This is a genomic window from Neisseria animalis (assembly GCF_900636515.1).
In the GTDB taxonomy this organism is placed as follows: Bacteria; Pseudomonadota; Gammaproteobacteria; order Burkholderiales; family Neisseriaceae; genus Neisseria; species Neisseria animalis.
The window spans coordinates 460,381-921,753 of sequence record NZ_LR134287.1; the positions used below are offsets into that span (position 1 = coordinate 460,381).

Consider the following 461,373-nt stretch of genomic DNA (forward strand, 5'->3'; position numbering starts at 1 on the left):
GACATCGGCGGCGATTTTACGATGACGGACGGCGAGGGAAAACCGTTCAATCTCAGCGATTTGCAGGGTAAAGTGGTGGTATTGTCGTTCGGTTATACCAACTGCCCAGATGTTTGCCCGACAGAGTTGCTGACCCAAAGCGATATTTTGAAACAACTCGGCGATCAGGCAAAAGATGTTCAAGTGGTATTTGCCAGCGTCGATCCTGAGCGCGATACGCCCGAAGTGGTGGGCAAGTATGCCAAACAGTTCGACCCCAGCTTTATCGGCCTGACGGTAACGGGCGATCAGAGCCTGCCGGTAGTGAAGCAGCAATACCGCGTGGTGTCGGCTAAAGTTGTTCAGGGCGACAGCGACAATTATTTGGTTGACCACACTGCCGGCTCTTATTTAATCGACAAAAACGGCGAAGTGGCGTTTTTCGAACCTTACGGCACAGAGCCTGAGAGCGTGGCTGCCGACATCCGCAGTCTGCTGTAATTCCGTCAAGCCGTCTGAAAATGACTGTTGTTTTCAGACGGCCTTTATGTTGGCGCAAGAGCATGGCTGAACCGGTGCAGATACCGTATCAACAGAAATAGAGCAAACATGAGCAAGCAAACTTTAACCATTGCCCTTTCAAAAGGCCGTATTTTTGAAGAAACCCTGCCGTTATTGGCGGCTGCCGGCATTGTTCCCGCCGAAGATCCCGAAAAATCACGCAAGCTGATTATCCATACCAACCATGAAAATATCCGCTTGGTGATTGTCCGCGCAACAGATGTGCCGACTTATGTCCAATACGGGGCGGCCGATTTCGGCATTGCCGGCAAGGACGTTTTAATCGAACACGGCGGCGACGGCCTCTACCAACCCTTGGATTTGAAGATTGCCAAATGCCGCATGATGGTTGCCGTGCGTAAAGGGTTTGACTACGAATCCGTTTCACAACCGGGCAGCCGTCTGCGTATTGCGACCAAATATCCCAATATTGCCGCCGAACACTTTGCCGCCAAAGGTGTGCATGTCGACATCATCAAACTTTACGGCTCGATGGAGCTTGCCCCGCTGGTGGGTTTGAGCGATGCCATCGTCGATTTGGTTTCTACGGGCAATACCCTGAAAGCCAATCATCTGGAAGCGGTAGAACACATTGTCGATATTTCCAGCCGACTGGTGGTCAATAAAGCCGCGCTGAAAACCAAACATACGTTGATTGAGCCGATTATCCAAGCGTTTGCCGGCGTGGTAAATGGCGGACAGTAAGATTTGCAGACGGCCTTTTTCAATGCGGGAGTCGAATTTCCGGCATAGGAAGGCCGTTTGAAACATAAAACCGGCAGCTTGAGTGTAAAGTGTTGTCTATGCGTGGCAACGCCGTATGATGCTGTATCCGGCATGACGCACTTGAACAGATAGGGAGAATAATATGCGGAGCAAATGGCAGGGTATGCTGGCGGCAGGTGCAGTATTCGTTTTGGCTGCGTGTGCGGCGACGACGGAGCAGGAAGCGCAAAACCGGACTGCTGCGCTGCCGGTGGGCGAATGGCAGTGTGATATTCACGGCCTGCCCGACAGCGAGATGACGGCAGATGTGGTTTTGCACGCGGACGGTACGGGCGAAAGCGTTTCCCGACTGGCGATGCAGCTTGAGCCGGGTTTGGTGTGGCGTTTTGAAATACAAAGCAAAAGCAAATGGCGTATGGAAAACGGGTATTATTTCGAGCGGTATGCCGAAGCCCCGAAAGTGCGCGAGCTGCCCGCGCAAACACAGTCGGAACGCCTGATGCGGAAAGTGGCGGAAAAGAACGAGTCGCTGGAAACGCTGCGTGCGGAAACGATGGAGGCTTTGGCGGAGAATGACGGCGAAGAAATATCGGCTCAAATCATCCGTTTGGATAAAGAAGCGTTTGTCAGCAGCGTGGGCGATGTCCGCTTGGAATGCCGCCGCGCCTGATGATTTGAAACTTCCGCATATTTTTACAGACGGCCTGAATGCCTGCCAAACCGCGTTGATGCCGTCTGTAAACCGTATCGGCAATATCTTTGCAAAAAATACGGTATCGGCTGTTTGATTTTGAAAACAGGGTGCGGCCAAGCTGCCGAAACAGCCGCCTTGTTGCCCCGTATTGCCCGATGTTTGCTGCCTCATTGTTTCTGTGTGATTTGACCATCGTTTTTAAGGTATAGATGATTATGAAATTCCTCAACACCCAATCTCCCGACTTCCAAGCCGAGTTGAAGGCATTATTGGCTTTTGAAACCGCGCAAGACCCGAAAATCGACCAAATCGTTGCCGACATCTGCGCCGACGTACAAAAGCGCGGTGATGCGGCACTCATTGAATACACCAATAAATTCGACGGCACCTCTGCCCGCAGCATGGGCGATCTGACGCTGACTCAGACCGATTTGCAAGCCGCGTTCGAGCGTATCCCCGCCGATGTCCAAACGGCATTGAAAACCGCTGCCGAACGCGTGGAAAGCTACCACCAACGCCAAAAAATGGAATCTTGGAGCTATGAAGACGAAGACGGTACTTTGCTCGGCCAGCAGATTACCGCGCTCGACCGTGTAGGCATTTATGTACCCGGCGGCAAAGCGGCTTATCCGAGTTCGGTCATTATGAACGCCATGCCCGCGCACGTTGCCGGCGTGAAAGAAATCATCATGGTGGTGCCGACACCGAAAGGCGAGCGCAACGACATCGTATTAGCTGCGGCGTATGTGGCGGGCGTTACCAAAGTGTTCACCGTCGGCGGCGCGCAAGCCGTGGCGGCCTTGGCCTACGGTACGGAAACCGTGCCGCAAGTCGATAAAATCACCGGCCCGGGCAATGCTTTCGTTGCTGCCGCCAAACGCCGCGTGTTCGGCATAGTCGGCATCGACATGGTGGCAGGGCCGTCTGAAATTCTGGTGGTTGCAGACGGCACCACACCTGCGGAATGGGTGGCGATGGACTTGTTCAGCCAGGCCGAGCACGACGAAATCGCCCAAGCCATCTTAATCGGCACTTCTCAGGAATATCTGGATGCCGTCAAAGCCGCACAAGACAAACTCATTCAGGAAATGCCGCGCCGCGACATTATCGAAGCCAGCTTGGGCAACCGCGGCGCATTCATTCTGGCCAAAGATTTGGACGAAGCCTGCGAAATCGCCAACTACATCGCGCCGGAACACTTGGAGCTGTCGCTTGAAAATCCTCAAGAATGGGCGAAAAAAATCCGCCATGCCGGTGCGATTTTCATGGGCAAATACACCAGTGAAAGCCTCGGCGACTACTGCGCCGGCCCCAACCACGTTTTGCCGACCAGCCGCACCGCCCGATTCTCCTCGCCGCTGGGTACATACGATTTCCAAAAACGTTCCAGCCTGATTCAGGTTTCCGAAGCAGGGGCGCAAAAATTGGGCAAAATTGCCAGTACGCTGGCGCACGGCGAAATGCTGACCGCACACGCCCGCGCCGCGGAATTCCGCTTGAAGTAAGGCTTACGGGATAAAAAAGGCCGTCTGCAAAATGATGGTTTGTTTTGCAGACGGCCTTTTTATTCTGTATGAAAGAACAGTATCTATGGAATTTATAGTCGAATAAAATGAGAATGAGACAAGGCAGCGAAGCCGCAGACAGTACAGATAGTACGACAAGGCAAAGCAACGCAGTATCATTCTTATTTTAAAAGGCTATAAAATATTGTCATAAAATTTCTTGGGTGGTAGTAATGTTTTGCGAACATGCTTCAGGAATGGGCTTGGTCGATGATGTTGCGCTCAGGTTTTTGATGCCTGATAGTGCAATATAATCGCCGATCAGAATCTTTCTTTGGCTGTTTTTGTTCACTAAACCAATGAGTTGTCGATTATCATCAAATAATAAATCATTATGCTTCGGAATGGCTAATGTGCCAATGTTTTCCGGGTGGTGCGGATTGCCCTCGGACAAGCAGCCGTTATAAACAATTAATCTCGTACTAACCAAGGGTTCAATCATCAAGCCGTTATCCAGAATATCATCGCCGGTCAGATAAAATATTGCTTCGGCTTGCGCTTTTGCTGTTGGCGGGGTTTTATCTGATGTATCGGGTGTGCTGCCGGGATTGTTGTGATTGGGAAAGGTTGCTGCTGCGGGCGTATTGGTTAAACTTGTCGGATTGCAGGCGGTGAGGCATAAGGCTGATAACACTCCGATAATATCGTGTAATGTCATGTATTAAGCTCCAAACAGCGAAATAATTCAAATTATTCTGCTGTTTGTACCATTTATTGGGCTATTTGAGAATAGGCTTGGCAGATGGCGCGAGGCGGCGGACTGGCCGGCGCGGCTGAGGGCTGCTTGCTTTGCGGTGTATGCCGTCTGCGTTTTTCATGGTGTTGTGAGCGGTTTTGTCCGTGCGCGGCGGACGTTCGGCAATGCACGTTGAAACAGCCGTCGCGGTAATCATGCTGCCTTGGACGGCTGAATCCGGGTGCGGTGTGCCTTAATCTTTCTGCAAATGTGCCAGCGGCAGGGCGGTGGTGTTTTTGATTTCTTTCAACACAAAACTTGATTGCGCGTCTTGTACGCCGTGGTGGGATAAGAGCGTATCGAGTACGAAATGGGAAAAGGCGTTCATATCGGTAAAAAACGCGTGCAGCAGATAATCGGTTTCTCCGGTCAGGGCAAAGCAGCTCAATACTTCCGGCCAAGTCTGCACGGCGTTGGAGAAGTCTTCGCGCGCATCTTTGGCCTTGCTGATGGCAACGCGGATAAATGCCTGCAAGCCCAGCTCGACTTCTACGGGCGAAAGCAGTGCGGCATATTTGCGGATAATGCCCGCGTCTTCAAGCTGTTTCAGGCGGCGCAGGCAGGGCGAGGGGGAGAGTGCCACCCGTTCGGACAGCTCGACGTTGGTCAGACGGCCGTTTTCCTGTAAAACCTGCAAAATTTTCAAATCGGTTTTATCCAAAGTAATCTGTGGCATGCAATTCTCCTTTGTCGGTGCTTCAAGCCCGCGGTAGCATGGTTAATCAAATTTAACTTATTATAAGCCAGTAAAATTAAAAATTGTAGAATAATCTGTGTTAAATAAAAGTGTACGAAAAATAATCGTTTTGCAGACGGCATTTTTTCATATTGCGCGGAAAAGAGGGGCGGACAATGCCGTCTGCAAAAAAATTCTGCGGCGCAACGCTTGCCGAAAAGACAGTTTCAAGCCATAATCCGAAACATGTGCAGGAGAGTGTTACACCTTGCTACACGGTGTGGCCACCGAAGGCGCAGATGCCCTTAAATCGCTCAGGTAAAAGGACTGCACATTGAAAGAAAACATCTGGAGAGCGGCTTGTGCCACCATAAGCCCACCGAAGGGGAAAAGGCAGTTTGAACCACCATTCAAATACAGGCCGCGCCGCAATGAGCAGATTGCGGATAATGTGCGGTTTGCCGAAAATCTCAGGTTCAAGGACAGATAGGGTCGCCGCGCAGTCAAAGTGCGGAACGGCCTATAAATACCAAGTATCCGCCGCCATCGGATTTGCAGACGGCATTGCCTGCCCGACAGCGGATACCCCACCGGAGAACTTCCCATGTCTGCTCTGAAAACCACCCCGTTTCACCAAGCCCATCTCGATGCCGGCGGCAAGCTGGTCGATTTTGCCGGATGGGAATTGCCCGTCAACTACGGATCGCAAATTACCGAACACGAAGCCGTGCGTACCGATGCCGGCATGTTCGACGTTTCACACATGCTGGTTACCGATGTAACCGGCGATCAGGCAAAAGCCTTTTTCCGCAAACTCTTGGCCAATGATGTCAGCAAACTGCCGTTTGTCGGCAAGGCCCTGTATTCCGCCATGTTGAACGACAACGGCGGCGTCATCGACGACCTCATTGTCTACCGCACCAACGAAGCCGAAACCCAATACCGTATCGTATCCAACGGAGCCACCCGTGAAAAAGACTCCGCCCAGTTTGCCAAAGTCGGTGCAGACTTCGGCATTGCGCTGAACCCGCGCTATGATTTGGGCATGCTGGCCGTGCAAGGCCCGAAAGCGGTTGAAAAACTGCTGGCGGTCAAGCCTGAGTGGGCGGATACCGTGAATGCGCTGAAACCCTTCCAAGGCGCGGATTTGGGCGGCGATTGGTTTGTCGCCCGCACCGGCTACACAGGCGAAGACGGCGTGGAAGTGATTCTGCCGGCCGCCGAAGCCGAAGCCTTCTTCAAAGCCCTGCAAACAGCAGGCGTACAGCCTTGCGGCCTCGGCGCGCGCGATACCCTGCGTATGGAGGCGGGCATGAACCTCTACGGCAACGACATGGACGACGATACCAGCCCGCTCGAAGCCGGTATGGGCTGGACGGTCGATCTGAAAGACGAAACCCGCGATTTTGTCGGCAAAGCCGCATTATTGGCCTTGAAAGAAAAAGGCGTGGCCGTCAAGCAGGTCGGCCTCTTGCTCGACAAAGGCGGCATTCTGCGTTCGCATATGGAAGTGCTTACCGACAAAGGCCGGGGCATCACCACCAGTGGCGTGTTCTCGCCCAGCCTCAAACAATCCATCGCCATCGCCCGCGTGCCGAAAGATTTTGACGGCGATGTGGCCAAAGTATTGATTCGCGGCAAAGAAGTCGGCGTGCGCGTGTTGAAACTGCCGTTTGTGAGAAACGGGCAGAAACAGTTTGATTAAAATGTTTTTGCAGACGGCCTGATGCCGAAAGGCCGTCTGCAAAATAAAATTTGACCCGAGCTACGACAAGCTAAACCCCTATTTATCCGTTTAACAGGAGAACACTATGAGCAATATCCCAGCCGAACTGAAATACGTCGCCAGCCACGAATGGCTGCGCCCCGAAGCCGACGGCAGCGTTACCGTAGGCATCACCCACCACGCGCAGGAATTATTGGGCGACATCGTTTTTGTCGAGCTGCCCGAAGTCGGCGCGAATCTGGCTGCCGAAGAGCAGGCCGGCGTGGTGGAATCGGTGAAAGCCGCTTCCGATGTGTACGCACCGATTGCAGGCGAAGTGCTTGCCGTCAACGAAGAACTGCCGAGCGCACCGGAAACCGCCAACAGCGATCCTTACGGCGCAGGCTGGTTCTTCAAAATCAAACCGGCCAATCCGGCTGATTTGGACGGCTTGTTAACCGCCGAACAATACGCGGAAGAAGTGAAATAACATCAGTGCAGGCCGCCTGCTGTGTGGCGGCCTGTAACTGTTTTAAACAAACAATCCGGCGCAGTCTGAACGGTTTGCGTTGCTTCCGTGCTGTTTGGTACTCGGACGGGTAAGGCTGTTGCGGCAGGTGATGTGCCGTCTGAAAACGAACCGACCGTAAACCATGTTCGGCAAATCCGTTTCGGGCGGTTTTTTTGTTTGGAATACACAGAAACCTTTACCAAACCGCAAGCAGAGTGTGTTGAAGAAAAAAGAGGGCGGACGCTTGCATAACCGCTCCACTTGGAGATTGGAAAGAGGCGGAACAGCATGAAAACCATCGGCATCATCGGCGGCATGAGCCCCGAAAGCACCGTTTTGTATTATCAGACCATCAACCGTGAGGTCAATGCGCGTTTGGGCGGAAACCGCAGCGCGGACATCTTCATGCACAGCATTGACTTTGAAACGGTTGCGGCCATGCAGCGTGCGGGAGACTGGGCGGCGGCAGGGAGATTGTTGGCGGAGAGCGGGCGCAAGTTGGAAAAAATGGGCGCGCAGGCTTTGGTGCTGGCAACCAATACCATGCACAAAGTCGCTTCCGATATTGAATCGGCAGTCGGTATTCCGCTGATTCATGTGGTGGACAGCACCGCAGTTGCCGTTAAGCAGCAAGGTTTGGCAAAAGTCGGACTGCTGGGTACAAAATTTACCATGAGCGACGGCTTTTATAGCGAACGCATGGCTCAGGCAGGTATCGGCACTTTAATGCCGTCTGCAAAAGAGCAAAACGAAATCCACCGTATTATTTTTGAAGAACTCTGCCGCAACCGCATCGAACACGCCTCACGCGATTACTATTACCGCGCGATTGAAGCGTTAAAACAGGCGGGCGCGGAAGGTGTGGTTCTCGGCTGTACCGAAATCGGACTGCTTGTTAAGGCAGAGGAGTGTCCGCTGCCGGTGTTTGACAGTGCCGAAATTCATGCGATGGCAGCCGTTGAGTTTATTTTATCCTAAGCAAAAATGACCACTTACTGCCGATTTGCCGCCGCGCTGCCCGACGACACCGACAACCCCAACAAACATTACCACGATAATGTATACGGGTTCCCCGTGTACGACGACAACGAATTATTCGGGCGGCTGGTGTTGGAAATCAATCAGGCGGGTTTGAGTTGGACGATTATTTTAAAAAAGCAGACGGCCTTTCAGACGGCATACAAGGGTTTCGACATTGCCGCCGTTGCCGCTTTTGACGGTGAAGACCGTGCGCGTTTGCTGGCGGATGCCGGCATTGTACGGAACCGCTTGAAAATCAACGCCGCGATTCACAATGCACAGCAGATTTTAGCAATTCAAAAAGAATACGGTTCGTTTAAAAACTGGCTCGACAGCCACCACCCGCAAGACAAGGCCTCGTGGGTGAAGCTGTTTAAAAAGCGGTTTAAATTTGTCGGCGGCGAGATTGTCGGCGAATTTCTGATGAGTACCGGCTACCTGCCCGGTGCGCATGATGAAGATTGTCCGGTGCGGGCGCGGATTGCGGAGGCCGTCTGAAAACAAGGCAGATTGGGGTTGTTTTACTATTTGTGTTGTAGAAGGACAAATGCGCCGGGGTACGTCTTATGCGGGGTGTGTTGAATTTCATAAAATGGGGATTGTGCCATCATTCCGGCTTTGAATTGAAAAATATGCAGACGGCCTGAACCTGAAAAATCCTTCCAAAGGCCGTCTGCAAATTAAAAACAAAAACTGCAAAACGAGAAACCATGAAACCCAGCAGCCTTTTGAAAGCGGCGGTTTTTATCATCGGCATGTCCGCCTTTATCCAAGTGTATTCCGTGCAGGCGGTGCTGCCTGTGCTGATGGCTGACTTGCGGGCGACGGAAGTGCAGGCGGGATTGGCGGTCGGTGCCGCGGTATTGGGCGTGGCCTTGATGTCGCCGTTTATGGGTATGCTTTCGGACGCTTTCGGACGCAAAATCTTTATTACCGCTTCGCTGCTTTATCTGTCGCTGCCGACGGCGCTTCTGGCTTTTTCGGCCGACATCCACCAAATGATTGCGCTGCGTTTTCTGCAGGGATTGGCGGTGCCGGGCATTACCGTGGTGCTGATTGCCTATATCGGTGAGGAATTTGAAACCGGAGATGTGGCGCGGCTGATGGCGGTGTATGTTTCCGGTACGGTATTCGGCGGTTTTATGGGACGTTTCCTGCTCGGCTATTTGAGCGAGTGGGCGGGTTGGCGCGGCGCATTCGGTGTTATGGCGGCAGTCAGTCTGGCGTGCGCGCTGTTTGTCTGGCAGCAGTTGCCGAAATCGCAACACTTCACCGCCAAGCCCGATTTTCAGACGGCCTTTGCCACGCTGAAATCTCATGTACGCAACCGCTATGTCGTATCGGCATCGCTTTTGGGAATGTGCGTATTGTGTTCGCTGGTCGGCTGCTTTACCTACATCAACCTGCATTTGGCCGGGCCGCCTTATCGGTTGAACAGCAGCGAACTGGCCGATATTTTCACGGTGTACCTTATCGGTATGGTGATTACCCCTCTGTCGGCGCGGCTGATGGCGCGTTTCGGCAGCGTAAAAACCATTGTCTTGGCGGTGTGTCTGTCGATGGCGGGTGTGGCGATAACCTTGTCCGCACCGCTCGCAGCGGTTGTAGTAGGGCTGGTGTTGATGTCGTCGGGCGTGTTTGTGACTCAGGCGGCCACAATCAACTACATCGCCGCCCACGTCAAACAAGGCCGTTCGCTCGCTTCGGGTTTGTATTACATGGCCTATTACAGCGGCGGCACGATAGGCGCATTGTTGTGCGGGCTGGCTTATACAGGCGGACAATGGTCGGGCGTGGTTTATACGCTGCTGGCGGTTCAAGCGGCGGCATTGCTGGTTGCCGTCAAAGGCATGAAGGCCGTCTGAAAATGGCATAAGTATTGCTTGTCGGGTGAGATGACAATACAGATTTCAGGAACGGGTCGTATGTTTCAGACGGCCCGACTCTTCAAAAGGAAAGAAAATGAAACTACATGATTTGTTAGACTCCAACTCATTCGCGCCGCGCCATATTTCGTTTGGCGACGAAGCCGCACTGCTGAAGGCTTTGGGCGAAAAAAACATGGAGGAATTTATCAGTAATACCGTGCCGCAGAGCATCCGTATGCCGTCTGAACTCGACCTGCCTAAAGCATTGAGCGAAACGGAAGCGTTGGCAAAATTGAAAGAAACCGCCTCAAAAAACCTGATTGCCAAATCCTATATCGGCTTGGGTTACTATCCGACCCGTATGCCGAACGTGATTTTACGCAACGTACTGGAAAATCCGGGTTGGTACACCGCTTATACCCCGTATCAGGCGGAAATCGCGCAAGGCCGTTTGGAAGCGTTGTTGAATTTCCAACAAATGACCATCGACCTGACCGGACTGCCGGTAGCGGGCGCATCCCTGCTCGACGAAGCCACAGCCGCTGCCGAAGCGATGGCGATGGCCAAACGCGTCGGTAAAGTCAAATCCGATAAATTCTTCGTGGACGACCGCGTACTGCCGCAAACATTGGACGTGATGAAAACCCGCGCCAAATATTTCGGTTTCGAGCTGGTGGTCGGCGATGCGAAAAAAGCCGGTAACGGCAAAACCGAATACTTCGGCGCACTGCTGCAATATGTCGGCAAAGACGGCGATGTATTCGACCTGAAAACACGCATTGCCAAATTGAAAGACAAAGGTACGGTGGTAGCCGTAGCGGCCGACATCATGAGCTTGGTACTGCTGAAATCGCCGGGTGAAATCGGTGCGGACATCGCCTTGGGCAGCACCCAGCGTTTCGGTATTCCGATGGGCTTCGGCGGCCCGCACGCAGCGTATTTTGCGTTTAAAGACGAATACAAACGCTCCGCGCCCGGCCGCATTATCGGCGTGTCGAAAGACACTTCGGGCAAACCCGCGCTGCGTATGGCACTTTCCACCCGCGAGCAGCACATTCGCCGCGAAAAAGCCACTTCCAACATTTGTACCGCCCAAGCCTTGTTGGCGAATCTTGCCGGTATGTACGCCGTTTACCACGGACCACAAGGTCTGAAACGTATCGCCGAACGCATTCACGTTTTAGCGTCCGCATTCGGCAACCTGCTGGCAGACGCCGGTTTGGAGTTGGTATACGATACCTATTTTGATACCGTTGCCGTTGATTTGAAAGACAAAACGCGTGCCGACGAAGTGTTCTATACCGCACAAAAATGGGGCTACAACCTGCGCCGTGTCAGCGATACCGTCATCGCCGTTGCCTTCCACGAAGAGTCCGAGCGCGGCGAGTTGGCTGTTCTGTACGCGCTGTTTACCGGCAAAGAACAAGTATTGCTGGAAAACGACGTAACAGGCCGTCTGAAAAAATCCCTGTTGCGTAAAGACGATATCCTGACCCACGAAGTGTTCAACCGCTACCACACCGAACACGAAATGTTGCGTTATCTGAAAAAACTGGAAGACCGCGATTTGGCGATGAACCGCAGCATGATTTCGCTCGGCTCCTGCACCATGAAGCTGAACGCCACCAGCGAAATGCTGCCGGTTACCTGGCCCGAATTTGCCAATATCCACCCGTTTGCCCCTTTGAATCAGGTGCAGGGCTATATGGAAATGCTCGGCGGCCTCAAAGCCCAGCTCAAAGCCATCACCGGCTTTGACGAAATCTCCATCCAGCCCAACTCCGGCGCGCAAGGCGAATACACCGGCCTGCTCTCCATCCGCCGCTACCACGAAGCCGACGGCGCGGCAGGGCGCGACGTATGCCTGATTCCGCAGTCCGCCCACGGTACCAACCCCGCTACCGCCGCCATGCTCGGCATGAAAGTCGTCGTCGTCAAAACAGACGAACGCGGCAATGTCGATGTCGCAGACCTCAAAGCCAAAGCCGAACAATACCGGGACACGCTGGGCGCACTGATGATTACCTATCCGTCTACCCACGGCGTGTACGAAGAAGGCATCCGCGACATCTGCAAAATCATTCACGACAACGGCGGCCAAGTTTACATGGACGGTGCCAACATGAACGCCCAAGTCGGCATCATGCAGCCGGCCGAAGTCGGCGCAGACGTACTGCACATGAACCTGCACAAAACCTTCTGCATTCCGCACGGTGGCGGCGGTCCGGGCATGGGCTGTATCGGCCTCAAAGCACACCTTGCCCCGTTTGCCCCGAGCCACACCGTAACCCCCGTTGCCGGTGCTACCGAAGGCATGGGCGCAGTGGCCGCCGCACCTTACGGTTCCGCCTCCATTCTGCCGATTACTTGGATGTACATCACCATGATGGGCAAACAAGGCATGAAGCAGGCAACCGAATGGGCATTGCTCAACGCCAACTACGTGGCCAAGCAGCTCGGCGAAGACTACCCGATTCTCTACACCGGCAAAAACGGCCGCGTCGCCCACGAATGTATCGTGGATTTGCGCCCGCTCAAAGCCGAAAGCGGCATCACCGAAACCGACATCGCCAAACGCCTGATGGACTACGGTTTCCACGCGCCCACCGTCTCCTTCCCTGTGGCGGGCACACTGATGATCGAGCCGACCGAATCGGAAAGCAAAGCCGAACTCGACCGCTTCATCGCCGCGCTGAAATCCATCCGCCGCGAAGTGCAAAAAGTGCAGGACGGCGTATGGCCGAAAGACGACAACCCGCTGGTCAACGCGCCGCATACCGCCGCCGACCTCACCAAAGAATGGATGCACCCGTACAGCCGCGAAGAAGCAGTGTTCCCGCTGCCGTATGTACGCGAACACAAATTCTGGCCGAGCGTCAACCGCGTGGACGATGTGTATGGCGACCGCAACCTTATTTGTACCTGCCCTCCGGTAGAAGCATATGAGGATTGATTAAACAAATTCGGCAATAAATATAGTCGAATAAAATAAGAATGAGACAAGGCAGCGAAGCCGCAGACAGTACACATAGTACGGCAAGGCAAAGCAACGCTGTATCATTCTTATTTTAAATGACTATAATAAAAAGGCCGTCTGCAAATATGCAGACGGCCTTTTTTGTTTTTTCATGCAAAAATAAGACGATGCCCCTGTTTAAGAAACTCAAACAGGGGCTCATACATAAAGTATTTTACGTCGCGGCACGTCTTTGCAGACGGCCTTATTGTAGCAACGGCTCTCATCTCGTAGTGCAACAATATTTGCGTATTCTAATTTGTTTTTTATCGGCGTGCAAGATGATGGCCGCTGCGGTAAATATGCCGACCATTTTTTTCTTGTATCAAACATTTGTTCCGTTACGGCTCTGTTGACGTAAAAATGTGGTATAAGATGATATTTTTTCTGCATAAAACGGAGAAATCATGGGTGCGTATCCGCAGAAATACATATTGGGATTGGATTTGGGCATTGCTTCGGTGGGCTGGGCTTTGGTATCGGTTGATGAAAATGAAAATCCGAACGGCCTGCTTGATTGCGGCGTGCGCACGTTTGAACGGGCGGAAGTGCCGAAAACAGGGGATTCTTTAGCCAAAGCGCGGCGCGAGGCGCGTAGCGTGCGCCGCTTAATCCGCCGCAGGGCGCACCGTTTGCTGCGTTTGCGCCGCTTGTTGAAACGCGAGGGCGTGTTGGCCGCAGCGGATTTTGATTCAAACGGTTTGGTTCGGGATTTGCCCGTTGATGCATGGCCGCTGCGCGTGGCGGGTTTGGACAGAAAGCTGGAAGCCAAAGAATGGGCGGCGGTGTTGCTGCATTTGGTGAAACACCGCGGTTATCTGTCGCAGCGCAAAAGCGAAATGCAGACGGAAGATAAAGAGCTCGGCCGCCTGTTGGCCGGTGTGGCGGAAAACAGCAAATTATTGCAGCAAGATGCTTACCGCACGCCTGCGGAATTGGCGGTAAAGCATTTTGCTGTGCAAAACGGTCATATGCGCAACAAAGGCGGCGATTATTCGCATACGTTCAACCGCCAAGATCTGCAAAGAGAACTGCATCTTTTGTTTGAAAAACAGCGCGGTTTCGGCAATCCGTTTGCTGCGGCTGAGTTGGAAAACAGAGTAGATACGCTGCTGATGACCCAGCGCAGTGCTTTGCAGGGCGAGGCGGTGCTGAAAATGTTGGGCAAATGTACGTTTGAGCCTGCCGAATACAAAGCGGCGAAACACACCTATTCCGCAGAGCGGTTTGTGTGGCTGACCAAGCTGAACAATCTGCGGGTTTTGCACAACGGCGAAGAGCGGGCTTTAGAGGAAGCTGAGCGCAAAATGCTGTTGGACGAGCCGTATAAAAAAGCTAAATTCACTTACACGCAGGCGCGGAAATTATTGGATATGCCTGCCGATGCGGCATTCAAAGGCTTGCGTTACGGCAAGGATTCAGACGGCCTCAAGGCTGAAAACGGTACGCTGATGGAGATGAAGGCTTACCATAAAATCCGCCAAGTTTTGGAAAAGGCGGGCTTGAAAACCGAATGGCAGGGCTTGGCGTGCAAACCCGATTTGCTGGACGAAATCGGTACGGTCTTTTCGCTGTATAAAACCGATGAGGATATTTCGAGCTGCCTGAAAGACAAGCTGCCTGAAAACGTATTGCAAGCTTTGTTGGCAGGCTTGAATTTCGACAAATTCATTCAGCTTTCACTCAAAGCCTTGTCTCAAATTATGCCGCTGATGGAAAACGGTATGCGCTACGACAAGGCTTGCGAGGCGGTGTATGGCGACCATTACGGTTTGAAAAAGAAAGAAGAAAACCTGCTGCTGCCCCGGATTGCTGCCGATGATATCCGCAACCCTGTTGTATTCCGTACCTTAACCCAAACTCGGAAAGTGGTTAATGCCATTATCCGCCGCTACGGTTCGCCGCAGCGCGTGCACATCGAAACGGCGCGTGAGTTGGGCAAGTCTTATAAAGACCGCAAGGAAATCGAAAAACGGCAGGAAGAAAACCGTAAAGAACGTGAGCGGGCGGCAGCGGATTTTAAAGAATTGTTCCCGAATTTTGTCGGCGAACCCAAAGGGCAGGATATTTTGAAGTTGCGGCTTTACAAACAGCAGCAATGCAAATGCCTGTACTCGGGTGCGGAAATTGATTTGCGCCGCTTGAACGAAAAAGGTTATGTCGAAATCGACCACGCGTTGCCGTTTTCGCGCACTTGGGACGACAGTTTCAACAATAAAGTGCTGGTGCTGGGCAGCGAAAACCAGAAAAAGCGCAACCAAACGCCGTATGAGTATTTGGACGGTGCAAGCAACAGCCAGCGTTGGCGCGAATTTCAGGCGCGTGTGGCCGGCTGCGGTTTCCCGTATGCCAAGAAACAGCGGATTCAGACGGCCAAACTCGACAGCAAAGCCGAGCAGGGCTTTTTGGAGCGTAATCTGAACGATACGCGCTATATCGCCCGCTTTTTGTGCAACTTCATCGAAGAAAACCTGCATTTGGAAGGCAGCGGCAAACGGCGCGTGTTTGCTTCAAATGGCCAAATCACATCGCTCTTGCGCGGCTTATGGGGCTTGCGGAAAGTGCGGGAAGACAACGACCGCCACCATGCACTGGATGCTGTGGTGGTGGCGTGTTCCACCGTATCCATGCAGCAGAAAATCACCAAAGCTATGCAGCGGCGCGAAACATTGGAAACGGTGGACACCGAAACCGGCGAAGTGAAGCAGCGCATTCCGCAGCCGTGGGATTTTTTCCGGCAGGAAGTGATGATACGCGTGTTTAGCGATCAGCCGCACGAAGAGCTGGCCGAGAAACTCGATTCGCGCCCGCAGGCTCTGCATGAGCATGTTACGCCGCTGTTTGTTTCCCGCGCACCGAACCGCAAGATGACGGGGCAGGGGCATTTGGAAACCATTAAATCGGCGAAAAGGCTTTCTGAAAAAATCAGCGTGGTGAAAAAGCCGCTGACGCAGTTGAAAAGCAAAGATATTGAAAACATTGTCGGTTATCCCAATCGCGAACCTGCGCTTTATGCGGCTTTGCGGGAACGATTGGCCGCGCATAAAGACGACCCGGTTAAGGCATTCGCTGAGCCGTTTTACAAACCGGCGAAAGACGGAGGGAAAGGGGCTTTGGTCAAAGCCGTGCGGGTGGAAGACGTGCAGAAAACCGGTGTGATGGTGCGTAAAGACCGACAAGGAATTGCGCGCGGCATTGCCGATAATGCCACCATGATACGCGTGGATGTATTCGGAAAGAACGGCAAAAACTATCTGGTACCGATTTATGCGTGGCAGATTGCCAAAGGTATTTTGCCGAATAAGGCGGTGGTACAGGGTAAGGATGAGGCCGACTGGGATGTAATGGATGAAAGCTATGCGTTTAAATTCACGCTATATCCGAATGATTTGGTAGAAGTTATTAGTAAGAAAGGTAGGATTTTTGGCTATTTTGGCGGCTTGGATAGAGCCACCGGCAATATTAATGTTAAAGAACATGATATGGCAAAAAATAAAGGGAAAGAAGGAGTTCACCGTAGTTTAGGTGTAAAAACGGTTTTATCCTTCCAAAAATATCAAATCGACCCTTTGGGAAAAGAAATCCGCCTGTGCAAAGCGGAGAGGCGCCTTGAGTTGAAAAACAAAAAATAAACCCGTATGCCGTCTGAAATCTTTTTGCAGACGGCATATTACGTTACAACACACGGAGAAACCGATGACTTGGCGCAGCATACTGATCAGCAAACCCGCCCGTTTGTCGTTGCAGCAAAACCACCTGCTGATCCGGCAAGACGAAGCCATTCCCGTGCCGCTCGAAGACATTGCCGTGATTGTGGTTGAATCGCGCGAAGTGGTGCTGACCGCGCCGCTGTTGTCCGCGCTGGCGCAATACGGCGTTACCCTGCTGACCTGCGACGAGCAGTTTTTGCCCTGCGGCCAATGGCTGCCCTTTGCCCAATACCACCGCAGCCTGAAAATCCTCAAGCTGCAAATCCATATGACGCAGCCGCAGAAAAAGCAGCTTTGGCAGCGGATTGTGCAGCAAAAAATCCGCAATCAGGCATGGTTGCTGGATTACAGCGGCCACGACATCGGCGCAGGCCGTCTGAATGCTTTGGCGGATGAAGTAAAATCGGGCGACAAAGGTTATGCCGAAGGACAGGCCGCCGCGCTGTATTTTCCGCTGCTGTTTGGCGATGCGTTTACCCGCAGTCAGGAAAACGCCGTCAATGCCTGCTTGAATTACGGTTACAGCATCGTGCGCTCTGCCGTTGCCCGCGCGCTGGTGCAATATGGTTTTCTGCCCGCGCTGGGTTTGCAGCACAAGAGCGAGCTGAATGCATTTAATCTGGCCGATGATTTTATCGAGCCTTACCGGCAGATTGTAGATTTGCTGGTGTACGATGCCGTATGCGCGCAAAGCCTGCCTGAAACGCTTACGCCCGAAACCAAACTCAGGCTGGTAGGGCTGCTTTGCTGTCAGATTATGCTCGACAAACGCCGTTACAGCCTGCTGGCCGCGATCGACCGCACCATACAGTCTTTGCAGACGGCATTAACCGAAAACAATCCCAAACTGCTGAAGCTGCCGCAAATGCTGCCTCTGAAAGAGCATGATTATGAGTGAGGCCCAATTTATGCGCTTAATCGTCTTTTTCGACCTGCCCGTTACCACCGCTGCCAAGCGCAAGGCAGCCAACCGGTTCCGCAAATTTTTGCAGAAAGACGGCTACCAGATGCTGCAACTTTCGGTATATTCGCGCATCGTTCGCGGGCGCGATGCGTTGCAAAAACACCACAAAAGGCTGCTGCAACAACTGCCCGAAGAAGGGCAGGTGCGTTATTTGGAGGTAACGGAAAAGCAATATGCGGGTATGGTGATGCTGATTGGCGAGCCGAAAACGCGTGAAAAAAAGGTGAATGCCGACCAGCTTTTGCTGTTTTAAAACGGAATTTTAGGCAGAAATAAAGCGGAGAACCCTTGTTTTTCAAGGATTCCCCGCTTGGCTATTGTAACACTACGAGATGAGAGAGGGAGCTACAACATTACATCAGCCCGCGCCTTCGTTAACCATATTGTAACACTACGAGATGAGAGAGGGAGCTACAACTGTACATTTTCGCTCCTAAGCCGAGCGTTAATTGTAACACTACGAGATGAGAGAGGGAGCTACAACGCTAACCCTACTTCTTATATAAAGCTTATAATTGTAACACTACGAGATGAGAGAGGGAGCTACAACTGAGCTGCTGGATGCGCTGCGCCGTATGAAATTGTAACACTACGAGATGAGAGAGGGAGCTACAACTGGAGACCTCTCCTACAGCAACCAAAAAATATTGTAACACTACGAGATGAGAGAGGGAGCTACAACTCCTGCCGACTTCTCCTTGGGCATTACTGAATTGTAACACTACGAGATGAGAGAGGGAGCTACAACTAGATGTTTTGCCGGTGCCGGGTGTGCCGGATTGTAACACTACGAGATGAGAGAGGGAGCTACAACGAATTTTTGTTTGAGGCCGAACAAAGCAATATTGTAACACTACGAGATGAGAGAGGGAGCTACAACAAGTCATATATTGCTGAAAACTACTATGTAATTGTAACACTACGAGATGAGAGAGGGAGCTACAACGTACCCCAGCACGGCAGAGGAGGCGTTTCAATTGTAACACTACGAGATGAGAGAGGGAGCTACAACCAAGAAAACAACATACCGACAGGCATACTGATTGTAACACTACGAGATAAGAGCGTTGTAACGTAAATTGGCAAGGTTAAGTAACACCATATCATTATGATTTTAAAAATAATATATTGTTGAAAAAGCAGCAATGAAAAGGCCGTCTGCAAATATACAGACGGCCTTAGTTTTGATTAAATTTTATTCCCACTCAATCGTGGCGGGCGGTTTGCCGCTTACATCGTACACCACGCGGTTGATGCCTTTGACTTCGTTGATGATGCGGTTGGACACGCGGCCGAGCAGGGAATACGGCAGCTCCGCCCAGTGTGCGGTCATGAAGTCGCTGGTTACGACGGCGCGCAGTGCCACCACATAATCGTAGGTGCGGCCATCGCCCATCACGCCCACGGATTTCACCGGCAGGAATACGGCGAATGCTTGGCTGGTCAGGTCGTACCATGAAGTGCCGTTTTCATCGGTGGTGTTGCGCAATTCTTGGATAAAGATGTCGTCGGCTTGACGCAGCAGGTCGGCGTATTCTTTTTTCACTTCGCCCAAAATGCGTACGCCCAAGCCCGGGCCGGGGAAGGGGTGGCGGTACACCATTTCGCGCGGCAGGCCGAGGGCGACGCCGAGTTCGCGCACTTCGTCTTTAAACAGATCGCGCAGCGGTTCCAACAATTTCAGCTTCATGTTTTCAGGCAGGCCGCCGACGTTGTGGTGCGACTTGATGGCGTGGGCTTTTTTGGTTTTCGCGCCCGCACTTTCGATGACATCGGGGTAAATCGTGCCTTGGGCCAGCCATTTGGCGTTGGTGAGTTTTTTCTCTTCGGCATCAAATACTTCGATAAATTCCGCGCCGATGATTTTGCGCTTTTTCTCGGGGTCGGTAACGCCGGCGAGTTTGTTCATAAACTGCGCTTCGGCATCAACGTGAATCACGCGCACGCCCAAGTTGCGGGCAAACATGTCCATCACCATTTTGCCTTCGTTCAGGCGCAGCAGGCCGTGGTCGACGAATACGCAGGTGAGTTGGTCGCCGATGGCGCGGTGGATCAGCGCGGCGGCAACGGAGGAATCTACGCCGCCGGACAAGCCTAAAATCACTTCGTCGCTGCCGACTTGTTCGCGGATTTTGGCTACGGCTTCGTCAATGTAGTTGGGCATGGTCCAGCTCGGTTTCGCACCGGCGATGTCCAGCACGAAGCGGTTGATCAGGGCGCGGCCTTGTTTGGTGTGGGTAACTTCGGGGTGGAACTGGATGCCGTAGAATTGTTTTTCGGCGTGTTCCATCATGGCAATCGGGCAGGAGGGGGTGTCGCCGATGACGGCAAAGCCTTCGGGCAGCTTGGATACTTTGTCGCCGTGGCTCATCCATACGTCGAGCGTGTTGGGTTGGCCGTCTGCAAGGCCGCGCGTCAGTTCGCAATCGATGGTTTTCACTTGGGCATAGCCGAATTCGCGCTGGTTGCCCGGGGAGACTTCGCCGCCCAAATGGTGCGCCATAAACTGCATGCCGTAGCAGATGCCGAGTACGGGGATACCCAAGTCGAAAATGCCGGTGTCTGCCTGATAATCGGAGTCGTAAACGGAATTGGGGCCGCCGGAAAGAATAATAGCTTTGGGCTTGAAGGCTTTGATTTCAGCCAAAGGCATATCGAAAGAATGCAGTTCGCAGTAAACATGGGCTTCGCGCACGCGGCGGGCAATCAGTTGGGTCACTTGCGAGCCGAAGTCGAGAATCAGGATTTTGTCTTGGGTCATGATGTTTGCTTTAATAAAGAAACGGTTGGGGACACGGCAATGATGATTCATGCCGTCTGCAAATTTGGCGGATTATACCATTTTTCAGACGGCATTTGCATTATCAGAACGGTTGGAGAGCGAGCGTAGGGCGTTTGGCGTACATGGAAAAATACGCGCCGAATGCGGGAGAATTTGCAGACGGGCAAAAAGAAGCAACCCGCCGGATTGGGCGGGTTGTTTGAAAGGATAGGAGCGGTTTTGCGCGGCTTGTTCGGCTGCAACTTCTTCGGCAAAGGCGCGGACACCAACCGTCAGGCGCGGTTTCTTTTTTGAACCATGCTTTGTCAATCTATAGTCGAATAAAATAAGAATGAGACAAGGCAGCGAAGCCGCAGACAGTACACATAGTACGGCAAGGCAAAGCAACGCTGTATCATTCTTATTTTAAATGACTATATTTTGGTATGCCCCAAGCAAATCCAGAAACAACAGCCAAGCTGACGGCAATAACAATTCAAAACGAAATCATGGCGGCAACGGCAGACATCTTTTCCTTTTAATATTCATCAGCAGGATATGAATACAAGACTTCTGATTCAAAGGTATCGATGTCGATACGCTCTTATCGGCTGTGCGTTGTCAGGTTTGAGCGGTGTCGGCAAGGTCATGGCAACATTGAAATTGGCAGCCGATGCACTTCAGGCGCAACATTGTGAGCAAAGCCGTATTTTGCAGACGGCCTGATGCGGCAAGTTTAATCGTTGATTTTTCTGTATTGTTTGTGCGGCACGATACTGCTGCGCGAGAGCAGCAGCAAAATGCCCAGCACCATCATGCCCAACGCAATCAGCGGCGAATAGCCGAACCAGTATTCGGTACGCAGGTAGATGGCGGCACCGATATACACCAACATCGGGCCGGATACAATGGATTGTTTGTTGATGCCGTCCATCACCATCACTGCGATGCCGGCAATGGCAACGCCTGCGGCAACCAGTGTGGCGGTGGCCGGCAGTACGCCGGTGGTTTTGAGAAACCAGACTGCGCCGAATAAAATCAGAAATAGGGGAAGGGCAAGGGAGGCCTGCGGCATGGCGGTATTCCGTGTGGTGTTCAGACGGCTTGATTATAAAGGAAAAGCGTTGTGGAAATTGACGGTAAATGCAATCTTGCGTGTATTTGTGCAAAAAAGATGCGGCTTGTCTGTTTCGGCAAACGGGCTTATGCTTGCGGCTTGAACCGATTGCCGAACCCATCGCCGCTGTTATGAACATACCGCTTACCCGCCGCCGTTTTTTCGCCCTTGCTGCCGTAACCGCAAGTGCGGTGGCCGTGCCGTTATGGTTTTCCGGCCGCGAAAGGCCGTCTGCAAAACAGCAGGCAGACGGCGGGCAGGATTTTGTGGCTTGGCAGGGGATTGCCTTGGGTTCGGGGGCGCAGATAAGGTTGTACCACGAAGACCACGCCTTTGCCGAAGCTGTAATCCGCAAAGCATTGGCGGAAGTGGCGCGCTTGGAAAAGATTTTCAGCCTGTATCGGGAAGATAGCGAAATCAGCCGCTTGAACCGTGAAGGCCGTCTGCATTATCCGAGTACGGATATGCTGGCGGTTTTGAGTTTGGCAGGCAGACTGTACCGGCTGACGGACGGCGCGTTCGATCCGAGCATACAGCCGCTTTGGAATGCCTATGCGGATTTCTTCAGACGAAATCCTGACGCGGTAACGCCGCCGCCCGAAACGGAAGTTAATCGGGCATTGCGTTTGGTCGGTTTTGACAAAGTGGCGTTCGACAGTCAAGCCGTCACTTTTGCCGAACGCGGCATGGGTTTGTCGCTCAACGGTATCGCGCAGGGCTATATTACCGATAAAACTGTTGAATTGTTGCGGAAGAGCGGCATTCGGCAGGCATTGGTCGATATGGGCGAAATCCGCGGCTTGGATACGCTGGGGCAGCGCACTTGGCAGGTCGGTATCAAAAATCCTCAAGACGAAACCGATGTTCTGCTGACCGTGCCGCTGCAAAACGAAGGATTTGCCACATCGGGCGGTTACGGTACGGTATTTAATGCGGCGGAAACGTTTACTCATTTGTTTGACCCGCGTACAGGCGGCGCGCAACCGCGTTATCGGAGTATCAGCGTCATGGCGGAAAGTGCGGCGGTGGCCGATGCGTTGGCCACGGCGTTTGCGATTATGGACGAAACGGAAATCCGCCGTGCTGCCGAAGCCGAGCGGGCAAAAGTGTGGCTGGTGGATAAGACGGGGAAACTCATGCAGGTATAGGATTGTTTTGCCGCCGTTTTCCGGTTGGTGTATGGGAGCCGTCTGAATATGCAGACGGCTTTTGCCGTATAATGACGGCTTTTCTTTGATTTTTGCTGTTTGGATTTATGAACATTCCGTCCCGTTTTGCCGCATGGTTGCTGTGTGCCGTTTCTTTTTCCGCGACTGCTCTCGATTTGGGCAATATTCCTGCCGGAGAAATTTCCGTTTATGTGAAGGAACTCGACAGCGGCAAGATTGTCGAATCGCACCGTGCCGACGCGGCAGTTAATCCGGCCTCAGCGATGAAGCTGGTTACTGCCTATGCTGCTTTTCGTGCGCTGGGGCAGGATTACCGCTGGCATACCGATTGGTTGGGCGACGGTGAAATCAAAGACGGTACATTGTCGGGCAATCTGTATTGGGCGGGCAGCGGCAATCCGGTGTTGCAGCAGGAAGACCTTGCCGTGGTGCAGCAGCAGTTGCGTAATGCGGGTGTCCGTAATATTGAAGGCGGGCTGGTATTGGACCGCAGCTTGTGGGGGAGTGTGCCGAACAGCCCCGATTTTGCCGCAGACGAGGGCAAAAGCTATATGATACCGCCCGATCCGAATATGCTGGCGTATAAGGTAGTGTGGCTGATGCCCGAACGCGACAGCGAGGGCAGGGTAGTGGTGCGGACCAAGCCGCAACTGCCGGAAATTCCGTTGGACAACCGCATCAGTATTGTGCCGTATGCGGCTGCCGAGTGTTCGTCGTTGCGGCGTTATATGAAAGCGGAGTATGCGGTCGGAGTGTTGCGTGTCAGCGGCAGGCTGCCCGAAAGCTGTTTGGGGCAGGAAATGTTTGTCAATATGCTGGGGGCGGAAGAGTTTGCTTACCGCAGTTTTACCAACCTTTGGCGGTGGTCGGGCGGCCAAATTGCAGACGGCCTCCAAACCGGAGATACTCCGCCTGAAGCGCGTTTGCTGGTGCGCCACTTCTCGCCGCCGCTGAAAGATATGCTGACGGAAATGAACAAGCATTCCAGTAATCTGATTGCCCGTTCGGTGTATTTGAAATTGGGCGGAAGTGAAGATGTGCAGACGGCCTTGGCGCAGGCAGAGACAGTAGTGCGGCGGGAGTTGGCATTGTCGGGCGTGGACAGCAGCGAACTGGTTTTGGAAAACGGTTCGGGTTTGTCGCGTAAGGAGCGCGTTACCGCCGAGATGCTGGGTCAGATGCTGGAAAAGGCTTATTTCAGCCCATTTAAAGAAGCCTTTATCCGTACGCTGCCGATTGCCGGTGCGGACGGTACGCTGAAAGACCGCCTGAGTGCGGCAGGTCCGTCTTTGCGCTTAAAAACCGGTACGCTGAAAAACGTGCGCGCGCTGGCCGGTTACTGGCTGGGCGAAAAGCCAATGGCGGTTGTGGTCATCATCAACAGCCCGAACGCAGATTATTATTTGGAAAGTATGGATAAATTGATTGAGAGCCTTGTGCCGAAACAACCGAAGCCGTCTGCAAATCCGCCTGAACAGCCGGCATCCGCCGCCGTCCACAATAAGCCAGATATGCTATAATACACGATTAAATTTATAAATTTTCAGGAAAAAACATGAGCTTGAAATGCGGCATCGTCGGCCTGCCCAACGTCGGCAAATCCACCCTCTTCAACGCGCTGACCCAATCGGGCATCGAAGCGGCCAACTATCCGTTTTGCACCATCGAGCCGAACGTCGGCATCGTCGAAGTGCCCGACCCGCGCATGGCGGAATTGGCCAAAATCGTCAACCCGCAGAAAATGCAGCCCGCCATCGTTGAATTTGTCGACATCGCAGGCTTGGTGGCCGGTGCCAGCAAAGGCGAAGGCTTAGGCAACCAATTCTTGGCAAATATCCGCGAAACCGATGCGATTGTAAACGTAGTACGCTGTTTCGACGACGACAACATCGTCCACGTTGCCGGCAAAGTCGATCCGATTGCCGACATCGAAACCATCGGCACCGAACTCGCGCTGGCGGACTTGGCCTCGGTGGAAAAAGCCATCGTGCGCGAAGAAAAACGCGCCCGCTCCGGCGACAAAGACGCGCAGAAGCTCGTTGATTTGTGTAAAAAACTGCTGCCGCATCTGGACGAAGGCAAACCCGTGCGCTCGTTCGGCCTCGATGCCGAAGAGCTGGCCATGCTGCGCCCGCTGTTCCTGCTCACCGCCAAACCCGCCATGTATGTGGGCAACGTGGCGGAAGACGGCTTTGAAAACAACCCGCATCTCGACCGCCTGAAAGAACTTGCCGCCAAAGAAAACGCGCCCGTTGTCGCCGTATGCGCCGCCATGGAAAGCGAAATCGCCGAATTGGACGACGACGAAAAAGCCGAATTTCTTGCCGAAATGGGCTTGGAAGAGCCGGGCTTAAACCGCCTGATCCGCGCCGGTTACGACCTCCTCGGCCTGCAAACCTACTTCACCGCCGGTGTCAAAGAAGTCCGCGCTTGGACCATCCGCAAAGGCGACACCGCCCCGCAAGCCGCAGGCGTGATCCATACCGACTTCGAACGCGGCTTTATCCGCGCCCAAGTGATTGCCTATGAAGATTTTGTCTCACTCGGCGGCGAAGCCAAAGCCAAAGAAGCCGGCAAAATGCGCGTGGAAGGCAAGGAATATGTCGTGAAAGACGGCGATGTGATGCATTTCCTGTTTAATGTTTGATTAAAGTATAACTGTGTTTGTTTTCAGACGGCATGATGCCGTCTGAAAAGCCAAGGAATAGTGAAAAATAATGAGCGTAATCCAAGACCTCCAAGCGCGCGGCCTTATCGCGCAAACCACCGACATCGAAGCACTCGATGCTTTGCTCAACGGACAAAAAATCGCGCTTTACTGCGGTTTCGACCCCACCGCCGACAGCCTGCACATCGGCCATCTGCTGCCGGTTTTGGCTTTGCGCCGTTTCCAACAGGCCGGCCATACGCCCGTGGCTTTGGTGGGCGGGGCGACCGGTATGATCGGCGATCCGAGTTTCAAAGCGGTGGAACGCAGCTTGAATACGCCGGAAACCGTGCAATCGTGGGTGGCCAGCATCCGCGCGCAACTGGAGCCGTTTTTGAGCTTCGAGGGCGATAATGCGGCCGTTATGGCGAACAACTACGATTGGTTCGGCGGCATGAACTGCTTGGATTTCCTGCGCGACATCGGCAAACATTTCTCTGTAAACGCGATGTTGAACAAGGAATCGGTCAAGCAGCGTATCGACCGCGACGATGTGGGCATTTCGTTTACCGAGTTTGCCTATACCCTCTTGCAAAGCTATGATTTTGCCGAATTGAACAAACGCCACGGCGCGATGCTGCAAATCGGCGGCTCCGACCAATGGGGCAACATCACCAACGGCATCGACCTGACCCGCCGCCTGAACCAAAAACAGGTATTCGGCTTAACCCTGCCGCTGGTAACGAAATCCGACGGCACCAAGTTCGGCAAAACCGAAGGCGGCGCGGTGTGGCTCAATGCCAAGAAAACCTCGCCGTACCAGTTTTACCAATTCTGGCTGAAAGTGGCCGATGCCGACGTGTATAAATTCTTGAAATACTTCACTTTCCTGAGTGTAGAAGAAATTGACGCGATTGAAGCGAAAGACCAAGCCAGCGGCACCAAGCCCGAAGCGCAGCGCATTCTGGCCGAAGAAATGACCCGCCTGATTCACGGCGAAGCAGCTTTGGAAGCGGCGCAACGCATTTCCGCCAGCCTGTTTGCCGAAGACCAGAGCAATCTGACCGAAGCCGACTTCGAACAGCTCGCGCTGGACGGTTTGCCCGCATTTGAAGTGTCCGGCAGCGTAAATGTTGTGGAAGCCTTGGTATTGAGCGGCTTGGCCCAATCAAACAAAGAAGCGCGTGGTTTTGTCAACAGCAAAGCGGTGGTGTTGAACGGCAAAGCAGCCGAAGCGAACAATCCCGATCATGCGCCGGAAAAACCCGATGATGCGTATTTGCTGGCCGATGAACACAAACGCTTCGGCAAATACACCATCGTGCGCCGCGGCAAACGCAACCATGCCTTATTGGTTTGGAAATAATTCCAACGCCAAACATTGAAAAAGCCGTCTGCAAATATGCAGACGGCTTTTTTGTGCCGAAAATCCGTTACAATGCGTACTGAAACATTTGCCGTCAGTTTATCGTTGGATTACATAGAATGAGACAAGGCCGCAAAGTCGCAGACAATGCAGAGTACGGGTGGCGGATTTGCGGTGTCGGCAGCTTGGCCAAGTCTCCTATGGGCGGGTACAGCAATGCTGCATCGTCTTGTGTCGGATAACTGTTTTGCCGCATTGTTTCCCTTGCCTGCCGTGCCGCTGATATGATTCTCGGCTGATTTTATCCGCATACACTTTACAGGAGCCGTTATGTTGCGCCCCATCATACCGAAAATCTTTTTGTTCGTTCCAGCCAACCGTCCCGACCGTTTCGAGAAAGCATGGGCAAGCGGTGCCGATGAAGTGGTGTTGGATTGGGAAGATACAGTGGCTTCGGCCGATAAAGCGGCTGCACGGGCGCATACTGCGGCGTATGGCCGTCAGGAAGACAGCCGGCCGGTATGGGTACGGGTAAATGCTGCAAACAGTCCGCATCATGCTGAAGACATTGCGGCGGTGGCAGCGTTGCCGCAGATTAAAGGCGTGATTCTGGCTAAGGCCGAAAATGCAGACGGCATTACCACGCTGCATTGGCAAACGGGCAGGGCAGTGGTAGCGGGTATTGAAACCGCACAAGGTATGATGGCCATTCCAAGCATGGCGCAGGCAGAAGGATTGTTTGCCTTCACTTATGGTTGTTTGGACTTGGCAAACGATTTGGGCATACGCTTCGGCAGCACGTCCGCACAAGCAGTATTCGACCGTTTGCGGACGGATTTGCTGCTGTACAGCAGGGTTAATCGTCTGCATCCGCCGCTGGAAACAACCTTCCCCGAGTTTAACGACGAGGCAGCCATCGCCCGCAACACAGTATATTGGCGCGATTTCGGCTTTGGCGGCGTATTGTGTATCCACCCCAAACAGGTAGCGGCGGTACGGTCCGCATTGCGTCCCACGGCTGCTGAGCTGGTGTTTGCACGCAAAATATTGGAACGGGCGGATCTTGATGGCAAAGCAGTATTTCAGGTAGACGGGCAAATGGTGGATTTGCCGGTTATCGAATGGGCGCGGAGCATGGTCGGTAAGGCGGAACACGATTAATTTGTCTGTTTCGACAGAATGAAATAAGTATAGTCGAATAAAATGAGAATGAGACAAGGCAGCGAAGCCGCAGACAGTACAGATAGTACGACAAGGCAAAGCAACGCAGTATCATTCTTATTTTAAAAGACTATAAAAGGCCGTCTGCAAAACCAGCATTTTGCAGACGGCCTTTTAACGGCTAGCCGGAATAATGGAAACGCAGAGAAATCAACCAAATACCGCTGTCGTCGGCTCGGTAAACAATGCGGTGTTCCTGATTGATGCGGCGGCTGTAATAACCGCTCAAGCTGTGGCGCAGCGGTTCGGGTTTGCCAATGCCGTCAAACGGATTGCGCTGCATGTCTTGAATAATGGTATTGATACGTTTGAGAACAGCTTTATCTGTTTGCAGCCAGTATTGGTAATCCTCCCATGCGTCATCGGTAAAGTGCAACATCATTCAACCAATTCCCGAATACTGGTTTTGCCTGCCTCCACTTCGGCAATACCTTTTGCCAAACGTGCCGCCATTGCGGGATTGGAAAGCAGATAAGCCGTTTCGATCAGCGCGTTGTATTCGTTGATGTCGAGCAAAACAGCGGCAGATGCGCCGCTTCGGGTAATCAGTACTGGTTCGGCGTTGTCGGCAACGCGGTCAAGCGTGGCTGCCATGTTTTTGCGGAAATCGGAAGCGTGGACGGCATACATTTTTTTCTCCGTTTTTATCGTTAATTGTACATAATTTTGTACAAGTTTTTTTTGTTTGTCAATCAGAAAAGTTTAAGCTCGTTTAACCAACTGATTTTGGAGTTTCCAGAATGCGGATCGGGTGCGTATGTTGTTGCCATCTTCCGCGCCGGTCTCGGAATAGGCAGCCGCGATGCGGATAATTTGCTGCTGAATCAATAAAAACCCCGTACGAAAATTTGTACGGGGTTGGGTTCGGTTCGGTTAAGCGATGTTAACAGCAGCCGCCGCCGCGTTTGTTTTGGCAATAATCCAAAAACTGCACCTTCGTCATAACGGGCGTATCCGGATTGTGCTTGCGCTGTTGGGCGACATAGCGGTCGTAATCCGGAAATCCCGCCATATAATTAGCGGCAATTCGGGCGTTTTGAAGCCACTGTTTCAGACGGCCTGAATATTTATGCGGCAGTTTCATGATGGGCTACCTCGTCACGGTAAACGGCTGGAACTTCTTTGGCGGTTGCCCAGCCGATTTTGCGTGCTTTCAGTGCAACGGACAAACCGTACACGGCCACCAATACCACCACCAGCATAAATGACGCGCACAATGCCGAATTGACATAGTCATTGAGTACAATCTGCCCCATTTGCGCCAAATCTTTTGCCGGAGCAAGCACTTCGCCCCGTGCCGCCGCTTCGCGGTATTGCGCCGCGTGGGCAAGGAAACTGATATGCGGATCGGCATCAAACAGCTTCTGCATGGAGGCTACGGCGGTCACAATCAGCAAACCGACTGCCGGAATGACGGGTACCCACACATAACGCTCTTTTTTCATCTTCACCAGCACCACAGCCGCCATAATCAGCGCGATACCCGCCAACATTTGGTTGCCGATACCGAACAGCGGCCACAAGGAGTTGATGCCGCCCAGCGGGTCGGTTACGCCGGTGTAAAGGAAATAACCCCAAGAGCCGACCGCCAAGCAGGTTGCCACCACATTGGAGGCCATACCGCGCCCCGTACCCAAAGGTTTGACAAATGTGCCCAGCAAATCCTGAAACATAAAACGCGAAGTACGCGTACCGGCATCAACCGCCGTCAGGATAAACATGGCTTCAAACAACAGCGCGAAATGGTACCAAAACGCCATCATCGCCTCGCCGGGAATCAGACTGCTCATGATGTGCGCCATACCCACGGCCAAAGTCGGCGCACCGCCTGCGCGGGAGAGAATGGTTTGCTCGCCCACTTCTTTTGCCGTCTGCGCCAATACTGCGGCATCTGCCGGAATATTCAGCTGGGTAGTGATGACATGGGCGGCCGTATTGACATCCGTACCGATGAGTGCGGCAGGGCTGTTCATGGCGAAATATACGCCCGGATCGAGCGAACAAGCCGCCGCCAGAGCCATCATCGCCACAAAACTTTCCATCAGCATACCGCCGTAACCGATCGGGCGGACATGGGTTTCATTGGCAATCATTTTCGGCGTAGTACCGGAAGAAATCAACGCATGGAAACCGGATACCGCACCGCAGGCGATGGTAATAAACAGGAACGGGAACAATTTGCCGGAAAATACCGGACCGGTTCCGTCGATGAAATGCGTTACCGCCGGCATTTTCAATTCAGGGCCGACCACAATAATACCGATGGCGAGCGCGATAATCGTACCGATTTTCAGGAAAGTCGCCAGATAGTCGCGCGGCGTCATCAAAAACCATACCGGCAAGAGGGAAGACACCGCACCGTAGAGCATAATGAATACGGCCAGTTGCACACCGTTCAAGTCAAACCAGTGGCCGATAGGACTTTGCGCCACATGGTCGCCGAAAATCACCGCACTCATCATCGCAATAAAGCCGACGATTGCGATTTCGCCCAGCTTGCCCGGACGGATAAAGCGCGCATAAAAACCCATAATCAGCGCAATCGGTACGGTTGCCATAATGGTAAACGTCCCCCACGGGCTGTGGGTCAGTGCTTTCACCACAATCAGAGCCAAAACAGATGTGATGATGATCATAATCATCAGAATACCGATGGAGGCGATGATGCCGGCGGTCGCCCCCAACTCCTGCTTGATGATTTCGCCCAAAGACTTACCGTCACGGCGCATTGAAACAAACAGTACCATCATATCCTGCACCGCACCGGCCAAAACCACGCCGAAGATAATCCACAGCGTACCCGGCAGATAGCCCATTTGCGAAGCCAGCACAGGGCCGACCAGCGGACCCGCGCCCGCAATGGCGGCAAAATGGTGGCCGAACAAAACTTTTTTATCAGTCGGCACATAATCCACACCGTTATTGTGCCGCTCCGCCGGAGTTAATCTGCGTTCATTCAATTCCAAAATATTTTTACAGATATACAGACTGTAAAAACGATAGGCAATGCAGTAAACCGATATGGCGGCAACCACCAGCCAAACGGCGCTGATGGGTTCGCCGCGGCTGAATGCCAGCGTGGCAAAAGCCATCACCCCCGCGCAAACCACCAAGCCCCATATCAGAAACGATTTTAACGCTTTCATGACACGTCCTTTAAGGTTAATAAATTAATATAAATAAAAATCAAAAATAAAATTCGGATAATACAAATAAATAATTCATATTAAACAATTAGTTGATTGCAAAATATTTAAAGTTTAACCATATTAATATATTTATATGTAAAGGAACAAGTTTGATTGCCTTGTTCTTGCACTACATCAAGTTACATATTTGCCCGTGTATCACTTTTTTAGATGGTTTTTAAGGGGAAATGCTTGAAGTTTGGATATTTTGGCGGGAGTTTGGGCGGATAAAACTTCCTGTAAAATTGAGTTAAGTTGCCATAAGCAGGCTGTTTGGGCGGATTGGGAGAAAGGGCGGGGTATTTTGCAGCCAAGCGGACAGCTTAAGCTATGGCGGAAGATTGCTATAGTCATTTAAAATAAGAATGATACAGCGTTGCTTTGCCTTGCCGTACTATGTGTACTGTCTGCGGCTTCGCTGCCTTGTCTCATTCTTATTTTAAATGACTATATCCCTGTTCAATGGCGGTTGATGGGTCATGTCTGTCATGGCAGGCAGTAAAAAGCCGTCTGCAAAACAGGCATTTTGCAGACGGCCTTTGAATGGAGGATATTAGTATTATTCGCCGTGGCGGATATTTTCGCGCAGCGGGGCGGCGCAGGACAGTTTCATTTTTTGTCCGGCGGCGGATTTGACGGCGCGCGGCAAATTGTCTTGCAGGGAGCGGGCAAATGAGCCGGCATAGACTTTTGTGCCTTGGTGGGTCAGGTTGGATTGCACGTCTACATTGACCGTTCCGCCCAATGCGCGCCACAAGCGGCAGAAATAGTAATCTTCGGAGAGATAGCGTTTGCTGTCGGGGTCGACCATGCAGTCGAAAAAGCGGTAGCAGGTTTGGTTGGGTGCGGTGTAGTCGCTGTCCGAAATGTAGGCAAGATCGGGGTAGGCGGCGATCATTTTGTCAAATACGCCGCGTTTGATGGCCATAAAGCCGGTAGGGGCTTCATCTACCTGCATAAAGCCGTCTTCATCGACGTTCAATTCGACGATGCCTTCTTCGTTGGCGGTATGGGTATTGATGGTGTAATGGGTGTAGCGGGTATTGAACATTTCTTTGGTTGTGCCCTCCGCTACGCCTTCTTGCGGCCAGTCTTCTTTTTTGAGCGGGTAAATGCCGGCGGCAACGTCCCGGTCGGCGAGCAGAAGGCGGAAAAACGCTTCGGGGGAAAAGCCGATGTCGGAATCAATCCAAACAAGATGGGTGTATTCCGGGTGGCTTAAAAACTCGGCAACCGCGTTGTTGCGGGCGCGGGTAATCAGGCTTTCGCCGCGTTGCAGCAGAACTTGTATTTTTATATCGCTTGAGGCGGCTTTATAGATGAGGTTGAGCAGCGAAAGGGTGTAGTTGTGAAAGTATTTTCCGTCGTGGCTGGGGGTAACAATCAGCGGATAGAAATTTTTTAGTGCCGATTCGGGTAACATGTTTCTGCCTGTGTGTTTGGAAAAAAGATGGTGGAATTATAGCAAGTTTTGTGTTGATATGAATGATGATGTGCGGTTTTTTCCAAACGGTATTCGTTGAAGAAACAGGTAATTTTTTATACAATGATACGTTTTTCCGAATACGGATATGCCGTCTGTAAAGCGTATTTTGGCGTATTTGCAGACGGCATATCCTGAATTGTTTCCCGAATTTGCCAACCTGAAGCGAATACCATGTCCGAAATCTTAGACCAAGTGCGCCGCCGCCGCACGTTTGCCATCATTTCCCACCCCGACGCGGGTAAAACCACGCTTACCGAAAAGCTGCTGCTGTTTTCGGGTGCGATTCAGAGCGCGGGTACGGTGAAGGGCAAGAAAACCGGCAAGTTCGCCACTTCCGACTGGATGGAAATCGAGAAGCAACGCGGCATTTCCGTGGCTTCGTCGGTGATGCAGTTCGACTATAAAGACCATACCGTCAATCTTTTGGATACACCGGGCCACCAAGATTTCTCGGAAGACACCTATCGCGTTCTGACTGCGGTGGACAGTGCATTGATGGTTATCGATGCGGCCAAAGGCGTGGAGGCGCAAACCATCAAGCTCTTAAACGTCTGCCGCCTGCGCAATACGCCGATTGTCACCTTTATGAACAAATACGACCGCGAAGTGCGCGATTCGCTGGAATTGCTCGACGAAGTGGAAAATATTCTGAAAATCCGCTGCGCGCCGGTAACTTGGCCGATCGGCATGGGCAAAAACTTCAAGGGCGTGTATTCGATTCTGAACGACGAAGTGTATTTGTTTGAAGCGGGCGGCGAGAAACTGCCGCACGAGTTTGACGTAATCAAGGGCATAGACAATCCTGAGTTGGAAGCGCGTTTTCCGTTGGAAATCCAACAGTTGCGTGATGAAATCGAGTTGGTTCAGGCCGCGTCGAACGAGTTTGATTTGGACGAATTTCTGGCGGGCGAACTGACGCCCGTGTTCTTCGGTTCGGCAATTAACAATTTCGGCATTCAGGAAATTTTAAATTCGCTCATCGACTGGGCTCCCGCGCCGAAAGGACGCGATGCGACCGTGCGCATGGTAGAGCCGTCTGAAGAAAAATTCTCCGGATTTGTGTTTAAAATCCAAGCCAATATGGATCCGAAACACCGCGACCGCATCGCCTTTTTGCGCGTCTGCTCCGGCAAATTCGAGCGCGGCATGAAGATGAAGCATTTGCGTATCAACCGCGACATCGCCGCTTCCAGCGTGGTAACGTTTATGTCGCACGACCGCGAGCTGGTGGAAGAAGCCTTTGCGGGCGACATCATCGGTATTCCCAACCACGGCAACATCCAAATCGGCGACAGCTTTTCCGAAGGCGAGCAGCTGGCGTTTACCGGCATTCCGTTTTTCGCGCCGGAGCTGTTCCGCAGCGTGCGTATTAAAAACCCGCTGAAAATCAAGCAGCTGCAAAAAGGCTTGCAGCAGTTGGGCGAAGAAGGCGCAGTACAGGTATTCAAACCGCACAGCGGCGCGGATTTGATTTTGGGCGCGGTGGGCGTGTTGCAGTTTGAAGTGGTTACTTCGCGTTTGGCGGCGGAATACGGCGTGGAGGCCGTATTTGACAACGCTTCGATTTGGTCGGCGCGCTGGGTGTCGTGTGATGACAAGAAAAAACTGGCCGAATTTGAAAAAGCCAACGCGGGCAATCTTGCCATCGATGCCGGCGGCAACCTGACTTATCTTGCCCCCAACCGTGTAAATCTGGGGCTGACGCAGGAACGCTGGCCGGACATCGTATTCCACGAAACGCGCGAACACGCGGTGAATTTGAACGCGTAAGGCAAACAATAAATGGAAAAGGCCGTCTGCAAAACGAAGGTTTGTTTTGCAGACGGCCTTTCGGCATAAATTCGGTTACAATACGCCCGTCCGCTTCATTGCGAACGGGCGTTTTATTATTTTTTAAAGGAAATCTTTTATGATGAACCAAGTATCAGTCGTCAAGCATTGGGCTGACGCAAACCGAACCACTGCGTTTTGGTTGAAAACCGCTTTGGGCGCGAACCTGATTGCCGTGTTGGCACAATTCTCCATTCCGTTGCCGTTTGTTTCCATTACAGGGCAGTCGCTGGCCGTTACGCTGGTCGGCTTCGCACTCGGACGCAAAGCAGGCGTGGCGGCAGTATTGCTGTATTTGCTGGAAGGGGTGATGGGTATGCCCGTATTCGCCAACGGCAAAGCAGGTTTGGGTGTGTTGATGGGGCCTTCCGGCGGTTATCTCATCGGCTTTATCGCCATGGCGTATATTCTGGGCCGGGCGAGTGATAAAGGTGTGTTGAAATCGGCTTGGAAAAGCGTGGCGGCAGCATTGGTTGCCACGGCTGTCATGTTTGTATTCGGGCTGGTTCAGCTTTCGTTTTTCGTACCGGGCGGTCAGGTATTGGAATACGGTTTGTATCCCTTTATCGCGGGCGGTATCGTGAAGGCTGTTTTGGCGAGCGTGCTGGTGGTGCCGGCCTACCGCTTTTTCCGTAAGTTTTAAGCTGCCTGCTTGTTAGGCACTGAATCAGCACCAAAGGCCGTCTGCATATGATGAAAGTCTGTTCGGACGGCCTTGAGCATATCAAATGTATACTGTAAACGATGTTTTCCAACGCTTGCGCCGCGTGAGCAGGCTGTGTTTTGAATCGCGCAGTCTGGCCGGCTCGAAAATGGATTGGAACTGCTGCGGCAATGGGGAAACCCTGACCGGATTTGCAGACGGCGTGTTGACGTTTAGCGACCGTTTCCGCTTGGATAACGGGCGGATTTGCCGTGATGAGAAACAATGGCGGCAGGAAGAGGGCGGTTTGGCGTTTTACCATTACCGCGAGCAGAGGTTTCAACGGATTTTTCTGTTTCGCGAAACGGAAAACGGCCTGCTGGCCGAGCAGCCTTATGCCTGTATGCCTGATGATTATTTCGGCAGTTTGACGGTTTGCGGCGGGGCGGTGGTGCTGACCATCAGGATCGTCGGCAGCCGTAAAAACGAACTGATCCGTTACGAATACCGGTAAAGCCGGTTGTTTGGTTTTTGCAGACGGCCTCGGCGACATAAAGGCCGTCTGCATATCCAATTTTCATGATTTTTCATTCCAAATTCTGCACATTCGGCAGAAATCCGCTAAAATTTTGCTTTATTCCCGATTTTAAGAAAGTACATCATGAAGTTGAAAACAACGGCTGTTGCCGCGATGACCCTGCTGGCACTGGCGGCCTGCGGTCAAAAAGGCGAAACCAGCGTACCGGCCGGCGATATGCCGCAAAATACTTCTTCCGCACCGATTGCTGCCGCGCAAGCTCCGGCTGCGCCGCAAGGCTTGGTGGAAGGCCAAAACTATACCGTATTGGCCAACCCGATTCCGCAAAAACAGGCGGACAAAATCGAAGTATTGGAATTTTTCGGCTATTTCTGCCCGCATTGCGCCCATTTGGAGCCGGTAATCAGCGAGCATGTGAAAACTTTCCAAGATGATACTTACCTGCGTACCGAACACGTTGTGTGGCAGGAAGACATGATGCCGTTGGCACGCCTGACCGCCGCGCTGGACATCAGCGGTGAAAAAGCCAAGGCCAACAGCGCGGTTTTTGCGGCGATGATTGACGAAAAAATCAATCTGACCGATGAAAATACGCTGAAACAATGGCTGGAAGGCCAAACCGCATTTGACGGTAAAAAAGTATTGGCGGCATACGAATCTCCGGAAAGCGCGCAACTTGCCGATAAAATGGCGGAATTGACCAATGTGCACCAAATTGCCAGCACGCCTACCGTCATCGTCGGCGGCAAATATGTGGTGAAATTTGCCGATTGGCATTCCGGTATGCAAACCATCGATATGTTGGTGGACAAAGTACGCGAAGAGCAAAAGGCACAATAAGCCCGTATACGCAAAAAAGGCCGTCTGCACATACAGTTTGCAGACGGCCTTTTTTTGCGCCAAACATAATCGGACAATGCAAAGTATAGTCGAATAAAATAAGAATGAGACAAGGCAGCGAAGCCGCAGACAGTACACATAGTACGGCAAGGCAAAGCAACGCTGTATCATTCTTATTTTAAATGACTATAAGGCAAGACAGCAAAGCCGCAGGCAGTACCGCGCGGCGGACTGGCTGCCCGACGGCTTGGATACCCCACTTTTCGAGCAAGGTGCGCTACGCCGTATGATGGGTGTGAAACAACTTTCTTGCGGCAATACAGCTGGCGGGTGGTTTGCCGTTTGCCTGATTTTGATGTTTGCGCGGCAATAGAGCGTCAAAAAGGCCGAGACCTTTGCAACAAACACCAAAACCGGTTGCAGGGGGAGGGTTTTATCCTGCCTGAAAACTGAATACCTTGAAAAATTGACAATTTCAAAAGTCCGGGTAGGCAGGTGGGTGCAAACCCCGCTCCTACAAGCCATTGTCATGAATTTTGCCAAGGTCTCAGGCCGTCTGCACATGGCTGCAAACGCAAGCCGCCTTGCCGCTATCCGTTTGCAGACGGCCTGCCCGACCGCCGCGCAAACCTACTTCGGCGTATAACGCCCCGCCATGGCTTTATACACCATGTTTTCGTATTTCAAGGCTTCGTAACGTTGGTTCAGCACGTTTTGCGCGGAGGCGTATTCGGTGTTGAGTGCGTCCAGCCAGTCTTTCAGCTCGTTTTTACCGTATTGGTAGCGCACTTGGTAATAGCGGCTGTTTTTCCGGTCGAGTGTGTAACGCTGCTGCAGGTTGCGCAGGGAGGCTTGGGCGTTTTGGTAATTGAGGTAATGGGTGCTGACCTCGTTGAGCGCGGTGGTCAGCACTTGCTCGAACGTAAGTTTCGCGCTGTCGAAATCCGCTTCGGCGGCTTTGTCCTGCCATTTCAGTTTCGGCCAGTTGAGGAAAGGCAGGTTGATTTGCGCCGATCCGCCTAAAAACGGAATATTGAATGCGGTGGAGGCTTTATCGGATGCCGTGCTCAGCGATGCACCCAAGGTGATGCTCGGATACCAGCTGCGTTTTTGCGCGGCGAACGATTGCAGGGCCGACTGCACGCGGTATTCGGCGGCGCGCAGGTCGGGCCGGTTAGCCAGTACGGTTATCGGCACGTTCAAATCCACCCCTTTGACCGGCAGCAGACGGTATTGCGACGGCTCGGCGGCCATGGCTTCGCCGGGTTTCAGGTTCAGCAGGTTGCGCAGGGTTTGCTCCAGCGTATCGCGGCTGTTTTGCAGCGACAGCAGGTTGTTGCGCGCGCCCAACAGCGATTGGCCGGACTGTGTCGGCCCGCCGGAGTCGGATTTGCCGAGACGGTATTTGGCGGCTGAAATGCGGGCGGCTTCTTCGTAACGCTGCACGGATTTCTTTGTCAGTTCAATGGCTTCGTTGAGGTAGGCGATGTGGAAGTAGGCATCGGCGACGTTGTTTGCCAGCGTCAGGCGCGTGTTGGCCAAATCTTCCTGCGTGGCTTGGTAGTTCCATACCTGTGCATCGGCGGCGGCACTCAGGCGTTTCCACAAATCCAGTTCGTAGCTGAGTCCGAGCTGGCTGCTGAAACTATTATTGCCGCTGCCGGATTTCAGGTTTTTCGAATGGGAGGCACCGAGCGAGCCGCTGAACGACGGTACCAAATCCGCCCCCAGAATATTGGCCTGATACAAGGCTTTGTTCACGTTGACGGCGGCCTGTTTCAAATCGATGTTGTTGGCCAGAGCCTGCTCCACCAGCGCGTTGAGCTGCGGGCTTTGGTAGGTTTCCCACCAGTTGCCGTTGATGTCGTAACGTTCGGCGGCTTCGGCCGCGCTGATGACATGGCCGCTGCCGGCAAGCGTCGGTACTTGTCCGGCCTTGGGGTTGATGGTGCAGGCACTCAGTGCCAGTACGGCGGAGAGGCTCAAGGCCGTCTGAATCGGGGTTTTATATTTTTTCATGGGAAGTCCATTTTTTGTGTTTTTCAGACGGCCTTGGGATATTGGGCCGTCTGAAAAACAAACGGGTTTGTCGGTTTGCTGCGGCGTTTCGGCGTTAATCCTGCGCCAATGCGTCTATCGGGTTCAACTTTGACGCGCGGCGTGCGGGCATGAAGCCGAACATCACGCCGATAACGCTGGAACTCAATACTGCGGCGATGATGGAGAAGGTGGAAAACGCCATCGGAAAATCGGTGACAAAATGGTTGAATACCACGCCGATGGCCGCCGACAGCAATACGCCGGTCAGGCCGCCAATCAGGCAAATCATCACGGCTTCAATCAGAAACTGCTGCAAAAGATTGCCCTGCCGTGCGCCGATTGCCATGCGTATGCCGATTTCTTTGGTACGCTCGGTGACCGATACCAGCATGATGTTCATCACACCGATACCGCCGACCACCAGTGAAATCAGGGCGATAGAGGAAATCAGGAGCTTCATGGTACCGGTGGTGGATTCGATGGTCTTCTTGATGCTGTCGCTGTTTTGCGTGAAAAAGTCTTTTTTGCCGTGGCGTGCGGTCAGCAGCGCGGTCAAGCCGTTTTCGGCGGCGGCGGAGCTGACATCGTCTTTGACTTTGACGGTAATCGAACTAATAAAACGCTGGCCGCTGATTTTGTTGATGACGGTGGTGTAGGGCGACCACATTCCCAAGTTGTCTCCCCCGCCGAACGGGCTGTCGTCTTTCTTGGAGACACCGATGATTTGCAGCGGGCGTTTGTTGAACAATACGGTTTTGCCCAAAGGGTTGGTGCCGTCTGCAAACAGTTTGTTTTTGGTGTTGTCGTCAATTACCACTACGGAATTGCTGTTTTTGACATCGTTTTCATCAAAAAAACGCCCCTGCGCCAACTTGATGCCGCGCACGTCGAAATATTGCTCGCCCGCGCCGTAAAGCTGTGCGGAAGCATCGATGTTGCGGTAGGTCAGCGTGGCATTTTGCGAGGTCATCGGCGTGACACTGGCAACATAAGACTGTTTGGCAATCGCATCGGAATCGGCAACGGTAAGCGTGCGCACGCGGCCGCTGCGCCGGTCGCCGAAGCCGCTGCCCGGATAAATGCTGATGGTGTTGGTGCCGATTGAGCTGATGTCTTCCAGAATTTTTTTCTGCGAACCGTTGCCCAAAGCCACCACCGATACCACCGAGGTAATGCCGATGATGATGCCGAGCATGGTCAGCAGCGAGCGCATTTTGTGCGCCAAAATCGCCTGTACCGACATGCGGAACGATTCCATAAACTGGTCTTTGTAAAAAGTCCATGAGGTTTTTTCTTCCACGGCTTTCACACGGCTCGGCGGAATTTGGCTGTTTTTGCTGGTATCGGCGATGATTTCGCCGTCGCGGATTTCAATCACGCGGTTGGCGTTGGCTGCAATGCCCGGATCGTGCGTTACCATGATGATGGTGTGCCCTTGCGCGTGCAGATTGTGCAGAATCTCCATCACGTTCTGACCGCTGGCGGTGTCGAGTGCGCCGGTCGGTTCGTCGGCAAAAATGATTTCGCCGCCGTTCATCAGTGCGCGTGCGATCGACACGCGCTGCTGCTGGCCGCCTGAAAGCTCGCTCGGCTTATTGCCCTCTTTGCCTTCCAAACCTAAATCGCGCAGCAGTTTTTCCGCACGCTCGTTACGCTCTTTCTGATCCATGCCCATATACACGGCCGGCAGGGCGACGTTGTCGCGCGCACTCAACGAGCTTAACAGGTTGTAGCGTTGGAAAATAAAGCCGAAACGCTTGCGCCTCAAGGCGGCCAGCTCGTCCGCCTCCATCTTCGAGGTTTCGGTGCCGTCGATTTTGTAGGAGCCGTCGGTGGCGGTATCGAGACAGCCCAAGATATTCATCAGGGTTGATTTGCCCGAACCCGACTGGCCGATAATGGCGACAAAATCGCCTTTTTCTACCGACAGGCTCACGTCTTTTAAAACGTGGACGCGGTTTTCGCCGCTGCCGAAATAGCGGTTGATGTTTTTACATTCGATTAAGCTCATAACAGTGCCGGTGTCCATTCGGGTTGGCGGGGTATTGCTGCCGTCTGTTTGCAGACGGCCTTTTGTTGGGAAAATACGTTTTGCCGGGCGGGTTTCAGGCATAAGGCGGCAAACGGGGCATTTTTTGCACTTTTGCATAAACCGATACAGATAATGCCGTCTGCAAATCAGGGGGAGGTGTTTTGCAGACGGCATGGCTGCGGTTCGCCGCTTACATACGCGGTCTCGGCCCCCTCATGTTGGCCGGAGGTTGCGAAGGATCGGCTTCGGAAACGATGACGTGTTCGCCCTCGTTCAAACCGCCCGTTACTTCGGTATTCGTGCCGTCGCTCAAGCCGACGGTGATTTCTTTTTCAACCGGCTCGCGGTTTTCGTTTAACACACGCACGAAGCGTTTGCCGTTTTGTTGTTTGACGGCAAGAGTCGGCACGCTCAAGACGTTTTTCGATTCTTTGACGGTAATGGTGTTTTCTGTGGTCATGCCGATATGCAGAGAGCCGTCTGCATTCGGAACAGTGGAACGCGCGTAATAGTAAATCGCTGTGGAGGTGGTGTCGGTAGAAGCACTGTAACTGCCCTGCGACATGGTGGTTAGTCCCGGATCGACCGAATCCAGCTCATCGGTACGCACATTGTCCGGCTCGGACAATACGGTAAACGAAACCGGCATACCCGCCTTAACCTTGCTGATGTCGCCTTCGGCAATCTGCATCTTGTTCAGCATCACGCTCAAATCGGCAAGCTGGACAATGGTGGGCGTAGTTTGCGCGGCATTCACCGTCTGGCCTTCTTCAACCGGAATAGACACCACCGTACCGTCGGAAGGCGCGACAATTTTGGTGTCGCCCAATTCTTTTTCGGCAGTATTGATGGCAATTTGGGTTTGCCTGATGGAAGACCTGATTTCCTCCACCGCCGCCTTGGCAGAGGCCAGCGAGTTTTCGGCGTTTTCCAGACTTTCTTTGGAAGTGGCGTCTTCTTTCCACAACGCTTTTTCGCGCCTGTATTGCGTTTGCGCCGACTTAAGCGCGATTTGCGCGGAAACGAGTTTGGCTTGGTAAGTATCCAGCTCGGCGCGTTTGGTGTTCAGCGTATTGGTTTGGGTGCGCGAATCGATTTCAGCAATCATGTCGCCCGCCTGAACCTGCTGCCCGATTTTGACATACAGTTTCTTAATCTGACCGCTTGCTTCCGCACCGACATTAACCAGCTTGTCGGCGGAAATCTCGCCCGTTGCTGTTACCGTTTGGCGGATGTCCATGCGGCCGACCGGCTCGGTCAGATAGTTGATTTCTTCTTTGGGGTTGAAATACGACCAAGCTGCAAAGGCTATCGCGCCTGCTGCTGCCGCAGTAATCATCCATTTGGTGGCTTTGTGCATCGTTATTTCCATTTATATCGGCAAGTGTTTTGCCGACTGCTTCAAATAAAATCAAGAAATGATGCTGATTTTACTGTAACAGCCGCTTTGCTCCAAGCCGTATGCTCAGGTGATTTGCTTTTAATATATTGATTTTAAAAAATTTTAGTCTGATGTTTTTCCTGAATATTGCACTTTGCTTACATATTTTTCCTGCTTGCTGTAGCGAAGGACGGGCCGGCGTATCTGCTTGAGACAGAACAGGAGAAAAGGGACATTTGCAGACGGCATTGGGTCGAGCAGGGCAGGGGAGCTTGGAATATTGGTTGCGTGGCTTGCTTATGTAAATATTCTTATGCAAATACCTCTAATAAATTCACAATACTTTGCAGAAATTGGAAATTGCGGTATGCTGGTTCCGATACGCGGCGGCTGTTTGCGGCGGACTTTTCTATCTGATTGAAAATTAAAAGTTATCAGCTTGAAAGTCTGCTGCGCCGACAGATGCTTGCGTTGTTTCCTATCAGAAGAAGAAACGGAAACGGGCGGGGGTGTTGCTGCATTTTGCAGACGGCCTGCGTGTTTCGGTTCAGGTATTTTTAGTGAGGAGCCGTACATGAATCCCATGTATATCACGTTTGGCCTTTACCTGATTTCCGTATTGGTAATCGGTTTGGCCGCTTATTTTTCCACACGCAATTTCGACGACTATATTCTCGGCGGCCGCAGCTTGGGCCCGTTTGTTACCGCGATGTCGGCGGGTGCGTCGGATATGTCGGGCTGGCTGCTGATGGGTCTGCCCGGTGCGGTTTTCGCCGTCGGTTTGAGCGAATCTTGGATTGCCATCGGGTTGGTCATCGGTGCGTGGCTCAACTGGCTGATTGTGGCCGGACGTTTGCGCGTACACACCGAATACGCCAACAACGCCCTGACCCTGCCGGATTATTTCTACCACCGCTTCGGTGCCAAAGGGCAGGCAATGAAGGTGATTTCTGCCATCATCATTCTGTTTTTCTTCACGATTTACTGCGCTTCCGGCGTAGTGGCGGGGGCGCGTCTGTTCCAGAGCCTGTTTGAAGGCATGACTTACACCCAAGCCATGTGGCTGGGTGCGGGCGCAACCATTGCCTACACCTTTATCGGCGGTTTCTTGGCGGTAAGCTGGACGGATACCGTACAGGCGACGCTGATGATTTTCGCGCTGCTGCTGACTCCCGTATTCGTTTATCTGGCATTGGGCGGTGCGGACGAGATGAGCGCAGCCATTCAGGGTGTTGCCGTGACAACCGGCAAAGAGTACGGCAGTTTGTTTGCCGGTACGACCCTGTTGGGCATCATTTCCACTGCCGCATGGGGCTTGGGCTATTTCGGCCAGCCGCACATTCTGGCACGCTTTATGGCTGCCGAAAACGTACAGTCGCTGAAAAGCGCACGCCGTATCGGTATGTCTTGGATGATTTTGTGCTTGGGCGGCGCGGTTGCCGTCGGTTATTTCGGTATTGCCTATTTCGGCGCGCACCCCGAACAGGCAGCGGTTATGGAAGGCAACGGCGAACGCATCTTCATCGCCTTGGCAACCATTCTGTTTAACCCGTGGATTGCCGGCATTATCCTGAGTGCGATTCTGGCGGCGGTGATGTCCACCCTTTCGTGCCAGCTGCTCGTATGCTCCAGCGCGATTACCGAAGACTTCTACAAAGGCTTTCTGCGTCCGGATGCCGAGCAGAAAGAATTGGTATGGGTAGGCCGCATTATGGTGCTGGCTGTTGCCGTCATCGCCATTCTGATTGCCGCAAACCCCGACAGCAAAGTCTTGGGCCTGGTATCTTACGCTTGGGCAGGCTTTGGCGCGGCCTTCGGTCCGGTGGTGATTTTGTCGGTACTGTGGAAACGCATGACCGCCAACGGCGCACTGTGGGGCATGATTTCCGGCGCGGTTGTCTGCGTCGCTTGGGCGGAGTGGGCAAACCCTGCGCTCAAAGCGGCAGGCATGGCGACCATGTACGAAATCGTTCCCGGCTTCATCGCCTGTGCGCTGACCGTATGGCTGGTATCGCTGGCAGGCAAACCTGATGCGGCGGTCATCGAAAAATTCGAAAAGGCCGATGCGGATTATCAGGCGGCGAAGTAAAATCCGGAAACATACAGCATAGTCATTTAAGATAAGAATGACACGGCTTTGCTGCCTTATTTCATTCTGTGTTATTCGACTATAAAAAGGCCGTCTGCAAATCGGATAAGATATTTCTTGTCCGATTTTGCAGACGGCCTTTTTTGGTCTTATCGGATTGGGTGGATTGGTTATCTGAAATCCGCATGAGTAGTTGCGGATGCTGCTTTGATTGCGCGGACGGGAATAGTTATTCAATAACGGTTGATACGGCGTTTGTGATGCTTTGCTCAAAGGGATTTGGTTAAATAGCCGAAGCGGTGGTTAGGTTTTCTTTATATTTGGGCCGAATGAGCCTATCGGCAGGAAGCCTGAAAGCAGAAACTTTGTTTCCGCATATTGCTCTGTATATTTTATATTTTCATATAAAAATTTATCGTATAGAATAATTTTTACAATAAGCAGGTAAGGTTTTGATGACATCATCAAAGGAGAAAATGATGAAAGCAGATACAAAAATAACCGGCCGCGTGTTGTGGGCAAGTTTAATCGGAAGCTCGATAGAGTGGTTTGATTATTTCCTGTACGGCACGGTGGCGGCATTAGTGTTCAATCAGCTGTTTTTTCCGGCAGAAGATCCTGCGGTGGGAACGATGTTGGCATTTGCATCGTTTGCACTGTCGTTTTTCATACGCCCTTTCGGCGGTATTATTTTCAGTCATATCGGCGACAAAATCGGACGCAAGCAAACGCTGGTTTTAACATTATCGCTAATGGGCGGTGCAACGGTACTGATGGGACTGCTGCCTACCTATCAGGCAATCGGCGTGGCTGCTCCGATTTTGATGGTTACTTTGCGGCTGGTTCAGGGCTTGGGAATCGGCGGAGAATGGGGCGGAGCAATGTTGTTGGCGGTCGAATATGCCCCTCCCGAGCGGCGGGGATTTTTCGGCAGCGTCCCGCAGATGGGTGTAACCATCGGTATGTTGTTGGCAACATTGGCATTGACGGTAATGAGTTTGCTGCCTGACGAAGATTTCCTGTCTTGGGGCTGGCGCGTACCGTTTGTTTTAAGTGCGGTATTGGTGTTTTTGGGGCTGTGGATAAGGAAAGGAATTGATGAAACACCGTCTTTCAAGAAAAATCAGGCAGAAGGGAAAGTGGTTGCCGTTCCTTTGTTGGAAACTTTAAAAAACCATAAAAAAGAAGTGTTGGTTGCCGTCGGGGCAAAATTTGCGGAAACCGCACCGTTTTATATTATGTCCACATTTATCGTATTTTATGCGACCGGCAAACTGGCATTTGACCGTACAGAGGTATTGAACGCCGTAACGGTTGCGACAGTGGTAACAACTTTACTGATTCCCGTTATGGGCGCGTTGTCCGATAAAATCGGCCGCAAAACGGTGTATGTCGGCGGCACATTGCTGATGATTGCCTATGCATTCCCTTACTTTTGGTTGCTGGAAGCGCAAACCTTTCCGATGTTGATGCTGGCAACTGTTGTCGGTTTGGGCGTGATTTGGGCTCCGACTACGGCAGTATTGGGGACGATGTTTTCAGAAATTTTTAAGAGTAATGTGCGTTATACCGGTATTTCTCTGGGTTATCAGATTGGTGCGGCATTGGCGGGAGGTACTGCACCTTTGGTGGCGACTTTCCTGCTGCGGGAGTTTGATTCTTATGTACCGATTGCCGCCTATATCGTATTTACGGGTATCGTTTCACTGTCGGCGGTTTGGGCGGTGCGCGAATATTCGGGCAAAGGTTTGGATGACGAGTAATGCCTGCGGAGGGAAGTTGACACTCCGGAAACAAAACCGGCAACTATTTGACTTGCCTTTCACAGTCCGAACCATTAATTCATATACCGATAAGATTTATAAAAGAATAGCCTGCCATATTTTACGGACAAGTCGGGCTATCCTTATAAATATCCTGATGCCGTCTGAACAGCGATTTTGCAGACGGCATTTTCATGACCGCCGTCTGTAAATGACTGTATTTTTCATATTCTGATATGAATATATTTTTCCTTTACTAAAATATTTTTTCGTATAAAATAAAAAAATATTAAAAATATATCCGCACCGGCCAAAAGAGACTTTTCAGCCCGGGTAGCGGTTGTTTCGAGGAGAAAATATGGTTCGGCACACGTTTACTGCAAGGCAGTTTTTCACGCTTTCTTTTTTCTTGTTTGCAATGTTTCTCGGTGCAGGCAATATTATTTTTGCACCTGTGCTCGGACAGGCGGCAGGCAGTCATTTGTTTGAGGCGGTATCCGGTTTTTTGATTACCGGAGTCGGTCTGGTGCTGCTGGCCATCATTGCACTGGCGCGCAGCGGCGGTGCGGTGGAAAAGCTGGTGAACCGCGTGCATCCGACATTTGCGTTTTTTTATTGTGTCGCATTGTTTTTGGTACTCGGACCTGCTTATGTGATTCCGCGTACCGGTGCGGTGGTTTATGAAGTGGCGGTACTGCCGTTTGCCGGTGTGGTGCCGGAAGGAGTGTTCGATGGAACGCTGCTGGTGTTTTCTTTTGTATTCTTCGCGCTGACGGTATATCTGACTGCCGACATCGGGAAAATGGTGCGGCGTGTCGGAGAAATCATTACACCTTGCTTTATCGGACTGCTGTTGGTGATTTTGGCTGTGTCGCTGGTCAAGCCGCTCGGTGCGGTCGGCATGCCTTCCGGAGATTATGCCGCCAATGCGTTCGGCAAAGGGTTTACCCAAGGCTATTTTACGATGGATGTTTTGGCAGCATTTGTATTCGGCAAAATTTTTCTTGATGCTACCCGTCGAACAGGCATCGGCAGCAGCGAGCTGAACAATGTATTTATCCGTTGCGGCATATTCAGTATGCTTGCACTGGCGGCGGTTCAGGTTTCTTTGGCATGGATGGGGGCAACCAGCGTTTCGGTTTTGGGGCTGTCTGCCAACGGAGGGCAGGCTTTGACCGGTATCGTCGGGCTTCTGCTGGGACGTGCCGGCGTGTGGATTTTGGCGGTGGTGTTTTTTTTAACAGGCTTAACAACTGCCATCGGCTGTTTGAGTGCGGTGGCCGAGTATTTCAGCCGTAAGTTTACTGCTTTGTCCTATAAAGGTTGGGTGGCGGTATTCGGCATCATCAGCTTTTTCATCACCAATTTCGGCCTGACTTCGATTTTGAAGTTTTCCGCTCCCTTTTTATATTTCCTTTATCCGGTTTCGATTACGCTGATTGCGCTGGCTCTGCTGAACCGTTACATCGGCTATCGTTCGGTATATGTAGGAGCTGTGGGCGGAGCTGCTGTGATGGGATTTGCAGACGGCCTGAAAGAAGCGGGGCTGTTGCCGCAGGGTTTGGATACTGTAATGACTCAATTCCTGCCGTTTTACGGTAACGGTATGGGTTGGATAACGGTAGCTTTGCTTGGCGGCGTACTCGGATACGCAGCGGAAAAAATATTCCGTTTAAGCGGCAGAATATTTGAAAACGAACCTATTTCCTGACAGTAGGGTGTGGTCTTTTCAATTTGACCCGGTACAGTATTGCTGCACTTTGCCCGTACTCGGGCTGTTTGTGGTTTGCTGCTTCATCTCAAACTAAATTGATTTGACGGAAAACTATTATGCCGTCTGCAAAAAGCGGCGGAAAAAGCGGATTCTTTCATTCTTTTTAACCATAAGATGATGATTTATTTAGAAAATCACAAACAGTATGGCAGGAACGGAGACGGCTGATTCAACCGGATTTTTGAAGGCCGTGCAGAAGCATCAGCCGTCCTTATTGACGGTGGGGTGGGAGCAAATCCAAAGAATCAGCGCATCACTCCCTCCTGCAACGCAGGCATGCCCCATACCGCTGTCGAAGTAGCAGCAGTCGCCCGCATAAAGCGTAACAGGCTGGTAGAAATCGGTATGGATGGTGATTTCACCTTCTAAGACATAGACAAACTCCTCTCCCTCATGCTGGAGCTTGGCAGGAAATTCCTTGATACTGCGGGCTTTTACCGTTGTCAGCAGCGGGACAAACTGCTTGTTTGTCAGTTCGCCGCACAATGGGCGGTAATCATACTGGGCAGTACGGTGGAGCGGAGCTTCTCCGGCGCGGGTAACGGCAAGTCTGCCGTTGGGGGCAGAATGTTGCTCTTCGTAAAACAGCTCGGCAACATGAATATCCAAGCCGCGGGCAAGTGCGGCGATTTTCTCATAAGTAGGCGACAGTTGGCCTTTTTCGATTTTGGACAACGCAGAAACGGAAATACCGCTTTTTTCACTGAGCTGCTGCAAAGTCTGCCCGCTCTGTTTGCGCAGGCGGTGCAGTTTGAGGGATAAAAAACTGCCGCTGTCTGCCGGTAAAGTATGGGGTTGCGTAAACGGCATAGTCGCATTCCTGTTTCAAAAAACTATTCTGTCGAAATTTTAACATATCCGCCGTTATTTTTTCCGATAAGGGAAAGAGCGGGCGTAAGGAGGATTAATAATATGTCGGATACTCAATCCACAGTCATCGTTATCGGTGCAGGTATTGTCGGTATCAGCTGTGCGCTGCATTTGCAGAAACAAGGATACCGGGTAACGGTTATCGATCCTCGCGGAGTGGCGGGAGGTGCTTCGCACGGCAATGCGGGGCTGGTAGTTACCGGAGAGTGCGTGCCGCTGAGTACGCCCGAAATGGCAAAAGCTCTGCCCAAGTTGCTGCTGGATAGGAACAGCCCCTTGCAGATGGATTGGGCTTACGCGCCGAAAATGACAGGCTGGTTTTACCGTTTTTTGAGAGCGGGGACACCGCGCCAAGTGGAATATGCCGCCGCCAGCCTGAGCGCGCTGCTGGAAAAAGCCGCAGCAGCGCATTACGAATTGGCGGAACAGGCAGGGTGCTGCAACAGCATTACCCGCAGCGGCTGGCTGAAACTTTTTGAACGCGATGATACTTACCGCGCCGCCCGTGCCGACTTCGACCGTATGGAGCGTTTCGGTGTGCGCTGTGATTATATGGATGCAGCCGCCATTCAAGCCGCACAACCCAACCTTACCCCCGTATTCAAACATGCCGTCAACCATCCCGACACGCTGCAAATCGTCAACCCCGGCGGATATGTTAAAGCATTGGGCAGTTTGTTTTTACGACAGGGCGGGCAGTTTGTACAGGCGGAAATCGTCGGATTAACGTGTAAAGACCATCTGGTTACTGCCGCGCTCAGCCAAACAGAACGCTATGAGGCAGACGCTTTTGTTATCGCGGCAGGAGCATGGTCGAAAAAGCTGAGTGCCGATACCGGAACACCCGTACCTCTGGATACCGAACGCGGCTACCACATCGAAATCGACGTTGCGGCAGAACATACCGTCAGCAATCCTTTGTTTTGGGGCGAACATTCAGTGGTCATGTCGCCGGGCGGCGGCAGGCTGCGGATTACCAGCAGCGTGGAGTTTGCCGGCCTGCACAAAGCACCCGATTTCAGAAAGCTGGCGGCAAAGCGCAACGAGTTCCAACGTATCCACCGCCATCCTTTGGGAAAAATACGCGCCGAATGGCTGGGATTTCGGCCGTCTGTACCGGATTCCATTCCGGTTATCGGCCGTGCCAACCGTGCTGAAAATACTTTTTTGGCTTTCGGTCACGGTCATATCGGACTGACCTTGGGGCCTCTGACCGGCAAAATTATTGCAGATTTGGTGGCAGGCATCTGCCCGAAGTTGATGTTGCACCCTACGCTCCCTCCCGTTTTGCCAACAAATAAGGAAATAAAATGAAATTTTTCGATTACGAAACAACCGGCAGCCGTCTGCCTTATCCCGCACTGATTGAAGCGGTGTTTCACATATTCAACGAAGGCTGCGAAGTACCGCGCCGCCACATTCATGCGGTGGACAGCAGCGATGCGGCCTCTACGCTGCTGATTATGCCTGCTTGGCAGAAAGATAAGTTTTTGGGTATCAAACACGTCACCATTTATCCCGAAAACGGCAAAAAACACGGATTGTCGGGGCTGTTTTCTACTTATACGCTGTTTGATGCCGCCAACGGTATGCCGCTGGCAGTCATCGACGGCAACCAGATTACCTGCCGCCGTACAGCGGCCGCTTCCGCGCTGGCGGCGCGTTATCTGGCACGCAAGGATGCGGAAACGCTGCTGATTTGCGGGTCGGGTAATGTGGCGGCAGAACTTGCGGCGGCTTATGCGGCCGTACGGAACATCCGTCGGGTGTACATATGGAACATCAATGAAAACGGCGCACAAAAGTTGGCGGAGCAGCTGCGCGGACAAGGTTTTGCGGCGGAAGCGGTTACAGATTTGCCGCGTGCGGTGGGTGCAAGCGATATTGTGAGTTGCGCCACACTTTCCACCGTGCCGCTGGTTTTGCGCGAATGGGTCAAGCCGGGTACGCACATCGACTTAATCGGCAGTTTCAAGCCGGAGATGCGTGAGTCGGATGATGCACTGTTTGCAGATACTTCGGTATTCGTCGATACGGAAGAAGCATTGGACAAATCGGGCGATTTGCTGTCGCCGATGGCGGCGGGGGTCTTTACCCGAGAACAAGTCAGGGCGGATTTGGAAGACCTGTGTCGCGGCCGCCATGCCGGACGGATGTCCGACGAAGAAATCACGGTTTACAAGGCGGTCGGATCGGCCGCAGAGGATTTGGCGGCGGCGGTGCTGGTGTATCAGAACGGCAAGGACTAGGTTTTCCGACCGTATTTGGCCGAAATATGCCGTCTGTAAAATACGCTTTTTATAAGGTATTGGAAACAAGACATCGGACATTTTTGCAGACGGCATACTTCAGCAACAGACATAACTGTGAGTTGGGGTTATGCGGAAAATTATGCAGACAAAGCGGGTATGCTGTTTGTGTACTTTACTCTACTCCCTTATTCCCTGCTTTCTGCCTGTGCCGTACCGGCATATCCCAATCCTTTATCCGAAACGCTGAAAACACAATTTTTTGATATAAGCAGTTGTTCACTGCTGCTTAAACCGTCTAGAATTACGGTTGTAATTTACCGTAGCCGATAATTTGCTTACATTGTCTTAACCGTCACGAAAGGCACATCATGTTTGATTTCGCATTCCCTTCACAAACGCCGTTACGCCAAGCCGTTACCGATGCCTACCGCCGCGATGAAACCGAAGCGGTACAGGATATGCTGCAACAGGCGCAGATGAGTGAGGACGAACGGCTGAATGCCGATGTGCTGGCACGCCGTCTGGTGACGCAGGTACGTGCGAGCCGTTCCAAATCCAGCGGCGTAGATGCGCTGATGCACGAGTTTTCACTCTCCAGCGAAGAAGGTGTGGCGTTGATGTGTCTGGCAGAGGCATTGCTGCGTATTCCCGACAATGCCACACGCAACAAACTGATTGCCGACAAACTTTCAGACGGCAACTGGAAAAGCCATCTGAACAACAGCCCGAGCCTGTTTGTCAACGCCGCCGCATGGGGGCTGCTGATTACCGGCAAACTGACTACGCCCGCCAACGAGCAAAGCCTCGGTTCGGCACTGACCCGCCTGCTGGGCAGGGGCGGCGAACCTTTAATCCGTAAAGGCGTGGACTACGCCATGCGTATGCTGGGCAAGCAGTTCGTTACCGGACAAACCATAGAAGAAGCCCTGCAAAACGGCAAAGAGCGTGAAAAATCGGGCTACCGTTTTTCGTTTGACATGTTGGGCGAAGCGGCATTTACCCAAGCGGATGCCGACCGCTATTATCAGGATTATGTAACGGCCATCCACGCCATCGGCAAAGATGCGGCCGGGGCAGGCGTGTACGACGGCAACGGTATTTCGGTAAAACTCTCTGCCATCCATCCGCGTTATGCCCGCGCCCAACACGACCGCGTGATGGGCGAGCTGCTGCCGCGCCTGAAAGAGCTGTATCTTCTGGCCAAGCAATACAACATCGGCCTGAACATCGATGCCGAAGAGGCCAACCGTTTGGAACTCTCGCTGGATTTGATGGAAGCTCTGGTATCCGATCCCGATTTGGCAGGCTTCAACGGCATCGGTTTCGTGGTACAGGCATATCAGAAACGCTGCCCGTTTGTGATTGACTATCTGGTGGACTTGGCGCGCCGCAACAACCAAAAACTGATGATTCGTTTGGTAAAAGGCGCGTATTGGGACAGCGAAATCAAGTGGGCGCAGGTGGACGGTTTGAACGGCTATCCCGTCTATACCCGAAAAGTGCACACCGATATTTCCTACCTTGCCTGCGCGCGCAAACTTTTGGACGCGCAAGACGCGGTATTTCCGCAATTCGCCACCCACAATGCCTACACCCTCGCCGCCATTTACGAAATGGGCAAAGGCAAGGATTTCGAACACCAATGTCTGCACGGCATGGGCGAAACGCTGTATGACCAAGTGGTCGGCGAGCAAAACCTCGGCCGCCGCGTCCGCATTTACGCGCCGGTGGGCACGCACGAAACCCTGCTCGCCTATCTGGTGCGCCGCCTGCTGGAAAACGGCGCGAACTCCTCTTTCGTCAACCAGATTGTCGATGAAAAAATCAGCATCGACGAACTCATCCGCAGTCCTTTCGACACCATCGCCGAACAAGGCATCCACCTGCATGCCTCGCTGCCGCTGCCGCGCGAGTTATACGGCAAAGGCCGTCTGAATTCTCAGGGCGTTGATTTGAGCAATGAAAACGTATTGCAAAACCTGCAAGAACAGATGAACCGCGTGGCGGAACAAAGTTTTCAGACGGCCTCCATCATCAACGGACGGTTGCGCGAAGCGGGTGCGCCGCAAACAGTACATAATCCCGCCGACCACAACGATATTGTCGGCACGGTCAGCTTCGCCGATGCGGAGCTTGCCGCCGAAGCCGTAGCCGCCGCCGTAGCCGCGCAAACCGCATGGGCTGCCACGCCTGCCGCCGAACGCGCCGCCGCATTGCGCCGTTTCGCCGACTTATTGGAACAACACACGCCCGCGCTGATGATGCTGGCGGTACGCGAAGCAGGCAAAACGCTCAACAACGCCATTGCCGAAGTGCGTGAAGCCGTCGATTTCTGCCGTTACTACGCCGACGAAGCCGAACACACCCTGCCGGAAACCGCCCAAGGCATCGGCACCGTCGCCGCCATCAGCCCGTGGAACTTCCCGTTGGCGATTTTTACCGGCGAAGTAGTGGCGGCATTGGCGGCGGGCAACACCGTGGTCGCCAAACCCGCCGAACAAACCGGCCTGATTGCCGCTTATGCCGTATCGCTGATGCATCAGGCAGGCATTCCCGCCGACGCATTGCAACTCGTACTCGGTGCGGGCGATGTCGGTGCGGCGCTGACCGCCGATCCGCGCATCAACGGCGTGATTTTCACCGGTTCCACCGAAGTCGCGCGCCTGATTAACCAAACACTGGCCAAACGCGGAGACAATCCCGTACTCATCGCCGAAACCGGCGGCCAAAACGCCATGATTGTCGACTCCACCGCACTGGCCGAGCAGGTTTGCGCCGATGTGCTCAACTCCGCTTTCGACAGTGCCGGACAACGCTGCTCCGCCTTGCGGATTTTGTGCGTGCAGGAAGATGTAGCCGATCACATGATTGACATGATAAAAGGCGCGATGAACGAATTGACCGTAGGCAACCCGCGCCGTCTGAACACCGATGTCGGCCCCGTTATCGATACCGAAGCGCAGCAAAACCTGCTCGCCCACATCGAAAAAATGAAACGTGCCGCCAAGTCTTATCACGAAATCAAAATTGCAGACGGCATCGATACCTCCCGCAGCACTTTTGTCGCCCCCGTATTGTTTGAATTGAACAATCTCGACGAATTGCAGCGCGAAGTATTCGGCCCCGTGCTGCACATCGTCCGTTACCGCGCCGATGGACTCGACAGCCTCATCGGCCAAATCAACGCCAAAGGCTACGCCCTCACCCACGGCATCCACAGCCGCATCGGCAGCACGGTGGAGCACATCAAATCGCGCATCGAAGCGGGCAACGTCTATATCAACCGCAACATCGTCGGCGCAGTCGTCGGCGTGCAGCCTTTCGGCGGACACGGACTTTCAGGCATCGGCCCGAAAGCCGGCGGCCCGTTTTACCTGCAAAAACTCAGCAACCTGAAAGAATGGATTGCACCGACCGTCAGCACCATCGGCAAAGCAGACGAAGCTGCGCTCAAACGCCTCGAAACCCTGCTGCACACCCTGCCGCTGGAGCAGAATGAAAAAATGGCCGCCGCAGCCGCACTCGGACAAGCACGGCTGCGAACCCTGCGCGGCGCGGAAACCGTATTGTGCGGCCCGACCGGCGAGCGCAACACCTTGAGCTGGCATGCGCCGCAGCGCGTATGGCTTTACGGCGGCGACCTGCCCCGTGCCTTTGCCGCCCTTGCACCGCTGGCAGCAGCCGGCATTCAGGCCGTCATCGAACCGGATCATCCGTTGGCCGCCTACGCCAATGATTTATACGGCCTGCTGCAAGTCAATCCGCAGCCCGAAACCGCACACATCAGCCACGTCGCCGCCCTCGACCCGCTCGACCCCGAACGCAAACAGGCTCTGGCACATACGCCCGGTGCGCTGATTAAAATCCTGCCGTCTGAAAACGGCTTGGATATTTTGCAGGTGATGGAGGAAGTCTCGTGCAGCAACAACACTACCGCAGCCGGCGGCAATGCCAGCTTGATGGCGATGTCTGACTGAGCAGGCTGTATCCTTCGTTGATAGCCCGAACCGAATACGGCGGAGCAGTGCGGTTCGCCCATGCACCGCAAGCGGAAAGGAACGGTTGCGTTGGTAACGGCGTAATCGGACGTTCGTTCCGCACCGTATCCGCTGCTTCGCTTTGAAGCAGTTTCGGGCGTATGCGATAAGGTCGGATTGATGAAAAGGCCGTCTGCAAAATCCAATTTGCAGACGGCCTTTTATAGTCGAATAAAATAAGAATGAGACAAGGCAGCGAAGCCGCAGACAGTACACATAGTACGGCAAGGCAAAGCAACGCTGTATCATTCTTATTTTAAATGACTATAGTGATTTTCATATGGCAGTAACGCGAGCCTGATGGCGATAACAGATTAGAGAAGTAAGGGAGTAAAAAAGCCGTCTGAAATTTGATTTGCAGACGGCTTTTATTGATCGGTTTATGAATCCTGCTGCATCAGCCCCATAACTTTTTTGAGTGTTGCCAGTTCGCTTTCTAAGCGGCTGATGATTTCTTCTTTATGGGTAAGCGTTTGTTTCAGTTTGTCGATTTCGACAGCGAGTTCTTGTTGCCCTTGATAGAAAGTGTTGCCGTTTCCGCTGATGTTGCGGTCGCCTTTGATGATGAAATACATGGGATGGTTTTCCGATATGGGAATAAGCTCGTGTATATCGACTTCCAAAACTTCCGCAATCTGCTCCAAGCGAAACATATTCACACTGTTTTCGCCACGCTCGATTTTGGCATAGCCGTTTACCGACATATGCAGCTTTTCAGCCATGTCTTTTTGTGACCAGTTGCGATCTTCACGCAGTGCGCGGATGATTTCGTATGTTTCCATCATGACTACTTTTCAGGTAGGGGATTCCACTTTTTAGATGTTTTAGTAAAAAAATGGAATATATATAATGAGTTTGAATTAACCTGTTTTTACAGGTGTGTTTTGAATTTTAGCATTGATTGAAAATGATTGGGGGGTTTTATGAATAAGACAAGAAAATTTTTGGTTTTAGTTTTGATTACGGCACTTTTCCCCGTGACATCGATGGCAGCTTCAAAAACAGCAATGTGTAAAATCAGTTCTGATGGTGTGGTCGCATATAAAGGAAAGTGTCAGTTTCAATCTGAGCGCGGCGGTTCGTTTTCGGTTCGCTCCCTAAAGGAAGGCAAACCGTTATTTGGTGAAATCACTGATGTAAGTGTTTATATTGTAAAACCGGGTGTGGCAGAAGTGAGTGGTCTGACGACATTTGGTAATAACTCCCGCTGGGGAACGGCAGTCCGTTCTCAAAAGCAGCGTGCGTGCTGGAACGGATCGGACTTCCAAGTATGTGCATGGTAAATAAGATATTTAACTTGATTAAATAGGATTTAAACATGAAAAAATTGATTTTGTCTGTAATGCTCTCAGTGGCTTCATTATCTTACGCTGCACCTGCGAGTATGACTAAATACTATAACAATCCTAAATTAGCTCCTAAAATACAGCAGTGTAGAGGTGATATTTATTGTAATGCTTTTGCTGCCCTAGCAAAGCAATGGAAAAATATTCCTAATAATTATCGTTACCATGGTTTTAATATTAAAAAAGAGGCTGCGGAAGGTAATGGTTACGGTTTATGGAAAGGCGGATTTGTATCCGATACAGTCAAGGGCAGCAGATTAATCGATGCGGGAGAGCCTGTATTTTATGATGGTGGTAGTAAAAACAAAGCAAACGAAGCTATTTTTGCACGAGGTATAGCAGTAATTAATTATATTGAAAATTCCAAATAAGGGTTTGATTTGTCAATATATCTACTGAGTTTGATAAAGGAAAACAAAATGAAAAAATTTATTTTTACGCTCTGTATCGCAGGTATCGCCGGCAACGCTTTGGCAAATGAAGCCGCAGTCAACTTGGTTCAACGTATGTATGGAGAAGCGGCAAAAGGCAGAGCAGGTATCGAAGTTGTTGCCAAATATGCCGATTCCGGTTTGAAGCAGGCAATCCGCCGTGCCGATGCTTCGGATATGCTGTGTGTCGGCGAAGATCCGATGTGGGGCAATCAGGATCCGCAAACCCGTGCCAAGGTAACGGTAAAATCGGCGGGCGGCAATAAAGTCAGCGCGTCGTTCAAGCAATACGGTCAAAATGTGCGCCGAAGCTATACCGTGAACTGTAAGGGCGGAAGCTGCAAAGTATCCGATGTTTCGGGTTTGAAGCGCGAATTGGCGCAATGTTATTGATTTTAGGAAATAGGTCGATGATATGGCTTTTGAGGGTATTGTTACAAAAAGTTTCCTCTATATGCGTACAAGCAAAATGTAATCCCAATACGTCAGACTAAAGTCTTGCAAAAGGTTTTACATTCGATATTTGCTTAATAAACAAGCCTTCATGATTATGTGGAGTATTTTTATGAAAATAATCAAAATATTCTTGCTTTGTTTGTCTTTAACATTTTCAACATCTGCTTTCGCTGTTTGTTATGTATCAGATCCGACAGGTACTCCTTTGAATGTTAGGGCGAAACCGGCAGGAAAAGTTATTGCAAAATTAAAAAACGGCACGCCTGTGGTTCTTATTGATCACGTAGCTTATTATGACAGAAAAGGTAAAGCATGGATTCAGATAGCTACTCCTGATAACAAGAAAATAGGCTATGTTTTTGATGATTACATCGTTTGCAATTTTGATGATGTTTGGTAAAAGGATACATTAGTAAATCACCGGAGAGCCGTTATCCGGCGAACAAAAGGCCGTCTGCAAATTGGCATTTTGCAGACGGCCTTTTAGGGTTTGCCGACTTTACAAATTAGGATTGACGATAATTTTTACCGCTGATTCGTTGTTGTGAATCAAACGCTCGAAGCCTTCGGAAATCAGTTCGTCCAACTTGATGCGTTGGGTGATGAATGGTTCGAGGTTGATTTTGCCGGCTTCCACCAATTTGATGGTTTCGGCGTGGTCGTTGCAGTAGGCGATGGTGCCGCGCACGTCCAATTCTTTCATGACCACGCTGTGGACATTGATGGTTGCAGGTTTGCTCCAAATCGACACAATCACCACTTTGGCGGTCGGTTTGCAGGCTTCTACCAGCGTATCCAGCACTTTATTCACGCTGGTGCATTCGAATGCCACATCAACCCCTTCGCCGTTGGTCACTTTGCGTACTTCGGCGACTACATCGGTTTCGCTCGGGTCAAAAATATAATCGGCAACACCTGCTTCGCGGGCTTTGTCTTTGCGCGCTTTGCTCAATTCGGTAATGATGACTTTGATGCCTTTGGCTTTCAATACCGCAGCCAGCAGCAAACCAATCGGGCCTGCACCGCCGATTAAGGCAACATCGCCTTCTTTCGCGCCGCTGCGTACATAAGCGTGGTGGCCGACAGACAAAGGCTCAATCAATGCGGCTTGGTCAAGCGGGATTTTGTCGGAAATCGGGTGTACCCAGCGGCGTTTGACGGCGATTTTTTCTGCCAAACCGCCACCGCAGCCGCCCAAGCCGATGAAGTTCATGTCTTTGGAAAGATGGTAGTTGCTGCCTTCGCCCGTCGGTACGTCATCATGGATAATGTATGGCTCGACCACAACGTGCTGACCGACTTGAATATCGTCCACGCCTTCGCCGATGGCATACACGACACCGGAAAACTCATGACCCATGGTTACAGGAGCGGATTCGCCGGAAATCGGGTGGGGGTGGCCGCAAGGCGGAATGAAAATCGGGCCTTCCATAAATTCATGCAAGTCTGTGCCGCAGATACCGCACCAAGCGACATTGATGCCGACAGTACCGGGGGCTACGGTCGGTTCGGGAATGTCTTCAATACGGATGTCGCCTTTATCGTAAAAACGTGCTGCTTTCATGATGCTGCTCCTTGTTTACGGGTTGATAATTTGATAATAATAAATTGATATTTTCATGATATGCGTATATTTTTTATTGATTTTAAATAATTTACTGTTTTATTTTTTATATTAATATGTAATTAAAATTTCTTGGGCTTATTCTACTCTTGCTTTGTGACAGAAGAAAGGGTGTCAGGAAAATTATCGTTATTTAACACGGAATAATGCGACGTTGACGCATTTTGATCAAAGAATGGGCTTGAATGAGCTGCCGAAACAGTAAATCCGCTGATTGATACTGTCCGCACGGTTTGCGGCTTTGTTGCCTTGTTTCATGGATATTTGATGACGGCTTGGAAGTATTTGAACAGCATTAGATAATGAAAAAGGCCGTCTGCAAAATCCTATAGTCATTTAAAATAAAAATGATACAGCGTTGCTTCGCCTTGCCGTACTATTCGTACTGTCTGCGGCTTTGCTGCCTTGTATCATTTTTATTTTATTCGACTATAATTTGCAGACGGCCTTTGCCAATGAAAAACTTGGGTTGATTAGGTTTTTTTTCTGCCGTTCAGACGTTGGCGGTATGCCTGTACACTTTCTGCCTCGGGCAGTCCGGCCAGTACGCGGATATGGGCGGCTGCGGATTTGGCAAGCGATGTGAGGGTGTAGCCGCCTTCCAGTACGGAAACGATGCGCCCCGGGCAGGCGGTTGCGGTTTGAACGATTTTGTGGGTAAGCCATGCGTAATCGGCTTCGTGCAGATGCAGACGGCCGGTTTCGTCTTCACGATGTGCGTCAAACCCGGCGCAGAGTACGACCAATTCCGGTTGGAAAGCGGCCAGACGGGGCAGCCAGCGGTTGCGTATGGTGCGGCGGAAGGTTTGGCTGTCGGCAGCGGCTTGGAAGGGGGTGTGCAGCATATCGGGGTTGCGTGTTTTGCTGCTGAAATCGGGGAAGGGGAAAAGGTCGGTTTCATACATATCCAGCAACAGAACGCGGGGGTCGTTTTGAAAGATTTCGGTTGTGCCGTCCCCGTGATGGACGTCGAAGTCGATGACGGCAACGCGCTGCAAACGGTATTCGGCGATGGCGTGCATCACGCCGACGGCGGCATTGTTAATCAGGCAGAATCCGCCTGCTTTGCTGCTTTGGGCGTGATGACCCGGCGGGCGGACGGCGCAAAAAGCATGCCATGCTTTTTTCTTCATCACCATATCGACGGCTTGGACGACTGCACCGGCAGCGAAACGTGCGGCAGTCAGCGATTCGTGGTTCATCACGGTATCGTCGTCGAGACGGTAGATTTTGCCTTCCTGCGGACGGTTGGCTTCAAGATGGGCAAGATAGCGGCGCGGGTGTACCAAGGCGAGCTGTGCATCGCGGATTTCCTCGGCTTCGGCGGTTTGCAGGTGCTGCCAGATTCCTTCGGCTTTGAGGGCGCTTTCAATCGCAGCGATGCGCTCGGGGCGGTCGGGGTGGTTGCTGCCGGGGTTGTGCCGGTGGAAAAGGGGGTGGGAAATCCAGACGGTGCGGGCATTTTTACCGAACAGGCGGCGCAGGCGGGTACGCAGTCTTTGGAGGAGTTTTTTCATGGTTTGCGGCGGTTTGATGTGTGTAAGGCCGTCTGCAAAATGCGGTTTTACAACACGGAATCATGCGGAGAAACCGACAGGCGGCCTCTGCAATTTACTGCTAAATATGGTTAATAAATACGGAAATGCTTGGAAATTTTCCGGACGACCTTTAGAATAGCTTAATTTGGCTGTAAAACCAAACGGTTTCGGCTGCTGTTATAACCGATTTTTAGAGAGAATAACAAATGGATCAAAGCGTTATCGCACAATTTGCCCCCTTAGTCCTGATTATGGTGGTGTTCTATTTCCTGATTATGCGCCCGCAGCAAAAGAAATTCAAAGCGCACCAAGCCATGCTGAATGAATTGAAAGTCGGCGATAAAGTGGTTTTGGCAGCAGGTTTCAAAGGCCGTGTAACGAAAGTCGGCGAGCAGTTTTTCGGTGTGGAAATCGGCCGCGGCGTGGAAGTGGAAGTCGAACGCAATTCGATTGCCAGCAAAGTCGAATAATCTGATTGCTGTATTTGCAGACGGCATATTTTCCTTGTAAAACGCCGTCTGCAAATGCGGACTTTTGCAAAAGCCGGCACGGGCAGCCGTCTGTATTCCGTTGGGAATCGGCGGCGGTTGCGAGCGCGGCTGTTTGTGTTTTATTTTTATCGCGGAATCTGCCCGCTGCGGCGGATCCGGCAAAAGGTTTGCCATGAACCGTTACCCTTTATGGAAATACCTGCTGATTGCATTGACGATTGCGGTGTCGGTGGTTTATTCACTGCCCAATCTCTTTGGTGAAACACCGGCGGTGCAGGTATCGACCAACCGACAATCCATCATTATCAACGAGCAGACGCAAAATCGTGTGGCTGCCGCGCTTCAGGCGGAAAATATCCAAACGGACGGTATGTTTGTTGTGGACAATTCGCTCAAGGTACGCTTTAAAGACGCGGAAACCCAGCTCAAAGCACGCGACGTTATCGAAAATACCTTAGGCGAGGGCTATATTACCGCACTCAACCTGCTGGCAGACAGCCCCGAATGGATGGCGAAAATCAATGCCAATCCGATGTTCTTGGGTTTGGACTTGCGCGGCGGCGTGCATTTCACCATGCAGGTGGACATGAAAGCGGCGATGCAGAAGACGTTTGAACGCTATGCCGGCGACATTCGCCGCGAACTGCGCCGCCAAAAAATCCGTGTCGGCACTATCCGCCAAACCGAAAACAGCCTGAGCGTACCGTTCCAAGATGCGGCAGATGTGCAGAAAGCGTTGCCCGAATTGCGCCGTCTGCTGCCTGATGCCACGCTGAATGCCAGCGGCAATGATATTGTGCTGACTTTGTCGGACGAAGTGGTGAACAAAGTACGTTCGGACGCGGTGAAACAAAACATCACAACGCTGCACAACCGTGTCAACGAATTGGGTGTGGCCGAGCCGGTGATCCAGCAGTCGGGTGCGGACCGTATCGTGGTTCAGTTGCCGGGCGTACAGGATACGGCGAAAGCCAAGGACATTATCGGCCGTACGGCAACATTGGAAGTCCGCATGGTTGAAGACGATGCAGCTAAAGTGCAAGCGGCGTTGAGCGGCAATGTGCCGGCGGGTTTCGAGTTGCTGTATAGCGCGGGCGAACATCCTATGCCGACTTTGGTCAGCAAGCAGGTGGAATTGACCGGCGATAATATTAACGATGCACAACCGAGCTTCGATGAAATGGGCGCGCCTGCCGTCAGCATTAACTTGGACGGTACGGGCGGTACGATTTTCGGCGAATTGACGGCGGCCAATGTCGGCAAACGTATGGCGATGGTCTTGATTGATCAGGGTAAGTCCGAAGTGGTAACCGCTCCGGTGATTCGCCAGCCGATTACCGGCGGCCGCGTACAGATTTCCGGCAGCATGAGCAGTGCAGAAGCCAATGATACGTCGCTGCTGCTGCGTGCCGGTTCGCTGGCTGCGCCGATGGAGATTGTCGAAGAACGTACCATCGGCCCGTCTTTGGGTAAGGAAAACATTGAAAAAGGTTTCAACTCTACTTTGTGGGGTTTTGCTGCCGTGTCATTGTTTATGGTGGTGTATTACCGCCTGATGGGTTTGTTCTCGACCATCGCACTTTCGACCAATATTCTGTTCTTAGTGGCGATTTTGTCGGCATTGCAGGCAACCATGACGCTGCCGGGTATTGCTGCGCTGGCATTGACGCTGGGTATGGCGATTGACTCGAACGTATTGATTAACGAGCGTATCCGCGAGGAACTCCGCGCCGGCGCGCAGCCTCAGGCGGCTATTTATTCGGGCTTCCAACATGCTTGGGCAACGATTGTCGATTCCAACCTGACTTCTCTGATTGCCGGTATCGCTTTGTTGGTATTCGGTTCCGGGCCGGTGCGCGGTTTTGCCGTGGTGCACTGTATCGGCATTCTGACATCGATGTTTTCATCGGTTGTGGTGTTCCGCGCCATGGTTAATCTGTGGTACGGCGGACGCCGCAAGCTGCAAAGCATTTCTATCGGCTCGGTTTGGAAACAGCCGGCCGCCACCCCTGCGGCGGATAAGGAGTAAAGCATGGAATTATTCAGAATCAAGCGCGATATTCCGTTTATGCGCTATGGCAAGCTGACGACTTTTATTTCGTTGTTTACATTTATTGCCGCCGTATTCTTTCTGGTTACCAAAGGTCTGAACTTCTCGGTGGAGTTTACCGGCGGTACGGTGATGGAAGTGCAATACAGCCAAGGTGCGGATTTGAACAAAACCCGCGAGCGTTTAGATACGCTTCAGTTGGGCGATGTGCAGGTGCAGGCTTTGGGTACGAACCGGCATGTTATGATTCGTCTGCCGAATAAAGACGGTTTGCCTTCGGCACAGTTGTCCAATAATGTGATGGATTTGCTGAAACAGGATGCGCCCGATGTCACGCTGCGCCAAGTCGAATTTATCGGTCCGCAGGTCGGCGAAGAGTTGGTGACCAACGGCTTGCTGGCTTTGGGCATGGTAATTGTCGGCATTATCGTATATCTCTCCATGCGTTTTGAGTGGCGTTTTGCCGTGTCGGCGATTATTGCCAATATGCACGATATTGTGATTATTCTTGGCTGTTTTGCGTTCTTTCAATGGGAGTTTTCGCTGACCGTATTGGCAGGTATTTTGGCTGTACTGGGTTATTCGGTAAACGAATCGGTTGTGGTGTTCGACCGTATCCGCGAAAATTTCCGCAAGCCTGCCATGCGTAACCACAGTGTGCCGGAAGTGATTGACAACGCTATTACCGCGACCATGAGCCGTACCATCATTACCCACGGTTCGACTGAGGCAATGGTGGTGTCGATGCTGGTTTTCGGCGGTGCGGCGTTGCACGGTTTCTCAATGGCACTGACCATCGGTATCGTCTTCGGTATTTATTCTTCAGTCTTGGTGGCCAGCCCGCTGCTGCTGATGTTTGGCTTGAACCGCGATAATTTGGCGAAAGCGAATCAGAAAAAAGAAGAAGTCGTCGTTTAACGCTTCTGTTTTGCTTAAAAGCCGTCTGTAAAACGCAAATAGGCGTTTTACAGACGGCTTTTTTGGTTTTATCTGCCAAATTTTTGAAATATGAGCGCGAAAATAGTTTGAATAAATGTTTTTGCAATGGAAAATATCAGGCTTGAAGCAGGCTCTGCACCATTTTTGCTTAATTTCGGTTTTTGGCACATTGGGTCTGTATGAAACAGCCGCCTTTGTTACAATTTGCGTTTGTTTTCTGACAAAGAATATTGATTATGGCTACTCAAGCTTCATGGTCGTCCAAAATCGGCTTTATCCTTGCTGCGGCAGGTTCGGCAATCGGTTTGGGTGCGATTTGGAAATTTCCCTATACCGCAGGAACCAACGGCGGCGCGGTATTTTTCCTGATGTTTTTGGTGTTTACCGTGTTAGTGGCATTGCCGGTGCAGTTGGCGGAATTTTATATCGGCAGAACCAGCGGTAAAAATGCCGTTGATGCGTTTAAAACGCTTGCTCCGAATACTGCGTGGCCGTGGATCGGGCGGATGGGTGTGGCGGCGTGTTTCGTGCTGCTGTCGTTTTACAGCGTGGTCGGCGGCTGGGTGGTTAATTACGCGGTACACGCGCTGACGGGGGAAATCCGTGCCGGTGCGGATTTTGAGGCTTTGTTCGGTGCGACCATCGCGAATCCGTGGAGCGTGCTGCTGTATCAGGGTGTGTTTATGCTGCTGACGGTGTGGGTGGTGAAAGGCGGTATTTCAGACGGCATCGAGAAGGCAAACCGTTATATGATGCCGGCGTTGTTTGTGTTGTTTGTGGTGCTGGCCGTGCGTTCGCTGACGCTGCCGGGTGCGGCGCAGGGTGTAGAATTTTTGCTCAAACCGGACTGGTCGCATTTTACGCCGCATACTATGCTGACCGCGCTGGGACAGGCGTTTTTCGCGCTCAGTATCGGCGTTTCAACCATGATTACTTATGCTTCGTATCTGAGTAAGAAGGAAGATTTGTTCCGTTCGGGCAACAGTATTATGTGGATGAATCTGCTGGTGTCGCTGCTGGCGGGCTTGGTGATTTTTCCGGCCGTGTTTGCATTCGGTTTCGAGCCCAGTCAGGGGCCGGGTTTGATTTTCATCGTGCTGCCGGCGGTATTTATGAAAATTCCGTTCGGCGAAGTGTTGTTTGCGGTGTTTATGCTGCTGGTTGCTTTTGCGACGCTGACCTCGGCTTTCTCGATGTTGGAAACGGTCATTGCCGCCGCGATACGCCAAGACGAAAGTAAACGCCGCAACCGCACATGGCTGATCGGCAGTGCGATTTTCATTGTCGGGATACCGTCTGCGCTGTCGTTCGGCGTGTTGGGAGAGTGGAAGGTTTTCGGGAAAACGGTGTTTGATTTGTGGGACTATATTATTACCGCGCTGATTATGCCGATCAGTTCGTTTTTTGTGGCACTGTTTGTCGCATGGCTGCGCGACCGGCAGTCGGTGCTGGCGGATGCGGGAGAGGGCAGTACTGTTCCGAAGGCGGTTATCCGTTTGTGGCTGAATATGCTGCGTTATGTTGCGCCGGTGGCGATTCTGCTGGTGTTTGCCCATACGTTGGGTTGGATTTAACCGGCGCGGCTGTGATGGAAGCCGTCTGCAAACAGTTGTTTTGCAGACGGCTTTTGTTTGTACGTTCGGGTTGCCGAAATTGCTGTTTTAGCTTTGCAGAAACTCTGTTTTAGCTTCGCAGAAACTCTGTTTTAGCTTCGCAGAAACCTGAGACCTTTGAAAAAAAGACAGGAAACGAAGCAAAACTGATTGTAGGGGCAGCTTTTACACCTGCCCGAAAATTGAATACTTTGAAAGTTATAGTCATTTAAAATAAGAATGATACAGCGTTGCTTTGCCTTGCCGTACTATGTGTACTGTCTGCGGCTTCGCTGCCTTGTCTCATTCTTATTTTATTCGACTATACAACTTCCAAAAGCCCGAACAAGCGGGCGGGTGTAAAACCCGCCTACAAGCCATTGTCATGAATTTTGCAAAGGCCTCAACCTGTTTTTTTCCGTATGGAGGGTATGTTGTTGTCGGAGGGGATCGGTTTTTCAAGCTGTTTGAAAAATGGAAGCCGTCTGAAAAAGCGGCGGAGGTGTCCATGCTTTTTTCAGACGGCTTTATTTGAGAGAAAACGCAATAGCTGTTTATTCGGCGGCTGTTCCGCTTGTTTCGGCAGTTTCCGCCGGTGTCGCTTCGGCGGCGGAGGTTTGTCCGGCATCTTTGGCTGCCTGCCGTTCGGCTTGTGCGGCGAGCGCCTGCCGTACGGCCGGGTGCTGTTGGGCGATGGCTTGTTCTTCGGGGCTGACTTCGCCTTTGAAACGGTTGTTCAGATCGAAGCGTTTGCCGCCGCGTGCCAGTGCTTTCAGGTAGCGCGGACGGCGGCAGTGGTTGGCCAATACGCGGGCAATCAGGACGGGGTCGTATTGGGGCAGGGCGGCAATCAAATCTTGGTCTATGCCGACGGCCAGAGGTTTGAAGCGTTTGAATACGTCGTATTTGCCGTAGATGTGGTCGGCAATCATGTCAGTCTGCTTCTTTTTGCTCATGGTTTGGACGGCGGATTTCAGCGCGGCGCCCAAAGCGGTTTCTTGTGTCATGTCTGTTATATTCCTGTTAAAGGCTGCCGTGCGGTTTGGGTTTGGCGGCAGCGGGACGATTTCCGCCATTGTAGTATAAAGGGCGGATTTTGGCTAAGGATTTGTACAACGGTTTTGCAGACGGCCTCGGGGTCGGACGGGCCGTCTGCAAACGGGTTGGCGCATTTGGTGCGTCCGGCTGATGGGTCGGGGCGGCTTATGGTATTGCCGTAATCCTTTGCGCTACATGGAGGATGGGAAGGCCGCACTCCGGTTGCCTGTTTTTAACCCAAACGCGCGATGTCGGGCGTATTCACGCATACGCCGGTGTTTTGTGCGCGATGTCGCATGGCGTGATCCATCAGCACCAGCGCAAGCATGGCCTCGGCAATCGGCGCGGCGCGCAAGCCTACGCAGGGGTCGTGGCGGCCGTGTGTGGCGATTTCCACCGCGTTGCCGTCGGTATCGATGCTCCGGCGCGGCGTGGCGATGGAGCTGGTCGGTTTGATGGCGAAATTGGCGGTGATGGTTTGGCCGGTGGAAATGCCGCCGAGGATGCCGCCCGCATGGTTGGATTGGAAGCCTTGCGGGGCGAGCTCGTCGCCGTGCACGCTGCCGCGTTGCGCCACCACGTCGAAGCCGTCGCCGATTTCCACGCCTTTGACGGCATTGATGGACATCAGCGCATGGGCAATATCGGCATCAAGGCGGTCGAACACCGGCTCGCCCAAGCCGACGGGTACGCCGCGCGCTTCGATGTGCAGCTTCGCGCCCACGCTGTCGAGCGATTTGCGCACGCTGTCCATATAGGCTTCGAGTTCGGCAATTTGCGAACGGTTGGCGGCAAAAAACGGGTTTTCCGCAATAAAATCTTCGTTTTCAAAAGCAATTTCCTGCTCGCCCACTTGGGTAACCCAGCAGGCGATTTCGGTGCCGAATTGTGTTTTCAGCCATTTTTTGGCCACAGCACCGGCGGCCACGCGCGCGGCGGTTTCGCGGGCGGAACTCCTGCCGCCGCCGCGGTAGTCGCGGATACCGTATTTGTGCCAGTAGGTATAGTCGGCGTGGCCGGGGCGGAATTGGCGGGCGATGTTGCCGTAGTCTTTGCTGCGCTGGTCGGTGTTGCGGATGAGCAGCGCAATCGGCGTGCCGGTGGTTCGGCCTTCGAACACGCCGGATAGGATTTCCACTTCGTCGGCTTCGCGCCGTTGGGTCACATGGCGGTTGGTGCCGGGTTTGCGGCGGTCGAGGTCGGTTTGGATGTCTTGTTCGTTTAACGGCAGTCCCGGCGGGCAGCCGTCGATGATGCAGCCCAATGCCGGGCCGTGGCTTTCGCCGAAAGTAGTAACGGTGAAGAGTTGTCCGAAAGTGTTGCCTGCCATATTTCTGCTCTGTAAACGTTTGAGGGATAAGGTAGTGGATTTTAACATAAAAGGCCGTCTGTAAAATCGTGTTTTGCAGACGGCCTTTTATTTGTATCAAACCCTTATCAGCTCAGTTTGCCGTGGCACTGTTTGTATTTCAAACCGCTGCCGCACGGGCAGGGGTCGTTGCGGTGAACAACGTAACCTTGCAACGAGAGTGCTTCGGGGCTGAGATCCATGCTGTTGGGGTCGAATGCTTCGGTAGCCAAGTTGGTTTTGGATTCGCCGAGTAATTCTTCCATGTCCGGTGCGTCGGGTTGCGCGGCATGAATATTGTTAACGGTTTGCTCCGGCAGCTCTTGGGCGGTATGCTCGTTGCGTTCGATTTGAACGGAGGCCAACAGGGAGGCAATGTTGTGTTTGATACTGTGCCACAGGTTTTCAAACATGGTAAAGGCTTCGCGTTTGTATTCCTGTTTCGGATTTTTTTGGGCGTAGCTGCGTAAGTGGATACCTTGGCGCAGATGGTCCATGGCAGCCAAATGTTCGCGCCATTGGTTGTCGATGACTTGCAGCATGACGTTGCGCTCGAAGTTTGCCATAGGCTGTTGGCCGACCAATTCTACTTTTTCGGCGTATTCGGCTTCGATGCGCTGAATCAGGCGGTCTTTGATGTCTTGTCCGTCTAAGGTGTTGTCAGCTTCCAGCCACGCTTTGATGTCTGCCTGTACGCGGAACTCTCCGGCAAGCTGGGCTTCGAGTGCGGCAATATTCCATTGCTCTTCCATGCTTTCCGGAGGAATATGCAAATCGACCAAATCGCTGATGACTTCTTCACGAATGTCTTTGGCTAAGCCGCTGACTTCCTGATTGGTAAGGATTTCATTGCGCTGGTGGTAAATCACTTTGCGTTGGTCGTTGGCAACGTCGTCATATTCCAAGACTTGTTTGCGCATATCGAAGTTGCGGCCTTCGACTTTGCGTTGCGCGCCTTCGATTTGGCGGGTCAGCAAGCCGTGTTCGATGGCGACGCCGCGTTCGGGCGAGAGGCGGTTGAGGATGGCGGCGGCGCGGTCGAGGGCGAACAGGCGCAGCAGCGGGTCTTCAAAGGAGAGGTAGAAGCGGCTGGAGCCGGGGTCGCCTTGGCGGCCTGCACGGCCGCGCAGTTGGTTGTCGATGCGGCGGCTTTCGTGACGTTCGGTGCCGATGATGTGGAGACCGCCGGCTGCCAATACTTTTTCATGCTCTTGCTGCCAACCGCTTTCCAATGCGGCGATTTGTGCGGTTTTCTCGTCATCACTCAGGGTTTCATCGGCGCGGATGGCATCGGTTTGATGTTTGAGATTACCGCCCAGTACGATGTCGGTACCGCGGCCGGCCATGTTGGTGGCAACGGTAATCGCGCCGACTTTGCCTGCTTGGGCAACGATTAAGGCTTCGCGTTCGTGTTCTTTGGCATTTAAGACATTGTGCGGCAGGCCTGCTTTGTTGAGCAGGTTGGATACCAGTTCGGAGTTTTCGATGCTGGTGGTGCCGACCAGTACCGGCTGGCCGTTTTCGTGGCAGGCTTGGATGTCTTTGACGACTGCTTCGAATTTTTCTTCGGCACTTCGGAAGATTTGGTCGTTGAAGTCTTTGCGCTGGATAGGGCGGTTGGTCGGGATAATGACGGTTTCCAAGCCGTAAATGCTTTGGAATTCGAATGCTTCGGTATCGGCCGTGCCGGTCATGCCGGAGAGCTTGGTATAGAGCCGGAAGTAGTTTTGGAAGGTGATGGAGGCCAGCGTTTGGTTTTCACGCTTGATTTCCACGCCTTCTTTGGCTTCTACGGCTTGGTGCAGGCCTTCGGACCAGCGGCGTCCTGCCATCAGGCGGCCTGTAAATTCGTCTACAATGACGATTTCGCCGTCTTGGATGACATAGTGCTGATCCAAATGGAACAGACTGTGTGCGCGCAATGCCGCCATCAGGTGGTGCATCAGGGTGATGTTGGCGGCGGAGTAAAGGGAGTCGTTTTCTTGCAGCAGCCCCATTTGGGTCAGAATTTGCTCGGCGTGTTCGTGGCCGGATTCGCTCAAGATGACTTGATGGGCTTTTTCGTCCACCCAGTAATCGCCTTCGCCTTCTTCCGTTTCCTGGCGGACCAGTCGGGCGGGAACGGCATTCATGATTTGGTAGAGTTGGACGTTGTCGTCGGCCTGTCCGGAAATAATCAGGGGGGTACGGGCTTCATCGATTAAGATGGAGTCGACTTCATCGACAACGGCGAAGTTTAATTCGCGTTGTACTTTGTCGTATTGGTCGGTCACCATGTTGTCGCGCAGGTAATCGAAACCGAATTCGTTGTTGGTGCCGTAGGTGATGTCGGCACCGTATGCGCTTTGGCGGTAGAACGGCTCCATATTGGATACGATCACGCCGACAGTCAGGCCGAGGAAGTTATACAGCGGTTCCATGATGCCGGCATCGCGTGCGGCCAAGTAGTCGTTGACGGTGACAACGTGCACGCCTTTTCCGGAAAGGGCATTGAGGTAAACGGCAAGTGTGGCAACCAGTGTTTTGCCTTCGCCGGTACGCATTTCGGCGATTTTGCCGTTGTGCAGTACCATGCCGCCGATGAGTTGTACGTCGAAGTGGCGCATACCTAATACGCGGCGGCTGGCTTCGCGGCAGACGGCAAAGGCTTCTACCAAAATGCCGTCGAGCGTTTCGCCGTTGGCGAGGCGTTCTTTGAATTCTGCGGTTTTGGCTTGCAAAGCCTCGTCGCTTAGAGCCTGCATGTCGGCTTCGAGTGCGTTGATTTTCGCTACGGATTTTCGGTATTGTTTGAGCAGACGGTCGTTGCGGCTGCCGAAGATTTTTTTTGCAATGTTTGTCAGCATGAGGTCTTCCCTATGAATTAGGGTAAAATAGCGGAAAAGGAGATTTTAACACAATCTGCCGGTTAAAACGGGTAATCGCATTGCAAATGGCGGTATGCCTGACGGATTTCAAGTGATGGAGAATGATATGGATTTCAACCATCTGAAACGGGTGGGGCCGGGTGATGGTGCGGGTGTTCCGGCACATTTGCACAACTTGTTGCAGATTTCCCGCTATTGGCAGAAGCTGGATAAGGAAGTTGGGCGGATACTGCCTGCCAACCTGCGTCCTTATGTCCGAACCGCCTGTATCGAGGGTGATGTATTGGTTTTGTTGGCGGCCAACAGTATGGCGGCTTCGCGTTTGAAAATGCTGCTGCCTGCGCTGCAGCCGAGTTTGGTGGCTGTGCATGAAGGATTGAGCAGCGTGCGTGTCCGTCTGGTTCCGCAAACGCCTGAAGCGGAACGGGTAAACCGTTTGGAGTTGAGCGAAACGGCTGTGGCGAATTTCGAGCAAACGGCGGAATGTTTGGCAGAGCGCCACCCCAAGCTGGCTCAAGCCTTGGCAAGGCTGGCGCAAAAGCACCGTAAGCCGTAAACGGACAACTGAGCTTGTTTAGGTGTTAAAAAATGTCAAATTTGCAGACGGCCTGTGGCTTTGCGGAGCAGGAGCGGCGGCGGTTTTGTAAACAGGTGTAAATGCTTGCTTAAACTTTGATTCAAATCAAAGTTTGGGGCAGAATAAAGTCGCATACTTCCAAATTACCGAATATGGGTATGCCTTTATCTCTACCCTTCTGTTTTATCGATACACACTCTATTAGGAGATTTTCATGAAAGCTTATTTGGCTCTGATTTCTGCCGCCGTAATCGGTTTGGCAGCCTGCTCGCAAGAACCTGCACAACAACCGGCTGCCGAAGCCGCACCTGCCGCCGAAGCCTCTGCTGCGCCTGCGGAAGCCGCACCGGCTGAGGCCTCTGCTGAAGCTGCACCTGCCGAAGCTGCTGCAGGAAACTGCTCTGTAGTGGTTGAGTCAAACGACGCCATGCAGTTCGACACTAAAGATATCCAAGTGAGCAAAGCATGTAGCGAATTTACCATTACCCTGAAACACACCGGTACCCAACCTAAAGCCAGCATGGGTCACAACATTGTTATTGCTAAAGCCGAAGACATGGACGGCGTATTCAAAGACGGTTTGGCTGCAGGTCCTGATGCCGACTACGTTAAAGCCAACGACGAGCGCGTAATTGCCCACACCAAACTGATCGGTGGCGGTGAAGAGTCTTCTGTAACCTTCGATCCTGCCAAACTGGCTGACGGCAGCTACAAATTCGTATGTACTTTCCCGGGCCACGCTGCATTGATGAACGGTACATTGACCTTGGTTGACTAATCCGTCAAACAATACGGTAATCTTAACAAGATTTATCCGCCAGCAGCCTGCCCAGTGCAGGCTGTTTTGCTTTGTATTTGCAGACGGCATTTTCCCGATAAGGCCGTCTGCAAATCAAACGGAACATATTGATTGTTCACGCTTGTTATGCAGAAAGCGAAGCGGCCGATACATCAAACCTGAGAGGAATTGCCATGAACCCCTTTGAGACCCAAAGTGTTACCTTTGCCGAACCCATCGACATGCTCTACGCCTGCCACGGGAAAGTACGCCGTTTTTGCAGCCAAATCGATATGCTGCCCGGTTATATTGCCGAGCACGGCTGCAACGAGGCCGTATTGCAGGCGGTGAGGCAGATCAGCCAGTATTTCAATGTGGCTGCTCCACTGCATCACGAGGATGAAGAAGAAAACTTTTTCCCGCTGCTTTTGCAATACGCCCCGCAGGCGCAGGCGGGTGTGGACGAATTGCTGCATCAGCACGAAAGCCTGCACGCCAATTGGAGCGCACTTTATCAAGAGTTTCAAAATTTGGAAGCGGATCCGCAATATCCGCTGCAAGCCGAAGTTTTGAAACGCTTTACAGACGGCTATGCCGTGCATTTGGGTATTGAAGAGCCGCTGTTTGATATGGGTAAAGAATTTATTCCGCAGGAAAAATTAGCGGAAATCGGCAAGATTATGGCGGCAAGGCGGCAGAAGTAATCGGCAGCAGGGCGGTTTGGTCAGGTTTTATTTTTATCCCAAACATTCTGTTTTTGAAGTAAATGTTTTTTACAAACGGAAAACCACCGGATGTTTGCCATGCACCGCCTGAAAAAGTTTGGGATAACTATAAAATTCCGTATTTGCAGACGGCCTTAACGATAAAAAAGGATACTTCATGCTTACCCCAGCCAGCAGCGACCTTTTCAATATCCCTTTTTTCCAATTTTCCCAACTCAAAAAATACCAGCCCGAAGCCATTCCGAAAATCAAAGCCGATTATAAGGCGCATTGGCAGATTTGGCGGCAGCTTATTTTGCAGGTTGCGGAAGATTTGGGCGAACCTTTTGCGCCGCCGCATATCGAGCGGTGGTGCAACGGCTGGCAGGTGCGCGCCCATTTTTTCGCTTATTTCAAATACGCCCGATATAAAGATTCCGCCGCGATTTTATCCGTGCTGCTCAACCGCCGCCGCCTCACCGTCAGCCTCGATTGGCATTGTTACAAAGCAGGCGTGTCGCCGATAGCGTTGCCGGAATACAATCAATGGTTGGAAAATCTGGACAGAAAACACTATGCCGCTTTCGATGTGTGGCACGGTGCGGAAAGCGAATATGCCGATTATCAAACGCTGGCAGCGCAAGGCAATGCGGCATTGCGTTTGCAAGACCAAGACGATTTTTTCTGTATCGGTAGGCATATCGAACGCGACGATTTGGGCAGGCAAAACGAATCGGTATGGATAGCTGACACGATTCGCGAACTTTTACCCTTGTATGAAGCCTGTTTTCGCTGATATAGTTAAACATTGTTAACCAATCCGCAACAGGCCGTCTGAAAAATAAGCACAAATGGCAACCCAACCTACCGTTTTCCCAATATTTTTCAGACGGCCTGATTCTTAAAAACGAACATGACCGAAACCCAAACCCTAGATTTAGCCAAGCAACTGATTGCCCGTCCGTCCGTTACCCCCGATGATCAAAACTGCCAGCAGCTGCTTGCAGAACGCCTGAAAAAAATCGGATTTGCCATCGAAGAGATGAATTTCGGCGAGACCAAAAACATCTGGGCGCGGCGCGGCAAGAATGGTCCGGTGGTATGTTTTGCCGGCCACACCGATGTCGTGCCTGCAGGGCCGCTGGAAAAATGGGATACGCCGCCGTTTGAGCCGAGCGAGCGCGAAGGGCGTTTATACGGGCGCGGCGCGGCGGATATGAAAACCAGCATCGCCTGTTTCGTAACCGCCTGCGAGCGTTTTGTTGCCGCCAATCCCGACCATGCGGGCAGCATCGCGCTGCTGATTACCTCCGATGAAGAGGGCGATGCGCACGACGGTACCACCAAAGTGGTGGACGTACTGAAAGCGCGCGGCGAAACCATCGATTACTGCATTGTCGGCGAGCCGACCGCCGTTACCGACTTGGGCGATATGATTAAAAACGGCCGCCGCGGTTCGCTTTCCGGCAACCTGACGGTCAAAGGCAAGCAAGGCCACATCGCCTATCCGCATCTGGCGGTGAATCCCGTCCACACCTTCGCGCCTGCGCTGCTGGAGTTGGCCCAAGAAGTTTGGGATGAGGGCAACGAATATTTTCCGCCCACCAGCTTCCAAATTTCCAATATCGGCGGCGGTACCGGCGCGACCAACGTGATTCCGGGCGAGTTAAACGTCAAATTCAATTTCCGTTTTTCCACCGAATCCACCGAATCCGGCCTGAAAGAGCGCGTACACGCCATTTTGGACAAGCACGGCGTAGTATACGATTTGCAGTGGGCGTGCTCCGGCCAGCCGTTTCTCACCCAAGCCGGAAAGCTGACCGATGTCGCCCGAAACGCAATTCAAAAAGTATGCGGCATCGATACCGAGCTTTCCACTACAGGCGGTACTTCAGACGGCCGCTTCATCAAAGCCATCGCCGCCGAATTGATTGAATTGGGGCCGAGCAACGCCACGATTCACCAAATCAATGAAAACGTATTGCTGGAGGATATTCCGAAATTATCGGCGGTGTACGGGTCGATGTTGGAAGAATTGCTGGTTTGAAGCACATCATTTGCAGACGGCATATTGGATTCTTGTACCGATAATATTTTGATGATAAAGACGATGTTTGTTCTTCCTTCACTTGAAACACTTGCCGAACGCTGGCAGCCGTACCGCAATCTTTTGGAAAGCGGGGCGGACTTTCCTGCCCGGCAACACAAAATTCCCGCTCGGGATTATGCGGCGTTCGAGCAGGATTTTGCCGCTGCTGCCGGCTTGAAGTGGCCGCAATACCGCAATATCCGACGGGCATTGAATGTATTGGCGCAATCCAATCCGATAGCTGCCAACGAGTTGGCCGTGTCGCGTATTGATACGCCTTTGGGCGCGATGATTGCCGTGTTTGCCTATCAGGAATGCTTGAGCCTGCTTGAGTTTGTCGATCAGGACGGTGTCGCCCAAGAGCTTGAAGCGGTACGCAAAGCACTCAACGGCCGTTTTGTATGGCGAGAATATCCGGTCTCTGATTTGCTGAAGCAAGAGCTGGACGAATATTTCAAAGGCCGTCTGCAAAATTTCAGCGTGCCGCTGCATTTTATCGGTACGGCATTTCAAGAGCAGGCGTGGCAAGTCTTGCAAACCATACCTTACGGCGAAACCTGCACCTATAAGCAGCAGTCGGAGCAGCTGGGTAATGCCAAGGCTGTGCGTGCCGTTGCCGCCGCCAACGGGCAGAACAAAATTTCCATTGTCGTTCCGTGCCACCGCGTGATCGGCAGCGACGGCAGTCTGACCGGCTATGCAGGCGGGTTGTTCCGTAAAAAATACCTGTTGGCACTTGAAAAGAAAAATATGCAGACGGCATTGTTTGAAGCCGATTCGCAGGAAACATCTTAACCGCAGTCTTTATCCTTAACGGTGTTTTCGCAACACCTTGAAAAGAGAGCATTATGAACCTCAAAAACCGCCATTGCCTCAAACTCCTCGACTTTACCCAAGCCGAAATCCTGCATTACCTCGACTTGGCTGCCGAACTGAAAGCCGCCAAAAAAGCCGGACGCGAAGTGCGGAAAATGCGCGGCAAAAACATTGCCCTGATTTTTGAAAAAACCTCCACCCGCACCCGCTGCGCCTTTGAAGTTGCCGCACGCGACCAAGGAGCGGGCGTAACCTATCTGGAGCCGACCGGCAGCCAAATCGGCCACAAAGAAAGCATCAAAGACACCGCCCGCGTACTCGGCCGTATGTACGACGGCATCGAGTACCGCGGTTTCGGCCAAGAAATTGTCGAAGAGCTGGCGCAATACGCAGGCGTACCCGTATTCAACGGTTTGACCAATGAATTCCACCCCACCCAAATGCTGGCCGACGCGCTGACCATGCGCGAACACAGCAGCAAACCCTTGAACGAAATCGCGTTTGCCTATGTGGGCGATGCACGCTTCAATATGGGCAATTCGCTGTTGCTGCTCGGCGCAAAAATGGGTATGGACGTGCGTATCGGCGCGCCGAAAGCCTTATGGCCGTCTGAAAACATCATTGCCCAAGCCCGTGCGCTTGCCGAAGAAACCGGCGCGAAAGTGACCTTAACCGAAAATGCCGAAGAGGCCGTTCAAGGCGTGGACTTTATCCATACCGACGTTTGGGTGAGCATGGGTGAGCCGAAAGAAACATGGGAAGAGCGCATCGCCCTGCTGAAGTCTTTCCGCGTTACCCCCGAATTGATGGCGGCATCGGGCAATCCGAACGTGAAGTTCATGCACTGCCTGCCCGCTTTCCACAACCGCGAAACCAAAGTCGGAGAATGGATTTACGAAACCTTCGGTTTGAACGGCGTGGAAGTGACCGAAGAAGTGTTTGAAAGCCCGGCCAGCATCGTGTTCGACCAAGCTGAAAACCGTATGCACACCATCAAAGCAGTGATGGTGGCTTCGTTGGGCGAATAACCCGCTGCGGTTGGTACAAGGCCGTCTGCAAAATGCCGAAATCCCTATCAAAAGGATGTGCGGCATTTTGCAGACGGCTTTTGTGATGGGGCGTTTGGTTTGAAAACGTATGTTTGTCGGCAATCGGCATGAGGCTGTCGCGTGAGGCGCGCGTGAGGTGTTGTATGTGCGGCGCGGTTCGTGCCGTTCTGTTTGATGACCGTTTCAATTTTGAGGGCAGGGGAGCAGGTTGCGGACAATATGGGTTGGCAGATGTGTCGAGCAGCTTGGTTGGGCTTTTTTTGAGTGGGGAGGCAATGCCGTATGATTGGGCATGAAATGCCTGTGTTTGTCTTCGATACGGTGCGGGCGGTTCGGCGGGGCAGGCCGTCTGCAAATATAGTCGAATAAAATAAGAATGAGACAAGGCAGCGAAGCCGCAGACAGTACACATAGTACGGCAAGGCAAAGCAACGCTGTATCATTCTTATTTTAAATGACTATATCTTGAAAAGTTTTCATGATTCAAACTTGTCGGGCAGGAAACGCTTGCGGATTAGGTTTGAATAAATTATGATAATTGTTTTCGTTTATTTTCAAGATTTCGGACAAAAATCTCCGTAAAGATAATTTTGCAGACGGCTTTTTAATGGTATGCCGTCTGCAAATCGAGAAGTTCCGGTTGATTTTCATGAGTACCAAACCCCTTTCCTTCAACCTTTCCAACCTGTTTGCGCTGGCGGTGTTGTTTGTCGTCAGCCTGTCGGTCGGCGTGGCGGATTTCCAATGGCGGAATCTGTTTGAGCTCTCCGACGATATGCAGCTGTTGCTGGTCAGCCGCCTGCCACGCACGCTGGCGATTGTGCTGGCCGGTGCGTCGATGGCGGTGGCGGGAATGATTATGCAGATTCTGATGCGCAACCGCTTTGTCGAGCCTTCGATGGTGGGCGCGAGCCAGAGTGCGGCATTGGGGCTGCTGTTGATGGCTTTGTTCGCACCGTCTGCCGCGCTGCCGGCGAAAATGTCGGTCGGGGCGGCAGCCTCGATGGCGGGTATGCTGGTGTTTATGGCCTTAATCCGCCGTCTGCCGCCGACGGCGCAACTGATGGTGCCGCTGGTGGGCATTATTTTCGGCGGGGTCATCGAGGCGGTGGCGACGTTTATCGCTTATGAGACGGAAATGCTGCAAATGCTGGGCGTATGGCAGCAGGGGGATTTTTCCGGCGTGTTGATGGGGCGTTACGAACTGCTGTGGCTGACCGGCGTTTTGGCGGTGTGCGCTTATCTGATTGCCGACCGGCTGACGATTGTGGGGCTGGGCGAAACGGTGGCGGTAAACTTGGGTTTGAACCGCGATGTGATTTTATGGGCCGGCCTGATTATCGTGGCACTGATTACCTCGCTGGTGGTGGTGACCATCGGCAATATTCCGTTTGTCGGTTTGGTGGTGCCGAACATTATCAGCCGCATGATGGGCGACAAGCTGCGCCAGAGTCTGCCCGCCGTGGCTTTGCTCGGCGCGTCGATGGTGCTGCTGTGCGACATCATCGGGCGGCTGGTAGTGTTTCCGTTTGAAATTCCCGTGTCGGTGGTGTTCGGCGTGTTGGGTACGGTATTGTTTTTGTGGATGTTGTTGAGGAAGCCTGCCCATGCCGTCTGAAAAAAACATTGGCTTTTTACAGGGCGGAACGCGCCCGTTATGGCTGGCTTTCGCGCTGCTTTCGGCCTGCTGCGTCCTGTTTTTAACGCTCAATGCGGGCGGCAACTGGGATTTCGTACTGCCGCTGCGCCTGACCAAGCTCGCTGCTTTGCTGCTGGTGGCGTATGCGGTGGGCGTGTCGACTTTATTGTTTCAAACGCTGACCAACAATCCGATTCTGACCCCTTCGATTTTAGGCTTTGATTCGCTGTATATTTTCCTGCAAACGCTGCTGGTGTTCCTGCTCGGCGGCGTGGGCTATACCGCGCTGCCGCTCTTGGGCAAATTCGGTTTGGAGCTGGCGGCGATGATGGGCGGCTCGCTGCTTTTGTTTGCCATACTGATGAAACAGGGCGGGCGCGATTTGGCGCGGATGATTTTAATCGGCGTGATTTTCGGGATTTTGTTCCGCAGCCTCGCCTCGCTGCTCCAACGCATGATCGACCCCGAAGAATTTGCGGTGGCGCAGGCAAATACGTTCGCATCGTTCAATACCGTCAACCAAAACCTGCTCGGCATCGGCGCGGCAGTCTTGCTGGCGAGTACGGTGTTTGTCTGGCGCGAACGCCACCGCTTGGATGTGTATCTGCTCGGGCGCGACCAAGCCGTCAATCTGGGCATCAACTATCAGCGCAACACTTTATGGATTTTGCTGTGGATTGCCGCGCTGGTCGCCACTTCCACCGCCGTTGTCGGCCCGGTCAGCTTTTTCGGCCTTTTGGTGGCGGCACTGGCCAACCATTTTTCTCCTTCCGTGAAACACAGCATACGCCTGCCGATGGCTTTCTGCCTTGCCGGTATTTTACTGGTCGGCGGCCAGACCGTATTCGAACATTTGCTGGGCATGAAAGCCGTCTTGAGCGTGGTCGTCGAATTTGCCGGCGGGCTGGTGTTTTTATGGCTGGTATTGAAAAAGAAGCGTTAAGGCCGTCTGAAACCGCAGAAGCACCCGTCCCCGACAAAAACGGCAGATTAAACCCGCCCCATATGATTTCCAACCATGATTAAAATCTGTAACGTCAGCCACACAATCGGCAACCAACTTATCCTCAACGACATCAGCCTCGATATTCCGCAAGGCGGGATTACCGCACTTATCGGACCCAACGGCGCAGGCAAATCCACGCTGCTCTCGTTTATGGCGCGGTTGCAGCCGCTGGCGAAGGGCAGTATCCGTTACGGAGAGCAAGACCTTGCCTCCACCCCTTCTTCGGAGCTGGCCAAAACGCTGTCGATTCTGACTCAGGAACACGGCATCGTCAGCCGCATTACCGTGCGCGACCTGCTGATGTTCGGGCGTTATCCCTACCATCAGGGCAGGCCGTCTGCAAACGACCGCGCGGTTGTGGAAAACGCCTTGCAGGAATTTCATCTCGACTGTTTCGCCGACCGCTATCTGACCGAGCTTTCCGGCGGACAACGCCAGCGGGCGATGATTGCGATGGTATTCTGCCAGCAAACCGAATACGTCTTGCTCGACGAACCGCTGAACAATCTCGACATGTACCATTCCCGCGCCCTGATGCAGCTTCTGCGCCGTCTGACCGACGAACACAACCGCACCACGGTAGTGGTGTTGCACGACATCAACCAAGCCGCGGCCTATGCGGATTTCGTGGTGGCGATGAAAAACGGGAAAGTCGAGATGACGGGCAAGCCGGAAGAAGTGTTTACGGCGGCGAATATCAAAGATTTGTTCGGTATGGAAGCCGATGTATTGGATTATGGCGGCAAGAAGCTGATAGTGCATCATATTTGAAACGGGAATACGGCAAAAGGCCGTCTGCAAATGGGCAGCATCACGCGCTGCCCATTTGCAGACGGCCTTTTGTATGGGGCAATCAGCTCAGCCAGAAACGGAAGACCAAGAAAAACACCAAGGCCAAAACGCCGAACCATACCACCAGCATAAAGCCTGCTACGGCACGGCCGAAACGGAAGACCGGATTATTGCGTTCGTCCTCGAGCGGGGCAGGTTGTTGTTTGTCGGTCGGGTGGGTCATATCGGTACTCGCAGGAAGTATGGTTGTTTAACACAAGATAATGCGGCGTTGCCGTCTTGTCGCATTCTGTATTATTCGACTGTATCGGGTCGGACAACCAAAGATTTTCAGACGGCCATCAGGCGCAAAATGAAATAGAAACTCAAGGTCATCATGCCGTAAAACGCCAGCAGCATGAAATTGCGGATTATCCGCAGGGTAACGGATAATTTATTGCATTTGTCATATTTCGGGGGGGGGGGGTAGCTTGGCGGCGGACATGGCGTGATTCCGCGGATTGCAGGAAAGTTATTATATAACGGTTGGGCAGATTTGTTAAACCGCAGTTTGCAGACGGCATGAGCCGTATGTTTGATGGGAACACTTGGCTATAATGGCGGTTTTGCAGCGGAGAAGAGCAATGGGTTTGTGTGGCCGCATTATCCATATGCTGCTGTTTGAAATCGGTGCGGTGGCAATCGGTACGCTGGCGGTGCTGTGTGCAGGGCATCACGGTACGGATTCGGCGGTGGCGATGAACATCAGCATTTCATTGGTTGCCATGCTGTGGAATTTTGCATTCAACTGGGGATTCGACAAAATATTTACCGGCAGGCGCGAGGCACGCGGCTGGGGCGTGCGTTTCCTTCAAACTCTGGTATTTGAAGGCGGGCTGCTGCTTTTTACCGTACCGCTGGTGATGTATTTTTTACGCTTGGGCTGGTGGGCGGCTTTGTTGGCGGATATTGGGCTGTCGTTGCTGATTGTGGCGTATTCGCTGGTGTTCAACTGGATATTCGATCACGCGCGGGCGCGGTTGTTGGCAAAATACGGACGTTGAAAACAGTTGTCTGATACAACAGGATACTGCGTTGCCGTTTGGCGTGCGGCCTGCGGTTTGCCCGATTGTGGTTCGGACGGGAGATATAGTCGAATAAAATAAGAATGAGACAAGGCAGCGAAGCCGCAGACAGTACACATAGTACGGCAAGGCAAAGCAACGCTGTATCATTCTTATTTTAAATGACTATACAGCCGTTTATCGGGGTTTGGAGCAGGCTTTAAGTATAAAAAGGCCGTCTGTAAAATGCTTGCCGGAAATATCGAATTTCGTTGCAAGCATTTTACAGACGGCCTTTGGGCTCAGATAAGCGTCCGCTTATTGTTTGCTTTCTTCCGCAAAATATTTGGCGTGGATTTGGTCGTATTCGCCGCTTTCACGCACTTTTTTCAGCGCATCGTTCAGCATGGTAACAGAGGCTTCGTCGCCTTTGCGGACGGCGATACCGTAGTTTTCAATATCAAAATCAGGCAGGGTCAGGAAAGACAAGCCTTTGGTGGCGTTGTGTTTCACATAGTTGGCCACAACTGCGCTGTCCAGTACCACGGCATCCAGACCGCCGTTTTCCAATTCTTTGATAACCAGCGGATTGGTTTCAAAGCGCGCAATTTTCGGGCTGTCGTTGCCCAGCAGTTTGGATACCGAGAAATCGCCGGTGTAGCCGGTAACCACGCCGACTTTGTTCAGGTTTTTCAGCTCTTCGGAAGAAGAAACGCTTTTACCTTCGGGTACGAGCACGACTTGGGTGATTTCAAAGTAAGGGTCGGTAAAGTCCATAGACTGTTTGCGGTCGTCGGTAATCGTTACGCCCGACATGATGATGTCCACATCGCCGTTGTTCAAGGCAGGGAAGAGACTGTCCCACGGCTGGTGTTTGAATTCCACTTTGAAACCGCCGGCCTTGGCCATCGCGTTCATCAAATCGACATCGAAACCTTCGATGTTGCCCGAAGAATCTTGCGATTCAAAAGGCGCAAATTCCGCATTCATGGCCACGCGGTAAACTTTATCGGGATTGGCGGCAGGTGCGGCCGCGCTGTCTTTGCTTTGTCCGCCGCAAGCACCCAATACGAGGGCAGAGCAGGCTACGGCTGCGGCAATCCATTTTTTCATGTTCATCAACAACTCCTTTGAGACGGAATAAAGAATAAAAGATTAGTTTAGCATAAGTTTACACAATCAACGCTCTTTTTCGCGGAAAAAAGCATAGGTTACATCGTGGAACAAATCAACGTGCGGGCTGTCTTCATAGCTCAACTCCGCCAGCGCGTCTTCAAAAGCAAGCTGGATAGATTCGACGGCATCTTGGGCGGTGTCGGCAGGCAGGGCGCGAATCAGACCTTTGAGCGCGGTGGCCAATACATGATTCTGCATCCGCAAAACATCATTGGCTTCTTCCAAATAATCGAGGCGTTGCTCCATGCTGCTCATGATAGTTTCTTTAGAATCTGTTAGAATATTTCATTATATCAGAAGCCGCTTTGCTTCCGATTGCCAAACAGCCTCTAAACGATACGCCGCGAGACCGATATGAACCAAAATCCGCCGTCACACGAAGACGCCCCTTCTTGGGAAAGCCGTCTGGAAAAATTGCGCCAAACCCGCCAAATCAACGCGCCTTATACCCACGCGCCGCTGCTGCAACGCTCGCCGGAGGGCGGTGCTGCGGCCGGAGCATCAGCCGGGCAGACCAACGTGCGGCGGCTCGATGATAAAAGCCGGGACAAAATCTTACAAGAATATTTGAAAAAATGGCAGGAAGAGCACAATGTCGGTGTGGCCGAAAGCGGCGAAACGGTTGAAACCGACACCATGGTATTGCTGCAGGAAAACTGGCTGGCCGCACAAAATGCCCTGCAAACCGGCGTATCCGACAAACACATCGATTCCCGCCGCAGCGTATGGTTCAACCCCAAACGCCGCAGCGTGGAATTTCCCGAACCCGAGCAGGAAGAAAAGCCGTCTGCAAATCAGGAAGAAGGCGGTTTTGCAGACGGCATGGAAGCGGCGGATTTGGATGTGGTAGAAGAAAAAATCCCCGTTAACATCAATGTGTTGAACCCGCAAACCGTCGGCAGAAAAGAAGTATTCTGTCTTTCGGAACAAGAGCTGACTGAGCGGTTGGTCAAGCGGTTGCGCCCGCACCTGACCGATGCGGTCAACGGCATTATCCGCACCACCCTGCAAAAACAAGTGGCGTTGATGACGTATCAAATGCAGCAGACTTTAAGCGAGCAGGCGCCGGATTTGGTAGAAGAAGTGCTGACTCACAATCTCCAACGGGTGTTGAACGACCTTAAATACGAAATGAAATACAAGCGGTAAACAGGCAGGGCGGGATAAAACCCGCCTTCGCCATACCTGCCGCCGCTTTTATTGTGCAACGGCGGCAGATGAAAAGCGCACCGAAAATTTTGACAGACTTAACAGATACCTACCGACAAGACACCTATCATGAAAAAATGGTTTATCTTAATCGCGGCATTGGCTGCGCTTGCCTACCAGCAGTTTTTTCCTGCCGAACAGAACGGGCAGGTTACGCAACATTCAGCACAAAGCCAAACCCGACAGCCGCCGCAGGACTACGCCGACCAACGCAGTGCCGAGCGCATCTTGCAGCAAGCCTATGAGCAAAAACAGAGCGATGTGCAGGTTCAGGGCAGCGGCAAAGTCATCAAAACATTGCCCGATGACAATAAAGGCAGCCGCCATCAGCGGTTTATCCTCAAACTTTCCAGCGGGCAGACTTTGCTGGTTGCCCACAATATCGATCTTGCCGAAAAAATCAAAGGTCTTAAAAAAGGCGATACCGTAAGTTTTTACGGCGAATACGAATGGACGGAGCAGGGCGGCGTGATTCATTGGACGCACCACGACCCGCGCGGCAATCATGTCGACGGCTGGTTGGAACATAACGGCAAGCGGTATCAGTAAACCGTTTGAAACGGCAGCAGTATGGGAACGGCTGCCTGCAACCATCAACGGCAAACAGCATAAACGGCAAATGGCGGCATATTGTCTCCATATCAAATATGGTTGGATATGCAGCAGTAAATATCGGTCGAGACCTTGGCACAAAACAGGAAGCGAACCAAAACGGATGGTCGGGGCGGGTTTTACACCTGCCTGAAAATTGAATAAATACCTTGTAAAGTTACCGCTTTAAAAAACAAGCAAGCGGACGGGTGTATAGTCATTTAAAATAAGAATGATACAGCGTTGCTTTGCCTTGCCGTACTATGTGTACTGTCTGCGGCTTCGCTGCCTTGTCTCATTCTTATTTTATTCGACTATATGGGGCGGCGGGGCGTGAAATCCGACGGGCAAGTTGTCGGAAACAATCAGGGAATGTGTTGCCGTCTGATGTTTCTGAATGGTTTGCCGGATGCGGACGGGCATCAGCTGTTTGCCCGTTTGCGGTATCGCGGGACAAGCGGGTTGTGCCGCACGGTTTACAGGTAGGGTTGCAGGGTGCGGCGCAGGATTTCGGTGTCGGTGATTTCGGTAATGTTGGCTTTGCCCAAGCGGTCGAGACCGATGAAGCGCATGATGCCGCCTTCGACTTTTTTGTCGTGGCTCATGTGGGCAAGCCATTGTTTGAACGGAAAACGCGGCGGCTCGGTCGGCAGCTTGGCGGCCTGCATGAGTGCGGCGATGCGGGCAGTGTCGCCGGCGGTGGTTTTGCCGAGTTGTTCGGAGAGGCGGCCGGCCAGTACGCAACCTGCGGCAACGGCTTCTCCGTGCAGCCATACGCCGTAGCCCATTTCTGCTTCGATGGCGTGTCCGAAAGTATGCCCGAGGTTGAGCCATGCGCGGATACCTTGTTCGGTTTCGTCGGCGGCAACGATTTCTGCTTTCATTTTGCAGCAGTGATATACGGCTTGGGCGAGTTTTTCGGGGGCTTGTGCCATCAGGTCTGCCATGTTTTGTTCCAGCCATGCGAAAAAGCCGTCGTCGCCGAGAATGCCGTATTTGACGACTTCTGCCATGCCTGCCGAAAGTTCGCGGGGGGGAAGGGTGTGCAGGGTGGATAAATCGGCGAGTACGGCTTGCGGTTGGTAAAATGCGCCAATCATGTTTTTGCCGAGCGGATGGTTGATGGCGGTTTTGCCGCCGACTGATGAGTCTACTTGGCTTAACAGGGTGGTCGGAATTTGGATAAACGGTGCGCCGCGCTGGTAGGTGGCGGCGGCAAAACCTACCATGTCGCCGATAACGCCGCCGCCCAGTGCGATAAGGGTGGTTTTGCGTTCGGCACGGTTTGCCATCAGGCCGTCGAAAATCAGGTTGAGCGTCTGCCAGTTTTTATGTTCTTCGCCATCGGGCAGGATAATGCTGAAATGCGGTACGCCGGCGCGATCCAAGGCCGTCTGTACTTTTTGCAGGTAAAACGGGGCAACGGTTTCGTTGGTAATGATGGCGGCTTTTTTGCCCAAATGGGGTTTGAGCAGCTCGTGGGCGTTGTCCAGCAGGTCGCGCCCGATATAGATGGGATAGGCATGGGAAGGTGTTTGGACGGTTAGGGTGTGCATGGGAAAATCCTAGTATGATTGTCGGCTTGTCTTATGGTTGGGGCGGTATGGCGTGGGTTGTGTTTGCCTGCCGCTTGTGCGTTCTGTTGCCTGTTTTATGGTTGTGCGGAACGGTTTGGTAGGGTTGTGTTCTGCGGAATGATACCGCGTTACTGCGCTTTGTTCAAAGGGGAAACCAAGCTGCCGTAGCCCGTATTTTTGTATGGTTTGCGGCTGGGCGGTTGTGTTTCATTTTTTCATTTCTGTTATCCGACAGTAATGGGTACGAAGTCGGTGCAGCCTGTGCGTTAATGAAAGGCCGTCTGCAAAATGGGGATTTGCAGACGGCCTTGCGGTATTTTGCTGTGTTGCTCAGGCCGTTTGCCGTAAAGCATTCAGCAGGCGGTCAACGGTTTTCTGATAGTTTTCCGACTCGATGACGATGTGGGCGGTTTCGCGGTAAATCCGGTCGCGCATATTGTAGAGTTCCTTGAGTTTGGCCAAGGGGTCTTCGACTTGCAACAGCGGGCGGTTGGTGTCGTGGCGGGTTCGCTCCAGCAGGACTTCGGGTTGGGTATGCAGATAGACGACTGTGCCGTTTTCGCGCAGGCAGCGGCGGTTTTCTTCGCGCAAGACTGCTCCGCCGCCGGTAGAAAGGACGATGTTCCGCTCGGCGGCCAGTTTGTTCAACATGGCGCTTTCCCGATTGCGGAAACCTTGCTCGCCCTCCATGTCGAAGATGGTGGGAATCGATACGCCAGAGCTGCTGCAGATTTCGTGGTCGCTGTCGTAAAACCTGCGCCCGAGTATTTGGGCAACGTGCTTGCCTAAGGTGGTTTTGCCCGCGCCCATCAGTCCGATTAAGATTAAGTTGCCGTTGATGTGTTCCATAACGGCAATTCTATACGATATTGGCAGAAAAGTGTTTTATTTGGAAAATCGGCGGTAGTTTATGCAGGGAAATATTAAAACAGGCATACTTTTTGAAATAAGTATGCCTGTTTGCTGGGTTTAGTAGCGTAAGTTGTTGCCTTGTCCGTCCATAATCCTCGGGGTAATGAAAACCAGCAGCTCTTTGCGCTCTTCGGAACGGGCGCGTGATTTGAACAGGTTGCCGATAACGGGAATATCGCCCAAAAGCGGTACTTTGTTGATGCTGTTGCCGCTGCTTTCTTCGTAAATGCCGCCGATAATCAGGGTGCCGCCGTCTTCGACCATGGCTTGCGTGGTCAGGTTTTTGGTGCTGATACAGAGGGTTTGCACGCCGTCTGTTTGGCAGGCAACAGGGGTGTCGCGGTTGATTTTCACGTTCATGATAATCTGGCCGTCGGGCGTGATGTTCGGGGTAACGGTCAATCCGAGTACGGCTTTTTTAAAGGTAACGGAAGTCGCGCCGCTGGAGCTGGATTCTTGATAGGGGATTTCTTGGCCCGATTCGATAGAGGCTTCCTGACGGTCTTGGGTCAGCACGCGCGGATTGGAGATGGTTTTGGTTTTTTTCTGCGCTTCGGAAGCGGAAAGCTCCAATCCTAATGCGCCTGATGACAGCGAGCGCACCAGTGCTACGGAAGATGTAGCGGCGGCAACGGGCAGGTTGATGTTGGGGCTGCTGCCTAAAGCCGTGCCGCCGTTCCATGTGCTGCCCCAAGCGGTATTGCCGCCGGAGCGGTTGCCGGAGTAGCCGAATTTCAAGCCCAAATCGCGTGAAAAACCGTCTTCTGCTTCGACAATGCGTGCTTCGACCATGACTTGGCGGGCGGCTACGTCTAATTCGTCGATCAGTTTGCGGAATTTTTCGATAACGCTGCGTGTGTCGGTAACAATCAGGGTGTTGGTGCCTGAATCGATGAGTGCGCTGCCGCGCGGACTGAGCAGGGTGTTGCGGTTTCCGCCGCTGCTGCTATTACTGCTGCGTTCGTCCAAACGCAGGATTTTGCGGAACTCTTCGACGTTTTTATATTTCAGTTGGAAGGTTTGCGAATACAGCGGCCCCAATTCGGCAATTTCTTTTTCTGCCTGCAAAAAGGCTTTGTCTTTTGCCAGCAGTTCTTCACGCGGGGCGATGTTGATGATGTTGCCTTGGCGGCGCATATCGAGATTGCGCGCCTGCATCACCAAATCCAAGGCCTGATCCCAAGGTACGTCTTTGAGCGACAGGGTCATTTTGCCGCCTACGGAATCGCTGGCGATGATGTTCATGCCGGATTCTTTGGCGAGAATCTGCAAGATGGTGCGGACTTCGATGTTTTGGAAGTCCAGTGACAACTTGCGGCCTTTGAAGGATTTGGCGGTGAGGCTGTTTGTGCCGTCTGTAAATGCTTCGGCTGATTTCGGGCGGATTTCAAAGCTGTAACGGCCTGCTGCGGAACGGGTTTTCATTTCCCATAAGCCGTTGTTGAGAATGGTCAGCCGGGTGGCGTTGCCCATGCGCTTCAGGGTGATGTTGCGGACGGGGGTGTTGAAGTCGCCGACATCGAGACTGCGTTGGGCTTGTGTGGGCATGGCGTGGTTGTTCAAGGTAATGATGACGCGGTCGCGCTGTTCTTTGATGTCGGGCGTGCCGTCGAATCCCGAAATATCCAGTTCGACAATGCCGCTGCCGCCCGAACCTTTGCGGAAATCGATGTGTGCGGTTTCGGCAGGGCGGTAGGGGGTATTTTCGGGCGGAGAAACGGAGGCTGTGTTTTGGTCGGCGGTTTCGCTGATATATACCCACACTTCTTCGTCGCGGATTTCGGCAGTATATTGTGCGGTTTTATTCAAGCCCAGAACGATGCGCGCGCGGTTGCTGTTTTGCGCGGCGGTGATTTGGTTCAGCAGGGGATCGGCATATTCGAGTACGGATTGCGGCAGCAGAATGCGGGTATCGGCAAAGTCCAATGCAATACGGGTGGGTGTGCCGCTGATAAAGCCGCTGGGCAGGACGACATCGCGGTCAAAGCGGATTTTGATGATTTTCTGTTCGTCGGGCAGGGAAGATACGTTGATGTCGGTAATGTTTCCGGCATATGCCGTCTGCAAAACGGCAGTCATACCCAAACAGGCGAGCAGTGTGGTGATGTGTTTGCGTTTCATAAAGTAAAACCCATTTTGAATCTTGTTTGGTCTGTATGGCAAGCGACAGGCAGTGATTATTCGCCGGTCGGGCTGTTTTGCAGACGGGGTTGTTGTTGGTTTTGCTGCGGTTTTGCGTTGTGTTCGGAGGCTTCTGCCGCATCGGCGGTAAGTTCGGCGCTGCGGTATATCCAGTTGCCGTCGCTGCCTTCTACCAATTCGGTCAGCAGGATTTTTTCGGCGGTAATGCTGCGGATTCTGCCGTGGTCGCGTCCGATGTAATTGCCTGCGGTAACGGTATAGACATGGCCGTCTGCTTCGATATAGCCGGAAGTTTTACCGTTGCTTTCCAATATGCCGACATAGCGCAGTTTGTTGAGGTCGAATGCTTCCAGAGCTTCTTTGCGGCGGTTGGGGTTGGGAGCGTCCAAGCCTTGTGTGCGGTTTTGCAGACGGCGTGAATCGAAGGCGTTCGGGCCGGAATGAGGCGGTGCGGTATAGGTTGCGGCGGCAACGGTTGCGGCTGCTTCAAACGGCGGTGTATCGGCTTTTGCGGCGGCTCGGGTTTGTTCCGTCCATTGTTTTAAATCGTCGTTTGAATGCGAGCAGGCAGCCGTCAGTAGGCAGGAAAGTAAGAAAATTTTGTTCATATGGTTTTGCTACTGCGGTTTAGTCTGTGGCTTCGGTGTGTTTTTCGGAGTGTTCGATGTTTTCGGCGCTTGCTTCATCGGCGGTTTCTTTCCGGGCGCGGGCTTGGTAGGTGGTGGCGGTTGCACTGAGGGTCAGCATGCCGTCTGCAAAACCGGGGGTAGTCGGTCGGGCAATGTTCAGCGTGTCCAGAGTGATGATGCGGGAAAGGCTGCCGACATCACGGGTAAAGTGTTGTAACTGCGCGAATGTTCCGGTTAGGGAAATGGTATACGGCAGTTTTTGAACCGGGCCGTCTGCAACCGGCGCTAAGGGGGTAATGCTGTCCAAGCGCAATCCGTTTTTTGAGGCTGCCTGATGCAGCTCCTGAATCAGGTTGGGAATTTCGGCATCGGTCGGCAATTGGCGCAACAGTTCGCTGAATGCGGCGCGGGTGCTTTCCAATTCTGCCTGAAGGTTTTCCAAACCGGCCGCCTGAATGCTTTTTCGGGTATAGGTTTCGCGCAAACGGGTTTCACGGCTTTGTTGTGCCGCCAGCTCCTCCGATTGGGTGCGGAAAAATGCGGCGTAGCCGAACACTAATATGGCAGCCGCGAGCAGCACGGCTACCAGTAGGCGTGCGGGCAGGCTCAGGAGGTAAAGATCTTTGATGTCTGCGTCTTTGAGCTTTAGCGATGACATTACGGTTGTTGCTCCTGCGGTAGGGTTGTCCGGTTTTGCGGTGTGCCGGTCAGGCGTATTTTCAGGCTGAACTCTTGGTGACTGCCTGTTTTTTTGATGCCCAGCAGCTCGGGCTGCTCAAATGTTCCGCTTGCGGGCAGGGCGCGCATCAGTACGGCGACTTTGTTGTCGTTTGCTGCGCGTCCGCTCAATTTGTAGGTTGAGGAGTCTTCCGCTTCCAGTGAGGTCAGGTAGGTCTGTTCGGGCGTCAGCGTGTTGAGGGAGTCGATGATGCGGGCGGCTTGGTAGCGTTTTCTCTGTAATTCCTCTACCGTTTGCTTTTTGCTTAAAAAATCGGCTTTTTCTTGCTGAAGCTGTTGGATTTCTCCCAAGTTTTGGTCTAATTTGGCAATTTCGCTTTCCAAAAAGCGGTTGCGGTTTTCCTGATTGGCTATGGCGGTGTTGAGGGTGGCGTAAATTACGGCACTCAGGCACAAACCGGTCGCTGCCGCGACCAGCATGAGGATTTTAAACTGTTGCTTGCGCTTCTGCCTGTCGGTTTCGCGGTAGGGCAGCAGATTGATTTTAATCGGTTCTATCATTTACAACCCCCTGAGTGCTAAACCGAAAGCCAAGGTAAGGGACGGCGCGTCTGTTTGCAGTCTGGCCAAGTCGATACGTTCGTTTTTGTCGGCTTCCAATGCGGGGTAAACGCATTGGGCAGGTGTGTTGGTGTGGGCAAAAACAAGTTCCGCCAGTCCGTTTTGTTGTGAGGCGGGGCCGGTCAGTAGGATATGTTTGATGGCGGATTGGCTGTCGCTTGGTTGTGTGGTGTAGTAAAACTGCAAAACCCGCCGGATTTCCTGCGTAATTTGAAGATTGAAGCGGTCGGCTACCTGAATTTGGTAATCGTCGGGCTTGTCGGCGGCGTTTATCGTGTATCGTGCTTGCTCTTCACTGGTTTGGTAGTGGCTCTGGACGAGTTGGTTGAGCTGTTCGCTGCCGATGGCAGTTTCCTGACGGTATAAGATTTCTCCGCTTTGTAAAACCAAGGCATACATTTGGGTATCGTAAATGCCGAAAACGGCGGTTTTTTCGTGTGCCAAATCGGGGGCGTGGCGGTTGAGCCAGTGGGCAACGGCGTTGCGCTGGGCGATGAGGTCGATATCCAGCGCATGAAGCGGCAGCAGGGCGTGTTCAAACATTTCGGCACGCGGCTCGATGTCGTCTTTTTTGCCGGCGGCAATCAGAATTTTCTGCTCTTCGCTACGGCTGTTGGGACGGATTCGGCAGTAGTCGTAATTCATGTCTTCAAACGGCCCGATTTGTGTTGCCTGCATTTCGGCAAAGGTTTCCCAATCGTTTTGAGTGCCGGGGCCGTCTGTACGGTATACGGCGTGTTCCAATGTGGCCATGCTGTGCGGCAGGGCTGCGATAAAAATTTTACAATTGCTTTGTAATTGGGTATAAGTATGTTGCAAATAGGTAACAAGCAAATCGTAGTCTTGGATTTTGTTGCCTTTGATAATATCGGGCGGCAGTTGCGTGATGGCGTATTTTTCCAGTCGGATTTGGTTTAAACTACTGCCTGTAAGTTGAACCATCTTCACAGCATACTGGCTGATGTCGATACCGACGGCGGTACGCCACGGCGCGGAGTTGGTTTTTTTTCCCGCTGTCGGAGACGGTTTGAAATGATTTTTGAATAAGCGCATCGGGGATTTCCCTGTATCATTGTGTCTGAAGCGGTCTGTTTTCCGACCGGCCGTCTGCTAAAATACGGTTTCTGCAAATACAGCGGCAGCGGAGTTTTAATGGAAACTGCTGTCTATTTTACTTTATTTAATGCCGCTAATGGCAAATATTAATAAGTCATGATTAAGAAGATTATAACGACTCTGATCGGTTTGATATTGGGCTTGTCGCTGTTTGGCGCAGGTTTGGTGGCGATTGCGATTTTGGTTACCTATCCCAAACTGCCGTCTTTGGAAAGCGTCCAATATTACCAGCCGAAAATGCCGCTCACGGTTTATTCTTCAGACGGCAAAGTCATCGGTTTGTACGGCGAAGAACGCCGCGAATTTACAAAAATCGAGGATTTTCCCGATGTTTTGAAAAATGCCGTGATTGCTGCGGAAGACAAGCGTTTTTATGATCACTGGGGCGTGGATGTCGTCGGTGTGGCTCGTGCCGTTATCGGCAATGTGGTGGCCGGCGGCGTGCAGTCGGGTGCGAGTACGATTACCCAGCAGGTTGCCAAGAATTTCTTTTTGAGCAGCGAGCGCACGTTTACGCGCAAATTCAATGAGGCGTTGCTGGCATATAAAATCGAGCAGTCGCTGACGAAAGATCAGATTCTGGAGCTGTATTTCAACCAAATTTATTTGGGTCAGCGTGCGTACGGTTTTGCGGCGGCTTCACAGATTTATTTTAATAAAAATGTCAGAGAATTGTCCTTGGCGGAGGCTTCTATGCTGGCAGGTTTGCCCAAAGCGCCGTCTGCATATAATCCGATTGTCAACCCGGAGCGCGCCAAGCTGCGTCAGGCCTATATCCTGAACAATATGTTTGAGGAAGGCATGATTACCATGCAGCAACGCGACCAAGCGATGAAGGAAAAGCTGCATTACGAGCGGTTTGTGCAGAAAATCGACCAAAGCGCGTTGTATGTTGCGGAAATGGTACGCCAAGAGCTGTATGAAAAATACGGCGAAGACGCCTATACCCAAGGGTTTAAAGTTTATACCACCGTCAGCACGGAGCATCAGAAAGTGGCTACAGCCGCCCTGCGTAAGGCTTTGCGTAATTTCGATCGGGGCAGCAGCTATCGCGGTGCGGAAGACTTTATCGATTTGAGCCAGTCGGACAATATTGAAGAAACCGTCGGCAAGCACCTTTCTACGCTTTATACCGTGGACGGTATGATTCCTGCGGTGGTGGTGGATATTACGCGCAAAAACAATGTGGTTGTCCAACTGCCGAGCGGCCGCAGGGTCACTTTGGGCAGCGGTGCGCTGGGTTTTGCCGCCCGCGCCGTCAACAATAAAAAAATGGGCGATGACCGTATCCGCAAAGGTTCGGTTATCCGCGTGAAAGGCAGCGGCGACCAATGGCGCGTGGTGCAGGAACCTTTGCTTCAAGGTGCGCTGGTGTCTCTTGATGCGAAAACCGGTGCCGTCCGCGCTTTGGTGGGCGGTTATGATTACCACAGTAAAACATTCAACCGCGCAACGCAGGCCATGCGTCAGCCCGGCTCTACCTTCAAGCCTTTCGTGTATTCGGCTGCTTTGGCAAAAGGCATGACGGCCTCTACCCAAATCAACGACGCTCCGATTGTTTTGCCGGGCAAAGGTGCGGGCGGCAAGGCTTGGGCGCCGAAAAATGCAGACGGCCGTTATGCGGGTTACATCACGCTGCGCCAAGCCCTGACAGCCTCCAAAAACATGGTATCTATCCGTATTCTGATGTCTATCGGGGTAGGTTACGCGCAACAATATATCCAACGTTTCGGCTTCAAGCCGTCTGAAATTCCGGCTACGCTGTCTATGGCGCTGGGTACGGGTGAAACCACACCGCTGCGCGTTGCCGAAGGCTATACGGTATTTGCCAACGGCGGTTATAAAGTTTCCGCACACGTTATCGATAAAATTTACGACAGCCAAGGCCGTCTGCGCGCCCAGATGCAGCCGTTGGTAGCCGGAGAAAATGCGCCGCAGGCCATCGATCCGCGCAATGCCTACATCATGTATAAAATCATGCAGGACGTTGTCCGTTCCGGTACAGCGCGTGGTGCGGCGGCGGTGGGACGTTCGGACATTGCCGGTAAAACCGGTACGACAAACGACAACAAAGACGCATGGTTTGTCGGCTTCAACCCGAGTGTGGTGACCGCCGTGTATATCGGTTTCGACAAACCGAGAAGCATGGGACGCGCCGGTTACGGCGGTACGATTGCCGTGCCGGTTTGGGTGGATTACATGAAATTCGCCCTGAAAGGCACAAGCAACAAAGGCATGAAAGCACCCGAAGGTTTGGTCAGCATGGGCGGAGAGTATTATATGAAAGAACGCCAGACCACCAGCTCGGAGCTGACTTTGGACAACAGAGGCAGCGTGCCACGCCAGCAGGCCGCACCACGCCGCAGCCGTCCGGCAAATAATGCCAAACCGCAGGAGCAGTCCGGCGGCGGTACACCGGTTGCGCCTAAGCCGAAAGAAACGCCGGTCAATCCGACCAACAGCGGCGGCAGCAGGCAGCTTGATGCCCTGTTTTAACAACCGGCCCGTTTCGGTTTGAAAAAAAGGCCGTCTGCAAATCTGCGAAACCCAATCAAAGGTTTGAGCAGAATTTTGCAGACGGCCTTTTCTGTTTGTTCCTGCTTTATGCAAGCTGTACGGCAACTCACAAGCCGTGCGGATATGTTAGAATCGCCCCATCAAATGATTTTGGAAAACATCATGTCTGAATGGTCTTTGCCCGATTTTGAACAGAAAATCTGCCCGCCCGAAGCCTTGTCCGAGCGTTTGGCGGCCTTGCCACGCCCGTTGGTATTTACCAACGGTTGCTTCGATATTCTGCACCGCGGCCATGTTACCTATCTGGCGCAGGCAAAGTCAGCAGGTACGTCATTGGTGTTGGCTTTGAATACCGATGCTTCCGTGCGCCGTCAGGGAAAAGGCGAAGACCGGCCGATTAATCCGCTGGAAAACCGGGCAGCCGTTGCCGCAGCTTTGGAGAGCGTTGATTTGGTCACGTGGTTTGACGACGATACCCCGGCCGCCTTGATTGAAGCAGTCCAACCTGATGTATTGGTTAAGGGTGGAGACTGGCCGGTGGAGAAAATTGTCGGCGCGGCGGAAACGGTGGCGCGCGGCGGAAAAGTTTATTCGATTCCGTTTTTACATCAAACTTCTACCACTCAAACGCTGGCAAAAATCCGTGCCGCAGAAGCAGATGGGGAAACGGCGCAATGATGTCGCTCAAGCCGCCGCATTGGCAGGTATTGACCGCACTTGCAGACGGCCTGCCGCAGCACGTTTCCCGGCTTGCACGGCTCGCGGGTGTCAAACCGCAGCAGTTGAACGGCTTTTGGCAGCAAATGCCGCCGCACATCCGCGGCCTGTTGCGCCAGCAGGACGGGCAATGGCGGCTGGTGCGTCCGTTGGCACTGTTTGACCGTGAAGTGCTGGAAAAAAGCGCTAAGGCACACGGTTTTCAGACGGCCTTGCTGCACGAATGCGTATCCAGCAACGATGAAATTTTGTCTTTGGCGCGCGAATCGGTGCAAAAAGCGCACAAACACTTGTGTGTCCCCCATTTCCAAAGCAAAGGGCGCGGACGGCAGGGGCGGACTTGGCAGCACCGTTTGGGCGAATGCCTGATGTTCAGTTTCGGTTGGGCGTTCGACAAGCCGCAGCAGGAATTGGGCGCATTGTCTCTGGTTGCCGCATTGGCGTGTCACCGCGCATTGGCGGCATTGGGTTTGAACACGCAAATCAAATGGCCGAACGATTTGGTGGTGGGGCGCGACAAGCTCGGCGGTATTCTCATCGAAACCGTCCGAAACAGCGGCCAAACCGTTGCCGTGGTCGGTATTGGCATCAATTTTGTCTTGCCTAAAGAAGTTGAAAATGCCGCTTCGGTACAGGCACTTTTCCAGACGGCCTCACAGCGCGGCGCATCGGCAGATAAATTGCTGGCAACATTATTGGGCGAATTGGACAGCGCGTTCCGCCGCTTTGAAGAACAAGGTTTTACGCCCATGCTTGCCGATTATCAGGCAGCCAACCGCGATCACGGCAGAGCCGTCCGCCTGTTGGAAGACGGTAAAACCGCATACGAAGGCGAAGTGGCCGGAGTAAACGGGCAGGGCGCGTTGCTGTTGGATACGGCAGACGGCAGAAAAACCATCGTGTGCGGCGAAATCAGTCTGCGCCCGAACGATAACCCGTTGCCGGAAAAAATCGTCCGCAACTGCCGTTATCTGTTGCTGGACGGCGGCAACAGCCAGCTCAAATGGGCATGGGTGGAAAACGGCAGTTTCAGCGAAGTCGGCCGCGCTCCTTACCGCGACTTGGCCAGACTCGGCGAAGAGTGGGCGGAGCGTTCGGAAGGCTTGAAAAAAGTTGTCGGCTGCGCGGTCTGCGGCGATGCGAAAAAAGCCTTGGTGGAAGCACAAATCGGCTGTTCGGTCGAATGGCTGCCGTCGATGGGGCAGGCACTCGGTGTCCGCAATCATTACCGTAATCCTGCGGAACACGGGGCAGACCGTTGGTTTAATGCGCTGGGCAGCCGCCGTTTCAGCAGCAATGCCTGCGTGGTGGTCAGTTGCGGTACGGCAGTCACCACCGATGCGCTGACCGACGATAATCATTATCTGGGCGGAACGATTATGCCGGGATTTCATTTGATGAAAGAAGCAATGGCATTGAAAACCGCTAATCTGAACCGTCCTGTCGGCAAGGTTTATGCCTTCCCCACCACGACTTCCAATGCCTTGGCCAGCGGCATGATGGACGCGGTTTGCGGCTCGCTGATGATGATGCATGGCCGTCTGCAAAACAAAGTCGGCGAGGGCAAGCCGGTTGATGTGGTGATTACCGGCGGCGGCGCGGCCAAAGTCGTGCAGGCGCTGCCGGAAAAGTTTTTAGCAGAGAATAATGTAAAAATTGTTGATAATTTAGTGATTTATGGTTTGCTGAGCTGGATCGGGCAAGCATGAAAAACACATTGACCAGATTGGCTGCGGGGATAGCGGCGATATTGGGAGCGGTATCTTGCGCGCCGTTGGCACCACCTGCGGAACGTGCGCCGGAATGGGTTCACGGCTTGATGATGGAAGATGACGAACCGCAATGGGAACAGATTCTGCACACGGAAACTATTGCCGAGGCAGAATTACCCGTTGGGCAGGCGGCGGATACGGCAGCTGCTTCTTTAGAAGCAGAACCATCGGAAGAACTAAAACTGTCGGAAAAAGCAGAACCGTTGGAAAAATCAGAACCATCGGAGCAGGAGGTGTCGTTGCCTGAGCCGGAAGTGTCGCAATGCCGACCGGAAGTGTTTGCCGAATTTTCCGAGCATGACTACCGCCGTTTGGAAAAACAGCTTTCCCGCTGGCCGCACAATATTGAAAATACATTACCGGTGCCGCACAGCAATCATGCCGCCAAAACATTCCGTGTGTTGCTGCCGACAGAGGGCGATGTGTTGGCGAAATTGGACGATTTGAAACGGCAGGGCTTCAGCGGTACGTTGGTTGACGGCGAAATCAGCACAGGCGTGCACCCCGACCGCTCGTCCGCACAAGTTCAAATTGCCCGTTTGGGTTTGGCAGGGTTTGGCGGCAGCAGGGTTCAGGCGGAATTGGGCGGTATCAGAATCGAGCCGCCGCGCATCAAGATACTTTTCCTGCCGCAAACCGATCAGGATATTGAAGCCATCAGAAAAATATCGGGTGCGGCAGAAAATTGGTCGGTAAAACGCTGCGAATAAATATAGTCATTTAAAATAAGAATGATACAGCGTTGCTTTGCCTTGCCGTACTATGTGTACTGTCTGCGGCTTCGCTGCCTTGTCTCATTCTTATTTTATTCGACTATACAAAGGCCGTCTGCAAATAGGTTTCGGCAAGATGAAAATCTTGGAAAACCATTTTGCAGACGGCCTTTTCTTCATTCTTGCTGGGCATGATGATGTTTGATGTATCGGATAAGCAAGATGCAAGCCGGTATCGCTTTTATCGGCAGGGAACAATATCCTGCGCTGCAAGGGATAGGGTGGATTTATGGTCGCGGTATATTCAATACGGAAAACGTGTCTACATGGTTTCGGCAGATGCAGACGGCATGGCTTTGCGTTGGTAGCCCTTATCTTTCATGCAGGCATCAAATAAGGCGCGGTCGGTGGTGCCGCTGCTTTTGATACATTCGGCAATGGCCTCGGCAGTAGTCAGTTTGCGCGGTTTGGGCGCATGGTCGTTGGAGGCACAGGCACTCAACAGAGCGGCGAGGGCGAGAATCGGGAACAGGTTTTTCATGCTTTGTCCTTTTTCTTGGGGTGTATCGTTATGTAACACAGAATGATCAGGTGTTGCTCAAAGGGAGCGGAACTACTGAAACAACAAGCCTGCCGACCTGTATGGTCTGTACGGTCTGCGGCTTGGCTGCCTTGTCTCATTTTGTGCTTCCCGACACAGTTTACCAGTTTTTGACTTTATCCAAATCATTTTGTGCCAAATGACCTGCGTGTTCACAACGGCTTCGGTAGGTACGGCCTTCCCTGAGGCTGTCGGAAACAAAATCCAAGTGGTTTTGCGCGGTTTGTGCGGCGAGCGCGCTGTTCCCTTCTTTGATGGCTTCAAAGAGCGCGCGGTGTTGGCGGATAAGGGTAGGGCGCGGGTTTTCCGATTGGTTGTCGCGGATAATGGTGCTGCGCGTCTGCCGGTAGAGCATATGGAGCAGGCTGCCGGAAAGATGGCCGAACAGGATATTGTGGGTGGCATCGGCAATGGCTTGGTGGAAGCTGGAGTCGGCTTCTGCCTGATGTTCGAGATTGTTTTCGGCGCAGGCGGTTTCAAAGTTTTCCAGCCAAAAGGCAATGCGTTCGAGGTCCGTATCGGTGCGCCGTTCGGCCGCCAGCCCTGCCATCATGCCTTCCAAATGGCGGCTGAAATCGTACACATCGTGTTCCCAGTGGGAATGTTTGCCCAGCAGCTCCTGCCAGCTTTGCAGAAAGTCCTGACGAGTGCGGGTGGAAACGTAATAGCCGTCGCCATGTCGCGCTTCCATGATTTTTCGCGAGACCAATACGGCTAAGGCTGCACGGACAGACGGACGGGATACGCCAAATTCTTCCGCCAGTACACGTTCGGGCGGAATGCGGCTGCCCTCCGGGTATTCGCCGGAGGCGATGCGTTCTTCCAATACGGCTAAAATTTGGTCGCTGATTTTTTTGGGGCGGATAAATTTGCTCATCTGGTCTGGTCGGTACGGCTGCTTGGCGCGGCGGAGATGGGTGTTGTCGGTTGGTTGGGAAATTGGTCTAACCAATTAAAGCGTATTGTAACGAAGCGGCATTTTTACGGTCAACCGTCTTGGTACACCTGCGCTACGAATGGTTTTGCAGACGGCTGTGTTGATGGTTGATTTGTTTGATATTTCAAATGTTTGATGCCAAAGTATCAGTGTTGAAAGGGGGCGTTTGTGGATAGGCAAAGTTCGGAAAAAAGGCAGTATGATGTGATAGATTTAGCCGAAGTGATGATGTGGTGTGTCTTTGTCTTGCTGAACTTGGCAACAGCAGGCTGGATTTTCTATAATCTGTTTGACCCTTCCCTTCCTTTATTGTCGCTTGTGGTGAGTATGCCGATTGCGGCATTTGCGCTTGTATGTGTTTCGCCTTTGACTGCGGCTATTGCTTGTGTGGCAGGTTTCTTTATTGCAGGCATGCTCACGCTATTCCGACCCAAAACCTGATAATTCCCTGAAAATCCGCTTTATCAGGCCGCATGATAAGCGGAGAATCGGCAGGCATATTTTACAGACGGCATACGCGGTGATGCCGTCTGTAAAATATGCCGTCTGCAAAAAAAACAGCCCGAATGTGATTCGGGCTGTTTGGCTGTGTGGGCGGTAAGATGCGGTTTTGCAGACGGCATTATTGTTGTGTTGCCAGTGCTTTTTGCTGGTGTTGCACCAATTCGGCAATGCCTTTTTGTCCCAACGCAATCAGTTTGCCCAACTCGTCGAGGGAAAACGGTGCGCCTTCCGCCGTGCCTTGGATTTCGATGATTTTGCCGGATGCGGTCATGACGATGTTGACATCGCTGTCGCAGCCGGAATCTTCAGGATAATCCAAATCCAGCAGCGGTACGCCGCCGACTACGCCTACGGATACGGCGGCTACGGCTTCGGTAATCGGGTTTTCGCTGATCAGGCCGTCTGAAAGCAGTTTGTCAACCGCCATTTGCAGGGCGACGAATGCGCCGGTAATCGAGGCGGTGCGCGTGCCGCCGTCGGCTTGGATAACGTCGCAGTCGATTAGGATTTGGCGTTCGCCCAGTTTTTTCATGTCGACCACGGCGCGTAAGGAGCGGCCGATAAGCCGCTGGATTTCTTGAGTGCGGCCGGACTGTTTGCCGGCAGCGGCTTCGCGGCGCATGCGCGAGGCGGTGGAGGCAGGCAGCATGCCGTATTCGGCGGTGACCCAGCCTTGTTCTTTGCCGCGCAGAAAAGGCGGGACATTTTCATCGATGGAGGCGGTGCAGATGACTTTGGTGTTGCCGCATTCGATCAATACCGAACCGTCGGCGTGCGGCAGGAAGTCGGGAGTGATTTTGATGTCGCGCAGGCTGTCGGCGGCGCGGGTCGTGCGGATGCAGTTCATGGGGTTTTCCTTAAAATTTGGTGCGGCACAATTATACCATGCGGGGAATGTGCTATATTCTCAGGTACTTTCACTCGTTATTGATTTGGAAACGGAGTAAAACATGAATATCAAAAGTATGACCGGTTTTGCGAATGTGGCCGGCGAATGCGGCAGCAAACGCATTAATTTGGAAATCCGTGCAGTCAACCACCGTTATTTGGACGTGCAATTCCGTATGCCGGAGGATTTGCGCCATCTGGAAGGCGCGTTGCGCGAGCAGATTGCGGCGGCGGCAGTCCGCGGTAAATTGGAATGCCGCATACAGGTACAGGATATTGTACAGGGCGGGCAGGGTTTGGCGGTAAATCAGGAGTTGGTTGATCGGCTTGCCAAACTCAACAAGCAATGGCGCAAACAGCATGAAGGTTTGGGCAAACTGACGGTGGCGGATATTTTGAAATTCCCCGGGGTGCTGGCGAGCCAAAACGAGGATACGGAAGTGTTTGCCAAAACCGTGCAGGCTTTGTTGTCGCAAGCCTTGCAGGATTTCTCCTCCGCCCGCGCCCGCGAGGGTAAAAAGCTGGCGGAACATTTGTTGCAGCGTTTGGACGGTATGACTGAAATCGTCGATGAATTAAGTAAGAAGTTTCCGGATCTTTTGGAAGCGCATATGGAAAAAGTGCGTGCGCGCTTGGCCGAGGCGGTGGGCAATATCGATAACGACCGCCTGCAGCAGGAATTTGCACTGTTTATCCAGAAGTCGGATGTCGATGAGGAGTTCAGCCGTCTGCGTACCCATATCGGCGAAGTGCGCCGCATTGTTACCGAGGGCAAAGGCAGTGCGGGCAAACGCTTGGATTTTCTGATGCAGGAGCTTAACCGCGAGGCGAATACTTTGGGCAGCAAGGCGATTGCGGCGGAATGTACTCAGGCTTCGGTCGAATTGAAAGTGTTGATTGAGCAGATGCGCGAACAGGTGCAGAATATCGAGTAAGATGATGTCAAAGGCCGTCTGCAAAAACGTATCGGATATTGGGCAGACGCCGGCCGGTATGAAACAAATTCATCTTTAACCTCTGAATTTTTCAGACGGCATTTGCCCGCACAGCCGACTTTGCCGTGCGGGTTTCTGTTATACTGAAAGCCGATAACCGTTTAACAATAACCGTACCGGATATAAATATAAAAAGGATAGCGACATGAGCAAACTCTTTCCCCAAGCCACCCTGCGCGATCGCGCGCCTTACCGTTTCGATATTGTCGGCAGCTTCCTCCGCCCTGATGCCATCAAACAGGCGCGCCGCCAATGCGCGTGCGGCGATTGTTCGGTTGAAGAGCTGCACGCGGTAGAAGATACGGAAGTGGCGCAACTGGTTGCCAAGGAGAAAGCCGTCGGGCTGCCGAATGTAACCGATGGCGAGTTCCGCCGCACTTGGTGGCATTTGGATTTTCTGTTTGAGCTGCTGGGCGTGGAATTGGAAGATACCAAAGAATACAGCACTCAATTCAAAGCGCATATGCACCGCCCGGTAACCTTGAAAATTACCGATAAAATCGCTTTCCCTAAAGTACACCCGTTTATTGACCATTTCAAAGGTTTGCAGAAAGCGGCAGGCGATTATCCGGTGAAATTTACCATTCCTTCGCCGAGTATGTTGCACCTGATTACCTGCGTGCGAACCCCCAATCCCAAGTTGATTGAGCGTTATGCGGGCAATGAGGAGCAGTTGTTTGCCGATACGACTGCCGCCTATATTGATGCCGTCAACGCGCTGTATGCCGCCGGCTGCCGTATTTTGCAGTTGGACGATACCGCTTGGGGCGAGTTCTGCTCGGAAGAAAAACGCGCGCTGTATGCGTCGCAAGGCGTGAACGTGGACGCGGTTGCCAAGCGTTATGTGCAAATGATTAATGAAGTCCGAGCCGCCGCACCTGCCGATATGGTCATCACCATGCATATCTGCCGCGGCAATTTCCGTTCTACTTGGTTCTCCAGCGGCGGTTACGAGCCGGTTGCCGAGATTCTGTTTGGCGGCTGCCATGTTGACGGTTTCTTCTTGGAGTACGACAGCGACCGCGCCGGTGATTTCAAGCCTTTGCGTTTTATCAAAGACCAGCAGGTTGTTTTGGGTTTGGTCACCTCCAAAAACGGCGACTTGGAAGATAAAGCCGTCATCATCGAGCGTATTCAAGAAGCCGCGAAATATGTGGACATCAACCAGCTCTGCCTCAGCCCGCAATGTGGTTTCGCTTCAACGGAAGAGGGCAATGTGCTGACCGAAGAGGACCAATGGAAAAAATTGGAATTGATTCGAGAGATTGTTGATGAAGTGTGGGGCGACAAATAAGCCTGCTTAATCCATCATTCCGATAAAGGCCGTCTGCAAAATGCGGGGTAAGGTTTCAACCGTTTCCGAGATTTTGCAGACGGCCTTTGTTTGCCGGTAAGGTGTTGTGAGGGCTAAGCGGCGGACGGCTCAGCCGAAAAAGCCCATTTTTACCTGAATGAGTTTTTCCAATTCGCGCAGGACGCGGCGGCGGGCGACAAAGAAAATAACATGATCGCCTTCCTGTAAAACCGCTTCTTCATGGTGTCCCATAATCACTTCGTTATCGCGTACCAAAGCGGCAAAGTGGCAGCCGTGCGGCCATTCGACTTCACTGATGCGGCGGCCGACAATCGCAGAGGTATTTTTATCGCCGTGTACCACCACTTCAATCGCCTCCGCCGTACCGCGCCGCAAAGGGTGAACCGCTACGACATCGCCCCGACGGATGTGCGCGAGTATCGAGCCGATGGTAATCAGATGCGGCGAAACGGCAATATCGATTTTATTACCTTCCAGCAAATCTACATAGCTGGAACGGTTGACGATGGCAATCACGCGCTTGGCGCCGAGATTTTTCGCCAATAATGCGGACATGATGTTGTTTTCATCGTCGTTGGTCAGCGCGCAATAGACATCGATTTCATCAATATATTCTTCGGCAAGCAGGGATTCATCGGTTGCCGAGCCTTGCAAAACCAGCGTATTGTCAAGGTTTTCCGCCAACCACTCGGCTCTGCCGGCATTGCGTGAAATAATTTTGATGTCGTATTGGGATTCCAATTCTTTTGCCAAGCGATAGCCGATGTTGCCGCCGCCGGCAATCATGATGCGGCGGTTGCGTGCTTCTTTCGGCCGCAGTTCGCGCATGATGGCGTTGACATTGTCGCTGCTGGCTACAAAAAATACTTCATCGCCTTCGATAATAACGGTTTGCGGTGTGGGCACTATTAAGCGGTTGTTGCGGTAAATCGCACAGATTTGGCAGTCTACACCGTCCGGCAGGTGCGCGTTGATTTCGGCGATTTCTTTATTCACCAGCAAGCCGCCCAAACGTGCCTGCACCACCACCATACGCACGCGGTCGTCTGCAAAATTTAAAACCTGCAACGCGCTGGTGTAGCTCAGTAAGCCGACTAATTGTTCGGTGACCAACTGTTCGGGGCTGATGGTTTCGGTAATGTTGAATACCCCCAAACTGTTACCTTCGCCTTCTTCATCGGTGTCCACGCGGTATTCCAAATATTCGCGGGAACGGACGCGGGCAATGCGGCTCGGGATATTGAATAAGTCGGCAGCGATTTTGCAGGCAACAATATTGGTTTCGTCGCTGCGGGTTAGTGCCAGCAGCAAATCAGCGTCTGCCGCGCCCGCCCGCTCCAGTACAAATGGCGAAGCACCGTTGCCGGTAATGGTTTGTACATCGCAGCGGCTGCCGATGAGTTGCAAGGCTTTCTCATCGATGTCGATGATGGTAACGTCGTTGCTGGGCAGTTGGGCAAGGTTTTGCGCCACCGTAGAGCCGACTTGGCCGCTGCCGAGAATCAGGATTTTCACGATAATCTGTTTGTGAAGATAAGAATAGGGGAATTGTATAACAAAAGGCCGTCTGAAAGCAGCATTGCTGCATTTGCAGACGGCCTTTTCCGCGCATATCGCCCGTGCGGACGGGTTTTACCAGTAGCCCAATATGTTCCACCAAGCTAAGCCGACGGTGGCGAAAATCAGGAGTTCTAAAACGCTCATGATGAAACCGGCTTTCCACCATTCGGTCATGGTGGTGTAGTTTGATCCGTAGATAACGGGAGCAGAACCGGTGGCGTAGTGGGTCAGCGACATCATGATGCCGGTGGCGGCAGCCATCATCAGGGCAAACAGCATGGGCGGTGCGCCAAGTGCCAAGCCTGCGCCGTAGAATGCGCCGAACATGGCGGTAACGTGTGCCGTGCCGCTGGCGAAAACGTAGTGGGCGTAAAGATAGGCAAGCATCAGAAGGGCGCAACCTGCTTCCCAACCCAAACCCATGCCGGAAATACCGGCTTGCAGGGAATCAGATAACCAGCCGATTAAGCCGAGTTTGTTGAGGAAGTTGGCCATCATCACTAAGGCGGCAAACCATACGATGGTGTCCCACGCGCTTTTTTCTTTCAGAGCGTCTTCCCAAGTCAGAATGCCGGTCAGCAAACACAGCGACAGACCGAGAAAAGTGGTGGCGGTGGCGTCGACTTTGATGCCGAACAGCATTTCGGGTACGCCTGCCCACAACAGCAGCAAGATGATGAAAATGCCGAGCATGGTTTTTTCTTCGCGCTTCATCGGCCCCATTTGTGCAAGCTGCTCTTTGGCTAATGTGGTGGCGTTCGGAGTTTGTTTGATTTCGGGCGGGAAGATGAGGTACAGCACCAGCGGCATCAGCAACATGGCAACCAGACCGGGCAGGAGCATGGCCAGAAACCATGTGCCCCAAGAGAGATGAATATCGGAATGGGTGGCTTTGGCAACCAATTCGACCACCAGAGGATTGGGGGCGGTGGCGGTGATGAACATCAGGCAGGTAATGACGTTGGCGTGAAAGTTGACCAATGAGAGGTATTTGCCGATTTTGTTTTCCGTGCCTTTTTCGGGATCGGAGTCGAAACTTAAGGCAATGGATTTCATAATCGGGTGCACAATCGCGCCGCCGCGTGCGGTGTTGGAAGGTGTGACCGGCCCGATTACCAAGTCTGCCAGCGCAAGGCTGTAGCCCACGCCCAGTGTGCGTTTGCCAAACAGGGAAATCAACAGATAGCCGATGCGCATACCGAGGCCGGTTTTCAAGAGGCCGCGGGAAATGATGATGGCGATACCAATCATCCAAATCAGCGAGTTGTTGAGGCTGCTTAAGGCGTCTTTAATGGCTTGTCCGGCCGGATTTTTGACCGGCTCGCCGTCTGCCAGCTCGGGTACGGTCACGCCGGTCAGTGCAACCAGCGTGATGCCCAGAATCGCCATTGCGCCAATCGGCATGGCTTTGCCGATGATGCCGGCGATGATGCCGACAAACAAAGCCAGCAGATGCCAAGCCTGCGGTGATACGCCTTCCGGTATCGGAATGACGAACCAGATAAGCAGCGTCAGCACCAATGCGGCTGCTGCGGGAATCGGCTTAAAGCCCATGTTGAATCTCCTGAAGGATAAAAATATAGTCATTTAAAATAAGAATGATACAGCGTTGCTTTGCCTTGCCGTACTATGTGTACTGTCTGCGGCTTCGCTGCCTTGTCTCATTCTTATTTTATTCGACTATAAAAGTGAAATCGGTTTGCAGACGGCCTGAGATACTTGAGGCCGTCTGCAAAATAATCTTTCGTTGTTTGATGCAAATCCGGAGTGTGTATCGGAACGTTTTATTACCCGTGCGGCAGACGGGTTGCGGATATTCCGGCGGTTGCGGTATGCCTGTATTTCCAATCTGCCTTGATGCCGGGCGTTTTTTCAGACGGCCTCAAACGGATGGGGCCGTCTGCAAAATTACTGTTCCTGTCCGTCCGGCAAGCCGTACTCTTCGGGAAAGGTACGCAAAGAGCTCTGCAATACGGTTACCGCGCCGTCGATCAGGCCGCAGCGGCCGCTGTGCGGCAGCAGCTTGCACAGGCTTTGCAGAGCCTGAAGGTCGTCGGAAGTGCCGATGCCGGTATCAACGCGGTTGAGGAGGCGGGAAAGTTGGAATGTGCCGCCTTTGCAGGGCGGGCACTGGCCGCAGGAGTTGGCGGCGAAAAATTCCACATATTCCGATACTTTCCGCACGACGCTGGTGCCTTCCGAGATGACAATCATCGCGCCGGTGCCGAGGCTGGATTTGCGTTCGCGCACGGAAACGAAGTCCAGCGGTACATCCAAATCTTTGGCGGTCAGAAGCGTATTCGACGGGCCTCCGGTAAATACGGCTTTAAAGGTACGGCCTTCCAGCATGCCGCCGCCGTGGACGTAAATCAGCTCGTGCAGGGTAGTGCCCATCGGCAGCTCGTACAGCCCCGGATTCAGTACGTCTCCGGAGAGTGAGTACAGCTTGGTTCCTGCGGCATCGCCCAAGCCCAAATTCCGATACCATTCGGCACCGTTGGCGAGGATTTGCGGAATATTGGCGAAGGTTTCGGTGTTGTTGATCAGTGTCGGTGCGCCGAATACGCCGCTTTCTGCCGGAAACGGCGGTTTGCGGCGCGGAAACGGGAAATTGCCCTCCAGCCAGGAGATGACGGCGGTTTCTTCTCCGCCGATATAGCGTCCGGAGGTTTTTACCAACTGTAAATCCAACGGTTTGCCCAAATAGTTTTCAATGCGGATGAACAAATCGCTTTTTTTCCATTCTTCGATGGCGGGCGTGAGCGAGGCGATGGATTCGGTTTGGTGCGGGTTGACATACAAAACCGCTTTGTTGGCACGGCAGGCTACGGCGGCAACCAACACGCCTTCGATGACCTGGTGCGGCGTTTCCGCCAGCAGTACGCGGTCTTTGAAGGTGCCCGGTTCGTCTTCGTTGGCGTTGCAGACAACGTATTTGTCACCGTTTTTGCTTTTCGCCGCTACAGCGGCTTCCCACTTGCGCCAAGTCGGAAAACCTGCACCGCCCATGCCGCAAAGATTCGCTTCCTGCAATGTGGCGATGATGTTTTCAGGATCGGCCAAGGCAGCCAGCAGGCCTTTTCCGCCGCCGACTTTGCGCCATGCCGCCAAATCCGCACCGACGCGGCGTGACGGGTGCAGTAGGTTTTGATTTGCCTGATTCATGATTATTCTCCTTGCAAGCCTGCGTGTTCGCGCAAATCGAATTTGCCGTAGTCGGGATAGAGTACCGGTGCTTTGACATCGCTGTGCAGACCGGCACGGGTCATTTCGCGTTGCAGGTTGTGGACATGGTCCACGCCGCCGCGTACTTTTTTCAGCGGCAGGCCGGATGTGGCGGCGGCAATGCCGGCGCGGCGGCCGAAACTGATGATGTCTAAGAGTGCGTTGCCCATCAGGCGGTTGCGCCCGTGAATGCCGCCTGTGACTTCTCCCGCGCCGTACAGACCCGGAACAGAGGTCGAGCCGTCGCCGTTGATTTCCATACCGCCGTTTTGGTAGTGCAGGGTAGGGTGAATCATCATCGGTTCGGCTGCCGGATCAATGCCGCATTTGTGGGCAACGTGTCCCAGCGTAACCAAACGGTTCAATACGTCGGGATCGTTTGCAATCAGACGCGGCGTATCTAGGAAAACACCGGCCTGACCGTCGCGCTCCACGCCCCGGCCTTCGGCTACTTCGCGCAGAATGGCTGCGGCCACGACATCGCGCGGTTGCAGTTCGTCAACAAAACGCTCGCCCAAACCGTTAACCAATTTGGTGCCGGCAGAGCGCACGGCTTCGGAAATCAGCGCACCGGCCAAATGCGGCGGATGGGCGACTCCGGTCGGATGGTATTGGAAGGAGTCTACATCGCGCAGTTTGACACCGATACGGTATGCCATGACCAAGCCGTCTGCTGTCGCACCGTAATGGTTGGAAGTGGCAAATCCCTGCAGATGCAGACGGCCGCTGCCGCCGGTTGCCAATACTACGGATTTGGCATGCACCAAAACCAGTGTGCGTTTTTCCAGATCGTAGAGAATCGCGCCGACACAGCGGCCGTGTTCGTCCGACAGCAGTTCGATGGCGGGGTGGCGGTTGAGCTGGGTGATGTTTTCATCGAGTTCCACTGCTTCGCGCAGCACGCGCATCATTTCCAAGCCGGTAAAGTCGCGGTAGTGCAGGATGCGCGGTACGGTGGTGCCGCCTGCGCGTTTGCGGCTCAGATGGCCGTTGCTGCCTTCGCCTTTGGCCAGATCAAACGTCATGCCCAAGCCAATCAGCCAGCGCACGGCAGACGGTGCGTCGGTTACCATTTGCGCGACCAGCTCTTTTTTCGCAGCGTTATGGCCGCCTTTGATGGTGTCGTCGAAATGTTGCTGCAGGCTGTCGTCGGCACCGACTGCCGCCTGCATACCGCCTTCGGCCATCACAGTATTGCTGTCGCCGATACGCAGTTTGTTGGCCATAATCACACGCGCACCTGCTTCGGCAGCCGACAATGCCGCCGCCGCGCCCGCACCGCCGCCGCCGATTACCAAAACATCGGTATTCAAATGCACGGCACCGGATAAATCGTAGTCGTCAATCAAGGGTTGGCTGGTCAGCAGTTTGGCCAAGTCGGGGTGGCAGTAGTCGCCCGCATTCGGACCGATGGGCAGCTTCACGCGCGCACCGGCTTGGTAGTCGGGATGGTATTTGCTTAATAATTCTTCTTTGGCGGGCAGGTCGCCGCGCAGTTCCAATGAAGATTCGCGCAGGTTTTTCAGGGCGGTTTCGTAATCGATACCGGTCGGTTTCCGAGTCATTACACAGCCTCCTCTTCAAAGGTAACGGTCATTTTGCCGCTGTCGATTTCCTGAAGCCGGCGCATCAGGTCGACAGGGCGCAAAGTCCGCGCAGCCTGCATGCGGCGGGCGAACAAGCCCAAGTGGTTCGGACGGATGTGCTCCGGGCAGGACAAGGTGCAGAGGTTGCACATCACACATTGGTCGAAGGTATCGGAAGCGGCACCGAAATCACCGGATACCACTTGCGCCACTCCTGCCTCCACCTGCAAACCTTTCGGGCAGGCACGGTTGCAGCCGCCGCAATGGCGGCAGTGTTGCGCTTCTGGGAAGGCTTTGGCGGTATCGTCGAGCCAGTTCCAGCCGTCGCCGACTGCTTTGACATCGTAATACTGGATATGTTCCGGAATAAAGTAGTCGATGAAGCTGACCTGCATACCTGCTTCGACTTTGGTTTCGCAGGCGAGGGCAGTGGTCACTTCACGGTCGCCTTCCTTTCGGATCATGCATCGGCAGGAGCCGCATACGCCTTGTCCCATACAGCCGACATTGGCTGTCAGCGCACTGCCCGAGCGGGCATAGGCTTGGATAATGGACGAGTCGGGAGAGGCTTTGACTTCGTGGCCGTCAATGGTTAGGGTAATCAAATCACTCATGGTTGTGTCCTGTTTGGATAACCGCCGGATGTTGCCGCATTTCTCCATGCGGAAAGCGGAGCATGGCGGACATCAAGGCAAATATCCGTTTGCCCCGGTTTGAAAACGGCGGTGGTTAAGATTTGTATTTTTATTACATTTGATTTATTTGAAAATTCTGAAGTGTTGCTTGTAATTTTCCAAATAAATCAATGTTTGTTTTGCAAGGAAGAGTGTAGCAGAAATCAGGGGGATTTTTGAGAAGGAGTGTCGGGAGACGTTTTTACAGACGGCATGAAGGATTGTAAATAAAATAATTGCCCAAAAGGCCGTCTGTAAAATTTAATATTTTGTTTTTTATAGGAAATATGAGTAATTCTTTTGGGTATTTTATATCAGGAAAAATAACGGATACGATTGGATTTTATTATCAGGTTTTTGAGATTGTTTTTATTTGTTTGAAAAGTAAAGTAAAAATTAAAAAGTTGGGCTATCGGGGTGTTTGTTGTAAAGTTTCATAAAGTGACGGAGGTTTGATTTCAGTCAAATTTATTCCGGCAGGCAGGGCTTTTGTTTACACAATCATACCGCTGCCTGAAACAGTCGGTAAGGCCGTCTGTAAATAGACGGAGTTTGCCTTCCCTCCGTCTGTTTTCTCTTAAGCGGGGTTGCTGTGTAGTCGGACAGCACAAAATGGGGCAGGACAGCAAAGCCGCAGACGGTACGGACAGTACAGGACGGCGGACTTGCTGTTTCAGCAGTTTGGTAAAGCCCTCTTTTTGAGCAAGTATCATTTTGTGCCAAAGGACTATAAACTGCCGATTGCAGCTCTCAAACTCTGATAAAAATAATGGGTTATTAAATTCCATAAAAAACCGCAGAATTGATAAAATAGCCGCTTGCCGGAAACGGAATGCGCGTCGGCATCTTTACGGATAACCGAAACATGCCGTCTGCAAACAGAGTGTTTTCACAACCGGAGCGGTGTGGCAAATGAGTTTTGCCTTTCCATTACCCCGATACCAAAAGGAACAACCATGACCATGATCAAACAAGAGGATTTCATCCGCAGTATTTGCGATGCCTTCCAATTCATCAGCTATTATCATCCGAAAGACTATATCGACGCACTCTACGAGGCTTGGAAAAAAGAAGAAAATCCCGCCGCCAAAGATGCGATGACGCAGATTCTGGTCAACAGCCGCATGTGTGCCGAAGGCAAGCGTCCGATCTGCCAAGACACCGGTATCGCCACCGTATTCCTGAAAGTCGGCATGAACGTGCAATGGGATGCCGAAATGAGCGTGGAAGACATGGTAAACGAAGGTGTGCGCCGCGCCTACACTTGGGAAGGCAATACCCTGCGCGCTTCCGTTTTGGCCGATCCTGCCGGCAAACGCCAAAACACCAAAGACAACACCCCCGCCGTGATCCACATGAGCATCGTGCCGGGCGATAAAGTCGAAATCACCTGTGCGGCCAAAGGCGGCGGCTCTGAAAACAAATCCAAACTGGCCATGCTGAACCCGTCCGACAACATCGTCGACTGGGTCATCAAAACCATTCCGACCATGGGTGCGGGCTGGTGTCCGCCGGGTATTCTCGGCATCGGTATCGGCGGCACGCCCGAAAAAGCCATGCTGATGGCGAAAGAGTCGCTGATGAGCCATGTCGACATCCACGAATTGCAAGCCAAAGCCGCATCCGGCGCAGAATTGAGCACTACCGAAGCCCTGCGTTTGGAACTGTTTGAAAAAGTAAACGCACTCGGTATCGGCGCACAAGGCTTGGGCGGCCTGACCACCGTGTTGGACGTGAAAATCCTCGACTACCCGACCCACGCGGCATCCAAGCCGATTGCCATGATTCCGAACTGCGCGGCCACCCGCCACGTTGAATTCGAACTCGACGGCTCAGGCCCAGCGGTACTGACACCGCCCAGCTTGGAAGACTGGCCGGACATCACCTACAGCCCCGACAACGGCAAACGCGTCAATGTAGACGAATTGACCAAAGAAGAAGTGGCCACTTGGAAAACCGGCGATGTACTGCTGCTCAACGGCAAAATCCTGACCGGCCGCGATGCCGCCCACAAACGCTTGGTGGATATGCTCGACAAAGGCGAGCAACTGCCGGTTGACTTCACCAACCGCCTGATTTACTACGTCGGCCCGGTCGATCCTGTCGGCGACGAAGTAGTCGGCCCCGCAGGCCCGACCACCGCTACCCGCATGGACAAATTTACCCGTCAAATGCTGGAACAAACCGGCCTCTTGGGCATGATCGGCAAATCCGAACGCGGCGCGGCAACTTGCGAAGCCATCGCCGACAACAAAGCCACTTACCTGATGGCGGTAGGCGGCGCAGCTTATCTGGTGGCCAAAGCGATTAAATCGTCCAAAGTATTGGCGTTCCCGGAATTGGGCATGGAAGCGATTTACGAATTTGAAGTCAAAGACATGCCGGTAACGGTGGCTGTGGACAGCAACGGCCAGTCCATCCACGCCATTGCACCGCGCCAATGGCAGGCCAAAATCGGTATTATTCCGGTGCAAAGTTAAAAGTAATACAGTATTGCGCGGATTGCGGTAAACAATAACAATCCGCGCCTTAGCAAGCCGTCTGCAAAATGGCTCCTCAAACCTTCTGTTTGGAGGCAGTTTTGCAGACGGCTTTTATGATTGCCATACGGTAGGTTTTGCCAAATATAGTTATTGAATACAGCAGGATACGGCTTTTATAGCCATTTAAAATAAGAATGATACAGCGTTGCTTTGCCTTGCCGTACTATGTGTACTGTCTGCGGCTTCGCTGCCTTGTCTCATTCTTATTTTATTCGACTATACTGTGTTTCATTCTGTATCATGGGGTGATTAAGGCCGTAAAAAAGCCGTCTGCAAAGTAATATGCAGACGGCTTTGAATTTGGTGGGTCCGGTGGGTTTCGAACCCACGACCAAGGGATTATGAGTCCCCTGCTCTAACCCCTGAGCTACAGACCCGGTCAGAGTAGGGGCGTATTGTATCATAAATTACAGCTTGGGCAATGCTGTGTGGAGGAACGGTGTGTTTTATTTTTTATGGCGGGACTGGCGGATGTGTTGTTCGGTAATGGTACCGCCGCCGTTGTCGAAGGCATTCATGACGTAGGTCGCGATGGCGGCGGCATCGGCATCGTTGAGGGCGATGGCGGGCATAAAGCCGTTGTAGGATTTGCCGTTGACTTTAATCGGGCCGTTGATGCCTTTGGTAATGCTGGCGGCAAGTACTTGAGGTTTGTTCATGATGTAGTCGGAACGGTAGAGCGGAGGGAATGCTGTGCCGCGTCCTTCTCCTTGTTTGCCGTGGCAGGCGGCGCAGTTGCGTTCGTAGAGCTGCTTGCCTTTGTTGACGTGGGCGGTTGGGGCGGCTTGTGCTGCTTGCATGGCCGAACATAATAATAGGGTGGCGGCAAAGGTGAAAGTAAGATGCTTCATGGCATGTCCTTTGGCGAAGTAGGGGGCTTTCTTATGGGTTTTATCATAATAGACTAAATGCCGTCTGAAAAGGCTTTTTGCAGACGGCATTTTAATCGAAATCAAGTTGGTATGAGGTTTAGAATGCTTCCCCGACTTTGACGCCGCCTGCGGTGTCTTTCGGTGTGGCAAGTTGTGCGGTCAGGGCTTGGGCGGCTTTGAACTCGGCAGTTTCCATGATGGCTTGCGCTTGTTCGGCGGTCAGGGTGTTTGCCATGTATTGCCAGCGGTTGGCCAGTTCCGGGTTGGCAGGGGCTTGGAAGTTGTGACGCAGCTCGTCCACCAAGTCGGGGCGGTTGCACACGAGTACGATGTCGCAACCTGCTGCAAAAGAGATTTCCGCACGTTCTTTAATGCCGCCGACACCGCAAGCGCCTTCCATGGTCAGGTCGTCTGAAAAAATTACGCCTGTAAAGCCGATGTTGTCGCGTAAGATGGTTTTCAGCCATTTTTCGGAAAAACCGGCGGGGTTGGAATCGACTTGCGGATAAACGACGTGTGCGGGCATAACGGCTGCCATGCCTGCATCGCTGAGTTTGCTGAAAGGAATGATGTCGGCGGCTTCCAGCTCGGTTAAGCTGCGGTCGTCGCGGGGTAAGACGTGGTGGCTGTCGCCTTCTACAAATCCGTGGCCGGGGAAGTGTTTGCCGCATGATTTCATACCGCCTTGGTTCAGGCCTTTTTGTAGCGCCAGCGCCAGTTCGGTAACAATTTCTGCGTCTCGGTGAAAGCTGCGGTTGCCGATGACGGCGCATTGTCCCCAATTTAAATCCAGTACGGGGGTAAAGGATAAGTCGATGCCGCAGGCGGATAATTCGGTGGCCAGTACCCGGCCGATTTTTTCGGCGGTGGCTTTGGCGGTTTCAGGGCCTTCGTTGTCCCACATTTCTCCCAATACGTTCATGGCGGGCAGGCGGGTAAAGCCGTCGATAAAGCGTTGTACGCGGCCTCCTTCGTGGTCGACGGCGATAATCAGCTCGGGCGTGCGGAGGGATTTGATTTCGTTTACCAGCTTTTTGAGCTGCGCGACGTTTTCAAAGTTGCGGCGGAACAGAATCACGCCGCCGACAGCGGGATCGAGCAGGCGTTGTTTTTCTTCTTCTGTCAGACGAAAGGCGTGGACATCGGCCATTACCGGGCCGCGCGGAAGGTTGGGTGTGGTCATATCGGGTCATTCCGTTGTTTTGCAGACGGCATTGTGTAAGATATGCCGTCTGAAAATTCGGTAAAACGAATAAAAGGTTGTTTGAATCAGGCGGTTTGTTTGTTTCGCAACAGTAAAATCAGCACCGCCAAGGAAACACCGGTTACGGCAAAACCGAGCAGGGCGGATTGGGTAAAGCCCAGCGTCAGGAAGCCGACGGCGGAAGCGGCTGCGACGGTCAGCGCGTAAGGAAGCTGGGTGGTGACGTGATCGATGTGGTTACATTGTGCGCCGGTGGAGGAAAGAATGGTGGTATCGGAAATCGGTGAACAATGGTCGCCGCATACTGCACCGGCCATCACTGCCGACATACACGGAATAATCAGACTCGGGTCGATTTTTACCGCCATTGCTGCGGCAATCGGCAGCATGATGCCGAAAGTTCCCCAACTGGTGCCGGTGGCAAAGGCCATGACGCTGCCGAGCAAAAACAGGATAAGCGGCAAAAAGCCCGGATTGATGTTGCCGGCAACCAAGGTGGAGAGGTATTCGCCGGTTTTCATGTCGCTGACAACGCTGCTGATGAGCCAAGCCAAAATCAGAATGGTAATTGCGCCAAACATGGATTTCATGCCCACCCATACGGCACGCGGATAGTCGGCCGTATCAATTTTGCCGAATGTGCAGAGCAGGACGGCCAAAATGCCGCATACGCCGCCGAATACCAGTGAAGTATTGACATCGGTATTTTCAAATGCGCCCAAAATGCTGAACGTTTCCAAGGCTTGTGCGCCGGTGTACATCATGGAAGCAAGGGTTGAGGCAATCAGCACCGCAACCGGAATAATCAGCGCGTAAACACGGCCTGTTTTGCCGTCTGCATTTTCGTGGGCGACATGGTTTTCCTTGAGCGCCGCACGTTCAAGCCGCGCCATCGAACCGATGTCGAAAGAGAAGTATGCCACCACAAACACCATAATCAGCGCAAACAGGGCGTAGTAGTTCATCAGGCTCATGGAAACGAACGCGCCAATCGGCGTATAACCCGTGATGTTGTAGGTAACAAGCAGGCCGGCGATGGTGGCGATAATGGAGGCGCCCCAACTGGATACCGGCATCAAGACGCACATCGGCGCAGCGGTGGAGTCCAAAATATAGGCCAGTTTGGCACGGGAAACTTTGAATTTGTCGGTAACGGGGCGGGCAATCGCGCCCACGGCAAGACTATGGAAGTAGTCGTCGATAAAGGTAACGAATACCAGACAGGCGGTCAGCAGTTTTGCGCCTCTGCGGTTTTTGATGTGGCGTTTTGCCCAATCTGCAAAGGCTTGGTTGCTGCCGGAGAAAGTCAGCAGGGAAGTGAAAATGCCGAGCAGCAGCAAAAACAGCAGGATTTTCGGTTTGTCCAATGCCCAAGCGCCGTCTGCCCATGTAAGGGAGACTGCAAGATTTTTCAGATGGGTTAAGCCGTCCAGAGGGTTGCCGCCTGTGAGCAGCAATACGCCGACGATAACGCCGATGCCCAGCGACAGCAGAACGCGGCGGGTGATAACGGCCAGCGCCAACGCGAGAAATGCAGGGACGACAGAAAGAACCGAATGTGAGTAATCGACTAATTGCATAGTAATATCATAAGGTTGGGTGATATTTTGCAGACGGCGTGTCTGCTTGGAAAACACGCCGTCTGCAAAATATCACGTTGGTATGGTGGCAAACAGCCTTTTGCAGCCATTCTATGGGTAGGTTGCTGCCGGAAGCCTGCGCTGATTGGTTGACGGCAAAATACCCGCCATCTAGGATAAATAGCGGGTATTCTATCATCAAATGACTGAATTATTGCAAATTTAAGGCCAAAAACAGCGTATCGCCGCCGCGCTGTACCAATAAGGGCACATTTTTACCCGAGTTCGCTAACGCTTCGCGGAAAGCGGCTTCGCTGTCCACGGCGATTTGTCCGACAGCGATGATTTCGTCGCCGCGTTTCAAGCCTGCACGCTCGGCCGCACCGCTGACACGGTTGACAATCAAACGGGGTTTGTTGCCGCCGCTGACGATTTGTAGTACCAAACCGGCTTCTTCAACGGCAAAACCTTGTACTTCGGCCGGCTGGTTCGGATTGTCGGGCGTGGCGGCGCCGATTTGCGAGGCGGTATTGGTGCTACCGAGCGTAACTTTAACGGAGACTTTTTCGCCTTTGCGCCACAATTCCAGCGCGACTTCCGTGCCCGGAGGCATGGCGCCGACCATGACCGGCAGATCGCTGGAGGAGCGGACTTCTTCACCGTTGACGCTGCGGACGATGTCGCCGACCTGCAAGCCTGCTTGGGCGGCCGGGCTGTTGGGCATGACTTTGGCAATCAATGCGCCGCTGGCTTTTTCCAAGCCGAACGATTGTGCCAAATCGTAAGAGACTTCTTGGATAATGACACCGAGCTGGCCGCGTTGTACTTTGCCGGTGGTTTTAAGCTGCTCGGCAACATTCATGGCCACATCAATCGGAATGGCAAAGGAAATGCCCATGAAACCGCCGCTGCGGCTGTAAATCTGTGAGTTGATGCCGACAACCTGACCTTTCAGGTCAAACAGCGGGCCGCCGGAGTTGCCCGGGTTGATGGCAACGTCGGTTTGGATAAACGGCGTGTAGTTTTCGTTTGGCAGGCTGCGGCCTTTGGCGGATACGATGCCGGCGGTGACGCTGTTGTCAAAGCCGAAAGGCGCGCCGATGGCGGCTACCCAGTCGCCCGGGCGCAGGTTTTTGGGGTTGCCGATTTTGACGGTGGGTAGACCGGTTGCTTCGATTTTCAGCAGTGCAACGTCGGATTGTGCGTCCGAACCGATGAGCTTGGCGGGATATTCGCGCTTGTCGTTGAGGAGGACTTTGATGTTGCCTTTGCCGGAAACAACGTGTGCGTTGGTCAGGATATAACCGTCTTGGCTGATCACGAATCCGGAGCCGAAGTTGGCATCGGCTTCTTCGTCCTGCGGAATTTCAGGCACGTTGGGCACAAGGCGTTTGAAAAACTCGTAAAACGGATCGCTTTCGGGCACTTGGTTTAAGTCCATGCTGCTGTCGGCAGCATTGCGCGGGGCTTTGGCGGCTTGGATATTGACGACGGCAGGGCCTTCGTTTTGAACCAGTTGGGCGAAGTCGGGCAGCAGCATTTGGACGCTGCCGTCTTTTTCAGAAGGCTCGATACGTTGAACCAGTTCTTTTTCCTGCGGTTCTTCATCGCTGCCGAACCAGCCACAGCCGCTCAACGCGAGCGCGGAAGCGGTCATCAGGGCGATATAGGTGTGTTTGAAGGGAGATGGTGCGCTCACGGCGTGTCCTTTTCGGTATATTTTGCCGTCTGTATGTTGGAGTGGCGCGGCATACAGGCGGTTTGGGTTGGGTGTGTGTTTTGCAGACGGCCTTAATGTGGGAAACATGGTGTGTTTGGATATTATCAAACGCTGTTCCGCTTTTATTGTTGGAAGTGTCCGCCGATGGGAGAAAATAGAATTTTACATTGTGGCGGATTTTTTTCAAGTGTGCGATTTGGAATGGTAAAAGCCGTCTGAAAAATGCGCGGCGGCATATTTTCAGACGGCTTTCCGGCAAGGGTTTACCAATAGCCCAGTACTTTCCACCAAATACCGCCGACTACGGCGAAAATCAGCAGGTTGACCACGCTCATGACAAAACCGGCTTTCCACCATTCGGATAAGGTTGTGAAGCCCGAACCGAAAATAACGGGAGAAGTACCTGTGGCGTAGTGGGTGAGTGTCATCATGATGCTGGAAGCGGCGGCCATCAGCAGGGCAAACAACATCGGCGGCGCACCCAAAGCCACGCCGGTGGCGTAGAAAGCGGCAAACATCGCGGTAATGTGGGCGGTGGTGCTGGCAAACATATAATGCGCGTAGAGATAAGCAAGCAGCAGCAGTGCGGACGCGCCTGCCCAGCCTAAACCGAGTGCGCCGATACCGGTTTCCAACACGCCGGAGAACCAGCCGATCAAGCCCAGTTTGTTCAGGAAGGTGGCCATCATCACCAATGCGGCAAACCAAGTGATGGTATCCCACGCGCTTTTTTCTTTCAGGATGTCGTCCCAAGTCAGCACGCCGGAGAGCAGCAGCAGGGCGAGGCCGATAAAGGCGGTGGTGGTGGCATTGACGGCAAATTCTTCACCGAACAACATCGCCGGAATACCTGCCCACAGGGTGAGCAGCAGGGCGAAAATGCCGAGCATGATGATTTCGCCACGGCTCATCGGACCCATCTGCTTGAGGTTTTCTTTGGCAAATTGCGCCGCATTTGGGGTTTCTTTGATTTCGGGCGGATACATCAGATACAGTACCAGCGGCATAACGGCCATGGCCACCAGACCCGGCAGCAGCATGGCGACTGCCCAAGTGCCCCAGCTTAACGAAATATCGCTGTTGGTGGCTTTGGCGACAATATCGACCACCAGAGGGTTGGGGGCGGTGGCGGTAATGAACATGGCAGAGGAAATCGGATTGCCGTGGTAGTTGACCAACGCCAGATATTTACCCATGCGGTTTTGGGTGTTTTTTTCCGGATCGGAATCATAGCTGGCGGCAATCGCTTTCATCACAGGGTGGATAATGCCGCCGCCGCGTGCGGTATTGGACGGCGTTACCGGCGCGAGCATGAGTTCGGAAATGGCCAAGCTGTAACCGATACCCAGCGTTTTCTTGCCCCAAACGGCGATAAACAGATAGCCGAAGCGTGCGCCGAGGCCGGTTTTCAGAATGCCGCGCGAAATCATAATCGCCACACCAATCAGCCAAATCAGCGGGCTGGAAAAGCTGGAGAGCGCGTCTTTCATCGCATCAGACGATTTTTCGGTGGTTACGCCGGTCAGTGCGACCAGCATGATGGCGACAATCGACAATGCGCCAATCGGCATGGCTTTACCGATGATTGCGGCAATCATGCCGACAAACATTGCCAGCAAATGCCATGCTTGCGGGGAAACCCCTTCGGGGACGGGAATCACGAACCATATCAGCAGCGCCAAGCCTACCGCGATGGCGGAAGGAATGGGCTTGAAGCCTAACTTGTCCATATTTTACTTTCTGTTTTGAGGATAAAAGAACCATGCGCGTGCGAAATACGTTGCCGAAAGCCAAATATTCATATTTGATTGTTTTGCAGACGGCATCATCGCGCTACGCTTTGATGGTATAGATTGTAATCCATCTTGATATTGTAAAGTATGACTTACGGCAAAGTATTCAGGCTTGATAGAGGAAATATATCGGTTTTGGGAAATATTTTCCTGATAAATGATTCGGTGTATGCGTAATATTAATATTAAAATATTATTGTTTATGCCCGTGCGCGACAAAAGCCGTCTGCAAAATGCCCGGTGCGGATTTGCAGACGGCTTTTGTGCGGTTTTGCGGTATCGAGACGGTCAAATCCGGCGGAAAAACAGATTAGCGGTCGATAACGATGCCGCTGCTTTTGTTTTTTTTCTCTTCATCGAGTTTCTTTTGCAGCGTGTCGCAGGGAGTATCGCAATCACAGGCTTTTTCCAAACCCAGTGCGGAAATACCGCCGCAACTGCCTTTGATGGAGCGTTTGGAAAAAATATAACCCAGTGCCATGCCGAAGATGACCAGCAGGAAAAGACCGAACGTCAGGAAAATGGTTTTCATGGAGTATCCTATTGCAGTAATTTTTGGAAGGCGGGCGACATTTCGGTACGGTAGCCGCCGTTGTCCCGAATAATCATCAATACCGCCAAATCGAGCTTGCGGGCAAGATTGAGCGCGTCTTCTTCTCCCAATACGAATAAAGCGGTGGAAAGGCCGTCTGCAGTTGCAGCACTGTCGGCAACCACGCTGATGGAAGCAAGTTTGTGGGAGATGGGGCGGCGTGTGTGCGGATGGATAATGTGCGACAGGCGGCGCCCTTGTTGGTCAACATGGAAATTGCGGTAATCGCCCGAGGTTGCCAAAGAGCGGTTGTCGAGCGGTATGATGACTTGCGTTGCCGTGCCTTGGGTGATGGCAGGTTGCTCGATGCCGACGCGCCATGCTTCGCCCTGTGCATTTTTGCCTTTTCCGCGCAATTCGCCGCCAATTTCGACTAAATAGTTGCCGATGCCTGCCTGTTCGAGATGTTTGGCGAGTTTGTCCACGCCGAAGCCTTTGGCGATAGACGATAAATCCAAATAGACATCGGGGCGGGTTTTGCTCAAGGTATTGCCGCCGTCTTGTTTCAGGATAATTTTATCCGCGCCGGTTTGTGCTGCCGCCTGTTCGATTTCGGTGGCGGACGGTTCGCGCGTAATTTCTTTGTTCGGACCGAAGCCCCACAGGTTGACCAGCGGGCCGACGGTAATGTCCAATGCGCCGTTGGTTAGCGCGTTCAGGCGCAATGCCTCTGCGGTTACGGCGGCAAAATCGGCTGAAACGGGCATGGGTTTGCCGGTATCGTGCATTTGATTGAAGCGGCTGATTTCCGAATCGGCACGGTAAGTGGACATCTGGCGGTTCACTTCTTCCAAAAGCGCGTCAAGCTGCTGCTGTATTTCCTCGGGCGGGGTGCTGATGCCGTCTGCAAGATATTTGACGGTGTAGGTTGTCCCCATGGTTTCGCCTTGCAGGGTAACGGTGGCCGCTGTTTGTCGGGTGCAGGAAGCCAGCAGCACGCCGATGGCTGCAATCAGGAAGAAACGGAAAAAACGCGTAAAGGTCAAAGCCTTGGTTGAATATGCAGACGGCATTGTCGTGAAATCATCAGGCTTGTTCGGATAACACGGCTTCAATCAGCTCCATTGCGCCGTCGTCTGCCAGTTTTTTCGCAACGGCGCGGCCGAGTGTGTCGGCATATTCGGCAGGTGCTTGGGCTTCTGCCTGAAGCACGACTGAACCGTCGGGGTGTCCGACCAAGCCGCGCAGCGTCAGCAAGCCGTCTTGTTCGGTGCAATATGCCGCCAGCGGTACTTGGCAACTGCCGCCCAGCGCGCGGGCCAGTGCGCGTTCGGCGGTTACGCAGGAATGAGTAATGTCGTGGTTGAGCGGTGCCAATACGGGCAGCAAGTCGGTACGGTGTGCGGCGATTTCGATGCCGAGCGCGCCTTGTCCGGCAGCAGGCAGGCTGTCGGCTTCGGAGATAATCAGGCGGATTCGTTCGTCCAAGCCCAAGCGTTGCAGACCGGCGGCGGCGAGGATAATCGCGTCGTATTCGCCGTTGTCGAGTTTGCCCAAGCGGGTTTGCACGTTGCCGCGCAAGGGTTTGATGGTTAAGTGGGGATAACGGGCGCGCAGTTGGGCTTCGCGGCGCAGGCTGGAAGTGCCGACTACCGAGCCTTTGGGCAAATCTTCGAGACGCTCGTAGCGGTTGGATACGAATGCGTCAAACGGGTTGGCGCGCTCGCCGATGGCGGCCAGCGCGAAACCTTCGGGCAATTCCATGGGTACGTCTTTGATGGAGTGGACGGCCAAATCTGCACGTCCGTCCTGCAATGCTTGTTCCAATTCTTTGATAAACAAACCTTTTCCGCCGATTTTTGATAAGGTTTTGTCCAAAATCTGATCGCCGCGCGTAGTCATGCCGAGAATTTCGACTTCACATTCGGGATAGAGGTTTTTCAGGCGGCTACGGATATGTTCCGCCTGCCACATCGCAAGCAGGCTTTCGCGGCTGGCAATCACTAGTTTTTTCGGATTCATGGCGTTTGCACAGGGGTAAACAACAATGGGGTGAGTTTATCATATTTAACGCTTGACGGCTGGTTTTATGGTATATTCGCCTGACTAAAGATTGATTTTGACAACGAAACAAATTTATGAAACGTGCCAAGCGTTATCCGTTTTTGGCTTTGCAGCGCCGCCGCTTCAGCCTGAATTTTGAAAATGCTTCTTCTTTGGCGGATATGCCGTCTGAAAAAGACTTCTACCGCTGGATTTGGCTGGCGTTGAAAGACCGCTTCCGCCGTGCGGACATCAGTCTGATTTTGCTCGATGAAGAAGAGGCGCGCGCCTACAACCGTGATTACCGCGGCAAAGATTATGCCACCAACGTATTGAGTTTCGCGCTCAACGAGGGAGAAATGCTGCCCGGCGAATGTGCAGACGGCCTGTACGGCGACTTGATTATCTGCCCGCAAGTGGTGGTTAAAGAGGCTGCCGAGCAGGGTAAAACAGCCGAACAGCATTTTGCACACCTGACGGTTCACGGCACGCTGCATCTGATGGGCTACGACCATATCGAAGAAGCCGAGGCCGAAGAAATGGAAGCCTTGGAAATCCGCCTGCTTGCGGCAGCAGGATACCCCAACCCCTACCAAGAGGACGAACTGTAAAATGGACGACACGCAGTCGAAACCGAATTTTTTTGAACGCATGGTTTCCCGTTTGGCCGGAGAGCCTGATTCTGCCGAAGACGTGCTCAGCCTGTTGCGTCAGGCGCACGGGCAGGAAGTATTTGATGCCGAAACCTTGTCGCGTTTGGAAAAAGTATTGGATTTTGCCGATTTGGAAGTGCGTGATGCCATGGTAACGCGCAGCCAGATGAACGTCATCAAAGAACACGACAGCTTGGAACGCATCGTTGCCTATGCGGTGGAAACCTCGCATTCCCGCTTCCCCGTTATCGGCGAAGACAAAGACGAAGTATTGGGGATTCTGCACGCGAAAGACCTGCTCAAGCATATTCTTACGCCCGAACAATTCAATCTGCAGGCGGTATTGCGCCCGGCAGCGTTTGTTCCGGAAGGAAAATCGCTCAATACGCTGCTGAAAGAGTTTCGCGAACAGCGCGGGCATATGGCGATTGTGATCGATGAATACGGCGGCGTATCGGGGCTGATTACTTTTGAAGACGTGATTGAGCAGATTATCGGCGAAATCGACGATGAATTTGACGAAGATGAAAGCGAAGACAATATTTTCGCCGTTTCTTCAGAGCGTTGGCGCATTAACGCTGTTACCGAAATCGAAGACATCAACGCTTTTTTCGGTACGGATTACAGCAACGAAGAAGTCGATACCATCGGCGGTTTGGTGATTCAGGAGTTGGAACACCTGCCGGTGCGCGGCGAGAAAGTCGTTATCGGACCGCTGCAGTTTACTGTTGCCCGCGCCGACAACCGCCGTCTGCATACTTTAATGGCGGTTAAAGTGAAAGAATGATGCAGGAGTGATTGAACACGGAATGTTTGGTGTTGCTCAAAGAGGGATTTGACCAAGCAGCCGAAGAGGCAAGTCTTCCCCCGCGCTGTTTGCTGCCTTGTTTCATTCGGTGTTGTTTTGCTATGAAACAGAAAAACAGTTAAAGGCCGTCTGTAAAATGCACCGCTTGTGTGCGGTATTTTGCAGACGGCCTTTTTTATAGTCATTTAAAATAAGAATGATACAGCGTTGCTTTGCCTTGCCGTACTATGTGTACTGTCTGCGGCTTCGCTGCCTTGTCTCATTCTTATTTTATTCGACTATATTTGCAGACGACAACTGCCATGCCGTAAGGGTGATGTATGCCTGTTATCTTTTTTCCGTTACGGAGCGTTGTGCGGCAGAGGTGTATCACGCGCTTATCCGGTTGCCGGTTTTCTTGCAGGCACTTAGGCGCGTTTTGGGTCGTTGGGGCGTAATTGTGCGGCCAAGCGGTCGAGAATGCCGTTAACGAATTTGTGCCCGTCCGTGCCGCCGAAGGTTTTGGTGACTTCAATGGCTTCGTTGATGATAACGGGGTAAGGGGTTTCCGGCATGGCGCTCAATTCATGGCATGCCATCAGTAAAACGGCGCGTTCGATGGGGCTGAGTTCTTTTTCGTCACGGTCGAGCAAGGGGCGGATGTGCGCCATGTAGTCGGCGGTGTTGGCGGCGGCACCGAAAAACAGTTTGGTAAACAACTCTTCGTCTGCTTTGTCGAAATCGTGCAAATCACGGATGTTTTTAGCAACTTCGGGTGCGGCGGTATGGTTGATGTTGGATTGGTACAGGGCTTGTACGGCAAGTTCGCGGGCGCGGCGGCGTGGGGTTTTCATCGGGAAAATCCTTATGGTGTGAAACAGGTTCAGACGGCATAAATGCCGTCTGAAAACAGGGTAATGCAATGTCTGCCGATGTGCTGCTGCAATGTCCGTGTTCGGGTGGGAGCGGCTGGCGGCGGACTAAGCCGCTTGGCAATGCAGGGGCAAAGCCGTAAGGTATCGGCAGGTGTCAAGCAGTTTGCTTATTCGTCTTCGTCGTCGAACTGCTCTTCCAGCAGACGGTTGACCAAGTTGGCGCATTCTACAGCAACTTTGGCGGCATCGGCGGCTTTCTCTTCGATACGGGCAACGGCTTGCTCATCGTTTTCGGTGGTGAGAATGGCGTTGGCAATCGGGATGTTGTAATCCAAGCCGACACGGGTAACGCCGGCACCGGATTCGTTGGATACCAGCTCGAAATGGTAGGTTTCGCCGCGAATGACTACGCCGATGGCAATCAGCGCGTCGTATTGTTCGGAAGCGGCCATGTTTTGCAGCACCAGCGGCACTTCCAATGCGCCGGGTACGGTGGCGACGGTAATGTCTTCATCGGCTACGCCCAAATCCAGCAGGGTGCGGTGGCAGACTTTCAGCATTTCGCTGCCGATTTCGTTGGTAAAGCGGGCTTGGACGATGCCGATACGCAGTTGTTTGCCGTTCAAATCCGGTTCGATGATATTCATGGTCTAATCCTTATCGGGAGGTTTCGGACGGCAGGGCTGAGGCCGGTTTTACCGTTCGAAAAATAAAAGGGCGGAATTTGCAGACGGCCTTCAGGGGGATAATGCCATCTGCAAAAATCAATCTTGGGGCTGCCAGTCGGATACGGCTTGAAAACCGCCGTCTTCGTTTAATTCCCATGCGCTGCCGGCCGGTTGGGTCAGCAGGGCGGTAATGTCGGGGTTGCGTTTGGTAATTTCCGATACGCTCAATACGGTAAAATTGTCGGGATTGTCGGTATATTCGTCGGTTTCGTCACCGCTGAAGAAACGCCAGCCGCTGTCGTGCTCGAATACCGGCTCTTCGCGGTAGAGAAAACCGACAGGTTCGCCCTGCTCGCTGACGGTTTTGGTGGCGATACAGCGGTCGAGTGCGACGGAGAGGGCTTGTGCGAATAGGTTCATGATGTCTGCTCATCGGAAAATACAGGCGGATTTTACACGATTTGGCGGATTTCCGCATGGGAAATGCGTGTTTGGTGGTACAATGCCGTCTGGTAAAAGTGCCGTTTGCAGACGGCGTAATGTTGACGACAGCCTTAAAGTGTTTCGGCATTCCCCGAGTATCGAAACACATTCGGGCTGCTTTTTTTGAAAGTAAGCATGAAATCTGATTTAATCAAACAGCAGGCGCACAGCGTTATTCAGAAATATTTGGGTTATGAGTTCGGCAACATCGAGCTGCTGAAACAGGCGTTGACCCACCGCAGTTTCCACGCGAAAAACAACGAGCGTTTTGAATTTGTCGGCGATGCAATTTTGAACTATACCGTGGCAAAAATGTTGTTTGAAGCCTTTCCGAAATTGAGCGAGGGAGAACTTTCCCGACTGCGTGCCAATCTGGTAAATGAGGGCGTGTTGGCGGAAATCGCTTTGGAAATGAACGTGGGCAACGGCTTGTATCTGGGCGCGGGCGAGCTGAAGAGCGGCGGTTTCAGACGGCCTTCGATTTTGGCCGATGCCATGGAAGCGATGTTTGCCGCCGTCAGTTTCGATGCGGATTTCGGTTCGGCGGAAAAAGTCGTGCGCCGTTTGTTTGCCGAGCGGGTGAAACGTGTCGATCTGAAAAATCAGGGCAAAGACAGCAAAACGGCTTTGCAGGAAGCGTTGCAGGCGCGGCGTATGGCGTTGCCGAAATATCGGATTGAAGAACAAATCGGGCACGCCAACGACAGCCGTTTTGTGATTTCCTGCGATTTGGGGGAAACCGGATTTATTTGTCATGCCGAGGGTGTCAGCCGTAAGGCGGCGGAGCAGCAGGCGGCGAAAACCGCGCTGGAGTGGTTGGTGAAGCATTATCCGATGAAGCGTAAAAAATGAAGATATTGATAACCGCAGCAATATTACTGATGGTGGCGATGGCTGTTTATGCCGCGTATTTGTGGATAAAAGTGTATCGCCGGCAGCAGGGAATCAAACGGGCTTGGGAGGCGCGGCGGGCGAAAATCGCCGAAAGCGTGAACCTGATTGCCATGGCGATGGAGCAGGGGCAGTGCAACTTGTCTGAAGGTGTGTTGCGGCTGAAACCGTTGGCAGAAGTGTTGGCAATCGATTTTGCCGCCTATCCCGCGATGGGGGAGTTGTATGAAATGGTGGCGGAAATGCCGGTTTTGGACGCGCGCAAGCAGCTCAAGCGTAACGAGCGCATGAAGTTGGATTTAATCCGCGAGAGCGGGGAAGCGCGTTTGGAACAGCAGATTTTGGCGGAAGCGGGGCAGTTGCGCGCTGCGGTTGCCCGATGGCTGCCGGAAAGTTGAGTTTGAACGGCCTGCACGGATGCCGCCGTATTGAATCTGCATGATGATGCCGTCTGCAAACAGGTATTTTGCAGACGGCCATGAGCATAACAGAAGAAGACTGCATGGATATTGAAACTTTTTTGAATAATGAAGCGCAACGCAGCGCGGGCTACCGTTGCGGTTTTGTGGCGATTGTCGGTCGGCCGAATGTCGGCAAATCTACGCTGATGAACCATTTAATCGGTCAGAAAATCAGCATTACCAGTAAAAAAGCGCAAACCACGCGCAACCGTGTTACCGGTATTTATACCGATGATACGGCGCAGTTTGTTTTTGTGGACACGCCCGGTTTCCAAACCAACCACCGTAATGCGCTGAACGACCGTTTGAACCAGAATGTAACCGAAGCGTTGAGCGGCGTGGACGTGGTGGTGTTTGTGATTGAAGCCATGCGCTTTACCGATGCCGACCGTGTGGTCATCAAGCAGCTGCCCAAGCATACGCCCGTGTTGCTGGTGGTGAATAAAATCGACAAGGATAAGGCGAAAGACAAATATGCGTTGCAGGCTTTTGTCGATGAAGTATCGGAAGAGTTTGCGTTTGCCGGGCATGAAGTGGTCAGCGCGAAACACGGTTTGCGGATTGCCAATCTGCTGGAAGTGCTCAAGCCGTATCTGCCGGAAAGTGTGCCGATGTACCCCGAAGACATGGTAACGGATAAATCCAGCCGTTTTCTGGCAATGGAAATCGTGCGTGAAAAACTGTTCCGCTACTTGGGCGAAGAGCTGCCTTATGCGATGAATGTGGAAGTGGAGCAATTTGAAGAGGGGGAAGACATTCACCGCATCTACATCGCGGTATTGGTCGATAAAGAAAGCCAAAAGGCGATTCTTATCGGCAAAGGCGGCGAGCGTTTGAAGAAGATTTCTACCGAAGCACGTTTGGACATGGAAAAGCTGTTTGATCAGAAAGTGTTCTTAAAGGTGTGGGTAAAAGTGAAGTCCGGCTGGGCGGACGATATACGCTTCCTGCGCGAATTGGGCTTGTAAACGGCTGAAGCGGTAAAAAAGGCCGTCTGCAAAATGGATTTGCCGAAAAATGATTTCGTGCAAACCTGTTTTGCAGACGGCCTTTTTGCCCGTATGTTTAGCCGCGTACCGATTTCATCAGCCGTTGCTTTTCACGTTTCCAATCGGCTTCTTTCAGGCTTTGGCGTTTGTCGTGTTGTTTTTTACCTTTGGCCAAGCCGATGTCCATTTTAATCCGGCCTTTATGGTAGTGCATATTCAGCGGAACGATGGTGTAGCCGGCACGCTCGGTTTTGCCGATGAGTTTGTTGATTTCCGACTGGTTGAGCAGCAGTTTGCGCTGGCGGACGGGATCGGGTTTGACGTGGGTAGAGGCGGTCGGCAGGGCGGTAATGTGACAGCCTACCAGATAAAATGCGTCTTTTTTCCAGTGGATATAGCTCTCTTTAAGCTGTACGCGGCCGGCTCTGACGGCTTTGACTTCCCAACCTTCCAGTACCAAACCGGCTTGGATTTGATCTTCGATGAAAAAGTCGTGAAAGGCTTTTTTATTATTGGCGATACTCATGATGCTTGTGCTTTGATGATTTTGCAGACGGCTATTTTATCAGTCCGTTTGAAAAATTAAAATGTTTGGGAGGGCGTGGCGTGTTACGGCTGTTTGCTTTCCGGTTGGGAGTTTGGAAAGTATTGGCGGTACAGGCGGTTGATGTAGTCTATGGATTGCGTGTGGTGCGGTTGTAAGTCGGTTTTCAAATCCGACAGCCGCATTAAAATCAAATCTTCTGCTTCGGCAAGCGCGCAACTTGTATTTTGGTTGTGTCGAAGATGGCGGATAAGTATGTCGATGCGTTCGAGCGCGGTATGGTATGCGGTAGGGTTCATAACGGTGGTTGGCGGCCGGGCAATATAAGAATAAGTACGGTATGTATGGTTCTGATACAAATTAACGGCGGTAACGGCGGAACAATGGTGGTTTTGCAGACGGCCTTGGGGCGGACGGATATGAAAAATGGCGGGAATGCCCGCCATATGCTTACGGTTGAACCGTACGACTGATTAAGCAGCTTGGATATTTGCGGCTTGTTTGCCTTTAGGGCCGGTGGTTACGTCGAAAGAAACGCGTTGGCCTTCTTTCAGGGTTTTGAAACCTTCCATGTTGATGGCAGAGAAGTGTGCGAACAAATCTTCGCCGCCTTCATCGGGAGTGATGAAACCAAAACCTTTAGCGTCGTTGAACCATTTTACGATACCGGTTGCCATTAGAGAACTTCCTATACTTTAAAAATTAACAAAACAGCAAATTAGGGCAACGTAAAACCTAAAAGTTCCGAGTTTCTCCCAAAACACATATGCTTAATCGAGTGCCTACTCTGCCGACTGACTTTTTACATTTGTTAAAGATTTTAGTCAAGTATTGTTTGGGAGAAAGTGGAAAATTTATTAAAATAGGAAAAAATACAACAGAAATCCGCTTGAAATGCGGATAATCGGGCGGATATGCCGTCTGTATTTTATCGTGCCGCAGAGGTGCGGTGTGTAAATGTTACGAAAGCCGATAGAGATAATGAACAATCCGACTACCCGTCAAGATTCCGATACGCTGCTGCAACGGCAGGAAACGCCGCCGCTCAAACGCTACGGCGTGTTTCTGCTGAACGACGACTACACAACGATGGAATTTGTGGTCGAAGTATTGACCGAAATTTTTATGCTGGGCGAAGAGCAGGCGGTAGCGGTGATGCTGCTGGTGCACCATGAAGGCAAAGGTCTGTGCGGAACGTATACGCGCGATGTGGCTCAAACCAAACAGCAGCAGGTTATGCAGCGTGCCAAGGCGCAGGAATTTCCGCTGCAATGTATTGTAGAGGAGGTTTAATCCCATGATTTCAGCCGGATTGGAACGGATTTTGCAGTTGCTGTACAGCGAAGCGCGCAGCCGCAGTTATGAATTTATCGGCATCGAGCAGTTGCTGCAGACTTTGATTGAAGAAGACGAGGCTGTTGCCCGCGTGTTGCGCCAATGCGATGCCGATTTGGAAAAACTGTCTTCGCAACTGATTGAAAGTGTAGCGGAAAATACGCCGGTGATTCCCGAACATCTGCTTGATACGACTGAAACGCAGCCTACGCTCGGTTTCCAGCGTGTGATTCAGCGGGCGATGGTGCATACCCAGTCGGCAGGCAAGGCGGAAGTTGCTCCCTTGGACGTGTTGGTCGCCATCATGAGCGAGGCGGACAGCCATGCCGTGTATTTTCTGAAACAGCAGTCGGTTACACGTTTTGATATTTTGCGCTGCATTGCCCACGGAGGCGCGGAAGACGAATCTGCAGACGGCCTGAACGGTGAAGACGACGAAAAAAGCAGCAAGCAAAGCAATCCGTTGGCCGACTATACCCTGAATTTGAATGAAGAAGTCAAAGCAGGACGCATCGATCCGCTGATCGGACGCGGGCATGAAATGGAACGCCTTGTGCAAATCCTGTGTCGCCGCCGTAAAAACAATCCTTTGCTGGTCGGCGAAGCAGGAGTGGGCAAAACCGCGCTGGCCGAAGGCTTGGCTTATCAAATCGTTCACGGCAGCGTGCCGGAAGTTTTGCAGGACGCGGTGGTGTATGCGCTGGACATGGGGGCACTGTTGGCGGGAACAAAATACCGTGGTGATTTTGAAGCGAGGGTCAAGGCGGTCTTGAAACAGCTTGAAGGCGTACCGAATGCGGTATTGTTTATTGACGAAATCCACACCATTATCGGCGCAGGAAGCACCAGCGGCGGTACGATGGACGCTTCCAATCTGCTCAAGCCGGCTTTGGCGAAAGGGGCGTTGCGCTGTATCGGCGCGACAACTTACGATGAATACCGCACGATTTTCGATAAAGACCACGCCTTGAGCCGCCGCTTTCAAAAAATCGACATCGCCGAGCCGAGCGTGGCTGAAACCGTGCAGATTTTACGCGGTTTGAAGCCGATGTTTGAAACCTTCCACCAAGTGCGTTATACGCAGGCCGCGCTGGAAGCCGCCGCAGAATTGTCGGCACGCTATATCAATGAGCGGTTTCTGCCCGACAAGGCCATTGATATTGTCGATGAAGCGGGTGCGGCACAGCGGATTTTGCCGAAATCCAAGCAGAAAAAAGTCATCGGCAAGGCGCAAATCGAAAGTGTGATTGCCAAAGTGGCCAGAATCCCTGAGAAAACCGTATCGAATGACGACAAACAGGTTTTGCAGTTTCTTGCCCGTGATTTGAAAAACATGGTGTTTGGTCAGGACAATGCCGTTGATGCGCTGGTGTCTGCCGTAAAAATGTCGCGCTCCGGACTGGGGCTGCCCGACAAACCCATAGGCTGCTTTCTCTTTTCGGGGCCGACAGGTGTCGGCAAAACCGAAGTGGCCAAGCAACTGGCTTTTTCATTGGGTGTGCCGCTGCAACGCTTTGATATGTCGGAATATATGGAACGCCATGCCGTGTCGCGGCTGATTGGTGCGCCGCCCGGCTATGTCGGCTTCGAGCAGGGCGGGCTGCTTACCGAAGCAGTCGGCAAACAACCGCATTGCGTGTTGCTGCTGGACGAAATCGAAAAAGCCCACCCCGATATTTTTAATGTGCTGCTGCAAGTCATGGATGCGGGCAAGTTGACCGACAACAACGGTAAAAGTGCGGACTTCCGCAACGTGGTGTTGATTATGACCACCAACGCAGGTGCGGAAAGCCTCAGCCGTCCGACATTGGGTTTCACCGCCAAGCGGGAACGCGGCGATGAAATGCAGGCAATCAACAAACTTTTCACCCCTGAATTTCGCAACCGCTTGGACGCCATTATTCCGTTTGCGCCGCTAGATGAAAAGGTTATCGCCAAAGTGGTGGACAAATTCCTGTTGCAGTTGGAAAAACAGTTGCTCGACCGCAAGGTTGAGGCAGAGTTTACCCCTGCTTTGCGTGCTTATTTGGCGGAAACAGGTTTTGATCCGCAAATGGGTGCGCGTCCGATGAACCGCCTGATTCAGGAAAAAATCCGTAAAGTGCTGGCAGATGAGTTGCTGTTTGGCCGGTTGGCGGAAGGCGGTTTCGTGAAAATCGACTGGGACAGCCGCAAAGGAGAAACGGTGTTGAAGTTTCATCAAAACGCCAAAACGAAAGCAAAATAAACGGTTTGCGGATTATTACTGCTTTAAATTAAGGAAAGGCCGTCTGCAAAACAGCGATTTGCAGACGGCCTTTTGATTATCGAATAGCACAAATACCACAAAATATAGTCGAATAAAATGAGAATGAGACAAGGCAGGGAGCCACAGACAGTACAGATAGTACGGCAAGGCAAAGCAACGCAGTATCATTTTCTTTTTAAATGACTATAATGCGGCGTTTTACGAAAAAAGAATACTTGGTTGGGTTGTTGAAACGGTATATCTGCTGCCCCGTACAGTCTGCTGCCTTGCCCCGATTTGGTATGCTTCGGCGGTATATTGAGATAAGGAACTCAGGTGTTTGTCGGGCGGTGGGGCAATGTTTGATACCTGTTGCTGCAACAGCGTATGCAAATCCTGCCATGAGGTTTTGGGCAACAATCCGGCGGGTGGTGATTACGTTTGTTTTTAGTGGTAACGATGGGCGCGCACGCTGCATTGGTAAAGCATACAAAAAGCCGTCTGCAAAACAGGCATTTTGCAGACGGCCTTTTATTTCCGATTCAAAGCGGCGGATTAGTTGCTGCCGACTTTGATTTTTTGCCACAGGTTGACAGTCAGTTTTTTCGCGTCCGCGCCCATTTGCGGCATCACGAAACCGTCTTTCATGTCCTGCTCGTTCGGGAAGATGGAACGGGTGGCAACCAAGGCCGGATCCATTTTTTCGCGTGCAGGCAGGCTGGCCGGAGCGAAGGTTACGAAGTTACCGTTTTTGGCGGCAACATCGGCATCAAGTGTGTAGTTGATGTATTTGTGGGCGTTGGCGATGTTTTTCGCATCGGCGGGAATCAGCCAAGATTCAATCCAGAAGCCCATGCCTTTCGGGGTCAATACATCGATACCGACGTTGTTTTTCACTTCTTCCGAGCGGGCTTTGGCCATGTTCAGGTCGCCGCCGTTACCGGCTGCCAAGCATACGTCGCCGCGTGCCAGCTCGTCAATTACCGACGGGCTGAAGCGTTTTACGTCGGGACGGATTGCCTGCAGCACTTCGGCAGCGGCTTTGATGTCGTTGGCATTGGTGCCTTTCGGATCTTTGCCCAAGTAGTTCAGTACAATCGGGAACATTTCGCTGGGCGTATCCCACAGGGCGATGCCGCAAGATTTCAGCTTGTTGGTGTATTCGGGTTTGAAGAGCAAGTCCCAACCGTTTTCAGGCAGTTCGCCGCCGAGTGCTTCTTTACCTTTGGCGGTAATGGCAAGGGTGTTGACGCCGGAGAAGTAAGGTACGGCGTATTCGTTGCCCGGGTCGGCAGACTCCAGCATTTTCAACAGCTCGGGGTCGATGTTTTTATAGTTGGGAATCAGGTCTTTATTGACTTTTTGATAAGCGCCGGCTTCGATTTGGCGCGGCAGGAAAGCAATGCCGGGTACGACAAGGTCGTAGCCTGATTTGCCGGTCAGCATTTTGGCTTCCAGCGTTTCGTTGTTTTCATACAGGTCGTAGGTCAGCTTGAGGTTGTTGGCTTTTTTGAAGTCTTCAACAGTGGACTCATCGACGTAGTTCGACCAGTTGTAGATGTTCAGGGTGTCGGTAGCGGCGGCTTCGGCATTGGCAGCAGACGCGTTGTCGGCGGCGGCTTGAGGTTGCTCGGCTTTGTTGTCGCTACCGCCGCAGGCTGCAAGTGAAAGGGCGGCCAATACGGCTAATACGGATTTTTTCATACGGGTTGTTTTCCTGATGAAAGGGTTAGTGAAAAGATAACACACCTGCGCCCCAAAATACCCCGGCGCGGTGTGGGACTATTGTAAAGGCAAGCGTGATAAAAATCAAAGCAATATCGGCAATATGGGTGAAGGACGGTTTTGCAGACGGCCTTTGAAGGCGTCCGAATATGCGGGGGTGTGGTTTTTGGGAGAATGTCGGGCGCGTAAGGGGAGATTTCGGGAGAAAAGACTTGCATATAATGGTGTTTGTCTCTAAAATTGCGCGTTTACAGATATATTTTCTTCAGGAGTATTGAATATGGCAAACAGCGCACAAGCCCGCAAACGTGCCCGCCAATCGGTTAAACAACGTGCTCACAACGCCAGCTTGCGTACTGCTTTCCGCACTGCGGTTAAGAAAGTACTGAAAGCCGTTGAAGCAGGCGACAAGGCTGCTGCTCAAGCGGTTTACCAAGAGTCGGTTAAAGTCATCGACCGCATCGCCGACAAAGGCGTGTTCCACAAAAACAAAGCGGCGCGCCATAAGAGCCGTCTGTCTGCCAAAGTAAAAGCACTGGCTTAATCTTTCGCAGAAAACCCGTCGGTGCGCTCTGCACCTTCGTGATGCAAGTGCCCCTGACAAACGCTGTTTTGGTGTTCAGGGGCATTGCTGTATCTGTACGGCTTGTTTTGCAGACGGCTTTTTGAAGTTTTTCGGCAAAGGCCGTCTGCAAAATTCGATATACATTGAAAAATTTCTATGAAACCGACGTATTCTCTTGTATTGGGTGCAACTTTTGCGGCTGCTTTGCCGGCGGTTTGGGCAGAAGGTGCGGTGGCGCTGCATTGTACCGTCATCGACGACAATGCCTTGCGTTTGGCGTGTTATGACAAAATTTATGCGGCGCAACTGCCTCCCCGCCAAGTACCTGTTGCCGAAACGGCAGATGTGAAAGCACCGGTTGATTTAAAGGAAACGGTAAGCGCCAGCTTGGAAAACAAGGAAGCTACGATTGTATTCGACCGGAGCGCAGGGGTAACGGAGGAGGATTTGCAGACGGCAGCGGAGGCGTATACGCCTTTAAGCGTGATGTACGATTTGGATCAGAACGACAGCCGCGGTTTGCTGACCGTGCGCGAGCATAATCCGATGTACCTGATGCCGGTGTGGTACAACAGCAGCCCGAACCGCACGCCCCAATCGCCGACGCGCGGCATCACCATTGAAGATAAGTTTGCCGAACAAAAACGCCTTGAAACCAAAATGCAAGTGTCGTTCAAAAGCAAATTGATGGAAGATTTGTTTAAAACCCGCGCGGATTTATGGTTCGGCTATACCCAGAAGTCCGATTGGCAGGTGTACAACCAAGGCCGCAAGTCTGCGCCGTTCCGCAATACAGACTACGAGCCGGAGATTTTCATTACCCAGCCGGTAAAAGCCGATTTGCCGTTTGGCGGCAAGCTGCGTATGCTTGGGGCGGGTTTTGTGCATCAGTCCAACGGACAGAGCCGTCCCGAGTCGCGGTCGTGGAACAGGGTTTACGCCATGGCCGGCATGGAGTGGGGTAAGTTGACGGTGATTCCGCGCGTCTGGTTGCGTACCGATGTGGAAAACGGCAGTGATGATGACAATCCCGACATCAAAGACTATATGGGCTATGGCGATTTGAAGCTGCAATACCGCTTTAACGATAAGCAGAATATTGCGTCTGTTTTACGCTACAATCCGAAAACCGGTAAAGGCGCGGTAGAGGCGGCATATACCTTCCCGATTAAAGGTAAGCTCAAGGGCGTGGTGCGCGGCTTTCACGGCTACGGCGAAAGTCTGATTGACTACAACCACAAGCAAAACGGCATCGGTCTCGGCCTGATGTTCAACGATTGGGACGGTATTTAAGCCGGTTTGCAGCGTAATCGGCGGAGTGCAGGTCAAATAAGTGCGGAAAATTCTTCCACGGGTTTGCAGTGGTGCGAATTTGAGTGGGATAGGGCAAACAGAGCCTTGCAGAAATTGTTTTCTGTACTTCGCATCACCGATAGGCCGTCTGCAAAAAAGCAAAATGCCGGTATATCGGGAATATTTTCCGTGTCGGAACTCAGCCCGCCTGCACGCTTAAAAAATACTCGTTTCTTATTTCTCTAGCGCGTATAATGTCGCGTTTGCACACAATTTCCATCGAGAACAACATGGCAGAGCAACCGGCCGAAGGCGGCAAAGCAGCCAAGGCATTGAAAAAATATCTGATTACCGGCGTATTGGTATGGCTGCCCATTGCCGTAACCATTTGGGTGATTACCTATATCGTATCGGCTTCCGATCAGTTGATTAACCTGTTGCCGGCACATTGGCAGCCGAAGTATCTGATCGGCTACAACATTCCCGGCTTGGGCGTGATTGCCGCCGTCATCGTGCTGTTTGTTACCGGCCTGTTTGGTGCGAATGTATTGGGTAAGCGTATGCTTCAGGCATGGGACGGCCTTTTGGGGCGGATTCCGGTGGTCAAATCCATTTATTCCAGCGTTAAAAAAGTATCTGAGTCGCTGCTTTCCGACAGCAGCCGTTCGTTTAAAACACCGGTTCTCGTGCCGTTTCCGCAGCCCGATATTTGGACGCTGGCGTTTGTTTCCGGGCAGATTCCCGAATCGCTGGCCAAAGGCTTGCCGCAGGAAGAAGAATACGTTTCCGTGTATGTGCCGACCACGCCCAACCCCACCGGCGGCTATTACATCATGGTGAAAAAAAGCGACATCCGCGAAGTGGATATGACCGTGGACGAAGCCTTGAAATATGTGATTTCGCTGGGTATGGTGATGCCGGAAAAACCCGCGCCCAAAGCCCTGCCGGTGCAGGAAAAAGAAAATATGCCGTCTGTAAATTGACAGGAAGGCGGCTTCTTTTAAAACTTATCTGTAAAACAAACCGTTAACGATATTTTAAATCAAACACAAAAAGGTGATTTTATGCGTACCAACTATTGCGGCTTAATCAGCGAGCAATATTTAGACCAAACCGTAACCGTTAAAGGCTGGGTACACCGCCGCCGCGACCACGGCGGGGTGATTTTCATCGACTTGCGCGACCGCGAAGGCATCGTTCAAGTCGTGATTGACCCCGATACGCCCGAGGCTTTCCAAGCGGCCGATTCCGCCCGCAACGAATACGTTTTGAGCATTACCGGCCGTGTACGCAACCGCCCGGAAGGTACCACCAACGACAAAATGATTTCCGGCAAAATCGAAATTCTGGCCAAAGAAATCGAAGTATTGAATGCCGCCGCCACGCCGCCTTTCCAAATCGACGATGAAAACATCAGCGAAAACGTGCGCCTGCAAAACCGCGTTATTGACCTGCGCCGCCCTGTGATGCAGCGCAATTTGAAGCTGCGTTACCAAGTAGCGATGGGCGTGCGCCGCTACCTGGATGCACAGGGCTTTATCGACATCGAAACCCCGATGCTGACCCGTTCCACTCCCGAAGGCGCGCGCGACTATCTCGTGCCCAGCCGCGTACATCCGGGCGAATTTTTCGCGCTGCCGCAATCGCCGCAACTGTTCAAACAACTCTTGATGGTGGCCGGTTTCGACCGTTACTACCAAATCACCAAATGCTTCCGCGATGAAGATTTGCGCGCCGACCGCCAGCCCGAATTTACCCAAATCGACTTAGAAACCTCGTTTTTGAACGAGGACGAAATCATGGACATTACCGAAGGCATGGCCAAACAAGTGTTCAAAGACGCGTTGGGCGTGGATTTGGGCGATTTCCCGCGCATGCCTTATGCAGAAGCCATGTTTTATTACGGCTCCGATAAACCCGATATGCGCATCAGCCTGAAATTCACCGAACTGACTGATTTGATGAAAACGGAAGAATTCAAAGTCTTCCGTGGCGCAGCCGATATGAAAGGCGGCCGTGTGGCAGCCTTGCGCGTGCCGGGCGGTGCGAAATTAAGCCGTAAAGAAATCGACGAGTACACCAAGTTTGTCGGCATTTACGGCGCAAAAGGCTTGGCTTACATCAAAGTCAACGACGTAACCAATCTGAGCAACGGAGAAGACAGCGGCCTGCAATCTCCGATTGTGAAATTCCTGTCTGAAAACGCCCTGAAAGAAATCATCGGGCGCACCGGCGCGCAAAACGGCGACATCATCTTCTTCGGCGCGGACAAAGCCAAAATCGTCAATGAAGCCATCGGTGCCTTGCGCATCAAAGTCGGCTTGGAACACGGCGCGGAAAACGGTTACTTTACCGACGAATGGAAACCGCTGTGGGTAGTCGATTTCCCGATGTTCGAATACGACGAAGAAAACGACCGCTATGCCGCGATGCACCATCCGTTTACCTCGCCGAAACCGGGCCATGAAGATTTGATGGCAAGCGATCCGGAAAACTGCTTGGCACGCGCCTACGATATGGTTTTGAACGGCTGGGAAATCGGCGGCGGTTCTATCCGTATCCACCGTGCCGAAGTTCAGGAAAAAGTATTTGCCGCTCTGAAAATCACACCGGAAGAGCAGCAAAACAAATTCGGCTTCCTGCTCGACAACCTGAAATTCGGTGCGCCTCCGCACGGCGGCTTGGCCTTCGGTCTCGACCGTTTGGTGACGCTGATGACCGGCGCGGAGTCTATCCGCGATGTGATTGCCTTCCCGAAAACCCAACGCGCCCAATGTCTGCTGACCAATGCGCCGAATGCGGTTGACGATAAGCAACTGCGCGAATTGAGCCTGCGCCTGCGTCAAAAAGCAACGGAAAATAAAGAAGCGTAATTCATACTCAAAACAAGCCGTCTGCAAAATCATGTGTAAACGAGAAAGTGCGTACACCTGATTTTGCAGACGGCTTTTTATAGTCATTTAAAATAAGAATGATACAGCGTTGCTTTGCCTTGCCGTACTATGTGTACTGTCTGCGGCTTCGCTGCCTTGTCTCATTCTTATTTTATTCGACTATATGATGAAATGTGGCGGATAAGCAGAAAACGGATAAGTTGCCGTTTCAATTTGAATGAAAAACGGAATAAATAAGGCTGTTTTGTTGCATGTTGTGTTATGCGGCAATAAAAAAGGCCGTCTGCAAAACTATGTTTAAATTTGCAGACGGCCTTTTTTCAAGTAGGATTGATATGGCTGTTTGGCGCAGAATGCTACATCGTTGCCGCCCTTGCACAAAGAGGGTTTGGGCAAGTCCAAGTTACTGAAACGGCAAGTCTGCCGGCCTGTACCATTTGTGTAATCCGTACAGTTTGCGGTTTTGCCGATGGTCTCACGCTGCATGGTTGAACCATAATTTGCATGGCTTATTTTTTACCTCCTTATCCTGCTTTGTGTGGTCAGTTTATAAAAAAGGCCGTCTGCAAAATTATATTTAAATTTGCAGACGGCCTTTGGGGAGAATAAAACGCTTAACGTGCGGGAACAGTACCCATGCGCTGTTTCAATGAAGTTTGCGGTTCATTGAACAGGCTGGCGTAATAAGTGGCATTGGTCATGACTTTTTTCACATAGTCGCGCGTTTCGTTGAACGGAATGGTTTCGGCATAAATCGCACCTTCCAACGGCGTATTCGCCTGCCATCTGCGCGCGCGGCTCGGGCCGGCGTTATAGCCTGCCGTTGCCATCACTTCGTTGTTTTGCAGACGGCGGCGTGCATCTGCCATATACCATGTACCCATGCGGATATTTCCGTCCATGGTATAAAGTTCGCTGCTGTTCATGCCGATTTTGCCGGCGATTTCCCGAGCAGTGGCGGGCATGACCTGCATCAGACCTTGTGCGCCGACGTGCGATTGCGCGCCCATTACAAACCGGCTTTCTTGGCGGATTAGCCCGTAAACCCAAGCGGGATCGACGCCGGCTTGTGCGGCATAGCGGACGGTGGTGTCCTTAAACGGAGAAAGATAGCGCAGATTGTAGTTCAGCTTGTGGTCGGTGCGGTCGGCATTGTTGATGGCCATGTCGTAAAACTGATTGTCGTAGGCAACTTGTGCGGCGGTCAGCAGGTTGTCTTCGCTGAATCCGCGTGTGGCAAAACGCCATTCTGCTTGGGCTTGCGAGCGCATTTTGCTGTTGCCTGTTGCCTGTGCGGTTTTGAACAGCACCAAAGCACGGTTGATGGCACCGTCTTTCGCCATGCGGTTGACATCGCTGCGACGGGCATCGGCAACATTGTTTTGGGTGCTTACGCGGCGGCCGAGTTCTTCCATGGCCATCAAAGCGTAGAAATTGCGGCCGGAAGCAGCAGCTTTCTCATACAATGGTTTGGCGCGGCTGCCGTTGCCCAGAGCGGCATGGCTGCGGGCCAGCCAATATTGCCAAGTCGGGTTGTTTTGCAGTTTGGCGGGCATGGATTGGATAATGCCGGCCAATTCGCCCCAGCGTTGCAAACGCAAAGCTGCTCGTGCATACCATTCAAGTTGTTCGTCGGTAAGTTGTTTGCGGTCGGATACGCGGTTGTAGTAGCTCAGGGCGGTTGCCATATTTTGGCTTTGCGCCTGATAGTGTCCCAGTACGCCCCAAGCAAAATCTGCTTGTGCGCGGGTCAAATTGCTTTCCATGGCAGACAGGGTAGAGGCTGCGGAAGCGGATTTGCGGGCATTTTTACCGATAACGCTCAACAAGCTGTATTCCTGAGTACCTTGTACGCTGCCGTCCAGCGGATTGCCTAATGCGGCAGCAAGGTTGCGCGCATCGGTGGTTTGGCTGTTGGAAAGCAGACCGCGCACGCGCCGCCATGCGTCATCGGTGTTCAGGCGGCCGGAAGCGGCAGCGGCTTCAACCAAACGGGTGCAGCCTGCGGGCAGGCGGCCGGTTGCTTTGACCAGCTCCGCTGCCTTGCTGTAATCACCGTTGTGCAAATCGGCATAGCATTGGACTTCTTGCGCTCTGCCTTGGGCGTTCAGTTTTTTGTATTCGGTTTGGAATGTTGACCATTGACCGCGTGCGCCGAGGTTTTTCAGCCATTCGTTGCGGACGTTTTCCGCCATCGCGCTGTCGCCGGCCTGTGCTAAAAATTGCTGCGGCAGCATATCGTCCCCGCGTTTGGCGGCATCCAAGGCACTTTGATATTGGCTGAAATCGGACAATATTTTGGCTTCCGATTCGCTGTGCCGGTTCGGAATACTGTCGGACGGGCGGTTTGCGGTTTGGACTTCAGGGGCGGCAGCAGGTTGGTTGTTGCTGGAGCAGGCTGCCAAAAGTGAAGCGGCAAGCAGGGTAAGGGATACGGTCAAGGTGGGATTGAACTTCATGACGGCTTTCTGATTAGAGGTTAATCGCGGCATTTTAAATGATTTTGCCGAGTGTTGTCGGTGGAAGGCGGAATTTTACATTGTAAAATAAAGGAAAATTTGCCCGAGTGCGGCTGCGTGGGAACGGCTGTGGTCGGGAATTTGTCTGCATTCAGTCTGAAACGGGGCGGGCAGGACATGATTTGTTTGATGTGGCTGCACTATGCCTGATTTGCAGACGGCCTTGCTGCACGTTTGTTGGAATTTCAGCGATTCACCGCGCATGATTTATTGTCAATATATTCGGTTTCGTATCAACAGGCCGTCTGCATTTTGGGCAAACTTTTATTGCTCTTCCCTCGTTTATACATGCAGCGGGAAAATTGTTTACAGCAGCCCGGCAAATTCAAAAAATGCCCGATATGCGGCGGTTTTTTTATCCAAACTCAAGGGATAGGCGCGTGAAGTAGAGGGTAGGCGTGTCAGAGTCAGTTTTCTATTGGCAAACGGAAAATCGATGGTTTCGCCGGTTTTCGGCAGCTTGATTTTGCTATCCGACAGTCCAAGCAGGATTTCCGTTGCCTTGCCGCCGGTGGTGCAGATATGGCGGCAATCCGGCATCTGCTTTAACACATCTGCCAGCGGTACGGCTTCGACAACTTGCAGGAATTTGTCGGACGCATTGTCTTGAGTGCGTATGGCTTTCCAAACGGTGGGGCAGGAGGCAATGCCGCGTTCGTTGAGAAAAGCGGTAATTTTATCGCCGTCAAATGCTTTTGCAGACGGCCTTTTGAAATAATCCGCATCGTCAAAAAAGATACGCCCGAACACGCGCCACATATCATTTTGGAAATTCGGATAGTGAAACTGCATGGCGCGTTTGTCGTCTTTGGGGGGAAACGTACCCATCATCATGACCGTGGCTTGGGGCGGTAAAACGGGCGGGAAGGGGTGGGTTTCGATTTCGGGCATGGGGAGCTTTCTTTAGAATGGAAATGACGTTTTTCAGCTTTACAACAACGCAAGGTTCGGGAAAATTTTCCTATCTGAGCACAAAATGTTCTGCCAAAATGCGGCAACCGTCGGCCAATAAAGGCAAGCAGCCTATGATGGCAGGAAGCAGCAGGTATTTTATCTGTTTTTCCGCCTTCCACATTTGATCGGCATTGGTGGCAACAAAATAAATCCACGATGTACCCGCTACCCATACCATCAGCCAAAGCACCCACTCGTTTCCCGCTTCAAATACAACACCGGATAGCAACCGATACGGTAAAAGAAGAAAAAACTGTATCAGCATCACAGACAAGGCCGTCTGCTTACTGCTGAAGTTAACCGCTTTCCCGTTCTTATAAAGAAAAGAATCAAGCAATATCCTGATGGCCTGATACCAAACATAATAAAATAAGAGTGCTGCCGGCAAAAGCAGCCATGCCGCATACTCAACCGCGAAAAACGGTGTCACGAAACCGCCCCGACAAACGCCCTAATCTTCGCATGGTCTTTCACCCCGCCGCGCTCTTCCACGCCGCCGGATACGTCCACCGCCGCTGCGCCGCTGATGCGGACAGCTTCGGCGACGTTTTCGGGAGTCAGGCCGCCGGCGAGTATCCACGGCTTGCCTGTGTATTCGCGCAATAAGTTCCAATCAAACTGCAAGCCCGTGCCGCCGTATTCTTCGGGGTGGTACGCATCGAACAAAATGGCCCGGGCGTGGGGAAAACGCGCCGAGGCCGTCTGAATATCGGCTGCTCCGCGCACGCGCACGGCTTTGAGATAGGGGCGGTCGAATTGGCGGCAGAAATCATCGTCTTCATCGCCGTGAAACTGAATCACATCAATGGGCACTTGGCGCAAAATCTTGCGGATGGTGTCCGCCGTTTCGTTGACAAACAAAGCGACTACGCTGATGAAAGGCGGCAGCGCATTCACGACGGCTTGCGCTTGGGCAATGGTTACGGCGCGTTTGCTTTTGGCGTAAAACACCAAGCCGACTGCATCGGCACCGGCTTGCGCGGCGGCTCGTGCGTCTTCAGGGCGGGTAATGCCGCAGATTTTGGTACGGACGGTCATGTTTTTCCTTTGCTGATGAAAGATGGCAGATGTGGTGTTGTTATTTGCTTGTTTTAAAAAGGATATTCATGAGGTGGTTCGGGCAGGGTGTTCTTCCTGCCTGTATTTTGCAGACGGCCTTATTATAGGGGAAGAGGGGTGCGGGTGCAGCAGTATTCTTTCCCGTAGGACACAATCGGGTATAATCGTTGTTGAATGCTGCCTTTGTGCGGCGATTTTAGGAAAAGTTATGAACCCTGAAAACCCGAATCCGCTTCCGCCGCGCGCATCGTTGCGGCAGAACAGTATTTATCTGCTGCCTAATTCGTTTACGATTGCGGCATTATTTTCAGCTTTCTACGCCATTACCCAATCTATGCACGGCAAATATGAAGTGGCGGCGATTGCGGTGTTTATTTCCATGCTGCTGGACGGCATGGACGGCCGCGTGGCGCGCTGGACCAACAGCCAAAGCGCTTTCGGCGAGCAGCTCGACAGCTTGGCGGATATGGTCAGTTTCGGCGTTGCTCCTGCGCTGATTGCTTATAAATGGCAGCTTTGGCAGTTTGGGCAGGTCGGTTATTCGGTGGCTTTTATTTATTGTGCGTGTGCCGCGTTGCGTTTGGCGTTGTTCAATACTTTAATCGGTAAGGTGGACAAACGCTGGTTTATCGGCATTCCCAGCCCGACGGCGGCGGCGTTGATTGTCGGGCTGATTTGGGTAAACCACAGCGTCGAGCGTTTTCCCGCGGTGGAATGGTGGGCTTTGGGCATTACGTTGTTTGCCGGTATTTCGATGATTGTGCAGATTCCGTTTTGGAGTTTTAAAGAAATCAATATCCGCCGCAAAGTGCCGTTTATGGGCATGGTCGGGGCGGTGCTGGTGCTGCTGTTGGTCACTTGGGAACCTTCGCTGGTGCTGTTTCTGTTTTTCTTCGGTTACAGCCTGTCGGGTTATGTGATGGCGTTGCGCCGTCTGCTGGGCAAACGCAAGGCCGTCTGAAAAATGTGGCAATGGGATATCGTGCCGGTTATGCTGGCGGTCGGTGCGCTGTCGGGGCTGACGGCAGGATTGTTCGGGGTCGGCGGCGGTTTGGTTTTGGTACCGGCCATGTTGTGGATTTTCCAGCTTCAGGGTTGGGAAGGGGCACACAGCCAGCACGTTGCCATCGGTACGGCGTTTGCGGTCATGGTGTGTACGACCTTGTCCGGCGTTTGGGCGCAGCATAAAAGGCAGGCGGTAGACTGGAAAACGGTAGGGCTGATGGTGCCGGGCATGGTGTGCGGGACGCTGGCGGGTTCGATGGTGGCGAAATATCTGCCGAATGATGTTTTGCAGGTGTTTTTTATCGTGTTTGCCGTTGCGATGGCGGTTAAGGTGTTGGCGGATGTCAAACCCAAACCTTCGCGCAGTTTGCCGAACAAAGCGGCTTTGGCGGGAATCGGCGGTGTGTTCGGCATGGTTTCCAGTTGGGTCGGTATCGGCGGCGGTTCGCTTTCCGTACCGTTTTTATTGTATTGCAATGTGCCGGTACACCGCGCGGTTGGTACATCTTCGGGCTTGGCATGGCCGATTGCGCTGGCGGGGGCTTTGGGCTATCTGGTTGCGGGTTGGTATGTGGAAGGATTGCCCGACGGGACTTTGGGTTTTTGGTATCTTCCGGCGGTGGCGATTTTGGGCGCGACAACGGTATTGTTTGCGCCTGTCGGGGTCAAATTGGCGCACCGTTTGCCGGACAAGCGTTTGAAACAGGCGTTCGGTTGCCTGCTGCTGTTTATCGCGCTGCGGATGTTATGGCGTATGTGGACGGAATAAACGCGGATATTTGGGAAAAGGCCGTCTGTAAAATGCGTTGGCAATAGAGTTTGCTGCATTTTACAGACGGCCTTTTGATGTTTGAGCCGGTGGTTTCGATGAATCAGGCGTTGGTTTTTAACGCTGCGGCTTCACGGGCGAGACGGGTGATGGTATCCCAATCTTTGTTTTGCACGGCGGTTTTCGGGGTCAGCCACGAGCCGCCTACACACAAAACATTCGGCAGGGCGAGGTATTCGGGCGCGGATTCGAGCGTAATGCCGCCGGTGGGGCAGAAACGGACATCGGCATAAGGGCCGTAGAGGGCTTTGAGCATGGCTTTGCCGCCGACTACTTCTGCAGGGAAGAGCTTGAGGGTGTCGATGCCGTGTTCCAAAGCCAGCTGTACTTCGCCCGGGGTGGCAACGCCGGGAATCAGAGGAATGCCGCTGTTGTGGCTGGCTTTGGCCAGAGATTCGTGCAAGCCGGGGCTGATGGCAAATACCGCGCCTGCATCTTCGACTGCTTTGAGCTGTTCGGAATTGGTTACAGTACCTGCGCCAACAATGGCTTGCGGTACTTCTTTGGCAATCAGGCGGATGGCTTCGACGGCAACCGGAGTACGCAGGGTGATTTCCAAGGTGGGAATGCCGCCTGCTACCAAGGCGTGTGCCAAATCGACGGCGGTGTGCAAATCGTCAACCGCCATAACGGGAACGACTGCACCTGCGCTCAGGATTTCGCGTGGAGTGAGTTGGGACATATTCAGTCTCCTTAATCAAATCATTGGATTTGCAGACGGCATAAAAGAGGATAAAGGCCGTCTGCAAAATAATGCAATATGCCGTGTGATGGATACGGTATCAGGCAAACTCGCCGCCGAAGCTCATCGCGCCGGTTTCTGCGCTGCTGGCCAGAGCGCGGAAGTTGGCGAACAGTTCGCGGCCGCAACCTTGCCGGTTGGCGTTTAAATCGGCGGTTTCGGTTTCGCGGGCGTTCCATTCGTTTTCGCTGACCAAAACATTTAATTCGCCGGTTACGGAATCGAAACGGATTAAGTCGCCGGTGCGGATTTTGCCGATGCCGCCGCCCATCAGTGCTTCGGGCGTAATGTGGATGGCGGCAGGCACTTTGCCCGATGCGCCGGACATTCGGCCGTCGGTAAGGAGGGCGACTTTGAAGCCGCGGTCTTGCAAAATACCCAAAGGCGGCGTGAGCTTGTGCAATTCGGGCATACCGTTGGCGCGGGGGCCTTGGTAACGAACCACGCAGACAAAATCACGCTCGAGTTCTCCACGCTCGAATGCTTCCAATACTTCGCGCTGGTCGTTGAACACGATGGCGGGCGCTTCGATGATGCGGCAGCCTTCACGAATGGCGGAAACTTTGATGACCCCGCGGCCGATATTGCCTTTCATCAGGCGCAGACCGCCGTCGGGTGAAAACGGATTATCGGCTTTACGCAGGATTTCTTCATTGCCGCTTTCTTGAGGCACGTCGCGCCATTCGAGTTTGCCGTCAATCAAGAACGGTTCTTTGGTGTAGTGGCGCATACCGCGACCGACTACCGTGTCCACATCGTCATGCAGCAGGCCGGCATCCAGCAGCTCGCGGATAACGAAAGGCAGACCGCCGGCAGCGGCAAAGTGGTTGACATCGGCTTTGCCGTTCGGATAAACGCGGATCAAGAGCGGAATAATGGAAGAGATTTCGTCAAAATCGTTCCAATTCAAAATCACGCCGGCTGCACGCGCCATGGCGACCAAGTGCATGGTGTGGTTGGTCGAGCCGCCGGTGGCCATTAAGCCTATCAGTGCGTTGATAAATGATTTTTCCGTCAGCATTTCGCCGAAAGGTTTTGCCGTGCCGTTGCGGATACCTTGTGCCAGATGTGCAGCACCGTAGCGGGTAAGGGCTTCGCGCATTTCGGTGTAAGGGTGGACGAAGGCGGCGGCCGGCAGGTGTACGCCCATCAGCTCCATCATCATTTGGTTGGAATTGGCCGTTCCGTAAAAGGTACAGGTGCCGGGGCTGTGGTATGAACCCATTTCGCTTTCCAGCAAGGCCTCTCTGCCGACTTTGCCTTCCGCAAATAATTGGCGGGTACGGGCTTTTTCTTTATTGCCGATGCCGCTGGACATCGGGCCGGCCGGCAGGAACAAGCCGGGAATGTGGCCGAACGACAATGCACCGATCATCAGGCCGGGAACGATTTTGTCGCACACACCCATATAGAGACTGCCGTCGAACATTTGGTGCGACATGGCGATTGCGGTGCTCATGGCGATGACATCGCGGGAAAACAGCGACAGCTCCATGCCGGCATAGCCTTGGGTAATGCCGTCGCACATGGCGGGTGCGCCGCCGGCAACCTGTGCGGTTGCTCCGTATTTCTGCGCTTCGTCTTTAATCCAATCGGGGAAATCTTTAAACGGCTGGTGTGCGGAAACCATGTCGTTGTAGGTGGTAACGATGCCTAAGTTCGGTACGGTTTCCTGCAACATTTCGATTTTGATGGATTTGGGCATGGAAGCATAACCGTGCGCCAAATTGCTGCAACCGAGTTGGCTGCGTTCCAGATGGCCTTGCTGTTTGGCATTGCGGATTTTGGCGAGGTATTTTTCGCGGGTAGGGCGGCTGCGCTCGATAATACGTTGAGTTATCTCGGCTAATTTCGGGTGGAGTGGGGTGGTGCTCATGGTTCGGTCGCCTTTCAATGGGGAGGTCAACGGAAAATTTGCGGTTGCGGCCTGCTTCATGCCGTCTGCAAAACGGTGTGGCGGTTGTGAGATAGGGGTATGCGGCAGATTTTTTATTCTGCCGGACGTTATGTCGGGATATTATAATACAAATATTGTAGTTTTGTTACAGTAATATGATTGCCGTTGAAATTTGATTTAATCCGAAACGGAAAAAATGCAGACGGCAAGGCAGAGAAATTTTTTAAACTTAAGTCAAATAAATTCTGCAAAACAGGATAGACAAACCGTGTAGCCCTGTGTAGTATTACTACTCGTTTACCGGCAGGTCTGCATGGTTGCCCGATTGTTTGCGCTTCGAGCTTATTGAGTGTGAATATAGATGATTTTATTGGATTTTAAAAGCAAATCGGGCTGGAGAAGAATATTATAAAGGGCGCAAGCCTTTCCTTGATGAAAGATGAAACAATGAATACTCAAACCAATTTCGACATGGTGCTGTTTGGCGCGACCGGCGATTTGGCGATGCGTAAGCTGTTGCCTTGTCTGTATCAGGCGCATGTTGCGGGTTTGCTGCATCCTGAAGGCAGGATTTTGGGTGTGAGTCGCAGCGAGTTGGATGGTGCGGGTTTTTTGGCGAAGGTGGAGAGTAATGCCAAAATCCATATCAAACAGAATTTTTCAGACAGCCAATGGGCATCTTTCATCAAGCGTATCGATTATCTGACTGTTGATGTTACCCGTGCCGAGCATTTTGAAGCGTTGGGAGAAAAGGTTAAAGCGCGCAGGCAAACGGAAAATGTCGTGGTGTATCTTTCTACCGCTCCCAAGTTCTTCGCACAAGCCTGTGAAAATCTGGCCAAAGTCGGTTTGAATGCCGATAATGTGCGGGTGGTTTTGGAAAAACCGCTGGGTACGGATTTGCAGTCTTCGCAACAAATCAATACCGATGTGGCGAAATACTTTAAAGAAGAACAAATTTACCGCATCGACCACTATCTCGGCAAAGAAAGCCTGCAAAACCTGCTGGCGTTGCGTTTTGCCAACATTATGTTCGAGCCGTTGTGGAACAACAAATACATTGCCAGCGTGCAGCTTACCATTGCCGAGCAGTTGGGCGTGGAGGAGCGCGGCGAGTTTTACGATATTACCGGCGCATTGCGCGATATGGTTCAGAACCATTTGATGCAGATGCTGTGTATGACGGCAATGGAACGTCCGGCCAGCTTGGACGCCGATGCCGTGCGCGATGAAAAGGTTAAGGTCATCAAATCGCTGAAACCGCTGACGGTGGAATCGGTTAATGAAAATGTCATTCGCGGGCAATATACTGCGGCGGAAGGCATGAACGGCTATTTGCAGGAAACGGACGTACCTGCCGGCAGCTTTACCGAAACGTATGTCGCCATCAAAGCCGAAATCGAAAACGAACGGTGGGCAGGCGTGCCGTTTTATCTGCGTACCGGCAAGCGTATGGCAGGTAAAGTGGCAGAAATCGTGTTGAATTTCCGCGATTTGGACAGCCATATCTTCGACGGCAGCCAAACAGCCCCCAACCGCTTGGTGATTGAATTACAGCCGTCCGAAAGCGTACGTCTTTATACGCAGGTGAAAACGCCGGGGGCAGGCAATAATGTCGAGCCGACTGCCTTGAGCGTGGACATGGGCAAGGAAATCCCGGGCCGCCGTCAAGAAGCATACGAGCGTTTGCTGCTGGACGTTATCAACGGCAAGCTGGCGTTGTTCAACCGCCGCGATGAGCTGGAAGCCGCTTGGGAATATGTGATGCCGATTTTGGAAAACTGGGCGGAAAATACCCAAGCACCGCATGGCTATCCGGCGCATTCATGGGGACCGGAAGCCGCCCGCGAGCTGTTGGCACGCGATGGCAACCGATGGCATGAAGAGCAGTAATATCCGGCAATAATATTGGAATGTGCAGCAGAAACGGTTGCGGCAGCTAAGCTGATTTTGCAGACGGCCTTTGTGATGGCCGTCTGCAAAATGCGGAAATTTCTCCGGCGTTTTGCAAAGTGAGCAATATCCGGCAGACGGCATAAGGGTTGTTTCCCACGTTTCTCTGCAAACCGAAATCCGCTGCTTATGCGGTGCGGAGATTTTCAGACAGTATAAGCGGTTTGAATGCCGTCTGGAAAAAAGAAAGGAACATGATGTTTACTTGGTACGAATATGAAAACGCCGCTGCTGCCGCACAATTCTTGGCAGACAGCGTAGCCGGAGCGCTGCAACAGGCTTTGGCAGAAAAAGGCGAGGCGGTGCTGGCGGTGTCCGGTGGCCGTTCGCCTATTGCTTTTTTTGAAGCCTTGTCGCAAAAGGATTTGGACTGGAGCAAAGTCCGTATCGGTTTGGTGGACGAGCGTATCGTGCCGACTGGTCATGCCGACAGCAATACCGGCTTGGTACGCGAGTATCTGCTGAAAAATAAGGCAGCGGCCGCAACGTGGATGCCCATGGTAGAAGACGGAAAAACTGAAACCGAATTACAGCCCGATGAAGTGGTTGGCTTTGCCTTGAAACATTACAAACAGCCCGATGTGCTGGTGTTGGGCATGGGGGGCGACGGGCATACGGCTTCGCTGTTCCCGCAAGCGCCGCAATTACAGACGGCAATCGATTTGGCGGAATGCCCCGCATTGGTACATACCACGCCTGTTACCGCTCCGCATGAGCGCGTGAGCATGAGTTTGGGGGCGATTGTCGGTACGCCGCATATTTACTTGGCCATTCAGGGCGAAGAAAAAAAAGCAGTATTCGATCGGGCTGCCGAACACGCTTCAACGGTTTATCCCATCAGCCTGATTTTGCATCATGAAGGAGCGGACTGCCATGTCTTCTATGCACACTGATAATCCGCAGACGGCAAATGCATGGCCGCGTTTGGTGGCCGACATCGGCGGTACCAACGCCCGCTTTGCTTTGGAAACCGCACCGCAGCAAATCGAGCAGGCGGAAGTGTTGCCGTGTAATGATTACGATACCGTTGTGGACGCGATTCGCGAATATTTGAAACGTGTCGGCAATCCGAAAATCGCCCATGCGGGTATCGCCATCGCCAACCCGATTTTGGGCGATTGGGTGCAAATGACCAATCACCATTGGGCGTTTTCCATTGAAACCACACGGCAGGCTTTGGGTTTTGAAACGCTGGTGTTCCTTAATGACTTTACCGCTCAGGCCTTGGCAATTACCTGCACCGCCGAAAAAGATTTGGTACAAATCGGCGGTACCGAGCCGAAAGAAAACGCACCCAAAGCAGTCATCGGTCCGGGTACGGGTTTGGGCGTGAGCGGATTGATTCCGAGCAATGCGGGCTGGGTGGCATTGGCGGGCGAAGGCGGGCACGTCAGCTTTCCGCCGTTTGACGATGCGGAAGTGCTGATTTGGCAGTATGCCAAGCAGAAATTCGGTCATGTGTCTGCCGAACGCTTTTTGAGCGGCGCAGGTTTGTCGCTGATTTACGAAGCATTGGCTGCTAAAGAGGGCGTGACGCCGGCAACGCTGACTCCCGCACAAATCAGCGAAAGCGCATTGGGCGGTTCGTCGCCTTTATGCCGTCTGACTTTGGATATTTTCTGTGCCATGTTGGGTACGGTTGCTTCCAATCTGGCGCTGACTTTGGGCGCAAGCGGCGGCGTGTATTTGTGTGGCGGCATTATTCCGCGTTTTATCGATTACTTCAAACAATCGCCATTCCGCAGCCGTTTTGAAAACAAAGGCCGTTTCGATGCCTATCTTGCTGCCATTCCGGTGTATGTGGTGTTGAGTGAATTTCCGGGGCTGACCGGTGCGGCGGTGGCTTTGGAAAACCACTTGCAGAATCATGCACCTTCCCGTTTTGCAGACGGCATGTCTGCGGATTTTGGGAAAACAGCTCAGGATAAAACGGAATAAACAGCATTCCTAAACGGCAGTATGAGGCAATACTGCCGTAAATATATGGAAAGGTAAGAAAAATGTTAAGTAAAATCAGTGAGTCATTGGCAGGCTTGTCCGGTGCGGAGCGTAAAGTGGCCGAAGCTGCATTGGCAGAGCCGAAGTGGTTCGTCCATGCTGCGGTGGCGGAAATCGCGGAACGTGCATCGGTAAGCCAGCCGACTGTTATCCGTTTCTGCCGCAGTTTGGGTTATAAAGGATTGCCGGAATTCAAACTTGCGCTGTCGGCCAGTATCGGCCATGAAGGTATGCCGTATGTGCATGAAGAGTTAAACGCTGATGACGACATCGGCAGCGTGGTGGAAAAAGTATTGGGAAATGCGGCTGCCTCGTTGTTGGGCGAGCGTCGTTTTTTGAAAGAAACCGAGCTGGAAAATGCGATTGCTACTTTGATACATGCCCGCCGTGTAGAGTTTTACGGTGTCGGCAATTCAGGCATTGTGGCTCAAGATGCACAGCACAAGTTTTTCCGTTTCGGCATATCTACCGTTGCCTATGTTGATACCCATACGCAACTGATGGCGGCTTCGGTATTGAGCGATAAAGATGTGTTGGTGGCCATTTCCAATACCGGCTCTTCCATCGAGCTTTTGGATGCTGTCAGTATCGCGAAAGAAAATGGAGCGGCAGTTATTGCGGTAACCCGTGCCGATTCCCCGTTGGCGCAACTTGCAGACTGCGTATTGAGCGTGGCGACGCAGGAAAATGCCGAGCTTTATACGCCTATGGTTTCCCGCCTGCTGCAATTGGCGGTCATTGATATTCTGGCCATTGGTTTGGCATTGCGTTTGGGCGACGAGGCCAGCCTGCAGTTGCAGAAAAGTAAGCGCAGTATCCACAGCAAACATGTCGGATACCAAAATAAAGATTAAAAATAACAAGGACTAAAAATCATGAGACACCTTCACGACTTACCGAGCTGGTCGAAATTGTGGAAACATTTCGACGAAACCAAAACCGACCACATGCGCGATATGTTCGAGCAAGACCCGCAGCGTGCCGAACGATATTGGCTGCAGGTGGGCGGTTTGACTTTGGATTATTCCAAAAACCGGATTACCGATGAAACGCTGTCGATGCTGCTGGATTTGGCAAACGAGGCAGGTGTGCCGGAACGTATGCAGCAGATGTTCCGTGGTGAAAAAATCAATACGACTGAAAACCGTGCGGTTTTGCATATCGCGTTACGCAACCGTACCAATGCGCCGATTATGGTGGACGGTGAAGATGTGATGCCGAAGGTTAACCGGGTGTTGCACCGTATGGGAGAGTTTTCGCATGAGGTTCGCAGCGGCAACTGGCTGGGCTATACCAACCAAGTGATTACGGATGTGGTCAATATCGGTATCGGCGGTTCGGATTTGGGGCCGTTGATGATGTGCACCGCGCTCAAACCATTTGGCCACCCCCGTCTGCAAATGCATTTTGTGTCGAATGTGGACGGTTCTCAACTGAGAGATGTGTTGACGAAAGTCCACCCGGAAACCACGCTGTTTATCATTGCCTCCAAAACATTCACTACTCAAGAAACGCTGACCAATGCGCTGACTGCGCGCGAGTGGTTCTTGGCGCATGCGGGCAACGAAGCGGCTGTTGCCAAACATTTCGTAGCCGTTTCAACCAACAAACAGGCAGTTGCCGAGTTTGGTATCGATACGGCCAATATGTTTGAGTTTTGGGACTGGGTTGGCGGACGATACAGCTTGTGGTCGGCAATCGGTTTGCCGATTATGCTGTATTTGGGTGAAGAAAATTTCATTGAAATGCTCAACGGCGCACATCTGATGGATCAGCATTTCATCAATACGCCGCTGGAGCGCAATATGCCGGTTATTCTGGCGCTCATCGGCATTTGGTACATCAATTATTATGGTGGCGGCAGTCATGTTATCGCACCGTATGACCAACATTTGCACCGTTTGCCGAAGTTTATCCAGCAGCTTGATATGGAAAGCAACGGCAAGCAGGTGACCATCGACGGCAAACCTGTCGAGCACGAAACCTCGCCGATTATTTGGGGTGAAACCGGTATCAACGGCCAACACGCCTTTTTCCAATTACTGCACCAAGGTACGCATATTACGCCGATTGACTTGATTGCTTCATTGGCAAAACGCAGCAATCTCAAAGGCCACCACGAAATTTTGTTGGCAAACGTGTTTGCACAGGCGGAAGCGTTTATGCGCGGCAAAACTCCGGAAGAAGCCCGTGCAGAATTGCTGGCTCAAGGCTTGGACGAAGAACGAGTTGAAGAGCTTGTACCGCATAAAACGTTTTCCGGCAACCGCCCGACTAATCTGATTTTGATGAATCAGGTCAATCCGCGGAATATGGGCAGCTTGATTGCCATGTATGAACATAAAACCTTTGTTCAAGGCGTGATTTGGGGCATTAACAGCTTCGACCAATGGGGAGTAGAACTGGGTAAACAGTTGGCAAAAACCATTTTGGCTGAGCTGAACGGTGAAATCGAATTGCAAAAACACGACAGTTCTACCGCACGCTTAATCAGCACTTACCTGAATGCCAATAAATAACAGCAGTTATCATCGGAAACGCTGTATTTGGATTTTGATTGCTGTAATATAAATAAAAGCCGTCTGCAAAAGGCACATCAATCTGTTTATGATGGAATGTGGCTGTTTTGCAGACGGCTTTTTGAATAAAAATAGAGGGAGATTGTTAAATAAAATAGCAAAGGGGGATAGTTTTTATTGCATGGTTATTCAAATAAAGACAACATAGCGCTGTAACATCTTACACAGAATCAGGTACAGCTTGAATTTTATAGTCGAATAAAATAAGAATGAGACAAGGCAGCGAAGCCGCAGACAGTACACATAGTACGGCAAGGCAAAGCAACGCTGTATCATTCTTATTTTAAATGACTATACTGTCCAAAGATGGTTTTATTGTTCAATAAAAAAGGAGAAACCGAGGTTTCTCCTTTTTGCTTGATGGCCATTAGCCGCCGAAATCGTCCAGCAGGATGTTTTCGTCTTCCACGCCCAAGTCTTTGAGCATTTTGATAACGGCTTGGTTCATGACCGGCGGGCCGCACATGTAGAATTCGCAGTCTTCCGGTGCCTCATGGTCCTTCAGGTAGTTTTCGTACAAGACGTTGTGGATGAAGCCGGTGTAGCCTGTCCAATCGTCTTCCGGCAGCGGGTCGGAAAGGGCGACATGCCATTCGAAGTTGTCGTTTTCGGCGGCCAGACCGTCGAAATCTTCAACGTAGAACATCTCGCGCTTGGAGCGTGCGCCGTACCAGAAGGAGATTTTGCGTTTGGATTTCAGGCGTTTGAGCTGGTCGAAAATATGGGAGCGCATCGGAGCCATACCCGCGCCGCCGCCGATGAAGACCATTTCGGCATCGGTGTCTTTGGCGAAAAATTCGCCAAAGGGGCCGGAAATGGTAACTTTGTCGCCCGGTTTCAGCGACCAGATGTAGGAAGACATCTGACCCGGCGGTACGTCGGGCTGGCGCGGCGGCGGGGTGGCAATACGCACGTTCAGCATGATGATGCCTTTTTCTTCCGGATAGGAAGCCATGGAGTAGGCGCGCAGAATCGGCTCGTCGACTTTGGAAACGTAACGCCACAAATCGAATTTGTCCCAGTCTTCATGGTATTCTTTGGGAATATCAAAGTCTTTGTAGGCTACGGTGTGCGGTTCGGCTTCAATCTGGATGTAGCCGCCGGCACGGAAGGGCACTTCTTCGCCTTCGGGAATCGCCAGTTTGAGTTCTTTAATAAACGTGGCTTTGTTGTCGTTGGAGATAACGGTGCATTCCCATTTTTTTACGCCGAATACTTCTTCCGGCACTTCAATGTCCATGTCGGTTTTAACGTTGACCTGACAGGAGAGGCGGCAGCCTTCGCGTGCTTCGCGTTTGCTGATATGGGAAAGCTCGGTCGGCAGGATGTCGCCGCCGCCGCTTTTGACGACGACGCGGCATTGTCCGCAGGAACCGCCGCCGCCGCAGGCCGAAGGTACAAAGATACCCTCGTTGGCCAGCGCACCCAAGAGTTTGCCGCCGGCAGGCATGGTCAGCTCTTTTTCGCCGTTGATTTTGATGGTGATGTCGCCTTCGTTCACCAGCTTGGATTTGGCAAACAGAATCAGGAGTGCCAATACCAAGATGATGCCGGTAAACATCACAATACCTAAAATAATTTCCATTGTGTGCTTTCCTTATAACTGGATGCCGGAGAACGACATAAACGCCAGTGCCATCAGGCCGGCGGAGATAAAGGTAATACCCAGACCTTTCAAGCCGTCAGGTACGTCGGCGTATTTCAGTTTTTCGGTAATTCCTGCCAGAGCGACAATCGCCAGCATCCAGCCGATGCCTGCGCCGAAACCGTAAACGACGGATTCGCCGAAGGTGTATTCGCGTTGCGCCATGAAGGATACGGCACCGAAAATGGCACAGTTTACGGTAATCAGGGGCAGGAAGATACCGAGTGCGTTATAGAGGGCTGGGAAGAATTTGTCCAAAATCATTTCCAAAATCTGCACCAGCGCGGCAATCACGCCGATGAAGATGATGAAGCGCAGGAATGTCAGATCGATGCCCGGTACGAGCGCACCGTCTTTCAACAGCGAGTACACGATTTGGTTGGCGGGTACGGCCAAGCCCAATACGACGGTTACGGCTACCCCCAAACCGAATGCGGTGGACACTTTTTTGGAAACCGCCAAAAAGGTACACATTCCCAAGAAGAAAGATAAGGCCATGTTCTCGATGAATACGGACTTAACGAATAAGCTCAGATAATGTTCCATGGATTATTTCTCCACTTGCTCGGGTTTCCAAGTGCGGAGCGCCCAAACCAAGAAACCGATGATAAAGAATGCACTCGGTGCCAGAAGGAACAAACCGTTTGCCTGATACCAGCCGCCGTCTTGGACGGTTTGGAAAATGGTCATGCCGAATAATTTGCCCGAGCCGATCAGCTCGCGCAGTGTGGCGACGACAATCAGAATCAGGCCGTATCCCAAACCGTTGCCGAAGCCGTCGACAAAGCTTTCCAACGGCGGTTCTTTCATGGCAAATGCTTCGGCACGGCCCATCACGATGCAGTTGGTGATAATCAGGCCGACGAATACCGACAGCTGTTTGGATAATTCGTAGGCAAAGGCTTGCAGGAGCTGGTCAACCAGTGTGACCAGCGAAGCAATAATCGCCATCTGGACGATGATGCGGATGCTGTTGGGGATGTAATTGCGCATCAGCGAAATGAAAAAGCTGGAAAAAGCAGTTACAAAAGCAACGGAAATACCCATCACAATGGCGGTTTCGAGTTTGGTGGTTACCGCCAGTGCCGAACAGATGCCCAATACTTGCAAGGCAATCGGATTATTGTCGATAAATGGCGAAAACATTAAGTGTTTCAGTCGTTTGGTATCAGCCATTATTCTGCTCCTGATTTCAGTTTGGCCAGGTAAGGTTTGTAACCGTTTTCACCGAACCAGTAGTTGAACGAACCTTGTACGCCTTTGGTGGTCAGCGTTGCACCCGACAAGCCGTCTACACCGTGTTCCGTATCCGTGCCGGCTCCCTTGCCGACGCGGATGGCGACATTGCCTTGTTCGTTGTAGAGTTTTTTGCCGACGAATTTCTGCTGCCACAGCGGATTGGCGATTTCACCGCCCAAGCCGGGGGTTTCGCCCTGTTCGTAATAGGTGATGCCGTTGATGGTATTGCCGTCGGGCCGGACGGATACGAAGCCGTACATCACCGACCACAGACCGTTGCCGTGCATCGGTAAGACAATCTGGTTCACTTTTCCGGATTCGTCTTTTACCAGATAAACTTCTGCAAGTTTGGCACGGGTTTTGAGTCCTGCAAAATCGTCTTCGGGATTAATGTTGATGCTTTCTTCCGGTTTTTTGGCGGCTGCACGGGCATCAAAGCCTGCCGGAGCTTCCACATATTCGCCGGTTGCCAAATCTACTGTACGCGGTTCGATACGTTCCGCATAAACTTTCGGAATATCGGTACCGGCTGCCAACAGACCGGCAACGCTCAAGATATAACTTTGCTTGTCTCTGGCTTTTTGTTCGTTTTGAATCGGCTTGAGGCCGACGGCGGAACCCGCCACAACTACCGAACAAACCAGACTCACTGCAATGACGACGGCAAGCGTGCCGCCGAAGCTGTCCTTATTGAATTTAGCCATTGGTGCGTGCCTTTCTGCGTTTGATATTTGCTCGGGCGACGAAGTAGTCGAAAATCGGTGCGAACAGGTTGGCAAACAGAATTGCCAGCATCATGCCTTCGGGATAGGCGGGATTGACCACGCGGATCAAAACGCACATCGAGCCGATAAGCGCACCGTACCACCATTTGCCGGTGTTGGTAAACGAGGCGGAAACAGGGTCGGTTGCCATAAACAGCATACCGATGGCAAAGCCGCCGACGACCAAATGCCAATACCACGGCATAGAGAACATGGCGTTGGTTTCCGAGCCGATGGCGTTGAACAGTAATGAGGTGGCAATCATACCAAGCATCACGCCCGCAATAATGCGCCAAGAGGCAATGCGGGTGAAGACGATGAATGCGCCGCCGATTAACAGTGCCAAAGTCGATACTTCGCCAACCGATCCCGGAATATTGCCGATAAAGGCATCCATCCAAGTAACCGCTTCTCCGGTGGCGGTGTTTTTCAGCCCCGCCATGCCGCCGGTTGCCCATTGGCTCAGTGCGGTTGCACCGGAAAAGCCGTCAACAGCCGTCCAAACGGTATCGCCGCTGATGTTGGCGGGATAGGCGAAAAACAGGAAAGCACGGCCGGCAAGTGCCGGATTCATGAAGTTTTTGCCTGTGCCGCCGAAGACTTCTTTTGCGACAACCACGCCGAAGCTGATGCCCAATGCCGCCTGCCACAAAGGCAGGGTAGGAGGGACAATCAATGCAAACAAAATAGAAGTGACGAAGAATCCTTCATTGATCTCGTGTTTTCTGATGGTGGCAAACAAAACTTCCCAAAAGCCGCCCACCACGAAGACGGTGATGTAAATCGGCAGGAAGAAAACCGCTCCGAACAGCATTTTGCTGAACCAGCCCGCATCGGCTGACATATCGATGCCCAAAGAGGCGGCCAGTGCATAATGCCAGTCGTTGGCGATGTTTTGTTGCAGCAGTTCGGGGGTCAGCGCGCCGAAGGCCTGTGCGCCGACGTTGTACATGCCGTAAAACATGGCCGGAAAAAGTGCCAGCCACACCAAAATCATCATGCGTTTGGAATCCAAGGCATCGCGGACGTGCGAAGCTTTGCGTGTAACCGTACCTTGGGTGTAGAAAATCGTAGCTGCCGCCTCATACAGGGCATACCACCTCTCATGTTTGCCGCCCGGTAGGAAATGCGGTTCGATTTTTTCCAAAAAATGTTTCAAGCCCATCATCAGCCCTCCTTCTCAATCGTATCCAGCACCTTGCGCAGGAGCGGGCCGTATTCGTATTTTCCCGGGCAGACGAAGCTGCACAGGGCCAAATCCTCCTCGTCCAGCTCCAAACAGCCCAATGCCTGCGCACTGTCGGAATCGCCGACAATCAAATCGCGCAGCAGCAGGGTGGGCAGGATATCCAGCGGCATGATGCGTTCGTAAGTACCAATCGGTACCATCGCGCGGTCGCCGCCGTTGGTGGCGGTATTGAATTTGAACAGTTTGTTTTTCAGGAAGTGGCCCAGTGTCGTGCGGGTAATCGTAAATTTATCCGGCTGCGGCGATACCCAGCCGAAAAACTCTTTGGCGCGGCCTTCTTCAATGACGGAAACCTGAGTGTGGAAACGGCCCAGATAGTCATGTGCGCCCGAAGCAATGCTGCCGTTGAGTACCGAACCGGAAATCACGCGGTTGTCCGCATCTTCCAGCTCTCCGGCGGTGATTTGGGAAACTTTCGCACCAGCCTGCGTGCGGATCAGGCGCGGCTTTTTCACTTGCGGACCGCCCAAGGCAATCACGCGCTCGGAGTGCAGACGGCCTGTGGTAAACAGCAGGCCGATGGCAATCACGTCTTGATAACCGATAGTCCATACCGTTTTGTTTGCACCGACAGGCTCGATAAAGTGGATATGCGTACCGCTCAAACCCGCAGGATGGGGGCCGGAAAATTCGTGTTCCGAAATATTGGCGGCGGCTTCGGCAGGAATATCCGCGCCGGCTGCTTTGCATACATGCACCGTGCGTCCGGTCAGGCAGGCCAATACGCGCAAACCGCAGCGGAACGCCTCAGCCTTGTCCGCAATGACTACGGCGGGATCGGCAGCCAGCGGATTGGTGTCCATGGCATTGACAAAAATTGCAGCAGGCTCCGCATCGACCGCGGGCGTTTTGCTGAACGGACGGGTACGGAAAGCCGTCCACAGACCCGATTGAATCAGATTGGCGCGGACTTGTTCTCCGGACAGCGAAGCAAGTGCCTCGGGCGCATATTGGTCGAACGTGATTTCCTCATCGCCGCCGATGCGGATAACCACGGATTGCAGCACGCGTTTTTCACCACGGTTTACGGCGGTTACCGTACCTGCTGCAGGAGCGGTGAACACCACGCCCGGGTTTTTCTTGTCTTCAAACAATACTTGGCCTTTTTTGACGGTATCTCCTTCACGAACCTTCATTGAAGGTCGCATACCGACATACTCTTCGCCAAGCAACGCGATTTCGGTAATGGCCGGACCGTCGTAGACGGTTTGCTCCGGTTGTCCTGCAATAGGCAGGTCCAAGCCTTTCTTTATCTTAAACATAGATGCGTTACTTTTGATGAGGGTTAAAAATCACGGCAAGGTATCTGATGGGGTGTTTCTACTGCCAGACTGCCATGTTGTTTGTAAAACATCAGGCGGAAACCGTAGAAATCATCAGTCAGTATCAGATACAATAAAATCCCTTCATTTTAACAGGAAAACGTCTTTTTTTGTCAGATTGTGCAAGATTTTTTCATGCAGATGTGAATGCAAACCAAGCAGTATAAGGGATAGCTGGTTTGGGGCATTAAAATCGGAGCAGGCGGGCTTGGGAGTGTTTGGAAAGGGAGAAAGGAAATATAATCAAATGATACAGAATGGGAAAATGCGGTCAAACCGCGACAGTATGGCGATACAGGGGCGGCGACTTACTGCTTGAGCCGCTTGCTTAGATTCTTCTTTGGGTAAGATACAGCAACACCGTATTGTTTTGTGGCAGGTGGCTACCAGTATTATGATGGAATGTTTCAGTTATAATGGATTGGTCGGTTTATATGGTTGATATGTTTCTTTAAAAATAGAGGACTGATGGCAGGAAATTTGTTTGCAAAGTAGGAGAAAAACATAAAGGCCGTCTGCAAAATCGGTATTTTGCAGACGGCCTTTATTTTGAAAAGCTAAGCAGTCAAATAATCAATACATGCCTTCGCGCTCTTCACGGGTGCTGATGTAGATGTTTTTCACTTGGGTGTAGGCAGCCAACATCATTTTGTGGGTTTCGCGGCCGATACCCGAGGTTTTGTAGCCGCCGAACGGCGCATGGGCAGGCAGGCGGTTGTAACAGTTGACCCATACGCGGCCGGTTTCGAGTGCGCGTGAGACGCGCAGGCAGCGGTTGATGTCTTTGCTCCAAACCGCACCGCCCAAGCCGTATTCGCTGTCGTTGGCCATTTTGACGACTTCTTCTTCGGTTTTGAATTTAATCACGGTCGCAACCGGGCCGAAGATTTCTTCCTGCGAGATGCGGCTGCTGTTTTCCGCTTCAATCAGGGTAGGCTCGACAAAGGCACCGCTTTCCAACGAGCCTTCGACTTTTTTACCGCCGGTGATGATGCGGCAGCCTTCCTGTTCGCCGATTTTGACGTATTTCAAAATGGTTTCAAGCTGACCGGCGTTGACTTGGGCACCCATCTGGGTGTCGTCTTCCCAAGGCAGGCCGACTTTGACTTTTTTAAACTCTTCCGCCAGCGCGGCGACAAATTTGTCGTAAATTCCTTCCTGTACGAAAATGCGCGAACCGGCGCAGCACACTTGGCCTTGGTTGAACAAAATACCTTTTTGCGCACCTTCGAGGGCTTTGTCAAACGGCATATCGTCAAAGAAGATGTTGGCGGATTTGCCGCCCAGTTCCAAAGTTGAGGGAATCAGCATTTCGGCGGCGGCGATGCCGATGCGGCGGCCGATTTCGGTGGAGCCGGTAAACGCCAGCTTGTTGAAGCCTTTGTGGTGCAGCATGTATTCGCCGGATTTCGATCCTTTGCCTGTGATGACGTTGAATACGCCTTTAGGCAGCAGGTGGTTGATTTTTTGCGCGAAAGAAAGCAGGCTCAGCGATGTGCTGGAAGAGGGATGCAGCACGATGGTACAGCCTGCGGCCAATGCGGGGGCGATTTTCCAAGCAGCCATCAGGAAAGGGAAATTCCACGGAATAATTTGGCCGACCACTCCGATGGGTTCGCGCAAAACCAGCGACAAATCTTCTTCGTCAAGCTGGGTGGCTGTACCTTCTTCGCCGCGGATGACACCGGCAAAGTAGCGGAAATGGTCGGAAGCGAGCGGAATATCGGCCGCACGGGTTTCACGGATGGGCTTGCCGTTGTCCAATGTTTCCTGCAGGGCAAACAATTCCGCATTTTCATCAATGATGTCGGCAATTTTGTTCAGAATCGCCGCACGTTCGGTAACAGTGGTTTTTTTCCAAGTTTTAAACGCTTCTTGCGCGGCGGTAACAGCAGCATCGACATCGGCATTGCTGGCATCGACAAATTTCGCCAGTTCTTCGCCGTTTGCCGGATTGTATGAAGTAAGCAGATTGCCTTCGCTGCCTTTGGTCCATTCGCCGTTAATCAGCAGGCCGTACTCTTTGTCAAAAACATTCAAGTCTTTTGCCATGGTGTTTCTCCTTTTGACAGATTGTTCCGAACTTCAACTTTTTATCCAACCTGAGCAAAATGCTCGGAAAACAGCATATTCTTTTTTTTCGGAGGATTCAAGAACTAAAAACTAGGTTTACCTTGCATTTTGCATATGTAGTTTTGCAAGAAAAAGAAAAAATACGGTACGGTGGGCGTTTTTGGGGAGAAAGGACGTTTTTGCAGACGGCCTGAATGATTTTTCTTTGGGGTATGTGTAAAAAAATTCCATGGATAATCTAATAAAATTTAACAAATATTATCCTTTTTCTCTGCGCGGACTGCTATTGACAAGCACATGCCGCAGATTTATTCTGAAACCAGTAGCCGGAAAGCCTGCCACCATCCGGCAGCCGCTACTTTTCTATTCACAACAACAAACTCAAGGAGCGTAACCATGAAAATGCGTGCAGTGGTTGTAAATCAGGCAGTTGAAGGTGATGTAGAAGTTGTAGAACGGGACATCCGTCCGCTGGAATTTGGTGAGGCCTTGGTAGAAGTCGAATATTGCGGCGTGTGCCACACAGACTTGCACGTTGCTGCCGGCGATTATGGTGAAAAACCCGGCCGCGTGTTGGGACACGAAGGCATCGGTTTGGTAACGCAGGTTGCAGACGGCGTGAAAAATCTGAAAATCGGCGACCGTGTCAGCATTGCATGGCTGTTTAAAGGTTGCGGTTCGTGCGAATACTGTAATACCGGCAGGGAGACTCTGTGCCGCAGCGTATTGAATGCCGGCTACACTGCGGACGGCGGTATGGCGACACACTGTATCGTCGATGCTGATTACGCGGTGAAAGTGCCTGACGGCTTGGATCCGGCGCAGGCTTCCAGCATTACCTGTGCGGGCGTAACCACTTATAAAGGCGTTAAAGTATCTGGTGTCCGTCCGGGACAATGGCTGGCCATGTACGGTGCAGGCGGTTTGGGCAACTTGGGTGTGCAGTATGCGAAAAAAGTATTCGGCGCACATGTGATTGCCATCGACATCAATGACGGCAAACTGGCTTTTGCCAAAGAAATGGGCGCGGACATTGTCATTAACGCTGCAAAAGAAGATGCCGCCAAAGTGATTCAAGAAAAAACCGGCGGTGCGCATGCGGCGGTGGTAACTGCAGTATCTAAAGCTGCATTTAATTCTGCCGTGGACTGCGTGCGCGCAGGCGGTCGTGTGGTTGCCATCGGTTTACCGCCCGAGTCTATGGATTTGTCGATTCCGCGTATTGTATTGGACGGTATCGAAGTGGTCGGCTCTTTGGTCGGTACGCGCAAAGACTTGGAAGAAGCATTCCAATTCGGTGCGGAAGGTTTGGTTGTACCTTTGGTGCAAAAACGCCCGATTGAAGATGCGCCTGCCATTTTCCAAGAAATGCGCGAAGGTAAAATTACCGGCCGTATGGTCATCGATATGAAATGCGCTTGCGGCCATAATCACTAACAGGTAGCGCATTATCTCAAGCCGTCTGAAAAAGTCTGCACAACAGGCTGATTTTTCAGACGGCTTTATCGTTTTTGAGCGGCGTGATTTGCCGTTATAATCAGCTCAAATCCGAAAGAAAACAGTATCGGTATGCCTGTATTCATGCGGATACCGGGTTTACTGCACAGATTTTTCCTTTATAAATGTTTATATTGATGATGAGGGTAAAGTTGTTCAGTTTGTTGTATTGTATTTTGATTATTTCAAATCTGTCATCCGGTTTTGCTTTGATAGGCATCGGAGGCATTGGATAAACGGAAGATTCTATGACTTATCACTACCGCCGCACCCTGCCTGATGTGCCCTTGGATATTGTCGGCGACGTACACGGCGAATTTGCCGTGTTCCAAACTTTATTGGAACATTTGGGCTACCGTGACGACGGTTTCCACCCCGACGGGCGCAAGTTGGTGTTTGTCGGCGATTTGTGCGACCGCGGCCCCGACAGCCCCGCCGTGCTGGCATGGGCGGAGCGGGCGGTGGAGGCGGGTTATGCCTTTGCCGTGCTTGGCAATCACGAATTGAATCTGCTGGTTTGCGATGCCAAAGACGGATCGGGTTGGTTTTTTGACCGGCGCGCCGACCAAGATGCGGCCAATTATGCGCCGTGGCAGCGGGCGAAACCGCATGAAAAAAGCGGCATGAAAGCATGGTTGGAAAAGCAGCCGCTGATTTGGGAGCGGGACGATATCCGCGTCGTCCATGCGGCATGGCTGCCGGATACCTTTGCCAAACTGGATGCGGCGGCGGGGGAAGGATTGGTGGAACAATACCGGCGTTTTGATGAGGAGTTGAAAACCGCACTGCAAAACGAGCATTGGTATGCCGGTTATTTATACGAACAGGAGCACTATGCGGCTTGTGCGGAAAATGCGGCCCAAATGCCGCCGCCGATGCCCGCAACCGCCCGATACGATTTTGCCAGAAGCCGGATGCACCCGATACGCGCCCTTACCAGCGGTGTGGAGCAGCTTTCCGCCAAAGCATTTTATGCGGGCGGACGCTGGCGCGGTACGGAACGCTGCCCGTGGTGGGAGGATTATCGGGAAGAAATACCGGTGGTCATCGGGCATTATTGGCGCGCGTGGAGGCCGTCTGAAAATCCGGCGGCTGCCGGGCGCAATCTGTTTCCGGTCAAACCGGACGCGTGGCACGGTGCAAAGCGCAATGTCTTCTGCGTGGATTTTTCCATCGGCGCAAGCTGGCGGGTGCGCAAATATCCGCAAAAATATGCCGGTGCCGCATTCCGCTTGGCCGCATTGCGTTGGCCGGAAAAAATCTTAGTGGCGGACAACGGGGAAACTTTGGTGATGAAATAAATTCGGACAGCAAAGGCCGTCTGAACAGGACGGCGGAACCGGTGGTTCCGCCGCATCATGTTCAGACGGCCTTTTTATCCGCCTTGCGCCGGTTTGATTGCAACGGCCCGCACCCCAAAGGCCGGACACTTTTCAAATCAAATTCAGACGGCTTGAGACCTTTGCAAAAAAATAGGAAAGAACCAAAACTGATTGCAGGGGCGGGTTTTACACCCGCCCGAAGTTAATCAATACCTTGAAAGTTACCACTTCAAAAATCCCAAGCGGGCGGGTGTAAAAACCGCCACTGCAAGCCCTTGTCATGAATTTTGCAAAGGTTCCGGCCTGAAAACTTTGCAAAACTGTTTGGGCTTTGCAATTCCGCCACGCTGTTCGGGCAGCCTGAAATCTTAGCTGCCGTTATTCCCGCGCTGGGGGGAATCTATCTGTCTGCCTATGAATCCATTGTTTGAAAACGGTTTCTTTATGTTGGGAGACGGATAAATCCCTTATGCGGTATCTCCGGGGCGGATACCGAAAACGGCAAGTATGACGCCCGGCCGGTGCATAAGGGATTGGGTTAATCATGCTGACTGTTTCATACATAAGCAAGGAGCAAGGTATGGCAAAACTTTATGCCGAAATCAGTAAAGCCGAAAAGCAAGACGGCACGACTGGCGTATCGGGCTGTGCTTCCGGCGGCACGATGTCGGATTTCGGTCGGATGTCAAACCGGCAAATGCTTGTTTTTGGGTTTTGCCAAGATTCAGGCCTGTCCGACTACAAGTCAAACACTGCCGTAACCGGCGCATGATCGCTCGGCCGCTCTTGCGCGCGCGCATCCAAATCGACGGTTACGTCCTGCAGCAGTGCGGAGAGGGCGGGGCTGATGAGCTGGTGGTCGATACGCAGGCCGAGTTTGCGTTGGAACATTGCTCCGCGGTAGTCAAACCAAGTGTAAAACGCACCTTCGGGGCGGATTTGGCGCAATGAGTCGGTCAGTCCTAAGTCCAGCAGGTTTTTGAACCAGCTCCTCTCTTCTGAGGAGCAGTGGATTTTTTCATGCCATTTTTCGGGATCGTAGCAGTCGGCATCGGCCGGGGCGATGTTGAAGTCGCCGAGCAAAACCAGTTTTTCATGGCGGGCCAGCTCGCCGCGCACGAAGTCGGCCAGCGCGGCAAACCATTGTCTTTTGTATTCGAATTTGGGGCTGTCGAGGGCTTCGCCGTTGACACAATAGACATTGATGACGCGCACGCCGTTTACGGTGGCTGCAATCACGCGCCGTTGCGGATCGTCGGGCAGGGCGGGCAGGCCGGTGTGTACGTCTTGCAGCTCGTGGCGGCTGATGAGGGCAACGCCGTTGTAGGTTTTCTGGCCGCTCCATACGGCGTTCCAGCCCATCATTTGCAGCGCGGGCGCGGGAAATTTGTCTTGGTCGAGTTTGAGTTCCTGCAAAGCCAAAATATCCGGCTGGTTGTCGGCCAGCCAGTTTTGTACCTGCGGCAGGCGCACGTTGAGGGAATTGACGTTCCAAGTGGTGATTTTCATGGTGCGTTCCATTGAGAAGACGGGTAATGCCGTCTGTAAAATAGGGTTGGGCTAATCGGACTGTTTCGTTTGAAAATGGGAAACGGCAATATTTTACCGCAAATGGCGTATGGGAAACGGGATAAAATGCGGTTGCGGTTTCAGTTGGGACAATCGGGAGGTGTTCGGCAAGCTGCCTGTATTTGAACGGTAACAGGCTAAACGGTATGTTGCCGCTTGTCCGGCAGATTGCGGAGTGTGTTGAGAATGGCGGCGGTGTCTGCGGAAATCAGGCGGTATTCGAGTACGCGGTGGTAGCGGGTGTAATCGACTATGCCTTCGCTGCGCATTTTGGCCAAATGGTTGGAAACGACTGTTGCTGGCAGCTTGAGGGTTTGGGCCAGTTCGTTGATGTTGCGGTCGCCATCGAGCAGGGTAAACAGAATCTTCATGCGTTCTGGCTGGGCAATCAGTCGGAGCAGGGTGGTGAAGTAGTGGTTTTCCATAGCGTGGGGGGTGCAGCAGATGTGTTTGTTGGAACAGATAATTGTGCTTTGAATGGGACTGTTTTTATCGCCGGATTACCTGAAATGAGGTCAAACAGCAAAGCCGCATATAAGGTATGGGTTGGCAGACCTGCGGTTTTTCAGCAGTTTGGCAGGCACTTTCTCCGAGCAAAGGTGTGGCAGCGCTGTATCATTTTGTGTTCAATGACGATGTTGATGGGTTATGTCGGAGTCAGAACAGTTTGGTTTTTATTCTTTGCCTATTATCTGTGGCCGGCATGGGGGTAGTTTTTGTTTAAAGTGCGGAAGTTTACCCGAGTGTGCCGGCAGCGGGGGCGGGTAAAGTGAAAACAAGGGTAAATAATTGTTATTATAAAACAATATAAATAAATTAATAGAATTGTTTAATTATTTGAGAATAAAAAGCCGTCTGCAAAAACCTTGTGAGGTGTAGCGGTAATTTGCAGACGGCATATTGCGGGATTTTCGGGCACTCGGGCGGTTAAGCGGACAATTTGATGGCCAATTCGGCCAGACGGCGGCCTTGTGCAAAAGCGAGTTCGGCTTCTTCGTCAGTCAGTACCGCTTGTCCGTCGCTTCCGGCAACGTGGCTTGCGCCGTAGGGTGTGCCGCCGCTGCGGGTGTGGCTGAGTGCGGATTCGGAAAATGGAATACCGCTGATGATCATGCCGTGGTGCAGCAGGGGCAGCATCATGCTGAGCAGGGTAGATTCTTGTCCGCCGTGTATACTGGCGGAGCTGGTGAAGACGGAGGCAGGTTTGCCGGAAAGTTCCGCGCCCAGCCATTGCGGAATGGTGCCGTCGATAAAGTATTTCATGGCGGCGGCCATGTTACCGAAGCGGGTCGGGCTGCCTAAGGCGAGGGCGGCGCAGGTTTTGAGGTCTTCGGCCTTGGCGTAGGGTGCGCCGTTATCGGGAATGTCGTTTTCTACGGCTTCGCAAACGGTGGAAACTTTCGGTACGGTACGCAATACGGCTTCACAGCCTGCTACGCTTTCAATGCCGCGGGCGATTTGGCGGGCAAGATTCAGGGTGCTGCCGTGCTGGGAATAGAAAAGAACTAGAATTTTCAAGGGATTTGGGTTCATGGGCGGATTCCGTTAGAATAGGGCAATAGGCCGTCTGCAAAATAAATAGGAAAAGATTATGCTGTTTTTAAGCCGTTTGCAAGAGTTGTTGCAAGGGAAGTTTTTCGGTTTTGCTGTATTTGTGGTGCGCCGCTTCCATGAGGAGCGTGTACCGCAGGTGGCGGCAAGCCTGACGTTTACCACGCTGCTGGCATTGGTGCCGGTATTGACGGTTACGGTGGTGGCGGCTTCGGCGTTTCCTGTGTTTGACGAATGGTCGGATACCTTCGTGCAATTTGTCAACCGCACGATTGTGCCGCAGGGCGCGGATTTGGTGTTTGACTATATTAATGCGTTTAAAGAAAAGGCAAAAGGGCTGACGGCCATTGGCAGTTTGATGTTGCTGGTAACGTCGCTGATGTTGATTCAGACGATAGACGATGCGTTTAACCGTATTTGGCGGGTAGGCACGCGGCGGCCGCTGATGATGCAGTTTTTGGTGTATTGGGCACTGTTGACATTCGGCCCGTTGTCGTTGGGCGTGGGGGTATCGCTGTTGCTGGGATTGATGCGGGACAGCGGAGTAGAAGCCGATACTTTTTGGGCGGAATGGCTGAAAACGGCCGCTTCGGTAGGGTTTGCGACATTATTGCTTTGGGGCTTGTACCGTTTTGTGCCCAACCGTTTCGTACCGGCGCGGCAAGCCTTGGCAGGTGCTTTGGTCACGGCGGTTTGTTTGGAAATCGCGCGTGCGCTGTTTGCTTGGTACATGGGCAGGTTTGATGGTTATGCGTCAATTTATGGCGCATTTGCCGCTGTGCCGTTTTTTCTGCTGTGGTTGAATTTATTGTGGTCGCTGGTGTTGGCCGGTGCGGTGCTGACTTCTTCGTTGTCGTATTGGCAGGGTGAGGCGTTCAGGCGCGGTTTGGATGCGCGGGGGCGGTTTGACGATGTGTTGAAAATCTTGCTGCTGCTGGACTCGGCACAGCAGGAGGGCAGAGCCATGCCGATACAGGAGTTCAGACGGCATATCAATATGGGCTATGACGAATTGGGCGAATTGTTGGAAAAATTGGCGCGACACGGTTATGTGTATGTCGGAAAGCAGGGCTGGGTGTTGAAAACCGGAGCGGAAGCCATCGGCTTGGCGGAGTTGTTCAAGCTGTTTGTATACCGTCCGACCGCATTGAGAAAAGATCATGTCAATGAGGCGGTGAGCAACATTATGCAACCTTGTCTGGATACCTTGGATATGACGCTGGCGGAATTTCGCAACCATGCCGGCCATGCGGAAAGGCCGTCTGCAAAACAGACGGCCTGAAGGATAAACGGTTTCTTTAAGATGGGGGGGGCGGAGCAGGAATAACGGCGTTTTTCAGACGGCCTTTTGTTCGGTTTGGTTTAACTTCTGCCGTACTTTTTCCCAAACAGCCTCCAGCGGAATGGCTTTGAGCATACGGTTTGTATTGCGGGTATCGATGGTTTCCGGATTTGGCAGTTCGCCGAAATCTCCAGCCCAGATTATTTCGGCATTTTCCGAATACGGACGCCAGCGGCTTACCCAACTCGGGCCGAACAGCGCGACTTGGGGTTTGTCGAGTGCGGCGGCGATGTGCATGGGAACGGAATCTACGCCGACAAACATTTCTGCGCCTTCAATGGCCGCCGCCAGCTCGCGCAGATTGATGTTGCCGGATAAAGTCCATACGTTTACGCCTGCGTGAATCTGCAAACTTTCGGTAATGGCTTCCAATATGGCTTGTTCGGTTTTGTCGGGTGAGGCGGTTAGGACGACGTTTCTGCCGTGGTTGAGCAGCAGTTGCACCAGTGCGGCGCTTTTGTCGTCTTCCCAACATTTAAACAGCCAGCGCGAACCCGGGTGCACCAATACATAAGATTCTTCGTTCCAGCCTTGTGCGCGCAGCTTTTGACGCAGGCTGATGCGGGTATCGTTGCTGACAACCATCGATACTTCCGCTTGTATTTCGTGGGGGTGAATCAGCGGCGGAAGAATGTTCAGATGGCGGTCGACCACATGATGCGTCCAATCCAAATCGGGGTTGACGAAATCATGGCAGAAACGCCATAAGGCATTGTCGCGTTTGCTGTAAGCCAAGCCGATACTGCTTCGGGCGCAGTATTTGGCGATGATTGCCGCCCGCCATTGGTCGGAAAGGTTGAACGCCCAATCGTAGCCGCGGGCTTTCAGGGCGAGAAACAGGTTTTTCTCATGGGTAAACTGCGCGCGTTTGCTTTGTTTTTTCCAATCGCGGTCGATGGTAAAAATTTGGGTAATCAGCGGATTGTCGCGGATAATGTCGGCTGTTTCCCGATAAACCAGCATATCGATTTCACAGTCGGGAAAACGCTGCTTGACGGCGGCGGCAACGGGTGTGGACAATAATACGTCGCCGTGGTGCCGCAGCTTGATGATAAGGATTCTGTTCGGTCGGGCTAGGGACATGGTTGTTCAGACGGCATAAAATGTAAAGACGATACGATTGTAAAACGGATAAGCATTTTAGGGAATTGCTCCGGATAGTGAAAATGTATAAAAAACACATTTTGCTGCAGGGGCGGCAGTTAAGGCCGTCTGCTTTTTGCTTCAAACGGCTATCTTTTAAAATACTGCTTTTGCCATCATGGAGGATTTATGGCGCAACATACTGTGTATCTTGCCGGAGGCTGTTTTTGGGGGGTTGAGGCTTATTTCCGCCGCATTGCCGGTGTGCTGTCTGCCGTATCGGGTTATGCAAACGGGCGTACCGAAAATCCGTCTTATGAAGAGGTTTGCCACCGCGATACGGGGCACGCGGAAGCCGTTGCCGTTACTTTTGATGAGGCGGTTATCGGATTGGAAGCCGTGTTGCAACATTTTTTCCGTTTGATTGATCCGACTTCGCTCAACCGCCAAGGCAATGATGTCGGTACGCAATACCGCAGCGGCGTGTATTACACCGATCCTGCCGATGAAGCGGTGATTGCGCGGGCATTGCAGGATTTGCAGGCAAAATATCCGCAGCCGGTGGTAGTGGAAAACCTGCCGCTGCAAAATTTTTATCCTGCTGAAGATTATCATCAGGATTATTTGGGTAAAAATCCCAACGGTTATTGCCATATCGATTTGCGGCTGGCGGCAAAACCTTTGGCGGCGGATGCGGTTGCGTCGCGAGTGTTTGAAAGGCCGTCTGCAAATGATATTCGTACAATGCTGACGGCGGAGCAGTATTATGTAACGCAGCAGAGCGGTACCGAACGGCCGTTTTCCCATGAATATGATGATTTGTTTGCGGCGGGAATTTATGTAGATATTGTCAGCGGCGAACCCTTGTTCAGCTCTGCCGACAAGTTTGATTCGGGTTGCGGCTGGCCGAGTTTCTCACGCCCGATAGACCGCAAATATATCGCTGCATACCGCGACAACAGCCATGGTATGCAGCGTATCGAAATCCGCAGTGCCGTTGCGGATTCGCATTTGGGACACGTTTTCCCGGACGGCCCTCAAGCCTCTGGAGGTTTGCGCTACTGTATCAACGGTGCAAGCCTGCGCTTTATTCCTTTGGCCGACATGGAGAAAGAAGGATATGGCGAATGGAAATATTTGGTTGAGGCCGTCTGAAAATTATTGTTTTGTTCAATACGATTATGATCAGTATTTTTGATATTTTTAAGGTGGGTATCGGCCCTTCGAGTTCGCATACGGTCGGGCCTATGAAGGCTGCCGCTGCATTTGCTGCCGCATTGCTTCAGGAGGGGTTTAATGAGGATACCGCGCGGATTGTTGTTGAAACCTACGGCTCGCTGGCGCTGACCGGTCAGGGGCACGGTACGTTTGATGCTTTATTGTTGGGATTGGAAGGCAGTTTGCCGCATGATATTCCGTTGGCGGATATTCCTGAACGGTTGCGGCGTATCCGTAATGACCGGGTGTTGTATCTGAACGGCAGGGAAATTGGTTTCGATGTGGCGGCCGATATACAGGTACACGGCGACAAGGTTTTGCCGAAACATCCCAACGGTTTGTGTTTTACCGCCCAAAATGCAGACGGCATGGTACTGAAAAAACAGGTTTATTACTCGGTGGGCGGCGGTTTTATTGTGACCGAAGAGGCATTTGGGGAAGAAACGGGCGTACAGGCGGAAGTACCTTATCCTTATGCGAGTTGTGCCGAATTGCTGGCACAATGCCGTCTGAACCAGCTTAATATTTCCGAAGTGGTCTTGGCAAACGAGGCGGCATTGGCCGGTTGCAGTGAAGCAGAAGTCCGCCGCCGTGTTGCGGAGATAGCAGATGTGATGGAGGCTTGTATTAAACGGGGTTTGGGCGGAGACGGCGAATTGCCCGGCGGTTTGAATGTCCGCCGCCGTGCCCCGCAGCTTGCGGCCAAACTGCGTGTGTTGCGGGCCAGTGAAATCGTCAATACCCAGTTGTGGCCGATGGTTTATGCCATGGCGGTAAACGAGGAAAATGCTTCCGGCGGCAGGGTGGTTACCGCACCAACCAACGGAGCGGCAGGCATTATCCCGGCGGTACTGTATTATTTCCGGAAGTTTAATCCTCATGCCAATCAAGAGCGGGTGGAAGATTTTCTGCTGACCGCCGGTGCAATCGGTATTCTGTATAAAACCAATGCGTCTATTTCAGGCGCGGACGTGGGTTGTCAGGGCGAAGTTGGCGTAGCCTGCTCGATGGCAGCGGGGGCATATGCAGAAGTAATCGGCGGCACACCGAAACAAGTGGAAAATGCCGCCGAAATGGCGATGGAGCACCATTTGGGTTTAACTTGCGATCCTGTTGGCGGGCTGGTGCAGATTCCTTGTATCGAACGCAACGGCATTGCAGCCGAGAAGGCACTCAAACTTGGCACACTCGCGCTGTTGGAAGACGGCATGGATAAAAAAGTTTCTTTAGACGAAGTTATTCAAACCATGCTGCAAACCGGCAGGGACATGAAAGCCACTTATAAAGAAACCTCGTTGGCAGGGTTGGCGGTAACCTTGCAGAAAAAAGCCGTACCGGTATCGGTAAGGGTGGTAGAGTGCTAGAAAAGTAGCGTTTTTGAACAATAAGGCCGTCTGCAAATAGTACCATGCTGTTTGCAGACGGCCTTTTATTGATTTTTGGCTATTCGGGCAGTTTCAAAAAATGCTCACGGTAATAGCGCATTTCCTCGATACTTTCCAAAATATCATCTAATGCTTGATGAGAACCCCGCTTAACAACCCCTTTGGCAAGAGAAGGATGCCAACGGCGGGCAAGTTCTTTTAAGGTAGATACATCAAGATTGCGGTAATGGAAATAGGCCTCCAAGCGCGGCATATATTTCAACATAAAGCGACGGTCTTGGTGTATGGTATTGCCGCACATCGGCGTAGCCTTTTCCGGTATCCAGCTACGCATAAAATCCAATAATTCCTGCTCTACCTCGGTTTCCGTATATTTTGAATCACGCACACGCTGAGTCAGCCCGGTACGCCCGTGGGTAGCAGTATTCCATTCGTCCATACCGTTTAAAACTTCATCACTCTGATGAATCGCATATACCTCGGACTGCGCCAACACATTTAAATCCTGATCGGTAATAATCATCGCCACTTCAATAATACGGTCGTTTTCAGGAGACAGCCCTGTCATTTCCATATCAAGCCAGCAGAGATTGTTCGCATTTTGGGTCATTTGAAAACCTTTTATCAATTATAGTCATTTAAAATAAGAATGATACAGCGTTGCTTTGCCTTGCCGTACTATGTGTACTGTCTGCGGCTTCGCTGCCTTGTCTCATTCTTATTTTATTCGACTATATATTCGGAGTAAAAGAACGGATAATTTAGCTGAAACTATGTTTTTTGCTTGAAGAGTTGTTTTTTGATTGCCTTTCAGTTCCCCCCCCAGTTTCCTCCCACTCACCATTTTTATTCAAATTTTCTGAAACAAAATTTCCTTACCAAACAGAGAGATGGGTATTTCCCCGATTTTATTTGCGTTTTTAGGGTTGACCGGGGTGGTTTAGAGGGGTATAGTTCGGTTCTTCGCTGCTTCGGCGGTGAAAGCGAACTGTTTATTATAGCAGATTTATTTGGAAGTTTTAAGCTGGTTGGTAAAAAACATTTGACAAATAAAAACAAGCTGTAGTAAAATTCGAATTTAGCTCTTTAACAAACAGATTACCGATAAGTGTGAGTGCGGAAAGCCTCACACTGCGACAAAAACAGACAAGATGTAGAAATTCTATATCCTGTCGGTTTCTTTGAAGCAGACCAGAAGTTATTAAGTTAGAGATTGAACATAAGAGTTTGATCCTGGCTCAGATTGAACGCTGGCGGCATGCTTTACACATGCAAGTCGGACGGCAGCGGGGAAGTGCTTGCACTTCTGCCGGCGAGTGGCGAACGGGTGAGTAACATATTGGAACGTACCGAGTAATGGGGGATAACTGATCGAAAGATTAGCTAATACCGCATACGCTCTGAGGAGGAAAGCAGGGGACCTTCGGGCCTTGCGTTATTCGAGCGGCCAATATCTGATTAGCTGGTTGGTGGGGTAAAGGCCTACCAAGGCGACGATCAGTAGCGGGTCTGAGAGGATGATCCGCCACACTGGGACTGAGACACGGCCCAGACTCCTACGGGAGGCAGCAGTGGGGAATTTTGGACAATGGGCGCAAGCCTGATCCAGCCATGCCGCGTGTCTGAAGAAGGCCTTCGGGTTGTAAAGGACTTTTGTCAGGGAAGAAAAGGGAGATGCTAATACCATTTCCTCATGACGGTACCTGAAGAATAAGCACCGGCTAACTACGTGCCAGCAGCCGCGGTAATACGTAGGGTGCGAGCGTTAATCGGAATTACTGGGCGTAAAGCGAGCGCAGACGGTTACTTAAGCAGGATGTGAAATCCCCGGGCTCAACCTGGGAACTGCGTTCTGAACTGGGTGACTAGAGTATGTCAGAGGGGGGTAGAATTCCACGTGTAGCAGTGAAATGCGTAGAGATGTGGAGGAATACCGATGGCGAAGGCAGCCCCCTGGGATAATACTGACGTTCATGCTCGAAAGCGTGGGTAGCAAACAGGATTAGATACCCTGGTAGTCCACGCCCTAAACGATGTCAATTAGCTGTTGGGCAACTTGATTGCTTAGTAGCGTAGCTAACGCGTGAAATTGACCGCCTGGGGAGTACGGTCGCAAGATTAAAACTCAAAGGAATTGACGGGGACCCGCACAAGCGGTGGATGATGTGGATTAATTCGATGCAACGCGAAGAACCTTACCTGGTCTTGACATGTACGGAATCCTCCAGAGACGGAGGAGTGCCTTCGGGAGCCGTAACACAGGTGCTGCATGGCTGTCGTCAGCTCGTGTCGTGAGATGTTGGGTTAAGTCCCGCAACGAGCGCAACCCTTGTCATTAGTTGCCATCATTTGGTTGGGCACTCTAATGAGACTGCCGGTGACAAGCCGGAGGAAGGTGGGGATGACGTCAAGTCCTCATGGCCCTTATGACCAGGGCTTCACACGTCATACAATGGTCGGTACAGAGGGTAGCCAAGCCGCGAGGCGGAGCCAATCTCACAAAACCGATCGTAGTCCGGATTGCACTCTGCAACTCGAGTGCATGAAGTCGGAATCGCTAGTAATCGCAGGTCAGCATACTGCGGTGAATACGTTCCCGGGTCTTGTACACACCGCCCGTCACACCATGGGAGTGGGGGATACCAGAAGTAGGTAGGGTAACCGCAAGGAGTCCGCTTACCACGGTATGCTTCATGACTGGGGTGAAGTCGTAACAAGGTAGCCGTAGGGGAACCTGCGGCTGGATCACCTCCTTTCTAGAGAAAAGAAGAGGTTCTCCGCATTCACACTTATCGGTAAACTGTAGAAGATGCAAGAAGAAGAGCAACAATATTCGATAGGATATATTGCTCACGACCTTGGGTTTGTAGCTCAGCTGGTTAGAGCACACGCTTGATAAGCGTGGGGTCGGAGGTTCAAGTCCTCCCAGACCCACCAAACACATACTGGGGGCATAGCTCAGTTGGTAGAGCACCTGCTTTGCAAGCAGGGGGTCATCGGTTCGATCCCGTTTGCCTCCACCAAAAAGACTTCACAAATTAAAATAAGCTGCTATAATCGCCGCTCATTTTAATTTGCGAAGTCGGACAAAGTCCGCAAGCATCGATCTTTAACAAATTGGAAAGCCGAAATCAACAAACAAAGACAAAGTTGGTCGGATTGGATAGAGAACGGTTGCGACCGTTTAACATCTCTTTTAAGCAAAGCGCAAGCAAAGCTAAAAAGAAAAACAAACCGGCCACAGTATTTGGGTGATGATTGTATCGAGTTGTTCCCGAAACACAAAAGGCGGGAACAATACACAACAAAGCAGTAAGCTTTATCAAAGTAAAAATCTCTAGTCCCTGTTCTAGTCAACGGAAGAGCGGATTAAGTCAGAGAGGTTCTTGAAATGATAGAGTCAAGTGAATAAGTGCATCAGGTGGATGCCTTGGCGATGATAGGCGACGAAGGACGTGTAAGCCTGCGAAAAGCATCGGGGAGCTGGCAATAAAGCTATGATCCGGTGATGTCCGAATGGGGAAACCCACTGCATTCAGTGCAGTATCCATACCTGAATACATAGGGTATGAGAAGCGAACCCGGAGAACTGAACCATCTAAGTACCCGGAGGAAAAGAAATCAACCGAGATTCCGCAAGTAGTGGCGAGCGAACGCGGAGGAGCCTGTATGTGATAGCCGTTGAGATAGAAGAACAAGCTGGGAAGCTTGGCCATAGTGGGTGATAGCCCCGTATTCGAAATCTCATCGGTGGTACTAAGCATACGACAAGTAGGGCGGGACACGTGGAATCCTGTCTGAACATGGGGGGACCATCCTCCAAGGCTAAATACTCATCATCGACCGATAGTGAACCAGTACCGTGAGGGAAAGGCGAAAAGAACCCCGGGAGGGGAGTGAAACAGAACCTGAAACCTGATGCATACAAACAGTGGGAGCGGACTTGTTCCGTGACTGCGTACCTTTTGTATAATGGGTCAACGACTTACGTTCAGTAGCGAGCTTAACCGGATAGGGGAGGCGTAGGGAAACCGAGTCTTAATAGGGCGATTAGTTGCTGGGCGTAGACCCGAAACCGAGTGATCTATCCATGGCCAGGATGAAGGTGCGGTAACACGCACTGGAGGTCCGAACCCACGCATGTTGCAAAATGCGGGGATGAGCTGTGGATAGGGGTGAAAGGCTAAACAAACTCGGAGATAGCTGGTTCTCCCCGAAAACTATTTAGGTAGTGCCTCGAGTAAGAGACTGATGGGGGTAAAGCACTGTTATGGCTAGGGGGTTATTGCAACTTACCAACCCATGGCAAACTAAGAATACCATCAAGTTGTTCCTCGGGAGACAGACAGCGGGTGCTAACGTCCGTTGTCAAGAGGGAAACAACCCAGACCGCCAGCTAAGGTCCCAAATGACAGATTAAGTGGTAAACGAAGTGGGAAGGCCCAGACAGCCAGGATGTTGGCTTAGAAGCAGCCATCATTTAAAGAAAGCGTAATAGCTCACTGGTCGAGTCGTCCTGCGCGGAAGATGTAACGGGGCTCAAATCTGTAACCGAAGCTGCGGATGCTAGCAATAGCATGGTAGGGGAGCGTTCTGTAGGCCGAAGAAGGTGTGTTGTAAAGCATGCTGGAGGTATCAGAAGTGCGAATGTTGACATGAGTAGCGATAAAGCGGGTGAAAAGCCCGCTCGCCGAAAGCCCAAGGTTTCCTACGCAACGTTCATCGGCGTAGGGTGAGTCGGCCCCTAAGGCGAGGCAGAAATGCGTAGTCGATGGGAAACGGGTTAATATTCCCGTACTTTGATTCAATGCGATGTGGGGACGGAGAAGGTTAGGTTAGCAAACTGTTGGAATAGTTTGTTCAAGCCGGTAGGTGGAAGACTTAGGCAAATCCGGGTCTTCATAACACCGAGAAGTGATAACGAGTGTCTACGGACACGAAGTAACCGATACCACGCTTCCAGGAAAAGCCACTAAGCTTCAGTTGAATCAGAACCGTACCGCAAACCGACACAGGTGGGCAGGATGAGAATTCTAAGGCGCTTGAGAGAACTCGGGAGAAGGAACTCGGCAAATTGATACCGTAACTTCGGGAGAAGGTATGCCCTTCGATGTGAAAGACTTGCTCTGTAAGCATTGGAGGGTCGCAGAGAATCGGTGGCTGCGACTGTTTATTAAAAACACAGCACTCTGCTAACACGAAAGTGGACGTATAGGGTGTGACGCCTGCCCGGTGCTGGAAGGTTAATTGAAGATGTGAGAGCATCGGATCGAAGCCCCAGTAAACGGCGGCCGTAACTATAACGGTCCTAAGGTAGCGAAATTCCTTGTCGGGTAAGTTCCGACCCGCACGAATGGCGTAACGATGGCCACACTGTCTCCTCCCGAGACTCAGCGAAGTTGAAGTGGTTGTGAAGATGCAATCTACCCGCTGCTAGACGGAAAGACCCCGTGAACCTTTACTGTAGCTTTGCATTGGACTTTGAAGTCACTTGTGTAGGATAGGTGGGAGGCTTAGAAGCAGAGACGCCAGTTTCTGTGGAGCCGTCCTTGAAATACCACCCTGGTGTCTTTGAGGTTCTAACCCAGGTCCGTCATCCGGATCGGGGACCGTGCATGGTAGGCAGTTTGACTGGGGCGGTCTCCTCCCAAAGAGTAACGGAGGAGTTCGAAGGTTACCTAGGTCCGGTCGGAAATCGGACTGATAGTGCAATGGCAAAAGGTAGCTTAACTGCGAGACCAACAAGTCGAGCAGGTGCGAAAGCAGGACATAGTGATCCGGTGGTTCTGAATGGAAGGGCCATCGCTCAACGGATAAAAGGTACTCCGGGGATAACAGGCTGATTCCGCCCAAGAGTTCATATCGACGGCGGAGTTTGGCACCTCGATGTCGGCTCATCACATCCTGGGGCTGTAGTCGGTCCCAAGGGTATGGCTGTTCGCCATTTAAAGTGGTACGTGAGCTGGGTTTAAAACGTCGTGAGACAGTTTGGTCCCTATCTGCAGTGGGCGTTGGAAGTTTGACGGGGGCTGCTCCTAGTACGAGAGGACCGGAGTGGACGAACCTCTGGTGTACCGGTTGTGACGCCAGTCGCATCGCCGGGTAGCTAAGTTCGGAAGAGATAAGCGCTGAAAGCATCTAAGCGCGAAACTCGCCTGAAGATGAGACTTCCCTGAGGGTATAACCCTCCTGAAGAGTCGTTCGAGACCAGGACGTTGATAGGTCGGGTGTGGAAGCGCAGTAATGCGTGAAGCTAACCGATACTAATTGCTCGTGAGGCTTGACTCTATCATTTGAAGAACTTCAGATGAAAGCTTACTGATAAGCGATACAACATTACCGAAGTTGATTAAAGAATAAATAAGTGCAGGAGACTGCATAACGGCTTAACCGATTTGTACAGTTTAAGTTTGGCGGCCATAGCGAGTTGGTCCCACGCCTTCCCATCCCGAACAGGACCGTGAAACGACTCAGCGCCGATGATAGTGTGGTTCTTCCATGTGAAAGTAGGTCACTGCCAAACACCCATTCCGAAGCCCCTGACATCATGTCGGGGGCTTTTACTTTGTTGCTTGCCGGGTAGCGGAGATATGGGGGAGGTATGGAGTATGGTGTTGCACAAGTCAGACAGAAGATTGCTGTGCTTCGGCAAAAGGCTTGAAGCACTTGGGGGCTTTATTTATGATGGGGTTGTAGGCGGTATCCGCTCGGATGCCGGGTTGACATCTTGATAACAGAAGGAGAAAGCTCATGAAAAAATTCCTGTTCGGTGCGCTGGCTGCGTTGGCGGCAGGCTTGTCGTTGGCGGCGGTAAACATCAATACGGCCGCTCAGAGCGAGTTGGAGGCCCTGCCGGGCATCGGCCCTGCGAAAGCCAAAGCGATTGTGGCCTACCGTCAGCAGAACGGCGGTTTCAAAACGACGGAAGAGCTGAAGAATGTGAAGGGTATCGGTGAGGGAATTTATGGCAAACTGAAGGCCGAGGTCACGGTGGCGCCGGTACAGAACAAACGTAAGGCCGTGCCGGCTAGCAAGTAGGCTGAACGAAGAACCCGGAAAATCACCGGGGAAAAAGCCGTCTGCAGATCGACCATAGGTTTGCAGACGGCTTTTATAGTTAATTAAAATAAAAATAGGACATTAATGCAGCAGTAAAATTATCTGAACCGGGCAAAACCGAACGCATATATTTTTTAATATTTGCCCATGTTTTCTCTATCGGATTCAATTCGGGAGAATAAGGTGCAAGCGGTAGAATTTCATGTCCGCAACGATGTGCCATCTCTTGCAAAATACTTATTCTGTGAAATCTTGCATTATCTAAAATAATCAATGATTTTGGCGGCAAATCAGGCAACAGCATGGTTTCAAACCATGCTTCAAAAAAAGTACTGGTCATGGTGTTTTGATAAACCATGGGTGCAATCAGTTTTTGCCCGATTTGTGCAGCAACCAATGACAACCGTTGATATTTCTTTCCACTTATCTTGGTTTTAACCATTTGCCCTTTGGGGTTGCGGGCGTAGGGGGAAAGAAATAGGTATCGAATCCTGTTTCGTCCAAATAAACCGGTTGATAATCCGAAAATTGAGCTAATCGGGCTAAATAATGCGCTACTTTCGAAGGGTCTTGTTCTCTGTAAGTGGTGGTCTTTTTTTACGTGTGATACCCAGCTTTTTGAGTGCATAAAAAACAGCTTGGGCTGTGCAGTTAAACACTTGGGCGATTTCATGTAAATGGGCATCAGGATTCTGACCGACATATTGTTTGAGTTTTTCTGTATCCAGCTTGGCAGCATTTTGTCCTTTCACTTGATGTTTCAGGCTGCCTGTTTGCTTTTCCAGTTGTATCCAAAGATAGAGTGTATTTCTTGATATGCCGTAGGTCTTGGCTGTTTGGCTGGCGTTATTACACTGCTTGTAATGGTTCAATGCTTTTTCCCGCAAATCTATTGAATATGCCATTTTTTTACTCAAAATAAATCAGAATTGTACTATTTTATTTTTAAATTATTATATTTACTTGTGGTCTAGGTGGATTCGGTAGAACTGGGCTTAGGAGGGGTCTTTTAAATGGTATATTTGGGTTACTGCTTCGACAAGATGGTTATCTCCTGAACCGGCTTTATTAAGTGTTCGGGTTGGAGAGTGCAGTAATTTATTGGTTAATTGAATGGATAGGCGTTCTAATACTTCTTCGGGAGGTGTACCTTTTGAGAGCTGTTTCATGGCATTTTCCAATACTGCCCGGCGTGCTTTTTCTCCTTCATCACGTAAGGCTCGAATCAGGGGTACGCTTTGACGGCTCTTTTGCCATTCGATAAATTCTGCTACTTTTTCTTCGACCATCGTTTCGGCAGCGGAAGCAGCTTTTTGTCTGGCTTCTTTACCGCTTTGGACAATTTCTATCATGTCGTCGACTGTATAGAGATAGGCATCGCCCAGCTCTCCCACTTCGGCTTCAATGTCGCGAGGAACGGCAAGGTCCAATAGGAAAACAGGAATGTTATGACGTTTTTTTAAGGCGCGCTCTACCATTCCTTTACCGACGAGGGGCAACTGGCTTGCGGTAGAGGAAACAATTACATCGTATTCGTGTAGAATGCCGGGCAAATTTCCGAGTAAGCATGGTTCTGCATTGACACTGAGTTTGTCGCACAACTCTTGGGCACGGGGCAGGGTGCGGTTGGCTACGGTAATCAGTTTTGGATTTTTGGCGGCAAAGTAGGTAGCAACCAGTTCGATCATTTCTCCCGCGCCGATGAATAAGACATTTAAATCGGCAATGTTGGGGAAAATTTGTTCTGCCATTTTGACTGCAGCGGAGGCCATCGATACGGAGTTTTCACCGACAGCGGTATCGGTACGAACCTCTTTGGCTACTGCAAAGGTTTTTTGAAACAGGGCGTTCAAATGGCTGCTCAGGCTTTGCTGTTCTTGTGCGATGCGGACAGCTTCTTTGATTTGACCGAGGATTTGCGGTTCTCCCAATACCATAGAGTCCAAACCACAGGCTACACGAAAGGCATGGCGTACGGTTTCGTTACTGTTTAAGGTATAAAGGTAGGGGAGGATTTCGTTGATGGGAAGTTCGTGATATTGCGCCAGCCATTCGATGATGGATTCGGTTTCGCCGACACAATAAAGTTCGGTACGATTACAGGTAGACAAAATTACCGCTTCTTTTGCTGCGTGGCTCTGTGCCAGATTATGCACGGCTTCAGGCAGGTTGGCAGCAGTAAAGGCCAATTTTTCGCGTATGCTTAAAGGTGCGGTTTGGTGATTGAGACCGACGGCGGTAAGTTGCATGAGATATTTGGATTATGGAGTGTGTAGGGCAGTATTATAGCGTAAACCGACTTTGAAATGAATGCTTTGCTTGTTTGGGAAATACCGATGATAGTGGCTTTTAATGGTTTGCTGTCATGAAATTCGGCTAAAAGGCCGTCTGCAATTCGATAGGTAAATTGCAGACGGCCTTTGGCGGATTGGAAGAAGCGTATTCAGACTGCTTGAGCTTCTTCTGTTAAGAAACCGCGTAGTTTTTGCATGGCTTTGGCTTCGATTTGACGGATACGTTCGGCGGATACGCCATATTCGGCAGCCAGTTCGTGTAAGGTTAATCCGCCATCGTCTTGCAGCCAGCGGGTTTCAACAATGCGGCGGCTGCGCTCGTCGAGTTGGGCCAAAGCATTCTGCAAGCCTTCGGTTTGCAGTGCGTAGTGAGCCTGCTTGGCGATTTGGTTGGTCGGTTCGGAGTCGTTGTCGGCCAACCAGTCGATAGGAGCGAAGTTATCGTCATCATCGTTGTTGTCGGCCATGATGGCAATGTCGTGGCCGGTCATGCGTTGTTCCATTTCCAAGACATCGGAAAGTTTCACGTCCAAATCATCGGCAATGGCTTGTGCTTCTTTCGGCGAGAGTGCGTTCAGGTTTTTACGCATGGAGCGCAGATTGAAGAACAGTTTGCGCTGGGGCTTGGTGGTGGCTACACGAACCAAACGCCAGTTTCGCAAGATAAATTCGTGGATTTCTGCCTTAATCCAATGGACGGCAAATGAAAACAAACGGGCACCGCGTGAAGGCTCGAAACGTTTGACGGCTTTCATCAAGCCGATGTTGCCTTCTTGAATCAAGTCAGCTTGGTTGAGCCCGTATCCGTCGTAACCGCGCGCGATGGATACGACAACGCGCAGATGGGAGAGTATCAGTTTTTTTGCTGCTTCCAAATCGCCTTTGAGCTGGCGTTCGGCAAGATTGTGTTCTTCCTCGGCAGTCAGCATGGGAATGCTGTTGACAGTATGAATGTATTGCTCCAAGCTGCCGTTGCCGCTTTGGACGACGGGTAATGCAAAAGCGTTATTCATCAGAGGTGTTTTCCTTTTGTATGTTGCCGCTTGCGGACGGCTGTGATGTGTGCTTAGTGGTAGAGTATAACACCGCCGGCCTTTTATGGCTATCAAACTTCTATATGGTAAACAATCAGTGTTCGATAGCTTGATTTGTGTATTTTTTGAAAACCGATTGCTTTTTAATATTTGAGTGAATTACTCAGGATATATTCATTCTATTACAAACAGGAGTGAATGTAAATGGTTAAAAATGATTTGTTGATAATGGGTTGTCTGAATAGTATAGTCGAATAAAATAAGAATGAGACAAGGCAGCGAAGCCGCAGACAGTACACATAGTACGGCAAGGCAAAGCAACGATGTATCATTCTTATTTTAAATGACTATATGTTGGGAAAACATTTAAAAAAAAGGGGGTGGCTGACTGGCCACACCCAAACACACACACATCAAGAGGAAAGAGATAAGGAAATACTTCAATATGAAGGATAACAAATCAGGAGGTATACAAATGAGCAAAATGCTTATCAGATACTATGGTAAGCATTATAAGTGAAAATCGTTTTTAGATTTTGATACAAATCAAGTTCATGCGAATCGGGTGGTGCAAGACAAGAAAAAAGCCGGAATGCCGTCTGCAAAAACGGCGGTTGGAGCCGTGTTGTTTATTCCGGCGGTGCGGCGTTGAAAATATCGGAAGAAAAGGCATCTTGGTTCAAGCTGCATTGTTGGCAGAGAAAGTCTTGTGCGGCGGTAATCATTTTTTCAGAACCGCAAGCGTAAACATCGTATCCGCTCATGTCGGTATGGTCTTGCGCGGCAGCGTGTTGAACGTAACCGCGCAAGCCATTCCAGTTATGATCCGGTTGGGATAAAACGGGGGTAAACGTACTGTTTTGCAGACGGCTTATTAATTCGGCAGCTTCTTCCGGTGCATATAAATCGTCGGCTTTGCGTGCGCCCCAGTAGAAATGTACTTCGCGGTTGGTGTTTAAGCGGATAAGTTTGAGAAGCATACTGCGTATGGGGGCATAACCTGTTCCGGTGGCGAGCAGGATAAGGGGGCGGTTTGGCTTGGAGAGTGTCGGGAATGTGCCGAGAGGTCCTTTGAAACGGACGATGCTTTGGGGTTTTACAGACGGCATATCGCTGAATATCATGTTGGAACAAATACCGTTTGTACGTTTGCGGATATGCAGTTCAATCATATTGTTGTCTGCCGGCGAGTTGGCGAGCGAATAACTGCGGCTGATGTTGCCGGGAAGTAACAGGTTGATATATTGCCCCGCTTGAAAGACAAAGGTCGGAGCTTTTGGCAGAGTCAGCTTTAAGATGGCAACATCGTGTTTGAAAGTAATGGAGGAGACACGTGCAGGCAGGGTTCTGACAGGCAAGGTTTCATGCCCCGAATAATTGGGAATGTTGATTTCGGAATTGCTTTCGAGTGTGGCACAGCACATCAGGATTTTACCTTGTGCTTCCTCTTCTTGCGTCAGTGCTTTGCCGGAATGTTCTTTCATCACGGCTTTGCCGCTGATTAATTCTGCTTTGCATTGTCCGCAAAAACCGCTTTTGCAAGAATGAGGCAGATTGAGGTTTTGGCGCTCGGCGGCGGCCAGAATGGTTTCGTGTTTGCGGACGCTGAATGTGGTTTGGTCGGATAAGGTAACGGAATGGGTCATGCTGAATATTTAAGGGATTGATGTGTTGTGTGATGGTTGTGGTGAGCTAAAACAAGAAAGATGCGCTGTTGCGCGCTCGGAGTTTTGCTCCGTTTTGCTTTTATGGTAGATGATGGATGCAGTTTGCCTGTGGAGTGGCATGAAAACTTATGAAGGCCGTCTGCAAATCGCTGCATTCGTTTTGCAACGTGATTTTACAGACGGCCTGATGGGTTATTTTGCATAACACGGAATGAAATCAAGCGGCAGGCAGTACAAATAGTACGGGTTGGCGGACTTGCTGCTTTGGTGGCTTGGCAAGCACCCTTTTAAACAAGGTGTGGCAATGCCGTATCATTCTGTATCAAACAACAAAACAATATACGGGGGAGCGTTTAGCCCAGCTTCGCTTTCACCAACTCTTGCACCTGCGCCGGATTGGCCTTGCCTTTGCTGGCCTTCATCACTTGGCCGACAATCGCGTTGAGGGCTTTTTCGTTGCCCGCTTTAAACTGCTCGACGGCTTTGGCATTGTTTGCCAACACTTCGTCCACCATTGCTTCGATGGCGCCGGTGTCGGTGATTTGTACCAAACCGTGTTTCTCGATGATTTGTTCGATGGAGGCTTCCGGTTCCGCCCACATCGCTTCAAAGGCCTTTTTCGCCAGCTTGCTGCTCAAAGTGCCGTCTGAAATTTTGCCCACCAGTGCCGCCAAGCGTGCGGCGGTAATCGGGCTGGCTGCCAATTCCAAGCCTTCTTTGTTCAGCGTGGCCGCCAGTTCGCCGTTCATCCAGTTAGCTACCAGCTTGCCTTGGCCGCTCGCTTTGGCCGCTTCTTCAAAGAAGGCTGCCTGAACACGGCCGGCGGTGAGCAGGCGTGCGTCGTAATCGGATACACCGTATTCCGCCACAAAACGCGCCGCCATTTCTTTCGGCAACTCGGGCATTTCCTCGCGCGCTTTCTGCAACTGGCCGTCTGAAATGATAACGGGCAGCAGGTCGGGATCGGGGAAATAGCGGTAGTCGTGCGCGTCTTCTTTCAAGCGCATCACGCGGGTTTCACCCTTGTCGGGGTCGAACAGCATGGTTGCCTGCTGCACTTTGCCACCGTCTTCCAAAATCTCGATTTGCGCTTCCACTTCGTAATTGATGGCGGCTTCCAAGAAGCGGAACGAATTCAGGTTTTTAATTTCGCGGCGCGTGCCGAATTCAGACTGGCCTTTCGGGCGCACCGATACGTTGGCATCCACGCGGAACGATCCTTCCGCCATATTGCCGTCGCAAATGTCCAGCCAAGTCACCAAGCCGTGCAGGGCTTTGGCATACGCCACCGCCTCGGCGGCGGAACGCATTTCCGGCTCGGACACCACTTCCAACAGCGGCGTACCCGCGCGGTTCAAATCGATGCCCGTCGCACCGCTCAAACCTTCGTGCACCGATTTGCCCGCATCTTCTTCCATGTGCGCGCGGGTAACATTGATGGTTTTCACCTCGTCGCCCACCACGATTTCCAGCTTGCCGTGTTCCACAATCGGCAGATCCAACTGGCTGATCTGATAGCCTTTGGGCAGGTCGGGATAGAAATAGTTTTTGCGGTCGAACACGTTTTTCTGATTGATTTTCGCATCCAACGCCAAACCCAATTTAATGGCTTTGGCCACCGCCTCGCGGTTCATCACCGGCAGCACGCCCGGCAGCGCGCATTCCACCACGCTGGCATGTGCATTCGGCTCGGCACCGAACGCGGTCGACGCACCGCTGAAAATTTTGGATTTGGTGTTTAATTGGACGTGGATTTCCAGTCCGATTATGGTTTCCCAGGTCATGGTTTCATCTCTTTAACAATTAAAATTTTCTAGTAGCCCAAGCGCAATAAATCAGTTTGTAATTGCACACCCCACGCTGGCAGTTTTTCGCTCAGTTGCGTGATGCGGGACTTAGTCAGCCAAAAGATAAGATTAGGCTGCTCATAGGAGTTGTCGTACACAAAGACTTCATGGCAAAGCGGCAGAGCTTGCAATAAATGCTTTGAGGCCGTCTGAAAACGTCGGCGTACCGTGTTGCTGTCAATAAAATGCCCACCCGCTTTGGCTCGTGCGGCCATACGAGCTAAGTTAATAGCCGCATCATCCACGGCAACATCATTCAAACGCACATGAAAGCCGTTTTCGTGCGCCGCTTTCATACGTTGCAAAATGGAGCGGCCAGACAAGGTGGATTCCATTGAAAACGACAAGTGCTGCTGTATTGCGAATTGAAACAGGCTGATGGCTTTTCTGCCTGCCTCCATATCGGCAAGGCGCGGGTGGGCAGGCTTAATCTGCGTTGCGATATGGTCTGAATCAATCACGATTTCAACGGCATCGTGATTGAACGTCCGCAATGTCGATTTGCCTGCGCCATTGATACCGCAGTAGAAAATAGCCAAATTATTCGGCATATTGCACCACTTTTTCCGTGCCGTCGGGGTGGTGTTCGACCAAATCACCGTTGGCGCGGCGGAATGTCAGCACTTCCTGCCGCTTTTTGGCGGCCATCCAAACGGCAAACTGTAATTGCAGTTGACGCTGTTTTTCCACGATTTGTTCGAGCGGTGTCATGCCGGTATTTCCTTTCAGACGGCCTGAGTCTTTTCAGACAGGCGTTTTCGTATGCCAATCGCTGTTCATCTGAATCTGATGGGCAGCGTTTAGCAGCTTGGCTTCGCTGAAGTAATTGCCAATCAGTTGCACGCCCACGGGCAGGCCGTTTGTACCGAAACCTGCCGGCAGGCTGAGGGCGGGGAGGCCGGCAAGGTTGACGGATACGGTGTAGATGTCCGACAGGTATGCCTGAACGGGATCGGTGTTCAGGCTGCCCAGCAACGGAGCGGTGGTCGGGGCGGCGGGGCCTAAAATCAGGTCGCAGTCTTTCAATGCCGTCTGAAAATCGTTGGCAACGAGGCGGCGCAGTTTTTGGGCTTTGAGGTAGTAGGCATCGTAGTAGCCGTGGCTCAAAACGTAGGTGCCGATCATGATGCGTCGTTTCACCTCGCTGCCGAAGCCTTCGGCGCGGGTGTTGCTGTACATTTCTTCCAAATCGCCGAATTGGGCGGCACGGTGGCCGTAGCGCACGCCGTCATAGCGGGAAAGGTTGGTACTGGCTTCGGCGGAGGTCAGTACATAGTAGGCGGGAATGGACAGCTCTGTTTTCGGCAGGGAAACTTCTACCGTTTCCGCACCTTGCGCCTTCAGCAGGCCGATAACCTGCTGCAATGCCGTCTGAACATCAGTACTGTTGTTTTCACCGAAATATTCCTTGGGCAAACCTACTTTCAAGCCTTTCAACGGTTGGTTCAAATCGCGGGTGTAATCTTCTTTTGCACGTTCCAAGCTGGTGGAGTCGCGTTCGTCGAAGCCTGCCATGGCGTTGAGCAAAATCGCGCAGTCTTCGGCGGTTTGCGCCATCGGACCGGCTTGGTCGAAGCTGGAGGCATAGGCCACCATGCCGAAGCGGGAAACGGTACCGTAGGTCGGTTTGATGCCGGTGATGCCGCAATGCGAAGCGGGCTGGCGGATGGAGCCGCCGGTGTCCGAGCCGAGTGCGGCAGGGGCAAGGCGCGCGGCGACAACGGCTGCCGAGCCGCCGGACGAGCCGCCGGGAACGTGTTCCAAATTCCACGGGTTTTTGGTGGCACCGTAAAACGAGGTTTCGTTGGTCGAACCCATGGCAAATTCGTCCATATTGGCGCGGCCGAGCGTCACCATACCTTCGTCCAGCAGGTTTTGCACCACGGTAGCGGTGTACGGCGAGACGAAATTGTCCAGCATTTTGCTGGAGCAGGCACTCTTCCAGCCGGTTTGGCAGAAAATATCTTTAAAGGCAATCGGCACACCGGTAAGTGTGGTGGCTTGGCCTGCAGCGATACGCGCATCGGCAGCGCGGGCTTCGGCGAGGGTTTTTTCTTTATCTAAAGTAATGTAGCCGTTGAGCGCGGGGTTTTTCGCATCGATGGCGGCAAGATATTCGGCGGCCAGTTCGACAGCGGAAATTTGTTTGGACTGCAACAGCTCGGAGGCTTGTTTGAGGGTGTATTGGGGCATGGCGGTATCTTCGGATTCGGGAGTTGGAAGGCCTGTCTGAAAAGTTTTCAGACAGGCATTGTTCGGCGCATTGGTGTTTTTCAGACAGGCATTTCATTTTTTAAACAAGCCTGTCTGAAAACCTTATTCTTCAATCACCTGCGGCACGATATACAGACGGTTGCGCACTTCGGGGGCGACGGCCTGATATTCGGCGGCGCGGTCGGTTTCGGTAACTTCGTCTTCGCGCAGGCGCAGGGCGGCTTCGTGGGGGTGTGCCATCGGCTCTACCCCGTTTGTATCAACGGTTTGCATTTTCTCAACCAGTGTGAAAATGTCGTTTAGCTCCTGAAGAATCTGCGTTTTTTCATCGCCGTTGAGTTTCAGGCGCGAAAGGCGGGCGATTTTTTCCACGTCTTGTAAGCTTAAAGCCATAAAAAATCCTTGTTTGATAGCCAATTTACCCTGTGATAGGGTATCATTGCGTTCATCTTCATATATAAACGAAGAATTATAACCGAAAAATTCAAGGGGTGGCATGGTGTTTTTCGGGCTTTCTCCGCCGTTTGCCGGTGGTAAGGCCGTCTGCAAAAGTATTGTTGCCAAAAGATTGAGTATCTCGTCATTATCATTATCGGGTTTGCCGCGTTGAAACCGTGGCGTGCCCAAACTCAGGTATTTTCATGTTTCGTTTGTTTTCCCGTTTTTTTTCCAATGATATTGCCATTGATTTAGGTACGGCAAACACGCTGATTTATGTGCGCGATAAGGGAATCGTCTTAGATGAACCTTCTGTGGTGGCGGTTCAGGCTGTTGCAGGCGGCAAATCCAAGATTATTGCCGTGGGTACGGAAGCCAAAAAAATGCAAGGTCGTGCACCGCGCAATATCGAAATTGTCCGTCCGATGAAAGATGGCGTGATTGCTGATTTTGACCTGACTGAGCGTATGTTGGGTATTTTGATAAAAAAAGCAACCGAAGGCCGTTCTTTCCTGCCGCCGCGGGTGGTGATTTGTGTACCGGGCGGTTCGACTCAGGTCGAACGCAAGGTTATTCGTGATTCAGCGTTTGCTGCCGGCGCTGCCGGTGTTTATCTGATTGAAGAGCCGATGGCTGCTGCCTTGGGTGCGGGTTTGCCGGTTGAGGAAACTGCTGGCTCGATGATTGTCGACATCGGCGGGGGAACGACTGAAATCGGTATCTTGTCGCTTGGCGGTATTGCTTATTCGGATTCGGTTCGGGTAGGCGGCGATGCCTTTGATGAGAGTATTGTCCATTATTTGCGCCGTCAGCGAGGCGTGTTGGTCGGCGAGGCAACGGCTGAAGACTTGAAAAAGAAAATCGGTTCGGCTTTTGAGTCTGATAATAATATCGGCGCATTGCGGATTAAAGGCAGGGACGTAACCGAGGGTACGCCTAAGTCGCTGACGGTTACTTCCGATGAAATCCGTGAGGCATTGGGTGGGCCGCTGGAGCTGATTGTCCGTGCAGTGCGCTTGGCATTGGAGCAGGCGCCTCCTGAGTTGGCCGGTGATTTGGCAGACCGAGGTATCATGCTGACGGGCGGCGGTGCGCTGCTGCAAGGTTTGGATACTCTGCTGGCTGATGCGACCGGCCTGCCGGTGGGTATTGCCGGAGAGCCACTGAATTGTGTGGCTTACGGTGCAGGCAAGGCTTTGGATTGTATCGGAAAGTGGGATGCCGTATTTGCGGATAATCCTTAATACGGAGCAGAGATGAGATCGTCGTCTTTGCGCTTTGGTGGCGCGGAAAGAAAAAAACTGCTGTGGCGCTTTACCGGATATGTTGTGTTGGCGGTGGCGTTAATGCTGCTCGACAGTCGTTTTGCCGCGGTTCAGACTTTACGTCAAGCGGCGGCTACTGCGATGTATCCATTGCAATGGTTGGCCAACCAGCCTGTTCGCTTGTACCGTCATGTGGAAAATCTTGCCCGTTCGCAGGCGGATTTATTAAGCCAAAACCGTGAGCTGTTGGAAGAAAACGGCCGTCTGCAAATGCGTTTGCAGCGCGATCAGGTGAACCGTAATGAGCTGGCGGAGTTGAAAAAGCTGTATGCTTTACAGCAACGTGACATTGGCGCGGTAGTTGGGGCGGAAGTGATTTCCAACGGTAAAGATCCTTTATCGGAAAAGCTGATTCTTGATAAAGGCAGTATTCAAGGCTTGTCCGAGGGTGATGCGGTTATCGATCAGAACGGCCTTATTGGTCAGGTTACACAGGTTCAGCCTTATAGTGCGGAAGTGACGCTGATTTCCGGTAAGAGAAGTGTGGTGCCGGTTATGGTGGCGCGTACGGGGGAGCGAAGCCTGATATATGGCAGCGGATCGAACGTGGAATTGCGTTATTTCCCAATGGCTTCCGATTTGCAGCCGAATGATGTATTGCTGACTTCGGGGTTGGATAGCGTGTATCCGCCGGGTATTCCTGTGGCTACGCTTGGTAAGGTGGTGCGTGCTTCGGGTACGCCTTATTATGAAACGGAACTTGTGCCGTTTGCGGGATTGCGCGGCAGCAGGTTTGTTTTGGTTTTGCCGTCTGCAAATAACAATAATAAATAATACGGGTAGTTCATGAACGAGTTAGACGACTTTGCTGTTCCGGTACGGCTGCGTACCATTGTGATCAGTTTTGTACTGGCATTGTTGCTGGATTTAATGCCGTTTCCGTTTGAAATGTTTTTTTGGCTGCCGGAATGGACAGCCTTAACACTGCTTTATTGGTCGCTGCACCGTCCGCAATGGAGCGGTATGGGCGTAGCGTTTGTGTTGGGGTTGCTGGTTGATGTAGGGACGGCGGCGTCTTTGGGTTTGCATGCGCTTTCTTATACGGTAATGGTGTTTTTTGTCTTGCGCTACCGTCGCCAAATCATGTTGTATGGTTATGCTATGCAGATTTTTGCTGTGTTGGCGGCATTATTGTGCAACCAAACCGTGCTGGTTGCGGCACGTCTGTTTCTCAATCATCAGATTATTACTTGGCACAGTTTGCTTGCTCCAGTATCGGGAGCATTGGTGTGGCCGCTGTTTAGTCAGATTTTGATGATGTTTTCCGCTTCTTCCCGCCGTATCCGCTGATTATGTTGAAAAAACCGTTTTCTGCAGGTTCGGTTCAAAATTCTACTCCCGAACACAAAGTCAGTATTCCTACCAAACATACCGCTGCCGACCGTCCTGATTTTCTCTTGCGGCTGCTGGTGTCGTTTGCTTTCATCGTATTATTGTTTGCCGTATTGTTGGCACGCTTTGTTTATCTGCAAGTCGTGCGTCATGACGATTTTTCCGGCAGAGCCTCCAGCAACCGCATTATGCTGATTCCTACGCCGCCGGTTCGCGGCGAAATCGTCGATGTCAACGGTGTACCTTTGGCAAGAAATTATTCTGTTTTCTCATTGGAAGTAGTGCCCGGCCGTATCGAGGGCAAAATAGATGATTTGATTGAAACGCTCCGGCAGTATGTGGAGATTACGCCGGCCGATCTCAGGCGTTTTCGGAAATACCGTGAAACCTACCGTAAATATGAAAATATTCCGCTTAAATTAAAGCTGAGTGACGAAGAAGCAGCCAAATTGGCGGTACATCTGCACAAATATCCCGGAGTGGAAGTAAATGCCAGAACATTCAGAGAATATCCTTACGGCAAGCTGACTTCGCACTTTTTGGGGTATATCGGGCGCATCAGCGACCGTGATCAGGAAAAATTGAAAGAGCAGGATTTGACTGCGCTGTACCGCGGTACGACCCATATCGGGAAATCCGGTCTGGAAAGTTATTATGAGCACCAGCTCCACGGTATTCCCGGCTATCGTGAGGTAGAAAAAGATGCATACGGCAATATTGTCAGGGTTTTGAAAGAAGTACCGCCGAAAATGGGGCAAACGCTGCGTTTGGGTCTGGATATACGGGTGCAGCAGGAGGCCGACCGAATTATGGGTAATCGGCGCGGGGCAATGGTGGCTCTCAATCCGCAAAACGGCGATGTGTTGGCATTTGTTTCCAAACCTTCTTTTGATCCCAATTTGTTTATTGACGGTATCGACAGCGAGACATGGAAAGCATTGAATGAGGATTGGCAGCGTCCGCTGATTAACCGTGTTACGCAAGGTCTGTATCCTCCGGGATCGACGTTCAAGCCGTTTATGGGCATGGCTTTGCTGGAAAGCGGCAAAATCAGCCAAAGTACGGTTGTACCCGCTCCGGGAGCGTGGAGCATTCCGGGCAGCAGCCATATTTTCCGCGATTCGGTACGCAGGGGACACGGTACGGCCAACTTGAGCAAGGCCATTCAAGTTTCTTCCGATACGTTTTTTTACCGCTTGGGCTATGAAGCCGGGATTGACCGCATTTCCCCCTATCTTGCCAAGTTTGGCTTGGGTGTGCAGACGGGCATTGATTTGCCGCACGAATACAGAGGTATTCTGCCAAGCAGGGAATGGAAAGCGAAACGTTTTGCCAAAGCCAAAGATCCGAAGACTAGGGAATGGGGCGCAGGGGAGATGGTATCGGTCAGTATCGGCCAAGGCTATAATGCCTATACTCCGCTGCAAATGGCGCACGCTACCGCTTCGCTGTCGAATAACGGTGTGGTGTACCGGCCTCATCTGGTGAAGGAGTTGCTGGATTACGGCAATCGGGAAATAACCCGAATCAACCCGAAGCCTTCCTATCAGATTCCGTTTAAATCAGACAATTTTGAATATGTGAAAAACGCAATGGCGAAAGTTTTGAAGCCGGGAGGAACAGCTTGGCGTATCGGCGGAGCACCTTATACCATGGGCGGCAAAACCGGTACGGCGCAAGTGGTGCAGATTAAGCAGGGTAAAACCTACAATGCGGCGGCCTTGCGCGAGCAGCATCGCGACCATGCATGGTTTATTTCATTTGCTCCGGTGAAGAAGCCGGAAATCGCCCTTGCCGTGATTTTGGAAAACGGCGGCTGGGGTGCGAATGCCGCACCGTTGGCGCGCAGTCTGACTGACTTTTATTTGCTGGATATGAAGCAGAATAATCTTCCTGCTTGGGTTGAGGGTAACAATATCTCTGACAAGTTGCCGGAACATAGGCAAAGGCCGTCTGCTTTTCAGGCGGCCTACGGTGTAGGAGGTTTGCAGGATAAGGAAGAACAGGTGGATTCCACGGGAGGCCGGTATGAGTGAGTATTCCGATAAGCAAGGTGCTGCCGGTAATCCTGCATGGGCTGCCGTTATCCGCCACTTGCGCCAGCCGTTTGATTCATGGCTGTTTTTCTCCATGCTGGCGGTTTATATCATGAGCCTGTTTCTGCTGTACTCGGCGGATGGGCAGGAATTTGGGCAGTTGGAAAACAAAACGCTGCATACGGTATTGGGTTTTGTGATATTGTGGATTGTGGCCGCCGTTCCGCCGCATCAGATAGCAAAATTTGCCTTGCCTGTTTATTTGGTTGGGGTGTTGCTGCTGGTCGGTGTAGAAGTAGCGGGGGTAACGGTAAACGGTTCGACGCGCTGGATAGATTTGGGTATCCGAATCCAGCCTTCGGAAATCATGAAAATCGGCCTGCCGATGACGGTTGCTTGGTATTTCCAGCGTTATGAAGGCAGGTTGCGCCGCCATCACTATTTGGCCGCCATACTGTTGGTTGCCGTGCCGGTTGCGCTGATTTTGAAACAGCCAGATTTGGGAACGGCGATATTGATTACGGCTTCCGGGCTGTTTGTTATTTTTTTCGCCGGGCTGTCTTGGAAAGTGATTTTTGCTGCGGCTGCCGCGTTTGTTGCCGCCTTGCCGTTATTATGGAATTACGGGTTGCACGATTACCAGAAAACGCGGGTGCTGACGCTGCTCGATCCGACCAAAGACCCTTTGGGCAGCGGCTACCACATCATTCAATCCATGATTGCCATCGGCTCGGGAGGCGTGTGGGGCAAAGGCTGGCTCAACGGTACGCAAACTCATCTGGATTATATTCCTGAAGCGACAACCGATTTTATTTTTGCGGTTTATGGTGAAGAGTTTGGTTTGATCGGCAATATTCTGCTGTTGTCGGTATACTTGGTTATTCTCGGACGGGGGCTGTATATTGCCGCCCGCGCGCAAAGTTTGTACAGCCGCGCTTTGGCCGCCTCGCTGACCATGACGTTTTTCTGTTATGCTTTCGTCAATATGGGTATGGTCAGCGGTATTTTACCGGTTGTAGGCGTGCCGTTGCCGTTGGTCAGTTACGGCGGCACGGCGACGATTTCGATAATGATGGTGCTGGCACTGCTGATGGGGATTGCCAATGAGCGGAAGTTCAACAAAGGAAACGGATAAATGGAGCTTGGTGTTGAAATTACCAAATTGATATTGGCATTTATGGTGCTGATTAACCCGTTCAGTGCGCTGGCGATTTATCTTGATTTGACGCGTAATTACAGTTCGCGCGAACGCCGCAGGGTAGCGCAGGCAGCTGCATTGACGGTATTTGTCGTGATTTCCGTATTTGCAGTATCGGGTGGTTTTTTGTTGAAGTTGTTAGGCATCAGTGTCGGATCGTTCCAAGTGGGCGGCGGTATTTTGGTTTTGCTGATTGCGATTTCGATGATGAGCGGCAACGACAATCCTGCAAAGCCTGATTTGGGTACCAGCGAGGAAAACGCCATTACCGTAACCGCGCCGAAAAACAACGGCATGGCTGTTGCAGTTGTGCCGATTGCCATTCCGATGATGATTGGCCCCGGCGGTATTTCTACCGTTATCATTTATGCTTCTGCCGCCAAGCACTATTGGGACATTATTTCCATTATCGCGGCCGGATTAATTATCAGCACGGCTTGCTGTATGACACTGATGGCGTCTGCCAAAATCAGCAAATGGCTGGGCGATACCGGCCTGACTATTCTCAACAGGGTAATGGGCATGATGCTGGCGGCGGTATCGGTGGAGATTATCGTTGCCGGTTTGAAAACGATTTTTCCGCAATTGGCCAATTAAATCTTCCAAACCTAAACATGCCGTCTGCAAAAACCGTATTTTGCAGACGGCATAAAAGTAAATTTTCGCAGTATCGTCGATGGAAACGGCTGTTCTTGTTGCATAAAAACAAAAATATCTGCAAATGTTTTCAGACGGCCTGCCGGATATTTCAATTCACGCACGACCACTAAAGGAGCCACAATGTTTCAAAGCCTCAATGCCGCTGATGGGCGCGAACTGTACCGCCGCGAAGCGCAGACTTGGCTGCAGTTTGCAGGAGAGTTGGCAGAGTTGAGGGAGCGGCAGCGGCAGTTTGCCGCTTTGGGCGTTACCGAACGTACCGCGCGGCTGGCCCAATTTGCCGACCGCTTGGCGGCAAACCAAGAACGTTTGGCGGAAATGGTGTGTGAGGAAGTCGGCCGGTGTCTGCACGAATGCCGCGCCGAACTGAATAAATCAGTCGAGCTGATTCGCTATTACGTCCGTCTTGCGCCCGAACTTTTGGCACATAAAACCATTGCCACCCAAGCCAGCTTGAGCCAAGTACGCTTTGAGCCTTTGGGTACGGTATTGGCGGTAATGCCGTGGAATTATCCGGTGTGGCAGGTGTTGCGTTTTGCCGTACCCGCCGTTTGCGCGGGGAATGCCTGCGTGGTCAAACCTGCGCCGAGCGTGGCCCGTGTGACCGCCGCGCTGTTTGAAGTGGCCGGTGCTGATTTGCCTTTGATTCCGGCGTGGCTGAATCATGAAGATACGCTCAAAGCCATCGAGCATACCGATGCCATGGCATTTACCGGCTCGACCGAAACCGGCAGACTGTTGGCGGCACATGCGGGCAGCCATTTGAAAAAAACCGTTTTGGAGCTTGGCGGCAGCAATGCGTTTATTGTGATGCCCGATGCCGATTTGGCGCAGGCGGCCAAAGATGCCTGTTATTCCCGTTTCCGCGATGCGGGCCAGTCTTGCAATGCGGCCAAGCGCATTATCGTTGCCGAAGCAGTTGCCGATCAATTTATTCCTTTGTTTTTGGCAGAGTGCGCCAAGCTGAAAACCGGCAATCCCAAGCACCCCGATACCACTTTGGCACCGCTGCACCGTTCGGATTTGCGCGAGAAAGTCCACGGCCAAGTGGCGGATGCGGTTGCTCATGGTGCACAATGTTTGACGGGCGGGGAAATTCCGGAAGGCAGCGGTTGGTTTTATCCGGCAACGGTATTGGATCGGGTAAATCCGGACTGCCGCGTTTATCATGAAGAAGTATTCGGGCCGGTTGCCATTTTGCTGCGGGCGCGTGATGAAATGCACGCGATTACGCTGGCCAATGATTCGCCTTTCGGTTTGGGTGCGTGTATTTATACCGCCGATACGGAAAGAGCTTGGCAATATGCCGAAAAGATTCAGGCCGGTTCGGTATTTATCAACCGTCATACCAGCAGCGATTTGCGCCTTCCTTTCGGTGGAGTGAAAGCTTCAGGCTATGGGCGGGAGCTTTCCGAGTTTGGCTTGTATGAATTTGTGAACGTCAAAACCTATTGGCAGAAATAGCGATAGGATAAAAGGCCGTCTGAAGTATGGAAATTGCAGACGGCCTTTTTATAGTCGAATAAAATGAGAATGAGACAAGGCAGCGAAGCCGCAGACAGTACACATAGTACGGCAAGGCAAAGCAACGCTGTATCATTCTTATTTTAAATGACTATATGTTTGAATTTCGGTTTGCAGCGTTGGATTACTCGGAATAAGACGAGGCGGTCAATCCACAGACAGCTACGGATAATACGGATTGGCGAATCGGCTGCTTGAACAATTTGGTTAAGGGTTTTCTTTAAGCAAGGTATCGCAACGCCGTACTATCTGTACTGTCTGCGGCTTCGCTGCCTTGTCTCATTCTCATTTTATTCGACTATAATTAAGCGATGGGGCGGATACGAAGCAGGATAGGAAAAAAGCCGTCTGCAAAATCCATCGGATTGGAAATATGTTTTTCCAACCGGTATTTTTGCAGACGGCTTTATCGTGTTTTATGCCGGATTATTGTTAGGCGGCAAAACGTTTGGCTACTTCGTCCCAGTTAACGATTTCCCAGAAACCTTTCAGGTAGTTCGGGCGGCTGTTGCGGTAGTCGATGTAGTAAGCGTGCTCCCATACGTCGCAAGTCAGCAGCGGAGTGTTTTCGGTAGTCAGCGGGGTAGCGGCGTTGGAGGTAGATACTAAGTCCAGCTCGCCGGCAGGGGTTTTCACCAGCCATGCCCAGCCTGAGCCGAATGTGCCGGCGGCACAAGCGTTGAAGGCTTCTTGGAATGCCTCGAAGCTGCCCCATTTGGCATCGATGGTAGCAGCCAAATCGCCGGAAGGTTTGCCTTGGCCTTTAGGCGTGAAACCCAGCCAGTAGAAGGTGTGGTTCCATGTTTGGGCTGCGTTGTTGAATACGCCGCCGGTAGATTTTTTCACGATTTCTTCCAAAGGCAGGTTTTCAAATTCGGTGCCTTTGATTTGGTTGTTCAGGTTGGTGATGTAGGTTTGGTGGTGTTTGCCGTAGTGGTATTCCAGTGTTTCTTTAGACAGGTGCGGCTCCAGAGCGTCCAGAGCATACGGCAGTTGCGGCAGTTGGTGTTCCATTTCAGCACTCCTTATGGTTTGTGTGTTGTATTGTCGGCGAGGGTTCATTCTGCTGTTTCATTTTGCAGACGGCCTCTTCTGCTATTTTACCTGCGCTGTGTTTAAAAAACCAATAAAACTTGCGCTGCGCTATAATAGTGCATTCTTATTTGTTCTGATTTGGAAATCCGTTATGGACGATTATATGGAGAAGCTGCCTGAAGACAGGGAAATCAGCGCGTTGTCGCTGCCGCCGCATTCGATGGAGGCTGAACAGTCGGTTTTGGGCGGCCTGCTGCTGGAGAATGCGGCGTTTGACCGTATTGTCGATGTCGTTGGTAGTGAAGATTTCTACCGCCACGAGCACCGGTTGATTTTCCGTATCATCGCCAAGTTGATCAACGAACACCGTCCGGCCGATGTGATTACGGTGCAGGAAGCCTTGGAGCGTAATGAAGAGCTGGAGGCGGCAGGCGGATTCAATTATCTGATTACGTTGGCGCAGAATACGCCGTCGGCGGCGAATATCCGCCGTTATGCCGAGATTGTGCGCGAGCGTTCGATTATGCGCCAGCTTGCCGAAGTGGGTACGGAAATTGCCCGCAGTGCCTATAATCCTCAGGGGCGGGACGCGGGGCAGTTGTTGGACGAGGCGGAAAACAAGGTATTCCAGATTGCGGAAAGTACGGCAAAATCCAAGCAGGGATTCTTGGAAATGTCGGAGTTGCTGGAAGAAGTGGTCGAACGGATCGATATGCTGTATTCGCGCGACAATCCCGACGAGGTAACGGGCATTCCCACAGGCTTTATCGACTTGGACAAGAAAACATCAGGTTTGCAGCCGGGCGATTTGATTATTGTTGCCGGGCGGCCGTCTATGGGTAAGACCGCATTTTCGATTAATATTGCCGAATATGTGGCGGTAGAAGGCAAGCTGCCGGTGGCGGTATTTTCGATGGAGATGGGCGGGGCGCAACTGGTGATGCGTATGCTCGGCTCGGTAGGCCGCCTCGACCAGCATGTTTTGAAAACGGGACGTTTGGAAGACGAGCATTGGGGGCGGTTGAACGAAGCGGTGGTCAAACTTTCCGATGCGCCCATGTATATTGATGAAACGCCGGGCTTGACCGCATTGGAACTGCGCGCCCGTGCCCGCCGTTTGGCGCGACAGTACAACGGTAAGCTGGGTTTGATTGTTATCGACTATCTGCAACTGATGGCCGGTTCGGGGCGCAGCGACAACCGCGCGTCTGAGTTGGGCGAAATTTCCCGTTCGCTCAAGGCTTTGGCGAAAGAGCTGCAGGTGCCGGTGATTGCTTTATCCCAGTTGAGCCGTACCGTCGAGCAGCGTACCGACAAACGGCCGATGATGTCCGACTTGCGGGAGTCGGGCGCAATTGAGCAAGATGCCGACCTGATTATGTTTATGTACCGCGACGAGTATTACAATCCTGAATCTCCGGTTAAAGGCTTGGCGGAATGTATCATCGGCAAACACCGTAACGGCCCGACGGGTAAAGTGTTCCTGACTTGGATGGGGCAGTTTACCAAGTTCGACAATGCTGCCTATGTTCCCGAATCCGCGCTGATGGAAGATTAAAACTTCCTTTTGCTGTTGCCAACCGCCTGATGGTGCACGACCATGTTTCACAAATCCGAAGGCTTTACTTTTATAGAAATGCTGCTGGTGCTGGTATTGTCTGCGATTGTTGCCGTGATTGCGCTGCCGAACATGGGCGGCTGGGTGTCGGGCGTGCGTGCGGGCAACCGTGCACAGCAGATTGCAAACCTGCTGCAGTATGCGCGCGGCGAAGCGGCAAGGTTGAATCTGCCGGTATATGTCTGCCCCGCGCAAATCAGGGTGGACGGCAGAGAGCAGGGTCAATGCCGTCCGGAAAACAGGGAGCAGGGTATGACGGCATTTGCCGATGCCAACCTGAACACTTATTACGACGATGACCGTAAAGACTTGTCGCTGAGAACGGTTATCCTGAATACAGACGGCACGCAGGGTGCGGAGAAGAAAACCGGCTACCGCTATCAAATCTGTTCGCATGGCGGCGGCAACTGTTCGGATACCGATAATGTCATCTGGGCATATTATCCTGACGGCACATTCGGATACAGCAGCCGCAATGGCGGCAAAAGCAGCTTTACCTTTGGCGGCGGTTATCTGCGTGTTGTGGTGTCGGAGGCGGCGGGCGCGGAAGATAAAGCCTCGGCAGCGCGTTCCGCCATTGTTGTTGTCGATTCAGGCGGCAGGGCGGAGGTGTGTGCGAAAGCAGATGAGCGCGCCGTTTGCCGCTATCCCGACAGCTAGCGGACGGATTTGGAAAATCGGCTGAACATACAATACGGCAGATAAGTATGATGATGAACATAAAGGGGAAAGCAACGGTATGCCGTCTGCAAAACGGGCAGCAGGGCGTAACGCTGATTGAGGTACTGGTGTCGGTATTCGTGCTGACAGTCGGTATCTTGGCATTGCTGTCGGTGCACTTGCGGGCGGTGTCGGGCGTGCGCGAAGCGGAAGGGCAGAGCGCGGTATCGCTGGTGGCGCAAAATCTTTTGGAAGGCATGGCGGCAAATCCGGTATTGATGGCGGAAAATGCAGACGGCCTTCAGGCAAAATCATACCGCCATTATTACCGTTCAGGGCAGGCGGCGGCTTGTGCGGCGGATTATTCGGCCGTGATGACGGCAACAGAGCTGGCAGCCGTGCAGTTGTGCCGTTTCCAAAACGATTTGGCGGCGGTATTGCCGGAAACAGCGGTGTATTATGCCGTCTGCAAAGACAGCTCCGGCAATGCGCCGACCGTGGTAAACGGCAGGTTCAACCCCCGCTGCAACAACAGGGGGGAGATGACGGTAATCAAAACCGCATGGCTTGCTGATTTGGAAACGGAAAATGCGGAAACGGCGGGCAGTTTGACGCATTCGGGCGACAGTGCGGTTTACACCTTCCAAGTCAGGTTGGCGGAATAATGGACAACAGAAATACGCGCATTCATATCCGTTCGGGCGGATTCAGCCTGATGGAATTTTTGGTGGCCAGTGCACTGGGCATGATTGTGCTGATTGCGGCCACTTCAGGCTATTTCGATACGCGTGCGCTGGATAAAGCTGCCGGGGAACGCACTGTGGCGCAACAGGATTTGCGGCGTGCGGCGGATATGCTGGTGCGTGATGCACATATGGCGGGAAGTTTCGGCTGTTTCGATATGCGCGGTGCGGCAGGCAGTGCGGTTCGCGGAGATGATGCGCTCGATATGCTTCAATCTTTGCAGACGGCAGGGCAGACTTCCTTGCAGGCCGTCAAAGCATCGGCTTCGGCAGCGGCGTTGAACACCGGCGGTTTTACGGCAACAAGCAGTGCGTTGGTCTTTCTATACGGCGAACCGGCCGGAATGATTTATCAGGCAGATGAAGAAATTGCCGCAGGCGCGCCGGTTGTGTACAGCTCGTGCGACCGTATTTTCAGACCGTCCGAGCATTTGCAGACGGCAGCGGAAATCCGTGCGGCATTGGGTATCGGCGGAAATTCGGACGGAGAAGTTTCTGTGATGCGTTATACGCCTGCCGCGTATGCTGTAGGGAGCGCGGACGGTCAGGAAGGATTGTACCGCTTTGTTTTGGGGCTGGACGGGCGTTGGGGCAGTCCGCAATTATTGGTGAAAAACATCTCATCGTGGAATGTATCATATCTGTATGCTGCGGAGTGCCGTTCAGATGGCCATGCAGAATTGTTCGAGCATACGCATACCGTCCGTGCGGGTGAAACGCCTGCGCTTATCCATATCCGTTTAAACGGCGGTAAGGTGGGAGAGGCGGATAATGCCGTTGTGGCGCCCGTTATCGAAGCGGCGGTCGGAGGAGGCAGTTCATGCGCCAAGCAGGTACGTTGAAAATGCGGAAACAGCAGGGATTTGTGCTGTTTATCGTATTGATGGTGATGATGGTGGTGGCGTTGTTTGTGGTGGCCGCTACCCAATCGTACAATACCGAACAGCGTATCAGTGCAAACGATACGGACAGGAAATTCGCGCAATCGTTGGCGCAGGCGGCATTGCGTGCCGGAGAGCGCGAGGTGTACGCATTGGGCAGGGAAAATATCCGCTTCAGCAGCGAGTGTGCTGGGGGAATGTGTACCGCAGTCGGTTCGGTCAGCCCGCCGGACAATCTCAGAATCAGTATATCCGGTTCGCCCACGGTTGCCGCTTGGGAGAGAATGTGCGGCAATGTATTGTGTGTGGAGCGTAACGGAAAGCGATACGATGTAGGCGGTTTGAACCAGAACCGTGATTCGCGTTACATTATCGAATTTATCAAGTTTGATGCGGAAACCGGTATCGAAGTGTACCGTGTAACGGCCAGAGCCAAAGGTAAGACAGCCAATACGGTAGCTTGGGCGCAGGGCTATGTCAGAAGGAGACAGAATTTTGTCGGATACGCGGAAGGATAAGGGCTTTACGCTGTTAGAGATACTGTTGGTGCTGGTGTTGGTCGGCTTGCTGGGTATGTTTGCCCTGCCGGCCTACCGGCAATATGTCGAACGCGGGCGGCTGGCGCAGGCGGCGGTCGATTTAACCGCAATCAATCAGGCATTTAAAACAGTAAGGTTGAAGCAGCCTGCACAGTCAGACAGCGAATGGGAAAGCCGTCTGCAAAATATCACGGAAGCCCGGCAGAGTGCTTCGCAGGTTGATAGACACTACCGTTATGAAACGGTATGGGAAGCCGATGGCGGAATCCGCCGCTACTATCTGCTGGTGTTGCCTCGGGCAGAGAGCAGCGGCCAACTTTCGTTATGGGCGGATGCTGTCGGCAATATTTACCGCTGTACGGACGAAGCGGCGGCGAGAAAGCGGTTGCGCGAATTTGCAGACGGCGTTGGGTGTGAAAAGTTGTAGTTCTGCAATATCCAAGCGGTATTTTTCGGGGCATTTGTGCCGATACATGATTGTGGAGCTGGAGCAGTTGTTTGCTGCGGCGATAAAACGTACAACAGAGAACCACTAATCCATATAGAGATGTTCCGCCGGCAGAGCTTAAGGTTCGGGCAGCTATCCACATGAAGACTTGTTGGATATAATGCCGGTAAAATGACACCCTGTGGATACGGCCGTTTCAATTTGGCCGGATACGGCGTTGTCGCTGCTTGCCGCATGGTTTGTACTTGCTGTGCGCGGTTTGTGCCTTGTTTGAATCCGAAGCGGATTTTCCCTTTAAAACCGGGTGGGCAGGCATTGCCTGATACAGAGTGAAGAATGAGGCGGCGTTGAGGCCGCCGTATCCCGAATACGGAAGGTAAAGAAATGCCGTGGAATATTCCCATATTGCTGACATGGCTGCGCGTTTTGCTGATACCGGTTTTTACCGTATTGTTTTACCTGCCCGGCGAGTGGGTAAGCATACAGACGGTAAACTGGATTGCTGCCGCCATTTTTGCCACAGCCGCCGTAACCGATTGGTTTGACGGGTTTTTGGCGCGACTGTGGAAGCAAACTTCTGATTTCGGAGCGTTTTTAGACCCCGTTGCCGATAAGCTGATGGTGGCGGTGGCATTGCTGCTGCTGGTCAGCTTGAACCGCACTTATGTGATTTTTGCCATGATTATTATCGGCAGGGAAATTACCATTTCTGCATTGCGCGAATGGATGGCGCAAATGGGCAGGCGCAGCAGCGTGGCGGTAGCTACCATCGGCAAACTGAAAACCGCCGCGCAAATGGTAGCGATTTTGCTGCTGCTTATCGGTTTGGAAGACTTTCACGGCTTAAATTTGATTACCATCGGCAATGTGTTGATGTTTGTTGCATCGGTGCTGACTATTTGGTCGATGTTTTATTATCTCAAAATGGCGTGGAAAGAATTTAATTAGAATAATTAAGCAGTTTGCAAAAATTCAGATAAAACGCTTGACGCAATCGGTCAAATCCATAATAATAGCGTCTTTCTTGCCAGCGGTAAGAAAATTAAGATTAGATTTGGGCGGGAATAGCTCAGTTGGTAGAGCGCAACCTTGCCAAGGTTGAGGTCGCGAGTTCGAGACTCGTTTCCCGCTCCACTTAAATTTAATCACTCCTGCGGGAATAGCTCAGTTGGTAGAGCGCAACCTTGCCAAGGTTGAGGTCGCGAGTTCGAGACTCGTTTCCCGCTCCAGTTTATTGTTCAGATGTTTTCTCAAATGCGGGAATAGCTCAGTTGGTAGAGCGCAACCTTGCCAAGGTTGAGGTCGCGAGTTCGAGACTCGTTTCCCGCTCCATTCCATAAAACATTTGAATTTGCGGGAATAGCTCAGTTGGTAGAGCGCAACCTTGCCAAGGTTGAGGTCGCGAGTTCGAGACTCGTTTCCCGCTCCAAATAGCAGCCTGCTTGAGCGATGAAGCGGCTCTTAAGTTTGGCGAGATAGCAAAGTGGTTATGCAGCGGATTGCAAATCCGTCTACGCCGGTTCGATTCCGACTCTCGCCTCCACTTCTCCCTTGGCGGGGTGGCAGAGTGTTTATGCCATAAGGGGTGCAACCTTTATGTAGGCCGGTTAAAATCCGCGCCCCCGCCTCCAGTTTGATTGTTTTACCATGCGGTAAAGCAACAGCCCGGATGGTGAAATAGGTAGACACAACGGACTTAAAATCCGTCGGGGCTAAACACCCCGTGCCGGTTCGATTCCGGCTCCGGGCACCAATTCATACCGTCTTGATGTAAAAAGATGATACCAGATTTTAGAAAGCAGCTTGTTTGAACAAGCTGCTTTTTTGTTTGTCTAAAGTAGGTATCGGTATCGGCGAAAAATAAGAAATGCCGTCTGCAAATATGTGGAATAAGGCGCGGCATATGCCGTTATTTGATACGGTATGATACCGCGTTATTATAGTCATTTAAAATAAGAATGATACAGCGTTGCTTTGCCTTGCCGTACTATGTGTACTGTCTGCGGCTTCGCTGCCTTGTCTCATTCTTATTTTATTCGACTATATGTCTTGCTTAAAGAGTGCGTAAGCTGCCGAAGCAATAAGCCCGTCTATCTATACCGTCTGCACAGCTTGCGGTTTCGTGGTCTTGTCTTATTTTGTTTTATCCGACTATGTTCGGGTTGGAGGTAAGAAAGGCCGTCTGTAAAGATGGGGGTGTGGTACTCATAGATTTGCAGACGGCTTTGACGGGTTTGACAGGGAGTCGGGCGTGCTGGGGCGGTTGATTTGGGCATAATGTATATGCCGCCGTTGTGTATGATTTTTATGTTGTTTGCATGGAGATTTCAGTCCGACTATGGAAGCAGGGTGGGGCGGCTGTTTGCTGTTTTGCAGACGGCCTTTGCCATATATCGGCGAAACTGCTACACTAGGCGGATTATTTTATAGGCAGATAAACTGAATTATGAAAGACGAAGAGCAGAGTAGTTTGATACGCCGCCCTGCACCTGTGTCTGAAATGCCGGCAGCCCGACAGTATTGCAACCGTCTGGCTGCTTTGTTACGTTTATAGGAAAGAAAACATGGATTTCAGTTGGTTGGCCGATCCGCATACTTGGATAGGCTTTGCAACGCTTCTGATACTCGAAGTGGTTTTGGGTATCGATAATTTGGTTTTTGTGGCGATTCTGGCAAACAAGGTCAAGCCGTCTTTGCGCGATAAGGCGCGGATTGTCGGCTTGGGGCTGGCAGTAATTATCCGCATCATCATGTTGGGCTTTATGGCGCACATCATGACGCTGACCCAACCGCTGTTCCAACTGGGCAGCATGAGCGTTTCCGGTAAAGACTTAATCATGTTCGCCGGCGGTATCTTCCTGCTGTATAAAGCAACCACCGAGCTGCACGAGCGTTTGGAGGGGCATAACCAGTTTGCCGTTGCCGACAACCAGAAAAAACACGCGCCGTTTTGGGGCGTGGTCATGCAGATTCTGATTTTGGATGCGGTATTTTCCATTGATTCGGTGATTACTGCCGTGGCGATGGTGGATCATATTGTAGTGGCGATGGCGGCGGTAGCGGTGGCGATGGCGGTGATGATTACCGCGAGTAAGCCGTTGACCGAGTTTGTCGATAAACATCCGACCGTCGTCATGCTCTGCTTGGGCTTCCTTTTGATGATCGGCTTCAGTCTGATTGCCGAGGCGTTCCACTTCCATATCCCGAAAGGGTATCTGTATGCGGCCATCGGTTTCTCGATTCTGATTGAGGTGTTTAACCAAGTATCGCAGAAAAACAGCCGTAAAAACGACTACATCAGCAGTTCGTGGCGCAAACGTACCGCAGAAAACGTTCTCGGCATGATGGGCATACGCGAAAGCGTGTTGGCTAAAGCGGGAGATAAGGCGGAAGATGACGCTCATTTTGAAGAAAATGAAAAGTCCATGATTCGCAGCGTTCTGACTTTGGCGGAACGTCCGATTATGGGGGTAATGATTCCGCGCCGTGATATTGAGCGTTTGGACATTTCCCAAAGTCGGGAAGAGCAACACGCGCAACTGCAAAATACACCGTACAGCCGCTTGTTGGTGGTGGGTAAAGCAGGGGTGGACGAGCCGTTGGGCTACGTTAATAAAAAAGATTTGCTGGTGCAGCTTCTGGGCGGCGGCGAGATGAATATTCAGACGGCCTTGCGTCAGCCTTTGGTGTTGCCGGACAGTACCACCGCATTGAATGCCATCGAATTATTCCGCCAAAGCAGCGCTGATTACGCGCTGGTGGTCGATGAGTTTGGTGCGGTGCTGGGCATGGTGACCATGAAAGATTTGTTTGAAACCATTGCCGGCGAGTTCCCTGAAGAATTTGAGCGTGAAGAAGAGCCTGTGGTGCAGGAAAACGCTGATAACAGCCTGACAGTAGACGGTGCGCTGGAATATGTCGAACTTGTTCCGCAGTTGAATTTGCCGGCCCAAGAAGAAGATGCGGACTTCCATACCGTAGCGGGTTTGATTATGGAAGAGCTGCAAAGCATTCCTGATGTCGGTGATTTTGCCGATTACCACGGGTGGCGTTTTGAAGTGGTCGAAAAACAAGGCCAGCGTATCGAGCGTGTGAAAATCAGCAAGCTGCCGGAAGAGTAGCGAAAGAGCCGCAATGCCGTCTGCAAATATGGCCGTACTATCCTATTTGCAGACGGCATTGCAGCAGTATCGGCAAGCCTTGCCGCACGGGTTTATTTGAGAGAGCCGACTTGTGAACGAATTTGATTTTATTCGCCGCTATCTGCAACGGCAGCAGCCGGACGATAACCTGATACTCGGTATCGGCGATGATGCGGCGGTTATCCGCCCCGCTTTAGGATTCGACTTGTGTTTTAGTAGTGATATGCTTTTGAAAAACAGGCATTTTTTTGCTGATGTTTCGCCTGAAGACTTGGCGTGGAAAGTATTGGCGGTCAATATTTCCGATATGGCGGCGATGGGCGCAAAGCCGCGTTGGGCATTGTTGAGCGCGGGTTTGCCCGAATTGTCGGAAGATTGGCTCAACCGTTTTTGCGGCAGTTTGTTTGCATTGGCCGACCGGTTCGGCGTAACCTTGATTGGCGGAGACACCACTAAAGGCGATTTGGTGTTTAATGTAACCATCATCGGCGAGTTGCCGCAAGGAAAAGCATTGCGGCGCGATGCAGCGCAGGCGGGAGACGATATTTGGGTCTCGGGGCGCATAGGCTTGGCGGCCGCGGCATTGAATTGCCGTCTGCAAAACTGCACCTTGCCGACAGCTCTTTATCAGCAATGCGAAGCCGAGCTGTTGCGGCCGGAGCCGCGTGTGGCATTGGGGCAGGCGGTATTGCCGTTTGCACATGCCGCTCAGGATATTTCGGACGGCTTGGCGCAGGACATCGGCCATATTTTGAAGGCTTCGGATGTCGGTGCGGAATTATGGGCAGATGAATTGCCGTCGCTGCCCGAGTTGAAAACCGTTTTAACCGAAGAACAATGGCTTGCCTATACGCTGGCAGGCGGCGATGATTACGAATTGGTGTTTACTGCGCCTGTCGGAGCGCGCGAAGCGGTAGCTGCGGCGGCAGAGTGCAGCGGCACGGCGGTTACGCGTATTGGTACAATCAATGATACAGGCCGTCTGCAAATTATCGGTTCGGACGGTAAGGAAATCAAACTGACTGCTTTGGGATTTGATCATTTTGGCTGAATTTAAACCTGATTTTGCATGGCTCCGGCAGCGTCCGTTGTGTTTTCTGGCATTTGGTTTCGGCAGCGGATTGGCACCGAAAGCGCCGGGTACGTTCGGTACGCTGCCGGCACTGCCGATGGCGTATGTATTGAATATGCTCGGCATCACGGGCTGGTGGTTGGCATTGTTGTGCGGTGTTTTGTTCGTATGGGGCATTCGGATTTGTAACCATGCCGAGAATGAGCTGGGGATACAGGATTACGGCGGTATCGTTTGGGACGAAATCGTCGCCATGTTGCTGGTGTTGGCGTTTGTGCCGTTTGCATGGCAATGGTGGCTGGCGGCATTTGTGGTTTTCCGCTTATTTGACGCGCTCAAGCCGTGGCCGATTAAATGGTTTGATGCACGGGTACACGGCGGCTTCGGTATCATGTTGGACGATTTGATTGCTGCCCTGATGAGTCTGCTGGTATTGAATTTTGTGCATTGGGCTGTATAGATTTTATTTTATTGTTGTTTGCCATAAGCGCGATACGGCGTTTGTATGTTGGTGCGCTGCCCGCGTTGATTGCTTTAAGGCACGCCGATTGTGTTCTGTTGTAGGGTGATTTTAATCGAACGCAATTCAGCCCGCTATCAAAAGGCCGTCTGAAAGATAATTTCTTGCAGACGGCCTTTTGATGATGTGAGTGTAATATTGTTTGCAATTTAAGGTTTTTGGTGTTTTTTGCTGAGAAAAGTTAATTATTTTTAAAAATTTTTTATTATTTATATTCATATATTTATTTTAAATTTTATGAAAAACGGGCATTCTTTTCCTGCTTGCGTTGATTGTTGCATTGCATTTTTTAACGCTTTATGCTGAAATGCAGCCATCAAAAAAACAAATCTTAAGGAGGAGTCATGGAAGCCTTAAAATCGTTTTTCGAAGTTGTGAGCGGCTGGGTATGGGGGCCGGTGATGCTGGTGCTGCTGGTCGGTACCGGCGTTGTGCTGACCGTTTTACTCAAAGGCTTGCAATTCAGTATGCTGGGTTACGCGCTCAAACAGGCGTTTTGCCCGAGCAGCCGAAAAGAAAAAGGCAATAACCATGAAGGCGATATTTCCCACTTCGGCGCGTTGATGACTGCGCTGTCGGCCACCATCGGTACGGGTAATATTGCGGGTGTGGCCACGGCGGTTGTCGTGGGCGGACCGGGTGCAGTGTTTTGGATGTGGATTACCGCAATTTTCGGTATGGCAACCAAATACGGCGAAGGCGTATTGGCGGTAAAATACCGTGAAGTCAATAAAAAAGGCGAAATGTCCGGCGGCCCGATGTACTACATTCAAAACGGTTTGGGTAAAAACTGGAAATGGATGGCTTTCGCATTCGCCCTGTTCGGTACATTTGCTTCATTCGGTATCGGCAGTTCGGTTCAGTCCAACTCCGTAGCCCAGGCGGTAGAAACCAGCTTCGGTATCAATCCGAGCTATACCGGTGTGGTGCTGACGGTATTGACGGCAATTGTCGTGTTGGGCGGTATCCGCGGTATTGCCAAAGCTGCTTCGCTGATCGTTCCGGTGATGGCGGTATTGTATGTATTGGGCGGTTTGGTCATTATCCTGTTCAACTTGGACTTGGTTGGTCCTGCCGTCAGCTTGATTTTCTCTGATGCCTTTACCGGACAGGCTGCTGCCGGTGGTGCGTTGGGCGCGGTTATCCGCTACGGCGTGGCACGCGGTGTATTCTCCAACGAAGCGGGTATGGGTTCTGCGCCGATTGCTGCGGCTGCGGCCAAAACAGACCACCCTGTGCGTCAGGCTTTGGTATCGATGACCGGTACATTCTTGGATACCATCATTGTATGTTCGATTACCGGTATCGTCTTGGTAATGGGTCTGATGGGTGCCGGCGGTGAGTTTATCAAGCCGGAAATCAGTGGTGCTGCTCTGACAACCACGACTTTCGATAAGCTGTTGCCGGGTCCGGGCGGTCTGGTTGTAACCATCGGTTTGATTTTCTTTGCATACTCAACCATTTTGGGCTGGTGTTACTACGGCGAAAAATGTGCAACTTATGTATTCGGCGAAGGTTTTGCCAATGTGTACCGTGTCGTGTATGTCGGTTCGGTTATGCTGGGTACGGTATTGAGCTTGGACTTGGTATGGCTGGCTTCCGATACGTTCAATGGTTTGATGGCTTTGCCGAACTTGATTGCTCTGTTGCTGTTGGCTAAAGTGATTGTCAGCGAAACGCGCGATTTCAAACAGAAAATCAATAGTGGAGAGCTGCCGCGTTAATCGTTTTTGATTGAATATTGGTAAAAAGGCCGTCTGCAAAATGGATTTTGCAGACGGCCTTTCGTATGCGCGTTTGGTTGTGTTATTTCAATAAATATAGATTTAAAGCATGGATTTGTATAGTCATTTAAAATAAGAATGATACAGCGTTGCTTTGCCTTGCCGTACTATGTGTACTGTCTGCGGCTTCGCTGCCTTGTCTCATTCTTATTTTATTCGACTATATTTCACAACATTGTGCTGCTTTCAGACGGCTGTTTGCAGTAAAGCATGCTGTTTGACCGTATCCATCGAGATGTCAACAATGCGCGGGGCAACTTGGTTCAGCTCAAACGATACGGGGGAAGTCAGCCATTGTACGAGCAAACCGTCTACCACGGATTTCAGGTAGATGATGGTGGTTTCGGTATCGAGCTTCGCCGGTAGCGATTGCTGTTTGATACAGTTTTGCAGAATGGCATCGAACTTTCCGTGCCAAATCAGGCGGTATTTTTCCATCAGCGCGACAATGGCTTCGTTTTGTGCGGTGTATTCGCATTTGGTAAATAATACGGTGTAAAACTTTTTGTGTACGGTGTTGTTTTCAACCCGTTCAAAAAACTTCAGCAGCGTCAGGCGGAGGGTGGAGAGGTGGTCGCCGTCGCTGCATTCCAAATCTTTTTCAAGATACTCTTCTATATCGTTGCAGACGCGCTGGAACAGGCTGTCGAACAAATCTTCTTTATTTTTGAAATGCCAGTACAGTGCACCGCGGGTAACGCCGGCGGTTTGGGCGATTTCATTGAGCGAGGCGCGTGCCACACCTTTTTGGTAAAACACTTCCAATGCGGCAAGCATCAGGTGTTCTTTGGTTTTCAGGGCCTCGATTTTGGTTTTTCTCATGGCGTGTTCCGCTGGGTTTCAAGGTGGGAGAAATGTAAAGATACGGTGATGATTATAAAAAATTACAGTGGTAATTATAAAAAATTACTTTAATCCATGCAACGGTGTATGTATAATATCGTCTGAAATTTGCACAATATTGCCCGTTTGTCTGGATTTGTTCTAGATTTGTACCTGTATTTCCGAAAAAACAGCGGGAATGCGGGTACGTTTGCATGGATATTGTGTGTAACAAACTTACAGCCCCTGATGGGGAAGCCCTATTTAATTTAACCGTGAATACAGGAATCGTCATGACTTTTCATTCCGCTAAAGTGTTGCGCGTTGCCGCTGTTGCCGCTGCAACCGCACTGGCCTTGTCTGCCTGCGGCAAGGGTGAAGATGCCGCCCAACAACAGCGTGCGGCCGCCCAGCAGGAGCATATCCCCGAAGTCGGTGTTGTTACCGTATATCCGCAAACCGTTTCACTGACCACCGAATTGTCGGGCAGGTTGGAATCTGTCCGTAAGGCGGAAGTACGCGCCCAAGTAGGCGGTATCATTGAGAAACGTTTGTTCCAAGAGGGTAGTTATGTCCGCGCCGGCCAGCCGCTGTACCAGATTGACAGTTCGACTTACGAGGCTTCGTTGGAGAGTGCGCGTGCGGACTTGGCTTCTGCGGAGGCAGCCTTGGCTAAGGCCAATGCGGATTTGTCGCGTTACCGTCCGCTGGTTGAGGCAGATGCCATCAGCCGTCAGGAATATGATGCGGCTGTTACGGCCAAGCGTTCCGCCGAAGCGGGCGTGAAAGCGGCAAAAGCCGCCATCAAGTCTGCCGGTATCAGCTTGCGCCGCAGCCGTATCACTGCGCCGATTTCCGGTTTTATCGGGCAGTCTAATGTTTCTGAGGGTACGCTGGTAAACGCGGGTGATACCCAAGTATTGGCCACTATCCAGCAAACCAATCCGATGTATGTCAATGTAACCCAGTCGGCAACCGATATTATGAAGCTGCGTCAGGATATTGCAGACGGCAAGCTGCAAACGGTCAACGGCGGTGTTGAGGTTGATATTAAGTTTGAAAACGGACAAACCTACGGTCAGAAAGGCCGTCTGCTGTTTGCCGATCCGACTGTAAACGAAAATACCGGGCAGGTAACGCTGCGTGCGGCTGTTCCGAATGACGACAATGTCTTGCTGCCCGGTTTGTATGTGCGCGTTTTGATGAATCAGGCAGACGTTGCCAATGCGTATGTGGTGCCGCAACAGGCGGTGACGCGCGGGGAGAAAGATACCGTGCTGATTGTGAATGCCCAAGGCGCGATGGAGCCGCGCGTGGTAACGGTTGCACAGCAACAGGGCAGCAACTGGATTATTACAGACGGCCTGCAGGACGGTGACAAAGTGATTGTGGACGGAACCATGATTGCCGGTATGATGCAGGCGAAAAAAGTAACGCCGAAAGAGTGGACGCCGCCGTCTGAAAAAGCCGTACAAGCGCAGCAGATGCTGTCTGAAGAAGCTGCTTCCGGTATGCAGACGGCCTCCGAGCCTGAAGCCGCCGCCGCTTCCGCCAAAGCGCAATAAGAGGGATAAGTCCAATGTCTCAGTTTTTTATCAACCGCCCCATCTTCGCATGGGTAATCGCAATCTTCATCATGATTGCTGGTGTGATCGGCATCCAAAAGCTGCCGGTTTCCCAATATCCTTCCGTGGCTGCGCCCACCATCGTGCTGACGGCGACTTATCCGGGTGCTTCCGCGCAGGTGATGGAAGACAGTGTGTTGTCGGTTATCGAGCGCAATATGTACGGCGTGCCCGGTTTGGATTACATGACCACTTCCGCTACCTCAAGCGGTGCAGGTACGGTAACGCTGACCTTTACGCCCGATACCAATGAGGATTTGGCTCAGGTAAACGTGCAAAACAAACTTTCCGAAGTCACCGCCTTGCTGCCTTCCACCGTGCAGCAAAACGGCGTGATTGTATCGAAAGCGCGCGATAATTTCCTGATGGTGGTGATGCTGTCGTCCGACACCAAATCCACCGAGGAAATGGCCGACTATGCCCAGCGCAATATTATTCCGCAGCTTCAGCAAGTGGAGGGTGTGGGTAATGTGAACCTGTTCGGCTCGCAACGCGCCATGCGCGTGTGGGTCGATCCCAAGAAGCTGGAAAACTTCAATCTGTCGTTTGCCGATGTCACCAGTGCCATCCGGGCTCAAAACGCGCAGATTTCCGCTGGTGCCATCGGCGCACTGCCTGCCGTTGAAGGCCAAACCATTACAGCCACCGTTACCGCGCAGGGCCAGTTGAAGACGGCTGAAGAGTTCGGCAAGATTATCGTCCGCTCCACGACTTCCGGTGCGAATGTGTATCTGAAAGACGTGGCCGATATTGCCCTCGGCAGCGAAAGCTACGGCTCGGGTACGCGCCTGAACGGCAAGCCGACCGTCGGCATGGGCGTATCGCTCTCCGCCACCGGTAATGCCATGGCCGCCGCCTCGGAAATTAAAAAACGCATGGCGGTGATGGAGAAATACCTGCCCGAGGGCGTGACTTGGAGCACGCCTTACGACAGTTCGACTTTCGTTTCCCTGTCGATTGAAAAAGTGGTGCACACCCTTTTGGAAGCGGTGGTATTGGTGTTTATCGTGATGTTTGTTTTCCTGCAAAACATCCGCTATACCCTGATTCCGACCATTGTGGTGCCGATTTCGATTTTGGGCGGTTTCGCCGCCATTTCCTATTTGGGCATGTCGATTAACGTGATGACCATGTTTGCGATGGTGTTGGTCATCGGTATCGTGGTTGATGATGCGATTGTGGTGGTGGAAAACGTCGAGCGGATTATGGCCGAAGAAGGCCTGCCGCCGAGACAGGCCACCAAAAAAGCGATGAGTCAGATTTCCGGCGCGGTAATCGGTATTACCGCCGTGTTGATTTCGGTATTCGTGCCGCTTTCCATGCTCAGCGGTGCCAGCGGTAATATTTACCGCCAGTTTGCCCTGACCATGGCTTTGGCGATTGCCTTCTCCGCATTCTTGGCATTGTCGCTGACACCGGCATTGTGCGCCACCCTGCTTAAACCGATTCCGAAAGGCCATCATGAGAAAAAAGGCTTCTTCGGCTGGTTTAACCGCAACTTTAACAAAGGTGCGAAAAAATACGAGGGCATCGTCGCGCGCGGTTTGCGCAAAGTCGGTCGGATGTTTGTGATTTATGCGGCTTTGGGCGCGGTGGCGTTTTTTGTGATGAGCCGTTTGCCGACTTCGTTCCTGCCGAATGAAGACCAAGGCTTCGTGATGGTGTCGGTGCAGCTGCCGGCGGGTGCGTCCAAAGAGCGTACTGAAACGACCTTGGCGGGGCTGACCAACATCGCGATGTCCATGCCCGAAGTAAAAGATATTCTGACCATTTCCGGCTTCAGCTTTTCCGGCTCGGGGCAGAATATGGCGATGGGCTTTGCGATTTTGAAAGACTGGTCGGAGCGCAAAGCACCGGGCAGCGATGCCGAATCGGTAGCCGGTAAGATGACCGGTGCGCTGATGGGTACGGTAAAAGACGGTTTTGCCATCGCCATCAACCCGCCGCCGATTATGGAACTGGGTAATGCTTCCGGCTTCTCGTTCTACCTGCAAGACCGCAACAACAACGGCCACGAGGCATTATTGGCCAAACGCAACGAATTAATCGGCAAAATGCGCCAAAACGCCGCCATGTTCGACGGCTCGAATGTCCGCTCCAGCGGTTTGGAAGATGCGCCGCAGCTGAAAATCAGCATCGACCGCGAAGCCGCTGCTGCACAAGGCATCAGCTTCGACAGCATCAACAGCGTATTGGGTACGGCTTTGGGTTCGTCTTATGTCAACGACTTTCCGAATGAAGGCCGTCTGCAACGTGTGATTGTGCAGTCTGCCGCCAATGCGCGCATGCAGCCGGAAGATGTGTTGAAACTGACCGTGCCGAACAGCTCGGGCGTGGCCGTTCCGCTTTCTACCGTGGCCAGCGTATCTTGGCAGACGGGTGTCGAACAGAGCCAGCGTTTCAACGGCTATCCTGCCATGCCGATTACCGGCGCACCGGCTGCGGGCAAATCGACCGGCGAAGCCATGGCGGAAGTGCAGCGTCTGGTGGACGAACTCGGCGGCGGTTACAGTTTGGAATGGGACGGACAGTCGCGTGAAGAGGCCAAAGGTTCGTCGCAAACCAACATGATTTACGCTTTTGCCGCCATATCCGTGTTCTTGGTACTGGCCGCCCTGTATGAAAGCTGGTCGGTTCCGCTGGCGGTGATTCTGGTGGTGCCTCTGGGTATTTTGGGTGTGGATGCGGGCGCGCTGCTGCACGGCAACTCGCGCGACATCTACTTCACCATCGGTATGATTACGGTGATGGGCTTGAGTGCGAAAAACGCGATTCTGATTATTGAGTTTGCCAAAGACCTCCAAGCCCAAGGCAAGAGCGCGCTCGAGGCTGCGATTGAGGCGGCGCACCTGCGTTTCCGTCCGATTTTGATGACTTCGTTTGCCTTCATTTTGGGTGTGGTGCCGATGTATGTTGCCACCGGCGCCAGCTCCGCCAGCCAGCGTGCCATCGGTACGGCGGTGTTTTGGGGGATGCTGGTGGGTACGTTCCTGTCGGTATTTTTGGTGCCGATGTTCTATGTGGCGGTACGCAAGTTGTTCAAACCGTCGCAGCACGAACTGGAAATTGCCCAGCAGGAGCATGCCGCACATGAGGCATTTGTATCCGATAATCCGGAAAGCAATAAGCATTAAGCAAACAAAGGCCGTCTGAATATTCGCGTTGACGTGTTTTTCAGACGGCCTCGAGGAACTTGATATGAACCATACAAATTTCAAGCCGGTATTCGGTATGTTGGCCGCTGCCGTCTTGTCGGCCTGTACCCTGATGCCCAAATACGAGCAGCCTGCCGTAGCCGTGGCAGACACTTTCAAATACGATACCGCCGAACCGGGTATTCAGGCAGCCTCTTTGGGCTGGCAGGACTATTTTGCCGATCCGCGCCTGCACAGCCTGATTGAAATCGCGTTGGAACGCAATACCGATTTGCGCCAAGCCGTATTGAATGCCGAAATCTACCGCAAGCAATACATGATTGCGCGTAACGACCTGCTGCCGAGCATCACCGGTACCGGCAGCGGCAGCCGTTCGCGTACCGCCGCCGATTTGAGCGGTACCGGTAATGCCCGTGTCGGCGAAGCATACAGCGTCGGTTTGGGCGTGGCCGCTTACGAATTAGACCTGTTCGGCCGCGTGCGCAGCAACAGCGAAGCCGCTTTGCAGGGCTACTTCAGCAGTGCCGCCAACCGCGATGCCGCACACCTGACTTTAGTGGCTTCCGTCGCCAAAGCCTATTTCAACGAACGCTATGCCGAAGAAGCCATGGCATTGGCGCAGCGCGTACTGAAAACCCGCGAAGCTACCTATGACTTATCCAAGCTGCGCCATAAAGCCGGTGTCATCTCCGCAATTGATTTGCGTCAACAGGAAGCATTGATTGAGTCTGCCAAAGCCGATTACGAAAATGCCGTGCAAAGCCGCGAACAGGCGCGCAATGCCTTGGCAACATTGATTAACCGCCCCTTGCCTGAAGATTTGCCGCAGGGGCTGCCTTTGGGCAGGCAGTTCAAAATCAGCCGCCTGCCTGCGGGTTTGAGCTCTGAAGTGCTGCTCAACCGTCCTGACGTGCGGGCGGCAGAGTTTGCCCTGAAACAGGCAAACGCCAATATCGGTGCGGCGCGTGCGGCATTCTTCCCGAGCATCAACCTGATTGGTTCGCTGGGTACGGCTTCCACCGATTTCGGCAATCTGTTTGAAGGCCCGAACCGCACTTGGTCGTTCGGCCCGTCCGTCAGCGTGCCGATTTTCAACTGGGGAACCAACAAAGCCAATCTGGATGTAGCCAAGTTGCGCAAAGAAGCGCAAATCGCCGCATATGAGGGAGCCGTGCAATCTGCTTTCCAAGACGTATCCAATGCCTTGACCGCGCGCGAACAGCTCGACAAGCGTTACAACGCGTTGACCAAGCAAAGCCGTGCTTACAGCGATGCGCTGCGTCTGGTCAACCTGCGCTACAAACACGGCGTATCCAGCGCATTGGATTTGCTTGATGCCGAGCGCAGCAGCTACGGTGCCGATACCCAAGTCTTGGCCGCACAGCTCACCCGCTTGGAAAATCTGGCCGATTTGTACAAGGCCTTGGGCGGCGGTTTGAAGCGTTTCAGCAACGACGTACAATAATATAGTCATTTAAAATAAGAATGATACATCGTTGCTTTGCCTTGCCGTACTATGTGTACTGTCTGCGGCTTCGCTGCCTTGTCTCATTCTTATTTTATTCGACTATACTTATTTGACGGTAAAGGCCGTCTGCAAAATCGGCATATCGGTTTTGCAGACGGCCTTTTGTTGTGTTTGGTAGCAAAATTATCTTCCTGTATAATCTCTTGTTCAGCGAAACAATTTAAATGTTTGAAAATAAAATTAAACAGGATAGGAATACCGCCATGACAGAAAACATCGAGCGCGACAGTATGCAGTATGACGTTGTAATTGTCGGCGCAGGCCCTTCGGGTTTGTCGGCTGCCGTCAGGCTGAAACAGCTTGCCGAACAAGCGGGTAGGGAGCTTAGCGTTTGCGTGGTGGAAAAAGGTTCGGAAGCGGGGGCGCATACCCTCTCGGGTGCGGTGATTGATCCGACTGCTCTAAACGAACTCTTTCCGGATTGGCGGGAACGCGGTGCGCCGCTGAAACGCAGCGTTACCGAAGACAAAGTGCTGTTTCTTACCGAAACCAAAGCGTTTCCGCTGCCGGTAACGCCGAATTTCAATAACAGCGGCAATTATATTATCAGCGCAGGGGAGTTGGTCCGCTGGCTGGCGGAGCAGGCGGAAAGTCTCGGCGTGGAAATTTACCCGGGCTTCGCCGCCGCGGAAATTCTGTATCATGAAGACGGTTCGGTAAAAGGTATCGCAACCGGCAATATGGGTATCGGCAAAGACGGCGCGGCCACCGATAATTTCCAGCCCGGCATGGAATTATGGGCGCAGCAAACCATTTTTGCCGAAGGTTGCCGGGGTTCGTTGAGCAAGCAGCTAATCGAGCGTTTTGCGTTGGATAAAGACAGCCAGCCGCAAACATATGGCTTGGGCATTAAAGAAGTATGGGAAGTGCCGTCTGCAAACTGCCGCCCGGGTTTGGTGATGCACACCGCAGGCTGGCCGTTGGACCGTAAAACTTACGGCGGATCGTTTATTTATCATTTGGACGACAACAAAATCGCCGTGGGTTTTGTGGTCGGGCTGGACTACCAAAATCCTTATCTTTCTCCGTTTGAAGAGTTTCAGCGTTTCAAAACCCACCCTGCCGTCTGCGAAATGTTCAAAGGCGGCCGCCGTATTGCCTACGGTGCGCGCGCATTGGTGGAAGGCGGTTTGCAAAGCCTGCCCAAGCTGACATTCCGAGGCGGCATGCTGGTTGGCGATGCGGCGGGTTTTCTGAATATGCCGCGCATTAAAGGGCTGCATACGGCCATGAAGTCGGGTATGCTGGCCGCCGAAGCTGTTTTGCCGTTGCTGGATAATTTGGAAGAAAGCGAATGTTTGAGCGGTAAGGAGGCGGTGCAATACCAACACCTGTTTGAGCAAAGCTGGGCGTATGAAGAGCTGTATGCCGCACGCAATGTGCGCCCCTCGTTTAAATGGGGCGTGTACGCAGGATCGCTTTATACCGGCATCGACCAAGTATTGTTTAAAGGCAAAGCGCCGTGGACGTTGAAGCACCACGGCAAAGACCACGAATCTTTGCAAAAAGCGGCCGACTGCACGCCCATCGTTTATCCGAAACCGGACGGTGTGTTGACCTTCGACCGCTTGAGCAGCGTGTTTCTTGCCAACACCGCCCACGAAGAAAACCAGCCCGACCATCTGACCCTGAAAAATCCGCAGGTGATGATGGACATCAACCATAAACAATATGCTTCTCCGGAAACGCGCTATTGTCCGGCAGGCGTGTACGAAATCGTAGAAGAGGGCGGCGCGCCGAAATTGCAGATTAACACTGCCAACTGCGTACACTGCAAAACCTGCGACATCAAAGACCCGACCCAAAACATCGTGTGGATATGCCCCGAAGGAGCGAGCGGCCCGAATTACGGCGCAATGTAAACGTCGGCAGGTAAAAGGCCGTCTGCAAAAAGCCCGATACGGCTCGAGCAATGGTAAGGGAAATGTTTGGCCCGTTTTTCCGGCGATGTGTCGGCACGAATTTGCAGACGGCATAAGGAAAGGTTTTCCGCGTTGCCGTATGGGAAAGATTGACCGCTTTGCCCGACCGGAACAGATGGGTGTAAAAAACTGTCCGCTGTCGGGAAAAAAGCCGTCTGCAGATGATACAGACGGCTTTTTCGTTTAGAATACCGTCTTTTAACGCGAGTAAACGCATGATGAATTGTCCTATCTGCCGCGCCGAAAACGAAGATATTCTGCTGCAAACGCCGAAGTTGCGCGTGATTGCCGTGCACAACGAAGCAGGCGCGCCCGCATTCTGTCGGGTAATTTGGCAGCAGCACGTTGCGGAAATGACCGACCTTTCCGCAGAAGATCGGGCGGAAATCATGGAAGCGGTTTACCGCGTTGAAGCGGCCATGCGCCAAGTGTTGAAACCTGCCAAAATCAATTTGGCGAGCTTGGGCAATGTTGTGCCGCATTTGCATTGGCACGTTATCGCGCGTTTTGAAAACGATGCCAACTTTCCCGCGCCGATTTGGGCGGCGGCAGAGCGCGCGCACGGTATGTCGCTGCCGCAGGATTGGGTGGCTCAAGTACGGGCATTGCTGTAAGCAGACGGTCTTGAGCGATAACCGATAACCGATATGCCGGCATAACAGCCAAACCGTAATGATGGCAACAATCGGGCGGATATTGCGGATTGGAATGCAGGCAGTGATACGCTTGCGCCGCTTTTTGAAGTTTGCTTGGAGAAACTTTGCTGTTTCCGTTTGGCGAATCCCGATTCAGACCATCGGTAGTATTTCAGAACATCATTTGCAGACGGCTTATTCCCGAAAGGCCGTCTGCAAATACACCATTTGAGGATTTTATGATGACTTGGCAACCTACACGCCGCCATTTTCTCCGTGCAACGGCTGCTGCTGCCGGAGCGGGGCTTTTGAGCGCCTGCGGCAGTACGCCTGCGCCGAAACCTACTGTCAACCGAACCAATGTGAAAGGTCAAGCCGTGCCGCAACGCCGTCCTTCTTCCGGTGACACCGTCTTGCGTGTTGTTGCCCCGTCCGGCTTTGCCGAATCTGTCGAACGTGTCGAGCTTGGCCTGAGCCGTCTGTATCATGCCGGTTTTACCGTTACCAACCAGCAGGCCGGTATGCGCCGCTACCAGCGTTTTGCCGGAACGGATCGTGAGCGTATCGACGATTTTCAGGCTGTTGCCGCAGGGCGCGTGCAAACGCCGAAAGTGTTGATGGGTTTGCGCGGCGGTTACGGCGCGGCGCGTTTGCTGCCCAGCATTGATTTTGCTTCCTTGGGCGCACGGATGCGCGAGCGCGGTACGCTGTTTTTCGGTTTCAGCGATGTGTGCGCTATTCAGCTTGCTTTGTTGGCCAAAGGTAATATGATGAGTTTTGCCGGCCCGATGGTGTATAGCGAATTTGGCCGGCCGGAATTGAGTACCTATGCCATGGATTCGTTTATCCGCGGTACGACCAATGCTTCGCAAACCATTGATGTGCCTACCATTCAGCGTAACGATGTGAATGTGGAAGGTGTGTTGTGGGGCGGCAATCTGAGTGTGCTGACTTCGCTCGCGGGCACGCCGTATCTGCCGGATGTGTCGGGCGGTATTTTGTTTTTGGAAGATGTCAGCGAACAGCCTTACCGTATCGAGCGTATGCTGAATACCCTGTATTTGTCGGGCGTATTGCAGAAGCAGCGTGCGATTGTGTTTGGCGATTTCCGCATGGGAACGATACGCGATGTGTACGACTCCAGCTATGATTTGTCGGCGGTCATCAACCAAATCCACCGCGTTGCGCGCGTGCCGGTGCTGACCGGTTTCCCGTTTGGCCACATTACCAATAAGGCGACGTTCCCGTTGGGGGCGCATGCCAAAATCCGCAGCACGGGTAACGGCGGCTACTCGGTTACGTTCAGCGGTTATCCGACCCTGAATGCCGCTGCTCTGAATCTGGACAGCCTGCTGCCGCCGCCGATGCCGGTGTTTGAAAGCGTCCCGTTTGGCGGCGTTATCGACGAGATTACTGAATAAAAGGTTTGATGCCGTCTGTAAAATGCCTGTTCGGGCAGGATTTGCAGACGGCATTTTGTATGGTTCGGCAGGTTGTGGCGAACCGTGATACAAGAAAGGGAAATCATGACGTTGCATACCATTGCCGTTTATTGCGGTTCGAATTTGGGTGATACGCCTGATTACTGTCGGGCTGCCCGTGAGATCGGACGGGTGATTGCCGAACGCGGCAGCCGTTTGGTTTACGGCGGAGGTAAAATCGGCTTAATGGGCGAAGTGGCGGATGCGGTTTTGGCGGCAGGTGGTGAGGTTGTCGGCGTTATTCCGACTTTTCTCAGGGAAAAAGAAGTGGCGCACCAAGGTTTGACCGAATTACTGGAAACGCCGGATATGCCGAGCCGTAAAAATAAAATGATTGAGCTTGCCGATGCGTTTATTGCGCTGCCGGGCGGTATCGGTACTTATGAAGAGTTGTTCGAGGTATTGTCGCTGGCGCAGTTGCGGCAACATGCCAAGCCCGTAGGAATATTGAATATCAACGGTTTTTTTGATCCTTTGCTGTTGATGATGAAGCAGACCGCCGACAGCGGCTTTATGCCTCAGGCCAATACCGGCTTGCTGTGTGTGGCGGACAATCCGCAGGAATTGTTGCAGAAAATGACGGATTACCGTTTTACCGATGCGCCCAAGTGGGTTGAACCGGAATGGGCGAAAAAGGCCGTCTGAATTTATAATCTCGGTTGACAATAAGGGTTGGAATCATGAGTAATACCCCTCCGAATTGCGCCATACTCGGCTTCGGCTATCTCGGCAGACCGCTGGCGCAGAAACTGTACGAGCGCGGTGCGGAAGTGGCGGCGGTCAAGCGTAGTCTGTCTTCGGACGACATCAACCTGCCGATACGCTTGGATACTGCCGACTTGAATCATCCGGATGTTTTTCAGGAGGCGTTTTGGCAGCAATATTGGGCAGATAAAACAACATGGTTTTGCCTGCTGCCGCCGTCTGCATTAAAAGATTATTGCGGTTCGCTGCGGCAATGGGTGGCGTTGGCAGAGCAGTTCGGCGTGCAGCATATTGTGTTCTGCAGCAGTACCGGCGTTTATGGCGAGCGCGTGCGCGAATGTGACGAACATACGCCGCCCGAGCCGCAAACCGATAATGCGCGCCATATTTTGGCGGTGGAAACGCTGCTTTGGGAAAGCCGTATTCCGAATATCGATATTTTACGTTTGGGCGGTTTGTATTCCGCCGAACGCCATCCGGTAAGCCGTCTGCTTTTGCAGAAAAACATCAGCGGCGGCAAGCGGCCGGTAAATGTCGTGCACCAAGACAGGGCGGTTGATGCGCTTTTGCAGACGGCATTCGACCCGCAAGGCAGGAAGCTGCGGAATATTGTCGAACCCGACCACCCCGGCCGTGCCGAATTTTATGCTGCCGAAGCAGCCAAACTCGGTTTGCCGCCTCCCGATTTCAATCCGGAAGACATCAGCGGCGGTAAGATTGTCCGCAGTATTTTTCAGGATAGGCAAGCGTAACGGCGGCAGGTGTATGTTTCTTGCCGCACCCCGCCGCAAAATGTTGCAAAACGCTATATTTCCCTGTCGTAAGCCTGTAAAATTACTTTTTTCAGACGGCCTGAGAACGCATTATGTCCGCCTTACTTCCTATCATTAATCATCTGATTCAGCAAAATCCCGAACATCAGCAGGCACTTGCCGCTTTTGCAGGCAAAAGGCTGCGTATCGATATGTCGGGTTTCCGTTTTCAGGGGCAGATTGACGGGCAGGGATTTCTGGCGTGCTGCGAAGGTGAGCCGGATACCGAAATCCGCTTCCGCAGCAGCGCCATTCCCAAGATTCTGCAAGGCCGACAACCCGGCGTGGGCGATATTTCTCTGAGCGGCGATTTGATGCTGGGAATGTCGCTGTTGCCGATTTTCGGCGCGCTTCGTTACGATGCCAATCAGGATTTGAATCGTTTGTTTGGAGAGTCGGCAGGAGCGGACATCGGGATTCGTGCCGCACAAATAGGCGAAACGGTACGCAAAATCGGCTTGAGCCTTGCCGAGCAAATCGGTGAGTTTTCGCGTGAACCCGAATCGCCCGTTATCGATCAGGAAACCTTGCTGGCATGGCTGGAAGAAGTGGATAAACTGCGCGACGATGTTGCCCGCCTGAATGCGCGTCTCGACCGCTTGGAGCGGGATATTTGGATAGATTAGCCGCCATTTCCGAGCCGTTTGCAGACGGCCTCCTTTCGATTTAAGCCAATTTGACTTGGAAAACCGCCAGCCATGAAAAGTCCGTTCCGCAATATCGGTATCGTTACCCGCCCGAATACGCCTGAAATCGAACACACCGCGCATAAGCTCATCGAGTTTCTGCGCCTTGAAGGATTCGGTATTTATTTGGATGTCCAAAGTATCGAAGAACAAGCGGTTTACCCTGAAGATGCCGCCTGCTGTCAGGCCGCCAGCAAAGCCGAATTGGGCAAGTATTGCGATTTGGTGGTGGTACTCGGCGGCGACGGTACGTTTCTCTCCGTTGCACGGGAAGTTGCGCCGCGTGCCGTGCCGATGATCGGTATCAACCAAGGCCATCTCGGTTTTTTAACCCAGATTTCGCATGAAAGCATGATTGAAGGCTTAACGCCGATTTTAGGCGGAAAATATCTGCCTGAAGAGCGTGCACTGCTGGAAGTATCGCTGGTTCGCAACGGTGAAATATGCGACCGTTCGCTTGCACTCAACGATTGCGTGCTTTCGCGTGGCGGTGCGGGGCAGATGATTGAATTTGAAGTATTTATCAACCGCGAGTTTGTGTACACCCAGCGTTCGGACGGTTTGATTGTTTCTACGCCTACCGGCTCGACGGCTTATGCTTTGGCGGCAGGCGGCCCGATTTTGCAGGCAGGTTCGCGCGTGTTTACCTTGGTACCGATTTGCCCGCAATCGATGACTAACCGCCCGATTGCTGTGGCAGACAGCAGCGAAATTGAAATATTAGTGACCAAAAGCGGTGATGCCCGTGTGCATTTTGACGGACAGTCTTTCTTGGATATACACCATCTCGACCGTTTGGTTATCCGCCGCTACCATAATCCGCTAAGGGTATTGCACCCGACTGATTACCAGTATTACCGTACCTTGCGGCAGAAGCTGCATTGGGGTGAGCAACTGGTGTAGTCGGATAACTCAAAACGGGAGAAGGAGGAAAAACGGCAGATGGTACAGAGCGTATGTATCGGCGGTTTGCTTAAGCTCTTTTTTCGGCAAAACGCAGCAATGCCGAAATGCCGAGTGATTGTGTGTGGCATAATCCGATTGGTTTTGGCTTGTGTGCGGCAGGATAGGGTGCGGGCGGAGACGGGCAAGCCGTTTGGGCGGTATTTTGTTTGATTGAACGGGTGCGGATCTTGAATAAGGCCGTCTGCAAATCGGCAGCTTGCATGATTGTATGCTGCTTGGATTTGCAGACGGCTTTTCACTTTGCTGTTGGGGATATTCCCTGTTTTGTTTTTTTGAAATGTTTTAACGCTGGTCGGATTACCTGAATTTTTGGTTTTATTCAGGCAGATTCACTATTATTATTTTTTATGTTTGGTTAAAAACAGTTAAGCGGCAGGCGTATAATAATGCGCGTTCAGTTTTATAGTCGAATAAAATAAGAATGAGACAAGGCAGCGAAGCCGCAGACAGTACACATAGTACGGCAAGGCAAAGCAACGCTGTATCATTCTTATTTTAAATGACTATACTTTCAGCAGTTATCCGAAAGAAGTTGTGAATATGTCTGCAAGTCCTTCGCGTCAAACATGGTCCAGCTGTTTGACGTATATTTTGACGGTTGCCGGTGCAACGGTCGGTTTCGGTGCTACTTGGCGTTTTCCGTATTTGGTCGGTGAAAACGGCGGCGGCGCGTATGTGTTTTTATTCTGTATTGCAATGATTGTGATCGGTATTCCGATGATTTTGGTGGAAAATGTTATCGGCCGCCGAAACAAAGTGAATGCTTTGGACGCGTTCGGCGGCAGTATGAACGGCAAGCCGGTAGCGAAAATATGGAAAGCAGTGGGCTGGGCCGGTTTGCTCGGCGCATTCGGCATCATGGCGTATTACATGGTGCTGGGCGGTTGGGTCATCAGCTATATCGTGAATATCATCGGTGGCGGTTTGGATATATCGCGCCCGGTAGATGGCGGCATGACCAAGGCTTTTTTTACCGAACATATTGAAAACAGCCCGTGGGAAATTGCGTTTTATACTTTGCTGTTTGTGGCGGTTAACCAGTGGATTTTGGTTAAAGGGGTCATCGGCGGTATTGAAAAAGCGGCAAAATATTTGATGCCGCTGCTGTTTGTGTTTCTGATTGCGATGGTGGTGCGGAATGTTACGCTGCCGGGGGCGATGGAAGGGATTGTGTTTTATCTGAAACCGGATTTCAGTAAAATTACCGCCGAATTGTTTGTGTTTGTTTTGGGGCAGGTATTTTTTGCGCTGAGCTTGGGTTTCGGTGTGATGATTACTTTGTCGAGCTATTTGGACAAAAACGAAAATCTGGTGCAAACGGCAGTCATCACGGCGATTACCAATACGTTGATTGCGGTGTTGGCGGGCTTTATGATTTTTCCGTCGCTGTTCAGTTTCGGTGTTGCGCCAAACTCGGGGCCGACGCTGGTGTTTCAAAGCCTGCCGATTGTGTTCTCGCATATGTGGGCAGGATCTGTCTTTGCGGTGATTTTCTTTTCGCTGCTGCTGATTGCCGCGTTGACAACGTCGCTGACCATTTACGAAGTATTGGTAACAACAATTCAGGAAAAAACCAAAATCCGCCGCAGTATGGCGATTACGCTGGTGTTGGGCGGCATTTTTCTGTTGGGCAATATCCCGTCGATTTTGGGCTACGGCCCGTGGAAGGCGGTATCGCTGTTCGGCATGAATATTTTTGATGCCTTTGATTTTATCAGCGGGAATATATTGTTTATGTTGACTGCATTGGGCTCGGCATTGTTTGTCGGCTTTGTGATGAAAGACGAGGCAAGGGACGAGCTGCGCTACCGAAACAATCATACAACGGTAAATATTTGGTTTTATTATGTAAAATATATCGTGCCGCTGGTTATTTTGCTGATTTTTGTCAGCAATCTGCTGTAAGTGTTGGCAAAGGCCGTCTGTAAATCCGATTTTGCAGACGGCCTTTGCATGGTTTGTACGGCGGTTTTGAATTACAATATCAGCCCGACAGTATCAGGAATGTGCTTTATGCGAAAATTGGTTTTGCTGGTTGCGGCAGCTTCGGTTTTGGGCGGTTGCGGAGAGGCCGGACAAAATGCCGTATCGGATGCGGTGCAGCAGCAGTTGCGGAGCGGCTTTGTTCAGGCAGCGGCGGAGCAGTGCCTCAACCGTATTCCCGAACACCCTCTGATTGACGGGGATAAGGCCAAAGAGGTTTGCAACTGTACGGCAGACAAATTGGTGAATGAGGTTTCGGCTGCCGATCTGTCGTCCATTATCGACGGTAATATCGGCAGTGAAATCGGTACGAAAATCCAAACCGCAGCCATGCAGTGCCTGACGGAAATGAGCGGCATGGCCGGCGAAACGGCAGCTTCGGCGGCGCAATAAAGGCCGTCTGAAAATTTGAACAGATGAGACAGACTAAGAAAAGAGACTGATATGACGACACTCGCGCAATTTCTTCCGCAACACCTGCAACAACACAATATTGCTGTCGAACTGGGCAGCGTATTGGAAACCGTGGTTGCGGCCTGTACCGACATCAGCGGCAAAGTCCGCCTCGGCGCGCTTTCGGGCGTGCTGGGCATGGCGGGTACCGGCAATGTGCAGGGCGAAGATCAGAAAAAATTGGACGTTATCGCCAATGATATTTTGATTCATGCTTTGAAGGAGAATACGCAGGTAGCAGGTTTGGCCAGCGAAGAAGAAGATACTTTTGTTGCAGCGCATACAGACGGCAAGTATTTGGTATTGTTTGATCCGTTGGACGGCTCTTCCAATATCGATGTCAATATCTCCGTAGGCACTATTTTTTCGATTTTGGCCAAACCGCAAGGCGAATTGGCGACTGAATCATTCCTGCAAAAAGGCAAAAATCAGGTAGCGGCAGGGTATGTTTTGTACGGGCCGCAAACGCAGCTGGTGTTTACCCTGAAACACGGCGTATTCGTGTTTACCCTGAACGAACAAAACGAGTTTGTGCTGACGCAGGAAAATCCCCAAGTACCCGCAGCAACCAAAGAATTTGCCATTAATATGTCCAACCAACGCCACTGGCTCGCGCCGATGCAGCAATACATCGCCGAGTTGCTGGCAGGGGAAACCGGCGTGCGCGGCAAAAACTACAATATGCGCTGGGTGGCCAGCATGGTAGCCGAAATCCACCGTATTCTGATGCGCGGCGGGGTGTTCATGTATCCGCAAGATACGCGCGATTTAAGCAAACCCGGCAAATTGCGCCTGATGTACGAAGCCAACCCGATGAGCCTGATTTTAACGCAGGCAGGCGGCGCGGCAAGTAATGCGTTGGAAGCCATGTTGGATATTGAACCGAACGGCTTGCACCAGCGTGTAGCCGTGGTGATGGGCAGCGCGGAAGAAGTTGAGTATGTCAACAAACTGCATCAGACTGCCTGATTTCGGACAGCGTTAACAGCCTGTTAGGATACAAGAAGCCGTCTGCAAAATCGAATAGCGGTTTTGCAGACGGCTTTTGTTTGGAAAAGCGTTGGAAGAGTGCCCAAAATATAGGAGCGGATACATTTTGCAGACGGCAAAACAAAGAGATGTGGCGTTGATTTGCGCGGTTTAAAGTTTTGGGGCAGACTGCCGAAACCCGAAACCCGAAACCCGAAACCCGAAACCCGAAATCTGCCGTCCTGTTCGCATACCGTTATCTGTACGGTTGATGATTTTGTAGCCTTGTTCGTTTTGCGTGCTTCGCCGTATGTTGCGGTGCGGTTTTACGATATTAAGCCGTACGGTGTTTTTTGCGGCGCAGCCATTTGGTCAAGATGCCGCCTTCCCAGCCGAATACCACGGAAAGCGCATACAGCACCCCGCAGCACAGGATAATCGCCGGGCCGGACGGAATCTCAATATGATAAGAAAACAGCAGTCCGCACAGTCCGCAGAATAAAGCCAATACGACAGACAGCGCAATCAGCGATCCCAGATTTTTGGCCCACAGCCGTGCCGTAATGGCGGGCAACATCATCAAGCCGACCGACATCAGCGTGCCCAAAGCCTGAAAACCGGCCACCAGATTCATAACCACCAGTATCAGAAACAAAACGTGCCAAAAGCCGCCTTTGCCGCCAACGGCCTTTAAAAACAAAGGATCGATACTTTCCAATACCAACGGGCGGTACATCACCGCCATCAAAACGATGGTAATGCTGGCGGAAACCGCAATCAGCAGCAATGCGGGAATGTCCACCGCCAACACCGAACCAAACAATAAATGCAGCAAATCCACGCTGTCCCCGTTTTTGCTGACCAAAACTACACCGATGGCGAGGCTGGAAAGATAAAACGCCGCGAAATTGGCATCTTCTTTCAAGCCGGTAAAACGGCTGACCAAACCGGCCAGCAGCGCCATCAGCAAACCGGCCGCAAAACCGCCCGCACTCATGGCCGGCAGGCTCAATCCGGCAAACATATAACCGACGGCCGCACCGGGTAAAACGGCATGGCTCAAAGCATCGCCAACCAAGCTCATGCGGCGCATCACCAAAAACACGCCTACCGGTGCCGCGCTCAAGGCGAGACAGAAAATCGACGCCAGCGCATAGCGCATGAAGTCAAATTCGATAAAAGGCGAAAAAATCAATTCGTAAAAATTCATGATATGTTCGGATCAGATGCCGTCTGCAAAACGGCGTTCGGACGGCTCAAACCGCACACCAATCAGTCGATTCCTGCTTTTGCATGGCTGCGTTTGCTTGGGAGAGATATTCATCGGTCAATACTTTTTCGGTAGCACCGGCAGCGATTTTGTCCCTTGCCAGCAGCAGCGTATGGGCAAAGTAGGCGCGTACCTGCTCATAATCGTGCAATACCGCAATCACCGCCTGCCCGTCTTGGTGGCAGCGGCGCAAAACGTCCAACAGCGCATAAGTGGTTCGGGCATCGACAGCGTTGAAAGGCTCGTCCAACAGCAGGAATTTTGCATCTTGCGCCAGCATTCGTGCAAACAGTACGCGCTGGAATTGCCCGTTGGACAAATGGGCAATTTGGCGGTCGGCGAAGTCGCGCATTTCCACACGTTCCAACGCCGCATAAACCCGCTCGCGCTGTGCGGCGGTTACGCGGCCGAAAAAGCCGATTTCATACCACAAGCCCATTGCCGCCAGCTCGAATACCGTCATCGGCTGGCTGCGGTCGATTTCCGATTGTTGCGGCAGGTAGGCGATGTCTTTGCGTTTCAGGCCGACCCAGTGCACACGGCCGGTATCGGTTTTCTGCAAGCCCATTACCGCCTTGAGCAGCGTGGATTTGCCGGCACCGTTCGGGCCGAAGATTGCCCACATCGTGCCGTCGTCAAACGCCATATCGACATGGTGTACGGCAGGGCGGTGCTGGTAGCTGACGGTTAGGTTATCGACAACAATACTCATGCGGTTGCCCAAAAATACAGACACCATATCGCTGCAAGGGCGGCAAGCGCAATCAGTAAGCGTTGGATAAGTCCGGTAAGTAGAATGGAATTCATGACGGTAAAATATCAGACGGTATATGCGAGAAAAGGCCGTCTGCAAAACGGGAAATATTAATCAAAAACGAATGATACTGTATAACATCATACTTGTAAATGCGGCGGACAGGGCATTGACAGTCCGGCTAGAGCGGTGAAACAGTGTGAAGCAGATGATATAAGAAGTAGGGAAAAGGAAGCGTTTGATTGTTGGGGAGATGCTGTAACTCAACACAGCAAGACACAAGATGATAAACCGCTAAGGTGAAGATGGTAGGGACGGTGGGCGGGCAGTTTCGGCAGTTTGGTCGGTTTCCCTTTTTTGGGCAGGGTAACTAGAGGCGGTCATGTTTGATGGTCAAGGAATATAGAAAAACCATTGAATTTAATAAATTTTTTCCTGTAAGCCAATAAAACAAATCAGGCAGGGAGGCGGACGGTACAAGCGGAAGGCGGGTTGAGAACTTTGCATAATTCATGACAAGGGCTTGTGGTGGCAGGTTTTATGCCCGCCTGCTTGCTTGGGCTTTTTGAAGTGGTAACTTTTCAAGGTATTCAATTTTCGGGCCGGTGTAAAATCTGCCCCTACTATCAGTTTGAGTTCGTTTTCTGTTTTTTTGCAAAGATCTCGGGTTGTTCAAACGGCTTGATTGCTTTCTTGCTTTGAACGGGATAATCCTAATAGAACAACTTTTTAATTTACGATAAGGTATTGATGAGGTCTATATTTGTGTAAATTATTTCGTTTTCAGTAAAAAAGGCCGTCTGCAAAACGGATTTGCAGACGGCCTTGATGATGCTAAGAAGGATTATTGTGCGGCAGAGGCAGTTGAAGCGGCTTCGGCTTTGGCGCCTTCGGCGGCGGCTTCACCCCATACGGCAGGGTATTTGTAGCCTTCAAAGCGTTGGTGTGCGTAGGCTTTGAATTCTTCCGAATTGTAGGCTTCTTCCACGTCTTTCAACCATTGGCTGTCTTTGTCGGCGGTTTTCACGGCTGCCCAGTTGACATAAGCGAAGCTCGGTTCTTGGAACAGGGTTTCGGTCAGTTTCATGCCGCTGCTCATGGCGTAGTTGCCATTGACCACAGCAAAATCAACATCGGCGCGGCTGCGCGGCAGCTGGGCGGCTTCCAGTTCTACAATATTGATTTTTTTAATATTCTCGGAAATGTCGTTTTTGGAGGCAGTCAGCGGGTTGATGCCGTCTTTCAGTTTGACCCAGCCCAGCTCGTTCAACATCACCAGCGCACGGGCGAAGTTGGAAGGATCGTTGGGCGCGGAAACGCTGCTGCCTTCTTTGACTTCATCCAAGGATTTCAGTTTGCCCGGATACAGACCCAGAGGTGCGGTCGGTACTTGGAAGGCTTCGGTAATGTCTAATTTGTGCTCTTTTTTGAAGTCGTCCAGATAAGGTTTGTGTTGGAAGACGTTGATGTCCAATTCGCCTTCGGCCAAAGCCAGATTCGGGCGGACGTAGTCGGTGAACTCAACCAGTTTGACGGTGTAGCCTTTTTTCTCCAAAGCAGGCTGGATGTGTTCTTTCACCATGTCGCCGAAATCGCCGACGGTGGTGCCGAATACGATTTCTTTTTTCTCAACGCCGTTGTTTGCAGCGGCAGAAGCATCTGCTGCGGCAGGAGCGGTTTCTTTTTGGCCGCCGCAGGCTGACAAAGCCAAAGCCAAGGCAGCCGCAGAAAGGGTTTTGAATAAGGTGCTTGTTTGCATGGGATAACTCCTGATGGAATGGTTTTGATTGTTAATACAGATATATGCAGCCGTTTATCATATCATGCCGTCTGCAAAATCATTTAATAATTTTTCAGACGGCATTTATAAATAAAAATACTATCGTTTGTCTAATTTTCGCGAAATCCAGTTGCCGGTACTCTGTATCAGAATAACCAGTAAAACCAAAATTGCCACGATGAAGATAATGACTTCGGTTTGGTATCGGTAGTAGCCGTAGCGGATGGCCAAGTCGCCCAAACCGCCGCCGCCGATCATGCCTGCCGCCGCGCTGTATGACAGCAGGCCGATGGCCAGCACGGTAATGCTGGATACCATTCCGGCGCGTGCTTCGTTGAGCAGCACTTTGCGGATAATCGTCATCGGCGATGCCCCCATGCTGGTGGCGGCTTCGATAACGCCGCGCGGTACTTCGCGCAGGTTCTGTTCGACCAGTCGGGCGAAATAGAACAAGCCGGATACGCTCAATACCAAGGAGGCGGCAATCGGACCGATGGTGCTGCCGACGATGGCGCGGGTGGCCGGAATCATGGCAATCATCAGGATAACGAAAGGAAAGGCGCGCATCAGGTTGACCAGATTGTCGAGCAGGAAATTCAGCGGTTTGTTCTCATGCAGTTGATGGCTGGCGGTAACAAACAGCAATACGCCCAGCAAGGTGCCGAAGATGACGGCGAATGTGGTGGAAAGTCCGACCATGACGAAAGTTTCGCCTAAGGCTTGCAGGATTTCACCCTTCATGCCGGCGATGGTGGACAGGGCTTGTTCAAAAGTCAAATCAGCCATCTTAATCCTCCCGAATCAGTTCGCGCCCGATTTCCGATTGGGCGTGGATTTGGTTGTTGCGCACTTCCACGACTTCCAGCAGACGGCCTTTGTCCAACAGCGCGGCGCGGTCGCACAGGCGGCGGATGACGCTCATTTCGTGGGTAACGATGACGATGGTCACGTTGAAACGCTTGTTGATGTCTTCCAAACATTCCAAAACGCTGCGGGTGGTGGCCGGATCGAGCGCGGAGGTCGGCTCGTCGGCAAGAATCACCTGCGGATTGGAGGCAAGGGCGCGTGCGATGCCGACGCGTTGCTTTTGTCCGCCGGAAAGCTGCGCCGGATAATGTCCCGCACGCTCCTGCAAACCGACGATTTCCAAGCATTCCGCAACGCGCGTTTTGATTTTTTCAGACGGCCAGCCGGCGATTTCCAGCGGAAAGGCGACATTGTCGGCAACGGTGCGGTTGCTTAACAGGTTAAACTGCTGGAACACCATGCCGATATTTTGGCGCGCCGCACGCAGTTGGGCGGCATTGAGCGAAGTCAGCTCCTGGTTGCCAACCGTAACTTTGCCGGTATCGGGGCGTTCCAAAAGGTTGATCAGGCGCAGCAGGGTGGATTTTCCCGCGCCGGAATAGCCCATCAGGCCGAAAATTTCACCGTCTTTAATTTCCAAATGAGTTGGCTCGACGGCGGTGAACCAAGATTTATCGCGGGTTTGATACCGTTTGGAAACATTGTCCAAGATAATCATAAAACTTCCGAATACAATAAAAGCCCGATGTGCGGCACAACGGGCAGGAAACGGCGGCTATTCATTTTATTCATCAAACGAACGCTTTAGCTGTTTATGCCCGCAAGCTGTGTCAAATCGGCATGTAAAAATGGTTTTTTATTCTAGCCGAGCGTGGCGGAAGTGTCAATGTTTTATCGGTATTTGCGGTGGCACTGAGGAAGTGGGGGCGGCAGGTTCTGCAGAAAAATGCACAATATGGTTCGGAGTGGCTGCCGAACTTGATAGGACAGGGTGGTTGCCGATATACTTCCAGACAAATTTTGCAGACGGCATGGGAAAGGCCGTCTGAATATTTCGATAAAGGACAACGATGTTTCAAAATTTTGATATGGGCGTATTTTTGTTGGCTATTCTGCCGGTATTACTGGCGATTACCGTACATGAAGCCGCCCATGCTTATGCCGCGCGTTATTGGGGCGACCGCACTGCCGAGCAGATGGGACGCTTGACGCTGAATCCGCTGGCGCATATCGATTTGGTTGGAACGGTATTGGTACCGCTGTTTTTATTGGCGGTGTCCGCTCCGTTTCTGTTCGGTTGGGCAAAACCCGTACCGATTGTGCCGCGCCATTTCCGCGATGTCCGCATGGGCTGGCGCATGGTGGCGTTTGCCGGACCGCTGTCGAATCTGGTGATGGCGTTTGCTTGGGCGGCAACATTCGGCTTGGCACGCTATGCGCCCGAGGCATTTCAGTTTCCGCTGTCGCAAATGGCAAATTACGGCATCATCATTAATGTGATGTTGTTTGTATTGAATATGCTACCGATTCCACCGTTGGACGGCAGCAAGGTGGTGGACAGCTTCCTGCCTGCACGGGCGTCCATGCAGTATCGGAAAATCGAACCTTACGGCATGTGGATATTGTTGTTTTTGGTCATGAGCGGTATGTTGGGTACGATTATGTGGCCGTTTGCCGGTACTTTGTTGTCGGTGATGAAAACCTTTGCCGGATTATTCGGTTAAATCCGTGTTCCAACGATTCCGAGCCGTCTGAAAAATCAGGCGGTTTTGCGTTATAATAGCCGTCTATGCCGTCTGCAATTTTTCAGACGGCCTGTTTATTCACGGTACTCAAATTTATGAAACCTTCTATTCTAGAAAAATTACAACAACTTGCCGACCGTTTGGAAGAAGTTACCCACCTGCTCGGGCAGCCTGAAGCGACCGACGACATGGACAACTACCGCAAACTCACGCGCGAGCACGCGGAGCTGACGCCGGTAGTGGAAGTGTTCAGCCAATATACTTTGGCGCAAAGCGATTTGGCCGATGCGCAGGAAATGCTGCAAGACCCTGAAATGAAAGAGTTTGCGGCGGAGGAAATCGAAGCGGCGCAGCAAAAAATCGACACGCTCGACACGGAATTGCAAAAGCTGCTGCTGCCCAAAGATGCCGATGACGATAAAAACATCTTTATCGAGGTGCGCGCGGGTACGGGCGGCGACGAAGCCGCACTGTTTGCCGGCGATTTGCTGCGGATGTACAGCCGCTACGCCGAGCGCAACCGCTGGCAGGTGGAAATCGTGTCAGCGAATGAGAGCGAGCTGGGCGGGTATAAAGAAGTCATCGCCCGTATCGTCGGGTTGGGCGCATACAGCCGTCTGAAATTTGAGAGCGGCGGCCACCGCGTGCAGCGCGTTCCCGCCACCGAAAGCCAAGGGCGCATCCACACTTCAGCCTGTACCGTTGCCGTGATGCCGGAGGCGGACGAACTGGAAGAAATCGAGTTGAACCCGGCCGATTTGCGTATCGACACCTTCCGCGCATCGGGTGCGGGCGGCCAGCACATCAACAAAACCGATTCCGCCGTGCGGATTACCCACCTGCCGACGGGCATAGTGGTGGAATGTCAGGACGGACGCAGCCAGCATGCCAACAAGGCGCAGGCGATGAAAGTATTGGCGGCGCGTTTGAACGATGCGCAAAAGCGCGAAGCGCAAGCCAAAGAAGCGGCGGAACGCAAATCATTAATCGGCAGCGGCGATCGCAGCGAGCGTATCCGCACCTACAACTACCCGCAAGGCCGCGTAACCGACCACCGCATCAACCTGACCCTGCACAAATTGGATTTCATTATGGACGGCGATTTGGAAGAGCTGACCGGCGCGCTGATTGCCGAACACCAAGCCGAGCTGCTGGCGGCGATGGGCGATTGAGGATTAAAACGAATAAAAAGGCCGTCTGCAAATTTGGTTTTGCAGACGGCCTTTTTGTATAGTCATTTAAAATATAGTCATTTATAGTAATTTAAAAATAAAACAGTACAATTTTGATTTATTTTGAGTAAAAAATGGCATATTCAATAGATTTGCGGGAAAAAGCATTGAACCATTACAAGCAGTGTAATAACGCCAGCCAAACAGCCAAGACCTACGGCATATCAAGAAATACACTCTATCTTTGGATACAACTGGAAAAGCAAACAGGCAGCCTGAAACATCAAGTGAAAGGACAAAATGCTGCCAAGCTGGATACAGAAAAACTCAAACAATATGTCGGTCAGAATCCTGATGCCCATTTACATGAAATCGCCCAAGTGTTTAACTGCACAGCCCAAGCTGTTTTTTATGCACTCAAAAAGCTGGGTATCACACGTAAAAAAAGACCACCACTTACAGAGAACAAGACCCTTCGAAAGTAGCGCATTATTTAGCCCGATTAGCTCAATTTTCGGATTATCAACCGGTTTATTTGGACGAAACAGGATTCGATACCTATTTCTTTCGCCCCTACGCCCGCAACCCCAAAGGGCAAATGGTTAAAACCAAGATAAGTGGGAAGAAATATCAACGGTTGTCATTGGTTGCTGCACAAATCGGGCAAAAACTGATTGCACCCATGGTTTATCAAAACACCATGACCAGTACTTTTTTTGAAGCATGGTTTGAAACCATGCTGTTACCTGATTTGACACCAAAATCATTGATTATTTTAGATAATGCAAGATTTCACAGAATAAGTATTTTGCAAGAGATGGCACATCGTTGCGGACATGAAATTCTACCGCTTGCACCTTATTCTCCCGAATTGAATCCGATAGAGAAAACATGGGCAAATATTAAAAAATATATGCGTTCGGTTTTGCCCGGTTCAGATAATTTTACTGCTGCATTAATGTCCTATTTTTATTTTAATTAACTATAAAATAAGAATGATACAGCGTTGCTTTGCCTTGCCGTACTATGTGTACTGTCTGCGGCTTCGCTGCCTTGTCTCATTCTTATTTTATTCGACTATATTTTATCGGTTTTGATGTTTATAACAGTTTAAAACGGCAATAGGCGTTTCTCAATCGGAGGTATTGTTGTGGTTTTGATGTCTATCTGCTTTGCATGGTGGTGTGTGATGGTATGGTCGGGAATGGCAGTAAGGCTAGGATTCCGTCAGCCAGCCGCGCCGTTTGGCCAATTCTAAAATTGCCCGCTTGTTTGATGGGGAAAATACTTTTTCTGCTGCTTCTGTAAAGGGCAGCCATGCGTGGCGGACGTGTTCTTCGGGCGATAGGTTAATCGGGGTATCACGATTGATTTCGGCGGAGAAAAGATGTTCCCGGTTTTCAAATACTCCTTCGGGATAGCGGTGCCGCCAGTGGTGGTAGATTTCGTAAACGGTGCTGTCGTGCCAATCGGACAAGCTGTTTTCCGGCAGGGAAATTCCCGTTTCTTCTAAAACTTCTCGGCGGGCGGTTTCGGCTATGGTTTCTCCGGCTTCCTTGCTGCCGGTAACGGATTGCCAGAAACCGGCCGGTGAGGAGCGCTCGATCAGCAGGATATTGCCGTCTGTATCATGCAGGATAACTAGAGCGGAAACGGGATATTTGAGCGGTTTGCTCATTCGCGCTCCTGTTTTGCAGACGGCATTTCGGCGTTAATCAGGCGCACTTCACGTTGGGGATAGGGAAATTCAATGCCTTGTTGTGCGAATTGACGGCGGATTTCCAACATAATATCGGATTTTAAACCGCCCAAGCCGTTTTCGGGATCGCTTACCCAATAGCTGAGGCTGAGGTTGATGCCGTCTGCGGCAAAGTCGGTAACCAGTGAGGAGGGGGCGGGGGAGGTGCGGACGCGCGGTTGCGAAGCTGCAACCTGACGAAGTATTTCCAAAGCCTTATCCAAATCGGAATCGTAGGCAATCTGTACGGCAAACGACTGCATCAAGGTGCGGTCGGTATAGGATTCGTTGATGACGGTGGAGGTCATGAAAGTTTCGTTGGGAATCAGGGCTTCTGTGCCGTTTGCGGCGCGGAGTACCACAAAACGCGATGTGATTTGGGTAACATTGCCGCTGAAGCCGTTGACGTTCAGCCGGTCGTTAATGCGGATAGAGCGGTCGCCCAAAATGATGAAGCCGGAAATGTAGTTGCTGGCGATTTTTTGCAGGCCGAAACCTATGCCGACGCCGAGTGCGCCGCTGAATACGGATAAAACCGTTAAATCGATACCTACCAGCGGTAAGGCAATCAATACGGATAAAACCACCAATGCCGTGGTAATGATTTTCGATAAAATCATGCTCAGGTTGGCATTGAGGCGGCTGTGGCTCAAGCGCTCGCCAATCAGTTTGGCCAGCCATAAGGCAGCAACCATCAGGATACAGATCCATACGATGCCGCTCAAAATACTGTATAGGTTGAGTGTTACCGAGCCGACATTGAAGCGGACGTTTTGCAACAGCAGGATAAGCGAATCGTCCAAACCGGAAACCCACAGCACAAATCCTGCCCACAATACCCATGCAACCAGCCGTTCCAGCCAGTCGGACATACGGTTTTGCGGCAATGCGGCGTGGACGATGGCTACCGCCGCACGGATTAATACCATCCATCGTGCCGCCAAGGCCAAAAGTTGCAGCCAAACGGCGGGTTGCCCGTAATGTCGGGAAATCGCCAAAGCGGTAACGGCAAATACCAATATCAGCAACGGCCAAATCAGCCGCTGGCGCAAATGGCGAAGCAGCGCATAGCGTGGCGGACGTTGGTTGAGGCGGCGGTTGATGACTCCGGAGAACCAAAATGCGGCGGCGGCAAGCAGAAACGATAAGGCCAAATCCAGCAATCCGTTCGGTTGTTTGAACGAGTGCTCCAAAAAATTGGCGGTAAAGTCTTGGCGTGCAAACAAACTGTCAACAAAATGAATCATAGCGGCCGGTAAAATGAACAATACGGTTACAAACTGCGGCGGAATCCAACCGCTTTCAGAATATGCGTGCGGCTAACACGGTCGTCGCCATCAAGGTCGGCAATCGTGCGGGAAACGCGCAAAATACGGTGGAAGCTGCGCGCCGACAGTGACAGCTTTTCAATCATGGCAGCCAGCAGTTCGCGGGCATCTTGGTCGATATCGGCGTGATTGTCCAATTCCGAAGGACTGAGGGCGGCATTGGTTTTGCCTTGTCGGGCGTATTGCTTGTCCCGCGCGACCAATACGCGTTGCAATACAGTTGCGCTGTTTTCGCCCTCTTGGGCTTGGGTCAGCTCGGCAGCGGATAAAGCAGGCACTTCGATGACGACATCAATACGGTCGAGCAGCGGGCCGGAGATTTTGCCTCGGTAACGGGCAATGCTTTCAGGCGTGCAGCGGCAGGGTTTGGCGGGGTGTCCGAGATAGCCGCAGGGGCAGGGGTTCATTGCGGCAACAAGCTGGAATTTGGCAGGATACACTGCTTGGCGTGAAGCGCGGGAAATATGGATTTCGCCGTTTTCCAGAGGCTCGCGCAACATTTCCAATACTTTGCGGTCAAATTCGGGCAGTTCGTCCAAGAATAAAACGCCGTGGTGCGCCAAGGAAATTTCTCCGGGGCGGGGATCGGAGCCGCCGCCTACCATTGCGGCGGCGCTGGCACTGTGGTGCGGCGAACGAAACGGGCGCGCGGGATTCAATTCTTGCTGATGGTTGGGCAGCAAAGAGCGCAGTGCCCACACTTCTATCAATTCTTCTTCAGTTAAGGGCGGCAGGATACCGGGCAGTCGTTGCGACAGCATGGATTTGCCCGTACCCGGAGGACCCATCATTAAGAGGCTGTGTCCGCCCGCCGCGGCAATTTCCAAGGCCAAACGGGCAGTGTGCTGGCCTTTGACATCGCGCAAATCGAGCAGGCTTGAATGTTCAGACGGCTTGGCACGGACTTCGCACGCCGCTTGCGCCAGCGGTTCGATGCCGTTGAGGTGTGCGGCGACTTCGCCTAATGAGCCTGCACCGTAAACTTCGATGCCTTTCATGACCGCCGCTTGCGCTGCATTTTCAGACGGCAGGACAAACGCGCGCCCGGCCTGCATTCCCTGCCACGCCATTGCCAATGCGCCGCGCACGGGGCGCAGCAGTCCCGACAAAGCCAGCTCGCCGGCAAATTCGTACCGGTTCAGTTGTTCGGCGGAAATTTGGCCGGAGGCGGCCAGAATGCCGATGGCAATCGGCAAGTCGAAACGCCCCGACTCTTTGGGTAAGTCGGCGGGGGCAAGGTTGACGGTGATTTTTTTGGCAGGAAAGTCGAAGCCACTCTGGATAATCGCCGCGCGCACGCGGTCGCGGCTTTCTTTGACTTCGGTATCGGGCAGGCCGACGATGTTGAATGCGGGCAGGCCGTTGGCAAGATGGGCTTCCACTTCGACCAACGGCGCATTCATGCCGCTGAGGGCGCGGCTGTAAACCAGTGCGAGCGACATTTTTGCAGACGGCCTTAGTTGTTGCTGTCTTCAACGGTTTCGGCAGCTTGTCCGATTTCTTCGGAAACGGCTTGGGTTTCGGTAGTCGGATTTTGTGCTGCTTCCAAACGCGCCAGACGGGATTCCAATTCAATCAGTTTGGTGCGTGTTTTAATCAGCACCTGCTGCTGGATGTCGAATTCTTCGCGGGTGACCAGGTCCATTTTGCTGAACGCGCTGCCGAGCATGGCTTTGACGTTTTTCTCTACGTCTTTGGCGGGACTGTTGGCGATGGTTTCGCTCAATTTGGAGGTCACTTCTTCAAACAGGTTTTTGCCGAACATTTTGCGTTCCTTTACTGGAATAGGGTGGGGGAATGAATGGGGTTTATTGTAGCAGGAAAAGGCCGTCTGCATGTATGGCGGAAAATTTTAATTTTGTTTCCGCATTTGCTGTGCTGCAGTCGGATTCAAAATGTGCAGACGGCCTTGGGGTTTGCGCGGTTTTCCAATCTTTGAGTTTGGGAAAATTGAATGCGCGGCCTGAACCACGCATTCGAATAGTCGGATAACACAGAACGAGACAAGGCGGTAAAGCTGCAGACTGTACGGATTGTACGGGGCGGCGTTTTTGCTGCTTCGGCAGTTTGGTCAGTCCCTGCTTGGGGCAAGGTGCAGCAACGCCGTGTTATTCTGTGTTAAATGACGATATGGCCTAAAGTCCTGCTTGGCTTACAAACCTGCAGCGGCTTTCAATTCTGCCGCTTTATCAGTGCGCTCCCAAGTAAATTCCGGCTCTTCGCGGCCGAAGTGGCCGTAGGCGGCGGATTTACTGTAAATCGGGCGCAAGAGGTCGAGCATTTTGATGATGCCTTTCGGGCGCAGGTCGAAATGTTCGCGCACGAGTTTGTTCAACTCGGCTTCGTTGAGTTTGCCTGTGCCGAAGGTGTCGATGGAAATCGAAGTCGGTTCGGCGATTCCGATGGCGTAAGAAACTTGGATTTGGCATTGCGTTGCCAAACCGGCGGCTACAATGTTTTTCGCCACATAACGGCAGGCATACGCGGCCGAACGGTCGACTTTGGAAGGGTCTTTGCCGGAGAATGCGCCGCCGCCGTGCGGAGCTGCGCCGCCATAGGTATCAACGATGATTTTACGGCCGGTCAAACCGCAGTCGCCTTTAGGGCCGCCGATAACGAATTTTCCGGTGGGATTAATCAGGTATTTGGTGTCGGCAGTCAGCATTTCGGGCGGCAATACCGGCTTGATAATCTGCTCGATAACGGCTTCGCGCAACTCATCGTAGCCGATGTCTTCGCTGTGTTGGGTGGATAAAACCACGGTGTCGATGCGTTTGACTTTGCCGGTTTCGCTGTCGTACACGCAGGTTAATTGCGCTTTGGCATCGGGACGCAGCCACGGCAGGCGGCCGTCGCGGCGCAACTCGCTTTGGCGTTGCATCAGGCGGTGGCTGTAATAGATGGCAAACGGCATCAGTGCGGGGGTTTCGTCGCAGGCGTAGCCGAACATCAGCCCCTGGTCGCCCGCGCCCTGGTCTAAGTCCAAGCCCTCGCCTTCGTTGACGCCTTGGGCGATGTCGGGCGATTGCACGCCGTAATTCAGCAATACTTTGCAGCTTGCCGCATCAAAGCCCAGCCCGGGGTCGTTGTAACCGATGCGGGCGATGGTGTCGCGGGCGACTTGCTCGTAATCGACTCGGGCGGTGGTGGTGATTTCGCCCGCCAAAACGCATAAACCGGTAGCCACCAAAGTTTCCGCAGCCACGCGCGCTTTCGGGTCTTGCGTGAAAACCGCATCCAAAACCGCATCGGAAATTTGGTCGGCTATTTTGTCGGGATGGCCTTCGGATACGGATTCGGAGGTAAACAGGTATTCGCTCATTGTTTGTTCTTTCTTGATAAACAGGCCGGCTTTCCGCTCGCACGGCAGGTATTCAGACGGCCTTTTATATTTCAATAACCAAGCGGCAGAAGTTGCCGCACCACACTGTTTGAATGCGCTTCAGCGTTCAAACAGGCAAGGAATCCATTTTGTACAGACAAAAAAATTCCCGCATTAAGCGGGTTTGGATTGCTCTGGCGAGCCACATCGGCCAGACGGCCGTCCACCTTACCTTTCACTGTGAAAAAGCAGGTTGGCATGGAATTCCCAACTCTTAATGCAGCGGCGATGGTAACAGATTTCATTATCCGCCGCAAGATTGGTGCCGTCTGAAAACCGTATTTTCCGGTTTGCAGACGGCCTTTGCAACAAGTGCAGACAATCTGCTTCTTTTCTGCCTTCGGGCCGTCTGAAATTTTGGTTTCCCAGCGTTTTCCATTACAATCCGTTTACGCTTTTCAAACGCCTGATGGTTATGCAGACTCTGGTTATTTTATTGTTTAAATTTTTCGCCGCATTGCCGCTGCCGTTTTTACACGCGCTGGCGGTCTTGTGGGGCGGTATTGCCTACCGTGTTTTACATAAAGAACGCGCACGCGCGTCCGCCAACATGATCCAAGCCGGTTTGCCGGCCGACGAAGCGGCGGTCAAAGCCGTATTCCGGGAAACCGCCAAAGGCGCGCTGGAATTGCCCGTTGCCTTTTTCAGACGGCCTGAAGAGATTGAGAAACTGTTTACCGAAGTCCACGGTTGGGAACATATTCAGACGGCCTTGGATAATCGGGAAGGGCTGTTGTTGATTACACCGCATATCGGCAGCTACGACTTGGCAGGCCGCTACATAAGCCAGCAGCTGCTGTTTCCGCTCACTGCCATGTACAAACCGCCGAAAATCAAAGCGTTTGATGCTGTGATGCAGATGGGGCGGGTGCGCGGCAAAGGCAAAACCGCACCGACCAACCTGCAAGGTGTAAAGCAGGTGATGAAAGCCTTGCGTGCTGGCGAGGCGACGATTGTCTTGCCCGATCATGTACCTGCGCCGGAAGAGGGCGGGGACGGTGTGTGGGTGGATTTTTTCGGCAAGCCGGCCTACACCATGACGCTGGCAGGCAAGCTCGCCCAAGTCAAAGGGGTGAAAGCCTTGTTTTTTGTCGGCGAACGCCTGCCCGGGGGCAAAGGCTTCGCGCTGCACATCGAGCCTTTGCAAGGCGGGTTAAACGGCGATAAAGAACATGATGCGCGCTTGATGAATCAAAATATCGAATACTGGATACGCCGCTTTCCGCAACAGTATCTTTTTATGTACAACCGCTACAAACACCCGGCCGGTGCGCCGCTGCCGCCGGAAGTCGGGGAGAGTGGTTGAGATGATTGTGGTGCCGGCAGGAAGTTTGTCGGGTTGAATATGCCGTAAAGTATAGTCATTTAAAATAAGAATGATACAGCGTTGCTTTGCCTTGCCGTACTATGTGTACTGTCTGCGGCTTCGCTGCCTTGTCTCATTCTTATTTTATTCGACTATATTAAAAGGCCGTCTGCAAAATGCGATTTGCAGACGGCCTTTATGCGCTTTATTTCTCCGTGGGAGGGTGTTTGTTCGCTTAATGCTGCCCCTTGTGGAGTATGCAGCCGATAACCTGCGTGAAGCAGCCGCTGCAAGGCCGCATCATTGTGTATCACCTTTCGGGAATAGGGAGATACTTCTTTTAACCGCACATTGTTGGCTGGTGAAGACCATATGGGAACAAAAATGTCCGCCTGACGGTGAAACACAGAGGAACATCTCAGGCGGTAGGGATTGGCGGATTTGCTGCGCCGGCCGTTTGACGGCAACTTGTCTTGAGAAGCAGGCGTTGCAACGCTCTACCGCCTGCTTTCATGATTTTGGCATGATTGGTACGCCGGCGTACGGTAAGGTCATTCGGCGCACTATCTTGCCTGTTGCCGGTATCCGATACCGCCTGATGTCTGCATGATAGCGTGCGGTTACAGCAGGGCTTGAATGTCGCTTTCGATTTCGGACGGTTTTACGCTGGGGGCAAAGCGTTCGACGACTTCTCCGTTGCGGTTAATCAGGAATTTGGTAAAGTTCCATTTGATGTCGCTGCCTTCGCGTTTTTCGCCCAGCGAGGCCAGTTTGAGCAGCAGGTCTTTGAAGGTGTGGTTGCCTTGGTCTTCGGTTTTTTGGGTTTTCAGATAGGCATACAGCGGGGCGGTGTGTGCGCCGTTAACGTCGATTTTGTCGAAGATTTTGAATTTTGTGCCGAATTTCATTTGGCAGACTTGGGCGATTTCTTCACTGCTTTCGGGAGCTTGTTCGCGGAACTGGTTGCAGGGGAAATCGAGAATTTCAAAGCCTTGTTCGGCATATTTGTCGTACATTGCTTGCAATTCTTCGTATTGCGGGGTCAGGCCGCAGCGGGTGGCGGTGTTGACAATCAGCAACACTTTGCCACGGTAGTCTGCCAGTGAAACATTGTTGCCTTGCGTATCTTTTACGGTGAAATCGTAGAGGGTCATGTTTGTTCTCCGTATGGGAAATGCCGTCTGTAAAGCCGTCTGCAAACGGGTTTGGTTTGTCTGATATGAAAAAACACCGCCTGAAGGCGGTGTTTGGGATAAATTATTTACGCAGACCCAGACGGGTAATCAGGTTGCGGTAGGTGTCCGGTTGGGTACGGCGCAGGTAAGATAACAAGCGGCGGCGTTGGCTGACCATTTTCAACAGGCCGCGGCGGCTGTGGTGGTCTTTTGCGTTGGCTTTGAAGTGCGGGGTGAGGTCGTTGATGCGGAAAGTCAGCAGCGCAACTTGTACTTCTGAAGAGCCGGTATCGCCTTCTTTGCGTTGGAAGTCTTTAACGATTTGTGCTTTTTGTTCTACGGTCAATGCCATGGTGGAAATACTCCGAAAATAAGATGAACCTTGCCGGTTCGGACAAGTTTGCCAAGCCGTAACCTGTGCAAACTCCTGATTCTTTTTTTGCTTGAAAAAAAGATTGGCGATTATAGCATGGTTTTCAGGCGGATTGCACGGAATTTTTGATGTTCCGGCTGTATGCCGAAAGGTAAGGCCGTCTGCAAATATGCACTCGGAGGGCGGATCGGCAATCCGGTGTATTTGCAGACGGCCTTTATTGGCGTTTATGCGTTGGTTTCGTCCAAACGGAAGGCTTTGTGCAGTACGCGGGTGGCCAGTTCCATGTATTTTTCGTCAATCAATACGGAAACTTTGATTTCGGAGGTGGAAATCATTTGGATATTGATGCCTTCTTCGGCCAGTGTGCGGAAGATTTTGGAGGCCACGCCTACATGGGAGCGCATGCCCATGCCGACGGCGGATACTTTGCAGACGGTATCGTCGCCGTCGATGTCGGTGGCGCCGATGCTGTCTTTTTGTTTGTTCAGGAGCTCCAGCGTCTGCTTGTAATCGCCGCGCGGTACGGTAAAGGAGAAGTCGGTTGTGCCTTCGTTGCCGACATTTTGGATAATCATGTCCACTTCGATGTTGGCATCGGCTACCGCGCCTAAAATCTGGTAGGCCACGCCCGGTTTGTCGGGTACGCCGCGCACGTTGATACGGGCTTGGTTTTTATCGAATGCGATACCGGTAACGGCAGCTCTTTCCATGTGATTGTCCTCTTCAAAGGTAATTAGGGTGCCGTTGCCGCCGTCTTGGAGGCTGCTCAATACGCGCAGGCGTACTTTGTATTTTCCGGCAAATTCTACGGAGCGGATTTGTAAAACTTTCGAGCCCAAGCTCGCCAGCTCCAGCATTTCTTCAAATGTGATGGTGTCGAGGCGTTTTGCTTCGGGCACGACGCGCGGATCGGTGGTGTACACGCCGTCGACATCGGTATAGATTTGGCACTCGTCGGCTTTGAGCGCGGCAGCCAGTGCGACGGCGGAGGTGTCCGAACCGCCGCGTCCCAAGGTGGAAATATTGCCTTCGCTGCTGATGCCTTGGAAACCGGCTACGATGACCACGCGGCCTGCTTTCAGGTCGTCCAGCAGTTTGCCGCTGTCGATGTCTTCGATGCGGGCTTTGGTGTGGGCGGTGTCGGTTTTGACTGCAACCTGCCAGCCGGTGTAGCTTTTGGCGTCAACGCCGATGTTTTTCAGCGCCATGGCCAAGAGGCCGATGGTTACTTGTTCGCCGGTGGACAATACTACGTCCAATTCGCGCGGGTCTGGAATTTCCTGCATTTCATGCGCCAGTGCGACCAAGCGGTTGGTTTCGCCGCTCATGGCGGAAACGACTACGACCACGTCATGACCTTCGGCGCGGAATTTGGCCACACGTTTGGCTACGTTTTTGATGCGCTCGGCGGAACCTACTGAAGTACCGCCGTATTTTTGTACGATTAACGCCATTTTTTCGTGCTTTCTATGGTTTGAGGATTACGATTGTAAACAATCCGGCTATTATTACTATTTTTTACATGAAAGACAAGGCTTGGCGGTGTTTATCTGTCTAAAAGTCTGCCGAGGGTGAGGCAGACGATTGTTTGAGCATAGGAGAAGGCGGTATTTTGTGGCATAATCGCAGGGATTGATGAGAAGAATAACCGACAGCCGCAGCTTGGTTTTTTGTTGCGGCTTTCCCTGTTTTGCAGACGGCCTGACAAACGAGAAGGCCGTCTGCAAAAATGAGAAAGAACAGTAAAAATGAATCCATTTGCATCACTGGGCTTGGGCAGCGAAATCGTATCCGCCCTGACCCAACAAGGGTATGAAACCCCGACGCCGATTCAGACGGCAGCCATTCCGAAAGCCTTGGCAGGCCATGATTTGCTGGCGGCAGCCCAAACCGGAACGGGCAAAACCGCCGCCTTCATGCTGCCCAGTCTGGAGCGTTTAAAACGCTATGCCACGCCCAGCACCTCTCCTGCCATGCACCCCGTGCGTATGCTGGTGCTCACGCCGACACGCGAGCTGGCCGACCAAATCGATCAAAACGTGCAGGCATACATTAAGAATCTGCCGCTGCGCCATACCGTATTGTTCGGCGGGGTGAATATGGACAAGCAAACCGCCGATTTGCGTGCCGGTTGCGAAATCGTCGTTGCCACTGTCGGCCGTCTGCTCGATCACGTCAAACAGAAAAACATTAATTTGAACAAAGTCGAAATCGTGGTATTGGACGAAGCCGACCGGATGCTGGATATGGGCTTTATCGACGATATCCGCAAAATCATGCAGATGCTGCCCAAGCAGCGGCAGACGCTGCTGTTTTCGGCAACTTTCTCACCGCCCATCCGCAAGCTGGCTCAGGATTTTATGAATGCGCCGGAGCGTGTGGAAGTGGCCGCCCAAAATACGACCAACGCCAATGTCGAGCAGCATATTATCGCGGTGGACGCGCTGAAAAAACGCAATCTGCTCGAGCGTTTGATTGTGGATTTGGACATGAACCAAGTCATCGTGTTCTGCAAAACCAAGCAAAGCGTCGATCAGGTAACCCGCGATTTGGTGCGCCGCAATATCGCCGCACAATCCATTCACGGCGACAAATCACAGCAAACCCGCCTCGAAACGCTTAATTCGTTTAAAGAGGGAACTTTGCGCGTTTTGGTGGCAACCGATGTGGCCGCGCGCGGATTGGACATTGCCGAGCTGCCTTTCGTCATCAATTACGAGCTGCCGACCCAGCCGGAAGACTATGTGCACCGCATCGGACGCACCGGACGGGCGGGCGCAGACGGGGTGGCGATTTCTTTGATGGACAAAAACGAACAGAAAATGTTTGAGGCCATCAAAGAGTTGACCGGTAATGATTTGAAAGTCGAACGTATCGAAGGTTTCGAGCCGCAATGGTGGGGGAACGACGGTGCGGCAGCGGAGGCGGATAACCATATGCCGTCTGAAAACCGCCGCAGCCGTTATGAACGTAGCGAGCGCAGCAACAGCCATGCGAAAGGCAGCGCGCGGGGCGAACGTGAAAAAGTACAAACCGCCGACAAGTACGACCCGGGCGCGGCGTGCAGCAAAATCAGCGGCCGCCGCCGAAACCGCCGCGAACGCCAGCCTTGCGCGCTGTTGCAACCTAATTACGGTGCTTAAACAAGCTGCTCAAAGCCGTCTGCAAATCGGATGTGATGTGCAGACGGCTTTTGGTTTGTTGCGGCGCTTGGGGGGAATAACCGGCAATTTACAGACGGCATTTTGCAGACGGCATTGCCGGCAGGTTTGTGCAGCTTGCAATGCGGCGGCGGGTTTAAGTTTAATCGTTGTTTGATACAGAGTGATACGGTATCGCTGTGTCTTGTTCGGGGTGGGGTGGCTTAAGTTGTTCACTGTTGAAGCAGCAGCTCTGCCGGCCTGTATGTTTGCAATGTTTGTTATGCGGTTGTTTTGTTTTTATAGTCTTTTAAAATAAGAATGATACTGCGTTGCTTTGCCTTGTCGTACTATTTGTACTGTCTGCGGCTTCGCTGTCTTGTCTCATTCTCATTTTATTCGACTATATTTTATTCGGCTGTATGTATCCGCCCGAACCATCAGACAGGCGCTTGGCATGGCGGCTGCGGCTGCGTGCGGGAAAGTTGGTTTCCGCACATTGCTGCCGGATTGGGGTTTGCGTTTGGACGGCAGAACACATCGCTAGGGCGGTTGAATGAATATAATTCATATAAAGGGGAAAATTTCGCGTTTGCAAGGTAATGATGCTGCCGTTATAGTCCGAACTTAATCTGAATAAGGCGGTACGGTTTGTACGAATGCCGTCTGCAAATAGAAAAATAAAAGGTTTAGTAATGGATTTACGACAAAAAATTGCCGATAACCCGATGAGCGGTTATCAATGGTTGGTGGTTGCTTTGGCGGTGCTGCTGAATATGCTGGACGGTTTCGATGTGTTGGCGGTGGCGTTTACGGCAAAAAGTATTCAAACCGAATTGGGTTTGGACGGTACGCACATCGGTACGCTGATGAGCGCGGGCTTGCTGGGCATGACGGTAGGATCGGTATTTCTTGCGCCGCTGGCCGACCGTTTCGGCCGCCGTCCGCTGCTGATTGTTTCGACCGCATTGTCCGCATTGGGTATGCTGATGACTTATTTTGCTCAAACGGTGGAAGGCATTGCTTTATGGCGTGTGGTAACCGGTTTGGGCGTGGGCGGTATCCTGCCGTGTACCAATGTGATTGTCAGCGAGTATTCCAATAAAAAATGGCGCGGTTTGGCGATTGCTATTTACGCTTCCGGATTCGGTATTGGTGCGATGTTGGGCGGTATGTCGGCTGTTGTACTGCAAGACAGTTACGGCTGGCGTTCCGTATTCCTGATTGGTGCGGTGCTGACCTTGGCCGCGGTACTCGTATTGATGGCGCTGCTGCCCGAATCGGTCGAATATCTGTTGGGCAAACGCTCTGCCGAAGCGAAAAAACAACTGGATAAAATCGTTGCCAAAATGGGCTTGAGCGGCGACTGGACATTCCCTGATGCAGCAGAGCAGGTAAAAAAAGCCAAAGTATCGGCCTTGCGCCTGTTCGAGCCTTCTTATATTAAAACCACATTGTTGATTTGGCTGGCGTTTATTACCGTGATGGCGGCATATTACTTTATCAGCTCGTGGACACCTGCGTTGCTGGAGGCGGCCGGTATGGCGAAAACACAAAGCCAAACCGTCGGCATGGCGATTTCTATCGGTGGGGCAATCGGTTCGCTGGTGTTCGGTGTGTTGGTCAGCCGCTGGACGCCGCGTACGGTGCTGATTGCCTTCGCATTGGCGGCGGCCGGTTCGGTATTTGCCTTCCTTTCCGCAGGCTCTTTGGCATTGGCGCTGGTATTCGCCGTGGTATTGGGTGCATTGATGAACGGCTGTATCGCCGGTTTGTACACCATTAATCCGACTCTGTACGCGGCGGATTTCCGCAATACCGGCGTAGGCGTAACCATCGGCGTGGGGCGTTTGGGTTCGATTTTGTCGCCCATGATTGCGGGCGGTCTGTTGGATGCGGGTTGGGCAAAAGACGATTTATATGGTGGTGCGGCTTTGGTGATCGCGCTTGCTGCAATCGCTATTTTCTTTCTCAAACCTCGCATACAGCATTAATTGATGCCTTAAAAGCCGTCTGCAAATCATTGAATCCGATTTGCAGACGGCTTTTTGTATTTAAATTTCACATCAGGCCGTCTGTAAAAAGAGCGCGGGCAGACGGCGTATTTACAGACGGCCTTAACAGGTTTTTTGATAATGTTGCGGTGAATCAAACTTCTAGACAAACATCGGTATGTCCCGCTTGTCAGCAGGAAGGTTTTAAAACATAATATCCGTTGATACAAAATTTAAATATTATTACAAACCGCGCGCCGCAATCCCAAGCCGCAGTTTGAAAAGGAAAGACCATGAAAGTAACCAGTTTCGGCGAAGTGTTGTGGGACGATTTTCCCGAGGGCAAAGTATTGGGCGGTGCGCCGTTGAACGTCATCGTCAGAATGCAGTCGCTCGGTGCGGATGCCAGTATGATCAGCCGTTACGGAAATGACGAAGACGGTCGCGAATTATTACGCAGAGTAGCGGAAAAAAACATCAAAACCGACTTGATGCAGCAATGCGGCGAATGCCCGACCAGTCTGGTTAAAGTTTCTTTGGATAAAAACGGCAGCGCCTCCTACGACATCGTGTACCCTTGTGCATGGGACAGAATCCGCTTGCAGGAGGAAGCCGTCCGCCGCGTTGCCGAATCAGATGCCTTTATTTTCGGCAGCTTGGCCACGCGCGACGAAATCTCACGCAATACCCTCGATCAGTTGCTCGAACACGCCAAATTCAAAATCTTCGATGTCAACCTGCGTAAACCGTATTACGACACCACCCGTCTGCTCGAGACCATGAAAAAAGCCGACATGATGAAGCTGAACGACGATGAGCTGTACGAGCTTGCCGAAGCATACGGCTCTCCGTACCATTCCATCGAACAGAATATCGAATTTATGGTTCGGCTTACTGGTGTCAAAATCCTGTGCATTACCCTCGGCAGCCACGGAGCGGCGCTTTATAAGGACGGCAAAATCTACCGCCACAGCGGATTCCGCGTAAAAGTGGCCGATACCGTCGGCTCGGGAGACAGCTTCCTCGGCGGCTTGAGCTACAAACTGCTGGATAACGCCGATCCCCAAGAAGCCGTTACTTTTGCCTGCGCCCTCGGCGCACTCGTTGCTTCGCGCCACGGTGCAACACCGGAAATTTCGCTTCAGGAAATCGAAAACTTTATGAATCCGGTGTAATCATTCGGATAGTCCAGTACATGACAGATAAAAAGGCCGTCTGCAAAATGCCGATTTTGCAGACGGCTTTTTGATTAATCATTCATTATGTTGTTCGGGTACAACGTTGAAAACAGCCATCTGGCTATTTGTACGGGCGGATATATATAGTCATTTAAAATAAGAATGATACAGCGTTGCTTTGCCTTGCCGTACTATGTGTACTGTCTGCGATTTCGCTGCCTTGTCTCATTCTTATTTTATTCGACTATAGTTGTTAAAAATAAGAATGCAATGGGGTTTCAGCATCTTCCTAGGGATACAGCTTATTGCTTCGGTCTGATTTTGTCAGATGATATTACAACTGTTTTTCTACACTGATAAACCATTGCAGATTTTTTCGTGAATAAAAACCGCTCATGTTACTGTTGATTTTTTGATAGCGCACATTAAGTTGCGGCATGAAACCATGCCAAGTAAATTTATGGTGCCACAAAGAAGTATTTATTTGATATTCATGGTCTTTTCGGTTGAAATGGTAAACCAGTGATCCCGGGGCATCAAAGGTGCGGCGCGCGTAGCTCAAGTTGGCACGCATACCTAAACCGTTTGGAAAGGTTTTGATGGTTCCCAGATGAACACTTTTACGTATTGAGGACTGTTCGGTTTCTTCGGCCAATTCGTGATTCCAGCCGGTTCCGACATAGGATAGCCATCGAGGAGAGACAGTATGAAATAATGTGGTTTGGAAATGCGGAGTTCGACTGTTGTAACGGCTGGCAATGTGTTCGTCATGGTAAGTTTTCCAATACTGTCCGCTGCTCAGCATGAGGCGGAAATTATTGTTGAAACGATGGCTATAGGAGACATTTGTACCAATGACACGGTTGTAGCGGCTGCCGCCCAACCAGTTTTGTTCGGCAAAAGGTGTTACCCTCCAAGCATATCGGCTGTTTTGAAATTTATAACCGGCAGAGAGCTTGATGGTTTGTTCATTATATTCCTGATTATCCCAGTAATGTACGCCGTTGCCGCCAACCTCTAAATGGGCAAAGTGGTTACCGTTAAGGTTTTTTTCGCCAGAAACACTTAAGCCGTATCGGATTCCGTGTGCACTTTGTGGTAGGCTGTCGGCAGTTTTTTGCCAAGTTTTTCCATTGATTTCAATGGTTCGTGCCTCTGTTGCATTGTTTACATTGCCTGTTGTTTTATATTGTAACGAATATCAGGTTGCCAATTTTGGGCAGTATTTATGGAATTTATATATTGCTCGGTAATCTTCTGCATATGGGAAGGCAAAAGGGGGAGAATATGCTGAAATTCTTCATTTGCTTCGATATATTGTTTATTCTCAAACAGCATTACCGCTAAATCAAAACGTGGATAAAGTAATTTTGGATATTTTTTTAAGATGTTCCGATACAAGGCAATGGCTTCATCGTGGCGCAGTTGTGAACGGTACAATGCGCCCAATGCGTATTGGTAAAGGATTTCATCATGATTGGGTAATAAGGCGTAATGCTCCAGTAATAAAGGTAATGCTTGCCAATTTTTATCAATAATCGCTTGATTAACTTTAGTTTCTAAAATATTACCGTGAATGATTTTGTTTGAGGGATATAGAGTTTCGTTGGGGCGGTAATTATTGGATAAAGGGTTGGCCGGTAAAATTTCGGAAGATGGCGTATCAAAAAATACCGGCGTGGGAACATGTAATACTTCAGGCTCAACATCGGCATAAACGGCAGTAGAGAATATGCAGGACAAAAGAAAAATTGGACAGCGATACATCATGATGTATTTCCAAGTAGAGTAAAAAATTTGGTTATTCGGAATAAGAACGATATGGCGTTACTGTGCTTTGTTTGATGATATAGTCATTTAAAATAAGAATGATACAGCGTTGCTTTGCCTTGCCGTACTATGTGTACTGTCTGCGGCTTCGCTGCCTTGTCTCATTCTTATTTTATTCGACTATAAAAGCCGTCTGAAAAACAAATGTTTGTTTCTAGACGGCTTGTTTTCAGATAGAGAAAGGTTATTGGATTTCACCACGTTTGCCGCCAAAGCCGGCAATACCTTCATGGTTTTGGTTTTGTCGATATTCTTCTTTGGAAACATCATACAATACGCCGGCAACTTCTTCGGCGTTAGGGCCGTATAAGCCGATGAAGTAGCTGCCGGGTTTTCCGTTGATATCAGCATCTGCGTGGATGAGCGTTTTGTTTAATGTTTCCAGAGAGCCTTCTTTCAAAATAATATTGCCCAGTTGCAATCCGGTGATGCTGCCGTTGCCGCTGCGGTTGTTGAAATCAATGGTGTAGGACATTAGACCTTGTGAGTTCTTATCAAAGGCAGCACCTTCGTAAACAGCACGTCCTTGTGTCGGAATGGCATTTTGGGCGGTTGCTAAACCACGAATATCATCAAATGCAATGACAAATTCATTTGATTCGTTTTTAACAGTATTGTTTTCCATTGCAACAGAATTTACCCAACCTGTTACGATTGAATAAGGCATTGAGTAGGCTTTTCGGATTTGATGTATGTAAGTATGCTCTTTTGTTGCTTCATCATATATTTCTAAAACATTTTCATGAAAGCCTGGTTCAATAACATACTCGCCAGAAAGAATTTCTTTTCCGTCTACATAGAATCGGGTATTTTTAGATGGAGGCTCCATTCCCAAGTCCTTGAAGAAAGCGGAGATTTCTTGCGAGGCATCTAAATTCCTGGTTTTACTTTCAAGCACCGTGTCGCGGTATTCTTCAGGTACTTCCTGTAAGGCTGTGGCGATACGTATATCATCATTGATTTTAATTTTTTCAGCGGCAGCTTTCTCAGCGGCAGCTTTCTCAGCGGCAGCTTTCTCAGCGGCAGCTTTCTCAGCGGCAGCTTTCTCAGCGGCAGCTTTCTCAGCGGCAGCTTTCTCAGCGGCAGCTTTCTCAGCGGCAGCTTTCTCAGCGGCAGCTTTCTCAGCGGCAGCTTTCTCAGCGGCAGCTTTCTCAGCGGCAGCTTTCTCAGCGGCAGCTTTCTCAGCGGCAGCTTTCTCAGCAGCGGCTTTCTCAGCAGCGGCTTTCTCAGCAGCGGCTTTCTCAGCGGCAGCTTTCTCAGCGGCAGCTTTCTCAGCGGCAGCTTTCTCAGCGGCAGCTTTCTCAGCGGCAGCTTTCTCAGCGGCAGCTTTCTCAGCGGCAGCTTTCTCAGCGGCAGCTTTCTCAGCAGCGGCTTTCTCAGCAGCGGCTTTCTCAGCGGCAGCTTTTTCAGCAGCAGCTTTTTCGGTGGTGGTTTTTTGTATTGCTGTTTGTGTATTTGTTGAAATAGATGCAGGATTACTATTATTACTGCTACAAGCGGTTAGGCTAAGTGCAATAATGGTTAGAGCACTAATTTTCTGCAATGGATGTAGAGACATGACATTTCCTTTATTTGCTTTGTTTTGAAACATATCCAATTTGTATTATTAACTGTTTGCTTGTTTTTATCAAGTAAATGGTTTTTATAATAAACTGTTTTGTTGCTAAATAAAAACAGGGTTTCGCCATAATCGGTTTATGCATACCGAACAAGAAAAAACCGATTTCAGCTTAAGGCTGCGGACGGCATTACAGTTGGCGGGGTTGGCTTCTCTTTCAAACGCTAATCTTGCCAACCGCTTTAATTTGAGACATCCCAATCAACCTGTCAGTACACAAGCAGTTCATTATTGGTTGGTCGGACGGTCTATTCCTACACAGGATAAGATTGAAACTTTGGCAAAGTGGTTGAACACCAGTGCGGATTGGCTGCGCTATGGGCGGGTAGATACGGGAGAAATGCGGATTACAGATGAAGAAATGTTGCTGCTGAAGTCTTTTCGCCAACTTTCTCCTGTGAAAAGGCAGGCATTGATGGTCTTGTTAAAACAAGAGTAGGATTGATAAATTAATTAATGATTTGATTTGATTTGATTGTATTTTATACGTTTGTAAGTATATAAAAAGGCCGTCTGCAAAATGCCGATTTTGCAGACGGCCTTTTTATATGCTGTTCTCGAAAGGATTAAAGATGGTCTTTTTGCGCGAGGATTCTGCGGCTGCCGTTGTGGTCGGCGGGGGTAACGATGCCGGCGTTTTCGAGGGCGTCCATCAGGTTGGCGGCGCGGTTGTAGCCGATTTTGAGATGGCGTTGCAGTGCGGAAATGGAGGTTTTTTTGCTTTCTAAAATGAAGGATACGGCTTGGTCGAAGAGGTCGTCGCTGTTTGCATTGGGGTTGACGATGTTGGTGGTTTCCAAAGCGGCCTCACCGCTGAGAAGGCCGTCGATATAGTCCGGGGCGGCTTGTTCGCGCAGGTGTGCGGCAATGGCATGTACTTCTTCGTCGCTGGCAAAGGGGCTTTGCAGGCGGATGGGTTCGGCGTTGCCGGGCTGCAGGAACAGGGCATCGCCGAGGGAGAGCAGGTTGTTGGCGCCGTTTTGGTCGATGATGACGCGGCTGTCGATGCTTCCGGCTACGGTGAAGGCCAGTCGGGTAGGGACGTTGGCTTTAATCAGACCGGTAAAGATGTCGGAAGTCGGTTTTTGGGTGGCGATAATCATGTGCATACCTGCTGCACGGGCTTTTTGTGCAATGCGGGTAACTTGGGTTTCGACTGATTTGCGTTCGGTCATAATCAGGTCGGCAAATTCGTCGATAACGATGACGATGTAGGGCAGTTTGGCCAATGGTTCGGGGTTGTCGGGGGTAAGGCTGAACGGGTTGTGCAGCGGTTTGCCGTTTTTCTCGGCTTCTTCGACTTTGGCGTTGAAGCCTTCCATGTTGCGTACGCCTGCGTGGGCAAGCAGGCGGTAGCGTTTTTCCATTTCGGCAACGCACCAGTTCAGCGCTTGGCCTGCTTCGTTCATTTGGGTGATGACGGGGCTGAGCAGGTGGGGAATGTCGTTGTACGGCGCCAGTTCGATCATTTTGGGGTCGATCATGATGAAGCGTACTTCGTCGGGGGTCGCGCGGTACAGGATAGACAGAATCATGGCGTTGATGCCGACTGATTTGCCGGATTTGGTCATGCCGGCAACCAGCATATGCGGCATTTGGGTTAGGTCGCCGAATACGGGGGTGCCGGAGATGTCTTTGCCGAGTGCAACGGTGAGCTTGGACTTGGCTTCGGCAAAATCGGGTGAGGCAAGCATTTCGCGCAATAAGACGCTTTGGCGTTTGGCGTTGGGGATTTCTATGCCCATTGTGCTTTTGCCGGCAATGCTTTCGACAACGCGTACGGCGGTGGCGGGCAGGGAAAGCGGACGGGCAAGGTCTTTGGCGCAGGATACAATCTGGCTGCCCCGCACGCCTTGTGCGGGTTCGATTTCAAAGCGGGTGATGGTCGGGCCGCTGGTGGCGGACACGACTTCTACGCCGATGTTGTATTCGGCCAGTTTGGATTCGATGACGGCGGCGGTGCGCTCCAATTCGGCCGGGTCGATGGTAATGGTTTCTTCAGACGGCATGGAGAGCAGGGAAAGAGAGGGTTTTTGGTACTCTCCTGCTGTTTGGGGTTCTTCCGGCGTTTCAAATAGTGATGTTTGGATTTTGGGCGGCGGTGCAACGGTAAGCGGGCCGGATTTGCGGTTGCTGCTGCTGCCTTCCAAACGCGGCACGGGGGCGGCGGTAATGGTTTGCGCCTCTTTGATCATGCGGCGGGTGTTTTTTTCATCGGGAAGTTCGGCGGCTTCGGCTTTGGCACGGCGGTTGTCGTTGATTTTTTGTTTCAGGCTGCCGAATGCGTTTTCTGCACCGCGGCCGGTTTTGGCCAATACTTCCAGCCAAGAAACTTGCGTGAGCAGGGAAACGGCCAAGAGCAGGACGACAAGCATAATCAGCAGGCTGCCGGACGTGCCGAGCAGCCACGCCATGCCTGCGCCGGCGAAGTTGCCGACCAAGCCGCCGGCACCGACGGGCAGGCTGTCTGCCAGTTGGTTTTTGAGTGCGAAGTGTTCTAAAACGGGGCTGCAAACCAGCAGCAGGGCCAGCGCGAGCATGGCGATGCCGTGGTTGTAGGGTTTGTGGTTTTCTTGTTTTTGGAAGAGGCGGAAGTTTTTATACAGGAAAACGCATGAGGCAATAATCCACCACCAGAATGAGAGACCGAACAGATAATAGCCGATGTCGGAGAGATAAGCGCCGAACAATCCGCCGAAATTGATGGTTTGGCCGACATCGGGCATGCTGCGTGACCATGCGGGATCGGCCATGTCGAAACTCAACAGGGCAATGGCAAGGTAAACGGTAACGACCAAGCCGAACAGCCACAGGGTGTCGTTAATCAGATTGGCAACGTGTTCCGGGCGTGCTTTTTTTTCTTCGCTTTTTTGCAGGGCTTTGGCGGCTTTGAGGCTTTCGGAGAGTTTGGCGGACTGCTGGGTGGCCGTTTTGCTGCGGCGGGCGGTTGGTTTGGACTTGGCAGGTGTTTTTTTGGCGGTCATGTTCGGGCGTGGGCAAAAGGCCGTCTGCAAAACGGCAGGGTTGCGTGAATAAAGATTGTGGATTATACCGTAGAAGCAGGGGGATATACAGCAGAAGGCCGTCTGTTTGCAGACGGCCTTCGGGCAGATTGGAGAAATTTATTTCATGGCGTTTGCCAACATACGGACATTGTAGGTGTACATACCGATATAACTGTTGGCCGGTGCCTTGCCCAGCGCGTCGGAATAAAGTTTGCCGCTGATGCGTACGCCGGTTTCTTTGGCGATGCGGTTAATCATGCGCGTATCTTTGATGTTTTCGGCAAATACGGCTTTGATGCCTTCGCGTTTGATTTGGCGGATAATCGAAGCCACTTGTTTTGCAGACGGCTCTGCTGCGCTGCTGACGCCTTGCGGGGCAATAAAGTTGATTTGATAACGCTTGGCCATGTAAGCAAAAGCATCATGTCCGGTCAGCACTTTGCGCTTGCCGGCGGGAACGGAATCGAAAGCGGCTTGAGTATCACGGTGGAGTTTTTTTAATTGGTTTTGATAAGCGGTCAGGCGTTGGCGGTAATAGGTTTTGCCCTCGGGGTCTGCCTGAATCAGCGCGTTGCCGACATTTTCCGCATAGGTAAGCATTAAAACGGGGTCTGTCCAAACGTGCGGATCAAATTCACCGTGGTCGTGGTGGTGTCCGTCGTGGTCGTGATGATGGTGGCCGCCTTCTTCGGCTTTTAATGCCTGAATGCCTTTGGCTGCTTCCGCATACGGGACTTTACTTTGCTTGACGGCGCGCTGCACGTCGGCAGCCTCCAAACCCAAGCCGTTGAGCAAGACCAATTTGGCCGCACGGATTTTTTTGATGTCGCCGCTGGTCATGTGGTAGGCATGGGAATCTTGATTGGCTCCCACCAGATTTTGAACATTGACGCGGTTGCCGCCGATTTGTTTGGCAACGTCGCCCAAAATGCTGAAGCTGGCGACAACAGGCATGGGTGCGCCATAGGCTGTACCGCTTAATAAGGCTGCCAGTATGCCGAGTTTCCAAAATTTCATTCTTGCCTCCGTTTTGATATGGTATAACATTATATAAGTTTAAATGAGTATGTGGTTTTAAGCAAGACCAAGGCCGTCTGCAAAATGACTTGATCGGACACGGACTTGCTGTTTTATCCGAAGATGCTATTATCCGCTTTACTGTTAACTGATAAGCCGTATCCATATGATGACCGAAACAGAATTGCAGACTTTCTTGCACCGCCATATTCCTGCTACTGCCGCGCTGGGATTGGAAGTAGCGGAATGCAGCAGGGAGCAGACGGTTGTTACACTGCCGCATCTGCCTAACCGCAACCACAAAAATACGGTTTTCGGCGGCAGCATCGCATTGGCGGCAACGGCGTGCGGGTGGGCGGCAGTGCATTGCGCTTTGCCTGAAGCGGCGGGGAATATCGTTATCCAGCAAGGGGAAACGCGTTATCTTCGTCCGGCGCGCGCGGGTTTGACGGTGATTACGCGCAATGCAGACGATGAAGCATGGAAAGTCATGCGTGAGATGTTCGGACGGCGCGGCAAAGGAAAAATCGAATTGTATACGCAGGTTTTTTCAGACGGCATTTTGGCGGCGGAATTTCGCGGAAAATATGTAGCGTTGAAAGAATAATCGGCCGGCTGCACAAAAGGCCGTCTGCAAAATACCCATGATGATTGGTACAGAACCGTTTTAGGCATGAGCTATTTAATCGAAATCGAAAACCTCTCCGCCTCATTTCCAAACAAGGAAGTGCTGCACGATATTTCCCTCAATATCCGCGAGGGCAGGAAAACCGCGCTGGTGGGCGAGAGCGGCAGCGGCAAAACCGTGTTGGCGCAAGGCATTATGCGCCTGAATCCGTCGGTGTCGTTTGGCGGCCGTCTGAAATTCGGCGGGCGCGATTTGCTCGCTTTGCCGGAACGAGAATTGCGCAAGCTGCGCGGGCGGGAAATCGGCATGGTGTTCCAAGAGCCGATGACGGCTTTGAATCCGGTGGTGCGGGTGGGCAGCCAGATTGCCGAGGTTTTGACGCTGCATTTGGGGCTGACGAAAAAAGCGGCATGGGCGCGGGCGGTGGAGCTGTTGGCCGAAACCGGCATCCGTCAGCCCGAAGAAAAAGCGTCGGCGTATCCTTTCCAGCTTTCGGGCGGGCAGCGGCAGCGGGCGATGATTGCGATGGCGGTGGCGGCGGAGCCGAAACTGTTGATTGCCGATGAGCCGACTACCGCGCTGGATGTGGCGGTGCAGGCGCAGATTTTGGATTTGCTCGCGCGTTTGCAGGCGGAAAAAAACATGACCCTGCTGTATATCAGCCACGATTTGAACTTGGTGCGCCGTTTCGCCGACGATGTGGCGGTGATGCGCTGCGGCGAAGTGGTGGAGCGGGGCGAAATGGCGGCGGTATTTGCGAATCCGCAGCACGAATATACCCGAATGCTGATGAATGCGGGTACGGTGCGGCGGGTTGTGCCGTTGGCAGACCATGCGGCGGCGGTTTTGGAGGCGGAGCAAATCAGCGTGGCGGTCAAGGAAAGCGCGGGATTGTTCCGCAAACGCGACAAAGTGCTGCTCGAGCCGGCGGATTTCGATTTGAAGGCCGGTGAAACGCTGGGGGTTATCGGCGAGAGCGGCAGCGGTAAAACGACGCTGGCTAAGGCACTGATGCGGCTGATGAAGTCGGAAGGCCGTCTGAAAATCAACGGCGGGGCGTGGCAGCCGTACATGCGGCGGGAAATCCAGATGGTGTTTCAGGATCCGTTTGGTGCGTTTAATCCGCGTATGAATGTGCTGGAGATTGTATCGGAAGGTTTGAAAGTGCATGAGCCGCATTTGGATGCGGCAGCGGTGCGGGCGCGGGTGGTGGAGGTGTTGCGGCAGGTCGGTTTGCCTGAAGAAGTGCTTTACCGTTATCCGCATGCGTTTTCCGGCGGGCAGCGGCAGCGGCTGGCGATTGCGCGTGCGGTGGTCGTGCGCCCGAAAATTTTGGTATTGGACGAGCCGACCAGTGCGCTGGACGTGCATTGGCAGCAGCAGATTTTGGACCTGCTTGCGGATTTGCAGCGGCAATATGGTTTGAGCTTAATTGTCATCAGCCATGATTTGGCGGTTATCCGCGCTTTGTCGCACCGCGTGATGGTGTTGAAAGACGGCAGGGTGGTGGAACAGGGCGGCTTGGAGGAAGTGTTTGCCAAACCCAAATCCGACTATACACAAAATCTATTATTGCATTCGGCTACTTGAAATTTCCCGATATAAGCCCTATTCTGAAACCTATCAGACAACCTCCACGTTGAAAGGAATGATTTATGAGCAGCGAATTGATTGTACATGCTACCGATGCCAGCTTCGAACAAGATGTTTTGAAATCGGAAGTACCGGTATTGTTGGATTTTTGGGCTCCTTGGTGCGGTCCGTGCAAAATGATTGCCCCGATTTTGGACGAAGTGGCTGCCGAGTTTGAAGGCAAGTTGAAAGTGGTGAAAATCAACATCGATGAAAACGAGCAGACTCCTGCTCAATTCGGCGTGCGCGGCATTCCGACTCTGATGGTGTTTAAAAACGGTGAAAATGTTGCGACTAAAGTCGGCGCATTGGCCAAAGGCCAGTTGACTGCGTTCATCAACGCTTCCATCGCTTAATCGGTTTCATTAACCAAACAAAAAAGGCAGAATATTCTGCCTTTTTTGTTTGGATATACCGCGAAAGGCCGTCTGTAAATCAGGGGTGCAACAATCTCTGTTTTGCAGACGGCTTTTATGGTTGTTTCGTCAGATGAATACGGCGTTACGGCACATGGTTGTGCAGCATTGTACTGCCTGATGCGTTGTATCAATCCGGTGAAACGGCTGTGCAAACGTTTAATCTGCCGATGTTCAGGCTTTCAGCAGCTCTTGCAGTTCGCCCGCTTCGTACATCTCCATCAGAATATCGGAGCCGCCGATAAATTCGCCGTTTACATACAGCTGCGGAATGGTCGGCCAATCGCTGTATTCTTTAATGCCTTGGCGGACTTCGTCGTTTTCCAATACGTTGACGGTTACATAATCGGTACAGCCGGCCGCGTTGAGAATCTGTACGGCACGGGAAGAAAAACCGCATTGCGGAAATTGTTTCGTACCTTTCATAAACAATACGACACGGTGGGTGGTAACAACTTCTTTGATTTGCTCTTGAATGCTCATGTGCGTTCCTGAAAATTGTTGAGGGAAGACTCGTTTATTATACCTGCTTTACGGGCATTTAAAATGATTGTTTTGTAAAACCCGTTTGCGGGCATAGGGAAATGCGCGTAAAGATACAGACGGCAAGCTACGGGCAATTTGGATAAGGATGGGTGGGCTTGCCGTTGAAACTTGGTCAAGCTGCCGCTTTGAAGCAGACAATATGATGGCTTTTATGCGGTTTCATGAGGGTATGCCTCATGCCGTCTGCAAAATATAGTCATTTAAAATAAGAATGATACATCGTTGCTTTGCCTTGCCGTACTATGTGTACTGTCTGCGGCTTCGCTGCCTTGTCTCATTCTTATTTTATTCGACTATAGTGTATTCATGCCGTCTGTAAAAACAGGGCAATAAAAAACGGAATGGTTATGCACCATTCCGTTTTGCAGACGGCTTTAAGATAAAGATTAAAGCCGTATGACAAGGATTACACGTTTACTTTTTCGGCAACTTCGTTGTACGAATCGATTTCGTTGAAGTTCATATAACGGTAAATCTTGTCGCCGTTTTCATCGATAATGCCGATATTGGCTTGGTACTCTTCCACGGTCGGGATTTTGCCCAGTTTCGAGCAAATTGCCGCCAATTCCGCAGAGCCCAAGAATACGTTGGTGTTTTTACCCAAACGGTTCGGGAAGTTGCGGGTGGAAGTCGACATCACGGTAGCACCTTCGCGTACTTGTGCTTGGTTACCCATACACAGCGAACAACCCGGCATTTCCATGCGGGCACCGGCGCGGCCGAGCACGCCGTAGTGGCCTTCGTTGGTCAATTCCTGCGCGTCCATTTTGGTCGGCGGTGCCATCCACAGGCGTACCGGAATATCGTTTTTGCCTTCCAGCAGTTTGGAAGCGGCACGGAAGTGGCCGATATTGGTCATACAAGAACCGATAAACACTTCGTCGATAACCGTACCGGATTTTTCAGACATGAAGCATACGTCGTCCGGATCGTTCGGGCAGGCGATAATCGGTTCTTTGATGTCGTCCATGTTGATTTCGATTACGGCTGCGTATTCGGCATCTTTGTCCGCTTCCAGAAGTTGCGGATTGGCCAGCCATGCTTCCATGGCTTTGATACGGCGTTCCAAGGTGCGCGGATCTTGATAGCCGTCTGCAATCATGTTTTTCATCAACACGATATTGGACTTCATGTACTCGATAATCGGCTCTTGGTTGAGTTTCACGGTACAGCCGGCGGCAGACCGCTCTGCAGAAGCATCAGACAATTCAAATGCTTGCTCGACTTTCAAATCCGGCAGACCTTCGATTTCCAGAATGCGGCCGGAGAAGATGTTTTTCTTACCGGCTTTGGCTACGGTCAGCAAACCTTGCTTGATGGCGTAAAGCGGAATGGCATTGACCAAGTCGCGCAGGGTAACGCCCGGTTGCAGCTTGCCGCTGAAACGGACCAATACGGATTCCGGCATATCCAAAGGCATCACGCCGGTTGCGGCGGCAAAGGCCACCAAGCCCGAACCGGCAGGGAAGGAAATACCCAGCGGGAAGCGGGTATGCGAGTCGCCGCCGGTACCGACTGTATCGGGCAGCAACAGACGGTTCAGCCAAGAGTGGATCACACCGTCGCCCGGACGCAGCGACACACCGCCGCGAGTGGAGATGAATTCAGGCAGCTCTTTGTGGGTCTTCACATCGACCGGCTTCGGATAGGCGGCTGTGTGGCAGAACGACTGCATCACCAAATCGGCAGAGAAGCCCAAGCAGGCCAAGTCTTTCAACTCGTCGCGGGTCATCGGGCCGGTAGTGTCTTGAGAGCCGACAGTGGTCATACGCGGCTCGCAGTAAGTACCCGGACGCACGCCTTGCCCTTCGGGCAGACCGCAGGCGCGGCCGACCATTTTTTGCGCCAGTGTGAAACCGGCTTTGCTCTCGGCAGGTGCTTTAGGCAGACGGAACTTGTCGGAAGCGGGCAAGCCCAATGCTTCGCGCGCCTTGGCGGTCAGGCCGCGGCCGATAATCAGGTTGATGCGGCCGCCGGCTTGGACTTCGTCCAGCAATACTTGGGATTTCAACTCGAATTCGGCAACGGTTTCACCGTTTTTCACGATTTTGCCTTCGTAAGGCAGAATATCGACAACATCGCCCATTTTCAACGCAGATACATCGACTTCAATCGGCAGTGCGCCGGAGTCTTCTTGGGTATTGAAGAAAATCGGTGCGATTTTGCCGCCCAAACATACGCCGCCGAAGCGTTTGTTCGGAACGAAAGGAATGTCTTCGCCGGTATGCCAAATCACAGAGTTGGTAGCCGATTTGCGGGAAGAGCCGGTACCGACCACATCGCCGACATAGGCAACCGGATGGCCTTTAGCTTTAAGTTCTTCCAATAATTTAATCGGACCGACTTCACCCGGTTTGTCGGGATTGATGCCGTCGCGCGGGTTTTTCAACATCGCCAGCGCATGCAGGGGAATATCGGGACGAGACCATGCGTCGGGAGCCGGAGACAGGTCGTCGGTATTGGTTTCGCCGTCTACTTTGAACACGGTAACGGTAATTTTTTCAGGAACGGTGTCGCGTGAAGTAAACCATTCGGCATCCGCCCAAGATTGCAATACTTCTTTGGCAAAGACATTGCCTTTTTCGGCTTTTTCCTGAACATCGTGGAAAGAATCAAACATCAACAGGGTATGTTTCAGGCCTTTTGCCGCAATCGGAGCCAGCTTGTCGTTGTCGAGCAGCTCAATCAGCGGATGGATATTGTAGCCGCCGAGCATGGTACCGAGTAATTCGGTAGCGTATTCCGGAGAAATCAATGGGCTGGCAACGCTGCCTTCGGCAACGGCCGCCAAGAAAGAGGCTTTTACTTTGGCCGCATCGTCCACGCCGGGCGGTACGCGGTGCGCTAACAATTCAACTAAAAACTCACCTTCTCCGGCAGGAGGGTTTTTCAACAGCTCGACCAAATCGGCCGTTTGCTGTGCGGTCAGAGGAAGGGCGGGAATACCGAGGGCTGCACGCTCGGAGGCGGCTTTGCGATAGGCTTCTAACATCTCTTTGTTCCTTTAGGGTGTTTTTCTTCTGGAAGACAAATATTTGTATCAATACAAATGATTTGCAGTTAAAGATTGTAAACAATCTCCGCTACTCAATCATAGACGAAAATTGTCTGATTGAAAATAGGCTTGTTGTCGAATGTAATAAAGATTTTTTATAAAAAGGTGCAGGCCGTCTGTAAATTTGATTTTGCAGACGGCCTTATGCGGGCGTTTGGTGGAATCAACGCTGCATTTGGTACAGTTTGGCGATGTTTTGTGCGGCGGAAACCAAATTGGAGCGGCCGTTTGCCAGAACATTTTCCAGCGTATCAAGTTGGCGGATGATGGGAAAAACAGCATCGATACCGGCTTGGTACACGGCTTCGTAATCTTCGCGCAGGCAGCCGACAATGGCGATAACGGGTTTGCCGTATTGTTTGGCTACGCCGGCAACGCCGACAGGTGTTTTGCCGTGTACGCTTTGTGCATCCATTCTTCCTTCGCCGGTAATGACCAAATCGGCATCGCGTACGGCTTGGGCAAGATTGACGGCTTCTACTACGATTTGTACGCCGGACTTCAATGTGGCATTCGGCAGGGTCAAAAGGCCGCCTCCCATGCCGCCTGCCGCCCCTGAACCTGAGCAGTGTCGGATGTCCAAGCCTTTGTATTGGAAGATGATGTCGGCAAAATGGTTTAGCGCATGGTCGAGTTCGGCAACCATCGCGGGTGTTGCGCCTTTTTGCGGTCCGAATACGGCAGATGCGCCTTTTTCGCCGCACAGGGGATTGTCCACATCACAGGCAACTTCGATTTCAACTTGTTGCAGGCGCTTGTCCAAGCGACTGAAATCTGCATATGTGGTGTGAATCAAGCTGCTGCCGCCAAAACCGATGCTTTGGTTGCCGCTGTTCAGGAATACTGCCCCGAGTGCTTGAAGCATACCGGCTCCGGCATCGTTGGTGGCACTACCGCCTATGCCTAAAATGATTTTGGATACGCCTTCATCAAGCGCGGCTTTTATTAATTCTCCTGTGCCGTAGCTGGTGGTAATCAAAGGATTGCGTTGTTCCGGGGGAGCAAGGTGCAGACCGGATGCGGCGGCCATTTCGATGATGGCGGTGTTCCTGTCGCCGGATATACCGAATGCGGCAGGAATTTTGTTACCGAGCGGGGCGGTTACTTCAACGGTTTGCAGACGGCCTTTGGTGGCATCGATTAATGACTGTACCGTACCTTCGCCGCCGTCTGCCATCGGTATGCATACGCATTCCGTATCGGGCAGCACTTTCTGCCAACCTTCGGCAATGGCGGAGGCGACTTCTTTCGCACTCAGGCTTTCTTTAAACGAATCGGGGGCAATGACGACTTTCATTACAAACTCCTTGACGGGTTGGTCTGCCGGTTTGGGGCAAAGTTGGTTTTTTAGACGGTTTGCCGCATTGTGAAAATCCATATGAAATGATGCGGTATTTATTATCGGAATATGTTTGTTTGAAGTGAAATTGAAATCAATACAAACAGGATATGCCGTCTGTAAAAGTTTATTTTCAGACGGCATGGCTGCATCGGTTTAGTATTTAAATACTCCGAACATCAGCGTGGAGACAACCGCCATCACCAGACCGATAGCACTTTCGTAAGGAATCAGTTTCAAACGCTCGGAAATATTCATGTTGACGCTGCCGCCGGTAGCGTGGAAGAACGAGCCGTGCGGCATATGGTCGGCTACGGTTGCACCTGCGTGGATCATGGCTGCTGCGGCGAGGGCGGGAACGCCGAGTTCGAGCAGCGTACCGCTGAATACGTTGGAGGCAACGACCGTACCGGCAGTAGTAGAAGCGGTTGCCAGAGACATCAGGATACCCGATACGGGAGCCAAAATGTAAGAAGGCAGGCCGGAAGCGGTAAGACCGTCAATCAATACGTCTTTCAAACCTGAATTGGCGATGATGCCGGCTAATGCGCCCGTGCCCAGCAGCATGATGGCAACCCCAGCCATTTTGCCCAAACCGCTGACGGCATATTGGTTGATGTGACGGTATTTGCCCATTACCAGCGCACCGGCCAAACCACCCGCAGGCAGGGCAATCAGCGGGTCAACGGCGATACCGGCAAGCGGGCGCAGAGCCAGCAGGGCAATGGCAACCAAAGGTGCGGTCATGGCGGCTAAAAATTTCGGCAGGTGTGCGCCGCTGTCCGCCACCACTTCTTCCGCCTGTACTTTACTGCCCTTGTTTCTCAGGCGTTTGGCAAGGAAATAGGTCAATGCCAAACCGAATAAGGCCGGAACAATACCTGCGGACATTACGGATGTCAGCGGCAGGTTGAAAGCATCGGCAGCCGCAATGGCATTCGGATTGGGAGAAATCAGGTTGCCTGCTTTGCCTCCGCCAATCATGGCCAACAAAACGGCCGCTTTCGACAAATCTACCCGGCGGGCGAGTGCCAGAGCAATCGGTGATACGGTAATCACGGCAACATCAACGAATACGCCGACGGCAGTCAGTATCATGGTGGCAACGGCAAGAGCCAGCAGCGCACGGTGTTCCCCCAGTTTTTTCACAATGGTTTCCGCGATGGTGCTTGCCGCACCCGATTCAATCAATACACCCGCTAAAACACCGGCAGCCAGAATCCGCATCACTGCAGTAGTAATACCTTGCGCGCCTTCAATCATCAGCTTGACTGTGGCAGCCAAATCCGCACCGCCGACCAGTCCGCCGACCAGCGCACCCAAAATCATGCCGTAGGCAGGCGGAACTTTTTTCAAAATCAAAAAAATCGCTACGGATAAAGCAACGACTGCACCCAGTGCCGAAACCATAGTGTCCTCCTGTCGGTAGTATCGGAATGTAAAGATATGTACGTCATTATGGAGAGGCCGTCTGAAAAAGTCTTTGTATATTGTTACAAAAATTAGTTTTATTTTTAAAAGAAATTTGTAGATATTTCCAAATTGGTATAATGCAGTTTTATCTTTTTTATCAGGTTGGAATGACTTCCGTTTACTCATTCAATATCGGACTCGCCCAAAAAATCGTCGAACGCACCATGAACATCATCGGCTGCAACGTCAACATCATGGATGCGACGGGTAGGATTATCGCAAGCGGAGACGAGCGGCGTATCGGTGAGGTTCACGACGGTGCGCTGCTGGCTCTGTCGCAGAAGCGGACGGTGGACATCGGCGAGGGTACGCGCAATCTTCAGGGGGTAAAGCCGGGTATCAACCTGCCGCTGCATTTCAACGGCGAAACAGTCGGCGTAATCGGTTTGACGGGCAATCCCGACCGCTTGCAGGAATTCGGGCGGCTGGTGTGCATGACGGCGGAGATGATGCTGGAGCAGGCACAGTTGTTTGAAATGTTGGCTCAGGATGCGCGCTTGAAGGAGGAGTTGGTTTTAAACTTGATTGCGGCGGCGGAAATTACACCGGCGATGCGCGGGTGGGCAAACCGGCTCGGAGTGGATTTGTCAGTTCCGCGCGTGGTGTGCATCATCGAGGTGGATACGGGGCATTTGGATGTCGAAGCGGTCGGCAACGAGCTGCATAATCTGCAAAACCTGCTCAATTATCCGGAGCGTGATAATCTGGTGGCGATTTTGTCGCTGACGCAGATTGTGATTCTCAAGCCGGCATTAAACCATTTCGGGCGCTGGGACGTGCGAAACCACATGGAACGCGTGCATCTGCTGGTGTCGCGTATGAGTGAGCAGACTTCTTTGAACGTGCGGATTGCGCTGGGGCATTATTTTGCGGACGATGACGGCAGGGCAAACGGGATTGCCTTGTCGTATCAGACGGCGAAAACGACTTTGGAAGTCGGCAAGAGCCGTTCGCCGGATGCGCGGATTTACCATTATGAGGAGATGATTCTGCCGGTGCTGCTCAACCAGCTTAAAGACGGCTGGCAGCGGCGCGAGTTGGAGCGCACGCTTGAGAAACTCAAGAAATCGGATAAAAACGGGGTGTTGGTGAAAACGCTGCTGGCTTGGTTCGAGTATAATATGCAGACAGCGGCAACGGCGCAGGCTTTGTTTATCCACCGCAATACTTTGGAATACCGTCTGCACAAGATTGCGGAGCTGACGAAGCTGGATTTAAACCGCACGGACGACCGTTTTTTACTGTATATGGCGGTGCATTTGGTTTGAAAACGGCGGTAAAACGGTAAAAGCCGTCTGCAAATACGCATTTTGCAGACGGCTTTTGCTGTGTTTCGGCAGTTTAGCGGTTATAATGCGGGGAAGTATCCGTTCAAAATGGAAATCACACAATGAATGTACAAATTAAAGACATTACGGTCGGCAATGACGAGCCGTTTGTACTGTTCGGCGGCATCAATGTATTGGAAGATTTGGATTCCACGCTGAAAGCCTGCGAACATTATGTGCGGACAACTGCCAAACTCGGCATTCCCTATGTGTTCAAAGCATCGTTTGACAAAGCCAACCGCTCGTCGGTGCATTCGTTCCGCGGTATGGGTTTGGACGAAGGATTGGAAATTTTTGCCGCGATCAAGCGCGAGTTTGGCGTGCCGGTGATTACCGATGTGCACGAACCGTACCAATGCCGCCCTGTTGCGGAAGTATGCGATGTTATCCAGCTTCCGGCATTTTTGGCGCGGCAGACGGATTTGGTGGTGGCGATGGCGGAAACGGGCAATGTCATCAACATTAAAAAACCGCAGTTTCTCAGCCCGTCGCAAATGAAAAACATTATCGAGAAATTTCAAGAAGCAGGCAACAACCGCCTGATTCTGTGCGAGCGCGGCAGCAACTTCGGCTACGACAATCTGGTGGTCGATATGCTCGGTTTCGGCGTGATGAAAAAAACCTGCGCCGGTACGCCGATTATTTTTGATGTAACCCACTCGCTGCAAACCCGAGATTCCGGTTCGGCGGCTTCGGGCGGACGGCGCAGTCAGGTGCTGGATTTGGCGCTGGCAGGCATGGGTACGCGCTTGGCGGGGCTGTTTTTGGAAGCGCATGAAAATCCCGACCAAGCCCGTTGCGACGGCCCGAGCGCATTGCCGCTGGCGAAGCTGGAAGAATTTTTGGTGCGTGTTAAAGCAGTGGACGAAGTGGTGAAATCGTTTGCACCGCTGGAAATCGACTAATCGAACAGATAAAGCCGTCTGCAAATCGGGCTTGCCGCCGTTTTGCAGACGGCATTTGCCGTGTGGTACGGATTAGAATGGCCGCACGCAAAACTTATTTACGGGAGCATGAATACTATGGCTAAAAAATATTTCGGTACCGACGGCGTACGCGGCGAAGTGGGGCAGTTTCCGATTACCCCGGATTTTGTGTTGAAGCTGGGCTATGCGGCCGGACAGGTGCTGGTGCAGCATGACAGCGAACAGCGGCCGACCGTAATCATCGGCAAAGACACGCGTATTTCGGGCTATATGCTGGAAGCGGCGCTGGTGGCGGGTTTTACCGCTGCGGGCGTACACGTTATCCAAACCGGCCCGCTGCCGACTCCGGGCGTAGCTTATTTAACCCGCGCGCTGCGTTTGTCGGCCGGCGTGATGATTTCCGCTTCGCACAACGCTTATTCAGACAACGGCATCAAGTTTTTTGCTGTCGGTGGCGTCAAACTTTCCGATGAAATCGAACTGGAAATCGAAGCCAAAATCGATGAAGAAATGAAAACCCAGCCGTCCGACCTTTTGGGACGCGCCCGCCGCATCAGCGGTGCGGACGACCGCTACATCGAGTTTTGCAAATCCACTTTCCCCGCCAACATGGATTTGCGCGGTTTGAAGTTGGTGGTGGACAGCGCCAATGGTGCAGGCTATCACGTTGCGCCGAAAGTATTTCACGAATTGGGGGCGCAAGTCGTAACCATCGGCGACGAGCCGAACGGTTACAACATCAATGACAAATGCGGTGCAACCCGCCCGAAAGCCTTGCAGGCGGCGGTTCTGCAAAACGAAGCCGATTACGGTATCGCACTCGACGGCGACGGCGACCGCCTGATGATGGTGGATAAAAACGGCAAGGTGTACGACGGCGACAATCTGATTTATGTGATTGCCAAAGCCCGCGCCCGCGAAGGCGTGGAAATCGGCGGCGTGGTCGGTACGGTAATGACCAATATGGCGATGGAAATCGCGTTGCAAGAGCAGGGCGTACAGTTCTGCCGCGCCAAAGTCGGCGACCGCTATGTATTGGAACAGCTTCACCAGCGCGGCTGGCTGATCGGCGGCGAGGCCAGCGGCCATATCCTGTGTATGGACAAACACAATACCGGCGACGGCATCATTTCCGCCTTGCAAGTGTTGGCGGCATTGCAGGTGTTGGGTCAGGATTTGGCAACCGTATGCGCCGACTGGCAGCCGTTCCCGCAAACCATGATTAACGTGCGTATCCAAAAAGGCCAAAACTGGCAGGAAGCCTCGAAAGAAGTATTGGCCGAAGTGGAAAAAGAACTGGAAGGAAAAGGCCGCGTGGTATTGCGTGCATCAGGTACCGAGCCTGTGGTGCGCGTGATGGTGGAAGCCCGTCAGGCCGATTGGGCGAAAAAAGGAGCGGAGCGCATTGCCGCCGCCATTCAAGGCGTATAAACAGCAGCTTGTTTGGCGCAAAGGCCGTCTGCAAAATCGGTGCCGCTGTCCGCAGCATAACAGGCGCGTTTTGCAGACGGCCTTTTTATAGTCGAATAAAATAAGAATGAGACAAGGCAGCGAAGCCGCAGACAGTACACATAGTACGGCAAGGCAAAGCAACGCTGTATCATTCTTATTTTAAATGACTATATGTTCGGAAACACGGCAACTGCTGCCGTATGGCGGATTTTGCCGGATACAGACAATGCGGTAAGCGCAAGCAGACACGCCGAAACGGGTATTGCTTGAGACAGCGGCGATATGATGGGCAATGCCGTCTGCAAATTTAGCATAAAGGCCGTCTGCAAAATGCCTTGTTCCGATTTTTGTGGTGAAAAAAAAGGAGCGGTATTGCACCGCCCGTTTGACTGTTTGAGTGATTTCAATACAACATGAGACAGCGTTGTTGCGCCTTGCTCTAAGAGAAGGTTTGAGCAAGCTGCTGAAGTGCAAGGTCGCCAATTTGTACGGTCGGCGGCCTTACGGCTTTGCCCGTGTTGTGCAGTCCGACTTTATTTGTAAGAATTTCGCAGTGACGGAGCATGTTTGCCGCCGCGTTCGTGCAAGCGTTCGATCAGTCCGGCTGTTGTGTTCGGCGTGCCGTTCACGCAGAATGCCTGATACAGCACGGCGCGAAGCTCATCGTTGCGGCTCATGGCCTGACCGAGCGGTTTCCATTCGCCTTTGCGCGGCTGAATCCAGCGGTTGTTGACCGTGTCGCCATAACTGAATACTTTGTAGGAAGAGCGTTTGTCGCCGCCGAGATTGAAAGACGAGCGGGCGCAGAACATGCCTTCGGCCGTCAGGTTGTCATGGCCGTTTGCCGACTGCACGTTCAGGATATAGCGGATGCTGGTGTCGGGAGCGGGCATGATTTGCAGGCTATTGAGCAGGATTTTCGGCTTTTTGCCGTAGTGTTCGCCGACATACAGATCGAACCATTCGCCGGAACCGGTATCGGGCAGCGGCGGCAGTTCGGCTTCCGCTTCTTTAAATTCGCGGGCGGCTTTTTCGGCAGCACTTTCCTGATAGCGGATATTGGTCAGCGTGTCTTTATCGCTGCGCGGCAGCGCAAAAGCGGTGGCGGCAGACAAAATCAGCAGCGGCAGAATCAGACGGCGCATGGTGTTCTCCAAAATGAAAATATGCTGCATTTTAGGGTTTGACGGGTGCAGGTGCAAGCAGATGCGGTATAATTAACCCAATCTTAAATTATCTGAAACAAATATTATGCAGACTTTAGACGTTACCGGATTGAAATGCCCGCTGCCGATTTTGCGTGCCAAAAAAGCCTTGGCGCAGATGGCGGACGGAGAAGTGTTGACGGTATGGGCAACAGACGGCGGTGCGCCGGGCGATTTTGAAGCATTCTGCCGCCAAACCGGACACGAGCTGCTGGAATCAACCGAAGCAGACGGCGTATTCACGCTGGTGGTCAAACATAAATAATGCCGTCTGCAAAACAACCGATTGAGGAGCAACCATGCAAACCCTGACCATTATCCGGCCTGATGATATGCACCTGCACCTGCGCGACGGCGACGCGCTCAAAGCCGTTGCCCCGTATACTGCGCGGCAGATGGGGCGTGCGGTCATTATGCCGAACCTGAAACCGCCGGTAGTGAGCGTGGCGGACGCGCTGGCTTACCAACAGCGTATTTTGGCGGCATTGCCCGAAGGCAGCACGTTTGAACCGCTGATGACGCTCTACCTTACCGACAAAACAACCCCGGAGCTGGTGCGCGAAGCCAAGGCAGCCGGCATCGTGGCGTTCAAACTTTATCCGGCGGGGGCAACCACTAATTCCGACTCCGGCGTAACCGACCTGTTCAAGCTGCTGCCGGTGTTGCAGGAAATGGCGAAGCAGGGCGTATTACTGCTGGTGCACGGCGAAGTAACCGACAGCGATATTGATATTTTCGACCGCGAAGCGGTATTTATCGAGCGCATCATGAAGCCTGTTTTGGCGCAAGTGCCGGATTTGAAAGTAGTGTTCGAGCATATCACCACTGCCGAGGCTGCGCGCTTGGTGTCCGAAGCAGGGGATAATGTTGCCGCTTCGGTAACCCCGCAGCACTTACTGCTCAACCGCAACGATTTGCTGGTTGGCGGCGTGCGCCCCCACCACTTCTGCCTGCCGGTATTGAAACGCGAAACACACCGTCAGGCATTGGTTGCCGCGGTAACAGGCGACCAAGCGAACAAATTCTTTTTGGGTACGGATTCCGCACCGCACGCGCAATCAGCCAAAGAAAATGCCTGCGGTTGCGCCGGTATGTTCAGCGCACTGACCGCCATCGAGCTGTACGCCGAAGTATTCGAACAGGCAGGCGCGTTGGACAAACTGGAAGCCTTTGCCTCGAAAAACGGCGCACGTTTCTACGGCCTGCCGGAAAATACCGACACCATCACATTGGAAAAACAGTCGCAAACCGTACCCGAAAGTATTCCTTACGGCAATGAAACGCTCGTACCGATGCGGGCGGGCGGCGAAGTGGCGTGGCGCGTGCGTTATTGACGTTCCGCAAACGCCAAGGCCGTCTGCAAAATAACGGTATCATCAGATAACGCAAAACGAGGTAAGCAGCCAAGCCGCGAACTGTACGGACAGCATGAAACGGGTTGGCTGCTTCGGCAGCTTGGGCGTTTTCTTTGAACAAAACAACGCAACACCGTACATTTTGTGTGAAATGACCATCGTTCAGACAGCCTGTACCGGCATTTACCCGAAGCGGCAGCCGTTTGCAGACGGCATCAATACGCAGTTTTCTTTTATAGTCTTTTAAAATAAGAATGATACAGCGTTGCTTTGCCTTGTCGTACTATCTGTACTGTCTGCGGCTTCGCTGCCTTGTCTCATTCTCATTTTATTCGACTATATTTGTCGGAACAGCAAACCACAAATGCTTTCCGATTCCCATTTTAACCACCGACAATCTTGAGGAGTATCCATGTTTGGAAAAGCCGGACTGGGCGGCCTGATGAAACAGGCGCAACAAATGCAGGAAAATATGAAAAAGGCGCAAGCCAAATTGGCGGAAACCGAAGTTGAAGCCGAAGCCGGCAACGGCTTGGTTAAAGTAACCATGACGTGCAGCCACGTTGTCCGCAAGCTGGAAATCAGCCAAGACCTGATTGCCGAAGCCGCAGACGACAAAGAAATGCTGGAAGATTTGATTTTGGCCGCCGTAAACGCCGCCTCCGCCAAAGCCGAAGAAACGACCAATAAAACCATGGGCGCGTTTACCCAAGGTTTGCCGGCGGGCGTAGCAGACTTTTTCCGCTAAGTATAACCGCAAAGGCCGTCTGCAAAATCATATGCAGACGGCCTTTTTTGCGGATATAACAAAATCATCTTTACTACAAACAAACCATTCTTTCCCTTTTTCAGACGGCCTGTTTACAGTAACGGCTATCACGATTATTGCAGGCGAAAGAACACCATGTCCCTCCAAAACCACCACCTCGACTGGCTCGAAGCCGAATCTGTCCACATTATCCGCGAAGTCATCGCCGAAGCCAAAAATCCGGCGTTGCTGTTTTCCGGCGGCAAAGACTCCGTGGTCTTGCTTTCCTTGGCGGTTAAAGCCTTCAAAATCGAAGGCCGCCCGCTGAAGCTGCCGTTCAAGCTGCTGCACGTCGATACCGGCCATAACTACCCCGAAGTGATTCAGTTCCGTGACGAAACCGTTGCCCGAACCGGCGTACAGCTTGTGGTCGGCAGCGTGGAAGACTCCATCAAACGCGGCACGGTGGTTTTGCGCCGCGAAACCGATTCGCGTAATGCCGCGCAAGCCGTTACTTTGGTGGAAACCATTGAAGAACAAGGTTTTGACGCGCTGATGGGCGGTGCGCGGCGCGACGAGGAAAAAGCGCGTGCAAAAGAGCGCATTTTCTCCTTCCGCGACGAATTCGGCCAATGGGATCCGAAAAACCAACGCCCCGAGCTTTGGTCGCTTTACAATACCCGCCTTTTCCCGGGAGAAAACATGCGCGTGTTCCCGATTTCCAACTGGACGGAACTCGACATCTGGCAATACATCGCCCGTGAAAACCTCGCGCTGCCGCCGATTTACTACACGCACCAACGCGAAGTGGTCGAGCGCAACGGCTTACTCGTTCCGGTTACACCGCTCACCCCGAAACGCGAAGGCGAAGTTTCCGAAATCCGCGATGTGCGCTTCCGTACCGTCGGCGACATTTCCTGCACCTGCCCCGTAGCCAGCACCGCCGCCACGGCCGAAGACATCATCGCCGAAACCGCCGCGGCCACCATTTCCGAACGCAGCGCCACCCGCATGGACGACCGCGTTTCCGAAGCGGCGATGGAAGAGCGTAAAAAAGCCGGTTATTTCTGATTTTGCAGACGGCTTGGTAAAGAAATGCCGTCTGCATTTTGAAGACGGCGGCAGAACGAATGGGAGTTAAGCGGTTAGGTATTTAACGCCAACGCCGCCGCCACCATTTCCGATCGCAGCACAACCCGCATGGACGACCGCGTTTCTGAAGCGGCGATGGAAGAGTGCAAAAAAGCCGGTTATTTCTGATTTTGCAGACGGCTTGGTAAAGAAATGCCGTCTGCATTTTGAAGATGGCAGCAAACCAAATGGCAGTATGGCAGTGAAGCGGTTAAGTGCTTAACGCCAACGCCGCCGCCACCATTTCCGAGCGCAGTGCCACCCGCATGGACGACCGCGTTTCCGAAGCGGCAATGGAAGAGCGCAAAAAAGCCGGTTATTTCTGATTTTGCAGACGGCGTAACTAAGAAATGCCGTCTGCATTTTTGAAGACGGCAGCAGAACGAATGGCAGTGAAGCGGTTAAGTGCTTAACGCCAACGCCGCCGCCACCATTTCCGAGCGCAGTGCCACCCGCATGGACGACCGCGTTTCCGAAGCGGCGATGGAAGAGCGTAAAAAAGCCGGTTATTTCTGATTTTGCAGACGGCGTAACTAAGAAATGCCGTCTGCATTTTTGAAGATGGTGGCAAATCAAATGGCAGTATGGCAGTGAAGCAGTCAGATGTTTCACGCCAATATCGGATAAGCGGAAGCGGGGCGTTTGGATAAGGCTGCTCCGACCAATCTTATCGTGCGGGTATGTTTGGCTTGATGGGCTGGGAAAATTATCGGTTATATCGGATTTATAACGGTTTTTGTTTGGATTTGAGTTATAGTCATTTAAAATAAGAATGATACAGCGTTGCTTTGCCTTGCCGTACTATGTGTACTGTCTGCGGCTTCGCTGCCTTGTCTTATTCTTATTTTATTCGACTATAAATATGAAAACGGATAAACGTTTGGATTGCGTTTATCCGTTTTTTATCTGTGGTTTGTCTGTTTATCGCTTTGCTCCGGCGGCTTGAGGTTTGCTCCGATCGGATTTGCCGGTATCAGACAAAAAGCTGCCCAAGGGCAGCCTTTTGTATGGGAACAGCGGTGCGAACGGGTGCGGCCGCCAAACCTTAAATCAGTATTGGCTGGCGGGTTTGATGGTTTCGAGGTCGAGCGGTTGTTCGGTAACGAGGATGCCGTCTTCGTCGCTGTAAAGGTAGTGGCCGGGAACAAAGTCTACGCCGCCGAAGCTGACGGTGATGTCGGTTTCGCCCGCACAGGTTTTGCTGCTGACGCGCGGATTGGTGCCCAAGGCTTTAGTGCCGAAATCGAGCGTGTCCAATACCGCGCTGTCGCGCACCACGCCGTAAATAACGGTGCCTGCCCAGCCGTTTTCGGCGGCATAACCGGCGATGATGTCGCCCATCAGGGCGCTGCGGAGCGAGCCGCCGCCGTCCACGACGAGCACTTCGCCTTCGGAGGGATTTTTGAAAATCCGGCGGATAAGGCCGTTGTCTTGGTTGCAGCGCACGGTGCGGATTCTGCCGTGGAATTTTTTGCGCCCGAAACTGCGGAACTGGATGTCGCAGGTGGGCGCATCGGGGTAGTTGTCCATGATGTCGGCAGTGGCGAAAGTGTGTGTCATGCTGTGTCTCCTTTGTTTTGACGGTAGTGGTGCCGTCTGAAAAACGGTCCGGCAGTGTTTCGGTATGCCGCTATGGTTTTGCAGACGGCTTTTCGGTATTTTTTATTATGTGTCGGGCGGGTGGTTCAGCGGATTTGGCCGTTGCCCAATACTACCCATTTTTGCGAGGTCAGGCCGTGCAGGCCGACCGGGCCGCGGACGTGGATTTTGTCGGTGGAAATGCCGATTTCCGCACCCAAGCCGTATTCGAAACCGTCAGCGAAACGGGTGGAGGCATTGACCATCACGCTGGCACTGTCTACGGCGCGTAAGAAAATCTGCGCGTCGGTGTAGGATTCGGTGATGATGGCATCGGTGTGGTGGCTGCCGTGGGTGTTGATATGGGTAATGGCTTCTGCCAGATTATCGACGATTTTGACCGATAACACCGGCCCCAAATATTCGGTCTCCCAATCCTCTTCGGTGGCTGCCTGAATATGGGGCAGGATTTCCAAAGTACGCGTGCAGCCGCGCAGCTCGACCGGTTTTTCTGCTTGCGCGTATTGTCCGGCCAATGCGGGCAGGATTTCTTGCGCGCGGGCGGTGTGAACCAGCAGTGTTTCCATGGTGTTGCAGGTGCCGTCGCGCGAGGTTTTGGCGTTGTAGGCAACGGCCAGTGCTTTTCCGGTATCGGCGGCTTGGTCGATATAGACGTGGCAGATGCCGTCGAGATGTTTGATGACGGGCACGCGCGCTTCCGCGGCAATCCGCGCCACCAGCGATTTGCCGCCGCGCGGAATGATGACGTCGATTAATTCGGGGCTTTGCAGCATCGCGCCGACGCTTTCGCGGTCGGTGTTTTCAATCAGGCGCACGGCATCGGTGGGCAGGCCGTTTTCGCGTAATGCCCGGGTGATGAGTCCGGCGATTGTCGTATTGCTGCGGAAGGCTTCGCTGCCGCCGCGCAAAATGCAGGCGTTGCCGGATTTCAAACACAGGGCGGCGGCATCAACGGTAACATTCGGGCGGGATTCGTAAATGATGCCGATAACGCCCAGCGGCACGCGCATTTTGCCGATTTGCAAACCGTTCGGGCGCAGACGGAATTCGTCCATTTCGCCGACGGGGTCGGGTAGGGCGGCGATTTGGCGCAGACCTTCGCACATGCTGTCGATGGTGTTTTCAGTCAGCTTCAGGCGGTCGAGCATGGCGGCATCCAAACCTTTGGCGGCGGCTTGCTCCATGTCTTGCGCGTTGGCGGCGAGAATGTCGGCCCGGTGCTGTTTGATGAGTTCCGCCATGTGCAGCAGGGCGGCGTTTTTTTGTGCGGTAGAGGCATTGCTCAGGGCATAAAAGGCTTGTTTGGCAGCAGCGGCGGTGCTGCGGACGTAGTCTTGAATGTTTTGCATGGTGGTGTGCCTGAAGATAGGATATTTGATGATAACCGAAAAAGCCTTCAAGCGGAATATGCAGACGGCTAGAAACGGTAGTTCAGCCCGATGGTGGCACTGTAACGGTTGGGGCGGATATTGCCGGTGTCGATTCTGCCCAAATAGTTGTAGGCGATACCGGCATCGATGGAAAGGTTTTCTTTGAGGTGGTATTGCGCGCCGGCAATGACACCGGCTCCGAAGGAGACGCGCTCTTCAAAAATTTCTTGGCGGGCAGTTTTGCTGCTGTTCAGCTTCAGGCGGTTCAGTCCGAGCCGCGCACCGGCGTAAGGGGTAATGGCGGTGGCGTTGCGGAAGTCGTAGATGGCGGAAACGCCAACCGATTCTATGGTTAAATCCGCTGCTTCGCCGTCTGCTGCCGTATCGTTGTCTGCCCAGTTTTTGAAAAATGTATAGTCGGCGGTATAGCGTACGCCGTTGTTGTTGCCCAAGGTGAGGCTTGCGTTGGGGAGCTGGTCGGCACTCGGGCGGACCTCTACCGCTTCTTGTTCCAATGCTTGAGCGGTGGAGCGGACTTGTACCTCCGGCGGTTGGGCGGGCAGGAGAGCGGGGGCGGTGAGGGCTGAAATCAGGGCTATCCGAGTAATCATAGGCACACCGTATGTTCGTATGATTATTTGGGGCAGTTTGGAATAAATGGGCGGTTCGGACAAGATGGTTGGGTTTGATGGTTAACAGACTATATCATAATCTTTGAACCGGTTTGCAGAAACGGGCGGGAAGAAGATAAAAAGCCGTCTGCAAAAGCGATGGGTAACGCTATCGGAATTTGCAGACGGCCTTTGGGGTATGTTTAGAAATCAGAAGTTGTAGCGCAGGCCGACATTCGCGCCGTATTGGCTGACTTTACCGTCGTTGGCTCCGATTTTGCCCAAGTAGTTGTATTCTAAACCGGCATTGGCAGCCAGCTTGTCGGTAAATTGGTATTGTGCACCGGCCAAGCCGCCGATACCTACTGTGGTGCTGGTTTCAGAAACGGTACTCAGGGAGTTGCCATAAACGGTTCGGCTGTCTGCATCAGCAATGTTCAGGCCGAGACGCGCGCCGACATAGGGGGTCAGAGCGGTAGCGTTTTCAAAGTCGTAAATGGCAGACAAACCGACGGAGTGGACTTTCATTTTAGCTTTGTGGTCGAATGGTACGCCGCGATTTACGCCTTTTTCATGATTGTCGAGTTTGCCGAAGTAGGTGTAGTCCAGTGCATAACGGAGCGCACCGGTGTCTTTACCGACAGCAATACGGGCGGAAGGGTTGGTGTCTTTTACTTTGAAGACGCTTTCTTTAACTTGCAGTTTGGATGCGCCGACATCGCCTTGTACATACCAGCCGTTGGCGGCTGCAATACCGGACAAACCTGCCAGAATGACGGTTAATACAGTTTTTTTCATCATGATTACTCCGTTAGTCAGAGGGAAATAAAAGGTTGTTTTTTCCTATCGCTATTATAGCAAAAGACAATAATAAAATAAGCCGTTTGGCCGATTTTTTTACGAAAATATTGATAATAAGTTGAATTATTATATTATTTCATTGTATTTATAGTCGAATAAAATAAGAATGAGACAAGGCAGCGAAGCCGCAGACAGTACGCATAGTACGGCAAGGCAAAGCAACGCTGTATCATTCTTATTTTAAATGACTATAATTTGATTTTTATAGAGGCAAGGATACGGAAAAGGACAAAAAAGCCGTCTGCAAAAACGATAGCAAAACTATCGCTGTTGCAGACGGCTTTTGGGATATTCAGAAATCAGAAGTTGTAGCGCAGGCCGACATTTGCGCCGTATTGGCTGATTTTGGTGTCAACCGGGCCTACTTTGCCCAAATAGTTGTATTCCAAACCGGCATTGGCAGCCAGCTTGTCGGTAAATTGGTATTGTGCGCCAACCAAACCGCCGATACCGACTTGGGTTTTGTCGTGAGAATGGCTGTATTGGACGGTATCTGTTTCACCGTTGGTATCCAAGCTCAGGTAGTTGAGGCTGGCACGCAGACCGACATAAGGCGTCAGCGGGGTGGTATTGTGGAAATCATAGAAGCCCGAGATACCGGCAGAATGGGCGTTCAGTTTGGCTTTGTGATAACCGTCTGTACCGTAGTTGTCGGTATTTTTCAGCGTACCGAAATAGGTATAGTCGAAGGCATAGCGGAAATTGCCCAAGTCTTTACCCACGGAAACGCGGCCGTAAGGTTTGGTGTCTTTGATTTTTCCGCCTTCTTCTTTGGCTTGCAGCTTGGACGCGCCGACATCGCCTTGTACATACCAGCCGTTTGCAGCGGCAACACCGGACAGACCGGTCAATACAGCAGTCAATAACAGTTTCTTCATGGTGTACTCCTTATTAAGTTTTCGGGTAGGAAAAGCTGCTTGCTTACCTTGATGCCACTATACCATATGCGGACATATGCCGATGTGATGAAGGTGGAAACGGGCATGCCGCTTTACTGCCAATACATTGATTAGTCGGCATATTTCTTTTGTTGCCGGTTTGCAACAGCGGGTTTGGGCGCGGCAGTTATCGCATGAAAAGCGCCATTCGGGTTCAGAACAGGAGCGTTAATCCTCTCGGGCAGCTTGATAAACCGTGTCGGGCATAAGTTTGTTCAGGCAGTCGGTGTGTCCCAGCGGGCATTCCCGTTTGAAGCAGGGGGAGCATTCCAGATTGAGACTGATGATTTTGGCTTTGGGCGACAGCGGCGGCGTATGGTCGGGGCTGGACGAGCCGTAAACGGCGATGACTTTGCGGTCGAGTGCGGCGGCAAGGTGCATCAGGCCGCTGTCGTTGCACACGACTGTTTCGGCGCAGGCCAGCAGGTCAATGGCTTCGGAAAGCGTGGTTTTGCCGCAAAGATTGGTGCAAAGGCCGTCTGCAAATCGGTTGATTTCTTCGGCAATGGCGAAATCTTTTTGCGAGCCGAACAGCCAAACCTGCCGCCCCTGCCGGATATAGCGGAGGGCGAGTTCGGCAAAATGGCGGGCGGGCCAGCGTTTTGCCGGGCCGTATTCTGCACCGGGGCAAAAGGCGATAACGGGCTTGGCGGTGTCCAAACCGTGTTTGGCCAAAGCCGCCGATTGTTCGTCGGGGTTGATGGTAAACAGAGGATTGTCGGATACGCCGTTAAAGGCTGACTGACTCGGGTAGGCGAGGGCAGTATAGCGGTCAACCATCAGCGGGAGGGCGGCTTTGTCGAGCTTGCGGATGTCGTTGAGCAAGATATAGCGTGATTCGCCGACATAGCCCGTGCGCTGTCTGATGCCGGTAGCGAAGGCGATGATGGCGGATTTGAGCGATCCGGGCAGAACGATAACTTGGTCGTAACCTTGTTTGCCGAGTTCGCGACCGATTTGCCAGCGTTTTTTGAGTTGTAATGCGCCGTGCCCGAACGGATTTTCGATGATGCGGTTGACTTCGGGCATGCGCTCAAATACGGCCATTGACCATTTCGGCGCGAATACGTCGATGGTGCAGCCGGGGTGCAGTTGGTGGAGGCGGCGGTACAAGGGTTGCGTCATGACGCAGTCGCCTATCCAGCTTGGGGAGATGATGAGGATTTTTTTCGGCATGGTGTTCTGTCGGGAAAAAGGAAACGGACGTGCCGTCTGTAAATATAGTCATTTAAAATAAGAATGATACAGCGTTGCTTTGCCTTGCCGTACTATGTGTACTGTCTGCGGCTTCGCTGCCTTGTCTCATTCTTATTTTATTCGACTATATGCCGGCAGACGGGAAAACTGTTGCAGCGGTATCCGGAAGGATTGTTTATGCCGTCTGCAGTTTGCAGTTTTTTGCGGAGAGTCATTTTCCGGCTGTCGGTAGGGGTTTGGCTATTTTCGCATAAAAAATTCCGCCCTCAAAATCGGACTTGAGGGCGGATACGGTTTTGCAGACGGCTTAGTGCTGATGTGCCGCGCCGTGGTTGTGTCGGTGTGCGGTCGGTTTGGGAGCGTTTTTCACCGGAATGTCGATGGTTTGCGCTTTGCTGTGTTTGAACTTCAGCGTTACCGGTATGGTTTCGCCTTCTTTCAGCGGACGTTTCAGACCCATAAACATAATATGGTAGCTGCCCGGTTTCAGTTCGGTGGTGTCGCCCGCGCCCAGCGGTACGCCGCCTTTGACTTCGCGCATACGCATCACGCCGTTGTCGTTGACGTGGGTATGTACTTCGACGCGCTCGGCTACGGGGCTGCTGCCGCCGAGCAGGAAGTCTTGTTTTTTATTGTCGTTGTGGATATTCATGAATGCGCCGCCCATCTTCATGCCTTCTACGGTGGCGCGCGCCCATTGGTCTTTGACGTGGATGCCGGCAGCCGCTGCGGTGCTGCACAAGCCGGCCAAAACGAGGGTTGCCAATAATTTTTTCATGTCTGTTCCTTTGTGTTCAAGGGAAGTCATTCGGAAAAGGGGAGTTGTCGGAGTGATATAGTCATTTAAAATAAGAATGATACAGCGTTGCTTTGCCTTGCCGTACTATGTGTACTGTCTGCGGCTTCGCTGCCTTGTCTCATTCTTATTTTATTCGACTATATTACAGGGAAACGCTGTGTACGGATATTGATTCAGATTAAATAATTATTAATTATTTGTAACTAATTATAAAGTATTAGATTAAATTCAATCCGTATTCGCGCCATAAGGCAATCAGCCAGACAACCGCCAGCAGCACCAGCGCCAAAAGTTGTGCGGCAGAACCGGCGTCTTTGGCGCGCTTGGCCAATTCGTGTTTGGCGGTGGAGGTGTGGTCGACGGCGGCTTCGATGGCGGTGTTGAATAATTCGGTAATCAGCGAAATAAAAGAAGCGGTAATCAGCAGCATTCGCGTTGCCGGACCGAAGGAAAAAATAAATGCCGCGGCAATCAAGACGATGTGCAGGATAAGCAGTTGGCGGAAGGCACTTTCGTGGCGGAAGGCGGCTTTCAAACCGTCTATGGAATAGCCGAACGCATTGATGATGCGCTGAATACCGGTTTTGCCTTTTTTATCGGCGGCATATGAAGAGTGTTTCATGAGCGTGCTGCGGAATAAGGAAATCAATCGGCAAAGGCCGTCTGCAAAAAAGCGGGTTGCGGTTTTGCAGACGGCCTTCGGGTTTAGATGGTGCTTTGGCGTTGGACGGCGTCGGCAAACATGGCGGCAACGTCGAAACCTTTCTGCTTCATGATTTCTTGGAAACCGGTCGGGCTGGTTACGTTGACTTCGGTCAGGTTGCTGCCGATAACGTCCAAGCCGGCAAGTAAAATGCCGCGGCGTTTGAGCTCGGGGGCGAGGGTTTCGGCGATTTCACGGTCGCGCGCGCTCAATTCCTGCGCGACACCGCGCCCGCCGGCAGCCAGATTGCCGCGTGTTTCGCCGTTTTGCGGAATGCGCGCCAAGGCAAACGGTACGACTTCGCCGCCGATAATCAAAATGCGTTTGTCGCCGTCAACGATTTCAGGAATATAGCGTTGCGCCATGATGGTGCGGCTGTCGAGCTGCATCAGGGTTTCCAAAATGCTGCCGGTGTTGGGGTCGGCTTCGGTGAGGCGGAAAATCCCCATGCCGCCCATGCCGTCGAGCGGTTTGACGATGATGTCGCCGTGTTCGGCCAAAAAGCGGCGTACATCGGCGGAGCGGGTGGTCACCAAAGTTGGCGCGGTAAATCGGCTGAAATTCAAAATCGCCAGTTTTTCGTTGAAGTCGCGCATGGCTTGGCCGCTGTTGAATACTTTTGCGCCTTGTGTTTCGGCCAGCGTCAGCAGTTGGGTGGCGTAGAGATACTGCATGTCAAACGGCGGGTCGGTACGCATAATCACGGCATCAAAATCTTTCAAGGCCGTCTGCACTTTGCTGCCGGAGGCAAACCATGCGTAATCGCGGTCGTCTTTTGCGCCGAGAAATTCAAACGGTGCGGCCTGTGCGCTTACTGTGCCTTGCTGTACGGAAAGTTCGCTGCTCAAGGTGTGCGATAGTTTCCAGCCGCGGCCTGCCATTTCGCGCATCATGGCATAGGTGGTGTCTTTATAGGTTTTGAAGGTTGCCATCGGGTCGGCGATAAACAGGATATTCATGGTGGTCCTTAAAGATTGCGGCGGCGGAATGAGGCCGTCTGCAAATGGCAGACTGTTTGGTGCAGAATGTTTGAATGGTTTAAGTTACCGCGTTGCCGCCGGGCGGTCAAGCCGTCTGCAAACCATACCGGCATTTTGCAGACGGCCTTGCGGAATCAGTTTGGCAGGTGGGGCATGGGATCGACGGCTTTGCCGTTAATCCGTACTTCAAAATGCAATTTCACGCTGTCGGTATCGCTGTTGCCCATGGTGGCGATGACCTGCCCTGCCTGAACCTGCTGGTCTTCGCGTACTAAAATGCTGTCGTTGTGGGCATAGGCGGTAATGGTGTTGCTGTTGTGGCTGATGAGAATCAGCTTGCCGTAACCGCGCACGCCTTCGCCGACATACAGCACTTTGCCTGCGGCGGCGGCTTTGATGTTTTGTCCGAGCATGCCGCCGATATTCAAGCCTTTGTTGCGGGTTGCATGATAATATTGAATAATGTTTTGACGGCCGTTGTCGGTCGGCCATTGCAATGCAAGGCGGTTTACGGGGGTAACGGCGTGTGCGGGCTGGCCGGTTGTTGCGGCGGAAGAGGTGTTGCGGCGTACGCGCAGAAGTTGCCCGACTTCGATTTTCGATGCGTCGGCAAGGTTGTTCCAAGCGGCCAGCGTTGCAACGCTTTGTCCGTAGCGTTTGGCGATGCGGAAGAGCGTGTCGCCTGCTTTGACGCGGTAGTAGCCGTTGGGTACGGCCGCGCTGCTTGAAATTTTCACTGCTTTGCCGCCGGTGGGCTTGCTGTTGCCCGAGCAGGCGGCAAGTGCAATCAGGGAAACCGTCATACAGACGGCCTGTGCGGAATGTTTGAGAAAAAGGGCTGGTGTTTTCATAGGCCGTAAGGATAACAAATCTTACCGCCGTGCTGCACCCGAAATCCGCCTCCCTTACTTTTTTTTACCCCTGCAAACGCTTACCCGATTTCACATTAAAAGGTATTGAAAGCATAGGCGGCAGGCTTTATGTTAGTATGCCTGAACATGATAAAGATAAAGAAAGGTTCTGAATGCAATTTCTCGGTATCGGTTTTTTGGTGCTGCTGTTTTTGGAAATCATGTCGATTGTCTGGGTGGCAGACTGGATTGGCGGCGGTGCGACTTTGCTGCTGATGGTGGTGAGTTTTGTCAGCGGGGTATTGATGTTGCGCCATACCGGATTGTCGGGCGTGCTGTTGGCCGGCGCGGCGGTACGGAGCGGGCAGGATATTTCCCTGTATCAGATGCTGTGGCCGATACGTTATGCGCTGGCGGCGTTGATGCTGATGAGTCCGGGTTTTATTTCCGGTGTGTTCGCGCTGCTGTTGCTGCTGCCGATTAAGGGCAGACCGGTGGCTCAAGCGGGGCGGAATGCGGGGTTTCAACAGCATAATCCGTTTGCCCGGCAGCAGAAGGGCGATAACGGGGGCGATGATGTCATCGAAGGGGAATATACCGTTACCCGCCATGAGCCTTCTGCCAAACAGCAGGATTATATCGAGCACAAACGCGATTGAGAAAGCAAGTGTCAGGCCGTCTGCAAAATAAATAATTTTACAGACGGCTTGTTTATTTGCGGCCGGTCAATGCTATACTTACAAATTGTTAACCTTTTGATACCGTCCTGCAATCATACGGAAACGAGCATAAGATGAGCAGAATCCAGCAGACCTTTCAGACCCTGAACGGGGCAAAAGCCCTGATTCCCTATATTACCGTAGGCGATCCCGATACGCAGACTACGTTGGCATTGATGCACAGCTTGGTTGAAAACGGCGCGGATATTTTGGAATTGGGCGTACCGTTTTCCGACCCGATGGCAGACGGCCCGACCATTCAGCGGGCGGCTGAACGCGCTTTGGCAAACGGCGTATCGCTGGCAGATGTGTTGGAAGTGGTAAGGCAGTTCCGCCAAAGCAACGATACGACGCCTGTGGTGCTGATGGGCTATCTCAATCCGGTGCACAAAATGGGCTATGCGCGGTTTGCACAAGCAGCCGCCGAGGCCGGTGTGGACGGCGTGCTGACTGTTGATTCTCCGGTAGAGACCATCGCGCCGCTGCAAAGTGAGCTGCAGGCAAACGGCCTCGACTGTATTTTCCTGATTGCGCCGACCACCACCGAAGAGCGTATCCGCACCATCGCGGAGATGGCAGGCGGATTTGTGTATTACGTTTCCCTGCGCGGGGTAACGGGTGCGGCCAGTTTGGATACCGAAGAGGTTTCGCGTAAAATAGAGTTGTTACGCAAATATATTTCCATTCCGATCGGTGTCGGTTTCGGTATTCATGATGCACAAAGCGCGCGCAAAATTGGTGCGGTTGCCGATGCCGTCATCGTGGGCAGCCGTATCGTCAAGACCATTGAAGACAACGCCGGCAACGAGGCCGGTGCGGTTGGCGCGTTGGTTGGTGAATTGAAAGCTGCCATCCGCTGAATATTTTGGGTGCGCCGGCAGTTGCCGCCGCGTGCCGTCTGAAAAAACGGCTTCGGTTGCTGCCGGAGTCTTATCGAAGGAGTTTCCATGAGCTGGTTAGATAAAATCCTGCCGCCGAAAATCAAACGTGATGATAAAAGCGAATCCAGCGTACCCGAAGGTTTGTGGCACAAATGCCCGTCCTGCTCGGCAACCGTTTACTCAACCGAATTGAAACAAAACAATTCCGTTTGCCCGAAATGTGATTACCACAATCCGCTTTCCGCCCGCGAACGCCTGAACCTGCTGTTGGATGCGGAAGGCCGCGAAGAAATCGGCGCGCAAGTGAAGCCGACTGATCCGCTGAAATTTAAAGACAGCAAAAAATATCCCGACCGCTTGACGGCTGCCCGCAAACAAACGGGGGAAGATGATGCGCTGGTGGTCATGAAAGGGACGATGGGCGGTTTGCCGGTAGTGGTGGCTGCGTTTGAATTCCGCTTTATCGGCGGTTCTATGGGATCGGTAGTGGGCGAGCGTTTCGTACAAGGCGTACGCCGCGCAGCAGCGGATAATTGCTCCTTTATCTGCGTTTCCGCATCAGGCGGCGCGCGTATGCAGGAAGGCGTAAATTCTTTGATGCAGATGACCAAAACCAGCGCGGCATTGCATCTTTTATCGGAAAAACGTCTGCCGTTTGTATCGGTGTTAACCGATCCGACCATGGGCGGTGTATCCGCCAGCTTTGCTTTCTTGGGTGATGTGGTGCTTGCCGAACCGAATGCCTTAATCGGCTTTGCAGGGCCGCGCGTGATTGAGCAAACCGTGCGGGAAACGCTGCCCGAAGGTTTCCAACGTGCGGAATTTCTGCTGGAAAAAGGCGCAATCGACCAAATCGTCGATCGCCGCGTGATGAAGCAGCGCATTGTCGATTTGATTACGCTGTTGGGACGTAGGGAAAAAACCAACGTCGCTTAAGATATTATTGATTGCAAAAGGCCGTCTGTAAATGCAGACGGCCTTTTTAGTCATTTTATAGTCATTTAAAATAAGAATGATACAGCGTTGCTTTGCCTTGCCGTACTATGTGTACTGTCTGCGGCTTCGCTGCCTTGTCTCATTCTTATTTTATTCGACTATACATGGGTTTCACGCAGAGCAGAAAGATACCGTGCTGCCTAAATTTTGTTCAAAGAGGAGTTTTGAGCAGGCTGCTGAAGCGGTCGAGCCGCGCCCCATATTGTGCGTACAGTCTGCCGTTGTGCAGCCTTGCCTTATGCTGAGTGATTTAACGATATATTGTTTCGCTCTCAAATCATAAAATCCAAGCCGGTAAAGTCGATATTTTGATTCATGTCGGCAGACGGAACTTTATTGGAACGTCCGACCGGTTTGGCGGGAACGCCGACAACGGTAATCGATGACGGCACATCGCTGACCACTACGCTGCCTGCGCCGACTTTGGCGTTTTCTCCGATGCGGATGTTGCCCAAAATCGAAGCGTTTGCGCCAATCATCACGCCGTCTGAAACTTTCGGATGACGGTCGCCGCTTTCTTTGCCCGAGCCGCCGAGGGTTACGCCGTGGAGAATCGAAATGTTGTTGCCCAACACGGCTGTTTCGCCGACGACGAAGCCGGTGGCGTGGTCAAGCATGATGCCGTGGCCGAATCGGGCGGCGGGGTGGATGTCGGTGCCGAATACTTCCGACATGCGGTTTTGCAGGAAATATGCCAGCGTTTGGCGGCCGTTTTGATACAGCCAGTGGTTGATGCGGTGTGCCTGAATCGCATGGAAACCTTTGAAATACAAAAGCGGCAGCGAGTATTCGTCGCAGGCGGGGTCGCGTTCGTATACGGCTTTTAAGTCGGATTCGACGCAGCCGATGATGTGGCTGTCTTCCGAAAGTGCCAGCAGATACATTTCATACAGAATCCTTGCGTCCATAATCGGGCTGGAAAGTTTGCTGGACAGGTGGTAGGCAAGTACTGAAGCCAGCGAGCCGTGGCGCAGTACGGTTTGGTGCAGGAAACTCGCCAAAATCGGTTCTGCGGCGGCAGCGGCTTCGGTTTCTTCGCGAATGGTTTGCCACAAATCGAAATCTGCGGTGTTGAGGTGGTCTTTTTTGATGTTTTGCATAATAAAGGCCGTCTGTAAAATGGAAAAAAGCGCGTGTGCGGACTTGTGCCTGTACGCTTGCGTATATCTTACCGTTTATCGCGGTTTTGGCATAGTGCGGAAAATGCTGTTTTTAGAACGGTTTGGCAGTTGGAAAAGGAAAGGTTGCTACCGTTTGGGCTTGAAATTTTTGCAGACGGCCTTATATGTCGTGAAATGATGTTATGACTGCTGTTTTTCCATTAAAGGATGCCGATATGAACGAACAAACCCAAACTGTCGAAGAAGAAAAAGTAGCTGCCGCAGAAGAAACGGAAGCAGTGGAGGCTGCGGAAGTTGCAGGTGGTCAGGAAGCAGAAGAAGGGCAGGTTGTGGAAAAACCTTCTTATGAGGACTTGGAAGCGCGTATTGCCGAGTTGGAAGGCCAAGTCAAAGACGAGCAGCTGCGCGGCTTGGCCAACGAGCAAAACCTGCGCCGCCGCCACCAGCAGGAAATCGCCGACACCCATAAGTTTGCCGGACAAAAATTCGCCGCCGAAATGCTGCCGGTGAAAGACTATCTGGAAATGGCGCTGCTGGATCAGAGCGGTAATTTCGACGCGCTGAAAATGGGCGTGCAGATGACTTTGAACGAGCTGCAAAAAGCATTCGATGCCACCCAAATCAAAGAAATCAACCCGCAGGCAGGCGACAAGCTCGATCCGCACCAACACCAGGCGATGCAGACCGTGGTCAGCGAGCAGGAGCCGAATACCATCGTCAGCGTGATGAAGAAAGGCTATACCCTGTCAGACCGCGTATTGCGTCCGGCAATGGTGGTGGTGGCGAAAAAAGAAGATTGAAAGCACCGCCTGATGATGTTTGTCAGGCATAAAATTTTCAGACGGCCTTATCCCCCATCTCATTAGGAAACCGTGTTGCCGGGTCGTCATTCCGATGGCAAAGACTGTGGGCCTCAAAACAAGCCGTCTGAAAAAATAATTTCAGACGGCCTGTGGATAAGTAAATCAAGCATTTGAATATAAAATTAAAAATATCTGAAAAATTTTAGATTCCGATACTTGAAAAGCGGAAAAACCGCCTTATTTACAGACCAACGGGGCGTAATCCCCAGCCGAATCATTTATTAAGTATTAAAATTTTTAGGAGCTATAAATACATGGCAAAAGTAATCGGTATCGACTTGGGTACAACCAACTCATGCGTGGCCATTTCTGAAAACGGCCAAACCAAAGTAATCGAAAACGCCGAAGGCGCGCGCACCACGCCTTCCGTGGTCGCCTATCTCGACGGCAACGAAATCCTGGTCGGCGCACCGGCCAAACGCCAAGCCGTCACCAATGCAAAAAACACCATTTATGCCGCCAAACGCCTGATCGGTCATAAATTCGAAGATAAAGAAGTGCAGCGCGACATCGAAACCATGCCGTTTGAAATCATCAAATCGGGCAACGGTGATGCATGGGTGAAAGCGCAAGGCAAAGAGCTGTCGCCGCCGCAAATTTCCGCCGAAGTGCTGCGTAAAATGAAAGAAGCGGCAGAAGCCTATCTGGGCGAAAAAGTAACCGAAGCGGTAGTGACCGTTCCGGCCTACTTCAACGACAGCCAACGCCAAGCCACCAAAGATGCCGGCCGCATTGCCGGTTTGGACGTAAAACGCATCATCAACGAGCCGACTGCCGCCGCATTGGCATTCGGTATGGACAAAGGCGACAATAAAGACCGTAAAGTGGCGGTTTACGATTTGGGCGGCGGTACTTTCGACATTTCCATCATCGAAATCGCCAACCTCGACGGTGACAAACAGTTTGAAGTATTGGCGACCAACGGCGATACCTTCTTGGGCGGCGAAGACTTCGACCAACGCATCATCGACCACATCATCGCCGAGTTCAAAAAAGAGCAGGGCATCGACCTGAAAGGCGATGCGATGGCGATGCAGCGCGTGAAAGAAGCAGCCGAAAAAGCCAAAATCGAATTGTCGAGCGGCCAGCAAACCGAAATCAACCTGCCGTTTATCACCATGGACGCAACCGGCCCGAAACACTTGGTATTGAAGCTGACCCGTGCCAAATTCGAAAGCCTGGTGGAAGATTTGATCCAACGCTCTATCGAGCCTTGCCGTACCGCGTTGAAAGATGCCGGTTTGAGCACAAGCGATATTGACGATGTGATTTTGGTGGGCGGCCAAACCCGTATGCCGAAAGTGCAGGAAGCCGTTAAAGATTTCTTCGGCAAAGAGCCGCGCAAAGACGTGAACCCCGACGAAGCCGTGGCAGTCGGTGCCGCGATTCAAGGCGAAGTATTGGGCGGCGGCCGCAGCGATGTGCTGCTGCTGGACGTAACCCCGCTGTCGCTGGGTATCGAAACCATGGGCGGCGTGATGACCAAGCTGATTCAGAAGAACACCACCATCCCGACCAAAGCGTCGCAAGTGTTCTCCACCGCCGAAGACAACCAAAGTGCCGTAACCATCCATGTGCTGCAAGGCGAACGCGAACGCGCTTCCGCCAACAAATCGCTGGGTCAGTTCAACTTGGGCGACATCGCACCTGCACCGCGCGGTATGCCGCAAATCGAAGTAACCTTCGACATTGATGCCAACGGTATCCTGCACGTTTCTGCCAAAGACAAAGGCACCGGCAAGGCCGCCAACATCACCATCCAAGGCTCTTCCGGCCTGAGCGAAGAGGAAATCGAGCGCATGGTGAAAGACGCGGAAGCCAATGCGGAAGAAGATAAAAAACTGACCGAGCTGGTGGCTTCGCGCAACCAAGCCGAAGCATTGATTCACTCGGTGAAAAAATCTCTGGCCGACTACGGCGACAAACTCGACGCAGCCGAAAAAGAGAAAATCGAGGCCGCATTGAAAGATGCCGAAGAAGCCGTGAAAGGCGAAGACAAAGCCGACATTGATGCCAAAGCCGAAGCCTTGGGTGCAGCCAGCCAAAAACTGGGCGAAATGGTGTACGCGCAAGCGCAAGCCGAAGCCCAAGCCCAGGCGGGCGAAGGCGCACAAGCCGAATCTTCTTCTGCCAAGAAAGACGATGACGTAGTGGATGCCGATTTTGAAGAAGTGAAAGACGACAAAAAATAATTGAGGCCGTCTGAAAAAAGCGCGAATCGTAAGGTTCGCGCTTTTTTTGTTTTGATTAACATTCAATATGATATAGTCATTTAAAATAAGAATGATACAGCGTTGCTTTGCCTTGCCGTACTATGTGTACTGTCTGCGGCTTCGCTGCCTTGTCTCATTCTTATTTTATTCGACTATAATGAGAGTAATCCGGTATCGGATCGGGTAGTGTGATGGCGCTTGGATTATCGTGAAGCGGCACAGGCATAAGGCAGCGGGTTGCAGACGGCATGGCTGCGTTTTGCTTGAAGAAGGATTTCATCAAGCTGTTGAAGCAGTAAGTCTGCCGAACCGTATTGCCTGTACCGGCTGATTGCTTTGATTTTAATGGAAACAAGTATTTAGAAGTAGTGGAAAGATATTGAGGCGTTTTATGCCGTCTGTATTTTTGCCGTTTTAATTCAGCAAAACCGTTTGATTTGCAGACGGCATTTCTGTGGTTTCATCTGCCGGTAAGGAGGGTTTGGCAGCTTCATCATCTTCGTCTTCCTCTCCGGTAGGCGGTGTTTCCAGAAGTTCGGGCAACACCAGTTCACCAAGCTCGGTGAGCGGAGGCAATTCTTCCAAACTGTCTAAACGCAAATCGCTGAGAAATGCGGCAGTTGTTGCCCATAATGCGGGTCGACCGATGGCGTCTCTATGGCCGATGACTTCAATCCAGCCGCGGTCTTGCAAGGTTTGCATGACGTTTTGGGAAACGGATACGCCGCGTATGCCTTCGATGTCGCTGCGCGTTACCGGCTGCTGGTAGGCAATAATTGCCAGTGTTTCCATCACCGCGCGCGAATAGCGGGGTGCACGTTGTTCCTGCAGGCTGCCGAGCCGTTCGAAGGCGGCTTGGGCGATTTGGAAACGCCAACCTTCATGGGTATGCACCAAATCTAAGGCGCGGTTTTGCCAGCGCAGTTTGAGTTGGGTCAGCACATCGATGAGTTTGTCTTGCGACAGCGGCGGCACGCACAATTCGCGCATGGCTTTCTCGGAAAGCGGTTCGATTTGGGTAAGCAGAGCGGCTTCAATCAGCGCGTCGGGAGGGAGTTTGTCGTTCATGATAAAAAGCAAGGATTTGCAGACGGCCTGAAGGCGGATAGGCCGTCTGCAAAATAGGTTTCGGTATGGGTTTTAGAAGAACGGACAGCGTAAAGTATCGGTTTGCTGTTTTATAGTCATTTAAAATAAGAATGATACAGCGTTGCTTTGCCTTGCCGTACTATGTGTACTGTCTGCGGCTTCGCTGCCTTGTCTCATTCTTATTTTATTCGACTATATGTTCTTTCTCGCAGTTCGGGCGGTTTGCCGGGAAACATTGCTGTTTCGGGCATTGGTGCAGGCGGGTCCGAATGGGAATGTACGATTATTCGCCGTCTGCCGGTGTTTTCCCTTTGCGTTCGGCTTTTCGGGCTTCGCGCAGTGCCTTCAACTCGGCTTCGCGTTTGCGGGCGGTTTTCAGCCAGCTTTCCCATTGGCTCGGGGTTTCGAGGGTAATTTTGCCGATTTGTCCGGCACGGAAGTCGGTCAGGATATTTTCGGCGGCTTTTTGGTAATTGACTCTGCCGCCGGGGAGGATTGCGCCGCGTTTTTTGGCAATCCATTCCAGCCAGTCGGTGTCGAGCCAATGGCTGGACGGGTCTTTGTCGGCTTGGTAACGCTCCTGCAACAGCGGCAGATAGTGGCGGCGCAGGTAGTCGAGCAGCTCGAGTGAGACTTCTTCTTCGTCTAAGGCGTTGCGTCCGACTGCACCGCTGGCGGCAAGGTTGTAGCCGCTTTCTTCCACGATAATTTTCGGCCAAAGCATACCGGGGGTGTCGTACAGCCAGAAATCATCGGCGAGAAATAGGCGCTGTTCGGCTTTGGTAATGCCCGGTTCGTTGCCGGTTTTGGCGGATTTTTTGCCAATCATGCCGTTAATCAGGGTGGATTTGCCGACGTTGGGAATGCCGCAGATTAATACGCGCAGGGGTTTGTCGATGCCGCCGCGGTTGGGCATCATGGCACGGCAGGTTTGGGTAATTTTGCCATGCGCGCCTTTTTCGGAAGAGTCCAGCGCAATGGCGCGGGTGTCCGGCATATTGTTGTAATATTCCAGCCAAGCGGCGGTGCGCCCGTTGTCTGCCAAATCCTGCTTATTCAGGATTTTGAGCTTGGGTTTGCCTTTGGAAAGCTGGGCCAGCAGGGGGTTTTCGCTGGAGGCGGGCAGGCGTGCATCCAGCATTTCGATGACCATGTCTACACTTTTGATACGGTCGGCGATGGCTTTTTTTGCCTTGTTCATGTGGCCGGGAAACCATTGGATTGCCATATTTCGTGCCTTTCTTGCGAATATGCCGTCTGCAAAATGAAGCCAATCAGCGTCCGGTAAGGTTTTGTGCTTGGCGGTGGAGGACTAAAAGCTGGTATGTGTTTTTCAGACGTTGCGCCAGTCTTTCGACGACATAGACGGAGCGGTGCTGGCCGCCGGTACAGCCGATGGCGATGGTAACGTAGCTGCGGCTTTCCTGCTGCATACGCGGCAGCCAGCGGCTGATGAAACCGTCGATGTCGTTGACCATTTCCTGAGCAAGGGGCTGGTTGTCTAGATAATCCTGAATCGGTTTGTCCATGCCGTTGTAGGGGCGCAGTTCGGTATCATAGTAAGGGTTGGGCAGGCTTCGCATATCGAATATGAAGTCGGCGTTGTTGGGCGTGCCGTATTTGAAACCGAATGACTCCAGAATAACCAACAGCCCCTGCCGCTCGGTTTTCAGCCATTGCTGTACGGCATAGCGCAACTGTTGGGCGTTCATTTTCGAGGTATCGATGCAATAGGCCAAGTCGCGCAGGGGAGAGAGCCAGCCGCGTTCTTTTTGCAGGCTTTCAATCAGGGAAAGGTTGTGGTCGGAAAGCGGGTGGCTGCGGCGGGTTTCGGAAAAACGGCGCACCAGTACGCTTTCTTCGGCTTCAACAAACAGTATGTCGACTTGATGGCCTTCCGAGCGCAGGTAGTTGATTTGCTCTTGAGCCTGACTGATGTCGATGCGGGAGCGGATATCGACACTTACGCCGAGTTTGGTTTCATCTCCTCGGTCGATATGGTGGAGCACCAGCGAGGGCAGCAGCTCCATAGGCAGGTTGTCAACGCAGTAGTAGCCTAAGTCTTCAAGCTGCTTGAGTGCGACGGATTTGCCTGAACCGGATAAACCGCTAATCAATACTATCTTCATGGTGTTGTTCGTTTTCTTTCAGCAGCGTTTGGTGGCGTTCGAGAAATTCTTTGGTACTGTCTTTGCCGCGCAGTTGCAGGATATAGTTGCGGACGGCGGCTTCTACCATGACGGCGAGGTTGCGTCCGACGGCAACGGGCAGGGTTACCGAACGGATATTGACGTTGAGTATGGATTCGGTTTCGGTACGGATACTCAGACGGTCAAGCTGTTTCATATAGTCATCGTCCGCCGCAACCAGATTGATGATGAGTTGCAGCACTTTTTTCGGACGGATGGAGGGTTCGCCAAAAATATGGCGGATATTCAGTACGCCCAAACCGCGTACTTCCAAAAAGTCGCGCAGCATAGGCGGGCAGCGGCCTTCCAATGTTTCGGGGCCGGTGCGGAACAGTTCGACCGCATCATCGGCAATCAGGCTGTGTCCGCGTGAAATCAGTTCGAGTGCCAGTTCGCTTTTGCCCAAGCCGGATTGTCCGGTAATCAGTACGCCGATTTCGAAAACATCTAAAAATACGCCGTGGCGCATCGTGGAGACGGCAAGGGTACGTTGCAGATAAATCCGCAATACGTCCATCAGGTGCGGACTTTCGACTTTGGAAGTCAGCAGCGGAATGCCGCGCGTATGGCAGAAATCGCGCAGTTTGGGCGATACGGGCAGACCGTTTGCCACGATGACCAGCGACATCGGAATATCGAACAGTTCGGCAAAGTCAAACGGCAGACCGCCGGATTCCAGACGGATAAGGTATTCTGCTTCTGCCGCGCCGATAACCTGAACCTGATTGGGGTGGATAAAATTCAAATGGCCGACCAGCGCCAAAACGGGCTTGTCGGCCTCCACACCGATACGGTTGTCGGCACCGGAATTGCCTGCTGCCCAAGCAAGCTGTAATTTATGGAGATTGTCTTGGTAGAGCTGGCGGACGGAAATGCTCGGCATGGTTATTCTTCAGTCAGCAAACGGTAAACATCTTCGGTTGTTGCCGCAGCAGCCAATGCTTCGCGCACGCTTTTTTGCGAAAACTTGCCGGCCAGTTTGGATAATACTTCCAAATGCTCTCCGGTGGCGTTTTCAGGCACAAGCAAGATGAAAACCAGCGATACCGGTTTGCCATCGGGAGCGTCAAACTCTATAGGCTCGTGCAGGCGGATGAATGCGCCGACTGCTTTTTCGACGCAGGCATGACGACCGTGGGGAATGGCTACACCTTGCCCCAAGCCGGTTGTCCCCAGTTTTTCGCGGGCAAACAGGCAGTCGAATACATCGGAGCGCGGCAGCCCGGCTTGGTTTTCCAGCAGCAGGCCGGCTTGTTCGAACAGACGTTTTTTGCTGGTGATGTCCAAGTCCAACATAATATGGGACAAGGGGAGAATATCGCCGATCAGGCTCATAAAAATCTCTTTAAGCAGTAGCAAAACAAGGGGGAATTGTACCGAGTGTCGGCAAAATTCTCAATGGCAAAACGGCATTTTGTATGGGGAAAACTTACGCAGTTTAGCATTTTTACAATATTTTTTAACAGCTTGCAAACAGTAAGGCCGTCTGCAAAATGCACGATTTGCAGACGGCCTTTTGCGGGCTGCCGACTATGCACCTGCCGCTTATGCGCCTGCCAGCAGGTAATGCCCCGCCAAGCCGAGAAACCATGCCATGCCGATACGGTTGTTGCCGAGAAAGGTTTGGAAGCAGACCGAACGGTTGCGGGTTGAGGCGGTCAAGTATTGCCCGTATTGCCACCAAACGGTTACCGGCAGCATCAGCCAATAAATCCATGAAGCACCGATTTGCCAGCCCAATACGACCATCAGCAACGTGAAGCCTGCATGACACAGCATCACGGCGGTCAAGTCGTATCTGCCGAATGTGATGGCGGAAGTTTTGATACCGATTTTCAAATCATCTTCTTTGTCGGCCATGGCGTAAACCGTATCGAATGCAAGCGTCCACAGCAGATTGGCGGCAAAAACCAGCCATGCGATACCGGGTACGGTTTCGGTAATGGCGGCAAACGCCATCGGAATGCCGAATGAAAAAGCCAGCCCCAGATAAAATTGCGGAATCGGAAAAAAGCGTTTGGTAAACGGATAAGTCATGGCCAAAAACAGCGCAGGCAGACTCATCAGCCACGTCAGGTGGTTTAATGGCAACAGGCACAGCGCGGCAAGCAGGCACAGCGCGGCGGTAAGCAGCAGGGCTTCTTTAGTGCTGACGGTACCGCGCGCAAACGGACGGTTTTGCGTGCGCTCGACCGCACCGTCAAACTCCCGGTCTGCATAATCGTTGATGACACAGCCGGCACTCCGCATCAGAAATACGCCGGCAGTAAAGGCGATAAAAACGGTATGGCCGGGATAGCCTTCGGCTGCAATCCACATCGCCCAATAAGTCGGCCACAATAAAAGCAGTGTACCGATGGGCTTGTCGGCGCGCATGAGTTGCAGGTAAACGATGAGCTTTTCGGCAACGGCAGGCGGCAGATGTTTCAATAAAAGAGAGGAAATATTCATGTTGTGGCGGTGTTGCAGATGTTCGGGTGGCTTATGCCGTCTGTGAATACGGAGACGGATTATCGGTGAGATAAGGGTTCAGCGCGGGCAGGAAGCATTCGGCAAGCCACAATGTTTCCTGATTCCAAAGAAAACGGGAACGGCGAACCAGAGCTTCGGTTTGGTTTTCGACGGGCAGGCGGGCAAACTCGAAAGGCGAGCGCGTCAAAGGCAAAGAACCGTCAAACAGCTTTTCACCCAGCGGACGGTTGCCGCAATCCAGAATGCTGCGCCAGTTTGCCGAATCCGCCGAACATTGGCTGCGAGCCAAGACGACGGGTTCGCCATGCAGACAAAGTGCCACATCGCGGACAAACAGAGCGTGGTTTGCAGACGGCAGACCAAGCGGCAGGCAGGGGCTGTTTTCAGGAGCACCGAGATAAAGCAGCCGCACGGAAAAAGTCGAATCGATTGCACGCAAAGCCGCGGTCAGCGAATTGGCCAGCATCAGCGGCGGCGTTCCTTCGGGCGGCCGGGTTTGCCAAGTTTGAACAAAATCCATATGAAACGGCACCTTAAACAGGACAAATGCCGTCTGCAAAATACCGATATGCCGAATCAAGCGGTTTATGCGGAATGTGCAGACGGCCTTTGATGTTTACAATTCAATGCCTTTTAATTTGGCAACCGTATTGATGTCTTTGTCGCCGCGGCCTGAGAGATTCACCAAAATCACTTGGTCTTTAGCCATTTTCGGCGCATTTTCCACCGCCCAAGCCAGCGCGTGCGAGCTTTCCAAAGCGGGAATAATGCCCTCGAAGCGGCAGAGCAAGTCGAAAGCCTCCAAGGCTTTATCGTCATTGGCGGCGGTGTATTCGACACGGCCGATGTCGTGCAGATGGCTGTGTTCCGGGCCGATGCCGGGATAGTCCAAACCGGCGGATACGGAATGCGTACCGAGCACTTGTCCGTTGTCGTCCTGCATCAGATAGCTGCGGAAACCGTGCAGCACACCGACAGGTGCGCCCGAAGTAATCGGCGCGGCATGGTCGGGCGTGTGCACACCCAAACCGCCCGCTTCCACGCCAACCAAGCGTACACCGGATTCTTCGATATAAGGGTGGAACAGGCCGATGGCGTTGGAGCCGCCGCCCACGCAGGCCACGGCAACATCCGGTTGTCTGCCGATGGCTTCGAGCATCTGTTCTTTGGCTTCGTTGCCGATGACGCATTGGAAATCGCGTACCATCTCGGGATAAGGGGCGGGGCCGGCAGCAGTACCGATGATGTAAAACGTGTCATCGACCTTCGCCACCCATTCGCGCATGGCTTCGTTCATCGCATCTTTCAGCGTACGGCTGCCGCTTTCCACGCCGACCACTTCCGCACCCAAGAGCTTCATGCGGAACACATTGGGCATTTGGCGTTGGATGTCGTCGGCACCCATATACACGCGGCAGTTCATGCCGAAACGGGCGGCTACTGTTGCGCTGGCTACGCCGTGCTGCCCCGCACCGGTTTCCGCAATCACGTTTTTCTTGCCCATGCGCTTGGCCAGCAAGGCCTGACCGATGGTGTTGTTGACCTTGTGCGCGCCGGTGTGGTTCAAATCTTCGCGTTTCAACCAAATCTGCGCGCCGCCCAAATGCTCGCTCAAGCGTTCGGCATGGTACACCGGGCTGGGGCGGCCGACATAATGCTTCAAGTCGCGGCGGAACTCTGCCCAAAATTCAGGATCGTTTTTGGCGGCTTCGTAGGCTTCGGCCAGCTCTTTCAAGGCCGGAATCAGGGTTTCGGAAACGTACAGTCCGCCATGTTCGCCGAAAAATCCTTGTGAATCGGGTGCTTGGTAGTTTTTCATCTTTTGTCCTTTGCGGACGGCGCGTACAAGTATAGTCATTTAAAATAAGAATGATACAGCGTTGCTTTGCCTTGCCGTACTATGTGTACTGTCTGCAGCTTCGCTGCCTTGTCTCATTCTTATTTTATTCGACTATAGAAAGGCCGTCTGAAAATATCGGAAACGGGTTGGGTTTGATATATTGATAAACCGAATGTCAGCGATTATAGGGTTTTATCGGGTGTTTGGGCAAACATTCCGCCATAAAAAAGCCGTCTGCAAAAAGCCGTATCTGTTGCCGGAGGGGCAGGGGCTTTTTTGCAGACGGCATATTCGGCGGTTTTATTTAGGCTTCGTCTGCCTTGTAGCCATGTACCGCGAAGAATACGATGTACACATAGCAGATGGCGGAAACGACAAACGACACCATCAGGCCGTATGTATCGGCCGCCCAACCTTGGATAACCGGTACGACCGCGCCGCCGACAATCGCCGTGCAGATAACGCCGGAAGCGGTGCTGGTAAATTTACCCAAACCTTTGGTAGACAACGAGAAAATCGTCGGGAACATGATGGAGTTGAAAAAGCCGATGGCAAGCAGCGACCACATGGCAATATCGGTATCGGTGGCCAAAATCGCAACCAGCAGCAGGGCAACCGCAACCGTAGCATTGAATGCCAGATATTTGTTGGGGGCGATTTTCGACATCACGGCAGAGCCGAGAAAGCGTCCGACCATTGCGCCGCCCCAATAGAACGACAGCAGTTTCGCGCCCGAAGCATGATCGAGACCTTTTAATTCTTCCATAACGTTGACCAGCAGGGAGCCGATGGACACTTCCGCGCCGACATAACAGAAAATGCCCGCCGCCCCCAATACCAGATGTTTGTACTGCCACACGCTGGTTTTGCCGTCGTGGTTGTGTTCGGTTTCCGCCTGTGCGATTTTGCGCGCATCGGGCAGCTTAATCATCTTGACGGCAACGGCGAGAATAATCAGCAGTCCGGCCAAGCCTAAATAAGGAATTTGGACGGAAGAAATCTGCTCGGCTTTGCTGGCGGTTTGGGTAGCATCGGCCAAAATCAGAAACGCGCCGATTTGCGGTGCGATGGTTGTACCCAAAGAGTTGAAGGCCTGCACCAGAGTCAGGGTGGCGGATTCTTTGCCGGGTTTGGAAAGCAGGGTAACATAAGGGTTGCCGGCCACTTGCAGCAGGGTAACGCCGGAAGCCAGAATAAACAGTGCACCCAAGAAAATGGCGTAAGAATGGCTGCCGGCGGCGGGGTAAAACAAAATACAGCCGATGGCGGTCAGCAGAAAGCCGCCGATAACGCCGTTTTTATAGCCGATTTTTTCCACCAGGTGCCCCATGGGGATCGACATGATGGCGTAAGCGGTAAAGAAACAGAACTGAATCAGCATGGCCTGAACATAAGTCAGGTCGAAAATGGCTTTCAGATGGGGGATAAGAATGTCGTTCATGCAGGTGATGAAACCCATCATGAAAAACAGAGAGGTCAGCACCACCAGCGCGGGGCTGTGGTTTTGCTGTGGATTAGAGGGGGACATAATATGCCTTTCGTATCACAAATACACTGCGCCTAATTTACATGAGCGCAAAACAGTTGGCATGATACGGATATTTGCTGTTTTTGCAAGATATATAGTCATTTAAAATAAGAATGATACGGCGTTGCTTTGCCTTGCCGTACTATGTGTACTGTCTGCGGCTTCGCTGCCTTGTCTCATTCTTATTTTATTCGACTATAAAATTACAAACCGAATCGCTATTTACGCCGGAATGCCGCCGAAGGTTTTGATGGTTCGGCAACAGGCGCGACGGCGGAAAAGGCCGTCTGCAATTTTCAAACAAATCTTTGATACAGCGCAAAAATCTGCTTTGCCGTGTACGGGTGGGGAATGCAGGAATTTGCAGACGGCTTTACATTAAAAATTGCGAGACGCAGTAAATCAGCAGGCCGACCAAACCGCCGACCAGCGTGCCGTTGATGCGGATATACTGCAAATCCCGTCCGACGCCCAGCTCCAGCTTTTCGGCCATTTGCCCGCTGTCCCAGCTTTTGACTTTGTCGGCCACGAATTGTGCGGCCTGATTTTTGTAACGGGCAACCAAACCGCGAACCAGCAGCGATAAGCGTACATCGGCGCGGCGCATAAATTGCGGGTGGGCGGCGGCTTGGGCAAGCATATGTTCGAGCAGTTTTTCCAGTTGGGCGGCGCAGAGCGAATGCTGTTTTGCGGTATCTTCTGCCGCCCAGTTTTGGACGTTGCGCCAGAAGTCTGCCAAGCCGTTGTGCAGCGCGGGGGATTCGGCGATTTGCTGTTTGAAGGTTTCCAAGCGTTTGTGCCAGAGTTTTGATGTGGACAAACGCTCAATCAATAAATCGTATTGCGTGTCGAAGTGCCGCTGCAGGGCATTGTCGCGGCCGTCGGCGGTGTGTGCCAGATAGCCGTCTGCCCAAGACAGGGCTTTTTCGGCTGCCCAATCGTCCACTTTTTCGACCAAAGAAGTTTTCATGGCAGCTTTGAATTTATCCCAAGTAGTGGGTGCGTCGCTTTCGATTTTTGCTGCCCACTCACGCAAGTGCTGCTCCAACATGGCGCGGGTTTCGGGGTGGTTCAGCAGGCGGCGGAGCTGTTTGATGAGCTTGTGGAGCAGGATATGGTGGAAACCGTGTTCTTTTAAAATTTTCAGGCCGTCTGCAAGCGCACGACCGATTTTTTCCCCGCTGTATTGCCGGGACAGCAGCATACTGCCGAAACGTGCCGTTTGCTCAGGCTTGGCGGTGTTCAGCAGCAACGGAATCTGACGGGTCAGCCACGGCAGCCACAAACGGCGCAACGGCGGCTCTGCCAAGCGGTGCAGCAGTTTTTCAGACGGCCTCATTTGGTAGATTCGCACGGCAATCGCTTTGCCTTGCAGGAAATTGTGTTCGATAAACCGCGCCAGCTCGTCGGCAATCCGTACCTGATTGCGCGGCAGAATGGCGGTGTGCGGAATCGGTAAGCCCAAAGGCCGTCTGAATAATGCGGTAACGGCAAACCAGTCTGCCAGTGCGCCCACCATCGCGGCTTCGGCAAAGGCTTTAACATAAGCCAGCCAAGCATATTGCCGTACCAACAGCGCAGATACGACAAATAATACAACCGCAGCCAGCAGCAGGCAGTTTGCCTGCCGTCTGGCGGTTTTCAAACGCAGACGTGCCTGACGGGTGCGGGCTTCGGCAGATAAAGTTTGCATGGTTTTTTAGGCGGAAAGAAACAAAAATCAGGGAGTATGCTCCCAATACATTTTTGGAAGAATAGGGCAGTATTATATAACGCAATGGCATGGTATGGCGCGGCAAGGCAAAATGCAGACGGCAGGAAAATGCCATTTGCACAACGGCTGCTGAAAATTTGAGCGGTTTTTAAAAGTCGAGCAGACATAGGGGTTTGGGCAGCTTATCCACAGGCCGTCCACACGGCAGCCAACACGGATTGTGTGTAACCTCCGTACAATCCGCCTGACGGCTTGACAGGTTGGTATTTTTGTAAGATAATCTCGCGATTATTTTTGCGGCTTGAGCTATTCGGGCTGTTGTTTCCGGCAGAGTGCCGGCTTGTTAGGAGGTGGTGTTCACATCACGGCGCGTATCCCGCCATGCCGTACCGGCAACCCAGCGATACAGAAAACCGATTTTTTATTGCCGTCTGCAAGCGACATGAATTTATCAGACGGCAGCAATCCAAGATTATTTGAAGGAAATAAAATGCCTGCAATCCGTGTAAAAGAGAATGAACCATTTGAAGTTGCCATGCGCCGTTTCAAACGCGCTGTAGAAAAAACCGGTCTGCTGACCGAGCTGCGCGCCCGCGAAGCTTACGAAAAACCGACTACCGAGCGCAAGCGTAAAAAAGCTGCTGCGGCCAAACGTCTGCAAAAACGTCTGCGCAGCCAACAGCTCCCTCCAAAAATGTACTAATCACGGCGCTGCCTTGATTAAACAGGACACCGCAAGGCAGAATGCCCTGCGGTGTTTTGCATTGACGAACGATTGGAAAAAACATGACTTTGAAACAACGCTTGAGCGATGACATGAAGGCTGCGATGCGCGCCAAAGACAGCCTCTCCCTTTCTACTATCCGCCTGATTAACGCGGCCGTCAAACAATATGAAGTTGATGAGCGTGCGGAGGCGGACGATGCCAAAATTACGGCGATTCTGACCAAAATGGTCAAGCAGCGCAAAGATTCCGCTAAAATTTACACCGATGCGGGGCGTAACGATTTGGCGGACAAGGAAAATGCGGAAATCGAAGTGCTCAACCGCTATCTGCCGAAAATGATGTCTGAAGAGGAAATCAAACAGGCGGTTGTGGCGGCGGTTGCAGAAACCGGAGCGGCCGGTATGGCGGATATGGGCAAGGTAATGGGTGTGTTGAAAACCCGACTGGCCGGTAAAGCTGATATGGGCGAAGTCAACAAGGTATTGAAAGCTGCTTTGAGCTAAAAACCGCTTGATGGTTGAGGCGGTAAAAGCCGTCTGTATATTTCGGGGCATACGTTGTGCCGTGAAATATGCAGACGGCTTTTGGTTTGTGTAACGGTAAGGCGGAAGCGGTTGCAGGTTTCGGGATATGCGTTGTGTTGTGGAGTATACAGACGGCATAATCGCGGAAAATGCTTTATTTTTCAGGCAAGCGGAAGCGTAAAATCTGTTCTGATTGCCCGAGCAGGCAAAAAATGCCGTCTGCAAAACGGCATTTTTAATGTTATGACCGGATAGTGCGGATGGACGGGTTTGCTGCAACAGCTTGGTCAAGTCTGTTCTTGGAGCAACATGCCGCAATGCTTATTTTATAGTCATTTAAAATAAGAATGATACAGCGTTGCTTTGCCTTGCCGTACTATGTGTACTGTCTGCGGCTTCGCTGCCTTGTCTCATTCTTATTTTATTCGACTATAAATGACGGTATTGTGAATACGGAGACATTTTGCTTGGCAAAGCGGCGGTTTGGAAGCTGCTGGAAGGCGGGAAGATGTTGAAACATTTAGGGGTTTCAAAGTGTTGATGTTTGGCTGCCGCGTTCCGATACCGTTTGGGAACGGTTTTTTACGGAAAGGCCGTCTGCATTTTGTTGCCCGCCCGTTTCGTTGGAAAACGAAAGAGGGCGGGTAGGTTTTGCGGTGTGATGACGGTTATGGCTGTTCTGTTTCGCCGTTGCGGTAGGCTTGGGCGTAGTTGACGTAATTTTCCGCAGACTGTTTCAGAAAGGCAAGTTCGCCGTCTGTAAGGGGACGGGCTTGTTTGACCGGTGAACCGATATACAGATAGCCGCTTTCTAGCCGCTTGCGGGGCGGTACGAGGCTACCGGCTCCAATCACGACATCATCTTCAATAACCGCATCGTCTAATACGATGCTGCCCATGCCGATGAGTACGCGGTTGCCGATGGTGCAGCCGTGTAAAACGGCTTTGTGCCCGACGGTAACGTCTTCGCCTATGATTAGCGGCGAGCCTTCGGGCTGTCCTTCCCGACTTTGGGTAACGTGCAAGACGCTGCCGTCTTGTACGTTGCTGCGGGCGCCGATTTGAATGCGGTGGATGTCGCCGCGGATAACGGTCATCGGCCAAACGGATACGGATTCTGCAAGCTCGACTTGGCCGATAACGACGGCGCTGTGGTCAACCCATGCGCTTGGGTGGATATTGGGACGGTGGTGTTGGAAAGGGCGGATGTTCGACATGGTTTCTCCTCGGTTGTGTTGCGGTGTTCATGCTGTTTGCTGACTATATATAGTCATTTAAAATAAGAATGATACAGCGTTGCTTTGCCTTGCCGTACTATGTGTACTGTCTGCGGCTTCGCTGCCTTGTCTCATTCTTATTTTATTCGACTATACCAAAAGAAAGCCGTCTGTAAAACAGACGGCGGTGGCAGAGTGGTTGCGTACAACATGATACAGCGTTGTCGAGCCTTGTTCAAAGAGAAGGCGCGGCCAAGCTGTTGTAGCAGCAAATTCGCCGCTTTGTACGGCTTATCCGTATCAGTTGCGGCATTGCTGCTTGGTTTCATGTTGCGCTATCCGACCATAAAATCGGCAAGCTGCCGTTTTGCAGACGGCATATTTCGGTTTTCGGGTAATCAGAGCAGGTTTTGCTCTTCCAGTTTGCCTAAGAAATAAGGCATTTGCTTGCGCCACAGCGGCCAATCGTGCGCCATGTCGTGCCCCCAGTAATCAAACCAGCCTTCTATGCTTTTGCCGGCGAAGGCTTCCTGCAGGCGGCGTGTGTCGGCTACGTGTTGCTCTTCCCATGCGCCCTGACCGACGGCGATGATGAAGTGGTTGCGGCGGTAGTGTTCCAGAAACCAAGCATCTTGCTGCCCCCATAAAAAATCGATGGCGGAATTGGTATAAACCTCCGGGTCGCCGTAAAATTCGCCGCTGAAAAAACGGGCATCGTACACGCCGCTCAGTGCGATGGCGGTATCGAACAAATCGGGGTGGCGCAGGGCAAAGTTGACGGTATGGAATGCGCCCATGCTGCAACCGGTTGCCATCATCGCTCCACTCCATTGTGATTCATGCCGGATCAGTGGAACCAATTCGTTGACGATGTATCGGTCGTAGGCGTTGTGTGCCATGGCCATATCATGTCCCGATTTGTAATCGGCAAGCCACGATTCTTTGTCGATGGAGTCGGGTGTGTAAAACTTGAGCAGCCCGCGTTCGATAAACGAGCGGCAGGCATCGATTACGCCGAAATTGCCGTATTCGTTTTGATTGCCGCCGGAGGAGGGGAAGACAATCACGGGCTTGCCGGCATGACCGTAAACATTGAAGTACATCTCGCGACCGAGTTCTCCGCTCCAATGGCTGCGTTGTTCAAAGTGCATGATGTATCCTTTTCAATGTTTTTGTTGGGCAAAGCGCACAATTTCGCGCATTTGTTCGATGGTTTCGGTGCGCGCCAAGATGCCTTCCTCGCCCATGATTTTGGCGAATACGCCGGGTACGTTTTGTACGCTGATGATGTTTGCTGCGTATTTGCCGCAAATTTCTTCAATGCTGTGCGCGTAGTTTTTATTGGCTTTACGCGAAATGTACACGACGTTCCACGGGTGGGTAATGTCAGCGGTAAAGGTGTTGTTTTTAACGATATGGGCATATTCGTCGAATATGTCGAAATCATTGGCGTAGTTCCACATATCGATGGTCAGGCCGCCGGGCGGACGACAGTTGATTTCCAGCGGCAGCAGTTCTCCGCTGGCTTTGACGCGGAAAAATTCAAAGTGGAAGAAGCGTTCTTTGACGTTGAAAGCGTCCACGCATTTTTGCCCCAATGCAACCAGTTTGGGTGAAATATCGCGCGGAACGTAGTAAAACATATCCCTGTCGTTTTCTACGGTATCCAAAACGGCTTCGGAATACTCCAAACCGGCATAGAAAACAATTTTACCGTTTTTGTCGGCAAGGCCGTCGAAGGTGATGATGTCGCCGTCGATAAACTCTTCCATGATGTATTCGGTATGCGGGTTTTTATAGCCGAAAAAGGCCTCCAACTCTGATGCCGAGCGGATTTTGTAGGTGTCGCTGGCGCCTACACCGGAATTGGGCTTGATGATGACGGGAAATTTCAGCTTGGCCGCCAGTTTGCGCGCGTCTTCATCACCATTGAATACGCGGCCTTGTGCGACTTTTAAGCCGATACTGCGGAATACTTCTTTCATTTGCGCTTTGGTTTTAATCGAAAGCATATCGGCATTTTTGTAGCCGGGTACGTTGAAATCGGTACGCAGCGCGGCATCCAGCTCCAGCCAATATTCATTATGCGATTCGATCCGGTCGATACGCCCGTATTTGTGCGCGAAAAAGGCAACGGCGCGGTAGACTTGATCGTAATCTTCCATATTGTCTACACGGTAGTATTCGGTAAGCGAGCGGCGCAGGTTTTCGCTTAGGGATTCATAAGGTGCGTCGGCGATGCCTAAGGTTCGGAAACCGTTTTCGTGCAGGCGCACGGCAAAGGTTTCAAAATTGGTGGGAAAGTGGGGGGAAATCATGACAAAGTTGAGTGGTTCGGACATGATGGGTTCTCTGTTGTGAAGTATTGGGGCGGATTTGCCGTTTGTATGCCGTATATTAGGCGGTTAAATGAAGCGGTATGCCGTCTGCAAAAGCAGGTTTTTGTTTGAGACCATGCCGTCTGAGATTTGCAGACGGCATGATGAATCGTAATAATTTGTTGCAGGCAGCCTGCTGTTATCGGATAAACCAAAGCGCACCGCTTGGCAGTGCGCTTTGGCAGAAGGCATGATTTAGAACTTGCCGCCGGATTGGTTTACCATGTAATCCACGGCTGCTTTGACTTCGTCATCGCTCAGGCTCATGTTGCCGCCGCGTGCCGGCATAGAGTTGAAACCTTCGATGGCGTGTTTGTGCAGGGTTTCTTTGCCTTTTTTGATGCGGTCGGCCCATTCGTCTTTATGGGTTACGCGGGGAATGCCCGGAATGGCGGAGTTTGCACCGTGGCAAACCATGCAGCTTGCATCGAATACGGCCTTGCCGTCAACGGCAGCGGCTGCGCTCGGAGATTCTTCTGCAGCGGCAGGAGCAGCGGTTTCACCTTCTGCAGGAGCGGCATCGGAAGAAGCGGTATCGGCCGGAGTAGCACCTGCATCAGGATCGGGGAAGTTGCCGCCGGCGCTGTTGGCCAGATAAGTTACAACGCGTTTCAGTTCCAAATCGGTCAAATCGGCAGCACCGCCTTTGGCCGGCATGGTGTTGAAGCCGTTCAAAGCATGGTCAAACAAGGTATCGAAACCTTGGGCAATGCGGGAAGCCCAGTCTGCTTTGTTTTCAAATCTGGGTGCGTTCGGAACAATGCTGTCTGCAGCGTGGCATTGGATACAGACTTTGTTGAAAATTTGTTCGCCGGTACGTTCGCCGACCGGTGTGCCGTCGCCCAACTGCAACTGGCCGCTAGGCTGGATACGGGTTTGGGTAGCGGATTCTGTGGTTTCGGCAACATCGCTGAAAGAGCTGCTGCCGGCCAGTTTAATCAGGAAAAAAACGACTGCGAGCAAGATTACGACACCGCTCACGAGTGTGAACAATGCGGAACCTTGGGCTTTGCGGTTACTGAGTTGTTTCATTTGGTAGGCCTCGCCGTTAGGTTAGGTTGTGCTTGGATTTGGTATATGGGTATGTTAAACGCAATTAACAATATTTTGCTGGATTATACTGAATTTGCAAGCGTATTCCAATCGTTGGACCGGAATTTATATGAAAAAACTTGACCTGTGCCAAGGTTTTAATATTAAGGGCTTGTAATCATTAAGCTATTAAGTTTTATGCTTGTGCCGCGTATTGCGGATTTGCTGCAACGGTAAGATAAGTTTTGCCAAAAAGCCAAAAATACGTTAATCTTACACCTTGCAGCACCCATAGCTCAGTTGGAAGAGTGTCAGTTTCCGAAGCTGGAGGTCACAGGTTCGATCCCTGTTGGGTGCGCCAGCCATTATAGAGAAGCCGTCTGAAAAGAGTGAATTTTCAGACGGCTTTTTGATTTACTTCAAATTATTTCAAAACTTCGGCAAAAGCGTTGGCCACATATTCGATGTTGGCAGGGTTCAAGCCTGCTACGCACATTCTGCCGGAATCCAGCAGGTAGATACCGAACTCGTCGCGCAGGCGGTGTACTTGTCCTACCGTTAATCCGGTGTAGCTGAACATACCGCGTTGTTTGATGAAATAGTCGAAATTTTTTCCCGGCACTTTTTCAGTCAGCACTTCATACAGGCGGCGGCGCATGGCGCGGATGCGGTCGCGCATGGCGTATACTTCGCTGTGCCACAAGGACAACAGATCCGGCGTGTTCATCACTTCGGCGGCCACATACGCGCCGTGGGCGGGCGGGCTGGAATAAATGCGGCGCACGGTGAATTTGAACTGGCCGAACACGATATCCGCTTCTTCACGGTTCGGGCATACCGCGCTCAGTCCGCCGACGCGCTCGCCGTAAAGTGACAGGTTTTTCGAGAAAGAGTTGCTGACAAACAGCGGCAACCCCATTTGCGCGGCTTTGCGGATGGCGTATGCGTCCTGATCCAAATCTTCGCCGAAGCCTTGATAGGCAATGTCCATAAACGGAATCAGCTTGCGTTTGCTGATGATTTCCAAAACCGTATCCCATTGCCCGGGCGACAAATCCACGCCGGTCGGATTTTGGCAGCAAGGGTGCAGTACCAATACGCTGTTTTCCGGAAGCGTATCGAAAAATGCCGTCATTTCATCAAATTTCACGCCGACTGTGGCCGGATCGTAATACGGATAAGTGCCGACTTCAAAGCCTGCACCTTCGAAAATGCCTTTGTGGTTGTCCCAAGTCGGGTCGCTGACATAGGCTTTGGCAGCGGGAAACCAGCGGTGTAAGAAGTCTGCGCCGACTTTCAACGCGCCGGAGCCGCCCAGGGTTTGAATGGTGGCGATGCGCTTTTCCTGCAGTACCGGATGTTCCGCACCGAAGAGCAGGGTTTGCACCGCGCTGCGGTAGGCAGCCAAGCCTTCCATCGGCAGGTAGGGGCAGGGGCGCGGCTCGGCGGCGAGCGTGCTTTCGGCTTGGCGAACGGAATTTAAAACCGGCATTTTGCCTTCGTCGTCAAAATAAATGCCGATGCCGAGATTGACTTTTTCGGCGCGGCTGTCGTTGTTGTAAACCTCGACCAAACTCAAAATCGGGTCGCCTGCGTAAAATTCGACGTGCTGGTACATGGCTGCTCCTTAAGGATAGGGTGGAATGGGAAGATTGTGGCATAAAGGCAGATTGTTGACAATTAAAAGGCCGTCTGTATATGCAGACGGCCTTTGTATCGGGTTTATTTGTTTTTCATCATGTAGAAAGACAGCGCGCCCTCGGGAGTTCCGGCATTGATAACATCTTTGTAGACAAAGCCGCGGCTGATGAGTTTTTTCTCACGCCAAGAGTTACCCTGTACGCCGATGATGATGGGAATAACAATCGAAGTAAGAAGGAAGAAAATCGATGAAATGATGATTAAGACATCGTTGTCGCCGGCCTCCAGCATTGCGCTCAACAGCAGGTTGATGATTTGCAAAACCAGCAAACCGATGGCAACCGCCCATAATTTTTTCACCAGTGCCCAAATCAAACCAAAGAAAAATCCGGGCCAAGACCAGCCGATTTTAACGGCTTCAATCTTTTTTGTGGCTTCGTTTTCATAGATTTTATATTGCTTCATAAAGGTAATAGTTTCTTTCTGCGGATAATTAATGAATGAAATTTCAGGGAAACGAATAATCAGAATATCGCGGAGTTTACTTCCTTTTGAGGGAGCGAACAAGTATTGATGCCGTTTGGTTATTTGAATGTGTGGCATCAGGCCGTCTGAAATTTACAGACGGCCTGTTATATAATGGAGGCCGTTAAGCAAGCAGGAGAATGCAATGAGTTCAGGCATCTGGCAGGCCGGCCGTTTTCAAATCGGCTTGGAACGTCCGCAGATTATGGGCATCGTCAACATTACCCCCGATTCGTTTTCCGACGGCGGAACGTATTCGCAAAATATACAGACGGCCTTGCAGCACGCCGAGCAGTTGCTGAAAGACGGTGCGGATATTTTGGATATCGGCGGCGAATCGACGCGGCCGGGCGCGGCTTATGTATCGCCTGAAGAAGAGTGGGTGAGGGTGCGGCCGATACTGGCGGAAGTGGCCAAATGGGGCGTGCCCGTCAGCTTGGATACGCGCCGTACCGAAGTGATGGCCAAGGCTTTGGAATCGGGCGGTGCGGACATTATCAACGACGTGGCCGCACTGACCGATGTTGGTGCGGTGGAACTGCTGGCGCGGCAAAACGATACGGGAATCTGCCTGATGCACATGCAGGGTATGCCCGAAACCATGCAGGATAATCCGCATTATCAGGATGTGGTCGGCGAAGTGGCGCATTTTTTAAACGGACGTGCGGCGGTATGCGCGGCGGCGGGCATTGCTTCGGAGCGGCTTGTACTCGATCCCGGTTTCGGTTTCGGCAAAACGCTGCAACACAATATCGCGCTGATGCGGCATTTGCCCGAATTGATGGAGGCAACGGGGCTGCCGCTGCTTATTGGTGTGTCGCGCAAGCGCATGATCGGCGAGTTGACGGGCGAGCAAAATGCCGCCGAACGCGTGTACGGCAGCGTGGCCGCCGCGTTGGCCTCGGTTGCGCGCGGCGCGCAGATTATCCGTGTGCACGATGTCAAAGCCACGGCAGATGCGCTGAAGGTTTGGCAGGCCTTGGGTGTGTTCGAGGCCGTCTGAAAAACGCTATTCGGATATTTTGTTCGGGATAAGAGGGGCGGAGAAGAGCTTCAGACGGCATTCCTTGAGATTTATAGTCTTTTAAAATAAGAATAATACTGCTTTGCTTTGTCGTACTATCTGTACTGTCTGCGGCTTCGCTGCCTTGTCTCATTCTCATTTTATTCGACTATAATATTCATTATTAAATTCCAATAAAAAACCGCCGTCAGGCGGATAGAAAAAAGGCCGTCTGTTGTCAGACGGCCTGTTGATAATCTTTAGCGTTCTTGCTGATTCTCCTCCAGATGATAGCGTATAATCTGTACAGCAACAATTCCGAAGAAAAAAAGCCACATGGCGGCGGAAGCCCACCAGCCAAACGCCGCGCCAAACACAAAAGAGAGTGTCCCATAGAAAACAAGAAACCATAAAAATGACAAAAACTGCATGGGAATTATCCTTTATTTGTGTCGGGTAAAATGTTACTCCCCGCTGCCTATCCGGTCAATTTCCAAGCCAATGTGGAAAAGCCCCGTTTCAGGCTCATAATTTTGCAAAATCAAGCGGTGTTTCTGCACCGCCTTATCCAATACGGTCTCAGCAGTTGCCGGCGCACGGCAACCCGCACGTTCTGCTGCATAACAATCAATCTGCACAGTGTCTTTGTCTGCTTCAGGGGTTGCTGTATATGGAGATTTATAGTCATGTAATGTAGCCATGTATAGTCGAATAAAATAAGAATGAGACAAGGCAGCGAAGCCGCAGACAGTACACATAGTACGGCAAGGCAAAGCAACGCTGTATCATTCTTATTTTAAATGACTATAACGCGGAATGATACGGCAGGTTGTGTCTTGTTCGCAAAAAAGGCTTGATTAAGCTGCCGAATCAGTAAGGCAGTCCGCCGACTTTTGTTATCCGCATTGTCTGCGGCTTGCTGCTTTGTTCCGTTCTGTATCCGTTGAATGTAAAAAAACAGCCGAAGATGATTCGGCTGTTTTTCTATATTTGGCGGAAGCGGTGAGATTCGAACTCACGGAGGGCTATCAACCCTCGACGGTTTTCAAGACCGTTGCATTAAACCGCTCTGCCACGCTTCCGGTTATGCGGGTTTGCATAAAAATAAGGTTTCAAGAATTGGCGGAAGCGGTGAGATTCGAACTCACGGAGGGCTATCAACCCTCGACGGTTTTCAAGACCGTTGCATTAAACCGCTCTGCCACGCTTCCGTTTCTTGAAAGGGGTATAGTAATCAAATTTGGCTGTTTTGCCAAGCTAAATTTGGCGGGAAATATTTAGCTTTTTGTTTTTATTTGGATTGTTCTTTACGCATGAAAACCCATTCGTGTTCACTGGAAGCGGCGGGATTGAAGGCATAGCCTTCGTAATCGAAGTTTTGCAAATCTTGGGGGCGGGTAATGTTGTGCTCGGCCGCATAGCGTACCATCAGGCCGCGTGCGCGTTTGGCATAGAAGCTGATGACTTTGTAAGTGCCGTTTTTCTCGTCTTTGAAGACGGGGGTAATCAGTTGCGCCTTCAGTTTTTTGGTGTTGACGGATTTGAAGTATTCTTGGGAGGCGAGATTAATCAGTGTGTCGCTGTTTGCTTGTGCAAGCGTGTCGTTGAGCAGGTCGGTAATGCGGTTGCCCCAAAATTCGTAAAGGTTTTTGCCGCGCGAGTTGGCAAATGCGGTGCCCATTTCGAGACGGTAGGGCTGCATCAGATCGAGCGGACGGAGCAGTCCGTACAGGCCGGACAGCAGGCGGACGTGGTTTTGCAGATATTGGATTTGGGTGGGATTGAGGGAGGGTGCGTCTATGCCTTCGTAAACGTCGCCGTTGAACATATATACTGCCTGCTTGGCGTTTTCGGGGGTAAACGGGGTGTGCCATGAGGCGTTGCGCTCGGCATTGAGCAGGGCGATTTTATCGGAAACATGCATCAATTCGGCAATTTGCTGGGGGGCAAGGCGGCGCAGTTCGCTCATTAAAATAGAGGCTTCGTCCAGCAAATCAGGTTGGGTAAAGTCGCTGACGGGGGCGGTATCTTTTTCGTTGAGGTTTTTGGCGGGGGATAAAACAAAAAACATGGTTGGCTCTTTTGTCTGGTTGCTAAGGTGGGCGTTATCGGACGATAGGGGTGTATTGTAACTATTTTCGGCAGGTTGCGGAAAGTAGGGAGGGAATATGGCCGTCTGCAAAATGCGGCGGGCAATTTGCAGACGGTCTGCGCGGTATTTTATGAAGGTTCTGCCATTTGCAGTGCTTGCTGAATATCGACCGATACGATGCGCGATACGCCTTTTTCCTGCATGGTTACGCCGATGAGCTGCTCGGCCATTTCCATGGTCAGCCGGTTGTGGGAAATGTAGAGGAACTGTGTTTGCGTACTCATTTCTTTGACCAGATTGCAGAAACGCTGGGTGTTGGCATCGTCGAGCGGCGCATCAACTTCGTCTAAAAGACAGAAAGGAGCAGGGTTGAGGCTGAACAGGGCGAAGACCAAACTCATGGCGGTCAGGGCTTTTTCCCCGCCGCTCAAAAGATGGATGGTGCTGTTTTTCTTACCGGGCGGACGCGCCATGATGGATACGCCGGCGGTCAGCAAATCGTCGCCTATCATTTTCAGGGTGGCTTCTCCGCCGCCGAACAGGGTCGGGAAGAAGGTTTGTACTTTTCCGTTGACCGCATCGAAGGTTTCTTTGAAGCGTGCTTTGGTTTTGCCGTCGATTTGCTCGATGGCTTCTTCCAGTAAGTCGATGGCTGCCTGTACGTCTTCGCTTTGGCTGCGGTAATAGCTGTCGCGCTCACGGGCTTCTTCCAATTCTTGCAGGGCAGCAAGGTTGACGGCGCCGAGTGCTTGAATTTGCGCGGCAAGACTGCCGATTTGCGTGTTCAGAATATGCAGACGGCCTGTTTCGGCGGCAAGGCTTTCCAAGGCTTCCAAATCGGCTTCGCGCTCCATCAGGTTTTGGTGGAAACGTTTGGCGTTAATCAAGGCTTCCTGCTGCTGGAGCAGGGCGGTTTGGGTGGCGGCTTGGAGCTGCGGCAGCTTGGCTTGCAGGGTCTGCTGGGCGGCATAGCGCTCCCGCCCTTGCGCTTGGGTTTGGTTCAACTGTTCCTGCAAGGCAAGATATTGTTCGTCCAGATTGTGTACGGCTTCGCCCAATTCTTCCAATTTGATGTGCTGTTCGTCGTCTTGCATTTCGGTTTCGTATGCAAGGGCCAACTCCTGCTGGCGTTCCTGCAAATCTGCTGCTTGCTCTTCGAGACGGCTGATTTGCTGCCGGAGGTTTTGTTTTTGCTGCTGGAGTTTGTGAACGGCTACTTCTGCCAAACCGTATCGGCGGTTGGTTTCAAGCAGGGCGAGTTGCGCCTGCTTCAGACGGTTTTGCTGCGCTTGGCGGTCGGCAGAGAGGGTGTGTTGCTGCTGTTCCAACTCTGCTGCGGCTTCGGTAAGAGTGGCGATGTCGTCTCCGATGCCGTCTGCAGAATGGTTGAGAAGCTGTATTTCTTCGGCCAGTTGTGCCAGCTCTTGCGTGATGTGTTCGCGGCGGATTTGCCCTTGGTTGGTACGCAGCAGCAATTCGGCGGCGCGTTGTTGTGCCTGCCGGCATTGTTCGGCATGTTGTTTTTGCTGCTGTTGCAGGTTTTTGTAGTGTGCCTCGGCGGTTTCAAGGGCTGCGCGGGTTTGATCGCGGGTGTGTCCGGCGGCGGCAAATCGTGGCTCGAGGGCGGCCAGTTCGGCGGTAAGGCTGTCCAAACGGGCTTTTTGTGCAATCAGGTTTTCCTGCGCGGATTCGGCATAGAGTGAAACGCTGACTTTATCGACTTGGTGGCCTTCGGGGGTCAGCCAGATTTGGTTGCCGCTTAAGTCGGATTGGTGCGCCAGTGCGTAAGACAGGTCGGGGGCGCACAATACGCCGTCCAGCCAATGGTGTAAGGCTGTTTGAAAAGGCGGCTCTGCTTGGATTTGGTTAAGCAGGGCTTGCGCGGGCAGGGATTTTTTCAGGCCTCCGCTAAGGGTGTTTTTCAGCCAGACGGCATGACTTTTCGGCATGGGGTCGGGTAGGGAAAAGTCTGCGGATACGGCACGGGTATGCAGGCGTTCGGCAAGGACGACGCTCAGGGCGTGCTGCCACGGGGCGGGTGCGGTAATGTGTTGCCATAATTGTGGCGCATCGGTATTGCCGGTTGCCTGCCAGAAGTCTTCCGACGGGCGGTTGTCGGATAAAATCCGGCTTAAGGCCTGCTGCTGCGCGGTAAGGGTGATGTGTTGCTGTTGCAGGGTTTGGTATTGCTCGGAGGCCGTCTGTATATTCAGACGGCTTTGTTCGAGCTGTGCTTCGGCGGTAAGGATTTGTTCTTCGTAATGTTCTTGTTGGTTTTGCAGGATTTCCGCCTGCTCTTGCGCTGCGGTAGTTTCGGCTTCGTCGGGCAGGTTCAGTGCTTGGTTTTCTTCTTGTAGACGGCCTTGGCGTGCCTGTTGCTGCTGCAGACTGTGGCGGATGTGGGAAAGTTGTTGCTGTTTTAATGCCAATTCGCGTTTGATGCGGGCGGTTTCGTCCTGCTGGCTTTGAAAAGCGGAGGCGGCGGTGTTTTGTGCGGCTTCCAATTCGGGCAGACGTTCTTCGTGTTCGGCAACCTGCATGGCCAGCTCGGCCAGTTCGGTTTGTTTTTCTTCTATTTGCAGGTCGGTTTCTTCGATTTGACCGCAAATTTGCTGCTGCTCTTGATGAATGCGCTGAAGTTGCGCCTGCGCGGTTTGGCGGTCGCGTTCGATGCGTTGGCTCAGGTTGCGGCGGTGGCGCATTTGTTCTTCCAAACGGGCAATCTGTTCGCGCAATACGCCGCGGCGGTTGCCTAGGTCGTGTACGCTTTGCTGTTGCTGCTGCTCGGTTGCCTGCAGGGTGTGGACGGCTTCTGCCAGCTCCTGTATTTGTGCGGCGGTTTCGTCTTGCTGTGCCTGCAGGGATTGGTGTTGCGCCGTGGCTTTGTCTGCCGATGCGAGAGACTGCTGCCATTGGACGTAGTCTGCCAAGTCCTGCTGTTGGTTGAGCTGTGCGGTCAGGGTTTTGTAGCGTTCGGCGGTTTCTGCCTGTTTTTCCAGTTTTTCGACTTGGCGCGCCAGTTCGCTTTGCAAATCGCTCAAACGCTGCAAATGTTCGCGTGTGTCTTTCAGACGGCTTTCGGTTTCTTTGCGGCGTTCTTTGTATTTCGATACGCCGGCCGCTTCTTCGATATAGGCGCGCAGTTCTTCGGGGCGTGCTTCGATAATGCGCGAAATCATGCCTTGTTCGATGACGGCGTAGCCGCGTGCGCCGACGCCTGTTCCTAAAAATAAATCGGTGATGTCGCGGCGGCGGACGACTTGGTTGTTGATGAAATAAGTGGATTCGCCTTGTCGGGTAAGTTGGCGTTTGATGCTGACTTCGGCGTATTGTCCCCATGCGCCCTGCAGGGTGTGGTCGCTGTTGTCGAATACTAATTCTACCGATGCGCGCGGTGCGGGACGGCGGGTGGCGGCTCCGTTGAAAATCACGTCTTGCATACTTTCGCCGCGTAATTGTTTGGCAGAGGCTTCACCCAATACCCAGCGTACGGCATCGATGACGTTGGATTTGCCGCAACCGTTGGGGCCGATAACGGCTACCAATTGACCTGGAACGTGAATGGTGGTGGGGTCGGTAAAGGATTTGAAGCCGGAAAGTTTGATGTGGGTGAGGCGCATGGTGTGAAAACGGTGCTGGACAAAAGATGTGTATTTTAACGGAATTTATGCGGTTTGCAGTGATTTTGTGGGGAGTGTCATCCGGATTGGGATAACTACAAACGGCAGAAGCTATCCGTGCGGCAGTGTTGAATGAGAAAGATATAGTCGAATAAAATAAGAATGAGACGAGGCAGCGAAGCCGCAGACAGTACACATAGTACGGCAAGGCAAAGCAACGCTGTATCATTTTTATTTTAAATGACTATATATCGGTTTGCAGTGGGATACGGGGTGGGCAAAGAGTAAAAGGCCGTCTGCAAAACGGATTTTTCTATTTTGCAGACGGCTTTGGGATTATCGGTTTGCTTTGCGGCGGACGGTTATGCTTTCGCCGCCCAGCCCCCAGTTGTCCATTGGGACTTCGTCGATAACGACTACGGTGGTTTCGGGGTTTTTGTTTAAGACTTTTGACAGCAAGTCGGTAACGCCGTGAATCAGTTCGGCTTTTTGTTCGGCAGTCGGTGCTTCACTGTCGCCGGTTACTTTGATGTTGACGTAGGGCATGAATGCTCCTTTGGAGTATCCGTATGGTGGTTGAGGCCGTCTGCAAAACCATACCGGAGAATATTGATTTTGCAGACGGTTTTAGGGCAGATGGGGCGTTATTGGATTTCTAATTTCGTTGCACCGCCCATATAAGGCTGCAGCGCGGCCGGAATATTGATGCTGCCGTCTGCATTTTGGTGGTTTTCCAAGACCGCCACCAAAGTACGGCCGACTGCCAAGCCGGAGCCGTTGAGCGTGTGCACCAAACGGTTTTTGCCGTTTTCGTCTTTGAAACGTGCTTTCATGCGGCGTGCTTGGAAGTCTTCGCAGTTGGAGCAGCTGGAAATCTCGCGGTAAGTGTTTTGCGCGGGTACCCACACTTCCAAATCGTAAGTTTTGGTTGCGCCAAAGCCCATGTCGCCCGTACACAGGGTAATCACGCGATAAGGCAGCTCCAAGGCTTTCAAGATATTCTCGGCATGGCCGACCATTTCTTCCAAAGCTTCATAAGACTTTTCGGGATGGGCAATCTGCACCATTTCCACTTTGTCAAACTGGTGCTGGCGGATCAGGCCGCGCACGTCTTTGCCGTATGCCCCCGCTTCGGAGCGGAAACACGGCGAATGGGCGGTCATTTTCAGCGGCAAATCGGCTTCGGCAACGATGCTGTCGGCTACGGTGTTGGTCAGTGTAACTTCCGCCGTCGGAATCAGGTATTGGGTTTTCTTGCTCTCGTCGCCGCCACGGGTTACATGGAACAAATCTTCGGCAAACTTCGGCAGCTGCCCCGTTCCCTGTAAGGTTAAATCATCTACGATGTAGGGGGTGTAGTGTTCGGTATAACCGTGTTTCAGCGTATGCGTATCGAGCATAAATTGCGCCAATGCGCGGTGCAGGCGGGCGATTTGGCCTTTCATCACGGTAAAACGTGCGCCGGAGAGTTTCGCACCGCCTTCAAAATCCAAGCCCAGCGGCTCGCCCAAATCAACGTGGTCTTTGATTTCAAAATCAAATTCGCGCGGTGTGCCGACTTTGCGGACTTCTACGTTTTCGGTTTCATCTTTACCTTGCGGCACGCTCTCGTGCGGCAGGTTGGGAATGGTCAGCAGCCAAGCGTCCAGCTCTTTTTGCACGGCATCCAAATCGGCGGCGGCCTGCTCCAGATCTGCTTTGATTTGCGCGACCTGATTCATTGCTTCCTGCGCTTCGTCGTGTTTGCCTTGGCCTTTTAGCGCGCCGATTTGCTTGGAAATGCTGTTGCGCGCGGCTTGCAGTTCTTCGGTTTTGACCTGAACGGCTTTGCGTTGTTCTTCCAGAGCGTTAAAACGGGCGGTATCAAAATCGTAACCGCGTTGCGCCAAGCGTTCGGCAACTTCGGCGGTATGGCTGCGGAGCTGTTGGATGTCTAACATTTTGAGTCTTTCGCAATCAATAGTTTGAATGGCGTTATTGTAAACCAATTTGCAGGGAATTTCATGGCAAAGGCCGTCTGAAAAAGGGAATTTTGCAGACGGCCTTGAGCGGGCGGGTAATACGGATATGGTTATTTTGTTGGTTGGATAGGTCGTTGCTGCGTGTTGTTCATTGTTTGAAGATTGGGGAGTAAACCGGAAACAGTAAGTCTGCACGCGTATTTCCTATACCGTTTTCTGCGGCTGTGTGGTATCAGGCAAACGGAACGGCATTGTCAGGCAATCATGTGAAGGGCGCATTTCATCATTTTCATTACCCAAGCAATCAATGCAAAAAAGGCTTCTGCCGAAACAGAAGCCTTTTTCTAAAACTGGCACGCCCACGGGGAATCGAACCCCGGTTACCGCCGTGAAAGGGCGATGTCCTAACCGCTAGACGATGGGCGCGGAAACTTGATTTTTATTGGCGCACCCGGAGCGATTCGAACGCCCGACCCTCTGGTTCGTAGCCAGATACTCTATCCAACTGAGCTACGGGTGCATCCTCATCACTTCGCGTTTGCGCTGTGAATCAAGAAACCGAATAATATAGAAATGCAGGCGGCCTGTCTAGTGTTTTGTTGGAAAATATGGGAATTATTTTATAAACATATGAAACCATTAAAAATAAATTTTAAGGTTTAACGCAGCATTCCCAAGCCCGATAAATCTTGTGCCATTTTTGCGGCTTTGTTGTCGGTCATGCCGCCGACAAAATCCAAGATTTTCATATAGGCCTGATACGGGGTATCGGTTTCGACAATCGGATCGTCGTTTTTCAGCAGCTCCAAAGCTAAAGTTTGCCGGAGGTCGGTTTTTTTATCGACCAGCATCGCATGGGCGGCGGGGACAAGCAAATCCAGCAGCATGCCCAAGCAGGGGAAGGTGGCGATTTCGGTAATCAGTTTGGTGTGGTGGCGGAAAATCCGCGTACGCGCCAGCTCCTTGGCTTTTTCCAATGTGTTTTGCACTTCGGGGCTGCACAGAGCCAGCAAGTCTTTGCCTTGAAACTGCCCGTTCAGCAGGTCTTGCTGGTGCATCATAAAGGTTTGTGCCACATCTTCGATGGCTCTGCCGATGGCAATGCCGCGCAACATGGCGCAACGCTGGCGGCTGGATTGCGCGTGCCATGTGCTTTCTGTAAAGGTCAGTTCGGACAGTATGCTTTCGACTTCGGTATCGCTGAGCAAGTCCAATTCTACGGCATCTTCCAAATCCAACAGCGCATAGCAGATGTCGTCTGCCGCTTCCATCAGGTAGGAAAGCGGGTGGCGGCTCCAATGGGCATTACCTGATTCAATCAAGCCCAATTCGTCTGCCACCCGTTTGATAAAGGGCAATTCGGTTTGGTAAATATTGAATTTTTTCCTGCCGTTCGGGTGCAGGGTGGTCCACGGATATTTCAGCAGCGTTCCGATGGTTGCAGCGGTGAGCCGCATACCGCCTTTGTTGCGGTACATTTCCAAGCTGGCCAGAATCCGCAAGCTGTGGGCGTTGCCTTCGTAGGTTTGTACATCGCTGCGTTCGGCTTCGCTCAGTCCTTGCAAATAGCGGCTGTGTTCGGGGCGGCGGAACCAGTCGCGCAGTGCATCTTCTCCAGTATGTCCGAACGGAGGATTGCCCAAATCATGCGCCAGACACGCCACTTGAACCACCGCGCCGATGTCGCTCGGGGTATTGCCCTGAGGCAGGAAGCCGCCTGCCTGCAACATCACGCCGACACGGTTGCCCAAGCTGCGGCCGACGCTGGCCACTTCTACGCTGTGGGTCAGGCGGTTGTGGGTCAAATCGTGTTCGGCCAGCGGGTGTACCTGTGTTTTGCGCCCCAGCCGCCTGAACGCGCCGGAGAAAACGACACGGTCGTAGTCGATGTGGAAATCGGTACGCAATGCGTCTGCACCTTCTTGCGAAGAAGGGGTAACGGTTGGCGTGATTTCGCCGTCTTTAACACGGAAGCGGGTAGTGGAAAGCAGGTTTTTCCAATTCATGCGTTCGGGGGCGGACATGGTTTTCCTTTTTGTACAGAAATGCCGTCTGCAAGATTAGCGGTAACGGCGCAGAAAAGCAAATCATCGGGCGGTTTGTTTATGACGATGATTGAGTATGGCAACTGCAAAGCGGGAAGGGTATCGGCAAAGAAAAAGAAGTAGAGCGGAAATATCGGGTACGCCTGCCGACGGGCGAGGTCGAAGACCGGCAGAAAGAAGCAACCCGCCGGGTTAAGGCGGGTTGTTCGAGAGGGGTTTGATTTATTTGCCTGTAATAATGATGTAGAGACTGTAAAACAATCCAACGATGCCGCCCAGAATATAAGCACTTAACCAAAAAGCTCCAACAGCCAATAAGAGTACAATAATCAGAGCCATACCGAGTACCTAGTTAAGAATATTTCCATTAAGAATACATTATGTCCGCCGAGTCAGCAATAGTGATCAAGGCTTCCGCCGTGGTCGCTGCGGCTCAATCCGCACGGTGTGTATCGAGTGGCTCAACGAGCGCCTTGCCTCCAAGTATTTGGCAAATGGAAACAGCCGCCATGCAAACTGCCCAACAGTTTTGCAAGAAAAATGTTCGGTTTCGGGTTGGGTAATGTGGGTTGAGGTCTTTGCAAAAACAGGAAGAGAAGCAAAACTGATTGTAGGGGCGGGTTTTACACACGCCCGAAAATTGAATATCTTGAAAGTTACCACTTCAAAAAGCTCAAGCAAGTGGTGGGGGTAAAACCCGCCCTTACAAGCCCTTGTCATGAATGTTGCAAAGGTTTCGGGCAGCCTGTTTTGCGGTACAAACAATTCAAAGGCCGTCTGCAAATCTACGGATAGATTTGCAGACGGCCTTATTGATGTCAATTATTTGAATATTGATTATTTGCCGCGCATCTGCTCGAAAAACTCATCGTTGTTTTTCGAATCTTTAAGCTTGCCGACCAAAAATTCCGTTGCTTCGATTTCGTCCATCGGATGCAGGAATTTACGCAACAGCCACATACGCTGGAGCTGGTCGTTCGGTACCAGCAGCTCTTCCCGGCGCGTACCGGATTTGTTGATACTTATGGCGGGGAACAGGCGTTTTTCCGCCATGCGGCGGTCGAGGTGCAATTCCATATTGCCCGTACCTTTAAATTCCTCGTAAATCACATCGTCCATACGGCTGCCGGTTTCCACCAAAGCAGTGGCGATAATGGTCAGCGAGCCGCCTTCCTCTACATTGCGTGCGGCACCGAAGAAGCGTTTGGGGCGGTGGAGCGCGTTGGCATCGACACCGCCGGTGAGGATTTTGCCCGAAGTCGGTACGACCGTATTATAGGCGCGTGCCAAGCGGGTAATCGAATCGAGCAGAATCACCACGTCTTTTTTGTGTTCCACCATGCGCTTGGCTTTTTCCAACACCATTTCCGCCACTTGGACATGCCGCGTTGCCGGTTCGTCGAAGGTGGAAGACACGACTTCGCCGCGCACGGAGCGGCTCATCTCGGTCACTTCTTCCGGGCGTTCGTCAATCAGCAAAACAATCAGTTCGACTTCGGGATAGTTGCCGGTAATCGCATGGGCAATGTTTTGCAGCATGACGGTTTTACCGGTTTTCGGCGGCGCAACCAACAGAGCGCGCTGCCCCTTGCCGATGGGAGAAACCAAGTCGATGGCGCGGCCGGTAATGTTTTCCTCGGCCTTAATATCACGCTCGAGTTTGAGTTGCTTGGTAGGGAAAAGCGGCGTGAGGTTTTCAAAAAGGATTTTATGCTTGCAAACTTCCGGATTGTCGCCGTTGATGCTGTCCAAACGCACCAGAGCGAAATAGCGTTCGTTATCTTTCGGTACGCGTACGCTGCCTTCGATGGTGTCGCCCGTATGCAGGTTGAAACGGCGGATTTGGCTGGGCGACACATAAATATCGTCCGGGCCGGCCAAATAGGACGTATCGGCACTGCGCAAAAAGCCGAAACCGTCGGGCAGGATTTCCAGCGTGCCGGAGCAGGTGAAACCCTCCCCCTGCTTCATCATCTGGCGCACAATGGCAAAAACGAGGTCTTGTTTGCGGAGACGGTTGGCATTTTCAATGCCGTGTTCTTCCGCCATCTCCAGCAATTTGGAAATGTGTTGGGTCTGTAATTCGGAAACGTGCATAATTTATTGGAAATATTGGGGAAACGGCGACAAAGGCCGTCTGAAAAAGACAGGGATAAAAGCCGGAAACGGCGGAGAAGCTATCTTTGGAAGCGGTAATTTTACGGCAACGGCAACGGCGGTGTCAATGGGAAACGGGTTGCGGGGGAGATTGGGAAAAGGTCGGCAGGGCCGGTATTGCTGTGTTGGAATCAACGGAGGAATGGGGGCGGGATATTGCGTGATGTCGGAAAAAGCCGTCTGCAAAATGTGATTTTGCAGACGGCCTTTGTTTGGGAAAGTTGAGTTTGGATTAAACGTTAGTTATCCCCGCTGTTGTTTTGGATTTTGATGTATTCCAAAACAAGGGTTTTGATTACGGCTTGCGTAGATGGCGGAAGTTGGAGCATTAAAAGCTCAATTGGTAAATCTTCAGGAGTAAAGTGAGTATTGTGTTGCTGTTTTTCCAACTCTTCCGCCAAGCGAAAAATTTGTGAAACAGGACATTCAAATGCTTCGGATAGGTATTGAAGAATGGCAGGGCTGTAGCCTTGGTTGCCATTTTCCAAATTTGAAATATTACTTTTCGATGTATGAGAAAAATCGGCTAATTGCTGTTGTGTCCAGCCTTTTTTCTTCCGTAAGAAACGGATTGCTTGACTAATATCCATGTGATGATATTAATGAAGCTTAAATATATCTAATATTGTATTACAAAACATATTGACTTAAAAATATTTTTATACGATACTAATACAGTAATACTGAACTTTTATTTGTTTTGGGGATATTAATGAAAAAACTTATTGGTGCTGGTGTGCTAAGTATGGCGGTTTTACTTTCTGGCTGCTCGGCTTCTTTGCCAAGCTGTAGTTCTTCAGATGCTAAGCAATTAATTAAACAGTTGGTTAATCAGGGGAATGCGAAATTATTGTTGGGTGATTTTGTTGAAGTGCGTGATATTGACGAAGAAGCATATAACAGAGATTCTGAAATCAGGGTGTGTAGCGCAATGCTGGTAACAACTAAGACAACAGAGGCAATCAGTTACTCGATTAAATGGCAAAATAAAGATAATGGTATGTTTTATCTGGAAATTAATTAAATTAAGAGGGGGTTGAAAAGATGAAAGGTCAGATTTTAGATTTTTCTGTACAGTCGAACAGTGGTGTAATTACTGCGGAAGATGGTAAACGTTATACGTTTAATGGGAGCGAATGGAAAGAACAGGGTGTGCCGGGTAAAGGTATCAGGGTTGACTTTGATGTTGATGAAAACGGAAATGCTATAGGAGTGTATAAGGCATTGGGCGTAATAAAGCAGCCAAAAGCAGCTTCCCAATCTTTACAGAAGGTAACCGAGGCTCTCGATGACAAGAGTATCGGAGAAATGTCGGTTATAGAAAGTTTTTTGTACAGTCTGACGAAGCGGTATGCTGATTTTTCGGGGCGCTCTACTAAAAAAGAATTTTGGATATTCCAGCTCATATATTTTGTCATATATTTAATAATATCATTATTAATAATGATTTCGTATAATATTTCAGAAGGTTTGGGAAATATTATGAATATCATATGCACTATTGTAGTGTTGGGATTCATCATTCCCACGCTTGCCGTTAGTATCCGCCGTTTGCACGATATTAATAAGTCTGGTTGGATGTACTTGCTTGTTCTTATTCCCCTAATTGGGTGGATTTGGTTGATTATTTTATATTGTAAGGACAGTTATCCGGAAGATAATCAATGGGGTGCGGTGCAGAGTTGAAATAAATCCGATTAATGTGGATAAAAACAAGCGTTGTATTTAAAGAAACCATAAAAAGCCGTCTGCAAAATGTGATTTGCAGACGGCTTTTTTGCAGATGGCCTTTTACCGTTACGCCAATGCTGTGATTTTCCGCAGCAGTTCTTGCAAGGCTTGTCCGCGGTGGCTGATGGTGTTTTTGGTTTCGGGGTCGAGTTCGGCGGCGGTGCAGCCGTGTTCGGGCAGATAGAAATGCGGGTCGTAGCCGAAGCCGTGTTCTCCGGCGGCTTCGTTTTGCCATTGTCCGTGCCAGATGCCTTCGGCGATGACGGGCTGCGGGTCGTGTTCGTGGCGGACGAATACGAGTACGCAGACGTAATAGCAGCTTTTGTCGTTTTTATCTGCCAAGTCGGCGGAAAGTTTGGCGTTGTTGGCGGTGTCGGATTTGGGATTGCTGCCGGCATAGCGGGCGGACAATACACCGGGTGCGCCGCCTAGGGCGTTGGTGCAGATGCCGGAGTCGTCGGCCAATGCGGGCAGGCCGCTGTGTTTGGCGGCGTGGCGGGCTTTGGCGAGCGCGTTTTCGACAAAGGTGAAATACGGTTCGGGGCATTCGGGGGTGTCGAATTGGGATTGCGGCAGGACTTCGATGTTTTGTTCGGCAAACAGGCGGGAAAATTCGCGCAGTTTGCCGGCATTGCCGCTGGCTAAGACGATTTTGTCAAACATGGCTGTCTCCTTGTTGTTTTTGCGTCATGGCGTGCAAACGTGCTTTGTGGCGGATATAGAGCGCGAGGCTGGTGATTTGGCCGAACACGGTGGCAATGGCAAACAGGAAGGCGGCTACGGCAAATTGTTTGCTGCCGATGCTGAGCAGATAGCTGCCGAGTAAAACCAATGCCATGAACGCTAGGGTAAACAAGGCGATACAAAGTAAGTAGGTCTTTCGGATATTCATGATCAATCAGGAAACGGGTTTGCAGTAATGGCGGGTATGCCGTCTGTAAAATGGCCGGGGTGATGGCATATGCATTGCGGCAGCATTATCGGCTTTGCGGTAGGGTTTGCGTGATATGCAGACGGCCTTGGTGTGGGAAAACGGCTTCCGAATGTGTCGGAAGCCGCTTGGTTTGTTGTGTACGGTTCTCGAACCGACGCATAGTCCGGCAGCGGGATACTCAAATATACGGCAGGTATTTGTGTACCCCGATTGCCTTGATGGGTGCTTAACGCAGCTCGGAATGCAGACGGCCAATCAGGGTGGCGGCATCGCGCCCTTTGTAGCTGCTGCCGTCTTTGTTCAACAGGCTGACGCGTGTTGTGCCGTTTTGCAGCGGCTCGACATAAACAATCATTTCGGGCTGCTTGGCGGGTGCGGCGGCTTTTTTGTCGCTGCCGAACCAGCGGCTGAACAAGCCGGGTTTTTGATTGGTAACGGCTTCGCCTTCAGCGGGAGCGTGTTGTACCAAGAAGGCATGACGTTCGGTATTTTGGCCGATTACGGTCAGGCCGATACGGTCGAGTGCCAGCGCGGTGCGGCGCCAGTTGCGCTCGTAGCTGCCGCTCAGTACCAGTGTGTTGCCGTCGATTTTCGCCAAGTCGCCTGCTGTGGCGCGTTTTTGCGGGGTTACGCTTTTGCCCAGCGCGTCTTCAGCTTGTTGCGCGTCCACGCCCAAGTATTGCATGAAGCGGGCAAGGAAAGCGGCTTCCAAGTTGGGATCGTTGGGGCGCGGCTGCCACATGGTGGTGTCTTTGTTTTTGTCGCCGTAAACTTCTTCCATGCCTTTGTGGGCGAAGAAGATGTCGGTGGTGTTGTTTTTGCCGTTTTCAACGCGGATGATGAATTTGTCCCGCTCTCCGGTGGAGTATATGCCGCCCAAGCCGACTTTTTCAAACAGGCGGCGCAAGGTGTCTTGCGGGATTTTGGCGCGGTTTTCTGCCCATTCGGTTTCCATTTGTCCGATGGCAGGTTCTTCAGATTTGATGTCGAAGCCGTTTTCCTGCCAGAAAACTTTCAGAAGCGGCCAAATTTCGGCAGGAGATTTGCCTTCTACAACCAGCCAGCGCTGGCTGCCGTCGCGCTCAAGCGTTACGCCTTTTACGGCTTGCAGTACGGCTTGGTCTGCCGGCTGCTGTACTGCCGGGGTGCGGTTGCGGCGGTTGTCCAAGTCGGTGGCGCGTACCGAGCCGCTGCCTGCGGGCAGTTGGTAGCGGTTGCCTTGGTCGGGGTTGGTGAGGTCGGGCGGTACTTCGAGATTGACGACTTTACGGGTTTGGGTTTGGTAATCCAATTTGGGTTGTGCCTGTTTGCTGTTGGAGCAGGCTGCCAGACTCATGATGGCAACGGCCAATACTGCCGGTTTGATGTAGGTCATCTTGTTTTCCTGTAAATGAAAATCCGAATGCCGTCTGCATAATGGCGTGTATTTACAGACGGCTTGTCTGTTTGGTCTGCACTGCTGCAGTATGCCGTGTATTTACAGACGGCATACGGGTAGACGGCGGGCTGTTTAAATTTGCCCTGCCTGTTGCAGTGCGGCACGGACTTTGGCTTGTCCTGCTTCGGTCAGTTCTACCAGCGGCAGGCGGACATGTGCTTCGCATTTGCCTTGTACGGCTGCACCCCATTTCGGCGCGGCCGGGCTGGGTTCGCAGAACATGACGTTGTAAATCGGTACCAGTTGTTCGTTCAGGCGGCGTGCTTCGGCGATGTTGCCTTGCAGGGCGGCACGGCACATATCGGCAAACAGTTTCGGCGCAACATTGGCGGCAACGGTAATCACGCCTTTGCCGCCGCAAAGGATAAAGGGCAGGCCGGTCGGGTCGTCGCCGGAGAGAACGGTAAAGTCTGCGGGGGCGGCGTTAATCAGTTCGATGGCGCGCGCTACATCGCCGCTGGCTTCTTTCACGCCGACGATGTTGGGGATTTGTGCCAAACGCAAGATGGTTTCGTTGGTCATGTTGACAACGGTGCGTCCGGGTACGTTGTAGATAATCATCGGAATGGAGGACGCCTCGGCAATGGCTTTGAAATGGCGGTAAATGCCTTCTTGCGAGGGTTTGTTGTAATAAGGTACGACCGACAGGGTGTAATCCGCTCCTGCCTGCTCGGCGGCGCGGGAAAGTTCGATGGCTTCGGCGGTATTGTTGGCACCGGTACCGGCAATCACGGGTACGCGTTTGGCAACGTGTTTGACGGTTTCTCGGATAACGGTCATGTGCTCGTCCATTGAGAGCGTCGCGCTTTCGCCGGTTGTGCCGACGGCGACGATGGCGTCCGTACCGTTTTCGATGTGCCAATCGATCAGATTACGCAGTTGTTCGAAGTTTACGCTGCCGTCTTGATTCATCGGGGTAATCAGGGCAACCAGGCTACCTTGTAACATAATGAAACCTTTTTGTGTTTGCGGTCGGTAATAATGCTCGGATTGTAGCTTACTTTGTTGTGCGTGTGAAACACCCGAACGGGATATGGGGGCGGAAAGTTTGGCGGAAGTTGTATGTATGGGTTTTAAAATTTAATGAAAATAGTATGTTATGTTGGAATATGGTGTCAATGCGTGTGGAGTTTAAATAATGTTAAAGCTGTGTGAATAGGTGGTTGCACAGGCTTTTTTCTGCTTTGCAGACGGCCTTTGTACGGCTATAATGCCCTCTGCAGAAACAGGGGTGCTGCCCGCAGATGAGTGGGCGGCTGAGAATCACCCTTTGCACCCGATACGGATAATACCGGCGTGGGGAGTTTCGAGGCGGAAGTTTGTGCGGCCTGTTTCTGTATGGAAACAGGCTTTTATTATGCCTGAACGGTTTGTCTGCTTTATTGAAAGAAAGTTTTTATGTCTCAAGCATCGTTTGCTTCGCGTTTTGGACCGGGCATTATCATGGCTTCTTCTTGTGTCGGCGGCTCTCATATCATTGCTTCTACTCAGGCCGGGGCGTATTACGGGTATCAGTTGGCTTTGTTTATTGTGGCGGTCAATCTGCTGAAGTATCCGTTTTTCCGCATTGCTTTCGATTACAGCAGCCTGAACCGCAAAACGCTGTTGCAGGGTTATGCGGAGCAAGGCCGTCTGCATCTTTATTTGTTTTTGGTGTTCAACTTATTTGCTACGGTGGTCAATATTGCGGGTGGTACATTGCTTTCGGCGGTGTTGCTGGCGATGTTGCTGCCGTTTCCGGTGTCGCTGGATATTTTGAATATTGCGGTTTTGGCCAGCTTTTTGATTTTGCTGTTCAGCCGCCAGTATCAGGCTTTGGACAGGATTTCTAAAGCGGTGATGATGGGTTTGACGGCGGTTACGGTACTGGCCTTGGCGATGGCGTTCGGTAAGGGTTCGCCGCCTCCGGTGGCGGATTTTGCCGAAGTATCGCCGTGGACGCTGGCCGCTGTGCCGTTTTTTGCCGCGCTGATGGGGTGGATGCCTGCGCCCATGGAATTGAGTGTCGCCAGTTCGATGTGGGTGGTGGAGAAAAACCGGTTGGATCCGGATTACCGCCCGCGCCGTATGATTGATTTCAACACCAGCTATGTGCTGACGATAGTGTTGGCATTGATGTTTATGGCTCTGGGTGCGTTGGTGCAGTACGGACAGGCGGTCGAGCCGTTGAGCGGCGGCCGCTTTATCGGTAGGTTTGTCGATATGTATGCACACAGTATCGGCGAATGGATGCGGCTGCCGATGGCGGCGGTTGCGCTTGCCTGTATTTACGGTACGACGATTGTGGCGGTTGACGGTTATTCGCGCTGCAATATGCAGACGGTGGAACTGCTGCTGGGTCGGGGGCAGGAAGCGGAGCAAAATGAATCAAGGCTGCGTATTTGGCTGGCGGGGGCTTGTTTGGCGGCTTTTGTGCTGATTCAGTTTTTCAGCAGCGCCATCGGCAAGATGATTCCGTTTGCGATGACGGCTTCGTTTTTGTCCGCGCCGGTATTTGCTGCGCTGAACCTGCGTTTGGCGGCGCAATATGAAGGAAAACCTTTCTGGCTGATGCCGCTGGCGTGGCTGGGGCTGGTGTCGCTGGTGCTGACGGCGGCGGCTTATTTGATATGGCTGTAAACAAGCAGTAAAGGCCGTCTGCAAATTGTCAATATCCGCCATATTCTATACAATGCCGCCCTTAAAAAATTTCTCGTTTGGTAATTTAAAGGTGGTCGGATTATGGCTGAAATGATGGAAAAACGGGCGGATGCGCCCGATTTGGTTTACGGTTTGGAAGACAAGCCTCCGTTTATGAACGCGCTGTTGAGCGCGGTAACGCATTTGCTGGCGATTTTTGTGCCGATGATTACGCCCGCGCTGATTGTCGGCGGTGCATTGAACCTGCCGGTGGAGATGACGGCTTATCTGGTATCGATGGCGATGGTCGCTTCCGGTATCGGCACTTATTTGCAGGTCAACCGCTTCGGTCCGGTCGGTTCTGGCATGTTGTCTATCCAGTCGGTGAATTTTTCGTTTGTAACCGTGATGATTGCACTGGGTACGGGCATGAAAGAAGGCGGCATGGACGAAAACGCAATGATTTCCACGCTCTTGGGGGTATCGTTTGTCGGTGCGTTTTTGGTGTGTTTTTCCGCATGGCTTCTGCCTTACCTGAAAAAAGTGATTACGCCGACGGTCAGCGGCGTGGTGGTGATGCTGATTGGTTTGAGCCTGATTCATGTGGGCATTACCGATTTCGGCGGCGGTTTCGGCGCAAAAGCAGACGGCACGTTCGGCTCGATGGAAAATTTGGGGCTGGCTTCTCTGGTGCTGATTATCGTATTGCTGTTCAACTGCATGAAAAACCCGCTGCTGCGGATGAGCGGTATTGCCGTGGGCCTGATTGCCGGCTATATCGCGGCGTTGTTTTTGGGCAAAGTGGATTTTTCCGCGCTGCAAAACCTGCCGCTGATTACCGTACCCGTGCCGTTCAAATACGGTTTCGCGTTTGACTGGCACGCGTTTATCGTGGCGGGGGCGATTTTCCTGCTGAGCGTATTTGAAGCCGTGGGCGATCTGACGGCAACGGCGATGGTGTCCGACCGTCCGATAGAAGGCGGGGAATATACAAGCCGCTTGAAAGGCGGCGTGATGGCGGACGGTTTGGTATCGGTTATCGCCACCGCGCTCGGTTCGCTGCCGCTGACGACGTTTGCACAAAACAACGGTGTCATTCAAATGACGGGCGTGGCATCGCGCCATGTGGGCAAATATATCGCCGCGATTTTGGTATTGCTGGGCTTGTTTCCCGTTATCGGACGTGCGTTCACAACCATTCCCAGCCCGGTATTGGGCGGCGCGATGGTGCTGATGTTCGGTCTGATTACCATTGCGGGCGTGCGGATTTTGGTGAGCAACGGCATCCGCCGCCGCGAAGCCGTGATTGCCGCGACATCGGTCGGCTTGGGTTTGGGCGTGGCGTTCGAGCCGGAAGTGTTTAAAAACCTGCCGGTGTTGTTTCAAAACTCCATTTCTGCCGGCGGAATGATGGCAGTAATATTGAACTTGGTGTTGCCGGAGGATAAAACCGAAGTTGCGGTTCGTGTGGATACCGATGGTTTGGAACACTGATTTTCTGCCGTTTGAAGTTTGATTGAAAAAGGCCGTCTGCAAATTTGCAGACGGCCTTTTTGATGTTTTTATTGATTTATCATTTGTAAATTAAATCATATCTATAAAATATAACTATAATAACACAGCAATAGATTAAAACATAAAAATACTACATTTAGTATTTTTGTGTTTTAATTGCCACCAAATATAGTATTTGAAGTTGAAAAAATGTCCGAGTTGAAATTTACGGTTGAGCAGATTGTTTGGCAGGAAGTACCGGGGGAAGTGTCGCTGGCATTTCTGTTTTCAGGCTGCCCGCTGCGATGCGAAGGCTGCCACAGTGCCGATACTTGGAAAGCGGACATCGGCACGGAATTGACCGCCGATTATCTGCAAGGCCGTCTGAAACGCTATCGGGGCCTGATCAGCTGTGTGCTGTTTATGGGCGGCGAGTGGCAGCCCGAGGCTTTGAAAAAGCGTTTGGACGAAGTGAGGGCGGCGGGATTGAAAACGTGTTTGTACACCGGTTTGGAGCGGAGCGAGCTGGAGTCGGTTTCAGACGGCCTGATTCCCCGCTTGGATTATGTGAAGACGGGGCGTTGGCATGCCGCACTCGGCGGTTTGGACAATCCGGCAAGCAACCAGCGGTTTGTCAATCTGCATACGGGTGAGGTGTTGAACCGTTTGTTTATCAGGCAGGTTCCGGCTGCCGCTGCGGGCGGTACGGCAAAGTAGGATTTGCAGACGGCCTGATGTTCTTTAAGGCCGTCTGAAAGCCTTATCCGCCGGGCGTTCAGGCTTGCGGCGGGATAGTTTTACAGTGTAAAGCGCGCGGCAGCGTTTGCAGACGGCCCGGGCTTCTTTTTCAGACAATCTTTTTTCACGACAATCTTTCAGGAGGATTCGACATGATTCGGCTGCATCCCGAACAGTTAAACGGCAAACTCGACTTTATGCGCGACTATATCGCGGCCGCCAACGCCGCCGACGGCTCGAAAATGGACGCCAACGCCAATGTGACGCAGAAAAACATCGCCACGATGGAAGCGGAAATCATGAAAGACTTTTTCGTGCAGATTAACCGCGCCCAAGTGTCGCGCAAGATTGCCGAACTTTTTGACGAAGCGGTTGCGGCCGAATATATCCGCCAGATTGAGGCGCATGAGATTTATGTGCATGACGAAACCAGCCTGAAACCCTATTGCGTATCGGTTACGTTGTATCCGTTTTTGCTCGAAGGCTTGGGCGGACTGGGCGGCGAGTCGAAAGCCCCGCAGCATCTGGCATCGTTTTGCGGGTCGTTTGTCAATCTGGTTTTTGCCATCAGCGCGCAGTTTGCCGGAGCGGTGGCGACGGTGGAATTTCTCACTTATTTCGATTATTTCGCCCGCAAAGACTACGGCGGCGACTACCTGAACACCCATGCGGCGGACATTGCCAACCATATGCAGCAGGTGGTATACAGCATCAACCAGCCTGCCGCCGCACGCGGCTATCAGAGCGTATTTTGGAATATTTCGGTTTATGACCGCCATTATTTCGAGGCCATGTTCGGCGATTTTGTGTTTCCCGATTTCAGCAAACCCGATTGGGAAAGCGTTGAGGCTTTGCAGCGTTTTTTCCTGAAATGGTTCAACCAAGAGCGCACCAAAGCGGTGTTGACTTTTCCGGTGGTCACAGCAGCCATGCTGACTGAAGACGGCAAGTGCAAAGATACGGAATTTGCCGACAGGATGGCTCAGGAATTGGCCGAAGGCAATTCGTTTTTCGTTTATTTGTCGGACAACCCCGATTCACTCGCGTCCTGCTGCCGTCTGCGCAACGCCATCGAAGACCGCACGTTTTCCTATACATTGGGCGCGGGCGGGGTGGCGACCGGCTCGATTAATGTGATTACCGTCAACATGAACCGGCTGGAGCAGGACGGCCGCAACTTGGCGGAAGAAGTGGCAAAAATCCACAAATACCAATATGCCTACCGCAAATTGATGGAAGAATATCAGGCTGCCGGTATGCTGCCGGTGTACGATGCCGGATTCATTTCGCTCGACAAACAATTCCTCACCATCGGCATCAACGGCATGGCCGAAGCAGCCGAGTTCCACGGCATCAAAGCCGGTTACAACGAAGAGTATGTAGCGTTCGTGCAAGGCCGTCTGAAAACCATTTTCGAGGCCAACCAAGCCGCAAGCCGTCATTACGGCGTGAAGTTCAACACCGAATTCGTGCCGGCCGAAAACCTGGGCGTGAAAAACGCCAAATGGGACAAAGCCGACGGCTATCAGGTTCCCCGCGACTGCTACAACTCTTACTTTTATGTGGTGGAAGACGAAACCACCAACGCACTCGACAAATTCCTGCTGCACGGCAAAGAGCTGGTCGATTGGCTCGACGGCGGCTCGGCACTGCACCTGAATCTTGACGAAGCCATGTCGCAGCAGGGCTACCGCTCGCTGCTGGACATCGCCGCCACGACGGGCTGCAATTATTTCTGCGTCAACGTACGCATCACCATCTGCAACGAATGCGGCCATATTGACAAACGCACTTTGCAGGCGTGCAGCGGTTGCGGTTCGCACAATATCGACTACGGTACGCGGGTTATCGGCTATCTCAAGCGCGTATCCGCATTCAGCAGCGGCCGCCGCAAAGAACACGCCCTGCGGCATTACCACCGGCAGGCAGCCTGATTGTTCGGGGAAAGCCGTTAAGATTTGATAGGGTGGGAAGCTCGATTGTGTGAAGCTCCACAAATGCCGTCTGAATTTGCAGACGGCATTTCTGCATTTTGGTTACAATAATGGCCGGAAAAACATCATTGGATACGCCTGCAAACGGTGTATTCTTCATCTCAACAGGAAAGGCGGAAAGCATGGAATTTCATACCATCAACGGCGATTTGCGAATGAGCCGTTTGGTACACGGCTATTGGCGCGCGCACGAATGGGGTTTGGACGCGCAGGGTTATTTGCGACTGATTGAAGAAGTGCTGGCAAGCGGTATCGATACCTTCGACCATGCCGCCTGCTACGGCGGTTTTGTCAATGAAGGGCAGTTTGGCGCGGCGTTGAAGCTGGATAAAAGTTTGCGCCGCCGCATGACTATTGTCAGCAAATGCGGCATTTCATTCCCGAACGCTGCATTGCCGGAAATGAAGAGCAAACATTATGACAACAGCGCCGCGCATATTATTTGGTCGGCGGAGCGTTCGGTGCGGGAATTGGGTTGCGAATACCTTGATTTATTGCTGTTGCACCGCCCGTCGCCTTTCTTAAATCCCGAAGAAGTCGCCGCCGCTTTCGATAATCTGAATGAACGCGGTTTGGTGCGGTATTTCGGCGTGTCGAATTATACGGCGCAAAAATTGAGTATGCTGCAATCGTATGTCAAGCAGCCGTTGGCAACCAACCAGATTGAAATTTCACCGCTGCACATCGAGCCGTTTGCAGACGGCAGTGTGGACTATCTGTTGGAAAAACGCATGAAACCGATGGCATGGTCTCCGCTGGCGGGCGGCAAGCTGTTTGCCGCGGACGACGAACGCAGCCGCCGCGTGGCCTCAGCTTTGCTGGAAGCGGGCGAAGCGCATGGGGAAACCCGTTTGGACACGCTGGCGTATGCTTGGTTGCTTAATCACTCATCAGGAATTATGCCGATTGTCGGTTCGGGGAAAATCGAACGTATCCGCAACGCGGCCGATGCTTTGGGTATCCGTTTCGATGACGAAGCATGGATTAAGGTTTATGCCGCCGCATTGGGGCATAACGTGCCTTAACGGGAAAACAGCCATATCGCTTGTCTTGTTTCAAATGATGAGGCAACTATGATATAGTCATTTAAAATAAGAATGATACGGCGTTGCTTTGCCTTGCCGTACTATGTGTACTGTCTGCGGCTTCGCTGCCTTGTCTCATTCTTATTTTATTCGACTATAAAAAGGCCGTCTGCAAATTCGATTTGCAGACGGCCTTTGGCGTTGGGCGCAGTAAGTGTGGTATTACATCACTTCCAGCGTTTCAATACCCAGCAAATCCAAGCCTTGTTTCATGATTGCTCCGGTGAGTTTCGCCAACTGCAAACGGGTGTCGCGCACCCGGCCTTCGGCTTTCAGAATCGGGCAGGCTTCGTAGAAACGGGAGAACAGGGCGGCCACTTGGTAGAGGTAGTTGGCCAGATAGTGCGGATAGGCGGTATCGGCGACGCTGTTCAACACGTCTTCAAATTTCAGCAATTCGACGGCAAGCTGTTTTTCCAGCGGTTCGGTCAGGGTTAAGGCCGTCTGCATATCCCATTCTCCTGCTTTGCGGAAGACGGATTGCACGCGGGTGTAAGCGTATTGCAGGTAGGGGGCGGTGTTGCCTTCGAAGCTCAGCATCGCGTCCCAATCGAACACATAATCGCTGGTGCGGTTTTTGCTCAAGTCGGCGTATTTGACCGCGCCGATGCCGACGGTTTGGCCGATTTTTGCCGCTTCTTCGGTGTTTAAGTCAGGGTTTTTGCCGCTGACCAGTGCGGTAGCACGTTCAACCGCTTCATCAAGCAAATCCGCCAGTTTCACGGTATCGCCCGAGCGGGTTTTGAACGGTTTTCCGTCTTTACCCATCATGGTGCCGAAGCCGATAAACTGCGCTTCTACGTTTTCCGGCAGATAGCCCGCTTTGCGCGAAGTGGTGAAGAGCTGCTCGAAATGCAGGGCTTGGCGGTGATCGACTACATAGAGCAGGCGGTTGCCGTTCAGACGGCCTGCACGGTAGCGGACGCAGGCCAAATCGGTTGAGGCATACAAAAAGCCGCCGCCTTTTTTCTGCACGATAAACGCCGCCGGTTCGCCTTCTTTGTTTTTAAATTCTTCCAAAAACACCACTTTCGCGCCGTCGTCTTCCACCGCCAAGCCTTTGGCGGCCAAATCATCTACCACCGGCTGCAAATCGTCGTTGTATTGCGATTCGCCCGCCACGTCTTCGGGCGTGAGTTTCAAACCCAGCGTGTCGTAAACGGCTTGGGCGTGGCTGAGGGAGATTTCGACAAACTGCTTCCACAGTGACAACACGGTTTCATCACCGCCTTGCAGTTTCACCACATATTCGCGCGCGGTGTCGGCAAATGCCGGATCTTCATCGAAGCGCACTTTGGCATTGCGGTAAAACTGTTCCAAATCGGCCAATTCAAACGCGGCGTTGTCTTTCTGCTGCTCGACCATATACGCCACCAGCATGCCGAACTGCGTGCCCCAGTCGCCGACGTGGTTTTGGCGGATAACGCGGTTGCCCATAAATTCGAGCACGCGTGAAATGCTGTCGCCGATGATGCTGGAGCGCAAGTGGCCGACGTGCATTTCTTTGGCCAGATTCGGCGAAGAATAGTCGATGACCACGGTTTTTTTATCGGCGGTTTCCGCCACGCCCAAGCGCGGGTCGCTTAAGGCCGTCTGAATATGCTGCGCCAAAAATCCGGGCTTCAGGCGCAGGTTGATAAAGCCGGGGCCGGCCACTTCGGCAGATTCGATAACGGCGTTTCCGACCAGCGCATCGGCAACTTTCTGCGCCAATTCGCGCGGATTTTGCTTGGCCTGTTTCGCCGCCCCCATCACGCCGTTGATTTGGAAGTCGCCGAATTCGGCATTCTTGGCAGGCTGCAAAACCACAGGCGCACCCGCGATACCGGCCTGCTCGAACGCCGCTTCGGCCTCACGGGTTACGGTTTGGTGTAAATTCATGATGTCATTCTCAAAATTCGTCAGGGCGGTATTTTAAAAGAAAACGGAGTTTCTGCGAAGCTAAAACGGAGTTTCTGCGAAGCTAAAACGGAGTTTCTGCGAAGCTAAAACGGAGTTTCTGCGAAGCTAAAACGGAGTTTCTGCAAGGTTAAAACAGAGTTTCTGTGAAGCAGGACAAAGTTTTGGCGGTAAAAGCCGTCTGCAAAATCAAGGTAACGGTTTTGCAGACGGCCTGCCTGCGGATTATTCCGTTGCAAGCAAGGGCTGTTGGCGAATAATGGCGCGGATAACGGTTCGGTTGGGGTGCAGGGCTTGGCGGAGTGTCGGCGACAGCGGTTGCGGCAAACCGAGCATTTCGGCAACTAAAGAAGCGGAGCAGATGGGGGCGGTTGTCAGGCCGCGTGTGCCGTGGGCGGTGTTGAGATAGGCGTTGGGCAGGTAGGGGCAGGGCGTAAGGATACGGTAGTTTTTGTCTAAGGCGAGTTTGGCATAAGCCTGCTGCATGGCGGAAATGTTGCCGACTGCGCCCACCATGGGCAGATGGTCGGGGCTGTCGCAACGCAGGGCGGCATGGCCGGAAGCAGGCAGGTGCATATTCATGCCGTCTGTATATTCGGCAAGCAGGTCGTACGCCAGCAGCGGATGCAGACGGTGCAGCATACGGCGGTTTTCCATTTCATCGGTTTCCTGCCAACGCTCATCGTTGTTGTTGATGCCGAATGTTGCGCCGTAGCAGTGCAGGTTTTGCCAAGCAGGGCTGATGTAGCTTTCTCCGGAAACGGCGCATTTGAGTTGTGCGGATAAGGTACCGGCGCGGGCAAGGCCGGTTTGGCCGCGGATTTGGCGGTACGGCAGGGCGGCAACATCGGTTTCGGCCGCATAGGGGCTGTGTGCCCCCATGCAGTACACGATGTGACTGCCCTCGAATGTGTCTTGCGGGGTATGTGCGAACCAGCGGTTTTGCCGGTACTCCGAACGGCAGAGCGGAGAATGTTCGCGAACGGTGATGAGGGGGTGGTCGAGCAGGGCGCGTATCAGGCCGGGCGGGTTGAGCCATACGCCTTGCGGCCAATACATGCCGTCTGCAAAAAAGTCCAAACCGCTGATGGTTTGTATTTCGGACGATGTAACGCGGCGGTAGAGGTGCCGGTGGTGGGTATGCAGGGTCAATGCCTGATGGCGTTTGCGTTCGGCTTCGTTGTAATCGAGGTGGACAACGCCGCTGCCGCCCCAGCAGTCTGCTTCGGGGAGCAGGGTTTCCAGCAGACGGCGGGTGTAGCCGTAGCCGGCCAGCAGCAGTTCGGTTTGCTCGGTCGGATTGGGCGAGATTTTGGCATAAAGCAGCCCTTGCCGGTTGCCCGAACCGCCTTGTGCGATACGGCCGCGTTCCAATACGGTAACGGGTATGCCTTGTTCTGCCAGCAGCCGTGCGGTGGACGCACCGGCAATACCTGCGCCGATAACCAATACGCTGTCGGGCGGTGTGTGATTTGCAGACGGCATAAACCACGGTTTGGGCGCGGGGGAGGCGGTTTGCGGCAATGCTTCGGTTTGCCAAATCAGCGGGGCGTTACCGAAATAATCGGGCAATCTGTCGGCGCAGACGGGCGGGGCAATCCACAAATGGACATCGGGCAGAAGGTGCTCGACAACATTCATGCCGTTGAATTGCAGACATTGTGTGGCTTTTTGCAGACGGCTTTGCCACTCGGCAGCAGAAGCAGACGGCAATTTTTGAGAAGTATATGCCGTGGTTTCTTCTTCCGTGAATGCAAATTCAGGGATTTTATTGTCAGGCAAACAAATAATCAGGTACAGCGGTTTGGTGTGTGCGGCGGTTGCGCGTTGCAATGCGGAAAGAGAGGGCGGAGTACGCCAAGCAAGGTAGGTTGCCATGATGATGCCGTCTGAAAAATACGCTGTTTGCTAAAACCAGCGGTATTGCGGTTTGATGATGTCTTGCAAGTCATGCCAGTAAACGGTCAATTCGATTGCTCCTGCCGCCCACGGGCCGACTTCGTAAGGGCTGTAATGAAATGTCAGCCCGTCGGCGGTAGTGGTGAAGTTGGTCAGCGGGGCTTCGGCTGCAAAAAAGGTTTTGTGGTCGCGTAGGGCTGCATCGCATTCGCTTTCATTCGTACAGCCGGAATGTTCGCGGATATAGTTGTCGTATGCGTTTTGCAGCAACCCGTTCAAGCGGGGGCGCGTACCGCTTCGGAGTAAATCGTCGAGGGTAATGAGTTTGCTGCTGTCTGCATCCAGCATGAAATAGCGGATGGTGTAATGATTGTGCGCACCGCCGGTATAGCTGTCGGCAAAGTTGCGGAAATAGGCAATATTGCCGCGCTGGTAAAGCAATGCGGTATCGTCATAAAAATAAAGGTTGTCGATATGGCTGCCGGCTTTGCGGTATTCGCGCAATTCGTTGAAAGTTTCCGCAAAAGCCGTGCGGTATTGCTTTTGCCGGTCTTGGTCGGAGAGGATAAGTTCGGCGTCTGCCTGCAATGCAGCGTATTTAATGGTTTCGTCAACCGATTCAGAACCTGTTTTCGGCAGGGTAATGCGTATTTCCGCACATACGTTGTCTTTCAGACATTTTTTCTGTGCATGGAAAGTGTAGCTGTCGGTGGACAGCAGCGGTGTTTGGGCGGCTGCGGCGGCAGGCAGGGCAAGCAGGAAGAAAGCGGTTTTTTTCATGATTCCGACCTTTGGGAAATGGAATTTTGCAGACGGCATATCGCGCATCTTGGGGCGTTGGGATTTAAAAAACGTATTCTTGCAATAGTTTATAACAATAGTTTATCAGTTTGTATTCTTTACTAAACCAGCCTTTGGCAGTACCGTATTTACCAAAATTTTCATCATGGTTTTTATGCAAACGCAGGCCAAATCGGTTGAGGCATACAAAAAGCCGCCGCCTTTTTTCTGCACGATAAACGCCGCCGGTTCGCCTTCTTTGTTTTTAAATTCTTCCAAAAACACCACTTTCGCGCCGTCGTCTTCCACCGCCAAGCCTTTGGCGGCCAAATCATCTACCACCGGCTGCAAATCGTCGTTGTATTGCGATTCGCCCGCCACGTCTTCGGGCGTGAGTTTCAAACCCAGCGTGTCGTAAACGGCTTGGGCGTGGCTGAGGGAGATTTCGACAAACTGCTTCCACAGTGACAACACGGTTTCATCACCGCCTTGCAGTTTCACCACATATTCGCGCGCGGTGTCGGCAAATGCCGGATCTTCATCGAAGCGCACTTTGGCATTGCGGTAAAACTGTTCCAAATCGGCCAATTCAAACGCGGCGTTGTCTTTCTGCTGCTCGACCATATACGCCACCAGCATGCCGAACTGCGTGCCCCAGTCGCCGACGTGGTTTTGGCGGATAACGCGGTTGCCCATAAATTCGAGCACGCGTGAAATGCTGTCGCCGATGATGCTGGAGCGCAAGTGGCCGACGTGCATTTCTTTGGCCAGATTCGGCGAAGAATAGTCGATGACCACGGTTTTTTTATCGGCGGTTTCCGCCACGCCCAAGCGCGGGTCGCTTAAGGCCGTCTGAATATGCTGCGCCAAAAATCCGGGCTTCAGGCGCAGGTTGATAAAGCCGGGGCCGGCCACTTCGGCAGATTCGATAACGGCGTTTCCGACCAGCGCATCGGCAACTTTCTGCGCCAATTCGCGCGGATTTTGCTTGGCCTGTTTCGCCGCCCCCATCACGCCGTTGATTTGGAAGTCGCCGAATTCGGCATTCTTGGCAGGCTGCAAAACCACAGGCGCACCCGCGATACCGGCCTGCTCGAACGCCGCTTCGGCCTCACGGGTTACGGTTTGGTGTAAATTCATGATGTCATTCTCAAAATTCGTCAGGGCGGTATTTTAAAAGAAAACGGAGTTTCTGCGAAGCTAAAACGGAGTTTCTGCGAAGCTAAAACGGAGTTTCTGCGAAGCTAAAACGGAGTTTCTGCGAAGCTAAAACGGAGTTTCTGCGAAGCTAAAACGGAGTTTCTGCAAGGTTAAAACAGAGTTTCTGTGAAGCAGGACAAAGTTTTGGCGGTAAAAGCCGTCTGCAAAATCAAGGTAACGGTTTTGCAGACGGCCTGCCTGCGGATTATTCCGTTGCAAGCAAGGGCTGTTGGCGAATAATGGCGCGGATAACGGTTCGGTTGGGGTGCAGGGCTTGGCGGAGTGTCGGCGACAGCGGTTGCGGCAAACCGAGCATTTCGGCAACTAAAGAAGCGGAGCAGATGGGGGCGGTTGTCAGGCCGCGTGTGCCGTGGGCGGTGTTGAGATAGGCGTTGGGCAGGTAGGGGCAGGGCGTAAGGATACGGTAGTTTTTGTCTAAGGCGAGTTTGGCATAAGCCTGCTGCATGGCGGAAATGTTGCCGACTGCGCCCACCATGGGCAGATGGTCGGGGCTGTCGCAACGCAGGGCGGCATGGCCGGAAGCAGGCAGGTGCATATTCATGCCGTCTGTATATTCGGCAAGCAGGTCGTACGCCAGCAGCGGATGCAGACGGTGCAGCATACGGCGGTTTTCCATTTCATCGGTTTCCTGCCAACGCTCATCGTTGTTGTTGATGCCGAATGTTGCGCCGTAGCAGTGCAGGTTTTGCCAAGCAGGGCTGATGTAGCTTTCTCCGGAAACGGCGCATTTGAGTTGTGCGGATAAGGTACCGGCGCGGGCAAGGCCGGTTTGGCCGCGGATTTGGCGGTACGGCAGGGCGGCAACATCGGTTTCGGCCGCATAGGGGCTGTGTGCCCCCATGCAGTACACGATGTGACTGCCCTCGAATGTGTCTTGCGGGGTATGTGCGAACCAGCGGTTTTGCCGGTACTCCGAACGGCAGAGCGGAGAATGTTCGCGAACGGTGATGAGGGGGTGGTCGAGCAGGGCGCGTATCAGGCCGGGCGGGTTGAGCCATACGCCTTGCGGCCAATACATGCCGTCTGCAAAAAAGTCCAAACCGCTGATGGTTTGTATTTCGGACGATGTAACGCGGCGGTAGAGGTGCCGGTGGTGGGTATGCAGGGTCAATGCCTGATGGCGTTTGCGTTCGGCTTCGTTGTAATCGAGGTGGACAACGCCGCTGCCGCCCCAGCAGTCTGCTTCGGGGAGCAGGGTTTCCAGCAGACGGCGGGTGTAGCCGTAGCCGGCCAGCAGCAGTTCGGTTTGCTCGGTCGGATTGGGCGAGATTTTGGCATAAAGCAGCCCTTGCCGGTTGCCCGAACCGCCTTGTGCGATACGGCCGCGTTCCAATACGGTAACGGGTATGCCTTGTTCTGCCAGCAGCCGTGCGGTGGACGCACCGGCAATACCTGCGCCGATAACCAATACGCTGTCGGGCGGTGTGTGATTTGCAGACGGCATAAACCACGGTTTGGGCGCGGGGGAGGCGGTTTGCGGCAATGCTTCGGTTTGCCAAATCAGCGGGGCGTTACCGAAATAATCGGGCAATCTGTCGGCGCAGACGGGCGGGGCAATCCACAAATGGACATCGGGCAGAAGGTGCTCGACAACATTCATGCCGTTGAATTGCAGACATTGTGTGGCTTTTTGCAGACGGCTTTGCCACTCGGCAGCAGAAGCAGACGGCAATTTTTGAGAAGTATATGCCGTGGTTTCTTCTTCCGTGAATGCAAATTCAGGGATTTTATTGTCAGGCAAACAAATAATCAGGTACAGCGGTTTGGTGTGTGCGGCGGTTGCGCGTTGCAATGCGGAAAGAGAGGGCGGAGTACGCCAAGCAAGGTAGGTTGCCATGATGATGCCGTCTGAAAAATACGCTGTTTGCTAAAACCAGCGGTATTGCGGTTTGATGATGTCTTGCAAGTCATGCCAGTAAACGGTCAATTCGATTGCTCCTGCCGCCCACGGGCCGACTTCGTAAGGGCTGTAATGAAATGTCAGCCCGTCGGCGGTAGTGGTGAAGTTGGTCAGCGGGGCTTCGGCTGCAAAAAAGGTTTTGTGGTCGCGTAGGGCTGCATCGCATTCGCTTTCATTCGTACAGCCGGAATGTTCGCGGATATAGTTGTCGTATGCGTTTTGCAGCAACCCGTTCAAGCGGGGGCGCGTACCGCTTCGGAGTAAATCGTCGAGGGTAATGAGTTTGCTGCTGTCTGCATCCAGCATGAAATAGCGGATGGTGTAATGATTGTGCGCACCGCCGGTATAGCTGTCGGCAAAGTTGCGGAAATAGGCAATATTGCCGCGCTGGTAAAGCAATGCGGTATCGTCATAAAAATAAAGGTTGTCGATATGGCTGCCGGCTTTGCGGTATTCGCGCAATTCGTTGAAAGTTTCCGCAAAAGCCGTGCGGTATTGCTTTTGCCGGTCTTGGTCGGAGAGGATAAGTTCGGCGTCTGCCTGCAATGCAGCGTATTTAATGGTTTCGTCAACCGATTCAGAACCTGTTTTCGGCAGGGTAATGCGTATTTCCGCACATACGTTGTCTTTCAGACATTTTTTCTGTGCATGGAAAGTGTAGCTGTCGGTGGACAGCAGCGGTGTTTGGGCGGCTGCGGCGGCAGGCAGGGCAAGCAGGAAGAAAGCGGTTTTTTTCATGATTCCGACCTTTGGGAAATGGAATTTTGCAGACGGCATATCGCGCATCTTGGGGCGTTGGGATTTAAAAAACGTATTCTTGCAATAGTTTATAACAATAGTTTATCAGTTTGTATTCTTTACTAAACCAGCCTTTGGCAGTACCGTATTTACCAAAATTTTCATCATGGTTTTTATGCAAACGCAGGCCAAATCGGTTGAGGCATACAAAAAGCCGCCGCCTTTTTTCTGCACGATAAACGCCGCCGGTTCGCCTTCTTTGTTTTTAAATTCTTCCAAAAACACCACTTTCGCGCCGTCGTCTTCCACCGCCAAGCCTTTGGCGGCCAAATCATCTACCACCGGCTGCAAATCGTCGTTGTATTGCGATTCGCCCGCCACGTCTTCGGGCGTGAGTTTCAAACCCAGCGTGTCGTAAACGGCTTGGGCGTGGCTGAGGGAGATTTCGACAAACTGCTTCCACAGTGACAACACGGTTTCATCACCGCCTTGCAGTTTCACCACATATTCGCGCGCGGTGTCGGCAAATGCCGGATCTTCATCGAAGCGCACTTTGGCATTGCGGTAAAACTGTTCCAAATCGGCCAATTCAAACGCGGCGTTGTCTTTCTGCTGCTCGACCATATACGCCACCAGCATGCCGAACTGCGTGCCCCAGTCGCCGACGTGGTTTTGGCGGATAACGCGGTTGCCCATAAATTCGAGCACGCGTGAAATGCTGTCGCCGATGATGCTGGAGCGCAAGTGGCCGACGTGCATTTCTTTGGCCAGATTCGGCGAAGAATAGTCGATGACCACGGTTTTTTTATCGGCGGTTTCCGCCACGCCCAAGCGCGGGTCGCTTAAGGCCGTCTGAATATGCTGCGCCAAAAATCCGGGCTTCAGGCGCAGGTTGATAAAGCCGGGGCCGGCCACTTCGGCAGATTCGATAACGGCGTTTCCGACCAGCGCATCGGCAACTTTCTGCGCCAATTCGCGCGGATTTTGCTTGGCCTGTTTCGCCGCCCCCATCACGCCGTTGATTTGGAAGTCGCCGAATTCGGCATTCTTGGCAGGCTGCAAAACCACAGGCGCACCCGCGATACCGGCCTGCTCGAACGCCGCTTCGGCCTCACGGGTTACGGTTTGGTGTAAATTCATGATGTCATTCTCAAAATTCGTCAGGGCGGTATTTTAAAAGAAAACGGAGTTTCTGCGAAGCTAAAACGGAGTTTCTGCGAAGCTAAAACGGAGTTTCTGCGAAGCTAAAACGGAGTTTCTGCGAAGCTAAAACGGAGTTTCTGCAAGGTTAAAACAGAGTTTCTGTGAAGCAGGACAAAGTTTTGGCGGTAAAAGCCGTCTGCAAAATCAAGGTAACGGTTTTGCAGACGGCCTGCCTGCGGATTATTCCGTTGCAAGCAAGGGCTGTTGGCGAATAATGGCGCGGATAACGGTTCGGTTGGGGTGCAGGGCTTGGCGGAGTGTCGGCGACAGCGGTTGCGGCAAACCGAGCATTTCGGCAACTAAAGAAGCGGAGCAGATGGGGGCGGTTGTCAGGCCGCGTGTGCCGTGGGCGGTGTTGAGATAGGCGTTGGGCAGGTAGGGGCAGGGCGTAAGGATACGGTAGTTTTTGTCTAAGGCGAGTTTGGCATAAGCCTGCTGCATGGCGGAAATGTTGCCGACTGCGCCCACCATGGGCAGATGGTCGGGGCTGTCGCAACGCAGGGCGGCATGGCCGGAAGCAGGCAGGTGCATATTCATGCCGTCTGTATATTCGGCAAGCAGGTCGTACGCCAGCAGCGGATGCAGACGGTGCAGCATACGGCGGTTTTCCATTTCATCGGTTTCCTGCCAACGCTCATCGTTGTTGTTGATGCCGAATGTTGCGCCGTAGCAGTGCAGGTTTTGCCAAGCAGGGCTGATGTAGCTTTCTCCGGAAACGGCGCATTTGAGTTGTGCGGATAAGGTACCGGCGCGGGCAAGGCCGGTTTGGCCGCGGATTTGGCGGTACGGCAGGGCGGCAACATCGGTTTCGGCCGCATAGGGGCTGTGTGCCCCCATGCAGTACACGATGTGACTGCCCTCGAATGTGTCTTGCGGGGTATGTGCGAACCAGCGGTTTTGCCGGTACTCCGAACGGCAGAGCGGAGAATGTTCGCGAACGGTGATGAGGGGGTGGTCGAGCAGGGCGCGTATCAGGCCGGGCGGGTTGAGCCATACGCCTTGCGGCCAATACATGCCGTCTGCAAAAAAGTCCAAACCGCTGATGGTTTGTATTTCGGACGATGTAACGCGGCGGTAGAGGTGCCGGTGGTGGGTATGCAGGGTCAATGCCTGATGGCGTTTGCGTTCGGCTTCGTTGTAATCGAGGTGGACAACGCCGCTGCCGCCCCAGCAGTCTGCTTCGGGGAGCAGGGTTTCCAGCAGACGGCGGGTGTAGCCGTAGCCGGCCAGCAGCAGTTCGGTTTGCTCGGTCGGATTGGGCGAGATTTTGGCATAAAGCAGCCCTTGCCGGTTGCCCGAACCGCCTTGTGCGATACGGCCGCGTTCCAATACGGTAACGGGTATGCCTTGTTCTGCCAGCAGCCGTGCGGTGGACGCACCGGCAATACCTGCGCCGATAACCAATACGCTGTCGGGCGGTGTGTGATTTGCAGACGGCATAAACCACGGTTTGGGCGCGGGGGAGGCGGTTTGCGGCAATGCTTCGGTTTGCCAAATCAGCGGGGCGTTACCGAAATAATCGGGCAATCTGTCGGCGCAGACGGGCGGGGCAATCCACAAATGGACATCGGGCAGAAGGTGCTCGACAACATTCATGCCGTTGAATTGCAGACATTGTGTGGCTTTTTGCAGACGGCTTTGCCACTCGGCAGCAGAAGCAGACGGCAATTTTTGAGAAGTATATGCCGTGGTTTCTTCTTCCGTGAATGCAAATTCAGGGATTTTATTGTCAGGCAAACAAATAATCAGGTACAGCGGTTTGGTGTGTGCGGCGGTTGCGCGTTGCAATGCGGAAAGAGAGGGCGGAGTACGCCAAGCAAGGTAGGTTGCCATGATGATGCCGTCTGAAAAATACGCTGTTTGCTAAAACCAGCGGTATTGCGGTTTGATGATGTCTTGCAAGTCATGCCAGTAAACGGTCAATTCGATTGCTCCTGCCGCCCACGGGCCGACTTCGTAAGGGCTGTAATGAAATGTCAGCCCGTCGGCGGTAGTGGTGAAGTTGGTCAGCGGGGCTTCGGCTGCAAAAAAGGTTTTGTGGTCGCGTAGGGCTGCATCGCATTCGCTTTCATTCGTACAGCCGGAATGTTCGCGGATATAGTTGTCGTATGCGTTTTGCAGCAACCCGTTCAAGCGGGGGCGCGTACCGCTTCGGAGTAAATCGTCGAGGGTAATGAGTTTGCTGCTGTCTGCATCCAGCATGAAATAGCGGATGGTGTAATGATTGTGCGCACCGCCGGTATAGCTGTCGGCAAAGTTGCGGAAATAGGCAATATTGCCGCGCTGGTAAAGCAATGCGGTATCGTCATAAAAATAAAGGTTGTCGATATGGCTGCCGGCTTTGCGGTATTCGCGCAATTCGTTGAAAGTTTCCGCAAAAGCCGTGCGGTATTGCTTTTGCCGGTCTTGGTCGGAGAGGATAAGTTCGGCGTCTGCCTGCAATGCAGCGTATTTAATGGTTTCGTCAACCGATTCAGAACCTGTTTTCGGCAGGGTAATGCGTATTTCCGCACATACGTTGTCTTTCAGACATTTTTTCTGTGCATGGAAAGTGTAGCTGTCGGTGGACAGCAGCGGTGTTTGGGCGGCTGCGGCGGCAGGCAGGGCAAGCAGGAAGAAAGCGGTTTTTTTCATGATTCCGACCTTTGGGAAATGGAATTTTGCAGACGGCATATCGCGCATCTTGGGGCGTTGGGATTTAAAAAACGTATTCTTGCAATAGTTTATAACAATAGTTTATCAGTTTGTATTCTTTACTAAACCAGCCTTTGGCAGTACCGTATTTACCAAAATTTTCATCATGGTTTTTATGCAAATTATCCAAATAAAAATAATGCTTTTGAGAGGAACGATTCTGACAATCTTGCTGTTCGGCAAACTTAAAAAATTGATGATGGAACAATTTTTGCAATATTCGGCGTTCAGGAAAAATCAAACAAATCCCCCTGCGCCGCTTCGCCGGTAACGCGCACGTCGGTTTCTCCGTCGGCAAAGGTGATGTGCAGTTTCTGCCCCTGTTTCAACGCCGCCGCGCTGCGGACGACTTGCCCGCGCGTATTTTTCACCACCGAAAAGCCGCGTTCCAAAATATGCTGCGGCGACACCGCTTCCAAAAGGGCGGCCTGCTTTTCCAAGGCTTGGCGGCGTTGTTGCAGCAGCAGGGCAAACGATTGCGGCAAGGCCGTCTGAAACTTCGCCACTTCGCGCCTTGCCGTGGCGGTATCCGGCCTGCCGTGTTGCAGCGACTGTTTCGCCCGTTCAAACTGCTGTGTGCGGAAACGCTGGTTTTGCAGCATGGCAAAACGCAGGTTTTGCGCCAGCGTATTCAAATAAGCGCGTTCGTCGCCGAGCTTTTGGCGCGGATGGCGGATTTGCCGCGCCAGCCAGTCTACGCGCTGGCTGGCATCGTAATAACGCTGTTGGAGCACGTCTTTCAGACGGCCTTGCAGCAGGGCGAGCTTCGCCAGCGTTTCCAAACGGTTGGGGCTGACGAGTTCCGCCGCACCGGTGGGTGTGGGGGCGCGCACATCGGCGGCGAAGTCCGACAGCGTAAAGTCTGTTTCGTGCCCCACGCCGCTGACCACGGGAACCGTACAGGCTTCGATGGCGCGGACGACCGCTTCTTCGTTAAACGCCCACAAATCCTCGATGCTGCCCCCGCCGCGGCACACAATCAGCACATCCGTTTCCGCCCGCGCCGAGGCCGTCCGAACCGCTTGGGCAATCTGCAATTCGCTGCCCGCACCCTGTACCGCAGTCGGATAAACCACCACCGGAATTTCCGGTGCGCGCCGTTTGAGCGTCGTGACCACATCGCGCAAGGCCGCCGCCGCCAAACTGGTAACGATGCCGATGGCGCGGGGACGTTCGGGCAGAGGTTTTTTCCGCGCCGCATCAAATACGCCCTCGGCCTGCAATTTCGTTTTCAGCCGCTCATAAGCTTCGTAAAGCCGTCCCAAACCCATCAGCCGCACTTCGTTTACCGTAATCTGAAATTCGCCCCGCGCCTCGTAAATGCTGATTTTGCCCGATACCTCGATGTGGCCGCCCTCTTTCAGGGGCGCGGCCAAACGCGCGGCCGTACCTTTAAACATGGCGCAGCGTACTTGGGCACGGCTGTCTTTGAGCGAGAAATAATAATGCCCGCTGGAGGCGCGGGTTAAATTCGATACCTCGCCCGCAATCCACAGGCCGGAGAGGTGGTCTTCCAGCAGGTTTTTGGCGAGTGCGTTGAGTTCGGAAACGGAAAGGGCGGTCGGGGCGAAAAGTTCGGACATAAGGGATGGCGGCGGAGATAAAGAATGGGCGGATTATAAAGGTTTTCAGACGGCCTTTGTAGCCGTGCGGCTTTGATGATATATTCATCACGGTTACGATAAAAATAAATGGGGAACGCATGAAACATATTTTGATTGATTTTGAAAACGTCCGACCAAAAGCGGAGCAGTTGAACGGGCTTGATGGTGAAAACTGCCATATTTGGCTTTTTTTAGGAAAGTTGCAGCAGAAAACTTTATCAGTAGAGTTGTGTGAGGCTTTATGCCGTTTCGGGAAAAACGTGCATTTTGTGCGCGTTGCCAAAACCGGTAAAAATGCGTTGGACTTTTATTTGGCATATTATTTGGGCAAAATTACCGAGCAAGACCGTGAAGCATTGATTTGTATCCTGTCGTGTGACGGCGGGTTTGATGTTTTGGTGGAGCATTTGGCCGATGCGAAACTTTGCAGGGGAATCGTTCGCCTGTCGGAATTGTCGGAAGCGGTACAAAGTGAAGCGGTTTTATTGGAAAAGCAGGAAGTGGTGCAAGATAATAATGATGTGGAAATATCAGTGCCTGTCCCTTTGCATCAATCGCCGACTTTTATCAACCAATGTGCGAAGAAAGCGGTCAGCTTATTGATTCAGCCTGATACATTCCGCCCGAGGGTCATGAAAAATCTGCAAACCGGGTTATCCAAGCTGTTTGAGGAAGAATTTGTAACATTTGATGACAATCAAAAGCAGGAAGCAGTAGATCTGATTATTAAGAGAATGACAGATAAAGAATTGATTTCTTTGGAGAGCGGTACGAATCTTGTTTGCTATCATTTGGACAGCGATAGTATTTTAAAGCGTTTGGTTGGGAAGTTGGCCGCAGCCAAACCCAAAACCGTACCTGCTGCAAAAAATGTATTGCGTTCGCAGGCGCAGATTTTTTGTGTGGAAATTGAAGAGGCAACAATAGACGATATATTGAAATTTTGCCTGACCAAGAAGATTTTGAGGATAAAAGGCGCAAAAATCGAATATCCCCCCTTTTCCTTTGGAAATCAGAGCACAACCTCCTGCGGTCATTGCGGCTCAAGAGGATGATATGCAAATCATGCAGAAGGTTTCCGCATATTTTAAAAAATTCGCTAAGAACAAACCTTCCAGCCGCAGTGCATTACGCAATTCATTTCAATCGGTTTTAAAGTTATCAGACAAGAAAATTGAAAAGTTGATTAACCGTTTGGTTCATGAGAAAAAAATCAGTATCAGCAATACCGGAAAAATCAGTTATTTAAAAATATAAGGCCGTCTGCAAAAATGCCCAAACTCCACCAAATCATCGAACATCATTGGCAACGCCCGAATCCGCTGCTGTCGTTTTTCCTCAAGCCGTTTTCATGGGTGTTTGCGCGGATTGCCGCCAAGCGGCGGGCGGATTTTTTATCAGGCCGTCTGAAAAGCGAGAAGCTGCCCGTGCCGGTGGTGGTTGTCGGCAATATCCATGCGGGCGGCGCGGGCAAAACGCCGGTGGTGTCGTCGCTGGTGTCGGGTTTGCAGCGGCGCGGCGTGAAAGTGGGCATCATCAGCCGCGGTTACGGGCGCAAGGATAAAGCGGTTCATGTGTTGGGCGCGCAATCAACAGCGGCGCAGGCAGGCGACGAGCCGCTGCTGCTCTACCGCCAAACCGCCGCGCCGACGGCGGTGGGCAGCCGCCGCGCGGAGGCGGGCAGGGCATTGCTGGCGGCTTATCCCGATTTGGATATGATTGTCGCCGACGACGGTTTGCAGCATTATGCCTTGCAGCGTGATGTGGAAATTGCGGTATTCCCCGCTGCGGATACGGCGCGGCAGGATTTGGATTTGATGCCAAACGGCGGCCTGCGCGAGCCTTTGGGCCGTTTGAACAGCGTGGACGCGGTGGTGGTGGGCGGCGGCAGGGCGGCGGCGGATTTCAGGCCGTCTGAACATTTGTTTCACAGCCGTGTTGAAGCGGGGCAGATATACCGTTTCAACGATAAAAGCGAAACCGCCGATTTAGGCCGTCTGAAAAACAGCAGCTTTGCCGCCGTGGCCGGGATTGCCAAGCCCGAGCGTTTTTTCAACAGCCTGCGCGACATGGGGCTGAATCCCGCGCAAACCGTCGCGCTGCCCGACCACGCCGATTTCTCTCCTGCCGATCTGCCGCAGGCCGGGGCGGTAATCATCACCGAAAAAGACGCGGTGAAGCTTTCGCCCTCCGCAGCAACGGAAAATGTGTGGGTACTGCCCATTTGTGCGATAATCGAACCTGATTTGGCGGACTTTGTTTTAGGGGCTGCCGGCATTTCGCCACGCGGCAATATTGGGGCGTAAAAGCGCGCCTGCTGCGTTGGAAATGCCCGCAAGGTGTCCGGCTTTGCGGTACTTTCAGCTTTGCAGGTCCGCAAGCTGCCCGCTTTGCAGCCTTGCATTTGCGCCAAATTTATTCCGCAGGCGGATGGGCGGCACCTTGGGCCGTCTGCAAACCAACCGGCAGGGTGTGGCGCAAACCGCGCACGTGCTTTTTTATTTTGATATTTTTTGATATTTTGAATTCGGCAAACGCGCGTACCCTCCGCCCCCTAATCCAAGCCTGCCGCCCCGAATATCAGGCCGTCTGAAACGGCCGACCAACCAACGGAACCAACCCATATGGAAAAAAAATTTTTAGACATCCTGGTCTGCCCCGTTACCAAAGGCAAACTCGAATACCGTCAGGACAAGCAGGAGTTGTGGAGCCGCCAAGCCAAGCTGGCGTATCCGATTCGTGACGGCATTCCCTATATGCTGGAAAACGAAGCGCGCGAATTGAGCGAAGAGGAGTTGCACGCATGACCGAATTTGTCGTTTTGATTCCGGCGAGGCTGTCGTCTTCGCGCCTGCCGGGCAAGGCTTTGGCCGACATCTGCGGCAAACCGATGGTGGTGCGCGTGGCAGAGCAGGCCGCCAAAAGCAACGCGGTGCGCGTGGTGGTGGCGACCGACCATGCCGATATTCAGACGGCCTGCGCGGCGCACGGCGTGGAAGTGGTCATGACTTCCGAAAAACACGAAAGCGGCAGCACCCGTTTGGCCGAAGCAGCCGCCCTGTTGAAGCTGCCACAGCACCAAATCGTGGTGAATGTACAGGGCGACGAGCCTTTAATCGAGCCGGAACTGATTAACCGCACCGCCGAAGTATTGGTGGAAAACAATGTGCAGATGGCAACCGCCGCGCACGAGCTGCACGATTTCGACGAGTTTATGAATCCGAACGTGGTCAAAGTCGTACTCGATAAAAACCGCAACGCGCTCTATTTCAGCCGCGCCCCGATTGCCTATCCGCGCGACAGCATGCTCCGCGGCGAGAAAAAGCTGCCCGAAACCGTGCCGCTGCGCCATATCGGTATTTACGCCTACCGTGCCGGATTTTTGCAACGCTACGCCGAAATGAGCGTGTCGCCGCTGGAAACCACCGAATCTCTGGAGCAGTTGCGCGTGTTGTGGCACGGCTTCCCGATTGCGGTGGAAATAACCGGCAAAGCCCCGGCCGCCGGTGTGGATACGCAGGAAGATTTGGACCGCGTGCGGGCAGCGTTTCAGGCCGTCTGAAACAGGCCGGCAGTACGCAAAACGGCAGGGCGGATTTTCCGTGCGGCAGGCCGTCCGGACAGCGGCAGACTTTTCAGACGGCCTGTAAAGTATTATGATAAATAATGTAAAGTTTTTAACACTTCATCCATCGTTTAAGGAACACCTATGAAAGTATTACTGTTGGGCGCACCCGGCGCAGGCAAAGGCACTCAGGCGCAATTCATTACCGCCGCGTTCGGTATTCCGCAGATTTCCACAGGCGACATGCTGCGTGCGGCGATTAAAGCCGGTACGCCGCTGGGTTTGGAAGCGAAAAAAATTATTGACGAAGGCGGCTTGGTGCGCGACGACATCATCATCGGTATGGTCAAAGAACGCATCGCCCAAGACGACTGCAAAAACGGCTTTCTGTTTGACGGTTTCCCGCGCACGCTGGCGCAAGCCGAAGCGATGGTGGAGGCAGGTGTGGATTTGGATGCCGTGGTTGAAATCGATGTGCCCGACAGCGTGATTGTCGACCGCATGAGCGGCCGCCGCGTGCACTTGGCTTCCGGCCGTACCTACCATATTGCCTACAATCCGCCGAAAGTGGAAGGCAAAGACGACGTAACCGGCGAAGATTTGATCCAGCGCGACGACGACAAAGAAGAAACCGTGAAAAAACGCTTGGACGTGTACCACGGGCAAACCGAAGTCTTGGTCGGTTTTTACAGCAAACTGACCGGCGAACACGCGCCGAAATACATCAAAGTGGACGGCACGCAAGCCGTTGAGGCCGTGAAGGCGGAAGTGTTGGGCGCATTGGGCAAATAATTCCGTATCGCCATATTGGTTTTGAAATGAAAAGGCCGTCTGCAAATTTGATTTTGCAGACGGCCTTTTATGCGGATGGCTTATACGGTTTGTTGTGTGAATATAGTCTTTTAAAATAAGAATGATACGGCGTTGCTTTGCCTTGTCGTACTATCTGTACTGTCTGCGGCTTCGCTGCCTTGTCTCATTCTCATTTTATTCGACTATAAAAAGTGCCGTATGCCATGTTTGTACGATGACATACGGCAGTGCTTTTTATTTTATTTGTTCAACTTTTGGTAAACACCGGATACGTCATCTTCTCCGAATCCGCCGGCAACGGCTTCGCGGTAGCTTTGTGCAACGGTTTCCAGCGCCGGGAGGGTGCAGCCGGCTGCTGCCATTTCCGCGCAGGCGAGGTTTAAGTCTTTGCTGGCGTGTTTCAGCATAAAGGCTGCCGGAAAGCGTTCTTCTGCCCAAAGTGATTTTTTGGTTTGGAACATGGGCGAATCCATGGCGGAACCGCCTACGGCTTCGATGATGGCATCGGTATCGATTTCGAAACGGCGTGCCATCAGCATAGCCTCGCTGTATGCTTCGCCAAAGATGCCCAGCAGGGAATTGAGCACCAGTTTTGCGCCGGAACCTTTTCCTACGCCGCCGAAGTGGAAGGTTTTTTTGCCCAAGTAGGAAAATACTTGTTGCAGCGGTTCGAGAATGTCTGCTTCGCCGCCGAACAAAATCAGCAGTGTGCCATTGGTGGCCGGGGCAACCGATCCGGATACCGGCGCTTCGGCAAAGCGTCCGCCTGCTGCTTCAACCAGTTGTTTGACGGCCAAGTTTTCAGACGGTGCGATGGTGCTCATGTTGATGATGGTTTTGCCCGGCAGCAGTTTTTGGGTGTCGCCATCTAAAATGTCGAGCACGGCGGCATAGTCGGAAACCATCAGGAAAATAACGTCATGATGTTGCAGCAGCGCGGCAATGCTCGGATAGGATGTTGCGCCTTTGGCTTCCAGCGTTTGGGTTTTGTCGGGAGAGCGGTTGTAAATGCCGACGGTAATGCCGTTGTCCAGCAGTCTCGATACCATCGGTACGCCCATTTGCCCGATGCCGATCCAGCCGATTGAAGTGGTTTGGTTTTGCATGGGAAAGTTCCTCCTTGTATGGGTTTTGTTATTGAAACATAAACGCAATAAATGTGCAAAAGCCGTCTGCAATTTGCAGACGGCTTTTGGGGGCTAGTCGGTCAACGTGCCTTTGGTTGAGGGCATTTTTCCTGCCATGCGATCGTCAAATTCCACTGCCATACGCAGGGCGCGGCCGAAGGCTTTGAAAACGGTTTCTGCCTGATGGTGGGCATTGTAGCCGCGCAGGTTGTCGATATGCAGCGTCATCATGCTGTGGTTGACCAAGCCGTGGAAAAATTCGCTGAACAAATCAACATCGAAGCGGCCGATCATGGCGCGGGTAAATTCGATGTTGTACGTCAAACCGGGGCGGCCGGACAAATCCAAGACGACACGGCTTAAGGCTTCGTCCAGCGGTACATAAGAATGGCCGTAGCGGCGGATGCCGGCTTTGCTGCCCAACGCTTGTTTGAGCGCCTGACCGAGTGTGATGCCGATGTCTTCAACGGTATGGTGGTCGTCGATGTGCAAATCGCCTTTGCAGGTGATGTCCAAATCGATTAAGCCGTGGCGGGCGATTTGGTCGAGCATATGTTCCAAAAACGGTACGCCGGTATCGAAGCGTGCTTTGCCGGTTCCGTCGAGATTGAGGGAAATGCTGATTTGGGTTTCGCTGGTGTTGCGGGTAACGTGTGCAAAGCGGCCTTCGGTGGCAATGGTGAAGTCTGTTGCGCTGCCGTGTTCGGACATTATGTTTTCGGAAGCAGGGTGTTTGTTGTCTTCTGCTGCCATGCGGGCTGCTGCTTTTTCTGCGTCTTTGCTGTGGTCGCGGTCGAGCCAGCCTTTGCGTTTGCCCATGCCTTGTTCCAGTTTCAGAGCAAGACTGGGACGGATGCCTCGGGCTTTTTCGTCTTCGCCTTGGGTTTCCAGACGGCGTTTGAGTTGCGAAAGCGAGGCTCCGTTTTCATAGCCGCATTTGCGTGCCAGTTTGGTCAGGCTGCCGGCTTCTTCGATCAGCAGGAGCAGGTTGGTGAGGTGAAGTTGTGTTTTGTTCATCGGACAGTCTCTTTTAAAGGTAATGCAATGGGAAATTCAGCGGTACAGTTTGCGGATAACCGATAATACGGCATCGTTTTGTTCGGGCGAGCCGATGGTCAGCCGCAGGCATTGCGATAGGAGCGGGTGTGCGCCGTGCAGTTTTTTAATCAGGATTTTTTCGGCTTTAAGCGCATCGTACAGGGCTTGTGCATCGGGTACGCGTACGGTAATGAAGTTTGCTTCGCTGGGAAAGGCTTGCAAACCGCCGATGTGCGAAAGTTCGGTAAAAACACGTTCGCGCTCGGCTTTGAGTGCGGCAACGGTCTGTTGGATAACTTCCGCGTGTTTCATGGCGAATTTGGCGGTGGCGAGGCTGAGCTGGTTCATGTTGTAAGGGGGAAGGATTTTTGCCAATTCGTTCATGACAACCGGGCTGCCGCAAGCATAACCGAGACGGATACCGGCAAAGCCGATTTTGCTGACGGTACGCATGATGACCAGATTGTCCGGCTTTCCGGCTTGTGAGAGGAAGCTGTCATGGCTGAACGCTCCGTATGCTTCATCGACAACCACGATACCGTTGGCAGCGCGGATCACCGCTTCAACTTCCTCGCGGCGGAAACATACGCCGGTCGGGTTGTTGGGATAGGTAATAAAAATCAAAGAAGGGTTGTGCTGCTCGATGGCGGCCAATACTGCGGGCAGATTGAGCGTGAAATCTTCGTTCAGCGGAACGCCGACATAATTCATGCCGTACAGTGCGGCGTTGTGTTTGTACATCACAAAGCTCGGTTCGACCGCCAGCATGGTGGCGCCGGGTTTGGCAACCAGCATGGTCAGAAATTGAATCAGTTCGTCAGATCCGTTGCCCAAGGCAATTTGTGCGGACTCGGGAATGCCGAACACTTGACGCAAGGCCGTCTGCAAACCGCTGGTTGCAGGATTGGGATAAAGGTTGATGGCGGATTGGGCCAATAATTCCTTCCATTCGTCCAATAATGTTTCCGAGGCCGCAAAAGGGTGGTAAGGGCTTTCCATTGCATCCAGTTTGATAAAACCTTCCGGCAGGTCTGCAACATGATAAGCAGTCATTGCCTGAATGTCGTCGCGGATAACATTGAGAGGGGAAGTCATGGATTGGTCCTTGTGTCGGTTTCGGGTATTTTATAGTCGAATAAAATAAGAATGAGACAAGGCAGCGAAGCCGCAGACAGTACACATAGTACGGCAAGGCAAAGCAACGCTGTATCATTCTTATTTTAAATGACTATATCTATGCCGGCCATCAATAATTGTGCGGCATAGATAATTTTAGAAAATACTGCATGAGAAATTTATTGTGTGGAATATAACATAAAATATTTATTTAATCATTAAAATCACAGGTATTTATTGATTTTGCAGACGGCCTTTATAGGGAATGGAGGGACTGTTTGCCTAAAAATGAAAAGAAATATGTACGGCATTAAAAAATACTGTTTTTAAAAATAATGTAATGATTGGGAAGTATTGTCGGAGCAAGCGGATTTGCCCGAAAATTGAGGGATAAACAAATTCTCCGAAGATTTTACAGACGGCATATCGCTTAAAAGATTTGATTCAATTTATCCGGAATGAGGTGTTGGAACGGTTGAAGGGTATTCGACGGCGGCGCTGGGTTTGACGAGTGTGGTTGTTCCGATTTGGTCTGATACGGTGTTGCCGTATCTGGTTGTATAACCTGTCCTGTTTTTAGTTTGCTGTTTTGTTTTTACTTGATTGAAATTTCTGTAAAAATTTATCATAAGAGTTAGAATGGAATGAACAGATTGCCGGTTTTCAACATCGGGCGTTTTTTATATGCTTGCATCTTTTTGGCACTTGTTCGGTAAAACGGCGCAAAACCATGCAAGCAGTTTTGCCGAAAAGGGCAGTTATTGATAAAATGCACCATCGTTGCGGCTGCCGTCTGCGAATCAGGGCAGGCAGCCGTCTGAAAATATACAAGGTATGTTATGAACAAACAAACACAATATGGTAAAGGTCTGTCCGGTTTCTTGTCCGGTCTGCTGCTGGCAACGGCGGTAATTGTCGGTATTTTGTTCTTTTTGAATAAAAACAACCAGTCGGCATTTAAAGATGAAGTAGGCAATAATAAACGCGAACAGGCGCCGGAAATTTTGAAGCCTCAGGAAACCGCTAAGGCGAAGGCTGAAGCGGAAGAGCGTGCGCGCTTGGAAAAAGAAGAGGCAGAGGCCAAAGCAAAAGCGGAAGCCGAAGCGAAGGCAAAGGCTGAGGCAGAAGCCAAAGCGAAAGCAGAGGAAGAGGAAGAAGCCCGCCGTCAGGAAGAAGAGCGTAAACAAGCCGAAGAAGAGGCGAAAGCGCGTTCTGAAGCCGAGCAGAAAAAAGCCCGCGCCCAAGCCGAGCGTGAAGCAGCAAAAGCAGCTGAGGCAAAACGCCAAGCCGAGTTGAAAGCCGAACTGGCGCGCAAGCGTGCGGAGAAAGCCAAAGCGGAGCAGGCGGCCAAGAAAAAAGCTGCCGACAGCTTGAGCGATAAACAGAAAGCCCGTGCCGAGCGCAAGCTGGCAGAGAAAAAAGCGGCAGAAAAGAAAGCAGCAGAGCGCAAAGCCGCCGCAGCCAAAGCCAAAAAAGATGCGGCACAAAAAAATGCGAAACCAACCCCCGAGCAGATTTTGAACAGCGGTAGCATTGAAAAAGCCCGTAAAGCCGCGAGTGAAGAAGCGAAAAAAGCCGCGACCAAGCCGTCTGAAAGCAAAAAAGCCGAGAGTGCATCCGGCAAAAAAGTCTTGGTGCAGATGGGTTCTTTTGCCGACCGTAGCAGCGCAGACGCGCAGCGTGCCAAACTGGCTATGTTGGGCGTACAATCCCGAGTGGTAAGCGGTACGGCAAACGGTAAAACGGTTTACCGCGTGCAAAGTACGGCCATGGCGCAAAGTGCCGCCAAGCGCATACAGCAGACTTTGCAGAAAAACGGCATCAGCAGCTTTACCCGTTCTGCGGAGTAATCTTACAGATGGGCTTGAAGAAAATGTCTGGCGTGCTGGCAGCGGTTTTTCTGCTGCCGGCCACTGCTTTTGCGGCAACGGAAGGTGTGGATTACATTGTTTGGGATAATCCGATAAAGCAGGAGCGGGCGGATAAGGTTGAAGTATTGGAGTTTTTCGGCTATTTCTGCGTGCATTGTTATGAGCTGGATCCCGTTTTGTTGAAGCACAGCCAAACATTTGAACCTTATGCGTATTTGCGTACCGAACACGTTGTCTGGCAGCCTGAAATGTTCGGCTTGGCGCGGGTGGCTGCGGCGGTTAACCGTTCCAGTTTGAAATATCAGGCAAATCCGGCAGTATTTGATGCGGTGTACAAACAGCGTATTGACTTGGGTGATGAAGCAACATTCATACGCTGGGCAGGAGAACAGCGTGGTTTCGACAGTAAAAAGCTGTTGGCCGCATATAAAAATCCTGCCAACCTTGCTCAGGCCAAAAGAATGCAGCGTTTGACCGAACAGTATTATATCGCTCAAACGCCGTTGGTATTGGTGGGCGGTAAGTATCAGGTTAAATTTCCCAATGGCTACCGGCAGGGAATGAAAACGATTGATGAATTGATTCAAAAAGTACGCCGCGAGCGCGGTATCAAATAAAATTATGTGTAAAGCAGGGCGGTCGGGCTGACCGCCTTAGTTTTTGAAAAAGCAGCTTGAGCCATTATGGTTATCCGGAATAGGAATAATGCGGCATTGCTGCGCTTTGTCTTATTCTGTGCAGCTTGCTTATATCCGCTTAGGAAACGAATGGAGCTGATGTTTTATTTTTATTGTGCGGTTTCGGCTTGATGTATTGAAAGAAATTTATGGATATTGTATTGCTCTTTAAAGCCCTGATTTTGGGGATTGTGGAAGGATTGACTGAGTTTCTGCCGATTTCCAGTACCGGACACTTGATTGTGTTCGGCGACTTGCTGGACTTTCACAGCAACGGTAAAGTGTTTGAAATTGCCATTCAACTTGGTGCGGTATTGGCGGTTATTTTTGAATATCGCGAACGCTTTACCAAAATTCTGACCGGTATCGGGCGGGACCGCAGCGCCAACCGCTTTGTATTGAATTTGGCCGTTGCGTTTATTCCGGCTGCGGTGGTGGGTTTGCTGTTCAGTAAACAGATTAAAGAATATTTGTTTAATCCGGTGAGTGTTGCCGCTATGCTGGTATTGGGCGGTTTCTTTATTTTATGGGTAGAAAAGCGGCAAAGCGGCAAAACCCCGAAGGTCGGCAATGTGGACGATATGCGCCCGCGTGATGCGCTGGTGGTGGGTTGCGCCCAGATTTTTGCGCTGATACCGGGTACTTCGCGTTCGGGCAGTACGATTATGGGCGGTATGCTGTGGGGGCTGGAACGTAAGGTCGCAACTGAATTTTCGTTTTTCCTTGCCGTGCCGATGATGGTTGCCGCCACAGGCTACGACGTATTGCGACATTACAAACTCTTTACCCTGCAAGACATCGGCTTGATTGCGGTTGGTTTTGTAGCCGCTTTCTTTGCGGGTTTGCTGGCGGTTAAAGCCTTGCTGAAATTTGTTGCCACGAAAAACTATGTACCGTTTGCCTATTACCGTATCCTGTTTGGCGGCTTGATTTTGCTGACATGGGCGATGGGCTGGGTGGATTGGGCGGAATAGGCCGTCTGCAAAATAGAGATTTCGGCAAGTTATTCTGCAAAGAATCCTATCAATATTCAAAGCCGGAGTGATGCGGGAAGCGGTATTATCCTATCGGCCGGTTTAGCGGGAGCTACCGTTTTGAGCAATATATAGTCGAATAAAATAAGAATGAGACAAGGCAGCGAAGCCGCAGACAGTACACATAGTACGGCAAGGCAAAGCAACGCTGTATCATTCTTATTTTAAATGACTATAAAACCATGTAACACAGAATGATGCGGCGTTGAGGTATCTTGTTCAAAGAGAGGGCTTGACCAAGCTGCCGAAGCAGCTAATCTTCTGATTGGTATTATCGTATTGTCGCGGTTTCGCTGCCTTGTCTCGCGCCGTATCATTCGACAATAAAAGCCGTCTGTAAAACAGAATAAATGCTGTTTTGCAGACGGCTTTTTATATTACAGACGGCTTTGATGCCGGAAAAGTATCTTGGTTATTGAATGACTTCATCAAACTTTAATTGCTTGTCGCGGCGGGTCAGCGTTGCCGAGCCTGCGCGGATATGCCAGCGCGTATCGAAGTTTCCATATTCCGCCCCGTGTGTCCATGCATGAAGCAATTTCAGGCTTTCTACCGCATTGCCTTGGTGAAGCTCTACAATCATCGGGCTGTGGCTGTTGAGATATACTGCAGTAATCTTTTGGCCGTTGGCCGCAATATAATCGGCAGACTGTATTTGCGCTTCAGCCACTACCGGAATGGGAACTGATGGGCGGACGGCTTTATACGAGCCGCAGCCGGTAAGCACAAGTAAGCAAACAGCGGCAGGTTTGAACATATCCGGGCAGAAAATCAGTAATGATGGTGCGGCAGTTCGCCATCTAAATGATAATGTGCGCCACAGTAGGGACATTCCGCATCGCCATGCGATTGAATCGGTAAAAACACACGAGGGTGCCCGTTCCATGTTTCATGCTGCGGACCGGAGCAATGCAGCGGTAAATCGTCGGGCGTAATGGTAATAACGGGGTTGTCGGAAGCCATCAAAAACCTTTCAGAAAACTTTTGCAGACGGCAAAGGCCGTCTGCAAAACAGTATAAACTGCTGTTAAGCAGATAGCAATCATCAGAAAACAGGTTTATTCATACCCGTTCGGATTGCTGCTTACCCAACGCCAAGAGTCCGCCATCATTTCAGGCAGTCCGCGTGTTGCGCGCCAGCCGATTTCGGCAAATGTATGCGATGGGTCGGCAAAGCAGGTGGCGATGTCGCCTTCCCGGCGCGGTTTGATTTGATAAGGTATCTGCAAGCCTGAAGCCGCTTCAAATGCACGCACCATCTCCAGCACCGAATAGCCTTGACCTGTACCGAGATTAAAGATGTGTACGCCCGATTGGTTGGCGCGCGACTGCATGGCTTTTAGGTGGCCGTCTGCCAAATCCACCACATGAATATAATCGCGCACGCCTGTGCCGTCTTTGGTGTCATAATCATCGCCGAATACCGACAGATAAGGCAGCTTGCCCGAAGCGACTTGGCAAATATAAGGCAAAAGATTATTCGGAATGCCGTTTGGATATTCGCCAATCAAGCCGCTTTCGTGTGCACCGACAGGATTGAAATAGCGCAGCAATACCACGCTCCAGCGCGGATCGGATTTTTGAATGTCCGCCAGCATTCGCTCGGTCATATACTTGGACGTGCCGTAAGGATTGGTCGTACCGCCGACAGGCATATCTTCGGTAATCGGCGTACGCGCAGGGTTGCCGTACACCGTGGCGGACGAGCTAAATACGATATTAAACACGCCTGCCGCCGCCATTTCTTCTGCCTGCACCAAGCTGCCGCCAACATTATTATCATAATAGCGAATCGGCTGCTGCACGCTTTCGCCCACCGCTTTCAAGCCAGCAAAGTGCATGACCGTCTCAATCTCATGCCCGGCAAAAATCTTTCTCAGTAAGGCGCGATCGCGAATATCGCCTTGATAAAAAGGAATGTCTTTACCAACAATCTGCTGTAAACGCGGCAAAATATTCGCGCTGGAATTGCAAAGATTGTCCAAAATTACGACATCGAAGCCTGCATCAATCAAAGAAATGGCAGTATGCGAACCGATAAAGCCCGTACCGCCAGTGATTAGGATTTTCTTCATGTTGTTTTACCGTTGTGTTTGAGTTTAAAAAGGCATTTTAAAAGTAGTGTTATTTGTTATGGGTAAGTATTGCTTGTAACTGCTCTTTGCTTGGCAAAACAGTTTGATAGCGACTGGCAAAGATTTGGTTGTTATCTTCCGGCAGAGTAAATTCCACCACAGCTTCACTTTTATCTTGGCATAATACAATGCCGATGGTTTTATTTTCATCAGACAGCCGCATTTTGCGGTCGTAATAATTGACGTACATTTGCATTTGCCCCAAATCCTGATGCTTCAGGCGACCTAATTTCAAATCTATCAATACAAAGCAGCGCAATACGCGGTTGTAAAACACCAAATCCACATAAAAATGCTGTTCGTCAAAACTTATTCGTTGCTGGCGTGATACAAATGTAAAACCAGTACCCAGCTCCAATAAGAACTGTTCCAGCTTATCAATCAGTCCCTGCTCCAAGTCATTTTCCGAATAACTTGACTGCTCAGGCAAACCAATAAATTCCAAAATATAAGGGTCTTTGATCAAATCCTTGGGTTTTTCCAAACGCTGTCCGTGCAAAGCTAAATCCAATACTCCCTGTTTATCCCTACTTAATGCCAAGCGAGTAAATAGGGCAGAGTCGTATTGACGGTTCAGTTCACGCAAACTCCACTTGTTTTTTGCCGCTTCAATCTCATAAAAGCTGCGTTCAAGCGGGTCAGAAATCCGCATAAGTTTGATGTAATGCGACCAACTGAGCGGAAATTCAAGGGCAGGCGTATGCTTTTCAGAATTCGTCAACAGTGTTGACGAATTCTGCTGGGAATAGGTTTTGTAAAAGAACCGCATTCTATCCAGATTTTCAACGGAAAACCCTTTTCCAAATTCTGCAGTCAGTCTTTGCGAAAGCTGCTTAAGCAATCCTTTACCGTATTCTGCGCGTTTGTTGCCATTCTGCTCTTCTTCCACAATCATCTTGCCGATTTCAAAATACGTCAGCACCATTGTTTGATTGACTTGGGATGCGATGCGTTCGCGAGCTTGGGCAAGTAATTCGGCAACCCGCTCCGACAATAATGCAGCAGTTTGATTGGTTAGGGTGTTCATATCGGTCTTTATTATATTGGTTTAAATGTAAACGGATATATCAATAAACCAAAATTTTAATCAATATCCCGCACAAATGCCGTCTGAAAAACAGATACTTGTTATTTCAGCTGCCATTGGCATAATTGAGTAATTTTATCATATTTGCCATTCAAATTAACAGGCGGACTGTTATGGTTTTGTTTTATTCTTTCACCTATTCACAACAACCCCTTGTATTTTTAATAACTTGCATTTAGTATAAGTAGATATTTTATAAAGCTATTTACAATAAAGCGATTTACAGTATGATGACCGATCAGCTCATTCCTACACACCCTACACAGACCCAAACTGTCAACATCAATGGTTTTGATATTAAATTTATCCATAAGCCTTGCCGTAAAGACACAGCACACTTGGTTGTCCTGCTGAACGGCTATCGACACGGCGGCTGGGAATATGCCAATTCCATCAATTTTTTCAAATGCAGCGTACTGATGATTGCTGATGTGTTTAAAAACGGGCAGTCTTGCTATTTAGGTGCACAAGGAACATTTGAGTTTAGCGATGCGGTTGCCGCCCTGATTCACAAAACCTTAAAAAGTCTGATGCTGACAGCAGACGACTGCACGCTTATCGGGCCGTCAAAAGGCGGTTTTGCGGCATTGTATATGGGATTGAAATACAATTTTAAAAACATAGTCGCCCCGGCGTTTGTCGGGCACATCGGTTCGTGGATGGTGCGTTACACGCCAAGCATTGCCGATCACGTGATGGGTGTGGGTTACGATGGCAAAGTTGTAGAAAAATACGACCGCTTGCTGCTTGATTTGATAAAGCAAGACGATAATCCCGATAAAAACATCTATGTGTTTTTATCCAAAGCGGATAATTTTTATTTAGAACTCGGGCAGCGTGAAGTAACGCAAGCTCTGGCAGAAAAATACCGTAACTTCAACGCCCTGTATGCCGATACCGATCTGGTTTTCCAGCACGACCAAGTAACGCCGTATTTTCTGCAAGAGACTCTGTCTATTACCAGCCTGCTCACGCAGGGCATCACCACACGTTTAAACAAGCATTTGACAGACGATATTCTGCAGCCGTCTGTGATTGTGCCGAATGAACGCACTAAGGCGGTTTTTGCTGCCAAACGCAGCCGTTACCAAGACAAGCCGAACGCAATAGGGAAACTTGAAAAAATTCATACAGAACAAGGCGTGATGTTTGTTGAAGGATTGCTGTATCTTCAAGGCTACGATTCGCCCAATTACCACCATCTTTCCAAACATCTCAAACTCAAATCCGTATCCAGCAAATCCAACCAAGAATACGAATTTGCTCTCGGAAGTGTGCCAAAACACCCTATCAGCCGCGAAATTTTTTCCGATATGTATTTTGATTACACCGCGGCAGGCACGGCAACGATGGGTCTAAAAGGCATCGATTTAAAAAACATCGCACAAGGACGCTATGAGATATTGGTGTCTGCCCCCCCCCAGTGCGGAGCCGGAATACCGCAACTACATCGCCCCAAAACTTAATTCCGAATTGGAACAGCACGACAGTGACGGATATTACAACTACCGCTTAAACAAACAAAAAGACAGCTTGTTTTTAACCAAGCAGCCCATCATTTGCGAACAAAAAGACGCACAGTTCCATTTTTCTTTGAAAAACACTTGGGTAAAAGACCACCTGTTTCATATAGAAGGCGAATTTTTGGTGAAAGGTGCGGATTTTAGTGAATTTTATGTCAGCAAATATTATTGCGTTTTGCGTCATTGTGAGAGCGGCAAACAATACGCCGTTGCACTTGGTCAAATCAAACAGGAAAATCTGGGCGAAACCATCGGCAATTTCAATGGTGGCTATCAGGCGTGCTATTACGCCAGTATGAACCTAAAAGGCATAGATACCGCAGGTTTTGAACACGGCAAGTACGAGATGTTTGTTTCCTTGGCATATCAAAGCGAAGTTTTCTCACACCAAATTCCGCAGTTGCTCGCCATCAATGAGCAAGGTTGTTATTTTGACAAACTTTAATTTTCAGACGGCAATTTTGCAGTCGGATTTAAATCGGCTTAATAAAAGAGTTTAAAAATGAATAAAGGCGGACAAGTTCCTCCTTTGATTAAACATCTTGTATAAAAACTAAAAAAGACCGTCTGCAAAGCAATATTTGCAGACGGCTTTTATCAAGCATTACATAAAATCTTGATATTTATCAGTTAAGTATTGCAAGATGGAATTATTGACTTTTTTACCTTGTTGATACAAGTCTGTTTTTCTAAAAGTATTATTCCAAACGTGCATTGCATACATATTGTCAGCCAAAGTACTCTCATCAAAATTCTGGTCTAGCAGCATTCTTCTGGTTTGAATGGCATTTAATCCATAAAAATTGTAGTAAGGTTTAGCAAATTTATCCAAACCAAAGTACATCAAGGCTTTGGTTAATCCTGTCGGACCACTGGCTTCACCCCAAAGCGTATGCTCACGCCCCAAACCTTTTTGAATGCGAGCCTGTTTGCGTTCAATGTCTTGAGCGGTATCCCAAGGCAGAATCTGATTTGGATTTTGACTCATAAACTCCATCAACTCCACCAAATGGTTGTGAGAAGGGAATTTTAACACCGCATTGGCAACCGCGTGACCTTCATAGCCAAATACATAATCTTCAGTAAAATCAAACGGTTTTAAGCAGATTTCGTCCATATCTACCCAATATCCGCTTTTTAATGCAATCATTTTCCATCTAAACCAGTCTGAAAAATGAGCGGGAGAACCGTGCGAATAGAAAATGTCTTTTTCAGGCAGAATTTCATTGCCGTCTTTGACGATTACGCCTTTAGGAATGTTTTTCAAATCCTGATAGCAGTAGAGATGAACTTCGTGTCCGTGATACAGATAAGAAGCCAAGCAAAGCTGTTGGACGATGCCCAAATCTTTTCCAATCCATAAAGATTGAATGGTATCTTTCACAACAGGTTTGGCTGCTGTATCGGTTTGTTTTTGCTGCAAATAATCAAACCAAGAAGAAAATCTAAGTACATCTAGCTCTTCCAGTTTTGAGCGACTTGATACAAACAAATCTTTAGCTTCTTCGTTCAGATTTTGAGAGAGTTTCTCGTGAATCAGAATGTTTAGCGGTTTGTTATTATCCGTACGGCTGTTTCTTAGTGCCGCAGTTACCGTATTTTCAGACTGAATCCATTTTTCTCTATACAAATCCCAATACTTGATGGTTGCTTCATTATCGTTCAAGCATTGGCTGATTTTCGCCAACTGTGCCAATGAAGAATATGGCGACTGGACGCTTGGGTTTGGCAGTTTTTGCTGATGATAAGCCAATACGTCTTCATAAAGACCAAGACTTTGTTTGAGATAAATAACGTGGTGTTCGTTATTTTTATTTTTGCCGAATTTATTGTAATAGTTTTCATAATAAGGATAAGCTGTATCAAAATCAAAGTTTTGGCACATTGTAACCGCCAAATATCGGTGTGCTAATTCCAATTCCGGAAATTGCTCCACAAACTGCTCGGCATATTTGATGGCTCTGTCAATCTGATTATCGCCTTTTAAGCTGGTAATCAGCAAAGCGTAGGATACCGGCAGATTCGGGAATGCTTTGAATAATTTTTCTGCATATTCTGCTGCCAATTTCCAATCTTGCTCGTATTGGTATACGTGAACCAATCCTTCCAAGCCGCGATGGTCTTCAGGGGAAAGTTTTTGCCACAAATGAAATTCATTTCGTGCTTCGGTGTAGTGAGATAAGTTTTTATAAGCGTGTCCTGCCCACCAGTAACTGTGGTACAAATCAGGGAAAAATTCTCGGAACTTGTAAGAACGTGAGATAACTTCTTCCCAACGCCCCTGCTGCTGGGCTACATTTACCATACCTTCCCAACCGTGATGAAGCTGAGGCAATCGCTCTTGCATCAATTTAAATTGTTCTTCAGCTTTATCATATTGGTTGAGATTTTTGTAAGCCTGACCAGCCCACCAATACCCCTGCCACATATCGGGTTGCAGCTGCTGCAACTGCAGAGAGTATAGAACTACCCCCCCCCAGTTTCTATTTTGGTTGGCAAGCTCTGCAGCACGTTTCACTTCCTGCAAAGACATTGAAGTAGGTGAAAAAGCAGCTGTCTGCATCTCTTGCTCGGTTTCCACCAATACACAAACCGAACGACTTTCTACCTTGAGTTGTTTATTTAATTTGGCGGTGAAAATCTTGTTGCCGTATGCCAGTGAAACATACAAATCATATACACCAAATTCAAACTGCTGGGTTTCAATGCCTTTTAAGCCAAGCGTGGCAAAATAGCTTGCATTATAGCCGTCTGCAGATTTGCCGATTTTTGCACCGAGATGGCTTTTGCGGATTTGACCCAGTTCAAAAACGTATTGCTTTTTGGTAATGTGTTTTTGGGCAATCAGGTAGTATTTTCCCTGCTTGAAATTGCTCAGCGGTGCATCAGGGACGATAAATTCTCCCTCAAGATGGAAAACTGTTCCTTGTACCCACGAGTTTTCTACGCTGATGTGGCTGCCTGCCGGCACATCAATGCCGAAAATGTCTTTTTTCGCCAGATAGACTTTATCACTTTCGGCAAACAGGCGGTATTCACAAAACTCATCTGCCGAATGCTTATCCAAATCCCGCTCTGCCATCACCAAGCTGACATAGTTGCGGATATTACTGTCGGACGATACCGAAATTTGGATTTCGTACAGCCCGTCTTCCAAAAAGCCGACATCAATACCTTTAAAACCTGTCGTTGCCGTACCTGCAGCAGTGTAGTTGTAGGTTTTTCCGTTGTGGGTTTGATTTGCCAGCTCGGGTTTTGGTACTGTACCCAATCCAAATTCCACTTCATCATCGTTGAGCAGGTTTTTGAATTTGATGTGCTTGTGCAGATAGCGGTAATTTGGTGCGTCATAGCCTTGCAAATAAGCAAGCCCTTCAATGAAAAATGTTGTGTTGTGAATCCAGATTTTTTCAATATGGTTCACTGGAATGTTGTTTGTGGTATTCACGAATTAAACCCCTAATATATTTGATGGATAATGTTTAAAAGCTATTCTATGGATTAGATTGCCGGTTAAATCCGCTGCTTTTGTTTTTGTTCATCTTGGAATATTTGCGACAAGATGTCAGCGGTGTACATAAATTTCTCTTTATCACCTTCGCACAATGCGTCCAAACACGCTCGATTCAGGCTTGCCGGTACAAGGCGGTGATAGATGTAGTGATAATGTTTTTGGATAAATTCTTTTGCGGTTTCGTAAATTTCGTCTTTTTCCGCTTGTGAATAAAAAACAAACTCACGCAGATAAATCAGTAAGTCGTGATTCATATAAAAAGCAATTTGGTATGCTTTGCGAATCTCTGGAATATACCGCCATAGATTGTTAATGGCGATCATTCGCCCTTGGAAGTTGGCAACTGATTTGGAAGTGGTGATACTGGTTTCGCTTCCATACACCAACCACACATAAACACGTTCGTCAATCAAGCCGATGCGTTCGAGTTTGGAATACAGTTTGGCGGTAAACAACTTGTCTTCGTATAAGCCTGTCTCAAAATAAATGTCGTGTTTTTTTAAGGCTTCTACACGGTACAGTTTGTTGGTAGACAAGGTGTCATCAAACTGAGACAGACGGTTTTCAAGCGTGCTGATTCGCTTGGTACGGTACAAACTTCTGAACCATTCACTTTCTATACCTGTTTCGGCATTTTTACGCACGGTTACGCCCGATACGCAATCTAAATCGTGTGTCAACGCATAATCCATTAGGCTGGATAGTGCGTTTGGATAAATCAGGTCGTCTGAATCCAAGAAAAAAATATATTCACCCAAGGCGTTTTCAATACCGAAGTTGCGGGTTAGTCCCAGCCCTTCGTTATCTTTATAAAAATAGCGAAAACGCGAATCATTAAATGATTTGACGATGTCTTCTACCCTAACTTCGTGTCCATCGTCCACTACCATCACATCAAGATTGCGATAAACAGATGCTTGGATTGATTTGAGTGTTGCAGGCAGCGTTTCGCGTGAATTATAACAAGGTACCAAAATAGAAATGGTCGGCAAATCACGGCTGCTTTTGTAAAATAAGTTGCGTAAAATTTTCATTGCAAAGCCTCCTTACAGCTCGTCTAATTCGCCAATCAGTTTATCCCACTCGGCAAACACGCTTTGATTGGAGAAACGATCAAACATTGCTTTGACATTTGTCTGCTCAATATGGCTGACTTGTTTGACGGCGGCAATAACCCCTTGGTAATCACCATAAGGCAAGAGATAGCCTGTTTGCCCGTCTATTACCAAATCTTTGGCTGCGGTAAATGAATCAAACACGATAACAGGCTTGCCACAGGCATAAGCCTCAAGCAACACCAATGGGAAGCCTTCGGATTTGCTCATTAAAAGCAAGGAATCGTTGCGGCTGAAGATTTTTTGTTTGTCGCTTTCAAAGCCGTGTACCAGCAAAATATCTTCCAAGCCGTTGTCGGCAACTGCCTGCACAAAGTCGGATTTCAAAGCACCATCGCCGTAGATATTGACTGTAATATTTTCCTTGGCGGCTTTGATGGCATTGCCCAAATCAATGAGTGCAAAGATATTTTTATCTGCGTCCAAACGACTGATAACAGCAGTATGCAAAGGTTTGCTTGGAGCAATCGGCGTATAGTCTGCATCAATGGAGTTGTGCATAAAGCCGAGTTTCGGTTGAATATCTTCGTTTAAATGCGGGCGGAGCAATTCCACTGCTGATTTTGTCAAAAGCAAGAGTTTGCGGTAATTGTAGAGTTTGCCTTCGTTCAGCCAACTCAAATGCGGCCCGTACATTTCTCGGGAAATCATATCTTTGACATCACCATGGAACATCAGCACCGACTTGGCATTTTCCAAATATCTTTGGAAATGCATATGAGCGGAGAACTGCAAGGAAATGACAATGCCGTCTGTATTTTTGAGAATGTGCGTACACGCACCGTTCAGATACTGACTGGAGATGGCAAAGTCAATATACGGGCTTTCCAAAACGTGCAGCTCGGAGTTGGCTTCAGCAAACTCTTTAATCGCTAAGACAAAAATACGCGAATTGTAAGTTTGCTTGTAGTATTTCGCCATATTTTTCAAGAAGCTGTGTACGCCGCCAATTTGGTTGAGATCATTTACCAAGAAAATGATGTCTTTGCCGCGGCGGATTTCCGGTATAAAACCGATGCCGTCTGCAATGCGTTTGGTGGCATTGCCGTCTTCTTGCGGATAGAAGGTGCTGATGATTTTGCTGTTGTCGGCATTGATGGTTTGCCAGTTGATTTGATACAACTCTTCTTCGCTGCGTATGATTTGTTCAGACGGCAAATAATCAGCAAAATCAAAATACACGCCGCGTTTTTGCATATATTCGGCGTAATCGTATTGGAACAGTACAATCGGCTTATTCAATAATGCAAAATCCAGCACCAATGATGAGTAATCACTGATGAGAATATCGGCGATTTTCATCAAGTCTGCCATATCGGACGATGATGTGCAGTCAATTACGTTGTCATGGTGCTGATCGAGATGATTGAGATAGTGCAGTTTGGTGATGAGCATATAATCATCACCCAAATCAGCAAGCAACCTGCCCGCATCAAAAGGTAAAGGCATTGCCCCAGCTTGACGGAATGTCGGTGCATATAGGACGATTTTTTTACCGCTTGGAATACCGAGTGTGTGTTTGAGATATGCCAAATCAATGTATTCAGGCGTATTAAATTTGCTGTTTTGACGCTCAATTTGCCGCCAATCCAATGCCAGCAACGCATTTTCAGTGGTGGCGGTGTATTGACGGCGTTTGATGATACGCAGCTCTTGCTGGCGGGCAGGGTGAGCTTTGGCAAATTCAGCGTGATCGTGGATAAACAGTGCCACAGGGCGGTTGTATTGGTCAAATTGATACATCAGCGGGTTGTAATCGCTGATAAGAATGTCCGCGAGAAGCAAAGCATCATTTTTACCGATGTTTTTGGTGTAATATACGCGGTTTTGCGTTTGCTGTGGGGCGTGCAGATGAGCGGCGGGCAAAAGCACAACAAGGCAATATTCTTCGCCCAATACTTCCAGTAGTTTTTGGGTATCAAAAGTTACTTCAAAAGGCTTGTCGGCACGGTATTCTGGTGCATACAAAGCGATTTTTTTGTCGTGCGGCAGTCCGATGGTTTGGTATAACTCGCTCAAACGCTGCTGATTGCTGCGGCTATCAAGCAGTTTGTCAATTTTGGCAGAACCGACCTGCAAAACTTCACCCTCATAACGCATTGCCTTACGCAAAAATGTCTGCGTATAAAAGTCAGACATCGATACCATACTGTCATAAGCCAAGCCGTAACGAATCGCCCCTGTCAAATGCTTGATGTCTAAATCCACAAACATTTTTTTGTAGGGAATACCGTGCCATACCGACACCCATTTGGTTGTATCGGTAATGCGGTAGCCGTAGTTCATCGAGCCTGCATCGATCACATAATCAGCGGTGAGTTTTAAATACTCGCCATAAGACGTGCCGTTTTTCACTAAAGTATGCGATGGCTTGTACACCACATCTTCATCGAGCTGACGCAAAATGACGTACACATCAAATTCATTTTGGTAATACGCAATAAAAGGCTCAATATCTGCCATCACCCGGTGGTTGTAATCAGACGGAAGCAGCAATAGTTTTTTCTTGAGACTGATGTTAAGCGATTGCTGAAAACCGCCCTGCAACACTCGAGGTACAGCTACGGTCGGTTTGCCCGCCGCATTCAATTCATAGGAAGAAAATCCAAGCTGTTTGTTGCATTGTGCCAGTTGGATTTGCCATTGGGTGTTGTAAGGTGCAAGTTCGAGTGCTCTGGAAATATAAAAATGTGCTTCGTGAAGACTTTTTAATTTCAAATGACATACGCCCAGTTTAAAGGCGATTTGCGGATTATTTGGTGCTGCTTGATGAGCTGTTTTAAAGGCGTTTAATGCGGCACCCCAATGTTTCTTTTTATATAACGACAACCCGTTGCGGTAAGCTGCGGGTGCAATCATATAATTGAATGAGTTTTTCAGGAGTTTCATTCTTGTTTTCCTAGATGTTTTCACCAAGCGATTTCAATATGCCGATGTAGCGGTTTTGACGGTTGCTTGATGTCAAAGACAATGTTTTTTTATATAAGTAAATGATAAATTCTTTTTGAGACAATATCTCAACATTCGGCGTATCCATCGCACTGTCAAACTCTATTTTGGGTGTTTGCCAGTCTGCTCCGTAATTTTCTGTCAAATAGCGGTGATAATCTTTCGGGATTAAATAGGTGTTGCCTAAAAACGCTCGCTCGGCAAGCTCGAAAGGGCTGTTGTGCCAGCGTGTTTTACCGCCTGCGTGCCAATAGTCGTCAGGCTCACGGTAATGGATAAAAATATCAATGGTAATGCCGCTGACGTGGCGAACCACCAAAATATCAGGGCTGTAAATCGGCAGCACATAAAAGCAGCCGCTACGCCGAACCACACTTGCCAAATCCTGCACACCATAGTCGTCCCACACGCCCACATCAATGTCTTTGTCGTGTCCGAGCAGCTTGCCTTCACGGATGCAGCCGAGCAGTGTGCCGCTGATAAGAAAAAACTCGATACCGCTGCCATCTAGGCAGTTTTTGAGTGCGGACAAGGCGATTGCGGCTTTTTCATCTGTGTATTGCTTGGAAGCGGTTGGTTTTGCGATATTTTTTACCTGCATACTCAAGCGGTATTGCCTACGCCATAAGTCCAATGCGAAATCGGTATTGCCTGCGCGGATTGCGGCATTTGACAAATGACTGGCAAGGTCGAAAGGCAGAAGAACGGTTAAATACTCAGGAAAATACTTTTCAAATAACACACAATACCGCTCAAAATCAGACGGCATTTCCACCAAATTGGATAAATGCTGCCACGTTTTGCCACGTTTTGAATATGTCAGCAAGCCTTCAAGCAGCGACCACGCCAAAGTCTTATCGCCTTGTATGGCGTGTATTTCTGCCAACAGATAAATGGCTTCTATGTGATTTGGATTCGCCGCTAAAAACCGGCTCAAGTTACTTTTCGCTTGTTCAAATTCTCCAAGCAAAAACTCGCTTTTTGCCAAATAAAAATGTCCGAGCGAATCGGATTTTTTGATGAGTTTTTTGGCTGCCGTCTGCAAATCCGTATGTTTGGCAGACGTTAATGCCTCTTGAGCTTTATGAATATAAAAATACGAAAATACGCCCCTTTGTTCTTTCGTATTGCTGATGCTGCGTTTGATTTGCAGCCAGCTTTGAACGAAAGGCGTATTTTGATATTTTTTTACAAAAGGAAATTGCGACAATTTCATCATCGGGTTTATTTGCCGGAAAGCGTTTCCTTGATTTGTGTAGTGGAAATGCCTTCTGTTCGGGGTAGATAGACGACTTCGCAGTACTCTTTTAGAAAGTCAAACTTGCCTTCCCAGTCATCACCAATGACAAAAACGTCAATGCGGTGTTCTTTGACATCTTCAATTTTTTGCTCCCAAGAAGTCTCAGGAATGACCAAATCTACAAAACGCACCGCTTCAACAATGCAGGCACGTTCTTCATAAGGATAGGTGCAAACCTTGCCTTTGCCTAAATTAAATTCATCAGTAGAAACCGCGACCGTCAGGTGATCGCCCAATGCTTTGGCACGCTTTAACAGGTTGATATGGCCGTGATGGAGTAAATCGAAAGTGCCGTAAGTGAGGACTTTTTTCATAATGTATTTTCCAATACTGCATAGAGAAACTATAGTTATTTTAATGTGAATGAAATAGTGGTTACAAAAAAATAATGTTGGATTATAATCCTATCTCCTTCGTGGTTTAAGTGGATTTACTTAGTTTTATGGAAAGCAAACGATTATTAAGAGGAATATTGGGAGGGGTGGTGTGCTGTGTATTGTCATCGTGCGCTTATATACCTTCCTCAGGCCCCAGTGCGAAAAAAGTATCGGCTTTATCCCAGCAGCAGCCGAGTGCGGAAGTTCCTGAAGTCGAGTTGATTGATGTTGATGAAGGCGTGGCCCGTAGTCTTTACCAGCAGCAAGCCGGCCAGTCGTTTGCCCATTGGGGTGAGGGCTATGCTTCGTACGGTACGATTGATGCCGGCGACATGCTGGATATTACGATTTGGGAAGCACCGCCTGCCGTATTGTTCGGCGGAGCCTTGTCTTCGGTAGGTTCGGGTAGTGCACAGCAGACCAAGCTGCCGGAACAGATGGTAACTTCACGCGGTACGGTTTCCATACCGTTTGTCGGCGATGTCCGTGTGGTGGGGAAAACGCCGGTTCAGGTTCAAAATTTCATCAAAGGCCGTCTGCAAAAGATGGCAAACCAGCCGCAGGTGATGGTACGTTTGGTGCAGAATAATGCGGCTACGGTATCGGTTATCCGTGCGGGCAACAGCGTCCGTATGCCGTTGACAACGGCTGGCGAACGAGTATTGGACGCGGTGGCGGCGGTCGGTGGTTCTACGGCGAATGTGCAGGATACGAACGTACAACTGACGCGTGGCAATGATGTGAAAACGGTTGCCTTGGAAGACTTGGTTGCCAATCCGCGCCAGAATATTCTGTTACGCAAAGGGGATATTGTTACCATGATAACAAATCCGTACAGTTTTACTTCTATCGGTGCGGTAGGGCGCAGCCAGCAAATCGGTTTTTCGGTAAAAGGTTTGTCGCTGGCGGAAGCGGTCGGACGCATGGGCGGTTTGCAGGATAGGCGTTCGGATGCGCGCGGTGTGTTTGTATTCCGCTATACGCCTTTGTTTGAGCTGCCGTCTGTAAATCAGGAAAAATGGAGGGAAAAAGGCTATTCGGTTGAGGCGGAAATTCCGGTGGTTTACCGTTTGAATATGGCTGATGCAAATTCTCTGTTTTGGATGCAGCGTTTTCCTGTGAAGAATAAAGATGTGCTGTATGTATCGAATGCGCCTCTGGCTGAAGTTCAGAAATTCTTGTCGTTTGTGTTCTCGCCGGTGGTCAGCGGTGTGAACAGTATTGATAATATTGCTAATTAATTGAATGGGGAAAGACGGTATGTCTGAACAGCTTCCTGTGGTTGCGGCGGTGGAAAATACCGAGCCTGCCAAACCGAAGAAAACCAAAAAAAGTCTGTTGCGTAAAATTACGCCGCTGATGTGGGCAACGGTCATTGTGCCGACTTTGGTTTCTACTGTTTATTTCGGTTTCATTGCTTCCGAACGGTTTACTTCTCAGTCGAGCTTTGTGGTACGTTCTCCGAAAGGCCAGTCTTCCTTAAACGGATTGGGGGCTATTTTGCAGGGAACGGGCTTTTCCCGGGCTCAGGACGATATTTATACGGTTCAGGAGTATATGCAGTCGCGTTCGGCTTTGGAGTCTTTGCGCGCGCTGATGCCTGTGCGCGAATTTTATGAAACCAAAGGCGATATTTTCAGCCGTTTCAACGGCTTCGGCTTGAGCGGGGAAGATGAGGCATTTTACCAATACTATCGAGGTAAAGTGTCTGTACGCTTGGACTCGGTATCGGGTATTTCCAGCTTGAAGGTGATGGCATTTGATGCGGAAGAGGCGCAGAAAATCAATGCTGCACTGCTCAAACAAGGCGAGAAGCTGATTAACCAACTGAATGCCCGTGCGCGGCAGGATACTATCCGCTATGCCGAAGAAGCGGTGGCGGTGGCGGAGGAGCAGGTAAAAAAAGCCTCGCAAAATCTGACCGACTACCGTATTTCCAACGGCGTGTTTGATTTGAAAGCGCAATCGGAAGTTCAGATGAGTTTGGTGTCCAAGCTGCAGGACGAGTTAATCGTGATTCAGACGCAGCTAGATCAGGTTCGCGCGGTTACTCCGGAAAATCCTCAAATTCCGGGCTTGGTGGCGCGGGAAAAAAGTCTGCGTAAGGAAATTTCACAGCAATTAAGGGCAATTTCGGGCGGTAGCGAGGGTTCGCTGACCCGTCAGGCTGCGGATTACCAGCGTGTGTTTTTGGAAAATGAATTGGCTGAAAAACAGCTTGCAGCAGCCATGACTTCTTTGGAAGGCGCCAAAGCGGAAGCAGACCGCCAGCAGCTTTATTTGGAAGTGATTTCCCTGCCGAGCAAGCCGGATTTGGCTCTTGAGCCTAAACGTGTGTATAACATTGTGGCGACACTGATTATCGGCTTGATGGTGTACGGTATTGTCAGCTTGCTGGCCGCCAGCATCCGTGAGCATAAGAATTAATGAAAGTACTGCATAAAACATCGTTTTGGGAATCGCTGATGATTCAGAAAAGAGTCATCGGCGCTTTGCTGATGCGCGAAATCATTACGCGTTACGGGCGGAACAATATCGGTTTTTTGTGGCTGTTTGTCGAGCCGCTGCTGATGACGCTGTTTATTGTGCTGATGTGGAAATTTTTCCGGGCAGACAGGGTATCGGATTTAAATATCGTGGCCTTTACGATTACCGGTTATCCAATGATGATGATGTGGCGCAATGCTTCTAATCGCGCCATCGGTTCGATTTCGTCAAATATCAGCTTGCTGTATCACCGTAATGTACGGGTATTGGATACGATTTTTGCACGTATGCTTTTGGAAATTGCCGGTGCTACGGTTGCTCAAATTGTGTTGATGGGTATTTTAATTGCTGTCCGATGGATTGAAATGCCGGCCGATGTCTTCTATATGCTGTTGGCTTGGCTGTTGATGTCGGTATTTGCGGTCGGTTTGGGGCTAATTATTTGTTCTGTTGCCGTTAAGGTTGAATTTTTTGGGAAACTTTGGGGAACTTTGAGCTTTGTGATGATGCCGCTTTCGGGTGTCTTCTTCTTTGTCCACAGTTTGCCACAGCAGGTTCAGGAATATGCGCTGATGATTCCGATGGTGCATGGGACGGAAATGTTCCGTGCGGGATATTTTGGAGAAAATGCGGTTACTTATGAAAACCCGTGGTATCTGATACTGTGTAATCTGGTATTGCTGCTGATGGGTTTGGCAATGGTCAGCAAGTTCAGCAAGGGAGTAGAGCCGCAATGATTTCTGTGGAGCATGTTTATAAGCAGTATCAAACCCGCAGCGGTATGCGTACGGTATTGGATGATATTAATTTCAAGCTGGAAAAGGGCGAGAAAATTGGTATTCTGGGACGCAACGGCGCGGGCAAATCCACACTTATCCGTTTAATCAGCGGGGTTGAGCCTCCTACTTCCGGAGAAATCAAGCGTACGATGAGTATTTCTTGGCCGCTGGCTTTTTCGGGGGCGTTTCAGGGAAGTCTGACGGGTATGGACAACCTGCGCTTTATCTGCCGTATTTATAATGTGGATATGGATTATGTGAAAAACTTTACCGAAGAGTTTTCCGAATTGGGCCAATATCTTTATGAGCCGGTAAAGCGGTATTCTTCGGGAATGAAAGCGCGTTTGGCATTTGCTTTGTCGCTGGCGGTCGAGTTTGATTGCTATTTGATTGACGAGGTTATCGCGGTAGGGGATTCGCGCTTTGCGGATAAATGTAAATACGAGTTATTTGAAAAGCGGAAAGACCGATCGATTATCTTGGTTTCACACAGCGTGAGCGCGATGAAGCAGTATTGTGATAATGCGATGGTTTTGGAAAACGGGCATTTGAGCCGTTTTGAAAACATGAACGAGGCTTATCGGTATTACAATTCTCTGGTATGACATCATTGCAATGCCGTCTGCATTTTGATAGAGAAAAGCCCTTATCCTATAAAATGCAGACGGCATTTTTGTTGTATGGTCATTTAAAATAAGAATGATACGGCGTTGCTTTGCCTTGCCGTACTATGTGTACTGTCTGCGGCTTTGCTGCCTTGTCTCATTCTTATTTTATTCGACTATATAACGGAAGGAAACGGAATGAAACTCAAGTTGGCTTCCATTCGGAGCTTTGAATACCGCAACAAAATGTAAGGTGGCTTGCACGTTATCCCGTGTTTTTAAGAAGTAGTTGTGCAAGAGCTGTGGGTAAGTGGTGTGAGTTGTTGAATAGAAAAAGAAAAGTTAAGTTGCTTAATTTTTTGTCAATTTGTTTTGGCGAAGTACGGCTATCCCGATAAAATCGTAATGATTTGTGTAATGTTTGTGGATAACTTGTTTTTCACTTTGAAAGTAAAGCAAAAAATAATTTTGTTTAAAAAATAGGCAAAGGCCGTCTGCAAATCCTGTATTCAAGGTAATTCAAGGCATACAGAAGCCGGCGTGCTGTATTATAATCATGTCTTTTTGTTTTCCAGCATTTATATTATGGTCACCTATCAGCAGCAACTCAATCATAAGATTGAATATCTTCGGGATTTGTTTCAGGATTTGGATATTCCGGCGATTCAAGTATTTGAATCGCCGGAGAAACACTATCGTATGCGTGCTGAATTTCGCGTATGGCATGAAGGCGATGAAATTTTTTATGCCATGTTTGAGCGTGGGCAAAAGGCCAGCGGCGCGAGTTTGGTACGTTGCGACCAATTTGAAGCTGCGGATAAGGCGATTAATGCTCTGATGCCGCGCTTGATTGATGCGGTCAATTCCGATGAGCGATTGAAAACACGTTGGTATGCGGTAGAGTTTTTATCCACACTCAGCGGTGAAATGCTGGTTACGATGATTTATCATAAGAAATTAGATGATGAATGGGTGGAGGCTGCACGGGCATTACAAGATAAGTTAGGCATTTTCATTATCGGCAGAAGTCGCGGGCAGAAGGTGGTTTTGGCTCAAGATTTTGTGACTGAAACGCTGAATGTCGGCGGACGGGATTTCAAGTATCGGCAGATTGAGGGCGGGTTTACCCAGCCGAATGCCAAAGTATGCGAAAAAATGTTGGCTTGGGCATGCGGGGCGGCAGACGGTTTGGGCGGAGATATGCTGGAGTTATACTGCGGAAACGGCAATTTTACATTACCGTTGGCGCAGAAGTTTGACAAAGTCTTGGCAACCGAAGTGTCCAAAACATCTGTAAACGCTGCGCTGTGGAATATTGAAGCAAACGGCAACCGGAACATCAAAATCGCACGCTTGTCGGCGGAGGAGTTTACAGAGGCTTATACGCAGCAGCGGGCATTCCGCCGCCTTCAAGAGCAGGGGATAGGGCTGGAAGATTATCGGTTTTCCACGATTTTTGTCGATCCGCCGCGGGCCGGTGTAGATGTGGAAACATTAAAATTAGTGGCTGGCTTCGATAATGTGATTTATGTTTCCTGCAATCCTGAAACATTGAAAGAAAATTTAGCGGTATTGTCGCAAACCCATCGGATTGAGCGTATGGCATTGTTTGATCAGTTTCCGTTTACCCATCACATTGAAAGCGGTGTGTTGTTGAAACGTAAGGGTTAATCAGGCAGTTCGCCGCCGCCGGAGAAATTTGGCGGCAGATAAAGGCAGTAAAAGGCCGTCTGCAAAAAGCCGGGAGAAATACAGAAATTTCGAAACGACTTTTTTGCAGACGGCCTTTGTGTGATTGCCTTGGAGCGGGATTAGTTGCTCAACACGTCAACCCCTTTGGGCGGTGTGAACTTAAAGCTGCTGCGCGACAACTTAGGTTTGGTATTCAAATTATTGAAATTAATGGTGGTTTCGTTGCCAAAGCTGTCTTTCAACTGCATGGCGGCAAGGGTATCGCCTTTGAAACCGATACGGATATATTGGTAGCCCGCATTGTTTTTCTTGGGCGTTGCTAAAACGTAATCTACGCCGCTTGCGCTGCCGTCTTCTTTCAGCGTGTAGCTGCTGTCAAGAGCGGTTTTGTTGGAAAGGATCGCGGCAGGGCTGTCGCCGATGGCTTGGTTTTGTGATGATTTGGTCACTTGGGCTAAATCGACATCATACAGCCAGATGGTTTTGCCGTCGCCGACGATGGTTTGTTTGTAAGGTTTGGTGTATTCCCATTTGAATAAACCCGGACGCAGTATTTGGAATGTGCCGTGGGTGGTTTGGGTTTTCTTTTTGCTTTTGACGGTTTGGCTGAAGCTGCCGCTGATGCCGTCTGCATCATTGTTGAATTTTTTTAATGCGTCCACCGCACCGGCTTGGGCAAAGCCGATGGCTGCAGAAAGGCCGGCTGCGGTAACGAATTTGATTAAAGCGGTAGATTTCATATTTGGTTTTCCTTGTTAGGGTATAACACCGACGGGGATAGTATTAGGGATTATGGCACGCTACGCAAGGGTGTTCGGGCGCATTTAATTTTTGTAAATAAAATCGCTTGATCATAACTTAATGAAGTAACATTGTTTTTTTGAAAATTAGGTCTGATATTTTCACAAGAATTTAATCTGCGTGGTATGGCGGGAGTGCTCAAAATGCGACAGGGCGGAAAAGCAGAAGCGGTACACATCATATGGGACGGCAGACTTGCTGTTTCAACAGTTTGGTCAGGTTCAAGACGCAGCAATGCCGTATGGTTGGCGTGAAACAGCTCATTTGCAGACGGCATGACGATGCGAGAGAAGGCGTATGGGCTTCGGAAAATGAAAATTCCGCATTTCTGTAAAAGAAAGTGCGGAAGATTGAATCAGTTTGCGGACATTGCCAGCAGTTCGGCCGCATGGTTGCGTGTGGTTTCGGTAATGATTTCACCTCCGAGCATACGGGCAACTTCTTCTATTCTCTGTTGATGATCCAAAATGGTAATTTCGCTGACGGTTTGTTCGCCTTCGCTGTGTTTGCGTACTTGCCAATGGTGTTCGCCGCAAGAGGCAACTTGTGGAAGGTGGGTAACGGCAAGTACTTGGTGTTTTTTGCCGAGCGCACGCAGCGCTTTGCCGACCATTTCCGCCACGCCGCCGCCAATGCCGGTATCTACTTCGTCAAAAATCAAAGTAGGAACATGGGTGTATTGGCTGGTCACCACTTGGATAGACAGGCTGATACGCGCCAATTCTCCGCCGGAGGCTACTTTGTTCAGCGGACGGGAAGGAGAGCCTTTGTTGGCGGCGACTTGGAATTGCACTTGTTCCAAGCCGTGCATGGTAGGGGAAGAAGGCAGTAACACAATATCAAAACGTGCGCCTTTCATCGCCAAATGCTGCATATGTTCTGTGGTTTCCGCGCTTAAGCGGGCAGCCGCCTGATGACGCATGGCGGAAAGAACATGGGCGGCTTCCTGATATTCGTTCAGGTGTTGGGCAACGGCGTTTTCCAAAGCTTCCAAATCGCCGGCAGCATGGAGGTTTTGCAGTTGGATACTGATTTCTTCTAATTTGTTCGGCAATTCTTCCGGAGAGATTCGGTACTTCCGCGCCATGCCCATCAGTTCGCTCATGCGCTGCTCTTGCCGCATCAGCTCGTTCGGGTCGAGATCGGTGCGGCCGGATACGTCGCGCATATTGGCGCTGATTTCGCTTAATTCGGCTTCAATGCTGGCCAGCATTTCAAGGCTTTCTGCAAAACGCGGCTCAATGCTTTGAAGACTGCCCAGCAGTTCTTGGCAGCGGTATATCTGGCGCTGCAAGCCGTTGTCGCTGTCTATGTATTCTTTGACTTCTTCTGCGGTTTGCAGCAATTCGGCGGAGTGGGCGAGGGTATCGTGGCTTTGGCTGAGGGTTTCCCATTCTTCGGGTTGCAGCTCAAGCTGGCTTAATTCATTAAACTGCCATTCCAAGCGTTCGCGTTCGATGGCAATATGCTCGGATTGCTCTTTGGCTTCCTGCAGGGCTTTTTTGGCATTGGCCCAGTTTTGATAATGTTGTTTGACGCTCTCGGCTTGCGCCAAGCTGCCGGCAAAAGCATCGAGCAGGGCGCGTTGGGCAGATTCCTGATTGAGCGAGTGGTGGGCATTTTGGCCGTGGATGTCGATGAGCTGTTCGCCAACGGCTTTCAACTGGGCTAAAGTTACCGCATGGTTGTTGATGTAGCTTCGGCTTTTCCCTTTTGCGTCAATAATACGGCGGATACTCAGCTCTTCCGCACCTTCTTCGGACAATCCCTGCTCGGTAAGGAGTTGCTGCAAATCGGGCAAGTCGCTGAGGTCGAACAAGGCGGACAGTTGGGCTTCTTTTGCACCGCTGCGTACTTGGCTGTAATCTGCTTTATCGCCCAGCAGTAAACCGATGGCATCCAAGGTAATGGACTTACCCGCACCGGTTTCTCCGGTCAGGACGGTAAAGCCGCTTTGGAAATCCAAGTTTAGATGATCGACAATGACGAAGTCGCGAAGTGAAAGCGCCAACAGCATAATCTGTTCCTTTTAAGGCTGGGTTCGACGATTACTTTAGATAAGTTGAATTATAGCTAAGATTTTTCATAGTTTAAATAAATTTTTTTATATTTTTTGAATGATTGAGACGTGTATTTATTTAAATTTTTGAAAAATATAATAAAAAGGCCGTCTGTAAATCCGAACATCAGGATTTGCAGACGGCCTTTTTGATGCTTCCTGCATACGGGAAGACAGGTTAAACGGTTATTTTGTGGTTTTGCGGCTGCGTTTGCTTGTTTTTTGGGCTGCGTTGTACAGACTGCCGTCGGCCAACAGCAATTTTGGTGCTTCGTTTTTTTCAATTACGTTTTTGCTGATGATGACTTTTTTGACTTCGTGCAAGTCCGGCAGTTGGTACATGGTATCCAGCAGGCAGCGTTCCACAATGGATCTCAGGCCGCGGGCGCCGGTTTTACGCTCCATGGCTTGCTTGGCAATGCTTTTGAGCGCGGCGGTTTCAAATTCCAATTCGGTATCTTCCATGCCGAACAGGGCTTGATATTGTTTGACTAAAGCGTTTTTCGGTTCAGTCAGGATATTGATGAGTGCGGCTTCATCGAGTTCCGCCAGCGTGGCAATAACCGGCAAGCGGCCGATGAGCTCGGGAATCAAGCCGAATTTAATCAAGTCTTCCGGTTCGACAATGCCGAACAATTCGGAAATATTGACGTTTTCCTCTTTGCTGTGTACGGCTGCACCGAATCCGATGCCGCCTTTTTCGGTACGCTGGCGGATGACTTTTTCCAAACCGGCAAACGCGCCGCCGCAAATAAACAGGATATTGGTGGTATCCACATTGATAAACTCTTGGTTCGGATGTTTGCGCCCGCCTTGCGGAGGCACGCTGGCTACGGTGCCTTCAATCAGTTTCAGAAGGGCTTGTTGTACGCCTTCGCCCGATACGTCGCGGGTAATGGAAGGGTTGTCGCTTTTGCGGGAGATTTTGTCGATTTCATCAATATAAACAATACCGCGCTGGGCTTTTTCTACATCAAAATCGCATTTGCCCAAGAGCTTGGTGATGATTTGTTCGACATCTTCGCCGACATAGCCGGCTTCGGTTAATGTGGTGGCATCTGCCATCACAAACGGTACATCCAGTTTGCGTGCCAAAGATTGTGCCAGCAGGGTTTTTCCCGAGCCTGTCGGGCCGATCAGCAGAATATTGGATTTGGAAAGCTCGACATTGCCGTCTGCTTTAGGGTGGCGCAGCCGTTTATAATGGTTGTACACGGCCACGGCCAATGCTTTTTTCGCTTGTTCTTGGCCGATAACGTATTCGTTCAAATCGCTGACGATTTCGGCAGGCGTCGGCAGTTTGTCCTGTCCGGCGGAGGCGACAGCAGCTGTCTTTTCAACGGTTTCACCGTGTTCGTCGGCGGCCTGAAGCATAATGCCGCAGGTTTCTACGCATTCGTTGCAGATGTAGGCGTGTTCGCCTTCAATCAGATTTTGGACTTCATGTTCGGGTTTGCCGCAGAAGGAGCAGGAACGTTTTTCTTCAGACATGGTGTTTTTCTTTAAAATTCAAATAATAAAATTAAGCAGGCTTCCCTGTAAGGCTGCTTAGTATAATGACTATCCGCCTATTTTTCAAATCAGGCAAAGCCTTGTCGGGAAATGGGGGCGGGAAGGGCGGAGTGTGGCGGAAATCGCTCACAAATAGGCGTTGCAGGGGTAAAAGTTGCAAACATACGCAAAGTTCCGGCTTCTCGGCTTTACATTTTGGGCGGACGGGCAGAAAATTAAAATATTTATTTCGTAAATCAACCGAATATTTTTGGCACGGCTGTATGCGGAAAGTGCGCGCAGCCCTCGGAATTGCCTTATGGTTCACAGAATATCAGGGAGAATTTGGCAGATGTCAATGATGAAGTTTAGCCGGAAAATAGCCGCCGTATGTACGGGTTTTGCCTTAAGCATGGCTGCCGCACCTGCCGTGGCGGACGATTTGGACGTATTGGGTCAGTTTCTGGAGCAAAATTTCCCGACACAGCAAGATGCTTTGGAAAACTTTGCCAACAGCCGTCTGGAAGCGCAGGCTTTGGTGGCGGGACCCTTGCTTTCTTCACAATCCGCTTTGATTTTAAACAATAAAACAGGCGAAGTGCTGTATCAGAAAAATGCCAACAGCGTCCGTCCGATCGCTTCTATTTCCAAATTGATGAGCGCGATGGTGGTGTTGGACGCCAAGTTGGACATGGACGAGATGATTACCATTACGCCTGCGGAAATCGACCGCTTGAAAGGTACGGGCAGCCGCTTGGCCATCGGTACGACAATGACGCGCGGCGAAATGCTCCATTTGAGTTTGATGAGCAGCGAAAACCGCGCAACTCATGCTTTGGGGCGCACTTATCCGGGCGGCATGGAAGCCTTTGTTGCCGCGATGAACCGCAAGGCGCAAAATCTCGGTATGTTCAGCAGCCGTTTTTACGAGCCTACCGGTTTGGACTTCCGCAATGTTTCCACTGCACATGATTTGAGCCGTTTGGTGGCGGCCGCCAGCAAATATCCTTTAATCCGCAGCAATTCTACTTCCAACTACGGCTCGGTATTCACACCGCGCGGCCGTCAGAACTATCGGAACTCCAATGCTTTGGTGCGTGAAGGAAGTTGGAACATCGAGTTGCAGAAAACCGGCTATATCCGCGAATCAGGCCGCTCGATGGTGGTTAAGGCAAATGTACAGAACCAGCCGATTACCATTGTATTGCTGAATTCTCCGTCTTCCGCTACCCGCGTAAACGATGCGCGCAGAATCGAAACATGGATGGTGCAGCGACCGTCTTAAAATGCTTGAAAGCCGTCTGCAAAATGAATATGCTTAATTTGCAGACGGCCTTTTTGCCTTTTGGTGATACACATCATACAAACATCAAATCCGTAGTTTGAAAAATGATGTTCTTGAGACGAGTGCCGGAATGTTTTAACAATAACCGGCTGATTGGAAAAATAATGATGCTGAAAAAACGAATACGTTATACCTTGCTGGCAGCAGTTGCGGCATTGGCAGGCTGTACCACCGTAGCAGATTTGGCCGGCTACAATACCGCCGCGCTGAACCAAAGTGCGGCAAAAAGCTATTCCGAAGTTATACGGAAGGCGCAAGGCCAGCAATTAATCGACAATACATCACGCACCGCCCGCCGCATTCAGACTGTGTTCGGCCGTCTTAAGCCATATGCCGACCAAGCCAATCAAACAGGCGTACCGTTCAACTGGCAGATGAGCGTTATCCGCAGTGATGAGATGAACGCATGGGCCATGCCGGGCGGTAAAATGGCCATGTACACCGGCATGGTGGAGCGTTTGAAGCTGACGGACGACGAAATCGCTGCCGTGGTCGGCCATGAAATGACCCATGCGTTGTTGGAGCACAGCAAGCAGGCGTTGGGCGGACAGGTCTTGACCCAACTGGGCGGCTCTATCCTTGCCAGACAAACCGGTATCGACGGCAGACTGATTGGCTTGGGTTCGGATTTGCTGGCCACCAAACCGTTTTCCCGCCATCATGAAAACGAAGCAGATGCGGGTGGTTTGCGTCTGATGGCGCAGGCGGGCTACAATCCGCAGGCTGCCGTGAGTGTATGGGAAAAAATGAACCGCGCCAAAGGCGGCACTTCTATTTCTATTCTTTCGACACACCCGTCCAATAATGCGCGGATTGAGGCAATCCGTAAGCGGCTGCCGGAAGTGATGCCGGTTTACGAACGGAGCAAACGGTAGCAGCAGGTCAAAAAGGTCGTCTGCAAATCTGTTCAACCCATCGGTTTGTTGAACAGTATTTTGCAGACGGCCTTGTTATGGCGTATCACCTTCGGGATTGACACCAAGCAGATTGATTGGGCAGGGCAACCGATTTTTCAGCCGCCTGCCTGCGAATCATCAATAAATCATCAATATCAGATACCGAAATGGCGGTCTAATGCGGCTTCAATAGCGGTTTTGACATCGCTTAAACTGCGGTTGCTGTCGATCAGGGCATAGCGTTGCGGCGCGGCTTGGGCGCGTTGCAGGTACACGTTGCGGACGCGTGTGAAAAAGTCGGCCTGCTCTTGCTCAAAGCGGTCTTTTTCGCGGGTTTGGGTGATGCGGCTCATGGATACTTCCAGCGGTATGTCCAACAGCAGGGTTAAGTCGGGTTGGAAACCTTGCTGTACCCATTGCTCCAAGCCGGCAATATCCGACAGGGGAACGCCGCGCCCGCCGCCCTGATAGGCAAAGGTGGCATCGCTGAAGCGGTCGGAGACAACATGAATGCCTTTTTGGAGGGTGGGCAGGATAACGCTTTCCAAATGCTGTTGTCTTGCTGCAAACATCAGCAGGGTTTCGGTACGCAGGCTGATTTGGGTTTCGGGGTCGAGCAGCAGGCCGCGCAGGGCTTCGCCGACAGGTGTGCCGCCGGGTTCGCGGGTAAACAGTACGGGCAGGCGGTTGCGCTCAAACCATTCTTTGATGACGGCAAGATTGGTGGATTTGCCGGCGCCGTCGATGCCGTCTAAGGTGATAAATTGTGCGCGTGAAAGCATGGTTGTGTCGGGAGTTTGTCGGATAAGGTTAAGCCTGTTTTGGGGCAGGTGTTTGCTGTACGCAGCAAAAGGCCGTCTGCATTTTGGCCGGTACCATTTTGCAGACGGCCTTTTGCGGATTAAGCGGTATAAGCAAGCCGCTCGGGATTATTTCCAATAACGCCACCACGGAATGTCGCTGTTGCGCCATTCTTGTTGCAGATAAGGGCTGTTTGGGAAGTTGTGTGCCAGAATGCGGCGGGTGTCTTCTGCCAGCTTCGGTTTGTCGAGTTTTTTGTAGGCGGCTTCCATCATGGCCAGAGATTCTTCGACATAGCGGGTGTTTTGGTATTGCTCGACAATTTTTTGCGCGCGGTTGACGGCGGCGATGTAGGCACCGCGTTTCATGTAGTAGCGGGCAACCGATAATTCGTTGCCGCCCAATGCGTCCACCAGTTTGACCATGCGGGCGGTCGCGTCCGGCGCGTATTTGCTGTTGGGGTAGTGCTGAATCAGTTGGGCAAACGCAGCATAGGCATCACGGTTGGCTTTCGGGTCGCGGTCGGACCAGTCTTGCGAAGCCAGTTTGTTCAAAAACGATTGGTCTTCGTTAAACAGCACCAAACCTTTCAGGTACAGCGCATAGTCCATGTTCGGATGTTGCGGGTGGTGGCGCTGGAAGCGGTCGATGGCGGCAAGGGCTTTGGCCGGCTCGTCGTCTTTATAATAGGCGTAAGCAGTATCCAGTTGCGACTGCTGTGCATAGCGGCCGTAGGGGAAACGCGATTCTAAAAGTTCATATAATTTGATGGCTCGCGTATAATTGCTGCTGTTCAACTCGTCCTGCGCTTCCGCGTAGAGTTGCTGCACGCTCCAATCTTGGGTAATCTGCGCGTCTTTATCGATGGTGCCGGTATTGGCGCATGCACCGAGTGCCAGACTTAACGAAACAATTAAAAGAATTTTTTTCATGCAAAATACTTCCTTTGATAATGAAGCCGATTATAGCGATGATTTAGACTTTGCGGCAGCCCCCGAAGCAGAAAGTTGTGTTAAATTGACCGTTCCGCTGGATATGGCGGGTTTGCGCTTGGACGCAGCATTGGCCAAGCTGATGCCCGAATATTCGCGCAGCCGTCTGAGTACATGGATTAAGGACGGTGCGGTTGAGGTAAACGGTAAGGCGGCGCAGCCGAAGGATAAGCTGATAGGCGGAGAGTTTATCACAGTCCGCGTGCGTCCCAGTGAAGAAAATCTGGCGTTTACGCCCGAAGCCATGGACTTGGACGTGGTTTATGAAGACGATACCGTGATTGTGGTCAACAAACCTGCCGGCTTGGTTGTTCACCCGGCGGCGGGAAACTGGACGGGTACGCTGCTCAACGGCCTGCTCGCGCATTGCCCGGAGCTGTCCCAAGTGCCGCGCGCGGGTATTGTACACCGTCTGGACAAAGATACCAGCGGCCTGATGGTGGTGGCTAAGAACCTGCCGGCACAAAATGCATTGGTGCAGCAGCTTCAGGCGCGTACCGTAAAGCGTATTTATCGCGCCGTGGCCAACGGCGTTGTGCCGTTTGACGGTAAAATCGACACGCTCATCGGCCGCGATCCGCACAACCGCTTGAAAATGGCAGTGGTCAAATACAACGGTAAGCCTGCCATTACCCATGTCAAAGTATTGGAGCGTTATCCGGCGCACAGCTATATCGAATGTTCGCTGGAAACCGGCAGAACCCATCAAATCCGCGTGCATATGCGCGAAGCCAACCACCCGCTGGCAGGCGACCCCGTTTACGGCAATCCGCGCCATCCGTGCAGCGAGGTTGCCAAAGAAACGGTCAAACACCTCCAACGCCAAGCCCTGCACGCTTACCGCCTGAGTTTTGTCCACCCGAAAACGCAGCAAACCGTATCTTTTGAAGCGCCGCTGCCGGAAGATATGTACCACTTGCTTTCTGTTTTACGCTTGGAAGCCGGTTTGGATTCATCGTTGAGCCGTGAAGAGGAATGGCAGGAAAAATTGGATAAAGACGATGACGATGATTGGAATGAAGATGATTATGATGTCGAAGTTGTCTATGTAAGAGAGTGATAGGCGGAGATGCCGTCTGCAAAACCGTTTCCCATGCAGTAGGCCGTCTGCAAACCGTGATGCTGTCCCGTCGCGGATTTGCAGACGGCCTTTTTCATGCAAATTCAGGTAGAATACCGCCTTTTGCACCGTTTCCGAGTTTCCCATGATTGAGCTGAAAAACCTGACTTTGCAACGCGGATTGAAAGTGTTGCTCGACCACGCCGACGCTACCGTCAACCCCGGCCAGCGCGTCGGCCTGATCGGTAAAAACGGTACGGGCAAGTCCAGCCTGTTTGCGCTGATTAAAGGCGAAATCATGCCGGACGGCGGAGAGGTCCGGTTTCCGAAAAACTGGAAGCTGGCCGCTGTGGCGCAGGAAACCCCCGCATTGGATACTTCCGCCTTGGATTATGTATTGCAGGGTGATGCCGAATTACAGGCTTTTCAGACGGCCTTGTTGCAGGCGGAAGCGCAAAACGACGGAATGAAACAGGCCGAATACCACGCCAAACTCGACGAAATCGATGCCTACACCGCGCCCGCCCGCGCCGCCAAACTGTTGGGCGGTTTGGGCTTTTCGCAAGAAGAACACGCCAGGCCGGTGAAGGCTTTTTCCGGCGGCTGGCGGATGCGCCTGAATCTGGCGCAGGCTCTGATGTGCCGTGCCGATTTGTTGCTGCTTGACGAACCGACCAACCACTTGGACTTGGAAACCGTGTTGTGGCTGGAAAGCCATCTGGCCGGCCTGCCGTGTACGCAAATCATCATTTCGCACGACCGTGATTTTTTGAACGCCACCACCACCCACACCATCGAGTTGTCCAACCAAAAGCTGACCACCTACGGCGGCAGCTACGATTTTTACCAAACCGAACGCGCCCAACGCCTTGCCCGGCAGCAGGCGGCCTATGTGAAACAGCAAACACAAATCAAACATCTGCAATCGTTTATCGACCGCTTTAAAGCCAAGGCCACCAAAGCCACGCAGGCGCAAAGTCGCATGAAGGCGCTGGCCAAGCTGGAACGCATCGCGCCTGCCCATCTCGACAGCGAATTTTCCTTTGCTTTCGAGCAGCCCGCCCATCTGCCCAATCCCTTGTTGAAACTGGATAAAGCCGATTTGGGTTATGGCGGCGGCGTGGTGTTGCACGATTTGAACCTGTCGTTGGAAAGCGGTGCGCGTTACGGCCTGTTGGGTGTGAACGGCAGCGGCAAATCCACCTTTATCAAGGCATTGGCGGGCGAGTTGGCACTGTCGGGCGGCCAGATTGTCCGTTCCGACAAGCTCAATACCGGCTATTTCGCACAGCACCAGCTCGACACCCTGCGCGACGACCAAAGTCCGGTTTGGCACATCCAGCAGCTCTCCCCCGAAGTGCGCGAACAGGACATCCGCAATTTCCTCGGCGGCTTCAATTTCGTCGGCGACATGGCCTTGCAGAAAATCGAACCGTTTTCCGGCGGTGAAAAGGCGCGGCTGGCCTTGGCGATGATTGTGTGGCAGAAGCCCAACCTGCTGCTGCTCGATGAACCGACCAACCATCTGGATTTAGATATGCGCCACGCCCTGACTGTAGCCTTGCAGAGTTTTCAAGGCGCACTGATTGTGGTGTCGCACGACCGCAGCCTGCTCGAAGCCACCACCGACAGCTTCCTGTTGATCGACCAAGGCCGTCTGAAACCGTTTGACGGCGATTTGAACGATTACCGCTTGTGGCGTTTGGCGCAGGAAAACGCCGCCGCCGTGCCTGCTGCTTCCGCACAAAGCCAAAGCCGTAAAGACACCAAACGCCTCGAAGCGCAGATTCGTCAGGAAAAAGCCAAACGCGGCAAACCGCTGCAACAAAAAATCGACAAAGCCGAAAAAGAAATCGCTGCGCTCACCAAACAGCAGACGGCTTGTGAAGCATTTTTGGCACAGGAAAGCGCGTATGAAGAAGCAAACAAAACCAAATTGCAGCAAACGCTCGCACAACTGGCGGAAACCAAAGTAAAATTAAGCGAATTGGAAGAAAACTGGCTGTTGTGGCAGGAAGAATTGGAGCGGGTGCTGGCAGAAGTGGACACCGAATTTTCCTGAACGCGGCAAGCATGATGTTTGTGTTGCAGAGTGCTGTGATGCCGTCTGTAAAATGCATGAAAACAAGGAAGCGGGAACGATGAAGCGGAATTTTTGCCGGTATGCGGCAATGCTCGGCGTTTGCACCGTCTTGCCGGTGCAGGCGGCAGTTTATGCCTGTCAAAATGCAGACGGCAGTACCTTATATACTTCGGAGCCGGATGCCGCGTGTTTCAGTCAGGGCAGCCTGCCGAAAATCAGCAGTTATCAGGACAGCGGCTACCGTTTGGGTGCGGCAGACGACAAACAGCCGAAACGGGCAAAGAAAGCCACGACCAAGCAGACAAACGCCCGAAACGCTGCCCGTCAGAAGGATAAGTCGAAACAAGCCGAAGGACGGACAAAGCGGCAGGAAAAAACTATCAACGCGCAACGCTCCGGCAGTAAAGGGCAGGGTGTTGCCGTCTTTCCGGTGAGTGCGCGGTGATGATGAGTCGGAAATTTCTTGTTTTATGCTTGTGTCTGATGAGTCCGACGGCAGCATGGGGGAAAATCTATGCTTGCGAACAGGGCGGCAGAATCAGTTATACAGACCGCCCCGAAGCCCGTTGCCGTGCAGCCGATTTGTCGGGCATCACAGTAGGCAGATACAGCAGCAGCCGTCTGCAAACGGCGGAAGCGGTTGCCGAACCGCCAAAAAAGCAGACGGCCAAAGCAGTCAAGCTGAAGCCGAAACCGACCGCCGCCCAGAAGGCTGCCGCCCAAACCAAGGCCTCCGGTGTGCAGGGCAGCCGGGCAAACCTGAAAAATACCGCGCCGCCTCGGGTTCCTGTGAAAATGCAGACGGCAGCAGACAGCCGCCGCCGTATTTTGGAAACGGAATTGGGCAATGAGCGGAAGGCTTTGGAAGCAGCGCAGAAAGCCTTGGCGCAGGCAAGGGCGGTGCAAAACGGCCATGTCGATAAAGCGCGCCTCGATAGCCTGCAGGAAGCCGTGCTCGACCGCCGGCAGAATATCCGTGCCTTGCAGCGGGAGCTGGGGCGGATGTAGAAAATGTTTCATGCCGTCTGCAAAATCATTAAAAAAGTCGCGAAATCCGGATAAAACGGTTGTCTTAACCGCATAATCAAGGCTAAAATGCCCGAACCGGGCTTGTTGAAGGCAGCTTGAGCCGCGAGCAGGCTTTTTTAAAATCATAATAACGGAGTTCATGAATATGACAGCTAAAGGACAAATGTTACAAGATCCTTTCTTGAATGCGTTGCGTAAAGAACATGTGCCGGTTTCCATCTATCTGGTAAACGGTATCAAATTGCAAGGGCAGGTGGAGTCGTTCGACCAGTATGTCGTGCTGCTGCGTAACACATCAGTGACCCAGATGGTTTACAAACACGCTATTTCCACCATCGTCCCTGCCCGTGCAGTCAGCCTGCAACATGAAAATAAAGCTCCGGCAGCCGCGCCGGCCCAGCCTGCGATGGTTCAAGTGGAAACCAATAACCCGGTTGCAGAGTAATCCGCGTATTTCAGTATTTCCCGTACCTTGCCGAATGCAATATTCGGTAAGGTATTTTTTATTCCGAACAGCATGAGCCCCAATCAGACCCTGCACAATATCATTCCTTTTGCCCATTATCTGCTGCAACAACGCCTGTCGCACGGCAGCCGCGTGCTGGACGGTACGGCCGGCAACGGCAACGATACGCTGCTGTTGGCGCAAAGCGTGGGACATGAAGGACGGGTATGGGCGTTTGACGTGCAGGAACAGGCCTTGGCCAACACCAAAGGCCGTCTGCAAAATGCCGGACTTGACGGGCGCGTCGAGCTGGTCAAGAGCAGCCATGCCAATCTGGCGGACTATGTTTGCGAACCGCTGGACGCGGCGGTATTCAATTTCGGCTGGCTGCCCGGCAGCGACAAAAGCCTGACCACACAGGCGGCAAGCAGTATCGCAGCGTTGTCGGCGGCATTAACGCTGCTCAAACCGCAAGGTTTGCTGCTGGCTGTACTTTATCCCGGACATGAGGCGGGGCAGGAAGAGGCTGCCGCTGTGGAAAACTGGGCTTGCGGTTTGCCGCAGCAGCAGTATGCCGTTTTAAAATACGGTTTCGTCAACCGCCGCAACAAGCCTCCGTATCTGTTGGCGGTTGAAAAGTTACGTCAAAAATGAATGTTTCGGGTAGAATATCTGTTTGAATAAACCTAACGAGTTACCGCCATGCAATATTTGATTGTCAAACACAGCCACATCCTTTTTGTTGCCATCACTATTTTATTGTTTAATATCCGCTTTTTCCTGCTGCGCGCGCACCCTGAAAAACCGTTGGCAGGCGTTTGGCGCGCATTGCCGCACCTGAACGACACCATGTTGCTGTTTACCGCATTGTGGCTGATGAAGCTGACCCACCTGACTCCGTTCAATTCTCCGTGGCTTGCCGTCAAAGTCATACTGCTGCTGGTGTACATCGCATTGGGTATGGTGATGATGCGCGCCCGTCCGCGCAGCGGTAAATTTTACAGCGCATACGGATTGGCAATGATTGCGGTTGCCGTCATTATCTACATGGCGCGTTTCAAACCTTATTTTTGACAAACTGTATGTTCAGAATTTTCCCCTTTGTTTGAAGCAAAATCAGACCGAAAGGCCGTCTGCAAATGAACACATACCGTTGTGCCGTAATCGCATTGGGCAGCAATCTGCACCAGCCTGCCGAGCAAATCCGCCGCGCGTTGGCCGCGCTTGCCGCCCACCCGCATATAGAGTTGGAAAAAACATCATCGCTTTATTTGACTGCACCGGTGGGTTACGACAACCAGCCTGATTTCGTGAACGCCGTATGCAGCATCCGCACCACACTGGACGGCGCAGCCCTGCTGGCAGAGCTCAACCGTATCGAAGCCGAGTTCGGACGGGAACGCAGCTTCCGCAATGCCCCGCGTACCTTGGACTTGGACATCATCGATTACAACGGGGAGCAAAGCAGTGATCCGCATTTGACCCTGCCGCACCCGCGAGCCCACGAGCGCGGTTTTGTCATGATTCCTTTGGCCGAAATCCTGCCTGATTTTGAAGTGGGGAAACACGGTAAAGCGGCGGACTTGGCAGCCAAATTGGAAGATGAGGCAGTCCGTAAGTGGGAAGTGGTGTAAGGGGCGATACAGTCGGATTCAATATCGGTAAATGACGCCAAATAAGACAAAGCAGCCAAGCGGTGATCTGTGCAGACCGTACGGATTGTCGCTTGGTTGTTTTGGTAGTTTGTTTCAGCCTTTCTTCGAGCAAGGCGCAGCAGGTGGTATTACGATGGGCAGAATAACGATATTTTATAGTCGAATAAAATAAGAATGAGACAAGGAAGCGAAGCCGCAGACAGTACACATAGTACGGCAAGGCAAAGCAACGCTGTATCATTCTTATTTTAAATGACTATATCTGTTTTGATGGAACCAAATTCATTTACGGTTGTTGAAAAGGCCGTCTGCAAAATGGATAAAGCATTTTGCAGACGGCCTTTTTATGGCAAAAATGCCGCGTGTGTCAGCCTTTGAGTTTGCTGATGACTGCTTTGACGCGGTTGATTTTGGTTTCGATGTCTTCCATCTCCATTTCAACCCGCAGCTTGTCCGCCCCTGCAAAGCGGTAGTTTTTGTTGCTTTGCATCAAAAGAATAATATCGGCCGGTTCGATACGCGTGTTTTTGCCGAAAGTAAACGTTGCGGCTTCGCCGGTGGCATCAATGACGGTGATGCCGAGTTCTTTGGCGGCCAAGCGCAGATGATGGCTTTCGATGAGGGTTTTGACGGGTTGTTCGGGCAGGCCGAAGCGGTCGACCAGTTCTTCATGAATCGCGTTAATCTGCTGCACGGTTTCGCAGGTTGCAAGGCGTTTGTAGAGTACCAGCCGCTCGTGGATGTCGGGGCAGTAGCTGTCAGGCAAGAGGGCGGGGCTGTGCAGTTTGATTTCGGTGGTGACGCCCAAGGGCGCGTCCAAATCGGGCTGGCGGCCTTTTTTCAAATCGCGCACGGCTTGTTTGAGCATTTCGGTGTAGAGCGTGAAGCCGACCTGCATCATTTCGCCGCTTTGGCCTTCGCCCAAGATTTCGCCCGCGCCGCGGATTTCCAAATCCTGCATCGCCAGCGTGAATCCGGCACCGAGTTCGTCGGCGGCGGCAATGGCATCAAGGCGTTTTTCCGCATCTTTGGTAAGGTGCTCGGGCGTAAGCAGGTAGGCGTAGGCCTGGTGGTGGCTGCGGCCGACGCGCCCTCGCAACTGGTGCAGTTGGGCGAGGCCGAATTTGTCGGCGCGGTTGATGATGATGGTGTTGGCGTTGGGGATGTCTATGCCGGTTTCGATGATGGTGGAGCAGAGCAGCACATTAAACCGCTGTTGCAGGAAATCGCGCATCACCTGCTCCAATTCGCGCTCGCGCAACTGGCCGTGCGCCACGCCGATACGGGCTTCGGGCAGCAGGGTTTCCAGCCGTTCGCGCATGTTTGCGATGGTATCCACTTCATTATGCAGGAAGAATACCTGCCCGCCGCGTTTGAGCTCGCGCAAGACGGCTTCGCGGATATGTGCTTCGCTGAACGGTTTCACAAAAGTCTTCACGGCCAAACGGCGGCTCGGCGCGGTGGTAATCAGCGAAAAATCACGCAGGCCTTCCAACGCCATGCTGAGCGTGCGCGGAATCGGCGTGGCGGTCATGGTTAAGATATCGACATTGGCGCGCAGGCGTTTGAGCTGCTCTTTCTGGCGCACGCCGAACCGGTGTTCTTCGTCGATAATCACCAAGCCTAAGTTTTTGAATTTTATATCGTCCTGCACCAATTTATGTGTGCCGATGACAATATCCACCGTACCTTCCGCCATACCTTCGAGGGTTTGCGCGGTGGCTTTGCTGCTGTTAAAGCGCGACAGGCCGGCGACTTTGACCGGAAAGTCGGCAAAGCGGTCGGCAAAATTCTGCGCGTGCTGCTCCACCAAAAGCGTGGTCGGCGCGAGCACGGCCACCTGTTTGCCGCCCATTACGGCGACAAACGCCGCCCGCAGCGCGACTTCGGTTTTGCCGAAACCTACGTCGCCGCAAATCAGGCGGTCCATCGGCTTGCCTTGGGTCAGGTCTTTGATGACGGCGGCGATGGCAGCGGCCTGGTCTTCGGTTTCTTCATAGCCGAAGCCGTCTGCAAAGGCCAGATAGTCGTCTTCGTCAAACGTGAATTTGTGGCCTTCCTGTGCGGCGCGTTGTGCGTAGAGGTTGAGCAGCTCGGCGGCGGTGTCGCGCGCTTTTTCGGCGGCTTTGCGCTTGGCTTTGCCCCACGCGCCGCTGCCGAGCTTGTGCAGTTGCACGTTTTCATAGGCATGGCCGGAATAGCGGCTGATTAAGTGCAGTTGCGAAACGGGCACATAAAGTTGCGCCTCGCCCGCATATTCGAGCAGCATCATCTCGGCGGTTTCGCCGCCCAAGTCCATGGTCACCAAACCCATATAGCGGCCGATGCCGTGTTCTTCGTGCACCACCGGATCGCCGGTATTGATTTCGGCCAAATCGCGCAACAGGCCGTCTGAAACCTGTGCGTGCTTCTTGCGCCGCGTGGTGCGCGATTTGGCGACGTATTGGTAAAGGTCGGATTCGGTAATAACGGCGATGGGCTTGGCAGCAGATGCAGCGGCATGATGGCTGTCGGGCAGGAGTGCCCAATCTGCGGGTAATTGGAAGCCATACGCCAGCGGCGTTACTGTAATGCACAATCCCGCACCGCTGTCCAAAAATGCCTGCCAGCCGTCTACGCTTTTCGGTTTCAGTCCGTGTTGCGCGAAAAAGCCGAGCATGGTTTCACGCCGCCCCGCGCTTTCGGCACAGAGCAGAATCCGCCCGCCGAAGGCCGTCTGAAAATTTTGCAGCGCGGCCAGCGGGGTTTCGCTTTGGCGGTTGACCGCCACATCGGGCAAATCATGGGTGTTATCCAAGTCAGGCCAGATTTGCGGATACGGTTTCAGACGGCCTGCAAACTGATCGGCGGTGAGATACAAATGCTGCGGATGCAAAGGCGGGTAGGTTTCGTCGCCCTGCGCCATGGCAAAGCGCGATTTCACGTCCGCCGCAAAACGCGCCGCCGCCGCGTGTACATCGCCCATGCACACCGTCAGCGCATTCTCGCCGATGTAGTCGAACAGCGTCGCACATTCGTCTTCAAAAAACAGCGGCAGATAATATTCCACCCCCGCGCCGAACTGCGCGCTGCTTACGGCCTTGTACACCGCCGCATCGTTCGGATTGGCGTTGATTTCCTCACGGAAGCGGCTGCGGAAGATTTTTTGCGCTTCCGCATCGGTGGGGAACTCGTGCGCGGGCAGCAGGCGGATTTCCGAAACCGGCGCGAGCGTGCGCTGCGTGTCGGGGTCGAAAGTTTTGATGCTGTCGATTTCGTCGTCAAACAAATCAATACGGTACGGCGTTTCCGCCCCCATCGGAAACAGATCCACAATCCCGCCGCGCACGGCAAATTCGCCCGCCGCAACAACGTTCGATACCGCGCTGTAACCCGCGTCCACCATGCTTTTGCGCAGCGCGTCCACATCCAGCGTCTGCCCTGTTTTCAGCCAAAACGTACGCCCCGCCAGAAACGACACCGGCGCGAGCCGCTGCATCGCCGTCGCCACGGGCACAAACAACACGTCCGCCGCGCCGCTTTTCACCAGCCACAAGGCCGAGAGCCGCTCCGAAACCAAATCCTGATGCGGCGAAAAACGCTCGTAAGGCAGCGTTTCCCAGTCGGGCAGGAACACGGCGGTGTCCTGCGGGCGGAAAAAACGCCATGCCGTCTGAAGCCGCAACGCCTGCTCCGCGTCTTGCGCGAACACGACCTTGAGCTGTTTTTCAGGCAGGTGCCGCGCCAATGCCAACGGCAGCGAGCCTTTGGAAAGATGAAGCCAGCGGGATTTTTCTCGTATTTTGGGAAGGGGGTAGGCGATCATGGTGTGATGAAAAGCGTGTGCGGCCGTTTGGAAATTTGCAGACGGCCTGATGATGGTAAATGGGGAATTTTAACAGATTACGCGGGCTTCTTCAGGGAAAACATCTGTTTGTTTCTGCTTTTTGATGATTGGGCGGGTGGCGTTACCCGCTCATTTTTAAGATTTAAATTAATAAAACTTGACAAATCTTTTTTTTTTTTTACGATAATGGTACTTCATCTGTTGGGTTGTCGGACATCTTTAGATGAAGGGGATATATAGTCGGCGCAATGATTATTGTTGCTTCATCGGTACGGCCGGCGGTCTGCCGCTCCGCACCGGCGGCATTGCTCCGGATATATTGGATTGATATGAAAAGGGTATAGCCGTGAACAAACTACTTTTTTTGATTTTTTCCTCTTTTTTGCTCAATGCTTGTGTGGCGACCGTGCCGGTTGTGGCGGAGAGTGATGAGGAAATTGCGAAACGGCGTTTGGCGGTTCTGCAGCTTGAAGACGGCAATTACCGTCGCGAGCGCAAAATCCGTCAAGATGCTATTGATGACCTCGGCACGATGCAGATGAATACGGCGAAAGCCATCAATAAGGCAAATGAAAATAGAAGTAAGCAACGCAATATTTATATTATCCGGTAAGTTTTGAAAGGAAACGACATGAAACATTTTGTTTTGATTTTGGCAAGTGCGGCGGTACTGGCCGCTTGCGGTACGATGGGCGGTACGGATTCGACAACGATTAATCAGGTGCGCGGTAAAAACGGTGCGCTACTGACTGATGCGGAAATGCGCCAGCAAAACCGCCAGCGTGAAAGTGAGCTGACGGAATCGGCAGCCAAGACGGCCAAAATCCGTATGGCGGCAGACAGTGCGCGCGAGGGAGTCAGCGCTGTGCGCGAAGGAATTAATGTTCTGCGCGAGTTGCGTTCGGTGTTCGGGCGTTGATATTTGGGTTTGAAACCGTAAAAAGCCGTCTGCAAAACAGCATATTGCGTTTTGCAGACGGCTTTTTCGCGGGAGTGCCGGTTGCAGGCAGTTCCCATTTTGTTATTCACGGTTGGTTTGGTTACATTTTGTCTTGTTTGACGGCTTCAACTTGGATGTTGAGTTTGACTTTTTTGGTCATGCCGGCATCAACCAGATAGTTCATGCCCCATTTGCTGCGGTCGATGGTGGTGGAAAAGTCGCCGCCGCATACTTCGGCTTTGGCCATCGGGCTGTTGTAGCAGTTGAATTTTTCTGCTTTCAGTTTGACCGGATGGGTTTTGCCCAGCAGGGTCAGTTTGCCGTCAACCGATACCAGTTTTTTGCCGGAATAGTTGAATTTGGTGGAAACAAAGCGCATTTCGGGGAATTGCGCGGCATTGAACAAGTCGGCGGAAAGCAGGTGTTCGGTAAACTGCGGAGAGCTGGATTGCAGCGACTGAACGGGAATGGTCAGGTCGATTGCGCCTTGGCGTCGGGCTTTGTCAAACTGCATCAAGCCGTTCAAGCCGTAAAAGCCGCCGACATTGGTGCTGGTGGCAAAATGGTCGATGGCAAAGCGGGCGTTGGTGTGGAACGGGTCGATTTTGTAGGTTGCGGCAGAAGCTGAAGCTGCGGCCGCGGCAAACAGGGCGGTCAGGATGATTTTTTTCATGATGGCTCCTCTGTATCGGAAAAGTTGTGCGGAATATCCGGCGGCACCAAACGACACGGCGGCTGGACAGGTTTGAATACCCATTCTAGCATGAAAAGGTGAAATAATTGTTTTTCAAGTGTTAATGCAGCGTTTCGTATCTGTTGATGATTGATATTCAGGCCGTCTGCAAAACAGATGGCGGAAATGATGTTTTTGCAGACGGCCTTGGGTTGAAATATGAAAAATATTCTGCGCCGCACTCTTTCCATTCGGCGGCAAACAGGGTACATTTATCCTTATTATCTGTAATGTTTATTGGAAAAGAAGAATAGGGGTTATATCATGGAGCGTTTCTCCAAATCGACCAAGCTGGATCATGTTTGCTACGATATTCGCGGCCCGGTGCACAAAGAAGCGCTGCGCCTTGAGGAAGAGGGGCATAAAATCCTCAAACTCAATATCGGCAATCCCGCGCCGTTCGGTTTTGAAGCGCCCGATGAAATTTTGGTGGACGTTATCCGCAATCTGCCCACTTCGCAAGGTTATTGCGACTCCAAAGGGCTGTATTCGGCGCGTAAGGCAATCGTGCATTATTATCAGACCAAAGGCATACGGGAAATGACGGTTGACGATGTGTACATCGGCAACGGCGTATCCGAGCTGATTACCATGTCGATGCAGGCTCTGCTGAATGACGGCGACGAAATCCTGATTCCCGCACCGGATTATCCCTTGTGGACGGCGGCGGCAACATTGGCGGGCGGTACGGTACGCCATTATCTTTGCGATGAAGAAAATGATTGGTTTCCGGACTTGGCGGATATGGAGGCAAAAATCACGCCGCGGACCAAAGCGATTGTGGTCATCAATCCGAATAACCCGACCGGTGCGGTGTACAGTAAAGAAATTCTGCTGGAAATCATCGAATTGGCGCGCACGCACGGCCTGATTATTTTTGCAGACGAGATTTACGACAAGATTCTGTACGATGGTGCCGTCCACCACCACATCGCCGCGCTTGCCCCCGATTTGCTGACCGTAACACTCAACGGCTTGTCTAAGGCTTACCGTGTTGCCGGTTTCCGTCAGGGGTGGATGGTGTTGAACGGGCCGAAGCAGCATGCCAAGGGCTACATCGAAGGTTTGGATATGCTCGCTTCCATGCGTTTGTGTGCCACCACGCCCATGCAGCATGCGATTCAGACGGCCTTGGGCGGTTATCAGAGCATCAACGAGTTTATCCTGCCGGGAGGACGCTTGCTGGAACAGCGCAACCGTGCTTACGAATTGTTGACGGAAATTCCCGGCATCAGTTGCGTGAAGCCGATGGGTGCCATGTATATGTTTCCGAAAATCGATACCGAAATGTATGGCATTCGCGACGACATGAAATTTGTTTATGATCTGCTGGTGCAGGAGAAAGTTTTGCTGGTTCAGGGTTCGGGTTTCAACTGGATCAAGCCCGACCATTTCCGTATCGTTACCCTGCCGCATATCCACCAAATTGAAGAAGCAATGGAAAAATTGGCTCGTTTCCTGAATAATTACCGCCAATAAATACTTGAAATCAGGCGGCTATACTCCCATATTTCCAAACAGTAGTAGTAATTCATAGTTCCGGATAATCAATATTATTTGAACTATAAATTATACAAATCATTTTAGTTGCGCTAGAATGTACGGATTATTTTTCTTAACCAACCCATTTTTAAGGAGCTTAACATGGCTTTTGTAGATATTTCCGGTCAAAACGTACCTAACGTTGTATTCCACACCCGTCAAGGCGATGCGTGGAAAGATGTTTCTACCGATGATTTGTTCAAAGGTAAAAAAGTAGCCGTATTCTCTCTGCCGGGCGCATTTACCCCGACTTGTTCTTCTACCCACCTGCCTCGTTACAACGAGCTGGCTAAAGAATTTTTCGCCCGCGGCTTCGACAGCATTTTGTGCGTTTCTGTAAACGACACTTTCGTGATGAACGCTTGGTTGGCTGACCAAGAAGCTGAAAACATCATCGTTGTACCGGACGGTAACTGCGAATTCACCAAAGGCATGGGCATGCTGGTGTCTAAAGAGCAACTGGGCTTCGGTGACCGCTCTTGGCGTTACTCTATGATCGTTAACGACGGCAAAATCGAAAAAATGTTCATCGAGCCGGAAAAAGAAGGCGATCCGTTTGAAGTGTCTGATGCCGACACCATGCTGAAATTTGTTGACCCTGAGTGGAAAGAGCAACCTTCCGTATCCATCATCACCAAACCGGGTTGCGAATTCTGCGCCAAAGCCAAAGCTCTGTTGGCTGAAAAAGGTCTGGCTTACGAAGAAATCGTATTGGGTCGCGATGCTTCTGTTACTTCAGTACGCGCGATTACCGGCAAAACTTCTGCTCCTCAAGTCTTCATCGGCGGCCAATACATCGGCGGCAGCGAAGAGCTGGCAGCATACTTTGCCAAATAATTGCTGAACGGCACAGCCGGACAGTAAAGGCCGTCTGCAAAACAGGATTTTACAGACGGCCTGCCCGATAACCGTAGAGTTATTCGGGTAATGCAGTTTCTTCAGACGCTGCATTACCCGAATGGCTCTATATTTCAATCGGCAACAGCGATTGTAAAATTTAATAAACGCGTTCATCAAACGCTTATGCCGTCTGCAAAATACCGTTAAGGCGAAAGCCGTACTCCGGATACAAAAGGGAGCGTGCAGTTTGGATTTTGTTATCCGCTGCTTTTACGGAGTCTGTTTTGCAGACGGCCTTCAGAAAGGAAAAAACATGAAACAAATCCAAGCAGATGTAGTGGTGATTGGCGGCGGTACGGCCGGTATGGGCGCATTCCGCAATGCGCGCCTGCATACCGGCAATGTTTACCTGATTGAAAGCCACGTCTACGGCACTACCTGCGCCCGTGTCGGCTGTATGCCTTCCAAGCTGCTGATTGCCGCTGCCGAATCGCGCCATCACGCGCTGCATACCGATCCTTTCGGTGTTCATCTGGATAAAAACAGCATTACGGTAAACGGCGAAGAGGTCATGCACCGTGTGAAATCCGAGCGCGACCGCTTTGTCGGCTTCGTCGTCAGCGATGTGGAAGAATGGCCTGCCGACAAACGCATCATGGGTCATGCCAAGTTTATCGACGCGCATACCGTACAAATCGACGACCACACGCAAATTACAGCCAAGAGCTTTGTGATTGCCAGCGGTTCCCGTCCGATTATCGTTCCCGATTGGGAAAAACTGGGCGACCGCCTGATTATCAACGATGACGTATTCTCTTGGGAAACCCTGCCGAAAAGCGTAGCCGTATTCGGTCCGGGCGTGATCGGCTTGGAATTGGGTCAGGCACTGCACCGCTTGGGCGTGAAAGTGGAAATCTTCGGTAAAGGCGGTTTGTTGGGCGGTATTTCCGATCCGGTCGTATTGGAAGAAGCCAAAGCCGTGTTTGGTTCCGAATTGACGCTGCACTTGGATGCGGAAACCGAAGTATCGAAAAATGCAGACGGCAATGTGGTTGTGAAATGGAGTGAAGGCGGCGAAAGCGGCGAATTTACCGCCGAATATATGTTGGCAGCCATCGGCCGCCGTCCGAATGTGGACAATATCGGTTTGGAAAACCTCGATATCGAAACCGATGCGCGCGGCGTGCCTGTTGCCAATCCGTTAACCATGCAAACCAGCATTCCGCATATTTTCATCGCGGGCGATGCCTCCAACCAGCTGCCGCTGCTGCATGAAGCCTCCGATCAGGGCAAAATCGCCGGCGACAATGCAGGCCGCTTCCCGAATATCGGCGAAGGTTTGCGCCGCAGTGCCATCGGCGTAGTATTTACCAGCCCGCAAATCGCTTCCATCGGCCTGCGTTATGCCAATGTTGCCGCACGTTATGCCGCCGAAGATTTTGTTGTCGGTGAAGTATCGTTTAAAAACCAAGGCCGCAGCCGCGTGATGTTGGTCAACCAAGGCCATATGCGCGTGTATGCCGAGCAGGGTACGGGTCTGTTCTTGGGTGCGGAAATCGTAGGTCCGGCCGCCGAGCATTTGGCACACCTGCTGGCGTGGGCGCACCAGATGAAAATGACCGTGCCGCAAATGCTGGATATGCCGTTCTATCATCCGGTGATTGAAGAAGGCTTGCGTACCGCCTTGCGCGATGTGAATGCAAAATTGAAAACAGCCTGATTGCCGGTTATTTCCATCTGAAGGCCGTCTGAAAACCCGATACAGCGTAATGATGCGCCGTATGGGTTTTCAGACGGCCTTTTATAGTCGAATAAAATAAGAATGAGACAAGGCAGCGAAGCCGCAGACAGTACACATAGTACGGCAAGGCAAAGCAACGCTGTATCATTCTTATTTTAAATGACTATATCATTCAACATCAAATATGATAGGCCGGTTCCATAGGTTCGGAACCGGCATAACCGTCTGCCGCGTTGTGCGGGTTTCCGCCGGTATTTTCCTGTTTTTCTTGTGTTTTACGATATTGGCCCGGAGACGTACCGAATTGTTTTTTGAAGGCTTTGCCGAAATGCGTTTCCGATTGGAAGCCGACTTTCAACGCGATGGACAACACGGATTCCGCAGACTGTTTCAGCAGCAGCGCGGCCTGTTGCAGGCGGATATAGTTGACGAAGGCGTGGGGACTGATACCGGTTTGCTGCTTGAACAGCCGCATCAGCTGCGCCCTTGAGAGATGGGCGGTTTCGGACATTTGCCCGACATTCCATTGACGTTCGGGGTGCTTGACCACTTCCTGTATCAAATGTTGCAAACGCCTGTCGTGCCAGCCCTTGAGTATGCCGCTTAAGGCGGTTTTTCCGCTGCCGTCCAGATAAGTGCGTACCAGCAAGACCAGCAAAATGGCAGACAAGGCGTTTACCACGGCAGCCGAGCCGTATTGCGGCTGCTCGCTTTCGTATTGGAGCATCGCAGCCAGACATTGCAGGGAAGGGTGGGACAAATTCAGTAAAACCATTTCCGGCAGATTATTCATAATGTCTGCGTGTTCGGTATATTCGAAACGGGCGCAGAAAAAGCTGACGTCCGGCGCACCGGAGGAGCCGTTTTGCTTTAATTGGAAAACACCGTTGTGCGAAACCGCCGGCCTGTCGGCGGCATTGTCGCAGTCCGGCCGGCTGCTGAGCGTATGCGCGGCGGTACGCGGAAAGAAAATCACATCGCCCGCTTTCATCAAACGTGCGGAATCTTCGCCGTCGATGTGGATATAGCCCGAACCCGAAGTAACGATATGCACCAAGCCGCAATTCTGTTCGGATTCGTGGCGGACATACCATTTTTCCCGAAAAACGCATTGCACATCAATGCTGCCCCTGATTTGGGCAAATTGAACCAGCCTGTCTAAAATATCCATACGTTTTAACCAAAAAATGAGACAATCAGACGATTATAACAAATCATTTGTTGCAATAATGGCCATATCCGGCAGCCCGATATGTTTTTGAATCAGTTTGCAGCGAATCCGAACCCGGGCAGCCGGATGCGGAGGCACTCAAAAATGCCGGATGTTCAGCAAAGGCGGGAAAATCCGCCGAATGATTCAGATACACGATTTCATTTTACCCGAGGAAAACGATATGTTTAAAAACTGGCCGGAACACACCACCCAGGTTAAAAAATCATTTGCCGAATTGGGCAAGAAACACCCTAAAATGCTGCAAGCCTACGGTGCGCTGGAGCAGGCGGCTGCGGCGGAAGCCTTGGATGCCAAAACACGCGAACTGATTGCGCTGGCGGTGGCCATTACAACCCGTTGCGAAAGCTGCATCAGCGTGCACGCGGCTGCGGCGGCCAAAGCGGGCGCGACCGAGAGCGAAATTGCCGGCGCATTGGCAACAGCGATTTCCCTGAATGCCGGTGCCGCATACACTTACGCATTGCGCGCACTGGAGGCGGTAGAAACGCAAAGCTGATGCCGTCTGAACAGGCCGGTGCCTGTGTAAAACCGCTATTTGCGGCAAATTTTATACTGCCGACATTTTCAGACGGCCTGTTTTGAGTATAGTTTGAAAAATATAGTCATTTAATACAGAATGGTACGGGTTGCTGCGCTTTGCATAAAGAGGCGGCTTGGCTAAGCTGCTTAAGCAGCAAGTCCGCCAACCCGTACCGATATACTGCCGACATTTTCAGACGGCCTGTTTTGAGTATAGTTTGAAAAACAGCGTATGATTGACCGAGTGCGGCACGGCTGAAAACGCATCAGAGCCCGATGGTTCGAAGATGCGGAACAGCCGGAGGCAGGCATCTGCTCCGCACTTGTTTCCCGAACGTATTTCCACATGGAAGGATAAACGATGAAAAAATTGCTCAGTTTGATGGTAGCGGCATCGGTTTTGGCCGTGTCGTCCGGTGTTCAGGCCATGGGCAGCAAGCCGGTAGAAACAGTTGCGGCGCAACCGGCCAAGCAAGCGGTTAAAGCAAAAGGCGTTTGGATTGACGTGCGCTCGCCCGAAGAGTTCGAACAAGGCCATTTGCAAGGCGCATTGAACATTCCTGCGGATCAAATCGCCGAGCGGATTAAAAGCATCAGCCCCGATAAAAATGCGCCGGTTAATCTCTATTGCCGCAGCGGCCGCCGCGCCGAAGCCGCATTGCAGGCCTTGAAGCAGGCGGGTTATACCAATGTAACCAACCATGGCGGTTATCAGGATTTGTTGAAAAAAGGTATCCGATAATGCCTTGTTTTGATAGAAAAAGGCCGTCTGCAAATCATCAATTTGCAGACGGCCTTTGAGTGTTTTACGGTTTTTATTTGAGATTGCTGGCCAACAGCCATGCTTGCGCTTCGGCAGCATCATCAAAATACTTCGGGTGTTGTTTCGTAATCAAACCCGACAGGCGGGAAGCAAGTTTGATCCAAATATCATCGGTTGCGATGGCAATCCGCCCGAAATCATTTTCGTGGGCGTTGAGAAACTTAATCTGTTCTACAGCCATGTCAACGGTAAAATCTTTCAATATTGATAAGTCCAGCAGAACATCGGGCAGGTGGATTTTTTGTTTGGCGTTCAGTAAAGCCTCTTCCAGCGCGCGGAAGTCTTCCAAAGTAAATTCGTTGTACAAAGCCACATTCAGACCGTAAGACTGCTCTCTGATAGAAATCATCGCATACTCCTTTTCTTATTTGACGAAAAGTTTTTTGACTCGGGCAGGCTCGATACCGCTCAAGACACCGCTTGCCACAATAATACCCATACCAAATACCTCCTGCCAAGTGATTTCATCGCCGAGTAACACCATACCTGCCAATGCGGAGAACACAACCGTAAGATACGAAAGCGAGGCCACGGTAAATTTATTGCCGACTTTGTAAGCACGGGTCATGCAAAGTTGCGCCACCATCGCGCTCAAACCGACCGCCAGCAGATAAGGCAGAGCAGCATAACTTAAAGCGTGCCAACCGGTAATGCTGGCCCAAACCGCCGCCATAACCATACCGACCAGCGACAGATAAAACACCACCCTCCAGCCCGGTTCGCCCAGCAGAGAAAGTTCGCGTACTTTCAAATATGCCCAACCCGACATGGCTCCGCCTGCCAAACCGAGCAGAGCAGCCAGCTCCTGACCGCTTTGGAAAGAGGGATTGAGCAGCAGGACAACACCGATAAAACCAACCACCAATACCGCCTGAGTGTAGGGGGCGATACGCTCTTTGAAAATGAAAAACGAAAACACCGCCAGAAAAATCGAAGAGGTATAGCTGAGTGTTACCCCGGTTGCCAGCGGCAGATGGGTGATGGCATAAAACAGGCACAGCATTGCCGCCGAACCGACAATACTACGGTTGAGATGGGTTTTCCAATGAGGCGTAGCGAAGCTGTCGCCACGGGCTTTGGCCATCATACCGAGAAAAACAACGGCAAAACTCATGCGCCAAAAAACCAGCTCGCCGCTGGTAAAACCGAATTTTTGCGCGGCTGCTTTGATACAGAGGTTCATCAGGGTGAAACCCAGTGCAGCAAGTATCATCCAGCCGGAGCCGAGCGGATCTCGTTTGGAGGTAGCGGACATTGCAAAGTAGGGAAAAGATTAATTGGTTAATATTATAACAAAAAAGCCGTCTGCAAATTCAGCATTTTGCAGACGGCCTTTGAGTGTACAAACAAGAGTGTGCGAACGCTTAGATTGTGTCTTCGCCCCATACTTCGGCGGCGATTTCTTCTACCAAGCGCACTTTTGCCCATTGCTCGGCTTCGGTCATGATGTTGCCTTCTTCGGTTGAGGCGAAACCGCATTGCGGGCTGAGCGCCAGCTGTTCCAACGGTACAATCGCCGCGGCTTCGGCAATGCGCGCTTTAATGGCGGCTTTGTCTTCCAATTCGGGGAATTTGGAAGTAACCAAGCCCAAAACGATTTTGCCTTTGTGCGGGTTGTCGTTGAAATATTTCAGGGGTTCGAAGCCGCCGCTGCGCTCGTTGTCGTATTCCAAGAAATAGCCGTCGTAGGCGGTTTGGCCGAACAACTCGGGGGCAACGGGATCGTATGCGCCGGTGAGCAGGTAGGTGGAGCGGAAGTTGCCGCGGCAAACGTGGGTGGTAATAATCATGTCGGCCGGTTTTTGTGCCAAAATCACTTGGATATTTTCCAGAGCCTGCGCTTTGTCGGCGGCAAATTCGGGTTTTTCGTGGTTGTTGCACAGCGAACCCCAGTATACGTCGTCGAATTGCAGGTAGCGGCAGCCTGCTTCGTAGAAGGCTTTGATACAGTCGATGTAGGCTTGCTGTACGTCTTTGGCAAATTCGGCGCGGGTGGCGTAAACGCCGGTATCCCACTGTACCGGATACATCAGTTGGTTCGGGCTGGGAATGGTGTATTTGACTACGCCGCGTCCGGCCACGATTTTATCCAGTTTTTTGAAGTGTTCGATAAAGGGGTGTGCGGGATTCCATGATACTTTGCCGCAGCAGCGGGTGTTGTAGGCTTTGGTTTCCACGCCGTTGAATTTGTAGCCGTGCTCGGGAGTGTAGCCTTCGATGCCGTTGAGGTTTTCCAGAAAATCGATGTGCCAAAAGGCGCGGCGGAATTCGCCGTCGGTAATCACTTGGATACCTGCGGCCAATTGGTCTTCCACCAATTTGGCGATTTCTTGGTCTTCGATTTGGGTCAGCGCTTCGCGGCTGATTTTACCTTCGGCAAAGTCGGCGCGCGCCTGTTTCAAAGGTTCGGTACGCAGGTAGCTGCCGACGGTATCGGCATGCAGGGGCAGGGCTTGGCTCATGGTATTCTCCTAGATAATTTATCCGGCAAAATAAAATTTCAATACTTGAGTATAGTGGAAACTCATTGTAAAAGATAGCATGGGGAACATGAAAAAATTACGGCTGTAAGTGATTTAAATTCATAAAGGCCGTCTGCATTTTATTCGGATCGGATAGTCCGATGAAAATGCAGACGGCCTTTGTATGCTTGGGCGGTTTATTTGGCTCGGATTTGCTGCAGGAAGCTGCGGGTGCGCTCGTGTTGCGGATTGTCAAACAAATCCTGAGGAGCGCCTTGCTCGACGATAACGCCGCCGTCCATAACCACGACGACATCGGCAACTTCCATGGCAAACTTGATTTCGTGGGTAACGACAATCATGGTCCGACCTTCTCCGGCCAGTTCCTTCATGGTATCCAACACATCTTGAACCAGCTCGGGATCGAGTGCGGAAGTCGGCTCGTCAAACAACATCAGTTCGGGCTGGATAGCCAAAGCGCGGGCGATACCGACACGCTGTTGCTGGCCGCCGGAAAGTTGGAACGGATATAAATCGGTTTTGTTGCCCAAGCCGACTTTCTGCAGCAGGCGGATTGCTTCTTCCCTTACTTCTGCAGGAGACCTGCCCTGTACGGCTACCGGCCCTTCCATGACATTTTCCAGCGCGGTTTTGTGCGGAAACAGATTGTATTGTTGGAAAACCATGCCGGATTTGCGGCGGAGCGCAAGAATATCGGCTTTTCCCGGGCGGGCGGCAAAATCGATTTTTAATGCAGGGGTTTGGGTAAACTCAATCACGCCTTGCTCGGGCATTTCCAGCGCGTTCAGACAGCGTAAGAAGGTGGTTTTGCCCGAACCGGAAGGTCCTAAGACCACTACGACCTGACCTTTGGCAACATTCAAATCAATGCCGTGCAGGACATCGTTGCCGTCGAATGTTTTGCGGATATTGCGGATGGTAATCATACAGCTTCCTTATTTCGCCACATAGCGGTCGAAGCGTTTTTCAAGTTTGGCCTGAATGAAAAACAGTACCCAGCAGAAACACCAATACACCACTGCCGCTTCGATATAAACCGGCAGGAAGTCGTAAGAGCGGTTTGCTGCTTCCATGGCGACGCGGAACAGCTCGGTTACGGTAACAACCGCGGCCAGAGAGGTGTTTTTAAACAATCCGATAAACTCATTGCTCAAAGGCGGTACGGATACCCGGAAAGCCTGCGGAGCAATGATGCGGCGGAAAGTCTGCATATAAGTCATGCCGATGGAGAAGCCTGCTTCCCATTGTCCTTTCGGTACGGACAAAATCGCCGCGCGGATGGTTTCGGAAGCATAAGCGCCGACATTGAGCGAGAAGCCGATGATGGCGGCGGGAATCGGGTCGATGTATATGCCGATGGCGGGCAGACCGTAAAACACAATCGAAATCTGTACCAGAATCGGCGTGCCGCGAATGGCGGAGATGTACACTTTAACCAAAGCCAGCGCGGTTTTGTGCAACCAGCCGCCGCCCGGCATCACGCGCAACAGCGCAACCGCCACGGCAATCACCATGCCGATGAGGAAGGAGGCGACTGCCAGCGGTACGGAAACCAAAAAACCTGCCTTAACCATAGGCCAAAACGCGCCGATTACCAAATCAGCGCGCGTTTCGGTCATGAAAGGCAGCGAAGCCAGAAAATCATTTAACACTGATGTCTTTTCCGAAGAATTGTTCGCCCAATTTCTGCAAAGTGCCGTCTGCTTTCAGCTCGTTGATGGCTTGGCTGAACTTGGCCACCGCTTCGTCGTTGCCTTTGTTGACAATCAAACCCGAACCGACTTTTTCCTCGGCAGGAGCAGACCAAACGATTTTAATGCCGGCATTCGGATTTTTCTTCATGTAGTCCAAAACCGCCAGTTCGTCGTTGAGGGTTACTTCGGCGCGTTTTTGCTCAACCAGCGTCAGGGATTGCGCCAAGCCGTCAACCGGTACGATTTCGGCATTGGCGGCAGTGGCGAGTTCGCCGTAGTTGCTGGTCAGCGATTGTGCGGCTTTGATGCCGGCAATTTCTTCGATGGAGGTAATGGTGCTGTCTTTACGCGCTACCAATACCGCGCCGCTCCAACTGTATGGCTCAGAGCGGTCGAATGTGGCACGGCGCTCGGGCGTGGTCAGGCCGACTTGGTTGGCCACCACATCGAAGCGTTCTGCTTTCAAGCCTGCCATCATCGAATCCCATTGGGTTTCTTTAAACTCTACGGTGATGCCTAATTTATCCGCTACCGCACGGGTAACTTCAACATCGTAGCCGGTCAGCTTGCCGGATTCGTCGTGGTAGGTAAACGGTGCGTACGTACCTTCCGTACCTACGGTAATTGTTCCTTTGTTGTTGATGCGTTCGATTAACGAGCCGCCTTGTGCGCCTGTCTGAGTAGCGGCGGCAGAACCGTTGTCACCGCCGCAAGCGGCCAAAACCAAAGCGGTAATGCTGCCGAGTACGAGTTTTTTCAACATAATGTGTTTCCTGAATAATCGGTAAAACGCGCATTTTAAAGGATATGCTGCCGAAACACAAAATAAGAATGACCTGAACGTGCGAAGCAGCAACAAGGCCGTCTGCAAAATGGCTATGTTGTATGGCGGAGAGGGTGGATAGTTTGTTATTTTGATGTAAACCCATCTTGCCGTCCGGCCGGTATAGTCATTTAAAATAAGAATGATACAGCGTTGCTTTGCCTTGCCGTACTATGTGTACTGTCTGCGGCTTCGCTGCCTTGTCTCATTCTTATTTTATTCGACTATAAAACATGAAAAGGCTTGTAAAAAACCGCCGTGTTTACTTGAAAAAAAGCTGCCTGAAGCCATAATGTTTTGCAGACGGCCTTTGCCGCTTCGGATTGCCGGTATTCGACAGCAATCCTGCCAAACGGGAATATGCAATGAAAAAAACCTTATCCGCCTTGATAATCAGCCTGCTTGCTTCGGGCGCTGTGGCTGCCGACAGCTACGGCTTTTTGGCGTTGTGGCAGAATCCGAACGATGTCCGTGATACGCAGGTGAAAACCACACGGGAAAATGCGACTTACGCCGCCGCAAAAGAGGAGTTGGACGCGTACTGCCGCGCACAAGATACGCTGGCAGGTGTTCCGCCCGGCGGGGCGACAGGTTGTAAAACGGTTGTGCCGCTGCACAATACTTGTGCGGCTTTGGCTTATCCGAAAGCGGAAATACGTTTGACACCGGAGAATGCGGTAATTATTACATCGCCGCGCTTTAAAAGCGTACACCAAACGGCAATCAGCCAGTGCATGAAAAAATACGGCAGTGCGGGGCAGTGTACGTTGGAGCTTGCCTACTGCACCGCCAACGATTATTACGGCGGTTTGGTCAAATCTTTGCTTTACCGTCTGAAATAATCAAAACGGCTTCCGGCTGCCGGTGGCGGCCGTGAGGCGGACAAACGATACGGCGTATGCCATGCAGCCTTGTTTGGTTTGGGCTGTGCGCTAAAAAGGCCGTCTGTAAAACAGATTGGGAAACAGGTGTTTCCGTATGTTTTGCAGACGGCCTTTTATGCCGGCAGCAAGGTTGTTCCGCCTTGCTGCTTTGGCGGCGGTATATCGGAAAGAATTACACCAAGCCTTTTTTCTCCAAATAGCTTTCGTAATCGCCCAGATAATGCTCGTAGCCGCCTTTGCCGTCGAGCTCGATGATTTGCGTGGCCAGCGAAGAGACGAATTGGCGGTCGTGCGAAACAAAAATCAGTGTGCCGTTGTATTTTTCCAGTGCCATATTCAGCGATTCGATGCTTTCCATATCCATATGGTTGGTCGGTTCGTCCATAATCAGCACGTTCGGTTTCAAGAGCAGCAGTTTGCCGTAGAGCATACGGCCTTTTTCACCGCCCGAGAGTACTTGCACTTTTTTCACCACATCGTTGCTGCCGAACAAGAGACGGCCCAAAGTGCCGCGAATCACTTGCTCGTCGTCGCCTTCCTGACCCCATTGGCGCATCCATTCGGTCAAATCCATATCGACATCGAAGTCGTTTTCATGGTCTTGCGGATAATAGCCCGCCTTGGCTTTTTCCGCCCATTTGATGGTACCGGCATCCGGTGCGAGGCCGTCTGAATATTGCGGATCGAATGCGCCGGCCAACAGTTTCAGCAGGGTGGATTTGCCTGCGCCGTTCGGGCCGATGATGGCCAGCCGCTGGCCTGCTTCCAAGATGAAGTTGAGGTTTTTGAAGAGCTGGGTTTCAAAGCGTTTGGCCAAACCTTCCACTTCCACGGCCTGACGGTGCAGCTTGGCTTTTTCGTCGGCTTCAAAGCGGATATACGGATTTTGGCGGGTGGAGGGTTTGACTTCCACCATCTCGGCTTTGATTTTGTCGGCCTGTTTCAGACGGCTGGTGGCTTGGCGGGCTTTGGATTTGTTGGCGGAGAAGCGCGCCACAAATTCCTGCAGCTCCTGCAGTTTTTCCTTGGCTTTGGCATTGTCTTTCATCGCACGCTCGCGGGATTGCGCCGAAGCCAGCATATAGTCGTCGTAGTTGCCCGGATAGATGGTGATGGTGTTGTAGTCCAAATCCGCCATGTGGGTGCAGACTTCGTTCAAAAAGTGGCGGTCGTGCGAAATGATAATCATGGTGGAATCGTATTGGTTCAATACGCCTTCCAGCCAGCGGATGGTGTTGATGTCCAAGTTGTTGGTCGGCTCGTCGAGCAGCAAGACATCGGGTTTGGAAAACAGCGCTTGAGCCAGCAGTACGCGCAGCTTGAAGCCCGGCGCGACTTCGCTCATCAGCGCGTTGTGCAAATCTTCGGAAATGCCTACGCCGCTCAGCAACTCGGCGGCGCGTGCTTCGGCGGTGTAGCCATCGTATTCGGCAAATTTGGCTTCCAAATCGGCCGCACGCATGTAATCGTCTTCGGTGGCTTCCAAATTGGCGTAAATCGCATCGCGTTCGGTCATTGCCGCCCACATTTCGGTGTGCCCCATCATGACTACGTCCAACACGCGCATGTCTTCATAGGCGAATTGGTCTTGTTTCAGCTTGCCCAGACGCACGCCGTGTTCAATCGCTACTTCGCCGCTGGTCTGTTCCAAATCGCCGCCGAGGATTTTCATGAAAGTCGATTTGCCCGAACCGTTGGCACCGATCAGGCCGTAGCGGTTGCCTTCGCCGAATTTGACCGATACGTTTTCAAACAGCGGCTTCGCGCCGAACTGCATGGTAATGCCGTTGGTAGAAATCATTGCCTCAAACCTTATAAAATAGAGTGTTATAATCGGGCGATTGTATCATAAAACGGGCGGGTCAAGCCGTCTGAAAAATCGTGGGGCGGTGATGGCGGCTGAAAAAATTTATTATGCTTCGGTTATTTTATTGTGTGCGGCCTCTATGCTGCTCAGCCCGTTTTTCTATATCCGCCGCAGCGGGCGGGCAGGAGGGGCAGAACGTCCGCGCCGTTGGAGGCCGATTGTGACGGCCAATTTGGTGATGCTGGCCGCTTTGCTGCTGGTGTGGTGGAAATGGCTGTAAAACAGGAATAAAGGAAATGTGGAAAATCAGTTTGGCGGCGGTATGCTGTTTCGGTATCGGTACGGCTTGTGCGGCACCGGTATTCGAGTGTACCGACAAATCGGGGCGCAAACTTTATACGCAGGAAGGCGGCGCACATTGTGTGGTCAGCAAATTGGGCAGGCCGTCTGTTTATCCGTCTGCCGTTGCGCCTGTTCGGGGCGGTAAGGTACAGGCGGATATGGCAGAGCAGGAACAGGCTGCCGCCATGCCGTCTGCAAAAATTGAAACCGCGCAGCATGAGTTGGCGCAGGCACGCAGCGAGCTGGAGGCAGGCAAACAGGTGCGCTATGGCAACGAGCGTAATTACGCCAAATATTTGGAGCGGATTGCGGATTTGGAGGGCAGGGTCAAGGCGGCGGAAGAAAAGCTGAATGCTGCCAAGGAAGGGCGTTATAGTCATTTAAAATAAGAATGATACAGCGTTGCTTTGCCTTGCCGTACTATGTGTACTGTCTGCGGCTTTGCTGCCTTGTCTCATTCTTATTTTATTCGACTATATTTTGTGTGCTTCCAAAATAGCCGTATGATGCGCGTGGTACGGGAAAATCGGTTCAACAGTCATTTTATACCCGATTATACGGCGTTGCCGTATCTCCCCGCCATACCTCCTCAAAGAAAGGCTTGACCAAGCTGCCCAAGCAAATCTGCCGCCCATATTGTCTGCAACTTGCACCTCTGCCCTCAAAGTTGATTTGAAATGCGGTACAAAAAAGGCCGTCTGCAAAAACGGGATTTTGCAGACGGCCTTTTTGCGGATTGTTTTATTGTCCGCGCAGAAACAGCGCGTCCAGCTCTTTCAGCGTTAATTTAACCCAAGTCGGCCGGCCGTGGTTGCATTGGTTGCTGCGCGGCGTGTTTTCCATGTCGCGCAAGAGGGCGTTCATTTCCGGTAGGGTCAGGCGGCGGCCGGCGCGTACCGAACCGTGGCACGACATGGTGGCAAGAATGTGGTTTTCGCGTTCGGCAATGGTTTGGCTCGCTCCACTTTCGATAAGCTCGTGCAGTACGTCGTTGGCAAGGGAGACGGCATCGGCTTTGGCCAGCATGGCGGGAACGGCGTGGACGGCAAGGGTATTGCCGCCCGTGTCGGACAATTCCAAGCCGAAGCTGTGCAGCGTTTCGGCATAATCGGCCAAGGCGGCAGTTGCTTCGTGGCCGGCGGAGAAGGTGGCCGGAATCAGGAGGCGTTGGCTTTGCAGCCTGCCTGCTTGTGCGCGCTGGGTTTTCATTTTTTCGTAGTTGACGCGCTCGGCGGCGGCGTGCATATCCACCAAGATCAGGCTGTCTTCGGCTTGGGCAAGAATGTAAATGCCCAATAATTGGGCAATGGCAAAACCGAGCGGCGGCAGTTCGTCATCGGAGGTGTGGTGTTCGTTTGCAGACGGCATGTTGCCGTAGTTATCCGCTGCGGCAGCCGTATTTTTGGGGAGATTGTCTGCCGGCGTGTGCTTGAACAGCTCGGCATAGGTATTCAGTGCGGCACGGCTTTCGCGCAGGGAAAGGGAGTGCTGCTTCGGCGCGCGCGCGCTTTGGTAAGGCATGGGGCGGATTTTGGCGCTGTCTGCCGGAGCGTGGGCAGACGGTGACGGCATGGCGGTTGTCGCGGCAGAAAGGCCGTCTGCAAAATGCACGGTATCGGCCTCTGTCGGATTTGCAGACGGCATAATGCCCATTACTTCGTGCAGTACCGCACCGGCATTGCTGACGCTTTCGGTTTGGTCGGCGCGGGTTTCGGCAAGGGCTTTGTTGATGCTGTGGAAGACCAGTTGGTGTATCTGGCGGCTGTCGCGGAAGCGGATTTCGGTTTTGGTGGGGTGGACGTTGACATCAACCGCTTCGGGAGGCAGTTCTAAAAACAAAACAAATGCGGGAGTGAGCGCGTTGTGCAGTACGTCGCGGTAGGCTTGCTTGACTGCATGGAGCATGACTTTGTCGCGCACAAAACGGTTGTTGACGAAACAGTATTGTTTGTCGGTTTTGCCTTTGGCGAAAGTGGGTTTGGAAACCGCGCCGTACAGCCGCAAAACGCCCTCGCCGCTGTCGATTTCCAATGAGGCCGTCTGAAAATCTTCGCCGACGATGGCGGCAATGCGCGCATTGAGCGGCTGTGCGGGCAGTTTGAAAACGGTTTTGCCGTCTTTAATCAATGTGAAGGCAATGTGCGGATGCGCCAAGGCCAAACGCTCGAACATGGTGGCGCAATGGGCGTATTCGGTTTGTTCGGATTTGAGAAATTTGCGGCGGGCGGGGGTGTTGAAGAAAAGCTCCGCCGCTTCGATGGTGGTGCCGACGGGGTGGGCGGCGGCAGAAGGGCGGCTCAGTTTGCCGTCTTCGGCTTTGATCTGCGTGGCATGGGGACAATCGGCATGGCGGCTGGTCAGCGTCAGACGACTGACGGAGGCGATGCTGGCCAAGCCTTCGCCGCGAAATCCCATGCTGGCAACGTGTTCCAAGTCGTTCAGGGTTTTGATTTTGCTGGTGGCGTGGCGGTGCAGTGCCAATTCGATGTCGTCGGCGTGGATACCGCTGCCGTTGTCGGTCACGCGAATCAGACGGATACCGCCGCCGGTCAATTCGACTTCGATGGAGCTTGCGCCTGCGTCAATGCTGTTTTCGATGATTTCTTTCAGCGCGTTGGCGGGGCGTTCGACCACTTCGCCGGCGGCGATTTGGTTGACCAGATGATCGGGCAGGGCGGCAATACGGGACATCGGCGGCTTTCTTGGAAATGGAGCGGTTATTATAGCAAAAAGCCGTCTGTTGCTTTAGCTTTGGTATCGGGCAGGCTGACAGCGGCAACGGCGCGATCTTGTTCAATCTCTACCATCTCTTGCACGGCGCTCATCAAATCGCCAAATAATTTATCGTCCATCGTGATGACACCAATTTGTTTTCGGGCAGATAAATAGGAAAGATAAGCGGTTACGACGGCTTAGATGGTCGTAAAGGATACGGACGCTGCATGATTTGCCGCTTCTACCGCAATTCCGGCGTATTGTTCTGAAGTTTCAAACGGCTGCGGGTAAGCAGAGGTTTTGCAGACGGCATTATGTGGGCTGTCGGGCAGTTTGGCGGGTTTAGCTGCTGCTGATTTTCATGACGACTACGCCGGAAACAATCAAAAATATGCCCAGCCAACGCCCGAATGTGGAGGCATCGCCGAAAAACAGTACGCCGACCAAAAACGCGCCGATTGCGCCGATACCCGTCCATACGCCGTAGGCAGTACCCATCGGAATGGTTTTTTGGGCGAGAAACAGCAAGTAGCCGCTGGCGGCCATAAATGCCGTAGCCATCGCGAAACCGTAAAAGCGGAAACCGCTTTGTTGCGCCAGCTTCAAGCCCAGCGGCCAGCCGATTTCCATCAGCCCCGCGCCAATCAGGTAAATCCAACCCATTTTGTTTCCTTTTAATTGTTGTGAAGTTAATTTGATAAAGTTTGGCAACACGGCAATTTTATGGTGTATTGCGCTATCTGTCGGTATCATCCGCCATCACGGCAATTTTATGGTGTATTGCGCTATCTGTCGGTATCGTCCGCCATCATGTGCCGATTGTGCATGGTTTCGGCAAGAATATCCGCCAGCCGTGCCATTTGGGCGAGCAGTTGGCGGGAATTGTCTGCACCGAAACGTTGCAATGCAAGCGTTTCCATTGCCTGCATTTTTTCGGCAACCGGCTTGGCGTAAGCTGTGCCGCTTTCGGTAAGGAACATGATTTTTTCACGTCCGTCGCCGTTTGTATTCTGCTCAAAGCCGATATGGCCTTTTTCTGCAAGCTGTCGGCAGATGGAAAAAACAGTTTGCTTGGGCAAGTGCCAGAGTTCGCCAATTTGTTTTTGTGTGCAGCGGCCTTTGGTGGCCAGTGTGAACAGCACGGCTAAAGTGTTGTAATTTAATCCTTGCTGTTTTGCCCATTGGCTGTACAGGAGCTGTATTTTTAACATCAGCCTGCTGATTTCTTTCATTGTGTGCATAATTGGTGAATTTAAATTGGTCTGAAAAATTACTTTTGGATTTTAGTTGTTTTTCGGACTCATTGCAAGCATTCGGATAAAAAAAAGGCCGTCTGCAAAACCGGTTGTTTGAAAACGGATTTTGCAGACGGCCTTTTGGGGGCAGAACGGCAGAGAAACTGTTCGGATAATGTCGGGAAAACAAGCCGCAAAAGGATTTGGGCAAGATGTTCGGCAAGACGGCGGAAAGCGGAGCGGGTAGCACTGTTTGCCGAACTTCAAATGCTGCCCTTAACGGAGTTTATGCCGACGGCTCTTGCGCTTCGGTGGTGAAAAACAGTTTTTCCTGTTGCAAAGCATTTCCTTCGCTGTCGGTAAGCGCGGCTTGGGCGGCGGAGAATTTGATGACCGCCAAGCTGACGCTGCCGTTTTCGCTCAGCGCGGTATTGATGATTTGCCCTGCTTCTTCGCCGCCTGCCTGTACCGCTACGCCTGCGGCCTCCAGAGAAGTGCCGGCCAATACTGCCAAGCCGCGTTTGACTTGGCCGCGGTATTGGGCGCGGGCGATGATTTCCTGACCGGGATAACAGCCTTTTTTGAAGTGTACGCCGCCGATGATGTGCTGGTTGAGCATTTGCGCGACGGCGGTGTCTTGGGTGGCGGCGGAAATCCAAGGATAGCCGCTGCGGATTTCGTGAATGTTCCACGCGTTTTCGGCGGCGGCATCATGTTCGGGCAGCAAGGAAACCGGCCCGATTTGCAGACGGCCTGAGTGCGGCAGGGTAATGCTGTACACGCCGTCTGCATTTTCTTGGGCGGAAAATGCCAACTGCGGTTCAGCGGCAGGATGCGGGAGCGTGTTATCCGGCAGTTCGGCGGCCACGGCGAAATCGGCCAGCGGCTCGAAAACCACTTTGGCACGCAAAACAAACATACGTAAGCGTTTGACCACGGCTTCGGACAGGTCTGCCGCCATGGCCAGCAGCAAATCTTCGCCCCGGTTGAGCACCAGCATATTGGCGGTTACGCGGCCTTTGGGCGTATTGTAAGTGGCGTAACAAGCCTGTCGGGGCTGAAGGTTTTGAATGTCGTTGGAAAGTTGTCCGTGCAGGAAGGCGGCGCGGTCGTCGCCGCTGACGCGCACGATACTGAAAAAGGGAAGACGGGTTTGCATGGCGGAATCCTGTATGAGTGTTTCAGGGCAGATGGGGACGGGTGGTCCGCTTTTTCAAGCCTGAACAGCCGATACTTTGATTTCGACTTTCCATTCTGCATTAGCCAGCTTGGCTTCTACGCAGGCGCGGGCAGGGGCGTGGCCGGGGGCAACCCAAGCGTCCCATGCTTCGTTCATGGCGGCGTAGTCGGTCATGTCGGTCAGGAAAATCGTGGCTTCGAGAATGTGTTGCTTGTCCGAACCGCATTGGGCGAGCCAGTGGTCGATTTGTTTCAATACGTCTGCGGTTTGCGCTTTGGCATCTTCATGGGGATTTTCGGGAACCATGCCGGAAAGGAAGACGAAACCGTTGGCAACGGTGGCTTCGGAAAGACGGTTGTTTTGACCAAAATAGCGGACAGTCATGTTTTACTCCTGAGGTGAAATGTCGGCAGGCGGTTATGGTAACATATTGCTTTGTGGTTTTTTATCTTTTTGGGGCAGATATGGGCAAAACCGATTATCCCGTTACCCCTGCCGTGCGTGCCATGCGGGCGGCGGGGATAAGTTTCGAGCCGTTTGTGTATGTTTATGAGGAACACGGCGGTACGGGGCAGTTTGCCGGCTTGTTCGGGGTGGACGAACATCAAGTCATCAAAACCATCGTGTTGCAAAACGAGCATAAAAAAGGGCTGGTGGTGCTGATGCACGGCGACAAGCAGATTTCCACCCGCAATCTGGCGCGCGCATTGGGCATGAAACACATCGAACCTGCCGACCCCAAGCAGGCCGGAAAATGGACAGGTTATCTGGTGGGCGGTACGTCGCCGTTCGGCATGAAAACGCCGTTGCCGGTGTATGTCGAAGCCTCGGTGATGGATTTGGATACGATTTATCTCAACGGCGGCAAACGCGGTTTCATCGTGGGCATACCGCCGCAGGCTTTGGCACACCTCAAGCCGCAATATGTCGCTGTGGCGGTGGATTAACAGGAAATACGGATATGGAAAAGCATACGCTCGGAAACAATACGCCGGAAAAAGACAACCGGCGCACTCACATGATGATTATTTACGCGCTGTACGCATTGGCAGCGATTACGGTTGTATCCTCGCTGGTCGGTGTGGCAGCGGCTTATGCCGTGCGCGGCAATATGCAGGGGACGCTTTATGAAAGCCATATCCGCTATCTTATCCGCACGTTTTGGATCGGTGCGGCGGGTTATCTGCTGGGCTGGCTGACGATGGGTCTGGGCGTGGGGCTGCTGCTGTTGTTTGTGGTCAGCATTTGGTTTATTTACCGCATTGTGGCGGGATTTGTGAAGTTTTACGACGGCAGGGCGGTTGAGGCGGACAGCTGGCTGTAAACGGCAATGTGCAGACGGCCTTAACGCTTTTTGGCGGCTGTAATGCCGTCTGCAAAAACACGGTAACAGGCTTTTCGGCGGCAACGCCGTATGATTAAGGAAAAAAAATAATGGTTTATCTTGCAGCCAGTATCGTATGCAGTGTACTGGTTTCCGTATTGCTGAAAATCGCCCGCGGGCAGAATATCCCCATCGCTCAAGCGGTGGCGGTAAACTACATTGTGGCGGTGGTGCTGACCATGCTGGTGTTGAAACCGGATTTGAGCAATCCGGCAGCATTTTTGCCGACTTGGTGGCTGTTTGCCGCATTGGGCGTGTTGTTGCCGTCTGTATTTGTCATCATGGGGAAAGCGGTGGACACAGTCGGTATCGTGAAATCCGATGCCGCGCAACGCTTGTCGCTGTTTCTGCCGGTGGCTGCGTCGTTTGTGATTTTCGGAGAAACATTAAACGAAGGCCGTCTGACAGGCATCGTGCTGGCATTTGCCGCATTGTTCTGTTTGCTGTGGAAGTCGGAAAAAACCAAGAAAAATGCCAAACTGCCGCAGCAAATCGGGCTGTTGCTGGGCGTTTGGGCAGGTTACGGCGTGATTGACATTTTGTTCAAACAGCTTGCCAAGAGCGGTACGGCATTTTCAGGCAACCTGCTGATTGCATTTTGTCTGGCCGGCATTTTGATGTTTGGCTATCTTTTTGCCAAGTCAACCAAATGGACAAAAGAAGGCATCATCGGCGGCATATTGCTCGGCGGTTTGAACTTCTTAAACATTGTTACCTACATCAGCGCACATCAAGCCATGAGTGACAATCCGACCATGGTGTTCGCCGGTATGAATATGGGTGTGATTGTATTGGGAACGCTGGTTGGCGCGTTGGCATTCAAAGAAAAAATCAGCAACATCAATGCCGCCGGCATCAGCGTAGCCTTGGCGGCAATCGCCTGCCTGTTTTATTGGGAAGAAATGCGCGCTTGGTTTGACCACTTGTTTTAAATGCCTGACATACGCAAAGGCCGTCTGCAAATCAGCCGATGATTTTGCAGACGGCCTTTGTATAGTCGAATAAAATAAGAATGAGACAAGGCAGCGAAGCCGCAGACAGTACACATAGTACGGCAAGGCAAAGCAACGCTGTATCATTCTTATTTTAAATGACTATACGTTTCAATACGCTGTTTTTCGGTTTTACCCTTGGCTTGGGCAGGGTAGGTATCTGTGATGCAAATACAGGTATTTCAAATACTGCTATTGGGCAGCTTTCAAAACACGCCGGCGGCGGGTTTCGCTTAAAACCATACCGGCGGATACGGAAACATTCATGCTTTCTACCGTGCCGAACATCGGAATGGAAACCAGCATATCGCAATGTTCGCGGGTCAGGCGGCGCATACCTTCGCCTTCATTGCCCATCACCCAAGCAATGCTTTCGGGCAGGTCGGCGTGGTACAAATCGGCATCGCCGCCCATATCGGTGCCGATAATCCAAATGCCGTATTCTTTCAATTCGCGCAAGGTACGGGCGAGGTTGGTTACAGTAATGTAGGGAACGGTTTCCGCCGCGCCGCAGGCCACTTTGCTGACGGTAGCGTTCAGCCCCGCACTTTTGTCTTTCGGCGCAATCACCGCGTGTACGCCCATCGCGTCGGCAGTCCGCAGGCACGCGCCTAAGTTGTGCGGATCGGTAATGCCGTCTAAAACCAGCAGCATGGGCGGTTCGCTCAAATTTTCCAAAACATCTTCCAAGTGGACATGGTTTTTGGAAGCATCAATAAAGCCGACTACCCCCTGATGGCGGGAACCTTTGCTTAAAGTATCGAGCCGCTCGGCTTGGGCAAAGTGTACACGAACATTCTCTTCGGCGGCTTTTTCCAATACTTCGCGGGTGCGGACATCGGATTTGCCTTCTTGGATATACAGCTCGGTAATGGATTTCGGGTTTTGCCACAAACGGGCATTAACGGCGTGAAAGCCGTAAATCAAGCGTTGGTTTGCCATGATGTTTTCTTTGGAAAGTCGTTTTGCAGACGGCATTATACCGCGTAGGGAAGGGAGCCGTTTGAAAATATGCAGCATCATGCCCGCCGAAGGGGTGTGGAGGACTTTTTGCCGCAAGGAGCAGGCCGGCAGGTAATGCAGGCCGTCTGCAAATTTGCAGACGGCCTGTTCGGGTAACGCTTCGGGTAACTATGCCGGCATTGCCCTCCTGATAATCTGGGCAACCCTGTCCTGTTCAAACTGCGTAACAAACTTCACGTCAATTCCGCCGTCTTTGTTCATTGCGGCAAACCACCGCTCGGCGTGTGCGATTTTCTGTTTCTCGTTTTGGCGCAAGCCTGCGCCGTCTGCCACGCCTTTGCTTTCCACCACCAAATTCAGGCTTTCGCCTTGGCAGGTTTTGACGATGTAGGCAAAATCGGGCGAATAGGTTTCGCCGCCTGCCACAGGGATTTTAATTGCCCGTTTTGGGATTTTGGTAAACACCACCACTTCTTGAATTTCGCTGCCGGTGATATTTTGCTGTTCGATTTGGCTGTCAAAAAACACCTTGTCAAACAAGAAACTTTCCAAAGGTGTTGCGTTGCTGTCGATTATGCCCCAATCTTGGTTGATTTCAATTTCATCAAACGGCTTGCCCTGATGGTCAGTGAGTACGGTCGGATGGATTTTGCTGCTGATTTTTTGGTAGCCCACTTCAAACTTGCTTAGCGAATGGTGCAGTAAATATTGGTTAAACCCTTGTTGAATGAAACGGATAGTGTCTTCGTTCATAAATCGGGTAATCTCGATTTGCTCTTTTAATTCAAAAAAGGCTTGGTGCAATGTTGCCATTTTGACAAACATCTTTTGTGCCAGTTTTTCTAAAAAAAGCACGGTATGTTAAGGTTGCAATCGGCTCAAACAGCTCTTCTTCCACACTTTCCGCTTGCTTAAAGCCGATCATTCCGCTGTCGATTTTAACCATTTCCTGCGTTTGGATACGGATAGCCGTAGCGGTAAAGCGTGATTGGTTTTCTTCCAAAAAATCTTTAAATAGTTGCAGCGTTTGGCTTTCCGTCATCTCATAACGCAACACCGCCTTGTGGTTAATCGCTTCCCACAACGCTTTTAATTCATCGTATTTGCCGACACGCACCGCCGCTCTGTTTTTGCTTTGTTCTTCGGCATTGCGGATTTTGCCTTGTTTCAATTTAGCCGTACCGAAAGCGTTTGGAAATTTGGCTTTGATTTCGGAAAATGCACCGTCTGCCAAATTATCATCTTCATCAATCAAGTCCAAATCATAAAGCTCGTTGGCAAGTGGTCGTTTTTTAACATCAGGATAAGCCGATTTGATTTTTTCAAAAAGCTCATCGTTAAATTGGGTATAAACCACTTCACGCGCGCCGCTTTGATTAACTTCATCAGTCAGTTTTTTGACAAAATCACGCTCGCTGCTGTCCACAAAATAATGCAACTTGAAATCGCCGTCTTTCACACGGCTCATATATTCGTTTACGGGCAAACGCAATCCCCGCCCGACTTCTTGCAGTTTGCTGGTTTCAGATCCGCTGGAACGCAATTTGCAAATGCCGAATACATTGGGATTATCCCAACCTTCACGCAACGTCCATTTTGAGAAAATAAAACGGCGTGGATTATCCAGCGACAGCAAACTTTCTTTATCGTGCAGAATCTCGTTGATTTCTTGGGCGATTTTTTCATCGTCCGAGCTGTTGTCTTTGGAAAAATAACCGCCGTGCGTGGCGGATACGTCTGCCAGCACATCTTGCAGTGAAAGATAAAATGCCGAGCCCGCTTCTGCCGTCTGCAAAACACGCTGTGCTTCGGTTTTGACAATCTCTTCAAAACGGTTTTTCAAGCTGCCCGAAAGGTTGCCGCCGTCCCGATAGCCGGCAATATCGTCAATAAAAAACAGCGTCAAAGGCTTGATTTTGTCCGCACGGCTTAAAAAGCGTTTTTCATTGTCAAAATGCGTGCGGACGGCTTTTCGCATCATCATCTCAAACACATCGTCCGAATACGAAAACGGATAAATGCCGTCGCCTTTTTTCAGCTCGACACCGTTGCTTAAAACCGCCGTGGTTTTATTTAAATGTTCCAAATATAAACCGTCTATATGAGCGTGGATTTTGTGCAGGCTCTCGCCCTTGTTCAGATAAAATTTCTGCTTCTCAAACTCAAAAGTTGCGGTTGTACCGTCGCTGTCGGTAAAGCGGATTTTGTCTGTCTTTTCGCCCTCTGTCTGCTGGATATGTGCCACCACGCCTTTCACCAAATCCTGATTAAACGCATCAACGGCAGACAAACGATAAAGCAGGTTTTTAAATTTGTCGTTAAAAGTTGCCCCATAGCGTAAAACATATTGCGGGCTCAAGCTCATCAATGCCTGCCACGTTTTATTGCTGTCGTCAAAGCGGTGCGGTTCGTCAATGATTAAAATTGGCTTCACCGATCCGATGGCCTCAAAAGGCTTGTCAAACTTATCTTTAAGCAAAACGCTGCCGTCATTGCCCTTATCCTCGCCACGCATGGTTTTGCTGTTTACCATACCCATATTGAGCAGCAAAACGTGGATTTTCTCGGCATTATCGGCTTGCACGAAACGCACGATTTCAGACGGCATAGCACTGGTACGTTTGCCTTTTTTCGCCTTTTGGCTTTCCACCGTATAAAGCTCGATTTGTGCCTGTCCGTATTCATTGTCAAAATCCAGCCTGAAATGGTTTTTCAACGCCTCCGAACTTAAAAACTGCTGCGTTCCCGCCTTAATGGATAAAGTCGGCACAACGATGACAAATTTATACACGCCCAACTGCTTGTGCATTTCATACATCGTTTGCGTGTAGGTATAAGTTTTGCCCGTACCCGTTTCCATCGCAATATCCAGCACATTGGAAAAATCGGGCGATTTGTCAATGCGGTTGTCCGCTTGGGTTTGGCGGATATTTGCTTGGTAACGCTCGCTTGATAAGGTCAATGTCGGATTTTCGCCGGTGTCGTTATTTTGCTTGTGGGCACGGTCAAACACGCCCAATACCGCCCGCACCGCACCGGTTTGGTGGGGTAAGCCCTTTTCATAATGAAAACCTTTTTTCATCTCAATACCTCACCAATAGCGACAAATGCAGATTTTTCTTATTGTTGTAAGTATCCAATGCCTGCTTCAATTCCATCTGCTTGGCACTCTCCACATTCGCCCCAAACAGCACAATGCGTTCCGCTAAAAACGCCTTGTCCGTATCCAACTTGTCCAACAACGCCTTAATATGCCCGCTCTCAAAATCAGGCTGAATCAAATACAGGTTTTTACCGCACAAATGTGCAAAATAACCGCCAAAATCAACCGCTTGTACGGGTTCAGTCAATGCATTGCCGTCATACAGCCGCCAAGTGGTTAAAAGCGTATGATATTCCTCATCGCTCAACATACGGTTTAGTGTGCTAGGCAACTCATACTGCGGACTCAATGCTTCATCATCTATCGCACGGAAATCATCAGCCGTCTCAAAAATCCGAAAGCCCAAATCGCCCTCATAATCAGGGAAATCTTGACGGATTTTGACGGACGCTTTTTCAAGACGGGCTTTGGTGATGTCAAAAATGGTTTTGTAACCTGCATTTGCTGCTTCTTTTTTGGGTTTTTCATCAAGTTGAATTAAGATAAATCGGCGATTTCCACCAAATCTATTTGAGTTCAATACAGCGTGTGCAGTTGTCCCTGAACCTGCAAAAAAATCTAAAATAATATCTTGATTATTATCACTGGTAGATAATTTTAATATCCTTTCTATTAATGCTATTCCTTTAGGGTCACTAAAAATGCCTTTACCTAATAAATCTGCTAATTCTTCATTATTTCCGTGAGAATGCCCCACATCTTCATAATTCCATAAAGTTCCACAAGTAATACCATCTCGAACTTCACTTAAATATGTTTTTTTATCAACTCCGCCATTTTTATTAAAGTACAAAGCCCCCTCATCATATAATTCTTGCAATCTTTCCTTTGAATATCTTGGGTAACGCCCAGTAGGTGCAGTCCATTCAATTCCATTTGGAAAAACTATTGTATAAATTCCACTATCTGAGCCACTTCTTGCGTGAATTGGCGTTGCTTTCCAAGCTCCTTTTGGATCATTATCTCTATTCTTATAATCTTTATTTTGCTTCTCTGTTCGTTCAAGTAAATTTAATGAAAATTTGGATTTGTTTTTTGAATAACAAAGAATATGCTCGTGTTGATATGACACATCAGTATCATTTGAGACTGTATATTTATTATTCCAAATAAACCCAGCAACAAAATTCTCCTCCCCAAACACCTCATCACACAACAATTTCAACTGTGCCTGTTCGTTATCGTCAATACTGATAAAAATCACGCCATCATCTTTAAGCAGCTCGCGTGCCACATACAGACGCGGATACATAAAAGTCAGCCACGCGCTGTGGGAATTGGATTTCTTGGCGGTAAAATCCAGCACACGGCGGGCTTCGTCAAGGCTCATATCGGCAAGCTCGGTAAGTTTTTCGGGCGTAAATTTGCGGTCGTCCTGATAAACAAAGCCGTCCGAACCCGTGTTGTACGGTGGGTCGATGTAAATCATCTTGACCTTGTTTTGATAGGCGTGTTTCAGGTGTTTGAGCACTTCCAAATTGTCGCCTTTAATCAGCAGATTTTGGCTGTCCTTGTTTTCAGGCAGGGCGTTGTGGGCGGTGTCTTCACCCAACAAAGTAACGGGCGGACACTCACGCAGATAGCGGGCATAAGATTTGCCCAACCAGCCCATCGAATAAGATTCACGGCTGACGGGAATATCGGCAGAACGAAGCTCCTCTGCCATTTTGTCGGGCAGAAAGTTGCCGTGTTTGTCGAAGCATTGGGGGAAGTGATTTTTTAGAATTTCAATAGACGGATTTTGAGGCGCTTCAAATAGCTTTTCGGAGATAATCATTTGACTACCTCCAGAGAAAAAATTAGATTATTGCGTTGCGTTGCGTTGCGTTGCGTTGCGTTGCGTTGCGTTGCGTTGCGTTGCGTTGTTCATTTTCTACCTTTATTTTGATTTGTCAAGTGTTTTTTTGAATGATTTATAGTCGAATAAAATAAGAATGAGACAAGGCAGCGAAGCCGCAGACAGTACACATAGTACGGCAAGGCAAAGCAACGCTGTATCATTCTTATTTTAAATGACTATAAAATATTGCCCAGTATATTCATTATGCCATAACTTGTGTGCTGATAACCGGAGAAATCCGTTTTAAGCTGAAAAAGCGGATAGGGCGGTTTGTTTGGCAGGTAATCGGCGGAGCGGGGTGGTGTTTGTCCAATCTTCAGACGCCGGCGGGCTGTCGGAACGGATTAAAGGCCGTCTGCAAATTTGCAGACGGCCTTTGCTTGTATACGCGGATTTTGCAGACGGCCTTAAGACTTGTTGTCTTCACTGTCCAAGAAGCTCTTCAGGCGGTCGCTGCGGGTCGGGTGGCGCAGTTTGCGCAGAGCTTTAGCTTCGATTTGGCGGATGCGCTCGCGGGTTACGTCAAACTGTTTGCCCACTTCTTCCAATGTGTGGTCGGTATTCATGTCGATACCGAAACGCATACGCAGCACTTTGGCTTCGCGCGGGGTCAGGCTTTCGAGCACTTCTTTGGTTACTTCGTGCAGGCTGGAATACATGGCGGCATCGGCAGGAGCAACGTTGTTGGCATCTTCGATGAAGTCGCCCAAGTGCGAATCGTCGTCGTCGCCGATGGGGGTTTCCATGGAAATCGGTTCTTTGGCGATTTTCATGATTTTGCGGATTTTGTCTTCCGGCATTTCCATCAGCTCGGCCAGTTTGGCGGAATCGGGTTCTTCGCCGTTTTCCTGCAGGTATTGGCGGGAGATGCGGTTCATCTTGTTGATGGTTTCAATCATGTGCACCGGAATACGGATGGTGCGTGCCTGATCGGCAATCGAGCGGGTAATGGCTTGGCGGATCCACCATGTGGCGTAGGTGGAGAATTTGTAGCCGCGGCGGTATTCGAATTTGTCCACCGCTTTCATCAGGCCGATGTTGCCTTCTTGAATCAGGTCGAGAAACTGCAAACCGCGGTTGGTGTATTTTTTGGCGATGGAAATCACCAGGCGCAGGTTGGCTTGAATCATTTCCTGCTTGGCGGCGGCGGTTTCTTTTTCGCTGACAACCATGTTTTTGTTGATGGCTTTCAACTCTTCAATGGAAATACGGGTGGTTTTTTCCATTTCCGACAATTCGGTCTGCTTCTCGATGATGGCGTGGCGGAAGCGGTCGAGTGCGTCTGCCCATACGCGGCCTTTGGCAATTTCTTCCTCTACCCATTGCAGCTCGGTAATGGCGGGCAGGAAGTTTTGGATAAAGTAGTCGCGATCCATGCGCACGCGGTCGGTACAGATGTCGCGGATTTCGCGTTCGATACGGCGGATGTTGTCAACATGGCCGCGCAGGGTGTTGCTCAGGTTTTCGATTTGACGGGTGGCAAAGCGGACTTCCAGCAGTTTGGCGGCGATGGCGTCGCGGTGTCGCAGGTAGTCGGGGTGGCGGCTGTGGTTTTGCTCCAGCGCGCTGACCATTTGTGTGTAGTCGGTTTCGATTTGGGCGAAGTGTGCCAATACTTTTTGTTTTAATTCTTCTAAGTTGGCGGCGGACATGGTTTCGGCATCGTTGCCACCGTCGTCCTCGTCGCTTTCGTCGTCATCTTCGCTGCCGTCTTCTTCTTCGCTGCTGTCTCCTGCTTCGGGGGCGGTGCTCTCGAGATGACCCAGACCTAATTCGTTCAGCAACACTTCGTTAGGGTCGATAATGGCTTCAACCACTTCATCGACACGGATTTCGTCTTTGCGGATTTGTTCGATCAGGCCGAGGATTTCGGCAATCGAGCCGGGGCAGGCGGAGATTGCCTGTACCATGTTTTTCAGGGCGTTTTCGATTTTTTTGGCGATGATGATTTCGTCTTCGCGGGTCAGCAGGTCGACCTGCCCCATTTCGCGCATATACATACGGACGGGGTCGGTGGTACGCCCGAATTCGGAGTCCGCATTGGATAATGCGGCTTCGGCTTCTTCTACGGCATCGTCATCGGTAATCGAGGCGGCGTTGTCGCTCAATAAAATGTCTTCCGCATCCGGTGCCTGTTCGGTAACTTGGATGCCCAAGCCGGAAATCATGCTGACGATATTGTCGATTTGATCGGCATCGGACATATCGTCGGGCAGGGCGTCATTGATTTCGGAGTAGGTGATGTAGCCGCGCTCTTTGCCCATGATGATGAGCTGGCGCAGGCGTGCGCGCTGCTCTTCTACGGTCAGCGGACGGTTGTCGTCTTGATCTTGGTATTCTTCGTGGTGTTGGGACATAGCTATCTCTTTGTTGGATAAGGGAGGCCGACGGTTTGCACGGCAATGCACCTGAAGGCGGGGCAGCGGTTTCGGGTAAAACGCGCTGAGGCCGTCTGAAGTTTGGTAAGGGTGTTCTGCGCTCGGTATGTCTCGCAGCGAAAGTAGTATTGTTCAGACGGCCTGAGTATATGGAAACGGGTTTCAATTTGTTTTGGACATCAGTAGGGAGACCAAAAGTTTTTTTTCATAATCGTTTAAACCGCTGTCGGCACTTTTTTGTTTGAGCGTTTCGATTTGGCTGTATTTTAACTCATTCAACAGCTTTTTCATGCCGATTTTGAAATTTTCGCAGTTTTCTTCGTTGTCGGCCTCCCATTCGTCGGCGGATTGGAGTGTCGACTGGAAAATCCGGTGGACGGTGTCTTCGTAAGGGGAGCCGCGCATGTGTTCCAAAATTTGGGCACTGCCGGGAGGGGCGGCATGGCTTTTAATCATTTCGGCCAAATTGGCCAGACAGGCGAAGTCGCCCTCCAGTGCCAAATATTCGGGTAAGTCTATATATGCAGCCCAACCCGGATTTATCAAGAGGCTGCGGATTTGCCGTTGCACCAAAGTCAGCATGGCCGGCTGTCTGGCGGTTGCGGGCGGCAGTTTGTAGCTTTTTTGTTTGATATGGCGTTTGGGTGCCTCCTGACCCAAAAGCCGTGCAAGGTTGTCAGGGTCGATGCCCACCAACTCGCTCAAACGCTGTTTTAATAAGAATGCCAGCGCAGGTGCCGTAATCTGCGCCAACAGCGGTGAGGCGGTTTTGACCAATTCCGCTTTACCTTCTTGGGTGTTTAGATTGAGGCCGTCTGCCAGATGTTCCCAAAAATATTCGGAAAGCGGCTTGCTTTGGTGCAGCAAGGCATCTTCAAACTGGGTTTTGCCGAAGGCGCGGATGTAGCTGTCGGGATCGTGTTCTTCGGGCAGAAACAGAAAATGCAGCGATTTGTCGTCTTTCAGCTGCGGCAATGCGTTTTCCAGTGCGCGCCATGCCGCTTTGCGCCCCGCACCGTCGCCGTCGAAACAGAAATAAATGCTGTCGGTTTGGCGCATCAGCATTTTGACATGGTCGGCGGTGGTGGACGTGCCGAGCGAGGCCACACCATAGCCGATTCCGAACTGCGCCAGCGCCACGACGTCCATATAGCCTTCGACGACTAAAATCCGCCCTGCCTCTTTGATTGCCGCGCGGCCTTCGTAAAGGCCGTAGAGGTTTTTGCCTTTGTCGAACAGCGGCGTATCCGGCGAGTTTAAATATTTGGGTTTGGAGTTGTCGAGCACCCGTCCGCCGAAGCCGATGACTTGGCCTTTGGTGTCGCGGATGGGGAACATAATCCGGTGGCGGAAGCGGTCGTAGTAGCGGTTTTGTTCTTCGTTGTGAATCACTTGTCCGCTGTCTACCAGCGGAGTAGAGGGGTAGGGTCGGAATACTTGCGCCAAAGGCTGCCAGCCGTCGGGCGCGTAACCTAGGCCGTAGTGGGCGATGATTTCCGCATTCAAGCCGCGCGTATTCAGATATTGCTGTGCTTCAGGCGCGGTTTTCAGACGGCCTTGGTAAAAATCCGCGCATGCCTGCATGGTTTCTTCCAGCGTCTGCTGCTTTTTTTTACGTTCGGCACGCTGCTCGTGATTTTCCGTGCGCCCGCCGGTTTTCGGTACCGTCATGCCCACCCGGTCGGCCAGATACTGCACCGCCTCGGCAAACCCCAATCCCTGATATTCCATCAGAAAACCAATGGCCGATCCGTGTGCGCCGCAGCCGAAGCAGTGGTAAAACTGCTTGGTCGGACTCACCGAAAACGACGGTGATTTTTCTTTGTGAAACGGGCAGCAGGCCATGTAGTTTGCCCCGCCTTTTTTCAGCGGCACGCGTTCGTCGATAATATCGACGATATCCACTTTGGCTAATAGCTCGTCTATGAAGTCGGATGGAATCATGGCGGGTAAGGAAAAGGGGGGTATTTTGCAGACGGCTTTGAAAATCCGATATTGTAGCATTTTTGGCCGAATATTGCCCAATTAAACCAGTTTGGTAATTATGCAACAAAAAAGATGTATTCCATACTTTAAAATACAACATAAATGTTGTATTTTATCATCTTCAATATTTAAAGATGGGCGGTATGCAATACAGAGAATTTAAAAAATGGCTGCTGATACACGGTGTAGCATTGACCAATGACAAAAGAGGCAGTCGCCAACTCATCAGGCTTGGAGACAAAACCTCCGTATTTCTCAATGATGGCAGTAAAGAAATCGGTACAGCTTTAGTCAATCAAATCAAAAAAGACCTTAATTCAAAATAAACGCAAGCCCAAAAAGGCTTGCCCACCGCCCCAAACAGAAAAGGACACCGAATGTTAGCCTATCCCTACACCCTCACCCCCGATGATAACGGCACATATCTGGTTACCTTCCCCGACATTCCCGAAGCCGCCGCAGTTGGAGAAGACAAAGAAACCGCCGCCATCGAAGCCCTAGATGGACTGATTTGCGCCCTAGAAGGTTATTTCAGCGACCGCCGCACCATTCCCACACCCTCCGAAAATGGAGAGCAAACCGTAGTCCTGCCCGCGCTGGAAACCGCAAAAGTCCTACTGCTTAACGAAATGCTGGCACAAGGCGTAAAAAAAGCAGAAATGGCACGCCGTCTTGACGTACATATGCCGCAAATCGACCGCCTGTTAGATTTGCGACACAATACAAAAATCGACTTTATCGAAAAAGCCGCTGCCCAACTCGGCAAAAGACTTAATATCAGCTTCACATAGCCGACCGATACACCCTCACAGCCCGACTTTCCCAGTAGGGTGTTTTTCATACCCAAAGGAACCCGCTATGCACACCCAAGCCGCCCCAAACAGACCCACCAAAAGAATGAAATTTATTCCGATGCTTGGAAGGTTGTTTTTGAGTGGCAGGGGAAGGCGTTATGCTTTTCGGCGCGACGGGTTTATAATGTTGCCCGATAACGACAAAACATCGGAAACTGCTATTTCATGACCCATACCGTCCACCTGCAATTTGAAGACATAGACAATGCCGTGCTGCAACGCCTCTGTGGTGCGCTTGACGGCAATTTGGAAGCACTCGGCCGCGCTTTGGATATACAGATCAGCCGCCGTTTCGAGCATTTTACCTTTATGGGCGAGCTGGCACACGCCGGCCGCCGTGCGCTGCTGGCTTTGGCCGAAGCGGCGGAAAAAGGGGACTTGGAAGACAATGCCATCAGGCTGGCGGCGGTGGAAGCGAAAACTGCCGATGAGCAGCATGAAGAAAAAACAGACGGCCAACAATATTATTTCCGCACCAAACGCGGCAGCATCGGCGGCAGAACCCCGCGCCAAAACGGTTATATACGCGCCTTGCTCAATCATGACGTAGTGTTCGGCTTGGGGCCGGCGGGTACGGGTAAAACCTATCTGGCGGTGGCGGCGGCGGTGGATGCGATGGAAAAACACCAAATCGAACGCATCGTTTTGGTGCGCCCTGCGGTAGAAGCCGGTGAAAAACTCGGTTTCCTGCCCGGCGATTTGGCGCAGAAAGTCGATCCTTATTTGCGCCCGCTGTATGACGCACTTTATGACTTGATGGGCTTTGACCGGGTAACCAAGCTGATGGAAAAAGGCTTGATCGAAATTGCCCCGCTGGCCTATATGCGCGGCCGGACGCTGAACGGCGCGTATGTGATTTTGGACGAGGCGCAAAACACCACGCCCGAACAGATGAAGATGTTTCTGACCCGTATCGGCTTCGGCGCCAAAGCAGTGATTACCGGCGACATCAGCCAAATCGACCTGCCGCGCAACATCAAATCCGGTTTGAAAGACGCGCGGGAAAAACTGAGTGATGTGGAGGGACTGTATTTCCACACCTTTACCAGTGAAGATGTGGTGCGCCATCCGTTGGTGCAGAAAATCGTAGAAGCCTATGAAGCGGCAGAAGAAACGGAACACGCCGCCCAAGACAATTAAAGACCGTAAGGCCGTCTGCAAAACGGTTTTGCAGACGGCCTGAAGCAGGAAATTTGTTACAATCATGCCCTTTGAATCATGCCGTTTGAAGCCGCTGCATGACGAAGCGGCACGGTGGCTTGACGGGCGTGCGGGGTTTACGTTTTGCAAACACCGTCCGAATACGGCAGGTTGCCGTCTGCCTTGACTGAGATGGAATGTGCCAAGACGGATTGCAGACGGCTTGGCGGCGGTTGCTGAAATTGGGCGACGGAATATACAGACGGCATGGCCGAATAGGACAGGGCCGCGATGAATACCGTTTGGGAGAATAAAATATGATGAAAATTGCTGTGGTCGATTACGGCATGGGCAACCTGCATTCCGTTTTGAAATCGGTACAGGCAGCGCAGAAACTTGCCGGTACGCAGGCGGATATTTACCTGACCGACCGCCCCGAAGCGGTATTTGCCGCCGATAAGATTGTTTTCCCCGGGCAGGGCGCAATGCCCGACTGCATGGCTGCCTTGCAAAGCAGCGGCTTGGGCGAGGCAGTTGCGGACGGCTTGAAAAACAAACCGTTTTTCGGCATTTGCGTGGGCGCGCAATTATTGTTTGACCACAGCGAAGAGGGCAATACCGCCGGTTTGGGCTGGTTTGCCGGCGAGGTCAAGCGTTTTGCAGACGGCCTGCATGATGCAAACGGCGAAAAATTGAAAGTGCCGCATATGGGTTGGAATACCGTATGCCAAACCCAAGCCCACCCGCTGTTTCAAGATATTGCACAAGGTTCGCGTTTTTATTTTGTGCACAGCTATTATTTTGCGCCGGACAATGCCGATATTGTGTTGGGCACAAGCGAATACCCGCAAGAGTTTGCCTGCATTGTCGGCAAAGACAATGTTTTTGCCACCCAATTTCACACCGAAAAAAGCCACGACGGCGGGCTGTTGCTGTTGCGGAACTTCTTAAATTGGAAGCCTTAACGGGTAAACGCTTGCTGCGGCATACTGTTTGCCGTTGGTTTGACGGGCGCGGTTGTGCTGCGGTTTTCCCAAGCTAAATTGAAACGGTGGTGTCGGTCGGATTGCAGCCGTCTGCAATACCAGAATGGAGAATTGCTGCGGATTAAGAAACAGGGACAGCGATTGTTTTCAATCTGATTGTTATGCTCGCCGCGCTATGCTGTGGCCGGCTTTTGGTTGGAAACAGGCTGTTGCCGGTGTGGTACGGTTTTTTCTCTGTCCACTCTTACCGGCCGCGGCCTGATCAAGATGGCGAAAATATGTGTTACCAAAGTTGGGTGGCAGCTATAGTAATTTAAAAATAAAATAGTACAATTTTGATTTATTTTGAGTAAAAAATGGCATATTCAATAGATTTGCGGGAAAAAGCATTGAACTGTTACAAGCAGTGTAATAACGCCAGCCAAACAGCCAAGGCCTACGGCATATCAAGAAATACACTCTATCTTTGGATACAACTGGAAAAGCAAACAGGCAGCCTGAAACATCAAGTGAAAGGACAAAATGCTGCCAAGCTGGATACAGAAAAACTCAAACAATATGTCGGTCAGAATCCTGATGCCCATTTACATGAAATCGCCCAAGTGTTTGACTGCACAGCCCAAGCTGTTTTTTATGCACTCAAAAAGCTGGGTATCACACGTAAAAAAAGACCACCACTTACAGAGAACAAGACTCTTCGAAAGTAGCGCATTATTTATAGTCATTTAAAATAAGAATGATACAGCGTTGCTTTGCCTTGCCGTACTATGTGTACTGTCTGCGGCTTCACTGCCTTGTCTCATTCTTATTTTATTCGACTATAAAAAAACAAGTTTAAGGCCGTCTGCAAAATCAGACGGCCTTTGTTTGGCGCTCGGATTGTTTGGGGAGATTAGTTGTCGTCTTCCCAATCCAGATCGGCTTGGTATTCGATTTTGCCGTTAGCTTCGAGGTCGATGGAAATGTCGAGTTTCTGTCTGCCGCGTTTAAATTCCAAATCGGCTTCATCGCGCTTGATTTCGGATTTGGCCGAAAGGAATCCTTGTTTTTGGGCATGGGCGGTAACTTTTTCGGCTAAAGCAGATACGGAAATGCTGCGTGCAGGCAGTTCGGCCTTGTATTCAAACTCGTTGTCGTTTTGCTTTTCTGCTTTAATGGTTTGTGCTTGGGCGGGTTGGTAGATTTCGGCGGGCAAATCGGCCGCCAGTGTGCCGTTGGCAAACAGAGCCAGAATACCGGTCAGCATTAATGTTTTGGTTTTAGCCATAAATAAAGCTCTCTTGATGGTGAATGTGCCGCCATCATAGCCAATGCCGTCTGCAAACGACAAGCGGTTAAACTTGCTTTTACTTATGTCAAAGTTTGCGGCGGATTTGCTTACAGGGATTTGCATGAATTTGGCATAAGCTGTGCAGGCGTAAAAAGAAGAATAAGGGGTATGCTTCTTGTGTTTTTGCAGACGGCCTGAGGCGGGTAAATCAAATCGAAAATTCAATCAATTCGTTTTGTGCAAACACATAAACCTGCTTGGGCGACAGAGCCAGCGTTTTGCCGGCGGCCAAATCCAAGCGGGCGGCATCGCTGCCGGCCAGAGTGATGTGCACGTCTTGTTTGCCGTGTTTGACGGTAACGTGCGTCAGCGCGCCGACGGCATGGATTTTTTCAACCTCGGCGGTCAGGAGGGCGGGTTCGCCGCCGCCGACTACCTGCCATTCGTGCGGACGCACATAACCGACGGCGGTTTGATCCTGCCATTTGTATTGGCGGTCGAGCGGCCAGACGAAGCCTTGGTAATGCCACGCGCCTTTTTCGATGCGGCCTTCGAAGGCATCGGTTTCGCCGAGAAATTCGGTAACAAACGCGTTTTCCGGTTTGCGGTAGATGGCTTCGGCACTGCCCGTCTGCTCGATTTTGCCGTGGTTCATCACTACGATTTCATCGGATACTTCCAAGGCTTCTTCTTGGTCGTGGGTAACCAAGATGCTGGTTACGCCCAGATTGTGGTGGATGTCGCGCAGCCAAGTACGCAGCTCTTTGCGTACTTTGGCATCGAGTGCGCCGAAAGGTTCGTCGAGCAGCAGCAGTTTTGGTTCGACCGCCAAAGCGCGGGCGAGGGCGATGCGCTGGCGTTGGCCGCCTGAAAGCTGGTGCGGATAGGCTTTGGCCAGATGCGGAAGCTGCACCAGCTTTAGAAGCTCTTCCACTTTGGCACGGATTTTTTCTTTGGCAGGGCGTTCGGAGCGGGGGAGGACGGTCAGGCCGAAGGCGATGTTGTCGAAAACATTCATGTGGCGGAAGAGGGCGTAGTGTTGGAACACGAAGCCGACTTTGCGGTCGCGTACATGCTTGCCGGTTACGTCTTGACCGTCAAACAGAATCTTGCCGCCGTCTGCATTTTCCAAACCGGCGATGATGCGCAAAAGCGTGGTTTTGCCGCAGCCCGAAGGGCCCAGCAGGGACACCAGCTTGCCGGTGGGGACATTGAGGTTGATGTTTTTCAGCGCGTGGAAGTTGCCGAAATGTTTGTTCAGGTTTTCAATGGTGATGCTCATGCGGCACTCCTTTGGGCGGCGGCGAGTTTTTTCTCTTGGATTTTGGTGATGGTGTTTTGCAGGGCTAAGGTGGCGAGGGCGAGCAGAGCCAACACGCCCGATAAGGCAAATGCGCCGGTAAAGTTGTATTCGTTGTAGAAGATTTCGACCAAGAGCGGAATGGTGTTGGTTTCGCCGCGGATATGGCCGGACACCACGCTCACCGCGCCAAACTCTCCCATTGCGCGGGCATTGGTCAGAATCACGCCGTAGAGCAACGCCCATTTGATGTTGGGCAGGGTAACGCGCCAAAACATCTGCCAGCCGCCCGCACCGAGAATCAGCGCGGCCTGTTCTTCGCTGTCGCCCTGCGCCTGCATCAGCGGAATCAGTTCGCGCGCGACAAAGGGGAAGGTGACAAACAGCGTGGCCAAAATAATGCCCGGAATGGCAAAAATAATCTGAATGCCCTGCGCTTCCAGCCAGCCGCCCAGCGCGGTATGCGCACCAAACAGCAGTACAAACATCAAACCGGCTACTACGGGCGACACGGAAAACGGCAGGTCGAGCAGGGTGGTCAAAAGCTGCTTGCCGCGAAAATCAAAGCGGGTCAGCAGCCAGGCCATCGCCACGCCCAACACGGCATTGACCGGCACCACAACCGCAGCGGTAATCAGCGTTAATTTAACCGCCGACCATGCCTCCGGGTCGGTCAGCGATTGGACATATAAATCCCAGCCGCCTTTCAAGGCTTCGTAAAACACCGCTACCAGCGGAATCACCAGCATCACAATCAGAAAGAGGAGTGCCGCGGCGGTCAGCGTGATACGCAGCCAGCGCGGTTCGGTCAGGTTGGGGTTGGCGGAATGGGTTTTCATAGTCGGTTCTTGTGTGTTTTTTAAATTTCAGACGGCCTGAGTGCCGTATCATACAGGATGTACCCCGGCGCATCATTTGAGCCTGCTTGTAAGGGGTTTAACGGTAAAGCTGCGGCCAGGTTGCGGGAGAACCGTCCGCGCTTCATGAAGAATCGGATTTTTGCAGACGGCCTAGGCTTTTGCCCCAGCCCGTTTGCTCAACGCCCATTGCGCGATATTGAGCGCAAACAAAATGGCAAACGAAATCATCAGCATAAACAAAGCCACGGCGGACGCGCCCTGAACGTCAAACTGCTCCAGTTTGCCGGTGATAATCAGCGGTAGGATTTCGGAAACCATGGGAATATTGCCGGCAATGAAAATCACCGAACCGTATTCGCCGGTTGCACGGGCAAACATCATGCCGGAGCCGATCAGCAGGGCGGGTGTGATTTCCGGCAGCAGCACGCGGCGGAAGGTGGTGAAGCGGTTCGCGCCCAAAGTAGCGGCGGCCTCCTCATATTCGCCGGAAAGCTCCTCCAAAACCGGCTGCACCGCCCGCACAATAAAAGGCAGGCTGACCACCACCAGCGCAATCCAAATACCGATGGGTGTAAAGGCGATTTTGATGCCGAACGGCTCAAACAGGCTGCCTATCCAGCCGTTGGGCGCGTAGAGTGTTGCCAGCGCGATACCGGTAACCGCCGTCGGCAGCGCAAACGGCAAATCGACCAGCGCGTTTGCCAAGCCTTTGCCCGGAAACTCGTAGCGCACCAAAACCCATGCTACCAGTGTGCCGAACACGATATTGGTCAGCATGGCGTAAAACGACATCTTCAAACTCAACCACACCGCCGCCAATACGTTAGGCTCGGCAATCGTCTGCCAAAACAGGCTCCAGCCGATTTCGCCCGCTTTGGCCACCATCATCGCAAAGGGCAGCACCACTAAAAGCGACAGGCACAATACGGTCAGGCCGAGGCTGATTTTGAAGCCGGGCAATACGCTGGGGGTTTTGAGCAGAAACATGGGCATACTTCGGAACTTTTCAGAATGGTGCTACTGTAGCAATGCCGTCTGAAAAAAGGAAAGAATGCTTGGTTTTAATCAAAGAGAAAATGGTTATATGGTGAGGAGTGCATCATCGGCAGCGGCAATAGAGCGGTTGGAAACAGGGAAAAGGCATGATATATCATGACTGTATGGCATGGAGTGTATTGTCTGCGGCTTGCTGTTTTATCTGGTTTCAAACAGAATGAGATTGCCGGAATGAGAACGCATTGCCGCATGATATTGAGATTGATGCTTGGTTTTGATGGTATAGGTGCAGGATAAACCTGTTGTCGGAGAAGTTGAGGAGGGCGGAAACGCTAAAGGCCGTCTGCAAAATACCCTTATCAAATTAACAAGGTGATGAGGGGGTGTTTTGCAGACGGCCTTTTTGTCTGTTTAGGTGTTTACAGTGTTTGAACGGTAAACGGAATATCCGTTTTCTGCCATTGGCTGCTTTCGTAGGCGAGTGCATCGGCAATCAGCGGGTGCGCCTCCAGCCATTTGCTGTCGATTCTCAGGGTAAAGCCGTTGCCTGCCTGATCGGAACGGAGTTGCATCAGCGCGGGCAGCTCCAGACGGGTGCGCGCACGGCAGAAAAGGGCGGCAAGGCGCAGGGATAAAATGGCATACCACTGCATTTCGTTGCTGCCGACTATATCGGTCATTTTTTTTACGTCGCCACGGTGTCCCAAGACAAGCTGCGATACCATGCTTTGTTCTTTGCGGGAAAAGCCGGGCATATCGGCGTTTTCCAAGATGTAGGCAGAATGTTTATGATAGCCGGTGTGGGCGATGTCTGTACCGATTTCGTGCAGACGGCCTGCCCAACTGATGAATTGCTGCCAAGTGGCCAAATCCTGTACCGGTACATTACGCGCCAGACACAGGCTTTCCATGAATTTTTGTGCGGTTTCGGCAACGCGGGTGGCTTGGTTGAGGCTGACGTGGTAGCGTTTTTGAAATTCGGCAGTGGTTTGTTCGCGCATATCTTCGTTGAGCTGTCTGCCGATTAAGTCGTAAAACACACCGTCGCGCAGGGCGGCTTCGGTAACGCTCATTTTTTCAATGCCGAGTTCTTCAAATGCGGCCATCATAACGGCCAGTCCGCCGGCAAATACTTCGATGCGCTCCGGTTTCAGATTGTTGAATTTGGCTTTTTTTACTGTTCCTGCCGATACAATCCGCGCAGCCAGTTTTTTCATGCCTTCGTAAGTGATGTCGGCGGAGGGTGTATATTCGGCGGCCAGTACGTCACGTATGGATTTTGCCGAGCCGGATGTGCCGATGGCGAAATCCCAACCTGTCCGTTTCATCATTTTGCTGATGCGCTGGATTTCGTTGCGGGCGGCGGAAATGGCGGCTTGGAAATCTTTGGCGGTGATTTTGTCGCGGAAAAAGCGCAGACTGTATGTTACACAGCCGAGGGCGAGACTTTCGGCCTGCATGGGTTTCAAATCCGCGCCGATTACAAATTCTGTCGAGCCGCCGCCGATGTCGATGACCAGCATTTTATCGCCGTTGGGCGGCAGGGTATGTACTACACCGGTATAAATCAGACGGGCTTCTTCGCGGCCGGCAATCACTTCAATCGGAAAGCCTAATGCGGCCTCTGCTTTGGGGATAAACTGGTTGATGTTTTTGGCAACGCGGGAGGTGTTGGTTGCAACAACGCGAACCTGCTCGGGAGAAAAACCGCGCAGACGTTCCCCGAATTTGGCGAGACAGTCGAGTGCGCGCGTCTGCGATTCTTCGCTGAGCATTTTCTGTTCGTCCAAGCCGGCAGCAAAGCGGACCATTTGTTTAAACGAATCAATGACTTTAAGCTGTCCGTTGTTGTTGGCGTAGATTTGCAGGCGGAAGCTGTTGGAGCCTAAATCGACGGAAGCGAGCAAGGGGGCTTGGGGTACTGTCATAACAAAATACCGGTGATTCAGATGGAAATAAATTGTAATGTTACCTTGTGTGCCACAGACTGTCATCAGTTTTCAGGTTGCGGAAAGTCCGTATTGGGAAACCTGCTTGTTTGAGGTACGGGTGTTTGCAGAGCGCTTAGCGGAAACGGAAAACGGTACGAAAACCGCTGCTGCTGTTGATTTGGCTCAAAACGTTTGATGAACTTATCGGAAATAATGTGGTAATTTTCAGACGGCATGAGGATGCCGCCGTTAAGAAATTCGGGTAAAAAATCGCACTTTACGGATATTTCGCTTATAATGCTGCGATATAAAATTTAAATATTCAATTAAAATAACCACTTGCGATACTGTCGCCTAAGCGGATAAGATTTAGGAGCAACTTTTGAAATTCCATGCCCGACTCAATAAATCCCTGATTCTGCCAACCGTATTGCTCGGAGCTGCCGTGCCTGCCCATGCTGATGAAATGGGTTCTTTACTGGAAAGCCGCGGTCTGATGAAAGCGGCTGCACAGTATGATGACGATGAATTGGCCAATTTGGTTAAAACCAAAACCGTCCGTCCGGTGGCTCGTCCTGTTGCCGTAAAAACGCCGCAGCAGATGGCTTCGATGGACGATTTTGTGCAACAACAGATTTTGCGTTTGCCGCAGCCTGTTATTGCCAAGCCTTCCAATCACGCCGAAGTGGTGGGTAATTTTATGGTTCCTGTTTCCGGGGCACGCAAAAGCTCGGATTACGGCTACCGCAATCACCCTGTGTTGAAAAAAGTCCGTTTGCATACCGGCATCGATTATGCCGCGCCGAGCGGTACGCCGATTTATGCGGCTGAAAGCGGCGTGGTGGAAACGGCCGGCTGGAAGGGCGCATATGGTAAAACCGTTGTCATCAAGCACAACGAACGTTTCTCTACTTTATACGGACACGCCAGCAAATATGTGGTTAAAGCCGGTCAAAAAGTACAGCGCGGACAGCTTATCGCTTACGTAGGCAGTACCGGCCGCAGTACCGGTCCGCATCTGCATTTTGAAGTGTTGGACGGCTCGAAACGGGTTAACCCGAATAAATACTTGAGCCAAGTATTTTAAACCGGGCGTCAATTTGTTCCTGTGCGGCAGGTATTGCCGGTCGGGATAATTGATGTTTCGAATCGGCTGTGTCCGATAGCGTATTTTTTCAGACGGCATTGAAATGGTTCATGCCGTCTGAAAATGTATCTGCAATACGGAAAAGGAAGGTAATGCACGGCAAACCGTTTGGTTTGGATGGGGAATATCGGTTAACCCAAGGATAACTGCCGGCTGTTTTGGATATTTGCTTGTTCAAAAAATGATTGTCGCGCTTGCTTTTGCCTGTGTAGATAACCGATCGGATGGTGTTTGAACTTCTTTGTTGTGCAAAACATACCAATGAATAGATCGGATTCTCCATTTTTGCCCGAACGACGGCGTTTGTTGTTGGTCGGAGGCACATTGTTTGCTTATCCTGTCTTGCTTTGGGCGGGAACGCAGCGCGAAGAAACGCTGTCGGACGATGTTGCTTCTTTAATGCGCCATTCGATTGATAATGTTAATCCGGCAAGGCTGGTGTTTGCCAATGCCCGAGAGGGAAAGCGTTGGCTTGCCGCGATGTCGGAGCGTTTGGCAGTATATGTACCCGATGAGGCGCAACGCCGCCGTTTGCTGGTGAATATCCAGTATGAAAGCAGCCGTGCAGGTTTGGATACGCAGTTGGTATTGGGGCTGATTGAAGTGGAAAGCGCATTTCGGCAATATGCGGTCAGCCGTGCCGGTGCGCGCGGATTGATGCAGGTTATGCCGTTTTGGAAAGATTACATCGGCAAACCGTCGCACAATCTTTTCGATATTCGTACCAATTTGCGCTATGGCTGTACGATTTTGCGGCATTATCATAATGTGGAAAAAGGTAATACGGCGCGTGCGCTGGCACGCTTCAACGGGAGCTTGGGCAGCAATAAGTATCCCGATGCGGTGTTGGCGGCGTGGCGCAAGCGGTGGTTGTGGGATTAGAATGATGTTTTGTGCGGCTGTTTTACAGACGGCAATGATGTGCCTGTCGGGCAAAACAGCACCTTTTGCCGGCAGGGTATAAAGAGATTTTGTTTGTGTGGCGGCGCTTGAAAATGTTGCGGTTGTGCAAGCGGAGGGAAAGACGGCAGCGATTGAGGCTTAATGCAAAGCCGTCTGAATACTGTATAATCCGCTTGTTTACCCATGATTGTTTTCAGACGGCATACCGGTATGGAAATAGCGGTTATGCCGTCTGAGATTATTGAATATACTGAGAAAATGGCAAAAGATACCCGCACACAGATGTTTCCGCACGAATGGCGTGCCAGCACTACTTTATCCGGCGTGTATGCGCTGCGTATGCTGGGTATGTTTTTGGTTTTGCCGGTTTTGGCACTGTATGCCGCCACATTGCCCGGAGCGGAAGACAATAAAGCCTTAGTCGGTATGGCAATGGGTATTTACGGGTTGACACAAGCCGTGTGCCAACTGCCGTTGGGCATGGCCTCGGATAAATTCGGGCGTAAAAAAGTTATTTATTTGGGACTGCTGGTGTTTGCGGCAGGCAGTTTTATGGCTGCGGTTTCAGACTCTTTGCCCGCCTTGGTGGCTGCCCGCGCCATTCAGGGTGCAGGGGCGGTGAGTGCGGCAGTAACTGCGCTGCTGGCGGATTTGACGCGCAACGAAGTGCGGACGCGCGCCATGTCGATGATTGGTTTGAGCATCGGCCTGACTTTTTCAGTCAGCTTGGTTGCCGCTCCGGTGATGGCGGAATGGATAGGCGTATCGGGTTTGTTTGTCTTGACCGGTGTGTTGACGCTGGCCAGTATCGGCGTGGTGGCGTGGCTGACACCCGATGCAGAGGAGTCCAAGCTGCATGAAGATGCTCAGGCGCAACCTTCGCGCTTTGGCGAAGTATTGAAAAACAGGCAACTGTTGAGTTTGGATTTCGGTATTTTCGCGCTGCATGCGGCGCAGATGGCATTGTTTACCGCCCTGCCGTTTGCCATGTCGGATTTGGGTTTGGAAAAACTCCAACATTGGAAAGTTTATCTGCCCTCAACAATCATTGGCTTGGTGGCGATGGTTCCGCTGATTATTATCGGTGAAACGCGCAACAAATTGAAACAGGTGTTCCTGCTGGGCATCGTCTGCATTGCCGCCGCGCAAATCGGCTTGCTGTTCGGCTTACATTCCATATGGGTAATTGCCGTCTGCTTAATCGTATATTTTATCGGTTTCAACGTATTGGAAGCCAGCCTGCCTTCCATGGTATCCAAAATCGCACCGTCCGATTTGAAAGGTACGGCAATGGGCGTGTATAACACCATGCAGTCTGTCGGACTGTTTGCCGGAGGAGCGAGCGGGGGGATTTTGTTCCAATATTACGGTTTCAGCGGCGTTTTTGCCTTTTGCAGCGTATTGATGCTGCTGTGGCTGGCCATTGCCGCCGCCGCCCCTGCGCCGAAACCGGTAAAAAACATCAGCTATCGGATTGGTGAAACATGGCAGCAAGAAACCGATTCGCTCTACCGCGCTCTGACAGAAGTGGCCGGTATTGAAAGCATAACATTCAGTCAGGACAAAACAACTGTTTACATCAAAGCGTTGCAGAAAGGCTTCGACCGAGCCGCAGCCGAAAAAATCATTTCAGGAGTATAAACAATGTCATCATTAAACAAAGTTATCCTTATCGGCAACTTGGGCCGCGACCCCGAAGTACGTTATATGCCCAACGGAGAGGCCGTCTGCAATTTCAGTATCGCCACCAGCGAAACGTGGAACGATCGAAACGGCCAGCGTCAGGAGCGTACCGAATGGCACAACATTACCATGTACCGCCGTCTTGCCGAAATTGCAGGGCAATATTTGAAAAAGGGTAGCTCCGTTTATCTCGAAGGGCGTATCCAAAGCCGTAAATATGTCGGAAAAGACGGCGTTGAGCGTACTGCTTACGATATTATCGCCAGCGAAATGAAAATGCTCGGCAGCCGCAACAATAGCGGTGGCGGCGCGCCTTATGATGACGGATATTCGCAGCAGAACTACCAGTCTGCACCGCAACAAAACCATCAAAACACACCGTCTTACCAGCAAGAAGCGCCCAGCGCACCGCCGGCCGCCCCCGCCCGCCGCGCCCCTGTTGCACCGGCAGCACCGGTAGAAGACATCGACGACGATATTCCGTTTTGAGTTACATATAATTTAAAACTGTAAAATAAAACCCATATAAATATAGAGAACCCTTTATTTTAAAAGGGTTCTCTTTTTTTACATTAATTTTGACACAACATCTTTAATTTGATAGTATTTATATATAATATTTTTGTAAATTAAATAAATATGTATAGATTAGAAACAGTCCTTTTTTCAAATGGAGAACGTTTTCCTATATTGGTTAATGTTAAAACTGGTATTCCTGATTTTTATTCAACCTTATGGGTAACTGTGGAACTACGTAATCAATCCGCAGTAAACACAATTAGAAATAAGCTGGGAACTATACAGTGGATAATGAATTGGGAAAAACAGAATCGGTATTATGTAGCAGTTGCACAAAGACCAATTAACTCAATTCTACTACAATCCTTGTGAATATTTTCACATCACAAGGATTTTTTATTTATGGCGAGAATCAGTGGCGAAACCATTATTCAACAGAAGATTATGGAGCTTAATCATCAAATCATGCACTTTGAAGAATGTATTAAGCAAGCTAAAGAGTATCAAGCAACTTTGCGACAAGCGTTAGTTGCATTGCGAGCTGAACCCTTTTCTACCCCAATGAAGCAAGTAATAAAACAAAAACGGGAAAAGGTATCGAATCGCCCAGTAGATATTTCACTCTACTCACGTCGTTCCAGTGAGTTTATTGCAAAAGTCTTTAAACATTACCCTAATCAATGGATGTCGGCAAATGAGATGATGTGGAAGGCGTTTGAAATTGAAGGGAAAACAGAGCATAAATCTTATCATCATTCAATTGTAACTGCATTTTCACACGCACTAAGACGATTGAAAGAGAAAGGGATTGTTGAACGGCAGGAGTTGCGAGAAAAGCCGTCAGTGAAGGTAATTCGGTGGCGGTTGAAAGAGATTGGTATGTAAAAAAATAGCGGTGTTTGCCGCTATTTTTGTTTCCACTTCCATTGAATAATCTTGTGTTTTTTCACGACAATACGCTCTACAATACCTTTATTAACTAAGCGGGTCATGGCATTACCAATATTATTTAGATGATATTTAGATACAGGGGTATTAGGTTGTTTATCTATAATAAGTACCGCTTCGGCAAGTTCTAAAACTCGCCAATAACGTTCAGGTTCAGATTTCATTACTCGTTGAATAAGTTGTGTGATTTTCCCATTAAATTGTTTGCGATACACACGATATTGGTAGTGTTCTGTATCGTATTGTTGAATATCGTTAGGTTTTACATCCATTGCAACTAAAGCCTGTTGCAATAAAAGAATACGGCGTTCAACTAAATCAAGGTGAGCCAAAACTTGTTCTTTTTCTCGTTCAAACTGCGCAATTTTCTGCTTAATTTGCGTTTTATAAATTGAATCAGCCATTACATTACCAACCTTTCTACTTGTCTATGATGCCCTTGCCAGTAGCCTTTCCAGTCATTATCAGAAGATGTCGTTAAACATTTTTCAATAACGTCTTTAAATAGGGAAAGGTTATCAACACGGCGGTTATCTTCCCGATAGGCAATTTCATTGGCGTAATTATCTAAATAGACGTTTGCCATTTTATGAATCTGTCCATAATACATACGTTTAAAGCGTGCAAAGTAGCTTTCAGCAAGGTTATTTGTAATACCTTCATCACTGCGGTACTCTTTTTGATGGTTTACTCGTCTTAAATCGTAGGAGACAAGCAGTTCATCATAAGCACTATTTTCATCTGCGTGAATGCGACTATTGGGTTGAATATACGTCTCTGCAAGTTTATTTACCGTTATCGTATTTTCAGATAAAATGGGGAAAGTAAATGTTTTCTTTGCACCCACTAAATCTAAGTTTTGAGTGGTTTCTTCTGCTGAATAACGTTCACGCATCACTAATACCGTTCGTTTATTTGGATTAGCATGCTCTTTACGTCGTCTATCTACTCGGTCAGCTTTTTTGTTCTTAGGGCGAGGAGCTGAATGCACATAAGTACCGTCAATATGCACTTCGCCTGATAAGGGGAAAAGTTCACGTTGAACGATTAGGCTTTCACGAATTTTATGGGCTAATACATAAGCGGTTTTATATTGTACGCATAAATCCCTTGAAAGTTGGCAGGCGGAAATGCCTTTTACTGCGTTAACAAATAGGGCAATGGCAAATAAGTAAGTTTGAATAGGTAACTTATGATTGGCAAAAATAGTATCCGATGTAATACTGAATGTATGTTTACAATGTTTGCATCGCCATTGTTTACGAGTGGAGATAAAATAGGCTTGATGTTTAATACCACAGCGAGGGCAAATTTGTTCGATTGTACTGTTCCAACGTGCTTCCATAAGCCGAGCGTGGGCCTCGCTATCCGATAGACGAGCTATCTTGATAGGCGAAAGCGTGCGAGCTTTGGCGGAAAGGAGGAAGTGTTGAGCCATACAATATACATCTTTGCTATTAGGTGATAATCAGATAGAATAACAACTCCAACAAGTTACCTTATTGAGTAACCAATCTAAGAAAATGTTACCATATTGAACAAATAAAATCAAGTGGAGTTATTCAATTGAACATTTCAAAGCGCCTTAATCAACTAATTGAGTTGAAACAGCTCAATATCAAAGATTTTGCAGAACAATGCGATATTCCTTATCGTTCAATGTACAACTATGTGCGTGGTGAGCGAGAACCAAACTTAGAAGCTCTTTCTAAAATTAGTCAAACCTTTAATGTCGATCTAAACTGGTTGATTTCATGGGAAGGAGAAATATTTAAAGGCGTACCAAAAGATGCATTTTCAGACGAAGAAAACCAACTGATTACTTACTATCGTTTAATGCCCGGAATTGTGCAAAATGCAATGAAGGTAGCATTCAAAGCGATTTCAACTGAATAAATTTAGAGTATTTTATTATGAACAAAAAACAAAATAAACTTCTTTCCACCCTGAAAAATTCTTTGTATCCTTGCGATGGTATTTGGGTTAATGATGATAAAATGGAATTAGCACATAATTTATTGCTAGATAAATTAGAAAAATACGATCCTGATATAATGACTGCATTGTTGAATGATGCTGAACTAAAACGCCGTTTTTTTGTAGAAGTGGCTGGGGTATTTGTTTTCAAAAAAGCCGATTTCCAATTCTTTCTATCGCAAAACAAAGTTAGTCATTCTTACACCAAATACAAAAACCGTATTGGTTTAACTGACGGTAACCGTTTTTTGAAAGATAGTAGTGATATTGTGCTAGATTTTCCATTTAAAGACTGCGTGTTAAAAGGGGGGCAAAGTTCAGAAGAAAGTAAAGAAGTGTATTTTGAACGCAATAAGGACGCTCAGCTCAGCTCAGCTCAATTGTACACTAAACAAATAACGAAACGTCAAGAAATTTTTTTCAATCAAGTATTAGCATTTGATGAAATAGACCGTTTATTTGATCCCAAGGCTCTTACTCATTTTTCTCGCTACACTAAAGACGGTAAAAGTGCCGTTACACAAATCAAACGTCGCACTGACGGCACACCTACTGAAAATCTCATTATTAAAGGCAATAATCTTATTGCCCTGCATTCTCTCGCCACGCAATTTCGGGGCAAAGTAAAATTGATTTATATTGATCCACCGTATTATTTTAGAAAAACTAAGGCGGAAGATAGTTTTGCTTATAACTCTAATTTTAAGTTATCTACTTGGCTAACATTTATGAAAAATAGATTAGAGATTGCAAAAGAATTATTAACAGATGATGGTGTTATATTTGTATCAATTGATGATGATGGATTAGCACATCTTAAATTGTTAATGGACGATATTTTTACAAAAGAAAACTTCATTGCTTATTTTATGTGGATGAAAACAGCTACTCCACCATCATTATCCAAAAATGTCAGAAAAAAATTAGAGTATGTTTTATGTTATCGTAAAAATACATTTGAAGGACTATTTGGGGGTATAGTTGAAGGTGGAGATATGCCTTTATTAAACGAAAGTAATGCTTTAAATACCTTAGAGTTTCCTGCTTTTTCTGTACAATTTAAAATTCCTGACGGAATTTATTATCCTGCTAAAAAAGATAAAACAACGCTGGAAAGTGAGTTAGTTGTTTGTAATGGTTGGAATAGTACTCCTTTCAAATTATCAGGTAATTTCAAATGGACACAAAGCACAATAACAAAGGAAATTGAAAATAATACAACTTTTATTATTAAATCTGAAAAATTTGCTATTCGTTATATTCGAGAAGGAGAGCGCAATAAAAAGCCATCTAATTTCATTAGTAAAATAGAATGTGGTGTAGGGACAAATGAAGATGCCAAAAAAGAACTATTTGAGTTATTTCAAAAAGATCTTTTTAAATATCCAAAGCCTGAAAGTCTAATTTCGTATTTAATCAATACAGCTACAAACGAATCTGACATCGTCCTTGACTACCACCTCGGATCAGGGACAACCGCTGCTGTGGCGCATAAAATGGGGCGACAATATATTGGCATCGAACAGATGGATTATGTGGAAACCCTTGCAGTGGAGCGGTTAAAAAAAGTGATTGACGGCGAGCAAGGTGGTATTTCTAAAGAGATAAACTGGCAAGGTGGTGGCGAATTTGTCTATTGCGAATTAGGTGAGTGGAATGCACAGGCGAAAGCCGCCATTTTGGCTTGCGATAATTGGGTGGAATTAGACCGCTTGTTTACCGAATTGTGTGACAAATATTTCTTAAAATATAACGTCAACGTGCAAAAATTTGCCAATGAAATTTGCCAAGAACCCGAATTTTTAGCCTTAACGTTAGATGAACAAAAGCAGATGATGTTGGAAATGTTGGATTTAAATCAACTTTATATAAATGTGTCTGATATGAATGATAGCCAATTTGAGTGTGGATTAAATCAAGAAGATAAAGATTTAACATTAGAATTTTACGGAATGAAATAATGGAAAAGACGTTATTTGATATTATTGAACGCCGTAAGGAGATCTATTTAGACGACGGCGATGAAGAGAAATTAACTATTCCTAAATTTGTCAACCAAAACCTAAAATATCCGTTTTTTGATTGGCAAAAATCGGCATTGGAAAATTTTCTGATTTTTGAACGAACCAAAAACTTTAAAGATTTTCCAGAATTAAAAAATAAACCAACCCATTTGCTATTTAATATGGCAACTGGAGCAGGCAAAACAATGATGATGGCTGCACTGATACTTTATTATTTTGAAAAAGGCTATCGTCATTTTCTATTTTTTGTGAATCAAAATAATATTGTGGATAAAACCGAAAACAATTTTATCGACAGCTTGCATTATAAATATTTATTTCAGCCAAAAATTTTGCTGGGTGATAATGTGATTCCCATAAAAAAAGTGGAGACGTTTAGTCCGAATCCAAATGGCATTGAAATTAAATTTACTAGCATTCAAAAGCTGTATAATGATGTACATATTGAACGAGAAAATCAAACCACTTTGGCAGATTTACATCAGTTGAAACTCGTGATGTTAGGCGATGAAGCCCATCATTTAAACTCACAGACCAAAAGTAAAAAACAAATGCCGTTGGATTTAAGCACGGAATTGAATGGCAAGGCGAGCGATGATGAAATCGAACGCAAAGGCTGGGAACATTTGGTACTAGATTTGCTGTTACGCAAAAATGGTAAGCCAAGTGAAAATGTGTTGCTGGAATTTACCGCTACCTTGCCTGAAAGTGAAGACGTGGCGAGAAAATATGCCGATAAAATCATTACTAAATTCCCGTTGAAAGCATTTTTGCAAGCGGGCTACACCAAGGACATTAACCTTGTTTCATCGCAATTGCCGAAAAAAGAACGTGTGCTACATGCCTTGCTATTTGCGTGGTATCGCCATCAACTTGCCTTAAAATATGGCATTGCTAACTTCAAGCCAGTTATGCTATTTCGCAGTAAAACTATTGATGAATCTCGTGCTGATTATGAGCAATTTTTACAATGGACGGAGCAGGCAAATGCCGAAGATTTTACTTTTTTGACTGTACTTTCCAGCCAGTTGAATGATGCGGAAAACGCCAATCAGCAAGGTAAAACACGCACTGAACAGGCTTTGCGTTTTATGCAGGCACAAGGACTAAGCCACGCTCACTTGGCAAAATGGGTGCAGGAAAATTATCAGCCGCATAATGTGATTATCACCAACTCACAAACCAACAAAACCAAGAAAGAAAAAACCGATGTGGAAACTGAAAAACTGCTGAATAACTTGGAAGCAGCAGATAACCCTGTGCGAGCTATTTTCACAGTAGATCGCCTAACCGAAGGTTGGGACGTGCTGAATTTGTTCGACATTGTGAGATTGTATGAAGGGCAAAATGGTGGTGGCTCAAATAAACGATCAGGCAAAACTGCCGCCACAACTGTTTCTGAAAAGCAACTGATTGGGCGTGGTGTGCGTTATTATCCCTTTGCTTTTGAAGGCAAATTACCGAATAAACGAAAATTTGAGGGTGTTGAACACGAGCTGAAAATTTTAGAAGAATTGTTTTATTACACCTTTGATGAGCAATCTCGCTATATTTCCGAGCTGAAAGACGAATTACGCAAAGATGGCTATCTATCTGAAACTAGTAACAACAAAGTGAAACTAAAATTTGCACTTAAGCCTGAACTTGCCGAGAATGACAGTTTTAGAAATTTGCTGATTTGGGCGAATAAAAAAGTACCTAACCCGAATGCGAAGGCAAATAATGCGGCAAGTTTGCAAGACTTAAAGCCAGTGTTAAAAATCATAGTGCATAACAGCAAAGTGCTGCAAGAAACACATTTCACTGCCGATGAAACCACCGAACAAGTGCAGCAATTGGGCATAGAAGAAAACCGCACAGAAATTTTAACTTTAGGAGAAATTGAACAGCATATTTTCGCCAAAGCAATTCATATTAAAAGCAAAAATAGTAATTCTTTGTTCCATTTCGAGCGCTTGCAAACAAAATTAGGCATTATCAGCCGTGCTGAATTGCAAACGATTCTGCTCAAAGATTGGCAAGTGGAATTTTTAGGGCTGGATGGCTATGGTGAGATTTCCTCAGACGATAAATTAAACGCATGTTTGAAAGCGTTAGAAGCAGTGGAAAAACACTTGCAACAAACCCATACGCCATTTATCGGCAGCAAAGCTTTCACCCCGAAAAAATTGTGGGAGATTTTTGGTCAGCCAAAAGAAAAATGGGTGGATAAAGACAAGGTGAAGCCAAATGTAACACAACATTCGTGGTATGCTCTTGATCATTTTGCTGGCACAAAGTTGGAAGAAGACCTAATTACCTTTATTGCTCACCGAATGGGAAATTTACAAACGAAATATGATGTGCATTTATTACGCAATGAAGAAGTACTGAAACTAAGCAATTTCACCGATGGCGAAGGATTTATGCCAGATTTTATTTTGCTGTTAAAAGATAAAGTAAAATCTACCGCTAACGGCATGCAAGATTTTCTGCATTACCAAATTTTCATTGAGCCAAAAGGTGATCACTTAGTAGAAAAAGACCAATGGAAAGAAGCTTTCTTACAAGCAATTACTGATGAATACGGCAAAGATCGCATATTGCAACAGGACACACCGCATTATAGATTGATTGGGTTGCCGTTTTATGAAAATGAAGAAATAAAATTTACTACTGCTTTTCAGATGCTTACTTAAATCCTATTTACTATGAGTGCATATCTGGGTATTTAGTATAGTGTTTAAGGAACAAACCTCTCCAAGCCAATCTGTATTTCCAGATTGGCGATTTTTCTAGTATTTGATTCTGAACATTTGTACACGCAAGGAAGATTTTTATGAAACAATCACTCAACAATGTTTAAAATATCAGCAATTAAACGCACCACAATGCCACATACGGATTTAAAGCAGTCAATGTGTTTTTGCGTGAACACCCCAATTTAAACATTCATTAGGTATAATAATAAAAACCTTAAACAGAATATCATAGCAAAATGAATTTAAAACCAGTTAAAAATCAAACTTCCCAATACGAAGAGTGGGCAAGAGAAAAAGTCAAAAAAGCTATATCCCCAACCTGAAGAACGGGGCTTTACGGCGCAAAAATGGTAAATTTGACTGGTTAAAAATTGAAGGCAAAATAAGTTATTTTAATTTGCAAACACCCAAATCCTGCATAATTTTGAAGATTTTTTACAAATTATTCATATAACATTGTTTTATATTGTAAAATTTTTAAGCTGTGTTGTTACCCATCAACACTGCTTTCAATTATTTTTTCTTTTTCGCCAATAACTCATCAATTAAACCATTCAGCACTTCCCGAATGGTTACGCCCTGTTCCGCCGCATATTTTTTTAGTTCACGATGATTGGCTTCTGTCATATCAAAGCTAATCCGCTTAATACGCTCTTGCTCGCTGACATCAGCAACAGAAAGTTTGCTTTTAGTTGCGCTTGGGCGACCTGCTGTTAATTTATTCATTTGCATATTTCCTTATTTATTTAAAACATTGGTGGTGTCCTGAAAAGTGTGCTGGGTTAAATTTGTTTGGGATGATTGATTGCCTAAAATCCAATATTAAAAGATTTAACATGATAAAACATTGATTTGGAAGAACAGCAACTGCGCCTGACGGCTCTACTTAATCTGTGCCGAATCCGACAGTTATTACCCTCAATCGCTTTAGTATGTTGCTTACCCACCCATTGGTCACCGGTATCAGAAAACGCATTTACAAAAGCATCCCAATTATCGCCGGCAATACGTTCATAGCTTACTTTGAGTGCTTTTAAACGCTGCTTTAAAGCCAAAGCGGTTTGCAAATCACGTTTGCCCCAAACAAATGCCATGATTTCACTTGTCTTGGCATGATAACCGATGTAGATACGGTATTTTTGGTCTATCCGATTTGGTGGTACAAAATGCCAATGGCGCTTTATTCTTTGCTCGAGCAAGTAGACTTTAGTGGGAAAAATATTGTGCCGGTGGTTGGTCACGGTGGCAGTCGTTTGGGTGGAACGGATAAAGATATTCAGCAACTTCAACCACAAGCCAACGTGAAAAACGGTTTTGAGGCGTATTTGCATAAAACGGTAAGGGCTGAACAACAAGTGGAAAAAAGATTAGCTAAATTCTTAACCGAAAATGGTTATACAAAATAAAAATGTAGGGGCACACAGCGTATGTCCCTACCATTTAAATTTCAATTTTATGAAGAAAAATATCTCCTCCAACTCGCTCAAGATTTGGTTCTAACGGCAATATTGCTTTCTCTTTTTGGCTATCATCTTTATGAAGAAATCACGCACGAATGGCTCGGCTTGGTCTTTTTTGCTTTGATTATCTCACATCTTTCACTGAATACATGGTGGCTCAAAAAGACCTTTTCAGGCAGTTATAACAGCTATCGCATTTTGCAAAGTGCGGTCAATTTTGCAACTTTTTTGTTATTTTTAACCGCTTGTATCAGTGGCATTATGCTTTCTAAACATCTATTGGTGGAAATGCTATTCCACTCTACCACAGATTTAATGTGAAAAATTCATATGACCAGCACCCATTGGTTGCAAATTTTAGTGGGTGTACATTTGGGGTTACATTGGAAACCTATTGCTAATTTATTCGCAAATGGCTAGATAGAAACGATCTTATACTCGCCACAATTTTATTAATTAAGGATAGCCAAATATGAAGAAAATTAATGTTGCCATTGTGGGGAGTGGGTATTCTACCCGTATTTTCCACGTTCCCTTTTTTAAAAATGATCATCGGTTTAACGTGATAAAATTTTTTGAGCGTTCAACCACTCGGGCATTAGCATGGTTCCCCAACATTGATATTGTGTCAAATTTTGAAAAGTTACTGACTGATGAGGTGGATTTAATCGTGATTAGTCAATAAGTGTAAAAATGGCATAATCAACTCAATGAATTTATGGACAAATATTATCTGTTTGGTATTTTATAGTAAGTACATTGTGTAAAAATAAAATCTGAAATCTAGTCTTTTTATTCTTTATTTTTACATATTCACACTTCAATTTTGACAAGTTAATATTTAATTGATTGATTTTAAAGCATTTTATAATTTACATTTTATAAATGATATAGAAACAACCATTTTAAGATGGAGCGGACAACCTTGCAGATTACTGCTTTCAGACGGCATGATGCCGTCTGAATTTTTTCATCGGCGGCATAGGACATATCATGCTGATCCAACTGCTGCGGATTTCGGCTGCATAGGCAGGGAAGCCGCACATGGATTTGTTTTGAACACGGATTCCGGCATTTTGCAGACGGCCTTTTCTGATAACGAAAAATCCGCAGAAAAAGCATTTTTATTATTGCGGTTTCCGGTGTTTTTGGTACAATGCAGGCATCTGTCTTATTCCAGCAAGCCGCCTTTTTCTTGGCGGCTTGTATTTTTACGCCTGCGGTTATACGGACAATCGGGGCGGTATGATAATAGAAAAGCGGAACAACGCTTTTACGGAGAATTGAAATGCAAAAAATCCCTTTGACCGTCCGCGGTGCCGAGTTAATCAAACAAGAGTTGCAACATCTGAAAAGCGTTGCCCGCCCGGAGGTCATCGAGGCCATCGCAGAAGCCCGTTCGCATGGTGATTTGTCTGAAAACGCGGAATACGAAGCGGCGAAAGAGCGTCAGGGCTTTATCGAGGGCCGTATTGCCGAGTTGGAGCATAAATTGTCGGTTGCCCACATTATCAATCCGGCGGAAATTCATGCCGAGGGCAAAATCGTGTTCGGCTCGACAGTTACGCTGGAAGATTTGGAAACGGAAGAGCAGGTAACGTACCAGATTGTCGGTGAGGACGAAGCGGATATTAAAGAGCGGAAAATTTATGTCGGCTCGCCGATTGCCCGCGCCCTGATTGGCAAGGAAGAGGGCGATGTGGCGGAAGTTCAGGCTCCGGGCGGCGTGCGTGAGTATGATATTATTTCCGTCGAATATATTTAATCCGAACAGCTGCTATCAGGTATATTGCCGAACATAATGAAGGCCGTCTGCAAAATGCGGTATATTTGCAGACGGCCTTTTGTTGTTTCGGCATCGGTTTTGAGATGCGGAAAACGCAGGCATAAGCAGGACGGTGCGGCGTTTTCTTATTTTAAATGACTATATTTTCAATCATGCAAAGGAAAATCATGCAGAGAATTGCAGCCGTTTTTGCTGCGGTGTGGCTGGGTATGCAGATCATGGCAGGGTATGTTGCCGCACCGGTATTGTTTAAAACGTTGCCGAAATTGCAGGCAGGCGCGATTGCGGGTGAACTGTTTGCATGTTTGGCGTATTCCGGCCTGATGGTCTGGCTGTTTGTTTGGTGGGTATCCAAGCGCAGTGCAACCCGGGCAGACAGGCGGACGGCGCTTTGGGCAGGTGTCTTGGCGGTGTTGTTGGCTGTTAATCAGTTTTTGGTTACGCCGGTTATCGAGGCGCATAAAACGCAGACGGAAAATTGGCTGTTGTCGCTGCTGGGCGGTTCGTTTGGTGTGTGGCACGGTGTGTCCAGCCTGATTTTTATGTTGTGCGCGCTGTTGGCGGCGGTGGCGGTTTGGCGGCTGTATGCGGTCAAATCTTATGAATAATGCCGGGAACAGCGTGTTTTTGTCCGTGCATTATTGTTTGTTTTGATGAAAAGGCCGTCTGCAAATTGGATTTTGCAGACGGCCTTTTTGTGGGTTTAGGGAAGCATTTGGATCAGGGTGAAGATGATGGTTCCCAAGTAGTTGCCGACAATGTAGCCGATGGTGCCGATAATCAGAATCGGACCGACAAGGGTTTTCCAGCCTTGACTGATGGCCAGCGCAGCGGCAGTGGTGGGGCCGCCGATATTGGCATTACAGGCAAGCAGGATTTCTTCCAAGCTGAATTTGAACAGCTTGCCCAAACCGAGTGTCAGCAGCAGGTTGGTCATGGCGACTATCAGGGTAAAGACAAACAGCAAGGGGGCGTTTTGGATAATCAGCGGAATCGAGGCCGGTATGCCGATAACGACGAAAAACAAATAAATACAGTATGTTCCCAATTCCTGACTGCCATTGGCAAAGTGTTTTTTCTTACCGGAGAGTAAAACAAAGGCAAGTGTCAGCGTGGTCAGCAGCAAATATTTGTCGGTAACGAAACCTGTCAGCATATCCGTCAGAATGTGGCCGCTTGTGCCGATTAGTGTTTTCAGATAGGCAGACAGGCCGAATGAAACGGCAACCAGAATAATGGAAGCAGCCAGCGATACAGCGATGTTTTGCAGGGAAATCGGCTTGGCTGTCCAATAATCGGCTGCGGAATGCTCGGCATCATTGTCGCGGTGTTGCGGCAGAGTATGCCAGATACGTTTGGCGGCAGATGAGGCGGCAAGCGAAATCAAAATCAGGAAATAGACCGCCATCATCAGATTATCTGCAACGATGGTTGAGGCAGTCATGTCTTGGCTGGGGTTGAGTTTTGCCGTCATCGCGGCAAAATTAACCCCTCCACCGGTATAGGAGGCAGTAATGATGCCGGAAATCTTATCCAACTCGGGAATATGGTTTTTCAACAGCGTGAAGCCGATGACCGCGCCAATCATAGTGCCGACAGAACTGAGCAGGAACAGCAAAAGCAGACGGCCGCTTTCTTTGATGATGGCGTTCAAATCAAGCTGGAACAGCAGCAGCGGAATGGCCAGCGGTACGACATAGCCCCAAACGGTGTCGTAAACGGGCGAATCCAGAGGAATAATGCCCAAGTTGGAAAACAAAAGGGCAATCAGCAAGGCAATGACCGCACCGGGAATTTTGCGGAACAAGCGGCAGTTTTGCTCCAGATAAATGGCTGCGGCGGCCGCGCTCATCACAAATGCCCATAACGTCAGGGTATTGTCGGGTGAAATCCAAGACATCTTTTTCTCCTTTTTATCAATAACGGCTTAGGGTTTTTGTATCATGCCGTATACAGCGTAAGGTTGTCGGGTGTAAAACGCCCAATTTTGGTTGCCGTAATCGAAGTGCCACCATTCGGTCGGAATATTGCTGAAACCGGCTTGCCGCATAATGTGTACCAGCAGTCTGCGGTAGTTTTTGGCGGGGAGGTCTGTTTCTTCCAATGCAGCGGTGTGAG

The 461,373-nt window shown here is 51.4% G+C and carries 408 protein-coding genes, 14 tRNA genes, 3 rRNA genes, 9 pseudogenes, 1 CRISPR repeat array and 3 riboswitches (2 of these 438 cut by a window edge); of the genes and pseudogenes, 223 read left to right on the plus strand and 211 right to left on the minus strand.

Going from position 1 to position 461,373, the window contains the following annotated elements:
• The 5 genes from EL111_RS02200 to hisD form a co-directional block, all read left to right on the plus strand.
• On the plus strand, window positions 1-480 hold the 3' portion of the coding sequence (locus EL111_RS02200; RefSeq protein WP_123795637.1) for an SCO family protein. The gene continues 171 nt to the left of window position 1, outside the view; the window shows 480 of its 651 coding nt (coding positions 172-651); its start codon lies beyond the left edge, outside the window; the stop codon is at window positions 478-480.
• A 108-nt stretch (window positions 481-588) separates the two neighbouring features.
• The gene (gene hisG, locus EL111_RS02205; protein ID WP_123795636.1) at window positions 589-1,245 is read left to right on the plus strand and encodes an ATP phosphoribosyltransferase; all 657 of its coding nucleotides are present in this window, start codon (window positions 589-591) and stop codon (window positions 1,243-1,245) included.
• 163 nt (window positions 1,246-1,408) lie between these two features.
• Window positions 1,409-1,936 (plus strand): hypothetical protein, encoded by a 528-nt coding sequence (locus tag EL111_RS02210; RefSeq protein ID WP_123795635.1) that lies wholly within the window; start codon window positions 1,409-1,411, stop codon window positions 1,934-1,936.
• On the plus strand, window positions 1,908-2,054 hold the full coding sequence (locus EL111_RS10470) for a hypothetical protein (protein ID WP_162842983.1): 147 nt from the start codon (window positions 1,908-1,910) through the stop codon (window positions 2,052-2,054). The genes EL111_RS02210 and EL111_RS10470 overlap by 29 nt, the downstream gene beginning before the upstream one ends.
• Window positions 2,055-2,175: 121 nt before the next feature.
• Window positions 2,176-3,465 (plus strand): histidinol dehydrogenase, encoded by a 1,290-nt coding sequence (gene hisD, locus EL111_RS02215; protein ID WP_123795634.1) that lies wholly within the window; start codon window positions 2,176-2,178, stop codon window positions 3,463-3,465.
• A 208-nt stretch (window positions 3,466-3,673) separates the two neighbouring features.
• Here the strand turns inward: hisD and EL111_RS02220 are convergent, their stop codons facing one another.
• The gene (locus EL111_RS02220) at window positions 3,674-4,183 is read right to left on the minus strand and encodes a hypothetical protein (protein ID WP_123795633.1); all 510 of its coding nucleotides are present in this window, start codon (window positions 4,181-4,183) and stop codon (window positions 3,674-3,676) included.
• 271 nt (window positions 4,184-4,454) lie between these two features.
• The gene (locus EL111_RS02225; RefSeq protein WP_123795632.1) at window positions 4,455-4,937 is read right to left on the minus strand and encodes an Lrp/AsnC family transcriptional regulator; all 483 of its coding nucleotides are present in this window, start codon (window positions 4,935-4,937) and stop codon (window positions 4,455-4,457) included.
• A gap of 241 nt (window positions 4,938-5,178) precedes the next feature.
• A riboswitch (glycine riboswitch) is annotated at window positions 5,179-5,277 on the plus strand.
• 264 nt (window positions 5,278-5,541) lie between these two features.
• Between EL111_RS02225 and gcvT the strand changes: the two genes are divergently transcribed.
• From gcvT to cas2, 9 genes are all read left to right on the plus strand, one after another.
• Window positions 5,542-6,642 carry a glycine cleavage system aminomethyltransferase GcvT gene (gcvT, locus tag EL111_RS02230; protein WP_123795631.1) on the plus strand — a complete coding sequence of 367 codons (1,101 nt, stop codon included), beginning with the start codon at window positions 5,542-5,544 and terminating at the stop codon, window positions 6,640-6,642.
• Window positions 6,643-6,748: 106 nt separating this feature from the next.
• Window positions 6,749-7,132: a glycine cleavage system protein GcvH gene (gene gcvH, locus EL111_RS02235; protein ID WP_123795630.1), complete on the plus strand. Its 384-nt coding sequence runs from the start codon at window positions 6,749-6,751 to the stop codon at window positions 7,130-7,132.
• Between the two features lie 309 nt (window positions 7,133-7,441).
• Window positions 7,442-8,131 (plus strand): aspartate/glutamate racemase family protein, encoded by a 690-nt coding sequence (locus EL111_RS02240; protein WP_123795629.1) that lies wholly within the window; start codon window positions 7,442-7,444, stop codon window positions 8,129-8,131.
• Between the two features lie 6 nt (window positions 8,132-8,137).
• Window positions 8,138-8,671, plus strand: coding sequence for a DNA-3-methyladenine glycosylase I (locus EL111_RS02245; RefSeq protein ID WP_123795628.1), 534 nt, complete (start codon window positions 8,138-8,140; stop codon window positions 8,669-8,671).
• A gap of 212 nt (window positions 8,672-8,883) precedes the next feature.
• The gene (locus EL111_RS02250) at window positions 8,884-10,038 is read left to right on the plus strand and encodes an MFS transporter (RefSeq protein WP_123795627.1); all 1,155 of its coding nucleotides are present in this window, start codon (window positions 8,884-8,886) and stop codon (window positions 10,036-10,038) included.
• Window positions 10,039-10,135: 97 nt separating this feature from the next.
• Window positions 10,136-12,994, plus strand: a complete 2,859-nt coding sequence (gcvP, locus tag EL111_RS02255) for an aminomethyl-transferring glycine dehydrogenase (protein WP_123795626.1) — start codon at window positions 10,136-10,138, stop codon at window positions 12,992-12,994.
• Between the two features lie 470 nt (window positions 12,995-13,464).
• On the plus strand, window positions 13,465-16,689 hold the full coding sequence (gene cas9, locus EL111_RS02260; protein WP_123795625.1) for a type II CRISPR RNA-guided endonuclease Cas9: 3,225 nt from the start codon (window positions 13,465-13,467) through the stop codon (window positions 16,687-16,689).
• 64 nt (window positions 16,690-16,753) lie between these two features.
• Window positions 16,754-17,665, plus strand: a complete 912-nt coding sequence (gene cas1, locus EL111_RS02265; protein ID WP_123795624.1) for a type II CRISPR-associated endonuclease Cas1 — start codon at window positions 16,754-16,756, stop codon at window positions 17,663-17,665.
• Entirely contained in the window at window positions 17,658-17,984 is a 327-nt protein-coding gene (gene cas2, locus EL111_RS02270; protein ID WP_123795623.1) for a CRISPR-associated endonuclease Cas2, read from the plus strand. Before cas1 ends, cas2 begins: the two co-directional genes overlap by 8 nt.
• A 63-nt stretch (window positions 17,985-18,047) precedes the next feature.
• A CRISPR array of direct repeats spans window positions 18,048-18,743; the repeat unit is 36 nt; unit sequence ATTGTAACACTACGAGATGAGAGAGGGAGCTACAAC.
• A 183-nt stretch (window positions 18,744-18,926) separates the two neighbouring features.
• Here the strand turns inward: cas2 and guaA are convergent.
• On the minus strand, window positions 18,927-20,492 hold the full coding sequence (gene guaA / locus EL111_RS02275; protein WP_123795622.1) for a glutamine-hydrolyzing GMP synthase: 1,566 nt from the start codon (window positions 20,490-20,492) through the stop codon (window positions 18,927-18,929).
• A 162-nt stretch (window positions 20,493-20,654) separates the two neighbouring features.
• Here guaA and EL111_RS10475 point away from each other — a divergent pair, with 162 nt between their 5' ends.
• Window positions 20,655-20,807: a hypothetical protein gene (locus EL111_RS10475; protein WP_162842981.1), complete on the plus strand. Its 153-nt coding sequence runs from the start codon at window positions 20,655-20,657 to the stop codon at window positions 20,805-20,807.
• A gap of 421 nt (window positions 20,808-21,228) precedes the next feature.
• On the opposite strand, the gene EL111_RS02280 is transcribed toward EL111_RS10475, so the two are convergent.
• Window positions 21,229-21,567: a hypothetical protein gene (locus EL111_RS02280; RefSeq protein WP_123795621.1), complete on the minus strand. Its 339-nt coding sequence runs from the start codon at window positions 21,565-21,567 to the stop codon at window positions 21,229-21,231.
• Between the two features lie 173 nt (window positions 21,568-21,740).
• Here EL111_RS02280 and EL111_RS02285 point away from each other — a divergent pair, with 173 nt between their 5' ends.
• The 5 genes from EL111_RS02285 (at window position 21,741) to EL111_RS02305 (ending at window position 27,952) form a co-directional block, all read left to right on the plus strand.
• Entirely contained in the window at window positions 21,741-22,757 is a 1,017-nt protein-coding gene (locus tag EL111_RS02285) for an FAD:protein FMN transferase (protein ID WP_123795620.1), read from the plus strand.
• Window positions 22,758-22,864: 107 nt separating this feature from the next.
• Entirely contained in the window at window positions 22,865-24,298 is a 1,434-nt protein-coding gene (dacB, locus tag EL111_RS02290) for a D-alanyl-D-alanine carboxypeptidase/D-alanyl-D-alanine endopeptidase (protein ID WP_123795619.1), read from the plus strand.
• Window positions 24,299-24,333: 35 nt separating this feature from the next.
• Window positions 24,334-25,425 (plus strand): redox-regulated ATPase YchF, encoded by a 1,092-nt coding sequence (gene ychF, locus EL111_RS02295; RefSeq protein ID WP_123795618.1) that lies wholly within the window; start codon window positions 24,334-24,336, stop codon window positions 25,423-25,425.
• Between the two features lie 70 nt (window positions 25,426-25,495).
• Window positions 25,496-26,791, plus strand: coding sequence for a tyrosine--tRNA ligase (gene tyrS, locus EL111_RS02300; protein WP_123795617.1), 1,296 nt, complete (start codon window positions 25,496-25,498; stop codon window positions 26,789-26,791).
• Between the two features lie 330 nt (window positions 26,792-27,121).
• Complete coding sequence (locus EL111_RS02305) at window positions 27,122-27,952, plus strand: HpcH/HpaI aldolase/citrate lyase family protein (RefSeq protein ID WP_123795616.1); 831 nt, start codon at window positions 27,122-27,124, stop codon at window positions 27,950-27,952.
• A 181-nt stretch (window positions 27,953-28,133) separates the two neighbouring features.
• On the opposite strand, the gene EL111_RS02310 is transcribed toward EL111_RS02305, so the two are convergent.
• The 5 genes from EL111_RS02310 to EL111_RS02330 all read right to left on the minus strand — a co-directional run bounded on the left by EL111_RS02310 (window position 28,134) and on the right by EL111_RS02330 (window position 32,623).
• A complete protein-coding gene (locus EL111_RS02310) occupies window positions 28,134-28,394 on the minus strand; it encodes a Txe/YoeB family addiction module toxin (protein WP_123795615.1) in 261 nt (86 codons plus the stop codon).
• On the minus strand, window positions 28,391-28,642 hold the full coding sequence (locus EL111_RS02315; protein WP_123795614.1) for a type II toxin-antitoxin system Phd/YefM family antitoxin: 252 nt from the start codon (window positions 28,640-28,642) through the stop codon (window positions 28,391-28,393). Before EL111_RS02315 ends, EL111_RS02310 begins: the two co-directional genes overlap by 4 nt.
• Before the next feature lie 253 nt (window positions 28,643-28,895).
• On the minus strand, window positions 28,896-29,096 hold the full coding sequence (locus tag EL111_RS02320; protein ID WP_123795613.1) for a CstA-like transporter-associated (seleno)protein: 201 nt from the start codon (window positions 29,094-29,096) through the stop codon (window positions 28,896-28,898).
• Entirely contained in the window at window positions 29,080-31,158 is a 2,079-nt protein-coding gene (locus tag EL111_RS02325; protein ID WP_123795612.1) for a carbon starvation CstA family protein, read from the minus strand. Before EL111_RS02325 ends, EL111_RS02320 begins: the two co-directional genes overlap by 17 nt.
• 601 nt (window positions 31,159-31,759) lie before the next feature.
• A complete protein-coding gene (locus tag EL111_RS02330) occupies window positions 31,760-32,623 on the minus strand; it encodes a hypothetical protein (RefSeq protein WP_123795611.1) in 864 nt (287 codons plus the stop codon).
• A gap of 234 nt (window positions 32,624-32,857) precedes the next feature.
• On the opposite strand from EL111_RS02330, the gene EL111_RS02335 reads away from it, so the two are divergent.
• The 4 genes from EL111_RS02335 to EL111_RS02350 all read left to right on the plus strand — a co-directional run bounded on the left by EL111_RS02335 (window position 32,858) and on the right by EL111_RS02350 (window position 36,537).
• Window positions 32,858-34,456 carry a peptide chain release factor 3 gene (locus EL111_RS02335; RefSeq protein ID WP_123795610.1) on the plus strand — a complete coding sequence of 533 codons (1,599 nt, stop codon included), beginning with the start codon at window positions 32,858-32,860 and terminating at the stop codon, window positions 34,454-34,456.
• Window positions 34,457-34,595: 139 nt separating this feature from the next.
• Window positions 34,596-35,159, plus strand: a complete 564-nt coding sequence (locus EL111_RS02340) for a biotin transporter BioY (protein WP_126325829.1) — start codon at window positions 34,596-34,598, stop codon at window positions 35,157-35,159.
• A gap of 85 nt (window positions 35,160-35,244) precedes the next feature.
• Window positions 35,245-35,673, plus strand: a complete 429-nt coding sequence (locus tag EL111_RS02345; protein ID WP_123795565.1) for a hypothetical protein — start codon at window positions 35,245-35,247, stop codon at window positions 35,671-35,673.
• Window positions 35,674-35,820: 147 nt separating this feature from the next.
• Window positions 35,821-36,537, plus strand: a complete 717-nt coding sequence (locus tag EL111_RS02350) for a thiol:disulfide interchange protein DsbA/DsbL (protein WP_123795564.1) — start codon at window positions 35,821-35,823, stop codon at window positions 36,535-36,537.
• Between the two features lie 630 nt (window positions 36,538-37,167).
• On the opposite strand, the gene EL111_RS02360 is transcribed toward EL111_RS02350, so the two are convergent.
• The 3 genes from EL111_RS02360 to EL111_RS02370 form a co-directional block, all read right to left on the minus strand.
• Window positions 37,168-38,556, minus strand: coding sequence for a TolC family protein (locus EL111_RS02360; RefSeq protein ID WP_123795563.1), 1,389 nt, complete (start codon window positions 38,554-38,556; stop codon window positions 37,168-37,170).
• A gap of 94 nt (window positions 38,557-38,650) precedes the next feature.
• Window positions 38,651-40,588, minus strand: coding sequence for a MacB family efflux pump subunit (locus tag EL111_RS02365; protein WP_123795562.1), 1,938 nt, complete (start codon window positions 40,586-40,588; stop codon window positions 38,651-38,653).
• A 211-nt stretch (window positions 40,589-40,799) separates the two neighbouring features.
• On the minus strand, window positions 40,800-41,969 hold the full coding sequence (locus tag EL111_RS02370) for an efflux RND transporter periplasmic adaptor subunit (protein ID WP_123795561.1): 1,170 nt from the start codon (window positions 41,967-41,969) through the stop codon (window positions 40,800-40,802).
• A 595-nt stretch (window positions 41,970-42,564) separates the two neighbouring features.
• Here EL111_RS02370 and putP point away from each other — a divergent pair.
• The 3 genes from putP to brnQ all read left to right on the plus strand — a co-directional run bounded on the left by putP (window position 42,565) and on the right by brnQ (window position 47,553).
• On the plus strand, window positions 42,565-44,079 hold the full coding sequence (putP, locus tag EL111_RS02375; RefSeq protein ID WP_123795560.1) for a sodium/proline symporter PutP: 1,515 nt from the start codon (window positions 42,565-42,567) through the stop codon (window positions 44,077-44,079).
• A gap of 476 nt (window positions 44,080-44,555) precedes the next feature.
• Complete coding sequence (locus tag EL111_RS02380) at window positions 44,556-45,842, plus strand: MFS transporter (RefSeq protein WP_197717768.1); 1,287 nt, start codon at window positions 44,556-44,558, stop codon at window positions 45,840-45,842.
• A gap of 358 nt (window positions 45,843-46,200) precedes the next feature.
• The gene (brnQ, locus tag EL111_RS02385) at window positions 46,201-47,553 is read left to right on the plus strand and encodes a branched-chain amino acid transport system II carrier protein (protein WP_123795559.1); all 1,353 of its coding nucleotides are present in this window, start codon (window positions 46,201-46,203) and stop codon (window positions 47,551-47,553) included.
• A 264-nt stretch (window positions 47,554-47,817) separates the two neighbouring features.
• Here brnQ and EL111_RS02390 read toward each other — a convergent pair whose 3' ends face one another.
• Window positions 47,818-48,426, minus strand: a complete 609-nt coding sequence (locus EL111_RS02390) for a helix-turn-helix domain-containing protein (RefSeq protein ID WP_123795558.1) — start codon at window positions 48,424-48,426, stop codon at window positions 47,818-47,820.
• Window positions 48,427-48,528: 102 nt separating this feature from the next.
• Here EL111_RS02390 and EL111_RS02395 point away from each other — a divergent pair, with 102 nt between their 5' ends.
• The 3 genes from EL111_RS02395 to putA all read left to right on the plus strand — a co-directional run bounded on the left by EL111_RS02395 (window position 48,529) and on the right by putA (window position 54,715).
• Window positions 48,529-49,800, plus strand: a complete 1,272-nt coding sequence (locus EL111_RS02395; protein ID WP_162842976.1) for an NAD(P)/FAD-dependent oxidoreductase — start codon at window positions 48,529-48,531, stop codon at window positions 49,798-49,800.
• A complete protein-coding gene (gene lhpI, locus EL111_RS02400; RefSeq protein ID WP_123795556.1) occupies window positions 49,797-50,735 on the plus strand; it encodes a bifunctional Delta(1)-pyrroline-2-carboxylate/Delta(1)-piperideine-2-carboxylate reductase in 939 nt (312 codons plus the stop codon). The genes EL111_RS02395 and lhpI overlap by 4 nt, the downstream gene beginning before the upstream one ends.
• Window positions 50,736-51,106: 371 nt before the next feature.
• Window positions 51,107-54,715 carry a bifunctional proline dehydrogenase/L-glutamate gamma-semialdehyde dehydrogenase PutA gene (putA, locus tag EL111_RS02405; protein ID WP_123795555.1) on the plus strand — a complete coding sequence of 1,203 codons (3,609 nt, stop codon included), beginning with the start codon at window positions 51,107-51,109 and terminating at the stop codon, window positions 54,713-54,715.
• Between the two features lie 440 nt (window positions 54,716-55,155).
• Here putA and EL111_RS02415 read toward each other — a convergent pair whose 3' ends face one another.
• Window positions 55,156-55,560, minus strand: coding sequence for a helix-turn-helix domain-containing protein (locus EL111_RS02415; RefSeq protein WP_123795554.1), 405 nt, complete (start codon window positions 55,558-55,560; stop codon window positions 55,156-55,158).
• Window positions 55,561-55,698: 138 nt separating this feature from the next.
• Here EL111_RS02415 and EL111_RS02420 point away from each other — a divergent pair, with 138 nt between their 5' ends.
• From EL111_RS02420 to EL111_RS02435, 4 genes are all read left to right on the plus strand, one after another.
• On the plus strand, window positions 55,699-56,058 hold the full coding sequence (locus tag EL111_RS02420) for a hypothetical protein (protein WP_123795553.1): 360 nt from the start codon (window positions 55,699-55,701) through the stop codon (window positions 56,056-56,058).
• A gap of 35 nt (window positions 56,059-56,093) precedes the next feature.
• Entirely contained in the window at window positions 56,094-56,492 is a 399-nt protein-coding gene (locus EL111_RS02425; protein WP_123795552.1) for a hypothetical protein, read from the plus strand.
• 48 nt (window positions 56,493-56,540) lie between these two features.
• The gene (locus tag EL111_RS02430) at window positions 56,541-56,945 is read left to right on the plus strand and encodes a hypothetical protein (RefSeq protein WP_123795551.1); all 405 of its coding nucleotides are present in this window, start codon (window positions 56,541-56,543) and stop codon (window positions 56,943-56,945) included.
• A 172-nt stretch (window positions 56,946-57,117) separates the two neighbouring features.
• Window positions 57,118-57,408 carry an SH3 domain-containing protein gene (locus tag EL111_RS02435; RefSeq protein WP_197717769.1) on the plus strand — a complete coding sequence of 97 codons (291 nt, stop codon included), beginning with the start codon at window positions 57,118-57,120 and terminating at the stop codon, window positions 57,406-57,408.
• A 99-nt stretch (window positions 57,409-57,507) separates the two neighbouring features.
• Here EL111_RS02435 and EL111_RS02440 read toward each other — a convergent pair whose 3' ends face one another.
• Window positions 57,508-58,572, minus strand: coding sequence for a 2,3-butanediol dehydrogenase (locus tag EL111_RS02440; RefSeq protein ID WP_123795549.1), 1,065 nt, complete (start codon window positions 58,570-58,572; stop codon window positions 57,508-57,510).
• A 533-nt stretch (window positions 58,573-59,105) separates the two neighbouring features.
• Window positions 59,106-60,149 carry a histone deacetylase family protein gene (locus EL111_RS02445; protein WP_123795548.1) on the minus strand — a complete coding sequence of 348 codons (1,044 nt, stop codon included), beginning with the start codon at window positions 60,147-60,149 and terminating at the stop codon, window positions 59,106-59,108.
• A gap of 227 nt (window positions 60,150-60,376) precedes the next feature.
• Between EL111_RS02445 and yajC the strand changes: the two genes are divergently transcribed.
• The 5 genes from yajC (at window position 60,377) to EL111_RS02470 (ending at window position 65,777) form a co-directional block, all read left to right on the plus strand.
• On the plus strand, window positions 60,377-60,640 hold the full coding sequence (yajC, locus tag EL111_RS02450) for a preprotein translocase subunit YajC (protein WP_123795547.1): 264 nt from the start codon (window positions 60,377-60,379) through the stop codon (window positions 60,638-60,640).
• Between the two features lie 193 nt (window positions 60,641-60,833).
• Entirely contained in the window at window positions 60,834-62,690 is a 1,857-nt protein-coding gene (gene secD, locus EL111_RS02455; RefSeq protein ID WP_123795546.1) for a protein translocase subunit SecD, read from the plus strand.
• Window positions 62,691-62,693: 3 nt separating this feature from the next.
• Window positions 62,694-63,629 carry a protein translocase subunit SecF gene (gene secF / locus EL111_RS02460; RefSeq protein WP_123795545.1) on the plus strand — a complete coding sequence of 312 codons (936 nt, stop codon included), beginning with the start codon at window positions 62,694-62,696 and terminating at the stop codon, window positions 63,627-63,629.
• A gap of 257 nt (window positions 63,630-63,886) precedes the next feature.
• Window positions 63,887-65,224, plus strand: a complete 1,338-nt coding sequence (locus tag EL111_RS02465; RefSeq protein ID WP_123795544.1) for a sodium-dependent transporter — start codon at window positions 63,887-63,889, stop codon at window positions 65,222-65,224.
• 316 nt (window positions 65,225-65,540) lie between these two features.
• Window positions 65,541-65,777: a hypothetical protein gene (locus tag EL111_RS02470; protein ID WP_126325830.1), complete on the plus strand. Its 237-nt coding sequence runs from the start codon at window positions 65,541-65,543 to the stop codon at window positions 65,775-65,777.
• A gap of 19 nt (window positions 65,778-65,796) precedes the next feature.
• On the opposite strand, the gene EL111_RS02475 is transcribed toward EL111_RS02470, so the two are convergent.
• The 3 genes from EL111_RS02475 to secA form a co-directional block, all read right to left on the minus strand.
• Window positions 65,797-66,249 (minus strand): ProQ/FINO family protein, encoded by a 453-nt coding sequence (locus EL111_RS02475; RefSeq protein WP_123795543.1) that lies wholly within the window; start codon window positions 66,247-66,249, stop codon window positions 65,797-65,799.
• Between the two features lie 263 nt (window positions 66,250-66,512).
• The gene (gene aroC, locus EL111_RS02480; protein WP_123795542.1) at window positions 66,513-67,610 is read right to left on the minus strand and encodes a chorismate synthase; all 1,098 of its coding nucleotides are present in this window, start codon (window positions 67,608-67,610) and stop codon (window positions 66,513-66,515) included.
• A 107-nt stretch (window positions 67,611-67,717) separates the two neighbouring features.
• Complete coding sequence (gene secA, locus EL111_RS02485) at window positions 67,718-70,474, minus strand: preprotein translocase subunit SecA (RefSeq protein WP_123795541.1); 2,757 nt, start codon at window positions 70,472-70,474, stop codon at window positions 67,718-67,720.
• Between the two features lie 127 nt (window positions 70,475-70,601).
• Here secA and EL111_RS02490 point away from each other — a divergent pair, with 127 nt between their 5' ends.
• The 10 genes from EL111_RS02490 (at window position 70,602) to EL111_RS02535 (ending at window position 79,924) form a co-directional block, all read left to right on the plus strand.
• Window positions 70,602-71,051, plus strand: coding sequence for a DciA family protein (locus EL111_RS02490; RefSeq protein ID WP_123795574.1), 450 nt, complete (start codon window positions 70,602-70,604; stop codon window positions 71,049-71,051).
• A gap of 235 nt (window positions 71,052-71,286) precedes the next feature.
• Window positions 71,287-71,850, plus strand: a complete 564-nt coding sequence (azu, locus tag EL111_RS02495) for an azurin (RefSeq protein ID WP_123795540.1) — start codon at window positions 71,287-71,289, stop codon at window positions 71,848-71,850.
• A gap of 194 nt (window positions 71,851-72,044) precedes the next feature.
• Window positions 72,045-72,554, plus strand: a complete 510-nt coding sequence (locus EL111_RS02500; RefSeq protein WP_123795539.1) for a hemerythrin domain-containing protein — start codon at window positions 72,045-72,047, stop codon at window positions 72,552-72,554.
• A gap of 178 nt (window positions 72,555-72,732) precedes the next feature.
• Window positions 72,733-73,350, plus strand: a complete 618-nt coding sequence (locus EL111_RS02505) for an HI_0552 family protein (RefSeq protein WP_123795538.1) — start codon at window positions 72,733-72,735, stop codon at window positions 73,348-73,350.
• Between the two features lie 117 nt (window positions 73,351-73,467).
• A complete protein-coding gene (gene dapE, locus EL111_RS02510; RefSeq protein WP_123795537.1) occupies window positions 73,468-74,601 on the plus strand; it encodes a succinyl-diaminopimelate desuccinylase in 1,134 nt (377 codons plus the stop codon).
• 63 nt (window positions 74,602-74,664) lie between these two features.
• Entirely contained in the window at window positions 74,665-75,438 is a 774-nt protein-coding gene (locus tag EL111_RS02515; RefSeq protein WP_123795536.1) for a methylated-DNA--[protein]-cysteine S-methyltransferase, read from the plus strand.
• 53 nt (window positions 75,439-75,491) lie between these two features.
• Complete coding sequence (locus EL111_RS02520; protein WP_123795535.1) at window positions 75,492-76,487, plus strand: ornithine carbamoyltransferase; 996 nt, start codon at window positions 75,492-75,494, stop codon at window positions 76,485-76,487.
• 670 nt (window positions 76,488-77,157) lie between these two features.
• Window positions 77,158-78,126, plus strand: coding sequence for an ABC transporter permease (locus EL111_RS02525; RefSeq protein ID WP_123795534.1), 969 nt, complete (start codon window positions 77,158-77,160; stop codon window positions 78,124-78,126).
• Window positions 78,116-79,090 (plus strand): iron chelate uptake ABC transporter family permease subunit, encoded by a 975-nt coding sequence (locus EL111_RS02530; protein WP_123795533.1) that lies wholly within the window; start codon window positions 78,116-78,118, stop codon window positions 79,088-79,090. The genes EL111_RS02525 and EL111_RS02530 overlap by 11 nt, the downstream gene beginning before the upstream one ends.
• A 75-nt stretch (window positions 79,091-79,165) precedes the next feature.
• A complete protein-coding gene (locus EL111_RS02535; RefSeq protein WP_123795532.1) occupies window positions 79,166-79,924 on the plus strand; it encodes an iron ABC transporter ATP-binding protein in 759 nt (252 codons plus the stop codon).
• A gap of 82 nt (window positions 79,925-80,006) precedes the next feature.
• On the opposite strand, the gene EL111_RS10480 is transcribed toward EL111_RS02535, so the two are convergent.
• Entirely contained in the window at window positions 80,007-80,168 is a 162-nt protein-coding gene (locus EL111_RS10480; RefSeq protein ID WP_162842975.1) for a hypothetical protein, read from the minus strand.
• A 400-nt stretch (window positions 80,169-80,568) separates the two neighbouring features.
• On the opposite strand from EL111_RS10480, the gene EL111_RS02540 reads away from it, so the two are divergent.
• Window positions 80,569-80,988, plus strand: a complete 420-nt coding sequence (locus EL111_RS02540) for a PACE efflux transporter (RefSeq protein WP_123795531.1) — start codon at window positions 80,569-80,571, stop codon at window positions 80,986-80,988.
• Between the two features lie 318 nt (window positions 80,989-81,306).
• Here the strand turns inward: EL111_RS02540 and EL111_RS02545 are convergent, their stop codons facing one another.
• Together EL111_RS02545 and EL111_RS02550 are read right to left on the minus strand one after the other, a co-directional pair.
• Entirely contained in the window at window positions 81,307-82,107 is an 801-nt protein-coding gene (locus EL111_RS02545) for a basic amino acid ABC transporter substrate-binding protein (RefSeq protein WP_123795530.1), read from the minus strand.
• A 60-nt stretch (window positions 82,108-82,167) separates the two neighbouring features.
• Window positions 82,168-82,419 carry an NGO1151 family protein gene (locus EL111_RS02550; RefSeq protein WP_123795529.1) on the minus strand — a complete coding sequence of 84 codons (252 nt, stop codon included), beginning with the start codon at window positions 82,417-82,419 and terminating at the stop codon, window positions 82,168-82,170.
• A gap of 99 nt (window positions 82,420-82,518) precedes the next feature.
• Here EL111_RS02550 and EL111_RS02555 point away from each other — a divergent pair, with 99 nt between their 5' ends.
• Together EL111_RS02555 and EL111_RS02560 are read left to right on the plus strand one after the other, a co-directional pair.
• Window positions 82,519-83,313 (plus strand): hypothetical protein, encoded by a 795-nt coding sequence (locus EL111_RS02555; RefSeq protein ID WP_123795528.1) that lies wholly within the window; start codon window positions 82,519-82,521, stop codon window positions 83,311-83,313.
• Between the two features lie 129 nt (window positions 83,314-83,442).
• Window positions 83,443-83,922: a DUF3465 domain-containing protein gene (locus EL111_RS02560; RefSeq protein WP_123795527.1), complete on the plus strand. Its 480-nt coding sequence runs from the start codon at window positions 83,443-83,445 to the stop codon at window positions 83,920-83,922.
• 518 nt (window positions 83,923-84,440) lie between these two features.
• Here EL111_RS02560 and aroB read toward each other — a convergent pair.
• From aroB to pilM, 7 genes are all read right to left on the minus strand, one after another.
• Complete coding sequence (gene aroB, locus EL111_RS02565; protein WP_123795526.1) at window positions 84,441-85,520, minus strand: 3-dehydroquinate synthase; 1,080 nt, start codon at window positions 85,518-85,520, stop codon at window positions 84,441-84,443.
• 351 nt (window positions 85,521-85,871) lie between these two features.
• Window positions 85,872-86,390, minus strand: coding sequence for a shikimate kinase (locus tag EL111_RS02570; RefSeq protein WP_123795525.1), 519 nt, complete (start codon window positions 86,388-86,390; stop codon window positions 85,872-85,874).
• A gap of 120 nt (window positions 86,391-86,510) precedes the next feature.
• Window positions 86,511-88,574, minus strand: coding sequence for a type IV pilus secretin PilQ (locus EL111_RS02575; RefSeq protein WP_123795524.1), 2,064 nt, complete (start codon window positions 88,572-88,574; stop codon window positions 86,511-86,513).
• Between the two features lie 56 nt (window positions 88,575-88,630).
• Window positions 88,631-89,203, minus strand: a complete 573-nt coding sequence (locus EL111_RS02580) for a pilus assembly protein PilP (protein WP_123795523.1) — start codon at window positions 89,201-89,203, stop codon at window positions 88,631-88,633.
• A 19-nt stretch (window positions 89,204-89,222) separates the two neighbouring features.
• Window positions 89,223-89,882, minus strand: coding sequence for a type IV pilus inner membrane component PilO (locus EL111_RS02585; RefSeq protein WP_123795522.1), 660 nt, complete (start codon window positions 89,880-89,882; stop codon window positions 89,223-89,225).
• Window positions 89,882-90,463 carry a PilN domain-containing protein gene (locus EL111_RS02590; protein ID WP_123795521.1) on the minus strand — a complete coding sequence of 194 codons (582 nt, stop codon included), beginning with the start codon at window positions 90,461-90,463 and terminating at the stop codon, window positions 89,882-89,884. The genes EL111_RS02585 and EL111_RS02590 overlap by 1 nt, the downstream gene beginning before the upstream one ends.
• Window positions 90,464-91,576 (minus strand): type IV pilus assembly protein PilM, encoded by a 1,113-nt coding sequence (pilM, locus tag EL111_RS02595; RefSeq protein ID WP_123795520.1) that lies wholly within the window; start codon window positions 91,574-91,576, stop codon window positions 90,464-90,466.
• Window positions 91,577-91,735: 159 nt separating this feature from the next.
• Here pilM and EL111_RS02600 point away from each other — a divergent pair, with 159 nt between their 5' ends.
• From EL111_RS02600 to EL111_RS02615, 4 genes are all read left to right on the plus strand, one after another.
• Window positions 91,736-94,135, plus strand: coding sequence for a penicillin-binding protein 1A (locus EL111_RS02600; RefSeq protein ID WP_123795519.1), 2,400 nt, complete (start codon window positions 91,736-91,738; stop codon window positions 94,133-94,135).
• 183 nt (window positions 94,136-94,318) lie between these two features.
• A complete protein-coding gene (gene rfaE2, locus EL111_RS02605; RefSeq protein ID WP_162842977.1) occupies window positions 94,319-94,834 on the plus strand; it encodes a D-glycero-beta-D-manno-heptose 1-phosphate adenylyltransferase in 516 nt (171 codons plus the stop codon).
• Window positions 94,831-96,582 (plus strand): bifunctional biotin--[acetyl-CoA-carboxylase] ligase/type III pantothenate kinase, encoded by a 1,752-nt coding sequence (locus EL111_RS02610; protein WP_123795518.1) that lies wholly within the window; start codon window positions 94,831-94,833, stop codon window positions 96,580-96,582. Before rfaE2 ends, EL111_RS02610 begins: the two co-directional genes overlap by 4 nt.
• Entirely contained in the window at window positions 96,579-97,355 is a 777-nt protein-coding gene (locus EL111_RS02615) for a hypothetical protein (protein WP_123795517.1), read from the plus strand. Before EL111_RS02610 ends, EL111_RS02615 begins: the two co-directional genes overlap by 4 nt.
• Before the next feature lie 325 nt (window positions 97,356-97,680).
• Here the strand turns inward: EL111_RS02615 and EL111_RS02620 are convergent, their stop codons facing one another.
• Window positions 97,681-97,899, minus strand: coding sequence for a hypothetical protein (locus EL111_RS02620; protein WP_123795516.1), 219 nt, complete (start codon window positions 97,897-97,899; stop codon window positions 97,681-97,683).
• A gap of 160 nt (window positions 97,900-98,059) precedes the next feature.
• Window positions 98,060-98,836 carry a FadR/GntR family transcriptional regulator gene (locus EL111_RS02625; protein ID WP_123795515.1) on the minus strand — a complete coding sequence of 259 codons (777 nt, stop codon included), beginning with the start codon at window positions 98,834-98,836 and terminating at the stop codon, window positions 98,060-98,062.
• 264 nt (window positions 98,837-99,100) lie between these two features.
• Here EL111_RS02625 and EL111_RS02630 point away from each other — a divergent pair, with 264 nt between their 5' ends.
• Window positions 99,101-99,337 (plus strand): hypothetical protein, encoded by a 237-nt coding sequence (locus tag EL111_RS02630; RefSeq protein ID WP_123795514.1) that lies wholly within the window; start codon window positions 99,101-99,103, stop codon window positions 99,335-99,337.
• 181 nt (window positions 99,338-99,518) lie between these two features.
• Here EL111_RS02630 and rph read toward each other — a convergent pair whose 3' ends face one another.
• The gene (gene rph / locus EL111_RS02635) at window positions 99,519-100,247 is read right to left on the minus strand and encodes a ribonuclease PH (protein WP_123795513.1); all 729 of its coding nucleotides are present in this window, start codon (window positions 100,245-100,247) and stop codon (window positions 99,519-99,521) included.
• 103 nt (window positions 100,248-100,350) lie between these two features.
• Here rph and EL111_RS02640 point away from each other — a divergent pair, with 103 nt between their 5' ends.
• Both EL111_RS02640 and EL111_RS02645 read left to right on the plus strand, forming a co-directional pair.
• Complete coding sequence (locus tag EL111_RS02640; RefSeq protein WP_231998401.1) at window positions 100,351-101,223, plus strand: YicC/YloC family endoribonuclease; 873 nt, start codon at window positions 100,351-100,353, stop codon at window positions 101,221-101,223.
• A gap of 205 nt (window positions 101,224-101,428) precedes the next feature.
• Window positions 101,429-102,577: a 5-methyltetrahydropteroyltriglutamate--homocysteine S-methyltransferase gene (locus EL111_RS02645; RefSeq protein ID WP_123795512.1), complete on the plus strand. Its 1,149-nt coding sequence runs from the start codon at window positions 101,429-101,431 to the stop codon at window positions 102,575-102,577.
• Window positions 102,578-102,706: 129 nt separating this feature from the next.
• Here the strand turns inward: EL111_RS02645 and trkA are convergent, their stop codons facing one another.
• The 5 genes from trkA to EL111_RS02670 all read right to left on the minus strand — a co-directional run bounded on the left by trkA (window position 102,707) and on the right by EL111_RS02670 (window position 109,583).
• The gene (gene trkA, locus EL111_RS02650) at window positions 102,707-104,113 is read right to left on the minus strand and encodes a Trk system potassium transporter TrkA (protein ID WP_123795511.1); all 1,407 of its coding nucleotides are present in this window, start codon (window positions 104,111-104,113) and stop codon (window positions 102,707-102,709) included.
• A gap of 117 nt (window positions 104,114-104,230) precedes the next feature.
• Window positions 104,231-105,712, minus strand: a complete 1,482-nt coding sequence (locus EL111_RS02655; RefSeq protein WP_123795510.1) for a DASS family sodium-coupled anion symporter — start codon at window positions 105,710-105,712, stop codon at window positions 104,231-104,233.
• A 354-nt stretch (window positions 105,713-106,066) separates the two neighbouring features.
• Window positions 106,067-107,323 (minus strand): complex I 51 kDa subunit family protein, encoded by a 1,257-nt coding sequence (locus EL111_RS02660; RefSeq protein WP_123795509.1) that lies wholly within the window; start codon window positions 107,321-107,323, stop codon window positions 106,067-106,069.
• 2 nt (window positions 107,324-107,325) lie between these two features.
• On the minus strand, window positions 107,326-108,948 hold the full coding sequence (locus tag EL111_RS02665; RefSeq protein ID WP_123795508.1) for an FAD-binding protein: 1,623 nt from the start codon (window positions 108,946-108,948) through the stop codon (window positions 107,326-107,328).
• Entirely contained in the window at window positions 108,948-109,583 is a 636-nt protein-coding gene (locus EL111_RS02670; RefSeq protein WP_123795507.1) for a 2Fe-2S iron-sulfur cluster-binding protein, read from the minus strand. The genes EL111_RS02665 and EL111_RS02670 overlap by 1 nt, the downstream gene beginning before the upstream one ends.
• A 1,016-nt stretch (window positions 109,584-110,599) precedes the next feature.
• Here EL111_RS02670 and EL111_RS02675 point away from each other — a divergent pair.
• Window positions 110,600-112,123, plus strand: a complete 1,524-nt coding sequence (locus EL111_RS02675; protein WP_123795506.1) for a fumarate hydratase — start codon at window positions 110,600-110,602, stop codon at window positions 112,121-112,123.
• Window positions 112,124-112,487: 364 nt separating this feature from the next.
• Here EL111_RS02675 and EL111_RS02680 read toward each other — a convergent pair.
• The 9 genes from EL111_RS02680 to hemC form a co-directional block, all read right to left on the minus strand.
• Window positions 112,488-112,563 (minus strand) — tRNA-Ile (locus EL111_RS02680).
• A gap of 69 nt (window positions 112,564-112,632) precedes the next feature.
• Complete coding sequence (locus EL111_RS02685; RefSeq protein WP_123795505.1) at window positions 112,633-113,037, minus strand: c-type cytochrome; 405 nt, start codon at window positions 113,035-113,037, stop codon at window positions 112,633-112,635.
• Between the two features lie 118 nt (window positions 113,038-113,155).
• On the minus strand, window positions 113,156-114,241 hold the full coding sequence (nagZ, locus tag EL111_RS02690) for a beta-N-acetylhexosaminidase (RefSeq protein WP_123795504.1): 1,086 nt from the start codon (window positions 114,239-114,241) through the stop codon (window positions 113,156-113,158).
• An 86-nt stretch (window positions 114,242-114,327) separates the two neighbouring features.
• Window positions 114,328-115,842 carry a Na+/H+ antiporter NhaC family protein gene (locus EL111_RS02695; protein ID WP_123795571.1) on the minus strand — a complete coding sequence of 505 codons (1,515 nt, stop codon included), beginning with the start codon at window positions 115,840-115,842 and terminating at the stop codon, window positions 114,328-114,330.
• Between the two features lie 211 nt (window positions 115,843-116,053).
• A complete protein-coding gene (locus EL111_RS02700; protein WP_197717780.1) occupies window positions 116,054-117,499 on the minus strand; it encodes a DegQ family serine endoprotease in 1,446 nt (481 codons plus the stop codon).
• 326 nt (window positions 117,500-117,825) lie between these two features.
• The gene (locus EL111_RS02705; protein ID WP_123795503.1) at window positions 117,826-119,292 is read right to left on the minus strand and encodes a DASS family sodium-coupled anion symporter; all 1,467 of its coding nucleotides are present in this window, start codon (window positions 119,290-119,292) and stop codon (window positions 117,826-117,828) included.
• A gap of 373 nt (window positions 119,293-119,665) precedes the next feature.
• The gene (gene nqrM / locus EL111_RS02710) at window positions 119,666-119,887 is read right to left on the minus strand and encodes a (Na+)-NQR maturation NqrM (protein ID WP_123795502.1); all 222 of its coding nucleotides are present in this window, start codon (window positions 119,885-119,887) and stop codon (window positions 119,666-119,668) included.
• Window positions 119,888-119,895: 8 nt separating this feature from the next.
• On the minus strand, window positions 119,896-120,960 hold the full coding sequence (locus EL111_RS02715; RefSeq protein ID WP_123795501.1) for an FAD:protein FMN transferase: 1,065 nt from the start codon (window positions 120,958-120,960) through the stop codon (window positions 119,896-119,898).
• Window positions 120,961-120,973: 13 nt separating this feature from the next.
• Window positions 120,974-121,909, minus strand: a complete 936-nt coding sequence (gene hemC, locus EL111_RS02720; RefSeq protein WP_123795500.1) for a hydroxymethylbilane synthase — start codon at window positions 121,907-121,909, stop codon at window positions 120,974-120,976.
• Between the two features lie 116 nt (window positions 121,910-122,025).
• Here hemC and ybeY point away from each other — a divergent pair, with 116 nt between their 5' ends.
• Both ybeY and EL111_RS02730 read left to right on the plus strand, forming a co-directional pair.
• Window positions 122,026-122,541, plus strand: coding sequence for an rRNA maturation RNase YbeY (ybeY, locus tag EL111_RS02725; RefSeq protein ID WP_123795499.1), 516 nt, complete (start codon window positions 122,026-122,028; stop codon window positions 122,539-122,541).
• A 1-nt stretch (window position 122,542) separates the two neighbouring features.
• Window positions 122,543-123,370, plus strand: a complete 828-nt coding sequence (locus tag EL111_RS02730) for a CorC family transporter (RefSeq protein WP_123795498.1) — start codon at window positions 122,543-122,545, stop codon at window positions 123,368-123,370.
• A gap of 428 nt (window positions 123,371-123,798) precedes the next feature.
• Here the strand turns inward: EL111_RS02730 and nusB are convergent, their stop codons facing one another.
• From nusB to EL111_RS02745, 3 genes are all read right to left on the minus strand, one after another.
• Window positions 123,799-124,224, minus strand: a complete 426-nt coding sequence (gene nusB / locus EL111_RS02735; protein ID WP_123795497.1) for a transcription antitermination factor NusB — start codon at window positions 124,222-124,224, stop codon at window positions 123,799-123,801.
• Between the two features lie 188 nt (window positions 124,225-124,412).
• Window positions 124,413-124,892, minus strand: a complete 480-nt coding sequence (gene ribH / locus EL111_RS02740) for a 6,7-dimethyl-8-ribityllumazine synthase (protein WP_123795496.1) — start codon at window positions 124,890-124,892, stop codon at window positions 124,413-124,415.
• A 117-nt stretch (window positions 124,893-125,009) separates the two neighbouring features.
• The gene (locus tag EL111_RS02745; protein WP_123795495.1) at window positions 125,010-125,333 is read right to left on the minus strand and encodes a DUF2185 domain-containing protein; all 324 of its coding nucleotides are present in this window, start codon (window positions 125,331-125,333) and stop codon (window positions 125,010-125,012) included.
• A 198-nt stretch (window positions 125,334-125,531) separates the two neighbouring features.
• On the opposite strand from EL111_RS02745, the gene rnc reads away from it, so the two are divergent.
• The 3 genes from rnc (at window position 125,532) to era (ending at window position 127,716) form a co-directional block, all read left to right on the plus strand.
• Entirely contained in the window at window positions 125,532-126,248 is a 717-nt protein-coding gene (rnc, locus tag EL111_RS02750) for a ribonuclease III (protein ID WP_123795494.1), read from the plus strand.
• A complete protein-coding gene (locus EL111_RS02755) occupies window positions 126,245-126,685 on the plus strand; it encodes a DUF2489 domain-containing protein (RefSeq protein WP_123795493.1) in 441 nt (146 codons plus the stop codon). Before rnc ends, EL111_RS02755 begins: the two co-directional genes overlap by 4 nt.
• Before the next feature lie 104 nt (window positions 126,686-126,789).
• Window positions 126,790-127,716 carry a GTPase Era gene (gene era / locus EL111_RS02760; RefSeq protein ID WP_123795492.1) on the plus strand — a complete coding sequence of 309 codons (927 nt, stop codon included), beginning with the start codon at window positions 126,790-126,792 and terminating at the stop codon, window positions 127,714-127,716.
• Between the two features lie 97 nt (window positions 127,717-127,813).
• Here the strand turns inward: era and smpB are convergent, their stop codons facing one another.
• From smpB to EL111_RS02775, 3 genes are read right to left on the minus strand one after another with little or no spacing between them, the layout of a single operon-like run.
• Window positions 127,814-128,290 (minus strand): SsrA-binding protein SmpB, encoded by a 477-nt coding sequence (gene smpB, locus EL111_RS02765; RefSeq protein WP_269471085.1) that lies wholly within the window; start codon window positions 128,288-128,290, stop codon window positions 127,814-127,816.
• A gap of 56 nt (window positions 128,291-128,346) precedes the next feature.
• The gene (locus tag EL111_RS10665; RefSeq protein ID WP_231998402.1) at window positions 128,347-128,727 is read right to left on the minus strand and encodes a hypothetical protein; all 381 of its coding nucleotides are present in this window, start codon (window positions 128,725-128,727) and stop codon (window positions 128,347-128,349) included.
• 27 nt (window positions 128,728-128,754) lie between these two features.
• The gene (locus EL111_RS02775; protein WP_002217533.1) at window positions 128,755-128,958 is read right to left on the minus strand and encodes a cold-shock protein; all 204 of its coding nucleotides are present in this window, start codon (window positions 128,956-128,958) and stop codon (window positions 128,755-128,757) included.
• Between the two features lie 304 nt (window positions 128,959-129,262).
• Between EL111_RS02775 and clpS the strand changes: the two genes are divergently transcribed.
• Window positions 129,263-129,574, plus strand: a complete 312-nt coding sequence (gene clpS / locus EL111_RS02780; protein ID WP_123795490.1) for an ATP-dependent Clp protease adapter ClpS — start codon at window positions 129,263-129,265, stop codon at window positions 129,572-129,574.
• 4 nt (window positions 129,575-129,578) lie between these two features.
• Complete coding sequence (gene clpA / locus EL111_RS02785; RefSeq protein ID WP_123795489.1) at window positions 129,579-131,843, plus strand: ATP-dependent Clp protease ATP-binding subunit ClpA; 2,265 nt, start codon at window positions 129,579-129,581, stop codon at window positions 131,841-131,843.
• A gap of 196 nt (window positions 131,844-132,039) precedes the next feature.
• On the opposite strand, the gene EL111_RS10485 is transcribed toward clpA, so the two are convergent.
• Window positions 132,040-132,429: a hypothetical protein gene (locus tag EL111_RS10485; RefSeq protein WP_123795488.1), complete on the minus strand. Its 390-nt coding sequence runs from the start codon at window positions 132,427-132,429 to the stop codon at window positions 132,040-132,042.
• A complete protein-coding gene (locus EL111_RS02790; RefSeq protein WP_123795487.1) occupies window positions 132,399-133,547 on the minus strand; it encodes an extracellular solute-binding protein in 1,149 nt (382 codons plus the stop codon). The genes EL111_RS10485 and EL111_RS02790 overlap by 31 nt, the downstream gene beginning before the upstream one ends.
• A 301-nt stretch (window positions 133,548-133,848) precedes the next feature.
• On the opposite strand from EL111_RS02790, the gene rpsT reads away from it, so the two are divergent.
• The 4 genes from rpsT to aspS all read left to right on the plus strand — a co-directional run bounded on the left by rpsT (window position 133,849) and on the right by aspS (window position 138,299).
• Window positions 133,849-134,112: a 30S ribosomal protein S20 gene (rpsT, locus tag EL111_RS02795; RefSeq protein ID WP_002212556.1), complete on the plus strand. Its 264-nt coding sequence runs from the start codon at window positions 133,849-133,851 to the stop codon at window positions 134,110-134,112.
• A 177-nt stretch (window positions 134,113-134,289) separates the two neighbouring features.
• Window positions 134,290-135,426 (plus strand): phospholipase A, encoded by a 1,137-nt coding sequence (locus EL111_RS02800; protein ID WP_123795486.1) that lies wholly within the window; start codon window positions 134,290-134,292, stop codon window positions 135,424-135,426.
• 290 nt (window positions 135,427-135,716) lie between these two features.
• Window positions 135,717-136,409: a DUF502 domain-containing protein gene (locus EL111_RS02805; RefSeq protein ID WP_123795485.1), complete on the plus strand. Its 693-nt coding sequence runs from the start codon at window positions 135,717-135,719 to the stop codon at window positions 136,407-136,409.
• A gap of 81 nt (window positions 136,410-136,490) precedes the next feature.
• Window positions 136,491-138,299, plus strand: a complete 1,809-nt coding sequence (gene aspS / locus EL111_RS02810; RefSeq protein ID WP_123795484.1) for an aspartate--tRNA ligase — start codon at window positions 136,491-136,493, stop codon at window positions 138,297-138,299.
• 635 nt (window positions 138,300-138,934) lie between these two features.
• On the opposite strand, the gene EL111_RS02815 is transcribed toward aspS, so the two are convergent.
• The 4 genes from EL111_RS02815 to EL111_RS02830 all read right to left on the minus strand — a co-directional run bounded on the left by EL111_RS02815 (window position 138,935) and on the right by EL111_RS02830 (window position 142,831).
• Window positions 138,935-140,779 (minus strand): lytic transglycosylase domain-containing protein, encoded by a 1,845-nt coding sequence (locus tag EL111_RS02815; protein ID WP_123795483.1) that lies wholly within the window; start codon window positions 140,777-140,779, stop codon window positions 138,935-138,937.
• 366 nt (window positions 140,780-141,145) lie between these two features.
• A complete protein-coding gene (locus EL111_RS02820; RefSeq protein WP_123795482.1) occupies window positions 141,146-141,730 on the minus strand; it encodes a DNA glycosylase in 585 nt (194 codons plus the stop codon).
• Window positions 141,731-141,800: 70 nt separating this feature from the next.
• Window positions 141,801-142,223 (minus strand): hypothetical protein, encoded by a 423-nt coding sequence (locus EL111_RS02825; protein WP_123795481.1) that lies wholly within the window; start codon window positions 142,221-142,223, stop codon window positions 141,801-141,803.
• Complete coding sequence (locus tag EL111_RS02830) at window positions 142,220-142,831, minus strand: phosphoribosylanthranilate isomerase (RefSeq protein ID WP_123795480.1); 612 nt, start codon at window positions 142,829-142,831, stop codon at window positions 142,220-142,222. The genes EL111_RS02825 and EL111_RS02830 overlap by 4 nt, the downstream gene beginning before the upstream one ends.
• A 229-nt stretch (window positions 142,832-143,060) precedes the next feature.
• Here EL111_RS02830 and pssA point away from each other — a divergent pair, with 229 nt between their 5' ends.
• Window positions 143,061-143,813, plus strand: coding sequence for a CDP-diacylglycerol--serine O-phosphatidyltransferase (gene pssA / locus EL111_RS02835; protein ID WP_123795479.1), 753 nt, complete (start codon window positions 143,061-143,063; stop codon window positions 143,811-143,813).
• Window positions 143,814-143,816: 3 nt separating this feature from the next.
• The gene (locus EL111_RS02840) at window positions 143,817-144,626 is read left to right on the plus strand and encodes a sulfite exporter TauE/SafE family protein (RefSeq protein WP_123795478.1); all 810 of its coding nucleotides are present in this window, start codon (window positions 143,817-143,819) and stop codon (window positions 144,624-144,626) included.
• A gap of 103 nt (window positions 144,627-144,729) precedes the next feature.
• Here EL111_RS02840 and EL111_RS02845 read toward each other — a convergent pair whose 3' ends face one another.
• Both EL111_RS02845 and edd read right to left on the minus strand, forming a co-directional pair.
• Window positions 144,730-145,368 (minus strand): bifunctional 4-hydroxy-2-oxoglutarate aldolase/2-dehydro-3-deoxy-phosphogluconate aldolase, encoded by a 639-nt coding sequence (locus EL111_RS02845; RefSeq protein WP_123795477.1) that lies wholly within the window; start codon window positions 145,366-145,368, stop codon window positions 144,730-144,732.
• 100 nt (window positions 145,369-145,468) lie between these two features.
• On the minus strand, window positions 145,469-147,304 hold the full coding sequence (gene edd, locus EL111_RS02850; RefSeq protein ID WP_123795476.1) for a phosphogluconate dehydratase: 1,836 nt from the start codon (window positions 147,302-147,304) through the stop codon (window positions 145,469-145,471).
• 468 nt (window positions 147,305-147,772) lie between these two features.
• On the opposite strand from edd, the gene zwf reads away from it, so the two are divergent.
• The 5 genes and pseudogenes from zwf to pgi all read left to right on the plus strand — a co-directional run bounded on the left by zwf (window position 147,773) and on the right by pgi (window position 153,795).
• Window positions 147,773-149,218: a glucose-6-phosphate dehydrogenase gene (gene zwf / locus EL111_RS02855; RefSeq protein ID WP_123795475.1), complete on the plus strand. Its 1,446-nt coding sequence runs from the start codon at window positions 147,773-147,775 to the stop codon at window positions 149,216-149,218.
• 257 nt (window positions 149,219-149,475) lie between these two features.
• Complete coding sequence (pgl, locus tag EL111_RS02860; protein WP_123795568.1) at window positions 149,476-150,171, plus strand: 6-phosphogluconolactonase; 696 nt, start codon at window positions 149,476-149,478, stop codon at window positions 150,169-150,171.
• A pseudogene (locus EL111_RS02865) lies at window positions 150,152-151,144 on the plus strand (glucokinase); the annotation flags it as partial. The gene pgl and the pseudogene EL111_RS02865, both read left to right, overlap by 20 nt.
• Window positions 151,145-151,278: 134 nt before the next feature.
• Window positions 151,279-152,130, plus strand: coding sequence for a DNA-binding transcriptional regulator HexR (hexR, locus tag EL111_RS02870; RefSeq protein ID WP_123795473.1), 852 nt, complete (start codon window positions 151,279-151,281; stop codon window positions 152,128-152,130).
• Between the two features lie 21 nt (window positions 152,131-152,151).
• Window positions 152,152-153,795, plus strand: coding sequence for a glucose-6-phosphate isomerase (gene pgi, locus EL111_RS02875; RefSeq protein ID WP_123795472.1), 1,644 nt, complete (start codon window positions 152,152-152,154; stop codon window positions 153,793-153,795).
• 427 nt (window positions 153,796-154,222) lie between these two features.
• Here the strand turns inward: pgi and nqrF are convergent, their stop codons facing one another.
• The 7 genes from nqrF to EL111_RS02915 all read right to left on the minus strand — a co-directional run bounded on the left by nqrF (window position 154,223) and on the right by EL111_RS02915 (window position 162,126).
• Window positions 154,223-155,440, minus strand: coding sequence for an NADH:ubiquinone reductase (Na(+)-transporting) subunit F (gene nqrF / locus EL111_RS02885; protein ID WP_123795471.1), 1,218 nt, complete (start codon window positions 155,438-155,440; stop codon window positions 154,223-154,225).
• Window positions 155,441-155,452: 12 nt separating this feature from the next.
• Window positions 155,453-156,046 (minus strand): NADH:ubiquinone reductase (Na(+)-transporting) subunit E, encoded by a 594-nt coding sequence (nqrE, locus tag EL111_RS02890; protein ID WP_123795470.1) that lies wholly within the window; start codon window positions 156,044-156,046, stop codon window positions 155,453-155,455.
• 3 nt (window positions 156,047-156,049) lie between these two features.
• Window positions 156,050-156,676, minus strand: coding sequence for an NADH:ubiquinone reductase (Na(+)-transporting) subunit D (locus EL111_RS02895; RefSeq protein ID WP_123795469.1), 627 nt, complete (start codon window positions 156,674-156,676; stop codon window positions 156,050-156,052).
• Entirely contained in the window at window positions 156,676-157,443 is a 768-nt protein-coding gene (locus EL111_RS02900; RefSeq protein WP_123795468.1) for a Na(+)-translocating NADH-quinone reductase subunit C, read from the minus strand. The genes EL111_RS02895 and EL111_RS02900 overlap by 1 nt, the downstream gene beginning before the upstream one ends.
• A complete protein-coding gene (locus tag EL111_RS02905; protein WP_123795567.1) occupies window positions 157,436-158,668 on the minus strand; it encodes an NADH:ubiquinone reductase (Na(+)-transporting) subunit B in 1,233 nt (410 codons plus the stop codon). Before EL111_RS02905 ends, EL111_RS02900 begins: the two co-directional genes overlap by 8 nt.
• 2 nt (window positions 158,669-158,670) lie before the next feature.
• Entirely contained in the window at window positions 158,671-160,014 is a 1,344-nt protein-coding gene (locus EL111_RS02910; RefSeq protein ID WP_123795467.1) for a Na(+)-translocating NADH-quinone reductase subunit A, read from the minus strand.
• 633 nt (window positions 160,015-160,647) lie between these two features.
• On the minus strand, window positions 160,648-162,126 hold the full coding sequence (locus EL111_RS02915; protein ID WP_123795466.1) for an aldehyde dehydrogenase family protein: 1,479 nt from the start codon (window positions 162,124-162,126) through the stop codon (window positions 160,648-160,650).
• 417 nt (window positions 162,127-162,543) lie between these two features.
• On the opposite strand from EL111_RS02915, the gene adhP reads away from it, so the two are divergent.
• The 3 genes from adhP (at window position 162,544) to EL111_RS02930 (ending at window position 165,738) form a co-directional block, all read left to right on the plus strand.
• Window positions 162,544-163,584, plus strand: coding sequence for an alcohol dehydrogenase AdhP (gene adhP / locus EL111_RS02920; protein WP_162842972.1), 1,041 nt, complete (start codon window positions 162,544-162,546; stop codon window positions 163,582-163,584).
• 308 nt (window positions 163,585-163,892) lie between these two features.
• Window positions 163,893-164,945 (plus strand): metallophosphoesterase, encoded by a 1,053-nt coding sequence (locus EL111_RS02925; RefSeq protein ID WP_123795465.1) that lies wholly within the window; start codon window positions 163,893-163,895, stop codon window positions 164,943-164,945.
• 565 nt (window positions 164,946-165,510) lie between these two features.
• Window positions 165,511-165,738: a hypothetical protein gene (locus EL111_RS02930; protein WP_123795464.1), complete on the plus strand. Its 228-nt coding sequence runs from the start codon at window positions 165,511-165,513 to the stop codon at window positions 165,736-165,738.
• Here EL111_RS02930 and xth read toward each other — a convergent pair.
• The 3 genes from xth to wrbA all read right to left on the minus strand — a co-directional run bounded on the left by xth (window position 165,705) and on the right by wrbA (window position 168,068).
• The gene (xth, locus tag EL111_RS02935) at window positions 165,705-166,475 is read right to left on the minus strand and encodes an exodeoxyribonuclease III (protein ID WP_123795463.1); all 771 of its coding nucleotides are present in this window, start codon (window positions 166,473-166,475) and stop codon (window positions 165,705-165,707) included. The two genes, EL111_RS02930 and xth, sit on opposite strands and share 34 nt — an antisense overlap.
• Window positions 166,476-166,672: 197 nt before the next feature.
• Window positions 166,673-166,960, minus strand: coding sequence for an ArsR/SmtB family transcription factor (locus tag EL111_RS02940; RefSeq protein ID WP_123795462.1), 288 nt, complete (start codon window positions 166,958-166,960; stop codon window positions 166,673-166,675).
• 502 nt (window positions 166,961-167,462) lie between these two features.
• Window positions 167,463-168,068, minus strand: a complete 606-nt coding sequence (gene wrbA / locus EL111_RS02945) for an NAD(P)H:quinone oxidoreductase (RefSeq protein ID WP_123795461.1) — start codon at window positions 168,066-168,068, stop codon at window positions 167,463-167,465.
• A 58-nt stretch (window positions 168,069-168,126) separates the two neighbouring features.
• Between wrbA and EL111_RS02950 the strand changes: the two genes are divergently transcribed.
• Window positions 168,127-169,368 carry a YihY family inner membrane protein gene (locus EL111_RS02950; protein ID WP_123795460.1) on the plus strand — a complete coding sequence of 414 codons (1,242 nt, stop codon included), beginning with the start codon at window positions 168,127-168,129 and terminating at the stop codon, window positions 169,366-169,368.
• 54 nt (window positions 169,369-169,422) lie between these two features.
• Here the strand turns inward: EL111_RS02950 and rfaQ are convergent, their stop codons facing one another.
• Window positions 169,423-170,511, minus strand: coding sequence for a putative lipopolysaccharide heptosyltransferase III (gene rfaQ / locus EL111_RS02955; RefSeq protein WP_123795459.1), 1,089 nt, complete (start codon window positions 170,509-170,511; stop codon window positions 169,423-169,425).
• 189 nt (window positions 170,512-170,700) lie between these two features.
• Here rfaQ and msrAB point away from each other — a divergent pair.
• Window positions 170,701-171,666 (plus strand): annotated as a pseudogene (gene msrAB / locus EL111_RS02960) (bifunctional peptide-methionine (S)-S-oxide reductase MsrA/peptide-methionine (R)-S-oxide reductase MsrB); the annotation flags it as partial.
• A 26-nt stretch (window positions 171,667-171,692) separates the two neighbouring features.
• On the plus strand, window positions 171,693-173,093 hold the full coding sequence (locus EL111_RS02965; RefSeq protein ID WP_123795457.1) for an L-serine ammonia-lyase: 1,401 nt from the start codon (window positions 171,693-171,695) through the stop codon (window positions 173,091-173,093).
• A 79-nt stretch (window positions 173,094-173,172) separates the two neighbouring features.
• Here the strand turns inward: EL111_RS02965 and orn are convergent, their stop codons facing one another.
• Window positions 173,173-173,724 carry an oligoribonuclease gene (gene orn, locus EL111_RS02970; RefSeq protein ID WP_123795456.1) on the minus strand — a complete coding sequence of 184 codons (552 nt, stop codon included), beginning with the start codon at window positions 173,722-173,724 and terminating at the stop codon, window positions 173,173-173,175.
• A 605-nt stretch (window positions 173,725-174,329) separates the two neighbouring features.
• Between orn and EL111_RS02975 the strand changes: the two genes are divergently transcribed.
• From EL111_RS02975 to EL111_RS03000, 6 genes are all read left to right on the plus strand, one after another.
• A 16S ribosomal RNA gene (locus EL111_RS02975) occupies window positions 174,330-175,870 on the plus strand.
• Between the two features lie 104 nt (window positions 175,871-175,974).
• Window positions 175,975-176,051, plus strand: a tRNA-Ile gene (locus EL111_RS02980).
• Between the two features lie 10 nt (window positions 176,052-176,061).
• Window positions 176,062-176,137 (plus strand) — tRNA-Ala (locus tag EL111_RS02985).
• A gap of 375 nt (window positions 176,138-176,512) precedes the next feature.
• A 23S ribosomal RNA gene (locus EL111_RS02990) occupies window positions 176,513-179,402 on the plus strand.
• Between the two features lie 121 nt (window positions 179,403-179,523).
• Window positions 179,524-179,637: ribosomal RNA gene (rrf, locus tag EL111_RS02995) — 5S ribosomal RNA — on the plus strand.
• Together the 16S, 23S and 5S rRNA genes with 2 tRNA genes alongside form the textbook arrangement of a ribosomal RNA operon.
• A gap of 227 nt (window positions 179,638-179,864) precedes the next feature.
• Window positions 179,865-180,152: a ComEA family DNA-binding protein gene (locus EL111_RS03000; protein WP_126325826.1), complete on the plus strand. Its 288-nt coding sequence runs from the start codon at window positions 179,865-179,867 to the stop codon at window positions 180,150-180,152.
• A gap of 79 nt (window positions 180,153-180,231) precedes the next feature.
• On the opposite strand, the pseudogene EL111_RS03005 reads toward EL111_RS03000, so the two are convergent.
• The 9 genes and pseudogenes from EL111_RS03005 to gatC all read right to left on the minus strand — a co-directional run bounded on the left by EL111_RS03005 (window position 180,232) and on the right by gatC (window position 189,622).
• Window positions 180,232-181,078 (minus strand): annotated as a pseudogene (locus tag EL111_RS03005) (IS630 family transposase).
• A gap of 90 nt (window positions 181,079-181,168) precedes the next feature.
• The gene (hemA, locus tag EL111_RS03010; RefSeq protein ID WP_123796137.1) at window positions 181,169-182,422 is read right to left on the minus strand and encodes a glutamyl-tRNA reductase; all 1,254 of its coding nucleotides are present in this window, start codon (window positions 182,420-182,422) and stop codon (window positions 181,169-181,171) included.
• Window positions 182,423-182,616: 194 nt separating this feature from the next.
• Window positions 182,617-183,480: an RNA polymerase sigma factor RpoH gene (gene rpoH, locus EL111_RS03015; protein WP_123796136.1), complete on the minus strand. Its 864-nt coding sequence runs from the start codon at window positions 183,478-183,480 to the stop codon at window positions 182,617-182,619.
• A gap of 650 nt (window positions 183,481-184,130) precedes the next feature.
• Window positions 184,131-185,147 carry an FAD-binding oxidoreductase gene (locus EL111_RS03020; protein ID WP_123796135.1) on the minus strand — a complete coding sequence of 339 codons (1,017 nt, stop codon included), beginning with the start codon at window positions 185,145-185,147 and terminating at the stop codon, window positions 184,131-184,133.
• Window positions 185,148-185,521: 374 nt separating this feature from the next.
• The gene (gene gatB, locus EL111_RS03025) at window positions 185,522-186,952 is read right to left on the minus strand and encodes an Asp-tRNA(Asn)/Glu-tRNA(Gln) amidotransferase subunit GatB (protein ID WP_123796134.1); all 1,431 of its coding nucleotides are present in this window, start codon (window positions 186,950-186,952) and stop codon (window positions 185,522-185,524) included.
• Window positions 186,953-186,981: 29 nt separating this feature from the next.
• The gene (locus EL111_RS03030) at window positions 186,982-187,566 is read right to left on the minus strand and encodes an ATPase (RefSeq protein ID WP_123796133.1); all 585 of its coding nucleotides are present in this window, start codon (window positions 187,564-187,566) and stop codon (window positions 186,982-186,984) included.
• Entirely contained in the window at window positions 187,556-187,726 is a 171-nt protein-coding gene (locus tag EL111_RS10490) for a hypothetical protein (RefSeq protein ID WP_162843000.1), read from the minus strand. Before EL111_RS10490 ends, EL111_RS03030 begins: the two co-directional genes overlap by 11 nt.
• Before the next feature lie 33 nt (window positions 187,727-187,759).
• Window positions 187,760-189,208 (minus strand): Asp-tRNA(Asn)/Glu-tRNA(Gln) amidotransferase subunit GatA, encoded by a 1,449-nt coding sequence (gatA, locus tag EL111_RS03035; protein ID WP_123796132.1) that lies wholly within the window; start codon window positions 189,206-189,208, stop codon window positions 187,760-187,762.
• Window positions 189,209-189,331: 123 nt separating this feature from the next.
• Window positions 189,332-189,622 carry an Asp-tRNA(Asn)/Glu-tRNA(Gln) amidotransferase subunit GatC gene (gene gatC / locus EL111_RS03040; protein ID WP_123796131.1) on the minus strand — a complete coding sequence of 97 codons (291 nt, stop codon included), beginning with the start codon at window positions 189,620-189,622 and terminating at the stop codon, window positions 189,332-189,334.
• A 248-nt stretch (window positions 189,623-189,870) separates the two neighbouring features.
• Between gatC and EL111_RS03045 the strand changes: the two genes are divergently transcribed.
• From EL111_RS03045 to EL111_RS03075, 7 genes are all read left to right on the plus strand, one after another.
• Window positions 189,871-190,911, plus strand: a complete 1,041-nt coding sequence (locus EL111_RS03045; RefSeq protein WP_123796130.1) for a rod shape-determining protein — start codon at window positions 189,871-189,873, stop codon at window positions 190,909-190,911.
• A gap of 12 nt (window positions 190,912-190,923) precedes the next feature.
• The gene (gene mreC, locus EL111_RS03050; protein WP_123796129.1) at window positions 190,924-191,766 is read left to right on the plus strand and encodes a rod shape-determining protein MreC; all 843 of its coding nucleotides are present in this window, start codon (window positions 190,924-190,926) and stop codon (window positions 191,764-191,766) included.
• A 12-nt stretch (window positions 191,767-191,778) separates the two neighbouring features.
• Window positions 191,779-192,282, plus strand: a complete 504-nt coding sequence (gene mreD / locus EL111_RS03055) for a rod shape-determining protein MreD (protein WP_123796128.1) — start codon at window positions 191,779-191,781, stop codon at window positions 192,280-192,282.
• 2 nt (window positions 192,283-192,284) lie between these two features.
• A complete protein-coding gene (mrdA, locus tag EL111_RS03060; RefSeq protein ID WP_123796127.1) occupies window positions 192,285-194,360 on the plus strand; it encodes a penicillin-binding protein 2 in 2,076 nt (691 codons plus the stop codon).
• Complete coding sequence (gene rodA / locus EL111_RS03065) at window positions 194,353-195,495, plus strand: rod shape-determining protein RodA (protein WP_123796126.1); 1,143 nt, start codon at window positions 194,353-194,355, stop codon at window positions 195,493-195,495. Before mrdA ends, rodA begins: the two co-directional genes overlap by 8 nt.
• Window positions 195,496-196,155 (plus strand): MarC family protein, encoded by a 660-nt coding sequence (locus EL111_RS03070; RefSeq protein ID WP_123796125.1) that lies wholly within the window; start codon window positions 195,496-195,498, stop codon window positions 196,153-196,155.
• Window positions 196,156-196,338: 183 nt separating this feature from the next.
• Window positions 196,339-197,682 carry an aldehyde dehydrogenase family protein gene (locus EL111_RS03075; protein WP_123796124.1) on the plus strand — a complete coding sequence of 448 codons (1,344 nt, stop codon included), beginning with the start codon at window positions 196,339-196,341 and terminating at the stop codon, window positions 197,680-197,682.
• 492 nt (window positions 197,683-198,174) lie between these two features.
• Here EL111_RS03075 and EL111_RS03080 read toward each other — a convergent pair whose 3' ends face one another.
• The gene (locus EL111_RS03080; RefSeq protein WP_123796123.1) at window positions 198,175-198,756 is read right to left on the minus strand and encodes a superoxide dismutase; all 582 of its coding nucleotides are present in this window, start codon (window positions 198,754-198,756) and stop codon (window positions 198,175-198,177) included.
• Between the two features lie 172 nt (window positions 198,757-198,928).
• Here EL111_RS03080 and dnaB point away from each other — a divergent pair, with 172 nt between their 5' ends.
• The 17 genes from dnaB (at window position 198,929) to EL111_RS03165 (ending at window position 211,124) form a co-directional block, all read left to right on the plus strand.
• The gene (dnaB, locus tag EL111_RS03085) at window positions 198,929-200,335 is read left to right on the plus strand and encodes a replicative DNA helicase (RefSeq protein WP_123796122.1); all 1,407 of its coding nucleotides are present in this window, start codon (window positions 198,929-198,931) and stop codon (window positions 200,333-200,335) included.
• Between the two features lie 42 nt (window positions 200,336-200,377).
• Window positions 200,378-201,055, plus strand: coding sequence for a GspH/FimT family pseudopilin (locus tag EL111_RS03090; RefSeq protein WP_123796121.1), 678 nt, complete (start codon window positions 200,378-200,380; stop codon window positions 201,053-201,055).
• A gap of 47 nt (window positions 201,056-201,102) precedes the next feature.
• Complete coding sequence (pilV, locus tag EL111_RS03095; protein WP_123796120.1) at window positions 201,103-201,720, plus strand: type IV pilus modification protein PilV; 618 nt, start codon at window positions 201,103-201,105, stop codon at window positions 201,718-201,720.
• Complete coding sequence (locus tag EL111_RS03100) at window positions 201,720-202,640, plus strand: PilW family protein (RefSeq protein WP_123796119.1); 921 nt, start codon at window positions 201,720-201,722, stop codon at window positions 202,638-202,640. Before pilV ends, EL111_RS03100 begins: the two co-directional genes overlap by 1 nt.
• Window positions 202,619-203,197 (plus strand): pilus assembly PilX family protein, encoded by a 579-nt coding sequence (locus tag EL111_RS03105; RefSeq protein ID WP_123796118.1) that lies wholly within the window; start codon window positions 202,619-202,621, stop codon window positions 203,195-203,197. The genes EL111_RS03100 and EL111_RS03105 overlap by 22 nt, the downstream gene beginning before the upstream one ends.
• Window positions 203,154-203,645: a PilX family type IV pilin gene (locus EL111_RS03110; RefSeq protein ID WP_123796117.1), complete on the plus strand. Its 492-nt coding sequence runs from the start codon at window positions 203,154-203,156 to the stop codon at window positions 203,643-203,645. Before EL111_RS03105 ends, EL111_RS03110 begins: the two co-directional genes overlap by 44 nt.
• A gap of 405 nt (window positions 203,646-204,050) precedes the next feature.
• Entirely contained in the window at window positions 204,051-204,614 is a 564-nt protein-coding gene (pgsA, locus tag EL111_RS03115) for a CDP-diacylglycerol--glycerol-3-phosphate 3-phosphatidyltransferase (RefSeq protein ID WP_123796116.1), read from the plus strand.
• A 110-nt stretch (window positions 204,615-204,724) separates the two neighbouring features.
• Window positions 204,725-204,800, plus strand: a tRNA-Gly gene (locus tag EL111_RS03120).
• A 19-nt stretch (window positions 204,801-204,819) separates the two neighbouring features.
• Window positions 204,820-204,895 (plus strand) — tRNA-Gly (locus EL111_RS03125).
• Between the two features lie 27 nt (window positions 204,896-204,922).
• Window positions 204,923-204,998, plus strand: a tRNA-Gly gene (locus tag EL111_RS03130).
• A gap of 21 nt (window positions 204,999-205,019) precedes the next feature.
• Window positions 205,020-205,095: transfer RNA gene (locus tag EL111_RS03135), tRNA-Gly, on the plus strand.
• A gap of 40 nt (window positions 205,096-205,135) precedes the next feature.
• Window positions 205,136-205,209 (plus strand) — tRNA-Cys (locus EL111_RS03140).
• Window positions 205,210-205,329: 120 nt separating this feature from the next.
• Window positions 205,330-205,419: transfer RNA gene (locus tag EL111_RS03145), tRNA-Leu, on the plus strand.
• 811 nt (window positions 205,420-206,230) lie between these two features.
• Window positions 206,231-207,787 (plus strand): TerC family protein, encoded by a 1,557-nt coding sequence (locus tag EL111_RS03150; RefSeq protein ID WP_123796115.1) that lies wholly within the window; start codon window positions 206,231-206,233, stop codon window positions 207,785-207,787.
• Window positions 207,788-207,899: 112 nt separating this feature from the next.
• Window positions 207,900-208,859 carry a thiamine-phosphate kinase gene (gene thiL, locus EL111_RS03155; protein ID WP_123796114.1) on the plus strand — a complete coding sequence of 320 codons (960 nt, stop codon included), beginning with the start codon at window positions 207,900-207,902 and terminating at the stop codon, window positions 208,857-208,859.
• Window positions 208,852-209,340 carry a phosphatidylglycerophosphatase A family protein gene (locus EL111_RS03160; RefSeq protein ID WP_123796113.1) on the plus strand — a complete coding sequence of 163 codons (489 nt, stop codon included), beginning with the start codon at window positions 208,852-208,854 and terminating at the stop codon, window positions 209,338-209,340. The genes thiL and EL111_RS03160 overlap by 8 nt, the downstream gene beginning before the upstream one ends.
• A gap of 404 nt (window positions 209,341-209,744) precedes the next feature.
• Entirely contained in the window at window positions 209,745-211,124 is a 1,380-nt protein-coding gene (locus EL111_RS03165; protein WP_123796112.1) for an alanine/glycine:cation symporter family protein, read from the plus strand.
• Window positions 211,125-211,370: 246 nt separating this feature from the next.
• Here EL111_RS03165 and mtrR read toward each other — a convergent pair whose 3' ends face one another.
• Window positions 211,371-212,006, minus strand: coding sequence for a multidrug efflux system transcriptional repressor MtrR (mtrR, locus tag EL111_RS03170; RefSeq protein ID WP_123796111.1), 636 nt, complete (start codon window positions 212,004-212,006; stop codon window positions 211,371-211,373).
• A gap of 293 nt (window positions 212,007-212,299) precedes the next feature.
• On the opposite strand from mtrR, the gene EL111_RS03175 reads away from it, so the two are divergent.
• From EL111_RS03175 to EL111_RS03225, 11 genes are all read left to right on the plus strand, one after another.
• Window positions 212,300-213,571 carry an efflux RND transporter periplasmic adaptor subunit gene (locus EL111_RS03175; RefSeq protein ID WP_123796110.1) on the plus strand — a complete coding sequence of 424 codons (1,272 nt, stop codon included), beginning with the start codon at window positions 212,300-212,302 and terminating at the stop codon, window positions 213,569-213,571.
• 14 nt (window positions 213,572-213,585) lie between these two features.
• On the plus strand, window positions 213,586-216,765 hold the full coding sequence (locus EL111_RS03180) for an efflux RND transporter permease subunit (protein ID WP_123796109.1): 3,180 nt from the start codon (window positions 213,586-213,588) through the stop codon (window positions 216,763-216,765).
• 64 nt (window positions 216,766-216,829) lie between these two features.
• Window positions 216,830-218,251 (plus strand): efflux transporter outer membrane subunit, encoded by a 1,422-nt coding sequence (locus EL111_RS03185; protein WP_123796108.1) that lies wholly within the window; start codon window positions 216,830-216,832, stop codon window positions 218,249-218,251.
• A 266-nt stretch (window positions 218,252-218,517) separates the two neighbouring features.
• Window positions 218,518-220,176, plus strand: a complete 1,659-nt coding sequence (locus tag EL111_RS03190; protein WP_123796107.1) for an electron transfer flavoprotein-ubiquinone oxidoreductase — start codon at window positions 218,518-218,520, stop codon at window positions 220,174-220,176.
• A gap of 278 nt (window positions 220,177-220,454) precedes the next feature.
• Entirely contained in the window at window positions 220,455-220,850 is a 396-nt protein-coding gene (locus tag EL111_RS03195; RefSeq protein WP_123796141.1) for an HIT family protein, read from the plus strand.
• Between the two features lie 58 nt (window positions 220,851-220,908).
• On the plus strand, window positions 220,909-221,103 hold the full coding sequence (locus EL111_RS03200; protein ID WP_123796106.1) for a hypothetical protein: 195 nt from the start codon (window positions 220,909-220,911) through the stop codon (window positions 221,101-221,103).
• Between the two features lie 10 nt (window positions 221,104-221,113).
• Complete coding sequence (locus EL111_RS03205; protein ID WP_123796140.1) at window positions 221,114-222,292, plus strand: LD-carboxypeptidase; 1,179 nt, start codon at window positions 221,114-221,116, stop codon at window positions 222,290-222,292.
• Between the two features lie 111 nt (window positions 222,293-222,403).
• Window positions 222,404-222,997 (plus strand): LOG family protein, encoded by a 594-nt coding sequence (locus EL111_RS03210; RefSeq protein ID WP_123796139.1) that lies wholly within the window; start codon window positions 222,404-222,406, stop codon window positions 222,995-222,997.
• Between the two features lie 35 nt (window positions 222,998-223,032).
• On the plus strand, window positions 223,033-223,809 hold the full coding sequence (locus tag EL111_RS03215; RefSeq protein ID WP_123796105.1) for a Rossmann-fold NAD(P)-binding domain-containing protein: 777 nt from the start codon (window positions 223,033-223,035) through the stop codon (window positions 223,807-223,809).
• Window positions 223,810-223,922: 113 nt separating this feature from the next.
• A complete protein-coding gene (locus EL111_RS03220) occupies window positions 223,923-224,495 on the plus strand; it encodes a ubiquinone biosynthesis accessory factor UbiJ (RefSeq protein WP_123796104.1) in 573 nt (190 codons plus the stop codon).
• A gap of 72 nt (window positions 224,496-224,567) precedes the next feature.
• Window positions 224,568-225,458 (plus strand): NAD(+)/NADH kinase, encoded by an 891-nt coding sequence (locus tag EL111_RS03225; protein WP_123796103.1) that lies wholly within the window; start codon window positions 224,568-224,570, stop codon window positions 225,456-225,458.
• A 70-nt stretch (window positions 225,459-225,528) separates the two neighbouring features.
• On the opposite strand, the gene EL111_RS03230 is transcribed toward EL111_RS03225, so the two are convergent.
• Window positions 225,529-225,723, minus strand: coding sequence for a hypothetical protein (locus EL111_RS03230; protein WP_123796102.1), 195 nt, complete (start codon window positions 225,721-225,723; stop codon window positions 225,529-225,531).
• 338 nt (window positions 225,724-226,061) lie between these two features.
• Here EL111_RS03230 and EL111_RS03235 point away from each other — a divergent pair, with 338 nt between their 5' ends.
• The 3 genes from EL111_RS03235 (at window position 226,062) to EL111_RS03245 (ending at window position 228,926) form a co-directional block, all read left to right on the plus strand.
• The gene (locus tag EL111_RS03235; RefSeq protein WP_123796101.1) at window positions 226,062-227,426 is read left to right on the plus strand and encodes a sodium-dependent transporter; all 1,365 of its coding nucleotides are present in this window, start codon (window positions 226,062-226,064) and stop codon (window positions 227,424-227,426) included.
• A 108-nt stretch (window positions 227,427-227,534) separates the two neighbouring features.
• Window positions 227,535-227,897: a hypothetical protein gene (locus EL111_RS03240; RefSeq protein ID WP_123796100.1), complete on the plus strand. Its 363-nt coding sequence runs from the start codon at window positions 227,535-227,537 to the stop codon at window positions 227,895-227,897.
• Window positions 227,898-227,948: 51 nt separating this feature from the next.
• The gene (locus EL111_RS03245; protein ID WP_123796099.1) at window positions 227,949-228,926 is read left to right on the plus strand and encodes a class 1 fructose-bisphosphatase; all 978 of its coding nucleotides are present in this window, start codon (window positions 227,949-227,951) and stop codon (window positions 228,924-228,926) included.
• Between the two features lie 334 nt (window positions 228,927-229,260).
• Here the strand turns inward: EL111_RS03245 and EL111_RS03250 are convergent, their stop codons facing one another.
• The 5 genes from EL111_RS03250 to EL111_RS03270 all read right to left on the minus strand — a co-directional run bounded on the left by EL111_RS03250 (window position 229,261) and on the right by EL111_RS03270 (window position 234,255).
• On the minus strand, window positions 229,261-230,136 hold the full coding sequence (locus EL111_RS03250) for a metal ABC transporter permease (protein WP_123796098.1): 876 nt from the start codon (window positions 230,134-230,136) through the stop codon (window positions 229,261-229,263).
• A 46-nt stretch (window positions 230,137-230,182) separates the two neighbouring features.
• Window positions 230,183-230,908 carry a metal ABC transporter ATP-binding protein gene (locus EL111_RS03255; RefSeq protein ID WP_123796138.1) on the minus strand — a complete coding sequence of 242 codons (726 nt, stop codon included), beginning with the start codon at window positions 230,906-230,908 and terminating at the stop codon, window positions 230,183-230,185.
• An 886-nt stretch (window positions 230,909-231,794) separates the two neighbouring features.
• Window positions 231,795-232,709 carry a MetQ/NlpA family ABC transporter substrate-binding protein gene (locus tag EL111_RS03260; protein ID WP_123796097.1) on the minus strand — a complete coding sequence of 305 codons (915 nt, stop codon included), beginning with the start codon at window positions 232,707-232,709 and terminating at the stop codon, window positions 231,795-231,797.
• 120 nt (window positions 232,710-232,829) lie between these two features.
• Window positions 232,830-233,516 carry a methionine ABC transporter permease gene (locus EL111_RS03265; RefSeq protein ID WP_123796096.1) on the minus strand — a complete coding sequence of 229 codons (687 nt, stop codon included), beginning with the start codon at window positions 233,514-233,516 and terminating at the stop codon, window positions 232,830-232,832.
• A 1-nt stretch (window position 233,517) separates the two neighbouring features.
• Window positions 233,518-234,255 (minus strand): methionine ABC transporter ATP-binding protein, encoded by a 738-nt coding sequence (locus EL111_RS03270; RefSeq protein ID WP_123796095.1) that lies wholly within the window; start codon window positions 234,253-234,255, stop codon window positions 233,518-233,520.
• Window positions 234,256-234,607: 352 nt separating this feature from the next.
• Here EL111_RS03270 and EL111_RS03275 point away from each other — a divergent pair, with 352 nt between their 5' ends.
• From EL111_RS03275 to EL111_RS03285, 3 genes are all read left to right on the plus strand, one after another.
• A complete protein-coding gene (locus tag EL111_RS03275) occupies window positions 234,608-235,261 on the plus strand; it encodes a site-2 protease family protein (RefSeq protein ID WP_123796094.1) in 654 nt (217 codons plus the stop codon).
• 116 nt (window positions 235,262-235,377) lie between these two features.
• Entirely contained in the window at window positions 235,378-236,454 is a 1,077-nt protein-coding gene (gene prfA / locus EL111_RS03280; RefSeq protein ID WP_123796093.1) for a peptide chain release factor 1, read from the plus strand.
• 134 nt (window positions 236,455-236,588) lie between these two features.
• Window positions 236,589-237,436, plus strand: a protein-coding gene (locus tag EL111_RS03285; protein WP_126325831.1) for an IS630 family transposase whose coding sequence is annotated in 2 segments (ribosomal slippage) — window positions 236,589-236,904 and window positions 236,904-237,436 — 849 coding nt in all. Because the reading frame shifts where the segments join, the coding sequence is not laid out codon by codon here.
• Window positions 237,437-237,670: 234 nt separating this feature from the next.
• On the opposite strand, the gene nudB is transcribed toward EL111_RS03285, so the two are convergent.
• The 5 genes from nudB to metK all read right to left on the minus strand — a co-directional run bounded on the left by nudB (window position 237,671) and on the right by metK (window position 242,842).
• Window positions 237,671-238,132, minus strand: a complete 462-nt coding sequence (gene nudB / locus EL111_RS03290) for a dihydroneopterin triphosphate diphosphatase (protein WP_123796402.1) — start codon at window positions 238,130-238,132, stop codon at window positions 237,671-237,673.
• A complete protein-coding gene (locus tag EL111_RS03295; protein ID WP_123796401.1) occupies window positions 238,129-239,439 on the minus strand; it encodes a mechanosensitive ion channel family protein in 1,311 nt (436 codons plus the stop codon). Before EL111_RS03295 ends, nudB begins: the two co-directional genes overlap by 4 nt.
• 26 nt (window positions 239,440-239,465) lie before the next feature.
• Complete coding sequence (locus tag EL111_RS03300; RefSeq protein ID WP_123796400.1) at window positions 239,466-240,962, minus strand: YifB family Mg chelatase-like AAA ATPase; 1,497 nt, start codon at window positions 240,960-240,962, stop codon at window positions 239,466-239,468.
• A gap of 14 nt (window positions 240,963-240,976) precedes the next feature.
• Entirely contained in the window at window positions 240,977-241,285 is a 309-nt protein-coding gene (locus tag EL111_RS03305) for an accessory factor UbiK family protein (protein ID WP_123796399.1), read from the minus strand.
• A gap of 387 nt (window positions 241,286-241,672) precedes the next feature.
• Window positions 241,673-242,842 (minus strand): methionine adenosyltransferase, encoded by a 1,170-nt coding sequence (gene metK / locus EL111_RS03310; RefSeq protein WP_123796398.1) that lies wholly within the window; start codon window positions 242,840-242,842, stop codon window positions 241,673-241,675.
• A 174-nt stretch (window positions 242,843-243,016) separates the two neighbouring features.
• Window positions 243,017-243,128, minus strand: a riboswitch (SAM-I-IV-variant riboswitch).
• A gap of 189 nt (window positions 243,129-243,317) precedes the next feature.
• Here metK and EL111_RS03320 point away from each other — a divergent pair.
• Window positions 243,318-244,208, plus strand: coding sequence for a lysophospholipid acyltransferase family protein (locus EL111_RS03320; RefSeq protein ID WP_123796403.1), 891 nt, complete (start codon window positions 243,318-243,320; stop codon window positions 244,206-244,208).
• A 620-nt stretch (window positions 244,209-244,828) separates the two neighbouring features.
• Here the strand turns inward: EL111_RS03320 and EL111_RS03325 are convergent.
• From EL111_RS03325 to EL111_RS03335, 3 genes are all read right to left on the minus strand, one after another.
• On the minus strand, window positions 244,829-245,362 hold the full coding sequence (locus EL111_RS03325) for a glutathione peroxidase (protein ID WP_123796396.1): 534 nt from the start codon (window positions 245,360-245,362) through the stop codon (window positions 244,829-244,831).
• A 103-nt stretch (window positions 245,363-245,465) separates the two neighbouring features.
• Window positions 245,466-245,735, minus strand: a complete 270-nt coding sequence (gene rpsO / locus EL111_RS03330; RefSeq protein WP_123796395.1) for a 30S ribosomal protein S15 — start codon at window positions 245,733-245,735, stop codon at window positions 245,466-245,468.
• A gap of 248 nt (window positions 245,736-245,983) precedes the next feature.
• Window positions 245,984-247,213, minus strand: coding sequence for an aspartate kinase (locus EL111_RS03335; RefSeq protein WP_123796394.1), 1,230 nt, complete (start codon window positions 247,211-247,213; stop codon window positions 245,984-245,986).
• 294 nt (window positions 247,214-247,507) lie between these two features.
• Between EL111_RS03335 and EL111_RS03340 the strand changes: the two genes are divergently transcribed.
• The 3 genes from EL111_RS03340 to EL111_RS03350 all read left to right on the plus strand — a co-directional run bounded on the left by EL111_RS03340 (window position 247,508) and on the right by EL111_RS03350 (window position 252,068).
• Window positions 247,508-248,902, plus strand: coding sequence for a DEAD/DEAH box helicase (locus EL111_RS03340; RefSeq protein ID WP_123796393.1), 1,395 nt, complete (start codon window positions 247,508-247,510; stop codon window positions 248,900-248,902).
• A 692-nt stretch (window positions 248,903-249,594) separates the two neighbouring features.
• Window positions 249,595-250,893: an MFS transporter gene (locus EL111_RS03345; RefSeq protein ID WP_123796392.1), complete on the plus strand. Its 1,299-nt coding sequence runs from the start codon at window positions 249,595-249,597 to the stop codon at window positions 250,891-250,893.
• 293 nt (window positions 250,894-251,186) lie between these two features.
• Window positions 251,187-252,068 carry a carbohydrate kinase family protein gene (locus EL111_RS03350; protein ID WP_123796391.1) on the plus strand — a complete coding sequence of 294 codons (882 nt, stop codon included), beginning with the start codon at window positions 251,187-251,189 and terminating at the stop codon, window positions 252,066-252,068.
• Window positions 252,069-252,405: 337 nt separating this feature from the next.
• Here EL111_RS03350 and EL111_RS10670 read toward each other — a convergent pair whose 3' ends face one another.
• The 3 genes from EL111_RS10670 to EL111_RS10840 form a co-directional block, all read right to left on the minus strand.
• Window positions 252,406-253,215 carry a surface lipoprotein assembly modifier gene (locus tag EL111_RS10670; protein WP_331838785.1) on the minus strand — a complete coding sequence of 270 codons (810 nt, stop codon included), beginning with the start codon at window positions 253,213-253,215 and terminating at the stop codon, window positions 252,406-252,408.
• A gap of 23 nt (window positions 253,216-253,238) precedes the next feature.
• Window positions 253,239-253,841, minus strand: a complete 603-nt coding sequence (locus EL111_RS10675; RefSeq protein ID WP_231998403.1) for a hypothetical protein — start codon at window positions 253,839-253,841, stop codon at window positions 253,239-253,241.
• A gap of 244 nt (window positions 253,842-254,085) precedes the next feature.
• A complete protein-coding gene (locus EL111_RS10840; protein ID WP_151090927.1) occupies window positions 254,086-254,730 on the minus strand; it encodes a factor H binding protein domain-containing protein in 645 nt (214 codons plus the stop codon).
• Window positions 254,731-254,856: 126 nt separating this feature from the next.
• Here EL111_RS10840 and EL111_RS10845 point away from each other — a divergent pair, with 126 nt between their 5' ends.
• Complete coding sequence (locus tag EL111_RS10845; protein ID WP_415065780.1) at window positions 254,857-255,363, plus strand: pentapeptide repeat-containing protein; 507 nt, start codon at window positions 254,857-254,859, stop codon at window positions 255,361-255,363.
• A 235-nt stretch (window positions 255,364-255,598) separates the two neighbouring features.
• Entirely contained in the window at window positions 255,599-255,958 is a 360-nt protein-coding gene (locus tag EL111_RS03365; protein WP_123795923.1) for a transcriptional regulator, read from the plus strand.
• Window positions 255,959-256,085: 127 nt separating this feature from the next.
• Here EL111_RS03365 and EL111_RS03370 read toward each other — a convergent pair whose 3' ends face one another.
• Both EL111_RS03370 and EL111_RS03375 read right to left on the minus strand, forming a co-directional pair.
• Window positions 256,086-258,503, minus strand: a complete 2,418-nt coding sequence (locus EL111_RS03370; protein WP_123795924.1) for a DNA translocase FtsK — start codon at window positions 258,501-258,503, stop codon at window positions 256,086-256,088.
• A 138-nt stretch (window positions 258,504-258,641) separates the two neighbouring features.
• Complete coding sequence (locus EL111_RS03375; protein WP_123795925.1) at window positions 258,642-259,541, minus strand: metal ABC transporter solute-binding protein, Zn/Mn family; 900 nt, start codon at window positions 259,539-259,541, stop codon at window positions 258,642-258,644.
• A gap of 166 nt (window positions 259,542-259,707) precedes the next feature.
• Here EL111_RS03375 and EL111_RS03380 point away from each other — a divergent pair, with 166 nt between their 5' ends.
• From EL111_RS03380 to trxA, 3 genes are all read left to right on the plus strand, one after another.
• Entirely contained in the window at window positions 259,708-260,148 is a 441-nt protein-coding gene (locus tag EL111_RS03380) for a YiiD C-terminal domain-containing protein (RefSeq protein ID WP_415065464.1), read from the plus strand.
• A 66-nt stretch (window positions 260,149-260,214) separates the two neighbouring features.
• A complete protein-coding gene (locus tag EL111_RS03385; RefSeq protein WP_123795926.1) occupies window positions 260,215-261,759 on the plus strand; it encodes an ABC transporter ATP-binding protein in 1,545 nt (514 codons plus the stop codon).
• A 65-nt stretch (window positions 261,760-261,824) separates the two neighbouring features.
• Complete coding sequence (trxA, locus tag EL111_RS03390) at window positions 261,825-262,157, plus strand: thioredoxin TrxA (RefSeq protein WP_123795927.1); 333 nt, start codon at window positions 261,825-261,827, stop codon at window positions 262,155-262,157.
• A 234-nt stretch (window positions 262,158-262,391) separates the two neighbouring features.
• Here trxA and grxD read toward each other — a convergent pair whose 3' ends face one another.
• The 4 genes from grxD to EL111_RS03410 form a co-directional block, all read right to left on the minus strand.
• Window positions 262,392-262,700, minus strand: a complete 309-nt coding sequence (grxD, locus tag EL111_RS03395) for a Grx4 family monothiol glutaredoxin (protein WP_066081508.1) — start codon at window positions 262,698-262,700, stop codon at window positions 262,392-262,394.
• A 469-nt stretch (window positions 262,701-263,169) separates the two neighbouring features.
• Window positions 263,170-265,755: a bifunctional aconitate hydratase 2/2-methylisocitrate dehydratase gene (gene acnB / locus EL111_RS03400; RefSeq protein ID WP_123795928.1), complete on the minus strand. Its 2,586-nt coding sequence runs from the start codon at window positions 265,753-265,755 to the stop codon at window positions 263,170-263,172.
• Between the two features lie 226 nt (window positions 265,756-265,981).
• Entirely contained in the window at window positions 265,982-267,115 is a 1,134-nt protein-coding gene (locus EL111_RS03405) for a glycerate kinase (RefSeq protein ID WP_123795929.1), read from the minus strand.
• Window positions 267,116-267,313: 198 nt separating this feature from the next.
• Complete coding sequence (locus EL111_RS03410) at window positions 267,314-268,567, minus strand: GntP family permease (protein ID WP_123795930.1); 1,254 nt, start codon at window positions 268,565-268,567, stop codon at window positions 267,314-267,316.
• Window positions 268,568-268,737: 170 nt separating this feature from the next.
• Here EL111_RS03410 and EL111_RS03415 point away from each other — a divergent pair, with 170 nt between their 5' ends.
• The 3 genes from EL111_RS03415 (at window position 268,738) to glmM (ending at window position 272,315) form a co-directional block, all read left to right on the plus strand.
• On the plus strand, window positions 268,738-269,898 hold the full coding sequence (locus tag EL111_RS03415) for a sugar diacid recognition domain-containing protein (RefSeq protein ID WP_123795931.1): 1,161 nt from the start codon (window positions 268,738-268,740) through the stop codon (window positions 269,896-269,898).
• Window positions 269,899-270,020: 122 nt separating this feature from the next.
• On the plus strand, window positions 270,021-270,863 hold the full coding sequence (kdsA, locus tag EL111_RS03420; RefSeq protein ID WP_123795932.1) for a 3-deoxy-8-phosphooctulonate synthase: 843 nt from the start codon (window positions 270,021-270,023) through the stop codon (window positions 270,861-270,863).
• A 117-nt stretch (window positions 270,864-270,980) separates the two neighbouring features.
• Window positions 270,981-272,315, plus strand: a complete 1,335-nt coding sequence (gene glmM / locus EL111_RS03425) for a phosphoglucosamine mutase (RefSeq protein WP_123795933.1) — start codon at window positions 270,981-270,983, stop codon at window positions 272,313-272,315.
• Between the two features lie 554 nt (window positions 272,316-272,869).
• Here the strand turns inward: glmM and EL111_RS03430 are convergent.
• Window positions 272,870-273,481: a CNP1-like family protein gene (locus EL111_RS03430; protein ID WP_123795989.1), complete on the minus strand. Its 612-nt coding sequence runs from the start codon at window positions 273,479-273,481 to the stop codon at window positions 272,870-272,872.
• Between the two features lie 106 nt (window positions 273,482-273,587).
• On the opposite strand from EL111_RS03430, the gene EL111_RS03435 reads away from it, so the two are divergent.
• From EL111_RS03435 to EL111_RS03470, 6 genes and pseudogenes are all read left to right on the plus strand, one after another.
• The gene (locus EL111_RS03435; RefSeq protein WP_123795934.1) at window positions 273,588-273,806 is read left to right on the plus strand and encodes a sulfurtransferase TusA family protein; all 219 of its coding nucleotides are present in this window, start codon (window positions 273,588-273,590) and stop codon (window positions 273,804-273,806) included.
• 34 nt (window positions 273,807-273,840) lie between these two features.
• Entirely contained in the window at window positions 273,841-274,875 is a 1,035-nt protein-coding gene (gene pyrC, locus EL111_RS03440; RefSeq protein WP_123795935.1) for a dihydroorotase, read from the plus strand.
• A 433-nt stretch (window positions 274,876-275,308) separates the two neighbouring features.
• Window positions 275,309-275,644 (plus strand): YbaB/EbfC family nucleoid-associated protein, encoded by a 336-nt coding sequence (locus tag EL111_RS03450; RefSeq protein ID WP_123795936.1) that lies wholly within the window; start codon window positions 275,309-275,311, stop codon window positions 275,642-275,644.
• 156 nt (window positions 275,645-275,800) lie between these two features.
• Window positions 275,801-276,715 carry a sulfate adenylyltransferase subunit CysD gene (gene cysD / locus EL111_RS03455; protein ID WP_123795937.1) on the plus strand — a complete coding sequence of 305 codons (915 nt, stop codon included), beginning with the start codon at window positions 275,801-275,803 and terminating at the stop codon, window positions 276,713-276,715.
• A 290-nt stretch (window positions 276,716-277,005) separates the two neighbouring features.
• Window positions 277,006-277,101, plus strand: a pseudogene (locus tag EL111_RS03465) (sulfate adenylyltransferase subunit CysD); the annotation flags it as partial.
• A 94-nt stretch (window positions 277,102-277,195) separates the two neighbouring features.
• Window positions 277,196-277,291 (plus strand): annotated as a pseudogene (locus EL111_RS03470) (sulfate adenylyltransferase subunit CysD); the annotation flags it as partial.
• A 534-nt stretch (window positions 277,292-277,825) separates the two neighbouring features.
• Here the strand turns inward: EL111_RS03470 and rraA are convergent.
• The 11 genes from rraA to EL111_RS03520 form a co-directional block, all read right to left on the minus strand.
• The gene (gene rraA / locus EL111_RS03475; RefSeq protein ID WP_123795938.1) at window positions 277,826-278,335 is read right to left on the minus strand and encodes a ribonuclease E activity regulator RraA; all 510 of its coding nucleotides are present in this window, start codon (window positions 278,333-278,335) and stop codon (window positions 277,826-277,828) included.
• Window positions 278,336-278,460: 125 nt separating this feature from the next.
• On the minus strand, window positions 278,461-279,723 hold the full coding sequence (locus tag EL111_RS03480; RefSeq protein ID WP_123795939.1) for a glutamate-5-semialdehyde dehydrogenase: 1,263 nt from the start codon (window positions 279,721-279,723) through the stop codon (window positions 278,461-278,463).
• A gap of 68 nt (window positions 279,724-279,791) precedes the next feature.
• On the minus strand, window positions 279,792-280,355 hold the full coding sequence (locus EL111_RS03485; protein ID WP_123795940.1) for an opacity family porin: 564 nt from the start codon (window positions 280,353-280,355) through the stop codon (window positions 279,792-279,794).
• A 210-nt stretch (window positions 280,356-280,565) separates the two neighbouring features.
• A complete protein-coding gene (locus EL111_RS03490; protein ID WP_123795941.1) occupies window positions 280,566-281,156 on the minus strand; it encodes an opacity family porin in 591 nt (196 codons plus the stop codon).
• Between the two features lie 359 nt (window positions 281,157-281,515).
• Window positions 281,516-282,094, minus strand: coding sequence for an opacity family porin (locus tag EL111_RS03495; protein ID WP_123795942.1), 579 nt, complete (start codon window positions 282,092-282,094; stop codon window positions 281,516-281,518).
• A 228-nt stretch (window positions 282,095-282,322) separates the two neighbouring features.
• A complete protein-coding gene (waaF, locus tag EL111_RS03500; protein ID WP_123795943.1) occupies window positions 282,323-283,330 on the minus strand; it encodes a lipopolysaccharide heptosyltransferase II in 1,008 nt (335 codons plus the stop codon).
• Between the two features lie 328 nt (window positions 283,331-283,658).
• The gene (locus EL111_RS03505) at window positions 283,659-284,129 is read right to left on the minus strand and encodes a copper chaperone PCu(A)C (RefSeq protein ID WP_123795944.1); all 471 of its coding nucleotides are present in this window, start codon (window positions 284,127-284,129) and stop codon (window positions 283,659-283,661) included.
• Window positions 284,130-284,367: 238 nt separating this feature from the next.
• Window positions 284,368-284,772 carry a diacylglycerol kinase gene (locus EL111_RS03510; RefSeq protein ID WP_123795945.1) on the minus strand — a complete coding sequence of 135 codons (405 nt, stop codon included), beginning with the start codon at window positions 284,770-284,772 and terminating at the stop codon, window positions 284,368-284,370.
• An 83-nt stretch (window positions 284,773-284,855) separates the two neighbouring features.
• Window positions 284,856-285,812 carry a glutathione synthase gene (gene gshB / locus EL111_RS03515; RefSeq protein WP_123795946.1) on the minus strand — a complete coding sequence of 319 codons (957 nt, stop codon included), beginning with the start codon at window positions 285,810-285,812 and terminating at the stop codon, window positions 284,856-284,858.
• 8 nt (window positions 285,813-285,820) lie between these two features.
• Window positions 285,821-285,946, minus strand: a complete 126-nt coding sequence (locus EL111_RS10765) for a hypothetical protein (RefSeq protein WP_269471080.1) — start codon at window positions 285,944-285,946, stop codon at window positions 285,821-285,823.
• 21 nt (window positions 285,947-285,967) lie between these two features.
• Window positions 285,968-286,636, minus strand: a complete 669-nt coding sequence (locus EL111_RS03520) for a peptidoglycan DD-metalloendopeptidase family protein (protein WP_123795947.1) — start codon at window positions 286,634-286,636, stop codon at window positions 285,968-285,970.
• A gap of 221 nt (window positions 286,637-286,857) precedes the next feature.
• Here EL111_RS03520 and EL111_RS03525 point away from each other — a divergent pair, with 221 nt between their 5' ends.
• The 3 genes from EL111_RS03525 (at window position 286,858) to accD (ending at window position 289,220) form a co-directional block, all read left to right on the plus strand.
• Window positions 286,858-287,343 carry an FxsA family protein gene (locus EL111_RS03525; protein WP_123795948.1) on the plus strand — a complete coding sequence of 162 codons (486 nt, stop codon included), beginning with the start codon at window positions 286,858-286,860 and terminating at the stop codon, window positions 287,341-287,343.
• A gap of 134 nt (window positions 287,344-287,477) precedes the next feature.
• Window positions 287,478-288,263 carry a tryptophan synthase subunit alpha gene (trpA, locus tag EL111_RS03530; RefSeq protein WP_123795949.1) on the plus strand — a complete coding sequence of 262 codons (786 nt, stop codon included), beginning with the start codon at window positions 287,478-287,480 and terminating at the stop codon, window positions 288,261-288,263.
• Between the two features lie 87 nt (window positions 288,264-288,350).
• Window positions 288,351-289,220, plus strand: coding sequence for an acetyl-CoA carboxylase, carboxyltransferase subunit beta (gene accD / locus EL111_RS03535; protein ID WP_123795950.1), 870 nt, complete (start codon window positions 288,351-288,353; stop codon window positions 289,218-289,220).
• 332 nt (window positions 289,221-289,552) lie between these two features.
• Here accD and cysE read toward each other — a convergent pair whose 3' ends face one another.
• Window positions 289,553-290,371, minus strand: coding sequence for a serine O-acetyltransferase (gene cysE / locus EL111_RS03540; protein WP_123795990.1), 819 nt, complete (start codon window positions 290,369-290,371; stop codon window positions 289,553-289,555).
• Window positions 290,372-290,616: 245 nt separating this feature from the next.
• Here cysE and grpE point away from each other — a divergent pair, with 245 nt between their 5' ends.
• Together grpE and dnaK are read left to right on the plus strand one after the other, a co-directional pair.
• Window positions 290,617-291,201, plus strand: coding sequence for a nucleotide exchange factor GrpE (gene grpE / locus EL111_RS03545; protein WP_123795951.1), 585 nt, complete (start codon window positions 290,617-290,619; stop codon window positions 291,199-291,201).
• 317 nt (window positions 291,202-291,518) lie between these two features.
• A complete protein-coding gene (gene dnaK / locus EL111_RS03550) occupies window positions 291,519-293,456 on the plus strand; it encodes a molecular chaperone DnaK (RefSeq protein WP_123795952.1) in 1,938 nt (645 codons plus the stop codon).
• Between the two features lie 435 nt (window positions 293,457-293,891).
• Here the strand turns inward: dnaK and scpB are convergent, their stop codons facing one another.
• The 10 genes from scpB to EL111_RS03600 all read right to left on the minus strand — a co-directional run bounded on the left by scpB (window position 293,892) and on the right by EL111_RS03600 (window position 304,288).
• Window positions 293,892-294,545: an SMC-Scp complex subunit ScpB gene (gene scpB / locus EL111_RS03555; RefSeq protein ID WP_231998404.1), complete on the minus strand. Its 654-nt coding sequence runs from the start codon at window positions 294,543-294,545 to the stop codon at window positions 293,892-293,894.
• Window positions 294,546-294,849: 304 nt separating this feature from the next.
• A complete protein-coding gene (gene ylqF / locus EL111_RS03560) occupies window positions 294,850-295,794 on the minus strand; it encodes a ribosome biogenesis GTPase YlqF (protein WP_123795953.1) in 945 nt (314 codons plus the stop codon).
• A gap of 46 nt (window positions 295,795-295,840) precedes the next feature.
• Complete coding sequence (rapZ, locus tag EL111_RS03565) at window positions 295,841-296,695, minus strand: RNase adapter RapZ (RefSeq protein ID WP_123795954.1); 855 nt, start codon at window positions 296,693-296,695, stop codon at window positions 295,841-295,843.
• Window positions 296,676-297,638, minus strand: a complete 963-nt coding sequence (hprK, locus tag EL111_RS03570) for an HPr(Ser) kinase/phosphatase (RefSeq protein ID WP_123795955.1) — start codon at window positions 297,636-297,638, stop codon at window positions 296,676-296,678. Before hprK ends, rapZ begins: the two co-directional genes overlap by 20 nt.
• A gap of 2 nt (window positions 297,639-297,640) precedes the next feature.
• Window positions 297,641-298,090, minus strand: a complete 450-nt coding sequence (gene ptsN, locus EL111_RS03575; protein ID WP_123795956.1) for a PTS IIA-like nitrogen regulatory protein PtsN — start codon at window positions 298,088-298,090, stop codon at window positions 297,641-297,643.
• 210 nt (window positions 298,091-298,300) lie between these two features.
• Window positions 298,301-299,206 carry a 4-hydroxybenzoate octaprenyltransferase gene (gene ubiA, locus EL111_RS03580; protein WP_123795957.1) on the minus strand — a complete coding sequence of 302 codons (906 nt, stop codon included), beginning with the start codon at window positions 299,204-299,206 and terminating at the stop codon, window positions 298,301-298,303.
• Window positions 299,207-299,237: 31 nt separating this feature from the next.
• Window positions 299,238-299,747, minus strand: a complete 510-nt coding sequence (locus EL111_RS03585; RefSeq protein ID WP_123795958.1) for a chorismate--pyruvate lyase family protein — start codon at window positions 299,745-299,747, stop codon at window positions 299,238-299,240.
• A 96-nt stretch (window positions 299,748-299,843) separates the two neighbouring features.
• The gene (gene trpB / locus EL111_RS03590; RefSeq protein ID WP_123795959.1) at window positions 299,844-301,046 is read right to left on the minus strand and encodes a tryptophan synthase subunit beta; all 1,203 of its coding nucleotides are present in this window, start codon (window positions 301,044-301,046) and stop codon (window positions 299,844-299,846) included.
• A 325-nt stretch (window positions 301,047-301,371) separates the two neighbouring features.
• On the minus strand, window positions 301,372-302,595 hold the full coding sequence (locus tag EL111_RS03595; protein ID WP_123795960.1) for a sugar MFS transporter: 1,224 nt from the start codon (window positions 302,593-302,595) through the stop codon (window positions 301,372-301,374).
• Window positions 302,596-302,968: 373 nt separating this feature from the next.
• Complete coding sequence (locus EL111_RS03600) at window positions 302,969-304,288, minus strand: DUF445 domain-containing protein (protein WP_123795961.1); 1,320 nt, start codon at window positions 304,286-304,288, stop codon at window positions 302,969-302,971.
• A gap of 511 nt (window positions 304,289-304,799) precedes the next feature.
• Between EL111_RS03600 and rpsU the strand changes: the two genes are divergently transcribed.
• Together rpsU and EL111_RS03610 are read left to right on the plus strand one after the other, a co-directional pair.
• Window positions 304,800-305,012 (plus strand): 30S ribosomal protein S21, encoded by a 213-nt coding sequence (gene rpsU, locus EL111_RS03605; RefSeq protein WP_003680926.1) that lies wholly within the window; start codon window positions 304,800-304,802, stop codon window positions 305,010-305,012.
• An 83-nt stretch (window positions 305,013-305,095) separates the two neighbouring features.
• The gene (locus tag EL111_RS03610; RefSeq protein ID WP_123795962.1) at window positions 305,096-305,539 is read left to right on the plus strand and encodes a GatB/YqeY domain-containing protein; all 444 of its coding nucleotides are present in this window, start codon (window positions 305,096-305,098) and stop codon (window positions 305,537-305,539) included.
• 689 nt (window positions 305,540-306,228) lie between these two features.
• Here EL111_RS03610 and EL111_RS03615 read toward each other — a convergent pair.
• The 4 genes from EL111_RS03615 to EL111_RS03630 all read right to left on the minus strand — a co-directional run bounded on the left by EL111_RS03615 (window position 306,229) and on the right by EL111_RS03630 (window position 310,187).
• The gene (locus EL111_RS03615) at window positions 306,229-306,777 is read right to left on the minus strand and encodes a gamma carbonic anhydrase family protein (protein WP_123795963.1); all 549 of its coding nucleotides are present in this window, start codon (window positions 306,775-306,777) and stop codon (window positions 306,229-306,231) included.
• 398 nt (window positions 306,778-307,175) lie between these two features.
• The gene (locus tag EL111_RS03620; RefSeq protein ID WP_123795964.1) at window positions 307,176-307,928 is read right to left on the minus strand and encodes an esterase family protein; all 753 of its coding nucleotides are present in this window, start codon (window positions 307,926-307,928) and stop codon (window positions 307,176-307,178) included.
• Between the two features lie 12 nt (window positions 307,929-307,940).
• Window positions 307,941-309,119, minus strand: coding sequence for an ATP-grasp domain-containing protein (locus tag EL111_RS03625; RefSeq protein ID WP_123795965.1), 1,179 nt, complete (start codon window positions 309,117-309,119; stop codon window positions 307,941-307,943).
• Between the two features lie 231 nt (window positions 309,120-309,350).
• Entirely contained in the window at window positions 309,351-310,187 is an 837-nt protein-coding gene (locus EL111_RS03630) for a c-type cytochrome (protein ID WP_123795966.1), read from the minus strand.
• Window positions 310,188-310,472: 285 nt separating this feature from the next.
• Between EL111_RS03630 and EL111_RS03635 the strand changes: the two genes are divergently transcribed.
• Window positions 310,473-310,548, plus strand: a tRNA-Arg gene (locus EL111_RS03635).
• 63 nt (window positions 310,549-310,611) lie between these two features.
• On the opposite strand, the gene EL111_RS03640 is transcribed toward EL111_RS03635, so the two are convergent.
• Both EL111_RS03640 and EL111_RS03645 read right to left on the minus strand, forming a co-directional pair.
• Window positions 310,612-311,805 (minus strand): amino acid aminotransferase, encoded by a 1,194-nt coding sequence (locus tag EL111_RS03640; RefSeq protein ID WP_123795967.1) that lies wholly within the window; start codon window positions 311,803-311,805, stop codon window positions 310,612-310,614.
• Between the two features lie 104 nt (window positions 311,806-311,909).
• Window positions 311,910-312,293 (minus strand): DUF2628 domain-containing protein, encoded by a 384-nt coding sequence (locus tag EL111_RS03645; RefSeq protein WP_123795968.1) that lies wholly within the window; start codon window positions 312,291-312,293, stop codon window positions 311,910-311,912.
• A gap of 205 nt (window positions 312,294-312,498) precedes the next feature.
• On the opposite strand from EL111_RS03645, the gene folP reads away from it, so the two are divergent.
• Window positions 312,499-313,356 carry a dihydropteroate synthase gene (gene folP / locus EL111_RS03650; RefSeq protein ID WP_123795969.1) on the plus strand — a complete coding sequence of 286 codons (858 nt, stop codon included), beginning with the start codon at window positions 312,499-312,501 and terminating at the stop codon, window positions 313,354-313,356.
• 260 nt (window positions 313,357-313,616) lie between these two features.
• Here the strand turns inward: folP and EL111_RS10495 are convergent, their stop codons facing one another.
• The 13 genes from EL111_RS10495 to EL111_RS03715 form a co-directional block, all read right to left on the minus strand.
• Window positions 313,617-313,787, minus strand: coding sequence for a hypothetical protein (locus EL111_RS10495; RefSeq protein WP_162842993.1), 171 nt, complete (start codon window positions 313,785-313,787; stop codon window positions 313,617-313,619).
• Between the two features lie 33 nt (window positions 313,788-313,820).
• A complete protein-coding gene (locus EL111_RS03655; RefSeq protein WP_126325833.1) occupies window positions 313,821-314,087 on the minus strand; it encodes a hypothetical protein in 267 nt (88 codons plus the stop codon).
• 260 nt (window positions 314,088-314,347) lie between these two features.
• Window positions 314,348-314,438, minus strand: a tRNA-Ser gene (locus tag EL111_RS03660).
• A gap of 38 nt (window positions 314,439-314,476) precedes the next feature.
• Window positions 314,477-314,567: transfer RNA gene (locus EL111_RS03665), tRNA-Ser, on the minus strand.
• A gap of 80 nt (window positions 314,568-314,647) precedes the next feature.
• On the minus strand, window positions 314,648-315,427 hold the full coding sequence (yaaA, locus tag EL111_RS03670) for a peroxide stress protein YaaA (RefSeq protein ID WP_123795971.1): 780 nt from the start codon (window positions 315,425-315,427) through the stop codon (window positions 314,648-314,650).
• A gap of 149 nt (window positions 315,428-315,576) precedes the next feature.
• Window positions 315,577-319,068, minus strand: a complete 3,492-nt coding sequence (smc, locus tag EL111_RS03675; protein WP_123795972.1) for a chromosome segregation protein SMC — start codon at window positions 319,066-319,068, stop codon at window positions 315,577-315,579.
• Between the two features lie 336 nt (window positions 319,069-319,404).
• Window positions 319,405-319,614: a tautomerase family protein gene (locus tag EL111_RS03685; RefSeq protein ID WP_123795973.1), complete on the minus strand. Its 210-nt coding sequence runs from the start codon at window positions 319,612-319,614 to the stop codon at window positions 319,405-319,407.
• Window positions 319,615-319,712: 98 nt separating this feature from the next.
• Window positions 319,713-321,008, minus strand: a complete 1,296-nt coding sequence (serS, locus tag EL111_RS03690; RefSeq protein ID WP_123795974.1) for a serine--tRNA ligase — start codon at window positions 321,006-321,008, stop codon at window positions 319,713-319,715.
• Window positions 321,009-321,380: 372 nt separating this feature from the next.
• Window positions 321,381-321,455, minus strand: a tRNA-Glu gene (locus tag EL111_RS03695).
• A gap of 17 nt (window positions 321,456-321,472) precedes the next feature.
• Window positions 321,473-321,549, minus strand: a tRNA-Arg gene (locus EL111_RS03700).
• Between the two features lie 139 nt (window positions 321,550-321,688).
• Window positions 321,689-323,035 (minus strand): deoxyguanosinetriphosphate triphosphohydrolase, encoded by a 1,347-nt coding sequence (locus EL111_RS03705; RefSeq protein ID WP_123795991.1) that lies wholly within the window; start codon window positions 323,033-323,035, stop codon window positions 321,689-321,691.
• Between the two features lie 876 nt (window positions 323,036-323,911).
• Entirely contained in the window at window positions 323,912-325,171 is a 1,260-nt protein-coding gene (rho, locus tag EL111_RS03710; RefSeq protein ID WP_123795975.1) for a transcription termination factor Rho, read from the minus strand.
• Window positions 325,172-325,470: 299 nt separating this feature from the next.
• A complete protein-coding gene (locus EL111_RS03715) occupies window positions 325,471-325,821 on the minus strand; it encodes a helix-turn-helix domain-containing protein (RefSeq protein ID WP_123795976.1) in 351 nt (116 codons plus the stop codon).
• 122 nt (window positions 325,822-325,943) lie between these two features.
• Here EL111_RS03715 and EL111_RS03720 point away from each other — a divergent pair, with 122 nt between their 5' ends.
• Together EL111_RS03720 and EL111_RS03725 are read left to right on the plus strand one after the other, a co-directional pair.
• Window positions 325,944-326,255, plus strand: coding sequence for a hypothetical protein (locus EL111_RS03720; protein ID WP_231998405.1), 312 nt, complete (start codon window positions 325,944-325,946; stop codon window positions 326,253-326,255).
• A 20-nt stretch (window positions 326,256-326,275) separates the two neighbouring features.
• On the plus strand, window positions 326,276-326,917 hold the full coding sequence (locus tag EL111_RS03725; RefSeq protein WP_123795977.1) for a DUF805 domain-containing protein: 642 nt from the start codon (window positions 326,276-326,278) through the stop codon (window positions 326,915-326,917).
• Window positions 326,918-327,028: 111 nt separating this feature from the next.
• Here the strand turns inward: EL111_RS03725 and rdgB are convergent, their stop codons facing one another.
• From rdgB to dapA, 4 genes are all read right to left on the minus strand, one after another.
• A complete protein-coding gene (rdgB, locus tag EL111_RS03730) occupies window positions 327,029-327,625 on the minus strand; it encodes an RdgB/HAM1 family non-canonical purine NTP pyrophosphatase (protein ID WP_123795978.1) in 597 nt (198 codons plus the stop codon).
• Window positions 327,618-327,854, minus strand: coding sequence for an NGO_0222 family membrane protein (locus EL111_RS03735; RefSeq protein WP_123795979.1), 237 nt, complete (start codon window positions 327,852-327,854; stop codon window positions 327,618-327,620). The genes rdgB and EL111_RS03735 overlap by 8 nt, the downstream gene beginning before the upstream one ends.
• 268 nt (window positions 327,855-328,122) lie before the next feature.
• Complete coding sequence (locus EL111_RS03740) at window positions 328,123-329,271, minus strand: NlpB/DapX family lipoprotein (protein WP_123795980.1); 1,149 nt, start codon at window positions 329,269-329,271, stop codon at window positions 328,123-328,125.
• A 135-nt stretch (window positions 329,272-329,406) separates the two neighbouring features.
• Window positions 329,407-330,282, minus strand: coding sequence for a 4-hydroxy-tetrahydrodipicolinate synthase (gene dapA, locus EL111_RS03745; RefSeq protein ID WP_123795981.1), 876 nt, complete (start codon window positions 330,280-330,282; stop codon window positions 329,407-329,409).
• Window positions 330,283-330,551: 269 nt separating this feature from the next.
• Window positions 330,552-330,654: riboswitch (TPP riboswitch) on the plus strand.
• Between the two features lie 78 nt (window positions 330,655-330,732).
• On the opposite strand from dapA, the gene EL111_RS03750 reads away from it, so the two are divergent.
• From EL111_RS03750 to EL111_RS03770, 5 genes are all read left to right on the plus strand, one after another.
• Complete coding sequence (locus EL111_RS03750) at window positions 330,733-331,953, plus strand: NRAMP family divalent metal transporter (protein ID WP_123795982.1); 1,221 nt, start codon at window positions 330,733-330,735, stop codon at window positions 331,951-331,953.
• Between the two features lie 102 nt (window positions 331,954-332,055).
• Window positions 332,056-333,447 (plus strand): nucleobase:cation symporter-2 family protein, encoded by a 1,392-nt coding sequence (locus tag EL111_RS03755; protein WP_123795983.1) that lies wholly within the window; start codon window positions 332,056-332,058, stop codon window positions 333,445-333,447.
• Between the two features lie 210 nt (window positions 333,448-333,657).
• Complete coding sequence (gene nrdG, locus EL111_RS03760; protein ID WP_123795984.1) at window positions 333,658-334,164, plus strand: anaerobic ribonucleoside-triphosphate reductase activating protein; 507 nt, start codon at window positions 333,658-333,660, stop codon at window positions 334,162-334,164.
• A gap of 173 nt (window positions 334,165-334,337) precedes the next feature.
• Window positions 334,338-336,119, plus strand: a complete 1,782-nt coding sequence (gene nrdD / locus EL111_RS03765) for an anaerobic ribonucleoside-triphosphate reductase (protein WP_123795985.1) — start codon at window positions 334,338-334,340, stop codon at window positions 336,117-336,119.
• Window positions 336,120-336,301: 182 nt separating this feature from the next.
• Window positions 336,302-337,204, plus strand: a complete 903-nt coding sequence (locus EL111_RS03770; protein WP_123795986.1) for an aldo/keto reductase — start codon at window positions 336,302-336,304, stop codon at window positions 337,202-337,204.
• Between the two features lie 222 nt (window positions 337,205-337,426).
• On the opposite strand, the gene argS (EL111_RS03775) is transcribed toward EL111_RS03770, so the two are convergent.
• The 10 genes and pseudogenes from argS (EL111_RS03775) to xseA form a co-directional block, all read right to left on the minus strand.
• Window positions 337,427-339,145, minus strand: coding sequence for an arginine--tRNA ligase (argS, locus tag EL111_RS03775; RefSeq protein WP_126325834.1), 1,719 nt, complete (start codon window positions 339,143-339,145; stop codon window positions 337,427-337,429).
• A gap of 243 nt (window positions 339,146-339,388) precedes the next feature.
• A complete protein-coding gene (gene mnmC1 / locus EL111_RS03780) occupies window positions 339,389-341,041 on the minus strand; it encodes an FAD-dependent 5-carboxymethylaminomethyl-2-thiouridine(34) oxidoreductase MnmC1 (RefSeq protein WP_123794948.1) in 1,653 nt (550 codons plus the stop codon).
• A gap of 30 nt (window positions 341,042-341,071) precedes the next feature.
• A complete protein-coding gene (locus tag EL111_RS03785) occupies window positions 341,072-341,842 on the minus strand; it encodes an RsiV family protein (RefSeq protein ID WP_162842960.1) in 771 nt (256 codons plus the stop codon).
• A 180-nt stretch (window positions 341,843-342,022) separates the two neighbouring features.
• A pseudogene (gene argS, locus EL111_RS03790) lies at window positions 342,023-342,982 on the minus strand (arginine--tRNA ligase); the annotation flags it as partial.
• Between the two features lie 265 nt (window positions 342,983-343,247).
• Window positions 343,248-344,900, minus strand: coding sequence for an FAD-dependent 5-carboxymethylaminomethyl-2-thiouridine(34) oxidoreductase MnmC1 (mnmC1, locus tag EL111_RS03795; RefSeq protein ID WP_123794948.1), 1,653 nt, complete (start codon window positions 344,898-344,900; stop codon window positions 343,248-343,250).
• Window positions 344,901-344,930: 30 nt separating this feature from the next.
• Entirely contained in the window at window positions 344,931-345,701 is a 771-nt protein-coding gene (locus EL111_RS03800) for an RsiV family protein (protein ID WP_162842960.1), read from the minus strand.
• A gap of 180 nt (window positions 345,702-345,881) precedes the next feature.
• Window positions 345,882-346,841, minus strand: a pseudogene (gene argS, locus EL111_RS03805) (arginine--tRNA ligase); the annotation flags it as partial.
• Window positions 346,842-347,084: 243 nt separating this feature from the next.
• A complete protein-coding gene (gene mnmC1 / locus EL111_RS03810) occupies window positions 347,085-348,737 on the minus strand; it encodes an FAD-dependent 5-carboxymethylaminomethyl-2-thiouridine(34) oxidoreductase MnmC1 (RefSeq protein WP_123794948.1) in 1,653 nt (550 codons plus the stop codon).
• Window positions 348,738-348,767: 30 nt separating this feature from the next.
• Window positions 348,768-349,538: an RsiV family protein gene (locus tag EL111_RS03815; RefSeq protein WP_162842960.1), complete on the minus strand. Its 771-nt coding sequence runs from the start codon at window positions 349,536-349,538 to the stop codon at window positions 348,768-348,770.
• Window positions 349,539-349,825: 287 nt separating this feature from the next.
• Window positions 349,826-351,181, minus strand: a complete 1,356-nt coding sequence (gene xseA, locus EL111_RS03820; RefSeq protein ID WP_123794946.1) for an exodeoxyribonuclease VII large subunit — start codon at window positions 351,179-351,181, stop codon at window positions 349,826-349,828.
• A gap of 119 nt (window positions 351,182-351,300) precedes the next feature.
• On the opposite strand from xseA, the gene EL111_RS03825 reads away from it, so the two are divergent.
• From EL111_RS03825 to adk, 6 genes are all read left to right on the plus strand, one after another.
• Window positions 351,301-352,257: a PIN domain-containing protein gene (locus tag EL111_RS03825; protein ID WP_162842959.1), complete on the plus strand. Its 957-nt coding sequence runs from the start codon at window positions 351,301-351,303 to the stop codon at window positions 352,255-352,257.
• 1 nt (window position 352,258) lies between these two features.
• The gene (locus tag EL111_RS03830) at window positions 352,259-352,459 is read left to right on the plus strand and encodes a hypothetical protein (RefSeq protein WP_123794944.1); all 201 of its coding nucleotides are present in this window, start codon (window positions 352,259-352,261) and stop codon (window positions 352,457-352,459) included.
• A 14-nt stretch (window positions 352,460-352,473) separates the two neighbouring features.
• Entirely contained in the window at window positions 352,474-353,508 is a 1,035-nt protein-coding gene (lpxK, locus tag EL111_RS03835; RefSeq protein WP_123794943.1) for a tetraacyldisaccharide 4'-kinase, read from the plus strand.
• A 318-nt stretch (window positions 353,509-353,826) separates the two neighbouring features.
• Window positions 353,827-354,009 (plus strand): Trm112 family protein, encoded by a 183-nt coding sequence (locus EL111_RS03840; protein ID WP_066076556.1) that lies wholly within the window; start codon window positions 353,827-353,829, stop codon window positions 354,007-354,009.
• Window positions 354,006-354,764 (plus strand): 3-deoxy-manno-octulosonate cytidylyltransferase, encoded by a 759-nt coding sequence (gene kdsB / locus EL111_RS03845; protein ID WP_123794942.1) that lies wholly within the window; start codon window positions 354,006-354,008, stop codon window positions 354,762-354,764. The genes EL111_RS03840 and kdsB overlap by 4 nt, the downstream gene beginning before the upstream one ends.
• A gap of 147 nt (window positions 354,765-354,911) precedes the next feature.
• Window positions 354,912-355,559 carry an adenylate kinase gene (adk, locus tag EL111_RS03850; RefSeq protein ID WP_123794941.1) on the plus strand — a complete coding sequence of 216 codons (648 nt, stop codon included), beginning with the start codon at window positions 354,912-354,914 and terminating at the stop codon, window positions 355,557-355,559.
• A gap of 260 nt (window positions 355,560-355,819) precedes the next feature.
• Here the strand turns inward: adk and EL111_RS03855 are convergent, their stop codons facing one another.
• From EL111_RS03855 to hisC, 3 genes are all read right to left on the minus strand, one after another.
• Window positions 355,820-356,686, minus strand: coding sequence for an NAD(P)-dependent oxidoreductase (locus tag EL111_RS03855; RefSeq protein WP_123794940.1), 867 nt, complete (start codon window positions 356,684-356,686; stop codon window positions 355,820-355,822).
• A gap of 93 nt (window positions 356,687-356,779) precedes the next feature.
• Window positions 356,780-357,724: an imidazoleglycerol-phosphate dehydratase HisB gene (gene hisB, locus EL111_RS03860; RefSeq protein WP_123794939.1), complete on the minus strand. Its 945-nt coding sequence runs from the start codon at window positions 357,722-357,724 to the stop codon at window positions 356,780-356,782.
• A 36-nt stretch (window positions 357,725-357,760) separates the two neighbouring features.
• Window positions 357,761-358,840, minus strand: a complete 1,080-nt coding sequence (hisC, locus tag EL111_RS03865) for a histidinol-phosphate transaminase (RefSeq protein ID WP_123794938.1) — start codon at window positions 358,838-358,840, stop codon at window positions 357,761-357,763.
• An 860-nt stretch (window positions 358,841-359,700) separates the two neighbouring features.
• Here hisC and EL111_RS03870 point away from each other — a divergent pair.
• From EL111_RS03870 to EL111_RS03880, 3 genes are all read left to right on the plus strand, one after another.
• Entirely contained in the window at window positions 359,701-360,711 is a 1,011-nt protein-coding gene (locus EL111_RS03870) for an SPOR domain-containing protein (protein ID WP_123794937.1), read from the plus strand.
• A gap of 8 nt (window positions 360,712-360,719) precedes the next feature.
• The gene (locus EL111_RS03875) at window positions 360,720-361,349 is read left to right on the plus strand and encodes a thiol:disulfide interchange protein DsbA/DsbL (protein ID WP_123794936.1); all 630 of its coding nucleotides are present in this window, start codon (window positions 360,720-360,722) and stop codon (window positions 361,347-361,349) included.
• Between the two features lie 209 nt (window positions 361,350-361,558).
• A complete protein-coding gene (locus EL111_RS03880) occupies window positions 361,559-362,383 on the plus strand; it encodes an undecaprenyl-diphosphate phosphatase (protein ID WP_123794935.1) in 825 nt (274 codons plus the stop codon).
• A gap of 472 nt (window positions 362,384-362,855) precedes the next feature.
• On the opposite strand, the gene EL111_RS03885 is transcribed toward EL111_RS03880, so the two are convergent.
• From EL111_RS03885 to EL111_RS03900, 4 genes are all read right to left on the minus strand, one after another.
• On the minus strand, window positions 362,856-363,113 hold the full coding sequence (locus EL111_RS03885) for a hypothetical protein (RefSeq protein ID WP_231998406.1): 258 nt from the start codon (window positions 363,111-363,113) through the stop codon (window positions 362,856-362,858).
• 101 nt (window positions 363,114-363,214) lie between these two features.
• Window positions 363,215-363,406 carry a zinc-finger domain-containing protein gene (locus EL111_RS03890; protein WP_123794933.1) on the minus strand — a complete coding sequence of 64 codons (192 nt, stop codon included), beginning with the start codon at window positions 363,404-363,406 and terminating at the stop codon, window positions 363,215-363,217.
• A 95-nt stretch (window positions 363,407-363,501) separates the two neighbouring features.
• On the minus strand, window positions 363,502-364,518 hold the full coding sequence (gene galE, locus EL111_RS03895; protein ID WP_126325835.1) for a UDP-glucose 4-epimerase GalE: 1,017 nt from the start codon (window positions 364,516-364,518) through the stop codon (window positions 363,502-363,504).
• Window positions 364,519-364,567: 49 nt separating this feature from the next.
• Entirely contained in the window at window positions 364,568-365,605 is a 1,038-nt protein-coding gene (locus tag EL111_RS03900; protein ID WP_123794931.1) for a PDDEXK nuclease domain-containing protein, read from the minus strand.
• A 287-nt stretch (window positions 365,606-365,892) separates the two neighbouring features.
• Between EL111_RS03900 and EL111_RS03905 the strand changes: the two genes are divergently transcribed.
• Together EL111_RS03905 and EL111_RS03910 are read left to right on the plus strand one after the other, a co-directional pair.
• Window positions 365,893-367,131, plus strand: a complete 1,239-nt coding sequence (locus EL111_RS03905) for an accessory Sec system protein Asp2 (protein ID WP_123794930.1) — start codon at window positions 365,893-365,895, stop codon at window positions 367,129-367,131.
• Window positions 367,061-367,633 (plus strand): hypothetical protein, encoded by a 573-nt coding sequence (locus EL111_RS03910; RefSeq protein ID WP_123794929.1) that lies wholly within the window; start codon window positions 367,061-367,063, stop codon window positions 367,631-367,633. Before EL111_RS03905 ends, EL111_RS03910 begins: the two co-directional genes overlap by 71 nt.
• A gap of 159 nt (window positions 367,634-367,792) precedes the next feature.
• Here the strand turns inward: EL111_RS03910 and EL111_RS03915 are convergent, their stop codons facing one another.
• The 5 genes from EL111_RS03915 to tagD form a co-directional block, all read right to left on the minus strand.
• The gene (locus EL111_RS03915; protein WP_123794928.1) at window positions 367,793-370,636 is read right to left on the minus strand and encodes a tetratricopeptide repeat protein; all 2,844 of its coding nucleotides are present in this window, start codon (window positions 370,634-370,636) and stop codon (window positions 367,793-367,795) included.
• A gap of 65 nt (window positions 370,637-370,701) precedes the next feature.
• Window positions 370,702-371,736 carry a glycosyltransferase family 2 protein gene (locus EL111_RS03920; protein ID WP_123794927.1) on the minus strand — a complete coding sequence of 345 codons (1,035 nt, stop codon included), beginning with the start codon at window positions 371,734-371,736 and terminating at the stop codon, window positions 370,702-370,704.
• Window positions 371,737-371,748: 12 nt separating this feature from the next.
• Window positions 371,749-374,706 (minus strand): CDP-glycerol glycerophosphotransferase family protein, encoded by a 2,958-nt coding sequence (locus EL111_RS03925; RefSeq protein WP_123794926.1) that lies wholly within the window; start codon window positions 374,704-374,706, stop codon window positions 371,749-371,751.
• 10 nt (window positions 374,707-374,716) lie between these two features.
• Entirely contained in the window at window positions 374,717-375,985 is a 1,269-nt protein-coding gene (locus EL111_RS03930) for a tetratricopeptide repeat protein (RefSeq protein WP_231998407.1), read from the minus strand.
• 5 nt (window positions 375,986-375,990) lie between these two features.
• A complete protein-coding gene (tagD, locus tag EL111_RS03935) occupies window positions 375,991-376,380 on the minus strand; it encodes a glycerol-3-phosphate cytidylyltransferase (protein WP_123794925.1) in 390 nt (129 codons plus the stop codon).
• A 128-nt stretch (window positions 376,381-376,508) separates the two neighbouring features.
• On the opposite strand from tagD, the gene EL111_RS03940 reads away from it, so the two are divergent.
• The 5 genes from EL111_RS03940 to trmA all read left to right on the plus strand — a co-directional run bounded on the left by EL111_RS03940 (window position 376,509) and on the right by trmA (window position 381,985).
• On the plus strand, window positions 376,509-377,684 hold the full coding sequence (locus EL111_RS03940) for a polysaccharide biosynthesis/export family protein (protein ID WP_123794924.1): 1,176 nt from the start codon (window positions 376,509-376,511) through the stop codon (window positions 377,682-377,684).
• Between the two features lie 19 nt (window positions 377,685-377,703).
• Complete coding sequence (locus EL111_RS03945) at window positions 377,704-378,870, plus strand: capsule biosynthesis protein (protein ID WP_123794923.1); 1,167 nt, start codon at window positions 377,704-377,706, stop codon at window positions 378,868-378,870.
• Window positions 378,870-379,667 (plus strand): ABC transporter permease, encoded by a 798-nt coding sequence (locus EL111_RS03950; RefSeq protein ID WP_123794922.1) that lies wholly within the window; start codon window positions 378,870-378,872, stop codon window positions 379,665-379,667. Before EL111_RS03945 ends, EL111_RS03950 begins: the two co-directional genes overlap by 1 nt.
• Complete coding sequence (locus EL111_RS03955) at window positions 379,664-380,314, plus strand: ABC transporter ATP-binding protein (RefSeq protein WP_123794921.1); 651 nt, start codon at window positions 379,664-379,666, stop codon at window positions 380,312-380,314. The genes EL111_RS03950 and EL111_RS03955 overlap by 4 nt, the downstream gene beginning before the upstream one ends.
• A 585-nt stretch (window positions 380,315-380,899) precedes the next feature.
• The gene (gene trmA / locus EL111_RS03960; RefSeq protein WP_123794920.1) at window positions 380,900-381,985 is read left to right on the plus strand and encodes a tRNA (uridine(54)-C5)-methyltransferase TrmA; all 1,086 of its coding nucleotides are present in this window, start codon (window positions 380,900-380,902) and stop codon (window positions 381,983-381,985) included.
• A gap of 140 nt (window positions 381,986-382,125) precedes the next feature.
• On the opposite strand, the gene lolA is transcribed toward trmA, so the two are convergent.
• The 3 genes from lolA to clpX all read right to left on the minus strand — a co-directional run bounded on the left by lolA (window position 382,126) and on the right by clpX (window position 386,357).
• Window positions 382,126-382,746 (minus strand): outer membrane lipoprotein periplasmic chaperone LolA, encoded by a 621-nt coding sequence (lolA, locus tag EL111_RS03965; protein ID WP_123794919.1) that lies wholly within the window; start codon window positions 382,744-382,746, stop codon window positions 382,126-382,128.
• A gap of 416 nt (window positions 382,747-383,162) precedes the next feature.
• A complete protein-coding gene (gene recN / locus EL111_RS03970) occupies window positions 383,163-384,824 on the minus strand; it encodes a DNA repair protein RecN (RefSeq protein ID WP_123794918.1) in 1,662 nt (553 codons plus the stop codon).
• A gap of 228 nt (window positions 384,825-385,052) precedes the next feature.
• Window positions 385,053-386,357, minus strand: a complete 1,305-nt coding sequence (gene clpX, locus EL111_RS03975) for an ATP-dependent Clp protease ATP-binding subunit ClpX (RefSeq protein ID WP_123794917.1) — start codon at window positions 386,355-386,357, stop codon at window positions 385,053-385,055.
• Between the two features lie 412 nt (window positions 386,358-386,769).
• Here clpX and EL111_RS03980 point away from each other — a divergent pair, with 412 nt between their 5' ends.
• Both EL111_RS03980 and EL111_RS03985 read left to right on the plus strand, forming a co-directional pair.
• On the plus strand, window positions 386,770-387,642 hold the full coding sequence (locus EL111_RS03980; RefSeq protein ID WP_415065783.1) for a serine hydrolase: 873 nt from the start codon (window positions 386,770-386,772) through the stop codon (window positions 387,640-387,642).
• Between the two features lie 167 nt (window positions 387,643-387,809).
• Window positions 387,810-388,577 (plus strand): M48 family metallopeptidase, encoded by a 768-nt coding sequence (locus EL111_RS03985; protein ID WP_123794961.1) that lies wholly within the window; start codon window positions 387,810-387,812, stop codon window positions 388,575-388,577.
• 176 nt (window positions 388,578-388,753) lie between these two features.
• Here the strand turns inward: EL111_RS03985 and tmk are convergent, their stop codons facing one another.
• Together tmk and EL111_RS03995 are read right to left on the minus strand one after the other, a co-directional pair.
• Complete coding sequence (tmk, locus tag EL111_RS03990) at window positions 388,754-389,380, minus strand: dTMP kinase (protein ID WP_123794915.1); 627 nt, start codon at window positions 389,378-389,380, stop codon at window positions 388,754-388,756.
• 147 nt (window positions 389,381-389,527) lie between these two features.
• Window positions 389,528-390,331: an outer membrane protein assembly factor BamD gene (locus EL111_RS03995; protein WP_123794914.1), complete on the minus strand. Its 804-nt coding sequence runs from the start codon at window positions 390,329-390,331 to the stop codon at window positions 389,528-389,530.
• On the opposite strand from EL111_RS03995, the gene rluD reads away from it, so the two are divergent.
• The 8 genes from rluD (at window position 390,330) to folK (ending at window position 396,642) form a co-directional block, all read left to right on the plus strand.
• Window positions 390,330-391,451 (plus strand): 23S rRNA pseudouridine(1911/1915/1917) synthase RluD, encoded by a 1,122-nt coding sequence (gene rluD / locus EL111_RS04000; RefSeq protein WP_123794913.1) that lies wholly within the window; start codon window positions 390,330-390,332, stop codon window positions 391,449-391,451. The two genes, EL111_RS03995 and rluD, sit on opposite strands and share 2 nt — an antisense overlap.
• 145 nt (window positions 391,452-391,596) lie before the next feature.
• Window positions 391,597-393,513, plus strand: coding sequence for an ATP-binding cassette domain-containing protein (locus EL111_RS04005; protein ID WP_123794912.1), 1,917 nt, complete (start codon window positions 391,597-391,599; stop codon window positions 393,511-393,513).
• A gap of 79 nt (window positions 393,514-393,592) precedes the next feature.
• Complete coding sequence (locus EL111_RS04010) at window positions 393,593-393,979, plus strand: DUF4124 domain-containing protein (protein WP_162842958.1); 387 nt, start codon at window positions 393,593-393,595, stop codon at window positions 393,977-393,979.
• A 38-nt stretch (window positions 393,980-394,017) separates the two neighbouring features.
• On the plus strand, window positions 394,018-394,542 hold the full coding sequence (locus EL111_RS10820) for a DUF4124 domain-containing protein (RefSeq protein ID WP_162842957.1): 525 nt from the start codon (window positions 394,018-394,020) through the stop codon (window positions 394,540-394,542).
• A 166-nt stretch (window positions 394,543-394,708) separates the two neighbouring features.
• Complete coding sequence (hfq, locus tag EL111_RS04020) at window positions 394,709-395,008, plus strand: RNA chaperone Hfq (protein WP_123794960.1); 300 nt, start codon at window positions 394,709-394,711, stop codon at window positions 395,006-395,008.
• Between the two features lie 72 nt (window positions 395,009-395,080).
• Window positions 395,081-395,662, plus strand: a complete 582-nt coding sequence (gene mnmM, locus EL111_RS04025) for a tRNA 5-(aminomethyl)-2-thiouridylate-methyltransferase MnmM (RefSeq protein WP_123794909.1) — start codon at window positions 395,081-395,083, stop codon at window positions 395,660-395,662.
• A 48-nt stretch (window positions 395,663-395,710) separates the two neighbouring features.
• Entirely contained in the window at window positions 395,711-396,082 is a 372-nt protein-coding gene (locus EL111_RS04030; RefSeq protein ID WP_123794908.1) for a SirB2 family protein, read from the plus strand.
• Window positions 396,083-396,147: 65 nt separating this feature from the next.
• Window positions 396,148-396,642, plus strand: coding sequence for a 2-amino-4-hydroxy-6-hydroxymethyldihydropteridine diphosphokinase (folK, locus tag EL111_RS04035; protein WP_123794907.1), 495 nt, complete (start codon window positions 396,148-396,150; stop codon window positions 396,640-396,642).
• 388 nt (window positions 396,643-397,030) lie between these two features.
• Here folK and mfd read toward each other — a convergent pair whose 3' ends face one another.
• Window positions 397,031-400,465, minus strand: coding sequence for a transcription-repair coupling factor (gene mfd / locus EL111_RS04040; RefSeq protein ID WP_123794959.1), 3,435 nt, complete (start codon window positions 400,463-400,465; stop codon window positions 397,031-397,033).
• Window positions 400,466-400,835: 370 nt separating this feature from the next.
• Between mfd and EL111_RS04045 the strand changes: the two genes are divergently transcribed.
• On the plus strand, window positions 400,836-401,102 hold the full coding sequence (locus tag EL111_RS04045) for an aerial mycelium formation protein (RefSeq protein WP_123794906.1): 267 nt from the start codon (window positions 400,836-400,838) through the stop codon (window positions 401,100-401,102).
• 18 nt (window positions 401,103-401,120) lie between these two features.
• Window positions 401,121-401,408: an NGK_0946 family protein gene (locus EL111_RS04050; RefSeq protein ID WP_123794905.1), complete on the plus strand. Its 288-nt coding sequence runs from the start codon at window positions 401,121-401,123 to the stop codon at window positions 401,406-401,408.
• 121 nt (window positions 401,409-401,529) lie between these two features.
• Here EL111_RS04050 and EL111_RS04055 read toward each other — a convergent pair whose 3' ends face one another.
• On the minus strand, window positions 401,530-402,102 hold the full coding sequence (locus EL111_RS04055) for a YceI family protein (protein WP_123794904.1): 573 nt from the start codon (window positions 402,100-402,102) through the stop codon (window positions 401,530-401,532).
• Between the two features lie 324 nt (window positions 402,103-402,426).
• On the opposite strand from EL111_RS04055, the gene EL111_RS04060 reads away from it, so the two are divergent.
• The 3 genes from EL111_RS04060 to EL111_RS04070 all read left to right on the plus strand — a co-directional run bounded on the left by EL111_RS04060 (window position 402,427) and on the right by EL111_RS04070 (window position 406,264).
• The gene (locus EL111_RS04060; RefSeq protein WP_123794903.1) at window positions 402,427-403,641 is read left to right on the plus strand and encodes a pyridoxal phosphate-dependent aminotransferase; all 1,215 of its coding nucleotides are present in this window, start codon (window positions 402,427-402,429) and stop codon (window positions 403,639-403,641) included.
• Window positions 403,642-403,806: 165 nt separating this feature from the next.
• A complete protein-coding gene (locus EL111_RS04065) occupies window positions 403,807-404,541 on the plus strand; it encodes a glutathione peroxidase (RefSeq protein ID WP_123794902.1) in 735 nt (244 codons plus the stop codon).
• Between the two features lie 316 nt (window positions 404,542-404,857).
• The gene (locus EL111_RS04070; RefSeq protein WP_123794901.1) at window positions 404,858-406,264 is read left to right on the plus strand and encodes a dihydrolipoyl dehydrogenase; all 1,407 of its coding nucleotides are present in this window, start codon (window positions 404,858-404,860) and stop codon (window positions 406,262-406,264) included.
• A gap of 199 nt (window positions 406,265-406,463) precedes the next feature.
• Here EL111_RS04070 and EL111_RS04075 read toward each other — a convergent pair whose 3' ends face one another.
• Window positions 406,464-407,456: a cupin domain-containing protein gene (locus tag EL111_RS04075; protein WP_123794900.1), complete on the minus strand. Its 993-nt coding sequence runs from the start codon at window positions 407,454-407,456 to the stop codon at window positions 406,464-406,466.
• 223 nt (window positions 407,457-407,679) lie between these two features.
• On the opposite strand from EL111_RS04075, the gene EL111_RS04080 reads away from it, so the two are divergent.
• The gene (locus EL111_RS04080; RefSeq protein ID WP_123794958.1) at window positions 407,680-408,015 is read left to right on the plus strand and encodes a carboxymuconolactone decarboxylase family protein; all 336 of its coding nucleotides are present in this window, start codon (window positions 407,680-407,682) and stop codon (window positions 408,013-408,015) included.
• Between the two features lie 384 nt (window positions 408,016-408,399).
• Complete coding sequence (locus tag EL111_RS04085; protein ID WP_123794899.1) at window positions 408,400-408,780, plus strand: rhodanese-like domain-containing protein; 381 nt, start codon at window positions 408,400-408,402, stop codon at window positions 408,778-408,780.
• Between the two features lie 73 nt (window positions 408,781-408,853).
• Here the strand turns inward: EL111_RS04085 and EL111_RS04090 are convergent, their stop codons facing one another.
• From EL111_RS04090 to EL111_RS04115, 6 genes are all read right to left on the minus strand, one after another.
• The gene (locus EL111_RS04090) at window positions 408,854-409,210 is read right to left on the minus strand and encodes a SpoIIAA family protein (protein ID WP_123794898.1); all 357 of its coding nucleotides are present in this window, start codon (window positions 409,208-409,210) and stop codon (window positions 408,854-408,856) included.
• Between the two features lie 15 nt (window positions 409,211-409,225).
• A complete protein-coding gene (locus EL111_RS04095; RefSeq protein WP_123794897.1) occupies window positions 409,226-410,116 on the minus strand; it encodes a DMT family transporter in 891 nt (296 codons plus the stop codon).
• A 109-nt stretch (window positions 410,117-410,225) separates the two neighbouring features.
• Window positions 410,226-411,323, minus strand: a complete 1,098-nt coding sequence (locus EL111_RS04100) for a 5-methyltetrahydropteroyltriglutamate--homocysteine S-methyltransferase (protein WP_123794896.1) — start codon at window positions 411,321-411,323, stop codon at window positions 410,226-410,228.
• Between the two features lie 197 nt (window positions 411,324-411,520).
• On the minus strand, window positions 411,521-412,270 hold the full coding sequence (locus EL111_RS04105) for an amino acid ABC transporter ATP-binding protein (RefSeq protein WP_123794895.1): 750 nt from the start codon (window positions 412,268-412,270) through the stop codon (window positions 411,521-411,523).
• 9 nt (window positions 412,271-412,279) lie between these two features.
• Window positions 412,280-412,996 carry an amino acid ABC transporter permease gene (locus EL111_RS04110; protein ID WP_123794894.1) on the minus strand — a complete coding sequence of 239 codons (717 nt, stop codon included), beginning with the start codon at window positions 412,994-412,996 and terminating at the stop codon, window positions 412,280-412,282.
• The gene (locus tag EL111_RS04115) at window positions 412,986-413,801 is read right to left on the minus strand and encodes an amino acid ABC transporter substrate-binding protein (RefSeq protein ID WP_162842956.1); all 816 of its coding nucleotides are present in this window, start codon (window positions 413,799-413,801) and stop codon (window positions 412,986-412,988) included. The genes EL111_RS04110 and EL111_RS04115 overlap by 11 nt, the downstream gene beginning before the upstream one ends.
• Before the next feature lie 425 nt (window positions 413,802-414,226).
• Here EL111_RS04115 and EL111_RS04120 point away from each other — a divergent pair, with 425 nt between their 5' ends.
• A complete protein-coding gene (locus EL111_RS04120) occupies window positions 414,227-414,703 on the plus strand; it encodes a DUF4189 domain-containing protein (RefSeq protein ID WP_123794893.1) in 477 nt (158 codons plus the stop codon).
• A gap of 214 nt (window positions 414,704-414,917) precedes the next feature.
• On the opposite strand, the gene EL111_RS04125 is transcribed toward EL111_RS04120, so the two are convergent.
• Window positions 414,918-416,546 (minus strand): ABC-F family ATPase, encoded by a 1,629-nt coding sequence (locus EL111_RS04125; protein WP_123794892.1) that lies wholly within the window; start codon window positions 416,544-416,546, stop codon window positions 414,918-414,920.
• Window positions 416,547-416,637: 91 nt separating this feature from the next.
• Between EL111_RS04125 and EL111_RS04130 the strand changes: the two genes are divergently transcribed.
• Both EL111_RS04130 and EL111_RS04135 read left to right on the plus strand, forming a co-directional pair.
• Entirely contained in the window at window positions 416,638-416,832 is a 195-nt protein-coding gene (locus tag EL111_RS04130; RefSeq protein WP_123794891.1) for a hypothetical protein, read from the plus strand.
• A gap of 16 nt (window positions 416,833-416,848) precedes the next feature.
• Window positions 416,849-417,283, plus strand: coding sequence for a lipoic acid synthetase (locus EL111_RS04135; RefSeq protein WP_123794890.1), 435 nt, complete (start codon window positions 416,849-416,851; stop codon window positions 417,281-417,283).
• Window positions 417,284-417,635: 352 nt separating this feature from the next.
• Here EL111_RS04135 and mutL read toward each other — a convergent pair whose 3' ends face one another.
• The 6 genes from mutL to EL111_RS04160 form a co-directional block, all read right to left on the minus strand.
• Entirely contained in the window at window positions 417,636-419,585 is a 1,950-nt protein-coding gene (mutL, locus tag EL111_RS04140; RefSeq protein ID WP_123794889.1) for a DNA mismatch repair endonuclease MutL, read from the minus strand.
• 29 nt (window positions 419,586-419,614) lie between these two features.
• The gene (locus EL111_RS10770) at window positions 419,615-419,746 is read right to left on the minus strand and encodes a hypothetical protein (protein ID WP_269471081.1); all 132 of its coding nucleotides are present in this window, start codon (window positions 419,744-419,746) and stop codon (window positions 419,615-419,617) included.
• A 205-nt stretch (window positions 419,747-419,951) separates the two neighbouring features.
• Entirely contained in the window at window positions 419,952-420,272 is a 321-nt protein-coding gene (locus EL111_RS04145; RefSeq protein ID WP_123794888.1) for a DMT family transporter, read from the minus strand.
• A gap of 122 nt (window positions 420,273-420,394) precedes the next feature.
• Window positions 420,395-420,850 (minus strand): MarR family transcriptional regulator, encoded by a 456-nt coding sequence (locus EL111_RS04150; RefSeq protein ID WP_123794887.1) that lies wholly within the window; start codon window positions 420,848-420,850, stop codon window positions 420,395-420,397.
• 280 nt (window positions 420,851-421,130) lie between these two features.
• Window positions 421,131-422,003, minus strand: a complete 873-nt coding sequence (ygfZ, locus tag EL111_RS04155) for a CAF17-like 4Fe-4S cluster assembly/insertion protein YgfZ (RefSeq protein WP_123794886.1) — start codon at window positions 422,001-422,003, stop codon at window positions 421,131-421,133.
• 54 nt (window positions 422,004-422,057) lie between these two features.
• A complete protein-coding gene (locus EL111_RS04160) occupies window positions 422,058-422,408 on the minus strand; it encodes a RidA family protein (RefSeq protein ID WP_123794885.1) in 351 nt (116 codons plus the stop codon).
• Between the two features lie 80 nt (window positions 422,409-422,488).
• On the opposite strand from EL111_RS04160, the gene ybaK reads away from it, so the two are divergent.
• The 3 genes from ybaK (at window position 422,489) to EL111_RS04175 (ending at window position 424,340) form a co-directional block, all read left to right on the plus strand.
• A complete protein-coding gene (gene ybaK / locus EL111_RS04165) occupies window positions 422,489-422,971 on the plus strand; it encodes a Cys-tRNA(Pro) deacylase (protein WP_123794884.1) in 483 nt (160 codons plus the stop codon).
• 14 nt (window positions 422,972-422,985) lie between these two features.
• Entirely contained in the window at window positions 422,986-423,348 is a 363-nt protein-coding gene (locus EL111_RS04170; RefSeq protein WP_123794883.1) for a DUF4870 family protein, read from the plus strand.
• A 110-nt stretch (window positions 423,349-423,458) separates the two neighbouring features.
• Window positions 423,459-424,340 (plus strand): DMT family transporter, encoded by an 882-nt coding sequence (locus tag EL111_RS04175; RefSeq protein WP_123794882.1) that lies wholly within the window; start codon window positions 423,459-423,461, stop codon window positions 424,338-424,340.
• Window positions 424,341-424,592: 252 nt separating this feature from the next.
• Here EL111_RS04175 and rlmB read toward each other — a convergent pair whose 3' ends face one another.
• The 5 genes and pseudogenes from rlmB to dnaG all read right to left on the minus strand — a co-directional run bounded on the left by rlmB (window position 424,593) and on the right by dnaG (window position 434,688).
• On the minus strand, window positions 424,593-425,342 hold the full coding sequence (gene rlmB / locus EL111_RS04180; protein WP_123794881.1) for a 23S rRNA (guanosine(2251)-2'-O)-methyltransferase RlmB: 750 nt from the start codon (window positions 425,340-425,342) through the stop codon (window positions 424,593-424,595).
• A gap of 189 nt (window positions 425,343-425,531) precedes the next feature.
• Window positions 425,532-428,445 (minus strand): annotated as a pseudogene (locus EL111_RS04185) (type III restriction-modification system endonuclease).
• Between the two features lies 1 nt (window position 428,446).
• A complete protein-coding gene (locus tag EL111_RS04190; protein ID WP_197717771.1) occupies window positions 428,447-430,303 on the minus strand; it encodes a site-specific DNA-methyltransferase in 1,857 nt (618 codons plus the stop codon).
• Window positions 430,304-430,773: 470 nt separating this feature from the next.
• A complete protein-coding gene (gene rpoD / locus EL111_RS04195; protein ID WP_415065516.1) occupies window positions 430,774-432,723 on the minus strand; it encodes an RNA polymerase sigma factor RpoD in 1,950 nt (649 codons plus the stop codon).
• Between the two features lie 183 nt (window positions 432,724-432,906).
• Window positions 432,907-434,688: a DNA primase gene (dnaG, locus tag EL111_RS04200; protein ID WP_123794880.1), complete on the minus strand. Its 1,782-nt coding sequence runs from the start codon at window positions 434,686-434,688 to the stop codon at window positions 432,907-432,909.
• A 185-nt stretch (window positions 434,689-434,873) separates the two neighbouring features.
• On the opposite strand from dnaG, the gene EL111_RS04205 reads away from it, so the two are divergent.
• From EL111_RS04205 to EL111_RS04225, 5 genes and pseudogenes are all read left to right on the plus strand, one after another.
• Window positions 434,874-435,056 carry an mRNA interferase gene (locus tag EL111_RS04205; RefSeq protein ID WP_123794879.1) on the plus strand — a complete coding sequence of 61 codons (183 nt, stop codon included), beginning with the start codon at window positions 434,874-434,876 and terminating at the stop codon, window positions 435,054-435,056.
• Between the two features lie 51 nt (window positions 435,057-435,107).
• Window positions 435,108-435,521 (plus strand): type II toxin-antitoxin system HicB family antitoxin, encoded by a 414-nt coding sequence (locus tag EL111_RS04210; protein ID WP_123794878.1) that lies wholly within the window; start codon window positions 435,108-435,110, stop codon window positions 435,519-435,521.
• A gap of 228 nt (window positions 435,522-435,749) precedes the next feature.
• Window positions 435,750-436,724 (plus strand): PhoH family protein, encoded by a 975-nt coding sequence (locus tag EL111_RS04215; RefSeq protein ID WP_123794877.1) that lies wholly within the window; start codon window positions 435,750-435,752, stop codon window positions 436,722-436,724.
• 320 nt (window positions 436,725-437,044) lie between these two features.
• Entirely contained in the window at window positions 437,045-437,689 is a 645-nt protein-coding gene (gene hisH / locus EL111_RS04220; RefSeq protein WP_123794954.1) for an imidazole glycerol phosphate synthase subunit HisH, read from the plus strand.
• A gap of 377 nt (window positions 437,690-438,066) precedes the next feature.
• Window positions 438,067-438,421: pseudogene (locus EL111_RS04225) on the plus strand (IS630 transposase-related protein); the annotation flags it as partial.
• Window positions 438,422-438,602: 181 nt separating this feature from the next.
• Here EL111_RS04225 and EL111_RS10700 read toward each other — a convergent pair.
• From EL111_RS10700 to ppx, 5 genes are all read right to left on the minus strand, one after another.
• The gene (locus tag EL111_RS10700; protein WP_231998413.1) at window positions 438,603-439,205 is read right to left on the minus strand and encodes a hypothetical protein; all 603 of its coding nucleotides are present in this window, start codon (window positions 439,203-439,205) and stop codon (window positions 438,603-438,605) included.
• Window positions 439,189-440,262 carry a sulfate/molybdate ABC transporter ATP-binding protein gene (locus EL111_RS04235; protein WP_123794875.1) on the minus strand — a complete coding sequence of 358 codons (1,074 nt, stop codon included), beginning with the start codon at window positions 440,260-440,262 and terminating at the stop codon, window positions 439,189-439,191. Before EL111_RS04235 ends, EL111_RS10700 begins: the two co-directional genes overlap by 17 nt.
• On the minus strand, window positions 440,259-441,119 hold the full coding sequence (gene cysW, locus EL111_RS04240; protein WP_123794874.1) for a sulfate ABC transporter permease subunit CysW: 861 nt from the start codon (window positions 441,117-441,119) through the stop codon (window positions 440,259-440,261). Before cysW ends, EL111_RS04235 begins: the two co-directional genes overlap by 4 nt.
• Before the next feature lie 171 nt (window positions 441,120-441,290).
• Complete coding sequence (gene cysT / locus EL111_RS04245; protein WP_123794873.1) at window positions 441,291-442,127, minus strand: sulfate ABC transporter permease subunit CysT; 837 nt, start codon at window positions 442,125-442,127, stop codon at window positions 441,291-441,293.
• Between the two features lie 428 nt (window positions 442,128-442,555).
• A complete protein-coding gene (gene ppx, locus EL111_RS04250; protein WP_123794872.1) occupies window positions 442,556-444,064 on the minus strand; it encodes an exopolyphosphatase in 1,509 nt (502 codons plus the stop codon).
• A gap of 385 nt (window positions 444,065-444,449) precedes the next feature.
• Between ppx and EL111_RS04255 the strand changes: the two genes are divergently transcribed.
• The 5 genes from EL111_RS04255 (at window position 444,450) to EL111_RS10620 (ending at window position 449,204) form a co-directional block, all read left to right on the plus strand.
• Window positions 444,450-445,154, plus strand: a complete 705-nt coding sequence (locus EL111_RS04255) for a M23 family metallopeptidase (protein WP_231998415.1) — start codon at window positions 444,450-444,452, stop codon at window positions 445,152-445,154.
• A gap of 321 nt (window positions 445,155-445,475) precedes the next feature.
• Window positions 445,476-446,096, plus strand: coding sequence for a lytic transglycosylase domain-containing protein (locus EL111_RS04260; RefSeq protein ID WP_123794871.1), 621 nt, complete (start codon window positions 445,476-445,478; stop codon window positions 446,094-446,096).
• 279 nt (window positions 446,097-446,375) lie between these two features.
• The gene (locus EL111_RS04265; protein ID WP_123794951.1) at window positions 446,376-447,758 is read left to right on the plus strand and encodes an MFS transporter; all 1,383 of its coding nucleotides are present in this window, start codon (window positions 446,376-446,378) and stop codon (window positions 447,756-447,758) included.
• A gap of 3 nt (window positions 447,759-447,761) precedes the next feature.
• A complete protein-coding gene (locus EL111_RS04270; RefSeq protein ID WP_123794870.1) occupies window positions 447,762-448,289 on the plus strand; it encodes a single-stranded DNA-binding protein in 528 nt (175 codons plus the stop codon).
• A gap of 432 nt (window positions 448,290-448,721) precedes the next feature.
• Window positions 448,722-449,204, plus strand: coding sequence for a hypothetical protein (locus EL111_RS10620; RefSeq protein ID WP_197717772.1), 483 nt, complete (start codon window positions 448,722-448,724; stop codon window positions 449,202-449,204).
• A 20-nt stretch (window positions 449,205-449,224) separates the two neighbouring features.
• On the opposite strand, the gene EL111_RS04285 is transcribed toward EL111_RS10620, so the two are convergent.
• Both EL111_RS04285 and EL111_RS04290 read right to left on the minus strand, forming a co-directional pair.
• Window positions 449,225-449,671, minus strand: a complete 447-nt coding sequence (locus tag EL111_RS04285) for a hypothetical protein (protein WP_100289400.1) — start codon at window positions 449,669-449,671, stop codon at window positions 449,225-449,227.
• Window positions 449,671-450,705: an IS1595 family transposase gene (locus tag EL111_RS04290; protein ID WP_123794869.1), complete on the minus strand. Its 1,035-nt coding sequence runs from the start codon at window positions 450,703-450,705 to the stop codon at window positions 449,671-449,673. Before EL111_RS04290 ends, EL111_RS04285 begins: the two co-directional genes overlap by 1 nt.
• 128 nt (window positions 450,706-450,833) lie before the next feature.
• Here EL111_RS04290 and EL111_RS04295 point away from each other — a divergent pair, with 128 nt between their 5' ends.
• From EL111_RS04295 to EL111_RS04305, 3 genes are read left to right on the plus strand one after another with little or no spacing between them, the layout of a single operon-like run.
• A complete protein-coding gene (locus EL111_RS04295; protein ID WP_082790405.1) occupies window positions 450,834-451,163 on the plus strand; it encodes a helix-turn-helix domain-containing protein in 330 nt (109 codons plus the stop codon).
• A gap of 17 nt (window positions 451,164-451,180) precedes the next feature.
• Window positions 451,181-453,205, plus strand: a complete 2,025-nt coding sequence (locus tag EL111_RS04300; RefSeq protein ID WP_123794868.1) for a DNA methyltransferase — start codon at window positions 451,181-451,183, stop codon at window positions 453,203-453,205.
• Window positions 453,205-455,946 carry a DEAD/DEAH box helicase family protein gene (locus EL111_RS04305; protein ID WP_066077274.1) on the plus strand — a complete coding sequence of 914 codons (2,742 nt, stop codon included), beginning with the start codon at window positions 453,205-453,207 and terminating at the stop codon, window positions 455,944-455,946. Before EL111_RS04300 ends, EL111_RS04305 begins: the two co-directional genes overlap by 1 nt.
• 576 nt (window positions 455,947-456,522) lie before the next feature.
• Here EL111_RS04305 and EL111_RS04310 read toward each other — a convergent pair.
• Both EL111_RS04310 and EL111_RS04315 read right to left on the minus strand, forming a co-directional pair.
• On the minus strand, window positions 456,523-456,735 hold the full coding sequence (locus tag EL111_RS04310; protein ID WP_005653483.1) for a hypothetical protein: 213 nt from the start codon (window positions 456,733-456,735) through the stop codon (window positions 456,523-456,525).
• Between the two features lie 83 nt (window positions 456,736-456,818).
• Window positions 456,819-457,208: an IS1 family transposase gene (locus tag EL111_RS04315; protein WP_162842955.1), complete on the minus strand. Its 390-nt coding sequence runs from the start codon at window positions 457,206-457,208 to the stop codon at window positions 456,819-456,821.
• Between EL111_RS04315 and EL111_RS04320 the strand changes: the two genes are divergently transcribed.
• The 6 genes from EL111_RS04320 (at window position 457,122) to EL111_RS04345 (ending at window position 459,863) form a co-directional block, all read left to right on the plus strand.
• Complete coding sequence (locus tag EL111_RS04320) at window positions 457,122-457,415, plus strand: flavodoxin (protein ID WP_005612106.1); 294 nt, start codon at window positions 457,122-457,124, stop codon at window positions 457,413-457,415. The genes EL111_RS04315 and EL111_RS04320 overlap by 87 nt on opposite strands.
• 21 nt (window positions 457,416-457,436) lie before the next feature.
• Window positions 457,437-457,790, plus strand: coding sequence for a hypothetical protein (locus tag EL111_RS04325; protein WP_197717773.1), 354 nt, complete (start codon window positions 457,437-457,439; stop codon window positions 457,788-457,790).
• Between the two features lie 151 nt (window positions 457,791-457,941).
• Window positions 457,942-458,154 (plus strand): Gfo/Idh/MocA family oxidoreductase, encoded by a 213-nt coding sequence (locus EL111_RS04330; RefSeq protein ID WP_005628486.1) that lies wholly within the window; start codon window positions 457,942-457,944, stop codon window positions 458,152-458,154.
• 160 nt (window positions 458,155-458,314) lie between these two features.
• A complete protein-coding gene (locus EL111_RS04335) occupies window positions 458,315-458,776 on the plus strand; it encodes a hypothetical protein (protein WP_123794866.1) in 462 nt (153 codons plus the stop codon).
• Window positions 458,758-459,234 (plus strand): transcription elongation factor GreA, encoded by a 477-nt coding sequence (greA, locus tag EL111_RS04340; RefSeq protein WP_123794865.1) that lies wholly within the window; start codon window positions 458,758-458,760, stop codon window positions 459,232-459,234. The genes EL111_RS04335 and greA overlap by 19 nt, the downstream gene beginning before the upstream one ends.
• A 188-nt stretch (window positions 459,235-459,422) precedes the next feature.
• Window positions 459,423-459,863 carry a DUF4149 domain-containing protein gene (locus tag EL111_RS04345; RefSeq protein WP_123794864.1) on the plus strand — a complete coding sequence of 147 codons (441 nt, stop codon included), beginning with the start codon at window positions 459,423-459,425 and terminating at the stop codon, window positions 459,861-459,863.
• Window positions 459,864-459,958: 95 nt separating this feature from the next.
• On the opposite strand, the gene EL111_RS04350 is transcribed toward EL111_RS04345, so the two are convergent.
• Complete coding sequence (locus EL111_RS04350) at window positions 459,959-461,155, minus strand: DUF819 family protein (RefSeq protein WP_123794863.1); 1,197 nt, start codon at window positions 461,153-461,155, stop codon at window positions 459,959-459,961.
• 27 nt (window positions 461,156-461,182) lie between these two features.
• On the minus strand, window positions 461,183-461,373 hold the 3' portion of the coding sequence (locus EL111_RS04355; RefSeq protein WP_123794862.1) for a M15 family metallopeptidase. 496 nt of this gene lie beyond the right edge of the window; only the last 191 of its 687 coding nucleotides appear in the window; its start codon lies off the right edge, out of view — the gene reads right to left on this strand; it ends in the stop codon at window positions 461,183-461,185.

Excerpts from the sequence above, each read along its gene's own strand:
- hisG (WP_123795636.1), top strand. The coding sequence starts at position 589 with ATGAGCAAGCAAACTTTAACCATTGCCCTTTCAAAAGGCCGTATTTTT.
- EL111_RS02210 (WP_123795635.1), top strand. The coding sequence starts at position 1,409 with ATGCGGAGCAAATGGCAGGGTATGCTGGCGGCAGGTGCAGTATTCGTT.
- EL111_RS10470 (WP_162842983.1), top strand. The coding sequence starts at position 1,908 with ATGTCCGCTTGGAATGCCGCCGCGCCTGATGATTTGAAACTTCCGCAT.
- hisD (WP_123795634.1), top strand. The coding sequence starts at position 2,176 with ATGAAATTCCTCAACACCCAATCTCCCGACTTCCAAGCCGAGTTGAAG.
- EL111_RS02220 (WP_123795633.1), bottom strand. The coding sequence starts at position 4,183 with ATGACATTACACGATATTATCGGAGTGTTATCAGCCTTATGCCTCACC.
- EL111_RS02225 (WP_123795632.1), bottom strand. The coding sequence starts at position 4,937 with ATGCCACAGATTACTTTGGATAAAACCGATTTGAAAATTTTGCAGGTT.
- gcvT (WP_123795631.1), top strand. The coding sequence starts at position 5,542 with ATGTCTGCTCTGAAAACCACCCCGTTTCACCAAGCCCATCTCGATGCC.
- gcvH (WP_123795630.1), top strand. The coding sequence starts at position 6,749 with ATGAGCAATATCCCAGCCGAACTGAAATACGTCGCCAGCCACGAATGG.
- EL111_RS02240 (WP_123795629.1), top strand. The coding sequence starts at position 7,442 with ATGAAAACCATCGGCATCATCGGCGGCATGAGCCCCGAAAGCACCGTT.
- EL111_RS02245 (WP_123795628.1), top strand. The coding sequence starts at position 8,138 with ATGACCACTTACTGCCGATTTGCCGCCGCGCTGCCCGACGACACCGAC.
- EL111_RS02250 (WP_123795627.1), top strand. The coding sequence starts at position 8,884 with ATGAAACCCAGCAGCCTTTTGAAAGCGGCGGTTTTTATCATCGGCATG.
- gcvP (WP_123795626.1), top strand. The coding sequence starts at position 10,136 with ATGAAACTACATGATTTGTTAGACTCCAACTCATTCGCGCCGCGCCAT.
- cas9 (WP_123795625.1), top strand. The coding sequence starts at position 13,465 with ATGGGTGCGTATCCGCAGAAATACATATTGGGATTGGATTTGGGCATT.
- cas1 (WP_123795624.1), top strand. The coding sequence starts at position 16,754 with ATGACTTGGCGCAGCATACTGATCAGCAAACCCGCCCGTTTGTCGTTG.
- cas2 (WP_123795623.1), top strand. The coding sequence starts at position 17,658 with ATGAGTGAGGCCCAATTTATGCGCTTAATCGTCTTTTTCGACCTGCCC.
- guaA (WP_123795622.1), bottom strand. The coding sequence starts at position 20,492 with ATGACCCAAGACAAAATCCTGATTCTCGACTTCGGCTCGCAAGTGACC.
- EL111_RS10475 (WP_162842981.1), top strand. The coding sequence starts at position 20,655 with ATGCGGGAGAATTTGCAGACGGGCAAAAAGAAGCAACCCGCCGGATTG.
- EL111_RS02280 (WP_123795621.1), bottom strand. The coding sequence starts at position 21,567 with ATGCCGCAGGCCTCCCTTGCCCTTCCCCTATTTCTGATTTTATTCGGC.
- EL111_RS02285 (WP_123795620.1), top strand. The coding sequence starts at position 21,741 with ATGAACATACCGCTTACCCGCCGCCGTTTTTTCGCCCTTGCTGCCGTA.
- dacB (WP_123795619.1), top strand. The coding sequence starts at position 22,865 with ATGAACATTCCGTCCCGTTTTGCCGCATGGTTGCTGTGTGCCGTTTCT.
- ychF (WP_123795618.1), top strand. The coding sequence starts at position 24,334 with ATGAGCTTGAAATGCGGCATCGTCGGCCTGCCCAACGTCGGCAAATCC.
- tyrS (WP_123795617.1), top strand. The coding sequence starts at position 25,496 with ATGAGCGTAATCCAAGACCTCCAAGCGCGCGGCCTTATCGCGCAAACC.
- EL111_RS02305 (WP_123795616.1), top strand. The coding sequence starts at position 27,122 with ATGTTGCGCCCCATCATACCGAAAATCTTTTTGTTCGTTCCAGCCAAC.
- EL111_RS02310 (WP_123795615.1), bottom strand. The coding sequence starts at position 28,394 with ATGATGTTGCACTTTACCGATGACGCATGGGAGGATTACCAATACTGG.
- EL111_RS02315 (WP_123795614.1), bottom strand. The coding sequence starts at position 28,642 with ATGTATGCCGTCCACGCTTCCGATTTCCGCAAAAACATGGCAGCCACG.
- EL111_RS02320 (WP_123795613.1), bottom strand. The coding sequence starts at position 29,096 with ATGAAACTGCCGCATAAATATTCAGGCCGTCTGAAACAGTGGCTTCAA.
- EL111_RS02325 (WP_123795612.1), bottom strand. The coding sequence starts at position 31,158 with ATGAAAGCGTTAAAATCGTTTCTGATATGGGGCTTGGTGGTTTGCGCG.
- EL111_RS02330 (WP_123795611.1), bottom strand. The coding sequence starts at position 32,623 with ATGTTACCCGAATCGGCACTAAAAAATTTCTATCCGCTGATTGTTACC.
- EL111_RS02335 (WP_123795610.1), top strand. The coding sequence starts at position 32,858 with ATGTCCGAAATCTTAGACCAAGTGCGCCGCCGCCGCACGTTTGCCATC.
- EL111_RS02340 (WP_126325829.1), top strand. The coding sequence starts at position 34,596 with ATGATGAACCAAGTATCAGTCGTCAAGCATTGGGCTGACGCAAACCGA.
- EL111_RS02345 (WP_123795565.1), top strand. The coding sequence starts at position 35,245 with ATGTATACTGTAAACGATGTTTTCCAACGCTTGCGCCGCGTGAGCAGG.
- EL111_RS02350 (WP_123795564.1), top strand. The coding sequence starts at position 35,821 with ATGAAGTTGAAAACAACGGCTGTTGCCGCGATGACCCTGCTGGCACTG.
- EL111_RS02360 (WP_123795563.1), bottom strand. The coding sequence starts at position 38,556 with ATGAAAAAATATAAAACCCCGATTCAGACGGCCTTGAGCCTCTCCGCC.
- EL111_RS02365 (WP_123795562.1), bottom strand. The coding sequence starts at position 40,588 with ATGAGCTTAATCGAATGTAAAAACATCAACCGCTATTTCGGCAGCGGC.
- EL111_RS02370 (WP_123795561.1), bottom strand. The coding sequence starts at position 41,969 with ATGCACAAAGCCACCAAATGGATGATTACTGCGGCAGCAGCAGGCGCG.
- putP (WP_123795560.1), top strand. The coding sequence starts at position 42,565 with ATGAATCCCATGTATATCACGTTTGGCCTTTACCTGATTTCCGTATTG.
- EL111_RS02380 (WP_197717768.1), top strand. The coding sequence starts at position 44,556 with ATGATGAAAGCAGATACAAAAATAACCGGCCGCGTGTTGTGGGCAAGT.
- brnQ (WP_123795559.1), top strand. The coding sequence starts at position 46,201 with ATGGTTCGGCACACGTTTACTGCAAGGCAGTTTTTCACGCTTTCTTTT.
- EL111_RS02390 (WP_123795558.1), bottom strand. The coding sequence starts at position 48,426 with ATGCCGTTTACGCAACCCCATACTTTACCGGCAGACAGCGGCAGTTTT.
- EL111_RS02395 (WP_162842976.1), top strand. The coding sequence starts at position 48,529 with ATGTCGGATACTCAATCCACAGTCATCGTTATCGGTGCAGGTATTGTC.
- lhpI (WP_123795556.1), top strand. The coding sequence starts at position 49,797 with ATGAAATTTTTCGATTACGAAACAACCGGCAGCCGTCTGCCTTATCCC.
- putA (WP_123795555.1), top strand. The coding sequence starts at position 51,107 with ATGTTTGATTTCGCATTCCCTTCACAAACGCCGTTACGCCAAGCCGTT.
- EL111_RS02415 (WP_123795554.1), bottom strand. The coding sequence starts at position 55,560 with ATGATGGAAACATACGAAATCATCCGCGCACTGCGTGAAGATCGCAAC.
- EL111_RS02420 (WP_123795553.1), top strand. The coding sequence starts at position 55,699 with ATGAATAAGACAAGAAAATTTTTGGTTTTAGTTTTGATTACGGCACTT.
- EL111_RS02425 (WP_123795552.1), top strand. The coding sequence starts at position 56,094 with ATGAAAAAATTGATTTTGTCTGTAATGCTCTCAGTGGCTTCATTATCT.
- EL111_RS02430 (WP_123795551.1), top strand. The coding sequence starts at position 56,541 with ATGAAAAAATTTATTTTTACGCTCTGTATCGCAGGTATCGCCGGCAAC.
- EL111_RS02435 (WP_197717769.1), top strand. The coding sequence starts at position 57,118 with ATGAAAATAATCAAAATATTCTTGCTTTGTTTGTCTTTAACATTTTCA.
- EL111_RS02440 (WP_123795549.1), bottom strand. The coding sequence starts at position 58,572 with ATGAAAGCAGCACGTTTTTACGATAAAGGCGACATCCGTATTGAAGAC.
- EL111_RS02445 (WP_123795548.1), bottom strand. The coding sequence starts at position 60,149 with ATGAAAAAACTCCTCCAAAGACTGCGTACCCGCCTGCGCCGCCTGTTC.
- yajC (WP_123795547.1), top strand. The coding sequence starts at position 60,377 with ATGGATCAAAGCGTTATCGCACAATTTGCCCCCTTAGTCCTGATTATG.
- secD (WP_123795546.1), top strand. The coding sequence starts at position 60,834 with ATGAACCGTTACCCTTTATGGAAATACCTGCTGATTGCATTGACGATT.
- secF (WP_123795545.1), top strand. The coding sequence starts at position 62,694 with ATGGAATTATTCAGAATCAAGCGCGATATTCCGTTTATGCGCTATGGC.
- EL111_RS02465 (WP_123795544.1), top strand. The coding sequence starts at position 63,887 with ATGGCTACTCAAGCTTCATGGTCGTCCAAAATCGGCTTTATCCTTGCT.
- EL111_RS02475 (WP_123795543.1), bottom strand. The coding sequence starts at position 66,249 with ATGACACAAGAAACCGCTTTGGGCGCCGCGCTGAAATCCGCCGTCCAA.
- aroC (WP_123795542.1), bottom strand. The coding sequence starts at position 67,610 with ATGGCAGGCAACACTTTCGGACAACTCTTCACCGTTACTACTTTCGGC.
- secA (WP_123795541.1), bottom strand. The coding sequence starts at position 70,474 with ATGCTGACAAACATTGCAAAAAAAATCTTCGGCAGCCGCAACGACCGT.
- EL111_RS02490 (WP_123795574.1), top strand. The coding sequence starts at position 70,602 with ATGGATTTCAACCATCTGAAACGGGTGGGGCCGGGTGATGGTGCGGGT.
- azu (WP_123795540.1), top strand. The coding sequence starts at position 71,287 with ATGAAAGCTTATTTGGCTCTGATTTCTGCCGCCGTAATCGGTTTGGCA.
- EL111_RS02500 (WP_123795539.1), top strand. The coding sequence starts at position 72,045 with ATGAACCCCTTTGAGACCCAAAGTGTTACCTTTGCCGAACCCATCGAC.
- EL111_RS02505 (WP_123795538.1), top strand. The coding sequence starts at position 72,733 with ATGCTTACCCCAGCCAGCAGCGACCTTTTCAATATCCCTTTTTTCCAA.
- dapE (WP_123795537.1), top strand. The coding sequence starts at position 73,468 with ATGACCGAAACCCAAACCCTAGATTTAGCCAAGCAACTGATTGCCCGT.
- EL111_RS02515 (WP_123795536.1), top strand. The coding sequence starts at position 74,665 with ATGTTTGTTCTTCCTTCACTTGAAACACTTGCCGAACGCTGGCAGCCG.
- EL111_RS02520 (WP_123795535.1), top strand. The coding sequence starts at position 75,492 with ATGAACCTCAAAAACCGCCATTGCCTCAAACTCCTCGACTTTACCCAA.
- EL111_RS02525 (WP_123795534.1), top strand. The coding sequence starts at position 77,158 with ATGAGTACCAAACCCCTTTCCTTCAACCTTTCCAACCTGTTTGCGCTG.
- EL111_RS02530 (WP_123795533.1), top strand. The coding sequence starts at position 78,116 with ATGCCGTCTGAAAAAAACATTGGCTTTTTACAGGGCGGAACGCGCCCG.
- EL111_RS02535 (WP_123795532.1), top strand. The coding sequence starts at position 79,166 with ATGATTAAAATCTGTAACGTCAGCCACACAATCGGCAACCAACTTATC.
- EL111_RS10480 (WP_162842975.1), bottom strand. The coding sequence starts at position 80,168 with ATGACCCACCCGACCGACAAACAACAACCTGCCCCGCTCGAGGACGAA.
- EL111_RS02540 (WP_123795531.1), top strand. The coding sequence starts at position 80,569 with ATGGGTTTGTGTGGCCGCATTATCCATATGCTGCTGTTTGAAATCGGT.
- EL111_RS02545 (WP_123795530.1), bottom strand. The coding sequence starts at position 82,107 with ATGAACATGAAAAAATGGATTGCCGCAGCCGTAGCCTGCTCTGCCCTC.
- EL111_RS02550 (WP_123795529.1), bottom strand. The coding sequence starts at position 82,419 with ATGAGCAGCATGGAGCAACGCCTCGATTATTTGGAAGAAGCCAATGAT.
- EL111_RS02555 (WP_123795528.1), top strand. The coding sequence starts at position 82,519 with ATGAACCAAAATCCGCCGTCACACGAAGACGCCCCTTCTTGGGAAAGC.
- EL111_RS02560 (WP_123795527.1), top strand. The coding sequence starts at position 83,443 with ATGAAAAAATGGTTTATCTTAATCGCGGCATTGGCTGCGCTTGCCTAC.
- aroB (WP_123795526.1), bottom strand. The coding sequence starts at position 85,520 with ATGCACACCCTAACCGTCCAAACACCTTCCCATGCCTATCCCATCTAT.
- EL111_RS02570 (WP_123795525.1), bottom strand. The coding sequence starts at position 86,390 with ATGGAACACATCAACGGCAACTTAATCTTAATCGGACTGATGGGCGCG.
- EL111_RS02575 (WP_123795524.1), bottom strand. The coding sequence starts at position 88,574 with ATGAAACGCAAACACATCACCACACTGCTCGCCTGTTTGGGTATGACT.
- EL111_RS02580 (WP_123795523.1), bottom strand. The coding sequence starts at position 89,203 with ATGAACAAAATTTTCTTACTTTCCTGCCTACTGACGGCTGCCTGCTCG.
- EL111_RS02585 (WP_123795522.1), bottom strand. The coding sequence starts at position 89,882 with ATGTCATCGCTAAAGCTCAAAGACGCAGACATCAAAGATCTTTACCTC.
- EL111_RS02590 (WP_123795521.1), bottom strand. The coding sequence starts at position 90,463 with ATGATAGAACCGATTAAAATCAATCTGCTGCCCTACCGCGAAACCGAC.
- pilM (WP_123795520.1), bottom strand. The coding sequence starts at position 91,576 with ATGCGCTTATTCAAAAATCATTTCAAACCGTCTCCGACAGCGGGAAAA.
- EL111_RS02600 (WP_123795519.1), top strand. The coding sequence starts at position 91,736 with ATGATTAAGAAGATTATAACGACTCTGATCGGTTTGATATTGGGCTTG.
- rfaE2 (WP_162842977.1), top strand. The coding sequence starts at position 94,319 with ATGTCTGAATGGTCTTTGCCCGATTTTGAACAGAAAATCTGCCCGCCC.
- EL111_RS02610 (WP_123795518.1), top strand. The coding sequence starts at position 94,831 with ATGATGTCGCTCAAGCCGCCGCATTGGCAGGTATTGACCGCACTTGCA.
- EL111_RS02615 (WP_123795517.1), top strand. The coding sequence starts at position 96,579 with ATGAAAAACACATTGACCAGATTGGCTGCGGGGATAGCGGCGATATTG.
- EL111_RS02620 (WP_123795516.1), bottom strand. The coding sequence starts at position 97,899 with ATGAAAAACCTGTTCCCGATTCTCGCCCTCGCCGCTCTGTTGAGTGCC.
- EL111_RS02625 (WP_123795515.1), bottom strand. The coding sequence starts at position 98,836 with ATGAGCAAATTTATCCGCCCCAAAAAAATCAGCGACCAAATTTTAGCC.
- rph (WP_123795513.1), bottom strand. The coding sequence starts at position 100,247 with ATGAACTGCATCCGCACGACCCGCGCCGCCGACAGCCTGCGCGACATC.
- EL111_RS02640 (WP_231998401.1), top strand. The coding sequence starts at position 100,351 with ATGAATATCAAAAGTATGACCGGTTTTGCGAATGTGGCCGGCGAATGC.
- EL111_RS02645 (WP_123795512.1), top strand. The coding sequence starts at position 101,429 with ATGAGCAAACTCTTTCCCCAAGCCACCCTGCGCGATCGCGCGCCTTAC.
- EL111_RS02655 (WP_123795510.1), bottom strand. The coding sequence starts at position 105,712 with ATGGGCTTTAAGCCGATTCCCGCAGCAGCCGCATTGGTGCTGACGCTG.
- EL111_RS02660 (WP_123795509.1), bottom strand. The coding sequence starts at position 107,323 with ATGAATCAGGCAAATCAAAACCTACTGCACCCGTCACGCCGCGTCGGT.
- EL111_RS02665 (WP_123795508.1), bottom strand. The coding sequence starts at position 108,948 with ATGACTCGGAAACCGACCGGTATCGATTACGAAACCGCCCTGAAAAAC.
- EL111_RS02670 (WP_123795507.1), bottom strand. The coding sequence starts at position 109,583 with ATGAGTGATTTGATTACCCTAACCATTGACGGCCACGAAGTCAAAGCC.
- EL111_RS02675 (WP_123795506.1), top strand. The coding sequence starts at position 110,600 with ATGACCATGATCAAACAAGAGGATTTCATCCGCAGTATTTGCGATGCC.
- EL111_RS02685 (WP_123795505.1), bottom strand. The coding sequence starts at position 113,037 with ATGAAGCATCTTACTTTCACCTTTGCCGCCACCCTATTATTATGTTCG.
- nagZ (WP_123795504.1), bottom strand. The coding sequence starts at position 114,241 with ATGACCACACCCAACCTTCCGCGCGGCCCGGTAATGGCCGATGTCCAC.
- EL111_RS02695 (WP_123795571.1), bottom strand. The coding sequence starts at position 115,842 with ATGCAATTAGTCGATTACTCACATTCGGTTCTTTCTGTCGTCCCTGCA.
- EL111_RS02700 (WP_197717780.1), bottom strand. The coding sequence starts at position 117,499 with ATGACCGCTTCCGCGCTCGCGTTGAGCGGCTGTGGCTGGTTCGGCAGC.
- EL111_RS02705 (WP_123795503.1), bottom strand. The coding sequence starts at position 119,292 with ATGGACAAGTTAGGCTTCAAGCCCATTCCTTCCGCCATCGCGGTAGGC.
- nqrM (WP_123795502.1), bottom strand. The coding sequence starts at position 119,887 with ATGAAAACCATTTTCCTGACGTTCGGTCTTTTCCTGCTGGTCATCTTC.
- EL111_RS02715 (WP_123795501.1), bottom strand. The coding sequence starts at position 120,960 with ATGCCGTCTGCATATTCAACCAAGGCTTTGACCTTTACGCGTTTTTTC.
- hemC (WP_123795500.1), bottom strand. The coding sequence starts at position 121,909 with ATGAATCCGAAAAAACTAGTGATTGCCAGCCGCGAAAGCCTGCTTGCG.
- ybeY (WP_123795499.1), top strand. The coding sequence starts at position 122,026 with ATGAAACGTGCCAAGCGTTATCCGTTTTTGGCTTTGCAGCGCCGCCGC.
- EL111_RS02730 (WP_123795498.1), top strand. The coding sequence starts at position 122,543 with ATGGACGACACGCAGTCGAAACCGAATTTTTTTGAACGCATGGTTTCC.
- nusB (WP_123795497.1), bottom strand. The coding sequence starts at position 124,224 with ATGAAAACCCCACGCCGCCGCGCCCGCGAACTTGCCGTACAAGCCCTG.
- ribH (WP_123795496.1), bottom strand. The coding sequence starts at position 124,892 with ATGAATATCATCGAACCGGATTTGAACGGCAAACAACTGCGTATCGGC.
- EL111_RS02745 (WP_123795495.1), bottom strand. The coding sequence starts at position 125,333 with ATGAACCTATTCGCACAAGCCCTCTCCGTCGCACTCGACCGCTGTATC.
- rnc (WP_123795494.1), top strand. The coding sequence starts at position 125,532 with ATGAAATCTGATTTAATCAAACAGCAGGCGCACAGCGTTATTCAGAAA.
- EL111_RS02755 (WP_123795493.1), top strand. The coding sequence starts at position 126,245 with ATGAAGATATTGATAACCGCAGCAATATTACTGATGGTGGCGATGGCT.
- era (WP_123795492.1), top strand. The coding sequence starts at position 126,790 with ATGGATATTGAAACTTTTTTGAATAATGAAGCGCAACGCAGCGCGGGC.
- EL111_RS10665 (WP_231998402.1), bottom strand. The coding sequence starts at position 128,727 with ATGGCGGGCATTCCCGCCATTTTTCATATCCGTCCGCCCCAAGGCCGT.
- EL111_RS02775 (WP_002217533.1), bottom strand. The coding sequence starts at position 128,958 with ATGGCAACCGGTATCGTAAAATGGTTCAACGACGCTAAAGGTTTTGGT.
- clpS (WP_123795490.1), top strand. The coding sequence starts at position 129,263 with ATGAACAATCCGACTACCCGTCAAGATTCCGATACGCTGCTGCAACGG.
- clpA (WP_123795489.1), top strand. The coding sequence starts at position 129,579 with ATGATTTCAGCCGGATTGGAACGGATTTTGCAGTTGCTGTACAGCGAA.
- EL111_RS02790 (WP_123795487.1), bottom strand. The coding sequence starts at position 133,547 with ATGAAAAAATCCGTATTAGCCGTATTGGCCGCCCTTTCACTTGCAGCC.
- rpsT (WP_002212556.1), top strand. The coding sequence starts at position 133,849 with ATGGCAAACAGCGCACAAGCCCGCAAACGTGCCCGCCAATCGGTTAAA.
- EL111_RS02800 (WP_123795486.1), top strand. The coding sequence starts at position 134,290 with ATGAAACCGACGTATTCTCTTGTATTGGGTGCAACTTTTGCGGCTGCT.
- EL111_RS02805 (WP_123795485.1), top strand. The coding sequence starts at position 135,717 with ATGGCAGAGCAACCGGCCGAAGGCGGCAAAGCAGCCAAGGCATTGAAA.
- aspS (WP_123795484.1), top strand. The coding sequence starts at position 136,491 with ATGCGTACCAACTATTGCGGCTTAATCAGCGAGCAATATTTAGACCAA.
- EL111_RS02815 (WP_123795483.1), bottom strand. The coding sequence starts at position 140,779 with ATGAAGTTCAATCCCACCTTGACCGTATCCCTTACCCTGCTTGCCGCT.
- EL111_RS02820 (WP_123795482.1), bottom strand. The coding sequence starts at position 141,730 with ATGCCCGAAATCGAAACCCACCCCTTCCCGCCCGTTTTACCGCCCCAA.
- EL111_RS02830 (WP_123795480.1), bottom strand. The coding sequence starts at position 142,831 with ATGACCGTCCGTACCAAAATCTGCGGCATTACCCGCCCTGAAGACGCA.
- pssA (WP_123795479.1), top strand. The coding sequence starts at position 143,061 with ATGAACCCTGAAAACCCGAATCCGCTTCCGCCGCGCGCATCGTTGCGG.
- EL111_RS02840 (WP_123795478.1), top strand. The coding sequence starts at position 143,817 with ATGTGGCAATGGGATATCGTGCCGGTTATGCTGGCGGTCGGTGCGCTG.
- EL111_RS02845 (WP_123795477.1), bottom strand. The coding sequence starts at position 145,368 with ATGTCCCAACTCACTCCACGCGAAATCCTGAGCGCAGGTGCAGTCGTT.
- edd (WP_123795476.1), bottom strand. The coding sequence starts at position 147,304 with ATGAGCACCACCCCACTCCACCCGAAATTAGCCGAGATAACTCAACGT.
- zwf (WP_123795475.1), top strand. The coding sequence starts at position 147,773 with ATGAATACTCAAACCAATTTCGACATGGTGCTGTTTGGCGCGACCGGC.
- pgl (WP_123795568.1), top strand. The coding sequence starts at position 149,476 with ATGTTTACTTGGTACGAATATGAAAACGCCGCTGCTGCCGCACAATTC.
- hexR (WP_123795473.1), top strand. The coding sequence starts at position 151,279 with ATGTTAAGTAAAATCAGTGAGTCATTGGCAGGCTTGTCCGGTGCGGAG.
- pgi (WP_123795472.1), top strand. The coding sequence starts at position 152,152 with ATGAGACACCTTCACGACTTACCGAGCTGGTCGAAATTGTGGAAACAT.
- nqrF (WP_123795471.1), bottom strand. The coding sequence starts at position 155,440 with ATGGAAATTATTTTAGGTATTGTGATGTTTACCGGCATCATCTTGGTA.
- nqrE (WP_123795470.1), bottom strand. The coding sequence starts at position 156,046 with ATGGAACATTATCTGAGCTTATTCGTTAAGTCCGTATTCATCGAGAAC.
- EL111_RS02895 (WP_123795469.1), bottom strand. The coding sequence starts at position 156,676 with ATGGCTGATACCAAACGACTGAAACACTTAATGTTTTCGCCATTTATC.
- EL111_RS02900 (WP_123795468.1), bottom strand. The coding sequence starts at position 157,443 with ATGGCTAAATTCAATAAGGACAGCTTCGGCGGCACGCTTGCCGTCGTC.
- EL111_RS02905 (WP_123795567.1), bottom strand. The coding sequence starts at position 158,668 with ATGGGCTTGAAACATTTTTTGGAAAAAATCGAACCGCATTTCCTACCG.
- EL111_RS02910 (WP_123795467.1), bottom strand. The coding sequence starts at position 160,014 with ATGTTTAAGATAAAGAAAGGCTTGGACCTGCCTATTGCAGGACAACCG.
- EL111_RS02915 (WP_123795466.1), bottom strand. The coding sequence starts at position 162,126 with ATGGCAAAAGACTTGAATGTTTTTGACAAAGAGTACGGCCTGCTGATT.
- adhP (WP_162842972.1), top strand. The coding sequence starts at position 162,544 with ATGAAAATGCGTGCAGTGGTTGTAAATCAGGCAGTTGAAGGTGATGTA.
- EL111_RS02925 (WP_123795465.1), top strand. The coding sequence starts at position 163,893 with ATGACTTATCACTACCGCCGCACCCTGCCTGATGTGCCCTTGGATATT.
- EL111_RS02930 (WP_123795464.1), top strand. The coding sequence starts at position 165,511 with ATGCTGACTGTTTCATACATAAGCAAGGAGCAAGGTATGGCAAAACTT.
- xth (WP_123795463.1), bottom strand. The coding sequence starts at position 166,475 with ATGAAAATCACCACTTGGAACGTCAATTCCCTCAACGTGCGCCTGCCG.
- EL111_RS02940 (WP_123795462.1), bottom strand. The coding sequence starts at position 166,960 with ATGGAAAACCACTACTTCACCACCCTGCTCCGACTGATTGCCCAGCCA.
- wrbA (WP_123795461.1), bottom strand. The coding sequence starts at position 168,068 with ATGAACCCAAATCCCTTGAAAATTCTAGTTCTTTTCTATTCCCAGCAC.
- EL111_RS02950 (WP_123795460.1), top strand. The coding sequence starts at position 168,127 with ATGCTGTTTTTAAGCCGTTTGCAAGAGTTGTTGCAAGGGAAGTTTTTC.
- rfaQ (WP_123795459.1), bottom strand. The coding sequence starts at position 170,511 with ATGTCCCTAGCCCGACCGAACAGAATCCTTATCATCAAGCTGCGGCAC.
- EL111_RS02965 (WP_123795457.1), top strand. The coding sequence starts at position 171,693 with ATGATCAGTATTTTTGATATTTTTAAGGTGGGTATCGGCCCTTCGAGT.
- orn (WP_123795456.1), bottom strand. The coding sequence starts at position 173,724 with ATGACCCAAAATGCGAACAATCTCTGCTGGCTTGATATGGAAATGACA.
- EL111_RS03000 (WP_126325826.1), top strand. The coding sequence starts at position 179,865 with ATGAAAAAATTCCTGTTCGGTGCGCTGGCTGCGTTGGCGGCAGGCTTG.
- hemA (WP_123796137.1), bottom strand. The coding sequence starts at position 182,422 with ATGCAACTTACCGCCGTCGGTCTCAATCACCAAACCGCACCTTTAAGC.
- rpoH (WP_123796136.1), bottom strand. The coding sequence starts at position 183,480 with ATGAATAACGCTTTTGCATTACCCGTCGTCCAAAGCGGCAACGGCAGC.
- EL111_RS03020 (WP_123796135.1), bottom strand. The coding sequence starts at position 185,147 with ATGACCCATTCCGTTACCTTATCCGACCAAACCACATTCAGCGTCCGC.
- gatB (WP_123796134.1), bottom strand. The coding sequence starts at position 186,952 with ATGACCTGGGAAACCATAATCGGACTGGAAATCCACGTCCAATTAAAC.
- EL111_RS03030 (WP_123796133.1), bottom strand. The coding sequence starts at position 187,566 with ATGCCGAATAATTTGGCTATTTTCTACTGCGGTATCAATGGCGCAGGC.
- EL111_RS10490 (WP_162843000.1), bottom strand. The coding sequence starts at position 187,726 with ATGACACCGCTCGAACAAATCGTGGAAAAACAGCGTCAACTGCAATTA.
- gatA (WP_123796132.1), bottom strand. The coding sequence starts at position 189,208 with ATGCCCCAATACACCCTCAAACAAGCCTCCGAGCTGTTGCAGTCCAAA.
- gatC (WP_123796131.1), bottom strand. The coding sequence starts at position 189,622 with ATGGCTTTAAGCTTACAAGACGTGGAAAAAATCGCCCGCCTTTCGCGC.
- EL111_RS03045 (WP_123796130.1), top strand. The coding sequence starts at position 189,871 with ATGTTTCGTTTGTTTTCCCGTTTTTTTTCCAATGATATTGCCATTGAT.
- mreC (WP_123796129.1), top strand. The coding sequence starts at position 190,924 with ATGAGATCGTCGTCTTTGCGCTTTGGTGGCGCGGAAAGAAAAAAACTG.
- mreD (WP_123796128.1), top strand. The coding sequence starts at position 191,779 with ATGAACGAGTTAGACGACTTTGCTGTTCCGGTACGGCTGCGTACCATT.
- mrdA (WP_123796127.1), top strand. The coding sequence starts at position 192,285 with ATGTTGAAAAAACCGTTTTCTGCAGGTTCGGTTCAAAATTCTACTCCC.
- rodA (WP_123796126.1), top strand. The coding sequence starts at position 194,353 with ATGAGTGAGTATTCCGATAAGCAAGGTGCTGCCGGTAATCCTGCATGG.
- EL111_RS03070 (WP_123796125.1), top strand. The coding sequence starts at position 195,496 with ATGGAGCTTGGTGTTGAAATTACCAAATTGATATTGGCATTTATGGTG.
- EL111_RS03075 (WP_123796124.1), top strand. The coding sequence starts at position 196,339 with ATGTTTCAAAGCCTCAATGCCGCTGATGGGCGCGAACTGTACCGCCGC.
- EL111_RS03080 (WP_123796123.1), bottom strand. The coding sequence starts at position 198,756 with ATGGAACACCAACTGCCGCAACTGCCGTATGCTCTGGACGCTCTGGAG.
- dnaB (WP_123796122.1), top strand. The coding sequence starts at position 198,929 with ATGGACGATTATATGGAGAAGCTGCCTGAAGACAGGGAAATCAGCGCG.
- EL111_RS03090 (WP_123796121.1), top strand. The coding sequence starts at position 200,378 with ATGTTTCACAAATCCGAAGGCTTTACTTTTATAGAAATGCTGCTGGTG.
- pilV (WP_123796120.1), top strand. The coding sequence starts at position 201,103 with ATGATGATGAACATAAAGGGGAAAGCAACGGTATGCCGTCTGCAAAAC.
- EL111_RS03100 (WP_123796119.1), top strand. The coding sequence starts at position 201,720 with ATGGACAACAGAAATACGCGCATTCATATCCGTTCGGGCGGATTCAGC.
- EL111_RS03105 (WP_123796118.1), top strand. The coding sequence starts at position 202,619 with ATGCGCCAAGCAGGTACGTTGAAAATGCGGAAACAGCAGGGATTTGTG.
- EL111_RS03110 (WP_123796117.1), top strand. The coding sequence starts at position 203,154 with ATGTCAGAAGGAGACAGAATTTTGTCGGATACGCGGAAGGATAAGGGC.
- pgsA (WP_123796116.1), top strand. The coding sequence starts at position 204,051 with ATGCCGTGGAATATTCCCATATTGCTGACATGGCTGCGCGTTTTGCTG.
- EL111_RS03150 (WP_123796115.1), top strand. The coding sequence starts at position 206,231 with ATGGATTTCAGTTGGTTGGCCGATCCGCATACTTGGATAGGCTTTGCA.
- EL111_RS03165 (WP_123796112.1), top strand. The coding sequence starts at position 209,745 with ATGGAAGCCTTAAAATCGTTTTTCGAAGTTGTGAGCGGCTGGGTATGG.
- mtrR (WP_123796111.1), bottom strand. The coding sequence starts at position 212,006 with ATGAGAAAAACCAAAATCGAGGCCCTGAAAACCAAAGAACACCTGATG.
- EL111_RS03175 (WP_123796110.1), top strand. The coding sequence starts at position 212,300 with ATGACTTTTCATTCCGCTAAAGTGTTGCGCGTTGCCGCTGTTGCCGCT.
- EL111_RS03180 (WP_123796109.1), top strand. The coding sequence starts at position 213,586 with ATGTCTCAGTTTTTTATCAACCGCCCCATCTTCGCATGGGTAATCGCA.
- EL111_RS03185 (WP_123796108.1), top strand. The coding sequence starts at position 216,830 with ATGAACCATACAAATTTCAAGCCGGTATTCGGTATGTTGGCCGCTGCC.
- EL111_RS03190 (WP_123796107.1), top strand. The coding sequence starts at position 218,518 with ATGACAGAAAACATCGAGCGCGACAGTATGCAGTATGACGTTGTAATT.
- EL111_RS03195 (WP_123796141.1), top strand. The coding sequence starts at position 220,455 with ATGAATTGTCCTATCTGCCGCGCCGAAAACGAAGATATTCTGCTGCAA.
- EL111_RS03200 (WP_123796106.1), top strand. The coding sequence starts at position 220,909 with ATGATGGCAACAATCGGGCGGATATTGCGGATTGGAATGCAGGCAGTG.
- EL111_RS03205 (WP_123796140.1), top strand. The coding sequence starts at position 221,114 with ATGACTTGGCAACCTACACGCCGCCATTTTCTCCGTGCAACGGCTGCT.
- EL111_RS03215 (WP_123796105.1), top strand. The coding sequence starts at position 223,033 with ATGAGTAATACCCCTCCGAATTGCGCCATACTCGGCTTCGGCTATCTC.
- EL111_RS03220 (WP_123796104.1), top strand. The coding sequence starts at position 223,923 with ATGTCCGCCTTACTTCCTATCATTAATCATCTGATTCAGCAAAATCCC.
- EL111_RS03225 (WP_123796103.1), top strand. The coding sequence starts at position 224,568 with ATGAAAAGTCCGTTCCGCAATATCGGTATCGTTACCCGCCCGAATACG.
- EL111_RS03230 (WP_123796102.1), bottom strand. The coding sequence starts at position 225,723 with ATGCAAGCTGCCGATTTGCAGACGGCCTTATTCAAGATCCGCACCCGT.
- EL111_RS03235 (WP_123796101.1), top strand. The coding sequence starts at position 226,062 with ATGTCTGCAAGTCCTTCGCGTCAAACATGGTCCAGCTGTTTGACGTAT.
- EL111_RS03240 (WP_123796100.1), top strand. The coding sequence starts at position 227,535 with ATGCGAAAATTGGTTTTGCTGGTTGCGGCAGCTTCGGTTTTGGGCGGT.
- EL111_RS03245 (WP_123796099.1), top strand. The coding sequence starts at position 227,949 with ATGACGACACTCGCGCAATTTCTTCCGCAACACCTGCAACAACACAAT.
- EL111_RS03250 (WP_123796098.1), bottom strand. The coding sequence starts at position 230,136 with ATGAATTTTTACGAATTGATTTTTTCGCCTTTTATCGAATTTGACTTC.
- EL111_RS03255 (WP_123796138.1), bottom strand. The coding sequence starts at position 230,908 with ATGAGTATTGTTGTCGATAACCTAACCGTCAGCTACCAGCACCGCCCT.
- EL111_RS03260 (WP_123796097.1), bottom strand. The coding sequence starts at position 232,709 with ATGCAAACAAGCACCTTATTCAAAACCCTTTCTGCGGCTGCCTTGGCT.
- EL111_RS03265 (WP_123796096.1), bottom strand. The coding sequence starts at position 233,516 with ATGGCTGATTTGACTTTTGAACAAGCCCTGTCCACCATCGCCGGCATG.
- EL111_RS03270 (WP_123796095.1), bottom strand. The coding sequence starts at position 234,255 with ATGATTATCTTGGACAATGTTTCCAAACGGTATCAAACCCGCGATAAA.
- EL111_RS03275 (WP_123796094.1), top strand. The coding sequence starts at position 234,608 with ATGTTTCAAAATTTTGATATGGGCGTATTTTTGTTGGCTATTCTGCCG.
- prfA (WP_123796093.1), top strand. The coding sequence starts at position 235,378 with ATGAAACCTTCTATTCTAGAAAAATTACAACAACTTGCCGACCGTTTG.
- nudB (WP_123796402.1), bottom strand. The coding sequence starts at position 238,132 with ATGAGCAAACCGCTCAAATATCCCGTTTCCGCTCTAGTTATCCTGCAT.
- EL111_RS03295 (WP_123796401.1), bottom strand. The coding sequence starts at position 239,439 with ATGATTCATTTTGTTGACAGTTTGTTTGCACGCCAAGACTTTACCGCC.
- EL111_RS03300 (WP_123796400.1), bottom strand. The coding sequence starts at position 240,962 with ATGTCGCTCGCACTGGTTTACAGCCGCGCCCTCAGCGGCATGAATGCG.
- EL111_RS03305 (WP_123796399.1), bottom strand. The coding sequence starts at position 241,285 with ATGTTCGGCAAAAACCTGTTTGAAGAAGTGACCTCCAAATTGAGCGAA.
- metK (WP_123796398.1), bottom strand. The coding sequence starts at position 242,842 with ATGAGCGAATACCTGTTTACCTCCGAATCCGTATCCGAAGGCCATCCC.
- EL111_RS03320 (WP_123796403.1), top strand. The coding sequence starts at position 243,318 with ATGCAGACTCTGGTTATTTTATTGTTTAAATTTTTCGCCGCATTGCCG.
- EL111_RS03325 (WP_123796396.1), bottom strand. The coding sequence starts at position 245,362 with ATGACCCTCTACGATTTCACCGTAAAAGATACGCAAGGCAACAATGTT.
- rpsO (WP_123796395.1), bottom strand. The coding sequence starts at position 245,735 with ATGGCATTGACCGTAGAACAAAAAGCACAAATCGTTAAAGACTTCCAA.
- EL111_RS03335 (WP_123796394.1), bottom strand. The coding sequence starts at position 247,213 with ATGGCGTTAATCGTACAAAAATACGGCGGTACTTCAGTAGGTTCCGCC.
- EL111_RS03340 (WP_123796393.1), top strand. The coding sequence starts at position 247,508 with ATGAATCCATTTGCATCACTGGGCTTGGGCAGCGAAATCGTATCCGCC.
- EL111_RS03345 (WP_123796392.1), top strand. The coding sequence starts at position 249,595 with ATGGATTTACGACAAAAAATTGCCGATAACCCGATGAGCGGTTATCAA.
- EL111_RS03350 (WP_123796391.1), top strand. The coding sequence starts at position 251,187 with ATGAAAGTAACCAGTTTCGGCGAAGTGTTGTGGGACGATTTTCCCGAG.
- EL111_RS10675 (WP_231998403.1), bottom strand. The coding sequence starts at position 253,841 with ATGATGTATCGCTGTCCAATTTTTCTTTTGTCCTGCATATTCTCTACT.
- EL111_RS10840 (WP_151090927.1), bottom strand. The coding sequence starts at position 254,730 with ATGGAGCCTCCATCTAAAAATACCCGATTCTATGTAGACGGAAAAGAA.
- EL111_RS03365 (WP_123795923.1), top strand. The coding sequence starts at position 255,599 with ATGCATACCGAACAAGAAAAAACCGATTTCAGCTTAAGGCTGCGGACG.
- EL111_RS03370 (WP_123795924.1), bottom strand. The coding sequence starts at position 258,503 with ATGACCGCCAAAAAAACACCTGCCAAGTCCAAACCAACCGCCCGCCGC.
- EL111_RS03375 (WP_123795925.1), bottom strand. The coding sequence starts at position 259,541 with ATGAAATTTTGGAAACTCGGCATACTGGCAGCCTTATTAAGCGGTACA.
- EL111_RS03380 (WP_415065464.1), top strand. The coding sequence starts at position 259,708 with ATGATGACCGAAACAGAATTGCAGACTTTCTTGCACCGCCATATTCCT.
- EL111_RS03385 (WP_123795926.1), top strand. The coding sequence starts at position 260,215 with ATGAGCTATTTAATCGAAATCGAAAACCTCTCCGCCTCATTTCCAAAC.
- trxA (WP_123795927.1), top strand. The coding sequence starts at position 261,825 with ATGAGCAGCGAATTGATTGTACATGCTACCGATGCCAGCTTCGAACAA.
- grxD (WP_066081508.1), bottom strand. The coding sequence starts at position 262,700 with ATGAGCATTCAAGAGCAAATCAAAGAAGTTGTTACCACCCACCGTGTC.
- acnB (WP_123795928.1), bottom strand. The coding sequence starts at position 265,755 with ATGTTAGAAGCCTATCGCAAAGCCGCCTCCGAGCGTGCAGCCCTCGGT.
- EL111_RS03405 (WP_123795929.1), bottom strand. The coding sequence starts at position 267,115 with ATGAAAGTCGTCATTGCCCCCGATTCGTTTAAAGAAAGCCTGAGTGCG.
- EL111_RS03410 (WP_123795930.1), bottom strand. The coding sequence starts at position 268,567 with ATGGTTTCGGCACTGGGTGCAGTCGTTGCTTTATCCGTAGCGATTTTT.
- EL111_RS03415 (WP_123795931.1), top strand. The coding sequence starts at position 268,738 with ATGACTTCCGTTTACTCATTCAATATCGGACTCGCCCAAAAAATCGTC.
- kdsA (WP_123795932.1), top strand. The coding sequence starts at position 270,021 with ATGAATGTACAAATTAAAGACATTACGGTCGGCAATGACGAGCCGTTT.
- glmM (WP_123795933.1), top strand. The coding sequence starts at position 270,981 with ATGGCTAAAAAATATTTCGGTACCGACGGCGTACGCGGCGAAGTGGGG.
- EL111_RS03430 (WP_123795989.1), bottom strand. The coding sequence starts at position 273,481 with ATGCGCCGTCTGATTCTGCCGCTGCTGATTTTGTCTGCCGCCACCGCT.
- EL111_RS03435 (WP_123795934.1), top strand. The coding sequence starts at position 273,588 with ATGCAGACTTTAGACGTTACCGGATTGAAATGCCCGCTGCCGATTTTG.
- pyrC (WP_123795935.1), top strand. The coding sequence starts at position 273,841 with ATGCAAACCCTGACCATTATCCGGCCTGATGATATGCACCTGCACCTG.
- EL111_RS03450 (WP_123795936.1), top strand. The coding sequence starts at position 275,309 with ATGTTTGGAAAAGCCGGACTGGGCGGCCTGATGAAACAGGCGCAACAA.
- cysD (WP_123795937.1), top strand. The coding sequence starts at position 275,801 with ATGTCCCTCCAAAACCACCACCTCGACTGGCTCGAAGCCGAATCTGTC.
- rraA (WP_123795938.1), bottom strand. The coding sequence starts at position 278,335 with ATGACACACACTTTCGCCACTGCCGACATCATGGACAACTACCCCGAT.
- EL111_RS03480 (WP_123795939.1), bottom strand. The coding sequence starts at position 279,723 with ATGCAAAACATTCAAGACTACGTCCGCAGCACCGCCGCTGCTGCCAAA.
- EL111_RS03485 (WP_123795940.1), bottom strand. The coding sequence starts at position 280,355 with ATGATTACTCGGATAGCCCTGATTTCAGCCCTCACCGCCCCCGCTCTC.
- EL111_RS03490 (WP_123795941.1), bottom strand. The coding sequence starts at position 281,156 with ATGATGAAAAAAACTGTATTAACCGTCATTCTGGCAGGTTTGTCCGGT.
- EL111_RS03495 (WP_123795942.1), bottom strand. The coding sequence starts at position 282,094 with ATGAAGAAACTGTTATTGACTGCTGTATTGACCGGTCTGTCCGGTGTT.
- waaF (WP_123795943.1), bottom strand. The coding sequence starts at position 283,330 with ATGCCGAAAAAAATCCTCATCATCTCCCCAAGCTGGATAGGCGACTGC.
- EL111_RS03505 (WP_123795944.1), bottom strand. The coding sequence starts at position 284,129 with ATGAAAAAATTATTGGCAACCCTCGTTTTGGCCGGCTTGTGCAGCACC.
- EL111_RS03510 (WP_123795945.1), bottom strand. The coding sequence starts at position 284,772 with ATGAAACACTCTTCATATGCCGCCGATAAAAAAGGCAAAACCGGTATT.
- gshB (WP_123795946.1), bottom strand. The coding sequence starts at position 285,812 with ATGAATATCCTGTTTATCGCCGACCCGATGGCAACCTTCAAAACCTAT.
- EL111_RS10765 (WP_269471080.1), bottom strand. The coding sequence starts at position 285,946 with ATGCCGGTATGGTTTGCAGACGGCTTGACCGCCCGGCGGCAACGCGGT.
- EL111_RS03520 (WP_123795947.1), bottom strand. The coding sequence starts at position 286,636 with ATGACGGTTTCCCTGATTGCACTTGCCGCCTGCTCGGGCAACAGCAAG.
- EL111_RS03525 (WP_123795948.1), top strand. The coding sequence starts at position 286,858 with ATGCAATTTCTCGGTATCGGTTTTTTGGTGCTGCTGTTTTTGGAAATC.
- trpA (WP_123795949.1), top strand. The coding sequence starts at position 287,478 with ATGAGCAGAATCCAGCAGACCTTTCAGACCCTGAACGGGGCAAAAGCC.
- accD (WP_123795950.1), top strand. The coding sequence starts at position 288,351 with ATGAGCTGGTTAGATAAAATCCTGCCGCCGAAAATCAAACGTGATGAT.
- grpE (WP_123795951.1), top strand. The coding sequence starts at position 290,617 with ATGAACGAACAAACCCAAACTGTCGAAGAAGAAAAAGTAGCTGCCGCA.
- dnaK (WP_123795952.1), top strand. The coding sequence starts at position 291,519 with ATGGCAAAAGTAATCGGTATCGACTTGGGTACAACCAACTCATGCGTG.
- scpB (WP_231998404.1), bottom strand. The coding sequence starts at position 294,545 with ATGAACGACAAACTCCCTCCCGACGCGCTGATTGAAGCCGCTCTGCTT.
- ylqF (WP_123795953.1), bottom strand. The coding sequence starts at position 295,794 with ATGGCAATCCAATGGTTTCCCGGCCACATGAACAAGGCAAAAAAAGCC.
- rapZ (WP_123795954.1), bottom strand. The coding sequence starts at position 296,695 with ATGAAGATAGTATTGATTAGCGGTTTATCCGGTTCAGGCAAATCCGTC.
- hprK (WP_123795955.1), bottom strand. The coding sequence starts at position 297,638 with ATGCCGAGCATTTCCGTCCGCCAGCTCTACCAAGACAATCTCCATAAA.
- ptsN (WP_123795956.1), bottom strand. The coding sequence starts at position 298,090 with ATGAGCCTGATCGGCGATATTCTCCCCTTGTCCCATATTATGTTGGAC.
- ubiA (WP_123795957.1), bottom strand. The coding sequence starts at position 299,206 with ATGAATATTTCCTCTCTTTTATTGAAACATCTGCCGCCTGCCGTTGCC.
- EL111_RS03585 (WP_123795958.1), bottom strand. The coding sequence starts at position 299,747 with ATGGATTTTGTTCAAACTTGGCAAACCCGGCCGCCCGAAGGAACGCCG.
- trpB (WP_123795959.1), bottom strand. The coding sequence starts at position 301,046 with ATGAAAAACTACCAAGCACCCGATTCACAAGGATTTTTCGGCGAACAT.
- EL111_RS03595 (WP_123795960.1), bottom strand. The coding sequence starts at position 302,595 with ATGTCCCCCTCTAATCCACAGCAAAACCACAGCCCCGCGCTGGTGGTG.
- EL111_RS03600 (WP_123795961.1), bottom strand. The coding sequence starts at position 304,288 with ATGCAAACTTTATCTGCCGAAGCCCGCACCCGTCAGGCACGTCTGCGT.
- rpsU (WP_003680926.1), top strand. The coding sequence starts at position 304,800 with ATGCCTGCAATCCGTGTAAAAGAGAATGAACCATTTGAAGTTGCCATG.
- EL111_RS03610 (WP_123795962.1), top strand. The coding sequence starts at position 305,096 with ATGACTTTGAAACAACGCTTGAGCGATGACATGAAGGCTGCGATGCGC.
- EL111_RS03615 (WP_123795963.1), bottom strand. The coding sequence starts at position 306,777 with ATGTCGAACATCCGCCCTTTCCAACACCACCGTCCCAATATCCACCCA.
- EL111_RS03620 (WP_123795964.1), bottom strand. The coding sequence starts at position 307,928 with ATGCACTTTGAACAACGCAGCCATTGGAGCGGAGAACTCGGTCGCGAG.
- EL111_RS03625 (WP_123795965.1), bottom strand. The coding sequence starts at position 309,119 with ATGTCCGAACCACTCAACTTTGTCATGATTTCCCCCCACTTTCCCACC.
- EL111_RS03630 (WP_123795966.1), bottom strand. The coding sequence starts at position 310,187 with ATGAAACAACTCAGTAACCGCAAAGCCCAAGGTTCCGCATTGTTCACA.
- EL111_RS03640 (WP_123795967.1), bottom strand. The coding sequence starts at position 311,805 with ATGTACCAGCACGTCGAATTTTACGCAGGCGACCCGATTTTGAGTTTG.
- EL111_RS03645 (WP_123795968.1), bottom strand. The coding sequence starts at position 312,293 with ATGAAGCAATATAAAATCTATGAAAACGAAGCCACAAAAAAGATTGAA.
- folP (WP_123795969.1), top strand. The coding sequence starts at position 312,499 with ATGAGTTCAGGCATCTGGCAGGCCGGCCGTTTTCAAATCGGCTTGGAA.
- EL111_RS10495 (WP_162842993.1), bottom strand. The coding sequence starts at position 313,787 with ATGCAGTTTTTGTCATTTTTATGGTTTCTTGTTTTCTATGGGACACTC.
- yaaA (WP_123795971.1), bottom strand. The coding sequence starts at position 315,427 with ATGTTTTTTGTTTTATCCCCCGCCAAAAACCTCAACGAAAAAGATACC.
- smc (WP_123795972.1), bottom strand. The coding sequence starts at position 319,068 with ATGCGCCTCACCCACATCAAACTTTCCGGCTTCAAATCCTTTACCGAC.
- EL111_RS03685 (WP_123795973.1), bottom strand. The coding sequence starts at position 319,614 with ATGCCCTACGTCAACATCAAAGTAACCGGCGACAGTGAAGCACCGACT.
- serS (WP_123795974.1), bottom strand. The coding sequence starts at position 321,008 with ATGTTAGACATCCAACAGCTCCGCAGCCATACCGCCGAAGTTGCCGAA.
- EL111_RS03705 (WP_123795991.1), bottom strand. The coding sequence starts at position 323,035 with ATGAATTGGAAAAACCTGCTTTCCACTACCCGCTTCCGTGTTAAAGAC.
- rho (WP_123795975.1), bottom strand. The coding sequence starts at position 325,171 with ATGCACGTTTCCGAATTACAGACCCAACACATTTCCAAATTGCTGGAG.
- EL111_RS03715 (WP_123795976.1), bottom strand. The coding sequence starts at position 325,821 with ATGGATATTAGTCAAGCAATCCGTTTCTTACGGAAGAAAAAAGGCTGG.
- EL111_RS03720 (WP_231998405.1), top strand. The coding sequence starts at position 325,944 with ATGAAAAAACTTATTGGTGCTGGTGTGCTAAGTATGGCGGTTTTACTT.
- EL111_RS03725 (WP_123795977.1), top strand. The coding sequence starts at position 326,276 with ATGAAAGGTCAGATTTTAGATTTTTCTGTACAGTCGAACAGTGGTGTA.
- rdgB (WP_123795978.1), bottom strand. The coding sequence starts at position 327,625 with ATGTTTGACAAAATCGTCTTAGCCAGCGGCAATGCCGGCAAACTGCGC.
- EL111_RS03735 (WP_123795979.1), bottom strand. The coding sequence starts at position 327,854 with ATGAATATCCGAAAGACCTACTTACTTTGTATCGCCTTGTTTACCCTA.
- EL111_RS03740 (WP_123795980.1), bottom strand. The coding sequence starts at position 329,271 with ATGACCTACATCAAACCGGCAGTATTGGCCGTTGCCATCATGAGTCTG.
- dapA (WP_123795981.1), bottom strand. The coding sequence starts at position 330,282 with ATGTTACAAGGTAGCCTGGTTGCCCTGATTACCCCGATGAATCAAGAC.
- EL111_RS03750 (WP_123795982.1), top strand. The coding sequence starts at position 330,733 with ATGTCTCAAGCATCGTTTGCTTCGCGTTTTGGACCGGGCATTATCATG.
- EL111_RS03755 (WP_123795983.1), top strand. The coding sequence starts at position 332,056 with ATGGCTGAAATGATGGAAAAACGGGCGGATGCGCCCGATTTGGTTTAC.
- nrdG (WP_123795984.1), top strand. The coding sequence starts at position 333,658 with ATGTCCGAGTTGAAATTTACGGTTGAGCAGATTGTTTGGCAGGAAGTA.
- nrdD (WP_123795985.1), top strand. The coding sequence starts at position 334,338 with ATGATTCGGCTGCATCCCGAACAGTTAAACGGCAAACTCGACTTTATG.
- EL111_RS03770 (WP_123795986.1), top strand. The coding sequence starts at position 336,302 with ATGGAATTTCATACCATCAACGGCGATTTGCGAATGAGCCGTTTGGTA.
- argS (WP_126325834.1), bottom strand. The coding sequence starts at position 339,145 with ATGAATTTACACCAAACCGTAACCCGTGAGGCCGAAGCGGCGTTCGAG.
- mnmC1 (WP_123794948.1), bottom strand. The coding sequence starts at position 341,041 with ATGGCAACCTACCTTGCTTGGCGTACTCCGCCCTCTCTTTCCGCATTG.
- EL111_RS03785 (WP_162842960.1), bottom strand. The coding sequence starts at position 341,842 with ATGAAAAAAACCGCTTTCTTCCTGCTTGCCCTGCCTGCCGCCGCAGCC.
- mnmC1 (WP_123794948.1), bottom strand. The coding sequence starts at position 344,900 with ATGGCAACCTACCTTGCTTGGCGTACTCCGCCCTCTCTTTCCGCATTG.
- EL111_RS03800 (WP_162842960.1), bottom strand. The coding sequence starts at position 345,701 with ATGAAAAAAACCGCTTTCTTCCTGCTTGCCCTGCCTGCCGCCGCAGCC.
- mnmC1 (WP_123794948.1), bottom strand. The coding sequence starts at position 348,737 with ATGGCAACCTACCTTGCTTGGCGTACTCCGCCCTCTCTTTCCGCATTG.
- EL111_RS03815 (WP_162842960.1), bottom strand. The coding sequence starts at position 349,538 with ATGAAAAAAACCGCTTTCTTCCTGCTTGCCCTGCCTGCCGCCGCAGCC.
- xseA (WP_123794946.1), bottom strand. The coding sequence starts at position 351,181 with ATGTCCGAACTTTTCGCCCCGACCGCCCTTTCCGTTTCCGAACTCAAC.
- EL111_RS03825 (WP_162842959.1), top strand. The coding sequence starts at position 351,301 with ATGAAACATATTTTGATTGATTTTGAAAACGTCCGACCAAAAGCGGAG.
- EL111_RS03830 (WP_123794944.1), top strand. The coding sequence starts at position 352,259 with ATGCAAATCATGCAGAAGGTTTCCGCATATTTTAAAAAATTCGCTAAG.
- lpxK (WP_123794943.1), top strand. The coding sequence starts at position 352,474 with ATGCCCAAACTCCACCAAATCATCGAACATCATTGGCAACGCCCGAAT.
- EL111_RS03840 (WP_066076556.1), top strand. The coding sequence starts at position 353,827 with ATGGAAAAAAAATTTTTAGACATCCTGGTCTGCCCCGTTACCAAAGGC.
- kdsB (WP_123794942.1), top strand. The coding sequence starts at position 354,006 with ATGACCGAATTTGTCGTTTTGATTCCGGCGAGGCTGTCGTCTTCGCGC.
- adk (WP_123794941.1), top strand. The coding sequence starts at position 354,912 with ATGAAAGTATTACTGTTGGGCGCACCCGGCGCAGGCAAAGGCACTCAG.
- EL111_RS03855 (WP_123794940.1), bottom strand. The coding sequence starts at position 356,686 with ATGCAAAACCAAACCACTTCAATCGGCTGGATCGGCATCGGGCAAATG.
- hisB (WP_123794939.1), bottom strand. The coding sequence starts at position 357,724 with ATGAACAAAACACAACTTCACCTCACCAACCTGCTCCTGCTGATCGAA.
- hisC (WP_123794938.1), bottom strand. The coding sequence starts at position 358,840 with ATGACTTCCCCTCTCAATGTTATCCGCGACGACATTCAGGCAATGACT.
- EL111_RS03870 (WP_123794937.1), top strand. The coding sequence starts at position 359,701 with ATGAACAAACAAACACAATATGGTAAAGGTCTGTCCGGTTTCTTGTCC.
- EL111_RS03875 (WP_123794936.1), top strand. The coding sequence starts at position 360,720 with ATGGGCTTGAAGAAAATGTCTGGCGTGCTGGCAGCGGTTTTTCTGCTG.
- EL111_RS03880 (WP_123794935.1), top strand. The coding sequence starts at position 361,559 with ATGGATATTGTATTGCTCTTTAAAGCCCTGATTTTGGGGATTGTGGAA.
- EL111_RS03890 (WP_123794933.1), bottom strand. The coding sequence starts at position 363,406 with ATGGCTTCCGACAACCCCGTTATTACCATTACGCCCGACGATTTACCG.
- galE (WP_126325835.1), bottom strand. The coding sequence starts at position 364,518 with ATGAAGAAAATCCTAATCACTGGCGGTACGGGCTTTATCGGTTCGCAT.
- EL111_RS03900 (WP_123794931.1), bottom strand. The coding sequence starts at position 365,605 with ATGAACACCCTAACCAATCAAACTGCTGCATTATTGTCGGAGCGGGTT.
- EL111_RS03905 (WP_123794930.1), top strand. The coding sequence starts at position 365,893 with ATGATGACCGATCAGCTCATTCCTACACACCCTACACAGACCCAAACT.
- EL111_RS03910 (WP_123794929.1), top strand. The coding sequence starts at position 367,061 with ATGAGATATTGGTGTCTGCCCCCCCCCAGTGCGGAGCCGGAATACCGC.
- EL111_RS03920 (WP_123794927.1), bottom strand. The coding sequence starts at position 371,736 with ATGAAAATTTTACGCAACTTATTTTACAAAAGCAGCCGTGATTTGCCG.
- EL111_RS03925 (WP_123794926.1), bottom strand. The coding sequence starts at position 374,706 with ATGAAACTCCTGAAAAACTCATTCAATTATATGATTGCACCCGCAGCT.
- EL111_RS03930 (WP_231998407.1), bottom strand. The coding sequence starts at position 375,985 with ATGATGAAATTGTCGCAATTTCCTTTTGTAAAAAAATATCAAAATACG.
- tagD (WP_123794925.1), bottom strand. The coding sequence starts at position 376,380 with ATGAAAAAAGTCCTCACTTACGGCACTTTCGATTTACTCCATCACGGC.
- EL111_RS03940 (WP_123794924.1), top strand. The coding sequence starts at position 376,509 with ATGGAAAGCAAACGATTATTAAGAGGAATATTGGGAGGGGTGGTGTGC.
- EL111_RS03945 (WP_123794923.1), top strand. The coding sequence starts at position 377,704 with ATGTCTGAACAGCTTCCTGTGGTTGCGGCGGTGGAAAATACCGAGCCT.
- EL111_RS03950 (WP_123794922.1), top strand. The coding sequence starts at position 378,870 with ATGAAAGTACTGCATAAAACATCGTTTTGGGAATCGCTGATGATTCAG.
- EL111_RS03955 (WP_123794921.1), top strand. The coding sequence starts at position 379,664 with ATGATTTCTGTGGAGCATGTTTATAAGCAGTATCAAACCCGCAGCGGT.
- trmA (WP_123794920.1), top strand. The coding sequence starts at position 380,900 with ATGGTCACCTATCAGCAGCAACTCAATCATAAGATTGAATATCTTCGG.
- lolA (WP_123794919.1), bottom strand. The coding sequence starts at position 382,746 with ATGAAATCTACCGCTTTAATCAAATTCGTTACCGCAGCCGGCCTTTCT.
- recN (WP_123794918.1), bottom strand. The coding sequence starts at position 384,824 with ATGCTGTTGGCGCTTTCACTTCGCGACTTCGTCATTGTCGATCATCTA.
- clpX (WP_123794917.1), bottom strand. The coding sequence starts at position 386,357 with ATGTCTGAAGAAAAACGTTCCTGCTCCTTCTGCGGCAAACCCGAACAT.
- EL111_RS03980 (WP_415065783.1), top strand. The coding sequence starts at position 386,770 with ATGGCTGCCGCACCTGCCGTGGCGGACGATTTGGACGTATTGGGTCAG.
- EL111_RS03985 (WP_123794961.1), top strand. The coding sequence starts at position 387,810 with ATGCTGAAAAAACGAATACGTTATACCTTGCTGGCAGCAGTTGCGGCA.
- tmk (WP_123794915.1), bottom strand. The coding sequence starts at position 389,380 with ATGCTTTCACGCGCACAATTTATCACCTTAGACGGCATCGACGGCGCC.
- rluD (WP_123794913.1), top strand. The coding sequence starts at position 390,330 with ATGCAAAATACTTCCTTTGATAATGAAGCCGATTATAGCGATGATTTA.
- EL111_RS03995 (WP_123794914.1), bottom strand. The coding sequence starts at position 390,331 with ATGAAAAAAATTCTTTTAATTGTTTCGTTAAGTCTGGCACTCGGTGCA.
- EL111_RS04005 (WP_123794912.1), top strand. The coding sequence starts at position 391,597 with ATGATTGAGCTGAAAAACCTGACTTTGCAACGCGGATTGAAAGTGTTG.
- EL111_RS04010 (WP_162842958.1), top strand. The coding sequence starts at position 393,593 with ATGAAGCGGAATTTTTGCCGGTATGCGGCAATGCTCGGCGTTTGCACC.
- EL111_RS10820 (WP_162842957.1), top strand. The coding sequence starts at position 394,018 with ATGAGTCCGACGGCAGCATGGGGGAAAATCTATGCTTGCGAACAGGGC.
- hfq (WP_123794960.1), top strand. The coding sequence starts at position 394,709 with ATGACAGCTAAAGGACAAATGTTACAAGATCCTTTCTTGAATGCGTTG.
- mnmM (WP_123794909.1), top strand. The coding sequence starts at position 395,081 with ATGAGCCCCAATCAGACCCTGCACAATATCATTCCTTTTGCCCATTAT.
- EL111_RS04030 (WP_123794908.1), top strand. The coding sequence starts at position 395,711 with ATGCAATATTTGATTGTCAAACACAGCCACATCCTTTTTGTTGCCATC.
- folK (WP_123794907.1), top strand. The coding sequence starts at position 396,148 with ATGAACACATACCGTTGTGCCGTAATCGCATTGGGCAGCAATCTGCAC.
- EL111_RS04050 (WP_123794905.1), top strand. The coding sequence starts at position 401,121 with ATGAAACATTTTGTTTTGATTTTGGCAAGTGCGGCGGTACTGGCCGCT.
- EL111_RS04055 (WP_123794904.1), bottom strand. The coding sequence starts at position 402,102 with ATGAAAAAAATCATCCTGACCGCCCTGTTTGCCGCGGCCGCAGCTTCA.
- EL111_RS04060 (WP_123794903.1), top strand. The coding sequence starts at position 402,427 with ATGGAGCGTTTCTCCAAATCGACCAAGCTGGATCATGTTTGCTACGAT.
- EL111_RS04065 (WP_123794902.1), top strand. The coding sequence starts at position 403,807 with ATGGCTTTTGTAGATATTTCCGGTCAAAACGTACCTAACGTTGTATTC.
- EL111_RS04070 (WP_123794901.1), top strand. The coding sequence starts at position 404,858 with ATGAAACAAATCCAAGCAGATGTAGTGGTGATTGGCGGCGGTACGGCC.
- EL111_RS04075 (WP_123794900.1), bottom strand. The coding sequence starts at position 407,456 with ATGGATATTTTAGACAGGCTGGTTCAATTTGCCCAAATCAGGGGCAGC.
- EL111_RS04080 (WP_123794958.1), top strand. The coding sequence starts at position 407,680 with ATGTTTAAAAACTGGCCGGAACACACCACCCAGGTTAAAAAATCATTT.
- EL111_RS04085 (WP_123794899.1), top strand. The coding sequence starts at position 408,400 with ATGAAAAAATTGCTCAGTTTGATGGTAGCGGCATCGGTTTTGGCCGTG.
- EL111_RS04090 (WP_123794898.1), bottom strand. The coding sequence starts at position 409,210 with ATGATTTCTATCAGAGAGCAGTCTTACGGTCTGAATGTGGCTTTGTAC.
- EL111_RS04095 (WP_123794897.1), bottom strand. The coding sequence starts at position 410,116 with ATGTCCGCTACCTCCAAACGAGATCCGCTCGGCTCCGGCTGGATGATA.
- EL111_RS04100 (WP_123794896.1), bottom strand. The coding sequence starts at position 411,323 with ATGAGCCAAGCCCTGCCCCTGCATGCCGATACCGTCGGCAGCTACCTG.
- EL111_RS04105 (WP_123794895.1), bottom strand. The coding sequence starts at position 412,270 with ATGATTACCATCCGCAATATCCGCAAAACATTCGACGGCAACGATGTC.
- EL111_RS04115 (WP_162842956.1), bottom strand. The coding sequence starts at position 413,801 with ATGTTGAAAAAACTCGTACTCGGCAGCATTACCGCTTTGGTTTTGGCC.
- EL111_RS04120 (WP_123794893.1), top strand. The coding sequence starts at position 414,227 with ATGAAAAAAACCTTATCCGCCTTGATAATCAGCCTGCTTGCTTCGGGC.
- EL111_RS04125 (WP_123794892.1), bottom strand. The coding sequence starts at position 416,546 with ATGATTTCTACCAACGGCATTACCATGCAGTTCGGCGCGAAGCCGCTG.
- EL111_RS04130 (WP_123794891.1), top strand. The coding sequence starts at position 416,638 with ATGGCGGCTGAAAAAATTTATTATGCTTCGGTTATTTTATTGTGTGCG.
- EL111_RS04135 (WP_123794890.1), top strand. The coding sequence starts at position 416,849 with ATGTGGAAAATCAGTTTGGCGGCGGTATGCTGTTTCGGTATCGGTACG.
- mutL (WP_123794889.1), bottom strand. The coding sequence starts at position 419,585 with ATGTCCCGTATTGCCGCCCTGCCCGATCATCTGGTCAACCAAATCGCC.
- EL111_RS10770 (WP_269471081.1), bottom strand. The coding sequence starts at position 419,746 with ATGGACGATAAATTATTTGGCGATTTGATGAGCGCCGTGCAAGAGATG.
- EL111_RS04145 (WP_123794888.1), bottom strand. The coding sequence starts at position 420,272 with ATGGGTTGGATTTACCTGATTGGCGCGGGGCTGATGGAAATCGGCTGG.
- EL111_RS04150 (WP_123794887.1), bottom strand. The coding sequence starts at position 420,850 with ATGCACACAATGAAAGAAATCAGCAGGCTGATGTTAAAAATACAGCTC.
- ygfZ (WP_123794886.1), bottom strand. The coding sequence starts at position 422,003 with ATGCAAACCCGTCTTCCCTTTTTCAGTATCGTGCGCGTCAGCGGCGAC.
- EL111_RS04160 (WP_123794885.1), bottom strand. The coding sequence starts at position 422,408 with ATGACTGTCCGCTATTTTGGTCAAAACAACCGTCTTTCCGAAGCCACC.
- ybaK (WP_123794884.1), top strand. The coding sequence starts at position 422,489 with ATGGGCAAAACCGATTATCCCGTTACCCCTGCCGTGCGTGCCATGCGG.
- EL111_RS04170 (WP_123794883.1), top strand. The coding sequence starts at position 422,986 with ATGGAAAAGCATACGCTCGGAAACAATACGCCGGAAAAAGACAACCGG.
- EL111_RS04175 (WP_123794882.1), top strand. The coding sequence starts at position 423,459 with ATGGTTTATCTTGCAGCCAGTATCGTATGCAGTGTACTGGTTTCCGTA.
- rlmB (WP_123794881.1), bottom strand. The coding sequence starts at position 425,342 with ATGGCAAACCAACGCTTGATTTACGGCTTTCACGCCGTTAATGCCCGT.
- EL111_RS04190 (WP_197717771.1), bottom strand. The coding sequence starts at position 430,303 with ATGATTATCTCCGAAAAGCTATTTGAAGCGCCTCAAAATCCGTCTATT.
- rpoD (WP_415065516.1), bottom strand. The coding sequence starts at position 432,723 with ATGTCCCAACACCACGAAGAATACCAAGATCAAGACGACAACCGTCCG.
- dnaG (WP_123794880.1), bottom strand. The coding sequence starts at position 434,688 with ATGATTCCATCCGACTTCATAGACGAGCTATTAGCCAAAGTGGATATC.
- EL111_RS04205 (WP_123794879.1), top strand. The coding sequence starts at position 434,874 with ATGCAATACAGAGAATTTAAAAAATGGCTGCTGATACACGGTGTAGCA.
- EL111_RS04210 (WP_123794878.1), top strand. The coding sequence starts at position 435,108 with ATGTTAGCCTATCCCTACACCCTCACCCCCGATGATAACGGCACATAT.
- EL111_RS04215 (WP_123794877.1), top strand. The coding sequence starts at position 435,750 with ATGACCCATACCGTCCACCTGCAATTTGAAGACATAGACAATGCCGTG.
- hisH (WP_123794954.1), top strand. The coding sequence starts at position 437,045 with ATGAAAATTGCTGTGGTCGATTACGGCATGGGCAACCTGCATTCCGTT.
- EL111_RS04235 (WP_123794875.1), bottom strand. The coding sequence starts at position 440,262 with ATGAGCATCACCATTGAAAACCTGAACAAACATTTCGGCAACTTCCAC.
- cysW (WP_123794874.1), bottom strand. The coding sequence starts at position 441,119 with ATGAAAACCCATTCCGCCAACCCCAACCTGACCGAACCGCGCTGGCTG.
- cysT (WP_123794873.1), bottom strand. The coding sequence starts at position 442,127 with ATGTTTCTGCTCAAAACCCCCAGCGTATTGCCCGGCTTCAAAATCAGC.
- ppx (WP_123794872.1), bottom strand. The coding sequence starts at position 444,064 with ATGACAGTACCCCAAGCCCCCTTGCTCGCTTCCGTCGATTTAGGCTCC.
- EL111_RS04260 (WP_123794871.1), top strand. The coding sequence starts at position 445,476 with ATGAATAGATCGGATTCTCCATTTTTGCCCGAACGACGGCGTTTGTTG.
- EL111_RS04265 (WP_123794951.1), top strand. The coding sequence starts at position 446,376 with ATGGCAAAAGATACCCGCACACAGATGTTTCCGCACGAATGGCGTGCC.
- EL111_RS04270 (WP_123794870.1), top strand. The coding sequence starts at position 447,762 with ATGTCATCATTAAACAAAGTTATCCTTATCGGCAACTTGGGCCGCGAC.
- EL111_RS10620 (WP_197717772.1), top strand. The coding sequence starts at position 448,722 with ATGGCGAGAATCAGTGGCGAAACCATTATTCAACAGAAGATTATGGAG.
- EL111_RS04285 (WP_100289400.1), bottom strand. The coding sequence starts at position 449,671 with ATGGCTGATTCAATTTATAAAACGCAAATTAAGCAGAAAATTGCGCAG.
- EL111_RS04290 (WP_123794869.1), bottom strand. The coding sequence starts at position 450,705 with ATGGCTCAACACTTCCTCCTTTCCGCCAAAGCTCGCACGCTTTCGCCT.
- EL111_RS04300 (WP_123794868.1), top strand. The coding sequence starts at position 451,181 with ATGAACAAAAAACAAAATAAACTTCTTTCCACCCTGAAAAATTCTTTG.
- EL111_RS04305 (WP_066077274.1), top strand. The coding sequence starts at position 453,205 with ATGGAAAAGACGTTATTTGATATTATTGAACGCCGTAAGGAGATCTAT.
- EL111_RS04310 (WP_005653483.1), bottom strand. The coding sequence starts at position 456,735 with ATGAATAAATTAACAGCAGGTCGCCCAAGCGCAACTAAAAGCAAACTT.
- EL111_RS04320 (WP_005612106.1), top strand. The coding sequence starts at position 457,122 with ATGATAACCGATGTAGATACGGTATTTTTGGTCTATCCGATTTGGTGG.
- EL111_RS04325 (WP_197717773.1), top strand. The coding sequence starts at position 457,437 with ATGTCCCTACCATTTAAATTTCAATTTTATGAAGAAAAATATCTCCTC.
- EL111_RS04330 (WP_005628486.1), top strand. The coding sequence starts at position 457,942 with ATGAAGAAAATTAATGTTGCCATTGTGGGGAGTGGGTATTCTACCCGT.
- greA (WP_123794865.1), top strand. The coding sequence starts at position 458,758 with ATGCAAAAAATCCCTTTGACCGTCCGCGGTGCCGAGTTAATCAAACAA.
- EL111_RS04345 (WP_123794864.1), top strand. The coding sequence starts at position 459,423 with ATGCAGAGAATTGCAGCCGTTTTTGCTGCGGTGTGGCTGGGTATGCAG.
- EL111_RS04350 (WP_123794863.1), bottom strand. The coding sequence starts at position 461,155 with ATGTCTTGGATTTCACCCGACAATACCCTGACGTTATGGGCATTTGTG.